Source organism: Stenotrophomonas maltophilia group sp. msm1 (genome assembly GCF_032025805.1).
Classification (GTDB): Bacteria; Pseudomonadota; Gammaproteobacteria; order Xanthomonadales; family Xanthomonadaceae; genus Stenotrophomonas; species Stenotrophomonas hibiscicola.
Window position 1 is genome coordinate 678,340 of record NZ_JAVSKH010000002.1, and the last position, 458,320, is coordinate 1,136,659.

Annotated in this window: 402 protein-coding genes, 8 tRNA genes and 9 pseudogenes (2 of these 419 running past the window's edge); 238 read left to right on the forward strand and 181 right to left on the reverse strand. The window is 66.7% G+C overall.

The genetic code is table 11. From position 1 onward, the window contains the following. Positions 1–261: the 3' portion of a tRNA threonylcarbamoyladenosine dehydratase gene (locus ROV95_RS10785; RefSeq protein ID WP_312544330.1), read on the forward strand. It extends 567 nt beyond the left edge of the window; 261 of the gene's 828 nt are visible here — the last part of the coding sequence; the start codon falls outside the window, past its left edge; its stop codon occupies positions 259–261. 70 nt (positions 262–331) lie between these two features. Here the strand turns inward: ROV95_RS10785 and ROV95_RS10790 are convergent, their stop codons facing one another. Then, complete coding sequence (locus ROV95_RS10790) at positions 332–1,105, reverse strand: TatD family hydrolase (protein ID WP_312544331.1); 774 nt, start codon at positions 1,103–1,105, stop codon at positions 332–334. Continuing rightward, the gene (locus tag ROV95_RS10795) at positions 1,102–1,320 is read right to left on the reverse strand and encodes a DUF6116 family protein (RefSeq protein ID WP_019660422.1); all 219 of its coding nucleotides are present in this window, start codon (positions 1,318–1,320) and stop codon (positions 1,102–1,104) included. Before ROV95_RS10795 ends, ROV95_RS10790 begins: the two co-directional genes overlap by 4 nt. A gap of 163 nt (positions 1,321–1,483) precedes the next feature. On the opposite strand from ROV95_RS10795, the gene ROV95_RS10800 reads away from it, so the two are divergent. The 9 genes from ROV95_RS10800 (at position 1,484) to ROV95_RS10840 (ending at position 11,105) form a co-directional block, all read left to right on the forward strand. Next, complete coding sequence (locus ROV95_RS10800) at positions 1,484–2,326, forward strand: glycine zipper 2TM domain-containing protein (protein ID WP_026347069.1); 843 nt, start codon at positions 1,484–1,486, stop codon at positions 2,324–2,326. A 123-nt stretch (positions 2,327–2,449) separates the two neighbouring features. Further along, positions 2,450–2,992 carry a GNAT family N-acetyltransferase gene (locus tag ROV95_RS10805; protein WP_155029827.1) on the forward strand — a complete coding sequence of 181 codons (543 nt, stop codon included), beginning with the start codon at positions 2,450–2,452 and terminating at the stop codon, positions 2,990–2,992. A gap of 176 nt (positions 2,993–3,168) precedes the next feature. After that, on the forward strand, positions 3,169–3,825 hold the full coding sequence (locus ROV95_RS10810; protein ID WP_031269994.1) for a glutathione S-transferase family protein: 657 nt from the start codon (positions 3,169–3,171) through the stop codon (positions 3,823–3,825). Positions 3,826–3,887: 62 nt separating this feature from the next. Further along, positions 3,888–6,167, forward strand: coding sequence for a thiamine pyrophosphate-dependent enzyme (locus ROV95_RS10815; protein WP_312544334.1), 2,280 nt, complete (start codon positions 3,888–3,890; stop codon positions 6,165–6,167). A gap of 3 nt (positions 6,168–6,170) precedes the next feature. Continuing rightward, the gene (asnB, locus tag ROV95_RS10820; RefSeq protein WP_312544335.1) at positions 6,171–8,114 is read left to right on the forward strand and encodes an asparagine synthase (glutamine-hydrolyzing); all 1,944 of its coding nucleotides are present in this window, start codon (positions 6,171–6,173) and stop codon (positions 8,112–8,114) included. A 66-nt stretch (positions 8,115–8,180) separates the two neighbouring features. Continuing rightward, positions 8,181–8,741: an NAD(P)H-dependent oxidoreductase gene (locus ROV95_RS10825; protein WP_312544337.1), complete on the forward strand. Its 561-nt coding sequence runs from the start codon at positions 8,181–8,183 to the stop codon at positions 8,739–8,741. Positions 8,742–8,953: 212 nt separating this feature from the next. Beyond that, complete coding sequence (locus ROV95_RS10830) at positions 8,954–10,384, forward strand: replicative DNA helicase (RefSeq protein ID WP_019660415.1); 1,431 nt, start codon at positions 8,954–8,956, stop codon at positions 10,382–10,384. 263 nt (positions 10,385–10,647) lie between these two features. Continuing rightward, positions 10,648–10,860, forward strand: a complete 213-nt coding sequence (locus ROV95_RS10835) for a hypothetical protein (protein ID WP_019660414.1) — start codon at positions 10,648–10,650, stop codon at positions 10,858–10,860. Continuing rightward, positions 10,857–11,105: a hypothetical protein gene (locus ROV95_RS10840; RefSeq protein ID WP_032955311.1), complete on the forward strand. Its 249-nt coding sequence runs from the start codon at positions 10,857–10,859 to the stop codon at positions 11,103–11,105. Before ROV95_RS10835 ends, ROV95_RS10840 begins: the two co-directional genes overlap by 4 nt. 145 nt (positions 11,106–11,250) lie before the next feature. Here the strand turns inward: ROV95_RS10840 and lpdA are convergent, their stop codons facing one another. The 7 genes from lpdA to purB all read right to left on the reverse strand — a co-directional run bounded on the left by lpdA (position 11,251) and on the right by purB (position 22,884). Then, a complete protein-coding gene (lpdA, locus tag ROV95_RS10845; RefSeq protein ID WP_134732295.1) occupies positions 11,251–12,687 on the reverse strand; it encodes a dihydrolipoyl dehydrogenase in 1,437 nt (478 codons plus the stop codon). 63 nt (positions 12,688–12,750) lie between these two features. Next, positions 12,751–13,950, reverse strand: coding sequence for a dihydrolipoyllysine-residue succinyltransferase (gene sucB / locus ROV95_RS10850; protein WP_019660411.1), 1,200 nt, complete (start codon positions 13,948–13,950; stop codon positions 12,751–12,753). Positions 13,951–13,991: 41 nt separating this feature from the next. After that, complete coding sequence (locus ROV95_RS10855; protein WP_019660410.1) at positions 13,992–16,823, reverse strand: 2-oxoglutarate dehydrogenase E1 component; 2,832 nt, start codon at positions 16,821–16,823, stop codon at positions 13,992–13,994. A 187-nt stretch (positions 16,824–17,010) separates the two neighbouring features. Continuing rightward, positions 17,011–17,907, reverse strand: coding sequence for a GNAT family N-acetyltransferase (locus ROV95_RS10860; RefSeq protein ID WP_312544342.1), 897 nt, complete (start codon positions 17,905–17,907; stop codon positions 17,011–17,013). Positions 17,908–17,918: 11 nt separating this feature from the next. Continuing rightward, positions 17,919–19,334 (reverse strand): cupin domain-containing protein, encoded by a 1,416-nt coding sequence (locus tag ROV95_RS10865; protein ID WP_312544343.1) that lies wholly within the window; start codon positions 19,332–19,334, stop codon positions 17,919–17,921. A 628-nt stretch (positions 19,335–19,962) separates the two neighbouring features. Beyond that, a protein-coding gene (locus ROV95_RS10870; RefSeq protein WP_312544345.1) for an IS3 family transposase occupies positions 19,963–21,314 on the reverse strand; the annotation gives its coding sequence in 2 pieces (ribosomal slippage) (positions 19,963–20,867 and positions 20,867–21,314; 1,353 coding nt in all). 202 nt (positions 21,315–21,516) lie between these two features. Beyond that, complete coding sequence (gene purB / locus ROV95_RS10875) at positions 21,517–22,884, reverse strand: adenylosuccinate lyase (protein WP_312544346.1); 1,368 nt, start codon at positions 22,882–22,884, stop codon at positions 21,517–21,519. 292 nt (positions 22,885–23,176) lie between these two features. Between purB and ROV95_RS10880 the strand changes: the two genes are divergently transcribed. Then, positions 23,177–24,604, forward strand: a complete 1,428-nt coding sequence (locus ROV95_RS10880) for a class II fumarate hydratase (RefSeq protein ID WP_312544348.1) — start codon at positions 23,177–23,179, stop codon at positions 24,602–24,604. Positions 24,605–24,711: 107 nt separating this feature from the next. On the opposite strand, the gene ROV95_RS10885 is transcribed toward ROV95_RS10880, so the two are convergent. From ROV95_RS10885 to ROV95_RS10915, 7 genes are all read right to left on the reverse strand, one after another. Continuing rightward, positions 24,712–25,137 (reverse strand): hypothetical protein, encoded by a 426-nt coding sequence (locus tag ROV95_RS10885; RefSeq protein WP_032953534.1) that lies wholly within the window; start codon positions 25,135–25,137, stop codon positions 24,712–24,714. Positions 25,138–25,243: 106 nt separating this feature from the next. Further along, the gene (locus ROV95_RS10890) at positions 25,244–25,849 is read right to left on the reverse strand and encodes a hypothetical protein (protein ID WP_021202712.1); all 606 of its coding nucleotides are present in this window, start codon (positions 25,847–25,849) and stop codon (positions 25,244–25,246) included. 30 nt (positions 25,850–25,879) lie between these two features. Continuing rightward, positions 25,880–26,767 carry a DUF4097 family beta strand repeat-containing protein gene (locus tag ROV95_RS10895; RefSeq protein ID WP_312544350.1) on the reverse strand — a complete coding sequence of 296 codons (888 nt, stop codon included), beginning with the start codon at positions 26,765–26,767 and terminating at the stop codon, positions 25,880–25,882. Between the two features lie 25 nt (positions 26,768–26,792). Next, a complete protein-coding gene (locus ROV95_RS10900) occupies positions 26,793–27,821 on the reverse strand; it encodes an ABC-2 transporter permease (protein WP_019660402.1) in 1,029 nt (342 codons plus the stop codon). Beyond that, positions 27,818–28,693, reverse strand: coding sequence for an ABC transporter ATP-binding protein (locus tag ROV95_RS10905; protein WP_312544353.1), 876 nt, complete (start codon positions 28,691–28,693; stop codon positions 27,818–27,820). Before ROV95_RS10905 ends, ROV95_RS10900 begins: the two co-directional genes overlap by 4 nt. After that, the gene (locus ROV95_RS10910; RefSeq protein ID WP_006453095.1) at positions 28,693–29,052 is read right to left on the reverse strand and encodes a GntR family transcriptional regulator; all 360 of its coding nucleotides are present in this window, start codon (positions 29,050–29,052) and stop codon (positions 28,693–28,695) included. The genes ROV95_RS10905 and ROV95_RS10910 overlap by 1 nt, the downstream gene beginning before the upstream one ends. A 2-nt stretch (positions 29,053–29,054) precedes the next feature. Then, complete coding sequence (locus ROV95_RS10915) at positions 29,055–29,489, reverse strand: hypothetical protein (RefSeq protein WP_242015527.1); 435 nt, start codon at positions 29,487–29,489, stop codon at positions 29,055–29,057. A 175-nt stretch (positions 29,490–29,664) separates the two neighbouring features. Here ROV95_RS10915 and ROV95_RS10920 point away from each other — a divergent pair, with 175 nt between their 5' ends. From ROV95_RS10920 to ROV95_RS10940, 5 genes are all read left to right on the forward strand, one after another. Then, complete coding sequence (locus tag ROV95_RS10920; RefSeq protein ID WP_312544359.1) at positions 29,665–30,252, forward strand: glutathione peroxidase; 588 nt, start codon at positions 29,665–29,667, stop codon at positions 30,250–30,252. Between the two features lie 96 nt (positions 30,253–30,348). Next, the gene (locus ROV95_RS10925) at positions 30,349–31,326 is read left to right on the forward strand and encodes an FKBP-type peptidyl-prolyl cis-trans isomerase (RefSeq protein ID WP_019660399.1); all 978 of its coding nucleotides are present in this window, start codon (positions 30,349–30,351) and stop codon (positions 31,324–31,326) included. Positions 31,327–31,349: 23 nt separating this feature from the next. Next, on the forward strand, positions 31,350–32,699 hold the full coding sequence (locus tag ROV95_RS10930) for a UDP-glucose/GDP-mannose dehydrogenase family protein (protein ID WP_019660398.1): 1,350 nt from the start codon (positions 31,350–31,352) through the stop codon (positions 32,697–32,699). Beyond that, a complete protein-coding gene (locus tag ROV95_RS10935; RefSeq protein WP_019660397.1) occupies positions 32,692–32,931 on the forward strand; it encodes a SlyX family protein in 240 nt (79 codons plus the stop codon). Before ROV95_RS10930 ends, ROV95_RS10935 begins: the two co-directional genes overlap by 8 nt. Positions 32,932–32,941: 10 nt before the next feature. Beyond that, complete coding sequence (locus ROV95_RS10940; RefSeq protein ID WP_312544361.1) at positions 32,942–33,628, forward strand: DUF2058 family protein; 687 nt, start codon at positions 32,942–32,944, stop codon at positions 33,626–33,628. A 48-nt stretch (positions 33,629–33,676) separates the two neighbouring features. Here the strand turns inward: ROV95_RS10940 and ROV95_RS10945 are convergent, their stop codons facing one another. The 4 genes and pseudogenes from ROV95_RS10945 to ROV95_RS10960 form a co-directional block, all read right to left on the reverse strand. Next, positions 33,677–34,864, reverse strand: a complete 1,188-nt coding sequence (locus tag ROV95_RS10945) for an MFS transporter (RefSeq protein WP_312544363.1) — start codon at positions 34,862–34,864, stop codon at positions 33,677–33,679. Positions 34,865–34,884: 20 nt separating this feature from the next. Next, a pseudogene (metH, locus tag ROV95_RS10950) lies at positions 34,885–37,503 on the reverse strand (methionine synthase); the annotation flags it as partial. After that, positions 37,500–38,594 (reverse strand): homocysteine S-methyltransferase family protein, encoded by a 1,095-nt coding sequence (locus tag ROV95_RS10955; RefSeq protein ID WP_312544365.1) that lies wholly within the window; start codon positions 38,592–38,594, stop codon positions 37,500–37,502. The gene ROV95_RS10955 and the pseudogene metH, both read right to left, overlap by 4 nt. Before the next feature lie 13 nt (positions 38,595–38,607). After that, positions 38,608–39,537, reverse strand: a complete 930-nt coding sequence (locus ROV95_RS10960; RefSeq protein ID WP_019660391.1) for a metalloregulator ArsR/SmtB family transcription factor — start codon at positions 39,535–39,537, stop codon at positions 38,608–38,610. A 152-nt stretch (positions 39,538–39,689) separates the two neighbouring features. Between ROV95_RS10960 and ROV95_RS10965 the strand changes: the two genes are divergently transcribed. After that, entirely contained in the window at positions 39,690–40,838 is a 1,149-nt protein-coding gene (locus ROV95_RS10965; protein ID WP_312544367.1) for an acyl-CoA dehydrogenase family protein, read from the forward strand. 45 nt (positions 40,839–40,883) lie between these two features. Here the strand turns inward: ROV95_RS10965 and ROV95_RS10970 are convergent, their stop codons facing one another. Next, positions 40,884–41,801, reverse strand: coding sequence for a hypothetical protein (locus ROV95_RS10970; RefSeq protein ID WP_312544369.1), 918 nt, complete (start codon positions 41,799–41,801; stop codon positions 40,884–40,886). Between the two features lie 151 nt (positions 41,802–41,952). Between ROV95_RS10970 and ROV95_RS10975 the strand changes: the two genes are divergently transcribed. Further along, positions 41,953–42,384 carry a hypothetical protein gene (locus ROV95_RS10975; RefSeq protein ID WP_229301555.1) on the forward strand — a complete coding sequence of 144 codons (432 nt, stop codon included), beginning with the start codon at positions 41,953–41,955 and terminating at the stop codon, positions 42,382–42,384. A 105-nt stretch (positions 42,385–42,489) separates the two neighbouring features. Here the strand turns inward: ROV95_RS10975 and ROV95_RS10980 are convergent, their stop codons facing one another. Genes ROV95_RS10980 through ROV95_RS10990 form a run of 3 tightly spaced genes read right to left on the reverse strand, consistent with a single transcriptional unit; the run spans position 42,490 to position 47,603 of the window. After that, entirely contained in the window at positions 42,490–45,663 is a 3,174-nt protein-coding gene (locus ROV95_RS10980; protein WP_019660387.1) for a multidrug efflux RND transporter permease subunit, read from the reverse strand. A gap of 15 nt (positions 45,664–45,678) precedes the next feature. Then, a complete protein-coding gene (locus tag ROV95_RS10985; protein ID WP_134735630.1) occupies positions 45,679–46,947 on the reverse strand; it encodes an efflux RND transporter periplasmic adaptor subunit in 1,269 nt (422 codons plus the stop codon). Continuing rightward, positions 46,947–47,603, reverse strand: a complete 657-nt coding sequence (locus ROV95_RS10990; RefSeq protein ID WP_019660385.1) for a TetR/AcrR family transcriptional regulator — start codon at positions 47,601–47,603, stop codon at positions 46,947–46,949. The genes ROV95_RS10985 and ROV95_RS10990 overlap by 1 nt, the downstream gene beginning before the upstream one ends. Before the next feature lie 250 nt (positions 47,604–47,853). On the opposite strand from ROV95_RS10990, the gene ROV95_RS10995 reads away from it, so the two are divergent. The 3 genes from ROV95_RS10995 to ROV95_RS11005 all read left to right on the forward strand — a co-directional run bounded on the left by ROV95_RS10995 (position 47,854) and on the right by ROV95_RS11005 (position 54,790). Continuing rightward, entirely contained in the window at positions 47,854–52,830 is a 4,977-nt protein-coding gene (locus ROV95_RS10995; protein ID WP_021202723.1) for an NAD-glutamate dehydrogenase domain-containing protein, read from the forward strand. Positions 52,831–53,024: 194 nt separating this feature from the next. After that, positions 53,025–53,798, forward strand: coding sequence for an NAD kinase (locus ROV95_RS11000; RefSeq protein WP_021202724.1), 774 nt, complete (start codon positions 53,025–53,027; stop codon positions 53,796–53,798). 47 nt (positions 53,799–53,845) lie between these two features. Next, the gene (locus tag ROV95_RS11005; RefSeq protein WP_021202725.1) at positions 53,846–54,790 is read left to right on the forward strand and encodes a 5'-nucleotidase; all 945 of its coding nucleotides are present in this window, start codon (positions 53,846–53,848) and stop codon (positions 54,788–54,790) included. A gap of 48 nt (positions 54,791–54,838) precedes the next feature. On the opposite strand, the gene ROV95_RS11010 is transcribed toward ROV95_RS11005, so the two are convergent. The 6 genes from ROV95_RS11010 to kynU are packed head-to-tail and all read right to left on the reverse strand — an operon-like array spanning position 54,839 to position 61,208. Beyond that, positions 54,839–55,390 carry a DUF2939 domain-containing protein gene (locus tag ROV95_RS11010; RefSeq protein ID WP_058981293.1) on the reverse strand — a complete coding sequence of 184 codons (552 nt, stop codon included), beginning with the start codon at positions 55,388–55,390 and terminating at the stop codon, positions 54,839–54,841. 42 nt (positions 55,391–55,432) lie between these two features. Next, complete coding sequence (locus tag ROV95_RS11015) at positions 55,433–56,413, reverse strand: aldo/keto reductase (protein ID WP_312544376.1); 981 nt, start codon at positions 56,411–56,413, stop codon at positions 55,433–55,435. Continuing rightward, positions 56,413–57,099: a DUF2461 domain-containing protein gene (locus ROV95_RS11020; protein ID WP_021202728.1), complete on the reverse strand. Its 687-nt coding sequence runs from the start codon at positions 57,097–57,099 to the stop codon at positions 56,413–56,415. The genes ROV95_RS11015 and ROV95_RS11020 overlap by 1 nt, the downstream gene beginning before the upstream one ends. Next, positions 57,096–58,535 carry an exodeoxyribonuclease I gene (gene sbcB, locus ROV95_RS11025; RefSeq protein WP_312544377.1) on the reverse strand — a complete coding sequence of 480 codons (1,440 nt, stop codon included), beginning with the start codon at positions 58,533–58,535 and terminating at the stop codon, positions 57,096–57,098. The genes ROV95_RS11020 and sbcB overlap by 4 nt, the downstream gene beginning before the upstream one ends. Further along, on the reverse strand, positions 58,535–59,902 hold the full coding sequence (locus ROV95_RS11030) for an NAD(P)/FAD-dependent oxidoreductase (RefSeq protein ID WP_312544379.1): 1,368 nt from the start codon (positions 59,900–59,902) through the stop codon (positions 58,535–58,537). The genes sbcB and ROV95_RS11030 overlap by 1 nt, the downstream gene beginning before the upstream one ends. Positions 59,903–59,933: 31 nt before the next feature. Beyond that, entirely contained in the window at positions 59,934–61,208 is a 1,275-nt protein-coding gene (kynU, locus tag ROV95_RS11035) for a kynureninase (RefSeq protein ID WP_312544381.1), read from the reverse strand. 337 nt (positions 61,209–61,545) lie between these two features. Between kynU and ROV95_RS11040 the strand changes: the two genes are divergently transcribed. Then, positions 61,546–62,508 carry an IS110 family transposase gene (locus ROV95_RS11040; RefSeq protein ID WP_049459279.1) on the forward strand — a complete coding sequence of 321 codons (963 nt, stop codon included), beginning with the start codon at positions 61,546–61,548 and terminating at the stop codon, positions 62,506–62,508. A 38-nt stretch (positions 62,509–62,546) separates the two neighbouring features. Here the strand turns inward: ROV95_RS11040 and ROV95_RS11045 are convergent, their stop codons facing one another. The 6 genes from ROV95_RS11045 to asnS all read right to left on the reverse strand — a co-directional run bounded on the left by ROV95_RS11045 (position 62,547) and on the right by asnS (position 66,516). Further along, positions 62,547–63,068 carry a 3-hydroxyanthranilate 3,4-dioxygenase gene (locus ROV95_RS11045; protein ID WP_312544382.1) on the reverse strand — a complete coding sequence of 174 codons (522 nt, stop codon included), beginning with the start codon at positions 63,066–63,068 and terminating at the stop codon, positions 62,547–62,549. 20 nt (positions 63,069–63,088) lie between these two features. Continuing rightward, positions 63,089–63,751 (reverse strand): carbonate dehydratase, encoded by a 663-nt coding sequence (can, locus tag ROV95_RS11050; RefSeq protein ID WP_312544383.1) that lies wholly within the window; start codon positions 63,749–63,751, stop codon positions 63,089–63,091. Positions 63,752–63,823: 72 nt separating this feature from the next. Further along, on the reverse strand, positions 63,824–64,462 hold the full coding sequence (locus tag ROV95_RS11055; RefSeq protein ID WP_155029809.1) for an FMN-binding negative transcriptional regulator: 639 nt from the start codon (positions 64,460–64,462) through the stop codon (positions 63,824–63,826). A 7-nt stretch (positions 64,463–64,469) separates the two neighbouring features. Then, positions 64,470–64,784 (reverse strand): hypothetical protein, encoded by a 315-nt coding sequence (locus ROV95_RS11060; protein WP_019660373.1) that lies wholly within the window; start codon positions 64,782–64,784, stop codon positions 64,470–64,472. Between the two features lie 7 nt (positions 64,785–64,791). Next, a complete protein-coding gene (locus ROV95_RS11065) occupies positions 64,792–65,091 on the reverse strand; it encodes a hypothetical protein (RefSeq protein WP_005417403.1) in 300 nt (99 codons plus the stop codon). A gap of 30 nt (positions 65,092–65,121) precedes the next feature. Next, positions 65,122–66,516 carry an asparagine--tRNA ligase gene (gene asnS, locus ROV95_RS11070; protein ID WP_134730866.1) on the reverse strand — a complete coding sequence of 465 codons (1,395 nt, stop codon included), beginning with the start codon at positions 66,514–66,516 and terminating at the stop codon, positions 65,122–65,124. A 128-nt stretch (positions 66,517–66,644) separates the two neighbouring features. Between asnS and ROV95_RS11075 the strand changes: the two genes are divergently transcribed. The 6 genes from ROV95_RS11075 to zipA all read left to right on the forward strand — a co-directional run bounded on the left by ROV95_RS11075 (position 66,645) and on the right by zipA (position 72,984). After that, positions 66,645–66,983 (forward strand): iron-sulfur cluster assembly accessory protein, encoded by a 339-nt coding sequence (locus tag ROV95_RS11075; RefSeq protein WP_019660371.1) that lies wholly within the window; start codon positions 66,645–66,647, stop codon positions 66,981–66,983. Between the two features lie 221 nt (positions 66,984–67,204). Beyond that, positions 67,205–67,642 carry a 30S ribosomal protein S6 gene (gene rpsF / locus ROV95_RS11080; RefSeq protein ID WP_005410228.1) on the forward strand — a complete coding sequence of 146 codons (438 nt, stop codon included), beginning with the start codon at positions 67,205–67,207 and terminating at the stop codon, positions 67,640–67,642. A gap of 11 nt (positions 67,643–67,653) precedes the next feature. Beyond that, a complete protein-coding gene (gene rpsR / locus ROV95_RS11085) occupies positions 67,654–67,884 on the forward strand; it encodes a 30S ribosomal protein S18 (RefSeq protein WP_002804494.1) in 231 nt (76 codons plus the stop codon). Positions 67,885–67,988: 104 nt separating this feature from the next. Beyond that, the gene (rplI, locus tag ROV95_RS11090; protein WP_005410227.1) at positions 67,989–68,438 is read left to right on the forward strand and encodes a 50S ribosomal protein L9; all 450 of its coding nucleotides are present in this window, start codon (positions 67,989–67,991) and stop codon (positions 68,436–68,438) included. A 258-nt stretch (positions 68,439–68,696) separates the two neighbouring features. Then, a complete protein-coding gene (gene smc, locus ROV95_RS11095) occupies positions 68,697–72,200 on the forward strand; it encodes a chromosome segregation protein SMC (RefSeq protein WP_019660369.1) in 3,504 nt (1,167 codons plus the stop codon). A 46-nt stretch (positions 72,201–72,246) separates the two neighbouring features. Then, positions 72,247–72,984 carry a cell division protein ZipA gene (gene zipA / locus ROV95_RS11100; RefSeq protein WP_312544386.1) on the forward strand — a complete coding sequence of 246 codons (738 nt, stop codon included), beginning with the start codon at positions 72,247–72,249 and terminating at the stop codon, positions 72,982–72,984. Between the two features lie 118 nt (positions 72,985–73,102). Here zipA and ROV95_RS11105 read toward each other — a convergent pair whose 3' ends face one another. After that, the gene (locus ROV95_RS11105; RefSeq protein WP_312544388.1) at positions 73,103–74,227 is read right to left on the reverse strand and encodes a pyridoxal phosphate-dependent aminotransferase; all 1,125 of its coding nucleotides are present in this window, start codon (positions 74,225–74,227) and stop codon (positions 73,103–73,105) included. 256 nt (positions 74,228–74,483) lie between these two features. On the opposite strand from ROV95_RS11105, the gene ligA reads away from it, so the two are divergent. From ligA to ROV95_RS11145, 8 genes are all read left to right on the forward strand, one after another. After that, the gene (gene ligA, locus ROV95_RS11110; protein WP_312545115.1) at positions 74,484–76,955 is read left to right on the forward strand and encodes an NAD-dependent DNA ligase LigA; all 2,472 of its coding nucleotides are present in this window, start codon (positions 74,484–74,486) and stop codon (positions 76,953–76,955) included. A 47-nt stretch (positions 76,956–77,002) separates the two neighbouring features. Continuing rightward, on the forward strand, positions 77,003–77,488 hold the full coding sequence (locus tag ROV95_RS11115) for a GNAT family N-acetyltransferase (protein WP_312544390.1): 486 nt from the start codon (positions 77,003–77,005) through the stop codon (positions 77,486–77,488). Continuing rightward, on the forward strand, positions 77,485–78,441 hold the full coding sequence (gene epmA, locus ROV95_RS11120) for an EF-P lysine aminoacylase EpmA (RefSeq protein WP_021202737.1): 957 nt from the start codon (positions 77,485–77,487) through the stop codon (positions 78,439–78,441). Before ROV95_RS11115 ends, epmA begins: the two co-directional genes overlap by 4 nt. Before the next feature lie 141 nt (positions 78,442–78,582). Next, entirely contained in the window at positions 78,583–79,311 is a 729-nt protein-coding gene (locus ROV95_RS11125) for a DUF3011 domain-containing protein (protein WP_312544392.1), read from the forward strand. A 47-nt stretch (positions 79,312–79,358) separates the two neighbouring features. Then, positions 79,359–80,423, forward strand: coding sequence for an S-methyl-5-thioribose-1-phosphate isomerase (gene mtnA, locus ROV95_RS11130; protein WP_111102642.1), 1,065 nt, complete (start codon positions 79,359–79,361; stop codon positions 80,421–80,423). Between the two features lie 261 nt (positions 80,424–80,684). Continuing rightward, the gene (gene gyrA, locus ROV95_RS11135) at positions 80,685–83,399 is read left to right on the forward strand and encodes a DNA gyrase subunit A (RefSeq protein WP_058981314.1); all 2,715 of its coding nucleotides are present in this window, start codon (positions 80,685–80,687) and stop codon (positions 83,397–83,399) included. Between the two features lie 309 nt (positions 83,400–83,708). Further along, positions 83,709–86,231: a membrane-bound PQQ-dependent dehydrogenase, glucose/quinate/shikimate family gene (locus tag ROV95_RS11140; RefSeq protein WP_312544393.1), complete on the forward strand. Its 2,523-nt coding sequence runs from the start codon at positions 83,709–83,711 to the stop codon at positions 86,229–86,231. 219 nt (positions 86,232–86,450) lie between these two features. Beyond that, positions 86,451–86,933 (forward strand): transposase, encoded by a 483-nt coding sequence (locus ROV95_RS11145; RefSeq protein WP_186008968.1) that lies wholly within the window; start codon positions 86,451–86,453, stop codon positions 86,931–86,933. 123 nt (positions 86,934–87,056) lie between these two features. Here the strand turns inward: ROV95_RS11145 and ROV95_RS11150 are convergent, their stop codons facing one another. Both ROV95_RS11150 and ROV95_RS11155 read right to left on the reverse strand, forming a co-directional pair. Next, entirely contained in the window at positions 87,057–87,458 is a 402-nt protein-coding gene (locus ROV95_RS11150; RefSeq protein ID WP_058981318.1) for a DUF3037 domain-containing protein, read from the reverse strand. Next, positions 87,436–88,212 carry a HipA family kinase gene (locus ROV95_RS11155; protein WP_251103163.1) on the reverse strand — a complete coding sequence of 259 codons (777 nt, stop codon included), beginning with the start codon at positions 88,210–88,212 and terminating at the stop codon, positions 87,436–87,438. The genes ROV95_RS11150 and ROV95_RS11155 overlap by 23 nt, the downstream gene beginning before the upstream one ends. Positions 88,213–88,450: 238 nt before the next feature. On the opposite strand from ROV95_RS11155, the gene ROV95_RS11160 reads away from it, so the two are divergent. The 4 genes from ROV95_RS11160 to ROV95_RS11175 all read left to right on the forward strand — a co-directional run bounded on the left by ROV95_RS11160 (position 88,451) and on the right by ROV95_RS11175 (position 93,979). Then, positions 88,451–88,780, forward strand: a complete 330-nt coding sequence (locus tag ROV95_RS11160; RefSeq protein WP_312544399.1) for a hypothetical protein — start codon at positions 88,451–88,453, stop codon at positions 88,778–88,780. Positions 88,781–88,946: 166 nt separating this feature from the next. Then, positions 88,947–91,409, forward strand: coding sequence for a prolyl oligopeptidase family serine peptidase (locus ROV95_RS11165; protein ID WP_312544400.1), 2,463 nt, complete (start codon positions 88,947–88,949; stop codon positions 91,407–91,409). Between the two features lie 180 nt (positions 91,410–91,589). Next, positions 91,590–93,407 carry a M3 family metallopeptidase gene (locus ROV95_RS11170; RefSeq protein WP_312545117.1) on the forward strand — a complete coding sequence of 606 codons (1,818 nt, stop codon included), beginning with the start codon at positions 91,590–91,592 and terminating at the stop codon, positions 93,405–93,407. A gap of 251 nt (positions 93,408–93,658) precedes the next feature. Further along, positions 93,659–93,979 (forward strand): hypothetical protein, encoded by a 321-nt coding sequence (locus ROV95_RS11175; RefSeq protein ID WP_058981328.1) that lies wholly within the window; start codon positions 93,659–93,661, stop codon positions 93,977–93,979. A 13-nt stretch (positions 93,980–93,992) separates the two neighbouring features. Here ROV95_RS11175 and ROV95_RS11180 read toward each other — a convergent pair whose 3' ends face one another. Beyond that, positions 93,993–94,976 (reverse strand): hypothetical protein, encoded by a 984-nt coding sequence (locus ROV95_RS11180; RefSeq protein ID WP_134730856.1) that lies wholly within the window; start codon positions 94,974–94,976, stop codon positions 93,993–93,995. Between the two features lie 138 nt (positions 94,977–95,114). Here ROV95_RS11180 and ROV95_RS11185 point away from each other — a divergent pair, with 138 nt between their 5' ends. Beyond that, on the forward strand, positions 95,115–96,080 hold the full coding sequence (locus tag ROV95_RS11185; RefSeq protein WP_312544403.1) for a DUF2268 domain-containing putative Zn-dependent protease: 966 nt from the start codon (positions 95,115–95,117) through the stop codon (positions 96,078–96,080). Positions 96,081–96,226: 146 nt separating this feature from the next. Next, positions 96,227–96,958 carry an SGNH/GDSL hydrolase family protein gene (locus ROV95_RS11190; RefSeq protein WP_227844497.1) on the forward strand — a complete coding sequence of 244 codons (732 nt, stop codon included), beginning with the start codon at positions 96,227–96,229 and terminating at the stop codon, positions 96,956–96,958. An 89-nt stretch (positions 96,959–97,047) separates the two neighbouring features. On the opposite strand, the gene ROV95_RS11195 is transcribed toward ROV95_RS11190, so the two are convergent. Beyond that, on the reverse strand, positions 97,048–97,593 hold the full coding sequence (locus ROV95_RS11195; protein ID WP_312544405.1) for a thioesterase family protein: 546 nt from the start codon (positions 97,591–97,593) through the stop codon (positions 97,048–97,050). Between the two features lie 69 nt (positions 97,594–97,662). On the opposite strand from ROV95_RS11195, the gene ROV95_RS11200 reads away from it, so the two are divergent. The 3 genes from ROV95_RS11200 (at position 97,663) to ROV95_RS11210 (ending at position 99,412) form a co-directional block, all read left to right on the forward strand. Beyond that, positions 97,663–98,244: a TetR family transcriptional regulator gene (locus ROV95_RS11200; RefSeq protein ID WP_171952796.1), complete on the forward strand. Its 582-nt coding sequence runs from the start codon at positions 97,663–97,665 to the stop codon at positions 98,242–98,244. A 44-nt stretch (positions 98,245–98,288) separates the two neighbouring features. Beyond that, a complete protein-coding gene (locus ROV95_RS11205; RefSeq protein ID WP_312544407.1) occupies positions 98,289–98,669 on the forward strand; it encodes a VOC family protein in 381 nt (126 codons plus the stop codon). A gap of 224 nt (positions 98,670–98,893) precedes the next feature. Continuing rightward, a complete protein-coding gene (locus ROV95_RS11210) occupies positions 98,894–99,412 on the forward strand; it encodes a hypothetical protein (protein ID WP_164144608.1) in 519 nt (172 codons plus the stop codon). A 46-nt stretch (positions 99,413–99,458) separates the two neighbouring features. Here the strand turns inward: ROV95_RS11210 and ROV95_RS11215 are convergent, their stop codons facing one another. The 6 genes from ROV95_RS11215 to hutI all read right to left on the reverse strand — a co-directional run bounded on the left by ROV95_RS11215 (position 99,459) and on the right by hutI (position 108,639). Continuing rightward, positions 99,459–101,570 carry a TonB-dependent receptor gene (locus tag ROV95_RS11215; protein WP_312544408.1) on the reverse strand — a complete coding sequence of 704 codons (2,112 nt, stop codon included), beginning with the start codon at positions 101,568–101,570 and terminating at the stop codon, positions 99,459–99,461. Positions 101,571–101,762: 192 nt separating this feature from the next. Then, positions 101,763–103,199, reverse strand: a complete 1,437-nt coding sequence (locus tag ROV95_RS11220) for a serine hydrolase domain-containing protein (protein ID WP_312544409.1) — start codon at positions 103,197–103,199, stop codon at positions 101,763–101,765. Positions 103,200–103,362: 163 nt separating this feature from the next. Next, on the reverse strand, positions 103,363–105,030 hold the full coding sequence (gene hutU / locus ROV95_RS11225; protein ID WP_111098182.1) for a urocanate hydratase: 1,668 nt from the start codon (positions 105,028–105,030) through the stop codon (positions 103,363–103,365). Further along, on the reverse strand, positions 105,027–105,881 hold the full coding sequence (gene hutG / locus ROV95_RS11230) for an N-formylglutamate deformylase (RefSeq protein ID WP_312544410.1): 855 nt from the start codon (positions 105,879–105,881) through the stop codon (positions 105,027–105,029). The genes hutU and hutG overlap by 4 nt, the downstream gene beginning before the upstream one ends. Next, complete coding sequence (gene hutH, locus ROV95_RS11235) at positions 105,878–107,419, reverse strand: histidine ammonia-lyase (protein WP_058981343.1); 1,542 nt, start codon at positions 107,417–107,419, stop codon at positions 105,878–105,880. Before hutH ends, hutG begins: the two co-directional genes overlap by 4 nt. Beyond that, on the reverse strand, positions 107,416–108,639 hold the full coding sequence (hutI, locus tag ROV95_RS11240) for an imidazolonepropionase (protein WP_312544412.1): 1,224 nt from the start codon (positions 108,637–108,639) through the stop codon (positions 107,416–107,418). Before hutI ends, hutH begins: the two co-directional genes overlap by 4 nt. 67 nt (positions 108,640–108,706) lie before the next feature. Between hutI and ROV95_RS11245 the strand changes: the two genes are divergently transcribed. The 4 genes and pseudogenes from ROV95_RS11245 to ROV95_RS11260 all read left to right on the forward strand — a co-directional run bounded on the left by ROV95_RS11245 (position 108,707) and on the right by ROV95_RS11260 (position 111,511). Continuing rightward, positions 108,707–110,077 carry a formimidoylglutamate deiminase gene (locus tag ROV95_RS11245; RefSeq protein WP_312544413.1) on the forward strand — a complete coding sequence of 457 codons (1,371 nt, stop codon included), beginning with the start codon at positions 108,707–108,709 and terminating at the stop codon, positions 110,075–110,077. A 28-nt stretch (positions 110,078–110,105) separates the two neighbouring features. Continuing rightward, a complete protein-coding gene (gene hutC / locus ROV95_RS11250; protein WP_312544415.1) occupies positions 110,106–110,834 on the forward strand; it encodes a histidine utilization repressor in 729 nt (242 codons plus the stop codon). Positions 110,835–110,926: 92 nt separating this feature from the next. Beyond that, a pseudogene (locus ROV95_RS11255) lies at positions 110,927–110,995 on the forward strand (addiction module toxin, HicA family); the annotation flags it as partial. 138 nt (positions 110,996–111,133) lie between these two features. Next, a complete protein-coding gene (locus tag ROV95_RS11260; protein ID WP_312545118.1) occupies positions 111,134–111,511 on the forward strand; it encodes a type II toxin-antitoxin system HicB family antitoxin in 378 nt (125 codons plus the stop codon). Positions 111,512–111,657: 146 nt separating this feature from the next. On the opposite strand, the gene ROV95_RS11265 is transcribed toward ROV95_RS11260, so the two are convergent. The 3 genes from ROV95_RS11265 to ROV95_RS11275 all read right to left on the reverse strand — a co-directional run bounded on the left by ROV95_RS11265 (position 111,658) and on the right by ROV95_RS11275 (position 113,754). Beyond that, on the reverse strand, positions 111,658–112,668 hold the full coding sequence (locus ROV95_RS11265; protein WP_312544417.1) for a restriction endonuclease: 1,011 nt from the start codon (positions 112,666–112,668) through the stop codon (positions 111,658–111,660). Positions 112,669–112,906: 238 nt separating this feature from the next. Further along, on the reverse strand, positions 112,907–113,398 hold the full coding sequence (locus tag ROV95_RS11270; protein ID WP_312544419.1) for a phasin family protein: 492 nt from the start codon (positions 113,396–113,398) through the stop codon (positions 112,907–112,909). An 80-nt stretch (positions 113,399–113,478) separates the two neighbouring features. Next, positions 113,479–113,754, reverse strand: a complete 276-nt coding sequence (locus ROV95_RS11275; protein ID WP_019660329.1) for a polyhydroxyalkanoic acid system family protein — start codon at positions 113,752–113,754, stop codon at positions 113,479–113,481. A 125-nt stretch (positions 113,755–113,879) separates the two neighbouring features. Between ROV95_RS11275 and ROV95_RS11280 the strand changes: the two genes are divergently transcribed. The 4 genes from ROV95_RS11280 to aroA all read left to right on the forward strand — a co-directional run bounded on the left by ROV95_RS11280 (position 113,880) and on the right by aroA (position 118,634). After that, the gene (locus ROV95_RS11280; protein ID WP_058981349.1) at positions 113,880–114,686 is read left to right on the forward strand and encodes an FHA domain-containing protein; all 807 of its coding nucleotides are present in this window, start codon (positions 113,880–113,882) and stop codon (positions 114,684–114,686) included. A 225-nt stretch (positions 114,687–114,911) separates the two neighbouring features. Further along, complete coding sequence (gene serC, locus ROV95_RS11285; RefSeq protein ID WP_312544421.1) at positions 114,912–115,997, forward strand: 3-phosphoserine/phosphohydroxythreonine transaminase; 1,086 nt, start codon at positions 114,912–114,914, stop codon at positions 115,995–115,997. Positions 115,998–116,048: 51 nt separating this feature from the next. Next, positions 116,049–117,248 carry a prephenate dehydratase gene (gene pheA / locus ROV95_RS11290; protein WP_019660326.1) on the forward strand — a complete coding sequence of 400 codons (1,200 nt, stop codon included), beginning with the start codon at positions 116,049–116,051 and terminating at the stop codon, positions 117,246–117,248. A gap of 78 nt (positions 117,249–117,326) precedes the next feature. Then, positions 117,327–118,634, forward strand: coding sequence for a 3-phosphoshikimate 1-carboxyvinyltransferase (gene aroA / locus ROV95_RS11295; RefSeq protein WP_312544424.1), 1,308 nt, complete (start codon positions 117,327–117,329; stop codon positions 118,632–118,634). Positions 118,635–118,806: 172 nt separating this feature from the next. Here the strand turns inward: aroA and ROV95_RS11300 are convergent, their stop codons facing one another. Beyond that, a complete protein-coding gene (locus ROV95_RS11300) occupies positions 118,807–119,379 on the reverse strand; it encodes an energy transducer TonB (RefSeq protein ID WP_308306024.1) in 573 nt (190 codons plus the stop codon). Between the two features lie 119 nt (positions 119,380–119,498). Beyond that, on the reverse strand, positions 119,499–120,137 hold the full coding sequence (locus ROV95_RS11305; protein ID WP_312544426.1) for an energy transducer TonB: 639 nt from the start codon (positions 120,135–120,137) through the stop codon (positions 119,499–119,501). A 113-nt stretch (positions 120,138–120,250) separates the two neighbouring features. Here ROV95_RS11305 and serS point away from each other — a divergent pair, with 113 nt between their 5' ends. Further along, a complete protein-coding gene (serS, locus tag ROV95_RS11310; protein ID WP_312544428.1) occupies positions 120,251–121,531 on the forward strand; it encodes a serine--tRNA ligase in 1,281 nt (426 codons plus the stop codon). A gap of 42 nt (positions 121,532–121,573) precedes the next feature. On the opposite strand, the gene ROV95_RS11315 is transcribed toward serS, so the two are convergent. Continuing rightward, positions 121,574–121,930 (reverse strand): ligand-binding protein SH3, encoded by a 357-nt coding sequence (locus ROV95_RS11315; RefSeq protein ID WP_180877825.1) that lies wholly within the window; start codon positions 121,928–121,930, stop codon positions 121,574–121,576. A gap of 136 nt (positions 121,931–122,066) precedes the next feature. After that, positions 122,067–122,654 (reverse strand): NAD(P)H-dependent oxidoreductase, encoded by a 588-nt coding sequence (locus ROV95_RS11320; protein WP_312544431.1) that lies wholly within the window; start codon positions 122,652–122,654, stop codon positions 122,067–122,069. 127 nt (positions 122,655–122,781) lie between these two features. Between ROV95_RS11320 and ROV95_RS11325 the strand changes: the two genes are divergently transcribed. Further along, complete coding sequence (locus tag ROV95_RS11325; protein WP_005410175.1) at positions 122,782–123,774, forward strand: LysR family transcriptional regulator; 993 nt, start codon at positions 122,782–122,784, stop codon at positions 123,772–123,774. Positions 123,775–123,855: 81 nt separating this feature from the next. On the opposite strand, the gene ROV95_RS11330 is transcribed toward ROV95_RS11325, so the two are convergent. Continuing rightward, complete coding sequence (locus ROV95_RS11330; protein WP_312544432.1) at positions 123,856–124,926, reverse strand: DUF4241 domain-containing protein; 1,071 nt, start codon at positions 124,924–124,926, stop codon at positions 123,856–123,858. Between the two features lie 124 nt (positions 124,927–125,050). On the opposite strand from ROV95_RS11330, the gene ROV95_RS11335 reads away from it, so the two are divergent. Then, positions 125,051–125,140 (forward strand) — tRNA-Ser (locus tag ROV95_RS11335). A gap of 52 nt (positions 125,141–125,192) precedes the next feature. Here the strand turns inward: ROV95_RS11335 and ROV95_RS11340 are convergent. Then, entirely contained in the window at positions 125,193–127,946 is a 2,754-nt protein-coding gene (locus ROV95_RS11340) for a UvrD-helicase domain-containing protein (RefSeq protein ID WP_312545119.1), read from the reverse strand. Positions 127,947–128,073: 127 nt separating this feature from the next. Next, positions 128,074–129,063 carry an MDR family oxidoreductase gene (locus ROV95_RS11345; protein ID WP_312544434.1) on the reverse strand — a complete coding sequence of 330 codons (990 nt, stop codon included), beginning with the start codon at positions 129,061–129,063 and terminating at the stop codon, positions 128,074–128,076. Between the two features lie 101 nt (positions 129,064–129,164). Between ROV95_RS11345 and ROV95_RS11350 the strand changes: the two genes are divergently transcribed. The 4 genes from ROV95_RS11350 to ROV95_RS11365 all read left to right on the forward strand — a co-directional run bounded on the left by ROV95_RS11350 (position 129,165) and on the right by ROV95_RS11365 (position 132,702). Beyond that, a complete protein-coding gene (locus ROV95_RS11350; RefSeq protein ID WP_049471387.1) occupies positions 129,165–129,512 on the forward strand; it encodes a helix-turn-helix domain-containing protein in 348 nt (115 codons plus the stop codon). Between the two features lie 488 nt (positions 129,513–130,000). Continuing rightward, positions 130,001–130,408, forward strand: a complete 408-nt coding sequence (locus ROV95_RS11355) for a hypothetical protein (RefSeq protein WP_312544436.1) — start codon at positions 130,001–130,003, stop codon at positions 130,406–130,408. A gap of 76 nt (positions 130,409–130,484) precedes the next feature. After that, positions 130,485–131,348, forward strand: coding sequence for a hypothetical protein (locus ROV95_RS11360; RefSeq protein ID WP_312544438.1), 864 nt, complete (start codon positions 130,485–130,487; stop codon positions 131,346–131,348). A 31-nt stretch (positions 131,349–131,379) separates the two neighbouring features. Continuing rightward, positions 131,380–132,702, forward strand: a complete 1,323-nt coding sequence (locus ROV95_RS11365; protein WP_312544440.1) for an XVIPCD domain-containing protein — start codon at positions 131,380–131,382, stop codon at positions 132,700–132,702. A gap of 49 nt (positions 132,703–132,751) precedes the next feature. On the opposite strand, the gene ROV95_RS11370 is transcribed toward ROV95_RS11365, so the two are convergent. From ROV95_RS11370 to ROV95_RS11400, 7 genes are all read right to left on the reverse strand, one after another. After that, a complete protein-coding gene (locus ROV95_RS11370) occupies positions 132,752–134,893 on the reverse strand; it encodes a TonB-dependent receptor (RefSeq protein ID WP_312544442.1) in 2,142 nt (713 codons plus the stop codon). A gap of 236 nt (positions 134,894–135,129) precedes the next feature. Further along, positions 135,130–136,833, reverse strand: a complete 1,704-nt coding sequence (locus tag ROV95_RS11375; RefSeq protein WP_312544443.1) for an ATP-binding protein — start codon at positions 136,831–136,833, stop codon at positions 135,130–135,132. A gap of 217 nt (positions 136,834–137,050) precedes the next feature. Further along, entirely contained in the window at positions 137,051–137,227 is a 177-nt protein-coding gene (locus ROV95_RS11380; RefSeq protein WP_227852274.1) for a hypothetical protein, read from the reverse strand. A gap of 16 nt (positions 137,228–137,243) precedes the next feature. Then, positions 137,244–137,492: a hypothetical protein gene (locus ROV95_RS11385; protein WP_019660301.1), complete on the reverse strand. Its 249-nt coding sequence runs from the start codon at positions 137,490–137,492 to the stop codon at positions 137,244–137,246. A 250-nt stretch (positions 137,493–137,742) separates the two neighbouring features. Then, positions 137,743–138,012: a hypothetical protein gene (locus ROV95_RS11390; protein WP_019660300.1), complete on the reverse strand. Its 270-nt coding sequence runs from the start codon at positions 138,010–138,012 to the stop codon at positions 137,743–137,745. A 196-nt stretch (positions 138,013–138,208) separates the two neighbouring features. Continuing rightward, positions 138,209–139,420, reverse strand: coding sequence for an MFS transporter (locus ROV95_RS11395; protein WP_312544445.1), 1,212 nt, complete (start codon positions 139,418–139,420; stop codon positions 138,209–138,211). Between the two features lie 222 nt (positions 139,421–139,642). Beyond that, positions 139,643–139,963 (reverse strand): hypothetical protein, encoded by a 321-nt coding sequence (locus ROV95_RS11400; RefSeq protein ID WP_312544447.1) that lies wholly within the window; start codon positions 139,961–139,963, stop codon positions 139,643–139,645. Between the two features lie 130 nt (positions 139,964–140,093). On the opposite strand from ROV95_RS11400, the gene ROV95_RS11405 reads away from it, so the two are divergent. The 22 genes and pseudogenes from ROV95_RS11405 (at position 140,094) to ROV95_RS11510 (ending at position 162,166) form a co-directional block, all read left to right on the forward strand. Further along, on the forward strand, positions 140,094–140,351 hold the full coding sequence (locus ROV95_RS11405; protein WP_019660298.1) for a hypothetical protein: 258 nt from the start codon (positions 140,094–140,096) through the stop codon (positions 140,349–140,351). A gap of 36 nt (positions 140,352–140,387) precedes the next feature. Beyond that, positions 140,388–142,067 (forward strand): type IV secretory system conjugative DNA transfer family protein, encoded by a 1,680-nt coding sequence (locus ROV95_RS11410; RefSeq protein WP_019660297.1) that lies wholly within the window; start codon positions 140,388–140,390, stop codon positions 142,065–142,067. 424 nt (positions 142,068–142,491) lie between these two features. After that, complete coding sequence (locus ROV95_RS11415; protein WP_021202791.1) at positions 142,492–142,938, forward strand: hypothetical protein; 447 nt, start codon at positions 142,492–142,494, stop codon at positions 142,936–142,938. An 89-nt stretch (positions 142,939–143,027) separates the two neighbouring features. Next, positions 143,028–144,074: a type IV secretion system protein gene (locus ROV95_RS11420; protein WP_312544449.1), complete on the forward strand. Its 1,047-nt coding sequence runs from the start codon at positions 143,028–143,030 to the stop codon at positions 144,072–144,074. Next, the gene (locus ROV95_RS11425; RefSeq protein WP_312544450.1) at positions 144,071–144,850 is read left to right on the forward strand and encodes a TrbG/VirB9 family P-type conjugative transfer protein; all 780 of its coding nucleotides are present in this window, start codon (positions 144,071–144,073) and stop codon (positions 144,848–144,850) included. Before ROV95_RS11420 ends, ROV95_RS11425 begins: the two co-directional genes overlap by 4 nt. After that, entirely contained in the window at positions 144,847–146,118 is a 1,272-nt protein-coding gene (locus ROV95_RS11430; protein ID WP_019660293.1) for a TrbI/VirB10 family protein, read from the forward strand. Before ROV95_RS11425 ends, ROV95_RS11430 begins: the two co-directional genes overlap by 4 nt. A gap of 14 nt (positions 146,119–146,132) precedes the next feature. Continuing rightward, positions 146,133–147,176, forward strand: a complete 1,044-nt coding sequence (gene virB11, locus ROV95_RS11435; RefSeq protein ID WP_207049150.1) for a P-type DNA transfer ATPase VirB11 — start codon at positions 146,133–146,135, stop codon at positions 147,174–147,176. Between the two features lie 15 nt (positions 147,177–147,191). Next, positions 147,192–147,656: pseudogene (locus ROV95_RS11440) on the forward strand (lytic transglycosylase domain-containing protein); the annotation flags it as partial. Between the two features lie 580 nt (positions 147,657–148,236). Beyond that, positions 148,237–148,647, forward strand: a complete 411-nt coding sequence (locus ROV95_RS11445) for a TrbC/VirB2 family protein (protein WP_019660290.1) — start codon at positions 148,237–148,239, stop codon at positions 148,645–148,647. Beyond that, complete coding sequence (locus ROV95_RS11450; RefSeq protein ID WP_019660289.1) at positions 148,640–148,948, forward strand: VirB3 family type IV secretion system protein; 309 nt, start codon at positions 148,640–148,642, stop codon at positions 148,946–148,948. The genes ROV95_RS11445 and ROV95_RS11450 overlap by 8 nt, the downstream gene beginning before the upstream one ends. An 81-nt stretch (positions 148,949–149,029) precedes the next feature. Further along, the gene (locus ROV95_RS11455; protein ID WP_312544451.1) at positions 149,030–151,468 is read left to right on the forward strand and encodes a VirB4 family type IV secretion/conjugal transfer ATPase; all 2,439 of its coding nucleotides are present in this window, start codon (positions 149,030–149,032) and stop codon (positions 151,466–151,468) included. Between the two features lie 59 nt (positions 151,469–151,527). Beyond that, complete coding sequence (locus ROV95_RS11460; protein ID WP_154330839.1) at positions 151,528–152,325, forward strand: hypothetical protein; 798 nt, start codon at positions 151,528–151,530, stop codon at positions 152,323–152,325. Positions 152,326–152,404: 79 nt separating this feature from the next. Continuing rightward, complete coding sequence (locus tag ROV95_RS11465) at positions 152,405–153,568, forward strand: type IV secretion system protein (protein ID WP_312544454.1); 1,164 nt, start codon at positions 152,405–152,407, stop codon at positions 153,566–153,568. A gap of 33 nt (positions 153,569–153,601) precedes the next feature. Beyond that, on the forward strand, positions 153,602–154,117 hold the full coding sequence (locus ROV95_RS11470) for a DUF4189 domain-containing protein (protein WP_312545120.1): 516 nt from the start codon (positions 153,602–153,604) through the stop codon (positions 154,115–154,117). A gap of 179 nt (positions 154,118–154,296) precedes the next feature. Continuing rightward, a pseudogene (locus tag ROV95_RS11475) lies at positions 154,297–155,004 on the forward strand (type IV secretion system protein); the annotation flags it as partial. Positions 155,005–155,809: 805 nt separating this feature from the next. Next, positions 155,810–156,351, forward strand: a pseudogene (locus ROV95_RS11480) (type VI secretion protein); the annotation flags it as partial. 56 nt (positions 156,352–156,407) lie between these two features. Continuing rightward, complete coding sequence (locus ROV95_RS11485; RefSeq protein WP_154081328.1) at positions 156,408–156,941, forward strand: DUF4189 domain-containing protein; 534 nt, start codon at positions 156,408–156,410, stop codon at positions 156,939–156,941. 332 nt (positions 156,942–157,273) lie between these two features. Then, on the forward strand, positions 157,274–157,777 hold the full coding sequence (locus ROV95_RS11490) for a DUF4189 domain-containing protein (protein ID WP_312545122.1): 504 nt from the start codon (positions 157,274–157,276) through the stop codon (positions 157,775–157,777). Between the two features lie 350 nt (positions 157,778–158,127). After that, positions 158,128–158,658: a DUF4189 domain-containing protein gene (locus ROV95_RS11495; RefSeq protein ID WP_279936380.1), complete on the forward strand. Its 531-nt coding sequence runs from the start codon at positions 158,128–158,130 to the stop codon at positions 158,656–158,658. A 541-nt stretch (positions 158,659–159,199) separates the two neighbouring features. Continuing rightward, positions 159,200–159,736 (forward strand): hypothetical protein, encoded by a 537-nt coding sequence (locus ROV95_RS11500; protein ID WP_069118276.1) that lies wholly within the window; start codon positions 159,200–159,202, stop codon positions 159,734–159,736. A gap of 57 nt (positions 159,737–159,793) precedes the next feature. Beyond that, a complete protein-coding gene (locus ROV95_RS11505; RefSeq protein WP_312544456.1) occupies positions 159,794–160,801 on the forward strand; it encodes an XVIPCD domain-containing protein in 1,008 nt (335 codons plus the stop codon). 519 nt (positions 160,802–161,320) lie between these two features. Then, positions 161,321–162,166 carry a hypothetical protein gene (locus ROV95_RS11510; protein ID WP_312544457.1) on the forward strand — a complete coding sequence of 282 codons (846 nt, stop codon included), beginning with the start codon at positions 161,321–161,323 and terminating at the stop codon, positions 162,164–162,166. Between the two features lie 52 nt (positions 162,167–162,218). Here ROV95_RS11510 and ROV95_RS11515 read toward each other — a convergent pair whose 3' ends face one another. Genes ROV95_RS11515 through ROV95_RS11525 form a run of 3 tightly spaced genes read right to left on the reverse strand, consistent with a single transcriptional unit; the run spans position 162,219 to position 164,909 of the window. Continuing rightward, positions 162,219–163,544 carry an XVIPCD domain-containing protein gene (locus tag ROV95_RS11515; protein WP_312544458.1) on the reverse strand — a complete coding sequence of 442 codons (1,326 nt, stop codon included), beginning with the start codon at positions 163,542–163,544 and terminating at the stop codon, positions 162,219–162,221. Then, a complete protein-coding gene (locus tag ROV95_RS11520) occupies positions 163,541–164,194 on the reverse strand; it encodes a hypothetical protein (RefSeq protein ID WP_312544459.1) in 654 nt (217 codons plus the stop codon). Before ROV95_RS11520 ends, ROV95_RS11515 begins: the two co-directional genes overlap by 4 nt. 43 nt (positions 164,195–164,237) lie before the next feature. Next, complete coding sequence (locus tag ROV95_RS11525) at positions 164,238–164,909, reverse strand: hypothetical protein (RefSeq protein WP_312544460.1); 672 nt, start codon at positions 164,907–164,909, stop codon at positions 164,238–164,240. Positions 164,910–165,154: 245 nt separating this feature from the next. Here ROV95_RS11525 and ROV95_RS11530 point away from each other — a divergent pair, with 245 nt between their 5' ends. Further along, entirely contained in the window at positions 165,155–165,661 is a 507-nt protein-coding gene (locus ROV95_RS11530) for an N-acetyltransferase (protein WP_312545125.1), read from the forward strand. A gap of 27 nt (positions 165,662–165,688) precedes the next feature. On the opposite strand, the gene ROV95_RS11535 is transcribed toward ROV95_RS11530, so the two are convergent. Together ROV95_RS11535 and ROV95_RS11540 are read right to left on the reverse strand one after the other, a co-directional pair. Then, entirely contained in the window at positions 165,689–166,126 is a 438-nt protein-coding gene (locus tag ROV95_RS11535) for an acetyltransferase (RefSeq protein ID WP_312544461.1), read from the reverse strand. A 68-nt stretch (positions 166,127–166,194) separates the two neighbouring features. After that, the gene (locus ROV95_RS11540; protein WP_312544463.1) at positions 166,195–166,962 is read right to left on the reverse strand and encodes an NAD(P)H-dependent oxidoreductase; all 768 of its coding nucleotides are present in this window, start codon (positions 166,960–166,962) and stop codon (positions 166,195–166,197) included. 78 nt (positions 166,963–167,040) lie between these two features. Here ROV95_RS11540 and ROV95_RS11545 point away from each other — a divergent pair, with 78 nt between their 5' ends. From ROV95_RS11545 to orn, 3 genes are all read left to right on the forward strand, one after another. Further along, entirely contained in the window at positions 167,041–167,400 is a 360-nt protein-coding gene (locus ROV95_RS11545) for a helix-turn-helix domain-containing protein (RefSeq protein ID WP_111103887.1), read from the forward strand. A gap of 75 nt (positions 167,401–167,475) precedes the next feature. Further along, positions 167,476–168,000: a tRNA adenosine(34) deaminase TadA gene (gene tadA, locus ROV95_RS11550; protein WP_312544466.1), complete on the forward strand. Its 525-nt coding sequence runs from the start codon at positions 167,476–167,478 to the stop codon at positions 167,998–168,000. A 74-nt stretch (positions 168,001–168,074) separates the two neighbouring features. Beyond that, complete coding sequence (gene orn, locus ROV95_RS11555; RefSeq protein ID WP_233654040.1) at positions 168,075–168,647, forward strand: oligoribonuclease; 573 nt, start codon at positions 168,075–168,077, stop codon at positions 168,645–168,647. A gap of 113 nt (positions 168,648–168,760) precedes the next feature. Here orn and ROV95_RS11560 read toward each other — a convergent pair whose 3' ends face one another. Then, positions 168,761–169,315, reverse strand: a complete 555-nt coding sequence (locus ROV95_RS11560; protein ID WP_152525789.1) for a DUF4189 domain-containing protein — start codon at positions 169,313–169,315, stop codon at positions 168,761–168,763. A 121-nt stretch (positions 169,316–169,436) separates the two neighbouring features. On the opposite strand from ROV95_RS11560, the gene ROV95_RS11565 reads away from it, so the two are divergent. Then, a complete protein-coding gene (locus tag ROV95_RS11565) occupies positions 169,437–170,312 on the forward strand; it encodes an EcsC family protein (RefSeq protein WP_312544470.1) in 876 nt (291 codons plus the stop codon). A gap of 139 nt (positions 170,313–170,451) precedes the next feature. Then, a complete protein-coding gene (locus ROV95_RS11570) occupies positions 170,452–171,567 on the forward strand; it encodes an alkene reductase (RefSeq protein ID WP_312544471.1) in 1,116 nt (371 codons plus the stop codon). 209 nt (positions 171,568–171,776) lie between these two features. Here ROV95_RS11570 and ROV95_RS11575 read toward each other — a convergent pair whose 3' ends face one another. After that, complete coding sequence (locus ROV95_RS11575) at positions 171,777–172,670, reverse strand: mechanosensitive ion channel domain-containing protein (protein WP_312544473.1); 894 nt, start codon at positions 172,668–172,670, stop codon at positions 171,777–171,779. Positions 172,671–172,815: 145 nt separating this feature from the next. Continuing rightward, on the reverse strand, positions 172,816–175,194 hold the full coding sequence (gene ppsA / locus ROV95_RS11580; RefSeq protein WP_111099058.1) for a phosphoenolpyruvate synthase: 2,379 nt from the start codon (positions 175,192–175,194) through the stop codon (positions 172,816–172,818). A 144-nt stretch (positions 175,195–175,338) separates the two neighbouring features. Between ppsA and ROV95_RS11585 the strand changes: the two genes are divergently transcribed. From ROV95_RS11585 to ROV95_RS11605, 5 genes are all read left to right on the forward strand, one after another. Then, the gene (locus ROV95_RS11585) at positions 175,339–176,160 is read left to right on the forward strand and encodes a pyruvate, water dikinase regulatory protein (RefSeq protein WP_005417170.1); all 822 of its coding nucleotides are present in this window, start codon (positions 175,339–175,341) and stop codon (positions 176,158–176,160) included. Between the two features lie 168 nt (positions 176,161–176,328). Further along, positions 176,329–176,838 (forward strand): DUF1249 domain-containing protein, encoded by a 510-nt coding sequence (locus ROV95_RS11590; protein ID WP_134730765.1) that lies wholly within the window; start codon positions 176,329–176,331, stop codon positions 176,836–176,838. A 41-nt stretch (positions 176,839–176,879) separates the two neighbouring features. Then, the gene (locus tag ROV95_RS11595; RefSeq protein WP_312544476.1) at positions 176,880–177,368 is read left to right on the forward strand and encodes an 8-oxo-dGTP diphosphatase; all 489 of its coding nucleotides are present in this window, start codon (positions 176,880–176,882) and stop codon (positions 177,366–177,368) included. A gap of 143 nt (positions 177,369–177,511) precedes the next feature. After that, the gene (locus ROV95_RS11600) at positions 177,512–178,126 is read left to right on the forward strand and encodes a DUF2239 family protein (protein WP_312544478.1); all 615 of its coding nucleotides are present in this window, start codon (positions 177,512–177,514) and stop codon (positions 178,124–178,126) included. 117 nt (positions 178,127–178,243) lie between these two features. Next, positions 178,244–179,611, forward strand: coding sequence for an MATE family efflux transporter (locus ROV95_RS11605; RefSeq protein ID WP_312544479.1), 1,368 nt, complete (start codon positions 178,244–178,246; stop codon positions 179,609–179,611). Positions 179,612–179,730: 119 nt separating this feature from the next. Here ROV95_RS11605 and ROV95_RS11610 read toward each other — a convergent pair whose 3' ends face one another. After that, a complete protein-coding gene (locus ROV95_RS11610; protein ID WP_227844450.1) occupies positions 179,731–180,375 on the reverse strand; it encodes a class I SAM-dependent methyltransferase in 645 nt (214 codons plus the stop codon). A gap of 350 nt (positions 180,376–180,725) precedes the next feature. On the opposite strand from ROV95_RS11610, the gene ROV95_RS11615 reads away from it, so the two are divergent. The 10 genes from ROV95_RS11615 (at position 180,726) to ROV95_RS11660 (ending at position 190,877) form a co-directional block, all read left to right on the forward strand. Beyond that, the gene (locus ROV95_RS11615; protein WP_312544481.1) at positions 180,726–181,340 is read left to right on the forward strand and encodes a CDP-alcohol phosphatidyltransferase family protein; all 615 of its coding nucleotides are present in this window, start codon (positions 180,726–180,728) and stop codon (positions 181,338–181,340) included. A 22-nt stretch (positions 181,341–181,362) separates the two neighbouring features. Continuing rightward, a complete protein-coding gene (gene phaE / locus ROV95_RS11620; protein ID WP_312544483.1) occupies positions 181,363–182,427 on the forward strand; it encodes a class III poly(R)-hydroxyalkanoic acid synthase subunit PhaE in 1,065 nt (354 codons plus the stop codon). After that, positions 182,424–183,491, forward strand: coding sequence for a class III poly(R)-hydroxyalkanoic acid synthase subunit PhaC (gene phaC / locus ROV95_RS11625; protein WP_111104125.1), 1,068 nt, complete (start codon positions 182,424–182,426; stop codon positions 183,489–183,491). Before phaE ends, phaC begins: the two co-directional genes overlap by 4 nt. Before the next feature lie 33 nt (positions 183,492–183,524). Next, entirely contained in the window at positions 183,525–183,893 is a 369-nt protein-coding gene (locus tag ROV95_RS11630; protein ID WP_026347052.1) for a YfeK family protein, read from the forward strand. Between the two features lie 64 nt (positions 183,894–183,957). Next, on the forward strand, positions 183,958–184,161 hold the full coding sequence (locus ROV95_RS11635) for a PspC domain-containing protein (protein ID WP_058981420.1): 204 nt from the start codon (positions 183,958–183,960) through the stop codon (positions 184,159–184,161). Further along, positions 184,158–184,610 carry a hypothetical protein gene (locus ROV95_RS11640; protein ID WP_019660259.1) on the forward strand — a complete coding sequence of 151 codons (453 nt, stop codon included), beginning with the start codon at positions 184,158–184,160 and terminating at the stop codon, positions 184,608–184,610. The genes ROV95_RS11635 and ROV95_RS11640 overlap by 4 nt, the downstream gene beginning before the upstream one ends. A 765-nt stretch (positions 184,611–185,375) precedes the next feature. Then, positions 185,376–185,591 carry a hypothetical protein gene (locus ROV95_RS11645; protein WP_005410085.1) on the forward strand — a complete coding sequence of 72 codons (216 nt, stop codon included), beginning with the start codon at positions 185,376–185,378 and terminating at the stop codon, positions 185,589–185,591. Positions 185,592–185,798: 207 nt separating this feature from the next. Continuing rightward, positions 185,799–188,186 (forward strand): Tex family protein, encoded by a 2,388-nt coding sequence (locus tag ROV95_RS11650; protein ID WP_312544486.1) that lies wholly within the window; start codon positions 185,799–185,801, stop codon positions 188,184–188,186. Positions 188,187–188,394: 208 nt separating this feature from the next. Then, positions 188,395–190,584, forward strand: a complete 2,190-nt coding sequence (locus ROV95_RS11655) for a PAS domain S-box protein (RefSeq protein ID WP_312544488.1) — start codon at positions 188,395–188,397, stop codon at positions 190,582–190,584. Positions 190,585–190,646: 62 nt separating this feature from the next. Beyond that, entirely contained in the window at positions 190,647–190,877 is a 231-nt protein-coding gene (locus tag ROV95_RS11660) for a hypothetical protein (RefSeq protein ID WP_019660256.1), read from the forward strand. A gap of 39 nt (positions 190,878–190,916) precedes the next feature. Here ROV95_RS11660 and ROV95_RS11665 read toward each other — a convergent pair whose 3' ends face one another. Beyond that, positions 190,917–192,005, reverse strand: coding sequence for a DUF5694 domain-containing protein (locus ROV95_RS11665; RefSeq protein ID WP_180877634.1), 1,089 nt, complete (start codon positions 192,003–192,005; stop codon positions 190,917–190,919). Between the two features lie 578 nt (positions 192,006–192,583). Here ROV95_RS11665 and ROV95_RS11670 point away from each other — a divergent pair. Continuing rightward, on the forward strand, positions 192,584–194,410 hold the full coding sequence (locus ROV95_RS11670) for a methyl-accepting chemotaxis protein (protein ID WP_312544490.1): 1,827 nt from the start codon (positions 192,584–192,586) through the stop codon (positions 194,408–194,410). Here ROV95_RS11670 and ROV95_RS11675 read toward each other — a convergent pair. Both ROV95_RS11675 and ROV95_RS11680 read right to left on the reverse strand, forming a co-directional pair. After that, a complete protein-coding gene (locus ROV95_RS11675; RefSeq protein WP_312544492.1) occupies positions 194,407–195,843 on the reverse strand; it encodes a GGDEF domain-containing protein in 1,437 nt (478 codons plus the stop codon). The two genes, ROV95_RS11670 and ROV95_RS11675, sit on opposite strands and share 4 nt — an antisense overlap. 384 nt (positions 195,844–196,227) lie before the next feature. Beyond that, a tRNA-Leu gene (locus tag ROV95_RS11680) sits at positions 196,228–196,313 on the reverse strand. A gap of 132 nt (positions 196,314–196,445) precedes the next feature. Between ROV95_RS11680 and ROV95_RS11685 the strand changes: the two genes are divergently transcribed. Beyond that, a complete protein-coding gene (locus ROV95_RS11685; RefSeq protein ID WP_021204524.1) occupies positions 196,446–196,826 on the forward strand; it encodes a response regulator in 381 nt (126 codons plus the stop codon). A gap of 10 nt (positions 196,827–196,836) precedes the next feature. Here the strand turns inward: ROV95_RS11685 and ROV95_RS11690 are convergent, their stop codons facing one another. After that, positions 196,837–197,793 carry an SOS response-associated peptidase family protein gene (locus tag ROV95_RS11690; RefSeq protein ID WP_019660251.1) on the reverse strand — a complete coding sequence of 319 codons (957 nt, stop codon included), beginning with the start codon at positions 197,791–197,793 and terminating at the stop codon, positions 196,837–196,839. Positions 197,794–197,870: 77 nt separating this feature from the next. On the opposite strand from ROV95_RS11690, the gene ROV95_RS11695 reads away from it, so the two are divergent. Then, complete coding sequence (locus tag ROV95_RS11695; protein WP_019660250.1) at positions 197,871–198,287, forward strand: GNAT family N-acetyltransferase; 417 nt, start codon at positions 197,871–197,873, stop codon at positions 198,285–198,287. A gap of 82 nt (positions 198,288–198,369) precedes the next feature. On the opposite strand, the gene ROV95_RS11700 is transcribed toward ROV95_RS11695, so the two are convergent. From ROV95_RS11700 to ROV95_RS11730, 7 genes are all read right to left on the reverse strand, one after another. Beyond that, positions 198,370–198,445, reverse strand: a tRNA-Glu gene (locus ROV95_RS11700). Between the two features lie 47 nt (positions 198,446–198,492). After that, a tRNA-Ala gene (locus ROV95_RS11705) sits at positions 198,493–198,568 on the reverse strand. 46 nt (positions 198,569–198,614) lie between these two features. Further along, positions 198,615–198,690 (reverse strand) — tRNA-Glu (locus ROV95_RS11710). 48 nt (positions 198,691–198,738) lie between these two features. After that, a tRNA-Ala gene (locus ROV95_RS11715) sits at positions 198,739–198,814 on the reverse strand. A gap of 193 nt (positions 198,815–199,007) precedes the next feature. Continuing rightward, positions 199,008–199,083 (reverse strand) — tRNA-Glu (locus ROV95_RS11720). A gap of 54 nt (positions 199,084–199,137) precedes the next feature. Next, a tRNA-Ala gene (locus ROV95_RS11725) sits at positions 199,138–199,213 on the reverse strand. Between the two features lie 89 nt (positions 199,214–199,302). Further along, positions 199,303–199,716, reverse strand: a complete 414-nt coding sequence (locus ROV95_RS11730) for a heavy metal-responsive transcriptional regulator (protein ID WP_019660249.1) — start codon at positions 199,714–199,716, stop codon at positions 199,303–199,305. A 183-nt stretch (positions 199,717–199,899) separates the two neighbouring features. On the opposite strand from ROV95_RS11730, the gene ROV95_RS11735 reads away from it, so the two are divergent. The 8 genes from ROV95_RS11735 (at position 199,900) to ROV95_RS11770 (ending at position 209,913) form a co-directional block, all read left to right on the forward strand. Beyond that, positions 199,900–200,967, forward strand: a complete 1,068-nt coding sequence (locus ROV95_RS11735) for a helix-turn-helix domain-containing protein (RefSeq protein ID WP_019660248.1) — start codon at positions 199,900–199,902, stop codon at positions 200,965–200,967. A gap of 80 nt (positions 200,968–201,047) precedes the next feature. Further along, a complete protein-coding gene (locus ROV95_RS11740; protein ID WP_312544495.1) occupies positions 201,048–201,851 on the forward strand; it encodes a TlpA disulfide reductase family protein in 804 nt (267 codons plus the stop codon). A gap of 30 nt (positions 201,852–201,881) precedes the next feature. Beyond that, positions 201,882–202,724 carry a thiol:disulfide interchange protein DsbG gene (dsbG, locus tag ROV95_RS11745; protein ID WP_134730743.1) on the forward strand — a complete coding sequence of 281 codons (843 nt, stop codon included), beginning with the start codon at positions 201,882–201,884 and terminating at the stop codon, positions 202,722–202,724. Between the two features lie 513 nt (positions 202,725–203,237). Beyond that, a complete protein-coding gene (locus tag ROV95_RS11750; protein WP_312544496.1) occupies positions 203,238–204,686 on the forward strand; it encodes a DcaP family trimeric outer membrane transporter in 1,449 nt (482 codons plus the stop codon). A 76-nt stretch (positions 204,687–204,762) separates the two neighbouring features. Next, positions 204,763–206,115: an arginine/agmatine antiporter gene (adiC, locus tag ROV95_RS11755; RefSeq protein WP_021204506.1), complete on the forward strand. Its 1,353-nt coding sequence runs from the start codon at positions 204,763–204,765 to the stop codon at positions 206,113–206,115. Between the two features lie 20 nt (positions 206,116–206,135). Beyond that, positions 206,136–208,424, forward strand: a complete 2,289-nt coding sequence (locus tag ROV95_RS11760) for an Orn/Lys/Arg decarboxylase N-terminal domain-containing protein (protein WP_312544498.1) — start codon at positions 206,136–206,138, stop codon at positions 208,422–208,424. Positions 208,425–208,452: 28 nt separating this feature from the next. After that, positions 208,453–209,355, forward strand: coding sequence for a cation diffusion facilitator family transporter (locus tag ROV95_RS11765; RefSeq protein ID WP_019660242.1), 903 nt, complete (start codon positions 208,453–208,455; stop codon positions 209,353–209,355). Positions 209,356–209,478: 123 nt separating this feature from the next. After that, positions 209,479–209,913 carry a RidA family protein gene (locus ROV95_RS11770; RefSeq protein ID WP_019660241.1) on the forward strand — a complete coding sequence of 145 codons (435 nt, stop codon included), beginning with the start codon at positions 209,479–209,481 and terminating at the stop codon, positions 209,911–209,913. Here the strand turns inward: ROV95_RS11770 and ROV95_RS11775 are convergent. The 9 genes from ROV95_RS11775 to ROV95_RS11815 all read right to left on the reverse strand — a co-directional run bounded on the left by ROV95_RS11775 (position 209,910) and on the right by ROV95_RS11815 (position 217,803). Further along, positions 209,910–210,623, reverse strand: coding sequence for an energy transducer TonB (locus ROV95_RS11775; protein WP_010484995.1), 714 nt, complete (start codon positions 210,621–210,623; stop codon positions 209,910–209,912). The two genes, ROV95_RS11770 and ROV95_RS11775, sit on opposite strands and share 4 nt — an antisense overlap. Then, the gene (locus ROV95_RS11780; protein ID WP_312544499.1) at positions 210,616–211,416 is read right to left on the reverse strand and encodes a ChaN family lipoprotein; all 801 of its coding nucleotides are present in this window, start codon (positions 211,414–211,416) and stop codon (positions 210,616–210,618) included. Before ROV95_RS11780 ends, ROV95_RS11775 begins: the two co-directional genes overlap by 8 nt. Continuing rightward, positions 211,403–213,874, reverse strand: coding sequence for a TonB-dependent receptor (locus tag ROV95_RS11785; protein WP_312544500.1), 2,472 nt, complete (start codon positions 213,872–213,874; stop codon positions 211,403–211,405). Before ROV95_RS11785 ends, ROV95_RS11780 begins: the two co-directional genes overlap by 14 nt. Before the next feature lie 64 nt (positions 213,875–213,938). Continuing rightward, the gene (locus ROV95_RS11790; protein WP_312544501.1) at positions 213,939–214,865 is read right to left on the reverse strand and encodes a FecR domain-containing protein; all 927 of its coding nucleotides are present in this window, start codon (positions 214,863–214,865) and stop codon (positions 213,939–213,941) included. Further along, entirely contained in the window at positions 214,862–215,371 is a 510-nt protein-coding gene (locus ROV95_RS11795) for an RNA polymerase sigma factor (RefSeq protein WP_312544503.1), read from the reverse strand. Before ROV95_RS11795 ends, ROV95_RS11790 begins: the two co-directional genes overlap by 4 nt. 124 nt (positions 215,372–215,495) lie before the next feature. Continuing rightward, positions 215,496–216,002 carry a hypothetical protein gene (locus ROV95_RS11800; protein ID WP_312544505.1) on the reverse strand — a complete coding sequence of 169 codons (507 nt, stop codon included), beginning with the start codon at positions 216,000–216,002 and terminating at the stop codon, positions 215,496–215,498. Positions 216,003–216,110: 108 nt separating this feature from the next. Next, positions 216,111–216,335 carry a hypothetical protein gene (locus tag ROV95_RS11805; protein ID WP_010485009.1) on the reverse strand — a complete coding sequence of 75 codons (225 nt, stop codon included), beginning with the start codon at positions 216,333–216,335 and terminating at the stop codon, positions 216,111–216,113. Next, positions 216,332–217,033, reverse strand: coding sequence for a glutamine amidotransferase (locus ROV95_RS11810; RefSeq protein ID WP_312544507.1), 702 nt, complete (start codon positions 217,031–217,033; stop codon positions 216,332–216,334). Before ROV95_RS11810 ends, ROV95_RS11805 begins: the two co-directional genes overlap by 4 nt. Beyond that, on the reverse strand, positions 217,030–217,803 hold the full coding sequence (locus ROV95_RS11815; protein ID WP_312544509.1) for a YggS family pyridoxal phosphate-dependent enzyme: 774 nt from the start codon (positions 217,801–217,803) through the stop codon (positions 217,030–217,032). The genes ROV95_RS11810 and ROV95_RS11815 overlap by 4 nt, the downstream gene beginning before the upstream one ends. Positions 217,804–217,879: 76 nt before the next feature. Between ROV95_RS11815 and ptsJ the strand changes: the two genes are divergently transcribed. Then, positions 217,880–219,166, forward strand: a complete 1,287-nt coding sequence (ptsJ, locus tag ROV95_RS11820) for a transcriptional regulator PtsJ (RefSeq protein WP_111099234.1) — start codon at positions 217,880–217,882, stop codon at positions 219,164–219,166. A gap of 102 nt (positions 219,167–219,268) precedes the next feature. Here the strand turns inward: ptsJ and ROV95_RS11825 are convergent, their stop codons facing one another. From ROV95_RS11825 to ROV95_RS11855, 7 genes are all read right to left on the reverse strand, one after another. Then, positions 219,269–219,775, reverse strand: a complete 507-nt coding sequence (locus ROV95_RS11825; RefSeq protein WP_019336451.1) for a hypothetical protein — start codon at positions 219,773–219,775, stop codon at positions 219,269–219,271. Positions 219,776–219,856: 81 nt separating this feature from the next. After that, entirely contained in the window at positions 219,857–222,967 is a 3,111-nt protein-coding gene (locus ROV95_RS11830) for an error-prone DNA polymerase (RefSeq protein ID WP_312544512.1), read from the reverse strand. Positions 222,968–222,973: 6 nt separating this feature from the next. Then, complete coding sequence (locus tag ROV95_RS11835) at positions 222,974–224,383, reverse strand: DNA polymerase Y family protein (protein WP_019660230.1); 1,410 nt, start codon at positions 224,381–224,383, stop codon at positions 222,974–222,976. Positions 224,384–224,392: 9 nt separating this feature from the next. After that, positions 224,393–225,007, reverse strand: coding sequence for a translesion DNA synthesis-associated protein ImuA (gene imuA / locus ROV95_RS11840; RefSeq protein WP_019660229.1), 615 nt, complete (start codon positions 225,005–225,007; stop codon positions 224,393–224,395). Between the two features lie 218 nt (positions 225,008–225,225). Next, positions 225,226–226,233 carry a cyclase family protein gene (locus tag ROV95_RS11845; RefSeq protein ID WP_019660228.1) on the reverse strand — a complete coding sequence of 336 codons (1,008 nt, stop codon included), beginning with the start codon at positions 226,231–226,233 and terminating at the stop codon, positions 225,226–225,228. A 33-nt stretch (positions 226,234–226,266) separates the two neighbouring features. Beyond that, positions 226,267–226,917 carry a DsbA family protein gene (locus tag ROV95_RS11850; RefSeq protein WP_197576093.1) on the reverse strand — a complete coding sequence of 217 codons (651 nt, stop codon included), beginning with the start codon at positions 226,915–226,917 and terminating at the stop codon, positions 226,267–226,269. A gap of 92 nt (positions 226,918–227,009) precedes the next feature. Continuing rightward, complete coding sequence (locus tag ROV95_RS11855; RefSeq protein ID WP_021204494.1) at positions 227,010–227,960, reverse strand: LysR family transcriptional regulator; 951 nt, start codon at positions 227,958–227,960, stop codon at positions 227,010–227,012. Between the two features lie 116 nt (positions 227,961–228,076). Between ROV95_RS11855 and ROV95_RS11860 the strand changes: the two genes are divergently transcribed. Continuing rightward, entirely contained in the window at positions 228,077–228,955 is an 879-nt protein-coding gene (locus tag ROV95_RS11860) for a sterol desaturase family protein (protein ID WP_227844431.1), read from the forward strand. Between the two features lie 9 nt (positions 228,956–228,964). Here the strand turns inward: ROV95_RS11860 and ROV95_RS11865 are convergent, their stop codons facing one another. Continuing rightward, positions 228,965–229,669, reverse strand: a complete 705-nt coding sequence (locus tag ROV95_RS11865; protein WP_312544516.1) for an AraC family transcriptional regulator — start codon at positions 229,667–229,669, stop codon at positions 228,965–228,967. Between the two features lie 370 nt (positions 229,670–230,039). Then, positions 230,040–230,474 (reverse strand): VOC family protein, encoded by a 435-nt coding sequence (locus tag ROV95_RS11870; protein ID WP_134731497.1) that lies wholly within the window; start codon positions 230,472–230,474, stop codon positions 230,040–230,042. 337 nt (positions 230,475–230,811) lie between these two features. Between ROV95_RS11870 and ROV95_RS11875 the strand changes: the two genes are divergently transcribed. Together ROV95_RS11875 and ROV95_RS11880 are read left to right on the forward strand one after the other, a co-directional pair. Beyond that, positions 230,812–233,607 (forward strand): glycoside hydrolase family 3 C-terminal domain-containing protein, encoded by a 2,796-nt coding sequence (locus ROV95_RS11875; RefSeq protein ID WP_312544519.1) that lies wholly within the window; start codon positions 230,812–230,814, stop codon positions 233,605–233,607. Positions 233,608–233,733: 126 nt separating this feature from the next. Continuing rightward, positions 233,734–234,195, forward strand: a complete 462-nt coding sequence (locus tag ROV95_RS11880) for a hypothetical protein (protein ID WP_312544521.1) — start codon at positions 233,734–233,736, stop codon at positions 234,193–234,195. A gap of 43 nt (positions 234,196–234,238) precedes the next feature. Here ROV95_RS11880 and ROV95_RS11885 read toward each other — a convergent pair whose 3' ends face one another. After that, a complete protein-coding gene (locus ROV95_RS11885; RefSeq protein ID WP_312544522.1) occupies positions 234,239–235,132 on the reverse strand; it encodes a LysR family transcriptional regulator in 894 nt (297 codons plus the stop codon). 105 nt (positions 235,133–235,237) lie between these two features. Between ROV95_RS11885 and ROV95_RS11890 the strand changes: the two genes are divergently transcribed. The 3 genes from ROV95_RS11890 to ROV95_RS11900 all read left to right on the forward strand — a co-directional run bounded on the left by ROV95_RS11890 (position 235,238) and on the right by ROV95_RS11900 (position 239,038). Next, complete coding sequence (locus ROV95_RS11890; RefSeq protein WP_312544523.1) at positions 235,238–236,596, forward strand: MFS transporter; 1,359 nt, start codon at positions 235,238–235,240, stop codon at positions 236,594–236,596. Next, positions 236,596–236,982 carry a DUF4440 domain-containing protein gene (locus ROV95_RS11895; protein WP_134735614.1) on the forward strand — a complete coding sequence of 129 codons (387 nt, stop codon included), beginning with the start codon at positions 236,596–236,598 and terminating at the stop codon, positions 236,980–236,982. The genes ROV95_RS11890 and ROV95_RS11895 overlap by 1 nt, the downstream gene beginning before the upstream one ends. A gap of 145 nt (positions 236,983–237,127) precedes the next feature. Then, positions 237,128–239,038: a CocE/NonD family hydrolase gene (locus ROV95_RS11900; protein ID WP_312544526.1), complete on the forward strand. Its 1,911-nt coding sequence runs from the start codon at positions 237,128–237,130 to the stop codon at positions 239,036–239,038. 166 nt (positions 239,039–239,204) lie between these two features. Here ROV95_RS11900 and ROV95_RS11905 read toward each other — a convergent pair whose 3' ends face one another. Next, positions 239,205–240,158: an AraC family transcriptional regulator gene (locus ROV95_RS11905; RefSeq protein WP_058981829.1), complete on the reverse strand. Its 954-nt coding sequence runs from the start codon at positions 240,156–240,158 to the stop codon at positions 239,205–239,207. A 324-nt stretch (positions 240,159–240,482) separates the two neighbouring features. Here ROV95_RS11905 and ROV95_RS11910 point away from each other — a divergent pair, with 324 nt between their 5' ends. From ROV95_RS11910 to ROV95_RS11940, 7 genes are all read left to right on the forward strand, one after another. Further along, entirely contained in the window at positions 240,483–241,241 is a 759-nt protein-coding gene (locus ROV95_RS11910) for an SDR family NAD(P)-dependent oxidoreductase (protein ID WP_312544528.1), read from the forward strand. Between the two features lie 126 nt (positions 241,242–241,367). Further along, positions 241,368–241,820, forward strand: a complete 453-nt coding sequence (locus ROV95_RS11915) for an MgtC/SapB family protein (protein WP_005413774.1) — start codon at positions 241,368–241,370, stop codon at positions 241,818–241,820. Between the two features lie 222 nt (positions 241,821–242,042). Then, the gene (gene lldP, locus ROV95_RS11920; protein ID WP_058981825.1) at positions 242,043–243,701 is read left to right on the forward strand and encodes an L-lactate permease; all 1,659 of its coding nucleotides are present in this window, start codon (positions 242,043–242,045) and stop codon (positions 243,699–243,701) included. Between the two features lie 53 nt (positions 243,702–243,754). After that, complete coding sequence (gene lldR / locus ROV95_RS11925; RefSeq protein ID WP_005417039.1) at positions 243,755–244,519, forward strand: transcriptional regulator LldR; 765 nt, start codon at positions 243,755–243,757, stop codon at positions 244,517–244,519. Positions 244,520–244,523: 4 nt separating this feature from the next. Continuing rightward, positions 244,524–245,663: an FMN-dependent L-lactate dehydrogenase LldD gene (gene lldD / locus ROV95_RS11930; RefSeq protein WP_312544530.1), complete on the forward strand. Its 1,140-nt coding sequence runs from the start codon at positions 244,524–244,526 to the stop codon at positions 245,661–245,663. Beyond that, positions 245,660–247,366: a D-lactate dehydrogenase gene (dld, locus tag ROV95_RS11935; protein ID WP_312544532.1), complete on the forward strand. Its 1,707-nt coding sequence runs from the start codon at positions 245,660–245,662 to the stop codon at positions 247,364–247,366. The genes lldD and dld overlap by 4 nt, the downstream gene beginning before the upstream one ends. Before the next feature lie 133 nt (positions 247,367–247,499). Further along, positions 247,500–248,384 carry a hypothetical protein gene (locus ROV95_RS11940; RefSeq protein ID WP_312544534.1) on the forward strand — a complete coding sequence of 295 codons (885 nt, stop codon included), beginning with the start codon at positions 247,500–247,502 and terminating at the stop codon, positions 248,382–248,384. A 97-nt stretch (positions 248,385–248,481) separates the two neighbouring features. Here the strand turns inward: ROV95_RS11940 and ROV95_RS11945 are convergent, their stop codons facing one another. Beyond that, positions 248,482–248,778 carry a hypothetical protein gene (locus ROV95_RS11945; protein WP_005410030.1) on the reverse strand — a complete coding sequence of 99 codons (297 nt, stop codon included), beginning with the start codon at positions 248,776–248,778 and terminating at the stop codon, positions 248,482–248,484. A 171-nt stretch (positions 248,779–248,949) separates the two neighbouring features. Between ROV95_RS11945 and ROV95_RS11950 the strand changes: the two genes are divergently transcribed. Continuing rightward, positions 248,950–249,612, forward strand: coding sequence for a decarboxylase (locus tag ROV95_RS11950; protein WP_312544536.1), 663 nt, complete (start codon positions 248,950–248,952; stop codon positions 249,610–249,612). A gap of 68 nt (positions 249,613–249,680) precedes the next feature. Then, a complete protein-coding gene (locus tag ROV95_RS11955) occupies positions 249,681–250,457 on the forward strand; it encodes a CDP-diacylglycerol diphosphatase (RefSeq protein ID WP_058981810.1) in 777 nt (258 codons plus the stop codon). On the opposite strand, the gene ROV95_RS11960 is transcribed toward ROV95_RS11955, so the two are convergent. Next, on the reverse strand, positions 250,454–251,053 hold the full coding sequence (locus ROV95_RS11960) for a GNAT family protein (protein WP_312544539.1): 600 nt from the start codon (positions 251,051–251,053) through the stop codon (positions 250,454–250,456). The two genes, ROV95_RS11955 and ROV95_RS11960, sit on opposite strands and share 4 nt — an antisense overlap. 216 nt (positions 251,054–251,269) lie before the next feature. Here ROV95_RS11960 and ROV95_RS11965 point away from each other — a divergent pair, with 216 nt between their 5' ends. Continuing rightward, positions 251,270–253,996, forward strand: a complete 2,727-nt coding sequence (locus tag ROV95_RS11965; RefSeq protein ID WP_312544540.1) for a TonB-dependent receptor — start codon at positions 251,270–251,272, stop codon at positions 253,994–253,996. Positions 253,997–254,076: 80 nt separating this feature from the next. Here the strand turns inward: ROV95_RS11965 and ROV95_RS11970 are convergent, their stop codons facing one another. Then, the gene (locus ROV95_RS11970) at positions 254,077–254,715 is read right to left on the reverse strand and encodes a hypothetical protein (RefSeq protein WP_312544541.1); all 639 of its coding nucleotides are present in this window, start codon (positions 254,713–254,715) and stop codon (positions 254,077–254,079) included. Positions 254,716–254,897: 182 nt separating this feature from the next. Between ROV95_RS11970 and ROV95_RS11975 the strand changes: the two genes are divergently transcribed. Continuing rightward, complete coding sequence (locus ROV95_RS11975) at positions 254,898–256,058, forward strand: amidohydrolase family protein (protein ID WP_164145475.1); 1,161 nt, start codon at positions 254,898–254,900, stop codon at positions 256,056–256,058. A gap of 78 nt (positions 256,059–256,136) precedes the next feature. Here ROV95_RS11975 and ROV95_RS11980 read toward each other — a convergent pair whose 3' ends face one another. Together ROV95_RS11980 and ROV95_RS11985 are read right to left on the reverse strand one after the other, a co-directional pair. Continuing rightward, entirely contained in the window at positions 256,137–256,574 is a 438-nt protein-coding gene (locus ROV95_RS11980) for a DUF3806 domain-containing protein (RefSeq protein ID WP_312544544.1), read from the reverse strand. A gap of 132 nt (positions 256,575–256,706) precedes the next feature. Further along, the gene (locus tag ROV95_RS11985) at positions 256,707–257,588 is read right to left on the reverse strand and encodes a LysR substrate-binding domain-containing protein (protein ID WP_111099207.1); all 882 of its coding nucleotides are present in this window, start codon (positions 257,586–257,588) and stop codon (positions 256,707–256,709) included. A gap of 122 nt (positions 257,589–257,710) precedes the next feature. Here ROV95_RS11985 and ROV95_RS11990 point away from each other — a divergent pair, with 122 nt between their 5' ends. Then, on the forward strand, positions 257,711–258,412 hold the full coding sequence (locus ROV95_RS11990; RefSeq protein ID WP_312544548.1) for an ankyrin repeat domain-containing protein: 702 nt from the start codon (positions 257,711–257,713) through the stop codon (positions 258,410–258,412). A 51-nt stretch (positions 258,413–258,463) separates the two neighbouring features. Further along, on the forward strand, positions 258,464–259,921 hold the full coding sequence (locus tag ROV95_RS11995; RefSeq protein WP_312544550.1) for an amidohydrolase family protein: 1,458 nt from the start codon (positions 258,464–258,466) through the stop codon (positions 259,919–259,921). A 119-nt stretch (positions 259,922–260,040) separates the two neighbouring features. On the opposite strand, the gene ROV95_RS12000 is transcribed toward ROV95_RS11995, so the two are convergent. Beyond that, positions 260,041–260,970: a LysR family transcriptional regulator gene (locus tag ROV95_RS12000; RefSeq protein ID WP_206621739.1), complete on the reverse strand. Its 930-nt coding sequence runs from the start codon at positions 260,968–260,970 to the stop codon at positions 260,041–260,043. Between the two features lie 92 nt (positions 260,971–261,062). Here ROV95_RS12000 and ROV95_RS12005 point away from each other — a divergent pair, with 92 nt between their 5' ends. Beyond that, complete coding sequence (locus ROV95_RS12005) at positions 261,063–262,256, forward strand: MFS transporter (RefSeq protein WP_312544553.1); 1,194 nt, start codon at positions 261,063–261,065, stop codon at positions 262,254–262,256. Positions 262,257–262,991: 735 nt separating this feature from the next. Here ROV95_RS12005 and ROV95_RS12010 read toward each other — a convergent pair. Both ROV95_RS12010 and ROV95_RS12015 read right to left on the reverse strand, forming a co-directional pair. Beyond that, positions 262,992–263,645, reverse strand: coding sequence for a response regulator transcription factor (locus ROV95_RS12010; protein WP_312544554.1), 654 nt, complete (start codon positions 263,643–263,645; stop codon positions 262,992–262,994). Beyond that, the gene (locus ROV95_RS12015) at positions 263,638–266,667 is read right to left on the reverse strand and encodes a triple tyrosine motif-containing protein (RefSeq protein WP_312544556.1); all 3,030 of its coding nucleotides are present in this window, start codon (positions 266,665–266,667) and stop codon (positions 263,638–263,640) included. Before ROV95_RS12015 ends, ROV95_RS12010 begins: the two co-directional genes overlap by 8 nt. A 97-nt stretch (positions 266,668–266,764) precedes the next feature. Here ROV95_RS12015 and ROV95_RS12020 point away from each other — a divergent pair, with 97 nt between their 5' ends. From ROV95_RS12020 to ROV95_RS12050, 7 genes are all read left to right on the forward strand, one after another. Further along, positions 266,765–267,097: a hypothetical protein gene (locus ROV95_RS12020; RefSeq protein WP_019659977.1), complete on the forward strand. Its 333-nt coding sequence runs from the start codon at positions 266,765–266,767 to the stop codon at positions 267,095–267,097. Between the two features lie 50 nt (positions 267,098–267,147). Then, on the forward strand, positions 267,148–267,591 hold the full coding sequence (locus ROV95_RS12025) for an AraC family transcriptional regulator (RefSeq protein ID WP_058982409.1): 444 nt from the start codon (positions 267,148–267,150) through the stop codon (positions 267,589–267,591). After that, the gene (locus ROV95_RS12030; protein WP_312544558.1) at positions 267,588–268,244 is read left to right on the forward strand and encodes a hydrolase; all 657 of its coding nucleotides are present in this window, start codon (positions 267,588–267,590) and stop codon (positions 268,242–268,244) included. Before ROV95_RS12025 ends, ROV95_RS12030 begins: the two co-directional genes overlap by 4 nt. A 2-nt stretch (positions 268,245–268,246) precedes the next feature. Then, positions 268,247–268,672 (forward strand): DoxX family membrane protein, encoded by a 426-nt coding sequence (locus ROV95_RS12035; protein ID WP_312544559.1) that lies wholly within the window; start codon positions 268,247–268,249, stop codon positions 268,670–268,672. A gap of 119 nt (positions 268,673–268,791) precedes the next feature. Beyond that, complete coding sequence (locus ROV95_RS12040) at positions 268,792–270,639, forward strand: amidohydrolase (protein WP_312545128.1); 1,848 nt, start codon at positions 268,792–268,794, stop codon at positions 270,637–270,639. Continuing rightward, the gene (locus tag ROV95_RS12045; RefSeq protein ID WP_312544560.1) at positions 270,618–271,901 is read left to right on the forward strand and encodes an alginate export family protein; all 1,284 of its coding nucleotides are present in this window, start codon (positions 270,618–270,620) and stop codon (positions 271,899–271,901) included. Before ROV95_RS12040 ends, ROV95_RS12045 begins: the two co-directional genes overlap by 22 nt. After that, on the forward strand, positions 271,895–273,541 hold the full coding sequence (locus tag ROV95_RS12050; protein WP_312544562.1) for an MFS transporter: 1,647 nt from the start codon (positions 271,895–271,897) through the stop codon (positions 273,539–273,541). Before ROV95_RS12045 ends, ROV95_RS12050 begins: the two co-directional genes overlap by 7 nt. A gap of 120 nt (positions 273,542–273,661) precedes the next feature. On the opposite strand, the gene ROV95_RS12055 is transcribed toward ROV95_RS12050, so the two are convergent. Then, a complete protein-coding gene (locus ROV95_RS12055; protein WP_312544563.1) occupies positions 273,662–274,486 on the reverse strand; it encodes an alpha/beta hydrolase in 825 nt (274 codons plus the stop codon). Between the two features lie 186 nt (positions 274,487–274,672). On the opposite strand from ROV95_RS12055, the gene ROV95_RS12060 reads away from it, so the two are divergent. Then, positions 274,673–275,059, forward strand: a complete 387-nt coding sequence (locus ROV95_RS12060) for a hypothetical protein (RefSeq protein ID WP_155029728.1) — start codon at positions 274,673–274,675, stop codon at positions 275,057–275,059. A 67-nt stretch (positions 275,060–275,126) separates the two neighbouring features. On the opposite strand, the gene ROV95_RS12065 is transcribed toward ROV95_RS12060, so the two are convergent. The 13 genes from ROV95_RS12065 to ROV95_RS12125 all read right to left on the reverse strand — a co-directional run bounded on the left by ROV95_RS12065 (position 275,127) and on the right by ROV95_RS12125 (position 287,700). Continuing rightward, complete coding sequence (locus tag ROV95_RS12065; RefSeq protein WP_308305547.1) at positions 275,127–275,840, reverse strand: DUF2968 domain-containing protein; 714 nt, start codon at positions 275,838–275,840, stop codon at positions 275,127–275,129. Between the two features lie 99 nt (positions 275,841–275,939). Next, entirely contained in the window at positions 275,940–278,093 is a 2,154-nt protein-coding gene (locus ROV95_RS12070) for a TadG family pilus assembly protein (RefSeq protein ID WP_312544568.1), read from the reverse strand. 8 nt (positions 278,094–278,101) lie between these two features. After that, the gene (locus tag ROV95_RS12075) at positions 278,102–278,560 is read right to left on the reverse strand and encodes a DUF3613 domain-containing protein (RefSeq protein ID WP_019659966.1); all 459 of its coding nucleotides are present in this window, start codon (positions 278,558–278,560) and stop codon (positions 278,102–278,104) included. Beyond that, positions 278,557–279,447: a Flp pilus assembly protein TadD gene (locus ROV95_RS12080; protein ID WP_058982759.1), complete on the reverse strand. Its 891-nt coding sequence runs from the start codon at positions 279,445–279,447 to the stop codon at positions 278,557–278,559. Before ROV95_RS12080 ends, ROV95_RS12075 begins: the two co-directional genes overlap by 4 nt. After that, positions 279,447–280,382, reverse strand: a complete 936-nt coding sequence (locus ROV95_RS12085; RefSeq protein WP_019659964.1) for a type II secretion system F family protein — start codon at positions 280,380–280,382, stop codon at positions 279,447–279,449. The genes ROV95_RS12080 and ROV95_RS12085 overlap by 1 nt, the downstream gene beginning before the upstream one ends. Before the next feature lie 25 nt (positions 280,383–280,407). Beyond that, positions 280,408–281,364, reverse strand: coding sequence for a type II secretion system F family protein (locus tag ROV95_RS12090; RefSeq protein ID WP_019659963.1), 957 nt, complete (start codon positions 281,362–281,364; stop codon positions 280,408–280,410). Between the two features lie 2 nt (positions 281,365–281,366). Further along, on the reverse strand, positions 281,367–282,716 hold the full coding sequence (locus ROV95_RS12095; RefSeq protein WP_019659962.1) for a CpaF family protein: 1,350 nt from the start codon (positions 282,714–282,716) through the stop codon (positions 281,367–281,369). Then, on the reverse strand, positions 282,701–283,957 hold the full coding sequence (locus tag ROV95_RS12100) for a fimbrial protein (RefSeq protein WP_180877669.1): 1,257 nt from the start codon (positions 283,955–283,957) through the stop codon (positions 282,701–282,703). Before ROV95_RS12100 ends, ROV95_RS12095 begins: the two co-directional genes overlap by 16 nt. 27 nt (positions 283,958–283,984) lie before the next feature. Further along, complete coding sequence (locus ROV95_RS12105; protein WP_111102426.1) at positions 283,985–285,343, reverse strand: type II and III secretion system protein family protein; 1,359 nt, start codon at positions 285,341–285,343, stop codon at positions 283,985–283,987. A gap of 18 nt (positions 285,344–285,361) precedes the next feature. Further along, a complete protein-coding gene (gene cpaB / locus ROV95_RS12110; protein WP_312544571.1) occupies positions 285,362–286,399 on the reverse strand; it encodes a Flp pilus assembly protein CpaB in 1,038 nt (345 codons plus the stop codon). A gap of 23 nt (positions 286,400–286,422) precedes the next feature. Next, positions 286,423–286,899 (reverse strand): TadE/TadG family type IV pilus assembly protein, encoded by a 477-nt coding sequence (locus tag ROV95_RS12115; RefSeq protein ID WP_058982316.1) that lies wholly within the window; start codon positions 286,897–286,899, stop codon positions 286,423–286,425. After that, positions 286,896–287,441 (reverse strand): A24 family peptidase, encoded by a 546-nt coding sequence (locus ROV95_RS12120; RefSeq protein WP_134731544.1) that lies wholly within the window; start codon positions 287,439–287,441, stop codon positions 286,896–286,898. Before ROV95_RS12120 ends, ROV95_RS12115 begins: the two co-directional genes overlap by 4 nt. Before the next feature lie 67 nt (positions 287,442–287,508). Then, positions 287,509–287,700 carry a Flp family type IVb pilin gene (locus ROV95_RS12125; protein ID WP_021204284.1) on the reverse strand — a complete coding sequence of 64 codons (192 nt, stop codon included), beginning with the start codon at positions 287,698–287,700 and terminating at the stop codon, positions 287,509–287,511. 684 nt (positions 287,701–288,384) lie between these two features. Between ROV95_RS12125 and ROV95_RS12130 the strand changes: the two genes are divergently transcribed. The 4 genes from ROV95_RS12130 to ROV95_RS12145 all read left to right on the forward strand — a co-directional run bounded on the left by ROV95_RS12130 (position 288,385) and on the right by ROV95_RS12145 (position 296,017). Further along, on the forward strand, positions 288,385–289,365 hold the full coding sequence (locus ROV95_RS12130) for a helix-turn-helix domain-containing protein (protein WP_312544575.1): 981 nt from the start codon (positions 288,385–288,387) through the stop codon (positions 289,363–289,365). A gap of 236 nt (positions 289,366–289,601) precedes the next feature. Then, on the forward strand, positions 289,602–294,707 hold the full coding sequence (locus tag ROV95_RS12135; protein WP_312544576.1) for a YadA-like family protein: 5,106 nt from the start codon (positions 289,602–289,604) through the stop codon (positions 294,705–294,707). A gap of 63 nt (positions 294,708–294,770) precedes the next feature. Continuing rightward, a complete protein-coding gene (locus tag ROV95_RS12140) occupies positions 294,771–295,607 on the forward strand; it encodes an OmpA family protein (protein ID WP_312544578.1) in 837 nt (278 codons plus the stop codon). A gap of 146 nt (positions 295,608–295,753) precedes the next feature. Beyond that, entirely contained in the window at positions 295,754–296,017 is a 264-nt protein-coding gene (locus tag ROV95_RS12145) for a hypothetical protein (protein WP_006450485.1), read from the forward strand. An 86-nt stretch (positions 296,018–296,103) separates the two neighbouring features. On the opposite strand, the gene ROV95_RS12150 is transcribed toward ROV95_RS12145, so the two are convergent. After that, a complete protein-coding gene (locus ROV95_RS12150) occupies positions 296,104–296,958 on the reverse strand; it encodes a class I SAM-dependent methyltransferase (protein ID WP_312544579.1) in 855 nt (284 codons plus the stop codon). Between the two features lie 35 nt (positions 296,959–296,993). Between ROV95_RS12150 and ROV95_RS12155 the strand changes: the two genes are divergently transcribed. Then, entirely contained in the window at positions 296,994–297,401 is a 408-nt protein-coding gene (locus tag ROV95_RS12155) for a MerR family transcriptional regulator (RefSeq protein WP_019659950.1), read from the forward strand. Between the two features lie 72 nt (positions 297,402–297,473). On the opposite strand, the gene ROV95_RS12160 is transcribed toward ROV95_RS12155, so the two are convergent. The 3 genes from ROV95_RS12160 to ROV95_RS12170 all read right to left on the reverse strand — a co-directional run bounded on the left by ROV95_RS12160 (position 297,474) and on the right by ROV95_RS12170 (position 302,235). Next, a complete protein-coding gene (locus ROV95_RS12160) occupies positions 297,474–298,190 on the reverse strand; it encodes an MgtC/SapB family protein (RefSeq protein WP_021204279.1) in 717 nt (238 codons plus the stop codon). 128 nt (positions 298,191–298,318) lie between these two features. Then, positions 298,319–300,091, reverse strand: coding sequence for a chloride channel protein (locus tag ROV95_RS12165; protein ID WP_312544581.1), 1,773 nt, complete (start codon positions 300,089–300,091; stop codon positions 298,319–298,321). A 62-nt stretch (positions 300,092–300,153) separates the two neighbouring features. Beyond that, positions 300,154–302,235 (reverse strand): TonB-dependent siderophore receptor, encoded by a 2,082-nt coding sequence (locus ROV95_RS12170; RefSeq protein WP_312544582.1) that lies wholly within the window; start codon positions 302,233–302,235, stop codon positions 300,154–300,156. Positions 302,236–302,366: 131 nt separating this feature from the next. On the opposite strand from ROV95_RS12170, the gene ROV95_RS12175 reads away from it, so the two are divergent. Continuing rightward, the gene (locus ROV95_RS12175) at positions 302,367–303,287 is read left to right on the forward strand and encodes a M14 family metallocarboxypeptidase (protein WP_312544584.1); all 921 of its coding nucleotides are present in this window, start codon (positions 302,367–302,369) and stop codon (positions 303,285–303,287) included. A gap of 68 nt (positions 303,288–303,355) precedes the next feature. Here the strand turns inward: ROV95_RS12175 and ROV95_RS12180 are convergent, their stop codons facing one another. Then, positions 303,356–304,207, reverse strand: coding sequence for a LysR family transcriptional regulator (locus ROV95_RS12180; RefSeq protein WP_312544586.1), 852 nt, complete (start codon positions 304,205–304,207; stop codon positions 303,356–303,358). Positions 304,208–304,358: 151 nt separating this feature from the next. On the opposite strand from ROV95_RS12180, the gene ROV95_RS12185 reads away from it, so the two are divergent. From ROV95_RS12185 to betT, 4 genes are all read left to right on the forward strand, one after another. After that, positions 304,359–304,712 (forward strand): SMR family transporter, encoded by a 354-nt coding sequence (locus ROV95_RS12185; RefSeq protein WP_134735563.1) that lies wholly within the window; start codon positions 304,359–304,361, stop codon positions 304,710–304,712. Continuing rightward, on the forward strand, positions 304,712–305,035 hold the full coding sequence (locus tag ROV95_RS12190; RefSeq protein ID WP_134731558.1) for an SMR family transporter: 324 nt from the start codon (positions 304,712–304,714) through the stop codon (positions 305,033–305,035). Before ROV95_RS12185 ends, ROV95_RS12190 begins: the two co-directional genes overlap by 1 nt. A 96-nt stretch (positions 305,036–305,131) precedes the next feature. Next, positions 305,132–305,512, forward strand: coding sequence for a VOC family protein (locus tag ROV95_RS12195; protein ID WP_058982339.1), 381 nt, complete (start codon positions 305,132–305,134; stop codon positions 305,510–305,512). 183 nt (positions 305,513–305,695) lie between these two features. Then, the gene (gene betT / locus ROV95_RS12200; protein WP_312544589.1) at positions 305,696–307,675 is read left to right on the forward strand and encodes a choline BCCT transporter BetT; all 1,980 of its coding nucleotides are present in this window, start codon (positions 305,696–305,698) and stop codon (positions 307,673–307,675) included. Positions 307,676–307,782: 107 nt separating this feature from the next. Here the strand turns inward: betT and ROV95_RS12205 are convergent, their stop codons facing one another. After that, complete coding sequence (locus ROV95_RS12205) at positions 307,783–310,410, reverse strand: TonB-dependent receptor (protein WP_312544590.1); 2,628 nt, start codon at positions 310,408–310,410, stop codon at positions 307,783–307,785. Between the two features lie 334 nt (positions 310,411–310,744). After that, on the reverse strand, positions 310,745–311,722 hold the full coding sequence (locus ROV95_RS12210) for a zinc-binding dehydrogenase (protein WP_312544591.1): 978 nt from the start codon (positions 311,720–311,722) through the stop codon (positions 310,745–310,747). Between the two features lie 431 nt (positions 311,723–312,153). Here ROV95_RS12210 and ROV95_RS12215 point away from each other — a divergent pair, with 431 nt between their 5' ends. The 4 genes from ROV95_RS12215 (at position 312,154) to ROV95_RS12230 (ending at position 316,448) form a co-directional block, all read left to right on the forward strand. After that, entirely contained in the window at positions 312,154–314,517 is a 2,364-nt protein-coding gene (locus ROV95_RS12215; RefSeq protein ID WP_312544592.1) for a ribonucleoside-diphosphate reductase subunit alpha, read from the forward strand. Between the two features lie 99 nt (positions 314,518–314,616). Continuing rightward, a complete protein-coding gene (locus ROV95_RS12220; RefSeq protein WP_188250241.1) occupies positions 314,617–315,657 on the forward strand; it encodes a ribonucleotide-diphosphate reductase subunit beta in 1,041 nt (346 codons plus the stop codon). Positions 315,658–315,682: 25 nt separating this feature from the next. Then, a complete protein-coding gene (locus ROV95_RS12225; RefSeq protein WP_312544594.1) occupies positions 315,683–316,150 on the forward strand; it encodes a flavodoxin in 468 nt (155 codons plus the stop codon). Then, complete coding sequence (locus ROV95_RS12230; protein WP_111098131.1) at positions 316,122–316,448, forward strand: thioredoxin family protein; 327 nt, start codon at positions 316,122–316,124, stop codon at positions 316,446–316,448. The genes ROV95_RS12225 and ROV95_RS12230 overlap by 29 nt, the downstream gene beginning before the upstream one ends. A 118-nt stretch (positions 316,449–316,566) precedes the next feature. Here ROV95_RS12230 and ROV95_RS12235 read toward each other — a convergent pair whose 3' ends face one another. Beyond that, positions 316,567–317,898 carry an Nramp family divalent metal transporter gene (locus ROV95_RS12235; RefSeq protein ID WP_312544596.1) on the reverse strand — a complete coding sequence of 444 codons (1,332 nt, stop codon included), beginning with the start codon at positions 317,896–317,898 and terminating at the stop codon, positions 316,567–316,569. A gap of 117 nt (positions 317,899–318,015) precedes the next feature. On the opposite strand from ROV95_RS12235, the gene mntR reads away from it, so the two are divergent. Next, positions 318,016–318,492: a manganese-binding transcriptional regulator MntR gene (mntR, locus tag ROV95_RS12240; protein WP_021204264.1), complete on the forward strand. Its 477-nt coding sequence runs from the start codon at positions 318,016–318,018 to the stop codon at positions 318,490–318,492. A 107-nt stretch (positions 318,493–318,599) separates the two neighbouring features. Here the strand turns inward: mntR and ROV95_RS12245 are convergent, their stop codons facing one another. From ROV95_RS12245 to fabR, 3 genes are all read right to left on the reverse strand, one after another. Next, positions 318,600–319,148: a thioredoxin-like domain-containing protein gene (locus tag ROV95_RS12245; protein ID WP_312544599.1), complete on the reverse strand. Its 549-nt coding sequence runs from the start codon at positions 319,146–319,148 to the stop codon at positions 318,600–318,602. Next, complete coding sequence (locus tag ROV95_RS12250; protein ID WP_312544601.1) at positions 319,138–321,297, reverse strand: TonB-dependent receptor; 2,160 nt, start codon at positions 321,295–321,297, stop codon at positions 319,138–319,140. Before ROV95_RS12250 ends, ROV95_RS12245 begins: the two co-directional genes overlap by 11 nt. Before the next feature lie 230 nt (positions 321,298–321,527). Continuing rightward, positions 321,528–322,184: an HTH-type transcriptional repressor FabR gene (fabR, locus tag ROV95_RS12255; protein WP_005409961.1), complete on the reverse strand. Its 657-nt coding sequence runs from the start codon at positions 322,182–322,184 to the stop codon at positions 321,528–321,530. Positions 322,185–322,276: 92 nt separating this feature from the next. Here fabR and ROV95_RS12260 point away from each other — a divergent pair, with 92 nt between their 5' ends. After that, positions 322,277–323,347 (forward strand): ferredoxin reductase, encoded by a 1,071-nt coding sequence (locus tag ROV95_RS12260; RefSeq protein WP_312544602.1) that lies wholly within the window; start codon positions 322,277–322,279, stop codon positions 323,345–323,347. A gap of 11 nt (positions 323,348–323,358) precedes the next feature. Next, positions 323,359–324,507 (forward strand): acyl-CoA desaturase, encoded by a 1,149-nt coding sequence (locus ROV95_RS12265; RefSeq protein ID WP_072167525.1) that lies wholly within the window; start codon positions 323,359–323,361, stop codon positions 324,505–324,507. A gap of 5 nt (positions 324,508–324,512) precedes the next feature. Here the strand turns inward: ROV95_RS12265 and ROV95_RS12270 are convergent, their stop codons facing one another. The 5 genes from ROV95_RS12270 to ROV95_RS12290 all read right to left on the reverse strand — a co-directional run bounded on the left by ROV95_RS12270 (position 324,513) and on the right by ROV95_RS12290 (position 328,577). Continuing rightward, positions 324,513–324,848, reverse strand: coding sequence for a tetratricopeptide repeat protein (locus ROV95_RS12270; RefSeq protein WP_061479860.1), 336 nt, complete (start codon positions 324,846–324,848; stop codon positions 324,513–324,515). After that, positions 324,848–325,423, reverse strand: coding sequence for a flavin reductase family protein (locus ROV95_RS12275; RefSeq protein WP_312544606.1), 576 nt, complete (start codon positions 325,421–325,423; stop codon positions 324,848–324,850). Before ROV95_RS12275 ends, ROV95_RS12270 begins: the two co-directional genes overlap by 1 nt. Then, entirely contained in the window at positions 325,420–326,049 is a 630-nt protein-coding gene (locus ROV95_RS12280) for a superoxide dismutase (RefSeq protein ID WP_312544608.1), read from the reverse strand. Before ROV95_RS12280 ends, ROV95_RS12275 begins: the two co-directional genes overlap by 4 nt. Positions 326,050–326,487: 438 nt before the next feature. Next, entirely contained in the window at positions 326,488–328,008 is a 1,521-nt protein-coding gene (locus ROV95_RS12285; RefSeq protein ID WP_312544609.1) for a thioredoxin family protein, read from the reverse strand. Between the two features lie 119 nt (positions 328,009–328,127). Then, a complete protein-coding gene (locus ROV95_RS12290; protein WP_111098083.1) occupies positions 328,128–328,577 on the reverse strand; it encodes a GNAT family N-acetyltransferase in 450 nt (149 codons plus the stop codon). Between the two features lie 66 nt (positions 328,578–328,643). Here ROV95_RS12290 and ROV95_RS12295 point away from each other — a divergent pair, with 66 nt between their 5' ends. The 10 genes from ROV95_RS12295 to ROV95_RS12340 all read left to right on the forward strand — a co-directional run bounded on the left by ROV95_RS12295 (position 328,644) and on the right by ROV95_RS12340 (position 340,368). Next, entirely contained in the window at positions 328,644–329,579 is a 936-nt protein-coding gene (locus tag ROV95_RS12295) for a TIGR03571 family LLM class oxidoreductase (RefSeq protein ID WP_312544611.1), read from the forward strand. Positions 329,580–329,724: 145 nt separating this feature from the next. Beyond that, positions 329,725–330,036: a DUF3817 domain-containing protein gene (locus ROV95_RS12300; RefSeq protein ID WP_155030444.1), complete on the forward strand. Its 312-nt coding sequence runs from the start codon at positions 329,725–329,727 to the stop codon at positions 330,034–330,036. Between the two features lie 154 nt (positions 330,037–330,190). Continuing rightward, positions 330,191–331,387: an MFS transporter gene (locus tag ROV95_RS12305; protein ID WP_312544613.1), complete on the forward strand. Its 1,197-nt coding sequence runs from the start codon at positions 330,191–330,193 to the stop codon at positions 331,385–331,387. Further along, entirely contained in the window at positions 331,384–332,577 is a 1,194-nt protein-coding gene (locus ROV95_RS12310) for an isochorismate synthase (protein ID WP_312544614.1), read from the forward strand. The genes ROV95_RS12305 and ROV95_RS12310 overlap by 4 nt, the downstream gene beginning before the upstream one ends. Next, positions 332,574–334,226: an AMP-binding protein gene (locus ROV95_RS12315; RefSeq protein WP_312544616.1), complete on the forward strand. Its 1,653-nt coding sequence runs from the start codon at positions 332,574–332,576 to the stop codon at positions 334,224–334,226. The genes ROV95_RS12310 and ROV95_RS12315 overlap by 4 nt, the downstream gene beginning before the upstream one ends. Then, entirely contained in the window at positions 334,226–334,858 is a 633-nt protein-coding gene (locus tag ROV95_RS12320; RefSeq protein WP_312544617.1) for an isochorismatase family protein, read from the forward strand. Before ROV95_RS12315 ends, ROV95_RS12320 begins: the two co-directional genes overlap by 1 nt. Continuing rightward, the gene (locus tag ROV95_RS12325; RefSeq protein ID WP_019659922.1) at positions 334,858–335,115 is read left to right on the forward strand and encodes a phosphopantetheine-binding protein; all 258 of its coding nucleotides are present in this window, start codon (positions 334,858–334,860) and stop codon (positions 335,113–335,115) included. Before ROV95_RS12320 ends, ROV95_RS12325 begins: the two co-directional genes overlap by 1 nt. Beyond that, complete coding sequence (locus ROV95_RS12330) at positions 335,112–339,002, forward strand: enterobactin synthase subunit F (RefSeq protein WP_312544618.1); 3,891 nt, start codon at positions 335,112–335,114, stop codon at positions 339,000–339,002. The genes ROV95_RS12325 and ROV95_RS12330 overlap by 4 nt, the downstream gene beginning before the upstream one ends. After that, positions 338,993–339,751 (forward strand): 2,3-dihydro-2,3-dihydroxybenzoate dehydrogenase, encoded by a 759-nt coding sequence (locus ROV95_RS12335; protein ID WP_312544619.1) that lies wholly within the window; start codon positions 338,993–338,995, stop codon positions 339,749–339,751. The genes ROV95_RS12330 and ROV95_RS12335 overlap by 10 nt, the downstream gene beginning before the upstream one ends. 170 nt (positions 339,752–339,921) lie before the next feature. Beyond that, positions 339,922–340,368 carry a transposase gene (locus tag ROV95_RS12340; protein WP_207049987.1) on the forward strand — a complete coding sequence of 149 codons (447 nt, stop codon included), beginning with the start codon at positions 339,922–339,924 and terminating at the stop codon, positions 340,366–340,368. 33 nt (positions 340,369–340,401) lie between these two features. Here ROV95_RS12340 and ROV95_RS12345 read toward each other — a convergent pair whose 3' ends face one another. From ROV95_RS12345 to ROV95_RS12360, 4 genes are read right to left on the reverse strand one after another with little or no spacing between them, the layout of a single operon-like run. Then, positions 340,402–340,770, reverse strand: coding sequence for a DUF2894 domain-containing protein (locus tag ROV95_RS12345; RefSeq protein ID WP_312544620.1), 369 nt, complete (start codon positions 340,768–340,770; stop codon positions 340,402–340,404). Continuing rightward, a complete protein-coding gene (locus ROV95_RS12350) occupies positions 340,760–341,398 on the reverse strand; it encodes an OmpA family protein (RefSeq protein ID WP_312544621.1) in 639 nt (212 codons plus the stop codon). The genes ROV95_RS12345 and ROV95_RS12350 overlap by 11 nt, the downstream gene beginning before the upstream one ends. Continuing rightward, positions 341,395–343,659: a DUF802 domain-containing protein gene (locus ROV95_RS12355; protein WP_312544622.1), complete on the reverse strand. Its 2,265-nt coding sequence runs from the start codon at positions 343,657–343,659 to the stop codon at positions 341,395–341,397. Before ROV95_RS12355 ends, ROV95_RS12350 begins: the two co-directional genes overlap by 4 nt. 10 nt (positions 343,660–343,669) lie before the next feature. Continuing rightward, entirely contained in the window at positions 343,670–344,323 is a 654-nt protein-coding gene (locus ROV95_RS12360) for a DUF3348 family protein (RefSeq protein ID WP_021204242.1), read from the reverse strand. Positions 344,324–344,470: 147 nt separating this feature from the next. On the opposite strand from ROV95_RS12360, the gene ROV95_RS12365 reads away from it, so the two are divergent. After that, complete coding sequence (locus ROV95_RS12365; RefSeq protein ID WP_134732384.1) at positions 344,471–345,394, forward strand: M14 family metallocarboxypeptidase; 924 nt, start codon at positions 344,471–344,473, stop codon at positions 345,392–345,394. Here the strand turns inward: ROV95_RS12365 and ROV95_RS12370 are convergent. The 10 genes and pseudogenes from ROV95_RS12370 to ROV95_RS12415 all read right to left on the reverse strand — a co-directional run bounded on the left by ROV95_RS12370 (position 345,298) and on the right by ROV95_RS12415 (position 354,928). Continuing rightward, complete coding sequence (locus ROV95_RS12370; RefSeq protein ID WP_312544623.1) at positions 345,298–347,109, reverse strand: phosphoethanolamine--lipid A transferase; 1,812 nt, start codon at positions 347,107–347,109, stop codon at positions 345,298–345,300. The two genes, ROV95_RS12365 and ROV95_RS12370, sit on opposite strands and share 97 nt — an antisense overlap. Positions 347,110–347,182: 73 nt before the next feature. After that, positions 347,183–347,569 (reverse strand): diacylglycerol kinase, encoded by a 387-nt coding sequence (locus ROV95_RS12375; RefSeq protein WP_139727218.1) that lies wholly within the window; start codon positions 347,567–347,569, stop codon positions 347,183–347,185. Positions 347,570–347,628: 59 nt separating this feature from the next. Next, positions 347,629–348,860 (reverse strand): annotated as a pseudogene (locus ROV95_RS12380) (HAMP domain-containing sensor histidine kinase). Further along, entirely contained in the window at positions 348,857–349,531 is a 675-nt protein-coding gene (locus ROV95_RS12385; RefSeq protein ID WP_019659910.1) for a response regulator transcription factor, read from the reverse strand. The pseudogene ROV95_RS12380 and the gene ROV95_RS12385 overlap by 4 nt, the downstream one beginning before the upstream one ends. A gap of 117 nt (positions 349,532–349,648) precedes the next feature. Further along, positions 349,649–349,870, reverse strand: a pseudogene (locus tag ROV95_RS12390) (nuclear transport factor 2 family protein); the annotation flags it as partial. Positions 349,871–349,942: 72 nt separating this feature from the next. Further along, on the reverse strand, positions 349,943–350,290 hold the full coding sequence (locus tag ROV95_RS12395; RefSeq protein ID WP_021204235.1) for an RcnB family protein: 348 nt from the start codon (positions 350,288–350,290) through the stop codon (positions 349,943–349,945). A gap of 134 nt (positions 350,291–350,424) precedes the next feature. Further along, positions 350,425–351,861, reverse strand: coding sequence for an efflux transporter outer membrane subunit (locus ROV95_RS12400; RefSeq protein ID WP_312544627.1), 1,437 nt, complete (start codon positions 351,859–351,861; stop codon positions 350,425–350,427). Beyond that, positions 351,858–352,742 (reverse strand): biotin/lipoyl-binding protein, encoded by an 885-nt coding sequence (locus ROV95_RS12405; RefSeq protein WP_312544628.1) that lies wholly within the window; start codon positions 352,740–352,742, stop codon positions 351,858–351,860. Before ROV95_RS12405 ends, ROV95_RS12400 begins: the two co-directional genes overlap by 4 nt. Before the next feature lies 1 nt (position 352,743). Beyond that, entirely contained in the window at positions 352,744–352,953 is a 210-nt protein-coding gene (locus tag ROV95_RS12410; RefSeq protein ID WP_155029689.1) for a DUF1656 domain-containing protein, read from the reverse strand. A 4-nt stretch (positions 352,954–352,957) separates the two neighbouring features. Continuing rightward, a complete protein-coding gene (locus ROV95_RS12415; protein ID WP_312544630.1) occupies positions 352,958–354,928 on the reverse strand; it encodes an FUSC family protein in 1,971 nt (656 codons plus the stop codon). 70 nt (positions 354,929–354,998) lie between these two features. Between ROV95_RS12415 and ROV95_RS12420 the strand changes: the two genes are divergently transcribed. Then, positions 354,999–355,793 carry a helix-turn-helix transcriptional regulator gene (locus ROV95_RS12420; RefSeq protein WP_312545131.1) on the forward strand — a complete coding sequence of 265 codons (795 nt, stop codon included), beginning with the start codon at positions 354,999–355,001 and terminating at the stop codon, positions 355,791–355,793. 35 nt (positions 355,794–355,828) lie between these two features. Here ROV95_RS12420 and ROV95_RS12425 read toward each other — a convergent pair. Next, positions 355,829–355,960: pseudogene (locus ROV95_RS12425) on the reverse strand (alpha/beta hydrolase); the annotation flags it as partial. Here ROV95_RS12425 and ROV95_RS12430 point away from each other — a divergent pair. Next, a pseudogene (locus tag ROV95_RS12430) lies at positions 355,960–357,480 on the forward strand (RHS repeat-associated core domain-containing protein); the annotation flags it as partial. The pseudogenes ROV95_RS12425 and ROV95_RS12430 sit on opposite strands and share 1 nt — an antisense overlap. A 750-nt stretch (positions 357,481–358,230) precedes the next feature. Beyond that, the gene (locus ROV95_RS12435) at positions 358,231–358,566 is read left to right on the forward strand and encodes a hypothetical protein (protein ID WP_312544631.1); all 336 of its coding nucleotides are present in this window, start codon (positions 358,231–358,233) and stop codon (positions 358,564–358,566) included. Positions 358,567–358,611: 45 nt separating this feature from the next. Here the strand turns inward: ROV95_RS12435 and ROV95_RS12440 are convergent, their stop codons facing one another. After that, positions 358,612–358,986 (reverse strand): hypothetical protein, encoded by a 375-nt coding sequence (locus ROV95_RS12440; protein ID WP_312544633.1) that lies wholly within the window; start codon positions 358,984–358,986, stop codon positions 358,612–358,614. Positions 358,987–359,552: 566 nt separating this feature from the next. Here ROV95_RS12440 and moaA point away from each other — a divergent pair. The 11 genes from moaA (at position 359,553) to ROV95_RS12495 (ending at position 367,524) form a co-directional block, all read left to right on the forward strand. Next, positions 359,553–360,533, forward strand: a complete 981-nt coding sequence (gene moaA, locus ROV95_RS12445) for a GTP 3',8-cyclase MoaA (protein ID WP_312544634.1) — start codon at positions 359,553–359,555, stop codon at positions 360,531–360,533. 8 nt (positions 360,534–360,541) lie between these two features. Next, positions 360,542–361,537, forward strand: coding sequence for a bifunctional molybdenum cofactor biosynthesis protein MoaC/MoaB (gene moaCB, locus ROV95_RS12450; protein WP_312545132.1), 996 nt, complete (start codon positions 360,542–360,544; stop codon positions 361,535–361,537). Then, a complete protein-coding gene (glp, locus tag ROV95_RS12455) occupies positions 361,537–362,790 on the forward strand; it encodes a gephyrin-like molybdotransferase Glp (RefSeq protein WP_312544636.1) in 1,254 nt (417 codons plus the stop codon). The genes moaCB and glp overlap by 1 nt, the downstream gene beginning before the upstream one ends. Beyond that, positions 362,790–363,050, forward strand: a complete 261-nt coding sequence (locus ROV95_RS12460) for a MoaD/ThiS family protein (RefSeq protein WP_005413671.1) — start codon at positions 362,790–362,792, stop codon at positions 363,048–363,050. The genes glp and ROV95_RS12460 overlap by 1 nt, the downstream gene beginning before the upstream one ends. 3 nt (positions 363,051–363,053) lie before the next feature. Then, entirely contained in the window at positions 363,054–363,554 is a 501-nt protein-coding gene (locus tag ROV95_RS12465; RefSeq protein ID WP_155029682.1) for a molybdenum cofactor biosynthesis protein MoaE, read from the forward strand. Positions 363,555–363,662: 108 nt separating this feature from the next. After that, positions 363,663–364,205 carry a molybdenum cofactor guanylyltransferase gene (locus ROV95_RS12470; protein WP_058981727.1) on the forward strand — a complete coding sequence of 181 codons (543 nt, stop codon included), beginning with the start codon at positions 363,663–363,665 and terminating at the stop codon, positions 364,203–364,205. Beyond that, the gene (locus tag ROV95_RS12475) at positions 364,202–364,567 is read left to right on the forward strand and encodes a hypothetical protein (RefSeq protein ID WP_021204219.1); all 366 of its coding nucleotides are present in this window, start codon (positions 364,202–364,204) and stop codon (positions 364,565–364,567) included. The genes ROV95_RS12470 and ROV95_RS12475 overlap by 4 nt, the downstream gene beginning before the upstream one ends. A gap of 68 nt (positions 364,568–364,635) precedes the next feature. Further along, a complete protein-coding gene (locus ROV95_RS12480) occupies positions 364,636–365,412 on the forward strand; it encodes a helix-turn-helix domain-containing protein (protein WP_312544638.1) in 777 nt (258 codons plus the stop codon). Positions 365,413–365,435: 23 nt separating this feature from the next. Further along, positions 365,436–366,179 (forward strand): molybdate ABC transporter substrate-binding protein, encoded by a 744-nt coding sequence (gene modA / locus ROV95_RS12485; RefSeq protein WP_312544639.1) that lies wholly within the window; start codon positions 365,436–365,438, stop codon positions 366,177–366,179. A gap of 3 nt (positions 366,180–366,182) precedes the next feature. Then, complete coding sequence (modB, locus tag ROV95_RS12490; protein WP_021204216.1) at positions 366,183–366,866, forward strand: molybdate ABC transporter permease subunit; 684 nt, start codon at positions 366,183–366,185, stop codon at positions 366,864–366,866. Next, positions 366,856–367,524, forward strand: coding sequence for an ATP-binding cassette domain-containing protein (locus ROV95_RS12495; protein WP_134729019.1), 669 nt, complete (start codon positions 366,856–366,858; stop codon positions 367,522–367,524). Before modB ends, ROV95_RS12495 begins: the two co-directional genes overlap by 11 nt. Before the next feature lie 93 nt (positions 367,525–367,617). Here ROV95_RS12495 and ROV95_RS12500 read toward each other — a convergent pair whose 3' ends face one another. Together ROV95_RS12500 and ROV95_RS12505 are read right to left on the reverse strand one after the other, a co-directional pair. Next, positions 367,618–369,147: a sulfite reductase flavoprotein subunit alpha gene (locus ROV95_RS12500; RefSeq protein ID WP_312544641.1), complete on the reverse strand. Its 1,530-nt coding sequence runs from the start codon at positions 369,145–369,147 to the stop codon at positions 367,618–367,620. Continuing rightward, positions 369,144–369,572 carry a PAS domain-containing protein gene (locus ROV95_RS12505; RefSeq protein WP_312544643.1) on the reverse strand — a complete coding sequence of 143 codons (429 nt, stop codon included), beginning with the start codon at positions 369,570–369,572 and terminating at the stop codon, positions 369,144–369,146. Before ROV95_RS12505 ends, ROV95_RS12500 begins: the two co-directional genes overlap by 4 nt. A 440-nt stretch (positions 369,573–370,012) precedes the next feature. On the opposite strand from ROV95_RS12505, the gene glgA reads away from it, so the two are divergent. From glgA to glgX, 7 genes are read left to right on the forward strand one after another with little or no spacing between them, the layout of a single operon-like run. Further along, positions 370,013–371,539: a glycogen synthase GlgA gene (gene glgA / locus ROV95_RS12510; protein WP_155029675.1), complete on the forward strand. Its 1,527-nt coding sequence runs from the start codon at positions 370,013–370,015 to the stop codon at positions 371,537–371,539. Continuing rightward, entirely contained in the window at positions 371,536–373,770 is a 2,235-nt protein-coding gene (locus tag ROV95_RS12515; RefSeq protein WP_312544646.1) for a 1,4-alpha-glucan branching enzyme, read from the forward strand. The genes glgA and ROV95_RS12515 overlap by 4 nt, the downstream gene beginning before the upstream one ends. Then, positions 373,767–375,485, forward strand: a complete 1,719-nt coding sequence (treZ, locus tag ROV95_RS12520) for a malto-oligosyltrehalose trehalohydrolase (RefSeq protein ID WP_058981738.1) — start codon at positions 373,767–373,769, stop codon at positions 375,483–375,485. Before ROV95_RS12515 ends, treZ begins: the two co-directional genes overlap by 4 nt. Next, positions 375,482–377,326: a 4-alpha-glucanotransferase gene (locus ROV95_RS12525; protein WP_312544648.1), complete on the forward strand. Its 1,845-nt coding sequence runs from the start codon at positions 375,482–375,484 to the stop codon at positions 377,324–377,326. Before treZ ends, ROV95_RS12525 begins: the two co-directional genes overlap by 4 nt. Continuing rightward, positions 377,323–379,896 carry a malto-oligosyltrehalose synthase gene (treY, locus tag ROV95_RS12530; RefSeq protein ID WP_312544649.1) on the forward strand — a complete coding sequence of 858 codons (2,574 nt, stop codon included), beginning with the start codon at positions 377,323–377,325 and terminating at the stop codon, positions 379,894–379,896. Before ROV95_RS12525 ends, treY begins: the two co-directional genes overlap by 4 nt. Beyond that, positions 379,865–380,035, forward strand: coding sequence for a DUF2934 domain-containing protein (locus ROV95_RS12535; protein ID WP_080352942.1), 171 nt, complete (start codon positions 379,865–379,867; stop codon positions 380,033–380,035). The genes treY and ROV95_RS12535 overlap by 32 nt, the downstream gene beginning before the upstream one ends. After that, positions 380,022–382,142 (forward strand): glycogen debranching protein GlgX, encoded by a 2,121-nt coding sequence (glgX, locus tag ROV95_RS12540; RefSeq protein WP_312544651.1) that lies wholly within the window; start codon positions 380,022–380,024, stop codon positions 382,140–382,142. The genes ROV95_RS12535 and glgX overlap by 14 nt, the downstream gene beginning before the upstream one ends. 52 nt (positions 382,143–382,194) lie before the next feature. Here the strand turns inward: glgX and ROV95_RS12545 are convergent, their stop codons facing one another. Beyond that, the gene (locus tag ROV95_RS12545) at positions 382,195–382,509 is read right to left on the reverse strand and encodes an AzlD family protein (RefSeq protein WP_111102601.1); all 315 of its coding nucleotides are present in this window, start codon (positions 382,507–382,509) and stop codon (positions 382,195–382,197) included. Next, entirely contained in the window at positions 382,506–383,237 is a 732-nt protein-coding gene (locus ROV95_RS12550; protein WP_312544653.1) for an AzlC family ABC transporter permease, read from the reverse strand. The genes ROV95_RS12545 and ROV95_RS12550 overlap by 4 nt, the downstream gene beginning before the upstream one ends. Before the next feature lie 127 nt (positions 383,238–383,364). Here ROV95_RS12550 and ROV95_RS12555 point away from each other — a divergent pair, with 127 nt between their 5' ends. The 15 genes from ROV95_RS12555 (at position 383,365) to ROV95_RS12625 (ending at position 410,224) form a co-directional block, all read left to right on the forward strand. Next, the gene (locus ROV95_RS12555; RefSeq protein ID WP_005413654.1) at positions 383,365–383,829 is read left to right on the forward strand and encodes an Lrp/AsnC family transcriptional regulator; all 465 of its coding nucleotides are present in this window, start codon (positions 383,365–383,367) and stop codon (positions 383,827–383,829) included. Positions 383,830–384,348: 519 nt separating this feature from the next. Beyond that, complete coding sequence (locus ROV95_RS12560; RefSeq protein WP_312544654.1) at positions 384,349–385,029, forward strand: STN domain-containing protein; 681 nt, start codon at positions 384,349–384,351, stop codon at positions 385,027–385,029. Positions 385,030–385,045: 16 nt separating this feature from the next. Then, positions 385,046–385,576, forward strand: coding sequence for a sigma-70 family RNA polymerase sigma factor (locus ROV95_RS12565; RefSeq protein WP_026347004.1), 531 nt, complete (start codon positions 385,046–385,048; stop codon positions 385,574–385,576). Between the two features lie 69 nt (positions 385,577–385,645). Then, positions 385,646–386,626: a DUF4880 domain-containing protein gene (locus ROV95_RS12570; protein ID WP_111098549.1), complete on the forward strand. Its 981-nt coding sequence runs from the start codon at positions 385,646–385,648 to the stop codon at positions 386,624–386,626. A gap of 58 nt (positions 386,627–386,684) precedes the next feature. Then, complete coding sequence (locus tag ROV95_RS12575; protein WP_111098548.1) at positions 386,685–387,236, forward strand: hypothetical protein; 552 nt, start codon at positions 386,685–386,687, stop codon at positions 387,234–387,236. A gap of 120 nt (positions 387,237–387,356) precedes the next feature. Then, on the forward strand, positions 387,357–387,938 hold the full coding sequence (locus tag ROV95_RS12580; RefSeq protein WP_164143855.1) for a hypothetical protein: 582 nt from the start codon (positions 387,357–387,359) through the stop codon (positions 387,936–387,938). A gap of 57 nt (positions 387,939–387,995) precedes the next feature. Continuing rightward, positions 387,996–388,433 (forward strand): type II secretion system major pseudopilin GspG, encoded by a 438-nt coding sequence (gene gspG, locus ROV95_RS12585; protein ID WP_049440019.1) that lies wholly within the window; start codon positions 387,996–387,998, stop codon positions 388,431–388,433. A 9-nt stretch (positions 388,434–388,442) separates the two neighbouring features. Then, on the forward strand, positions 388,443–389,348 hold the full coding sequence (gspK, locus tag ROV95_RS12590) for a type II secretion system minor pseudopilin GspK (protein ID WP_164143854.1): 906 nt from the start codon (positions 388,443–388,445) through the stop codon (positions 389,346–389,348). Beyond that, positions 389,345–390,508, forward strand: a complete 1,164-nt coding sequence (gspL, locus tag ROV95_RS12595) for a type II secretion system protein GspL (protein WP_312544663.1) — start codon at positions 389,345–389,347, stop codon at positions 390,506–390,508. Before gspK ends, gspL begins: the two co-directional genes overlap by 4 nt. Next, positions 390,505–391,032 carry a type II secretion system protein GspM gene (gene gspM, locus ROV95_RS12600; protein WP_312544665.1) on the forward strand — a complete coding sequence of 176 codons (528 nt, stop codon included), beginning with the start codon at positions 390,505–390,507 and terminating at the stop codon, positions 391,030–391,032. The genes gspL and gspM overlap by 4 nt, the downstream gene beginning before the upstream one ends. After that, a complete protein-coding gene (gspD, locus tag ROV95_RS12605) occupies positions 391,029–393,410 on the forward strand; it encodes a type II secretion system secretin GspD (RefSeq protein WP_312544667.1) in 2,382 nt (793 codons plus the stop codon). Before gspM ends, gspD begins: the two co-directional genes overlap by 4 nt. Further along, positions 393,407–394,840 carry a type II secretion system ATPase GspE gene (gene gspE, locus ROV95_RS12610; RefSeq protein ID WP_312544669.1) on the forward strand — a complete coding sequence of 478 codons (1,434 nt, stop codon included), beginning with the start codon at positions 393,407–393,409 and terminating at the stop codon, positions 394,838–394,840. The genes gspD and gspE overlap by 4 nt, the downstream gene beginning before the upstream one ends. A 7-nt stretch (positions 394,841–394,847) precedes the next feature. Beyond that, on the forward strand, positions 394,848–396,047 hold the full coding sequence (gene gspF, locus ROV95_RS12615) for a type II secretion system inner membrane protein GspF (RefSeq protein ID WP_312544670.1): 1,200 nt from the start codon (positions 394,848–394,850) through the stop codon (positions 396,045–396,047). A 381-nt stretch (positions 396,048–396,428) separates the two neighbouring features. Continuing rightward, complete coding sequence (locus ROV95_RS12620) at positions 396,429–397,625, forward strand: substrate-binding domain-containing protein (RefSeq protein WP_312544671.1); 1,197 nt, start codon at positions 396,429–396,431, stop codon at positions 397,623–397,625. Positions 397,626–397,831: 206 nt separating this feature from the next. Then, positions 397,832–410,224 (forward strand): filamentous haemagglutinin family protein, encoded by a 12,393-nt coding sequence (locus ROV95_RS12625; RefSeq protein WP_312544672.1) that lies wholly within the window; start codon positions 397,832–397,834, stop codon positions 410,222–410,224. Positions 410,225–410,523: 299 nt separating this feature from the next. Here ROV95_RS12625 and ROV95_RS12630 read toward each other — a convergent pair whose 3' ends face one another. From ROV95_RS12630 to gspH, 3 genes are read right to left on the reverse strand one after another with little or no spacing between them, the layout of a single operon-like run. Next, positions 410,524–411,138: a prepilin-type N-terminal cleavage/methylation domain-containing protein gene (locus ROV95_RS12630; protein WP_058980585.1), complete on the reverse strand. Its 615-nt coding sequence runs from the start codon at positions 411,136–411,138 to the stop codon at positions 410,524–410,526. Further along, positions 411,135–411,485, reverse strand: a complete 351-nt coding sequence (gspI, locus tag ROV95_RS12635) for a type II secretion system minor pseudopilin GspI (protein ID WP_219633891.1) — start codon at positions 411,483–411,485, stop codon at positions 411,135–411,137. Before gspI ends, ROV95_RS12630 begins: the two co-directional genes overlap by 4 nt. Before the next feature lie 8 nt (positions 411,486–411,493). Continuing rightward, positions 411,494–411,940: a type II secretion system minor pseudopilin GspH gene (gspH, locus tag ROV95_RS12640; protein ID WP_312544675.1), complete on the reverse strand. Its 447-nt coding sequence runs from the start codon at positions 411,938–411,940 to the stop codon at positions 411,494–411,496. Positions 411,941–412,055: 115 nt separating this feature from the next. Here gspH and ROV95_RS12645 point away from each other — a divergent pair, with 115 nt between their 5' ends. After that, positions 412,056–412,505, forward strand: a complete 450-nt coding sequence (locus ROV95_RS12645) for a hypothetical protein (protein WP_312544676.1) — start codon at positions 412,056–412,058, stop codon at positions 412,503–412,505. Positions 412,506–412,595: 90 nt separating this feature from the next. On the opposite strand, the gene ROV95_RS12650 is transcribed toward ROV95_RS12645, so the two are convergent. After that, positions 412,596–412,931, reverse strand: coding sequence for a hypothetical protein (locus ROV95_RS12650; protein ID WP_134735471.1), 336 nt, complete (start codon positions 412,929–412,931; stop codon positions 412,596–412,598). A gap of 201 nt (positions 412,932–413,132) precedes the next feature. Here ROV95_RS12650 and ROV95_RS12655 point away from each other — a divergent pair, with 201 nt between their 5' ends. From ROV95_RS12655 to ROV95_RS12680, 6 genes are all read left to right on the forward strand, one after another. Next, entirely contained in the window at positions 413,133–414,749 is a 1,617-nt protein-coding gene (locus ROV95_RS12655; protein ID WP_312544677.1) for a ShlB/FhaC/HecB family hemolysin secretion/activation protein, read from the forward strand. A 38-nt stretch (positions 414,750–414,787) separates the two neighbouring features. Continuing rightward, positions 414,788–416,572, forward strand: a complete 1,785-nt coding sequence (locus tag ROV95_RS12660; protein ID WP_180876738.1) for a MotA/TolQ/ExbB proton channel family protein — start codon at positions 414,788–414,790, stop codon at positions 416,570–416,572. Between the two features lie 10 nt (positions 416,573–416,582). Beyond that, entirely contained in the window at positions 416,583–416,996 is a 414-nt protein-coding gene (locus ROV95_RS12665; protein WP_005409874.1) for a biopolymer transporter ExbD, read from the forward strand. 39 nt (positions 416,997–417,035) lie between these two features. Further along, on the forward strand, positions 417,036–417,698 hold the full coding sequence (locus tag ROV95_RS12670) for a cell envelope integrity protein TolA (RefSeq protein WP_312544679.1): 663 nt from the start codon (positions 417,036–417,038) through the stop codon (positions 417,696–417,698). Between the two features lie 42 nt (positions 417,699–417,740). After that, complete coding sequence (locus ROV95_RS12675) at positions 417,741–419,486, forward strand: putative porin (protein ID WP_312544680.1); 1,746 nt, start codon at positions 417,741–417,743, stop codon at positions 419,484–419,486. Positions 419,487–419,583: 97 nt separating this feature from the next. After that, positions 419,584–419,913, forward strand: a complete 330-nt coding sequence (locus ROV95_RS12680) for a hypothetical protein (protein WP_134735435.1) — start codon at positions 419,584–419,586, stop codon at positions 419,911–419,913. Positions 419,914–419,974: 61 nt separating this feature from the next. Here the strand turns inward: ROV95_RS12680 and ROV95_RS12685 are convergent, their stop codons facing one another. The 4 genes from ROV95_RS12685 to ROV95_RS12700 all read right to left on the reverse strand — a co-directional run bounded on the left by ROV95_RS12685 (position 419,975) and on the right by ROV95_RS12700 (position 422,772). Beyond that, positions 419,975–420,373 (reverse strand): OsmC family protein, encoded by a 399-nt coding sequence (locus tag ROV95_RS12685; RefSeq protein ID WP_021202286.1) that lies wholly within the window; start codon positions 420,371–420,373, stop codon positions 419,975–419,977. 84 nt (positions 420,374–420,457) lie between these two features. Further along, positions 420,458–421,099 carry a hydrolase gene (locus tag ROV95_RS12690; RefSeq protein WP_312544681.1) on the reverse strand — a complete coding sequence of 214 codons (642 nt, stop codon included), beginning with the start codon at positions 421,097–421,099 and terminating at the stop codon, positions 420,458–420,460. A 53-nt stretch (positions 421,100–421,152) separates the two neighbouring features. Further along, positions 421,153–421,833 (reverse strand): hydrolase, encoded by a 681-nt coding sequence (locus ROV95_RS12695; RefSeq protein WP_312544683.1) that lies wholly within the window; start codon positions 421,831–421,833, stop codon positions 421,153–421,155. 72 nt (positions 421,834–421,905) lie between these two features. Then, positions 421,906–422,772 (reverse strand): pirin family protein, encoded by an 867-nt coding sequence (locus ROV95_RS12700; protein WP_021202288.1) that lies wholly within the window; start codon positions 422,770–422,772, stop codon positions 421,906–421,908. A 150-nt stretch (positions 422,773–422,922) separates the two neighbouring features. On the opposite strand from ROV95_RS12700, the gene ROV95_RS12705 reads away from it, so the two are divergent. The 11 genes from ROV95_RS12705 to ROV95_RS12755 all read left to right on the forward strand — a co-directional run bounded on the left by ROV95_RS12705 (position 422,923) and on the right by ROV95_RS12755 (position 435,171). Beyond that, on the forward strand, positions 422,923–423,849 hold the full coding sequence (locus ROV95_RS12705; protein WP_134729068.1) for a LysR family transcriptional regulator: 927 nt from the start codon (positions 422,923–422,925) through the stop codon (positions 423,847–423,849). Positions 423,850–423,977: 128 nt separating this feature from the next. Continuing rightward, positions 423,978–424,478, forward strand: a complete 501-nt coding sequence (locus ROV95_RS12710) for an RNA polymerase sigma factor (protein ID WP_134735440.1) — start codon at positions 423,978–423,980, stop codon at positions 424,476–424,478. An 85-nt stretch (positions 424,479–424,563) separates the two neighbouring features. Further along, a complete protein-coding gene (locus ROV95_RS12715) occupies positions 424,564–425,520 on the forward strand; it encodes a FecR domain-containing protein (RefSeq protein WP_312544687.1) in 957 nt (318 codons plus the stop codon). Positions 425,521–425,703: 183 nt separating this feature from the next. Next, entirely contained in the window at positions 425,704–428,823 is a 3,120-nt protein-coding gene (locus ROV95_RS12720) for a TonB-dependent receptor (RefSeq protein WP_312544688.1), read from the forward strand. 27 nt (positions 428,824–428,850) lie between these two features. Next, positions 428,851–429,606 (forward strand): hypothetical protein, encoded by a 756-nt coding sequence (locus tag ROV95_RS12725; RefSeq protein WP_312544690.1) that lies wholly within the window; start codon positions 428,851–428,853, stop codon positions 429,604–429,606. A gap of 59 nt (positions 429,607–429,665) precedes the next feature. Continuing rightward, the gene (locus tag ROV95_RS12730) at positions 429,666–430,430 is read left to right on the forward strand and encodes a Slam-dependent surface lipoprotein (protein WP_312544691.1); all 765 of its coding nucleotides are present in this window, start codon (positions 429,666–429,668) and stop codon (positions 430,428–430,430) included. A gap of 90 nt (positions 430,431–430,520) precedes the next feature. Next, entirely contained in the window at positions 430,521–431,975 is a 1,455-nt protein-coding gene (locus tag ROV95_RS12735; RefSeq protein WP_312544692.1) for a porin family protein, read from the forward strand. A gap of 149 nt (positions 431,976–432,124) precedes the next feature. Next, positions 432,125–432,529 carry a response regulator gene (locus ROV95_RS12740; RefSeq protein WP_312544694.1) on the forward strand — a complete coding sequence of 135 codons (405 nt, stop codon included), beginning with the start codon at positions 432,125–432,127 and terminating at the stop codon, positions 432,527–432,529. Between the two features lie 9 nt (positions 432,530–432,538). Continuing rightward, the gene (locus ROV95_RS12745; RefSeq protein ID WP_312544695.1) at positions 432,539–434,125 is read left to right on the forward strand and encodes a PAS domain-containing protein; all 1,587 of its coding nucleotides are present in this window, start codon (positions 432,539–432,541) and stop codon (positions 434,123–434,125) included. A 71-nt stretch (positions 434,126–434,196) separates the two neighbouring features. Continuing rightward, complete coding sequence (locus ROV95_RS12750) at positions 434,197–434,538, forward strand: type II toxin-antitoxin system prevent-host-death family antitoxin (RefSeq protein WP_010485378.1); 342 nt, start codon at positions 434,197–434,199, stop codon at positions 434,536–434,538. 3 nt (positions 434,539–434,541) lie between these two features. Beyond that, a complete protein-coding gene (locus ROV95_RS12755; protein WP_312544696.1) occupies positions 434,542–435,171 on the forward strand; it encodes a hypothetical protein in 630 nt (209 codons plus the stop codon). Between the two features lie 99 nt (positions 435,172–435,270). On the opposite strand, the gene proP is transcribed toward ROV95_RS12755, so the two are convergent. The 3 genes from proP to ROV95_RS12770 all read right to left on the reverse strand — a co-directional run bounded on the left by proP (position 435,271) and on the right by ROV95_RS12770 (position 437,461). Then, positions 435,271–436,758, reverse strand: a complete 1,488-nt coding sequence (gene proP, locus ROV95_RS12760; RefSeq protein WP_312544698.1) for a glycine betaine/L-proline transporter ProP — start codon at positions 436,756–436,758, stop codon at positions 435,271–435,273. Positions 436,759–437,019: 261 nt separating this feature from the next. After that, positions 437,020–437,148: a hypothetical protein gene (locus ROV95_RS12765; protein WP_256202341.1), complete on the reverse strand. Its 129-nt coding sequence runs from the start codon at positions 437,146–437,148 to the stop codon at positions 437,020–437,022. A gap of 85 nt (positions 437,149–437,233) precedes the next feature. Next, a complete protein-coding gene (locus tag ROV95_RS12770) occupies positions 437,234–437,461 on the reverse strand; it encodes a hypothetical protein (protein WP_019337747.1) in 228 nt (75 codons plus the stop codon). A gap of 162 nt (positions 437,462–437,623) precedes the next feature. Here ROV95_RS12770 and ROV95_RS12775 point away from each other — a divergent pair, with 162 nt between their 5' ends. The 3 genes from ROV95_RS12775 (at position 437,624) to ROV95_RS12785 (ending at position 440,817) form a co-directional block, all read left to right on the forward strand. Further along, positions 437,624–438,040: a host attachment family protein gene (locus tag ROV95_RS12775; RefSeq protein WP_019337746.1), complete on the forward strand. Its 417-nt coding sequence runs from the start codon at positions 437,624–437,626 to the stop codon at positions 438,038–438,040. 5 nt (positions 438,041–438,045) lie between these two features. Then, positions 438,046–438,369, forward strand: a complete 324-nt coding sequence (locus ROV95_RS12780; protein ID WP_312544699.1) for a thioredoxin family protein — start codon at positions 438,046–438,048, stop codon at positions 438,367–438,369. Between the two features lie 96 nt (positions 438,370–438,465). Continuing rightward, complete coding sequence (locus ROV95_RS12785) at positions 438,466–440,817, forward strand: GH92 family glycosyl hydrolase (protein ID WP_312544701.1); 2,352 nt, start codon at positions 438,466–438,468, stop codon at positions 440,815–440,817. A 143-nt stretch (positions 440,818–440,960) separates the two neighbouring features. Here the strand turns inward: ROV95_RS12785 and ROV95_RS12790 are convergent, their stop codons facing one another. Then, entirely contained in the window at positions 440,961–442,334 is a 1,374-nt protein-coding gene (locus tag ROV95_RS12790; RefSeq protein ID WP_312544702.1) for a sensor histidine kinase, read from the reverse strand. After that, positions 442,327–443,001, reverse strand: a complete 675-nt coding sequence (locus ROV95_RS12795; protein ID WP_155029636.1) for a response regulator — start codon at positions 442,999–443,001, stop codon at positions 442,327–442,329. The genes ROV95_RS12790 and ROV95_RS12795 overlap by 8 nt, the downstream gene beginning before the upstream one ends. 62 nt (positions 443,002–443,063) lie before the next feature. Here ROV95_RS12795 and ROV95_RS12800 point away from each other — a divergent pair, with 62 nt between their 5' ends. The 3 genes from ROV95_RS12800 to ROV95_RS12810 are packed head-to-tail and all read left to right on the forward strand — an operon-like array spanning position 443,064 to position 448,554. After that, complete coding sequence (locus tag ROV95_RS12800) at positions 443,064–444,311, forward strand: TolC family protein (protein WP_312544704.1); 1,248 nt, start codon at positions 443,064–443,066, stop codon at positions 444,309–444,311. Beyond that, entirely contained in the window at positions 444,308–445,480 is a 1,173-nt protein-coding gene (locus ROV95_RS12805; RefSeq protein WP_312544706.1) for an efflux RND transporter periplasmic adaptor subunit, read from the forward strand. The genes ROV95_RS12800 and ROV95_RS12805 overlap by 4 nt, the downstream gene beginning before the upstream one ends. Next, a complete protein-coding gene (locus ROV95_RS12810) occupies positions 445,477–448,554 on the forward strand; it encodes a CusA/CzcA family heavy metal efflux RND transporter (RefSeq protein ID WP_312544708.1) in 3,078 nt (1,025 codons plus the stop codon). Before ROV95_RS12805 ends, ROV95_RS12810 begins: the two co-directional genes overlap by 4 nt. A 117-nt stretch (positions 448,555–448,671) precedes the next feature. Here the strand turns inward: ROV95_RS12810 and ROV95_RS12815 are convergent, their stop codons facing one another. Next, on the reverse strand, positions 448,672–449,415 hold the full coding sequence (locus tag ROV95_RS12815; RefSeq protein WP_312544709.1) for an SDR family oxidoreductase: 744 nt from the start codon (positions 449,413–449,415) through the stop codon (positions 448,672–448,674). A 106-nt stretch (positions 449,416–449,521) separates the two neighbouring features. On the opposite strand from ROV95_RS12815, the gene ROV95_RS12820 reads away from it, so the two are divergent. After that, positions 449,522–450,475: a LysR family transcriptional regulator gene (locus tag ROV95_RS12820; RefSeq protein ID WP_312544711.1), complete on the forward strand. Its 954-nt coding sequence runs from the start codon at positions 449,522–449,524 to the stop codon at positions 450,473–450,475. 19 nt (positions 450,476–450,494) lie between these two features. Here the strand turns inward: ROV95_RS12820 and ROV95_RS12825 are convergent, their stop codons facing one another. The 4 genes from ROV95_RS12825 to dkgB are packed head-to-tail and all read right to left on the reverse strand — an operon-like array spanning position 450,495 to position 453,562. Then, a complete protein-coding gene (locus tag ROV95_RS12825) occupies positions 450,495–450,818 on the reverse strand; it encodes an adenylate cyclase (protein WP_312544712.1) in 324 nt (107 codons plus the stop codon). Next, on the reverse strand, positions 450,815–451,753 hold the full coding sequence (locus ROV95_RS12830; protein ID WP_312544714.1) for a cyclase family protein: 939 nt from the start codon (positions 451,751–451,753) through the stop codon (positions 450,815–450,817). Before ROV95_RS12830 ends, ROV95_RS12825 begins: the two co-directional genes overlap by 4 nt. Before the next feature lie 19 nt (positions 451,754–451,772). Continuing rightward, positions 451,773–452,747, reverse strand: coding sequence for a TIGR03571 family LLM class oxidoreductase (locus tag ROV95_RS12835; RefSeq protein WP_312544715.1), 975 nt, complete (start codon positions 452,745–452,747; stop codon positions 451,773–451,775). Between the two features lie 11 nt (positions 452,748–452,758). After that, entirely contained in the window at positions 452,759–453,562 is an 804-nt protein-coding gene (gene dkgB, locus ROV95_RS12840) for a 2,5-didehydrogluconate reductase DkgB (RefSeq protein WP_312544717.1), read from the reverse strand. A gap of 118 nt (positions 453,563–453,680) precedes the next feature. Between dkgB and ROV95_RS12845 the strand changes: the two genes are divergently transcribed. Continuing rightward, positions 453,681–454,583, forward strand: a complete 903-nt coding sequence (locus ROV95_RS12845) for a LysR family transcriptional regulator (protein ID WP_111101885.1) — start codon at positions 453,681–453,683, stop codon at positions 454,581–454,583. Positions 454,584–454,737: 154 nt separating this feature from the next. Here ROV95_RS12845 and ROV95_RS12850 read toward each other — a convergent pair whose 3' ends face one another. Next, the gene (locus ROV95_RS12850; protein WP_019659826.1) at positions 454,738–455,211 is read right to left on the reverse strand and encodes a MerC domain-containing protein; all 474 of its coding nucleotides are present in this window, start codon (positions 455,209–455,211) and stop codon (positions 454,738–454,740) included. Positions 455,212–455,243: 32 nt separating this feature from the next. Between ROV95_RS12850 and ROV95_RS12855 the strand changes: the two genes are divergently transcribed. The 5 genes in view from ROV95_RS12855 to ROV95_RS12875 are tightly spaced (at most 2 nt apart) and all read left to right on the forward strand, a layout consistent with a single transcriptional unit that may run on beyond the window. Continuing rightward, the gene (locus tag ROV95_RS12855; RefSeq protein ID WP_134729095.1) at positions 455,244–455,777 is read left to right on the forward strand and encodes a DUF2796 domain-containing protein; all 534 of its coding nucleotides are present in this window, start codon (positions 455,244–455,246) and stop codon (positions 455,775–455,777) included. Next, positions 455,774–456,469 (forward strand): ATP-binding cassette domain-containing protein, encoded by a 696-nt coding sequence (locus ROV95_RS12860; RefSeq protein ID WP_312544720.1) that lies wholly within the window; start codon positions 455,774–455,776, stop codon positions 456,467–456,469. The genes ROV95_RS12855 and ROV95_RS12860 overlap by 4 nt, the downstream gene beginning before the upstream one ends. Continuing rightward, on the forward strand, positions 456,462–457,715 hold the full coding sequence (locus tag ROV95_RS12865) for an ABC transporter permease (protein WP_227844288.1): 1,254 nt from the start codon (positions 456,462–456,464) through the stop codon (positions 457,713–457,715). The genes ROV95_RS12860 and ROV95_RS12865 overlap by 8 nt, the downstream gene beginning before the upstream one ends. A 2-nt stretch (positions 457,716–457,717) precedes the next feature. Further along, positions 457,718–458,269, forward strand: a complete 552-nt coding sequence (locus ROV95_RS12870) for a DUF3299 domain-containing protein (protein WP_043396119.1) — start codon at positions 457,718–457,720, stop codon at positions 458,267–458,269. Then, a protein-coding gene (locus tag ROV95_RS12875) for a DUF3299 domain-containing protein (RefSeq protein WP_312544723.1) crosses the window boundary here: on the forward strand, positions 458,259–458,320 show its 5' portion. 559 nt of this gene lie beyond the right edge of the window; the window shows 62 of its 621 coding nt (coding positions 1–62); it begins with the start codon at positions 458,259–458,261; its stop codon lies off the right edge, out of view. The genes ROV95_RS12870 and ROV95_RS12875 overlap by 11 nt, the downstream gene beginning before the upstream one ends.

The following is a 458,320-nucleotide window of genomic DNA, read 5'->3' on the forward strand; positions in this document are numbered from 1 at the left end:
AATGCCAAGCGCTACTTTGGCGTGCCGGCGGTGTATTCGCTGGAGAACGTGAAGTACCCGCAGGCCGATGGCAGTGTGTGCGGCATCCGGCCGAACCTGGGCGCCGATGCGGCATTGAAGCTCGATTGTGGTGCAGGCCTGGGGGCGGCGACCCACATCACCGGTGCGTTCGCCTTCGCCGCAGTGGGCAAGGCGCTGGAAATGCTGCTGGAGCCGAAGAAGGTGAAGGCTGAAGTGGTCGAGGATGACGCCGAGGCGTGATGGTAGTGCCGGCCGCTGGCCGGCAACTCCGGAATGATCGAATCAGCGCTGGTGCCGGCCGGCAGTACCGTTATAGCGCCGGCAGCGCGAACAGCCGCCGTGCGTTTTCCGTGGTGATCCGGGCCACTGCCTCCAGCTCCATCCCGCGCAGTGCGGCCACGTGACGGGCGATGGTTGCCAGGCGCGCTGGTTCATTGCGCTGGCCACGGATGCCCGCGTCGGGCTGGTCGGGTGCGTCGGTCTCCAGCAGCAGCTGTTCCAGTGGCATGTCGCGCACCAGCCGCTGCAGGCGCTGGGCACGCTCATAGGTCAGCGGACCACCGAGACCGAGCAGGAAGCCCTGCCGGTGCAGCTGCGCAGCCTGTTCGGGGCTGCCGGAAAAGCTGTGCACCACGCCGCGCAGGCCGCCGATACGGCGGACCGCGGCGATCACCGCGTCCACCGCGCGTCGCGCGTGCACGATTACCGGCAGCTCGAACTCGCGGGCCAGTTGCAGCTGACCGATGAAATGCGCCTGTTGCGCCTCCTCATCCAGCCCCTCGACGAAGAAATCCAGCCCGCATTCGCCGATCGCACACGGGCGTTCGCGCTCGATCCATTCGCGCAGCAGCGGCAGATGGTCGGGCCGGTGCTCGGCCAGGAACATCGGGTGCAGCCCGTAGGCCGGATGCAGCCCCGGCGCCTGCTGGCAGACCACGCGCAGCTTCGGCCAGCTGGCCGCGGTCACCGCCGGCACCACCTGCAGGCGCACGCCAGCGGCCTGCGCGCGCGCGATCACGGCGCTGCGGTCACTGTCGAACTCGCCGGCATCGAGGTGGCAGTGGCTGTCGACCAGCGGGCTCAACGCTGTTCCAGCGACGGCGCAACCGTGGCAGCGTGGCGGCTTTTCCAGTTGGCCAGCAGCAGGGTGCCGAAGCCGAGCACCAGCTCATCGACGAACGGGATCGGGTCCGGGATGAACAGCGTCAGCACGAACAGGCCCGCTGTAAGCTTGAACAGGGTGGGGTAGCGCAGCCGGCGGGCCCATTGCAGTACCGGCAGCAGCATCGGGTTGGCCATGGCGGAAATCCTCGTGGGGAATATGCAAACGCTACCACGGGCCCAGCGTTTCCCGATGCTGAATGGGTTACAGGAATGAGCAGGAAATGTGGAGATTCCGTTCAGGCAGCGCATGCTGCAATCTGGTTCGAGAACGTTGCGGATGGTCCGCAAGGAGCAGGTCATGAAAAGCACAACTACAACTGTCCTGGTCGCAGCGGGCGCGCTGCTGGTCGGTGGCATCGCCACCGCCGCCTTCATGAAGAGTGGCGACAAATCGCCCGATTCCATCAGCGCCACCACCCCCAATGGCGAGTCGCGCCTGGTCGACGGCAGTGCCACCGACGATGGCGCACGTGGTGACAGGCTCGACCCGTCTGCGCCGCGTGGGCTGGAATACGCCGACGTGCTGAAGGTCGACCCGATCACCGAGAAGCAGAAGGCCTACGCCACTGTGATCGGCACCGATCCGGTGCGCGAGACTTCCACCACCCAGACCCCGCACGAGGTGTGCCAGGACGTGACCGTGCAGGAACGCCTGCCGGAGCGTGATGGCAACGTCGGTGGCACCGTGGTCGGCGCCGTGGTCGGCGGCCTGCTCGGCAACCAGGTTGGCGGCGGCAACGGCAAGAAGGCCGCGACCGCCGCAGGCGCGGTGGCCGGTGGCTTCATCGGCAACCAGATCGACAAGCGCCACGTGGGTGGCCGCGTGGTCAACCGCACCGAGCGCCAGTGCCACACCGAGACCGCCACCTCCGAGTCGAGCCGTGTTACCGGCTACAACGTGACCTACCGCAACGAAGACGGCACCACCGGTACCATGCGCATGGCCAGCAAGCCGGGCAACCGCATCGCCATGGGCACCAATGACGTGGTGAAGGGCTACAACGTGACCTACCGCTACGACGGCGCCGAGAAGACCGTGCGCATGGACAACAAGCCGGCCAGCGATCGCCTGCCGGTGGTCGATGGCCAGCTGGTCACGCAGACCGCTGCTGCCGGCGCCACTGCGGCCACGCGCCAGTAATCCAGAATACGTGCTGTACCCGACGGGCCGGCGCATGCCGGCCCGTTTCGTTGTGAGCGCGGGCATTCATCCGTGTGGAGGCCGAATCCACCATCATGGTGGCCCCTTCGACATGGAGTCGGCATGAGCATCTTCGACCTGCGCCTGGAAACCGAGCGCCTGATCCTGCGCCCGCTGCGGCGCGAGGACTACGAACCCTATCTGGCGTTCTGCGCCGACGAGGAAACGATGCGCACCCTCGGTGGCGTGCAGCCGCCTTCGGTAGCCTGGCGCGGCTTCTGCAGCCTGGCTGGCGCCTGGCAGCTGTTCGGCTTCTCGATGTTCAGCGTGATCGAAAAATCCAGCGGGGACTGGATCGGGCGGATGGGCCCCTGGCAACCGCAGGACTGGCCGGGTACAGAGGTCGGCTGGGGCATCCGCCGCGCCAGCTGGGGCCGGGGCTATGCGCCGGAAGCGGCGGTCGCGGCGATCGACTGGGCCTTCGACACGCTGGGTTGGCACGAGGTGATCCATACCATCGCCGAGAACAACGACAACTCGCGGGCGGTCGCGCGCAAGCTCGGCAGCAGGTTGCTGCGCATGGGCGAATTGCCGCCGCCTTACAACGACAAGCGGATGCAGATCTGGGGCCAGTCGCGCGAGCAGTGGCGGCAACGCGCGCGCTGAGCGTTGCCTGGTAGTGCCGGCCGCTGGCCGGCAACCATGTTGCGGCAGCATTCGTGCAATCGCCGGCCCGCGGCCAGCGTTACCTGGTTGCCATGCTGCATCCGCGCTTGGCATTCCCTGGCGCACTTGCCAGACTGCACGCAGCCGGCCGCCGGCCGGATCCGATGGAGCAGGCAATGGTGGAAGAGCGCGTCCCGCTGACGGTGCATGGCATGTCGGTCTCGGGCAATTGCCACAAGGTCCGGCTGCTGCTTGAGCAGCTCGGGAGCCGTTACCGCTGGGTGGAAGTGGACAGTGCCCATGGCCAGACCCACACGCCCGAATTCCTTGCGCTCAACCCGAATGCCAAGGTGCCGCTGATCGTCCGCGACGACGGCCGCGTGCTGACCGAATCCAACGCGATCCTGTTCTGGCTGGCAGAAGGCACGCCCTACCTGCCCAGCGATGGCTGGGAGCGTGCGCAGGCGTTGAGCTGGATGTTCTTCGAGCAGTACACGCACGAGCCGTGCGTGGCGGTAGCGCGCTTCATCCGGGGCTGGACGGCGCCCGACTCGCCACGCCGCGCCGAGCTGCCACGGTTGCACGAGCGCGCCGCCACCGCGCTGGCGGTGATGGAGCAGCACCTTCGCCAGGCGCAGTGGTTCACCGGCAGCAGCTACGGCATCGCCGATATCGCCCTGTTTGCCTACACCGACGTGGCAGGCGAGGGCGGCATCAGCCTGGAGCCATTCCCCGAGGTGCGCGCCTGGCTGCAGCGCGTGCGTGCGCAGCCGCGCTTCCTGCCGATGCCGGCGGTGACCGCCGAGGTGCGCTCGCGTTTCGAGGCGGCTTGATGCCCACAGGGTAGCGCCCGGTATTGCCGGGCGGAACGCAACAACGACACGGAGGGTGTTCGATGTTCGCTGTGGTTCCGGATCCGATTCCCGCACGCATGCGGGGGCTCAACCGCGCCGAGGTGTGCGACGTCAATTTCCTTGAGACGGTGCGCGGGTGGCGCGGGACGCCGCGCCCGCGACCCGCGGCAGATGCTCCGATCCTGCCCGGCAGTACGCTCACCGCTGCCGCCTTCGATGAACTGTTCGACTCGCAGCTGGCCAGCCGCCAGCTGGACCTGATGGCGCGCGTGCTGCGCGTGCAGAACAAGGTCTTCTACACCATCGGGTCGTCCGGCCATGAAGGCAACGCGCTGCTGGCGCGGGCCTGCCGGCACACCGATCCTGCCTTCCTGCACTATCGTTCCGGCGCCTTCATGGCCGAGCGTTCGCGCCAGGTGGCGGGCATCGACCCGTTGCGCGATGCTGCGCTTTCCTTCGCTGCCTGCGCCGATGATCCGGCCAGTGGTGGCCGCCACAAAGTGTGGGGCAGCAAGCCGCTGTGGGTGCTGCCGCAGACTTCGACCATCGCCTCGCACCTGCCGAAAGCGCTGGGCACCGCGCTGGCCATCGAGAGTGGCAAGCGGCTGGCGCAGGCGCTGCCGGTTCCCGCCGACAGTATCGTGCTCTGCTCGTTCGGCGACGCCTCGGCCAATCACGCTACCGCGCAGACGGCGTTCAACACCGCGATGTGGGCGGCCTACCAGAAACTGCCGGCGCCAATCCTGTTCGTCTGCGAGGACAACGGCCTGGGCATCTCGGTGAAGACCCCCGATGGCTGGATCGCCGAGCGCTTCAGCCACCAGCCGGGGCTGGACTATTTCTTCGCCGATGGGCTGGACCTGGCCACCGGGCACGCCCAGGTGCAGGCCGCGGTGGAACACTGCCGGCGAACGCGGCGACCGACTTTCCTGCATCTGCGCACCACGCGCCTGATGGGCCACGCCGGCACCGACTTCGAAGTGGAATGGCGGGCGTTGCCGGAGCTGTGCGCGGCCGAGGCGCAGGATCCGCTGCTGCGCTCGGCGCAGATCGCACTGGAGTCGGGCTGGATGGATGCGGCCGCGATCGAGACGGCCTACGAGACGATGCGTGCGCGCTGCATGGCCGCTGCCACCGAGGCTGAAGGCGGGGCGAAGCTGGGGTCGCTGCGGGAGGTGATGGCGCCGCTCGCACCGTACACGCCGGCAGCGGTGCAGGCCGAAGCGCAGCGCGAGGTCGCTGCCGAAGCGCGCGAGGCACTCTATGGTGGTATCGAGGCATTGCCCGAACGACAGGCGCCGCGGCATCTGGCGATCCAGATCAACCACGGCCTGCAGGAATTGCTGGCGAAGTATCCGCAGAGCCTGCTGTTCGGCGAGGACGTGGCCCAGAAGGGCGGTGTGTACACTGTCACAAAGGATCTGCTGCGCCGCTTCGGGCCACGCCGGGTGTTCAACACCCTGCTGGACGAAACCATGATCCTGGGCATGGCGCAGGGCCTGGCCAACATGGGCATGCTGCCGATTCCGGAAATCCAGTACCTGGCCTACCTGCACAATGCCATCGACCAGCTGCGTGGCGAGGCCTGTTCGCTGCAGTTCTTCTCCAACGACCAGTACCGCAACCCGATGCTGCTGCGGGTGGCCGGGCTGGGCTACCAGAAGGGCTTCGGCGGCCACTTCCACAACGACAACTCGATCACCGCCCTGCGCGACATCCCCGGGCTGGTGGTCGGCTGCCCGTCGCGCGGCGACGATGCGGTGATGATGCTGCGCACGCTGGCGGCGCTGGCGCGGGTGGATGGGCGCGTGGCGGTGTTCCTGGAGCCGATCGCGCTGTACATGAGCAAGGACCTGCATGAGCCGGGCGATGGCCAGTGGCTGTTCGACTATCCGGCCCAGGGCCGGGCACTGGTGCCGGGCGAAGGCCGTGTTTACGGGCCGGAGGCGGGCGATCTGGTGGTCTACACGTATGGCAACGGCGTGCCGATGGCATTGCGCGCAGCGCGAGCCATCGGGCAGCAGCTGGGCTGGCAGGTGCGGGTGGTCGACCTGCGCTGGCTGGTGCCGCTGGATGCCGGCTTCATCGCCGCCCAGGCCGCCAGCGCACGGCGGGTGCTGGTGCTGGACGAGGGCCGGCACAGTGGCGGGGTGGGCGAGGGCGTGGTGACCGCACTGGTCGAGGCCGGTTTCGGCCATCTGCCACTGCGCCGGGTCTGCGGTGCCGATACCTACACCCCGTTGGCGGGGGCAGCAATGTTCGGGCTTCCAAGCGACAATGCGGTGATTGGCGCCGCCCTTGAACTGGCGCAGGAACCTTGATGCATGTGTGGATTGGCGGGAATGTTGTTGCCGGCGCCTGTGGCGTCGGCCGAGCTACTGCAGGCGCAGGTGCTGGCCATGGGCGAAGCGCTGCACCATCGCGGGCCGGATGATGGCGGCAACTGGGTCGATGCCGGTGCAGGCATCGCGCTGGCACACCGTCGCCTGAGCATTCTCGACCTGTCGCCGCTGGGCCACCAGCCGATGGCTTCGGCCGACGGCCGCTATGTGATGGCGTACAACGGTGAGGTCTACAACTTCGTTGCCCTGCGTGCAGAACTGGAGCCATTGGGGCATGTCTTCCGTGGTCACTCCGACACCGAGGTGCTGCTGGCAGCGATCCTGCAATGGGGCATGGAAGACACCCTGCAGCGCTGCAACGGCATGTTCGCCATCGCGCTGTGGGACCGCCAGCAGCAATGCCTGTGGCTGGCCCGCGACCGCGTTGGCAAGAAGCCGTTGTACTACGGCTGGGCCGGGGACACCCTGGTGTTCGGCTCCGAACTGAAGGCGCTGTGGCAGCACCCGGCCTTCGACAACGACATCGACCGTGACGCACTGACCCTGCTGCTGCGGCTGGACTACATTCCAGCCCCGCACAGCATCCACCAGCGCTGCTACAAGCTGATGCCGGGCCGCGTGCTGCGCCTGGATGCCGAAGCCGTGGCGGCGGGCACTTCGGCGCATCGCCCGGAACAGGCGCAGCGCCCCTACTGGGATGCACGTGCACGCATGCAGGCGGCGCTGGCTGCGCCGTTCCAGGGCCGCATCGAGGAGGCCGAGGAGCAGCTGGACGGGCTGCTGCGCGACGCAGTGGCGCTGCGCATGGTGGCCGACGTGCCGGTGGGCGTGTTCCTGTCCGGGGGTACCGATTCGTCGCTGGTGGCGGCGCTGATGCAGGCGCAGAGCGGGCAGCCGGTGCACAGTTTCAGCATCGGATTTACCGATTCGAGCCACGACGAGGCGCCGCTGGCCAAGGAACTGGCCGCGCACCTGGGCTGTGACCACACCGAACTCTACGTGAGTGGCGCCGATGCACTGGCGGTGGTGCCGCAGTTGCCGGCGATGTTTGACGAACCCTTCGCCGATGCCTCGCAGGTACCGACCGCGCTGGTCGCCCGGCTGGCGCGGCAGGGCGTGACCGTGGCGCTTTCCGGCGATGGTGGCGATGAACTGTTCTTCGGCTACACCCGCTATGTGCGCGCGCTGCGCAACTGGCAGATGCTGGGGCGCGTGCCTGGGCCGCTGCGGCGCTGGATGGGCGCGCGCTCCCAGCAGCAGGGCGAGGCCTCGCGTACCGGCGGCTTGGCCGCGCTGTTGGCCGAGTCCGGCGCGCGTGGCATCGGTGACGTGTACCGCAACCGCATCTCGCGCTGGCGCGACCCGACAGCGGCAGTGCCGGGCGCGCAGGCTGCCGGCAGCTTCTATGATCTGGCCGATCCGTTGCACGGCGCCGGCACACCGGCCGACGCGATGATGCTGGCCGATTACCTGACCTACCTGCCGGATGATCTGCTGTGCAAGGTCGACCGGACCTCGATGGCGGTCAGCCTGGAAGCGCGCGCACCGTTGCTGGATTCACGCGTGGCCGAGTTCGCCTGGTCGCTGCCGCTGGGCTTCAAGCGCAGTGAGACCACCAGCAAGGTGCTGCTCAAGCGCGTGCTGGGCCGTTATGTGCCGCAGTCGATGGTGCACCGTCCCAAGCGCGGTTTCGGCGCACCGGTCAGTGACTGGCTGAAGGGCGACCTGCGGCCGTGGGCCGAAGAGCTGTTGCAGCCGGCACGGCTGGAGCGGGAGGGCGTGCTGTCGGCGGCCGCCATACAGCCGCTGTGGCAGCAGTTCCTCGGCGGCCAGCGCAAGTGGCATACCCATCTGTGGAACGTGCTGATGTTCCAGGCCTGGCAGGCGCATTGGCGGCAGGTGCGTGCGGGCGTGACGGGCGGCTGATCTTCACCGGCCTGCAAGGGCCCGGCGACTAGGCTGGTGCTCCCGCACCGTGAGGAGTATGTCCCGATGTCCGTCCCCACCATCGCCGTGTTCGTTGGCAGCCTGCGCAAGGATTCCTGCAACCGCAAGCTGGCCCATGCGCTGGAGAAGCTCGCCGGTGATCGCGCGCGCTTCCAGTATGTGCAGATCGGCGATCTGCCGTTGTACGACCAGGATTTCGACGCCGATTATCCGCCGCAGGGCACCCGGCTGAAGGACCAGGTGCGCGCCGCCGACGCGGTGCTGTTCGTGACACCCGAGTACAACCGGTCGGTGCCCGGCGTGCTCAAGAACGCCATCGATATCGGATCGCGCCCGTATGGTGACAGTGCGTTTGCCGGCAAGCCGGCGGCGGTGATCGGCGCCTCCATCGGCCAGATCGGCACCGCCGTGGCCCAGCAGCATCTGCGCAACAGCCTGGCCTTCCTGGACATGCACGTGCTCGGCCAGCCAGAGGCATTCATTCATTTCAAGGACGGCCTGATCGATGCCGACGCCACGGTCCACAACGAGGGCACGCAGAAATTCCTGCAGGGCTATATGGACCGGTTCCTGGCGCTGATCGCGGTGCACGTCAAGGGCGATTGACGCCAGCGGTCGACACCCCCATCTGCGATAATGCGTGCTCGGGCGCCGCAACGGCGCCCGTCGCAGGCAGTGCGACGCTCCCACGCCAGTCTGGCCAGGTACCGGCGGATATCCCCCGTTTTCCCACGGTTTATCCACAGGCTTGTCCATCGCCGCCGGGGGCGGCACATGCCTACACTCGTCTCGCCCACTTTTGCAGGAAACATCGCAGCATGTCCGCTCGCCCCGGCTTCCGTTCCAACCGCAGAGAGCGCGGTGATGGCTTCGATCGCGAACGCGACGAGTCGCGCATCGACCAGCTGCGGGTACCGCCGCATTCGGTGGAAGCCGAGCAGGCGGTGCTGGGTGGCCTGATGCTGGCCCCGGAGGCCTACGACCGGGTCAATGACCAGCTGACCGAAAGCGACTTCTACCGCCGCGACCACCAGATGATCTATCGCGCAATCCGTGAGCTGTCCGAGCGCGAGCGGCCGTTCGATGCGGTGACCTTGGGCGAGTGGTTCGAATCGCAGGGCAAGATGGAACTGGTGGGTGATGGCGCCTACCTGGTCGAGCTGGCCAGTACCACGCCGTCAGCCGCCAACATCGTGGCCTATGCCGAGATCGTGCGTGACAAGGCGGTGCTGCGGCAGCTGATCCAGGTCGGCACGGATATCGTCAACGACGGCTTCCAGCCCGAAGGGCGTGACAGCAGCGAGCTGCTGGCCTCGGCAGAAAAGAGCGTGTTCGCCATCGCCGAACAGGGCGCACGCGGCCGTACCGATTTCGTGGCGATGCCCGGTGCACTGAAGGATGCCTTCGAAGAGCTGCGCAGTCGTTTCGAGAACGGCGGCAACATTACCGGCCTGCCGACCGGTTATACCGATTTCGACGCAATGACCTCCGGCCTGCAGCCGACCGACCTGATCATCCTTGCCGCGCGCCCGGCCATGGGCAAGACCACCTTCGCACTGAACATCGCCGAGTACGCAGCGATCAAATCGAAGAAAGGCGTGGCCGTGTTCTCGATGGAAATGTCGGCCGCGCAGTTGGCGATGCGCCTGATTTCCTCCAATGGCCGCATCAACGCGCAGCGCCTGCGTACCGGCCAGCTGGAAGACGAGGACTGGAGCCGTGTCACCAGCGCGATCAAGATGCTGAAGGAAACCAAGATCTTCATCGACGACACGCCCGGCGTGTCGCCTGAAGTGCTGCGTTCCAAGTGCCGCCGCCTCAAGCGCGAGCATGACCTGGGCCTGGTGGTGATCGACTATCTGCAGCTGATGAGCGTGCCGGGCAACAGCGAGAACCGCGCGACTGAAATCTCGGAAATCTCGCGTTCGCTGAAGGGCCTGGCCAAGGAACTGAACGTTCCAGTGATCGCGTTGTCGCAGCTCAACCGCTCGCTGGAAACGCGTACCGACAAGCGCCCGGTGATGGCCGACCTTCGCGAATCGGGCGCAATCGAGCAGGACGCGGACATGATCGTCTTCATCTACCGCGACGATTACTACAACAAGGAAAATTCGCCAGACAAGGGCTTGGCCGAGATCATCATCGGCAAGCACCGTGGTGGCCCGACCGGTTCGTGCAAGCTGAAGTTCTTTGGCGAATACACCCGCTTCGACAACCTGGCCCACGATTCGGTCGGCTCGTTCGAGTAACGGTCGTGCCGGCCGTTGGCCGGCAACCGCCATCGGGCGCTGTAGAGCCCAAGGCAGCGGCAGGAGCCGCTGTCAGCGCCCCCGTGCAGCGCGGGTTCCATGAGGTCGCCACGAAGCGCAGCCGGGCACGGGCTCGGCATTGCACCGGCGCTGGGTCGGTTTCATCGCCCCCAGCCCGGTTTCGTCGCAAACCGTTTGCGCGCGGCAAGGGCAGGGCGCCAACGTGTCGGCAGGCGGCAAGGTGCCGCCACAAGGAGACCGTGATGAAGACCCTGTTCGCGCTCGGTGTGTGGTGCCTGCTGTTCGTGCTGTGCTGGCCGCTGGCGGTCCTCGCCCTGATCGCGTGGCCGTTTGTCTGGTTGCTGAGCCTGCCGTTCCGCTTGGTCGGCATCACGTTCTCGGCGCTGTTTGCGTTCCTGCGCGCGCTGTTCATGCTGCCCGCGCGCCTGCTCGGCGGCGGCCCGGTGGCGGCATGAGGGCAGTGGTGCTGGTCGCGCTGGCATTGCTTGCGGGGCCGGCACCGGCCACACCGGTGTCACCGTCGTCCGCATGGCTGGAACGACAGCAGGCCGCCGCTGCCGATGAGGCGGATGCTGCAGCGGCCAGGGCGGTCAAGCCCAGGGAGCGCTGCCGGGTGGTGAAGGAGTGGAAGGCGGGTGGAACCGTGGTCCGGCACCGCATCTGTGACGATCCGCCGAAGAAGCCGGCCGGAAAGGTGTAGCGCCGAGCCCAATGCTCGGCGGCCTGTGCAGGGCAGCCGAGCGTGGACTCGGCACTACAGGGAAATGAGCAACAAAAAACCCCGCCGAAGCGGGGTTCCTTGCATCCGGCCATGCCGGCCAGCGGCCGGCACAACCCGCGAACGATCAGTTCGCCTTGTGGATGGCGCGCTTGCTGACCGCCATCGCCGCGTCGTGGACCACTTCCGACAGCGACGGGTGGGCGTGGCAGATGCGGGCCAGGTCATCGGCCGAGCCGCTGAACTCCATGGTCAGCACGCCTTCGTGCACCAGTTCGGAGACGTTGGCGCCAACCAGGTGCATGCCGAGGATGCGATCGGTTTCGGCATGGGCCAGGATCTTCACGAAGCCCGCCGGCTCGATCATCGCCACGGCACGGCCGTTGGCGGCGAACGGGAAGCTGCCGGCCTTGTACGGAATGCCCTCGGCCTTCAGCTGGGCTTCGGTCTTGCCGACCCAGGCCAGTTCCGGCTCGGTGTAGATGACCCACGGGATGGTGTCGAAGTTGACGTGGCCCGGCAGGCCGGCGATCAGCTCAGCCACCGCGATGCCTTCCTCGAAGCCCTTGTGCGCCAGCATCGGGCCGCGCACGCAGTCGCCGACCGCCCACACGCCGTCGACGCCGGTGTGGCAGTGCGCATCGACTTCAATCTGGCCGCGCTCGTTGACCTTGACGCCGGTGCCTTCGGCCAGCAGGCCCTTGGTGGCGGCGCGACGGCCCACGGCCACCAGCAGCTTGTCCACGGTCAGGGTCTTTTCGCCTTCGGCGTCGGTGTAGGTGACGATGACTTCCTTCTTCTTGCCCTTGCCGGTGATCTCGGTCTTGGAAACCTTGGCATTGAGCTTGATGTCCAGGCCCTGCTTCTTGAACTCCTTGGCAGCGGTCTTGGCCACTTCGGCGTCAGCAGCGGCCAGGAACTCCGGCATGGCTTCCAGGATGGTCACTTCAGCGCCCAGGCGCTTCCACACGCTGCCCAGTTCCAGGCCGATCACGCCGGCGCCGATCACCGCCAGGCGGTTCGGCACTTCGGTGAAGTCCAGGCCGCCGACGTTGTCGACGATGGTCTCGCCGTCGAACTTGGCGAACGGCAGCTCGATCGAATCCGAACCGGCCGCGATGATGACGTTGGTGCCCTTCAGCTCGACTTCCGAACCGTCGTGCTGCTTCACCTTGACCACGTTGCCTGGCTGCAGCTGGCCGAAGCCGTAATAGGCGGCGACCTTGTTGGCCTTGAACAGCATGCCGATGCCGCCGGTGAACTGCTTGACGATCTTGTCCTTGCGGCCAATCATCGCCTCGACGTCGATCTTGGCATCCTTGAAGCTGATGCCGTGGTCGCCAAAGATGTGGCCCATGTTCCAGAACTGGCGCGAGGAGTCCAGCAGCGCCTTGGACGGGATGCAGCCCACGCGCAGGCAGGTGCCGCCGAGGGCCGGCTTGCCGTCCTTGCCCAGCGCAGCGTCGATGCAGGCGGTCTTCAGGCCCAGCTGGGCCGCGCGGATGGCAGCGTGGTAACCGGCCGGGCCGGCACCGATGACGACGACGTCGAATTGTTCAGCCATTGAATTATTCCTTGATGCATTACCAGAACCCCTCCGCGCAGGCGCGGAGGGGCGGGAGGTTTCTTACAGGCCGAACAGCATGCGGCCCGGGTTTTCCAGCTGGTTCTTGATGTCCACCAGGAACTGCACCGAGTCCTTGCCGTCGATGATGCGGTGGTCGTAGGACAGCGCCAGGTACATCATCGGCGCGATCACGACCTGGCCGTTCTGGGCGATCGGACGCTCCTTGATGGCGTGCATGCCCAGGATGGCGCTCTGCGGCGGGTTGATGATCGGGGTCGACAGCAGCGAACCGAAGGTGCCGCCGTTGGTCACGGTGAAGGTGCCGCCCTGCAGTTCCTCCAGGCCCAGCTTGCCGTCACGTGCCTTCTTGGCGTAGTCGGCGATGGTCTTCTCGATGTCGGCGAACGACATGCGCTCGACGTTGCGCAGGACCGGCGTGACCAGGCCCTTTTCGGTCGAGACGGCGATCGAGATGTCCGAGTAGCCGTGGTAGATGATGTCGTCGCCGTCGATCGAGGCGTTGACGAGCGGGAAACGCTGCAGCGCGTTGGCGGCGGCCTTCACGAAGAAGCTCATGAAGCCCAGCTTGATGCCGTGGGCCTTGACGAACTCGTCCTGCAGTTCCTTGCGCGCGGCCGAAACCTTGGACAGGTCGACTTCGTTGAAGGTGGTCAGCATGGCGGTGGAGTTCTTCGACTCCATCAGGCGCTCGGCAATGCGCTTGCGGATGCGGGTCATCGGCACGCGCTCTTCCGGACGAGCGCCACCGGCCTTGCCGGCGCCGCCGTTGCGGGCGAAGTTGACGATGTCTTCCTTGGTCACCGCGCCACGACGGCCGGTGCCGTCGACGTCGGCCGGGTTCACGCCTTCGGTGATGGCGGTGAAGCGGGCGCCCGGCGGCAGCGCGTCGGCGGCCGACTTGGCAGCCGGGGCCGGCGCAGCGGCAGCGGCCGGAGCAGCGGCGGCCGGTGCGGCTTCAGCCTTCTTCTCTTCAGCGGCCGGGGCCGGAGCCGCAGCTACGGCGCCTTCTTCGATGATCGCCACGACCTGGCTGGAGGTCACGGTATCGCCTTCCTTGAACTTGATTTCCTTGAGCACGCCGTCAACCGGCGACGGCACTTCCAGGACGACCTTGTCGGTTTCCAGGTCAAGCAGGTTTTCGTCGCGCTTGACGGCGTCGCCCACCTTCTTGTGCCAGGTGGCGATGGTGCCGTCGGCGACGGATTCGGGCAGTACCGGGGCTTTGACTTCGGTGGCCATTGCGGGAGCTTCCTGGTTTGTCTTCTAAATAGGGGGGAGAGTTATTCAGCGACCTGGTCGTTGAACGGGTTGACCAGTGCGTCGGCGATCAGCTGCTGCTGCTCGCGGACATGGTCAGCCATGTGACCGGCAGCCGGCGAGGCCGAACGTGCGCGACCGGCGTAGTGCAGGTTCTGGCCATCGGCCAGGCAGAACTGCAGGTGGTGGCGGATCTGGTACCACGCGCCCTGATTCTGCGGTTCTTCCTGCGTCCACACCACGTCGGTGGCCTTGCCGTACTTCTTCAGCTCGGCAGCCAGCAGCGCACGCGGGAACGGATACAGTTGCTCCACGCGGATGATCGCCACGTCGTCCTGGCCACGCTTGGTCTGGTCCTCCAGCAGGTCGTAGTAGACCTTGCCCGAGCACAGCACCACGCGCTTGACCTTCTTGGCGTCGGCATTGGCGTCGCCGATCAGGTGCTGGAACTCGCCGTTGGCCAGCTCGTCGAGGGTCGACACCGCCAGCTTGTGGCGCAGCAGGGACTTCGGCGACATCACCACCAGCGGCTTGCGGGTGGTCATGTGCAGCTGGCGACGCAGCATGTGGAAGGCCTGGGCCGGAGTCGACGGCACGACCACCAGCATGTTCTCCAGCGCGCACAGCTGCAGGAAGCGCTCCAGGCGCGCCGAGCTGTGTTCGGGGCCTTGCCCTTCATAGCCGTGCGGCAGCAGCAGGGTCAGGCCGGAAATGCGGCCCCACTTGGCTTCACCGGCGGCGATGAACTGGTCGATCACCACCTGGGCGCCGTTGGCGAAGTCGCCGAACTGGCCTTCCCAGATGCACAGCGTGTTCGGATCGGTGGTGGAGAAGCCGTATTCGTAGGCCATCACCGCTTCTTCGCTCAGCAGCGAGTCGATGACGGTGGCCTTCTCCGGCGAATCCACCAGCTGCCGCAGCGGCATGTAGTAGTTGTCGGTCTTCTGGTCGTGCAGGATCGCGTGGCGGTGCGTGAACGTACCGCGGCCGACGTCCTGGCCGACCAGGCGCAGTGCATGGCCTTCGTCGAGCAGGGTGGCGTAGGCCAGGTTCTCGGCAAAGCCCCAGTCGCCCGGAATCTCGCCGGCGGCCATCTTGCGGCGGTCGTCGTAGACCTTGGCCACGCGCGAGTGCAGCTGCACTTCGTCCGGGATGGTGTTGATCAGCCTGGCCAGTTCGACCAGCTTGTTCTTCTCGACCTTGGTCGAGACCGGGTCGGACAGCTTGCCTTCCAGCAGCTTCGGCCAATCGACGAACAGCGGGCTGCTCGGCGGGGTCTTCTCGACCTTGGCCAGTTCGGTGGTCACTTCACCGGCGTCCAGCTTCTCGCGGTAGGCATCGACCATCGCCTTGCCGGCACCGGCGGCGATCACGCCTGCCTTCTCCAGCTGCTCGGCGTACATCTCGCGGGTGGTCGGGTGCTTGCGGATCACCTGGTACATCAGCGGCTGGGTGATTGCCGGTTCGTCGGCCTCGTTGTGGCCCCAACGGCGGTAGCACATCAGGTCGATGACCACGTCCTTGGCGAACTTCTGGCGGAACTCGAAGGCCAGCTGCGCGGCGAACACCACCGCTTCCGGATCATCGCCGTTCACGTGCAGTACCGGCGCGGCGATCATCTTCGCCACGTCGGTGGCATAGCGCGTGGAGCGCGTATCCAGCGGGTTGGAGGTGGTGAAGCCCACCTGGTTGTTGACCACGATGTGCACGGTGCCACCGACGGCGAAGCCGCGGGCCTGCGACATCTGGAACAGCTCCATGACCACGCCCTGGCCGGAGAAGGCCGCGTCGCCGTGGATCAGGATCGGCATCACCTGCTTGCGGGCGGTGTCCTTGCGGCGCTCCTGGCGCGAACGCACGGAACCGGCCACGACCGGGTCGGCGATTTCCAGGTGCGACGGGTTGAACGCCAGCGCCAGGTGCACCGGGCCGCCTTCAGTGGCGACGTCGGCGGAGAAGCCCATGTGGTACTTCACGTCGCCGGCCGAAGCGTGCTCGTCGTGCTCGAACTTGCCCTCGAACTCGTCGAACAGCTTGCGCGGGTTCTTGCCCAGGGTGTTGACCAGCACGTTCAGGCGGCCGCGGTGGGCCATGCCGATCACCACGTCCTTGACGCCATCCTTGCCGGCGCTGCGGATGATGGTGTCCATCATCGGGATCAGCGAGTCGCCGCCTTCCAGCGAGAAGCGCTTCTGGCCGACGTACTTGGTGTGCAGGTAGCGCTCCAGGCCTTCGGCCGCGGTCAGGCGCTCCAGGGTGCGGCGCTGGGTGTCAGCGTCCAGCTGGTAGTTGCCACCGGCCGCTTCCAGCTTCTTGTAGATCCACTGGCGCTGCTCGACCTCGGAGATGTGCATGAACTCCGCACCGATCGAGCCGGTGTAGGTCGCCTTCAGGCGTGCCAGCAGGTCGCGCAGCTTCATGCGCGGCTGGCCGCCGACGCCGCCGGTGCTGAACTCGCTGTTGAGGTCGGCATCGGACAGGCTGTGGAACGGCAGGCCCAGGTCCGGGGTGTTGACCGGTGCGGCCAGGCCCAGCGGGTCCAGGCGGGCGTCGAGGTGGCCGCGGGAGCGGTAGGCGGTGATCAGACGACCGACATTGCGCTCGCGCTCGTCGCCCGCACCGCTGCCGGTGCCAGCTTTCAGCGCATCCTTGGCCGCGTCCGCGATGTGGGAGATGACGGCCGAGTGCGGAATGTCACCTGCTTCACGGCCCTTGAAGCCATCGAAGTAGGTTTTCCATTTGGGATCGACACTATCCGGGGAGACCAGGTACTGCTCGTACAGGTCCTCGACATAGGAGGCGTTGCCGCCGGCGAGTTGCGAAGATTGCGCAAACTGCTTCAGTTGATTGTCCACGATGGAGGGTGTTGATTCGCTTTGTGGGGTATGGCTTCAGAAGGACCCGGCAGGAATGATGAATAGCCCTGCGCGGGCGCGTTCAAACAGCCAAATTGTACCCCCAACGGGCCACGAAGGGGCATTGCCGCAGGCAACCCGCGTCCTCGGGTGCCGGTTCCAGACAGGTTGGGTCGGCGGCGCCGGCTCAGATGCCGAGCGCGCGCAGTTCGCTGCAATCGCGCGAACGGTCCCAGACACGCAGCAATTGCTGCTCGAACGGCTGCGAACGTGCAGGCAGTGCGATGCCGGCCTCGCCGTCGAGGCGATGGCCGATCAGACGAAAGTAGAAGTCGCCCGCATCGTTGAGCAGGCAGGCCGAGGCCAACGCACGGTCGATCGGATCGCTGACCTCGCGGAACCGGACCACGCTGGGCAGGCGCTGGGCCAGCGCCAGCAGTGGGGCGCCGGCAGCGGCGATCGCAGCGGCATCGTGCACGATCACCCGCAGCTGCTTGTCGTGGCGGGCAGTGACGAAGCGGCGCAGCGCGGCCTGCACCGTAGGCGTGTCGAGCAGGCCCGGGTCGAGCTGGCGGCTGTGCAGCCACAGCTGGCGACGGGCGCGGTGAATGACGGCGGTAGTGGCCGCCACGGCCTCGGCGCGGCTGTCGATGGCGCTGGCCGCGCCCAGCCGCCGCCGCATCTGCTGGTGGCCGATGCCGGCCTCCTCGAACACCTCGCCCTTGGGCAGGAAGCCCTGGCGGGCATAGAAGTCGCGGGCGGGCAGCTGGGCGTGCAGGTGCAGTTCGGCCAGGCCGAGCCGGCGCCCGGCCTCGACCAGTGCCTCCAGCAGGGCCTCACCGACGCCCTGGCTGCGATGGTCGGCCAGCACCGCCATGCGACCGATGCGGCCATCGGGGGCCAGGCGGCCGGTGCCGACCGGCAGGCCTTCGGCGTCCAGCGCCAGCACATGGGCGCTGACCGGGTCCAGCGCGTCGCGTTCCAGTTCGGCGGCGATGCCCTGTTCCTGCACGAACACGCGTTGGCGCACGTCGTGGATGGCAACGTGGGCGTCCGCGTGGCTGACCTGCTGGACCCGGACCATGGCGGCAGGGCTCAGGCGCGACCGTCGTCGCTGTCGTCTTCGTCGTGATCCTCGAAGTTGACGATGACCTCGATGCCGTCGTCGTGCACGGTCACGGTGTGGACATCGTCGGACACCGCGTCGGCGTCGATCGCGTCGACACGGTCACGGCCTTCAACCACTTCGCCGAGCACCACGGCGTCTTCGCCGTCATCCTCATCTTCAGCGTCATACACCTCGTTCGGATCGATCAGCTGGAACACGCCACCGGCCAACAGCTGCTGGACCACCGCGCGGCCCTTGTCGGACAGGCCGCGATAGGAGGCGGCATCAAGCTGCTCGGCGCCGGCCAGGCGCTGCGCGTCCGTCACCGGCAGCGCGAAGTCCTGGCCGCTGACGTACAGGCTGGCGCCACGCTTGGCCCGGCGCCAGGCCAGGCGCGCCCAGGGGTGACGCTGCAGCAGCAGGCCCGAGGCCAGGGCCTGGACCACTTCCTCCGGTGCGGGAGCGGCCTGGTGAGCCATCACTTCGCCGGCGGCGCGGTAGGTGGTGATGAAACGGCCGAACCAGTCACCCAGCTTGTCCGGGTCGTTCATGCGGATGGCGTTGAGCGCGGTGATCACCCGCGCCATCGCCACCGTGTCGATCTCGTTCGGGTCGGCCGGCACCTTCAGGTCGGCATCCTGATAGCGGATGTTCTCGTCGGCATCGGCAATCAGGGTGTCCAGGTAGTCGCTGATCAGCTCGGCCGAGGACGGCGCGCGCATGCCGAAGGAGAAGGTCAGGCAGGGGTCTTCGGCGACGCCGTGGTGCGGCACGTTCGGCGGCAGGTAGAGCATGTCGCCCGGCGCCAGCACCCAGTCGTGGGTGGGCTTGAACACCTTCAGCAGCTTCAGCTCCACGTCCGGGCGGAAGCCCAGCGGCGGCTGCCTGCCCTTGATCGATTCGCTGGCATCGATCTGCCAGCGGCGATGGCCGTGGGCCTGCAGCAGGAACACGTCGTACTGGTCGACATGGGCGCCGACCGAGCCGCCGGTGGCGGCGAAGCTGATCATCACGTCATCCATGCGCCAGCGCGGCAGGAAGCTGAAGTGCTCGATCAGGGCGCGCACGTCCGGGTCCCACTTGTCCACGTCCTGCACCAGCAGGGTCCAGTCATGGTCGGGCAGGGCGGGGAACACGTCTTCCTGGAACGGACCGGTGCGCACGCGCCAGCCGTCCTGGGTCTTGTCGTGCTCGATCAGGCGCGCCAGCACGCCTTCCTCGCAGGCCAGCCCGGCCAGGTCTTCCGGCTGCACCGGGGTCTGGAAATTGGGGAAGGCGTTGCGGATCAGCAGCGGGCGTTTCTGCCAGAAGTCGCGCAGGAAGGTGGCCGGCGCCATGCCCAGCGGCTGGCCGGGGCGGGCGGTGACTTCGATCAGGGGGGCGGAGGACTTGCGGGCGGCCATGGGGGAATCCTTGCAGCGGAAAGCGGGAGGGGCGGCGCGGCGGGCCGCCAAGGTCTCCATTGTCCGACGTTCGTGGGGATTGCGCACGTGCGCGGGTTTGTCGCGGGGTGTCCGGCCAACGGCGGAGCCCCTCGTGGCGGGGTCTGGGTTGGTCGCTGAAAGCAAAAGCCGGGTTTGGCCGGGCGGGTGGGCTGCGCGGGGGACGCTGCAAGTACGTCCCTGTAAGCTTGGCCGCCGCATCCATGCGGCGGACACCCCCGCGCAGCCCACCCGCCCGGCCCCTGACAGTTCTCTGCGCGGCCCGCCACAGAATGAAGAAGAAGATTAAAGGCAACGGCGGTTCGAGCGCTGCGCTTGCTTGTGTAGAGCCGAGCCCACGCTCGGCTTGCTGTTGCCCACGCCCAAAAGCAGCCGAGCACGGGCTCGGCTCTACAAAAGACCCTCAAACAAAGACGGACGCGGCGAAGCCGCGTCCCTCTTTCAAATTCCGTCCCGACAACCCAACGCTCTTCGATCCGTCACCGGACAACTGTCAGAGGTGGGGCGGGAGGGGTCAGCGGGACCGTTGCAGCCATGGATGGCGCCATCGAGCCCCCATGGTGAAGTGACCCCCGAGACTTGGACGGGGTCAGGCGACCGATTGGGCCCGCTCCCGGTACTCTACCGGGCTCAGGCCTTTCAGTTTCAGTTTGATGCGCTCCTGGTTGTAGTACTGGATGTATTCCACCAGCCCCGCCTCCAGACTCTCGATGCTGTCAAAGCTGTTCAGGTAAAAGAACTCCGACTTCAGCGTCCCAAAGAAGCTCTCCATCGCTGCATTGTCCAGGCAGTTGCCACGCCGGGACATGCTCTGTTTCAAAGAGTGCTTTTCCAGCATGTGCCGGTAGTTTTCATGCTGGTACTGCCAGCCCTGATCGGAGTGGATCATCGGTCGCTCATCCGGCGAAAGCTTCTTGATGGCCTCCTCCAGCATCTGACCTACCAGATCGAACACGGGCTGGCGCTTGATCTGATAAGCCACGATTTCGCCGTTGTAGAGGTCCATGATCGGCGACAGATACAGCTTCATGCCTTGTACCTTGAACTCGGTCACGTCGGTCACCCACTTCTGGTTGGGGCGCTCGGCGTGGAATTGGCGATTGAGGTCATTGCCAACCACAACATTGGCGGCCCCCTTGAAGGACCGGTAGCGCTTCACCCGTACCCGTGATTTCAGGCCCATCTCCCCCATCAGGCGCTGTACCCGCTTGTGATTGGTCCGATGACCCTGATTGGCCAATTCCAGCGTCACCGTGCGATAGCCATAGCGCCCTTGGCTTTGATCGTAGATTGCACGGATGCGCTCGCACAGGGCTGCCTCGTCCTGATCCGGATGGGCCAGGACATGGTTCTGGTAATAGAACGTACTGCGTGACAGCTCCGCCGCTTCGAGCAGAAGCGACAGCGTATGAACCTGCCTCAATCCTTGGATGGCTTGCGCTTTGCGTCTTGCGCCGCCTGCTCTTCCCGGATCAAGGCATCGAGTTTTTTTAGGTAGTCGGTCTCCGCACGCAGATAGGCGACTTCCTTGAGCAGCTCATCGCGGCTCATTTCCTCAGGTGGCTTGGACGAACGGGTCTTTTTCATCGGCTTTCGGGGCAGCGGCGGAGGCGGTGCCAACGCTTGGGCACCGCCTTGAGCATACAGGCGCCGCCATCGCCCCACCGCGCCGGCATCACCGATCTGGAAGTAGGTGGTGGCCTCCCGCCCGGACATGCCGTCCTGGCTCATTTTTTCCAGGACAGCCAACTTGAACGGGAGGTCATAGAACCGGGCCTGGCGATGAAATCCGCGCCAACCATGCAGCCGATAGGTCGCCACCCAGCGCCTGACCGTGGAGGCCTCCAAGCTGTGGCGACGAGCAACGGCTTTGACTGATGTGGAGGTCTTGCAGGCCTCTTTGGCGACCTGCAGTTTGAAACGAGCGTCGTATCTGTTCATGTATCCCTCGGGGTTGGATCTGGCGTCCAACTCCCGGGGGTCACTTCAGGGATGGGTTTACGGCGTGTCCCGGTGGCCCCTCCCGGCCCGCCCAGCTAGCAGCAATCCAGAGCCGCTCTTGACGTTGCTATTGCTGTTGCCGTTGCCGTTGCCGTTGCCTGCCGCAGGCAGCGCCCGCGGCCGCCGCCGCAACGGAAACCTCTTAGATCTTCTTCGCCAGCGACTCGGCCAGGCCGGTGTAGCTGCCCGGGGTCATCTCCAGCAGGCGCTGCTTCGCATCCGCCGGCAGCTCCAGCCCCTGCACGAACGCACGCATCGACTCGGCCGTGATGCCCTGGCCGCGGGTCAGCGCCTTCAGCTGCTCGTACGGGTTCGGCAGGCCATGGCGGCGCATCACCGTCTGCACGGCCTCGGCCAGCACTTCCCAGGCCGCGTCCAGATCGGCATCCAGGCGCTGCGGGTTCACTTCCAGCTTGCCCACGCCCTTGGCCAGCGAATCCAGCGCCACCTGGCTGTGGCCGAACGCGGTGCCCAGTGCACGCAGCACGGTGGAATCGGTCAGGTCACGCTGCCAGCGGCTGATCGGCAACTTCGCGCTGAAGTGCTCAAACAGCGCGTTGGCGATGCCGAAGTTGCCTTCGGCATTCTCGAAATCGATCGGGTTGACCTTGTGCGGCATCGTCGACGAGCCGACTTCGCCTTCCTTCAGGCGCTGCTTGAAATAGCCCAGCGAGATGTAGCCCCAGATGTCGCGAGCCAGATCGATCAGGATGATGTTGGCGCGGCGTGCGGCATCGCCGATCTCGGCCACGTTGTCGTGCGGCTCGATCTGCGTGGTGTACGGGTTGAATACCAGGCCCAGGCCGGTCACGAAGCGCTCGGCGAAGGCCGGCCAGTCCACGTCCGGGTAGCTGGCCACGTGGGCGTTGTAGTTGCCGACGGCACCGTTGATCTTGCCGGTCAGTTCGACCGCGGCGATCTGCCGGCGCTGGCGTTCCAGGCGAGCGACCACGTTGGCCAGTTCCTTGCCCAAAGTGGTCGGCGAGGCGGTCTGGCCGTGGGTGCGCGACAGCATCGGCTGGCCGGCCTGGGCGTGGGCCAGGGTGCGCAGGGTGCTGGCGATGCCGTCCAGGGTCGGCAGCAGCACCTCGCGGCGGGCCTGTTCCAGCATCAGGCCGTAGCTGAGGTTGTTGATGTCTTCGCTGGTGCAGGCGAAATGCACGAATTCCAGCGCCGGCGCCAGCTCGGCGTCATCCTTCAGCTGTTCCTTGATGAAGTACTCCACCGCCTTGACGTCATGGTTGGTGGTGCGCTCGATCTCCTTCACGCGCGCGGCCTGGGCCGGGCTGAAGCGGGCGGCCAGGTCGCGCAGGCGGGCGACGGCGGCGTCGGAGAACGGCGCCAGTTCGACGATGCCCGGTTCGGCGGCCAGCGCCAGCAGCCATTCCACCTCGACCGTGATGCGGGCCTTGATCAGGCCGTATTCGGAGAAGATCGGGCGCAGCGCGTCGACCTTGCCGGCATAGCGGCCATCGAGCGGGGACAGGGCGAGCAGGGCGGAATCGGACATGTCGGCAGGGCTGGGACGAGCGGCGGGGCCGATATTCTACGACGTGCCGGCGGGGCGTGCCCTGTAGAGCCGAGCCTACGCTCGGCTGCTTCGGAGAATCCGGCGCCCTGCGGGAAGCCGAGCATGGGCTCGGCTCTACAACACGGCCCTGCGGACGGAACGTTCTGGCCCGTCCTCGTCATCCCACGCTGCGGGCAAGGGAGTATCGTTGGCGCAGCCGCCAGCCCGGGAAGCGACACCCTGCCAGCCGCCGCTTCCCTTTCCCCAACTGAAGTAGTGCGGAGTTGATGCAATGAGCAAAGCTGCAAGCAAGGGTTTCAGAATCGAACACGACAGCATGGGCGAACTGCAGGTGCCTGCGGACGCCCTGTGGGGCGCCCAGACCCAGCGTGCCGTGCAGAATTTCCCGGTGTCGGGCCAGCGCATGCCGCGCGGTTTCATCCGTGCCTTGGGCCTGGTCAAGGGCGCTGCCGCCGGCGTCAACGCCGAGCTGGGCCACCTGCCGAAGAACGTGGCCAAGGCCATCCAGACCGCTGCTGCCGAAGTGGCCGCCGGCAACTGGGACGCGCAGTTCCCGATCGACGTCTACCAGACCGGTTCGGGCACGTCGTCGAACATGAATGCCAATGAGGTCATCGCCACCCTGGCCAACCGTGCCGGCAAGGCGGGCAAGACCACCGTGCATCCCAATGACCACGTCAACCAGGGGCAGAGCTCCAACGACGTGATCCCGACCGCGCTGCGCGTGTCGGCGGTGCTGGCGACGCACGAACAGCTGCTGCCGGCGCTGGCGCACCTGCGCAAGACCCTCGACAAGAAGGGCCGCAGCCTGCGCAAGGTGGTCAAGACCGGCCGTACCCACCTGATGGACGCGATGCCACTGACCTTCGAGCAGGAGTTCGGCGCATGGTCGGCGCAGCTGGCCTCGGCGCAGGAGCGCATCGAAGACAGCCTCAAGCGCGTGCGCCGGCTGCCGCTGGGTGGCACCGCCATCGGCACCGGCATCAACGCCGACCCGCGTTTTGGCGCGCAGGTAGCCAAGGCACTGAAGCAACAGACCGGTTTCAAGTTCGACAGCGCCGAGAACAAGTTCGAAGGCCTGGCCGCGCAGGACGATGCAGTGGAGTTGTCCGGCCAGCTCAATGCACTGGCGGTGGCGCTGATCAAGATCGCCAATGATCTTCGCTGGATGAACGCCGGTCCGCTGGCCGGGCTGGGCGAGATCGAGCTGCCGGCACTGCAGCCGGGCAGCTCGATCATGCCGGGCAAGGTCAACCCGGTGATTCCGGAAGCAACCGTGATGGCGTGCGCGCAGGTGATTGGCCACCACACCGCGATCACCGTGGCCGGGCAGACCGGCAACTTCCAGCTCAACGTCACCCTGCCGCTGATCGCGGTGAACCTGCTGGATGGCATCGGCCTGCTGGCCAATGTGTCGCGGCTGCTGGCCGACAGCGCGATTGCCGGGCTGAAGGTGCGCCAAGACCGTGTTGCCGAGGCGCTGTCGCGCAATCCCATCCTGGTCACGGCGCTGAACCCGATCATCGGCTACGAGAAGGCAGCGGCCATTGCCAAGCGTGCCTACAAGGAACAGCGCCCGGTGCTGGACGTAGCGCTGGAAGACAGCGGGCTGGAGGAGGCCGAATTGCGGCGCCTGCTGGATCCGACCGCACTGACCGCAGGTGGCATCCAGGCTGGCGGTGGTGGCGCCGGCGGTTGATCTGCTGGTTGTAGAGCCGAGCCCATGCTCGGCTGCTTCCTGGACCTGAACCGGGCATGGGCTCGGCTCTACAAAAGGAAACGCCGCCCTGGGGCGGCGTTTCTGCTTCAGCGACGGTCGGCGACGATGTTGCCGAAGGTGTCGGTGTAGTCCTTGAACTCGGGGATGCGCTGGACCAGGTCGGCCGGGATCACTTCCATGCCTTCCGGCGGCTGGATCTTCACCGGTTGCATGTTGGGATCGGCCGGGGCGGCGACCAGGGTATTCTGGCGCAGTACCTGCAGCCGGCCGAACATCGTCTGCAGCATCTGCTTCTGCCCTTCGTCGAGCGGGATCTGGATCTCGTCCACCTTCATCGTGCCATCGCCGAGGATGATGATGTTCGGTGCCGGCGGGCGACGCACGGTCACCATCCCTTCGCTGACGGAAATCTTGGGCTTGCCGCGCTCGGCGCGGTGGTTGCGGTAATCCTTGTCACAGCCGACCAGGCCCAGGCAGAGCAGGGCGGCCAGCAGCAGGAACAACTTCTTCATGGCATTCGGTTCGGGGGCGTCCGGGGCCGACATTGTAAGCCGGTCGGCACGTTACGGCCGTCAGCGGGGCGCCGCTGCCGGCCGGGTGCGCTGATCTGTCACAGGCCTAGCGCTGGACCACGGTGTCCTTGCCGCAGTCGTCGACGTCACTCTGGTCCATCGTGGCGTACGGCCTGAACGCGGGCAGCGATGCGGCCAGCGCCTGCTGGCTGGCCAGCATCGCCGGCATGCGGTTGCAGATGCGCTTGGCCTGGGCTTCGATCTTCTCCGCCTCGGCATTGATCCGCTTCTCGATGCCCTCGCTGTCGCCGCTGAAGATGCCCTTCAGGGCCTCTCCGGCAGCACTGGCGCCGAGCTTGGCACCGGCCAGGCCGACATCCATGCCGTCCATTGCAATGGCAACGACGTGGCCGCGGTATTCCAGCAGCTGCCGGCGCTGGGCCTCATCGGCCGGCACTTCCTTGCCGCCGATCAGCAGCCGCCCGTCCGGCGTGATCTCCGCACGCGGCTGCTTGTCGGCCGAGATCTTGATGTTGCCCTGGGCGATGTCCTTGCGGGCATCGTCCATGGCCTCCTTGACCGTCTGGCCGACCCCGCTGGTCGCCTCGGCCACGCTTTTGCCGACGGTGGTATCAGGCGTGGAGGACGTGCCGCCGCAGGCGATCAGCGGCAGGCACAGCAGGGTGGCAGGCAGCAGGCGCAACAGGTTCATGGTGTTCCCCTGGTAGTGTCTGGAAAAGGGTTACTTGCTGCGCGGCAGGGTGACCCGGCCGCTGACGTTGCGATGATCGACGTCACCGCTGCCGCTGCGATCGACGGTCAGGGTGCCGCGCACCCCGTCGACGTGGATGTCGCCCGAACCGTGGCTGTGGACATGCACATTGCCGCCGATATCGGCCAGATCGACCCCGCCGGAGCCGACCACGCCCACTTCAACGCTGCCCTGCACACGCTTGAACTCGATGTCACCCGAGCCCACGGTATCCAGCCGCGCGTTGCCACGCACATCGGTGATCTTCAGGTCACCGGAGCCGACGGTACCGGTGCTGGCGTCGCCGGTGATGTTGCGTACGGTGACGTCGCCGGAACCCAGCGAGAGCAGGTTCAGGGAGCCGCCGCCATCGATGTTGAGGTCGCCCGAACCCACTGCGGCGTGAATGCTGCCACGGGTTCCGCGGGCCACGGCGTCACCGGAACCGACGTCCACGCTGAGTGACTGCGCGTTTTCCACGCTGGCATCGCCGGAACCGACCTTCAGCTGCAGGGGCAGGTTGTCCGGCACGCTGCCACGGATGTCCAGCCAGGCATAGCTGCTGCCCAGGCTGATGCCGCCGTCGCGGCCTTCGCGGCGCAGGCTGACCACCAGCTTGTCGCCTTCCTTCCGCTGATCCAGCACCAGCTGGTCCAACCATTCCTGGCTGGAGGCGCAGGCGCGACCATCCAGCTGGCCACCGCCCTTGCTGGCGACCACCTTCAGGTCATGCTGGTTCACCTCGAACACCACCGCCTTGGCGCCGGATGTCTCCAGCTTCAACGTACGGGCAGCGGTGAACTTGCAGTTAGGGGCATCGGCGGCCAGCGCCGACAGCGGCAACAGCAACAACGCAGAACAGGCGAGCAGGGAACGCATGGGTGGTGCCTCCGGATGGGTGGAGTCAGATCTCGCCGGCGCGCTTGCGCAGGCGGATGGCGAGGAAGATGAACACTGCACCGACGGCCGCACCGATCCACAGTTCCGGCATCGCCAGCGACTTCAGCTGCGAGGCAGGGGACATCAGGCTGACCACCGAGTCCAGATCGCGGCGCGACCCTTCACCTGCGCCGAGGCGATACAGCAGGTCCATGCCGGGTACGCCGCCCAGCAGCAGGCGGCCGACGATGTTCTGCCAGAACCAGCCGGTGGTCAGACCGAACAGCGGCATGATCTTGGTGGTGCTGACGATGACGCCGGCAAACAGCGGCAGCATCACCGCCCACAGGAACGGCTTGCTCTTGGCCCAGGCCGAGCACAGCAGCAGCCAGCCGGCGGTGGGCAGGGCCCACAGCGCGTAGACCGGAATCCAGCTCAGGTGGCCGGCAGCCAGGGTCAACGGGCTGGCCGGGCCCCAGATCAGGGTCATCGGGCTGCCACCGTGCATCAGCGCGACGATGCTGATGACCAGCATGAAGCCGAGCATGGTGATGATGCCAGCGATCACCGCGATCAGCGGGGCCACGATCAGCGCACTGATCAGCTTGGACAGCACCGTCTGGGTGTCCGACAGCGGCAGCGACTTCCAGAACAGGATGCTGCGGTCGCGGCGGTCATCGTACAGGGCGCCCAGGCAGTAGAAGAACACCACGAAGGCCAGGACCAGGAATGGCCACGCCGAGCTGAGCACGAGGGTCAGGTCGAGGCCGTTACCGAGATCGGCCAGGTCCTTGGCACTGATGTCGCGGGTGAGCAGCGCCAGGTCCAGGCCATTGATGTTCACATCTTCGCCGTCGATGTGCAGGCCGCCGTCGCGCGCGGCACGATGCAGCGCGAACAGGCCGAACGCGATGCCGATGGTGCTCATCACCAGCGAGATCAGTCCGGCGATCAACGGTGCATAGAGGAAGCCGCCGCGGTTCTCCCAATACTCGCGCTTGAGCAGCCAGCGCAGGGTGCCGATCGGGCTGACGGGGTGGTTGACGGCGTTCATGCGTAGGTCCCCTTCATGATGGCGACGAACAGGTCGGCCAGGCCCGGGATGCGGGTCTCGCCGAGGGAGGAAAGCTGGGCGCGCGGCACGCCATCGAACAGCATCACCGTCTTGCCGAACGCCAGGCTGCGCTCGTCGATCGGATTCAATGCGCGGGCGGTGTCCAGCTTTTCGGCATTGACCAGCAGCTCGGTATAGCGCTGGCCGACGTCGTCCATTTCAGCGTCGAGCACGATGCGGCCATCACGGATGAACATGACGTCGCTGAGGATATGCTCGATTTCCTCCACCTGGTGGGTAGTGACGATGATCGTCTTCTGTTCGTCGAAGTAGTCTTCCAGCAGGCGCTGGTAGAACTCCTTGCGGTACAGGATGTCCAGGCCCAGTGTCGGCTCGTCCAGCACCAGGATGCGGGCATCGATGGCCATCACCAGCGCCAGGTGCAGCTGCACGATCATGCCCTTGGACAGCTCCCGCACGCGCTGCTTCGGCTGCAGCTTGGTGTTGGCCAGGAAGCGTTCGCAACGGGCGCGGTCGAAGCGCGGGTGAACGCCAGCGACGAAGTCGATCGCTTCGCGGACCTTCAACCAGCGCGGCAGCACGGCGACATCAGCGATGAAGCAGATGTCATTCATCAGTTCGTCGCGGTGCAGTCGCGGGTCACGCCCGAGCACGCTCAGTTCACCCTCCACCGAGGTCAGGCCCAGAAGGGCCTTCAGCGCGGTGGTCTTGCCGGCGCCATTGGGCCCGATCAGGCCGACGATGCGCCCGCTTGGGATGCTGAAGCTGGCGTTGTCGAGGGCAACCGTGGTCTTGTAGGCCTTGCGCAGGCCTCGGGCGGTGATGACCGCTTCACTTGCAGTGCTCTTCATCAGACTTTCCCCTGGGGCAGCAATTCGTCGAGGCTCAGGCCCAGGCGCTGGATGCGCTCCAGGACCGCCGGCCATTCTTCGTTGAGGAAACGGTCGCGCTCGCTGCTTCGCAGCTGCGTAGCCGCCTGCTCGGTCATGAACATGCCCAGGCCGCGGCGCTTCTCCACCAGGCCTTCGTCAGCCAGTTCCTGGTAGGCGCGCGAAACGGTGATGGGGTTGAGTTGATAGTCGGCGGCCACCTGGCGCACCGAAGGCAGGGCATCGCCCGGCTTGAGGATTCCGTCGAGCATCATGGCGATCACGCGCTCCTTCAACTGACGGTAGATGGGAGCGCCGTCGCTCCACTGGATGTCGCTCATGTTCAGCTCCGTGGGATCAGCGGCTGGGCGAACGAGAAATACGGCATGGACAGCGCGCTGTGCAGCCGACGCGGGGGAGGGGGGGAGGAGGGGGTGGCATTCCCTGCCGGGGAGAGCGTCGCGTCCTGCGCACTTTCGGCAGCGGCAGAAGCAGGGGCGGTGGGCGTGGCCCACCAGGCCAGCACGAGCAGGGTCGAAACAGCGACGGCCGCGTGTGCGGTGAGGTTGCGACGGATCCGGACGTTCATGGCTTCCCCCTGTCTCAGGTGACTGGTGTTGTATGCAACTATAACACCAGCACGCCGGGGTGCAAGCCCCCACATCACCCAACTGATGGCAGGGGCGGTCAAGAACGCGCCATATCCATCCAGGCAATTGATAATAAAGGAAAAATTGGTTGTGAAACCGGCTTCCCTGACCGCCTTCCATTCAGTCACGTCAATCCTATGTCAATGACGACGCGCCGCGGCCGTTTCCCACAGGCTGTCGCCAAGCCCGGCAAAGCTGTGCCACGGCGGGGCCGACAGGTGCCACAGGGCCCGGTGCTATAGTTCGGCCGATTCCCGGCCGATGCTGGCCGGACCCTTGAAACGGCTATTGCGGAACGTTCCCATGCCCCTGTCGACCGCCTTCCCGCACCGCTTCCGCGGCCTGTCCCTGTTGACTCTGCTGGCCCTCGGCCTGGCAGCCTCGGCCAATGCGCTGGCCGCCGACCTGCTCGACGTCAGCTACCGGCCGCTGGCTGGCAAGCAGCAGGTCAACCTGCAGCAGCGCTACCACGGCCAGGTGCTGCTGGTGGTCAATACCGCCAGCAAGTGTGGCTATACCCCTCAGTACGAAGGCCTGGAGGCGCTGCACAGGCAGTACGCCGGCAACGGCTTCGCGGTGCTCGGCTTCCCGTCCAACGATTTCAAGGGCCAGGAGCCCGGTGACGAGAAGCAGATCCAGGACTTCTGCACCCTGACCTACGGCGTCAGGTTCCCGATGTTCGAGAAAGTGCATGTGGTCGGTCCGCAGGCCACGCCGCTGTACCAGCGGCTGACCGCAGCGACCGGCGTTGCGCCGGCCTGGAACTTCCACAAGTACCTCGTGGGCCGCGATGGCAAGGTCATCGCCCAGTTCGCCAGCAAGGTGACGCCGGACGATCCGCAGCTGATCGCGGCCATCGACAAGGCGCTGGCGGCCGCCGCCACGCATTGATATCCGGCACGCATGCCTCGACATCGACGGCATGCGTGCGACAATGATCCTTTTCGCGCCGACGTCGGCGCCCAGACACTTCCAGGAATGCAGCGAATGAAGATGGGAATGCGCGGCGCCGCGGCGTCGGTTCTGATTCTGGCGATGGGCACTTCGGGTGTCGCTCTGTCGCAACAACCGGCTGCCCCCGCAGCCGCCAAGGAGACCGCAACCTTGAATTCCCCCAAGCAGAAGCTGGGCTACGCCATCGGCCTGGACGTGGCCAAGTCGTTCACTCCGATCGCCGATGAGATCGACGTGGCCGCGCTGCGCACCGCCGTGGAGCGTTCGTTCGAAGGCCTGCAGCCGCAGATCACCCAGGAACAGGCCAAGGCCACCGACGCGGCCCTGCGCCAGGTCGTGATGGCCCGCAGCGGGCAGCAGGTGCCGGGCGTGGCGCCGGGTTCGCAGCCGCCGAAGGTCGACCGCGTCAAGGTCTCGCAGATGATCGGTTCCTACTCGGTGGGCCCGTCGCTGGCGCAACTGAAGGATGACATCGACGTCGCCTCGCTGTTTGACGCGATCAGCACCGGCCTGAGCAAGGGACAGCCGAAGATGACGGAAGCTGACGCGACCGCCACCATTCAGGCCTTCATGGGCAGCAAGCAGGCCGAAATGCAGGCCAAGGCCGCCGCCGCTGCGCAGACCAACCGCGAGGAAGGCAATGCGTTCCTGGCCAAGAACAAGACCCAGCCGGGCGTGGTGACCACCGCGTCGGGCCTGCAGTACCAGGTGATCCGCCCGGGTAGCGGCGAGCGTCCGCTGCCGAGCAGCAAGGTGCGCGTGAACTACGAAGGCAAGCTGCTCAACGGCACCGTGTTCGACAGTTCCTACGGCCGCCAGCCGGCTGAGTTCGGCCTGGACCAGGTGATCAAGGGCTGGACCGAAGGCGTTGCGCTGATGCCGGTCGGTTCGAAGTACCGCTTCTGGATCCCGGGCGAACTCGCCTACGGTGAGAACGGCACTCCCGGCGGCCCGATCGGCCCGAACGCGACTTTGACGTTCGACGTCGAGCTGCTGGGCGTCCTGCCGTAAGTCATCGAGGAGCGAATACGGATATGCGCGTTGCGATTTTTGGTACGGGTTACGTTGGACTGGTGACCGGTACCTGCCTGGCCGATGTCGGTCATCAGGTGGTCTGCGTCGATATCGACCAGGCCAAGGTAGATGGCCTCAACCAGGGCGTCATTCCCATCTATGAGCCTGGCCTGGAGCCGATGGTGAAGGCCAACCACGCCGCGTCGCGGCTGGCATTCACTACCGATGCCGCGTCGGCGATCGCGCATGGCCAGGTAGTGTTCATCGCCGTGGGTACCCCGCCGGACGAGGATGGCAGCGCCGATCTGCAGTACGTGCTGGCCGTTGCCCGTACCATCGGCCGGCACATGAGCGTGCCCACCGTGGTGGTCAACAAGTCGACGGTGCCGGTGGGTACCGCCGACAAGGTGCGCGCCGCCATTGCCGAAGAACTGGCCGCGCGTGGCGCGGACATCACCTTCGACGTGGTGTCCAATCCGGAATTCCTGAAGGAAGGCGACGCAGTCGCCGATTGCATGCGCCCGGACCGCATCATCATCGGTGCGACCAGCGATGAGTCGGTAGCGGTAATGCGCCGCCTGTACGCGCCGTTCAACCGCAACCACGACCGCGTGGTCGAGATGGACGTGCGTTCGGCCGAGCTGACCAAGTACGCCGCCAATGCGATGCTGGCAACCAAGATTTCATTCATGAACGAAATCGCCAACATTGCCGAACGCGTCGGTGCCGACGTCGAGCAGGTCCGCCAGGGCATCGGCTCGGACCCGCGCATCGGCTGGCACTTCATCTACCCGGGCGCCGGCTACGGCGGCTCGTGCTTCCCGAAGGACGTGCAGGCATTGGCCCGTACCGCCCAGCAGCATGGCCTGGAGCCGAAGCTGCTCAATGCAGTGGAAGCGGTCAACGATGCACAGAAGGGCCATCTGTTCGCCCTCATCCAGCGTCATTACGACAAGGGCGAGGACGAAGGGGTGCGCGGCAAGACCTTCGCTGTGTGGGGCCTGGCCTTCAAGCCGAACACTGATGACATGCGTGAAGCCTCCAGCCGTCGCCTGCTGGCGCAGCTGTGGGAAGGCGGTGCCACGGTGCGTGCCTACGATCCGGAAGCAATGCACGAATCGCAGCGCATCTTCGGCGAACGCGATGACCTGGTGTTCTGCAGCAATGCTGACGAAGCGCTGCAGGGCGCGGATGCCCTGGTCGTGGTGACCGAGTGGAAGCAGTTCCGCAGTCCCGATTTCCAGAAGCTGCGCGAGCAGCTGAAGGACGCGGTGGTGTTCGACGGCCGCAACCTCTATGAGCCGGCCGAAGTGGAAGCCGCCGGCCTGGCGTACTACGGCATCGGCCGGGGGCGTTCGCTGCATGTCTGATCTACCGACCGAACGCGAGCAGGCGCTGGAAGCGCGCCTGGTCGAGTTGGAGATGCGCGTGTCCTTCCAGGAACAGGCGCTGGCCGAGTTGAGCGATGCGCTGGCTGATGCCCGCATGCAGGGCATGCGCAATGCCGATGTGCTGCGCGTCCTGCTGGAGGACCTGGGCAAGGTCCGCAACGCACTGAATTCTTCCGATCCGGCGAGCGAACCGCCGCCGCCGCACTACTGATCCGAATCCTATGAGCGATACCCTCCGCGACCAGCTGATGGGCCTGGGCTTCAAGCCCGCGCCCAAGCCCGAGCGCAAGAATGATGGCCCCCGCCGTGACGGCCGCCCGCAGGGCAAGGGTGGCAACGGCAATGCAAAGCCGCAGGGCGCAGGCAAGGGCGAGTACAAGCCCGGCGAGCGTCGCGGGCATGGCCATGGTGGGGCGGGCAAGCCCGGTGGGCAGGCGCGTGGTGGCCAAGGGCAGCAGGGGCCGCGCAAGCCGCGCAGCGCCGAAGAGATGGACCTGGCCAAGGCCTATGCGATCCGTGCGCAGCGGGAGAAGGAAGAGCGCATCGAGGCCGAGCGCCTGAAGCAGGAAGAAGCACGCGTGCGCCGTGAGGCGAAGACCAAGCTGGAAGCGCTGCTGCAGGGCAAAAGCCTCAATGCCGAGGAGGCGGACATTGCCCGCCACTTCCCGTACGGCGGCAAGATCAAGCGCATCTACGTGACCGCCGAACAGCTGACCGCGCTCAATGCCGGTGAACTGGGCGTGGTCCAGCTCAACGGCCGCTACCTGCTGGTGACCGCCGAGGTGCTGGCACAGTGCGAGGCAGTGTTCGCCCCGTCGGTGGCGCTGAAGGTCGATCCGAATGCGCCGGCCGAGGAAGATCCGTACGCGGACCCGCAGTACCAGGTGCCGGACGACCTGGTCTGGTAACTGCATCTGCCGCATGATGAAAACGCCGGGCCCTGCCCGGCGTTTTCGTTACCGGGCGCACGCAGTTCTGCGGCGCGCGCGCATCAGCGGCAGGCTCAGCGCGAAGAAGCAGAGCAGGGCGCCGATCAGGGCAAACCCGCTAGCCGCCAGGAATGCGGTGCGGCCATCGTCGATCTTCCACAGCTGGCCGGCAATAAGCGCGCCCAGCACCCCGCCGACACCCGACGAGAATCCATAGAGCAGTCCCTGGCCGTGGCCATTGAGACGACCGGGGAAGTAGGTCGCCAGCATCTGCATCGCCGCCGCAAAGAACGCGGCAAAGCCCAGCGCGTGCGCGGTCTGCGCCAGCAGCATTACCGGCAGGTTCTCCGGGAACAATGCGGTCACGGCCCAGCGCAGGCAGGAACTGACCAGTGCGATCAGCAGCATCCAGCTGGCGTCGTAGCGGCGGAAGAAGCGGCCGATGGTGAAGAACACGCCCACTTCGAAGACCACGCCGATGGTCCACAGCAGGCCCAGGGCGGAGGTACGGTAACCGTGATGGTCCATGTAGACCGAGAAGAACGTGTAGTACGGGCCGAACGACAGCTGCTCCATGAACGCGGCCAGGAAGAACGCCAGCACCGGCGGTCGGCGCACGATCTGCCAGAAGCCGCTGGCATCCCCCGCCGTCCTGCCGATGTCGCGCGCGTAGTGGTTGCTGAAGGCCGAGGCAACCAGCAGCACGAACAGGGGCAGCATCATCCAGGGCAACAATCCGGCGTGGCTGCCGGCGCCATCGCCTTCGATCAGCCAGCCGAACAGGGTGACCACGGCGATGAAACCGAGCGAGCCCCAGACCCGGATCAGCCCGTAGCGATGGCTGTCGTTGCCCAGGTGGGTGAGGGTGATCGACTCGAACTGCGGCATCACCGCGTTGTAGAAGAAGCAGAACACGATCATCGCCGGGTACATCCACGGCTGCGGCAGGGGCAGCAGGAAGGCGGCGAAGCTGAGCAGGGTCAGCACGCAGCCGACGCGCAGTAGGCGGATCGGTCGCGGTGATGCGGCCGCCAGCGAGGTCCAGGCACTGGGTGCGATGACGCGGGTGGCGTACCACAGGCCCATCATCACGCTGATCGCGGTCACGCTCATCCCGCGTGCAGTGAGGAACAGGCTCCAGTACGGCGTGAACGCGCCGAGCGCCGCGTAGTAGAACAAGTAGAAACTTGAGAGGCGGGCAACGGGAACGGTCATCGCGGGAATAATGCACGGTAGCGCCGGGCATAGTCGGTGACCTGTTCGCGGCTGAGCCGCCCGACCACGAAGTACTGGCTCTGCGGATGGCTGAAGTAGTAGCCCGAGACAGCGGCCGTGGGCAGCATCGCGAAGCTCTCGGTCAGTTCCATGCCCGCGTTCTTCTCAGCCTGCAGCAGGTCGAACAGGCGGCGCTTCTCGCTGTGCTCGGGGCAGGCCGGGTAGCCCGGCGCCGGACGGATGCCGCGGTACCGCTCGTCGATCAAGGCTTCGTTGTCCAGCGTCTCGGCGCGGTCGTAGCCCCAGAATTCTGTACGCACGCGCTGGTGCAGGCGCTCGGCCAGTGCCTCGGCGAAGCGGTCGGCCAGGGCCTTCAGCAGGATCGCGTTGTAGTCGTCATGCTCGGCTTCGAAACGCGCGACATGCGCGACGATGCCGATGCCGGCGGTGACCGCGAACGCGCCGATCCAATCCTGCTTTCCGCTGTCGGCTGGTGCAATGAAATCGGCCAGGCAGAAATCCGGGCGCTCGGCCGGCTTGTCCACCTGCTGGCGCAGGAAGTGCAGGGTGGTCTCGCCCTGTGGGTGCTGCACGCGTACGTCGTCGCCGACGCTGTTGGCCGGCCACAGGCCGAACACGGCCTTGGCGGTCAGCCACTTCTCGCCGACGATGCGGTCGAGCATCGCGCGGGCATCGCGGTACAGCTCGCTGGCCTGGCTGCCGACGATCTCGTCGGTGAGGATCGCCGGGAACTTGCCGGCCAGCTCCCAGGCCTGGAAGAACGGCGTCCAGTCGATGTAGTCGACCAGTTCGGCCAGGGGATAGTCGTCGAACACGTGCAGGCCGGGCTGATTCGGTGCCGGTGGAGTGTAGTTGTCCCAGCCGCCATGGAATTTCTGCGCGCGCGCATGTTCCAGTGTGACCAGGCGCTTGGCGTCGCCCCGGTTGCGGTGGCGTGCGCGGATTTCGGCATAGTCGGCTTCGTTGGCGGCAACGAAGGCCTCGCGCAGATCACGCGAGATCAGCGACTGCGCCACGCCAACCGCGCGCGACGCATCCTTCACCCACACCGTCGGCGCCTTGTAGTGCGGGTCGATCTTCAGCGCGGTATGCGCACGCGAAGTGGTTGCGCCCCCGATCAGCAGCGGCAGGTCGAAGCCCTGGCGCTCCATCTCGCGGGCGACGTGGCTCATCTCCTCCAGGGACGGGGTGATCAGGCCGGACAGGCCGATCAGGTCTGCGTTGTGCTCGCGGGCGGCATCGAGGATCTTCTGCGCCGGCACCATCACGCCGAGGTCGACCACGTCGAAGTTGTTGCAGGCCAGTACGACGCCGACGATGTTCTTGCCGATGTCATGCACATCGCCCTTCACCGTAGCCATGATGATCTTGCCGTTGCTCTTGGCGGTGTCACCGCTGCGCGCCTTTTCCGCTTCGATGTAGGGCAGCAGGTAGGCCACGGCCTTCTTCATCACGCGCGCGGATTTCACCACCTGTGGCAGGAACATCTTGCCGGCGCCGAACAGGTCGCCGACGATGTTCATGCCGTCCATCAGCGGGCCTTCGATCACATCCAGCGGGCGGCTGGAGGCCTGCCGGGCCAGTTCGGTGTCTTCCTCGACGAAGGCATCCAGGCCGTGTACCAGGGCATGCGCCAAACGCTGTGCCACCGGCTTTTCGCGCCAGGCCAGGTCTTCGGTCTTCGCCGCGCCCTTCTTGCCCTTGTAGCGCTCGGCGATCTCCAGCAGACGCTCGGTGGCATCGCTTCGGCAGTTGAGGATCACGTCCTCGACGCGCTCGCGCAGGTCCGGCTCCAGGTCGTCGTAGATCGGCATCGCGCCGGCGTTGACGATGCCCATGTCCATGCCGGCGGCGATCGCGTGGTACAGGAACACCGAGTGGATGGCCTGGCGTACCGTTTCGTTGCCGCGGAAGGAGAACGAGACGTTGGAGACGCCGCCGGAGACGTGGCAGTGCGGCAGGGTCTGCTTGATGATGCGGGTGGCTTCGATGAAGTCCACTGCATAGTTGTCGTGCTCTTCGATGCCCGTAGCGACGGCGAAGATGTTCGGGTCGAAGATGATGTCCTGCGGCGGGAAACCGATCTCGTCGACCAGGATGCGGTAGGCACGGGTACAGATTTCGACCTTGCGCGCGCAGGTGTCGGCCTGCCCGTTTTCGTCGAACGCCATCACCACCGCAGCAGCACCGTAGCGCAGCACCTTGCGCGCGTGCTCGCGGAACAGCGCCTCGCCTTCCTTCAGCGAAATCGAGTTGACCACGCTCTTGCCCTGCAGGCATTTCAGGCCGGCCTCGATCACGCTCCACTTGGAGGAGTCGACCATCACCGGGATGCGCGCGATGTCCGGCTCGGACATGATCAGGTTCAGGTAGCGGGTCATCGCCGCTTCCGAGTCGATCAGGCCCTCGTCCATGTTCACATCGAGGATCTGCGCACCGCTGGCCACCTGCTGGCGGGCCACGTCCACCGCTTCTTCGTAGCGGCCTTCCTTGATGAGCTTGCGGAACTGCGCACTGCCGGTGACGTTGGTGCGTTCGCCGACGTTGATGAACAGCAGGTCCGGGGTGATGACCAGCGGTTCCAGGCCGGACAGGCGGGTGAGAGGCGTGCTGCTCATGCGGCGTGCTGCTCCCGTGCGCCCGGCAGGGCACGCGGTGCCAGCCCGGCCACGGCCTGGGCGATCGCGCGGATATGGTCGGGGGTGGAACCACAGCAGCCACCGACCAGGTTCAACAGGCCATCCTCGGCGAAGCCCCGCAGGGTGGTGGCCATCTCTTCAGGGGTTTCGTCGTACTCGCCGAACGCGTTGGGCAGGCCGGCGTTGGGGTGGGCGCTGACGTAACAGTCGGCGACCTGCGAGAGGGTTTCCACATGCGGGCGCATCGCATCGGCGCCCAGCGCGCAGTTCAGGCCGATCGACAGCGGTCGCGCATGCGCCAGCGAGGCGTGGAAGGCTTCGGCAGTCTGTCCGGACAAGGTGCGCCCCGACGCGTCGGTGATGGTGCCGGAGATCATCACCGGCAACCGCGCGCCACGTGCATCAAAGGCCTCTTCCAGCGCATACAGCGCGGCCTTGGCATTGAGCGTATCGAAGATGGTCTCGACCATGAGCGTGTCGGCGCCGCCGTCGATCAGGCCTTCGATGGCTTCGCGATAGGTGTCGCGAAGCTCGTCGAAGCTGGTGTTGCGGAAGCCCGGATCGTTCACGTCGGGACTGATCGAGGCGGTGCGGCTGGTCGGGCCGATCACCCCGATCACGAAGCGCGGCTTGCCCGGGGTGGTTGCGGCCACTGCATCACAGCACGCGCGCGCGACCGCAGCGCCGGCCTTGTTCAGTTCGTACACCAGGTGCTCGAGGTGGTAGTCGGCCTGGCTGACCGAGGTTGCATTGAAGGTGTTGGTTTCGACCAGGTCCGCACCGGCCTCGAGGTAGGCGGTGTGGATGTCGGCGACGATCTGCGGCCGGGTCAACAGCAGCAGATCGTTGTTGCCCTTCAGATCATGGCCTTCGGGCACGCCGTGGTCACAGCCGGGGCCATGCGCATGGTCGTAGCCACCGGCGAAGCGCTCGCCACGGTAATCGTCTTCCTGTAGGCCATGGCGCTGGATCATCGTACCCATCGCGCCGTCGATGATCAGGATCCGCTCGCGCAGGGCGTCGAGCAGCGTGTTGGCACGATCGGGATGCAACCAAGGCAGGGCAGGCATGGCGGTCTCGGGCTCAGGGCTTGTTGGCGATCAGCGAAATCACTTCAAAGTGCGGCGGGCGTTTCTCGCGGGTGACCGTCTCCAGGCTGGACACCTGCAGGCCGGCCTTGTCGACGAACCTGCGCAGCTCCTTGTCGCTGAAGCCGAGGTTGACATGGCCATAGGCCTCCACGGCGGCCTTGTGCTCGTGGCGCGCCAGGCTGCACAGCAGCAGCCGGCCACCGGGCCGCAGCACGCGCGCGGCTTCGGTCACCGCCTGCGCCGGCTTGCTGGCGTAGGTCAGCGCGTGCATCAGCACGACCAGATCGAAGCTGGCATCCTTGAACGGCAGTGCATGCATGTCGCCCTCGCGCACTTCCACATTGGGCAGCCGCCGCAGGCGCTCGCTGGCGGCGGCAACCACGCGCGCGCTGGTATCGATGCAGATGTAGCGCTTGGCATGTGGGGCTACCAGTTCGGCCAGCACGCCATCACCAGAGGCGATATCCAGCACGTCGCCGGTCTCCAGCAGCGGCAGCGCGGTGCGGGCCAGCGCCTCCCAGGTACGGCCCGGAGAGTAGTGGCGTTCCATGTCGCCGGCCACGCTGTCGGCCCAGTTCTGGTCCGAGGCGCGGTGCGCCAGCACGGCGGCGACGCGTTCGGCATCCTGGCGCAGCAGCGGGTCATCGCTTCCGTTGCTCAAGGCATGCCACAATGCACGCTGCGCCGGGTCCAGCTGGGCCTCGTCGAAGCGGTAGTAGGCCGACACGCCGGCACGGCGGTCGCGGACCAGGCCGGCTTCCTTCAGGCGTGCCAGGTGGGTGGACACGCGCGGCTGCGCCAGCCGGGTGATCGCCGACAGTTCGGCCACGGTCAGTTCCTCCTGCTCCAGCAGCGCCAGCAGGCGCACGCGAGTGGCATCGGCGAACACCTTCAGGCGGGTCGACCAGTCTTCCAGATCCATAAACATCTACCTATCGCGATATAGAGATATATTCGCTGAAGGGGCTGTCGCGGTCAAGTCGCCAGCGTACGGAAACTGCCGGGCCCCGGTACAATCGGAGCACCTGGGCGCGCCGTATGCGGCCCATAACTTCATGTACCCGGGAGGGTGTTGTGGATTTCAGCTTTACCGAAGAGCAGTTGATGCTGCAGGACGTGGCGCGGCGCATCGCGCAGGAAAAGATCGCCCCCAGTGCGGAGCATCATGACCGCACCGGCGAGTTCCCGCTGGACAACATCCGCCTGCTGGGCGAGAACGGCCTGATGGGCATTGAAGTGCCGACCGAATACGGCGGTGCGGGCATGGACCCGGTTGCGTACGTGCTGGCGATGGTGGAGGTCGCCGCCGCCGACGCAGCCCATTCGACCATCATGTCGGTCAACAATTCGCTGTTCTGCAACGGCATCCTGACCCACGGTACCGAGCAGCAGAAGCAGACCTACGTACGTGCCATCGCCGAAGGCACGGCCATCGGCGCGTTCGCGCTGACCGAGCCGCAGTCCGGTTCCGATGCCACCGCCATGCGCTGCCGCGCGGTGAAGCAGGCCGACGGCACCTTCGTCATCAATGGCAAGAAGAGCTGGATCACCTCCGGTCCGGTGGCCAAGTACATCGTGCTGTTCGCGATGAGCGAGCCGGACAAGGCCGCGCGCGGCATCACCGCCTTCATCATCGATACCGACAAGGCCGGTTTCGGTCGTGGCAAGACCGAGCCCAAGCTGGGCATCCGCGCCTCGGCCACCTGCGAGATCGAGTTCAACGACTACGTGGCGCAGGCCGAAGACGTGCTGGGCCAGGAAGGCGAGGGATTCAAGATCGCCATGAGCGTGCTCGATGCCGGTCGCATCGGCATCGCTTCGCAGGCCGTCGGCATCGCCCGAGCCGCCTATGAAGCGACGATTGAATACGTCAAGGAGCGCAAGGCATTCGGTGCGGCCATCGGTACCTTCCAGATGACCCAGGCCAAGATTGCCGACATGAAGTGCAAGCTGGACGCCGCGCTGCTGCTGACCCTGCGCGCGGCGTGGGTGAAGGACCAGGGCAAGCGCTTCAGCAATGAGGCTGCCATTGCCAAGCTGACCGCCTCTGAGGCGGCAATGTGGATTACCCACCAGGCCGTGCAGATCCACGGCGGCATGGGGTATTCCAAGGAAATGCCGCTGGAGCGCTACTTCCGTGATGCCAAGATCACCGAGATCTACGAAGGTACTTCGGAGATCCAGCGCCTGGTGATCGCACGCAACGAGACCGGGCTGCGCTGATGGACACGACGGGGCGGCGATTGCCGCCCCGTTTCCTCTGCGCTGTCAACGTGGCAACCGGCAAACGATATCCTTTCCATTCCATTCACAGACGATCTGAAGGGATTCCCGTGGCATTCCCGGATGCATGGTCACGCCGTAGAGCCGGGCGGAGTCAACCCATCGTTCGAGCTCGCCGGCATCGTCAAAGCGATAGTTGCCGATGAAGCGCCGGGCCATCTCTGGATCGGTTGCCGCACCATCCGGAATCTTGTTGCCCTTGGCGTCACGGCTTTCACCTTGCACATAGCGGGCTTGATCAACCGCAGAAGGCGTGATGACCAGCGTGGTTTTTGAACCATCGCGCCATGTGATCCGATAGATGGCGCTGTCAATGCCGACGGTCTTGCTGACGAAGCTCAGGCCGATCGAGGAAAGGAATGTTGCCATGCCGTTCCAGGCGGCCGACGATGTTGTCGCCCCCGTGAAGGCCTTGCCGATGTCAGCTTCCAGCCTTGATCGCTCAGTGGCCATCTGAACGACATCGTAGGCGTTGAGGTTCTTGTGCTCTTCCGGGAAGCTTATGCCGTTGGCGTATTGCGGGTCATCAGGATGAACCTCGTACTGGACTCCTCTTCCGGCCCGCTGCCGCGGCGCGAACTGTACGGTTGGCACGTTGTTGTCGAGCATGCCCATGATCCGATTGAAGGATGCGTTGATTGGCCCGGGAATCTGCGCCCTTGTTGCGCGATAGCGCCGTAGCTCGCGATCGTATTCCACATCGAAACCATGGATCCGGCGCTGCTGGAGGTCGGCGACGATGGTCGGCCCCGTACCCGAGGAAAGCGCCAATGCGCGCGGGTCACGACAGTTGTCGCAGACGAGGACGCCTGCCGCGTGGCTGTCCTGGATGCTGCTGGCCGCGAAGAGCGCGCCAAACAGCAGGGCAGGGCAGCTGAAGAATCGTAGTGGTGCTCTTTCCATGATCAGTCTCCTGGAGGGCTTCGGATCGATTGCCGTCGAGACATCTGGATAGCAGCGATCCGGGCGTGCCGCATTTCTGTGTGCCCATGAATCCGGGGTGGGTGGCTTTCTGCGAACACGGTAGACGCCTTGAGCGCTTCGGTGTCGGGTGATGCCTTCCGGCGCAGCGGTCGAGGCTTCTCAATACAGGCCGTATGCGACCGGTCTCCGTGCAGTCGATGTGTCAGCGATCCATTGGCATTCCGGCTCGATGAGCGCAGAATGCTCCGCCGTTCATGGACACCACCACATGCTCATCTATCGAGGCGCGGGGCTGCTGATCCTGCTCACACCGATCGCTGCCGTGCTGCTCATCCTCATCCTGTTCCCGGATCCAGTGGTGGGTCGCGGCAATACTTCACTCGGCCAGGTCCTGCTGGCGTTCGGCCTTGGCTCGGCAATCAATACGGTGCTGGGTTTTGTGCTCAATCGAAAGCCGCGTGCACATGGCCTGCATGCTCCGCATCACTTCTTCTTCCTGCCGATGCAATGGCCTGCGATGGCGGTTGTGGCGGTGTGCGTGGTGGTGGCGCTGCTGCGCTGAGACGTTGCCCGAACAGCGCCAACCGAGGTTGGCATGGATGCAGAAGCGGCAACAAAAAAGGCCCCGGATCGCTCCGGGGCCTTTTCGTTTCAGCGCACCGCCGGATCAACGATCCGGGCGGTGGGCGGACTCTGCGTCGCGCTGGCGCTCCATGAACTCCTTCGACGGTTCATCCAGCTTGTCGCCCAGCATGCGGCGCACGACCACGAAGAACACCGGGATCATCAGCAGGCCGAGCAGGGTGGCGAACAGCATGCCGCCGATCACGCCGGTGCCGATGGCGTGGCGGGAGTTGGCGCCGGCGCCGGTGGAGATCGCCATCGGGATCACGCCCATGATGAACGCGAACGAGGTCATCAGGATCGGGCGGAAACGCAGGCGGGCCGCTTCGATGGTGGCATCACGCAGGTTCTTGCCTGCTGCGCGCTGCTCCACCGCAAACTCCACGATCAGGATCGCGTTCTTCGCCGCCAGGCCGATCACGGTGATCAGGCCGATCTTGAAGAACAGATCGTTGGGCAGGCCGCGCAGCATCGACAGGCCGAGGGCACCCAGCACGCCCAGCGGCACGACCAGCAGCACCGCCACCGGGATCGACCAGCTTTCATACAGGGCGGCCAGGCACAGGAACACCACCACGATCGACAGCACCAGCAGCAGGGTCGCCGCGTTGCCGGCCAGGATTTCCTGGTAGGACATGCCCGACCAGTCGTAGCCGAAGCCGGCCGGCAGGTCGTCGTTGACGATGCCTTCCATGGTCTGCATCGCCTCACCCGAGCTGGTACCCGGTGCCTGCGAACCGACGATGTTGATCGCCGAATAGCCGTTGTAGCGGCTCAGCGACGGCGGCGCCGACACCCATTCGGACTTGACCACCGTGTTCAACGGGATCATCGCGTTGGTGCCATCGGCGTTCTGGGTCAGGCTGGACGGGCTGTAGAAGCTCTTCAGCGATTCCTGGCCAGTGCGGTACGGACCATCGGCCTGCATGGTCACGCGCTTGATGCGGCCTTCGTAGAAGAAGTCGTTGACGTACACCGGGGCCAGCATCAGCTGGATGGTGCTGTACACGTCCGACACCGACATGCCCATCGACTGCGCCTGCACGCGGTCCACGTGCAGCTGCAGTTGCGGCGCGTTTTCCAGACCGTTGGGGCGCACGCCAACCAGGTGGTCCGGCTTCTGCGCGGCCTGGCCGAGCAGGATGTTGCGGGCCTGGGTCAACTGTTCGTAGCCGGCACCGCTACGGTCCTGCAGCCACATGTCAAAGCCACCGAACTGGCCCAGGCCCTGCACGGTGGGCAGGTTGACCACGAAGATCTGCGCTTCCTTGATGCCGTAGAACGCGCCGTTCATGTTCTGGATGAACTCGGGCGCGGTGAACTTGCGTTCCTCCCACGGCTTCAGGCGGATGAAGCCCATGCCCACGTTCTCGCCGGAACCGACGAAGCTGAAGCCGGCCACCTGCAGCATGCCTTCATAGCCATCCTGCTTTTCCAGGATGCCACGCATCTGCGCGAACACTTCGTTGGTCTGGCCCTTGGTCGAGCCCGGCGGCAGCTGCACGATCGCCAGCGCATAGCCCTGGTCTTCTTCCGGCAGGAAGCTGCCCGGCATGCGGGTGAACAGGAAGCCGCACAGCGCGGTCAGCACCACGAACAGGATCATCCAGCGCGGCGCATGGCGCACCGCAGAGGTGATGTGGCCCACATAGGTGTGGCTGATCTTGTCGTAGTACTTGTTGAAGGTGCGGTAGACGATGTTCGGGTTGTCGTTGTGCGTCGGCTTGAGGAAGGTCGCGCACAGCGCCGGCGTGAAGCCCAGGGCCAGGAACGCCGAGAATGCCATCGAGATGGCGATGGTCAGCGCGAACTGCTTGTAGATCTCACCGGCGGCACCGCCCTGCAGGGCGGAGGGGATGAACACCGCGGCCAGCACGACGGTGATCGCCACCACCGCACCGGTGATCTGGGTCATCGCTTTCTGCGTGGCAGGCTTGGGCGCCAGGCCCTCCTCGGTCATGATGCGTTCGACGTTCTCGATCACCACGATCGCGTCGTCGACCACGATGCCGATCGCCAGCACCATCGCAAACAGCGTCAGCTGGTTGATGGTGAAGCCGATCATCCACATGCCCAGGAAGGTACCGAGCAGGGCGACCGGGATCACCAGGGTCGGGATCAGGGTGGCGCGGAAGTTCTGCAGGAAGATCAGCATCACCAGGAACACCAGCAAGACCGCTTCAAACAGGGTCTTGACCACTTCCTGGATCGAGATCTTGACGAACGTGGTGCTGTCGTACGGCGAGAACCAGGTCACCCCGGACGGGAAGCTGGGCTGCAGCTCGTCCATCTTGGCGCGCACCGCTTCGGCCACGTTCAGGGCATTGGCGCCCGGCAGAAGCTGGATGGCGAAGGCGCCGGTCGGCTTGCCGTTGTACTGGGTGTCGAAGCCGTAGTTGTTGGCACCGAAGGCGACGCGGGCGATGTCCTTCAGCAGCACGCGCGAACCGTCAGCGTTGGCGCGCAGGATGATGTTCTCGAATTCCTGCGGCGAGCTGAAGCGGCCTTCGGCCGAGACCGTGGCGGTGAAGTGCTGGCCTTCCGGCGACGGGTCCGAACCCAGCGCACCGGCGGCGAACTGCACGTTCTGCGCACGTACCGCGGCCAGTACCTGGCTGGCCGACAGGCCATAGCCCTGCATCTTCTCCGGGTTCAACCAGATGTTCATGGCGTACTCGGAACCGAACTGCTGGGTGCTGCCGACGCCGGGGATGCGCGAGACCTGGTCGAGCACGCGCGAACCGACGATGTCGTTCAGGGCGTCACGGTTGATGGTCGGAGTATCGGACTGCAGCGCCACCACCATCAGGAAGCCGGCGTTGGCCTTGGCCACCACCACGCCCTGCTGGGTCACTTCCGAGGGCAGGCGTGGCGTGGCCAGCGAGACCTTGTTCTGCACCTGCACCTGAGCGATGTCCGGATCGGTACCGGTCTCGAAGGTCAGGGTGATCTGCGCACGGCCGTTGGACGCGGACGAGGAACTGAAGTACAGCAGGTGATCGATACCGGTCAGCTGCTGCTCGATCACCTGGGTGACCGATTTTTCCGTGGTGTCGGCACTGGCACCCGGGTAGGTCGCCGAGACGGTGACCTGCGGCGGGGCGATGTTGGGATAGGACTCCACGCCCAGGTTGAGGATCGCGATCACGCCGCTGAGCGAGATCAGGATCGCAACCACCCAGGCGAAGACTGGATGTTCGATGAAAAATTTAGGCATGACGGAAGGTTCCCGTTACTGCTTGTTCGAATCGGTGGCGGCCGGCTTGGCCGTATCGGCCTGCTCGGGCTTGGCAGCGTCGGCCGGTGCCTTGCCTGCGGCCGGTGCCGCGCCCGCCGGAGCGGCGCCGCCTGCGGCAGGCTTGCCGTTGGCGTCTTGCCCCGGGGTCCACGGCTTGGCCACGGCCGGTGCACCTTCCTTGACCTTCTGCACGCCGGCCACGATCACCTTGTCACCGGCGGCCAGGCCGTCGCTGACCAGCCAGTTGCCGTTCTGCGCGCCATCGGTCTTCACGTTCTTGCGCACGACCTTGCCGTCGGCGCCGACCACCATCACGTAGCCGCCGGTGGTATCGCGCAGCAGGGCCTGCTGCGGTACCAGGTAGGCGTTGTTGCGCTCGCCCAGGTTGGCCTGGAAGCTGACGAAGGCGCCTGGCAGCAGGATCTGCTGCGGGTTCGGCAGCACAGCGCGCAATGACACTGCACCGGTGGCCGGGTCGACCGTAGTGGAGGAGAAGTCCAGCGTGCCCGGCTCGCTGTAGGTGCTGCCATCGGCCAGCTTCACTGCCACCGTCGCCTTGCCGTCGCCGGACAGCGCCAGCGCGCCCTTGGCCTGCTGCGCGCGCAGCTGGGTCAGTTCGTCCACGCTCAGCGAGAAGTTCACGTACAGCGGGTCGAGCTGATCGACGGTGGTCAGCAGGGTCACATCGCCCTGGCCGACCAGCGCGCCCTCGGTGACCTGCTGCTTGTTGGCCACGCCACTGATCGGCGCGGTCACTTCGGCGTAACCCAGGTTGATCCGCGAGGAGGTCACGGCGGCTTCGGCCTGCTTGACCGCGGCCAGCGCGGTGCGCTCGGCCGACTCGGCGTTGTCCAGGTCGGACTTGGAGACGAACTGCTGCGGCGCCAGCGAGCGTGCACGGTCGGCGGCCACCTTGGCGTTGGCGTAGGTCGCGCGGGCCGAGGCCAGCTGCGCTTCAGACGCATTGAGCGAGGCACGCAGCGGCGCCGGGTCGATCAGGAACAGGGTCTGGCCCTGCTTGACCTGCGAGCCTTCCTGGTAGACGCGCTTGAGCAGCACGCCCGGCACCCGCGCGCGCACGTCGGCACTGCGGAACGGCGACAGGCGGCCGACCAGCTCACGCTGCAGCGGCAGGGTCTGCGGCTTGGCGTCGATCACGCCCACCTCCGGCGGCGGGGGCGTCTGCTGTTCCGGCTTCTTGCAGGCAGCCAGCGCGACAGCAACGGCGCACGTCAAGGCAAGGGTGCGGAGTGGGGCGGTCATCAGGAGGAACTCCGGGGTTGGTTTGTAGACGGGGCCGCCGACGGCTGTGGCGCGAAGGCGCGCAGGAAGCTGTCGACGGAGAACTCTGCCCAACGCCGACGCAGCAGTGCGTCATCACGGTGGGGGGTATGGAAACGCTGTTTGTCGAAATCCTGACCGGCAATCATGCTCAGCAGCAGTTCGGCCATGAAGTGCGGGTCGTCATGCCGGAGCTGGCCACGCATGCAAACGGTTTCAATCCATTCAGCAAGATGAAGCGTCAGCGCGCCGGCACCGTGCCGGTACAGCGTACGCGCCTCTTCGGGAAACTGGGCCGCATCGGCGGCAATCAGCCGGCAGGCCTGGCCCACGTGCGGTTGGTTGAAGTGCTCCAGGAAGTCAATGGCGAACTGGAGCAGGCTGGCACGCAGGTCGTCAGTGCGGAGTGCACGGACCATGGCGCCGGTGGCGTGGCCGACATGGCGCTGCATCACCCGGCGCAGCAGCTCCTGCTTGCTGCCGTAGCGCGAGTACAGGGTCTGCTTGGAGCAGCCCGCATGCTGGGCCACTGCGTCCATGCTCATCTGCATGCCCTGCTGGGCCAACAGCTGGCGTACGGCTTCGAACACGCGCTCATCGCGTGCGTCGAGGGCAACGGGGAGGTAGGCCGGATTCACGCGGTGGACTATACCGTCCAGTTCAGGATTGTGGAATCGAAACGGCGTTGCCGCGTGTGTCTTCCGGTAACACGCTTTGCCGATCCTGTCGCCAGAGCCGAACCGGGCGCCATCACCCTACCGGCGCGAACTGAATAGGCGTCTAAACCGCAGCAAACCCGAATCTGCTTATTCCGTCCTGCAGCAAGGCCTTTTCCCGCGGTAGGGCTACAATTTCATTTTCCCAACTGAGCAAGCGCATCGCTCTGCCATGAAACCGCAAAAAACCGCAGCCAAGACCGTGAAAAACAAGACCAAACCAGCAGAAGCGGAGGTCGCAGTGACCGCTGGTTTCTCCCTGGAGCCGGTGTACACGGCCTTGCGCAAGCGCTACCCCGCGGCCGCACAGGCCGAAGCAGTGGCCTTTGCCACTGACTTCTACAAGCGTATGGAGGCGGACGAGTTCCCGCACCACAGCGCTGAAGAGTGGGCCGCTCTCGCGGCTGAGACGCTGGAATTCGCCCGTGCCCGCAAGGCTGGCAAGGCCAACGTCCGCGTGTTCAATCCGACCGCGAAGGCCAACGGTTGGGAATCGCCGCATACCGTGCTGCAGATCGTCAACGACGACATGCCGTTCCTGGTCGACACCGTCACCATGTCGCTGGCCGAGCAGGGCGTGGGTGTCCACGTGCTGGGCCACCCGGTGCTGCGCTTCACCCGCGACAAGGCCGGCAAGCTGGTCAAGGTCGGCGAGGGTGATGCCGAGTCGGTGATGCTGCTGGAGATCGACCGCCAACCGGCCGACGCCATGGCCGCCATCGAACAGGCCATCAACAAGGCGCTGGATGAAGTGCGTGCGATCGTGCGCGACTGGCAGCCGATGAAGGACAAGGCGCTGGCACTGGCCGACGACCTGGGCAGCCGCCAGCTGCCGGTCGACGACGCGTCGCGCAAGGAAGCACAGGAGTTCCTGCGCTGGGCCGCTGACAACCACTTCACCTTCTTCGGCTACCGCGAGTACCGCGTCGAGAAGCAGGGCAAGGAAGAGGTGCTGGCGCCGCTGAACGACACCGGCCTGGGCCTGATGCGCGGCAAGGACAAGTCCGCCGCCCGTCCGGTCAAGACCCTGGCCGCGCAGGGCCTGAACACCACGTCCGGTTTGAAGGACGCGCTGATCCTGACCAAGACCAATGCCCGTTCGCGCGTGCACCGCGCCGGTTACATGGACTACATCGGCGTGCTGGAGTTTGACGCCAAGGGCAAGATCATCGGCGAGCAGCGTTTCCTCGGCCTGTTCACCTCCAGCGCCTACAACCGTCGCCCGTGGGAAATCCCGCTGGTGCGCCAGCGCCACGAGCACGTGATGAAGCAGTCCGGCCTGGCCCCGGCCAGCCACAGTGGCAAGGCCCTGCGCCATATCCTGGAAACCCTGCCGCGCGAAGAACTGTTCCAGTCCAGCGAGGACGAACTGTTCCGCACCGCGATGGGCGTGCTGGGCCTGCAGGAACGCGTGCGCAGCCGCCTGTTCCTGCGCCGCGACAAGTACAGCCGTTTCATCTCCGCGCTGGTGTACCTGCCGCGCGAGCGCTTCAACACCGACGTGCGCCTGCGCATCGAAGCGATGCTGAAGGACGCGCTGCACGGCGAGTTCGTCGACAGCTCGGTGGTGCTGGGCGAATCGCCGCTGGCCCAGGTGCACCTGATCGTGCGCCCGAAGCCGGGTGAAATGCTCGACGTCGATACCGCCGAACTGGAGCAGAAGCTGGCCCAGGTCCTGCGCAACTGGCAGGACGACCTGCGCGAGGCGCTGGTGGCCCGCCATGGCGAGACCGAAGGCTTGCGCATCGCCGCCCGCATCGGCAAGGCGCTGCCGGCCGGTTACATCGAAGACAACAGCACGGCTGTTGCGGCCAACGATGTCAGCCAGCTCGACGCGCTGACCGGCCCGGACGACCTGCGCCTGAGCCTGCAGGCCGTGCCGCGCGAAAGCGGTGATGGTCTGCGCCTGAAGCTGTATCGCCAGCTGGACGACATCCCGCTGTCGGACGCGCTGCCGATGATGGAAAACATGGGCCTGCGCGTGATCGCCGAGCGTCCGTACCGCCTGTCGGTCGACAACGCCCCGGTATACGTGCAGGACTTCGAGGTCGAGTCCACCGCTGGCGCGATCGATGCCGCCAGTGTCGATGAAGCCTTCGGCGAGACCTTCGCCCGCGTCTGGCACGGCGATGCCGAGAACGATGGCTTCAACCGCCTGGTGCTGGCGGCCGGCCTGCACTGGCGCCAGGTCGCCATGCTGCGTGGCTACTGCAAGTACCTGCTGCAGACCGGCGTGCCGTTCTCGCAGGCCTACGTGGAAGGCACGTTCGCGCGCTACCCGCTGCTGGCCCGTCTGCTGGTCGAGCTGTTCGAAGCCCGCTTCGATCCGGCCACCGGCCACGAGAGCAAGGACGACATCGCCGCCGGCCAGGCCCAGCTGAAGGCCCACTTCGATGTGCTGGCTGCTGGCGACGAGGCCACCCTGAAGGTGCTCAAGACCGTGGTCGACGCCCGCAAGGGCGACCGTGACGCGCAGATGCAGGCCGCGCGCGATGCGCTGCTGAAGCTGATGGACCGCGTGTCCAGCCTGGACGAGGACCGCATCCTGCGCTCGTTCATGGGCGTGATCGACGCGACCCTGCGCACCAGCTACTACCAGACCGATGCCAACGGCCAGCACGGCCATGTCATCAGCTTCAAGTTCGATTCGGCGCTGGTGCCGGACCTGCCGAAGCCGCGCCCGTACCGCGAGATCTTCGTGTACGGCCCGCGCGTGGAAGGTACCCACCTGCGCTTCGGTGCGGTTGCGCGTGGCGGCCTGCGCTGGTCGGATCGTCGCGAAGACTTCCGTACCGAAGTGCTGGGCCTGGTCAAGGCACAGATGGTCAAGAACACCGTCATCGTGCCGGTCGGCGCGAAGGGTGGCTTCTTCGCCAAGACCCCGCCGGTGAACGGCGACCGCGATGCGATCTTCGCCAACGGCGTGGCCTGCTACAAGCTGTTCATCCAGGGCCTGCTGGACATCACCGACAACATCGTCAACAACAAGATCGTGCCGCCGGTGGATGTCGTGCGCCACGACATGGACGATCCGTACCTGGTGGTGGCCGCCGACAAGGGCACCGCGACCTTCTCCGACATCGCCAACGGCCTGGCCGTCGCGCACGGCTTCTGGATGGGCGATGCGTTCGCCTCCGGTGGTTCGGTCGGCTACGACCACAAGGGCATGGGCATCACCGCGCGCGGTGCGTGGGAATCGGTCAAGCGCCACTTCCGTGCGCTGGGCCGTGACAGCCAGAGCCAGGACTTCACTGCGGTCGGCGTCGGCGACATGTCCGGCGACGTGTTCGGCAACGGCATGCTGCTGTCGCGCCACATCCGCCTGGTCGCTGCGTTCGACCACCGCCACATCTTCCTGGACCCGAATCCGGATGCGGCCACGTCGTTCATCGAGCGTGAGCGCCTGTTCACCCTGCCGCGTTCGAGCTGGGCGGACTACGACACCAAGCTGATCAGCAAGGGCGGCGGCGTGTACCCGCGCAGCCTGAAGTCGATCGAGATCACCCCGCAGGTGCGTGAGGCGCTGGGCCTGGACGAGAACGTCAAGGCGCTGTCGCCGAATGATCTGATGAGTGCGATCCTGAAGGCACCGGTCGACCTGCTGTGGAACGGTGGCATCGGTACCTACGTCAAGGCCGCCAGCGAACAGCACAGCGACGTCGGCGACCGTGCCAACAACGCGCTGCGCGTGAACGGTGGCGAGCTGCGCTGCAAGGTGGTGGGCGAGGGCGGCAACCTGGGCATGACCCAGCTGGGCCGCATCGAAGCTGCCCAGGCTGGCGTGCTGCTCAACACCGACTTCATCGACAACTCGGCCGGTGTCGACACCTCCGACCATGAAGTCAACATCAAGATCCTGCTCAACGATGTGGTGCGGGCCAAGAAGCTGACCGTCGAGCAGCGCAACAAGCTGCTGGCGTCGATGACCGATGAAGTCGCCGAGCTGGTGCTCAACGACAACTACCGCCAGAACCAGGCGCTGAGCCTGATGGAGCGGATGGCGGTCAAGCGCCTGGGTTCCAAGCAGCACTTCATCCGCACCCTGGAACAGCAGGGCCTGCTGGATCGCCAGATCGAGTTCCTGCCGTCCGACGCCGAGCTGTCCCAGCGCAAGGCGCGCGGCCAGGGCCTGACCCGACCGGAACTGTCGGTGCTGCTGTCCTACTCCAAGCTGGTGGCGTTCAACCAGCTGCTGGATTCGGACATCCCGGAAGATCCGTACCTGTCCAAGGAACTGCAGCGCTACTTCCCGACCCCGCTGCAGAAGAAGTACGCCGACGCGATGGAGCGTCACCGCCTGAAGCGCGAAATCATCGCCACGGCCGTGACCAACCAGACCATCAACCGCATGGGCGCCACCTTCCTGATGCGCATGCAGGAAGACACCGGTCGTTCCATCGCCGAGGTCGCCAAGGCGTACACCATCAGCCGTGAAACGCTGGATGCACGCGCGCTGTGGGCGCAGATCGATGCCCTCGACGGCAAGGTGCCGGAGTCGGTGCAGATCGACGCACTGGAAGTGATCTGGAAGCTGCAGCGTTCGTTCGTGCGCTGGCTGCTGTCGCGCCCGGGCGCGATGCCGGGCATCACCGAAGCGGTCAACCGCTACCAGGGACCGTTCAACGACATCCGCGTTGCCTCGGGCGTGCTGCCGGATTCGCAGCGTCCGACCTACGAGGCCCTGGTGGCCGAGTGGAAGGAAAAGGGCCTGCCGTCTGCACTGGCACAGCAGCTGGCCGAACTGCACTTCCTGGAACCGGCGTTCGACATCATCGAACTGGCCCGCACCCGCAAGCTGAAGCCGGTGGACGTGTCCAAGGTCCACTTCCGCCTGGGCGATGCCCTGCAGCTGCCGTGGCTGTTCGAGCAGGTCGATGCGCTGGAGGTCAATGGCCGTTGGCACGCCGTGGCACGTGGCGTGCTGCGTGACGAACTGGCAGCCAACCACCGCAACCTGGCCGGGCAGGTGCTGGGCACCAAGGGCAACAGTGCCGAGGCCAAGGTCGCTGCCTGGATGGGCCGTGATGACAACAGCCTGCGCTTCACCCTGGCGATGCTGGCCGAACTGGCCGAGCAGAAGACCCTGGACTACCCGACCGTCTCGGTCGCGGTGCAGCGCCTGGGCCAGCTTGCTGCCCACGGCGCGTAAGTGACGTAGCGCCGGGCCATGCCCGGCCTGCGTGGAGAAAAGGAGCGGCCCCGCGAAAGCGGGGCCGTTCTGCATTGCCTTGGTAGTGCCGGCCGCTGGCCGGCAACTGCATGAACCGTTATCGGCTGAAGCTGCCGGCCAGCGGCCGGCACTACCGGGTATGCTCTTGCTGGCACACCCACCCGGATCCACCGATGAGCGACACCCCCCGCATCGCTTTCCTGGCCAGCAACACCGAACCGGCGCAGATGGCGCGCGCGGCCATGATCTCGCGTTATGGCGATCACGCGCCTGAGCAGGCCGACGTGCTTTGCCCGCTGGGGGGCGACGGTTTCATGCTGCAGACCCTGCACCGGCACGGGCACCTGGGCAAGCCGGTGTTCGGCATGAAGCTGGGCACCGTGGGCTTCCTGATGAACCAGTACCGCGGCGACGATGACGTGCAGGCGCGCATCGCCCGTGCCGAACCGGCCAACCTGCGCCCGTTGGAGATGGTGGCGCTGACCGAATCGGGCACCAGTACCGGGTCGCTGGCCTACAACGATGTTTCACTGCTGCGCCAGACCCGGCAGGCTGCGCATATCGGCATCGACCTGAACGGCCAGGAGCGTGTGGCCGAACTGATCGGTGACGGTGTGCTGGTCGCCACCCCGGCCGGCAGCACCGCCTACAATTATTCCGCGCACGGCCCGGTGTTGCCGCTGGGGTCGCATACCATCGCGCTGACGCCGCTGGCCCCATATCGGCCGCGACGCTGGCGCGGGGCGATCCTCAAGGCCGATACCGAAGTGCGCTTCCGCGTGCTCGATCCCTACAAGCGTCCGGTCAGCGTCACCGCTGACTCGCACGAGACCCGCGACGTAGTGGAGGTGACCATCCGCGAGTCCAGGGACCGGCGCGTGACCCTGCTGTTCGACCCGGAACACAACCTGGAAGACCGGATCCTGAGCGAACAGTTCGTTTTTTGAGGACAATGGGCGGCCGGCCCTGCCGACCGCTTGAAGGACCCCCACCGATGGGCGACAACTCCCCCCGTTTGCTGACCGTCGCGGTCACCTCGCGCGCGCTGTTCGACCTCGAGGAAAGCCATGCGCTGTTCGAGAGCGATGGCGTGGCGGCCTATGCAGAATTCCAGCGCCAGCATGAGGACGACATCCTCGGACCTGGCGTGGCCTTTCCGGTAGTGCGCAAGCTGTTGGCCCTGAACCAGGGCGCCAGCCCGGAGGACCCGCGGGTCGAGGTGATCCTGCTGTCGCGCAATTCGGCCGACACCGGCCTGCGCATCTTCAATTCGATCCAGCACTATGGCCTGGGCATCATCCGCGCGACGTTCACCGCCGGCGAGCCGACCTGGCCCTACGTGAAGCCGTTCGGCACCGACCTGTTCCTGTCGGCCAACCCCGAATCGGTGCGCAGCGCGCTGCGCCATGGCATCGCGGCGGCGACCATCCTGCCCAAGCCGCCTGGCGAGACCGCAGCCGCAGCGGCCGACCAGATCGACATCGGTCGCCCTGCCGGGCAGCTGCGCATCGCCTTTGACGGTGACGCGGTGATCTTTGGTGACGAGAGTGAACGCATTTCGCGCGAGCAGGGCGTGGAAGCCTTTGGCCGCCATGAGCGCGAACGGGCCCGCGAGCCGCTCAGCGGCGGTCCGTTCCGTGGCTTCCTGTCAGCGCTGCACACGCTGCAGGAAGTATTCCCTGCCGGCGAGAGCGCGCCGATCCGTACCGCACTGGTGACTGCGCGTTCGGCGCCGGCCCATGAGCGGGTGATCCGCACCCTGCGCGAGTGGGGCGTGCGCCTGGACGAAGCGCTGTTCCTCGGCGGCCGGCACAAGGGGCCGTTCCTGCAGGCGTTCGGCGCCGACATCTTCTTCGACGATTCGCAGCACAACATCGACAGCGCCCGCGAGCATGTGGCTGCCGGCCACGTACCGCACGGCGTCGCCAACGAGGGGTGAAACCATGCCGGGTGGGTGCCAACCGTTGGTTGGCACTGCCGTTACCGGTCAATGCGCGACCGACATCCCCAGCTGCAGATCCACTACCTTCCAGCGCAGCCCCTGCGGCTCCAGTACCACCTTCATCGGCGGCTGGCCCGGACCGCGATCGACATCGATCACGAAGCGGTCCAGCGCTTCGAAATGGTGTTCGGCATTCTTCAACGGTCGCGCCGGTTCGGTCGGGCCGAAGGCATCGCCGCCCTGCAGTTCATTGCGGCCGCGCTTCCACAGCACGTGGCCCTGCAGCATCGCGCCGATCCCGGTGGGGGTCACCATGGTGTCCACCGCGGCACCGCCCAGCTGGTCGCCCAGCCCGTACAGCAGGGCACCGAAGGGACTGGCCGCCACGTCCGGGCCGGCCTGGCGCACCAGGTAGTCATTGAGCTGCGCGCGCAGGCTGCTGCGCACGCGCGGGAAATCGACGTAGCGTTCCAGGCGCGCGGTGTCGCGCTGCTCGATGGCCTTGGAAAGGCCATTGACGGTCAGGTAGGGGCCGCCGAACCACCAGGCCGCCAGGGCCAGGACCAGCAGCACAACCAGTGCAGAGAGTTTCTTCATGGCGGACAGACTGCCGCAACAGCGGCAGTGCCGGGTGAAGACTCACTGACTGGGCGAACCACGGCCATCACCGAAGGCATCGACCAGCTGTTGCCGTTCCGCCGGGGTCAGCGCCTCAAGGCGCGTCGCCAGCACTTCGTCCAGGCTGCCGGTGCGGGTGGTGCCCAGAATGCCGCTGGCGACGCCGCGATGGCCGAGGGCGTAGGCAAACGCGGTCTGGGCGGGGCGCTGGCTGTGGATGGCGGCGATGGTGTGGCGCATCCGGCGTGCGCTGTGCATCAGGGAGCGGCTGCTTGGCTTGAGCCAGGCTCTGGCCAGGTACCAGGCCAGAGCCGGGCGCGGCAGGCGGGCCCGTGATGGCAGCAGGTGGCCCTGCGCCAGCACGGTGCCGGCCAGCACGCCGATACCGGCCGCGTGCAGCCGGTCGATGAGGGGTTCACGATCCTGCTGCAGGGCGTTGTAGTCCAGAAGCACCACGTCGAACAGCGTGGGATGGTCGATCATCCAGCACAGGGTCGACGCCGTGTGCGTGTTGATGCCGGTATGCCGGATCAACCCGCGTTCGCGCAGTCGCTGCAGCGCGGCCAGCAGGTCATCGTTGATGTCGTGCTGGCTGGCACCATGCAGCTGGTAGATATCGAGGTAATCCAGGCCGAGGTTGCGCAGCGAGGCTTCGCAGCTGGCGGTGATGGCCGCTGGCGAAAAATTGCGCTGCTCGGCGCCGCTGACGCCGGCCTGGCCGGTCAGCGTGCCGCCCTTGCTGGAGATCACCAGCGAATCGCGCGGGTATTGCTTGAGCAAGGAGCGCAGGATGCGGCCCAGCCGCGGCTCGGCGTGGAAACCGGAGTAGTTGTGACCGGTGTCCAACAGGTTCACGCCCTGTGCCAGTGCATGCTCGACGACGTGCGCGGCCGACTGCTCCGGGAAGCGCCGATGCCCCCAGAAGCCGGAGCACCCAAGGCCGACCGGCGAAACCGCCAGGCCGGTGCGGCCCAGCGTGCGCCGTTGGTGCGCCAACGGCATCAGAATTCCAGGTCCAGCGCTGCGCACAGATAGTCGACGAACGGGCCGAGCGCGGCCAGATCCTTGCCCAGCGTGGACAGCAGGCGTGGGCCGGTCATCGTGGCGTCATCCAGCGGGCGCCACATCACCCAGTTGCGGTGCTTGAGGTCGTCGATGAACTCGAAGTCGGCCGGGAAGCCGCGCGGCGGACGCACCAGCTTTTCGCTCTCCTCGAACTCGAAGCGCCTGCGCAGCGCAGGTGCATGGGCCGCGGCCTTCCAGCTGCCCGGATTGTCGAGGATGAAGTGGCGCACGCGGCGCTGGGTTTCCGGTTCCGGGTGCCACAGGCCGGCACCGACAAAGCTCTCGCCTGGCTGCAGGTGCACATAGAACGAGGGCGCGGCCACTTCGCGACGGCGCTCATGGAACAGGCGCGCACCCTGCCAGGTCTTGTAAGGCGATTTGTCGTTGGAGAAACGCGCGTCGCGGTGGATGCGGAACAGTGAGCCGCCGACGCCGCGGGTATCGGCGCGGAAGTGTTCGCTGACCTCGGCAAGGGCTGGCTGAAGATCACCCAACAGGCGCAGGAACGGCTGTCGCACATGCTCTTCGTACTGCTGGCGGTGGTCGTTGAACCACGCCTTTTCGTTGTGGCGCGCCAGGCTGCGCAGGAACTTGAAGCTGGCGTCCGAGAAATAGGTACTCACAAGGTCTCCTGCAGGTGCTGGCCCCAGTCGCGCAACGATTGCAGCAGGGCCTGGCGCCGCGCGTCGTCGGGCGACTCGGCGGCCAGCGCATCGAGCTGCTGCTGGTACTGGGGCAGGTTGAGTTCGCCCAGGCCGCCGTCTCCCAGCAGGCGCTGGCGCCGGTAATCCTGCCAGCGCTGGCGTTCAGCCGGCGCGAGGCTGTCGGGATGATTGCGCGCACGATAGCGGAACAGCAGCTCCGGCAGGCGCGGGTCGCGGAAGCGGCCTTCCAGCGCGGCCAACTGCTCCGGTGCGGTGGTGCGGGCCAGCGCCAGCAGCGGTTTGTCGCCGTTGCCGAGGAAGCCGTCGTACAGGGAGGCATCGACGTCGGCCACGGTGGCCGCGCGCGGCTGGTTGTAGACCTGGCGCGCCTTCTCGGCAAGTTGAGGGGCGAACCCGCGCAGCCGTTCAACCTTGGCCTCGATCGCGGCCACGTCCAGGCCCAGGCGCGCGTGGTCGTCGCCACGAAGGTGGTTCCAGGCGACCAGGGCGGGCACCTTGTTAAGGTGCACTTCCTTCAGCGGCACCCGTGCCACGCCCTCGGGCAGTTCACTGGCGCGCAGGTACAGGCGCTGTGCGATCACCTCGGCCGGCAGGGCCAGCAGGTCGTCGATGTCGCCGTCCAGGTCGAACACGATCACCCGGTTGCTGATCGTCGGGTGCACGGCCAAGGGCAGCACCGGCACCGCGCACAGACGGCTGGCGGGGTAGCGCATGGAAATGTGCAGCACCGGCGTCATCGTGGTGACATCCAGCAGGGTGCCGACGAAACGCTTGTCGCGCAGCTTCAGGGCATAGTCCCACAGGCGCGGCTGCGACTGCTTGAACAGCCGTGCCATGCCGATCGTGGCTCGCACGTCGGATAGCGCTTCGTGCGCATCACCCTCGCGCACGTTGTTGGCTTCGGCCAGGTGCTCGAGTTTGAACGAGGTGGCACCGTCCTCGCGCAGCGGCCACTGGATGCCATCCGGGCGCATCGCGCGCATCAGCCGCAGCATGTCCAGCAGGTCCCAGCGCGAATTGCCGTTGCGCCACTCGCGTTCGTATGGGTCATGGAAGTTGCGGAACAGGCCGTAGCGGACGAATTCATCGTCGAAGCGCAGCGTGTTGTAGCCCAGCGCGCAGGTGCCGGGTCGCGACATCAGTTCGTTGATGCGGTCGAAGGCTTGGGACTCGCTGATGCCTTCGGCCAAGGCCTGCTGCGGGGTGATGCCGGTGACCAGGGTGGCCATCGGCGAGGGCAGCAGGTCATCGGCCGGGCGCACGAAGAAGCTGACCGGCGTGTCGATCTCGTTGAGGTCGGCGTCGGTGCGGATGGCGGCGAACTGCGAGATGCGGGTGCGCCGTGGATCCTGGCCGAAGGTTTCCAGGTCGTAGAACAGGAAGCTGTCAGCCATCAGTGCGCACCCTCCAGGACCGGTAGCTGCGCGTGGATCTGCGCTTCCAGCGCCGCCCAGTCGATGTTGTCCAGCGACTCGTGGCCGACCGTGGCCGCCGCCAGCAAATCGCGCTGCAGTTCGGTGCGGCGCAGCGCTTCGGCGTACGGCGTGTGCAGGAAGGTGACCATCGTGTAGTGCGGGACGAAGCGGGTCGGCCAGCGCCGCTGCAGTTCCTGCTCCAGTTCGCGCTGCAGCAGGAACGAGGGATCGGCCACGCGGTTGCGCATTTCCAGGTAGTTCTCCAGCGCCATCTGCTGGATCGCGCGTGCATTGGGTTTGCGCTCGGCCTCGAACGCAGCGAACGCACTTTCCAGGTCATCCGCCTCCATCAGGTGACGGGCCAGCGCAACGCAATCCTCGAACGCGCAGTTCATGCCCTGGCCGTGGAACGGCACCATTGCATGCGCGGCGTCGCCGATCAGTACGGCGCGACCCTGCTGGTGCCAGCGCTCCAGGGTGAGCGTGCCGAGCAGGCCCGGCGGGTGCTGTTCCCAATCCACGCGCAGGTTCGGGATCAGCGGCAGCGCGTCCGCGAACTCGCGAGCGAACAGCGCCTCGGCCTGCGCACCGGTATTGATCGTGGCAAAGCTGGGATCGCCCTGGTTGGGCAGGAACAGGGTGACGGTGAAGGTGCCTTCATGATTGGGCAGGGCGATGCACATGTAGTGGCCGCGTGGCCAGATGTGCAGCGCGTTGCGCTCGATGCGGAAGCCCCCGTGTTCGGCCGGCGGAATCTCCAGCTCCTTGTAGGAGTGATCGAGGAAGGCGATGTCCTCGCCCAGCGGCGCGCGCCGGTTCATTGCCGCACGCAGCGCCGAACCGGCACCGTCTGCACCGATCAGGGTGTCGAAGCGGATGTCGTGCGGGCTGTCATCGCGGTCATCGATGAAGCGGGCGTAGCCGGCATCGAAATCAACGGTGTGCAGGCGGCGATGGAAATGCACGGTGGCCCCTGCCTGTTCGGCCAGTTCCAGCAGCGTGGTGTTCAGGTCGCTGCGGTGGATCGACCAGATCACTTCGCTGTCATCACGGCCATAGCGCTGCAGCTGCGGTTCGCCGTCGCGTGGATGCACCATGCGTCCGCGCATCATCACCGCGCGCGCCATCACCTCGTCTTCCACACCGGCCTGGCGCAGGGCGTTGCGCCCACGCTCGGCCAGCGCCAGGTTGATCGAGCGGCCGCTCTCGTAGTCGGCCACGCGCGGATCGCCGCGGCGTTCGTACAGGGTGATGCGCCAGCCCTGGCGTGACAGCAGGATGGCCAGCAGGGAGCCGGCGAGGCCGGCACCGATAATGCTCAACGAGCGGGAGGCGTGTGCGATCAACGAACTGTCCAGCAGTAGGGGAGGGACCGGCTCAAAGGCCGACCCAGGCTTCCACTTCCTCGACGAAGTGGTGCACGTCCAGGTAGCGGTTGTAGAGCGGGGTGGGCGAGATGCGGATCACGTCGGGCTCGCGCCAGTCGCCGAGCACGCCGATGCTGCGCAGGTGCTCGAACAGGGCGCGCCCGCGCTCGCGGCCGCCGATCACGCGCAGCGACAACTGGCAGCCGCGGCGCTGCGGGTCTGCCGGGGTGATGATCTCCAGCACCTGCGGCAGGCGTGCGCGCACCAGTGCTTCGAGCATGCCGGTCAGCGCCAGCGATTTGCTGCGCAGCGCGTCCATGCCGGCTCGCTCGAACAGGTCCAGCGAGGCGCGCAACGGTGCCAGCCCCAGAATGGGCGGATTGCTCAGCTGCCACCCTTCGGCACCGATGGCCGGGGTGAACTGCGGTGCCATCTGGAAACGGGTGGCTTCCTCATGGCCCCACCAGCCAGCGAATCGGGGCAGGGTGGTGTCGCGATGGTGGCGCTCGTGCACGAAGGCGCCGGCAACCGCGCCCGGGCCGCTGTTGAGGTATTTGTAATGGCACCACACCGCAAAGTCCGGCGCCACGTCATGCAGGCGCAGCGGCAGGTTGCCCACCGAATGCGCCAGGTCGAAACCGATGCGCGCCCCCTGCAGGCGTGCGGCGCGGGTGATTGCATCGAGGTCGAAGGCCTGACCGGTGCGGTACTGCACGCCGGGCCACAGCACCAGCGCCAGGCGCGGGCCGTGCTCGGCGATGGCGCGTTCGATCGCGGTCAGCGAGATCGTGCCGTTGGCTTCGTCCGGCTGCACTTCCACCAGGCACTGGGCCGGGTCGAAGCCATGGAAGCGGATCTGTGCTTCGACCGCGTGGCGGTCGGTCGGGAATGCGCCGGCTTCCATCAGGATCACCGGGCGCTGCGTGGTCGGCCGGTAGAAGCTGACCATCATCAGATGCAGGTTCACGCTCAGCGTGTTCATCGCCACCACTTCGCTGGGCAGCGCACCGACCACGCGGGCCAGCTGCGCGCTTACCAGGCGGTGGTAGGACAGCCACTGGGTAGGGCCGGTGAAGTGGCCTTCCACCGCCAGCTCGCCCCACTGCTTCATCACTTCCTGCACCGCGGCCTGAGCGCCACGCGGCTGCAGGCCCAGCGAGTTGCCGACGAAGTAGGTCTGCTCGCCGCCGCCATGGCGCGGAATCAGGAATTCGTTACGCATCGGACGCAGCGGATCGGCGGCGTCCAGGGCAATGGCGTGGGTGCGGCTGAGCAGGTCGGACATGGTCGGGCAACAGGCTGCAACGGGACCGCCAGTGTAGCGCTTGGCGGCGTGCCTGCCGCCGAACCTGTAGAGCCGAGCCCATGCTCGGCTGCCGGGCCACGAAGCCGAGCATGGGCTTGTATGTTCCTCCCGGCTCCTACGCGGTATGTAGGAGCCAGGGTGGAGGGACCGTCAACATGATATCTGCGGATAGCAGCCGACAGACGAGCCGAGCGATCCCCATCCCGCACCTTAACGTCGATAAAGGATCTAGCGGCCTTTGAGGACCGCCGATGTAGGCAAGCCAACGTGGTGCGGTACCACCCCAGCCCCTCAACAATAGCTGGGAGTTGCGCAGATGTCAGATCATTTGGCCGTCGGCATCGATGCCGACTCAAAGAGCCTTGTGGTGGCACGCCATGGCACCAAGGGCAGCACTCGAATCCCCAATTCAGCGTCAGCCATCGGTAAGTGGCTGTCCACTCTGCCGGTCGGGTCTCGCATTGGAGTGGAAGCAACCAATCGCTACCACGAGCTTGTGGTTCAAGCTGCCCAGAAGGCCGGCCACGTCGTCTTTGTGCTCAATCCGCGCGACATCAAACATTACGCCAAGGGCGTGGCCTGCCGCGGCAAAACCGACTCAGGTGACGCGCAGGTCATTGCGCGTTACATCGCCAAGGAGGCCGACAATCTGCATGAGCATGTCGCCCGATCGCCTGCGCAGGAGCAGCTGCATGTGCTGCTCCAGCAACGTGACAGCCTGGTCCGGAGCAAGGCGAAGTTGAATCTCTCGCTAGGCGCGGGGGCGTCGGAGTCGGCCATCTTTGGGCGCATCTTCGATGGTCTGAAAGAGGCCATTGCCCTGCTCGACCAACAGATTCAGCAACTGTGCCGCAGTGGCGAACAGCGCGACCTGTATCGGCGGATCATGACCATTCCGGGGGTTGGGCCGACGGTAGCGGCCTTCGTCACCCATCACATCACACGATGGCCCTTGACCAGCTCGGACGCCTGGATCGCCTGTACCGGCCTGGATCCGCGCCCCAACGAATCCGGCGCCCGGATCGGTAGGCGGCGCCTGTCCAAGCGCGGCAACGCCAGCCTGCGCCAGATCCTCTACATGGCGGCCATGGGACTGACCCGCTCCAAAAATGGCAAAGCCCTTTACAACGCCATCCGCGAACGCGGCCACAGCAGTACTGCCAGTTTCAACATCCTGGCCAGAAAGCTGGCCAGGATCGCTTGGGGCGTCTTCAAGAGCGGCCGGGACTTTGACCCGGCCATGCTGAAAGTGGGTCAAGCCTGCTTCCAGCAGGCTTGACCACGAACATAGGATCTCGGTTCTACAGGGGCAGGTGCTCAGCCCGCCGCCGGCACCGGCAGCGGATCCACGTGCCCGCACTGGCTGCAGGTGCGCAGTTCCAGGCTGGCGTGGTAGCGCGCGAACACCTTGGGCAGGTCGGTCTCGATGTTCTGCAGCGCGAAGAACTCTTCGTGCAGCTTGTGGTTGCAGCGTTCGCAGTGCCAGATCACCCCGTCCTTCTCGTGCGGCAGGCGCTTGCGCTCGACCACCAGGCCGATGCCCCCGGGCGGGCGCCGCGGCGAGTGCGGCACCTTCGCCGGCAACAGGAAGATCTCGCCGGCGCGGATCGGAATGTCGCGCACCGCGCCGTCCTCCTGCACCTTCAGCACCATCTCGCCTTCGAGCTGGTAGAACCACTCGGGGCCTTCGTCGTAGTGGTAGTCGGTACGCGAGTTCGGTCCGCCGACCACCATCACGATGAAATCGCCGTTGTCGATCATCTTGTTGCCCACCGGCGGCTTCAGCAGGTGGCGGTTCTCTTCGATCCAGGCGTGCAGGTTGATCGGTGGGGCGAGCATGGTGGTCATCCGTGTGGGGATCAGTCGCGACGGCCCTTGCGCGGCACGAAGGACAGCGCTTTTTCATACGCTGGCTGCAGCTCTTCCAGCGAACCGACGTCGATGCCCATTTCACGCACGCGACCGTCCTTCAGGCTGTACACCCAGCCATGCACCATCAGCTTCTGGCCGCGGGCCCAGGCATCCAGCACGATGGTCGAGCGGCAGAGGTTGGCGACCTGCTCGATCACGTTCAGCTCGCACAGCCGGGCGTGCTTGAGTTCGTCGTCTTCGATGTCGTCGAGGATGCCCTGGTGCTTCTGCACCACGTCACCGACATGGCGCAGCCAGTTGTCGGCCAGGCCGACGCGGGTGTTGTGCAGGCAGGCATGCACGCCGCCGCAGCCGTAGTGGCCGACGATCAGGATGTGCTTGACCTTCAGCTGGTCCACCGCGTACTGCACCACGCTCAGGCAGTTGAGGTCGGTGTGGGCGACCACGTTGGCGACGTTGCGGTGCACGAACACTTCGCCCGGCGCCATGCCGATGATCTGGTTGGCCGGAACTCGTGAATCGGAGCAGCCGATCCACAGGTACTCGGGATGCTGCTGCTTGGCCAGCTGGTGGAAGAAGTCCGGGTCTTCCTTCTCGATGCGGTCGGCCCAGTCGCGGTTGTTCTGCAGCAGCTTGTGGATGTCTTTCATGTTCGGATGCCTGGCGTCGGGTGGGGGCGCGCCGCAGCCATCCGGCTGCGTCGTCGCGGGAATCGGGGGCGTTCAGCCGCTGCGGGTGGCCTGTTCGCGGTGCCAGCGCATCCACTGCGCCAACTCGGTGGAGGAAGGGGTGCCCAGCTGTTCCAGTTCGGCGATCACGGCACGCTGGTTCGCATCGGGGTGGTTCTGGCTCAGCTTCAGCTTCAGCTGCACGTGTTCAACCTGGAAGCGGAAGCCGACGATGGCGCGCAGCTCCGGGCCGTGTTCGGCGCGCGCGGCATCGAAGCGCCAGGCCTGGCCGACGCTGGCTTCGAAATGGTCGCTGATCGCGCCGACCAGTTCGGCCAGCGCATCGGTGTCGTCGAAGGTGTGCAGCTGGCCGCGCAGCTCGGCGGCCGCATAGTTCCAGGTCGGCACCCGCGCGGCGGGCTCCTTGTCCGGATACCAGCTGGCCGAGACGTAGCCGTGCGGGCCATCGACCAGTACCTTGGCCGCACCGCTGTGGCGCGACTGCGGGTTGGCGCGGGCCCAGTGCCCGCGCAGCTCGATGCGCTCGCCCTCGCGCCGGTACAACACCGGCATCCGCGTCAGCTCCGGCAGGCCATCGCTGCCCGGGGTGAGCACGCTGACGAACGGATCGCGCGCCAGCAGGCGGTCCAGCCAGAGCAGGTCGGTCTCGGCGAAGGCGCGCGGGGTGAACATGCCAGGGTCAGGCGCGCCCGCCCAGCGACTGGATCATGCGGCCACGCAGGCCCTCGTCGCTGTCGGCCTGCGGCGGCTGCACTTCGTGCAGGCTGAAGCCGCGCACCAGCGCGTCCTCCTCGTCCAGGCCGTCATACTCGACGAATTCGGCGTCGAACAGCTGCGAACGGGCGGTGTCTTCACTGTCATAGCTCAGCGTGTTGCCGTCGCTGTCGAGCACTTCGGCGGTGCCGGCAGGGCGCACCCGCAGGCGTGCCCAGATCAGGGTGTTGCCGAGGCTGGCCAGCCACCAGCTGTCGCGCGAAGTGGTGATGTCATTCATGGATGTGTTACCAGAGCGAGGCCAGCCAGAGCAGGGCAGCCATGCCCAGTCCGGCCAGCAGGGTCAGCAGCGATACCCAGGCCGGCGTCGCCAGCCCGGACAATGATCGGTCCGGCTGCTGGCGATAGTCGCGGCGCAGCAGCCAGGCCAGGGCATCGGGCTTGAGGAAGGCGCCGCTGCCGAAGCGCTCGGCGAGCGCCGGATGGCGGTCGCGCACGTGCACCAGGGTCAGCGGCCAGAAGATCACGAAGGCACTGAACCCGGCCACTGCAACGCCAACGAAACAGAGGGCGAAGAACAGGGTCATGGGGGCAGCACCTCCGTGGTCGTTTGGGGCTTAGAAGTCCGCGCTGCCCGGGGCGCGCGGGTAGGGGATCGCATCGCGGATGTTGGACAGCCCGCAGACGTAGACCACCAGGCGCTCGAAGCCCAGGCCGAAGCCGGCGTGCGGCACCGAACCATAGCGGCGGAAATCGCGGTACCAGCTGTAGTGCTCGCGATCCAGGCCGAACTGGGCCATGCGCGCATCCAGCACGTCCAGGCGCTCTTCGCGCTGGCTGCCGCCGATGATCTCGCCGATGCCCGGGGCCAGCACGTCCATCGCGGCAACGGTCTTGCCGTCGTCGTTCAGGCGCATGTAGAAGGCCTTGATGTGCTCCGGGTAGTTGGTCACCACCACCGGGCGGCCGACGTGTTCCTCGGTCAGCCAGCGCTCGTGCTCGGTCTGCAGGTCCAGGCCCCATTCCACCGGGAAGTCGAACTTCCTGCCGGACTTCTGCAGCAGGCTGACCGCATCGGTGTAGTCGATGCGCTCGAACGGTGCGTTGATGAAATCTTCCAGCTTGGTGATCGCGTTCTTGTCCACGCGCTCGGCGATGAAGGCCAGGTCGTCGCTGCGCTCGTTCAGCACCGCGCGGAACAGGTACTTCAGGAACTCTTCGGCCAGGCGTGCGTCTTCGGCCAGGTCGGCGAAGGCGATTTCCGGCTCGATCATCCAGAACTCCGCCAGGTGGCGGGTGGTGTGGCTGTTTTCGGCGCGGAAGGTCGGGCCGAAGGTGTAGACCTTGCTCAGCGCCAGGCAATAGGCCTCGACGTTCAGCTGGCCAGACACGGTCAGGAAGGTTTCCTTGCCGAAGAAGTCGCGGCTGAAATCGATCGCGCCCTTCTCGTCGCGCGGCAGGTTCACCATGTCCAGGGTGGACACGCGGAACATCTGGCCGGCGCCTTCGGCGTCGGAGGTGGTGATGATCGGGGTGCTGATCCAGTTGAAGCCGTTCTCGTGGAAGAAGCGGTGCACGGCCTGGGCCAGGCAGTTGCGGATGCGGGTGACCGCCCCGAACAGGTTGGTGCGCGGGCGCAGGTGCGCCACTTCGCGCAGGAACTCCGGCGACATCGGCTTGGGCTGGATCGGATAGGTGAGCGGGTCTTCGACCCAGCCGACCACTTCAAGCGTGCTGGCCTGGATCTCGAACGACTGGCCCTTGCCCTGCGACTTCACCAGGGTACCGGTGCCGATGACCGAGCAGCCGCTGGTCAGCCGCTTGATCTCGTCGAAGTTGCCCAGGGTGTCGTTGGCCACGACCTGGATCGGGGCGAAGCAGGAGCCGTCGCTCACATTCACGAAGGCCAGATTCGCTGAACCGCGCACCGTGCGCACCCATCCGCGTACCGTGACTTCGCCGCCTTCCGGGATCTTCCCGGCAAGCGCATGTTCAACGCTGACCACCGTCATGACTTGAATCCTCTGCTGATCGACTCGATCTGTGAACACGGGAGTTTACCGGTTGCAGCGTTCTGCTTGCGAGGCATTTTTCGCAGCCACAGCTCCTTATAATGTCCCCGTACCTCTGGAGTAGCCCCATGGCCGTCAGCCTGACCCCCGTTGCCTTCGAGCGCGTGCAGCGCTTTGTCGCCCAGACCCCCGGCGCGCTGGGCCTGCGTTTCGGCGTGACCAGGACCGGCTGCTCCGGCTGGGGCCACATCACCGACCTGGCCCGCGATGAGCGCGAGGGCGATACCGTGTTCGAGCAGGACGGCGTGAAGATCTATGTCGACGCCAAGAGCCTGGCGCTGGTGGACGGCACCGTGATCGACTTCGGCAAGCACGGCCTGAGCGAGACCTTCACGTTCAGCAACCCGAACGCCACCGCCGAGTGTGGCTGCGGCGAGAGCTTCACCACTGACGCCGACAAGGCCTGACGGCCGGCCGGGGCCTGATCGTTCTGGTAGCGCCCAACCCGGGTTGGCTGGGCGCTCGCCCCCGGTTCAGGGTGTCAGGTGGCCCACCGGTTGCCCGGCCACCCCATCTGCGCCATAATGCGCGGCTTCCTGCCTCCCTGGCGGGAACCCTTGCCCCACCGCGGTCTCAACGGCGGGGGGCTGTCCGGCCGCAAGGCCACATCCGAAAGGTAGAAAAAAACATGAGTCGTCATTACGAAATCGTGTTCATGGTCCACCCGGACCAGAGCGAGCAGGTCCCGGCCATGATCGAGCGCTACAAGTCGCTGGTCGAGAACGGCAACGGCACCATCCACCGTCTGGAAGACTGGGGCCGCCGCCAGCTGGCGTACCCGATCCAGAACCTGGTGAAGGCCCACTACGTGCTGATGAACATCGAAGCCGACCAGGCCGTTCTGAACGAACTGACCGAGAGCTTCCGCTTCAACGACGCCGTGCTGCGCAACCTGGTCATCAAGCGTGACGAGGCTGACACCGAGCAGTCGCTGATCATGAAGAGCAAGGACGAGAAGGGTGACAAGCCGGAGCGCGGTGAGCGCCGTCGTCGTGACGACGAAGAAGGCGAGTCCAACAACACCGCTGACAACGAAGCCGGCGACGACGCCGCTTCCGCCGCCTAAGGAGCCTTCCCATGTCCAAGTTCTTCCGTCGCCGCAAGTTCTGCAAGTTCACTGCTGAAGGTGTGAAGGAGATCGACTACAAGGATCTCAACACCCTGCGCCAGTACCTGACCGAGAACGGCAAGATCGTGCCGAGCCGCGTCACCGGTACCAAGTCGAAGTACCAGCGCCAGCTGGCGACCGCCGTCAAGCGCGCTCGCTTCCTGGCCCTGATCCCGTACACCGACAACCACGACGTCTGATGCAGGCGGGGCGGCCCGACGCCGCCCCCGCTGTGCCAGCTATTCGGACAGCCTTTGTTGCGGGGCGTTGCCTCGCTAACGAATAACTTATCTGGAGCAATACCATGCAGTTGATCCTCCTGCAGAAAGTCACCAACCTCGGCAACCTGGGCGACCTGGTCGACGTGAAGCCGGGCTACGGCCGTAACTTCCTCGTGCCGCAGGGCAAGGCCGTGCCGGCCACCGAGAGCAACAAGGCCGAGTTCGAAGCCAAGCGCGCCGAATACGAAGCCAAGGCCCAGGCCATCCACGCCGACGCTGAAGGCCGCAAGGCCAAGCTGGAAGGCGCGAGCGTGACCATCGCCGCCAACGCTTCGACCGAAGGCAAGCTGTACGGCTCGGTTGGCCCGCGCGACATCGCCGAGGCCTTCACCGCCGCCGGCCTGCCGCTGGAAAAGAGCGAAGTCATCCTGGGCGAAGGCGCCTTCCGCAACATCGGCGAATACGACGTGCTGGTCCACCTGCACGCCGACGTCGAGACCACCGTCAAGGTCGTCGTCGTCGCCGAAGCCTGATCCCACGCCGCAAGGCCTGGCATCACCGCAGAACGGGCGCCCGCAAGGGTGCCCGTTTTGTTTTGTGGCCCCGTTTCATGGCGTCGATCCATGTTCGCCTGGCGGCAGGGGACCGGTAATGTTCCACGCCCATTCGTAGAACACGGCCACATCGGTATACTCAGGGCGTCACACCCGTTCCACGGGCATCGATCCCAGCAGGATCAATGACTTGGAGGGTACACGCAGGCCGCTTGCCGGCCCCAGTCCGGAACCCCTATGCGTCTTTCCACGATCAAGCTGTCCGGCTTCAAGTCGTTCGTCGATCCGACCACCCTGCACCTGCCGACCAACATGACCGGCGTGGTGGGGCCCAATGGCTGCGGCAAATCGAACATCATCGACGCCGTGCGCTGGGTCATGGGCGAGAGTTCGGCCAGCCGCCTGCGTGGCGACTCGCTGACCGACGTGATCTTCTCTGGGTCCAATGCCCGCAAGCCGGTGTCGCAGGCCACCGTCGAGCTGATCTTCGACAACTCCGACCACACGATCTCGGGCGAGTACGCCTCGTTCAACGAGATCTCGGTCAAGCGCACGGTCAGCCGCGACGGCACCAGCAACTACTACCTCAACGGCACCAAGTGCCGTCGCCGCGACATCACCGATCTGTTCCTCGGCACCGGCCTGGGGCCGCGCAGCTACTCGATCATCGAGCAGGGCATGATCAGCCAGATCATCGAGGCACGCCCGGAAGACCTGCGCGTGTACCTGGAAGAGGCGGCCGGCATCTCCAAGTACAAGGAGCGCCGCAAGGAGACCGAGACCCGCATCCGCCACACCCGCGAGAACCTGGACCGGCTGGGCGACCTGCGCGACGAGATCAGCAAGCAGCTGGAGCACCTCAAGCGCCAGGCCAAGCAGGCCGAGCAGTACCAGGCCCTGCAGGAAGAGCGCCGGGTCAAGGACGCCGAGTGGAAGGCACTGGAATTCCGCGGCCTCGACGGACGCCTGTCCAAGCTGCGCGAAGGATTGTCGCAGGAAGAAACGCGGCTGCAGCAGCTGATCGCCGACCAGCGTGATGCCGAAGCCCGCATCGAAACCTCGCGCGCGCGGCGCGAAGAGGCTGCCGACGCGCTCAACACCGCACAGGCGGCGGTCTACCAGGTCGGCAGTACGCTGGCGCGCCTGGAACAGCAGATCCAGCACCAGCGCGAGTTGTCGCAGCGCCTGCACAAGGCACGCGATGAAACCCAGCAGGCCCTGGCCGAACTGGGGCAGCACATCAGCGGTGATGAGGCCAGGCTGAGGGTGCTGCGTGAGGCGGTGGAGGCCGCCACTCCGCAGCTGGAAGCACTGCAGGAAGAAAACGAGATCAAGCAGGAAAGCCTGCGCGAGGCCGAAGAGCGGCTGGCCAGCTGGCAGCAGCGCTGGGAACAGCACACCTCGCAGAGTTCGGAAGCCTCGCGCGCCGGCGATGTCGAGCGCACGCGCGTGGACTATCTGGACAAGCAGATCCTGGATGCCGACCGGCGTCGTGAGGCCCTGGCCGCCGAGCGCGCCGGGCTGGATGTGGATGCGCTGGAAGAGGCCTTCGAGCAGCTGCACCTGCAACACGACACGCAGAAGGCTGCGCTGGATGAGCTGAGCGAAGACGTCGAGCTGCGCAAGCAGGGCGTGGCGGCGGTGCAGGAACAGCAGCGCAATGGCCAGAACGAACTGGCCGAACTGCGCAAGCAGGCCAACGGCCTGCGTGGCCGCCTGGCCTCGCTGGAGGCCCTGCAGCAGGCCGCGCTGGGCCAGGAGCAGGGCGCGGCAGTCGCGTGGCTGAAGGCGCGTGGGCTGGATTCTGCGGCGCGTGTCGGCGAGCGCCTCGACGTGGATGCCGGCTGGGAAAACGCGGTGGAAAGCGCGCTCGGCCACTTGATCGAAGGTGTGCTGGTCGATGACCCGGCCAGCCTGGTCGATGCCCTGGGTGAGCTCGGCGATGGTCACCTTGCGCTGGTCGCCAACGGCGATGACGAGCTGAAGGTCGCCCCGACCTCGCTGGCCGCGCGCGTGCGTGGCCCGGTGGCGATCCGTCGCCTGCTGGCACACCTGCATGCTGCCAAGGACCTTTCCGAAGCGAAGGCGTTGCAGGGCAGCCTGCCGGAAGGTGATTCGGTCATCACCCAGGGTGGCGAGCGCCTGGGCCAGGGCTGGCTGCGCGTATCGCGCTCCGGCGCGGCCCAGCAGGGTGCGCTGCTGCGCGAACGCGAGATCCAGGAGCTTCGCGAGCAGATCGAACAGCTGCAGGACCGCGAGGCCGAGCTGGAAGAACAGCTGGCCGGTTTCCGTGAGCAGCTGCACGCTGCCGAACAGCAGCGTGAAGACGCGCAGCGCGCGCTGTACCAGGCCCATCGTGCGGTCTCCGAACTGGCCGGCCAGTTGCAGGGCCAGCAGGGCAAGGTGGAGGCGGCGCGCACGCGCATCGACCGCATCGAAGGCGAGCTGAAGCAACTGCAGGAAACCATTGAAGCCAACAACGAGCAGGCGCGTGAAGCACGCTCGCGGTTGGAGAGTGCGGTCAGCAGCATGGGCGACCTGGAGTCGACCCGGCAGCGGCTGGAGGGCGAACGCCGCCAGCTGACCGAAGCCCGCGACCTGGCCCGCGATGCCGCCCGCGCGGTACGCGAGCGCGCGCATTCGTTGGCCCTGACTTTGGAATCGCAGCGGGCGCAGCTGGCCTCGTTGAGCCAGGCGCTGGAACGCATGGGCACCCAACGTGGGCAGTTGGATTCGCGGCTGGGCGAACTGCATTCGCAGCTGGACGAAGGTGATTCGCCGATCGAAGCACTGCAGGCCGAGCACCAGAATGCGCTGGAGGAGCGTGTGCGCGCCGATCGCGTGCTGACCGAGGCGCGAACGCTGCTGGACGGCATCGACGCTGAGCTGCGCAATTACGAGCAGACCCGCCACCAGCGCGACGAGCAGGCGTTGGTCCAGCGCGAGCGCATTTCGCAGCGCAAGCTCGACCAGCAGGCGCTGGTGCTCAGTGCCGACACCCTGCAGGCGGCGGTGGAAAAGGCCGGCTTCGTGCTGCAGGACGTGCTCAACGCACTGCCCGAGGATGCCCGCCTGGGCGACTGGGAGCAGGCGGTCCACCAGATCGATGCTCGCATGCGCCGGCTGGAGCCGGTCAATCTGGCGGCCATCCACGAGTATGGCGAGGCGTCGCAGCGCTCGGACTACCTGGATTCGCAGCACGCCGACCTGACCACAGCGCTGGAAACCCTGGAAGACGCGATCCGCAAGATCGATCGCGAGACCCGCGGCCGCTTCAAGGACACCTTCGACCGCGTCAACGCCGGCGTGCAGGCGCTGTACCCGCGCCTGTTCGGCGGCGGCCATGCTTACCTGGAGCTGACCGGTGAAGACCTGCTCGATACCGGCGTGACCATCATGGCGCGCCCGCCGGGCAAGCGCGTGTCCAGCATCTCGCTGCTGTCCGGCGGTGAGAAAGCGATGACCGCGGTGGCGCTGGTGTTCGCCATATTCCAGCTGAATCCGGCGCCGTTCTGCCTGTTGGATGAGGTGGACGCACCGCTGGACGAAGCCAACGTCGGCCGCCTGGCCAACATGGTCAAGGAAATGAGCGAGAAGGTGCAGTTCCTGTTCGTCAGCCACAACAAGGCGACGATGGAGGCCGCGCACCAGCTGTCCGGCGTGACCATGCGTGAGCCAGGCGTCAGCCGCCTGGTCAGCGTGGACCTGGAAGAGGCCGCGCGATTGGCGGGCGCGGCCTGACGTGCCATCCTAGTTACCTGAATGAACTAGCCGGAGAACCTATCGAATGTCCGACACGGCACTGTTGCGCATCGGCATCCTGGCCGCCGGCCTGCTGTTGATCGCCGCGATCTTCCTGTTTGGCCGTCCGAAGAAAAAGCCCCAGGGGCGCCGCGTGGAAAGCGCGGAGCCCACCAGTGGCGAGCGCCGTGAGCCGGTGCTGGGCGACGACGGCATCGCCGTGGCCGAGGGGCGCGTCGAACCGGGCATGGGCACGGAGGGCGAGCAGGCCGAACTCGGCCTGACCGATACCGACCCGGGCGCCAGCGACCTCGGCAAGCGCGCCACCCAGGATTTCGACAAGATCGTCTCGCTGTTCGTGGCCGCCCGGGCCGGCGAGCAGCTGCGTGGCGAGGACATCGTGGTGGCCGCAGAGAAGACCGGCCTGGTGTTCGGCCACATGAACGTGTTCCACCGCCTGGTGGAAGGCCACCCCGAACGCGGGCCGATCTTCTCGATGGCCAGCATCATGAAGCCGGGCAGCTTCGACATGGCCAACATCCGCGCCATGGAAACCCCGGCCATCGCATTCTTCCTGACGCTGCCGGCGCCGCTGACCGCGCTGGACGCCTGGGAGAAGATGCTGCCGACCGTGCAGCGCATGGCCGAGCTGCTCGATGGCGTGGTGCTGGATGACAGCCGCAACGCCCTGGGGCGCCAGCGCATCGCGCACATCCGTGACGAGCTGCGCGCCTACGACCGCCAGCACCAGGCACCGCCGCTGACCAAGACCCCGCGCTGGTGAGCGCCATGGTGTGCCGACCAACGGTCGGCACCCACCCCGACCAACGGTCGGCACCCACAACAGTAGATGCACGCCATGCGTGGATGGGGCGAACCAAGGTTCGCCCCCACCAACAGGGTCAGGCCGGTACGCCGGCCACCTTGGCGAACGCACGGCGGAATGCGGCCATCTCCTCTTCGGTGCCGACCGTTACGCGCACGCGCTGCGGCCAGATCGGCCAGCTGCGCCCGATCACCACGCCGTTCTCCGCCATTGCCTTGGCGAACGCGCTGCCATCGCGCTGCACGTCGACTATGAAGCAGTTCGCCTCCGAGGGTACGCAGCTGAACCCGCGCTTGCCGAGCCAGGCGATGGTGGCCTGCCGCACCGTAGCGTTCTGCAGGCGCCGCTGCGCGATCAACTGGGGATCCTGCAGGCTGGCCAGTGCTGCGGCCAGTGCTGGCACGGGCAGTGGGTTGTCGCCCAGGCTGGCCAGTTCGCGCAGGCGGTCGGGATGTGCGGCCGCCACGCCCAGGCGCAGGCCGGCCATGCCGTACAGCTTGGAGAACGTGCGCAGCACGATCAGGTCATCGCGCTGCGCTACCTGCGCGATCAGGCTCGGCTGCTCGCTGTACTGCAGGTAGGCCTCGTCGACCAGCACGCGGGTCGATGCGGGCTTGTGGGCCAGCAGCCAGGCGAGCTCATCCGGTGGGCTGATCGAACCGGTCGGGTTGTTCGGATTGCACACATACACCAGCCCGGTCGGGCGCGCTTGCGCGGCGGCGACCATCGCACGCAGGTCATGCGCGCCGTCGTCGCGCAGCGGCACCTTCTGCACGTATGCACCGTGTGCGGCGGCGACCTCGCCCAGGGTCTCGAAGGTCGGGTCGGCCACCACCAATCCCGCCTGCGGCCCGGTCCACACCGTGGCGGCGCGGTTCAACGGCTCGCTTGAGCCGGGATAGAGGCGCACGTGGTCGGCCGGAATACGTGCCTGCTCGATGAAGGCATCGCGCACCTGTGCGGCCAGGGCGAAGCGGTAGCGGCCGCAACTGGCGATACTGTCGCGCGCGGCCTGCTGGGCCGCCGGCGAGGGGCCGTAGGGGCACTCGTTGAAGTTCAGCAGTACCACGCCTTCGGCAGGGGCCGGGGCGACGGCGGCCGCAGGTTGGGCCTGGCCAAGCCGCGGCAGTCCGCTGCCAGCGACGGCGAGGCCGGCACCGGCCAGTTGCAGGAAGCGTCTACGGGAAGCAGGCAGGGTCACGGGTGGGATTCCGAGGAGTAGCCTTCGCACGCTAGCGCTGGTTGCGGTGGGCGGCAAGCCCGCTTTTTGTAGTGCCGAGCCATGGTCGGCTGCAGGTGTGCCAACCAAGGTTGGGCACCTGCCGGGCGGGGAGATGGTTGGCATCCACCAGGGCAGGGGGGCGCCCGTCGAGCATGGCTCGGCGCTGCGAAGGCAGGGCATTACAGGGCCTGACGGCCGGGCGCGGTAGAATCCCCGGCCATCCCAGAACCACCGGATCCCGATGAGTCCCAGCCCCGCCGAACGCGCCGACGACCTCCGCCGGCAGATCGCCCAGGCCAACCGCGCCTACCATGAGCTGGACGCGCCGGAGATCCCCGACGTCGATTACGACCGGTTGGTGCGCGAACTGGAAGCACTGGAGCGCGAACATCCTGAACTGGCCCGCGCCGACAGCCCGACCCAGCAGGTCGGTGCGCGTCCTTCCGGCCGCTTCGCCGAGGTGCGCCATGCTGTGCCGATGCTGTCGCTGTCCAATGCGTTCAGCGACGAGGAGGTGGTTGATTTCGTGCGCCGCATTGACGAGCGGCTGGGGCGTCGCAGCCTGCGGTTTTCGGCCGAGCCGAAGATGGACGGGCTGGCGATCAGCCTGCGCTACGAGGACGGTCATTTCGTGCTCGGCGCGACCCGTGGCGATGGCACGACCGGCGAGGACGTGACGGCCAATCTGCGCGAGATCGGCGACATTCCCAAGCGCCTGCACGGCAAGGACTGGCCGGATGTGCTGGAGGTGCGCGGCGAGGTGTACATGGCCCGCGCCGACTTCGAGGCCTACAACGAGCGTGCGCGCCTGCACGGCGGCAAGGTGCTGGCCAATCCGCGCAACGCGGCGGCCGGTTCGCTGCGCCAGCTCGACCCGAAGATCAGTGCGCAGCGCAGGTTGAGCTTCTTTGCCTACGGTACCGGTGAAGTGCAGGGCGGCGAGCTGCCCGATACCCATTCGGGCACCCTGGCCCAGCTCGGCGCCTGGGGCTTCCCGGTCAGCGAGCTGTGCAAGGTGGTGGAGGGCACTGATGGCCTGCTCGGCTACTACCGCGATATCGGTGAGCGCCGCGATCGCCTGCCGTTCGACATCGACGGCGTGGTCTACAAGCTGGATGACCGCGCCGGCCAGCAGGCCATGGGCTTCGTTTCGCGCGCGCCGCGCTGGGCCATCGCGCACAAGTTCCCAGCGCAGGAACAGAGCACGACGGTAGAGGCCATCGAGATCCAGATCGGCCGCACCGGTGCCGCAACACCGGTCGCGCGACTGGCACCGGTGGCCGTGGCCGGCGTGATCGTGTCCAACGCCACCCTGCACAACGCCGACCAGATCGCACGCCTGGATGTGCGTGTGGGCGACAGCGTGATCGTGCGCCGTGCCGGCGACGTGATCCCGGAAGTGGTCAGCGTCATCCTCGATCGCCGCCCACAGGGCACTATGCCGTGGCAGATGCCGACGCGCTGCCCGGTGTGCGGCTCGGAGATCGTGCGCGAGGAAGGGGCAGCAGCATGGCGCTGCTCGGGCGAACTGTCCTGCCCGGCGCAGCGCAAGGAAGCCATTGCCCATTTCGCCTCGCGTCGCGCGATGGACATCGATGGCCTGGGCGACAAGTACATCGAAACCCTGGTCGACGCCGGCATCGTCAGGAGCGTGGCCGACCTGTACCGGCTCAGTCGTGACCAGCTGCTGCACCTGAAGCTGGTGCTGGATGCGGAAGACCCGTCCGCACTGGCCGCTGCGCTGAAACCGCATCTGCCCGCCGGGGGCAGTGGCGCGGTACTCAACGCCGTGCTGAAGCTGGACGGCAGCGATCCGGGCTGGCGCGCGCAGGCGCTGGCACAGCCCGCCAGCTTCGAATGGAACACGAAGAAGATCGCCACCAAGTGGGCCGACAACCTGATCGCAGCAATCGACGCCAGTCGTGCCGCCACGCTGGAACGCCTGCTGTTCGCGCTCGGCATCGAACACGTTGGCGAGAGCACCGCCAAGGCCCTGGCGCAGTGGTTCGGCGACCTGGAACTGATCCGCCATCTGCCGTGGCCGCTGTTCAAGCGCGTGCCGGACATCGGTGGCGAAGTGGCGCGCTCGCTCGGTCACTTCTTCGAACAGCAGGGCAACCAGCAGGCCATCGATGACCTGCTGCAGGTCGGCCAGGTGCGCATCAGCGATGTACATGCCCCCAGTGCCAAGCTGCGCGAGGGACTGGACCTGGCGCAGCTGCTGGTCGAATCGGAGATCCCCGGCATCACCCGTCTACGCGCCGAAAAACTGGTGGCAGCGCTCCCGGGGGCACAGGCGGTGCTCGATGCCGAGCATGGCCAGTTCGTCAATGCCGGCTTGCCCGATGACACCGCGCGCGGACTGGGGGAGTGGCTCGATGCCGATGGCCATGGCGTGATGTTGCTGGCGGCCGAGAAGGCGATGCAGCAGATCCTGGCCAAGGCGCCGGCGCTGGCCGAGATCGTGGCGGGCCCGCTGGACGGGCAGACCGTTGTGCTCACTGGCACCCTGGCCCAGCTCACCCGCGATGTCGCCAAGGAGCGCCTGGAGGCGCTGGGCGCCAAGGTTTCCGGCAGCGTGTCGAAGAAAACCAGCTTCGTGGTCGCCGGCACCGAGGCCGGCTCCAAGCTGGACAAGGCGCAGTCGCTGGGCGTGCCGGTGTGGGACGAGGAACGCCTGCTGGCCTACCTTGCCGAACACGAATGACGATCCCGCCGGGTGCCGCGCCTGGCATGCAGCACAAAGGAACACCGATGCAGACCGTCCCACTGGATTTCCGCCTGGCCACCCGTGCCGACGAGGAATTGTTGATCACCTTGATGCGCGAGTTCTACGCCGAAGACAGGATCGACTTCGATGACGCGCGCGTGCGTCGCGGCGTGGACGCGCTGCTGGCCGATCCGCGCAATGGCGAAGTGCTGTTGTGGCTGGACGAGGCGGGCGAGGTGGTCGGCTACGCGGTGATCGCGATGGGCTTCAGCCTGGAGCAGGGCGGCCACTTCATGCTGCTGGACGAGCTGTACCTGAGCCATCGCGCGCGTGGGCGTGGCCGCGGCAAGCAGGCGCTGGCCATCTGCGAACAGCGCGCTCGCGGTCGTGGCGTCAGCCGCCTGCGCCTGGAAGTGAACCACCACAACGAACTGGCACGCCGCCTGTACCTGGCCAGCGGCTACATCGACGATACGCGCGATCTGCTGACCCTGCCGCTCGACCATCCGCGCCCGGAGGGCATCCTGTGAGCGAGGCCCTGCTGCGCGCGCTGCAGCAGCGCGCCGCGCTCAATGCGCTGGTGCGCCGCTTCTTTGCAGAGCGCGATGTGCTCGAGGTGGAGACGCCGATCCTGTCGGTCGCGGGCAACACCGAGCCGAACATCGACAGCTTCCATACCGACTTCACCGGCCATGTCGATGCCGGCGGACGCCGCCGATGGCTGCGCACCTCGCCGGAGTATCCGCTCAAGCGCCTGCTCGCTGCCGGCGTGGGCGACTGTTATGAACTGGGCCGGGTGTTCCGCAATGGCGAGGCCGGCGGCCGCCACAACCCGGAGTTCACCATGCTTGAGTGGTACCGGGTCGGCTGGGACCACCACCGGCTGGTGCAGGAAACCGCCGAGCTGGTAGGCCAGGCGTTGGCCCTGGTCGGGCGCCATGCGACGCTGCATGTGCTCAGTTACCGGGAGCTGTTCCAGCAGTACGTGGGCGTGGATCCGTTCGAGGCCGATGAGGCCGCGCTGCGTGCCGCGTTGGGCGAGGTGCACATTGACCCGGTCGGGCTGACCCGCGATGACTGGCTGGATCTGCTGATGACCCACCGTATCCAGCCGCGCTTCGATGGCGATGTCATGACCGTGGTCCACGACTGGCCGGCCAGCCAGGCAGCATTGGCCCGCGTCCGCCCGGGCACGCCCCCGCTGGCCGAACGTTTCGAGCTGTACCTGGGCGCGGTGGAACTGGCCAACGGCTACCACGAACTGAACGACGCCGACGAGCAGCGCGCGCGCTTCCAGCGCGATCTGCAGCGCCGCCACGAGCGCGGCCAGGTGCTACCGGCCGTGGACGAGGCGCTGCTGTTGGCGCTGCCGTCGATGCCCGCCTGCGCCGGGGTGGCGGTGGGTGTCGACCGCCTGTTGATGGCGATGAACCGCACGCCGCGGATTGCTGATGTGCTGGCCTACGACTTTGCCCACGCGTGAGTGCGGCGCACGTTCCTGAACGTTGAAGACTGAACGGATTGCCGCGTTTCCGCGCTTGCTTCGGTAAGCGGGATGATGCTCTTATCACGGCAGATGCGGGACACTGGCATCGGAATTCGTCCACTCCTGTTGGGGAAGGCATTGGTCAAGTGGTTTGCGGTCGTGGCGGCACCGGTGTACTCCATCGCGCTTTGGGGTGCCTGGCTGCCGTCATCGGCGTCGGCCCAGCAGGCAGGCTATGGCGGCGAAGTGGTGACCTGCGAATCGCGCGACATGGGCTGGGTGCACTGCGATATCGATGTGGACAACGGCGTCGATCTGGTGCGCCAGCTGTCGAGCAACAGCTGCATCCGCGGCAGCGAGTGGGGCACCGACCGCAGCGGCGTGTGGGTCACCCTCGGCTGCCGCGCCGAGTTCCGGGCGCGCCGTGCGCAGGGTGCGGCGCCTGCGGCAACGGAAGGCAAGCGCCTGGTGCGCCGCGTGGTGCGCTGCGAATCCAATGGCCGTCCGCAGAGTTGCCCGGTACGCCTGGATGGCGCGCCGGTGCGCCTGCTTCGCCAGTTGTCGGTGCTGCCGTGCCGCGAAGGCCAGGGATGGGGCTACAAGCGCAATGAAGTCTGGACCACCCGTGGCTGCCAGGGCGATTTCGAGGTGGCCGACGAGGAGGGCCGCTTCGTCGATGTGCCGCGCCGCCTGACCTGCGAATCGAAGTCGAAGAAGCGCCGCTTCTGCGGCGCCAGCATCTCGGTGGGTGCTGTGGTCTCCGAGCAGCTGTCCAGCACGCCCTGCGAGGAAGGCAGCACCTGGGGCTGGAACCGCAACGGGATCTGGGTGGACGGCGGCTGCCGCGCCGAATTCTCGGTGAATTGAGCCGGGGCAGGCTCCAACCACGCGGGGCGTGGCCCTACAATGGGCCCATGAACACTGCCTCCGACATCGACTACGCCCGTTACGACCACATCCGCCCGATCCTGTGGACCGGCGATGCCTTGCAACTGCTGGACCAGCGCAAGCTGCCGTTCGTGGTCGAGCACGTGGTCTGCCATGACAGTGACGAGGTTGCCAGCGCCATCCACGCGCTGACCGTGCGTGGCGCGCCGGCGATCGGTATTGCCGCCGCGTGGGGCGTGGTGCTGGCGGCACGCGAGGTGCAGGCCGCCGATGGCGCGCATGCGCTGCAGCAGCTGGAGCCGGCCCTGCAGCGCCTCAATGCGTCGCGCCCGACGGCGGTCAACCTGGCCTGGGCGCTGGCGCGCATGCGCCGTTGCCTGAACGCCGCCGGCGCAGACTGGAAGGCGTTGCTGGAGGCGGAAGCGCAGGCGATTGCCAATGAAGACCTGGCCGCCAACCGCCACATGGGGGCGCTGGGTGCTGGCCTGATCGAGGCCGGCAGCGGCGTGCTGACCCATTGCAATACCGGTTCGCTGGCCACCGCAGGCTTCGGCACGGCGCTGGGCGTGATCCGCGCTGGCATGGCCCAGCACCGCATCGCCCGCGTGTTTGCCGGCGAGACCCGGCCCTGGCTGCAGGGCGCCCGCCTGACCGTGTGGGAACTGCAGCAGGATGGCATCGACGCTACCCTGATCGCCGATTCGGCTGCCTCGCACCTGATGAAGACCGGCGCCGTGCAGTGGGTGATCGTCGGCGCAGACCGCATCTGCGCCAATGGCGATACCGCCAACAAGATCGGCACCTACCAGCTGGCCATCGCGGCCCGCCATCACGGCGTGAAGTTCATGGTCGTAGCGCCGTCCTCGACGGTGGACATGGACACCGTGGACGGCAGCCAGATCGAGATCGAGCAGCGCGATCCGGGCGAGCTGTATGGCGTGGGCGGGACCCGCACCGTGGCCGAGGGCATCGCCGCCTGGAACCCGGTGTTCGACGTCACCCCGGGCGAGTTGATCGACGCCATCGTGACCGAGCGCGGGGTGATCCTGAACCCGACCGCCCACAACATGCGCACCGCCTTCGACGGCTGAGGCGGGACAGGATCGAGGATGTCTGTAGAGCCGAGCCCATGCTCGGCTCAGCCAGCGAATCCGCCGCAGCCGAGCATGGGCTCGGCTTTACAGGGCGGTATGGGGCCCTAAGTTCCTGATTTGTGCCGGTAAAATCCCCATGAAGGGAGGCGGAAAACGGCCTGTTGTGGTAGTATCCACAGGTTGAATCGAGGTTCCGGCGCGACCCCCTCCCGCAGAGGGCTGCGCCGGACTGGACCGCTACCAGACAACGGAACCCGAATGGCAGAAACCGCCAAGGAAATCATCCAGGTCAACCTGGAAGACGAGATGCGCAAGAGCTACCTCGATTACGCCATGAGCGTGATCGTGGGCCGCGCGCTCCCGGATGCGCGCGACGGCCTCAAGCCGGTGCATCGTCGCGTGCTGTTCGCGATGAACGAGTTGAACGCGCACAGCAACAAGCCTTACTTCAAGTCGGCGCGTATCGTCGGTGATGTCATCGGTAAGTACCACCCGCATGGCGATCAGTCGGTATACGACACGCTGGTGCGCCTGGCTCAGCCGTTCTCGCTGCGCTACATGCTGGTCGACGGCCAGGGTAACTTCGGTTCGATCGACGGCGACTCCGCTGCGGCGATGCGATACACCGAGGCGCGCATGTCGCGCCTGGCGCATGAGCTGATGGCGGACATCGACAAGGAAACCGTCGATTTCCAGCCCAACTACGATGAAAAGGAACTGGAGCCGACGGTCATGCCGACCCGGTTCCCGAACCTGCTGGTCAACGGTTCGGCCGGTATCGCGGTGGGCATGGCGACCAACATCCCGCCGCACAACCTGAGCGAATCGATCAACGCCTGCATCGCGCTGATCGACAACCCGGACATCGATGTCGACGGCCTGATGGAATACATCCCGGGCCCGGATTTCCCGACTGCCGGCATCATCAACGGCACTGCCGGCATCGTCGCCGGCTACCGCACTGGCCGTGGCCGCGTGCGCATCCGTGCCAAGGCCGATATCGAAGTGGCCGACAACGGCCGCGAATCGATCATCGTCACCGAAATTCCCTACCAGGTGAACAAGGCGCGTCTGATCGAGAAGATCGCCGAGCTGGTCAAGGAAAAGAAGATCGAAGGCATCAGCGAGCTGCGCGATGAGTCCGACAAGGACGGCATGCGCATCTACATCGAGATCAAGCGCGGCGAATCTGCCGAGGTTGTGCTGAACAACCTGTACCAGCAGACCCAGATGGAGTCGGTGTTCGGCATCAACATGGTGGCGCTGGTCGATGGCCGCCCGCAGTTGATGAACCTCAAGCAGATGCTGGAGGCGTTCGTCCGTCACCGCCGCGAAGTGGTCACCCGCCGCACCGTGTTCGAGCTGCGCAAGGCGCGCGCCCGTGCCCATGTGCTGGAAGGCCTGACCGTCGCGCTGGCCAACATCGACGAGATGATCGAACTGATCAAGACCTCGCCGAACCCGAATGAAGCCCGCGAGCGCATGCTGGCACGCGTGTGGGAGCCGGGCCTGGTCGGTGCGATGCTGGGTGCCGCCGGTGCCGAAGCATCGCGTCCTGAAGACCTGCCCAAGGGTGTGGGCCTGATCGAAGGCGGCTACCAGCTGACCGAGATCCAGGCCACCCAGATCCTGGAAATGCGCCTGCACCGCCTGACCGGGCTGGAGCAGGACCGCCTGACCGACGAGTACAAGCAGCTGCTGGAAGTGATCGCCGGGCTGATCCACATCCTGGAAGATCCCGATCGCCTGCTGCAGGTCATCCGCGAGGAGCTGGTCAACGTCAAGGCCGAGTTCGGCGACGAACGTCGCACCGAAATCCGCCACAGCGAAGAAGACCTGGACATCCTTGACCTGATCGCACCGGAAGACGTGGTGGTCACCGTGTCGCATGCCGGTTACGTGAAGCGGCAGCCGGTGAGCGTGTACCGCGCACAGCGCCGCGGTGGGCGTGGCCGCAGTGCGGCGGCGACCAAGGAAGAGGATTTCATCGAACAGCTGTGGCTGGTCAACACGCACGACACGCTGCTGACCTTCACCAGCTCGGGCAAGGTGTTCTGGCTGCCGGTCTACCAGCTGCCGGAAGCGGGTTCCAACGCCCGCGGCCGTCCGATCATCAACTGGATTCCGCTGGAACCGGGCGAACGCGTGCAGGCCGTGCTGCCGGTGCGCGAGTACGCCGATGGCCAGTTCGTGTTCTTCGCTACGAAGAACGGTACGGTCAAGAAGACCCCGCTGGGCGAGTTCGCCTTCCGCCTGGCCCGCGGCAAGATCGCGATCAACCTCGATGAGGGCGATGCCCTGGTCGGCGTCGGCCTGACCGATGGCCAGCGCGACATCCTGCTGTTCGCCTCCAATGGCAAGACCGTGCGCTTCGGCGAGGACAAAGTCCGCTCGATGGGCCGTACCGCAACCGGCGTGCGTGGCATCAGGATGCCGGCCGGCGAGGAAGTGGTCAGCCTGATCGTGGCCGAAAGTGCCGGTGGCATAGAGGACGAGAACGAGGACGACAACGGTGTCGAGGAAGCCACCGCCAATGGCGATGCGGTGATCGATAGTGCCGATGACGCCAGCGTGCAGTACATCCTGACCGCCACCGAGAACGGCTACGGCAAGCGCACCCCGCTGCCGGACTACCCGCGCAAGGGCCGTGGCACCCAGGGCGTGATCGGCATCCAGACCACCGAGCGCAACGGCAAGCTGGTCGCTGCGGTGCTGATGGGCTCGAATGACGAAGTCCTGCTGATCTCCGATGGCGGCACCCTGGTGCGTACGCGTGGCTCGGAAATCAGCCGCGTCGGCCGCAACACCCAAGGCGTCACCCTGATCCGCCTGTCCAAGGATGAGAAGCTGCAGGCGGTGGAGCGCTTGGATGCCTCGATCGATGAGGACGAGGACGAGGTGGCGGTCGCCACCCCCGCCACGACCGACGGCGCGCCGGCTGCGGCCAGCAGCGAGGACGCCGCGCAGGAATGACCCTGCCGCTGTGAGAGGTACCCGACGACGCCGGCCCTGTGCCGGGCGTCGTCATTTCTGCGGATCTTCGTGGTGGATTCTCCGATCGCTGCGGACCCTCCGATCGCTGCGGTAGAGTCGACTGTTAGTCGACTGCTCTGCGCAGGGCGATGAAAAGCCCGCGCTGCGCGCGATAGTCGACTAACAGTCGACTCTACCCAGCCGACAACCACCCAGCCGACGATCACCCCGTCAGGTCCACCCAGAAAATACGCGCGCGCTTCACATCGGCGGTGGGATAAGGGCGCATGCTGCCCCCGGAGATCGACGATGTCCGCCACGCCGCAGTCCGCTCCCGCCCGCGCCTCCCGGCATCCCCTTGTCACCGTGCTGTCGCTGCTGCTGGTCGTGCTCGGCCTGGTCATCGGCGGCCTGGGGGCGTGGCTGCTCAGTCTCGGGGGCTCGGCCTACTACGTCATCGCCGGGGCCGGCCTGCTGGCCAGCGGCATCCTGCTGTTCGGCAACCGCCGCAGCGGGGCGCTGCTGTACGCACTGGTGTTCATTGGTACGCTGCTGTGGACCTGGTGGGAGTCAGGCAGCGACTACTGGCGCTGGGTGCCGCGGCTGGGCCTGGTGACCGCACTCGGCATCGTGCTGGCGCTGCTCGCGCCGACCCTTCGCGAACCGGTTTCAAAGCGGCTGTCGCGCAGCGTGGCGGGCGTCCTGATGCTGGTGTTCGTGGCGGCCTTCGGTCTGGCTTTCGCCCCGCATGGCGAAGTGGATGGGCACTTGCCATTCCCGGAAGGCGCAGCCAGTGCCGGACTGGAACCTACGCGCGATACCACTGGCCTGCAGCCGGCTGACCAGCCCGCCGAAGGCGACTGGCCGGCCTGGGGGCGCAGCAATGCCGGCACCCGCTACTCGCCGCTGCAGCAGATCACCCCGGCCAACGTGGCCACGTTGCAGCTGGCCTGGCAGTTCCGTACTGGCGACATGCCGAACAAGCGCTGGGGTGCGGAAACCACGCCGCTGAAGATCGGCGACCGCCTGTACCTGTGCACCGCGCGCAACCGCCTGATCGCACTCGACGCCGCCAGTGGCAAGGAATTGTGGCGGTTCGATCCAAAGGTAAGGGATGCTTCGATTCCGTATACCGCCGCCTGTCGTGGCGTGAGCTATTACGAGCAGCCCAGCACGCCGACCATTGCCGATGCGGCGTTGGCCGATGCCGCTGCGGATCTGGCCCTTCCCGAGCCACCGCCAACGGTCACCCGCAGCGCCGCACCCGGCAGCCGTCCGGCGTGCTGGGCGCGCATCATCGAAGGCACGCTGGACGGGCGCATCATTGCAGTGGACGCGGACAGCGGCCGTCCGTGCGTGAATTTCGGCAACAACGGCCAGGTCGACATCACCCTGGGCATGGGCGAGGTCCCACCGGGCTATGTTTCGATCACCTCGCCACCGGCCATCGTGCGTGGGGTGATCGTCACGGGTCACCAGGTGCTGGATGGGCAGCGCCGCGATGCGCCGTCGGGCGTGATCCAGGCCTACGACGCGGTCAGCGGCAAGCTGCGCTGGGCGTGGGACATGGACCAGCCCGAGCGCAGCGGACTGCCGCCACGCGAGCAGACCTATACGCGTGGCACCCCGAACATGTGGACCACGGCCACCGGTGATGAGGCGCTCGGGCTGGTCTACCTGCCGCTGGGCAATTCAGCCGGCGACTACTGGAGTGGCTCACGCACGGAAAACCAGAACCGCTACTCGACCTCGCTGGTGGCGATCGACGTCAGCACTGGCAAGCCGGCCTGGCATTTCCAGGCCGTGCGCAAGGATGTGTGGGACTACGACCTCGGTTCGCAGGCCAGCCTGATCGACTACCCGACGGCTGCAGGCAAGGTGCCGGCGATCCTGCTGCCGACCAAGCAGGGTGACATCTACATTCTCGACCGCCGCAACGGCCAGCTGCTGACCGCTGCCGAAGAGCGCAAGGTACCGGTGGGTGGCGTCGAGCCCGAGCAGCGTTCACCCACCCAGCTGTTCTCGCTGTACCACACGCTGCGTCGCGAGCATGACCTGACCGAGCGTGACATGTGGGGCATCACCCCAATCGACCAGCTGGTCTGCCGCATCCAGTTCCGCAAGGCGTACTACGAAGGCTTCTACACGCCGCCGAGCAGCGAGCGCCATTCCATCGAATACCCCGGTTACAACGGCGGCTCGGACTGGGGCAGCGTGTCCATCGACACGCGACGCGGCGTGATCGTAGCCAACTACAACGACATGCCCAACTACAACCGGCTGGTGCCACGCGCAGAGGCCGACCGGCTGGGCTGGTTGCCGCGCGAGAAGATCCGCGCCGACAAGGGCGGTGGCGAGGGCGCCGGCGATCCGCAGGTCGGCACGCCGTATGCCATCGACGTCAACGCCGGTTGGCGCCTGCCATTCACCGGCCTGCTGTGCAAGCAGCCGCCCTATGGCGGCATCCGCGCCATCGACCTGCGCACCGGCAAGCTGCTGTGGGACCGCCCGTTCGGCAGTGCGCGCGGCAATGGTCCGTTCGGCATCCGTTCCGGCCTGCCGATCGAGATCGGCACGCCGAACAACGGTGGTTCGGTAGTGACCGCCAGCGGCCTGATCTTCATCGCCGCCGCCACCGATGACCTGCTGCGCGCCATCGACCTGAAGACCGGCAAGGAGCTTTGGCATGCCAAGCTGCCTGCCGGCGGCCAGGCCAACCCGATGGTGTACGAGCAGGGCGGGCGCCAGTACGTAGTGATCATGGCCGGCGGCCACCATTTCATGGAAACCCCGAACGGCGATTATGTGATGGCGTTTGCGTTGCCCAGGTAGGGCCGACAGGGTATGACCGGCTGGGTAGAGCCGACCGGGTAGCGTCGACTGTTGGTCGACTGCTCTTCTCTCCCACGCTGGAAAGCCCGCGCTTCGCGCGACAGTCGACTCTACCCAGTCGACTCCACATACCCTGATGCTGTATCGAGAGGATCCCTGATTCTGGCATTGGCAGGGAACCGATGCCGGAAATCCATGCGGGCGGGCATTCTCGAACTCATGCCCAGCCCTCAACTGCTTGCCGGCCGGCGATCCATCGCGGGCAACGTCTACAGCATCACCATGGTGTGCCGGAACCGCCATCGCGTCTTCGATTGTCCTGCCAATGCCGACCTTGCCATGCAGCTCCTCCGATCGATGGATCGGGAAGGCCTGACTGCATCACTTGCCTGGATCATCATGCCGGATCACATTCACTGGCTGGCTCAACTTCGTGGTCATTCGCTGGGCTACTGCGTGCAGCGTTTCAAGGCACGCAGCAGCTTTCTAATAAACCGGCGGCGAGGGAGCCGGGGGGCAATCTGGCAGGCGGGTTATCACGATCATGCGATCCGCAGTGACGCGTCGCTGCACAGGCACGCTTGCTACATTCTGGCAAATCCCGTTCGAGCCGGTCTTGCCGCGCAGATCGGTGACCATCCGTATGGATGGTGCCGCTGGCCGTTGAGTGAGCTTGAATCCGCAGGCGAACGCGCATGGTGATGGAACCGGCCGGGCAGAGTCGACCGGGTAGAGTCGACTGTTAGTCGACTGCCTTTCTCGCTGCCGCCGAAGAGCCCGCGCTGCGCGCGTTAGTCGACTAACAGTCGACTCTACCAGTTGCCGCTACGCGGATGGTGCCGGCACCCGCACCATCTTCGTCATCAAGTGTTCCACCACGCCCGCCGGGTCCGCCGTGCGGCCCACATGCGTGCTCGACATCTGCACAACCGAACTGCGCTTGGCGGTAAGGAAATGGAAGCGCGCACGCGCGGGCAGCTGTGCGATCGGCCCGGCGCTGGCGTCGCCGCGACAGATCGCCACGATCGCATCCAGCCACGGCTGCAGCGCCTCCTGGTCCAGCGCCGGCGCGAAGGCGCGCAGGCGCGCAGGATCGATCTCGATGGCCGCCTCCAGATGACGCGCACCAGGACAGGAGACGATCACCCCGACGTTGATGAACTCCTCGCGTTCCACCCGCGGTACCACGCGGATGACCGCATAGTCATACGTGTGCAGCGTGGGCACGGATGGCCTCCTGCACGAACACCGCACGCACTTTCAGGCGATGCTTGAGATAGTCGATGTAGCCTTGGCGATAGGCCTGCGGGCTTTCGAATGCCGGCTCGTTGACCAGCCAGCTGTCCGGCACCAGGCCGACGATGCGCTCGATCTCGGCATCGGTCAGGCGCGCGGCCAGTTCGGCATCCACCTCGGCGACGCGGCTGGCGAACGACAGCAGCACGTGGTCGCGGATCAGCACGAACGGCTTTTCGCAGGCATCGCCGGCGTTGGCCCAGTCGTGATGGAAATACATGGCGGCACCGTGATCGATCAGGTACAACTTTCGATGCCACACCATCAGGTTCGGATTGCGCGTGGTGCGATCGACATTGCTGGTGAGCGCATCGAACCAGACGATGCGCGAGGCCAGGTCGGCGTCCACCGGCATCGCCGCAGGGTCGTAGTTGATCGCACCGGGCAGGTAGTCCAGGCCCAGGTTCAGGCCCTCGCTGGCGCGGATCAGCTCCTGGATCTCCGGGTCCGGTTCGGTGCGGGCGAACTCGCGGTCCAGCTCCACGAACAGGATTTCCGGAATCGGCAGGCCCAGCGTGCGCGCCATTTCGCCGGCGATCAGCTCGGCGATCAGCGCCTTCGGGCCCTGGCCGGCGCCACGGAACTTCAGCACGGCCATGCCGTCGTCGTCGGTCTCGACCACGGCCGGCAGGGAGCCACCTTCCCGCAAGGGCGTGATGTAGCGGAGGGCATGTACGGTGCGCATGGGCGCATTCTAGCGTGGTGCAGGTGCAACCCCCTGATCGGCGAGGACCGAGTTCGGCCTTCACCTGTCCCTTCCGCCTGTGATGGCAGCATCGTGCTCCAGGAACCCTTGGGTTCATGGGCGTACTGGCACTCTCGATGCAGAGGCTTCAGGCCGGGCATTTGCTCGGCTGCCAGCGACGCCCACTGCGAAGCGGAAACCTCATCCACGATGTCCTGCAGGCTACGGAGGTGCACCGATGAGCGACGAATTCACTCCCATGCTGCCGCCCTTGGACGACGCCAAGGCGGAAGAAATGATCGGCAAGGTCGTACTGGTCGGGGTCACCCGCTATGGTGGCGACGGCCAGGTGAAGGGGCTGGAGCAGTACGCCGGCACGGTGTTGCGCATCAGCGCCGACGAGGGCGTGGTGCTGGCCGACGAGAATGATGGCCACGAGCGCTATCTGCCGCCGATGCTGGACCAGTACCAGCCAGCCGAGCCTGGGGAGTACCGCATGCACACCAGCGGCATGATCGTGGTCGATCCCGATTACCTGGCCACCTGGGACCTGCACGCGCAGCAGTAGTGCCAGGCCACGCCCGGCAGGTGCCGGCAGTTCCGCGGCACCTGCCGGGGCTGCACTTTGCCCCATCCGGCCACTAGCCCTTCCGGCCCATTCACGACAACCCCTGCGGTGCTAGATTCGGGTTCATGCCCGGTTCCGGGTACCCATTCACACCCAGGGGATAAGGATGCTGATCCGTCGAACCTCTCTGGCGGCGGCCGTTGCCGTTGCCACCGTCGGCCTGCTGGCCGCTGGCCCGGCGCTTGCCGACTACGCCAAGCCGCCGGAACACCTGCTCAAGGTGCTGAAGGCACCGCCGCCGCCGGCGCCGAACGTAGCCCCGGGCGGCCAGCGCCTGCTGCTGACCACCGCGCAGACCTACCCGTCAATCAGCCGCGTCGCCCAGCCTTACCTGAAGCTGGCCGGCGTGCGCCTGGAGCCGAAGAACCGCAGTCGCCATGACACCCCCGGTGGCTACGGCATTCCGGCCTGCGTGGCCGACTTCACCCTGGTCGACATCGGCAGCGGCAAGGAGACCAAGGTCAACCTGCCGCAGGGCTGCGCCACCGGCGCGTTGTGGTCGGCCGATGGCAGCCACTTCGCCTTCCAGAATGCGGTCGATACCAGCGTGCAGCTGTGGGTGGGCGATGCGGCAACCGGCCAGGTGAAGCAGGTGCCGAACGTGCAGCTGAACCCGATTTTCGGCTATACCGTGCAGTGGCTGGGCGGCAGCCAGAACCTGCTGGTGAAGCTGGTGCCGGCCAACCAGGGCCCGGCGCCGTCCAATGGCGGCGTGCCGACCGGTCCGGACGCGCAGGAGTCGCTGGGCAGCAGCGGCGAAAGCAGCACCTACGAAGCCCGCGACACGCTGACCAGCGTCCATGACGAGAAGCTGTTCGCCTATTACGGTACCTCGCAGCTGGCCGTGGTCGATACCGTCGCCAACCGCGTGCGCCCGGTCGGGCAACCGGCGCTGTTCAATGAAGTCAGCGCCGCGCCCGATGGCGTGCACGTGCTGACCGAATCGATCAAGGCACCGTATTCGCATGCGGTGACCTACCAGCGTTTCGCCAACGACGTGGCCGTGCTGGACATCGCCAGCGGCAAGTCCACGCCGATCGCCAGCCTGCCGTTGGCCGACCGCGTGCCGGTGCACGGCGTACCGGAAGGTCCGCGCGGTTTCGACTGGCGTGCCACCGATCCGGCCACCCTGGTCTATGCCGAAGCGCTGGACAAGGGCGACTGGAAGGTGAGCGTGCCGCATCGTGATCGCGTGCTGATGCTGAAGGCGCCGTTCAACGGCAAGCCGGTCGAGGTCACCCGCACCGCACAACGCTTCGAAGGCTTCGCATGGACTGCCGATCCGGCCGTGGCGTTCCAGTTCGAGAACGACGAGAACCGCCACTGGATGCAGACCCGCATCGTCGATGTGGACCAGCCGAAGAAGGAAGGCCGCCTGCTGTGGGACATGTCCAGCGATGAGCTGTACGGCAACCCCGGCAACCTGGTCTTTACCCGCCTGCCGAATGGCGCGCAGGTCGTGCGCCGTGAGGGCAACCATGTGTTCCTCAGCGGCCGTGGCGCGTCGCCGCAGGGCGACCGTCCGTTCTTGGACCGCCTCGACCTGGGCACGCTGAAAAGCGAGCGCCTGTTCCGCAGCAGCGCCGATGCCTACGAGCAGTTCCTCGGTTTCAGCAACACGCCGGGGCGCTACCTGACCTGGCACCAGTCGGTGATCGATCCGCCGAATGCCTTCGTCCGCCAGCAGGGTGAGGCGGTGGCCGACGCGAAGGCCGGCGAGGCGCAGTTCGCGTCCACCGCGACCGCGCTGACCAAACTGATCGACCCGACCCCGGAAGTGCGCCAGATCAAGAAGCAGCTGGTGACCTACAAGCGCGCCGACGGCGTGGACCTGTCGTTCACCCTGTACACGCCGCCGGGCTACAAGGAAGGCCAGCGCGTGCCGGCCATCCTGTACGCCTATCCGGCCGACTTCGCCAACGCCGCGCAGGCGGGGCAGGTGTCCGGTTCGCAGCAGACCTTTACCCGTCTGCAGCCGTACCGGCTGATGCTGCTGGCCGGCTACGCGATCATCGACAATGCCTCGTTCCCGATCGTGGGTGACCCGAAGAACGCCTACGACACCTACCTGGAGCAGCTGGAAGCCGATGCCAAGGCGGCGGTCGACAAGGCGGTGGACATGGGCGTGGTCGACCGCAACCGCATCGGCGTGACCGGCCACAGCCACGGCGGCCTGATGACCGCCAACCTGATCGCGCACACCACGCTGTTCAAGGCGGGCGTGGCGACCAGCGGTTCGTACAACAAGACCTTTACCCCGTTCGGCTTCCAGAACGAGCGTCGCTCGGTGTGGCAGGCGCAGGATGTCTACCTGAAGGCCTCGCCGTTCTTCTATGCCGACAAGATCAAGCTGCCGCTGCTGCTGGTCCACGGCGAGGACGACGCCAACCCGGGCACCGAGCCGTTCCAGTCGCGCAAGCTGTACCAGGCGATCCGTGGCAACGGCGGTACCACCCGCCTGGTGATGCTGCCGAATGAGCCGCACTGGTATACCGCGCTGGAGTCGAACGAACAGCTGGTTGCGGAAATGCTGAACTGGTTCGACACCTACGTGAAGAACGCCAAGTAAGGGAACAGAAAGGCCACCTCCGGGTGGCCTTTCTGTCTCGGGATGTGAGTGGGCAGACGGCCTGGATCCGGATGCGCAATCGGGAATCGGGAAGCCACCTGCCATGCGGCATGCGGGGCCACCCGGGCTGCTAAGCTGGGAATGGAAACAGACCAGGAGACATCGATGCATCGCAATGGAATGCGCGCCATCACTTTTGTCATCGCGACGCTGTTGGCCGGGATGACACACGGAGTGGAAGCGCAGGCTCTGCGGGCAGATGACCGCAGCTACTTTGGCAGCGCCTCCCTTGAACGTGAGGCATGGCAGAACCTCGAGCGCAGCACCGATGCCCTCAAGGCCCTTCAGGCGCCGCCAGACGTGCGGTTCCAGCAGGCCGAGCAGCTGTATGGCGAGTGCCTCCGGCACCATGGCTACCTGCATCTTCAGGCAGCGCGCAATGCTGATGATGCCCGGCTGGCCAACACCCAGGGCGAAGTGGCCGGCACATGTGGACGCATCGCGGCGATTGCCAAGCAGGCATTACGTGATGCGCCCGCGCAGGCTGCCTGGATCGAGCCGCATGCCGACCTGCGTGAACGGGCGTTGCGGGAGGGTGTGCAGCCGGCCAATGCCGCGCTGGTGGATGCGGTCGACACGTTGGCCGACCCGGCGCTGGACAGCTTCGGGCGACTGCACCGGCAGCTGCTGCAATCGGCGCCCTTTGCGCGCTTCGAACATGAAGGCGGCACGTTTGACAGCCGCACCGATGCGCGAGCCCTTTCCCGCCTGCCGGACCGTTCACTGCGCGAAGCGGCATGGCGTGCTTACTGGCAGGGAATGGCGTCGCGGCGCAGCGAAATGGCAACGGTGCTGCTGGGCCTGGTCCGCCTCAACGAGCAAGCGTCGGAACTGCAGGGCGATGGAACTGCGCCTGACCGCAGCTACCGGCACATGGGCCTGGATCAGGCCGCCGTCGACGCGACACTGGCGGCGGTAGCGCGCCACGCGCCGCTGCGACGCAACTACCAACAGATGCAGTTGACCCATCTTGAGCGCATGGGCCAGGCCTCCCCAAGGATCTGGGACATGGGCCTGCCTGATGCGGGCTATATCGCTCCGCCGCTTGACCTGGCGCAATTGCGTGATGCGGCAGCGGCATCGATGCAGGTGCTGGGGCCGGACTACGTGACAGGGCTGCGCGGGCTGCTCGATCCTGCGGGCGGACACATGGATCTGGGTGGATCGGCAGGGCGGCGCGCGATGGATGCGTTTTCGATCAGCGCCCCTGGCGCGCCTTCGCTGCTGTTCGTTGGTCATCGACAGGGCGATCTGGAGGGGGATGTCCAGATCGCTCACGAAGCCGGCCATGCCATGCATGGGCAGTGGATGCAGCGCGGTGGCGCATCCTCGTTCCAGCGCAACGGCAACAAGTGGTTGACCGAGGCCTTCGCCATCTACAACGAACTGAAGTTCCGCGATCAGCTCTATCGGCAGGCCAGCGATCCACGTGCCAAAGCGTATTACCTGAAGTCGTTGCTCGATGACATCATCCTGCAGCTGTTCGTATCGTCTGAAGAGGCCGATCTGGAACAGTCCATCTATCAGCAAGTGGCCGCCGATGAGGTTGGCAACGCAGACGCGCTTGATGCGATGACGGTGAAGGTACTGGGCCGGTATGGGGGCGCATCGGAGCAGTATCCCGAGCTGCGCAGCACCTGGGTATCCAAGCGGCTGATGTATGAGGATCCGCTTTACCTGGCCAATTACCTGTATGCCGGATTGATTGCGGTGCAGCTCTTCGCACAGGACCAGCAGGATCCGGAGGGATTCAGGGAGCGCTACCTGGCCGTCCTGGGCGAAGGGTTTGATCGCCCGCCGCAGCAGCAGGTCGAGCAGTTGCTGAATGCGAAGCCCGACTGGCCACGCCTGGTCGAGCAGGATCTGGGCATCTTCCAGCAGTACCTGGCGCAGCTGCAGGTACTGCACGCGGAAATCGAGCGCCAGCGCGGTCGCTGAACAGGCGACAGCCTGCTGCTGACCGGCACCCGGGTGATATACGCGGTACGCAACGAGCCGGACGCGCTTTCCGCGGTCCTCGACTCGGCCAGCAATGCGCCGGCCGCGCGCGAAGCGAACCGGATGCGGCCCCGGGGTGACCTCGTGTCATTGGCCGTTGCGATTGCGTAACCGTATGTGATGCGGGTGCAATGGCGTGCGGAAGCTGCGATACGCTGCAGGCCTGTTGCTGTCTGCCAGGGGTTTCACGAATGAAGTCCAAACGTATCGCCGCAGTGTTGGCGCTGGTGATGACGCCGATCCTGCATGCGCAATCACTCCCCTCCGAACTGGCGCAGCTGGGCATTGTTGCCGGCATGCCTTATGCCAAGGCCAAGCGCCTGATGGATGCGGCAGGGTGGCAGGCGAGTCCGGTCCAGGGCGCGCCTGAGTCACTCGAGGGCTTTCCGGAAGTTGGATGCCAGAAGGGCGCCAAGCAATGCGCAACAACCTTCGAAAAGGGCGGGCAGCAGGTCGCGATGCGGCTGGGCACTACCCTGGCAGGGCAGCCGTTCGTACAGGGCGCTGATTGAGCGCCTGCTGCGCTCACGCCAGCGGCAGACGGTCCTGCGCGTGCGACAGGCGGTCGTGCAGCGCACGCACGTGCTCGGCCTTGGCATGGATGCGCGCGGTATCACCGAAACTGCGCAGGTAGGTGCACGCGGCAAAGCCAGCGCTCTTCTTTTCGTATTCGGCAATCCAGGCCAGACGGTCCGGGTTGTTGGCCTGTTCGGCTGACCACGCGGCCACCGGTGGGCGGATGCGGTATTTCAGGCCGACGCGCCAGGGCTTCGGTGTCAGTCGCGCACGGAAGCAATGCTGCAGCCGGCACATGCGCGCGTACAGGGCGTCGGTACCCAGCGCCTTGAAGAAGGCCTGCAGTTGCTCGTCCTCGGGCGAGAACGTGGCATGCATGACCAGCACGCGTAGTCCGGCTGGCGTGCGGTAGGCGCGCAGATGCCAGTCCGGATGCTGTTCGCTGAAGGCCGCGACCCGCTGCAGCGCCACACCTTCGGCGCCACCGGCGGCGGCCAGCCGCCGCCTGCGCTGCATCAGCATCGCGGCATTCACCAGCACTACGGCCGCCACGCCCAATACCAGTCCCACCAGCCAGTGCCACAGCAGGGTGCCGACGATGGCGCCAGCAAACAGCAGCGCTGCGGCGATGACAGCGGGCATCACGCAACCCGCCGGTGGCTGCGCATGGTCGATATCGGCGAACAGCACGTCAGGGGTATTGAGGCAGAGCGCACCGTAGCTGTTGCGGGTGATGATGACGTCGCCGTCGCGCTGCACGATCTGCTCGCGGATCGGAACGCCCTCCACGCCGTAGTTGCTGCGCACTTCGCGACGCGGCAGCACCTGCCCGGCGAGGATGGCATTGAGGGCTTCGTTGGCGCGGCGGTCGGCGTGCACCTGCGCCTCGGCAGGGCCTTCGTCGGACCAGCCGAAGCGGCGCACGACCACCGGCCGGCCACGGAAACGGGCCTGCAGGCGGGCTTCGGCCCAGTACGCGGGAACGATCATCATCGTGCGGTGCTCCATCTTCCATGGCAGGTGCCGAAGCGAGTCTGGCACAGCGCCGGTGCGCCCGCATCCGCCTGCTGCAGTGGGCCGGGCGGAGTGATAGATTGCGCGCTTCGCATGCACTCCACCAAGGACGGAGCGATGTTCATGATCCTGCGCGGCCTGTTGGCCCTGGCCTGTGCCGGGGCGGTAGGCGTGGCCACCGCAGCGGTACCGGCAGGGCCGCAGATCCTCACCCAGGATGTCAGCCGTTTCTATGCACTTTATGACAGCGCTGGCGGCAAGCCCAGCGTTGCGCAGCTGCGTGGATACCTGGCCGAGGGTTCGGCGGGCCTGGCCGAACTGGCGAAGGTGCGCCGGGTCACCCCCGAGCGCATTGCCGAGTCCATCGCCAAGCAGCCGGAACTGTATGCGCAGGGACGAAGCTGCCTGGCCGAACTGCCAGCGGTGAAGCAACGCCTGACGCAGGTGTTTTCCAACCTGCAGGCGATCTACCCACAGGCCGCGTTTCCGCCGGTGACCATCGCGGTGGGCCGTGGCCGTCCGGTCGGGCTGACCTCGAAAAGCGGGGTGATCATCGGCCTGGAAGCGCTGTGCGCAGCCGATTTCATGAATCCCAATGTGCAGGACCGCTTCGTGCATGTGATCGCACACGAATACGTGCACATCCAGCAGACCGGCCTGATCGACTTCGAGCCGGGTGACCCGCGCGCGACAGTGCTGCGTGTTTCGCTGGGCGAGGGCATCGCCGAGTTCATCGCCGAACTGATTTCCGGCAACGTCGGCAATGGGCGCCACGCGGCCTGGACCCGTGGCCGGGAAGTGCATATCGAAAGCGCGTTCGCGCTGGATTTGGACAGCACCGATCTGTCGCCGTGGCTGTACAACTACATGCCGGGCTCGCAGGAACCCTACGACCTGGGGTACTGGGTGGGTTACCGCATCGCCAAGGCCTATTACCTGCAGGCCAAGGACAAGCGTGATGCGGTGCGCGCGCTGATCCAACAGGACAACCCCAAGGCGATCCTGGCTGCCAGTGGCTGGACGCCCGGCATGTGGATGCCGGCCAAGGTGACCGGCGTGGCAGCGCGCGCGGCAGCACGCTGATTGCAGGCCGGGGCGCTAGACTGCCACCGTGAACCGGGAGAGTCTCCATGCGTATTCCTGTAGTGCTTGCCGGAACGTTGGCCATCGCCTTCAGCATTGGCTTGACCGTTCCGACCGCGGCTGCTGAAACGGGCGCGGTCAATCCGATGCTGCTCAAGCCCGTAGAGCAGCTGCGCCCTGATGAGATTCGTTTCATGCAGCAGCGCCTGGCTGATTGGCCGCAGCTGCAGCACTATCGTGATGCCAACGCGCGACTGCCCGCGGCGGCGCCGGGCCAGCCACGCGTGGTCTTCTTCGGCGACTCCATCACCGAAGGCTGGGGCAGGGAAGGCAGCGCGGCTTTCTTCCCCGGCAAGGGCTGGCTCAACCGCGGTATCAGCGGCCAGACCACGGCACAGATGCTGGTGCGCTTCCCGCAAGACGTGCTGGCGCTGAAGCCACAGGTGGTGGTGATCCTGGCCGGTACCAACGATATTGCAGGCAACACCGGTCCATCCACGCAGGCGATGATCGAAGACAACCTGCACGCGATGGTGGACCTGGCCCGCGCACATGGCATCGCCGTGGTGCTGGCATCGGTGCTGCCGGTCAGCGATTACCCATGGATGCCCGGGATCGCGCCTGCGCCCAAGGTGCGTGCGCTGAACACGGCGTTGAAGCGCCATGCCGATGCACAGCAGCTGGTCTATCTGGACTACCACACGCCGATGGCCAATGCCGCCGGCGGACTCGATCCGCAGCTGGCCGAGGATGGCGTGCATCCTACGGCGAAGGGCTATGCGGTGATGGCGCCGCTGGCCGAAGCGGCAGTCAAGCGCGCGCTGCAGCAGAGGTCGCAGCGGCAGGCAGGCTTGTCGACCACCACGTATCGAAACTGATCAGCAGCGGATCTACCGCCCTGTACTGGGGCATCAGCCTACTGCGGCGCGGCGGAAAGCGCCCCATGCAGGTCGCCCCCATCTGTGCCTCAGGCATCGTCCTGCTTCAACGCCGCATCGGCCGCCAGCAGCGCCTCGGCGGCTGCACTGAGCGACGGCGACGGTGGGGCGACCACGCCGATCGCTTCCATCATCTTCGGCATGCCCAGGAACTGGCGCGCGCGACGGTCGTAGGTGCCGGTGACCAGCAGCGCACGTGTGGCGATCTTCTGCTCGGGCCCGATCAGCACGCGCTGCTCCATGATGCCGCGCGAGCCGACCCAGCCCACCAGGCGCGTTTCCAAGGTAAAGCGCTGGAACGGCTTGAGTTCGCGGCGGAACTGGATGGTGCCTGCACCGACGATCGGTGCCCACTTCTCGCGCAGCGCCACCCGGCCCAGGCCCATGCGCAGGATCAGGTCCAGCCGGCCCAGATCGAAGATGTTCCAGTAGCGGCCGTTGGTCATGTGCAGGTTGCTGTCCAGGTCGTTGGGCAGTACCCGGAACTGCAGCCGTGAGACCCCGAACGGGGCCTCCAGCTTGGGCCGGAACAGGCTGCAAAGCAGTAGATGGAGCAGGCGGAACCAGAGATTCATGGCTATGACGACTGTTATAGAACGGCCGGTACGCTAATCTATGACGACTGTCTTAGCAAGGCGATCGCCGTGAGTCCACGACCCTCTGATGCCCCGCAACGGGTGATTGATGCCGCAGCACTGATGCTGGCGCGGGTAGGCCTCAATGCCACCAGCATCCGTGAGGTGACCAAGCTGGCCGAGGCGCCGTTGGGCTCGACCTACCACCATTTTCCTGGCGGCAAGCAGGAGCTTCTGGCGCGCGCCACCTACATGGCTGGCGACAAGGTGGAGGCGCTTCTCGTTGAACTGTTGAAAGGCGGAGCCGTGCAGGGCCTGCAGCAGTTCCTGGCGATGTGGCGCGAGCGCCTGCTGCGCTCCGGGTTCCGCGCCGGCTGCCCGGTGCTGGCCGCCGCGGTCGAGGAACCGGTCGAGGCGGTTCCCAGCCAACCGCGCGCGGCCGCCGCAGAGGTGTTCATGCGCTGGCAGGGGCATCTGGCCGCAGCCTTCATTGCCGACGGCCACCAACCTGCTGTGGCGGATGGGTTGGCCAGCCTGGTGATCGCCAGCGTGGAAGGCGCCGTGGCGATGTGCCGCGCACTGCAGGACATCGCCCCGTTCGACCAGGTCGCAGCGCAGTTGCTGAAGGCCGCCGCGCCACCTGAGCGCTAGAATGCACCCGAACGCGCTACTGCGTGCCCGGCAAGGATGTCCGCATGTTGCACCACCTTTCCCTCGGCGTTCGTGACCTTGATATCGCAGGCCGCTTTTATGACGCCGCGCTCGCCGCACTCGGGTACCGCCGGGTGTTCGAGGACGAGACCGCGATCGGCTATGGGGTGGTCGATGATGAAGACGCGTTGTGCCTGAAGCTGCGTGATGACGCCGCAGCGCCAGGCCCCGGCTTCCACCTGGCGTTCGCTGCAGCGTCCGCAGCGGCGGTGGATGCCTTCCACGCAGCAGCCATCGCCAACGGTGGCACTGACAACGGTGCGCCCGGACTGCGCCCCGATTACGGTGACTTCTACTACGCCGCGTTCGTGGTCGACCCCGAGGGCCATCGCATCGAGGCGGTGACCAAGGCGCGGCCGGCGTGAAGCAGCCGGGCATTCCGGCGCCAGCCCGCTGAAGTTGCCAATCGCATGCCGTAGCGCGTCATGGCCCATACCAGGCCGGCGATCGGCCAGCGCCCGTCCGCCCCTGGTACTCCCCAAGCCGTAGAGGCACGCGCAGTTTTCGATCCTGCCCGACTCTGCGCTATTATCCGCCGGGGGCCTCGGAACGTGGCCCGGCTTCAACCAACCCTGACAAGGACAAGCGCATGGATGTCGCTGCACGCAGGAACAGGACGTTGTTTCGTTGGATCATGGTGACGCTGCTGGCGATACTGATGCCGTTTGCAGCGCTGGCGCAGCCCGCAGCCGGGCAGGCCGATGGCGCCGAAGCCGCCACTGCCACGGAAGAGGCGCAATGCCGCGCCTGCAGCTATGAACGCATCGGGCCCAAAGTCGATATCGGGCTGGTTGCATTAGTGTCGCTGCTGGTGGTGGGTCTGCTGATCGCAGCGTCGCGGGAATGGGGCAGCACGTCGCAGCGCTGGACCTGCCGCACGCTGGCTCTGTTGCTGGTGGGCATCGGCCTGGCGTTGTTGTGGTGGGCTGGCAGCGTCGTCTACCTGGGCTACAACCCGTGGCAGGAAATGGCCGCCCCCGTCGGTGGCTCGCTCACCTCGACACTGCTCACTACCTCACCGAAGTGGCTGGCGGCGCTGGTGTTGATTGGTTTCGCGCCTTCCATCTGGAAGCGCAGCGAACGCCTGCCGGCCTGGCGTATTGGCTGACCCTGGAACGACGGCGCCGGGTCAGACCCGGCGCCGCCTGCGGCCATCAGTCAAAGCGCCAGCGCACGCCCGCATAGACGCCACGGCCTTCGCCTGGCGTCGAGCGCGCGACATCCTTGCCGGCGTCGTCGTAGCCCGGCGTGACCGTGGCCGCGTAGTGGCGGTTGCCGATGTTGCGCATCTCCGCCCAGGCTTGCCAGCGGCCACCGGGTGCGTCGTAGCCGATGCGGCTGCCGAAGATCACGTGGCTATCGGCCCAGTAGCTGTTGGCGTAGTCCACCGCGATGCGCGAGGCGTATTCGCTGTTCAGCGCGGCGTACAGGCCGGAGGCATGATCGAAGCGCAGCTCGGCCTGGTAGCTGTGGCGCGGCAGGCCCGGCAGGCGGTTGCTGCCGAAGCGCGCATCGTGGCGGTAACCGAAATCACTGAAGGTGTACGCCTGGCGCAACGACAGGCGCCCCGGCGCGGCCTGCCACAGTGTGCTGTCCAATCCGGCTTCGATGCCACGGTGCACGGTGGGGCTGGCGTTGTTCTCTGCGATGAACAGGTTCGGTACCGGCTGCAGCTCCACGCTCAACAATTCATGGTTCACGTGGGCGTAGTAGCCGGTCAGTTCCCAGCGACCCAGCGCCGCGTCACCGCGCGCGCCCAGTTCCAGCGTGGTGGCGGTCTGGTTCTGCATCGGCACCGGCGCGCGCTGGCGGCCGGTAGACGGGCCATTGCCCGGCCCGAAGTACTGGTTCGAGCCCCAGATCATCGACCACGGGTGCGGCGCCTCCACCGAACGGCTGAGGTTGCCGAACCACTGCGTCTGCGCGCTGTGCTGCCAGGTGAAGCCCAGCCGCGGCGCGTAGTCCCAGTCGCGGTCGCGCAGGCGGCCGCCGCTGCTCGGCCAGGTCACCTGAACATCGCGGCGGGTGTTGATCAGTGCCAGCCCAGCCTGCATGCGCAGGCGGTCATTGAAGGCGAGGGTGTTGCTGACGTGCAGTGTGCTGTCGGTGCCGTGGTGGCGGAAGTAACGCGTGCGCGTACCGGCGGCATAGCCGTTGCTGGCAAAGCGCAGCGACTCGCGCACATCGGCGTCCAGATCGTGGGTGACGCGCAGACCAACCGTGGTTTCGCTGTCTAGGCCGAACAGCCGGTGGCGGTGGTGGTAGTCCAGCGTGGCGTTGAGGTTGGCATAGTCCAGCTGCTGGCGGTACAGGCTCTCGTTCAAGTCCATCGGGTACGTGTGGTAGACCAGCCCGGCCTGCAGCGAAGAATCCTCGTCGATCTGCAGCGTGGTGACATTGCCCACCCAGGTACTGCCCGGCTGCGGGCGGCGCGCATCGATGGCCAGGTTGGCCGCATTCGCGGCGTGTGGATCGTTGCGGATCTGATCCCGGCTCAGGCGGCCGGGCGTTTCATGATTGGTTTCGCGATAGCGCACGAAGAAGCGCGTCTGCAGGTCGGGCGTGATCTGCCAGCCGATGTTGGCCATCGCGCCCTTGCCGTCGCCGCGCGCATGGCGCTGATAACCATCGAACTCGGTATCGGTGTAGGCCAGGAAGTAATCGAGATCTCCGTTGACACCGCCCCAGCTGATGCCGCGTTTCTGGTAGCCACGGCTGCCCGCTTCGTAGTGCAGCTGCACGCCGGCCGAATCACGGCCGCTGCGGCTTACATAGTCGATGGCACCGCCCAGCGCCAGCGCGCCGCGCTCGAAACCATTGGCGCCCCGCAGCACCTCCACGCGTGAAAGCCACAGCGGTTCGAGCAGCTCGTAGGGCGTGCCGCCCGGTCCGGTCAGCGGCAGCCCGTCGATCGAAACTGCAATACCAGACGCATGCGCACCCGTGCCACGGTTGATGCCCGAACCGCGGATCGAGATCTTGGTGCCCTCATTGCCCGGCGACTGCGCACTGATGCCCGGCCGGTAGGCCAGCACATCCGCGCTGGAGGACAGGCGGCTATCGGCCTTGGCCACGTCGATGACGTTGCCGGCGCCGGGTACGCGCTTCAGCGCCTCGCGCGCCTGCGCGCTGGCATCGGCAGCAGCGGAGACCTGCACAGCATCCAGCGTGGTGGCCTGCGGGGCTGCGGCGGCGGTGGAGGAAAGGCCGAGGGAAACGGCCAGGAACAACTGCGACGGGGTGGGGCGGTACGACGAGAGCGACATACGGAAATGCTGTAAACCACGAAGGTGGCGCGCAAGTTAACAGGTCGACGGCGCCACGTCACCCATCGGCGGCGTATGGCCGCCCGCCGCGTTCCTGTAGAGCCGAGCCCGCGCTCGGCTAATCGCGCAGCGCGGGTTCTCTGCGATCGCCATGAAGATCAGCCGAGCATGGGCTTGGCTCTACAGCAGGGTTTACGGCGAAGGCTTCGCCAGCGTCTTGGCCTTCGCGTACAGCGCCTTGGCAGTCTCCGCCTCACCCAACGCCGCATGGCACTCCGCCAAGCTGTCCCAGACGTTGGCGGATTGCGGATACAGCTCGGTGTTGAGCGTGAACACTTTCAGCGCCTTGCCAGCACCCAGACTCTCGCGGATGGCGTAGCCATCGGCATTGATCGCGCGCTCCAGTTCGCCGATGGGAACGCCATTACTGTCGCGCAGCCAGCTACGCATCTGCGGTTTCGCATCGGTGCTGTCATCCAACGCATAGCCGATCAACCGCTCGGACAACACCGCATGCGGGAATTCCTTCGGCGCGGCCACCGCCATCGTGCTTTCCACCAGCGTGCTCGACCAGACATTGCGGGCGCTGCCGTTGGTCAGGTAAACGAATACCCAGTAGCCGCTGTCCAGCGTGCCCTTGTAGGCCAGCCGCGCACGTACACGGGTGCCGCCATCATGGCCGACCTGGGTGTAGCCGTCGCTGCGGGTGGTGTCCCAGCCGGTGGAGAAGAAATTGCTGCCGCCACCGCTCAGTTTCTGCGGCTGCCAGAGTTCTTCCAGGGTCGCCGTGCGCACCAGCTTGCCGGTGGCCAGTGCCTGCAGGAAGCGGTTCATGTCGCCCACGGTGGTCTGCAGGTCGGCATGGCCCCAGCCGTAGTCCGGCCAAGGGTCTTCATTGGCCGGCTGCAGTTGGCCGTCCTTGCCGATGTAGGGCACGGCCGCTCGTTGCGTCGGCACACTGGCCCCGCCCCAGGAGGTGCTGGCCATCTTCAGCGGTTGCAGGATGCGTTCGCGCGCGATGGCCGGGTAGGGCTTGCGATAGTGCGCTTCCAGCAAGGCGGTCAGCACCAGGTAGTTGGCCTGGGTGTACTGCACGCGGCTGCCGGTGGCGAACTGCATCGGTGCCGCGCCGGCCACCTTCAGTGCAGCGCCAAGGTCAGGGGCTACACCAGGGTAGCCCCTGCTGACCCAACGGTTGTCGACACGATCGTAGTATTCGCCGATGCCCGAGCTGTGGTTGAGGAAATCGCGCACGTGGATTGCCTGCCATGCTGCAGGCAGGTCCGGCACATAGCGGCTGGCCGGTGCGTCCAGATCCACCTTGCCCTGATCGACCAATTGCATCACCAGCGTGCTGGTCAGCAGCTTGGCCATCGACTGCGCGGTGAAGATGGAATCGATGGTGGCCGGTGCATGGGTAGCGGGATCACGTTCACCGCTGGCGCCCTGATAGAGCACCTGGCCGTTGTGTGCGACCAGTACCGCCTGGCCGGCAATGCCGTAGCGCTCGCGGTTGGCCTGCAGTTGGGCGTCGAGCTGATTGGAAAGATCGCCGGAGGACTCATGCGCCGAAGCGATCGGAGCGGCGAAGAGGGCGCAGAGCAATGCAGCAGCAAGGGTGCGGTACATCGCGATGATCCATCAGCGGTGATGGCGCATGTTGGTCAGCGTCGGAGGCTGGGTCAAGCATGTGCAGTCGCGCCCATGCTCGGCTGCACGGGCAACGCATCGTGCGGTGCCGGCCAGCGGCCGGCACTACCACACGTTCCCGGTAGTGCCAGCCGCCCTGAGATCAGCCGAGGATTCCCGGCAGATCCAGTCCCTTTTCCTTCGCGCAGTCGATCGCGATCTCATAGCCCGCATCGGCATGGCGCATCACGCCGGTGGCCGGATCGTTCCACAGCACGCGGCCAATCCGCTTCGCCGCTGCCTCGGTGCCATCGCACACGATCACCATGCCGGCGTGCTGCGAGAAGCCCATGCCGACGCCGCCACCGTGATGCAGCGAGACCCAGGTCGCGCCGCTGGCGGTGTTGAGCAGGGCGTTCAGCAGCGGCCAGTCGGACACCGCATCGGAACCGTCGGCCATCGCTTCGGTTTCGCGGTTCGGCGAGGCGACGCTGCCACTGTCCAGGTGGTCGCGCCCGATCACCACCGGCGCCTTCAGTTCGCCGTTGGCGACCATCTCGTTGAACGCCAGGCCGAGTCGATCGCGATCACCCAGGCCGACCCAGCAGATGCGTGCCGGCAGGCCCTGGAACTTGATCTTCTCGGCGGCCATGTCCAGCCAGCGGTGCAGGTGCGGGTTGTCCGGAATCAGTTCCTTCACCTTTGCATCGGTCCTGGCGATGTCTTCCGGATCACCGCTCAGTGCCGCCCAGCGGAACGGGCCGATGCCGCGGCAGAACAGTGGGCGGATATAGGCCGGCACGAACCCCGGGAAATCGAAGGCATTGGCCACGCCTTCTTCCAGTGCCATCTGCCGCAGGTTGTTGCCGTAGTCCACGGTCGGCACGCCCAGCGCGTGGAAGCCGAGCATGGCGCGGATGTGGTTGGCCATCGATGCACGCGCAGCCTTCTCCACTTCCTTCGGTGCACTCACACGCTTCTCGTCCCACTGCTCGACCGTCCAGCCCTGTGGCAGGTAGCCGTTCACCGGGTCGTGCGCGGAGGTCTGGTCGGTCAGCAGGTCCGGCTTCACGCCACGCTTGAGCAGTTCGGCCAGCACATCGGCAACGTTGCCGAGCAGGCCCACCGACTTCGGCGTGCCGGCCTTGCACGACTCGTCGATCAGGCGCAGCGCTTCGTCCAGGTTGTCGGTCCAGGTGTCGAGGTAGCCGGTGCGCAGGCGCATGTCGATGCTGCTCTTGCGGCATTCGACGGCCAGGCAGGAGGCGCCGGCCATCACGGCAGCCAGCGGCTGTGCGCCGCCCATGCCGCCCAGGCCACCGGTGAACAGCCACTTGCCGGTCAGGTCGCCACCGAAATGCTGGCGCCCCATTTCCACGAAGGTCTCGTAGGTGCCCTGCACGATGCCCTGTGCACCGATGTAGATCCAGCTGCCGGCGGTCATCTGGCCGTACATGGCCAGGCCCTTCTTGTCCAGCTCGTTGAAGTGGTCCCAGTTGGCCCAGCGCGGCACAAGGTTGGAATTGGCGATCAGCACGCGCGGCGCGTCGGCGTGGGTGCGGAACACGCCTACCGGCTTGCCCGACTGCACCAGCAGGGTCTGGTCGTCGTCCAGGCGCTTGAGCGTCTCGACGATGGCATCGAAGCTCTCCCAGTCGCGCGCGGCGCGGCCGATGCCGCCGTACACCACCAGTTCTTGCGGGCGCTCGGCCACGTCCGGGTGCAGGTTGTTCATCAGCATGCGCAGCGGCGCTTCGGTCAGCCAGCTTTTGGCGTTGAGCGTGGTGCCGGTCGGCGCGGCAATGGTGCGGGACGGGTCGTTGCGGGTCATGCGGCGCTCCGGTTCGTAGCGAATTCAAGGCAGGCGTTGAGCACCTGCGCCAGGGTGTGGCGCAGCGGTGCGGCGTGGGCGGGGTCGAGCGGGGTGGGCCAGCTGTGTTCGTCTACCTGGTCGGGCAGCGGCTCGTGCATGTAGCCGCGGCAGGCAAGTTCCATCTGCAGGCTGTGCACGCCGCCGGCGATGTTGCTGTAGTGGCGGGTGATCCAGCCGCCCTTGAAGCGGCCGTTGCGCACTTGGCTCATGCCGCTGATCTTCAGCAGGTTTTCCACCACGTCGCTCAGGGCGTTGTCGCAGGAGGTGTCCGGTGCGCCGGACGGACCGGCAGTCCCCAGGTTGAACTGCGGCAGTTCGCCCTCGAACAGGTGCGGGATATGCGAGCGGATCGAGTGCGCGTCGTACACCACCACGGTGCCGTGGCGTGCGCGCAGGCGCGTGATCTGCGCCGCCAGCGCATCGTGGTAAGGCAGGAAATACGTGTCGCGGCGACGGGCGATTTCCGCTTCATCCGGTTCGCGCCCGGCGTGGTACAGCGGCTGGTTGTCGAAGGTGGTCAGCGGGCACAGGCCGGTGGTGTTCTGCCCCGGGTACAGCGAGACGCCGCTGGGATCGCGGTTGAGGTCGATCACCGAACGCGAGATCGCCGAGCGCACCGTCGTCGCGCCCATGCCGCGCACGAAGTCGTACAGCTCGTGCACCCACCAGTCGGCATCGCGGCGGGCCAGCCACGGCGAGTGGTAGTCGCCGATCAGGTCGTGCGGCAGCTCGCTGCCGGTATGCGGGAAGCTGACGATGAGGGGGGCGTCGCCTTCGTGCACCGTCAGCCATTCGGGACGGGTATTCATGCGTGGGGTTCCACGGTTGGCAGCAGGTCGGTCAGGCCCTGCGCCAGCGCGCCACTGCGCACCAGATTCGTGGCGGTCACCATGTCCGGATGGAAGTAGCGGTCTTCTTCCAGCGTCGGCACCTGCGCGCGCAGCGTGGCACGCACGTTTTCCAGCGCGGCGCTGGAGCGCAGCGGCGCATGGAAATCACAGCCCTGCGCAGCGGCCAGCAGCTCGATGCCGATCACGTTGGCGGCGTTCTCGGCCATCTGCATCAGCCGGCGTGCGCCATGCGCGGCCATCGACACATGGTCTTCCTGGTTGGCCGAGGTCGGGATCGAGTCAACGCTGGCGGGGTAGGCGCGCTGCTTGTTTTCCGAGACCAGCGCCGCAGCGGTCACCTGCGGAATCATGAAGCCGGAATTCAGGCCCGGGCGCGGGGTCAGGAACGCCGGCAGGCCGGACAGCGCCGGGTCCACCAGCATCGCCAAGCGGCGCTCGCTGATAGAACCGATCTCGCACACCGCCATCGCCAGCATGTCGGCGGCGAAGGCTACCGGCTCGGCGTGGAAGTTGCCGCCAGACAGCGCTTCGCCGGTATCGGTGAACACCAGCGGATTGTCGGACACGCCGTTGGCTTCGATTTCCAGCGTAGTCGCGGCCTGGCGCAGGATGTCCAGCGCCGCACCCATCACCTGCGGCTGGCAGCGCAGGCAGTAGGGATCCTGCACGCGCACGTCGTTGTCACGGTGTGATTCGCGGATGCCTGAGCCCTGCATCAGCGTGCGGAGCGTGGCGGCGGTGGCGATCTGCCCGCGCTGGCCACGGATGGCATGGATGCGCGGATCAAACGGCGTGTCCGAACCCTTGGCCGCTTCCACCGACAACGCGCCGGTGACCAGTGCCGCCTGGAACACGGTTTCGATTTCGAACAGGCCGGCCAGCGCATAGGCGGTGGAGAACTGGGTGCCGTTGAGCAGGGCCAGACCTTCCTTTGCGCCCAGATCGATCGGCTGCAGGCCGGCCCGCGCCAGTGCGTCGGTTGCGGGCAGGCGTTCGTCACCGATGTAGGCTTCGCCCACGCCCAGCATCACGCCGGCCAGGTGCGAAAGCGGTGCCAGATCGCCGGAAGCACCCACCGAGCCTTGTGCCGGCACCACGGGCAATACGCCCTTGATCAGCATCGCTTCGAGCAGCAGCAGGGTTTCCTCGCGAATGCCCGATGCGCCTTGCGCCAGGCTGACCAGCTTCAGCGCCATCATCAACCGCACCACGCTGGCCGGCATCGGTTCGCCCACGCCAGCAGCGTGCGAGAGCACGATATTGCGCTGCAGGGTGGCCAGGTCTTCGCGCTCGATGCGCACGCTGGCCAGCTTGCCGAAGCCGGTGTTGATGCCATACACCGGTGCGCCTTTGGCGACGATGGCAGCCACCGCCGCAGCGCTGGCGCGCACCACCGGCAGCGCGGCCGGGTCCAGTGCAAGCGGCGCACCGCGATAGACCTGCCGCCACTGGGCGAGAGTGACATGGCCGGGGCGAAGAACCAGGGTGTTGCTCATGTGTTGCTCCAGGAGGCAGGCAGGTCGGGCTGTCCGCGCACCACGCGCGCGTGCAGCGGGTTGAATCCAATGCGATAGACCAGGTCGGCGGGGGCATCGATGTCCCAGATCGCCAGGTCGCAGTCCAGGCCCACGGCGAGGCGGCCGATGCGGTCGCTGCGCCCGAGCGCGCGCGCCGCTTCACGGGTGAAGCCGGCGATGCACTCGTCCACGGTCAGGCGGAACAGGGTGGCGCCCATGTTCATCGCCAGCAGCGGGCTGGTCAGCGGCGAAGTGCCCGGGTTGCTGTCGGTGGCCAGCGCCAGCGGCACGCCGGCCGCACGCAGCGCGGCGATCGGCGGGAGGGTGGTATCGCGGGTGAAATAGAAAGCACCGGGCAGCAGCACGGCGACGGTACCGGCAGCGGCCATCGCGGCAATGCCGGTATCGTCCAGATGTTCGATATGGTCGGCCGACAGTGCACCGAAGCTGGCGGCCAGTTCAGCACCATGCTGGTTGCTCAGCTGCTCGGCATGGATCTTCACCGCCAGCCCGTTGGCGCGCGCTGCTTCGAAGACCTGCCGCGCCTGCGCCGGCGAGAAGGCGATGTTCTCGCAGAATACGTCCACCGCTTCGGCCAGGCCTTCGGCGGCGATGGCCGGAATCATCACGTTGCACACCTCGTCGATGTACTCCTGTGCTTCGCGGCCCGGCGGAATCGCGTGTGCGCCAAGGAAGGTGGTCACCACATTGACCCGGCATTCCTCGCCCAGCGCACGCGCTACCTGCAGCTGCTTGCGTTCGTCGGGCAAGGTCAGGCCGTAGCCGGACTTGATCTCGATCGTGGTCACGCCTTCGGCACGCATCGCCAGCAGGCGTGGCCGGCTTTCGCGGGCCAGCTGTTCCGGCGTCGCGGCACGGGTGGCGCGCACGGTGGAAACGATGCCGCCGCCGGCACGGGCGATCTCGGCATAGCTGACGCCCTGCAGGCGCTGCTCGAACTCGTTGGCGCGGTTGCCGGCGTAGACCAGGTGGGTGTGGCAGTCGATCAGGCCGGGCGAAATCCAGCGGCCTTCGCCATCGATGCGGGTGGTCGGCTTCAGGTGAGCGTCGCTGCCGGCCGGGCCAACGTGGACGATGCGGCCGTCGGCGCAGGCCAGTACGCCATCGCGGATGACACCCAGGCCGTCGCCGTCGAGGGTGATCAGGTGGACATTGGACCAGAGGGTATCGACGTGCATGGCATCCACAACGCGGCTGTGCTTATATGTCTATACAATATAGGCGTCCATTTCGGGTTGTCCAGCCATGTCCGATTCGCGTTCCCTGCTCAGTTTCCATGCCACCCACGCCCTGCTGGCCGAGGGCTGGGCCCGCGATGTCCGCCTGCAGGTGCAGGACGGTCGCATCACGGCAATCAGCAAGGGGCAGGGCGCGCAGGCGGGCGACGCCCGCGTCGGCATCCTGGTGCCGGGCCTGCCCAACCTGCACAGCCACGCGTTCCAGCGCGGCATGGCCGGCCTGACCGAGATCGGCGGCGGTGACGGTGACAGCTTCTGGAGCTGGCGCGAGCTGATGTACCGCTTCCTGGCCCATCTGCGCCCGGACGCGGTGCAGGCCATTGCTGCCCAGGCCTACATGGAAATGCTGGAAAGCGGCTTCACCCGCGTCGGCGAGTTCCATTACCTGCACCACGACGCCGATGGCCATGCCTATGCCAACCGCGCTGAAATGAGTGCGCGGATCGCGGCCGCTGCCGACCAGACCGGTATCGGCCTGACCCTGCTGCCGGTGTTCTATGCGCATGCCGATTTCGGCGGGGCGGCGCCAAATCCAGCGCAGCGGCGCCTGATCCACGACGTGGACGGCTTCGCGCAGCTGCTGGAGGCCGCCAAGCCGGCATTGGCCGCGCTGCCCGACGCGGTGCTCGGCATCGCACCGCACAGCCTGCGTGCGGTCACCGGCGAGGAACTGAGTGCGTTGCTGCCGCTGACCGACGGCCCGGTGCACATCCATATCGCCGAGCAGGTGCGCGAAGTGGAGGCCTGCCTGGCCTGGAGCGGCCAGCGCCCGGTGCAGTGGCTGTACAACCATGCGCCGGTGGATGCGCGCTGGTGCCTGGTGCATGCCACCCACATCACCGATGACGAGCGCGCGGCCATCGTGGCCAGCCAGGCCGTGGCCGGCCTGTGCCCGATCACCGAGGCCAACCTGGGCGACGGCCTGTTCCCGATGCAGGCATTCGCGCGCGAGGGCGGACGCTTCGGCGTCGGCTCCGATTCCAATGTGCTGATCGACGCGGCCGAAGAACTGCGCCTGCTTGAATACGGCCAGCGGCTGACCCTGCGCGGTCGCAACGTGCTGGCGGCGGATGCCACCCGCAGCACCGGTCGCTTCCTGTTTGAAGGCGCACTGCACGGTGGTGCACAGGCGCTGGGCGTGCCCGCTGGCCTGCAGGTGGGCGCCAGTGCCGACCTGGTCGAACTGGATGCCGGGCACCCCGCGCTGCAGGCGCGACAGGATGACGCATGGCTTGACAGCTGGGTGTTCGCCGCACGTAATGGCGCGCTGCGATCGGTCTGGCGCCATGGCCGCCAATGCGTGGCCGAGGGCCGCCACCTGCAGCGCGAGGCGATCACCACCGCCTTCGCCGCCGCCCTGCGCGGCGTGCTGGGCTGATCGCCTCCCGCTACCGAGACCCCATTACGTGAAGGCCAGCAAGTCCGCCACGCTCAACCAGCGTATCCGCAGCGATCTGGAAAGCCGCATCCTCAGTGGAGCGTGGGCGCCGGGCTTCCGCATTCCATACGAACACGAGCTGATGGAGCAGTACGGCTGCTCGCGGATGACGGTGAACAAAGTGCTGACCGCGCTGGCCGAGAGCGGCATGATCGAACGTCGCCGTCGTGCGGGTTCGTTCGTGGCGCGGCAACCCCCGCACCTTGAGCAGGTGGCGCTGGAGATTCCCGATATCGCGATGGAGGTGGGCTCGCGCGGCCATCAGTACGCCTATCGTCTGCTGCAGCGCGACCTGCGGCTGGCCGATGCCGGCAATGCTGGTGAAGTCGAGCTGGCTGGGCAGGAGAACCTGCTGGCAATGCGCTGCCTGCACCTGGCCGATGGCCGTCCGCTGGCGCTGGAGCACCGCCTGATCAGCCCGGTGGGGGTGCCCGAGGTGCTGGAGGTCGATTTCAGTACCACCGCGCCGGGCAGCTGGCTGCTGCAGAACGTGTCGTGGACCCGTGCCCAGCACCGCATCAGCGCCTGGGGCGCGGATACCGCCACCGCCAGGCTGCTCGATGTGAAGCCCGGCACAGCCTGTCTCGTGATCGAGCGGCTGACCTGGCGCGGTGAACAGCCGATCACCCGCGTGCGCCAGGTGTTCCTGGGGGATGCCTGGGACCTGGTCGCGCGCTTCGCGCCGGGCGCGCGATAGGGATTCCATCCACGCGTGGCGTGGATCTACTGGGCCGGAACGACTGTCCTTGAACTCTGTCGGGGCGTGTGTGCGATGTGTATCGTCCCTGCATGAAGAGCAGGGACCTCATCCGGGATCTGGAAGCGGCAGGTTGGATCTGTCGCCGGATCCGCGGATCCCATCATGTATTCGTGCACCCGCAGCACCCTCACATCATCACCGTTCCTCACCCAAAGGAAGGATCCGGGGAAAGGACTGGTGCAGGCGTTGCGGAAGCTCGCAGGACTGACGCAGGAGGGCCCATGCGATATCCAGTCTTGATCGAGGCAGGCGATGAGCGCACCGCGTGGGGTGTGGTCGTTCCAGATCTGCCGGGGTGCTTCTCGGCGGCCAACACGCTTGATGATGCGCTCAGCGCTGCCGAGGAAGCTGCACTCGCCTGGATTGATGCGGCCCTGGATGAGGGGCGCCCGATTCCGACACCTTCCGCGCCGCAGAAGATCGCCGCCGAGGCATCCAAGGACATCCGTTGGATTCTTGCGTACATCTGCATTGATCCGGCTCTGCTGGACGATACCATCGAGCGGGTCAATATCAGCCTGCCACGCCGGATCCTGGCGGGGCTGGATGCGCAGGCCAGAGCGGCGGGTGAATCGCGCTCCAGTTACATCGCCCATCTCGCGGCATTGGGCTGAGCTGGCGCCATGTGGCGCCGAGCCGATGCTCGGCTGCTGTTCGCGTGTGGCTCAACTCTGCAAAGGCATCCACGCGTGGCGTGGATCTACCAAGGGGTCGCGCATCGGGGTTCAGTAAATCCACGCCACGCGTGGATGCGGCCCCATCAGTACGTGGCGCATTGGCGCCAGCGCACCGGCTCATCCACGCCGGGGCGGGCGTTGAGCTGGATGCGCACGTTGCGCAGGGCGGGGTAGTGCAGCACTTCCTCGCAGACCTGCGGCCACACCGCGTCCAGCTCGCCCGTGCGGTTGATCGCCAGCGTCTGCCGGGTCAGCCAGACCCCGCTGGCGATACCGGGCTTGCCGGCCAAGGCGCGGGACAGATCGGCCTGGAAACGCTCCAGCGTGGCGGCATCCGGGTTGGGGTTGCTGCGCGCGTCGGCTGAGGGCGTGGCCGGTGCAGGCGCAGCGGCCGGCGGCGTGGTGGCGGGGGCCGGCGCCGGTTCGGGCGCCGCTTCAACCGCAGGCGCAACCGGCGCGGGGGTGTCCGCCACCTCGGCAACAGGTGGGGTGTCCTGCACATGCAAGCCTTGCAGGCTCAATCCCACCAGCAGGCCCAGCGTGACCGCGCCGAGCGCGGCAATGGCGATCCGGCGCAGGGCTTCATGGCGGGCGCTGGCGCGCACACGGGTTTCGATTTCTGCCGGCAGGTAGGGCTGCAGCAACGGCCACAGGCGCGGACCGTCCAGTACTTCTACCGCCTGCTTCTCGGCAGCGCTGCGCCCGTCGCGTTCCATCCGGCCTTCGGTCAGCAGCACGCCGCCCTTGGCGCCGGCCAGGCGCGCAGCAGCCCCCAGCTCGTTCACTGCGGCGGTGCCGATACGGTAAGCAAGGCCATGCTTGCAGGACACCAGCCACTGGTTGGGGCCGTCGCTGAGCAGGAAGTCGCTGCTCGGCTCGCGGGATTCCTCCGCCGGGTCATTCAGTTCACGCAGGCCGCGCTGTTCGCGCATCATGCGCTTGACCAGTACCGAGAACTCGCGCCAGTGCATGCCGGCCAGGGCTTGCAGGCCGAGTTGCATCTCCTTCTGCCGCCGCTTGATCCACCACAGATAGACAACAGCCAGGGAACAGGTAAGCAGGGCCGACAGCAGGGCCAGGATCCAGGGGAGCATGCAGGAGTAGGGCGGAAGGGGCGAAAGCGGAGAACGACAGTGTAAAGGTCGCGGTACCTGGCCGGGTCAGGAGGTTCCTGACAGGAAGCGTGATGGAACGCGCAGTTCGGAATACAGCAGGCACGAAAAACCCGCCAATCCTGAAGCCGTGAGGGGAGGGAACAAACGGCAGCCGAAGCGATTGGCGGGTTGCTCGCGATTGTCAATCAAAGTTTATTGCATTGCAACAATGAGCCGGTCAGGGCTGGCCGCCTGGCGACTGATGGCTGCCCGGAGCAGGGGCGTCGGTGCCGGACGCGGCGCGGTTTTCCAGCTTGGCCAGGCGCGCGTGCAGGGCATCGATGCGGGCTTCGAGCGCCGTCACTTCGTCGGCGGTGGGTACATGCAACCGCTTGAGCACGCCCTGCACCTGGTCATCAAAGGCCTTCTCGACCTTGTTCCAGGTGCCCGAGGCCTTCTCGCGGGCTTCGTCCAGCGAGCTCTCGACGTTATCACGCCAGCCCGGGCCCTGTTCGCTGCTGCGCTCACGGCGGCGGGCTTCCCAGGCTTCGCCTTCCTTCACCAGGCCGTCAAAGAAGCGGCTGCCTTCGGCCTGTGCACGGCCGAGAGCGCCAAGACCGGCCAGCCACACCTGCTGCGCCGAGTCACTCAGCTTGCGCGAAAAGCGCTCGGCCTGGTCACCGAAAGAGGCGTCGTCGTTGCGGCGGTCGTCGTTCTCGTAGTGGTTCATCGCAGTTCCCGTGGAAGTTGGGCCTGCCCCGAGAGTAGCGCGCCGTGGCGTTGCACGGCCGTGATGGCCGCGGCCGGGGTTCAGCCCAGCTTTTCCTTCAGAACGCGCTGTATCTCGCCTTCGACCATGCCCTTCATCGCCGACAGCAGGAAGCCCAGTTTGGCCGTCACGCGCACGGCGCCTGGCTGCAGTTCGATCGCGCCGTCCACGCCGCTGCCGGAGAAGTTCAGTACATCGGCGGTCCACGACGACTTCAGGCCGAAGCGCTCGGACAGCTTGGCGGCGACCTGCTCGATCGCGGCGCGCGCCTGCGCGTCGGGCAGGCCGTGGGCGTGGCGGACATCGATGGTGGACATGCAGGCTCCTGGCGCAGGGCGGGGATGATCAATGAGGGCGAGCATTGTGCGCATGGAGGGCCTCCGCGCCAAGCACTCATCCTGGGTTCTTCTTCGTTGGCGACCAACCTGCTAGGCTGCGCCGCGTGCAGAACCTGCTTGTTCACTTCAGCCAACAACAACAGCCCGACCAGCCGCTGCGGCCCGGGGTGCAACGCATCGTGCGCCAGGCCAACGGCAGTGTGCGGCTCGGCGATGCCGGCCATGGTGCCCTGTTGCTGGCGCAGTTCTGCCTGGATGATCGCGGCCTGTGGCTGCAGGTCGGCAACGGGATCCGCGGCATTCATGTGAACGGTCGACCGGTGCGGCGCATGGCGCTGCTGCGTGCGGGCGATGCGGTGTATGTGGACGGCGTGGAGATGGTCCTGCAAGGTGAAGTCGAGAGCCTGCTGCAGGCGCCTGCGCCGAAGAACGAGGAAGGCAGCGACGAGCAGCAGCGGCTGTTGCGCGGAGTTGGCGGCCTGCACCACGGCCGCAGCTTCACCCTGTCGAGGGCCCGCCTGATCGGCCGCGGCGGCGACGCTGACATCGCCATTGACGATCCGGCCTTCGCCGAACGACACGCCCGCGTGGAAGTGCATGGTGATCGCGTGCTGCTGCGCGATCTGGGCAGTGCCGACGGCACCTGCGTCAATGGCGTGGCCGTGCGCCATTGCTGGCTGCAGGCCGGCGACCAGGTGGTGTTCGATGGCCAGCACCGGTTTGTGCTGGAAGTGCCGCATGACCCGCGCCGGCGCCCGCTGCCGGGTGAAGACGAGTCCGGCCAAGACGCCGAGCAGGCGCCGGTGCTGCCGGCGGTACCGCGCAAGGTCCGGCGCTGGCCGTGGCTGCTGGCCAGTGCGCTGCTGCTGGCCGCGCTGCTCAGCCTGCTGCTCTGGTTCGGCGCGCGCTGACCCCCCCCCCCCCCCGGGCGCGGGGGGGGGGGGGGGGGCGCGGCGCCGCGGCCCCCCCCCCCCCCCCCCCCCCCCCCCCCCCGCGGGGGCCCCCCCCCCCCCCCCCCCCCCCACTACCCGGTCGCGTTGCCGATGGATTCCAATGAAACCAAATTTCCCTTGCGCCACAAGGCCGCAAGGCTGATGCGCTGCGGCATACTAGGGGTCTTGCCCCACAGGTGTGACATGACGCGCGCGTTCAACTTCAGTGCCGGCCCTGCGACCTTGCCGGAATCGGTCCTGCGCCAGGCGCAGGCGGAAATGCTGGACTGGCACGGGTCCGGCGCTTCGATCGTGGAAATGAGCCATCGCGGCGCGGAGTTCATGTCGGTGGCCGCCGAGGCCGAGGCCGACCTGCGGCGCCTGCTCGACATCCCCGACGACTATGCGGTGCTGTTCCTGTCCGGTGGTGCCACCACCCAGCAGGCGTTGATCCCGCTCAATTTCGCCGCCCCGGGCCAGCGTGCCGACTACGTGGTCAGTGGCCACTGGGGCAAGACCGCGGTCAAGCAGGCCGGTGTCTACGTCGACGTCAACATCGCCGCCAGCAGCGAGGCCGATGGCTATCGCACGCTGCCGCCGCGCGCCGGCTGGCGGCTCTCGCCGGATGCCGCCTATGTGCACGTCACCGCCAACGAGACCATCCACGGCGTCGAGTTCCGTGATGTGCCCGATACCGGCAACGTTCCGCTGATCGCCGACTTCAGCTCGTCCATCGCCAGCGAGCCGCTGGACGTGCGCCGCTACGGCGTGATCTATGCCGGCGCCCAGAAGAACCTGGGCCCGGTCGGCATCGCGGTGATGATCATCCGTCGCGACCTGCTCGAGCGCAGTGGCCAGCCGCGCGCGGACATCTTCGATTACCGTTCGCATGTCGCCCGCGATTCGATGCTCAACACCCCGCCGACCTGGAACTGGTACCTGGCCGGCCTGGTGTTCAAGTGGATGCTGGCCGAGGGCGGCGTGGCCGAGTTCGCCAAGCGCAACGCCGCCAAGGCCGCGCTGGTGTACAGAGCCATCGACGACTCCGGCGGCTTCTACCGCAATGAAGTTGCACAAGCGGCCCGTTCGCGGATGAACATCCCGTTCTTCCTGCCCAACGCCGATCTCGATGCCCGCTTCGTGGCCGAGGCCAAGGCCGCCGGCCTGCTGGCGCTGAAGGGCCACAAGGTGGTCGGTGGCATCCGTGCCTCGCTGTACAACGCCATGCCGCTGGCCGGGGCCGAGGCGCTGGTCGCCTTCATGGCCGATTTCCAGCAGCGTCACGGCTGAGCAATGAACGGCGCGCACCGTCGGGTGCGGGCCCCGCAACAAGGAATTCCGATGGCAAGCAGCAAATCCAGCAAGAAGGCGCCGAAGAAGGCCGAACCGGCCAAGGACAGCGCGCCCGCCAAGGCGAAGGGCAAGGCCAAGGCCGCCTCGAACCCGGCACCCACCCTGGCGCCGCTGGCGCTGGCCGATGTGCGCTCGAAGATCGACCAGATCGACCGCGACATCCAGAGCCTGATCGCCGAGCGCGCGCGCTTCGCCCATCAGGTCGGCAAGGCCAAGGGCAAGCTCGCCGCCGCCGTCGACTACTACCGCCCCGAGCGCGAAGCGCAGGTGCTGCGCATGGTGGTGGATCGCAACGAAGGCCCGCTCAGCGATGAGCTGCTGGTGCACGTCTACCGCGAGATCATGTCGGCCTGCCTGGCCCAGCAGGAGCCGCTGAAGATCGGCTACCTCGGCCCGGAAGGCACCTTCAGCCAGCAGGCCGTGCTCAAGCACTTCGGCCGCTCCGCGCTGGGCCTGCCGATGGCCAGCATCGAGGAAGTGTTCCAGGAAGTGGAAGCGGGCAACGCCGATTTCGGCGTGGTGCCGGTGGAGAACTCGGGGCAGGGCACCATCCAGATCACCCTGGACATGTTCCTGACCTCCAACCTGAAGATCTGCGGCGAAGTGGAACTGCGCGTGCAGCAGTACCTGATGTCGCGCAGCGGCCGCATCGAGGACATCGAGCGCATCTACGCACATCCGCAGTCGTTCATGCAGACCTCGGCGTGGCTGCGCGCCAACCTGCCGAAGGCCGAGAAGATTCCGGTGTCGAGCAACGCCGAGGGTGCGCGCCGTGCGCGCAACGCCGACGACGCGGCGGCCATCGGCGGCGAGAGTGCCGGCCACGTGTACGGCCTGAAGAAGGTGGTCACCAAGCCGATCCAGAACGATGCCGACAACACCACCCGCTTCCTGGTGGTGGGCCGCAACATCTTCCCGACCTCCGGCCACGACCGCACCTCGGTGCTGGTGTTCATCCATGACAAGCCCGGTGCGCTGTTCGACGTGCTCAGCCCGTTCGCCCGCCACGGCATCAGCATGAACCGCATCGAGTCGCGGCCGTCGCACCATGGCAAGTGGGAGTACGGCTTCTTCATCGACCTGGCCGGCCACATCGACGACGCGCCGATGCAGGCGGCGCTGGCCGAACTTGAAGCGCACTCGGCGCAGATCAAGGTGCTGGGTTCCTATCCTGTGGCCGTGCCCTGAGTGCTGCTGGGGCGGCCCCGGCCGCCACCCCCTGATGCATCGCCGGCGGGCTGCCGGCGTTTACGGAATTATCGAACGATGAGCAACGCGCAACACTGGATCGCCCGCAAGGGCCAGCCCCTGCAGGGCAGCCTGACCATTCCCGGCGACAAGTCGGTCTCGCATCGCTCGGTGATGTTCGCCGCGCTGGCCGATGGCACCTCGCATATCGAGGGCTTCCTGGAAGGCGAGGACACCCGCGCGACCGCGCGCATCTTCAGCCAGCTGGGGGTGCGCATCGAAACGCCCAGCCCGTCGCAGCGCATCGTGCACGGCGTCGGCATCGACGGCCTGAAAGCGCCGAATGCACCGCTGGACTGCGGCAATGCCGGCACCGGCATGCGCCTGCTGGCCGGGTTGCTGGCGGGCCAAGCGTTCGACTGCACGCTGATCGGCGATGAGTCGCTGTCGGGCCGACCGATGCGCCGCGTCACCGGCCCGCTGTCGCAGATGGGCGCTAAGATCGACACCCAGGATGACGGCACGCCGCCGCTGCACGTGCATGGCGGCCAGACGCTACATGGCATCGACTTCGCCTCGCCGGTGGCCAGCGCGCAGATCAAGTCGGCGGTGTTGCTGGCAGGCCTGTACGCACAGGGCGAAACCAGCGTTGCCGAACCGCATCCGACCCGTGACTATACCGAGCGCATGCTGTCGGCGTTCGGCGTGGACATCGAATTTTCACCGGGCAAGGCCCGCCTGCGTGGCGGCCAACGCCTGCGCGCCACGGACATCGTGGTGCCGGCCGACTTCTCGTCTGCGGCGTTCTACCTGGTGGCCGCCAGCATCATTCCTGGTTCCCAGCTGCGCCTGAAGCAGGTCGGCCTGAACCCGCGCCGCACCGGCCTGCTGCACGCGCTGCGCCTGATGGGGGCGGACATCACCGAAGAGAATCCTGCCGAGCAGGGCGGTGAACCGGTGGCAGACCTGGTGGTGCGGTACGCCCCGCTGAAGGGGGCACGCATTCCGGAGGAATTGGTGCCGGACATGATTGACGAGTTCCCGGCGCTGTTCGTGGCGGCTGCAGCCGCCGAAGGCCGGACCGTGGTCAGTGGCGCCGCCGAGCTGCGGGTGAAGGAATCCGATCGCCTTGCGGCGATGGCCACCGGCCTGCGCGCGCTGGGCATGCAGGTGGACGAGACCGAGGATGGGGCCACCCTGCACGGCGGTGTGCGCCTGGGCAGCGGCACCATCGAAAGCCACGGTGACCACCGCATCGCCATGGCATTCGCCATTGCCGGCCAGATCAGCGATGGCGAAGTGCGGATCAACGATATCGCCAACGTCGCCACGTCCTTCCCGGACTTCGATGGTCTGGCCCGCAGCGCCGGGTTCAACCTGGCCTGATCGGCATCGCGACCACCGGGCCATGCCCGGCGGATCGCATTGCCCGGCAGGTGCCAACTTTGTTGGCACGCTCACATCTCCCGGTAGGTGCCAACCTTGGTTGGCACGCTTTCCGCATAAAAGGACGGAGGCCGAAGCCTCCGTCTAAACATCACGAACCCCTCGTCCGCGATCAACGCTGCTCGGTACGGAAATCCACCGGGACCCGCACCACGCTGGCTACTGCGCGGCCATCCTGCACCGCGGGTTGGAACTTCCAGTTCTGCACGGTGCTGAGCACCGCACGATCCAGATCGCGACTGCGCTCGCCGCTGCGCGAGACGATCGCAGCGTTGGCGACATTGCCGCGGGTATCCACATTCAGGCTGGCGATCACGCTGCCCTGCACGCCGCTACGCAGCGCGGCGGCGGGGTAGGTGGGCATGCGATTGCTGGCCAGCGGGCGGGCCTCACGGTTGCGCACTACCGGCGCGGCCTTCCGCGAAGCGGTAGCCGGGGTTGCCGGACGTGCAGCAGGCGCCGCTGCGTCCGTCACCGCCGCCTGCTCGGGGGCCGGCAGCATGCGCTCGCCGACCGGCGCAGGTGCCACCTCTTCCTGGCTGGAATGACGCAGCCAGAGCAGGGCGGCAGCAAACATCGCCACGATCAGTGCGATCCACATCCAGGGCGACGCGTTCTTGTGCTGTACGCTTGAGTCCCGCTGCAACCGCGGCGAATGAAGGTCTTCGTGGGTGGTAACAGCCATCGCAAACTCCTTCCGTCAATGGACGACATGGGCAGTGTTGCCCGAGCCACAGACGGAAAGTGTCAGCGTTGCGTCAACATCACCGGCAGGGTTCAGCTTGCCTGCTGGGGAGCGTTCAGTTACTGCGTCTTGAAGTCGAACGGCACTTCAATGCTGCCAGGCACGGCCTGGCCGTTGCTCTGGGCCGGAGTGAATCGCCAACGGCGCACGGCGTCGGTCGCGGCACGGTCGAGTTCGCGTGAACCGCTGCGCTGGATCACCGTGGCGTTGTTCGGATAGCCGGTGGCGTCTACATCCACGCGTACCACCACGGTGCCGGTTTCGCCGGCGCGCAGGGCGGCGGCGGGGTACGACGGCGGCGGCGACTGACCGGCAATCGGCATCGGTTGGCTGTTGCCGGTCGTGGCCGGCGCAGCGCCCGGGTTGGCCGGGGCCGGCTCGGCGATCGGGGCGGGTGGTGGCGGGGCGGTTTCGACCAGCTTCGGCGCTTCTTCCTCGACCGGGGCCGGCTTGGCATCGGGCATGTCGCTGGAACCGGCCGCAGCGGCCAACGGTTCCGGGAGGGGCTCGACCTGGGCGGTTTCCTGCGGGGTCTGCGCGGCCGGGTCGGCGCGGAAGAACTCCTTGTCGCGGCCGGTCAGCCAGACCAGCACGAACAGCAGTACGCCCACGCCGAAGGCGATGCCGGCGATCTTCAGGGCGTTGCGCGGGATATGCACAGTGAACGACTTGGCGGACGACGAGCGGGGTGCAGACATGGACCGGACCAGTACGGAATGGCTCGATTCTGCCACGGCGGGAATGAACCGGGCGGCAGAAATCCGTATAACAAGCGATAATCCCGTTCCTGATACCCACCACGACACCTGCCATGCTTGATCCAGCCCTGCTCCGCCACCAGCCCGCCGACCTCGCTGAACGCCTGCGCACCAGCCGCGGCTTCGAGCTCGACGTGTCTGCCCTGGAGGCCCTGGAGGCTGATCGCAAGCGCATCCAGGTACGGACCCAGGAACTGCAGAGCCTGCGCAACAGCCGTTCCAAGGCCATCGGCCAGGCCAAGGCCAAGGGCGAGGACGTTTCGGCCATCATGGCCGAGGTTGCTGCCTTCGCCGACGAGTTGAAGGCCTCGGAAGTGGCGCTGGACGAACTGCGCGAGAAGATCGAAGCGATCTCGATGGGCATCCCGAACCTGCCGGCCGATGACGTGCCGGCCGGTGCCGATGAGAGCGACAACGTCGAGCAGGCGCGCTGGGGTACCCCGCGCCAGTTCGATTTCAAGGTGCTGGACCACGTTGAACTGGGCGCCCGCAACGGCTGGCTGGACGGCGAGACCGCGGCCAAGCTGTCCGGTTCGCGCTTCACCGTGCTGCGCGGCCCGATCGCGCGCCTGCACCGTGCGCTGGCCCAGTTCATGGTCGACCTGCATACCGGCGAGCACGGTTATGAGGAAACCAACGTGCCGCTGCTGGTCAACGCCGATTCGCTGCGCGGCACCAGCCAGCTGCCGAAGTTCGAGGACGACCTGTTCAAGACCGCCGTGGGCGATTCCACGCGCTACCTGATCCCGACCTCGGAAGTGCCGCTGACCAACATCGTGCGCGACGAGATCGTCGATGCCGAGCGCCTGCCGTTGCGCATGACCGCCCACTCGATGTGCTTCCGTGCCGAGGCCGGCAGCGGCGGGCGCGACGTGCGCGGCATGATCCGCCAGCACCAGTTCGAGAAGGTCGAGCTGGTCTCGATCTGTCGCCCGGAAGAGAGCGATGCCGAACACCAGCGCATGACCCGCTGCGCTGAAGTGGTGCTGGAAAAGCTGGGCCTGCCGTACCGCAAGGTGCTGCTGTGCACCGGCGACATGGGCTTCTCGGCGGTGAAGACCTACGACCTGGAAGTCTGGCTGCCGTCGCAGGAAACCTACCGCGAGATTTCCTCGTGCTCGAACTGTGGTGATTTCCAGGCCCGCCGCATGCAGGCGCGCTGGCGCAACCCGGCCACCGGCAAGCCGGAGCTGGCGCACACGCTGAATGGCTCGGGCGTGGCCGTCGGCCGCGCGATGATCGCGGTGATGGAGAACTACCAGAACGCCGATGGCAGCATCACCGTGCCGGAGGCCCTGCGCCCGTACATGGGCGGACTGGAAACCATTGGCTGACAGCCGGCGCTTCGCGCTGCCGCCCGAGCATAGGCTCGGGCGCTACCGGGTTTCTGCTGCCCTCAGCTTCTCCAACGGCACCCATCCCGGTTCGCCGGTCTCCGGCACGCACCACGCCCAGCCATTGAGCGTGCGCATTCCTCGCAGCAGCTGCCCCGGATCCACATCCAACTCCCGCGCGCAGTAATCCTCCGTGGCATAGGCGTCACCCTGCGCATTGCGACCGATCACCGGCGCCGGCACGAAACCGGGCTGCTGCCCCTTGGCCTCGCACAGGAACCAGTCTTCCCAGCCCTCCGGGCCTTCATAACGTTCGCCCACCACCAGCGCCTGGCCACGGCGCAGGGTGATCGGGTGCGGAAATTCGCTGCGGTGCGCAGCCGTCACGATGTAGTTCATGACCCCAGCCTAACGCGCCCACAAAAAAACGGCCCCGCAAAGCGGGGCCGCCAGGGTGGGCCGGGATGGGGGAGGGGATCCCGGCCCGCGTTCAGCGCCCAGACGAGGAGAGAGGGGCGCCGAACGCTGGGACGCGTTATGCGGCGACGGGTTCGGCCGCTTCGTGCGACGGCAGCGCCGCCAGCGCACCGGCAATGGCGTCTTCACGGTGCTGCGGCGAATAGGCGATGCCTTCGGCGCGCACGAATTCGATCTCGTTGATGCCCATGAAGGCGAACACCTGGCGCAGGAACGGCTCCTGGAAGTCGGCCGGCGAGTCGGTGTAGATGCCGCCGCGGCTGCTGGCGATGATCACCCGCTTGCCACCGGCCAGGCCCACCGGGCCGTTCTCGGTGTACTTGAAGGTGCGGCCGGCCACGGCCACGCGATCGATCCAGGCCTTCAGGGTGGACGGGATGCTGAAGTTGTACATCGGCGCGCCGATCACAACGATGTCGGCCTCCAGGAACTGCTGCATCACCTGTTCAGCATCGGTCGCTTCAGCGGCGTCGGTCCTGGCCAGCGAGCTGCTGCGCAGATGCGGTACCGGATTGGCGTCAAGATCGCGATAATCGACCTGCAGGCCGTCGATCTGGCTGGCGAAGCGGGCGACCACGGCGGCCGACAGCTGGCGCGAGACGGAGTTGTCGCCAAGCACGCTGGCGTCGAGATGCAGAAGCTTCATGGCAGTCACCTGTGTTCTGGGAGGAAGGGGCGGGGTGGCCCCGCCGACGGAGAGAACGATAGGTTGTTGCAAAGGCGGAATAAAGGTGGTTGAATGCCACGTATTGTTCTAGATATGGAACTCGGGTATGCATGACCTGAATGACCTGTACTACTTCGCGATGGTGGTCGACCACGGCGGATTCGCCGCCGCCGAGCGCGCACTGGGTATTCCCAAGTCGCGCCTGAGCCGCCGCATCAGCCAGCTGGAAACCGACCTGGGCGTACGCCTGCTGCAGCGCTCCACGCGCCGTTTCGCGGTCACCGATGTCGGCACCAGCGTGCACCGCCATGCGCAGACGATGCTGGCCGAGGCCCAGGCCGCCCGCGAAGTGGTGGACCGCCTCAGCGCGGAGCCGCGCGGCGTGGTGCGCGCCAGCGTGCCGGTGTCACTGGCGCAGATGCAGCTTCCTAAGCTGCTGCCCAAGTTCCTTGAGCAGTACCCGAAGGTGCGGCTGCAGCTGAACATCAGCAACCGCCGCGTGGATATCATCAATGAAGGCTACGACGTCGCCCTGCGCGTGCGTTCGCGCCTGGACGACGACGGCAGCCTGGTGATGCGCAGCTTCGGCCAGGTGCAGGAACTGCTGGTGGCCAGCCCCAAGTACCTGGATCGCGCCGGCCGCCCCAAGGACCCGGAAGAGCTGACCCAGCACGTCACCCTCAGCATCAGCGAAGACGAAGCACGCCAGCGCTGGGAACTGCATGGCCCGGAAGGCGAAGTGCGCCGGGTCGACTTGCAGCCGCGCGTGGCCGGTTTCGACTTCCCGCTGCTGCAGAGCATGGTGAAGGACGGTTTCGGCATCACCATGCTGCCGGAGACCGTGTGCGCCGACGCGGTGCGTAACGGCGAACTGGAAGTGGTGCTGCCGGACTGGTCGCTGCCGCAGGGCGTGTGCCATGCCGTGTTCGCCTCGCGTCGCGGCCTGCTGCCGGCAGTGCGCGTGTTCATCGACTTCCTGGCCGAGCACCTGCCGCCGCAGCTGGAGGCCTCGCGCCTGGATTGCGGTGGCGCCTGTGAAAAGGCCAAGGAGCGGATCAAGGCCAGTGCGCTGGGCGCGTTGGCAGTGGATGCGGGCTGAGGCACCTGCCCGCAACTGCACCGCCAATCTGTGAAACGGTAGCGCCGGGCCATGCCCGGCGTTGCTGCTTTCCGGCCCCGGTCAGTTCCGGCCGAACAGTCGGACCCAGAAGCCGCGCCGCGGCGGTGCGGCCGGTGTGGGCTCGGCAATGGCCGGTGCTTCCAGCACCGCCATCAGCTCCGCGCTGCGCGGCTTCTTCAGGAACCGCGCGTAGTCCAGATAGCCGGTCACCTTGCTCATGTGCAGGCGCTCGGGCATCGCCGGTAGCTCGCCACCCTGTAGCAGCACCCGCAATGCCTGCGGGCGGTCCAGGCGGATCGCCTCGTACAGAGCGGTGCCGCCACAGCCTGGTTCGATCTGGTTGGCGCGCTGCGGCGCGTCCTTCAACAGGACGTGCAGCGCATCCGGGTCGTCGCGTTCAACGGCCGCTACCAGCCGTGCCAGCGCTTCAGCTTCGTCGGGTGGAAGGCTGTCGCGATAGGCTTGGTCGGCAATCTCGCGCTCGTCGCGTCCATCGCCGCCCTGGATGCACAGGAAATCGGTGACCAGGGCGACCGGAATGCCGGACGTATCCAGCGCCCAGTAGCTGGGATAGACACCGTCGCCCCAGCCGCTGGTGAACACCACCAGGCCGTGCGGCGAGTCTTCCCCCCAGGGGCGGTACTCGGCGCCTTCGTCGAGGCCGTCGTGGTCGATCAGGGCATCCGACCACGCATTGTCTTCGTCGCCATCGGCCCGTTCGATCAGCGCCAGCAGTGCCTGTTGGGTGTCGGTATCCATGAAGCAGCCGATGCCGGCGTCGACCGGGTAGCCGATGAAGCTGTCCTCATCCAGGCCGGTCAGGTCCTGCGTGGTCCAGCGCGCCATCTGCCAGTGCAGGGCAGACGCAGTGAGGGCTTCGCGGGGCTTGAACCAGACCACGGCCAGCGCCGGGCGGCCGCTGTGCACGATGATCTCAACCGGATGCCGGCCCAGCGGGGCGGTGTAGTCGGCCAGCGCTGGTGCTTTGGCCTGGACAAGCGGATCGCAGACCACCAGATGCCCGCTGCTGACCGGCAGATGGCCGGCGAAGGTGCGGTGCAGGGCCACAGCGGCCAGCTGGGTGTCGTCCAGCAGGGTGGTGCGCAGGTTGGCCAGGTCGAGGTGGGCCATGGCGGCTCCGGGTGCGGTGAAGGCCCCCACCGTGCCGGATGCGAAGGGCAGGGGCAAGGTGGTCTTGGGCAAACGCCCTTCACGTGCGAGAATACGCCGCTGCCCGGGCCACCGGGACCCGATTGGAGAGATGGCCGAGCGGTTTAAGGCACCGGTCTTGAAAACCGGCGAAGGGTCAAACCTTCCGTGGGTTCGAATCCCACTCTCTCCGCCAGGATTCCACAAGGCCCCTGGCGACAGGGGCCTTCTTCTTTTCTCAAGCTTCTCTACCCGCGACGCCCATCCTTCGGCTTGTTGTGGCACAACGGATAGCTGGAGCACGACCGGAACGCCCCATGAGGCCCATTGCGGTCCACAAACACGCCCACCTTGCACACTGGGCAGCGCTCTTCCGAAATGGCCGCACCTGAAACCGCGGTCACTTCCACTGCGCCGTCCTTCACCAGCTCATCCAGAAACGGCGAGTGCTTGCCCTGCAGGGTGAACATCGCAACCGACCGTCGGGCACGCGTCAGCGCGACATAGAACAGCCGCCGTTCTTCGCTCAGCGGATAGGTATCCCCATCCGGCATTGCCAGCGAAAGCACCGGGTCATCGGCGCGCAGGCTCGGGAAGCTGCGGTTGATCATGCCCGGCAGGATCACGTAGTCCGCCTCGCGCCCCTTCGATCGATGGACGGTCAGGAACTCGACGTCCATCGTGCTGCCGAAGGCGGTCTTCCAATCCGAAGGCATCGCGCTGCGGTCCGCGCGATACCGCCCCAGAACGAATACAGTCACGCGCCCGTTGAGGCCCTGCGGCACTGCACCTGACAGCAGTTGCCGGTGCAGCGTCGCAAGGTATTGGCGAACACCATCCTGCACCTCCTCACGCCGGTTCATCTGGAACGCCTGCAGCACCGGACCCATTGCCGGCGCAGCAGAACGGACCTTCTTGCCGATCTGCGCGGGGTTGCGGCTGATGAAGCGGCTGGAAACATCACACAGTGCCTGCGGGCAGCGGAACGTCTGCTCCAGTTTCAGCACCTGGCCATGCCCCATCCACTCGCGGAAACCGGTCATCACCGAAACGTCGGCGCCAGCGAAGCGATTGATCGACTGCCAGTCATCGCCCACCGCAAACAGATAGCGGCCCGGTTGGCTGACCAGCGCACGGCAGAGGCGCGCACGGGCGCGCGAGGCATCCTGGAATTCGTCGGCCATCACCAGGTCGTAGGGCGACTCATAGTGGCCCTGTTCCAGCAGCCCGGCGGCCATGTTGAGCATGTCTTCGAAATCGATGCTGCGCTCGTCAGCCAGTGCATCGTCCCAGGCCTGGAAAACCGGCCCGGCGATCTCCAGGAAGCGCCGGTAGCGTTCCTTGAACTGATCCTCAGGCATCTGCCGCAGGCGTGCGGCCATGTCATCCAGCGTCAGGCAGTTGCTCTTGGCATGCGCAATGAAGGTGCGCATCAGGCCAATCAGGTCTGCATCCGGCATCGGCTTGGCGCCCTGGTCAGGCAGCTCGCGGTCCGGGTTCGGGTCGAGTTCAACACCAGACGCACCCAGCCGCTCGGCAAGGTGCTGCAGGGCCTGTCCACTGCGCAGGCCAAACGAGGTCGTCTCGACCAGGGCAGTGCCGCGCGCCATATGCTGCTGAGGCTTCCAGTGCATCCCTTCGCTGTAATCGGCAAAGTGCGGCGGCGGCTGGCCATCGGCATCCAGCGCGAAGTGCTCGTGATACAGCCGGGCGTCCGGGTAGTAGAAGTCCGGACGATACTGGCGATGGGTATCCGTCGCGGTATCGAACTCGTAGCGCCGCTCGTAGTCATACGCCACGCCGTTGTAGAACAGCCAGTCGGCGATGACGCACTCTTCCAGGCTCTTCACCCGCTCGCCCTGCAGGGTACGCATGTAGGGCGCACCATCGCGGTCGTAGCCATCGGCCATCATGTCGGCACCCAACGGCGGCAGATCGCGTCCGAACACCAGGCGGAACATGTCCCACTGGGTGCGGAAGTGGGTCGAGCGGTCCTTCAGGTCGTCCACCAGGTCGGCCAGCTTGTTGAAGCCCAGCGTCGCGTCGATCGCCCATTCCGGAATATCGGGCTTGTGCCCCGTGGCCTCGGCGATGATGGACAGGCCCAGGGCGTGGAAGGTCCGGGCCTGCACTACGGTGTCGCCCATGCCGAGCCGGCTGAAGCATCGCTGTGCGCGCTCCTGCAGCTCTTGGGCGGCATCCTTGTTGAAGGCGAGCATCACGATCCGTTCGGGTTCGACAAAGCCGCGATCAATGGCATACGCGGCCTTGGCGACCATCGTGGAGGTCTTCCCAGAGCCGGCCGCGGCCACGACCTGCACGCGGTTGTCGAAGCAGATGACGGCGCGAGCCTGCTCCTCGGTCAGCGGCCTGCTCTCGACCCGGTCCAGGAAGGGCTTGGCCAGACCCAGTTCGCGGGTCGCCATTGCCTCATTGGCGTCCGCCCACACGGCGGGCCAATCCAGCTGCCAGTCGTGCAGTGCGTCCAGCGCGATGCGGTGGCCGGGCGCGTGCAGGTCGTCGTGCAGCTCCTCGTCGAGGAACAGCTGCTCCAGCTTGGCGGGCGGGAGGGGCAGGGCGGGGCGGTCGGCCAGCAACGCCTGCTGCTGTTCGTACGTGATCCAGCGGCGTCCGGTAGTACCTCGGTCGGCAAGCGCATCTGCCTCGGCCAGCCACGCCTGGATCTGCGCCAGAACGTGCTCAAACAGTGCCTTGCGCCCCCGCCTGGAGCGCGTGAAAAGCACGTGCTGCACGGCAGCGGCAAGCCGGGAGCCCTGGCGGTTGGGCAGCCCATCCACGGACAGTGCTTCACCGCGCTCGGTCGTCAGTTCGACCCTGGACCAGAGCACGCCGCGAACGACCCGCACGCTGTGTTCGTTCGCTACATGCTGGCGGTACTGCCTGCCATCGATCAAAAGCGCGACCTGTTCGCCATCCAGCCGCAACTGCCAGTCCGGCGAGCGGGTCACACGCTGGCCCCAGCCCGAGGGGCGCCATTCCATAGACATCCAGATACTGCCTTGCGTACGTCACCGGGCGTAAAGCGCCCTTGCCGACCCATGATAAGGCGGCTTGGCATGGCACGCTGCGTTTCCGGTCACTCGCACACGCGAGCCAGCGCGACAGGCGTCAGGCGTTCACATCCACGACGATGCGGCCGCGCACCTTGCCGGGGATGATCTGCTCATAGACATCCAGCACCTCTGCCAGGCCGATCTGCTGCACGGTGCTTTCCAGCTTCCGCGGATCCAGGTCGGTCGCGAGCCGATCCCAGGCGCGCTGGCGAACCTCTTGTGGCGCATTCACCGAATCGATGCCGGCAAGGGTCACATTGCGCAGGATGAAGGGCAGCACCGAGCCGTGCAGCGCATCGCTCTGGGCCAGGCCACAGGCGGCCACGGCACCGCGGTACTTCGTTTCGGCGATGGCATTGACCAGCGTTGGGCCGCCGGCCACATCCACCACGCCGGCCCATCGCTCGGCACTCACCGGCCGCTCGCGCGGCTCCGAAAGCTGCGCACGATCGATGATCTCGGCCGCACCCAGGTTGTGCAGATACTCGGCGTGCTCCGGTCGCCCGGTGGCGGCCACCACGCGGTAACCCAGCTTCGAGAGGATCGCCACCGCGATCGAGCCGACGCCACCGTTGGCACCGGTAATCAGCACATCGCCCTGTTCGGGCGTCACCCCGGCATGTTCCAGGGCCAGCACGCACAGCATCGCGGTGTAGCCAGCGGTGCCGATGGCCATTGCATCGCGGGTGCTCAGGTTGTCGGGAATCCGGTTGAGCCATTCGCCCCGCACCCGGGCGCGCTGGGCCAGGCCGCCGTGGTGGCCCATGCTCAGGTCCCAGCCATTGAGCACGACGCGGTCGCCTGGCTTGAAGTCGGCCCTGCTGGATTCCAGCACCACGCCTGCCAGATCGATGCCGGGAATGAGCGGGAACGTCCGGATGACCGGACTCTTGCCGGTGAGGGCAAGCGCATCCTTGTAGTTGAGCGTGGAGTACTCGACCTGTACCAGGACGTCGCCGTCCATCAGGTCGGCCTCGTCGAAATCGACCAGCTCGGTCGAGAGCTGGTTGTTCGTCTTGCGGGTCAGCAGTGCTTTGAACGTCATGGACGGCCTCACATTCATGGGATGGGGCCATGCTAGGCTCGCGCCTCTATCGCAACAAGAACGACGATTTTCCGTAGGTACTATGGTTTTCCGGAGTATGCATGCGTAGCAAACGGTGGGACGGCAAGAGCGGTTGCGCGGTGGAAGTCACGCTGTCGGTGATCGGCGGCGTGTGGAAGCCGATCATTCTTTTTCACCTGATGACCGGCAAGCGGCGTTTCATGGAACTGACGCGGCGGGTGCCCAATGCCACCCAGTCCATGCTCACCAGCCAGCTGCGTGAACTGGAAGCCGATGGCGTGGTGATCCGCCACGTGTACCCGGAAGTGCCGCCGAAAGTGGAATACGAGCTGTCCGAGTTCGGCCGCACGCTGGCGCCGGTGCTGCTGGCGATGCGCGAGTGGGGCGAGACCTACCGCGGCTATCAGAGCACCCAAGGCGATAGCTGAAGGCTGCGCGGCGTTGCGCTTGCCGCATGTGGGTTTCGCGAATGCTCACAGCCGCCGGCAGGTCTTTGGCACCGGGAGCGCGCGTGTCGCTTACGGCTGGACAGGGTATCCGGAAAGTGCGCGTCGACCGGAGTCGTCGGTTGGCGAAGAACGCCAGTCAATGGACAACTCGACATCCACTGACGCAACCAACGTAGCAACGTGATCGATCAGGATTTTCCTGCTTTCCACCGCCGGTTCAGGGCGGTAACCATGGCCGCGCCAAGGCACTCGCCGTGGCCGGGATTGGCGTCCTGAACGTACATGATGCGCGGCGTCACGGTTGCAGCCAGAGTTGCAACCGTGACAATGCATCGCCTGCCAGTTCATGGCGGACGGTGCGTGGGGATCTCTCGATCCGCCGGCTTCTTGCATCATGTATCCGGCACGCCAACCCGCACCGTCCGCCACCTTGCATCTGCAGGTGGCCACATCGTGAGGTTGCCGTCATGCCCGAACGTCTTCCCGACCATCCCCGCCTGCATGCGCTGCTGGGCGCCGCCGTGCGCGATCTTCCCGCTGCGTTGGCCGAAACGCTGGAGGACGCGCTCGGCGAGTCCGCCGAGTTCGTCACGCCATCGGCTTTCTTTGCACACCTGGCAGGCCACGGCAGGAACCTGCGCGCTGATGGCGAGGCCTGGAGTGAAATGTGCCTGAGCCCCGGCCGCGCCTTCGACATGGCCTTGGCGACCCGCAGCATTTCGGGCATCACGGCGTTGACGGCGGTACTGCACGCTGCGCATGTGGCGCGGGAGAGCGACGATCCCGCCTGCTGTCCCTCCGCAGCCGTGATCGAGGGCCTGTTCAACGCCTGCCAGGTGCTGTCACTGCAGGTGGAGCGCTGCCTGATTCCATGAAGGGCTGCGATGCGGTTCCTGTTCCGTTGACGCCCGGTTCCCTATAGTGGCGCTGGAACCCTGCAATGGAATGCCCATGCACGTGATGTCCCCCGGCCGTTGCCTGACGCTTGCACTTGCCGTCGCGGTGAGTGCCGGCGCGTGTGCGCGGCCGCCGTCCACCGAACACGAAAGGAACCCCGCCATGTCCGGCGCCCCACAGACCGGCCGCACGATCAACGGCCACACCTATACCGATGCGCCCGTGGACGTGAAGCTCGGGCCGAACACTTTCCGCATTCCGGCCAACTACCTGGACAGCCAGATCGCACCGTGGCCGGGCGAGGGCGTGACGCTGGTCATCGAGTGGCCGGACATGACACCGACGCCGCCGGGTGCGCGGGCGAGTCCGCGTACGAATGATTTCCGGAAGGAGATTCCCATCCGGCTCAACTACGTTGATCGCGTTCCCGTCGAAACACTGCTTTCAAGGCTGTCGTCAAATGAAGCCATCACGGAGGAGGGCTCTGTGGAAAGGGAGGATCCCAGGGACCGTCTCGATCAACGCGTTGCACAGCCGGAGACCTTGGGCCTGACGCCCTATGCAATCGATGAAGCGAAGATGGTGGTGTACGCGAAGAAGTATGAGGCGCGGTACGGAAAGCCGCCTGTGCGCAATCCCGCCTACGAAAGAGACTGGTACATCGCACGCCAGGCCGACGGCCGGATCAGCTCATTCATCAAATGTGACGGCGAGGAATTCCGACGCGACGGCGTGCGGCTGGAGGGGCGCGAGGTGATCAGTGAGCCTGGGGAAGTAGCAGCTGGCTGCGTTCATTACTTCGTGGACATCGACAACAAGCTATCCGTCAGCCTGGACTACAAGAGAGCGTTTCTGAAGGACTGGAAGCGCATGGAAGAGGCCGTCAGGGACGTCATCGCGCGCACCCGGTCCAAGTGATCGGTGATTCAAGGAAGAAGAGGGGCAGGGTATGAGTGGATTGACCGAACGCGATTTGAGCGTCCTTGGCAGCTATGCCAGAGACGGCAACCGCGAGCTTTACTGGAACTACCTGTCGCAACTGCCGGGAGCCGATGGATACGGGACACTGGCACTGGGTGTTGTACGCAATGACAGCCTGCCGGGACGCGTCGCGAACGCGTATGCACAAAGCTACGCAAAGACCCAGCAGGACGAGGGATCCCGGTTTTCAAATGCACAGTTGACGGAGCGTCAATGGGAGTCCTTTGGGCAGACGCTGCTAGAAAGAGATCTTGAGTTGCGGCAGCAGTGGATGAACGAGCGCCGTCCAGACCTGGCACTGAATCTCCCCGGCAAGGACGTGATGCTGGCTCACGACCGCGCATTTGAACGGCATGAACTCGATCCCAACTGCTGGACGCCGCGCGTGTTGCTGCAGGCAGCTGAGCAGAAGAGCGGCCCTGAGAAGCTGGAGCAGATCTGGACCAACATGCTCAACAACGACTATGCCGGAGGCCCGCGCGTAGGCAACACCAGCGTCGATGCCATCAGCCAGATGGGATGGGCGAAGGGCGGCCAGTACCTCACCCGGTTGAGCGTGCTGGAAGCCACCCAGGCCCTGGAGGGCCGCTCAGCAGTCGATCCGAACGTCATTGGTGGCAGCAGCTACTACGCGATGTACTTCGAAGCGGACAGGAAGTGGGCCAGTGTCAGCGCGGGTGGTGGCCACATGTCGATGCGTGAGATCACCGATCCGGCCCGCATCGCCGAGCTCAACGACGCGCGCGAGGTTCGTCTGGAGCGCCAGGAAAAACGCACCCGGTTCCACCCGGACGACCCGTACCGGACCATCACCCGCAGCCCGCTGACCGCAGCCGTGGACGACGTGCCGGATCCCTCGCAGGCACCGACCCGCCTGGCCGACATTGGTCCGGGCCACCGCGACTACGCACTGATGCAACAGGTGCGCGAAGGCGTGGCCGCGATCGATGCCCGCGCCGGGCGTACCCACGACGAGAACAGTGAGCGCCTCGTAGCGAGCGTGATGGCATTGGCCCGTCGCAACCAGCTTGAACGGGCCGACCATGTGCTGCTGAGCGCGCAGACCGCCGAGCATCCGGCCGGCCGCAACGTGTTCGTGATGCAGGGCGAGATGAGCGATCCCGCGCATCTGCGAGCGGTCATGCCTACGGACACGGCAGTGCAGACGCCGGTCGAACACTCGCTGCGGCAGATCGAGGCCGCCAGCCTGGAGCGACAGCAGGCGGCCATGCAGCGCCAGCAGGACAACGACGTCCACGCGCGTGACAACCCTGCGATGCGGATGGGCTGAGGTTACGTAGCAGAGCCGAGCGGGCGCCCGGCTCTGCTGGAAGGCCTTCTCAGAAGCGGTAGGCCGCCTGCACATACACCCGCCGTGGCTCGCCCGGGAAGTGCCCGTTGCGTTCGATGAAGCCACTGGCTGCGTACACCTTGTCGAACAGGTTCTTGACGTTGGCTTGGAACTGCCACTGCTTCCACGTGGTCTTCCAGCTGATGTCGAAAACCGTGTATGCCTTGACCGTCTGCCCATCCAGGCTGACACGCTCGCCCACATGGTCGGCGCCGAATCCGATAGCCGAGTTGATCGACGGCAGGTCGTAGCGTGTCCACAGGCCGAGCTTGTTGCGTGGCGCATTCGCGAAGCGGTCGCCGGAGGCGTTGGTGATGCCGTTCGGTCCGGCATCCTTCACCCGTGCGTCGTTGTAGGCGTAGGTCAGATTCACCACCCAGCGCTCGGTCACGTCAGCCAGCAGGTCCAGTTCCATGCCTGTGCTGCGTACCAGGCCCAGCGCGGCCAGCTGGTTCACGCCGTCCCGCACTTCGCCGGTGGCCTGCACGATGTTGCTGCGGTCGATGCGGTAGGCCGCCATGTTCAGGGTCACACGTTCGGCCAGCAGCGATTTCATGCCGATTTCCCATTGCCTGCTGCGCTCGGCGTCGAACGGTCCGCCGGCCGCTGGGTTCTGGTTGGCGGCACTCTGCGGCACGAAGCCACTGGCGACGTTGGCGTACAGGTTCACGCCGTCCCGGACGGTAAAGGTACTGCCCAGCCGCCAGCTGAGGTCGTTGCCATCCACGCTGCCACCAGTGATGCGATCGTCGTCCTGGAAACCATCCCAACGCAGTCCGGCCAGCACATGCCAGCGCGTGCCCAGTGCCAGCTCATCCTGCAGATAGCCACCGTAACGCTTGCTGCGGGTGGCGGTGCTGCGCCAGGGCAGGGCGACCAGGTTGTAGTCGTGCCAGGTGCTGGCGCCATAGACCGGGTTGAACAGATCGATGCCGCGCACCGGACCGGCGCCGCGTGCCAGGTCGGCACTGTTGGCGGTCTGCGCGGTGAAGTCGGCGTCGAGCTGGTAGACGTCGGCGCCGAACAGCACCTTGTGTTCGATACGGCCGGTGTTGATCCGCCATACGGCATTGCCGCTGGCGGTGAAGGCCTCGTTGTCGCGGATCTGGTTGCGCAGCTGGCGCGTCATCCATTCGGCTACGCCGTCGCGGTCACGATCGATCAGGCCCATCGGTTCGTGGTACGTCTGGTGCTCGTTGTTGCTGAACCAGCGCGCAGCAATGTCCACGTCCAGCGTATCGAGCGGTGCGAAGCGATACTGCGCCAGTGCGACCCTGGCGCGCATGTCGAGGAAATCGCTGGCCTCGTTGTGGTTCCATCGCCGGTCGGTCAGGAAGGTGCCGGCATCGTTCACTGGCACACCGCGCAGTCGGTTGCCGCCCAGGTTCTGGGTGATGTCGGTGAACTGCAGCACCAGCTCGCCGGTCTGGCCAACGTCGAAGGCCAGTGATGCATCGCCGATCACGCTTTCGCTGTCGGCGTTCCAGCGCACGCCCTGCTCGGTGTCGGCATAAAGGCCGGCGCGATAGCGGATGCTCCCGCTGGCATTCAGCGGGCCGGTGCCTTCTATCGATCCGGCGCGGAAGTCCTTGTCGCCTGCCTGCAGTTCGATGCGGCGTTCGGCGGTGGCCTTGGGCTTGCGCGTCACGTAGTTGATGACACCGCCCGCATCACCACCGCCGTACAGCGCACCGGCCGGGCCCTTCAGCACTTCCACGCGTTCGATGTTGAACAGTTGCGGCACCGAGAAGCCTGCATAGGGATCGCCGCGCAGGCCGTCGTAGAGCACGTTTTCCTGGCGGAACCCGCGCAGGGTGACGCCGGCATAGCTGAAGAAGCTGATGCCGCTGATGCTGCGATACAGGTCGGTGACCTGACGCGCGGCCTGGTCGTCGATCAGCTCGCGCGGCACGACCTGGATCGACTGCGGTACCTGCTCCAGAGGCGTGTCAGTGCGGGTGCCGACAGCGGCATCGTTGGCGCGGTAAAGCGTCTGCGCGCGGCCGCGGACTTCGACCTTGTCCAGATCCTTCGGGGCGTCGGCCGGGGCTTGGGAGGCCAATGCAGGCGTCGCCAGGGAAAGGGACAGCGCCGCGCAGAGCGCGTTCTTCAGAAGGGCGGGAAGGGGCATGAGGGAGTCAGGATGGGCTGCAAATGAGAAAGATTAGCATTTGCAAAGGTTCGTGGCCCATCCCCCTTGGTGCGCTGTGGACGCAGGCTCGGGTGGGTGTACGGTGTGCCCGGCAAAGCCACCCGCACACCGGTGCGGCCCCGCACGTGCCATCAGCGGTGCGAGGTCGGCGACAAAGCGTCCGCGCTGGAGTCCTCACTGGAACGCGGATTCGGTTCGCTTCAGCAACGCGCCCGCTAGGGCGATGCCACCACGGCCTGCGCGCGGCGCGCGGCCTCGGTCATTACCGAGGCCAGCTGCTTCAACGAGTATGGCTTGCGCAGCAGGGTAAAGCCGTGGCCCGGATCCCGGGCAAGCAACTCGCTGTAGCCGCTGGTGAGGATGACGGGGAGCTCTGGCAGGCGGTCGCGGATGGTGCGGGCCAGATCCAGGCCGTTCATGCCCGGCATCACGACGTCGCTGAACACGACGTGGAAGCGCGAGGCATCCCGTTCCAGCTCCGCCAAGGCCTCGTCTGCATTGCGCGCAAGCATCACGCTGTAATCGAGCTCGCGCAGGGCGCCAACCGCAAATTCGGCCACGTCGACGTTGTCTTCCACCACGAGCACGCAGACGCCGTGGCCATGCTGCAGCCCCGATTGCGCCGCCGGCCGTTCCGTCGTTTCTCCTGCCTGCGCCAGCGGCAGGTACAGCGTAAAGCGGCTACCGGCGCCCGCCTGGCTCTGCACGTCCACCTCGCCTTCGGACTGCTTGACGAAACCGAACACCTGGCTGAGACCGAGCCCGGTCCCGGCACCGACGCTCTTGGTGGTGAAGAAGGGCTCGAAGATGCGGTCGACCACTGCAGGGTCGATGCCTGCGCCGGTATCGGTGACACTGATGGCAGCAAAGTCGCCCTTCATCGGGGCGGCGAAGCGCACCGAAGGCACCGCAGTGACCTGTTCCACTTCGATGGTCACCCTGCCGTGCCCGTCGATCGCATCGCGGGCGTTGACCGCGATGTTGATCAATGCGGTGTCGAGTTGGGTCCGGTCCAGCAGCACCGGCAACGGCGTACTGGGCAACGACAACGATACCTGGATGCGCGCGCCCAGAACCGTGGTGATGATATCCGAGAGCGCGTGCACGCTCTCGCAGAGATCGAAGACCTCCGGCGACAGGCTCTGGCGACGCGAGAAGGCCAGCAGCTGCGCGGTCAGCTTGGTGGCGCGGTCCGACGCTGTTGCAATGGCCTGGATGTACCGGCGCCGGGAGTCGTCTACCGGCCACGTGTGCAGGAGCATGTCCACCGAACCGGTGATGACCTGCAACAGGTTGTTGAAGTCGTGCGCCACGCCGCCGGTAAGCTGGCCGATCGCCTCCAGCTTCTGCGACTGGCGCAGCTGCTCGCGGGCGCGTACCAGTTCCAGGTGGGCTTCCCGCGCCTGCTCGGTGATCGCCGCGACCTGGCGGCTGTGCAGGTCGCGCTCGATCACCCGTTCGGTCTGCTCGCTCACCACGCACAGGATGCCCGCCACATTGCCGCAGCCGACGCGCAGCGGCGAATAGGAGAACGTCCAGAATGTTTCGCGCAGCGTGCCGTCGCGGTCCATCATCAGGGGCAGGTTCTTGAAGCTGCGGCTGGTGCCGGCAAAGGCATCGTTGACCGCCTGCACCACATCCGGCCATACGTCGGTCCAGACATCCTCCAGGCGATTGCCCATCGCGCCGTGCAGCTTTTCCCCCAGCATCGGCAGGTAGGCATCATTGAAGAAGAAGGCCTTGTCTTCCTTGCCCCAGGCGAGCCAGAGGGGTTCGGGCGAATCAAGGATCATCGCCAGCAACATGCGGAGCTCGGCCGGTGCGCTCGCGGCAGTGGCCGAACGCGCCCAGTCACTGTCCTGCAGCAGTCGGTAGGCAAGCTGCTCAGGCGCCGAGACGGGCAGGGGAAAAGGATGCATGGCCGCCATTGGCGCAGGAAGGTGGCGCAGCATAGCCGAGTGGATGTCATGGCGCCCTGCACATCACCGGCATGAAGGGCATCACCATTTCGGTTGACGGGGCAGCGTTGCACCTCTGTCCTGCAGGTTGCCGCGATCGGGACCGCCGCGCGCTGCTCACTACGCCCGCGGACTCTGCCCCTGGCGGAAGCTCGCGAAGGCGGCCTGATCGCCGCGTCTAGTCCTCACGTGCGGTCCGCGCGGCGAGGGCGTCGCGGCCGGCGTCGGTGAGATCGATATCCCCGTCTTCCGCCTGTACCGCCAAACCCGCGTTGACTGCCCACGTCGCCGCGTCGCCGCGCACCGGTTGCGCAGCGGCGATTGCCTCCAGGATCTCCCGCTGTTGCGCCGTCATGCCCATGAGCCGGCCCTCAGATGCCCAGCAACGAGGTCGGTTGCCAATCCGACAGCCTGGCGTGGCTGACCGGTTGGTGGCAGCCGCACTCGTCGCAGCGGAACAGTGCTCCACCCGGAAGGTGAACCAGATTGTCTTCGCTGGCCGAACTGGTCGAGGAGCAATGCCGGCAGGTAACAGTGAGCGCCGTGATGCGCTGCACGCCGCCGGACAGATCGAACACGGCCTCGAATGCGCGAATGACAGGATGGGCAGTGTCCGGCATCTGGATCTCGACAGGGCAGGGAGGTTGGGAGATCGCATCGTCGCGCGTTGGCCGTGATGGCGCAGTCAGCCAGATGCATGGACACGATCAAGACAGGCGCGGCAATGGGGAGCGGTTCCTTTTCAGGGATCCTTTCCAATCAGGTCCCACGGCTCACAGCCGTCGCGCTCGCTTGATCACACTCCACGCCCTTGTTGCAGCGGGTCCCGCAGGACAATGAAGGCGACAGAAGAAGTCCCGCCCTGCCGGCTCAGGCGATGCAGATCATCAGTACCGTGCACAGCACCAGCATCAGCACGAACACACGCCGGCTCAGCGCCAGGCACGCCAGATAGGCGGCCAGCGCCCATGCAGCCAGCAGCGCGCAGGCCACCAGCCACAGCCCGATGGCCATCACCGATCCGGCCGCCAATGCAGATAACGCGATGGCCTTGAACAGCGCCACGCCCAGCACACTGCCCAGCATGCCGGCCTGCAAGGCAATGGCATCGTGGTGGGCAGGAACGCGGTGGTGGCGCATTGCGGGTCCGGTGCAGGCCGAGGGGCGTCGGCTGCACTTTGCCCAAAGGCACATCCACGAAATGTGTTCATTGCACCCGAAGCGCGTGGTCGAGCATCCTTGGTGGAACACCCCTCGGCAGATTGCAGGTGCTGCCGGTACGAAGCGCCGTGCTGGTCAAGGCGCTGGCATCCACTTGCCTGTGAATGCCGGTTCTTCAGTGGCTGCCGGCGACGGCGGCCTTACGCTGCCTGTCCAGTGACACCGCCACGCACCACAGCAGCAGGCCGCCAATGGCAGTGGCCGCACCGACATAGCCGGTGCTGGCCGGGCTGAAGCCGGCGCTGATGGCCATGCCGCCCAGCCACGGGCCAAGTGCATTGGCAGTATTGAACGCAGCATGGTTGGAGGCCGCCGCCAGCGTCTGCGCTTCACCGGCCACGTCCATCAGGCGGGTCTGCAGCACTGCCGCCAGCGCGCCCATGGTGCCGACGGTGATGATCATCGGGCCGATCGTCCACACGGACTGCGCGGCCAGCGGATACAGCAGCAGCATCAGGATCGACCACAGCAGGACCACGGCGGCGGCCTTGAAGTGGAACCTGTCCACCAGCCAGCCACCGGCGATGTTGCCGATGATCGCGCCGATGCCGAACACGCCCACCGCCAGCGGCATCCACGATTCGGCCACGCCGGTGACCTGCACCAGGGTCGGAGCCAGGTAAGTGAACACGCAGAACATGCCAGCGAAGCCGACTGCGCCGATCGCCAACGCCAGCCACACCTGGGACGTGTTGAAGGCGCGCAGTTCGCGCATCGGCGAGGTGCGCACCTCGTCCGGATCCGGCAGCAGGAAGCGGGCGATCATCGCCACGGTGGCGATGGCCAGCACGCTGACCAGGGCAAAGGCGGTGCGCCAGCTCAGCTGCTGGCCCAGCCAGGTGGTCAGCGGGTTGCCGACCAGGATTGCGATCGACAGGCCCAGCAGCACCCGCGACATCGCCTGGCCGCGCTGGCCGGCAGGGCTGATCGCCGCGGCCACCAGCATCGCAACGCCGAAGTAGGCGCCATGCGGGAGGCCGGCGACGAAGCGTGCCGCCAGCATGGTGCCGTAATTGGGTGCCAGCGCGCTGGCGAGGTTGCCCACCGCGTAGAAGCCCATCAGCGCCAACAAGAGCTTGCGGCGCGGGAAGCTGGCACCCACGAAGGCGAGGATCGGCGCACCGACGACAACGCCGATGGCATAGGCGCTGATCAGGTGACCGACCTGCGTTTCGGAGATCGACAAGCCGCGACTGATCTCCAGCATCAGGCCCATGCTGGCGAACTCGCTGGTCCCGATGGCGAAGCCACCCAGAGACAGGGCGAGGATGATCAGGGTGCGCTGACGGGGCGTCAGCCGCGCAGCCAGGGAAGAAGTGGGGCTCATGCGGGGGGCGCGACGGGGCGGGGGAGCCCCCCATTGTACTGCTGCACCGCAACAAGGGCAGCCGCGCTCAGGTAAATCAGCGTTCGATCAGTGACACGCCGCCCCCTGCTGTCCGTGCGGCCTGGTCAGATGCCCAGCGCTGCCCGGGCGTGCGCGTATTTGCCGCGTAGGCGCCCGGCCGTCGCCGCGTCGAGCATCGCCAGGCGCTGCGGATCGGCGTTGTCATCCAGATCGGCCCGCTTCACCTTCAGTGCCAGCGGTGGGCGGCAATGCGCGCGTAGTAGCTGTCCGCGTCGGGGCCGCGGCGCGCTTGAGCAGGTGCACCGCCTCGCGCAGCGGGGCGGGGAATGCCTCGATGCGTGCGGCAAACGCCGGGCAGTCCTCGGCCACATCATGCAGCCACGCCACCACTTCGGCGTCATCGTCGCCGAGCACCGCAGCCGCCACCCGTGCCACATGACCGATGTAAGGCTGGCCGGCCTTGTCCATCTGGCCGGCGTGCGCCTCGGTGGCCAGGGTGCGGGCAAGTGCTACCCAGTCCATATCGGTCTCCTTGGATATCGGCGCGCAGTTTCGCGCAAAAGCAGGGAGCGGTTGTCGATGCGGCGATGACACTGCGATGGGCATGATGGCTGGGCAGGGGCGCGGCGTCGCCCCGAGGAGGAGGAGTTCGATGCAGGAATTCAGGCATGTGCTGGAAACCCGTGGCCGCTACCAGCTGGTAGCGGTGTCCCACGAGCCGGTGTACGCTCCGGGCGATGTGGTCGGCCATGCGGTCGTTGCCGACGATGGGGATCGTCTGACCGACCTGGTATCGCTGGCCGAAGCGCGCCAGTTGCTGTTGCAACGGGTGCGTGAAGAGGGCGAAGAGCCCGGGCTGGAGAACGAAAATCACCTGCGGAAAAAGGCGTCGCGCTGGCGCCGCCGCTAGGCCGTCGCGCCCTCGTGCGCATCATGGAGGATTCGGGTGTTGCCCAGTAAGAAGTATCTGCTCATCGCCATCATCACGCTGGCGACCCTGCTGCTTGGTTTCGTGTTTTCCGGCTACCTGACGCTGCTGTTCCTGGGCCTGGATACCAAGCTGTTCACCTGGAACACCTACTACCAGTACTTCAACGCGCTGGACCAGCCACAGGTCGCGCCCTTCGTTGGCAAGATCCGATGGGCCGGCTACGTGGGCTTCGGCCTGCCGCTGCTGGTATTGGTGGTGACCGGCCTGGTGCTGCTGCTGAAGAAGGACAAGCGCTCGCTGCACGGCGATGCACGCTTTGCCACCGGCGCCGACCTGGCCAGGCATGGCATGTTCAAGAAGACCGGCCAGAGCATCGTGGTCGGCAGCCATGGTGGCAAGCTGGTGCGCCTGGATGGCCAGCAGTTCGTCATCCTGGCCGCGCCCACCCGCTCGGGCAAAGGCGTGGGCGTGGTCATCCCGAACCTGCTGGAGTACGGCGAATCGCTGGTGGTGCTGGACATCAAGCAGGAAAACTTCGACCTGACCAGCGGCTGGCGCGCCAGCCAGGGTCAGGAAATCTACCTGTTCAATCCTTTCGCCGAGGACCGGCGCACGCATCGCTGGAATCCGCTCAGCTACGTCTCCGACGATCCGGCGTTCCGCGTCTCGGACCTGATGAGCATCGCTGCGATGCTGTATCCGGATGGGGCCGAGGACCAGAAGTTCTGGGTCAGCCAGGCGCGCAACGCGTTCATGGCCTTCACCCTGTACCTGTTCGAGAACTGGGACGACGAGCGCAGCAGCGGTTTCCCGGGGGGCGCCGGCACGCCCACGCTCGGCGCGGTGTACCGGTTGTCCTCCGGCGACGGGACCGACCTGAAGAAGTACCTCAAGACCCTGTCGGAGCGGCCGTTCCTCAGTGCCAACGCACGTTCGGCCTTCGCCAACATGCTGTCGCAGGCGGACGAGACCTTCGCCTCGATCCTGGGCACCTTCAAGGAGCCGCTGAACCCCTGGATCAACCCGGTGCTGGACAAGGCCACCAGCAGCAACGATTTCCTGCTGACCGACGTCCGCAAGAAGAAGATGACAATCTACATCGGCATCCAGCCGAACAAGCTGGCCGAGAGCCGGCTGATCATCAACCTGTTCTTCAGCCAGCTGATCAACCTCAATACCAAGGAACTGCCCAGGTCCAACCCGGACCTGAAGTACCAGTGCCTGCTGCTGATGGACGAATTCACCTCGATCGGCAAAGTCGAGATCATCGCCTCGGCGGTGTCCTACATGGCTGGCTATAACATCCGCCTGCTGCCGATCATCCAGAGCATGGCCCAGCTCGATGCCACATACGGCCGCGAAGTCTCGCGCACGATCATCACCAACCATGCCCTGCAGATCCTGTACGCGCCGCGTGAGCAGCAGGATGCCAACGACTATTCGGACATGCTGGGCTACACCACGGTGCGCAAGAAGAACGTCACGCATGCCAGAGAGAAGACCCACAACTTCACCGAAGAGCGGCGTGCACTGATGCTGCCGCAGGAGCTGAAGGCGATGGGGCCCGACAAGGAAGTGTTCCTCTACGAAGGCATACCGCATCCGGTGAAATGCGACAAGATCCGCTATTACAAGGATCGCTATTTCACGTCCAGGCTGCTGCCGAAGGTCGATGTTCCGATGCTTAACGTCTAATTCACGACGCTAAATTTGTGACTTGGATTCATATTCACTGAAGTGAAAACGTGAGGTAAGTCAAGAATTCGGCATCTGTTCATAGATTTTCAGACTTGTCTGACATGGAATTGACGCGTGGTTGTGCGACCCTATGTCTGTCGTCCAGAAATGTGTGCTGGATGTCAAAGATGTGGCAGTAGGGTGGCCAGGAGTTTGTGCCATGGAAACAAGGATGGTTTCGACGTTGGTGAGGTATGCGGGTGGGTTGTCGGCTATGTCCGGCGGCCCCGCAACTTGGTTGGCAGCCGTTGGCTGCAGGGGAGCCGGAGTGGGTGTGCCGCACGCAGCGCATCCCTCTGATTCCGGCGTGCGCGATGCAGCGCCGGACGACCAGGGGACCAATGCTCGGGACTGCTTTTTCGTACGTCAAAGTGAAGCCCGTATGAATCAGGCGTTTATCGCGAAAATGTCCATCGCCGCAGTGGCGGCGTTGATGGTGGCCGGTTGCGCCACCAAGTCCGCTCCCGATTTCGGAGGCCGCTGGAAGCCGGTCAACCGCTTTGCTGCGACAACGACCGAAATTCCGCTGTACTCCAGCTACGTCTACCAGGCCTCGCCGATGGATGGCACGCTCAAAGCCATGCTCGAGCGCTGGGCCAAGGATTCCGGGCGCACGCTGGACTACCGCCTCAGCTCGGATTTCACCCTGTATGGCGCGGTCTCGAAGATCGATACGACCAACGCGCAGCAGGCCGTGATCGATCTGACATCGGCCTATTCGGCGCAGGGTATCTCGGTCTCCATCGTTGGCAACCAGATCGTTGTGCAGAGCGCTGGCTCGACGCCGACCGCGTCGGCGCAGGGCGCTGATTCCAACAGCGGCACCTGAGTCCACCTCGAAATCATCGAACGTGCCGCTCCCCGCGCCTGTCGCAGGGGTGCCACGCCCATTGATGTTTCAGCAGTACGGAAGAATCCATGTTCCGCAAGAAGGATCCCGGCAATAGCCCCAAGGTCGAGCAGTCGGTCGCCAAGGCGGTCAGCTACGAGATCACCGTGGCCGACATGGCACGCCGCAGCGAGCGGCGTGCATGGTGGGTCGCCACAGGCTCATTGCTGATGTCGCTCGCACTGGCGGGCGGCTACTACTACATGCTGCCGCTGAAGGAAAAGGTGCCGTTCCTGGTGATGGCCGACGCCTACACGGGTACGGCGACCGTCGCGCGCCTGAGTGGCACCTTCCAGGGCGAGACGATCACCACCAACGAAGCGATCAACCGCAGCAACGTCGCCCAGTACGTGCTCGCACGCGAATCGTACGACTCGGCGGTGATGGGCCTGCGTGACTGGGAACTGGTGTTCGTGATGTCCACCGATCCGGTGGCGCAGTCCATGCGCGTCCGCTATGCCGGCAACAATCCGCAGAACCCGTTCGTGATGTATGGCCGCGAACGCGCGATCCGGGTCAAGATCCTCAGCATCACGCCATTGGGCGCAGAACCGAACGGCAGCTTCCGCGGCGCTTCGGTGCGCATCCAGCGCAGCCTGCTGGACAAGCGCACCGGCGTCTCTACCTACCTGGACAACCAGTTGGTGACGATGCGCTTCGAGTACAACCAGAACCTGGCGTTGTCCGAACAGGATCGCATCCTCAATCCGCTGGCGTTCCAGGTCACCGAGTACCGCGTCGACAACGATTACTCGCGTGGCGTGCCGGTGCCCGATGACGGCGCGATGCAGGCGCAGGCACAGCAGGCCGCACAGCACGCGCAGGGCATCTACGATCCCAACAACCCAGCCGCGGCCACCATGATCGACCCGGCCACCGGCCAGCCGGTCGCGGTGCCGGCCAGCGGTCAGGTGCCGGGCCAGCCGATGCAGGGGCAGCCCGTCCAGGGGCAACCCATCCCGGGGCAGCCGGTGCAGGGGCAAGCAATGCCGGGGCAGGCCATGCCCGGACAGCCGGCCATGAGGCCGGCGCAGAACAATTCCACCGGAACTGCTGATGGAGCAAGCAACCGATGAGTAGTCGAAATATCAGGGGAAGCGCGCTGGCGCTGCTGTCGATGTTGTCGTTGCTGTTCTCAGCAGCGGCGATGGCGCAGGCGGTTGACCACTACGAGTACGAGAAGGACCGTATCTATCCGGTTCGCACCGGCCTGGGCCTGACCACCCAGATCGAGTTGAGCCCGAACGAGAAGATCCTCGACTACAGCACCGGCTTCAGCAGCGGCTGGGAACTGACCCGTCGCGATAATGTGTTCTACCTCAAGCCGAAGAACGTCGACGTCGACACCAACATGATGGTGCGCACCGAGACCCATTCCTACATCTTCGAACTGAAGGTGGTGGCCACCGACTGGCGCCAGCTGGAGCAGGCCCGTCGTGCAGGCGTGCAGTACAAGATCGCCTTCGTCTATCCCAACGACACCGTGTTCGGTGTCGCCCAGGAAGCGGTGGAGGAAGAGGCCAAACCGCTGTTGAGCTCGGAACTGGCCAAGGACCGCCAGTACAACTTCAACTACTCCTATTCGACCAGCAAGGCGAAGAAGATGGGGTGGCTGATCCCGGTCAACGCCTATGACGATGGCCGTTTCACCTATCTGAAACTGCCGAATTCGCCGGAGTACAAGACCGGCATCTTCCCGGCCGTGTTTGGTCGCGAAACGGAATACGGTGAAGACTTCGTGGTCAACACCACGGTTGAAGGCAATACGCTGATCGTGCACGGGACCTACCCGTACCTGGTCATCCGCCACGGCGACTTCGTCGTCGGCCTGCGAAGGAACGTGAAGAAATGAGCCAGCAGAACACTCCCGGAAACGACCCGAACAATGGACGCGACGAGAGCCAGAGCCCGTACGGCGCACAGGGTGCCGCGGACGCGCCGTCGAATCCCTACTTCGGCACGGCCCAGGCCGAGCCGGCGCCGGATCTGGACGCGGCCGCGCCGCAGCTGCGCTCGGCCGAAGAGCAGCGGCTGAACCGGAAGGCGCTGCTGTTCCTCGGTGGCATCGTGTTGCTGTTGGTGGCCATGGGCTTCCTGCTGTTCCGCAAGGGCCAGGATGACAAGGACGCTGCACAGAAGGTGCCGGAAGTCGCGCGTGTGTCCACGCCGACGCTGCCGGACGCTGTGCAGACGGATCCGGTTCCGTCCCAGGCGATGCAGCCCGTTGACCCGATTCCGATGCTGCCGCCGCCGCCGTCCGGGCCTACTCGCGCAGAACCGGCCTTCAGCATGAGCGAGCGCGAAGCCCCGCGGGGTCCGACGCTCGCCGAGCGCCGGATGGGAGCGTCGGGGAACGGCTTCGTTGGTGCTGGCGACAGCGCGGGCGGTGATGGGCAGGGGGGGCAGGAAGACGAGCTGACCCGTACCCTTCGCCTCCAGGCCCAGATGATGGGTGGACAGCAGAATGCAGCGCCGGCCCGGGTTCGTCGCGGCCCCGATGTTGATGACGTGTCCAATGCCAGCTACATCCGCAGTCCCGATGCGCTGCTGGTGCGGGGTACCTACCTGCGTTGCGTGCTGGAAACCCGCATCATCACCGATATCGCGGGCTACACTTCGTGCCTGCTGACCGAACCGGTGTACTCGATCAACGGCCGCAATCTTCTGCTGCCGAAGGGCTCCAAGATCTATGGCGCCTATGGCGGCGGTCCCACCGGCAAGCGGGTGGAAGTGATCTGGGATCGCATCACTACGCCGAATGGTATCGACGTGGCCATGTCCAGCCCGGGCGTGGATCAGCTGGGCGGCGCCGGGCATCCGGGCCAGTACAGCGCGCACTGGGGCAGCCGTATCGCCTCGGCTCTGATGATCAGTCTGCTGGCGGATGCGTTCAAGTACGCCGCTGCAGAGCATGGTCCGGAAACCACTACCGTGGCGAATAACGGCATGACCATCCAGTCGCCCTATGAGAGCGCCACCGCACGCACCATGGAGCGCTTGGCCAATGAATCGCTGAGCCAGCGTCGTCCGCCGACCGTCACCATCAACCAGGGCACGATCGTGAACGTCTACGTTGCAAAGGACGTTGACTTCACCAATGTGCTGAATCCCCGCCGGTAACCCAACGAACGATCATGGACGCCGAAGTGTCCCCCCTCGCCCTCGTCTCCAGCGATTTCCTGCGCTATCAGTACGAAGTGCTGGGCATCGCCGAGTACATGACTTCTCCGGAAGTGACGGAAATCTGCATCAACCGTCCCGGCGAGCTGTACCTGGAAACCCGGGCGGGGTGGCAGCGGGTGGACGTGCCGAGCCTGACGTTCGAGCGGGCCCGGCAGTTCTGCACGGCAGTGGTGAACGAGAGCAACACCGGCCAGCGCATCACCGATGCCGATCCGGTGGTGTCGCTCACGTTCCCCACCGGCCAGCGTGCGCAGTTCGTGATTCCGCCGGCCTGTGACGCGGGGAAGGTGTCGATCACCATCCGTTTGCCTTCCAAGCACACCAAGTCGCTCACGCAGTATCAAGAAGACGGCTTCTTCAACCAGATTCTGGAAAGCGATGGCAGCATCAGCGAGCAGGATCGCGAGCTGCTGGAGCTGCGTCATTCGCGAGAGTACGCCGAGTTCTTCCGGCGTGCGGTGATGTACCGCAAGAACATCGTGGTATCGGGCGCGACCGGCAGCGGCAAGACCACCTTCATGAAGGCGCTGGTCAACCATATCCCGGACAACGAGCGCCTGGTCACCATCGAGGATGCACGCGAGCTGTTCCTGACCCAGCCCAACGTGGTGCACCTGTTGTATTCCAAGGGCGGGCAGAGCACCAGCAATGTGACGGCCAAGAGCTGCATGGAAGCCTGCCTGCGCATGAAGCCCGAACGCATCATCCTCGCCGAGCTGCGCGGTGACGAGGCGTTCTACTTCATCCGCAACTGCGCGTCCGGCCACCCGGGGTCGATCACCAGCTGCCACGCCGGCAGTCCGGAACAGACCTGGGACCAGCTGGCACTGATGGTGAAGGCTTCGGCCGAGGGTTCGGGCCTGGAGTTCAATGTGATCAAGCGGCTGTTGATGATGACCATCGACATCGTCGTGCATATCAAGGCGCATGCCGGTTCGCGCTACATCACCGGCATCGACTTCAATCCTGGGCGTGCCCAGGGGCAGGAGGGCTGAAGGATGCTGCCAGGATTGGAAATGATGGCGTGCCCGGAGATGGCCGTCTCGATGGACGTGATGCAGCACGTCATCAACGTCGAGTCATCGCGCAATCCCTACGCCATCGGTGTGGTGGGCGGTGCACTGGTGCGCCAGCCCAAAGCGCTGGACGAAGCGCTGGCGACGGTACGGATGCTGGAAGAGAAGGGCTACAACTTCTCGATCGGGCTGGCCCAGGTCAATCGCTACAACCTGGGCAAATACGGGCTGGATTCGTACGAGAAGGCCTTCCAGCAGTGCCCGAACCTGCAGGCCGGTTCGCGCATCCTCGCCGACTGCTACAAGCGCTCCGGTGGTGACTGGGGCAAGTCGTTCAGCTGTTACTACTCGGGCAATTTCGAGACCGGCTTCCGTCACGGCTACGTGCAGAAGATCTACGACTCGATCCGCCGCGGCCAGCAGGTCGCCAGCAATGGTGTCGCACCGATCGACGTGGTCAGTCGCGGTGAGCGCCGTGCAGTGAAGGTCGAGCATCATCCGCAGCTCGCTTCGCCGGCGCAGGCGCGCATCGTTGCACAGTCCAATGGCCCGGTGTACGTGCCGTCGGAAGATCCCGCACGCGCCTATGTCGTGTACCCGTCCACCGGTGCGATGGCGCGGGGCAGTCTGCTGAATCTCGCCGACCAGGCGCTGTCCAAGGTGGTGCTGGGTTCAGTGGACAGGATGATGCAGCCCCAGGCGCAGCCCAGCCAAGGGCCCGCCTATCCCCAGCAGCAGGCCGGTGGCATGCCGCAGCAGCTGCCTCAGCAGGGTGCTGCGCAGGCGATGGCCATGCCGCAGCAGTTGCCGGGCGCTGCCGGTGCCAGCAATGAGGGGCCCGTGATGCTGCGGCCCTGGAGCGAGCGCAACCAGCCTGTGGCGGGTGCCGACAATTCGTACAACGCACCGGTGCAGGCCGCACCGGTGCAGCAGATTCCCGCAGGGGATGCGGCCTTCGTGTTCTGACGAAGTCGTGGTGCGGCCAGTCCCCCGGCTGGCCGATTCAGTTGTGTTAGTCCATCAACAAGGAAATCAATCCATGAAGCGATCCAATCTCGACCTCGTCCAGGCCCAGCGCACGCTGAAGACCCTGCTGATGGCCACGATCTTCGTCGGCGCCATGTTCGCCCCGCAGGTCTTCGCCAACGGTGCCGTCGACTTCGGCGGCACCGACAAGAAGGTGTGCGGCTTCTTCAACAACATCAACGGCCTGCTGAACATCGCCTCGATCGCCGTGGTCACCATCGCGGTGATCTTCGCCGGTTATCAGATCGCCTTCGCGCACAAGCGCATCGCCGACGTTGCACCGATCCTGATCGGCGGCGTGCTGATCGGCGCTGCGGGCCAGATCGCGCGCATGCTGCTGGGTGACGGCAGCGACGGCAAGTGCGGTGGCGGCAGCAGCACCTACTACCTGATCAACAACGCGATCCAGTACTACAGTGCATAAGAACGTCGTGTTCCGCGGCTGCACGCGCCCAGCAATGTTCCTGGGCGTGCCCTATCTGCCATTTTTCATGGTGGCAGGCGGGTTGCTGCTGCTCAGCATGTACACGAACTTCTGGTTCCTGCTCACCATTCCGGTGGCGGTCTTCATCATGCGGCAGATGGCCAAGCGTGACGAAATGATCTTCCGCCTGTTGGGCCTGCGCCTGATGTTCAAGCTGAAAGTCCGCAACGTGCAGGAACACGATGGTATGTGGGTGTTCAACCCCAACCATTACCGCGACAAGCCGGCCCGAATGGATTGAGGTCCGGATCCGGCCTGGCGGGCGTCCGCGCCCGCCGGGTCTTTTGTAACTCCTTGGCACTACCTCTTTGGAAGCAGTCGTATGTTCAGCCCTGACACCTCCATCAGTGAGTTCATCCCGTTGTCGTCGCATGTCTCCCCGAACGTGGTCAAGACCACGGGCGGCGACTACCTGCTGACCTGGCATCTGGAAGGGCTGCCGTTCGTCGGCCGCGAGGAGTGGGAGCTGGAGCATCGCCACAACACGTTCAACCGCCTGCTGCAGACGCTGCGGGCACCCGATTTCGTGAACGTGGCGTTCTGGGTGCATGACATCCGACGTCGCCGCACCCTGAAGGGCAAGAGCAACTACAAGCAGCGCTTCAACCAGGATGTGTCCGATCAGTACATGGGCATGTTGTCCTCACAGCGCATCATGCAGAACGAGCTGTACCTGACCATGATCTACCGCCCCGTGGTGGCGGGTAAGCGCTTCGTCGAGAAGTCGGCGAACGTGGACAAGCTGCGCGCCGAGCAGGAGCAGGCAGTCGAAAAGCTGATGGAACTGGCCGGCAACGTCGAGGCCGTCATCCGAGACTATGCGCCGTATCGCCTGGGCATGTACGAGGCCAAGAATGGCGTGGTGTTCTCGGAAACGCTGGAGCTGTTCGGTTACCTGATCAATCGCATCGACGAGCCGGTCCCGGTGCTGTCGGCACCGATCAAGGACTACCTGCCTGTCAGCCGGCACATGTTCTCGTCCAAGACCGGTGACTTCGTCATCAATACCCCCAATGGTGCCAACCACTTCGGCGCCATCCTGAACATCAAGGAGTATGCCGAGGGGACTTACCCGGGCATCCTCAACGGCCTGAAGTACCTGGACTACGAGTACGTCATCACCCATTCGTTCAGCCCGATGGGGCGTCAGGACGCGCTCAAGGTGCTCGACCGCACCAAGGGCATGATGATCTCCTCCGGTGACAAGGCAGTCAGCCAGATCGTCGAGCTGGACCAGGCGATGGATCAGCTCTCGTCGGGTAATTTCGTGCTCGGCGAGTACCACTTCATCATGGCGGTCTACGGCGACAGCCAAGCCAAGCTGTCACAGAACGTGGCCACGACGCGCGCCGAGCTGTCCAATGCAGGTTTCGTGTCGACCAAGGAAGACCTGGCGGTCACCTCGTCCTTCTATTCGCAACTGCCGGCCAACTGGCGCTACCGCACCCGCCTGGCCAATGTCAGCTCGCTGAACTTCCTGGGCCTGTCGCCGCTGCACAACTTCGCGACCGGCAAGCAGCACAACAACCCGTGGGGCGACTGCGTCACCACGCTGCAGACCACCAACGGCCAGCCGTACTACTTCAATTTCCACGCGACCCATCCGTCAGAGAACTCGTTGGGCGAGAAGGCGATCGCCAACACCATGGTGATTGGTAAGTCGGGTACCGGTAAGACTGCGCTGATCAACTTCCTGCTCAGTCAGGTGCAGAAGTACGAGCCGTCGCCGACCATCTTCTTCTTCGACAAGGACCGTGGTGCGGAGATCTTCGTCCGTGCCTGCGGTGGTAACTATCTGGCTCTGGAGAACGGCGCGCCGACCGGCTTCAACCCGTTCCAGTGCGAGAACAGTGAAGCCAACGTGCAGTTCCTGGCCGACCTGATCAAGGTGCTGGCCGGCAAGCGTGAATACAGTGCGCGCGAGGAGGAGGACATCTACCGCGCAGTGGAAAGCATGCTCGATACGCCGATGCACCTGCGCAGCATGACCAACTTCCAGAAGAGCCTGCCCAACATGGGCGACGATGGGCTCTATGCACGCATGCGCCGCTGGACCTCGGGCAATTCGCTGGGCTGGGTGTTCGACAATCCGGTGGATACCGTCGACCTGAGCAAGGCCAACATCATCGGCTTCGACTACACCGACATCATCGACAATCCCGAAGTGCGCGTGCCGGTCATCAATTACCTGCTGCACCGCCTGGAGTCGTTGATCGATGGTCGTCCGTTGATCTACGTGATGGACGAGTTCTGGAAGATCCTGGACGGCGAGGGTGGCCTGAAGGAATTCGCGAAGAACAAGCAGAAGACCATCCGTAAGCAGAATGGTCTCGGCATCTTCGCAACGCAGAGCCCGGAAGATGCACTGAAGAGTGATATCTCCGCCGCCCTGATCGAACAGACCGCCACGCTGATCCTGCTGCCGAACCCGAATGCCAGCAAGAGCGACTACATGGATGGCCTGAAGCTGACCGAGGCCGAGTTCAGGGTGGTTACCGCCCTGGACGAGCGCTCGCGCTGCTTCCTGGTCAAGCAGGGCCATGCGTCCAGCGTCTGCCAGCTCAACCTGCGTGGGATGGACGACATCCTGTCGGTGATCTCGGCCTCGACCGACAACATCGACATCATGCATCGGGTGTTGCAGACCGCTGCAGTCCGCAATCGGATCACCGTGGACGAGCTCACGCCGGAACAGTGGTTGGAAGATTTCTACAAGAACCGGAAGGGTTCGGGGAAGGAACCCCGTTCCGACGCTGCCTGACGGCAGCGCAAGCAGGAGACAGGCAAGTGGATGTCAATCTGAACAACAGGAGTTTTGCCATGAACAACGTCAAGCGTCGGGCCAGCGCCCGCAAGGTACTCAAGCCGGTGGCCAAGGTGCTGGGTGTTGCCTTGGCGCTGTCTGCCACCAATGCTGGGGCATTTGGTCCGGTGCAGGAAACCGGTCCAGCGCTGATGCAGCACATCTGGAACCAGTTCAATACCCTGCAGTCCAAGGTGCAGGAGAAGACCCAGTTCGTCAGAGAAAATACACAGTGGCTTCAGGACTGGAACCAGACCATCAAGGAGTATGGCGAGATGCTGGTTCAGGTGCAGGGTATCGTCAACAACTTCGGCCTTCCTTCCGCTGCACAGCTGACGCCCGTTTCGCCCAAGTACCTGGTCGCTGAAACCTGTGGCACCGGCGCAGATTTGAAAGACATGCTGCCCAACATCATTTTCAATTCAAAGGGCGACTGGAAGAGCCAGCAGACGCAGATCTGCGTGAACATCCGCATGATGCAGAATCGCAAATACAACGATGCGGTTTACTTCATGCAGACGACCGGGCCTGCGTTCCTGAAGAGCATGGATGACATCGCCCAGTTGCGTTTTGGTAGCAATCGGCTCGGTGACATGAACGCAGTGGCGAACGACTCGATGCGTACTGCGAACGAAATGAACGCAACGATCAAGAACTTTGAAGCCCGGATCAAGGCATACGACGCCTACATCGATGTGATGGAGGCCAATCAGAAGGTCGTGGCCCAGTCTGCGCTCAAGGGCGATCCAACCAAGACCGTCATCAGTGACCTGGTCAAGACAGCAGCGCTGAAGACGGCGTTGTCCATCGACTGATGCGTGGAATGAAGCACCTGAGGTTCGAGTCCCTACGGGGCGCCTCAAGCGATAGCGGTATCACCAAGGGAATGTGGGTATGACGATCAGGTCGATTGCCAACTTTGATTTTTCGGGCGGATTCCAGGATTTGATGGGGCACGTGGCGCGCGTCCAGTCGGTCGGCGACTTCGTTTTCTTCAAGCTGATCCTGGATTATCTGCGGGAGCGAATCGGCAAGTTCGGCTTCGACGTCATGGACAACATGATGGCGTGGGTGGGCGGAATGGCGCTGACCCTCATGACCTTGTGGGTCCTCATTCAGGGCTATCGTATCGTCACCGGACGTAGCCGCGATTCGATGATGATCTTGGTGACCAACATGGCGCGCGCCGCACTGATCGTGGCTGTAGCGACAAGCATGGGCATGTTTGGCCGGGATCTTCATGGATTCCTGACCGAGGACGTGAAGGGTCTCATCACCCATGTCGTTACCGGGAAGGATCAGAAGCCCGAGGAGCAGATCGACAAGAGCTTGGCCTGGATGCAGGTTGCGCTGTCCAGTGTGGATGGAATCAAGATCCTGAATGACCCGGGGCTGCAGGAAGACAAGACACGAGCCATGTGGTTCATCGGCTTGGGTACGGGCGGCCCGGCGGTGACTGCTGGCTCGATGCTGTTGCTCTATGAGGTCGCGATGGCGTTGTTCATCGGTTTCGGCCCACTGTTCATCCTCTGTCTGTTGTTCGATCAGACCAAACAATTGTTCCAGCGATGGCTCTTCTACGGAATCGGGACCATGTTCTCGATGGCGGTGCTGTCGGCAATGGTGTCCATTGCATTGGATATGGTGATCCGCGTGTCTTCCTCGTTCTGGGCGACGGCGCTGGTGAACAGGTTCCTGCTTGACGGGGCTTCCAGCGACGGTATGACCAGTCAGGCGATGCAGCAGGGTGGCATGGGCCTGATTCTCACGACCCTGATCCTGACCGCTCCCCCAATGGCAGCGATGTTCTTCCAGGGCACGCTGGGTAGCTTCATGGCATATTCGCAGATAGGCGGCAGCCCGGTTGCTGCTGCGCCGGGCCCGAATGGGCAGCCGCCGGGTAGCTACTACACGCCGGCCGCTCCGGAGAAGGGGCAGTCCGGCCAAGACAGTGGTGCGCATGATCGACATGCGACCGCACGTTCAACCCTTCCGTCGTCGGAATCCTCCAGGGTTGCCGAAACCGGTCTCAGAGCTGCACATCCCGGCAATCAATAGCCCCCATGCGTACGGAGTAGAAGTGTGAAATACATGTTTCCTCTCATTCTTGTCGGCTTGCTCCTATGTTTGTTTGTGGCGGGTGAGGTGAGAGCGGAAGGGCGTTGTCCGCCAGGGCAGTACCCCATTGGTGGTCAGGGCGTAGGTGGATGCGCACCTATTCCGGGCTCCGGTACCGGTGGCGTCCAGAGCGGCCCCATTGCTACTGGGCGTTGGATCAAGACTTGGGGGGCTATTGCGGGGGCGGCAAGCACGGGCGATATGGGGGCTTCCGTTGGAAGGCGCTCCAAGCGAGAGGCTGTCTCAGAAGCGCTTGCTCGGTGCGCGACACATGGAGCGAAAGACTGCAAGATCGATACAACGTACAAGAACCAGTGCGTCGCATATGCTGACCCTGAGCCGGGCAGTAAGGGAATAGTTTCTATTTCAGTCGCCGGCTCAAGAGAGGACGCGACCAGTCGGGTTCTCTCCTACTGCGCGAAGAACGGTGGAGGGCAGTGCAAGGTGTTGTACACGGATTGTGCTGAGCCAATATTTGAATCTTTCTAAGCTATGCCAGTCGAATCATGGACGGGATCCTTGAATCGGCCTTTGCATGTTGGGAATGGCCTGCTGAAGAGCAGGCCATCTCATTTGTGGGTGAGCTGGAACGGCCGATCTAGGTGGTAATGTTGAGTGTGTGACCTTGCCCCTGAATTTCGTATCCCATAGCCGGGACCAGGAAGCGGATGCAGGTGGCGCTGTCGAGCATTGATGGCATCAAGATCCTGAATGATCCAGGGTTGCAGGCGGACAAGACGCGGGCGCTGTGGTTCATCGGCATGGGCACGGGCGGTCCGGCCGTCACCGCTGGTGCGATGTTGCTGCTCTACGAGGTCGCGCTGGCGCTGTTCATCGGCCTGGGTCCCTTGTTCATTCTGTGTCTGCTGTTCGACCAGACCAAGCAGCTGTTCCAGCGATGGCTGTTCTACGGCATCGGCACGATGTTCTCGATGGCGGTACTGGCAGCGATGGTATCGATCGCGCTGGACATGGTGATCCGTATCTCGACCGCGTTCTGGACCACCGCCCTGGTCAACAAGTTCCTGCTCGAGGGCGCCTCCAGCGACGGCATGACCAGCCAGGCGATGCAGCAGGGCGGCATGGGATTGATCCTGACGACCTTGATTCTGACTGCGCCCCCAGTGGCGGCCATGTTCTTCCAGGGCACGCTGGGTAGCTTCATGGCATATTCGCAGATAGGTGGCAGCCCGGTGGCACAGGCGCCGGGGCCAAGTGGGCAGCCACCGGGTAGCTACTATGCGCCGGCCCAGACAAAGGATCATTCCAGTGCTCCATCGGTCAGTTCCGGCCATGGCGCGACTTCTGGTTACGGTATCGGGCGCTCAGGTGAGGTCAAGAAAGATACTGGAAAGTATGGGCAGGTGGGCGCCTGAGCGTGGATTGACAGTGTCGAATGATAAAGGTGTGCGTATGAAGTGCATTGTCGTACTTTTGCTGCTCGTTATTTCTAATGTGGCGTTGGCAGAAGGACGTTGCCCCCCAGGGCAGTACCCCGTGGGAGGTCAGGGTGTAGGAGGTTGTGCGCCAATTCCCGGTGGTCAAGCTGGTGGTGAGAGCAGTGGCCCCATGCCGACCGGTAAATGGGAAACCCGATGGGGTGCTTTGGCGCAAGACACAGACCATCAAGTCGGCCAGAATTTGGCGATTGGTGTGGCAGAGGTTAAAAAAACAAAGAGAGAAGCTAGGTCCCTCGCGCTTTCTGAATGTCAGCGCATGGGGGGGCAGAAGTGTAAAGTTATTCTTGAGTATCACAATCAATGCGCCGCGCTAGCTGGCCCGGTGATTGGTTCAGTACCCCTCGTCGACGTGAGAACTGTGGCGTATCGATCACCTAATGAAGAAGATGCGAAGGTGGAATCAGTGCGCCGTTGTGAGTCCGAGGGTAAGGGTCGCAGTTGTACTGTTATCTACTCTGCCTGCAGCATGTCTGAGTTTAAGCCCTTCCGCTGATGTGAATCCTGGCGTTGGGTTGATGTTGTGAATAATGACATTTTGTTTGTTGTTTTAGAGGGTGGCCTGCTGAGAAGTGGGCCGCTTCTATTTTTCGCTTGAGACGTCTACTTTGCACTAAGGTTGGGTGTCGCTGTTCACAGGTTTAGTCTACGTGAGAGTGTCGAGCGCTCTTGGAGAGCAAGCTTCGGTCTGAAATTCATTTGCCTGCTGGCTTATAGCTGCAATGCTGATTTCATTGGCATGGGGTGAAGTTAGTACTTTATCTATTGTTTGATCAGGACAAACAGTTGTTCCAGCGATGGTTCTTCTGCGGAATCGGGACCATGTTCTCGATGGCGGTGCTGTCGGCAATGGTGTCCATTGCATTGGATATGGTGATCCGCGTGTCTTCCTCGTTCTGGGCGACGGCGCTGGTGAACAGGTTCCTGCTTGACGGGGCTTCCAGCGACGGTATGACCAGTCAGGCGATGCAGCAGGGTGGCATGGGCCTGATTCTGACGACCTTGATTCTGACTGCGCCCCCAATGGCGGCCATGTTCTTCCAGGGCACCTTGGGCAGCTTCATGGCATATTCGCAGATAGGTGGCAGCCCGGTGGCACAGGCGCCGGGACCGAGCGGACCGCCGCCGGGTAGTTACAAGCCGGCAGCTCCAACCAATTCAGAGGAATCGGTGAGTAGCCAGAGCCTTACGATCCCGAAAATCGCGCCGGGTACTAGCAACTCGGTACATACGCCGGGGTCGCTTGGTAACGCCGCAGTTCGGTGAGCTATGTCATGGCAGTTGCTGAATGGGTAGGGTACTGGATGCAAGAGGTGAAAACGATGAAGCTGCTTTCTTTGCTCCTTTTCTTTGGGGTGCTGCTGGCTCCTGTGTCCGCACTTGCCGAAGGCGGTAGTTGTCCGCCAGGGTTCTACCCGATAGGAGGGCAAGGGGCCAGAGGCTGTGCTCCGATTCCTGGTGGCGACAGCGGTGGCTCGGATCAGCTGCCGCTACTTCCTCCAACGCCGACGGGGGAATGGTTAAGTACGTGGGGAGCAATCGCTGCGTCCGAAGCTACTTCTGAGGTAGGAATGGCCTCCGGAATGAATTCCGCAGAAGCCGCCGCTGCCGAGGCTGTGAGGCGCTGTGGTGGTGGAGGAGCCACGGACTGCAAGGTTACTGTCTCTTACTCAAATCAGTGCGTCGCGTGGTTGATTCCTTCTTCAGGTGGCTCGGGGGCTAAATCCGCAGTTGGTAAGGCTCCAAAGAAAAGGCAAGCGATCTCCTTGGCGGGTAAAGGTTGCGTAGATCCCAGTGGAAAGAAGTGCAGGGTCTTTTACGCAGACTGTTCTGAACCTGTTTTCCGTAAGTTCTAGCGATGCAAGTTCGTCGATTCTCTTAAGTCGATTGATTGGTTGCGTCGGAGTCGCCTGGAGCTTGAAGGTGCATCCAGGGCTTGCGTAAATGGGCCGGAAATTCAGAGAGTTGGCTTGATGTTGATGCGTTGATTTAGATTCTTGCGCATTGTCAATCGTGGCCACTCTTTCGTAGTTTCCTGCGTTCTGCGGATTGGCGGAGCACGGGTGACTGTACCGGCTGCGAATGGCTAGCTGATAGTGGATTCTTCGGGATTTGGCTCTGGATGACAGGTGAAGAGCTTTCCTTCGGATGTTGGGGGATTTCGAACGTCATCAGGGGTTCGAAGGTCATGTATAGGTTCGCGGCGAGTCTAGCGGTAGTTCTAGCACTTCCGTCCGACCTGGCTTGGGCGGAAGGAAGGTGTCCTCCAGGCCAGTATCCGATTGGCGGGCAGGGTGCCGGCGGATGCGCGCCAATACCTGCTGGTGGATCAGGAGCGGAAAGCCCGCGTCCAACGGGGCGGTGGATCAAGACTTGGGGAGCATTTGCCGCCTCGCCTTCCGGAATCGCAGGAGCGGCAAGTGGGTGGAGGAAGAAGGTGGATGCGGGAAGCGCGGCGGTGAGATCCTGCTCTGATGCAGGCGGTCGGGATTGCCAAGTGAAGTTCACCTATAAGAATCAATGCGCGACGGCGGCTGTTTCGAATGCGGGAGCCGGAGGGACTTTCTACTCTGCTGCAGCCACAAAGGAGGAGGCGGCAGGCCTATCCTTGGCGCAATGTCGTGCTGCTTCCAAACGGACATGTGAAGTTGTCATGTCCAATTGCACCGAGCCGGAGTTTGAGAAGTTTTGAATAATTGCCCGCATTTTTCTCATGATGCGGCGATAGAATGGCCCGCCGTTGAGCGGGCTGTTTCTTTTCTGCGCCCATCAAACTAAGAAGAACTCTACTCTTGATGTTGGGAGATTCTCGGTATGATCAGGCGTTCAGCAGCGACAAATTTGGCCGCAGCAATTGACGTGGCGGGTGCTGTGCTCACATCTGAGTAGGTCCGGGCAGCAGTAGCGCGACATGGGCTTGATCCTAGCGAACACTATCTGACTGTCGCCAATGGCGGCCATGTTCGTCTAGGGCGCCTCGGGCAGCTTCATGGCATATTTGCAGATGGGTGGCAGTGCAGTCGAATACGGGCAGGAGGCGCGATGTCTTGGAGGCTTACGCTTCTACGTAGTTGGCGGGTGATCCTGGGCCTTTTGTTCGCCGCAGTCTTCCAGTCGGCAGCGTTCGCGGAGGGCGGGTGTCCTCCGGGGCAGTATCCTATTGGCGGGCAAGGTGTCCAAGGATGCGCTCCGATCCCTGGGGCGGGTGACGGCTCGCTCAAGACGCCGCAGCCCGGAGGGAAGTGGATCAAAACGTGGGGCGCGATCTCTGTTTCTCCTGAGGGCGCGTCCGGAGTGTCTACCGGGAAGCGTAGTAAGTCTGAGGCAGAGGCAGAGGCTGTGATGCAATGCCGGCACTCAGGTGGTCGTGCCTGTCGAACTTCTTTTTCCTACGAGAATCAGTGCATTGCTGCGGTGGTCCCCAGTTCGGGTTCCGGCGGCACCAGCTTTGGTGGAAAGGCGACTGTTGATGAAGCAATTCAATTGGCAACTCGTCTTTGTATAAGGGATGGGGGTCAGGGATGCCACGTCGTGTACACCGCGTGCTCAGCTCCTGAGTATGTGCGGAAGTGAAGCGAGGATAGCGCCGCGCGAGCGCCCCGGTTGTTTCGTGGGGCCGGCCGTAGTGTTTTCAATTTTTTGGAAATTCTCATTGCGAATGACGGATCCCGAGCGCCGCAATGGTGCTTGTATTCGGGTGGGTTCGTTCACCTGATCCGTGTTCGCTGCACCCGTTCTGCTTGCGTCTGCACGAGCGTTAAGTGCCTGATCAGCGCTGCCGTCATCTCCAAGTAGGCATCCATTCACGTTAACCGCACTCTTTCTGTGATCAAGTGCGCTTTTCATCCCAAGCCCCCTTCGACGAGACCCGCCTCCTCGAAGTAAGCTGCGTGCGCGTCAAAATCCCGACGCGCCGGTGCCATCGAACGCAGGAGCTTTTCCGTCCATGAGGACTGTGTCCCCCCGCGGTGCGGGTGACGCTTGCCACCATCGCGGTTGCCGTGGGCTCGGGGCTATCATCCGCCATGGCGGCCGCCGGGCACGTGCGGGGCATCGCCCCGTTTCCGGCCTCCGCTCGGGAACTGGCAAGACGGGATTGAAGGAGTTGCAGGGGATGGAGAAGGGGAGTGGCACGCACATGGACAATGCCCTGGCGTTCGTTCCGTCCGGCGCGAACCTGCTGGAAGCCGTACGCGGCGATCTGACCGGCAATGGTTTCCAGGACCAGCTCCTGGTGATCGACCAACCTCCTCCGGAGGGCTTGTTGCCCGGCGAGCACGGACCGAACCGGGTCCTGCTGTTGCTGCTGGGCGATGCCACGGGCCGCTGGCAGCTGGCGGCACGCAACGACAAGCTGGTGCCGTGCTCAACGCGCGGTGGCATGGCCGGTGACCCCTTCGCCTACGTGACGATTGAAGACGGCGCGTTCAGCGTGATCACCAACGGCGGCAGCCGCGAACGCTGGAGCAGCGTCTACACCTTCCGGTATGCACCTGCCGAGCAGACGTGCTGGGTGCATGGCGTGCAGCGCAAGGTGGTGGACACCGAAACCGAAGCGACCCACACGCGCGATTTCTCCGCGGCCGAGCTTGGCCGGGTGCGGTTCGAGGATTTCGATCCGTCCGTCGTCGCCGACGTGAGCTTGCCCTGAGTGCCATGCCTGTGAGGAGGCGGGAGTATCCAACGATGATCGAGCAGGAGTTTCACCGTGTCGCAGGATAGGGAGTCGTTGCTGTTGCGGCAGGCCACGGAGGCCGGCATGACTTCGTCCCGGGAACTGGCCAACTTCATGGCGCAGGCCGGGCATGAATCCCGGGGCTTGAGCCGTCTCAACGAGAGTTTCAACTTCACCCGGGGCATCTCGCAGATCCCGGTGGAAGCGGCGTGGCGCAATGGCAACGCTGCGCTGGAGAGCGCCCGCCAGGAAGCGCTGCGTGGCCGCCCGGAAAACCTGGCTGAGCTGATGTACGGCGGGCGCATGGGCAACGACGCGCCTGGCGACGCGCTGAAGTATCACGGCCGCGGCTATCTGCCGCTGGTCGGCAAGGAGAACTATGAGCGTGCCGGCAAGGCGCTGGAACTGGACCTGGTGAATCACCCGGAACTGGCCGCGCAGCCCGAGCACGCAGGTCGCATTGCCGTGTGGCAGTGGCAGACGCGGGTGCCGGAGGCGGCGCGCGAGGATGTGCGCGAAGCCACGCGTGCCCTGAATGGTGCGCTCAACGGCATCGAAGCCCGCCAGCAGCGTTTTGACGTGTGGCAGCAGAAGCTGACCCCCGATGTGATGGCGCGCCTGGAGCGCGGCGAAGTGGGGGCGCCTGCCCACCAGGCAACGGGACGCGACATGTCGCAACCGGGCGAGCCGGGATACACGCTGTTCTCGGGAGCGCGCCAGCACCTGCAGCAGATGGGGCCGCAAAGCGGTCTGCGCAGCGTGCAGGAACTGGACAATGCTGCCGGCGCACTGGCGCTGAGCGCGCAGAAGGCGGGGATGTCGCGTATCGATCATCTACTGGCTGGCAACGACGGCCGCACGTTGTTTGCCGTGCAGGGCGCGCTGGGTGACCCGGCCATGCTGCGCGCATCGGTTGATCGCGAACAAGCGGCGCAGCAGCCGCTGGCGCAGAGCAGCCAAGAGTTGGCTGCCAATGTCGCCCAGCAGGACCCGGCGGCCGCGCTCGCCCGCGAGCAGGAGCAGCGTTCTCGATCCCTGTAGCACTTGATGCCGGCGGGCAGGGTGCCTGCAGGCGCTTTACGTACGACGCGTGGCGCCCTGTGGCGCCGACATGGAAACCCCTCGTAAGGACACCACATGCGAATCGTTACCTCGAATGCCCGGTACGCTGCTGCCCGCTGCAATGCATCCGCGCGCCGCCTGCCGCCACTCTGGCTGCTGTCACTTGGACTCGCCGCAGCGTCGGCACAGGCTCAGGAGGCAGCGGCGCCCGTCGTGGAGACGCACCCCGCTGCAGAGGCAACTGTTGACGCGCCTGCAGGGGCGGCGCCCGTTACAGCGCCCGCGGCGGCCGACGCCGTTGTCGTGGCGCCGGCTCCCGAAGTACCGGCTGCCGTGATATCCCCTGCGACACCCGTGGTGGACACGCAGCCGGCGCCGGCTGCGGACCCGGCGCCTGCGCCCGTTGCGCCCGCAGCGGCGGCACCTGTGGCTGCACCGCCCGCCTCCGTCGAGCCAACCGTTCCCGCGGTAGCCCCCGCTCCGCCCGCATTGGCCATCGTGCCGTTGCCGCCAGAGCAGGCGACCGAGCGGGCGCTCGGTGCCCGCTGCCCGGTGGATCTGGCCGGGCGGCTGGCGACCCAGGGCGACCTGCTGATTGGCGCCTGCCAGGGCACCATGCCGGCGCATCTGGCCGCGTTGCTGGTCGCGCTGCCCGTGCAGGACATCCACCTGCCGCGCAGCTGGCGCGAGCGCGAGGTGCGGCAGAAGGCCTGGTTCAAGGCTGTGCCGGGCTATGGCCAACGCCCGGACTTCATCGTTCGGATGGGCGACATCTGGGTGCGTTCGCTGGAAGGGCGCGACGCCGACAGCACGTTCTATCTGGTGTCAGCACCGTTCACCTGCAGCGACCAGGTCGCCAACCGCGATGAGTACGGCGCGGAGCCGGTCCGCGTGCCAGCGGGTGAATGCCGCGAGGCTCATGTGGCCCAGCGTGTGTACCAAGTCCGCGGGGACGCGGCGCCGAGGGATGTGACCGCCGATGCGTTGCCGGCCACGCCGCCGGTGACGGACGCCGACCGTGCGCGACAGCTGTCGCGTGAGGGCCGGCTCAATCTGGACCACAGCAAGTTGCAGTACGGCCCGGCGATGCGCTGGTTCGTGCAATACCCGGAAACGGCGCAGAAGGGCGGTCCGCGCGCCTACAGCGACTGGAACCGCGAGCACATCGCGTTCGTGGTCTGGACCGGCGATCGCTTCGAGCTGCGCGAGAAGGTCGCACGCGCGCAGTGGCCCTGTGATCCGGTGGCACCCGGCGATCGTGCCTGCGGTGCATTCCCGGATTCCGGCCCGGATCCGTTCGTGACTGCCGGAGGAGCCGTGCCAATGGCGGCCTCCAGTCCCTGAGCCGGAGTGCCGAAGGGTGCGGGAGCCGGGGTGAGTGGCTCCCGCGCCGCCATCAGGCCTGCATGCTGCGGGTCTGATGCTGCTGCTGTTCCAGCTGTTGGTCGCGCTCCAGCGCAAGCCGCTGGCCTGCGGCCTGCTGGTCGATGCGCTGGCTGCTCTGTTCCAGTGGGGTGTTCATCGCCACTGCCGTATCCACCGACACGCGAAGGTGGGCGGGATCGCCGCCCTGGCCCTGCACGGCGAAGCTGCGCGAGGCATCGGCATTCATGACCACTTCGTCGATGCGCTTGCCGCCCGCCGCGTGCATTTCGGCGGCCAGGCTGCCGGCCAGTTGCGTGCTCATTACGTCTGGTACGCGGCCGACGCGGACGTCCTGCGCGTGCACGCCACGGATCGCGTCGTTGAACAGTGGGTTGCCCACGTGGTTGGCATCGTCCATGCGCAACATGCTGGTGTGATGGCCGTTCTTCTCCGCTTCGCGGCGTGCCGGCTCACCGGGCTGCAGCGGGCCGCGGATGTGGTCGTACAGATCGACGGCGCCGCCTGGAATGCCCCGCGCCGCGCGGGTGACACCACGGCGCAGTGATTCAACGTCGTCGCGGTACTCCTCGATCATCCTGGCGTTGTCTTTTGCCAGCTTCTGCGTTTCCGGGTGTTTCAGCACCGAGCCGTCGCCGAGGAAGTTGCCCAGCTTGTGCGCGCCGAACGAGCTGCCTGCTGCGACGAGCGGGCTGTCCGGGATAAGGGCGCGCAACGAGTGATTGCTGAAGCCGTTTGCGGCGAGTGTCTTGATCTCATCCGGCTTGGCGTAGATGCGCACTTGGCCGAAGTGCGGCGAGGCAGAGCTGACCGGATCGGAGGCCATGACATGGTTGATCATGGTGTTGCCGCCTTCCGGGATGCGGTAGCTGAGGCTGACCGCGCCATAGGCGTTGAAGGTCTCGCCCTTGACGTTGAAATGGTGCGAGGTGATCTGGGCCAGCGCGCCACCGAGAGAGTGGCCGGTGACGGTGACTTCAGGTGCACGGCCTCCAAATGCAGCTTCCTGCTTTGCGTAGTCCAGCGCGCTCTTGGTCAAAGCGATGGCATCGGGGGCCTGCACATTGGTGCGGGCGACGACCATGCCGCCGTCGGTCAGGATGGCATCACGAGCTATCTGCTCGGTCCCGCGATGAGCGACCACGATCTCATTGGTGTCGGCTCGCTGATAAACCGTGCCTTGGTAACCATTGAGCCGATTATTGACGTGATCGAGAATCTTGTATTCATGCCCATTGATCGTGACGAGCTCTTCTTCCCCCGGACGCCTCCGACCGACAGCGCGATCCTTGTAGGCATCGTCGGAAAGCGCCGCATAATCCTGCGTGCTGATGGTCATTGGGTGACCTCGCTGGCGCTGAGACTCATCGTGAACAACTTGCCCTGAAGTTCAGCAACGTAGTCAGCCGGATCCGCCTTGCCGGTGGCTGGGTAGTTGGCAGCAAGCGGTGCGCGCGGATAGGCCGCGTCCGGATAGTAAAGCGTGTGGGTCTTACCGTCGGTCAGTGGATCGGCCTTGACGAAGGTCAGGAAGCGGGTCTCTTCTTCAGCGCCCGTTGCCTTCAACATCGCCCCAGCACCAGTGAACTCCCAGTGGCACACGCCGCGGCCGTAGTAGTCTTCATCCAGCATGCGGTCCACATACAGCGTGCCCCGGTACTCACCATCGCCGACCTTGCGCAGTTCCACCGGTTCCTGGCTGGTGATGCGTGCAGCTGTGCCGGTGGCCGGCTCGATATAGCCGCACTGGTCTTCGTTGGTGACGTCGTACTGCGCGACGGCTTCGACCACCGCGAAATCGCCGGGGGCGTCCTTCAGTCGCAGCACCAGTTCATAGGCCTTGCGCGGGCTGGGGTTGAGCTTGGCGAGGCCGCGCCCACCCTGGGCGACATCGGCTTCAGCAGCGGCACGTTCCTGGTTCATGGCGGTCTCCGGATGGCAGGCGGTCAACAGAAGCAGAGCAAGGCACGGAATCATCTTGTGGCGCAATGTCGGCCTCCTGGTGTGTAGGGGGAAATGTGGCACTGGCAGCTCATGGCGCGAGTGTCCGCACAGCGGTTGTGGTCGAGAACAGCGCGTCGCGCAGATCTTCGCTATACCCCGACGGATCTTCCTCGCCACTGGCGCCGAAGTTGGCGACGGTGGTGGCGCGCGGATAGATGAGTGTCGGGTAATAGAGCGTCAGAGGTGAATCCCTCTCCATGCGTTTCCTGTCGATGAACGTCAGGAATCGCGTATCCGCCTCGCCGTTCGTAGCGCGCAACATCGCACCGACGCCCTTCAGCAACCAATGGCAGGCACCGCGCCCGTAGTAGTCCTCATCCAGCATGCGGTCCAGGTAGAACGTACCGCGGTACTCGTTCTCGCTGGCCTTGTGCAGGGTGACGGGCTCTTGGCTGGTCATGCGGCTCGCAGTGCCTGTGGCAGGCAGTATCCGCCCGCAGTCTTCGTAGTTGCTGACGTCGTACTGGGCCACGCCCTCCACGATCGCGAACGGGCCCGGCGCGTCCTTCAGTGTCAGCACCAGTTCGTAGGCCTGCTTCGGCGCCGGGTTGAGCTTGGCCAAGCCGCGTCCACCCGCGGCGACGTCACGCTCGGCATCGGCATAGGGCGAACATGCCGCCAGCGGGACGAGGGCGAGAAATGCCAGCAGCGGCCGTCCCCTGGGTTCGGGGCGAGCTACACCCATGGCGCGATCCTGCATCGTGCGTCCATGTCCATCTATCCTTCCTGGGTGGCAGGTTTCTCGATTATGGAACGTGCCGGGAGCGCTGTGCCACCCTCGGAGACGGATTTTTGACGCCCGGGGAAGCATCGCCCGGGCGGATTGCTTGCCGCACAAGGCTCGCGATCGTCACGTTGGCATTGCTGCCGGAGGCAGGTCTGCTGCTGAATCCGTGACTGAAATCAATCATTCACATGTCCATCACTTCATTGAAGGCGCCCTCCTTGAACTGCAAGATCCGCCCTGAAATCCGCGAAGACCGCGCTGTCATCCACGCACTCACCGAGGCAGCCTTCCGCGAAGCCCCGCACAGCAGCCACACCGAGCAGTTCATTGTGGATGCACTGCGTTCGCGTGGAGAGCTGAGTCTGTCGCTGGTCGCCGAGAAGGACGGGCAGGTCGTCGGGCATGTTGCCTTGTCGCCGGTGACGATCAGCGATGGCAGTACGGGCTGGTTTGGCCTGGGACCAATCTCGGTGCTGCCCGGATGGCAGGGGCAGGGTGTCGGCGCGGCGCTGATGCACGCGGCGCTTGGTGCATTGCGTGAGCAGGGGGCGCAGGGCTGCGTATTGCTGGGAGAACCCGCGTATTACGGTCGATTCGGATTCCGCGCCGAGCCGGGCCTGGTGCTGCCGGGTGTGCCGCCAGAGTACTTCCAGGCACTATGCCTGCGGCCACCGATGGCGCAGGGAGAGGTGCAGTACTCACCGGCATTCGAAGCCACGGCCTGATGATCGGGGGCGGGCCTCGAACATCCGTCAGCCGTTGTGCCGGAGATGGATCAGGGGATACGGACGGCCCTGCGAATCGAGCGGTGAGCGGCCGGTTTCGACGAAGCCCATGCGCAGGTAGAAGCCAACGGCCTGTGCGTTCTGCTCATTGACGTCGGTAGTCAGCTGCGGATGCCGGGCCAGCGCGTGCTGCAGCAGTTGCCGGCCGATACCAGTGCCGCGCACGTCCGGATCGATGAACAGCGCTTCCATGTGCGTGCCGTCGATCAGCATGAAGCCCAGTGGCCGATCCTGTGCATCGACCGCAACGGTCATCGGCGCCTGCGGCAGGAAGCTGGCGACTTCGGCATCGATGGCCTGGTGGTCTTCGGCGCTGAGAAAGTCATGGGTGGCGTCGACGGCGCGGCGCCAGACATCGATGAGGGCGACGCCGTCGTCGGCACGCGAGGGGCGCAGGGTGGTCATGGGTTCACCAAGGTGCTTTCAATGAGCACGTAGTATCGCGCGTCCCGATCCAGCGCGCAGGCGTGGATTCATCCGGTGGTGCGATGGCGGATGAAGGGGCTGTAGGCAGTGGCCTCCGCGCGCAGCACCACGCCATCCTCGAAATCGTCGCTGTCGTTGAAGGGCACGGTGGGCCACTGCGTCCAGTGCGCCAGGCGTTCGCGGTAGTAATAGGTTGCTGCAGCCAATGCCTCGTCGTGTGCCTGCACGCGCTCCGGTGCCAGCCCGGAACGCACACCGTGCACCACATGCGGTTCCAGTACGTCGAAGCCGACGTAGCGTAGGCAGTACATCAACTGCCACAGCAACAGACGGGTATCACCCTCGCGGCCATCCACCGCGCAGGCCCGTGCCGAAGAGCCGGTGGTGACGCTGAGCAGGGCACGCTTGCCGCGCATCGCGCCGTGTTCGTGGCGCAGGCGACTGTTGTACATCGGCCCGTAGACCAGCACGCGGTCCAGCCAGCCCTTGAGGATCGCCGGTGCCGCGAACCACCACAGCGGAAACTGGAGGATGACCCGATCCGCGGCCTGCAGCAGCTGCAGATGGCGCTGCACATCGGCGGGTAGTCGGCCCTGTTCGGCGCCGTAGCGCTGTTCGCGCTGGGCATCGAAGCGGCCGGGCTGCAGGCGACTTGAATGATGGTGGGCCGCTTCGAGCGGATCGAAGCCCTCTGCATACAGGTCGACCACGTCCACCTGCAGCGCGTCATGGCGCAGCTGCTCCGCGGCCTGCGCGGCCAGGTGGGCGTTGAAGGAGCGGGGTTCGGGATGGGCAAGCAGGATCAGGGCGCGCATGGGGCGAGGTGTTCGAGGAGTGTGCGACCATCCTCGCGGCGCCGGTATGCCCCGGCAATTACGCACCTTGAGGTAACCATGGCCTTTCCCGGAGATGTCTATGCCGCCGACTGCTCGGCGCGCGATGCGCTGGCGCTGATCTCGGGCAAGTGGGTGATGCTGCTGTTGCCGGCGTTGGCGCATGGCCCGCAACGCAACGGTGCACTGCTGCGGAAGATCGAAGGCATCTCGCAGAAGGTGTTGACCCAGACCCTGCGGCAGCTGGAGCGCAATGGCCTGGTCGAGAGGTGTGATCTGGGGAGCAAGCCGCTGCATGTCGAGTACCGGTTGACCGAGGTTGCACGCAGCCTGGTAGACACCTTGACCGCGTTGGACCGTTGGGCCGAGCACAATTTCCCGGCGCTGGACGCTGCCCGCGAGCGCTTCGACGCGCGTTAGCGCCGCCTGCACGACCGCGCGCGTACAATGCGGCCCCGGCGGCCATCCTGGCCCTGCTGACACGCGAGAACCGCCATGACCGACCCCCTGGGTGTACCGGTGCACGACGCCGATGAACACTGGATGCGCCATGCGCTGGCGCTGGCCGAGCGTGCGCAGCGCGAGTACGACGAGATCCCCGTTGGTGCGGTACTGGTGGGCGCCGATGGCCAGCTGCTGGGCGAGGGCTGGAACCTCAACATCGCCTCGCACGATCCCAGTGCGCATGCCGAGATCGTGGCCATGCGGGCCGGTGGCACGCGGCTGGCCAATCATCGGCTGCTCGGCAGCACCCTGTACGTGACCCTGGAACCGTGCGCGATGTGCGCGATGGCCATCGTGCATGCACGCGTCGCCCGCCTGGTCTACGGCGCCAGCGACCCCAAGACCGGCGCCTGCGGCAGCGTGTTCGACCTGCTCGGCGATGCCCGCCACAACCACCGGGTGGAGATCCATGGTGGGGTGCTGGCCAAGGAGGCCAGCATGCGCCTGACCAATTATTTCCGCGCCAAACGTGGCAAGCCGCCGTTGCTGCTGGAAGACCACGCCGGCGAGGGCTGAGGGGCGAACGGGTATGATGGGCGCCTCTTTCCTTCACCGGTAGGCCGCGCGCCTGCCCAGCAACGAGGCGACACATGGCGGACAACGGCGCGGCCAACGAGCGACTGATCTGGATCGACCTGGAAATGACCGGGTTGGATACCGACAACGATTCGATCATCGAGATCGCCACCGTGGTCACCGATGCCCAGCTGAACGTGCTGGCCGAGGGTCCGGAATTCGCCATCCACCACCCGCTGGAAACGCTGGAAGCGATGGATGAGTGGAACCGCAACCAGCACCGTCGTTCCGGCCTGTGGCAGCGCGTGCTGGACAGCACCACCACGCTGGGCCAGGCCGAGGCGCAGACCGTGAACTTCCTGGCGCAGTGGATCCCGGCTGGCCTGTCGCCGATGTGCGGGAACTCGATCTGCCAGGACCGTCGCTTCCTGCACCGCCAGATGCCGCGCCTGGAGAAGTACTTCCACTACCGCAACCTGGACGTGTCCACGGTGAAGGAACTGGCCAAGCGCTGGGCGCCGACCGTGGCCGCCGGCGTGGGCAAGAACAGCAACCACACCGCGCTGAGCGACGTGCACGACTCGATCGCCGAGCTGCGCCATTACCGCCAGTTCATGGGCGCGCTGTCGGGCTTGCCCACGGCCTGAACAACAACGCCGGGCATGGCCCGGCGCTACCGGATGACACGCGAACTGGTAGTGCCGGCCGCTGGCCGGCAATTCAGAAACGGGGGACAGAACCGCTCCCCCTGTTTCCACCGTCAAGGAGACCAGTTGGGTCCGGGGTCGGGACCACGGCCATACAGGTTGACTGGCCGGCCGCAAGTGAAATGAACCGGTCGGCAGCCGTTGGGGCAGGCCTGGCGTGCGACCTCGGTGCCGAGTGCCAATTCGTTGTCGCTGCGGAAGACCACTTCAAACTGGCCAGTGTCGTAGTGCTGCAATGCGTAGGCACATCTTTCAGTGAACGAGGCAATGATCTCGCACTGTGTTCCGCTGCGCTTGTTACAGGTCTTCAATGCCTCTTTCTCGGCAGCCTTCTGTTTGTGTTGGCGAACGCTCCATGCGAGGAGTGTGCCGTTCGGCGAGCGGGCAAATGCAACCCATTCGGAGCCCATCTTTACTCGGGTGGTTGGGATGGACGGAGCAAGTCCGGCATCGCCACCACCGCCTCCGGGAATCGGCGCACAACCCAACACGCCTTGCCCGCCAATAGGGTAGGAACCCGGTGGGCATCGACCTTCGGCCTTGACGATGTGAGGCAGGCCGAGAGCAGCGAGGGAAAGGGTGCAGAGCAGCAGTAGTCGGGCGAGCATGGGGCGTCCTTGCCTGGGTTGTTCCATGGCCCCATGAAAGCGGGGCTGCTGGCGGGATCATAGACCGGTGGCGAGGGTGCTACCACCCTCCGTTCAACTCCCTGGCGCTAAGATCGGCGCCATGAACGAGCCGATCCTGCTCCCCCGCGACATCGCCCATGACGCCCGCGACTGGTCCGACCTGCAGCGCGCGGTGGCCCTGCTGGAAGCGCCGACCCTGACCGCGCGCATGGCCAACCTGGTCGGTACGCCGCTGGAGTTCGCGGTGAAGGCGCTGCCCAGCTCGGTCTCCAACCGCATCCACGGTGCGGTGCAGGCGGCGCTGTCCAAGTCGGCGCAGGCAGCCCTGTGGAGCATGGACAACTCGCCCGGCAAGGGAGCGTCGACCCGCTGGCACAAACTGGCGGCAGCCACCTCCGGTGCGGTCGGCGGCGCCTTCGGCTTTGCCGCCTTGCTCATCGAGTTGCCGGTGTCGACCACGATCATGATGCGTGCGGTGGCCGACGTCGCCCGCAGCGAGGGGTTTGACCTGTCCGACTTCAGCACCCGCCAGGCGTGCCTGGAGGTGTTCGCGCTCGGTGGCAACTCGCCGCGCGACGATGCCAGCGAGACCGGCTACTACCTGGCCCGCGGCTTCACCACGGATGTGATGCGCCACCTGTCGGCCGAGCTGGCCGGGCGGGTGGTGACCGGCCGCGACCTGACCCTGGGCGTGGCGCCGAAGGAAGCCGGCAAGCTGCTGGCGAAGCTGGTGGAGAAGGTGGCGGCGCGCTTCGGCGTGGTGGTCACCGAGAAGTTCGCCGCACAGGCGGTGCCGATCGTCGGTGCTGCCGCCGGTGCAACGCTGAATACCATGTTCACCGACTACTACCAGGACATGGCGCGTGGTCACTTCATCGTGCGCCGGCTGGAGTTGAAGTACGGGGAAGATGTGGTGCGCACCTGCTATGACCGCGTGGCACACGGTGCGGTAAAGATCGAGCCAAGGGTGGAGTAGATCCACGCCATGCGTGGATGAGCCCTCGTACCGGGTGATCCTTGCCGTGGGGGAACAACTGTTTTGCCAGTGCGTGCCTGTTGCCTGGCGGGGGCCATCCCCATTCTTGGTGGCACTCCTCCCGCAAGAGATCGCCGCCATGTTGTTCACTCCTCATCATCTGGGCGCACTGACGCTGCCCAACCGCATCGTGATGCCGCCGATGACCCGCTCTCGCTCGTCGGCCGGCAACGTGCCCACTGCCGAAATGGCCACGTATTACGCGCAGCGCGCCAGCGCCGGCCTGATCGTCAGCGAAGGCACCCAGATCAGCCCTCAAGGCCAGGGCTATGCCTGGACCCCGGGCATCCATAGCCCGGATCAGGTGAAGGGCTGGCGCCGGGTGACCGATGCCGTGCACGCTGCCGGCGGTCGCATCTACGCCCAGCTGTGGCATGTCGGCCGGGTCTCGCACGTGGCGCTGCAGCCGGGCGGCGCCGCCCCGGTGTCGTCGTCGGCGTTGTTGGCGGAAGGCGTGAAGGTGTTCGTCGACCCGAGCGGGGCAGGTCCCGAAGCCGGGGTGGGCGAAATGATCCAGCATTCGATGCCGCGCGCGCTGCGCGAAGACGAGATTCCGGGCATCGTCGCCGACTACGCCCAGGCCGCGCGCAACGCGCTGGATGCAGGTTTCGATGGCGTGGAGTTGCACGGTGCCAATGGCTACCTGATCAACCAGTTCATCGACTCGCAGGCCAACCAGCGCACCGATGGCTATGGCGGTTCGCTGCAGAACCGGCTGCGCTTCCTGCGCGAGGTCGTGCAGGCGGTGGTTGCGGTGGTCGGTGGTGATCGCATCGGCGTGCGCCTGGCGCCGCTGACCACGTTGCAGGGTGCGGTGGACGATACGCCGCAGGCGACCTATCTGGCGGCCGCGCATCTGCTGGGTGAACTGGGCGTGGGTTACCTTCACATTGCCGAAGCGGATTGGGAGGATGCACCGTTGATGCCGGCGGCGTTCAAGCAGGCGCTGCGCATGGTCTACCCGGGTACGCTGATCTACGCCGGCAAGTACACCGCCGAGCGTGCCGAGCAGGCACTGGCCGAAGGCTGGGCTGACCTGATTGGCTTCGGCCGGCCGTTCATCGCCAACCCGGATCTGCCTGAGCGCCTGCGACTGGGGGCGGAACTGAATCCGCCGGATCGTGCGACGTTCTTCGGTGGTGGAGCGGTCGGCTTCACCGATTACCCGACGCTGGAAGAGAGCGTCGCGGCCTGATCCTGAAGGCTGCCCGGCCAGCGGCCGGCACTACCGGGAGGCGAGGGATAGTGCCGGCCGCTGGCCGGCATTCCAGTCAGGCGGCGAGGGGGTAGTGCCGGCCGCTGGCCGGCATTTCAGTCAGGCGGCGGGGGTAGTGCCGGCCGCTGGCCGGCATTTCAGTCAGGCGGCGGGTAGTGCCGGCCGCTGGCCGGCAGCCCGGGGATGGATCAGGGCTTGTCGCGCACCAGCGCGTCGGCCTCCACCACGCTGCCATCCTTTCCATGCAGGTACAGGTGCATGTCCTGCTGCGGATACGGAATGTTGATGCCGGCCTTGTCATAGCCCAGCTTCAGCTGCTCCAGCAGCGTGACCTTGGTGCCGAACCAGTCGGCCGACTTCACGTAGCAGCGGATGCCGAGGTTGATCGCATGCGCCCCCAGCTCGTACACCACCACGTCCGGGGCCGGCGTCTGCAGCACGCGCGGGTCGGCCTTCATCAGCGCCAGCGCGGTGTCGCGTGCCAGCTGGATGTTGTCCTCGTAGCCGATGCCGATCACCAGTTCGACGCGGCGGGTCGGTTCGGCGGTGAGGTTGATGATCGGTGCGGCGGTGATCAGCGTGTTCGGAATGGTGGTGTGCTGGTTGTCGGCACCGGTGATGACGGTCTGGAAGATGCGCACTTCGCGCACCGTGCCGGTCTGCCCGGCCACGGTCACCACATCGCCCACGCGGAACGGTCGCAGCGTCACCAGCATCACGCCCGAGGCGATGTTGGACAGCGAATCCTTCAATGCAAGACCGACCGCCAGGCCAGCGGTGCCGAGCACGGCGAGCAGCGGAGTGATCTGCACGCCCAGCGTGCCGATGGCGAGCACCACCACGATCACCAGCGACGCTGCGTAGACCACATTGCGCAGGAAGCTGCCCAGCATCGGGTCCACGCCCATGCGCGCGGTGGCGCGCGGCATGGCATTGGACAGGCGACGTGCCACCCACAGGCCCACCAGCAGCACTACGATGGCGGCCAGCAACGGCACACCGTAGGTTTCCAGCAGGCGCTCCCAGTCGAGCGAGTGGAACCAGGGCGTTGCGGCGGGGGCGGGAGGTGCGGCGGCGATCATGCGGAAGTCCTTTGCTGCGTAGCGATGTCTGCGTGGGGCAGGGCGTGCGTGGACGCCAGAAACAGCAAGCCCCGCAAAGGCGGGGCTTGCGTGCAGCAGCAGTATGCGCGGACGCCGATGAAAGCGACGTCAGCCCATCACGGCATCAGCCGTTGGCCTTCAGCTTGGCCAGGCGCAGCCAGGTATCAACCACGGTGTCCGGGTTCAGCGACACCGACTCGATGCCTTCCTGCATCAGCCATTCGGCCAGATCCGGGTGATCGGACGGGCCCTGGCCGCAGATGCCAACGTACTTGCCCTTGGCACGTGCTGCCTTGATCGCCATCGACAGCAGCTTCTTCACTGCCGGGTTCCGTTCGTCGAACAGGTGCGCGACGATCGACGAGTCGCGGTCCAGGCCCAGGCTCAGCTGGGTCAGGTCGTTGGAGCCGATCGAGAAGCCGTCGAAGATCTCCAGGAACTCATCGGCGAGCAGTGCGTTGGACGGCACTTCGCACATCATGATGATCTTCAGGCCGTTCTCGCCCTGCTTCAGGCCGTTCTGTTCCAGCACCTCGACGACCTTGCGGCCTTCTTCCAGGGTGCGCACGAACGGAATCATGACCCACAGGTTGTCCAGGCCCATTTCGTTGCGCACGCGCAGCACGGCCCTGCACTCCAGCGCGAAGGCGGCCGAGAAGCTCGGGTCGACGTAACGGCTGGCGCCGCGGAAGCCGATCATCGGGTTCTCTTCGTGCGGCTCGTAGTTGCTGCCGCCGATCAGGTTGGCGTACTCGTTGGACTTGAAGTCCGACAGGCGCACGATCACCGGGTTCGGTGCAACCGAGGCGGTGAGGGTGGCGATGCCTTCGGCCAGGCGGTCCACGTAGAAGCTGACCGGATCACCGTAGCCGGCGATCTTCTCGTCGATCTTCTTCTTGGTCGCGGCGTCCTGGCGGTCGTATTCCAGCAGCGCATTCGGATGGATGCCGATGTGGCTGGCGATGATCATTTCCAGGCGGGCCAGGCCGATGCCGGCGTTCGGCAGCTGGCCGAAGTCGAAGGCACGTTCCGGGTTGGCCACGTTCATCATGATCTTCAGCGGGGCCGGCGGCATGTTGCCCAGATCGGTCGTGGTGCGTTCGAAGCCGAGCTTGCCTTCGTAGATGAAGCCGGTATCGCCTTCAGCGCAGCTGACGGTGACCAGCTGGCCATCCTCGATGACCTGGGTGGCGTTGCCCGAACCGACCACGGCTGGCACGCCCAGCTCGCGCGCGATGATCGCGGCGTGGCAGGTGCGGCCACCGCGGTTGGTGACGATGGCCGAGGCGCGCTTCATCACCGGTTCCCAATCGGGATCGGTCATGTCGGCGATCAGCACGTCGCCCGGCTGCACGCGGTTCATGTCGTCCAGCGTCTTCACCACGCGGGCCACGCCCGAACCGATCTTGGCGCCGACGGCACGGCCCTCGGCCAGCACCTTGCCGCCCTTCTCGGTCAGCGCGAAGCGCTCGATCTGGGTGGCGTGGCTGCGCGACTTCACCGTTTCCGGGCGCGCCTGCACGATGAACAGCTTGCCGCTGACACCGTCCTTGGCCCACTCGATGTCCATCGGGCGGCCGTAGTGCTTTTCGATGACCAGCGCCTGCTTGGCCAGTTCCTGCACGTCCTCGTCGCTGATCGAGAAGGTGGTGCGCAGTTCGGCCGGGGTGTCTTCAATACGGACGCGCTCACCGGGGACATCCGAATACACCATGCGGATCGCCTTGCTGCCGAGCGAGCGGCGCAGGATCGCCGGCTTGCCGGCCTGCAGGGTGGGCTTGTAGACGTAGTATTCGTCCGGATTGACCGCGCCCTGCACGACCATCTCGCCCAGGCCGAACGAGGAGGTGACGAACACCACGTCGCGGAAGCCGGACTCGGTGTCCAGGGTGAACAGCACGCCGGAGGAGCCGACGCCCGAACGCACCATCAGCTGCACGCCGGCGGACAGGAACACGTCCTCATGCTTGAAGCCGTGGTGCACGCGGTAGGCGATGGCGCGGTCGTTGTACAGCGAGGCGAACACTTCCTTGACCTTGTGCACGACGTCGTCGGCACCGGTCACGTTGAGGAAGGTTTCCTGCTGTCCGGCGAAGGACGCATCCGGCAGATCCTCGGCAGTGGCAGACGAACGCACGGCCACGGCCACGTCGCCGCCGCCATTCTCGGCGCTCAGCTTGGCGTAGGCGGTGCGGATGTCCTGGTCCAGCTGCGGCTGCAGCGGGGCGTCGATTACCCAGCCGCGGATTTCCTTGCCGGCGGCGGTCAGCGCGTTGACGTCCTCGACGTCCAGCGTGGCCAGCCTGTCGAAGATGCGCTTGGACAGGTCGTTGTGCGCGATGAAGTCCTTGAAGGCTTCAGCGGTGGTGGCATAACCGCCCGGCACCGAAACGCCCAGACCGGCCAGGTTGCCGATCATCTCGCCCAGGGACGAATTCTTGCCGCCTACGCGGGCCAGATCGGCCAGACGCAGTTCGTGCAACCACAGGATGTTCTCGTTCAAGCGCGATGCTCCGTTTGGCCATCGCCCGAGGCGGGCTGAGTGGCCGCGTCCGTAGGAAGAAGCCGATATGATGCCGGGCAGAGCACCGTCGGCACAAGCTTGTGCTGGCGGCCTTTTTAAGCTTCGTAGGGGGTAAAAGCGCGCATGTCGACCATCCGTCCGGTGTTCTACGTTTCCGATGGGACCGGTATCACCGCTGAAACCATTGGGCATAGCCTGCTGACCCAGTTCTCCGGGTTCAGCTTCATTACCGATCGGATGTCGTTTGTCGACGACCCTGAAAAAGCGCGTGAAGCCTGCGCCCGGATCCAGGCGGCGGGGGAGCGGTACCAGGTCCGGCCGATCGTGGTGAACTCCTGCGTGGACCAGAGCCTGAGCCTGATCCTGGCCGACAGCGGGGCGCTGATGCTGGATGTGTTCGCGCCGTTCATCGAGCCCCTGGAGCGTGAACTGGCCAGCCCGCGCCTGGCCCGGGTCGGCCAGGCCCACGGCATGGTCGATTTCGATACCTACCACCGCCGCATCAACGCGATGAACTTCGCCCTGACCCATGACGATGGCATTGCGGTGAACTACGACGATGCCGACGTGATCCTGGTGGCGGTGTCGCGCGCCGGCAAGACGCCCACCTGCATCTACCTGGCCCTGCATTACGGGGTGCGCGCGGCCAACTACCCGTTGACCGACGAGGACCTGGAAAGCGACCGCCTGCCGCCGCGCCTGCGCAACTACCGACGCAAGCTGTTCGGGTTGACCATCGACCCGGACCGCCTGCAGCAGATCCGCCAGGAGCGCCGCCCGAACTCGCGCTACGCCAACCTGGACACCTGCAAGCGCGAGGTGGCCGCGGCCGAGACCATGTTCCGCATGGAGCGGATTCCGACCCTGAGCACCACGCATACCTCGATCGAGGAGATTTCCAGCAAGGTGCTGGCCACATTGGGGCTGCAGCGCGAGCTGTATTGATCCGTGCGCCACGACCAACGGTCGTGGCCTACCTCCGGGGTGATGACCCTCCTGCGCTGGGGCATCGACCCTCCTGCACGGTGGGTATCGACCGTTGGTCGATACCGAGCCCCTTTGGTCGGGGTGATCCCGCCCCCACGTTGAAGCACCAACGTGTAGGATCGACCCATGGCCCGAGCCTTGCCCCGTACCGAACGCATTCCCCGCCTGAGCCGGCTGAGCTGGCTCATGGGCCTGTACGCGGAGAACTACCGCCATCTGGTGCGCCTGTTCGAACCGGCTGGACTGATGACGGGCAGCTACGTCTCCTCGGTCGGCGATGGCCTGGACGTTCGCCTGGACGTGATCGAGTGCCACCGCTACACGGTGGAACTGCGGCTGACCTACGATCTGGCCGACCCGGTCACTGGCGAGCCTGATCCCTCGGCCTATGTTCGCCTGTACCGTGACGCGCGCCAGGCCGAGACCACCCACTGCTACGTCGGCCGCCGCTGGCAGGACACCATGGGGCTGTACCCGCCGCCGGCGGAGCTGATCAGCCACCGCATGCGGATGAACACCTTCCTCGGCAAGTGGCTGGAGTACCTGGCCGAGCGCGGCCACGGCGTGGCCACGCTGCGCCGCGATGCCGATGGCGTCGCGGCGCCCGCCGAACGCCGCCTGTCGCTGGTGCGCTGATCGGCCATAATCCACGGCTCACCTGCCGCTGGATGCTGCCCATGCCGTACACCCCGATCGTCGCCACCCTGGGCTACGTGCTGTCGCCCGATCGTCGCCAGGTGCTGATGATCCATCGCAATACCCGTCCCGGTGACCATCATCTGGGCAAGTACAACGGGCTGGGTGGCAAGATCGAACCGACTGAAGACGTCGCGGCAGGCATGCGCCGCGAGATTGCCGAGGAAGCCGGCATCGACTGCACCGGCATGCGCCTGCGCGGCACTCTCAGCTGGCCCGGTTTCGGCAAGCACGGCGAAGACTGGCTGGGCTTCGTGTTCGTCATCGACAGCTTCGAAGGTACCCCGCACGGCGGCAACCACGAAGGTACGCTGGAGTGGGTAGATCTGGACAAGCTGGACACGCTGCCGATGTGGGAAGGCGACCGCAACTTCCTGCCGCTGGTGTTCGACGCCGACCCGCGCCCGTTCCACGGGGTGATGCCATACAAGGACGGGCGCATGGTCAGTTGGTCCTACAGCCGGCTGTGACCCGGTGAATCGGGGAGGTGCCAACCATTCCGGGGAGTGCCAATCTGGGTTGGCACGCTCTTTTGGTCGATTAATACCCGGGCAATATTGACAGTCATAAATTACCCGGGCAATATTCGCGCATCACCTCTGATGCCATTGCCATGCCTGCGTCCCGACTCCCTCCTTTCAGTTGTTTCGACGGCCATCGCCTTGTTGCCTGCGGCAGCCCGGAAGTGGCGGCACTGGCGCTCAAGCGGCTGCGCGCCGACAACGCTGCCGGACCATTGCTGGTGTTCGACAACGCCACCGGTCGCGCCCGCGATTTCGATACGCGCGGCAGTGACGAGGAACTGCTGGCGCGGGTAACCGAAGCGTTTCCCCCCTCTGACGAGGCGGATGCCGAAATCACTGCCGAAGACGCTGCGACCCCGCGTGGCCGTGGCCGCCCCAAGCTGGGCGTCGTCGCCCGTGAAGTGACCTTGCTGCCGCGCCATTGGGCCTGGCTGGCCGAGCAGCCGGGCGGCGCCTCGGTGGCATTGCGAAAACTGGTGGAGACGGCCAGCCGCGCCGGTGCGGACAAGGACCGCCGGCGTCGCGATGCCGAACGCGCCTATCACTTCCTGCAGACCATCGCCGGCGACCTGCCGGGCTTCGAGGAGGCCATCCGCGTGCTGTTCGCGCACGACCGTGCGGGCCTGGAAGCGGTGCTGCATTCCTGGCCCAGGGATGTGCGCGACCACGCCCTGCGTCTGGCGTTCGACAGCGCTGACGGCTGATCCATCGCGCCGTCGTTGAGCGGCGGCGCCACCTGATCGCGGGCCACGGCCCGGTCCCTTGTGCTTGCTTTGCTGGTGGAAACGCCGGGCAGGGCAGTGCCTTGCCCAGAGAACCCCATGAACTCCCCTGTACATCCCACGCCCCTGGTCGCGCCGCCTCTGTGGCGCACCTACCTCGCCCTGCTGCTGCCGATGCTGCTGACCAATGCGCTGCAGCTGGCCGCAGGCACGCTGGACAACATCTACCTCGGCCATCTGCTCGGTACCCAGGCGGTGGCCGTGGCCGCTGCGTTCTTCCCGGTCTTCTTCCTGCTGCTGGCCCTGGTGATGGGCCTGGCGACCGGCGCGATGGTGCTGATCGGGCACGCCTGGGGCGCGGGTCGGCCGCAGCAGGTGCGCGCGGTGGCTGGCAGTGCGGTGGCGCTGATCCTTGTGCTGTCGGTGCTGGTGATGCCCCTGGGGAGCGGTTTCGCACCACAGCTTCTGATGTCACTGGGTACACCGGCACCGATCCTCGGTGAGTCCATCGTCTATGCGCGGGTGCTGCTGCTGAGTGCGCCGGTGTTCTTCCTGCTGTGGCTGGCGACGGCCGTGAGCCGCGCGGTGGGTGATGCAAAGACGCCGCTGCACGCGCTGCTGCTGGCGACCGTGCTCGGCCTGCTGTGCACGCCACTGCTGATCCTCGGCTGGGGCGGCCTGCCGCAGCTGGGCGCGGCCAGTGCCGCGGTGTCGGCAGCATTTGCCTCGCTGCTGGCGTTGGTCTGGTTGCTGTGGAGCTGGCATCGCCTGGGGCATCCGCTGGCACCCGGCCATGAGCTGCTGCGGGCCATCCGTTTCGATGGCGCGATCATTCGTTCGATGCTGCGCATCGGCGTGCCGTCCTCGCTGCAGATGCTCAGCCTGGCCATTGCCGAGATCGTGTTGCTCGGCTGGATCAACCGCTATGGCTACACCGCCACGGCGGCCTACGGTGCGGTCAACCAGTTGATGAGCTGGGTGCAGCTGCCGACCATGTCGCTGGGCATCACCGCCACCATCCTCGCCGCGCATGCGATGGGGGCAGGACGTGCGGCACGATTGCCCGCCATTGCCCGCACCGGGGTGCTGCTGGGCCTGGCGATGCTGACGGTCGTGGTGCTGCTGGTGATGGCGCTGGCGCCGTGGCTGACCGGCCTGATCCTGACGGCGCCGGAGGTGCGCGAACTGGCCGCACTTCAGCTGCGCACGGTGGTGTGGGGCGTGCTGGCGATGGGCGGCACCACGGTGCTGGTCGGCGTGATGCGCGGCAGCGGGACTGTGCTGCTGCCGGCGTTGCTGGGCATGACAGCGGTGTTGCTGCTGGAGCTGCCACTGGCGATGTGGCTGCAGGCGCGGCACGGGCTGACCGGCCTGTGGTGGGCGTGGCCGCTGGGACTGGTGGCGATGCTGGTGTTGCAGATGATGTGTTTCGCGAGGTGGCGCAGCCGGTTGCCGGCGGCGGCCTGACCGCAGCGCCATTGCCGGGGCAGCCGGCCAGCGGCCGGCTCCACCGCTCGGTCGGATCGCATCCGGCGAAAATCCACGCCGATGCGGGTCGGGTAGCGCCGGGCCATGCCCGGCGGCAATCAGCGCCGATGCGCCAGCAGCAGGTGGAAATGCTTCTCCCGCGTCTGCCCGTCATTGCCGGCAGCAGTTTCGCGATGGCTGCGCCAGGCCGAGATGTTGAATCCCGACACGCGCATCGCCAGCTCAACTGCGTCCAGTTCGTGCAGCTGGAAATCGGCGGCAAACGGCAGGCTGCGCATGAAGGCCGCATCGCCGAACGCCAGGCACAGCCGCCCTCCCCGGCGCAGTACGCGCGCAAGCTCGTCCAGCACCGGGGCCAGGTTGGGCCAGAAGTACAGGGTGTTGACCGCCAGTGCGGCATCCACGGATGCCTCGTCCACCGGCAGCGCATGGGCATCGCCAAGCCGCATCGCGGCCCGGTCGCCCAGGCCGGCACTGGCCAGCCGCCGGTTGCCGGCCTCGACCATGGCGGCGGACAGTTCAACGCCCAGGTACTGGCTGCCCGGCGCTTGCAACAGCTGGGGCGCGAAGGCCGCATTGCCGGGGCCGATCTCCAGGATGCGTTCGCCGGCCGCCACCGCCAGCAGCCCGATCGCGGCCAGGTTCAGGGCGCTGTTGCTGCGGTTCATCGAGTCGGCCACCGCCAGTGCGGCGTCGCCATGGGGCTGCCGCAGCTGCGCGGCCAGGGTGGAAGCATCCAGCATCGTCGTCGTCCATCGAAGAGATTCGGACGTGGCGGCGGCGGGTCCGCCGATGACCATAGCGCTGACCTTGCGGCTTGGGAAGTAGGGAAACCCCGCTGCAGGGTGATGAGGAAATGTCCAGCGTCGCAGTCGGTGAGATCTGGTTGTCCACAGGGGGTGTGGATTACGCGTGGGCAACTTTGTGGATAAACCGCGACAGGCGCCACCCCCCTAGGCTGTCAAGATGGGTGGCGAAAAATTCACCGCCGGTGAGGGCGCGTGAGGGAACGGTGAAGGCCGCGGCCTGCCGGCGCTGTCGCCGGCAGCGGCGCTCGCGGTAACCTGTGGGCCTCGATGCTCCGTGAGACCCCATGAAACGTCACTTCTCGATGCTGCGCGAATTCCAGCTGGCCGACTGGTTCACCTTGGCCAATGCTTTCTGCGGCACCGGTGCGGTGTTTGCCGCAATGCGCTTCCTGCAGGACGGCGAGCGCGGCTACCTGCTGTTCGGCATGGCGCTGATACCGCTGGCCTTCATCTTCGACGCCCTCGACGGCCGCATCGCGCGCTGGCGCAAGTCCAGCTCCACTCTGGGGCGCGAGCTGGATTCGCTGTCCGACGTGATCTCGTTCGGCGTCGCGCCGGCGGCGCTGGCCTATGCATGTGGCATGCAGGGCGGCTGGGACTGGCTGGTGCTGAGCTATTTCGTCTGCTGTGGCGTCAGCCGCCTGGCGCGCTACAACGTCACCGCCGAGGCAATGACCGGCGACGAGGGCAAGGTCACGCATTTTGAAGGCACCCCTATCCCGACCAGCCTGGTGCTGGTGATCGTGCTGGCGATCGCCGCCGGTACCGATGCCATCGGCCAGAACATCTGGTTCGGCCAGTGGCAGATCGGTCCGTGGCAGCTGCACCCGATGGCGCTGCTGTTCGCCCTGTCCGGGTCGCTGATGATCAGCAAGACCCTGCGCATTCCCAAGCCATGAGCCAGCCCTGCGGAGGCCTGCGATGACCAGCTCGGCCCACGACGCCGGCAGCAGTGATTTCGAGACCCTGGCCCGGCAGTACTTCGGCGCCTGGGGCGATGCCCTGCGCCACGCGGGCACGCCCGGCGCACCGGCGGGCGACGACCCGGGCAGCTGGCAGCGCCTGTTCGACTGGTGGGGCCAGCTGTTGCCGGAACAGGGCCCAGGCGCGCCGGAAGATGCCGTGCGCCGGTTCCGCGAACAGGCCGGGAGCTGGTACGGCACCATGCAAGAGGTCGCCGCTCGGTTTGCCGGCCGCGACGCCAGCAGTGCCGATGTGGCCCAGGCCTGGCGTGAGGCGGTGCAGGGGCAGGGCGATGGCATGCTGCAATGGATGCTGCAAGGGGCCCGTGGCAGCACCCACGCCGGCGCCGCCGTGCCCGAATTCGCCGCATGGCTGCAGCAGTTCCAGCTGCAGGCGGGCCCATGGCTGCAGAGCCCGGCATTCGGCCCCGGCCGCGAGCACCAGGCGCGCTGGCAGGCCCTGCTGCGTGCGCAGGAAGAATACCAGCAGCATTCGCGCGCCTATGTCGACCTGATCAAGCGGGCACTGGACGAGGCCTTTGCGTTGTTCGAGCAGCGCCTGGCCGAGCACGAACAGCCGGGCAGCCAGCTGACCAGCGCCCGCGCGATGTTCGACCTGTGGATCGAAGTGGCCGAGGAGGCCTACGCCAAGGTCGCCATGTCCGAACCGTTCCAGCAGGTGTACGCCTCGCTGGGCAACGCGCAGATGCGTCTGCGTGCCGGCCTGCAGCGCGAGGTGGAACAGATGAGTGAACGTATCGGCCTGCCGACCCGCAGCGAGATGGATGCCGCACACCGCCGCATCGCCGAGCTGGAGCGCAGCCTGCGCCGCCTGCAGGCGCAGGTGGCAGTGCAGGCCGGAACCGCTGCGGTCGATCCGGTTGCGCAGCCGGCGCCGGCAAAAGTGAAGCCTGCCGCGCGCAAGGCCGCGAAGAAGACCGCACCGGCAACGAAGGCGCCTGCAAAAAAGGCGGCTGCGAAAAAGCCCCAATCTCGCACCTCCTCACGGGCGAGTGACCGATGAAGGGACCGTTGGGCTTCAACGCCGATGACCTGATGCAGGAGACCCTGGCCATGCAGCGCAAGCTGATGGAGGGGCTGAAGCTGCTGCCGCAGGTGGAAGACGTGGACTATGGCGTGACCGCGCGCGAGGAAGTCTGGCGCGACGGCAAGGTGGTGCTGTACCGCTTCGTCGGCGAACAGGCGCCGACCCGGCGCACGCCACTGCTGATCGTGTACGCGCTGGTCAACCGGCCGTACATGGTCGACCTGCAGGCCGACCGCTCCCTGGTGCAGAAGCTGTTGGCGCTGGGTCAGGACGTCTACGTGCTGGACTGGGGCTACCCGGATCGCTCGGAGCGCTTCCAGACCCTGGAGGACTACCTGCTGCGCTACATCGACGGCGCGGTGGATGCGCTGCGTGCGCGCAGTGGTAGCCCGGTCGACCTGCTCGGCATCTGCCAGGGTGGCGTGTTCGCGCTGTGCTACGCGGCGCTGCGCCGGCAGAAGCTGGGCAAGCTGATCACCATGGTCACCCCGGTCGATTTCCAGACCGCCGACAACATGCTCTCGCACTGGGCGCGGCAGGTGGACGTGGACCTGCTGGTCGACACGCTGGGCAACATCCCGGCCGACCTGATGAATGCCAGCTACCTGATGCTCAAGCCATTCCGCCTGAACGTGCAGAAGTACGTGGGCCTGCTCGACATCCTCGATGACAAGGCGGCGCTGGAGGACTTCCTGCGCATGGAAAAGTGGATCTTCGATTCGCCGGACCTGGCGGGCGAGGCGTTCCGCGATTTCATCAAGCAGTTCTACCAGGCCAATGGCCTGATGAAGGGCACGGTACGGATCGGCGACGAAGCGGTGGATCTGTCGCAGGTGACGCTGCCGGTGTTGAACATCTACGCCGAGCAGGACCATCTGGTGCCACCGGACGCCTCGCGCGCGATGCGCGGGCGCCTGGGTACGGATGACTACACCGAGTCCAGTTTCCGCGGTGGCCATATTGGTATCTACGTGTCCGGCCGCGCGCAGCGCGAAGTGCCGGCCACGATCGATGGCTGGCTGAAGGCGCGCGACCTGTAGAGTCGGGCCCTGCTCGACTGACTTGGAGGGATGATGACGTACCGGATTTTGTTGATTCTTGCGGTACTGCTGGCAGCGCCACTTGCCCAGGCCGCACCCAGTGCGGATGCACGGCGGGAGATCGCCCAGTTGATCGCCAGCCTGGACGGCTCGCAGTGCCGGTTCCAGCGCAATGGCAGCTGGTACGACGGCAGCGATGCGCGCGCCCATCTGCAGCGCAAGTACGACTACCTGCTGAAGAAGGACATGGTGGACAGCGCCGAGCAGTTCATCGAGCGCGCCGCCAGCCAGAGCAGCATGAGCGGCAAGCCTTACCGCATCCAGTGCCCGGGTCAGCCTGAACAGACCGCAGCCACCTGGTTCGGCGCACGCCTGCAGGCCCTGCGCCACCGCACGCCGTAGACATCGGGGCGGTGTAGAGTCCAGCCATGCTCGACTGCCTTGTCCGTTTCCCGGAGCCGCTGCCATGAACACCACGCCCAAGACGCTGTCGCGCTCATTGAACGATCGCATGATCGCCGGCGTGATGGGCGGCATCGCCCACCGCTTCGGCTGGAACCCCACGCTGGTGCGGATCGTGTTCGTGCTGATATCGATTGGCTCGGCCGCCTTCCCCGGCATTCTGATCTACCTGATCCTGTGGCTGCTGATGCCGAACGAGGCCGATTGAACACGGCCGCTCGACCCTGGCCGCTGTGGCTGCGTGCGCTGCAGATGCTGGGCGCAGCATGGACGTTGCCCAATTCGCTGCTCGGCCTGATTGGCGGCCTGGCCGGTATGCTCGGCGGCGCGTCATTGCGTTGGAGCGCGCGCGACTGTGCGCTGGTGTTCGACCGCTGGCCGTGGGGGCCAGGCGGGGCGATCACGCTGGGGAACGTGATCCTGCATACCGGCCATGACCTGGGCATTTCCTGCCGCACCTATGCGCATCAGGCGGGGTGGGGCGTGGAACCGCTGATCCGGCTGGATGATCACGAACGTGCGCACGTGTACCAGTACATGGTGCTGGGCCCGCTGTACCTGCCGGTATACCTGCTGTGCGGCGGGGTGAGTGCGCGCAACCCGTTTGAACGGGCGGCCGATCATTTCGCCCGGTTCGGGCGTGGCTGGTGGCCGTAGTTTCCAGCCAACGGCGCAGCCCCTCGTGGCTTGGTCGCGGAATACGTTTCATGTGATCGGGCCGGGCGGGGTGGGTTCGCGGGACACGCCGTAAACCCGTCCTTGGGGGCTCGATGGCGCCATCCATGGCGCCAACGGTCCCGCGAACCCATCCCGCCCGGCCGCTGACAGTTCTCGGCCGCGTCCAGCCACGGAAAAGAAAAAGAACAGCAGAAGCGGGTCGCGCGCTGCGCTTGCTCGTGTAGAGCCGAGCCCGCGCTCGGCTGCTTTCAGGCCAGCTCGCGAAGCCGAGCGCAGGCTCGGCTCTACAACAAAAAAGCGGCCAGCCCGGCTGCTTCTGCTTTTGATCTTCTTTCTATTCTCCGTGGGTGGCGGCAGGCACCAGGAATCTGTCAGCGGCCGGGAGGGTGGGTAGGGCGGGGTGTCCGCGGCATGGATGCCGCGGCCAAGCCCCCATGGATGGGTTCACGGCGTCCCCGGCCTACCCACCCTCCCGGCCAGCCCACAGGAAACCGGCTTTCCGCGACCAACCAAACCACCCACGAGGGGCTGCGCCGTTGGCGGGAATCCCGTACTGATTCGTTAGCCGAAAGTTAAGGATCCGTAAGCATTCTGCTGCGATCCCGCAGTCATCTGCGTGCAACCGATCGTCATTAGCCTTCGTGACGTTCCAGTCAGGTTCGACGCGGTAAGCTCTCCCTCGATGAGCTCGCAGCATCGCTCATCGAGTGCAGTACGCAGTAGCAATTTGGAGGAATACATCACATGGCAATCGTTCTTTATGTCGGTGGTAGCAAGGATGGCGAGAAGGGCGTGGTGCCCTACGGCTTCAGCAAATCCCGCGCCGACACCGCGCTGGGGCCGGAGTTCTACACGGAGCGGTTCATGGAACTGCAGGGTGTCGGCAAGGTCCGCCTGATGGCCCTGGAAGGCATGCGTGACGAGATCGTCATGCAGCGCGCCGCCCGCCACTACCGCTGACCTTCGTAACACGCGGCAGGGCGCGCCCACCATCGCGCGCCCGCGCCGGCATCCCAGCCCAGGGCCAGTCCGGGCCCGCGCTTTGCCAGGATGCCGGCGTCCAATCCGGCTACGCCGCTGAACCTTGCGCCCTGTCAATGCCTTGTCCGGCTCCGTCGCGGGTTGCCAGAATGGGGTCTTCCCGTAATGCGGCACAGACCTGAAGCAATGCACGACGCCAAGAACGCCCAGAGCGCGCTCGCCCAGCAGATCGCCCAGACCATCGCCGACGAGATCGGTGCCCAGTCCGCCCAGGTGCGCGCCGCCGTCGGACTGCTCGACGAGGGCGCCAGCGTTCCGTTCATCGCGCGCTACCGCAAGGAAGTGACCGGCGGCCTGGACGACACCCAGCTGCGCAACCTGGAAGTGCGCCTGACCTACCTGCGCGAGCTGGAGGACCGTCGCGCAGCGGTGCTGGCCAGCATCGGCGAACAGGGCAAGCTCAGCGACGAACTGCGCAACGACATCCTGGCCGCCGATACCAAGAGCCGTCTGGAAGACCTGTACCTGCCGTACAAGCCCAAGCGCCGTACCCGCGCCCAGATCGCCCGCGAGGCGGGGCTGGAGCCGCTGGCCGATGGCCTGCTGGCCGACCCGACGCAGGACCCGCAGAGCTTTGCGGCCAGCTTCGTCAATGCCGACAAAGGCGTGGCCGACACCAAGGCTGCGCTGGAAGGTGCGCGCGCGATCCTGACGGAGCGCTGGGGTGAAGACGCCGCGCTGGTCGGCGAACTGCGCACCTGGCTGGGCGAAACCGGCGTGATCCGCGCGCGCGTGGCCGAGGGCAAGGAAACCGAAGGCGCCAAGTACCGCGATTACTTCGATCACGCCGAGTCGTTGGCGAAGATTCCCTCGCACCGGCTGCTGGCGCTGTTCCGCGCGCGCCGCGAGGAGATCCTGTTCCTGGAGCTGGACCCCGGCAGTGATGCCGAGGCCGGCCACCAGTACGCCGAAGGGCGCGTGGCGCGCAGGGCCGGCATCGCCGACCAGGGCCGCGCCGCCGACCGCTGGCTGCTGGACGCCTGCCGGCTCACCTGGCGCGCCAAGCTGCACACGCACCTGCTGCTGGACCTGTTCAACCAGGCCCGCGAGAAGGCCGAAGCCGAGGCCATCGCGGTGTTCGGCGACAACCTGAAGGACCTGTTGCTGGCGGCACCCGCCGGCCCGAAGACCGTGCTCGGACTGGACCCGGGCATCCGCACCGGCTGCAAGATCGCCGTGGTCGATGCCACCGGCAAGCTGGTGGCCACCGACACCATCTACCCGCACGAGCCGCGTCGCCAGTGGGAGCAGTCGCTGCAGACGATCAAGCAGCTGTGCGCCAAGCACAACGTGGAACTGATCGCGATCGGCAACGGCACCGCCAGCCGTGAAACCGACAAGCTGGCCGGCGAAGCGATCAAGGCCGCTGGCAACCCGAAGCTGCAGAAGGTGGTGGTCAGCGAGGCCGGCGCGTCGGTGTACTCGGCGTCCGAGTTCGCGGCCAGGGAGTTCCCGGAGCTGGACGTGTCGCTACGTGGGGCGGTGTCGATCGCCCGCCGCCTGCAGGACCCGCTGGCCGAACTGGTGAAGATCGAACCCAAGGCCATCGGTGTCGGCCAGTACCAGCACGATGTGGACCAGTACCGTCTGGCGCGCGCGCTGGATGCCCGCGTGGAGGACTGCGTGAACGCGGTGGGCGTGTACGTGAACACCGCTTCGGCTGCACTGTTGTCGCGGGTGTCCGGCCTGTCGGCCACGGTGGCCGAGAACATCGTGCGCCACCGTGATGCGAACGGCCCGTTCAAGCGCCGCAAGGACCTGCTGAAGGTGGCGCGCCTGGGCGAGAAGACCTTTGAACAGTGCGCGGGCTTCCTGCGCATTGCCGACGGTGATGAGCCGCTGGATGCTTCGGCGGTACACCCCGAGGCCTACCCGGTGGTCGAGCGCATTGTGGCCAGCACCGCGCGCCCGATCAAGGCGCTGATCGGTGATGGCAGCTTCCTGCGCGGCCTGAAGGCCGAGCAGTTCACCGATGCCACCTTTGGCGTGCCGACCGTGCGTGACATCCTCAAGGAACTGGAGAAGCCGGGCCGAGATCCACGCCCCGAGTTCAAGGCGGCACGCTTCGCCGAGGGCGTCGAGGACATCAAGGATCTGCGCGAGGGCATGGTGCTCGAGGGTGTGGTAAGCAACGTGGCGGCCTTTGGTGCCTTCGTCGATATCGGTGTGCACCAGGATGGCCTGATCCACATTTCGGCCCTGTCCGATACGTTCGTGAAGGACCCGCGCGACGTGGTCAAGGCCGGCGATATCGTCAAGGTGAAGGTGCTGGAGGTGGACGTGGCGCGCAAGCGCATCGCCCTGACCCGGCGCCTGGATGATACCCCCGGCCAAGCCACCAGCCGCCCGGGCCAGCGTGATGAGCGCGGCCATGGGCAGGGTCCGCGCCGCGATGCAGGCGGCCAGAACCGCGGGCCGAACCGGGGCCAGGGCAATGGCGGCCGTCCCGCCGCGTCCGCGCCCCCGGCCAACAACGCCTTGGCCGAGGCCTTCGCCCGCGCCAAGCGCAGTTGAGGACCGTGTTCCCCGTCACGCTTGATTCGTGGCGGGGGACTTGTCGATTTTCCCCGTGATTGCGCACACTTGCGCTTGAGGGGAGGCGTCCGGCCACCCCGCTGTTGCTGGGGAGGGCCATGACGCCAGCAGGACCCGTCGTCTTCGTTGAGGTCTGCAGCGTCGCGCTGCGGCCGCTGCCTCCCTGTGCGGGCCGGGGTACGGGTTGATGGCCGGCCAGGGAACCAACGGCAACGGGTTGCTGGAGCGGCGCCTGCAGGCGCTGGCCGAAGAGCGTCGTCGCCTGGCGATGATCATTGACGGCACCGCCGCCGGCACCTGGGAGTGGAACGTGCAGACCGGCGAGATGCGGGTCAATGCGCGCTGGGCGGAGATCGTCGGTTATCGCCTGGAAGAGCTGGAGCCGGTGTGCCAGAAGACGTTCCTGAAGCTGGTCCATCCCGATGACATCGTCCTGTCTGACGCGGCACTTGAGGATCATTTTGAAGGCCGCAGCGACAACTATGTCTGCCTGCTCCGCATGCGCCACAAGAACGGCCAGTGGATATGGATCCACGACCGTGGCCGCGTGTTCGAATGGGATGGGCAGGGACGACCGCTGTGGATGGCCGGTGCGCATGCCGACGTGACCGAGCTGCAGCAGGCGCGGCAGGACGCCGCCGAAAGCCGGCAGCGGCTGCAGGCCGTGGTCGATGCGTCCGACGAGGTGGCGGTGATCGCGACCGATACCGAAGGCACCATTACCCTGTTCAATACCGGTGCGCAACGCCTGCTGGGATACAGCGCGGAGGAAGTGGTCGGACAGCGGCGACTGGGTGATTTCCACGATCCGGACGAGTTGGCGGCATGGCTGCGCCCGCTGGCGGCTGCGGACGGACGCCTGCCGGGCGCGTTTGAAGCCCTCAGCGCTCGTGCCGATGCGCAGACCTATTCAAAGCAATGGACATTGCGGCGCAAGGACGGCCAGCCACGCCAGGTGCGCCTGTCGATCAGCCGCATGGATGGTGCCGGCGGCGCGCGCATCGGCTACGTCGGCATGTCCATCGACATCACCGAGATCCTGCAGGCACGTGCCGAAGCACGCCTGGCGGCGGAGAAATTCGCCGGTGCGTTCACGTCGGCGGCGCTGGGCATGGCGCTGGTGTCGCTGGAGGGGCGCTGGCTGGACGTCAATGACGCCCTGTGCCGGATCCTGGGCTACCCCCGCGAGGAACTGCTGCAGGTTGATTTCCAACGCCTGACCCACCCCGATGACCTGCAGGCCGACCTGGCCCTGGTGCAGGATCTGCTGGCCGGGCGGCGCAGTCACTATCACCTGGAAAAGCGCTATCTCGATCGCGACGGCAAGGTGATCTGGGCGCGGCTGTCGGTCTCGCTGGTGCGCAACGAGCATGGCGAGCCGCTGCATTTCGTGTCGCAGATCCAGGACATCAGCGCCCAGCGCAGCAGCGAACAGCGCCTGTTCGAGAGCGAGCAGCGCAGCCGCATCACCCTCGATGCCGTGGCCGATCTGGTGCTCAGCGTCAGTCTGGACGGTCGTATCGATTACGCCAACGCCGCTGCTGTCCGCACCCTCGCCGGTGATGGCGCGCTGTCGCTGGCAGGGCACAACGTGCAGGACGTACTGGCGCTGACCACCGAATACGCGCCCGGCTCGGTGCTTGATGTATCCGTGCTGCTGGACCCGGAAAGCAATGCGGTGGACCTGCATGCCGACCTTCTGCTGCGCCTGGGCACGGCCACGATCCCGGTCGATCTGACCCGCGCCTGGCTGCGCGATGACGAGGGCCATGTGCGCGGCGCGGTGTGGGTGCTGCGCGACGACACCCAGCAGCGGGCGCGGCAGCGCGAAGCCCGCCACCTGGCCGAGATCGATCCGCTGACCGAGCTGAGCAACCGTCGTGGCTTCGAGGTGCATCTGCAGCAGGCGATCACCCGCGTGGAGCGTACCGGCCAGGCCGCCTCGCTGATGTACATCGACCTGGACCGCTTCAAGCCGGTCAACGACACCTGGGGCCATCTGGCCGGTGACGCCGTGCTGTGGGCGGTGGCCAGCGTGCTGCGCCACGGCGTGCGGGATTCGGATGTGGTGGCGCGGCTGGGTGGGGATGAGTTCGCGGTGATCCTGTCCGGTTGCACGCCGCGTCGTGCAGCGCGCATTGGCGGCGAGCTGCTGCACACCCTTGCGTCGCTGTCGATTCCGTGGGACCAGGACCGCCTGCATGTGGGCGCCAGCATCGGCATCGCGCCCTTGACGGGCGGGATGAGCGTCGACCAGGCCGTGGCGGCGGCCGATGCCCAGTGCTACCGGGCCAAGGCAATGGGCCGCAACAACGTGCAGGTACAGGGCGAGGCGAGTGAGCTGCCGGGCGGCGACATCGATCCGACCGAGGGCTGATCTCAACCTGTGAGAGGGCGTGCGCGAATACTCCGCGCACTTCCCCTCCTACAGGTGGTCCCATGAATGTCTGCAACCCGGTGACGCTGCGTGCCTACGCCCCGGCAATGGTCGGCTGGTGCCTGGCCCTGGCCGCCTGCCTGCGTGCGGAACAGCTGCGCGGCGACCTGCACGCGCAGGCCCTGCTGCCGGTGCTGCAGGGCGGCGCGGTCGCCTTGCTGGTGTTCACGCTGTCCTGCATCGGTGCCGCCAGCATCATGCTGTGGCGGGCGGGCAGGAACGCGGTGGAGTGATGCGGCGGATGGTTACCGCATCCCCCATGCGCAGTTGCGTCAGCGCAGTACTTCATCCGAACTGACCAGCTGCACGTCATGCATCAGGTTGAGGTAAGCCTCGTAATAGCCCTTGTGTGACGCGCCGACGATGGTCAGCATGCGGGTGCCTGGATGCTGGCCGAGCACGTCGCGCATGTTGGCGACCATGCGCAGGTTACGGGTTTCCCAGTAGCCCAGGTAGTTGCGGCCGAAGCCTTCCGGTGAGGGTTCGACAAGCGTCGCGCCGAAGTCGCTGTTGAACGCCACCATCGCGGTCTCGGGTGCGTTGTAGGCGCGATACATCGCGAGCAATCCTTCCGGCTGAACAAGATTGGCTCCGAGCCGTTCATCAGCCGCCCTGCGTGCTTTGACGAAGGCGTTGTCCCAGGCGCCGCGTATGGCGGCAGCGTAGGCCTTCTGCTGCGATTCCGGTGTGGGCGAATCCGCAGTGTGGTCGTCCACCGACCACAGGCGCTCCAGTCCGAGGCGTGCGGCAAGCACGCCGGCCACCAGGACGGCCTCGTTGCGGCGGGTCATGCGCGTGTCGAGGAACTGCACCAGCTCCGGAGTCAGGCTGTCGGCCGCACGGCGCTCTTCCCGGGGCAGCCGCAGCCATTGGACGACTGCCGAGCTGTTCTCGCCCGCAGCCAGGAAGACTGCAGCCAAGCGACGTCGCTGGGCAGCGCTTGGCGCCTTGGGCCAATCTGCAAGCAGGCGTTCCATTTCCACGTTGGCGCTGGGCACGTCCAGACCGGTGGCGGCCTGCGCCGGTGCCGGATCGACGCAGTAGTCCGCGACGCTCTCCGCGTATCGGGCCGGATTGCGGCGCATGAAGTCACACTGCAGGCCGGACAGGTTCTCCACTGCGATCGCGGTGGGCCGCCAGGCTTCCAGGCGCTGCAGCAGAGGTTCCAGCATCGCCGGCGTGAAGGTCTCCGGCAGGCTGGACAGGTGTGGGCTGCCCAGCACCAGCACTTCGTTCGGGCGTCCTGCGGGCGGTCCCTTCAGCTGGTCCGGGTGGAAGGCCGGTCGATAGGCGGTGCCGGTGGCCAGCGCATTGCTGCTGCATAGGGCCAGGAGAAGAAGGCTGGCAAAGCGAGGGAACATGCGATCTCCATGTAGATGAGCATCCTGCGGGACCTCCATGCTGGTCGTTTTCCCCTGCGGGCGAACCCCGCATCGGTCATGTAAACCTTTTTTCCTTGAGCTGCATCCTTGTGTGGGCGATGTGGTCGGCTGCCTCCCGGCGCCTGCGCTGTACAGCGTTCCGCCAACCGGTGGCGGAACGGATCCGGTCCAGCCGTTCATTGGCCCAATGCCTTGGTGTGAGGGCGGGGACACGTGAGAAAGGTGTGAAGTACACGGCAATTGTCCACCGCATTCCGCCTGTAATGGACGGAGTTGCGACGGACGTCGCGGAATGCCGCTAAAGCGGCCGACGGCATCGCCGATACTCCCTCTGGATCCCGCTCCAGTTACCCGCCGCAGGACCCCAGACTGCCCCCGATGGGCGGTCCGCGCAGTGTGTTCCGCCGCTTCCAGATGCCGATCGCAGCCGCAGCAGACGTTCTTGGCAGTCGCTCGAGAGGTGCCGGTTGGCACCTGTAGTCCCTGGCAACTGATGTTGCCGCCGGGCATCCCGCCCGTCGGGTCACAACCGCTTACCGGACACCGAGGATCAGACAATGCTCATTCCAGGCTTCACGGCGGGCGCGCAGGCGCCGGCCGAGCTGCATACCCGTTGGTCGCCGTGGCGTGCGCTGCTTGGCGTACTGGCGCCACAGCAACGCACCCGCACAGAGAAGGCGGTGACCGACCGGACCGAGCTGGAAGCGCAGGTGGCCGCGCTGCATCGCGTGCAGGCCGTCATCGAGTTCGCGCTCGACGGAACCATCCTGCAGGCCAATGACAATTTCCTGCAGGCGATGGGGTACCGGCTGGAGGAGATCCAGGGCGGGCATCATTCCCTGTTCGTCGACCCCGAGCAGGCGCGCAGCGCCGAGTACCGCGACTTCTGGGCGCGCTTGGGGCGCGGCGAATACGACGCCGGGCAGTACCGCCGGTTCGGCAAGGGCCAGCGCGAGATCTGGATCCAGGCCTCGTACAACCCGGTGCTGGATCGGCAGGGGCGGCCCTACAAGGTGGTCAAGTTCGCGACCGACATCACCCAGCAGAAGCTGCAGGCGGCCGACTCGGCGGGGCAACTTGCGGCGATCGCCAAGTCTCAGGCGGTGATCGAGTTCAGCATGGATGGCCGCATCCTGTCGGCCAATGACAAATTCCTGGCGGTGACCGGCTACAGCCTGGACGAGGTGCGCGGGCAGCACCATTCGTTGTTTGTCGAGCCCGGGCATCGCAGCAGCGTGGAATATCGCCAGTTCTGGGAGAAACTTGGGCGCGGCGAATATGATGCGGGCCAGTATCGGCGCCTGGGCAAGGACGGGCGCGAGGTCTGGATCCAGGCTTCCTACAACCCCATCCTGGACCTCAACGGAAAGCCGTTCAAGGTCGTGAAGTATGCCGCCGACATCACCGCGCAGGTGCACGAGAACCAGGCCATGCAGCGCGCCGTGGCGCAGACCCGAGAGGTGGTGGCTGCCGCCAAGCTGGGTGACCTGACCCAGCGCGTAGCCACCGCCGACAAGAGCGGGCCGATTGCCGAGTTGTGCGAAGGCGTGAATTCGCTGGTCGAGGCGATGGCCGCGATCATCGGCCAGATCAAGTTCGCGGCCGACACCATCGCCGTGGGTGCGACTGAAATCGCGCAGGGCAACAGCGACCTGTCGCAGCGCACCGAGCAGCAGGCGGCCTCGCTGGAGGAGACTGCGGTGTCGATGAAGGGTCTTGCCGAGACGGTGCAGCGCACCGCAACCAATGCCCGCCAGGCCAGCCAGCTGGCCGGTGGGGCAGCCGATGTCGCCGCGCGGGGCGGCAATGTGGTGCATGAGGTGGTCGAGACGATGGCGGCGATCAATGCCTCATCGCGGCGCATCGTCGACATCATCGGGGTGATCGACGGCATCGCCTTCCAGACCAACATTCTTGCGCTGAACGCAGCGGTGGAGGCCGCGCGCGCCGGTGAACATGGTCGTGGCTTCGCCGTGGTTGCCACCGAGATCCGTGAGCTGTCGCAGCGTTCGGCCAGCGCAGCCAAGGAGATCAAGCACCTGATCGATGCGTCGGTGGCCAATGTCGGCGCCGGTACCGCGCAGGTCGAGAGCGCGGGCCGCACCATGGATGAGATTGTGACAAACGTGCGCCGGGTCAGTGACCTGATGAGCGAAATCAGCACGGCCGCGCAGCAGCAGAGCGACGATATCCAGCAGATGAACCAGGCCGTCGATCTGATTGACCAGGGCACCCAGCAGAATGCCGCGTTGGTCGAGGAGGCATCGGCGGCGGCACGCAGCATGGAAGAACAGTCGGCGCAGCTGCTGCAGACCGTGGCCAGCTTCCGCGTGCAGGGCGCGGCAGGGCAGCGGCAGGGAGCGGCGGCGCTGCACGCCGTCTAGGCCCGGCGGTTGCATCTGTCTTCCGTAGTATCTGCGTCGCCATATACGCGGTTGCGCCCGGCGCGTTTGGCCCGATACAGGGCCTGGTCGGCGCGTTCGACCAGGTCGCGCGGATCGTGCTCTTCGCCCGGTGCCTGCCACGCCACGCCGACGCTGATGGTGACGGTGGCCTCGGGGGCGGGCAGGGCAGCCGCTTCGACCGAAGCGCGGACCCGCTCGCCCAGGGCCATGGCGTGGGCGGCATCGGGCGAGGGCAGGGCAGCGATGAACTCCTCGCCGCCATAGCGGGCCAGCAGATCGTCACCCCGTTGCAGGCAGCCATCAAGAATGGCGGCGACCGACTGCAGGCGCTGATCTCCTTCCGGGTGGCCATAGGTGTCATTGAGGCGCTTGAAGTGGTCGATATCGATCATGAGAACGGCCAGGCCCAGACCTTGGCGCCGCGCGCGGCGGTGGGCCGCGCCAAGCGATTCATCGAAGCTGCGTCGGTTGTCCAGGCCGGTCAGTGGATCACGCCGTGCCAGTTTTTCCAGCTCGTCGCGCTGGCGCTGGATCTCCACCTGGCTCAGCACGCTGCGCAGGGCATAGCCGAGCAGGGAGCCGATGAAGCCGACCGTGGCCAGGGTCGGCTGCAGGCGCGCGACCAGAAGCGCCACCAGCATCAGCAGCAATGGCAGCATCAATGGTACGCCGGCATCGATGATGCGCCGCAGGCTGCGGGATACCTCCACTGTCGGGTAGCGACGATGGCTGCCCGCCAGGGTGGCCAGCAGCACGAACAGTCCACTGATCAGCAGGTCGCCCCAACTGCCGTCGGGCACCTGCGGCTGATAGGTATTGATGTAGAAGGCCAGCAGGAAGTAGCCCAGCGCGTAGATCGTCAGCGTCCGGAAAAAATCGCGGCGGTCCGGATCGTCCTCGGCCAGGAAACGGATCAGTGCGAAGCAGAACACCAGGCTGTTCTGCATGCTGCTCATGGTGTTCAGGCACTGCGTCCACAATGCGGCGTTGAAGTGCGCCATCGCCCGCGTGTGCCCGTAGTACAACAGCCACAGCAACGCGATGATCAGCAGGTCCACCGCGCGGATGCAACGGTTGCCGCCTCCCGGGCTGGCGGCAACGTAGGTCAGGGGGATGCGGTAGAACACGTACAGGATCAGCGAAGACACGGCCGTCTGCGCGGGATCCAGGCCCGTCACATTGCGGTACAGCAGGGCCAGCAGGGCCAGCGAGAACAGGCCCACGGCCGCGCCCAGCGTCCGCCATTTGCAGGCGGCCTGGTGGCTGTCACGTGCACGCCGCACGCAGGCCAGTGCAGCCAGCAGCGGTGCGGTGATCAGCATCAGGTAGGAGCCGACCGGGTCCTGCGGGCCGATAAAGGCAATGACGAGCGCGTGCGTAACCAGAAAAAACAGCGCCGCACGCAACGTCATGCATTCCCCCACCCCCAGCTCCGGCTGGGATCACGATAGGCAGAAGCACGTGAGGCTTGCAAGAAAAGTGTGCGCTGTGTCTATTTAAATACTTGCCGGAAGTCGCAGTTGCGTTCCTCTGTGTTGGCGCGGAGCCTGTGCCGCGGGCGTTCATCCAGAAGGCACGGGTGTCCCCACGCGGTCGAGGGTGCAGCCGCGCTTGGCCACGCCCGGCAGTGAGAAGCAGCGCGACCAGGGCGTCGTGTCATCCGCGTGAGGTGGACGCAGCCGTGCGGTCGGGATCTCGGGGAGCGAGGGCAGGGCGGGCGTTGGCATCGATCCCAGTTCCGGCGCCCGGCACTGGAAATGCAGAAGGCCAGGTCAGGGACCTGGCCTTTGATGCAGTGGTGCCGGTGAAAGGACTCGAACCTTCATGGGGTTACCCCCGGCTGATTTTGAGTCAGCTGCGTATACCATTCCGCCACACCGGCAGGCAGCGTGCGAGTGTAACCGAGGTCGGCAGGGCTTTCATAGAGGCAAGGCCAATCGGGGCGCTTCCTGTCGGCATCGGCTCTGTGGTGGCTATACTGCGCCGGCTTGAATGCCTCCAGGAGCGGTGCCGGATGACAGTGTTGCAGGACCTGAGGGTGCTGGTGGTCGAGAACGACGAGATGAGCGCAGCCTTGCTGCAGATGCAGCTGGTGCATGCCGGCGCGACCGTGGTCGGGTTGGCGGCGAGCGTGGCTGAAGCATTGCGCATGCTGGAAGACTCGGCCCCGGATGTGGCCCTGCTGGACTATCGCCTGGCCCGCAATGAGACCAGCGAGCCAGTGGCGGCAGCACTGTCGGCGCGCGGCGTACCATTCGTGCTCGCCACCGGAATGCTGGCTGAGCAGCTGCCCGAGTCGATGCTGGCCGGAGTACTGCTGGTCAAGCCGTATCTGTCGGCGGATCTGACCAGGGCGCTGGCCCGTGCGGTGGGTCGTTCCAGCGCAACGGCGTGAGAACGGCGCTTCAGCCGGCCTCCTCGTACACGTAGCGGATGTCCTCGCGGTCGTCGAGGACGCGGTACTGCCCGGCCAGGTTGTCCGGATCGGGATTGAGCCACGCATCCAGATGCTCCCTGCGGATCGGTATCACCCCGCGATCGTGACCTGCGGCGGCGACATCGCGTGGCGGGGTGTCGGTGATCGTGGCGAACGAGAGCAGGCGGCCTTCCGGTCCCTCCCATTCGGCCCAAAGGCAGGCCAGCAGCAGGTCACGTGGCGGATCGGGGCGGAACTCGAGCACCACGTCCTGTTCCTTCTCGTCGGCACCCAGCATCCGGCCGGCGATGGCATGGCGTGGGACGTGCTCATAGAACGCCTGCACCACCACGACGCCGTGGCGCAGGCCAAACGCACCGCGCCAATAGCCTTCCAGGCTGTCGCGCCTGGCGTTGTAGGTGCCGGGGTACAGGACATCGTTGCGCGCCGTCTTGTCCGGCAGCCGGCATTGGTAGCGCATCGGCTTGATCACGCGTTTGCCGCCATCGCTGACCATGACCGGTGCATAGGTGCCGGGAAAGATGCGGTTGTCGCGTGGCAGCAGCTGCACCCGGTGCAGGTCTTCCAGTCGGGCTTGCGCGCGGCCGATGCGGTTGCCGGCCACGCGCAGGTCGTTGCGGGCTTTCTGGGTGGGGCGGGTCGCCAGCGTGGCATTGGCGATATCGCGTCGCTCGCGCTGGCGGGCCAGTTCCGCTTCCAGTTGCTGCCGTTCCTGCGCATGCCACTGCTGGATTTTCGCGACGATATCGCGGCCCTGCTCGGTGCGCGCGCCGGCAAAGCCGTCGTCCATGGCCTTCGGGGTCTTCGGTCGCTTCTTGCCGGGATCGTGCGCGTACAGCTCGGCGAACTCTTCCAGCGACAGGATGGCGCCGAATTCGCGCACCAGCTTGGCGTAGTCGGCGCGGATCAGGGCGGAGTAGCACATGGGAACTCTGCGGGCGTGGGTCGCAGCGGCTGCGACATGGATAAGGCAGGATAGCCCGACCTACAGGGAGATAGCGCATGAATGATTCCGTCGCCTGCCAGTTCCGCGACGCCGTGCCCACGGTTGAAGACTATTGCCAGCTGCGTGTACTGGCGGGCCTCAGTGCCAAGAGCCAGGAGGCGGCGGCACGCGCGCTGCCCAATACCCTGTATGGCGTGTGTGCCTACCAGGGCAACGAGCTGGTGGCGATGGGACGCATCGTCGGCGATGGCGGCTGCCACCTGCAGGTCTGCGATATCGCCGTGTTGCCGCGCCTGCAGGGGCAGGGCCTGGGCAAGGAGGTGATGCGTCGCCTGGATGGTTGGATGCAGGCCAACCTGCCGCCATCGGCATATGTCAGCCTTCTGGCAGATGGCGAAGCGCACCGTTTGTACGCGCGGTTTGGTTTCGCTCCCACCGCGCCTGCATCGATCGGGATGTACCGGCGGTTCTGAAGGCGGGTGGCGGTGTGGACAGGGCCTTCCCAGGAATCACAGGCAAAGAAAAACCCCGACCAGGGTCGGGGTTTTCAAGAATTGGCGTCCCCACGGGGATTCGAACCCCGGTCGCCACCGTGAAAGGGTGATGTCCTAGGCCTCTAGACGATGGGGACGCACGAAAACTTCAAGTTGTAGATGCTTCGACGGCCTAATGTCGAAGTGGTGGAGCCAAGCGGGATCGAACCGCTGACCTCCTGCATGCCATGCAGGCGCTCTCCCAGCTGAGCTATGGCCCCATTGAAACCGCGGATGATCTGCCGGGAGCAGAGTCCGTTTTGAAACTGGCGTCCCCACGGGGATTCGAACCCCGGTCGCCACCGTGAAAGGGTGATGTCCTAGGCCTCTAGACGATGGGGACGCACGAAAACTTCAAGTTGTAGAACCTTCGACGGCCTAATGTCGAAAGTGGTGGAGCCAAGCGGGATCGAACCGCTGACCTCCTGCATGCCATGCAGGCGCTCTCCCAGCTGAGCTATGGCCCCGTGTTGCCGAGCCGCCTATCATACCTGCGTGTTCACCTTTGTGGAAGCTTTTTTCGAGCTTTTTTCGAGCTTTTTTCGTTTTGGTTCAACCGGCCACGGGGGCAGGGGAACCGCTACGCCACAACCTGAATGCCGGTAGGCGGTGAACAAAAAAGACCCGGTTATCGGCCGGGTCCTCATTGTTCGTGATGAGTGGCGTCCCCACGGGGATTCGAACCCCGGTCGCCACCGTGAAAGGGTGATGTCCTAGGCCTCTAGACGATGGGGACGCAATTCTCATCAATGTTCTTTAGCGACCTTTCGACGGCCTAATGCCGAAAGATTGGTGGAGCCAAGCGGGATCGAACCGCTGACCTCCTGCATGCCATGCAGGCGCTCTCCCAGCTGAGCTATGGCCCCACGTCGCTGAGGAGCGAAATAATAGCCTCGCCCCAGGGGGTTGGCAAGCATTTGTTGCACTTTTCTTCACGCGCGTTGCGACGCCGATATCAGTCCGCTGTCGCCTGCGCAGCGTCGTCGGTCAGCGCCGCCAGGATTGGGCACTGGTCCAGTGTGCCGTGGCCGGGGCAGGCGTCGACCAGCTGCGAAAGTGCGGTGTGCATGCGTTGCAGCTCCGTCATTCGCTGTGAGATGTCCTGCAGGCGTGCCTGCGCGGTATCGCGCACGCTGGCCATGTCCTGTGAGTGGTGATCGCTCAGTGCGAGCAGATCGCCGATCTCTTCCAGGCTGAAGCCCAGTGCCTTGGCGCGGCGGATGAATCGCAGCCGGCGCAGGTCCTGCTCGCCGAAGATGCGGTAACCGCCCGCCGAGCGGGCAGCGGTCGGCAGCAGCTGCTGCCGTTCGTAGTAGCGCACCGTATCGATCGGCACGCCCGCCTGGCGGGCCAGTTGTCCAATGTTCATGGCGGATTCCTGCGGATGCTCCGGTCATTTTGAAGGATGGAGTCTGGTCGAGAGTCAAGGCTGGGTCCGGGTGCGCGCATTCAGGGCACTTTGCAACTTTCTTCATAGCCCCGCCGCTGGCCCAGTTCCTACCCTTCGCCTGAACCGGCCGTTCGATGGCCTGCAACGAAGCGAGGAGGGGCTGTGGAAGGATTCAGGAACGAAGGATTCGTCGAGATCGCGGTGGTCGAGTACCCCGGAGGTGATCCGTCCGCCGCCTCCGTTCTGGCCGAAATGGCGCACGTTGCCAATCGCCTGGCCCAGCAGCAGCGTCGGCCGTTCAAGCGGGTGCTGGTCACCCGCTGGATCGTGCCGGCCAGCCAGACCGGTGTGCATCGTATTGCCGGTGCGGAAATGCTTGATGCGGCCATTCCGGCCGTGATTGCGGTTCCCGGCCAGATCAGTGCCGGCGCGTGCCTGCGCGCGGACGAGGTCCTGCTGGACTGGCTGCGCGCACACTACGACGGCGGCAGCCTGCTGGCCGCTGCCAGTGATGGCGTCAGCGTGCTCGCACGGGCAGGGTTGCTGGCGGGACGCACGGTCAGTGGCCCCGATCTGGGGCGCCATCCAGGCCTGCTGGCGCAGGCAGCGAGCTGGGTGCCGAGCGAGCGGGCACTGGTGGATGACGGCGACCTGCTGACGGTCGGTGGGGTCCAGGCCTGGCGCTTCCTGGGGCTGCGCCTGCTGTACCGGCTGCATGGGCAGGGCGTGGCCAGCGCGGTCGCGCAGCAACTGGGCATCACCGTGCCCGCCACGATCCAGCAGGATCTTGAACGCTTCAGTGCCAACTTCGCACATGGCGATCGTGATGTGTTGAAGGCGCAGCGCTGGCTGCACACCACGGCCGCACGCGGCGCCACGCTTGCCGCGATCTGCGAGGTTTCCGGGCTGGAGCCGCGCACGCTGCAGCGGCGGTTCCTCAAGGCCACCGGCCTGCGGCCGATCGAATACTGCCAACGGCTGCGCATCGCCAAGGCCCAGACCCTGTTGCAGCAGGGAGCAGGCATCGACGAGGTGGCCTGGGGCGTCGGCTACGCTGACCAGAGTGCTTTCCGCAGGTTGTTTCTACGCATCGTGGGCATGACGCCAGCCAACTATCGGCGTCACGTCAACAGCAAGCGCCGCGAGCGGCCGTTGATGCCATCGGTGGCGGGCAGCCTGCGTGGGCTGCAATCGCCGTCGGTGATGCAACACGGGCGAAGCGCGGCCTGACGGCGCCAACATCGTCGCGCTTGCAACCGGGGCGCGACACTTCGACCATGCAGTCAGTGGACGATTGAACAGGTGGTTTGATGTCGAGCGTTGGGCCGGTGCCGATGCCGGTGGTGTTGATTCTCGCGTGCGTTTTGCTGGCGATGGCTGTGGCTCGCCTGTGGTCACGCAGGAAGGACGGCATGCCGCTGCCTTCTGCACCCAGCATGGTTCTGGACATGTTGCTGGTCGGCCTGCTGTGCGGCCGCATCAGTTTCGTAGCCTTGAACTTCACGCTGTACCGCGAGGCGCCGTGGGGCGTTCTGCAGATTGCCGATGGCGGTTATCACCTGGTGATCGTCCTGGTTGCGGGATTGGCATGGGGGCTGTGGCGACTACGCCCGTGGCGGGCGTTACGCATGCCCGTGCTGGGCGCGTCGTTGGCAGGGGTGCTGCTGTGGGCGGGTGGCAGCCAATTGCTGTCCGCATGGCAGGCGCGGCAGATGCCCCTGCCAGCAGTGCAGGTTGCTGACCTGGAGGGGGGCAGGGTTGATCTGCAGCAGTTCCGTGGCAAGCCACTGGTGTTGAACCTCTGGGCCAGCTGGTGTGGTCCCTGTCGACGCGAGATGCCGGTATTGGCAGCCGCGCAGGAGGCGCATGCGGAGGTGCAGTTCGTGTTCCTCAATCAGGGTGAAACCCTCGACGAGGTCCGGGGTTTTGTTACGCGCGAACGCCTTGTGCCGGACAACGTATTGCTGGACGGCGACGCTGCGGCTTCTACGGCGCTGGGCGTGCAGGCCTATCCCTCGACCCTGTTCTTCGACGCGGAAGGGCGCCTGCGAGAGCTGCACCTCGGCGAACTGACGGCAGCCGGTCTTGAACACAAACTGCGTCGGCTGCGGTAGCCTGCGCGGGCATCTCACTACGGAGTTCCCATGTTGTCGACTTCCCTGCGCGCCGCCCCCGCGGTGCTGTTGCTGCCGGTCCTGCTGGCATTGGCCGCCTGCAGCCAGGCACAGACGCCGCCGGGCAAGAGCGCTGCGCCACCGGCCGCGAGCGCCGCAGCTGCTGCCAACAAGGGCGACCGCCCTGCGGTGCTGAAGGGCATCGAGAAGCACGGTTTCGAGGTCGTTGCCGAGTTCGATGCCCCCGAAGGCCTGCGGGGCTTCGCTGGCGTGGTCGGTGGCCAGCAGCCGGCGGCGGCCTATGTCACTGCCGATGGCAAGCACGTACTGGTCGGCAGTCTGTTCGACGCGGAAGGCAATGATGTAGCCGCAGAGGCGGTTGAGAAGCTGGTCGCCTCGCCGATGTCCGCCAGGATGTGGAGCAAGCTGGAAGCCAGCGCGTGGGTGCCTGACGGCAAGGCCGATGCGCCACGCGTGGTCTACACCTTCAGCGATGCCAATTGCCCTTACTGCCACAAATTCTGGGAGGCGGCGCGTCCGTGGGTGGATGCAGGCAAGGTACAACTGCGCCACATCATGGTCGGCGTCATCCGTGAGGACAGTCCGGCCAAGGCGGCAGCGATCCTCTCCGCGCGTGACCCGAGCGCGGCCCTGCTTCAGAACGAGCACCAGTTCGACCGTGGCGGCATCAAGGCCCTGCCGAGCATCAGCCGCGACATCGCGGGCAAGCTCGACGCCAACCAGGTGCTGATGGTCGAGATGGGGTTCCAGGGCACGCCGGGTATCCTGTTCCAGGATGCGCAGGGCCAGGTGCAGCGCCGCGCCGGTCTGCCGCAGGGGGATGACCTGCAGACGGTGCTCGGCCCGCGCTGATCTGAGCCTGCATCATGATGTCGACCACAGGCCCGCATGGTGACGTGCGGGCCTGTTGCGTTCCAAGCCCCAGGCGAACACAACTGCTTGCGCATGGGCTGTTCGTCGTCACGGCTGAATCGTGACTGAGATCAAACATCACGCCTTGATTCCAATCAAGGCCAAAAACGACAGGCGGACTAGCCTGTGACGCATGGAATACAGCGTCAACGCGCCATGGATGCCGCGCCGCAGCTGCCCGGATGCGGGCAGGTCGGCACAGCCATTCACGACACTCTCACTCCCTGATTGTTACCCAGACTGCTGCGGTCGCCATCTCTCTGGCTGCGCGGCCTTGATGGAAGCGACATGGATAGAGGCAGGGCAGTGTCATTGTCCTGTTGTCTGCCGCGTGCAGGCTGACTGGTGTCGTCGACGCAGTACCCGCATTTCCAGCAACGGCAACGCGAGGCCAGGGCGGCGCATGCGTGCGCTCCGGAACCGTGATGCGAGTGTTCGTCCGGGGAGGATGCAATGCGTATGGCGGTACTGAATCTGGCATGTCTCGGGGCACTGGCGGTCATGCCGGCGTACGCGCAACAGGGTGATGCGCAGGATGCGCAGGCATTGCGGCGTGAGATTGCCGCCATGCGCCAGGCGCTGGAAGGCATGCAGCAACGGTTGGATCGGCTGGAGCAGCGGGATCATGCGCCTGTGCAGGCGCAGCCGCAGGCACAGGCGAAGCCCGGAGCGTTATCTTTCGCCCCCACAGCGGCCACGACGGGGGTGATCCATCCCACCCAGGTGCCGGGTGTCGCCCAGCCCGTATTGCCACAACGCGATTCGGTCGCCGATCCATCCACGGCGGCATCGCGTCCGGACAGTGCCGCGGGCCCGACCGATCCCGATCTGAAGGGGTTTTTTGCCATTCCCGGCACTGATACGGTGATCCGCATCGGCGGCTATGCCAAGTTGGATGCCATCGCGGATTCCCGCGCAGCCGGTGACGAGGACCAGTTCATTCCTTCGTCGATGCCGGTCGGTGGCAGCCACCGTGACGTGTCCAACTTCAACATCCACGCCAAGCAGACCCGCTTCAGTTTCGAGGCGCGGCGCCCGACCACGCACGGCAACCTCCGCTTTTACCTGGAAAACGACTTCTTCGGCAGCAGCGATGGCTACGAATTCCGGCTGCGTCACGCCTATGGCCAGCTCGGCAACACCTATGCCGGCTATGGCTATTCCAGTTTCATGGATCCGGACAGCCTGCCCGACACGCTGGATTTCGCTGGTCCAGGCGGCGCGGGCTATCTGCTGGTGGCCGGCATCCACCACAGCTTTGCGCTGGGCAAGGGCAACACCCTGACCGTCGCCGCCGAAGATCCGAAGACCGAACTTGCCGGTGCCAGCGAAGAGCGCGCTGCAGTGAACCGTCTGCCGGACGTGACCGTCACTGCGCGCATGGAACGAGACTGGGGCCACCTGCAACTGGGCGCAGTGGCACGCAGCCTGGCATACGACGGTGACAACGAGCGCGACCGGCGCATGGCTGGCGGCGTGCAGTTGAGCGGCTCGGCGTCGGTGGGCGAGCGCGACCTGCTGTTGTTCGGTGCGCTGGGAGGGCGCGGTCTCAGCCGCTATACCGCCGACCTGACCGGCTCCGGGCTGGACGCGGTGGTCGGTGCCGATGGCCGCCTCGACGCGTTGGACCTGCACGGCGGTTTCGTCGGCTATACCCACTACTGGTCCGAGCTGTGGCGATCGAACCTGATCTTCGGCCAGCTGACCCTGGAGCGGAATGCCGCACTGGCGGCCGATGCCTTCCGGCAGAGCCGGTACGGCGTATTCAACCTGATCTGGAGCCCCGCGCCGTCGTGGACGATGGGCATGGAGCTGCTGTACGGCCGCCTGGAACAGCAGAGCGGCGCACGCGGCGACACGGTCCGGGTGCAGGGCAGCCTGCAATACAACTTCATCAAATAGGCGCCAGCGGTCGTAAGCCAGCGCAACCGTCCCCACGCCCGGTGCTGCCGGGCTCATGCCAGTACCGGAGATCGTCATGGCAGAAGCAAAGAAAATCGGGGTGGTCGGAGCCACCTTCCTCGTCGCCGGCAACATGATGGGCTCAGGCGTGTTCCTGCTGCCGTCCAGCCTGGCCAAGATCGGTACCGCCTCGATCTGGGGCTGGCTGATCACCACTGCCGGTGCGCTGCTGCTGGCCTTCGTGTTCGCCAAGCTGGGCAAGCTCGCCCCAAAGGCGGGCGGTCCCTATGCCTACGCGCGCGACTGGTTCGGGCCGTACATGGGCTTCCAGACCAACACCATCTACTGGTTCGCCAACTGGATCGGCAACGTCGCCATCCCGATCGCGGCGGTGGGCTATTTCAGCTATTTCTTCCCGATCCTGTCCGAGCCACTGGTGCGTTGCATCGCGGTGCTGGTGCTGGTGTGGGCACTGAGCTTTGCCAACGTGATCGGCCCGGCCTTCGTCAGCCGCGTGCAGACGGTCACCACCAGCTTTGCGTTGGTGCCGATCCTGGGCATCGCCATTTTCGGCTGGTTCTTCTTCGATGCCGACATCTTCAAGGGCGCCTACAACGTGTCTGGCGAGTCGAACTTCGGTGCGATCTCGAGCGCCGCGGCACTGACCCTGTGGGCCTTCATCGGCGTCGAGTCTGCATCGGTGACTGCAGGTGTGGTCGAAAATCCGGAGAAGAACGTCGCCCGCGCGACGCTGGCCGGCGTGTTCCTGGCTGCCATTGCCTACATCGCCAGTTCCTCGGTAATCATGGGCATGGTGCCGAACGCGGAACTGCAGGTGTCCGACGCACCGTTCGCGTTGGCCGCGGCCAAGGCCGTCGGTGGCTGGGGCGGTGCACTGGTCAGCCTGTGCGCGTTCATCGGCGCGGCCGGTTCGCTGGGTGGCTGGATCCTGCTGACCGCGCAGAGTGCCAAGGCGGCCTCCGATGATGGCCTGTTCCCGAGCATCTTCAGCAAGACCAACAAGGACGACGTGCCGGTCAAGGGCGTGCTGATCGTGGCCGTGCTGATGACCCTGGCAGTGCTGGTCACCTCCACCTCGGAAACCGCATCGGCCCAGTTCGACGTGATCACGTCGGCGGCGGTGGTGCTGACCCTGCTGCCCTACATCTACTCGTGCGTGGCCTGCTACTTCGTGGTCGAGCGCTCGCACACCCTGGTCCACACCGGTGCGTTCTGGACGCTCACCAGCCTGACCGTCGTGTACTGCCTGTGGGCGATCTACGGCTCGTCGGGAACCATCGTGCAGTACGCCTTCCTGTTCGTGCTGTTCATCACCGTGTTCTATCCCTTCTTCAGCGAGGAGCGCCGCCAGCAGCGGCAGCGCGCCCGCGAGGCATCGGCCATCAGCGCCGGCGCCCGGCATTCCTGAGTTCGACAAGGAGAATCGACGTGTACTTCAAGTCCCTGGACTATCCGGTCATTGTCATCGACAACGACTACGAGTCGCCGCGCATCGGCGGCATCCTGATCCGTGCGCTGGTGGAAGAGCTGCGCAGCAATGACCAGCGCGTGCTGTGCGGGCTGAACCTGGATGATGCCCGGGCCGGCGCCCGCACCTACGTGGCGGCCTCGGCGGTGCTGATCTCGATCGACGGCAGTGAAGAGGTGGATGGCGAGTTCCAGCGCCTGACCGCTTTCCTGCGCGAGCAGAGCGCGCGCCGCGCCAACCTGCCGGTGTTCCTGTACGGCGAGCGCCGCACCATCGAGAAAGTGCCGAGCAAGCTGCTCAAATACATCCACGGCTTCATCTTCCTGTTCGAAGACACCAAGAGCTTCATCTCGCGGCAGGTGATGCGCGCGGCCGAAGACTACATGAAGAACCTGCTGCCCCCGTTCTTCAAGGCGTTGATCCACCATGCGGCCGAGTCGAACTACTCCTGGCACACGCCGGGCCATGCCGGAGGTGTGGCGTTCACCAAGTCACCGGTGGGCCGTGCATTCCACCAGTTCTACGGTGAGAACACCCTGCGCAGCGATCTGTCGATCTCGGTGCCGGAGCTGGGCTCACTGCTGGATCACACCGGCCCGATCAAGGATGCCGAGGAAGAGGCGGCGCGCAACTTCGGTGCCGACCATACCTTCTTCGTCACCAATGGCACCTCCACCGCCAACAAGATCGTCTGGCATGGCACGGTGGCGCGCGGCGACGTGGTGTTCGTCGACCGCAACTGCCACAAGTCGCTGCTGCATGCGTTGATCATGACCGGCGCGGTACCGGTGTACTTCACCCCCAGCCGCAATGCACACGGCATCATTGGCCCGATCAGCCTGGATCAGTTCACGCCGGAATCGTTGCAGCAGCGCATCGCCGCCAATCCGCTGGCCAGCAAGGCCTATCAGGCTGGCTCCAAGCCGCGCATCGCGGTGGTGACCAACTCGACCTACGACGGCCTGTGCTACAACGCCGAGAAGATTGCCGACGAAATCGGCAGCGCGGTCGATTTCCTGCATTTCGACGAAGCCTGGTACGCCTACGCCGCTTTCCATCCTTTCTACGAGAACCACTACGGCATGGCCAAGGGCAAGCCGCGTGAGCAGGATGCGATCATCTTCACCACGCATTCCACCCACAAGCTGCTGGCGGCGTTCTCGCAGGCGTCGATGATCCACGTGCGCAACTCGGCGCAACGGAACCTGGATGCCGAGCGCTTCAACGAGTCGTTCATGATGCATACCTCGACCAGCCCGCATTACGGGGTGATCGCGGCCTGTGACGTGGCCTCGAAGATGATGGAAGGCGATGCCGGCCGCTCGCTGGTGCAGGAAATGCATGACGAGGCGATTGCCTTCCGCCGCGCGATGCTGCATGTCCGCGATGACCTGGGACGCGACGACTGGTGGTTCAGCGTATGGCAGCCGACCAGGCTCGAGCGCAGTCTGGACAAGGGCGATACGCCGGCGCCGATGGTGGCCAAGCGCGAAGAGTGGTACCTGCAACCGGACGCACACTGGCACGGCTTCGAGAATCTGGTCGATGACTATGTGCTGATCGACCCGATCAAGGTGACCCTGCTGACCCCAGGCCTGGCGATGGACGGCAGCATGGGCAAGCTGGGCATCCCTGCGGCGGTGCTGAGCAAGTTCCTGTGGGGCCGCGGCATTACCGTGGAGAAGACCAACCTGTACTCGGTGCTGTTCCTGTTCTCGATGGGCATCACCAAGGGCAAGTGGAGCACGCTGGTCACCGAACTGATGGCATTCAAGGAACTGTATGACCGCAACGCGCCGCTGAGCCAGGCACTGCCCACGCTGGCGGCTGATTATCCGAACGCGTACGCCGGTTGGGGCCTGCGCGACCTGTGCGACGCGCTTCATTCGTTCAACCAGGAATTCGCCGTGGCCAAGGTGATGCGCGAGATGTACGTGGATCTGCCGACACCGATGATGACCCCGGCCGACGCCTACAACCACCTGGTGAAGGGCGAGATCGAGCGGGTCGATATCGAGCAGATCAGTGGCCGTATTGCGGCGACCATGCTGGTTCCGTACCCGCCGGGCATCCCGACCATCATGCCGGGCGAGCGCTTTGGCGACAGCGATGAGCCGATCATCCAGTCGCTGCGCATCGCCCGTGAGCAGAATGCCCGCTTCCCGGGCTTCGAGTCGGACGTGCACGGGCTCATCATCGAGCACGACGGCGACGTGACCTCGTACAAGGTGGAGGTACTGAAGGCCTGACCGGCGACGGTCGGCCCTTCGGCGAACGATGGATACCGCGCGCGAGCAACGCATCCTGAAGTTCTCGATCGGGGTCACCATCGCGGTCAGCGTGGTCGGCTTCAGCGGTGGCCTGCTGGTGGGATCGCAGGCCATCCTGTTCGACGGTGTGTACAGCCTGGTCGACGTTGCCCTGACCCTGGTGTCGTTGTCGGTACTGCGGCTGGTGGCGCGGGAACAGAGCCCGCGCTTCCAGTACGGCTACTGGCACCTGGAACCGATGGTCGAGGCACTGGGCGGGGTGATCCTGTCGCTGGCCTGCGTGTATGCGCTGGCCAACGCCGTGATCGGCTTGACCACGGGCGGGCACGAGGTGAAGTTAGGGCCCGCGCTGTGGTGGGCGGCATTGCTGAGTGCCAGCAACCTGGCGATGGCGGCGTTCGTCGCCCAGCGGGCGCGGCGCCTGCGCTCGGCGCTGTTGTGGCTGGATGTACGGGGCTGGCTGCTGGGTGGGTTGATGAGCCTGGCGGTAGTGCTGGCCTTCATACTGGCCCTGGTCCTGCATGGCGGTGAGTGGCACCACTGGGTGCCGTATCTGGATTCGATCGTGCTGGCGTTGATCAGCCTGGCGGTATTGCCGGTCCCGGCGCGCAGCGCGTGGAAGGCCATGCGTGAAGTGCTGCAGGTTGCGCCGGACGATCTGGACCGGCGCGTGCAGCAGGTGATGCAGGCGTTCGTGGCCGAGCGTGGCTACCTCGGTTTCACCAGCCACGTGGCGAAGATGGGGCGGATGCGCTTCATCGAGATCCATGTGCTGGCTGATCCGGCCACGCCGCTCGGCTCGGTGGGGGAGGTCGATGCGATGCGCGACGAGATCGCCGTGCGGCTGGATGCGCGGGGCAGCACGTTCTGGCTGACCATCGATTTCACTGCCGATCCGGCGTGGACGTGAGCCGGGATCTACACGTGGGCGCGATCGTTGCGCGTGGCGGACCGGTCTGTTGCACCGGATCTGTTTGACCTGAACCAATGTTGAGGTCGCAGACTGCCTCGCATCCCCCACGAGGCGCGCGGCATGAACCTGTTGACCACCCCGGGCCTCGGCCATGGCCTGCTGGAACTGTTCAATCCTGCGGGGCTTTACGATCCTTCGGCCAACGGCTACTCGCACGTGGCGGTGGTGCGCCTGCCCGCGCGGGTGATCCATATTGCCGGGCAGGGCGGTGAGGATGCCAATGGCCATCTCTCCCCCGGTTTCGAGGAACAGGTCGGGCAAGCGCTGGACAACCTGGAGATCGCGCTGCGGTCGGCGCAGGCAAGCCTGGCCGATGTCGCACGGTTGCGCATCCTGGTGGTGGACCACGACGAAGACCGGCTGGGCATCATCGCCCATCAGGTGCGGCGGCGCTGGCCGAACCGCTCGGCGCCCACCTGCACGCTGATCCCGGTGCCGCGGCTGGCGCTGGACGGCATGCTGTTCGAGATCGAGGCGGAGGCTTATGCCGCCTAGCGCAGGTAGTACTCCACCGGCACCACCAGCTCCTGCGGTGCCTTCAGTTCATCGGGAATGGGCGGCAGCGGCTGCGCGCGACGGAAGGTCTGCAGCGCGGCGTCATCGAGCATCGGCTGGCCACTGGACTGCTCCAGCCGCAGCGCCAGCAGGCGACCTTCGCGGTCGATGCTGGCCCTGACCCACGCAGTGCCCTGCTGCCGGCGCGAGCGCGCGGCGGCAGGGTAGTAGCGGTAACGCTCCAGCCGCGCCATCAGGCGGGCTTCCCACTGGTCGCTGGCGGCGCCGGCCTGGAAGTCTGCCGGTGGCGCGTCTGGAGCGGGCGGCGCGGCCGTGATCGATGCCGGTGCGGGACTTGCATCGGTCGCGGCCGCAGGCGGGGCGACTGGCAGTGGCTGGCGGCCCGTCCCACCCGTTTCGCTGGCGGCCAGCTCTCCCTCGCGTGCCGCCGTAGGCTTGGGTGGCGGCGGCGACTTCGTGGGCTGCGAGGCGCGGGCCTGCTGCGCCTGGCTGGGGGTCTCGGCCTGGCGTTCCTCCACCGGTTGCGGCGGCGTGGCCGGTGCCAGCAGGCGCAGGCTGATGCGCACGTCCTGCTCCGGCGGCGGCAGCATCGGCGGCATCGCGACCCAGTGCACCAACAGCAGCAGTGGCAGCAGATGCAGGACGACGGTGATCGCGATCGCCTGCCAGTGTTGGCCACGCTCACTCATCGTCCAGCACCCACAGCAGATCGGCATCAGCTGCATCGACGGTTTCACCCGGTGAAGCCAATGCGATCACCAGCGCAGGCGTATCCTGTGACAGGTAGCCCGGTACCCCGGTACCGCGCAGTACATGCCAGCGACCTGCTACCAGCAGCGCTGGCGCGGGCGCATCGAGCAGCACCCGCGCCATGCGCGTATCGCGGGCCTGTTGCACGGCCAGCATCCCTTCCAGCATCGGTGCCGCGTCTGCGTGCTGGGCCAGCACCACCGCCGACAGGCGCTGGCGGGCAGCGGCCACCGGGAATCGCACGCCCTCGGTCGAGGTCAGCAGCGCGTTGACCTCGGCACGCGACAGGTTGCCGCCGAACAACGGCGTGCCTGCATCGGCAGCCTCCCGTACCAGCCCGCCATACGCGGCCCACGGCCAGCGCGTATCCCAGTCCAGCAGTTCCCGCAGGCGTGCACCTTCGGCCTGGTTGCCCTTGGCCTGCCAGCGCTGCACCCGCTGCAGGCGTGGCTGGCGCTGGCTGGCGATCATTTCCAGCACCAGTGAACCTTGCGGGCGCTGCCGCTGCAGGGCCTGCAGCAGCCAGCGCTGGGCGGTGTGGTCTCCGGCGAGATCATGGCGTTCACCCAGCAACAGCCGCTGGGCGTCCGCCGCGCGTGTCACGAATGCGGCTTCGTCCAGGTGCTGGCCAGTGGCCAGGTCGATCACTGTGCCGGGCACCGGCTGCGCGCCAGCCACCGCGGCCAGCGCGAGCAGGCATACGGGCAGCCAGCGACGGCTAGAACGCAACATTGACGCCCATCGAAACGGTGCGGCCACGGCCGTTGCCGCGGTCCAGGATCGGGCTGAAGATGCTGTCGATCGAGGCATTGTTGTCATAGGCCTTGTTCTGCAGGTTTTCGATGTTCAGCCACAGCGTGGTGTTGGCCTGGGGCTTGAAGCTCGCGTAGAAGTCCAGCAGCACGCCGGTGCCGCCGGTCTTGCGGGTCTGGAAGAAGTCGTAGCCTTCCTCGGTCGGCCCGGAGTACTCGGCGCGCAGACCGGCCTGCACGCGCTGCTGCCACCAGCGGCCGCCCACGTCCAGCGTCCAGTAGCGGTCGGGCAGGGAGGTGATGTCTTCCAGGTTGACGAACTCGATGGCCGGCGCACTGGTGTGCGAGCGGGTCCAGCTCAGCGTGGTGTGGTAGTGCTCGCTGGCGTAATGCGCTTCCAGTTCGATACCGCGCATGCGCACCACGCCGGGGTGGTTCATCCAGCGCGTGGTGGTGCTGAAGTCGTCCACGTCCAGTGCATCGGTCCAGGCAGTGAGTTGCGGATCGCCGTCGATCGGCACCACGAACGGTTCCACTTCCGGCGGATGCACGATCAGCAGGTACTGCGGCTTGATGTAGTCGCGGATGCGGTTGTCGAAGCGGGTGACCCGCAGCTGCGCCAGGTCGCCGTCGACCAGCAGCGAGGAGGCGCTGAGGTTGGCGCCGAACTGCAGGTTGCGCGATCGCTCACGGCGCAGGAACGGGTTGGCGCCAACGCCATCGGCATCACTCATGCCTTCCAGCGGGATCTTCTCGAAGAACATCTCCTGCACGCGCGGCGGACGCGACGTCCGCGAGACCTCGGCGAACAGCTGCAGCCAGTCAGTGGCCTGCAGTGAAACCGCCAGGCTCGGGCTGAGTGCGCGCTCGCTGCGCCGCACGTCGATGTCGCCGCCATTGATCTCCGCGCACTGGCCGGGTACATCCGAGCACACCGGGATGTGGCCACGGATGCCGAACCGGTCCTGGCGCAGGCCGGCAGTCAATGCGTAGATGTCGTACTGCAGCTCCAGCGTGCTGAACATGCTGTCCAGCTGGCTGCGACCCTGCGGGTTGGCACCGCGCAGGTTGGGAGTATCGGCCACAAAGATGTCCGATTGGTGCTTGAGGCCGGTGTTCCAGCGCGCCTGCAGTGCCCCGATGTCGAAGCGGCTGGTGTTGTCCACGGTCCAGCTGTTCAGGCTGCTGTGGGTGCGGCGGCCGATGTAGCTGGAATCCTCCACCGGGGGGTAGAACAGCCGGGTCTTGTTGCTGGCAAAAGTCGCGCGCAGGTCGATCCACGGCGAATAGGGCGTGTAGCGGTAGCTGGCGCGTTGGTTGCGCGCGGAAATCTGCCACGGGTAGTTGTGGTAGAAGTCGTTTTCGTAACGCATGTGGCTCAGGTCCAGCCGGTGCTGGTCGCTGGGCTGCAGGCGTGCTTTCAGCAGCCAGCTGCTGGGCTGCTGGCTGCCGGGGTCGGCGCTGTTCTTCTGCCCACGCGCGGTCGCGTATTCGCTGCTGCGGCTGCTGCTGGCGGCGGCCAGCAGGCCGAACTGACGGTCGCCACCTTCTTCGCTGTGGCGCCATGCACCGGCGAAGGTGCGGCCGCTGCCATAGCCGTTGTTGCCATGGCGATAGCCGGCGCGCAGGCCCCAGTCACGGCCCTCACTCAGCAGATCGTCGATATCCAGGGTGCGGAAGTTGGCACTGCCGGCCAGCGTACCAGCGCCGTCACCGCCAGCGACCGCACCGCGCTGCACGTCCACACCGGCCAGCAGGAAGGGATCGACATAGGCGAACGGACCGCCCGAACCATGCCCGGCATTGTTGCGGAAGGTCTGGGTGACACCGTCGATCATGGTGTTGACCCGGCCGGCACCGGTCATGCCGCGGATGTTGACCTGCAGGCCCGGCTGGCTGCGCGAATGGAAGCTGTGGGTGCCGGGCATCGAGCGCAGCAGGCTGTTGCCTTCCTGGCGTTCGGCCATCGCCACGCGCTCGCTGCCGACCGAGGGCGCAAAGCCATCGCGGGTGGCCGGTACATACTGGCTGGCGCCGCCCCCCGGTGCCTGGCCGTGCGCGGTAGTGCCCTGCACCCGCAGCGGGCCGGTGCGACGGCTGCCATCGGCGCGTTCAGCCGGCGCCGGTTCCAGGGCGGCGCGGCGCGCATCGACGAAGCGCGGTCGCAGGCCGCTGCCTGCCAGCAGGCGCGACAGGGCCTGCGCATCGTCGAAGTCACCGCGCAGAGCAGGGGCCGAATGCCCGGCAGGCAGCGCCGCACCTATCACCAGGTCGACACCGGTCAGCCGGCTGTAGGCGTCCAGCGCGGCCGCCAGCGGCTGGGCGGGCAGATCGTAGGTGCGTGTGGCGGTCTGTGCGTGGGCACTGCCGGGCAGCAGCGGAAGGGCGCTGGTGCAGGCCAGCGACAGGGCAAGGACAAGGGGGCGGGGGCACAGCATCGGGGGCTCCAGGGGCTGACGCAGAACGTCGTCATCCTGGGTAGACGCCGTCGCAGGCCGGATGTCAGGGTCCATCACGCTGCTCCCTGCGTGGCGGCAGCCACACCTGTATGCCCGCGCCGAGGCGCAGCACGCGCACCTGCAGTTGCGTGGCCAGCTGGTCGCGATTGCTGGCTGCACCGTCGGCACTGCCGAGCAGGGTGACCGGCTGCTGGCGCAGCTGCTCGCCGACGACCCACGTATGCCCGCCATGCCAGCGGTCCAGGCCCTGCGTGACGTCGGCCAGCGGGGCCGAGACCCAGTGCAGGCGCCGCTCGCGCCAGGCCAATGTTCCGGGGGCAGCCGTTGTTGCATGGGCTGTTGCCTGCCCATCGAAGCGCAGCTGCTCGCCGTCGTCGGCCAGCATGCTGACGTTGCCGCTGTCCACGCGCACGCGATGCTCGGTAACGGTGACCACACTGCTGTTGCCCTGCACGGCAAGATCGAATGCGGTCCCCAGTGCAGTGACGGTGCCCTGTGGGGTATGCACCTGGAATGGCCGGTCGGCATCGGCGGCGACCTGGAACCAGGCCTGGCCGCGCTGCAGCTGGAGCTGGCGGCGCTGCCCATCGATGCGCACCTTCACTTCGCTGCTAGGTGACAGCAGGACATGCGAACCATCCGGAAGCGTTTCCTCGCGGATCTCGCCAGCGGCCGTACGCAGTACCTGTGCCACGTGTGGCGAGGCATGGCGGCTGTAGAGACCCAGCGCGCACAGCAACAGAACCGCAATGCCGGCTTCGCGCGGGCGACGGCGTTGCCTGCGCTGCTGTTGCCGCTGCAGGCTGGGCGTCGCCGCACCGGCCTGCCACAACTCCTGCAGGTGCAGGTACTGCGCCGCATGGCGTGGATCGGCCCGGCACCATTGCTCGAACGCGTTCTCATCGCGGTCGCCGTCGTGCGCATCCAGCCACCAGCGTGCAGCTTCGCGTGCAATGGTCTCCTGGCTCATGCGCCCGGCACCTGCTGCAACGCGACCAGGGCGCGCAGCAGATGGCCGTGCGCGGTCTGCCGGCTGATCCCCAGCTGGCGCCCGATCTCGGCCAGCGCCAACTGTTCCACACGGGCCAGCAGGAACACCTGGCGCGACCGTGGCGGCAGCGCGGCGATGATCGCGTCGAGGTGGCGCAGTTGTTCGGCGTCGAGCAGTCGCTGCTCGGGCAGCGGCGCAGGATCGGCGATGGCATTCAACTGCGTGTCATCCAGCACCTCTTCGCGACGGCGCTGGCGTTGCCGGTAGTGATCGGCGATCAGGTTGTGGGCGACGCGGTACAGATAGGCGCGGCCATTGCTCAGCAGGCCACTGGTGGCGACTTTGACGACACGCAGCCAGGTTTCCTGGACGACGTCATCAGCGTCGCTGCGTTGCGGGAGTTTGCGGCGGACATGGGTGTGCAGCGGCCGGTAATGGGCTGCGCACAGCTGCGCGACATCCGTCGATTCGACAGGCGTGGACACGGGGCGGGCGACAACTGGGAAAGGGAACAGCCCGCGGCGGCAAGGGCAGCAGCTGCACCTTACAGCAAAAGAGAATCATTTGCATCTATAGCATGAGGCGCAGTACGCATGGGCCGCCGCAGCGTCAGCGCGGGCGGTAGTCGCAGTGGATCTGCAGGGCTTCGGTGGGGTTGCGATGCAGTTCGAAGCCGCACTGCTGCAGGCTGCGCTTCACCCGCGCGACCGCTTCGGCATGATGGGCGATGCGACGATCCTGCCAGCGCGGTGGGGTGAACACGCCCAGGGGCAGCAGCCGCAGCCGCTTGCCGTGCAGTACCAGTGAGACATCGATATGACGGCCATCAATGTCGTGGCCGTTGGTACCGAAGATGGCATCGATCTCATCGCGGCGCTGCGGGTAGCGGGTGCGGAATGCTGCGATGCCGAGCCGTCGTACCACGCGGCGGAAGCCACCGAGACGGCTGTGGCCGGGTTCGAAGCCACGAGTGAGCAGCAGGCGCAGCCCGGCAGGCAGCATTGCCTGCGCGTCGAGCAGGCGTTGCAGTACCTCTTCTTCCAGTTGGATGCGGGTGGAAGGCCAGCGCGGGGCGATGAGCAGTCCGTGGTGGCTGCCGCGTTGCAGGGTCAGCATCCGTGAAGCTTCGCACGCGGGCGAACAGCCAGGGTAGTGCCGGCCGCTGGCGGGCAAACCTGTTCTCCCGTCGGATGCCGACCAGCGGCCGGCACTACCATCGTCGGGTCAGATGTCGCGGTACTGGATCTGCGAAGCCAGTACGCGCAGGCCATCGGCATTGCTGGACAGGATGCGCTCTTCGCTGACCCCTTTCTGCCGTTTCAGCTGGAAGCCCTGATCGGCAGGCAGCTGTGCGGCGATGGCGTCCATGCGTTGCAGGGCATCGGGGCCGCTGCAGTCGAAGTGACCCCAGTGGGCGCCATCGCGGTGGATCTGCAATCGGTAGTTCATTGTGGTGTCTCCGGCAGGTCCTGCAGCCAATGGTCGAACATCGCGGTGGCGGCCGCAGCCAGTGGTGCGCCATAGCGACGCGCCTGCGCGCGAAGGTCGTTGGGATCGATGCCGGCCTGGGCCAGCTCCAGCGTGTGGCCGATCAGCCAACGCTCGAACTGGCGGGCGTCCAGTTCCGGATGGCATTGCAGGGCCAGTGCGTGGCTGCCGATGGCGAATGCCTGGTGACGGCAGGCCGGCGTGCTGGCCAGGCGGCGTGCACCGGCCGGAAGTTCGAACGCTTCACCATGCCAATGCAGTACCGGAATGCCCTGCAGGGACTGCAGCGGAGAACGCTGGCCTTCATCGGTCAGCAGCAGTGGCGCAAAGCCGATTTCCTTGCCACCACTGGGAGCGACACTGGCACCGAGTGCCCGCGCCATCAGCTGTGCACCCAGGCAGATGCCGAGGGTGGGCCGCTGCCGCTGCAGCCGGCGCTGCAGCAGGGCAATGCTGTCGTTGACGAAGGGATAGGTCCCTGTGTCATTGGCACTGATGGGACCGCCCAGCACGACCAGCAGATCGGCGGTTTCGGCGCCATCGAGCACATCGACACCCGCCTGCAGCACCTGCAGCTGCCAGCTCTGGGCCAGCAGCAACGGTTGCAGGGTGCCAAGGTCCTCGAAGGCAACGTGTTGCAGGACAACCGCGTGCTTCATGCCGGGGCTCCATTGCTGGGCCAGTAGAAACTGTCCGGGGTGGCGCGTGCACCGAAGATGGCCTGGCCGACGCGGACGACGGTGGCGCCTTCCTCGATAGCCACTTCGAAGTCACCGGACATGCCCATCGAAAGCTGTGACAGATCGATGCCGGCAGGCGCGGTGCGCCGCAACTGGTCACGCAGCTCACGCAGGCGCACGAAGCACGCGCGCACACGTTCGACTTCGGGAGTGAAGGTGGCCAGGGTCATCAGGCCGCGCACGTGCAGGCGATCGAAGGCCGGCAGCTGCTGCACGAAGGCCTCGACCGCGTCGGGCTCCAGTCCGTACTTGCTGGGTTCGGCGGAGGTGTTGACCTGCACGAAAACATCCAGCGTGCGGTCTTCCAGCTGCAGGCGCTGCTGCAGCGCTTCGGCCACGCGCAGGCTGTCAAGCGCCTGGAACTCGCTGGCGAAGCGCGCCACGTAGCGCGCCTTGTTGGTCTGCAGATGCCCGATCACCGACCAGTGCACGCCCAGATCGGCCATCGTCTCGGCCTTGCGTTGCGCCTCCTGCACCTTGTTCTCGCCCAGCTCGCGGCAACCGGCGGCCACCGCCATGCGGATGCGGGCGTCATCGACGGTCTTGCTGACCGGCAGCAGGCGCACGCTGGCCGGGTCCCGGCCGACGCGGGCACACGCATCGGCGATGCGTTGGCGCACCGTGCAAAGGTTGGCGGCGATCTGTTCAACAGACTGGGCGACGGGCCAGTCGGCGGCGGCAAGGGGCATGCGGGCACCTCCAATGCAGGGTGGCCAGGGTGGGATACACTGGCACAGGACAAGAGATATTTTGGCATAGGACAAAATGAAAATCACCGGGCATAGCGCCGAGTCGATCTTCGACAGCATCCGCGACGGCATCGGCAAGGGCCGCCTGCAGGCCGGCAGCGTGTTGCCGCCGGTGCGTGAACTGGCCGAGCAGCTGGGAGTGAACCGCAACACCGTGGCTGCTGCCTACAAGCGCCTGGATGCGGCGGGCCTGGCCAGCACGGCGGGCCGTCGCGGCACGGTGGTGCGTGGCCTGCCGCCGCCGCTGGCGCGTGAAGGCAGTACGCCCGGGCTGGCCCTGCAGGACCTGGCCGGTGGCAACCCGGATCCACGCCTGCTGCCGAACCTGCGCCTGGCCCCGGCCGCACCACGGCTGTATGGCGTGGGCACGGTCGAACCGAGGTTGGAGGCGCTGGCACGCGCCTCGCTGGATGCGGACTGCCCGGAGGGCTATGCGCTGGAACTGACCCATGGTGCGGTCGATGGCATCGAACGTCTGCTGTCGGCGTGGCTGCTGCCGGGGGATCGCATCGCGGTGGAGGATCCGTGCTTCCTCGGCAGCCTAAACGTGCTCAACGCGGTGGGTCACGCGCCGTTGCCGGTGGCGGTGGACGCGCATGGCATGCAGGTCGATTCGCTGCGGCAGGCACTGGAGGCCGGTGCACGCGCGGTGTTGCTGACCCCGCGGGCACACAACCCGACCGGGGCCAGCCTGGATGCGAAGCGGGCGCGGGCGTTGCGGCAGTTGTTGGCGGCCTACCCGCAGGTGGCGGTGTTGATCGACGATCACTACGCGCTGCTCTCGCAGCAGGCCTATCACTCGGTGCTGCCGCTGGATGGCCGGCGCTGGGCGCTGCTGCGTTCGTTGTCCAAACCGCTCGGCCCGGACCTGCGGCTGGCCTGGCTGGCCTGCGATGAAGAGACCGCGATGCGGCTGCGGCTGCGATTGGCGTCCGGCACCGGCTGGGTCAGTCACCTGCTGCAGGATGCAGCGACCTCGGTGCTGTCGTCGGCAACGCAGCGGGCGAAGATCGCTTCGGCAGGTGAGCGTTACCAGCAGCGCCTGCGCTCGCTGCAGGAGTTGCTGCATGCGCGTGGCCTGCCGACACCGTTGCCGATGGAAGGATTGAACCTGTGGCTGCCGTTGCAGGCCGACAGCCATCCGCAGGTGCTGGCCCTGGCTTCGCGCGGATGGCATGTGCGCGCGGGCGAAGTGTTCGCGGTGGCAGCGCCGGGGCATGGCCTGCGCATCACCTGCGCTGCGCTGGGGGCAACGCAGCTGCGGCAGCTGGCGGATGACCTGGCGGCGGTGTTCGCTCTGTAGCGTCGAGCCATGCTCGACGTTGCTTCGCCTTTGTAGAGCCGAGCCATGCTCGGCTGCTGTTGATAGAAGCAGTCGAGCATGGCTTGACTCTACACAAGCAGATCAGGGCGCGGCGTTGGCGCCGGGACGCACGTAGTAGGACTGGCCGCTGTCATCGACGAACATCAGCTCCGGCTTGCCCTGCCAGGAGGTGAGCATGGCGCCGGTGTTGTTCTGGTGCTTGACCATCAGGCTGGCGCCGCGGTCCGGGTTGGCGACGACTTTGAATACTTCAGTGGTGCCGGTGGCATCGTCCAGGGTCAGCAGGGCTTCGCCGCCGCGGTCGCTGGTGCCGTAGCCGCCGCGTTCGGAACCATCGGGACCGAGCAGGATCAGGCCTGACAGGGCGGTGGCACGCGGCCCCTGGGTGCGGCCTTGGCTGAGCGGGTCGGGGACCGGTGCGCCGAGGATCACCCGCGGCTGGCCGCTTGCATCGTGGATGACCAGGCCGCGTGCTTCGATGATGCGCTGTGGCGATTGGCTGCGATGCAGGCTCCAGGCGGTCCAGCCGGAAACCAGCAGGGCGAGGGTCGAGACCACCAGGGTGGTCAGCAGCAGCGCACGGGGCATCGGGTCGTCCTTCCTTGGATGTGCCGACGATAGCGGATGCGGACCGGCTATGGCCAGTTCGTTGTGTGACGTTGTGTATCGTCAGTGGAAATCGCGGCTGTGGCTGCGCAGTCCCTGCAGCAGTTCATCCAGGCAGTGCATGCGTTGCACGATGACGTGCTGGACGCCATCGACGCGTTCCAGGCGACCATCGATCTGCATCAGCTGGGTATCGACCAGCACCCGGTGCTGGCGATCGGCCAGGTGCCGCCAGACCACGGCGTTGACCATGCCGGTCTCGTCCTCGAGGGTGAGGAAAGTCACCCCGCTGGCGGTCTGTGGCCGCTGGCGCATGCGCACCAGCCCGGCGATGCGCACACGGCGGCCGTGGCCGTGCCCGGCCAGCTGTGCGGCATCCAGGCAGCCACGGCTACGCAGCTGCGCGCGCAGGAACGAGATCGGGTGACGGCCGAGGGTGGTGCCCGTGCTGCGGTAGTCGGCCTGCATGTCCTCCCAGGCGCTGGGCAGTGGCAGTGGCACGCGGGCTTCGGCAGTGGCACGGGCCTGGTCGAACAGCGGCAGCCGGTTCTCTACGCCCGAGATATCCCAGCGTGCACGATGGCGATGGCCGCTGAGCCCGCGCAGTGCCCCGGCATCGGCCAGCAGGCCCTGCTGGCGGCGGTCCAGTGCGGTGCGCTGGCACAGGTCGCCGACGTCATCGAACGGGCGCCGCGCGCGCTCGCGCATGATGGCCTGCACGGCACCTTCGTTGCAGCCGTCGATCAGGCGCAGGCCCAAGCGGATCGCCGCCGGCCCCCTGCTGAAGTCCAGCGTGCAGTCCCAGTCGCTGTGGCGCACGTCCACCGGCAGCACGCCGATGCCATGGCGGCGTGCATCCTGCAGCAGCTGGTCGGGGCTGTAGAACCCCAGCGGCTGGCTGTTGATCAGGCTGGCAGTGAATGCGGCCGGGTGGTGGCACTTCAGCCAGCAGCTGTTATAGGTCAGCAGGGCGAAGCTGGCGGCGTGGCTTTCCGGGAAGCCGTAATCGCCGAAGCCCTTGATCTGCTCGAACAGGTGCTCGCCGTATTCGCGGCTGAAGCCGTTCTTCAGCATGCCGGCAAGCAGCTTCTCGCGATGCGGTTCCAGACCGCCACGGCGCTTCCACGCCGCCATCGAGCGGCGCAGGGCATCGGCCTGGCCCGGCGTGTAGCCGGCTGCTTCCACCGCCAGTTGCATCACCTGTTCCTGGAACAGCGGCACGCCCAGCGTGCGTGCGAACACGCGTTCCAGCTGCGGTGGGTAGAGCGGGTTGTCCGGGTCGTTCAACGCGTCCGGGCCTTGTTCGCGCAGGATCCGGCGCCGCTCCAGATAGGGGTGCACCATGTCGCCCTGGATCGGGCCAGGGCGCACGATCGCCACCTCGATCACCAGGTCATAGAACGTGCGTGGCTGCATGCGCGGCAGCATCGCCATCTGCGCGCGCGATTCGATCTGGAACACGCCGATGGTATCGGCGGCGCAGATCATGTCGAAGGTCTTTGCATCCTTGGGCGGGATGGCGTCCATGCGCCCTTCGTGCAGGCCGTGCTGCTTCAACATCGCCAGGCATTTGCGGATGGCGGTGAGCATGCCCAGCGCCAGGCAGTCGACCTTCATCAGGCCGGTGGCATCCAGATCGTCCTTGTCCCACTGGATGACGGTGCGATCGGCCATCGCCGCGTTCTCCACCGGCACCAGGGTCGACAGCGGATGCTCGGAGATGACGAAACCGCCCGGATGCTGCGACAGGTGGCGCGGGAAGTCGATCAGCTCGGCGGTCAGCGCCAGCAGGCGCCGCATCAACGGCGTGTCCGGATCGAAACCGCGCTCGCGCAGGGTTTCCGGCAATGGGATGTTGCCGCCCCAGTGGTCCATCGCCGCGCCCAGTTCGTTGACCTGGTCCATCGGCAGGCCCAGTGCGCGGGCCACGTCGCGGATCGCGCTGCGGCCACGGTAGCTGATCGCCACCGCGGTCAGTGCGGCGCGCTCGCGGCCGTAGCGCTTGAACACGTACTGCAGCACCTCCTCGCGACGCTCGTGCTCGAAGTCGATGTCGATATCCGGCGGCTCGTCGCGCTCGGCGGAAATGAAGCGCTCGAACAGCAGGTTGCTGCGTGCCGGGTCGATCTCGGTCACGCCCAGCACGAAGCACACCGCTGAGTTGGCCGCTGAGCCACGGCCCTGGCAGAGGATGTCCTGGCTGCGCGCAAAGCGCACGATGTCCTGCACGGTGAGGAAGTAGGAGGCGTAGTTCTTCTGCTTGATCAGCGCCAGTTCGTGCTCGATCTGCGTGCGTTGCTTCGCTTCGATGCCGCCTTTCCAGCGCCACTGGATGCCGCGCTCGACCAGCACGCGCAGCCAGCTGTCCGGATCGTGTCCTTCGGGCACCAGCTCACGCGGATAGGTGTACTGCAGCTGTTCCAGGGTGAAGTGGCAGCGTTCGGCGATGCGCAGGGTTTCAGCCAGCAGTTCGGGCGGATACAGCTGGGCCAGCGCGGTACGCGGGCGCAGGTGGCGCTCGCCATTGGGAAACAGGCGCCAGCCGGCCTCGGCCACGCTGCAGCGGTGGCGGATCGCGGTCAGTGTGTCCTGCAGGGCACGGCGGCGGCGCACGTGCATATGCACATCGCCACTGGCGACCAGGGGCAGGCGGTGGCGTTCGCCGAAGGCCCGCAGCTGCTGCAGGCGGCGTGCGTCATCGTGTTCACGGTGCAGTTCCACCGCCAGCCACAGCCGATCATCGAAGCCGGTGCGCAGCAACTCGAGATCGGTGGCGGATGGCTGCCGGTCCAGCCACAGGCACAACAAACCGTCGGGCAGGCCGAGCAGATCGTCGCGCAGGCAGCGGTACTCGCCCTTGGCAGCCCGCCGCCGACAGGTCGTGATCAACTGGCACAGCCCGGCATAGGCGGTCTGGTCGGTGCACAGCAGGGCCAGCTTCGGCCCGTCCTCGACCTGGAATTCGGCGCCGACGATCAGTGCCACGCCATGTGTCTTCGCTGCCTGCCAGGCGCGCACGATGCCGGCCAGCGAGCATTCGTCGGTGATCGCCAACGCGCGGTAGCCTTGGCCCGCGGCGCGCGCGAACAACTCTTCGGCGATCGAAGCACCGCGCTGGAAACTGAAGGCCGACAGGCAGTGCAGTTCGGCGTAGCCGGGCAGTTCGCTGTGCATGGCGGCTCAGCCGAACCAGCCGTGCAGCATCCACGGCGCATGTGGATTGTTGCGGTCACGGAAAGCCCAGCCGCGCTGGCCATGCGCGGTTTCCACCACGTAGTAGTCGCGGCGCGCGTCGGCCTGGTCCCACCAGCCCGATTCGATCCGCTCCGGTCCGGTGACGATGCGCAGCCTCGGATCACGCAGCGGTTGCGGCGCATCCAGCAACCAGCCGGGGCGCAGTGGCCAGTACGACGGGGGCTTGGCCGGTGGCTGGGTGCCACTGGCGCGTTCGGGACGATGGTCGGCCTGCACTGCCAGCGGCTGCACGGCGTCATCGCCGAGCCGCGCGCGCAGGCGCTCACGCAGCTGGTTCCACGGCATCGCCTGCGCCGGCCGGGTATCGAACAGGTCACGCGCGGCGGGCACGAACGGCGGCAGCTGCTCGGCCTGCAGGCGCAGTGCGCGGCTGCCGGCCGGCAGGGCGAACGCTTCCATGCGGTTGCGTGCGATCTCGAACAGCAGCGTGGGATCGCGCTCGGGCGCCAACAGGCCGATGGTCAGCACGCTGGCCGGCAACAGGTCATGCTCGAAATGCAGGTCGAAGCGCTGCACGCCGCCATCGCGCGAGCACAGGAAGGCGGCCAGGTCGAGCAGCAGGCGGCGCAGCGGGAACAGCAGGGCCTGGCTGGATTCGATCTCGTATTCGAATTCGATGCGCGCATCGAAACGGTCCGGTGGCTGGTAGTAGCGCAATGGCGCGGTGGGCAGCCCGCGCAATGCATCCAGCTGCTGCAGGACCTCGGGGGCGAAGCGCCGGGCCAGGCTGTCGCGCGGCAGCTTGAGCACCGCCCCCAGCGTGCGCAGGCCGGAACGGCCAAGCACGGTCACCGCCTCGCTGGGCAGGCCGCAACGTGCCAGGGGCAGCTGCGCCAGCGCCGCCGGCAGCTGCTGCGCATCAAGGCCGAGGCCATCGTGGACGTTGGCCAGCACGCGCGCGGCATGTGGGGTAGGCGCGGCCACCAGGCGGTGGCGGAAGCCGAGTTCGTGCAGTTCGTTGCGCAGGCGCTGCTGGATCGTCAGCCAGTCACCGAACAGGGCGCGGCTGGCACCGATTTCCAGCACCAGCGCATGCGGAAAATCGAGGCTGACCTGCGAGCTGTAGGCATAGGCCCAGCTGGCCAGCAGCTGCCGGGTGTGCTGTTCGGCACTCGGGTCGTAGTCGTGCAGCTGCATGTCCTGCACCAGTACCTGCGCAGCCGAAAGCAGCATGCCTGGGCGCAGCCCTGCTGCACGTGCCGACGGGCTGACCGCGCGCAGCACGCGACGCTGCGCCGGCCCCTGCAGCAGGACCAGCGGCCGCTGCGGATCCGGCTGCAGGCGCAGCACGCTGTCCAGCGCCAGCTGCGGCAACAACAGGCAGGCCCAGTGCATGGCGCGTCCTCAGTGGGCGATGGCCAGCGGCAACGGCTGCGCCGGCGGCAACCCGCCACGGCACTTCAGCACCCGCACCTGGCCGTGGTCGAGCTGCAGGCGCAGGCTGGCCGGGGAGGGATTGCGCGCGGCCTGCGCCTCGCGGAACACGAAGCCCAGGCACTGGCCGCTGTCGGCAGCCACCTGCAGCCGGCGCAGTGAACGGTCGTCGGCCTGGTGCGGCCAGCACAGTACCGCCGCGCAGGCCGCAGAGCGCAGGCACTGTTCGGCGGCCCACAGTGCCTGCTTCGGCGCGGCGTGGATGATCTGCAACTGGCCCAGGTCCAGCCCGGCGGCGGCCCAGGCCGGGGCATGCGGACGGTAGGGCGGAGCGACCAGGACGATCGGGCGGTCGCGCTGGCTCAGCCTGGCCAGTGCCGGCCATACCAGCGCCAGTTCGCCAACGCCGGGCGCCGCCTGCAGCACCTCGCACAGTCCGCTGGCCGGCCAGCCGCCGCCGGGCAGGCGTGCATCCAGTGCCGGATGGCCGCTGGCCAGATGGTCGCTGGCTGGGCCCTGGCGGGCCGGGCCGCGCCACAGCTGGCGCCCGTCCAGCAGCCGGTCGAGGGCAACGACCGCACCCATCAGCCGATCCTCCCGGGGAGGCGCCGGGTGGGCTGGAAACGGCAGGAACGGGCGGAAACGGCGGGCATGGCGCGAGTATCGACGGGCCGGTATCAGGGGCTGAGACCAGACATGCTACTCGCGTTGTAAGTAGAATTACTAATGAAATCCGAGGGCCGGGTTTCAGGTTGCTGAAGGGGGTAGGAGTGCCGGCCAAGGTCGGCACCCACAGGATGCGGTTACGGGTGGACCGGCAACGCCACCGGGCGCAGGGGCGCGGCATCGCCACCGCGGATCTTCAGCGGGCCGCCGATGAAGGCGAATTCGTAGACCTTGTCGCGGGCCAGTTCGTCCAGCGCCACCAGCTCGATGATCGGCGCACCCTGCTGTGCCAGCAGGTAGGTGTGCAGCGGCACGTAGTCGTCGGACACCTCGGAGGGGAAAGTCTCGAAGCTGAGGTTGTCGGCACCGACGATCATCGCGCCGCCGTCCTCGACCAGGAAGCGTGCCGCATCCAGGCCCATGCCCGGCGGGTTGGCCATGTAGGCCCTGGGCTGTTCGAACAGGCGCATGCGGCCGGTGCGGATCAGCACCACGTCGCCCTGCTGCAGTTTCACCTTCTGGCGTGCCAGCGCATCCTTCAGGTCCTGGCGGGTGACGCGATAGCTGTCCGGCAGCATGTCCACGCCCTTGGCGGCGGCCACGTCGATCAGCACGCCACGCGCGATCAGCGGCGGGAACTTCTCGATGCCGGTGACATTCCAGCCACGATCGCCGAGATGCTTGTCGGCCTCGAAGCCGTTCCAGATCTTCCCGTGGATGCCGAAGTGGTTCAGCGCATCGATGTGGGTGCCGGTGTGGCTGTACATCGAGAACGCGGTGCCGGTGTAGCTGCGGGTGAGGTTCATGGTCTCGCCCACGCCCATCGGGTCGTCCATCACCGTGCCGCGCGGGGTGTGGGTCATCCAGAACTGGTAGTGCGGGTCGCCGGCATCCTGCCAGCTGGGCATGCCGACGTAGTACTCGGTGGCCAGGTCATAGGCCTTGCCGCCGCTGACCCGCGACAGGATCGCCGCACGCGAGGCCTCGGTGATCAGGTTGAGGCGGCCGATCTCGTCCTTCGGCCCCCAGGGGCTGGTGCCGACCTGCTGGCCGGAGGGGACGCGTTCGTGCGCGGATACGGTGATGGAAGCTGCGGTGCCGGCCAGCAGCAGGGCCAGCGCGGTGGCCAGGGTACGTGGGGTCATGGGGAGTCTCCTTGCAGGGTGGGGGGGCGCGGCTCAGGCCGCGACCAGGTGCGCCAGGGCCTGGCGCAGGTGTGGCAGCGGCAGGGTCTGCAGGCGCAGGCCGTTGCCGCCGATCACGGTGGGAATGGAGCGGATGCCGAGGGTCGCGGCTTCGGCACGGTCGGCCTGCACGCGCCGGGCTACTGCGTCGCTGCGCATGTGGTCAGCGAAGGCGCCACGCGGGTGGCCCAGCGCTTCGGCGATATCCAGCAGGACTTCGGCGTCGCCGATGTTGCGGTGCTGGTGCAAGTGCGCCCATTGCACGGCATCAAACATCGCGCCATGGGCGTCGTTGCCACCGAGCATGCCAGCGGCCTGGCAGGCCAGTGCGCCGAGCCAGCCGGACGGATACTCGAAGTCCTGTGCGCGCATGCCCTCGATATCGATGCGCGCGGTGTCTTCATGCGCGGCGCAGTCGGTCCAGTGGCGCAGGATGATCGCCTTGGCGCGCTCCATCGAGCCGAACACTTCGACCATCTGCGCGCGCGAGTCCTGCAGCACGAAGCTGCGGTGGCGTACCTGGATGCCGAGTTCGGCGCAGGCCTGCTGCAGGCGCGGGGCCAGCACGAAGCACCAGCCGCAGACCACGTCGTGGAAGAAATCGACCACCGGCGCGGCGGTGGTGGGGGAAGGAACGGAAGACATCTGCCTGCCATCGGTGAGAGGGGAGGCGGCAGAGTAGGCAGCGCGGCGTGGCCGAAACAGCACGCCGCGGGCAGCTCAGTTTTCGCTGGCGCTTACGAATCCAGGCCAGCGCAGCCGGGCAGCTCGGCGTGCAGGAAATCGATGAAGGCACGCACCTTGGGTTGCAGATGGCGCGACGTGGGGTAGACCGCATGCACGAAGCGCGGCGGATAGCGGTGGTCGGGCAGCACCTGCTGCAGTTCGCCACGGGCCAGTGCGGGTGCCGCCAGGAACGAGGGCAGGGCGCCGATGCCCATGCCGGCCACCAGCAGGTCGCGCAGCAGCAGGCTGTTGTTGACGGTGACGCGCGCTGGCAGGGTGATCGTCACCTGGCCATCAGGGCCGAGCAACGGCCAGCTGCCGGGGGAGTCGGACAGGCTGTAGGCCAGCACGCTGTGCGCCTGCAGATCGTTCACCGCCTGCGGTGCCGGATGCTGCCGCAGGTAGGACGGGGCCGCGCACAGCACCTGCTGCAGCGACGCCAGCCGGCGCGCCACCAGGCGTGAATCATCCAGCTCGGCACGCAGCCGCAGCGACACATCGAAACCTTCGCCGACCGCGTCGAGAAGGCGGTCTTCCATCACCAGGTCCAGCGACAGCTGCGGATGCTGCTGCAGGAAGCGGGGCAGCAGCGGCGACAGCGTGCTCAGCGCGAACGACTGCGGTGCATTGACACGCAGGCGCCCGGCCACCTCGCCACGCTGTTCGGCGATGCCACGTTCCAATGCGTCCAGTTCGTCGAGCAGGCGGCAGCATTCGCGGTAATAGGCGTGGCCGGTCTCGGTCAGGCTCATGCGCCGCGTGGTCCGCTGCAGCAGTACCACGCCCAGATGCGCTTCCAGCGTGCGCAGCTGTTTGCTGAGCCCGGCCGGCGACATGCCCAGGTCTTCGGCGGCACGAGCGAGCCCGCCGCGTTCGACGATGCGACGGAAGGCACGCATCAGGTTGAAGGAATCCATGCCGGCCCCGGGCGCGATGAGGGCGCCATTGTAGATCCACGCCATGCGTGGATGTGGGAAGCGTGGTGCCCGCAGAGTTGCGCCGTTTGTTCAAGCCAGCAACCCACACGCCACGCCAGCATGCAGGCCCCTCACTTTCCGGGTTGCCCATGAAGCACTGGATGCTCCGCCTGTATGCCCCGCTGTTCCTGCTTGGATTCGTCGCCACTGCCGTCGTCTGGATCGGCCACTGCCACGGTGACCCGCTGTGGCTGCTGGCCTTGCTGGCGGCCGCCATTGCGGTTTCGTTCGCCGCCGAGCGCGCGTGGCCGTATGACCCCGCGTTCAATCACGACCACGGCGACAGCCTGCGTGACGCCCTGCATGCACTGGTCAATGAAAGCCTGAACCTGCTGTCGATCGCGGCGGTGCCGCTGCTGGCGGCAATCATTCCGTGGCAGGCCTGGCCTCTGCAGTGGCCATTCGCGCTACAGGCGCTGCTGGCCATCGTCTGCGCTGATCTCGGTATCACCCTGGTGCACTACGCCAGCCATCGCATCGGCTGGTTGTGGCGGCTGCATGCGGTGCACCACAGCGTCACCCGCATGTACGGCTTCAACGGGCTGATGAAACACCCGCTGCACCAGGCGGCCGAAGCGGTGGGTGGCGTACTGCCGCTGCTGCTGTTGGGCCTGCCGATGCCGGTGGCTGCGGTGCTGGCCTTCGCCATTGCCATCCAGCTGCTGCTGCAGCACTCCAACGTGGACATGCGTCCCGGCGTGCTGGGCCGGGTGATGGCATGGGCGCCGCTGCACCGCTTCCACCACATGCGTTACGGCACCGCCGGCGACGTCAACTTCGGCCTGTTCCTGACCGCATGGGATCACCTGTTGGGGACCGCCTTCGATGCACCGGGCTATCGGCTGCAGCAACGCGACCTCGGCATCGGCAGCCAACCGGACTATCCGCGCGATTATCCGGGGCAGCTGCTGGCGCCGTTCCGCGAACTGCCGCATGGCGAGGTGCCGGAGTTGCCGGAAGGCCTGCGCAGGCGCGAATGATTGAACATGTCAGGCCGCGTGCAGCTGCAGGCCCTGCAGCTGCGCGGCACCGATGCCGAACATGCGGCGCAGGCTGCGCGAGAGATGGGCCAGATCGGCGAATCCAGCGGCATGCGCACTGTCGGTCAGGTTGTGACCGCTCAGATGATGCGTGAGCGCAGTGCGTAGCCGTTGCCACAGCACCCAGCCGCGCAAGGTCACTGCCAGCTCGGACTGGAAGCGCCGGTGCAGCTGGCTGGTCGATAGGTGCACCGCTTTGGCGATGTCGGCAGCCGGCACCGGGCCAGGCAGGTGCTGGGCGATACGGGCCAGTGCCGCCTGCACGCGGCGGTCCAGCGGTTGCGGGCGGCTCAGCCGTGGCAGCCAGTCGTGCAGCGCCAGCGCGTTACCCGGCAGCGCATGCAGGTGCCGCTGGATCTGTTCGGGATCGGCATGCGCCGGCTCAAGGAACACCGTACAGCCCGCTTCCGGCGCTGACAGGATCGCGTGCGGCTGGAACGAAGGCAGCCATAGCCGTTGGCCCTGCTGCTGCACGCCATCGATCTCGATGTGCCAGGACGTACCGTCGCTCAACAGCAGTTGATGGGCGTAGTGCGCATGCGAAGCGCTGTCACCGGCATGACCGTGCAGTACGGCGGCGTGCGCATCCAGCAGCAACGTGCCGTTCCAGGGCAGGGCGGGGGAAGACATGACGGGATTGTAGATCCACGCCATGCGTGGATGAATCTCCATCGGAATCGAGTAATTCGACAATGAAACGAAGAGCATCCACGCATGGCGTGGATCTACTGCAGGTCGCGAGAGACTGTCGAAGGCGGGGTGGGTCCGGTTGCGGGGGCGTGAGCGCCATGGGCCCGAGGCATGCCTCGGGCGGGTTGGGCAGGACGCCCAACCCAGGTCTTGCCGTGTGCGCAGGACAGCGCACACGAGCAAGCGGCGACCGAGCTTACATGGACGTACTTGCAGCGCCCCCCGCAGCCGGCCCCCCCCCGCCACCCCACGGATAGCCGCCTTTGCTTTTGAGGTTGCCGGCCAGCGGCCGGCACTACCGCGGGGGTCGGGCGCAGCCCGGCCGTGCGCACCCTCACCGGCCGTGCGGGTCGGGCCGGTGATGCACGTACTCGACCACCGTGCCATCGGGATGCACCGCATTGAACGCCGCCCCGGTCGGCACCACCTGCAGCGGGAAGATGATCTCGGCACCGGCCGCGACCAGTTTGTCGTGATAGGGCCGAACGTCATCGACCAGCAGTGTCCCCGTGGTCGAAGTGAACGGGGCCAGCGCCGCCTGGCTGCCTTCGATCAGCAGGAAGGCGCCGACCATGGCCAGGCGCAGCCCGGCTTCCGGGAACGGGAAGCCCGCATCGGCCACCACGCCCTGCAACTGCTCGTAGAAGGCCACGCTGCGCTCCAGCTCGCCCGGAGCCACGAACACCCGGATCAGCACGCGCGGTGCGCGCTGGCTGGAGGTGTCACAGCGGTCGCGCCAGAGATGGTCGAAGTCGCGATGTACGTTCATGGGCTCGATTCGTGGCCAGGGACCTGCATTATCGGCAGCCCTGCGCGGCGCGCTGATGACCGCCAGTGATGGCCTGATAACTGCGGGCCAGGTTGCCCCTGTGACTTAGGTCCTGTTGACAGGTGTGAACGCCCTCGCACAATCTTCACAGGATTGGGTCGCCCTGCGCGGCCCGGGCAGGCAGGTTGTCACGCCGGGAGGAGGGTCCCGCGCGCAGACCGGCCCGCCCTTCGGCCTGCGGGACGTTGCCCGGCAACCCCTGCGCGGCATGAACGCTGCACCCTTCGGCGGCACTTTCCCTGGACCGATTGCCTTGGCAACGGAATTACGCCTGCCGATGAAAACGTTTACAAAACCGCTTGCACTGTCTCTGGCCCTGTCTGCCGCACTGGCCGCTCCGGCCTGGGCCGACCCCGCCGCGTTCACTGTGCTGACCCTGGAACAGGCGCCCAACGCCGAGGCGATGCCGGCCTTGGCGGCGCAACTGAAGAGCCTGAAGGTGGACGCGGTGAGCGTGCGCCAGGTGCAGCGCGGCATCGGCCAGGTCGATCCGCTGCAGGTGCTGGCCGATGGCCTGGGCTACGAGTACCGCTTCATTGTCGCCGGCAAGGACGATGGCCAGACCCAGCGCGGCCAGGCTGTTCTGACCCGGCTGCCGATCGCCGCTGAATCCGGCCCCGACCAACCGGGCCTGAACTACCTGCGCCTGGACGATGGCCGCCACACTGTGGCGGTCTATACCGATGCCGGTGCAGGTGCGGCGCAGCTGCCGGCGCTGGTCACCCGTTCGCGGCTGGGTGCACCGGCGGTGCTGCTCGGCGCGGTGGCCGGTGAATCGGCAAAGGCCGCAGGCTTCGATCCGGCGCGGGTGGCGCTGGAAGCCGATGCCAGCTATTTCAGCGACGGCTTCCAGGCCGCCAGCAGCGCACCGTTCAAGATGGAGGGCAGCACCCTGCGCGCCACCCTGCTGACACTGGCCTATGCCGCCGACAAGCACGGCGAAAAGCCATGGATGGACACCGCCCTCAACGCCGATGCGCGCGCTGCGCTGCTGCTGAAGGCGATGACCGAGGATGAGAAGTTCCAGATGCTGCACAGCTACTTCGGGCTGGGCAAAGACGGTGGCCCGCTGCCGGAAGGTGCGGTCGGTTCGGCCGGCTTCGTGCCGGGCGTACCGCGGCTGGGCATCCCGTCGCAGCAGTCGGCCGATGCCGGTGTCGGCGTGACCAATCCGGGGGGCATCCGCCCGGGCGACTTCGCCACGGCGATGCCATCGGGCCCATCCACCGCCTCCAGCTGGAACCGCGAAGTCGCCTTCGCCGGCGGCGCGACCATGGGCCGCGAGGCATGGCAGCAGCGCTTCAACATCCTGCTGTCGGGCAGCGTCAACCTGCAGCGCGACCCACGCAACGGCCGCAACTTCGAATATGCCGGTGAAGATCCGCTGCTGGCCGGCTCGATGGTTGGCGCGCTGATCCAGGGCGTGCAGAGCCAGCACGTGATCTCCTCGATGAAGCACTTCGCGCTGAACGACATGGAGACCCGTCGCAACTTCCACGACGTGCGCATCGGCGAACAGGCCATGCACGAGTCGGACCTGCTGGCCTTCGAGATCGCGCTGGAAGCCGGTCGCCCGGGCGTGGCGATGTGCTCGTACAACAAGATCAACGGCACCTACGGCTGCGAGAACGGCTACCTGATGAACCAGGTGCTGAAGCAGGAATGGAAGTTCCCCGGTTTCGTGATGTCCGACTGGGGTGGCGTGCACAGTGGCTCGAAGGCGGCGCTGGCCGGCCTGGACCAGCAGTCGGCCGGTGAAGTGTTCGACGCGGCGGTGTTCTTCGACGAACCGCTGCGCTTGGCCGTGCACGGTGGCGTGGTGCCGCAGGCGCGCCTGAACGACATGGTGGCGCGCATCCTGCGCACCATGTTCCTGCATGGCAACTTCGACAACCCGCCGCAGCACCAGAAGGTGGATGCCGAGGCCGGCTTCGCCGTCGCCCAGCGCACGGTGGAAGAGGGCAGCGTGCTGCTGCGCAATGAAGGCAACCTGCTGCCGCTGGCCGACACGGTGAAGCGCATCGTCATCATTGGCGGCCATGCCGACAAGGGCGTGATCGGTGGCGGTGGTTCGTCGATGGTGGGCGTGACCGCCAAGGGCACCAATGCGGTGCCGGGCGTGCTGCCGACCACCTGGCCGGGCCCGGTGATCTTCCACCCGTCCTCGCCGCTGGAATCGCTGCGCGCAGCGCGTCCGGACGCGATCATCGAGTACGTGGACGGCACCAACGTCGCCGCCGCGGCCAAGGCGGCCGCGCAGGCGGATGTGGCCATCGTGTTCGCCACCCAGTGGGCCGCCGAATCGGTGGATCTGCCGGACATGCAGCTGCCGGACAACCAGGACGCGCTGATCTCGGCGGTGGCCAAGGCCAACCCGAAGACCGTGCTGGTGCTGGAAACCAATGGCCCGGTGCGCACGCCATGGCTGGCGCAGGTGCCGGCGATGCTGCAGGCCTGGTACCCGGGCATCCGCGGTGGCGAAGGCATTGCCGCGCTGTTGACCGGCCAGGTCAATCCGTCCGGCCGCCTGCCGGTGACCTGGGTGGTGGACGAATCGCAGCTGCCGCGCCCGCACATCGACGGCCTCGGCTTCAAGCCGGCCAAGCCGTTCGGTGATGTGTTCGATTTCGATATCGAAGGTGCCAACGTCGGTTACAAGTGGATGGCGGCCAAGGGCCTGAAGCCCACCTTCGCGTTCGGTCATGGCCTGTCCTACACCTCGTTCGCCTATGAAAACCTCAAGGTGAGTGTGGAAGGCTCGCGCCTGGTCGCCAGCGTGGACATTCGCAACACCGGCAAGCGCGCCGGTGCCGACGTGGCCCAGCTGTACCTGAAGCTGCCGGCCGGCAGCACCACGCCGATCCGCCTGATCGGCTATGACAAGGTGACCCTGCAGCCGGGCGAACAGCGCCGCATCCGCATCGAAGCCGAGCCGAAGACCCTGGCCCACTACGATGCACAGGCGCGCCAGTGGAAGATCGACGGTGGCACCTACCAGGTCCAGCTGTCGCGCAATGCGGCCGAACCGCTGCAGAGCGTGGACGTGCAGCTGGTGGAGCAGGTGCTGCGCTGATGCGGCGCGAGACTGATGGTTGAAGACACGGCCCCATAAAGGGGCCGTGTCTGTTTGCGGACTTTCGCTGCGCTCGCCGGGCCATGCCCGGCGGACGCTGGAGAAGGGGACATCCGGCAGACCGTCATGTCGCTTCTGCCACTGGAGCCGTTCTTCCACTCAGTTAATACTGACCGGCTGCCGCAGAAGAACCAGCGAATGATCACGAGCGCATGGGCATTCAAGCAGTTGTGTGAAAACGAGTCAGATGCATCATTTGCCTGGCAGCAGGCCGAGGATCAGACGTGGATCGATATCCTTGCGGCCTACCCTGAGCTGGCGCGCTGTGTCGCCGGGAACAAAACAATTCCCGAGTTCATCATCGAACAGCTGGCTACCAGCGAAGACGTCGACGTTCGTTGGCGCATCGCGTGCAAACGTCGGCTGAGTGAGGGGCTTATGTCCCGTTTGGCGCACGATGTTGATGCGACCGTTCGGCATCGTATCGCCTGCAATCCCAAAGTGACGCCTCGGATTCTAGAACTGCTTTCCGCCGACCCGGACAAGATGGTGGCGGCCTCAGCGCAGCGAAGGCTCCAGTCCGAGTGATGTCTCCCAGGGTGTGCATGCGTGGAGGTGGCGATAAATGTCCTCAGCCAAACCACCCGCGCAGGAAATCGATCAGCTGCCGCACCTTCGGCGAGGGCTGCGTGCTGTGCGGGTAGACCGCGTACACGCTCTGCTGCGGGAAGCGGTGCTGGCGCAGCACCGGGCGCAGCCGGTCCTGGGCCAGGTCGTCCTCGATCAGCCAGCGTGGCAGCACGGTGACCCCGGCGCCGGCCAGGGCGAACGCGCGCAGGCTGCTGGCACCATCCACGCGTACCACCGCGTTGCCCGGGTTGGTGGCAAACAGGGCGCCGCTGCCATCAGGCGCGATCACCGGCACGTCGGCCAGGCGCGAGTAACCGAGGCGGGGCAGGGCGCCCAGCTGCACGGGGTCGTCGGCAGCATCGGCAGAGGGCAGGCGTGCCAGTAGGGACGGAGCCGCCACGGGGCACAGTGGATGGCGTTCCAGTTCGCTGGCGTGCAGGCCCGAATCCGGCAGGCGGCCAAGACGGATTGCCAGGTCGAACCGCTCGGGAATCAGGTCGGCCGGTGCCGGTGAGGTCGACAGGTGCAGCTGCAGGGCCGGGTGCCGCGCACGAAACGCCTCCAACGCAGCAATCAAGCGTAGCTGGGCGTACTCCGGCGTGGTGGTCAGGCGCAGCACACCCTGCAGCTGGTGCTGGTCGCGGCGCGCGGCATCGATGGCTGCCTGTGCGGCATCCAGTGCCTGCACGCAGTGTTGCAGGAACTGTTCGCCGGCCTCGGTCAGGGCCAGGTGGCGGGTACTGCGCAACAGCAGGGTCACGCCCAGCTCCTGCTCCAGCCGCTTCAGGTTGAAGCTGACCACCGCGCGGCTGAGGCCGAGGCGATCAGCCGCAGCGGTCAGGCTGCCGGCCTCGACCACGGCGCGGAAGATATCGAAGCGATCGAGGCTGACCATGGCAATTCATTGTCAAAGTGGATTTGACAGTGTTGCAGTTGCTGTCGTGTTTTTCCAACAAGGCCCGCACGGCATGCTGGCCGCTTCCCTGTTGGAGCGCCGCCGATGCCGTCTCCCCGCCTGCGCCATGAGGCGATCTTCCTGCTGGTGTTCGCTCTGGATCTGGTCAACATGTTCATCGCCACGGTGGCCTATCCGGTATTGGCAGCGGAGCTGCACGCCGATATCAGCACCCTGGCCTGGGTGGGCACCGCCTACATGCTGGGCCTGAGCGTGGTGATCCCGCTGGCGCCCTGGCTGGCCGCGCGCTGTGGTGAGCGTCGCCTGCTGCTGGTGGCGTTGCTGCTGTTCGCGGTTGCCGCTGCGCTGGCCGGCGCAGCAGCGGGTATTGGCTGGCTGCTGGGCTGGCGCCTGCTGCAGGGCCTGGCCGGTGGCCTGCTGATTCCGGTGGCACAGGCGGCAGCGTACCGGCAGTGCACGCCCGACCAGCGTGGCGCGCTGACCCGCCGCATCCTGCTGGTTGCGCTGCTGGTACCAGCACTGGCGCCCGCGCTCGGTGGGCTGCTGGTGCAGTGGTTGTCCTGGCGCGGCGTGCTCTGGGCCAGCCCGCCGCTGGCCGTGGTGGCGATTGGACTGGTGCTGGCGTGGATGCCGGCCGATGGCGCGCGCAGTGCGCCGCGCCTGCAGACCTATGCGCTGTCCACCGCGATGCTGGCGCTGGGCGCGCTGCTGCTGGCGTTGACCTGGCTGGGTGAACCCGGCCATCGGGCCGCCGGTGCCGTACTGCTGTTGATCGCAATGCTGTTGGCGGCGGCCCACCTGCGGTATGCACGGCAGCAGGCGCAGCCCCTGCTGCGCTGGTCGCTGCTGTCCCATCGGGGCCTGCGCCTGGCGATGCTGGTCTATCTGGCAGTGCCCGGTGTGTTCATCGGCAGCCAGCTGGTCAGTACCCTGCAGCTGCACCAGGCCGGTTACAGCGCGGCACGCATCGGCGCGTTGATGCTGCCCTGGGCGCTGGCCTCGGCCGTGGCGATTACTGCCAGCAAACGCCTGCTGGCCCGTTTCGGCCCGGCCACGGTACTACGCGTGGGCATGCTGCTTCAGGCCAGCGGCCTGCTGTTGATGGCGCTGCTGCCACAGCCGGCCTTCGCGTTGGCCGGGCTGCTGTTCGCGCTGATGGGCGCCGGCGGCAGCCTGTGCAGCAGCACCGCGCAGACGCTGGCTTTCCACGGCGTGGAGGGTGAAGCGCTGGGCGATGCCAGTGCCCTTTGGAACCTCAACCGTCAGCTCAGTTTCTGCCTGGGTACCGCCGCCATCGCGCTGCTGCTGGCGCTGGCCATGGAGTGGCTGCCGGCCCATGCCACCGGCGTGGCGCTGGGTCTGGCCGCCGCAATGACGCTGTTGCCGATGGCGTTGCTGCGTCGGCCGCAGAGGATCACCCTTTCGCAACCGGAGAACACTTGATGGCTACGACCGCAGAACATGAAATCCACCACCTGCACGACAAACTGCAGGCCTGGTTCCGGGCCGAGGTGGCTGCGGATGCGCTGGATGATCTGATGGCGCATTTCTGCGCAGACTTCAGCATGGTCGGCATCGCAGGTCGCAGGCTGGACCGTAATGCCGTGCAGGCACTGTTCGCGGGTGGCCATGGCGCGCGGCCGGGGCTGCAGATTTCCATCGAAGCCGTGCAGGCGGTGGATGCGATATCACCGCTGGCGGTGCTGCGCTATCGCGAAGGTCATTCGATCGACGGTGGCGCACCCGCATGGCGGGAGTCGCTGGCGGTACTGAGGCAAGAACAGGGGCGCTGGTGCTGGCTGGCGCTGCATGAGGTAACGGCAGATTGATCGGTGGTGCCGGCGAGCGCAGCGGCAACGCAGGCACATGTGCCATCAGTCCTGCCCGCATCCACCGCAGAATGCAAAGCCTGCACACACTTCACGGCCCGGGGCAGGAGTAGGCTTGAGGCTTTCCTGCCGGGAGGGGTTGTCCATGCGTGTGCGTGCCGTCGCTGTAGCCATTGCCCTTTGCCTGTCCAGCACCGCGCTGGCCGCCGATACCCCGCCGATGACCCCGGACATCAGCGGCAAGCCCTTCGTTGCCCCCGATGTCGGTCGTGACTACGACAAGCACGTGGTGATGGTGCCGATGCGTGATGGCACCAAGCTGTATACGGTGATCGTGGTGCCCAAGGGCGCCCACAATGCCCCGATCCTGCTGACCCGCACGCCTTACGACGCTGCGGGCCGTGCCAACCGCAGTGATTCGCCGCGCATGCGCGATCTGCTGCCGCAGGGCGACGAGGTGTTTGTCGACAGCGGTTACATCCGCGTGTTCCAGGACATCCGCGGGAAGTACGGCTCCGAAGGCGATTACGTGATGACCCGGCCGCTGCGCGGGCCATTGAACAACACCAAAGTCGACCATTCCACCGACGCCTGGGACACCATCGACTGGCTGGTGAAGAACGTGCCGGAGAGCAATGGCAAGGTCGGCATGCTCGGTTCGTCGTACGAGGGTTTCACCGTGGTGATGGCGCTGACCGACCCGCACCCGGCACTGAAGGTGGCCGCACCGCAGAGCCCGATGGTTGATGGCTGGATGGGCGACGACTGGCTCAACTACGGTGCGTTCCGCCAGGTCAACTTCAACTATTTCGCCATGCAGACCGAGAAGCGCGGCAAGGGTACGCCGCTGCCCAGCCTCGGCTACGACGACTACAGCACCTTCCTCCGCATCGGCTCGGCAGGCGACTACGCGCGTTTCACCGGCGTGGACCAGTTGACCTGGTGGAAGAAGCTGGTCGAGCATCCGGCCTACGACGGCTTCTGGCAGGGCCAGGCGCTGGACGCGGTGATGGCAAAGACACCGCTGAAGGTGCCGACCATGTGGCTGCAGGGCCTGTGGGACCAGGAGGACATGTGGGGTGCCAACCACGCCTACCAGGCGATGGAAGGACGCGATAGCGGCAACAACCGCAATTACCTGGTGATGGGCCCGTGGCGACACAGCCAGGTGAACTACAGCGGCAGCGAACTGGGTGCGCTGAAGTTCGACGGCGATACCGCGCTGCAGTTCCGCCGCGACGTGCTCAAGCCCTTCTTCGACCAGTACCTGGTGGATGGCGCGCCGAAGGCCGATACGCCACCGGTGCTGATCTACAACACCGGCGAAAACCACTGGGACCGCCTGAAGGGTTGGCCGCGCAGCTGTGACAAGGGCTGTTCCGCCAGCAGCAAGCCGCTGTATCTGCGTGCCGGCGGCAAGCTGGCGTTCCAGGCGCCAGCGGCGGGCGAGGGCGACTTCGAGGAGTACGTGTCCGACCCGGCCAAGCCGGTGCCGTTCGTGCCGCGCCCGATCCGCTTCGGCGACCGCGACATGTGGACCACCTGGCTGGTCAAGGACCAGCGCTTCGTCGATGGGCGCCCGGACGTGTTGACCTTCATCACCGAACCGCTGACCGCGCCGCTGCGCATCGGCGGCGCGCCGGTGGTTCACCTGCAGGCTTCGACCAGTGGCACCGACAGCGACTGGGTGGTGAAGCTGATCGACGTGTATCCGGACCAGGAAGCGTCCACGCCGGAGATGGGGGGGTACCAGTTGCCGGTGTCGCTGGCGATCTTCCGTGGCCGCTACCGCGAGAGCTTCACCGATCCGAAGCCTCTGGCCGCCAACCAGGTGCTGCCGTATCGCTTCGATCTGCCCAACGCCAACCACACGTTCCAGAAGGGCCACCGGGTGATGGTGCAGGTGCAGTCCAGCCTGTTCCCGCTGTATGACCGCAACCCGCAGACTTACGTGCCGAATATTTACCTGGCCAGGCCGGGCGATTACCAGAAGGCCACGCAGCGGGTCTGGCACAGCGCGGCACAGGCGAGCTACATCGATCTGCCGGTGTATTGAAGCGGCCAGGGTGACGCCGGGCATGGCCCGGCGCTACCCAGGGATGTGCGGTGTCGGTAGCGCCGGGCCATGCCCGGCAGCACGTGGAAGTGCCGGCCGCTGGCCGGAATCCGCGATGGCGCAGGAGCGTGTCGACCAAGGTCGACACCTGCCAGGGCCCGGGCCTTCAGTCCACCTTCGATGGGCCCGTGCGCCAGCGGCTGGGCACCAGTCCGAAACGCTTGCGGAACGCCGCAGCGAAGTTGCTGGGATGGCGGTAACCACAGGCCGCAGCGGCCTGTTCAACTGTCCAGCCGTCCTCGCGCAGGCCCTGTTCGGCGTGGCGCATGCGCTGTTCGTGCAGATAGTCGAACACCGAGCTTCCATACTGCTGTGCGAAGTGGCGGCGCAGCGAACTGGGACTCATGCAGGCCAGCTGGGCCAGTTCGATCAGGCTGTGGGCATGGCTGGGGTCGTCATGCAGGTAGGCACGCACGCGCTCCAGCCGCTCGCGCTGGCCGGCGCGCAGTGTGCGTACATGCTCGGTCTGCATATCCTCGGCCTGGAGGCCGACGGCCAACACCTGCAGGGCCACGCCTTCGCGCCACAGCGCATCGATGTCGTCCTGCCAGGGACTGTCGAACAATTGGGCGAGCGTTGGCAGCAAGGCATGCGGAATGGCCCAGTGGCGGCACTGCAGAGGGGAATGAAGGACCCGTTGCAGTGCCGGCAGGCGCAGCATGTCCACGTCCAGATCGGCCGGTACGCTCAAGCTGACCCCGCGCAGGTGGCTGCCACCAGGATGCAGACCGGCCATGGAAACAGGTTCATGGTGACTTGTGGTCATGCCTGTGCCGGCGCGCAGCGTGAACCCCTTGCGACGAGGAAACTGGACATCCACTTCGCCCTGCAGCATCAGGCGGATGGTCAGGCCGGCACCGTGCACAGCGGTGGCCGTGTAGGTGAACCGGTTGTGCACGTCCGAGGCGATCAGGCCCAGGCCACCGCGCAGTGACTGCTCGTGGACGTCGCCACGCCCTGCCCATTGGTCGTCGCGCAGTTCACTCCCTTCGATCCGGTAGTCGTAGCCATGGCGTTCGCCGAAGTGGCGGTAATCAGCAAAAGTGAAATATCGGGACATCGCTCTGCGCAAACACAGGTTGAATTGGATGTGTCGAAGAAACTGGAAGTGTTTCCCATTGTCGCCGCGATTCGCGCGCTTTTGACCTCAATAAGGTCAAAACGATTGGCGATTACGGCCAAAGTGAAAATGCCGCCGAACATACGCCGGCGTTTTGCATGCATATCCGTACGTAATTCCATACATAAACTTCAGTTGAGGTCTTATGGCTGGAACGATCACCTGAAGATGCGATGTCAGCCTGGCCGTCACGGGCGCGCGCGTAGGGTGGGGCGGTTGGCTGTTGCAGGCCACTTAGATACCCCCCACCGACGGAGAACGCAGATGATTGACTACCAACTCACCGGCAAGACCGCGATCGTGACCGGCGGTGTGTCCGGCATTGGTCTGGCCGTGGCGCAGACCCTGGCGGCGTCCGGCGCGCGGATCTCGGTCTGGGACTTGAAGCAGGATGCGGTGGATGCCACCGTGGCGCAGTTGCGCGATGCCGGTGCACAGGCGATTGGCATCGCGCTGGACGTCACCGACGATGCAGCGGTGGAGGCGGCGGTGCAACGCACCATCAAGGAACTCGACGGCCTGCATGTGGCGGTCAACAACGCCGGCATCAGCGGGCCGGCGGCCAGCAGCGGCGATTATCCGATTGATGGCTGGCAGCGCGTGATCGATGTCAACCTCACCAGCGTGTTCCTGTGCCAGCGTGCGCAGATCCAGGCCATGCGCGCGGCCGGCACGGGCGGCAGCATCATCAACATGGCCTCGATCCTGGGCCAGGTGGGCTATGCCGGTTCCACTGCGTACGTGGCGGCCAAGCACGGCGTGGTCGGGCTGACCCAGACCGCAGCGTGGGAACATGCGGGCCACGGCATCCGTGTCAACGCGGTGGGTCCGGGCTTCATCGGCACGCCACTGCTGGAGAAAATGGACCCGAAGGTGCGCGCCACGCTGGAAGGGCGGCACGCGTTGAAGCGGCTGGGTACGCCGCAGGAAGTGGCCGCGTTGGTAGCCTGGCTGGCCAGCGACGATGCCTCGTTCGCGACCGGCGCGTACTATGCCATCGATGGTGGCTATCTGGCGCAGTGAGCGAATGCGGTCAGTAGATCCACGCCATGCGTGGATGAAAGCGTGCGGTGAAGAAGGCGTGCCATCGCCTTCACCGCCGTCCCACGATCGTCGCGCGACGCTCCGGGAAAATTCCGGAGCTTTCCCATGGAACTTACCCAGGATGTCTCGATCCTGCTGCGCGTTGCCGCAGCGATGCTGTTCGGCGGCGTGCTCGGCGTCGAGCGCGAGATGGGCAAGCACGCCGCTGGCCTGCGTACGCACATGCTGATTGCCGGAGCAGCAGCATTGATCGTTGGCCTCGGCGACTCGGTGGCCGAACATTTCCAGCAGGAGCGTTACCGCGACCTGTTGCAGGTCGATCCGGTACGCCTGATTGAAGCGGTGGTGGCCTGCGTCGGCTTCGTGGCCGCCGGCACCATCCTGCGCGGCTCACGCGAGGACCAGGTCAGCGGCCTGACCACGGCCAGCTCGTTGATCATGGCGGCGGCCATCGGGATTGCGGTGGGGATCAGCAAGTACGTGATCGCCATCGGCGTGAGCGTGCTGTGCGTGCTGGTGCTGGCGGTGATGCGGCGGTTGGAGAAGCGGATTTCGTAGGGAAGGTCGCGTTGCCGGCCCGCGGCCGGCACTACCATGACGTTTGCAATGGTCGGACCAATATGAAGGCTAGCCCTATGGTCTAATAGGCTCGTCGTCGGAGTGGCGGTTAAATCTGCTACAAGTGGTCTGATCGAAATCATCAATGGTAATACCAATGATCGACGGCCACGGCGACCCACCGCCTGCGGTGGGCTCCTCCGTTCCCAGTCGAGAATCTTCATGCAGCCCTGGCAACACCTGTACGACCCCGCCGGCAACCTGTGGTTGTCCAGCCTGATCGCGCTGCTGCCGATCGCGTTCTTCTTCGTTGCCCTGGCCGTGCTGCGCATGAAGGGCTGGCTGGCCGGCACGATCACCGTGGCCATCGCACTCGGCGTGGCCCTGCTGTTCTACCGCATGCCGGTGCCGCAGGCGCTGGGCGCGGCCGGCTTCGGTTTCGTCTACGGCCTGTGGCCCATCGCGTGGATCATCATCGGTGCGGTGTTCCTCTACAAAGTTTCGGTCAAGACCGGGCAGTTCGACATCATCCGCGCCTCGATCCTGTCCGTGACTGAAGACCAGCGCCTGCAGATGCTGATGGTCGGTTTCGCGTTTGGTGCCTTTCTGGAAGGCGCGGCCGGCTTCGGTGCGCCGGTGGCGATCACCGCAGCGCTGCTGGTCGGGCTGGGCTTCAAGCCGCTGTATGCCGCCGGCCTGTGCCTGATCGTCAACACTGCGCCGGTAGCGTTCGGCGCGATGGGCATTCCGATCATCGTGGCAGGGCAGGTCACCGGCCTGGATGCATTCGAGATCGGCCAGATGGCCGGCCGCCAGCTGCCGTTCCTGACCATCATCGTGCTGTTCTGGATCATGGCGATCATGGATGGCTGGCGCGGCATCAGGGAAACGTGGCCGGCGGTGCTGGTTGCGGGTGGCTCGTTCGCCATCGCGCAGTACCTGACCTCCAACTTCATCGGCCCGGAACTGCCGGACATCACCGCGTCGCTGGCGTCGCTGGTGTGCCTGACCCTGTTCCTGCGCCGCTGGAAGCCGGTACGGATCTTCCGTTTCGACACCGAAACCAGCGCCGAGGCGGCCGCACAGGCACTGGAGGCACCGCGCCACAGCGTCGGCCAGATCGCCAGGGCGTGGTCGCCGTTCCTGATCCTCACCGCGATGGTCACGCTGTGGAGCATCAAGCCGTTCAAGTCGCTGTTCGCGGCGGATGGCCCGCTGGAAAGCTGGGTGCTCAAGATCCCGGTGCCGGGCCTGGACCAGATGGTGCAGAAGATGCCGCCGATCGTGGATGCACCGTTGAGCTACGAAGCCGTCTACAAGTTCGACTGGTTCTCGGCCACCGGTACCTCGATCATCCTCGCTGCGGTGATCGCGATCATCGCGCTGCGCATGCCGGCCCGTTCGGCGCTGCGCACCTTCGGCGAAACCGTGCGTGAGCTGCGCATGCCGATCTACTCGATCGGCATGGTGCTCGCCTTCGCCTTCATCGCCAACTATTCGGGCCTGTCGGCGACGCTGGCGCTGGCACTGGCGCACACCGGCGACGCGTTCCCATTCTTCTCACCGTTTCTGGGCTGGCTGGGCGTGTTCCTGACCGGCTCGGACACCTCGTCCAATGCCTTGTTCTCGGCACTGCAGGCCACCACCGCACAGCAGATCGGCGTGTCCGACGTGCTGCTGGTAGCGGCCAACACCACCGGTGGTGTCACCGGCAAGATGATCTCGCCGCAGTCGATCGCCATTGCCTGCGCGGCAGTCGGCCTGGCCGGCAAGGAATCGGATCTGTTCCGCTTCACGGTCAAGCACAGCCTGATCTTCACCACCATGGTCGGCCTGATCACCCTGGCCCAGGCTTACTGGCTGACCTGGATGATTCCCTGAGCCATGCGCGGCTGGCCGACCACCCGCTGCGCGCTTCGGGCCACAATGGCGCCATGAGCACGCAACGTATTTCGGACAAGGTGGCTGCGCAGCTGCGCGGCCTGGTGCAGGAACAACAGCTGCGGCCGGGCGACCGGCTGCCGGCCGAGCGCACCCTGGCGGTGCAGCTGGGGGTCTCGCGCACCGCGCTGCGCGAGGCCATCGCGCAGCTTGCCAGCCAGGGTCTGTTGACCGCACGGGTCGGTGGCGGCACCTACGTGGCCGAGCCTGCGGCACGCGCGCGGCAGGCGCTGGATGAACCGCTGGCGCCGTACCTGCCGCTGTTCCAGGGCGACCCGGAATACCGCTTCGACGTGCTGGAGATCCGCCACGCGCTGGAAGGTGCCACCGCCTGGCATGCGGCGCTGCGTGCCACCGACGAGGACCGCGCGCGCATCGCACAGGCTTTCCAGACCATGATGGACGCGCACGGCAAGGACGACCCCACCGGCGAGGCGGAGGCCGACGCGGCCTTCCACCTGTCCATCGCCGAGGCCTCGCACAACCTGGTGCTGCTGCAGGTGATGCGCGGGCTGTTCGAACTGCTGCAGACCAACATCTCGCAGAGCCGCGAAAAGCTCTACACCTCGGCGAGGACCTTCTCGCCTTTGTCCGACCAGCACCGCGAGATGATGGACGCGGTGCTGGCGGGCGACCCCGAACGCGCGCGCGCCGCCGCGCATGCCCACCTCGAATTCGTGCACACCACGCTGCGCACCCTCGATGACAACGAAGCCCGGCGTGCGCGGGCCTCGCGCCTGCCTTCCCCACACGGTTGACCCCATGATCATCTCCGCCTCCACCGATTACCGTGCCGCAGCGCAACGCCGGCTGCCGCCGTTCCTGTTCCACTACATCGATGGCGGCGCGTATGCCGAGCACACGCTGAAGCGCAACGTTTCCGACCTGTCCGACATCGCGCTGCGCCAGCGCATCCTGCGCAACATGTCCGACCTGAGCCTGGAAACCGAGCTGTTCGGCGAAGAGCTGGCAATGCCGGTGGCGCTGGCGCCGGTCGGCCTGACCGGCATGTATGCCCGGCGCGGTGAGGTACAGGCGGCGCGCGCGGCCGACAGCCGCGGCATCCCGTTCACCCTGTCCACCGTATCGGTGTGCCCGATCGAGGAAGTGGCACCGGCCATCCAGCGGCCGATGTGGTTCCAGCTGTATGTGCTGCGCGACCGTGGCTTCATGCGCAACGCGCTGGAGCGGGCGCAGGCCGCGGGCGTGACCACGCTGGTGTTCACCGTGGACATGCCGGTGCCGGGCGCGCGCTACCGCGATGCGCACTCCGGCATGAGCGGCCCGAACGCCTCGCTGCGCCGTATCGGCCAGGCCATCACCCATCCGCACTGGGCGTGGGACGTGGGCCTGTTCGGCCGCCCGCATGATCTGGGCAACATCTCCACCTACCGTGGCAACCCGACCGGGCTGGAGGACTACATCGGCTGGCTGGGCAGCAACTTCGATCCGTCCATTTCATGGAAGGACCTGGAATGGATCCGCGAGTTCTGGAAGGGGCCGATGGTGATCAAGGGCATCCTCGACCCGGACGACGCGCGTGATGCGGTCAAGTTCGGTGCCGATGGCATCGTGGTCTCCAACCACGGTGGCCGCCAGCTGGACGGCGTGCTGTCCACCGCACGCGCACTGCCGGCCATCGCCGACGCGGTGCAGGGCGACCTGAAGATTCTCGCCGATTCGGGCATCCGTACCGGCCTGGACGTGGTGCGCATGCTGGCGCTGGGTGCCGATACCGTGCTGCTGGGTCGCGCCTTCGTCTATGCGCTGGCTGCGCAGGGCGAAGCCGGGGTGGCCAACCTGCTGGACCTGATCGCCAAGGAAATGCGCGTGGCGATGACGCTGACCGGCGCGCGCCGCATCGCCGACATCGGCCGCGATTCCCTGGCCAGCCTGCCATGAGTGACCACGATGCGGTGCTGGCGCAGTTGCGCGATACGGTCGGCGGTCGCCATGTACTGACCGGTGACAAGGCCACGCGCCGCTTCCGTCGCGGCTACCGCTTCGGCGATGGCCCGGTACTGGCGGTGGTGCGTCCGGGTACCTTGCTGGAACTGTGGCACGTGCTGCAGGCAGCGGTGCAGGGCGGCGCGGCGATCATCCTGCAGGCGGCCAACACCGGCCTGACCGGCGGCTCGACCCCGGACGGCGATGACTATGGCCGGCCGATCGTGCTGGTCAGCACGCTGCGCCTGACCGGCATCCAGTTGTTGAACGAAGGCCGCCAGGTGCTGTGCCTGCCGGGTGCCACGCTGGACCGCCTGGAGCAGACGCTGGCCCCGCTGGGTCGCGAACCGCATTCGGTGATCGGCTCGTCCTGCATCGGTGCCTCGGTGCTGGGCGGCATCTGCAACAACTCCGGCGGTGCGCTGGTGCGCCGTGGCCCGGCCTATACCGAGCTGGCACTTTACGCGCAGGTCGACGCGGAGGGCCGGTTGCAGTTGGTCAATCATCTGGACATCGCGCTGGGTGACACGCCCGAGCAGATCCTGCAGCGCCTGCAGGCCGGTGACTACACGGCCGCCGACGTGGGCGATGGCGGCGGCCGTGCGGCTTCCGACCCACGCTATGCCGAGGAAGTGCGCAAGGTCGACGCCGATACCCCGGCACGCTTCAATGCCGACCCCAGCCGCCACTTCGAGGCAGCGGGATCTGCCGGCAAGCTGGCAGTGTTCGCGGTGCGCCTGGACACCTTCGAAAAAGAGGCTGCAGAGGTCTTCTATATAGGCAGCAACCGCACCGACAGCCTCACCGCGATCCGTCGCCAGCTGCTGACCGGCTTCGAGCGCCTGCCGATTGCCGGCGAGTACATCCACCGCGATGCCTATGACATCGGCGAGCGCTACGGCAAGGACAGCTTCCTGCTGATCGACCGCCTTGGCACTTCCCGCGTGCCCGCCGCGTTCGCGTTGAAGAGCCGTGTCGATGGCTGGTTCGAGCGGTTGGGCCTGCGCGGCGTGACCGACCGTGTGATGCAGGTGCTGACGGGCCTGCTGCCCTCGCACCTGCCCAAGCGCATGGGCGAGTTCCGCCAGCGCTACGAGCATCACCTGTTGCTGAAGGTCTCTGCCCAGGACGCTGCGGAAACCGAGGCCTGGCTGCGCAGCTTCTTCGCCGGCCACGAAGGCGGCTATTTCCACTGCACGGCGGAGGAGGGACGCAAGGCGTTCCTGCATCGCTTTGCCGTGGCCGGTGCCGCGGTGCGCTACCGTGAAGTGCATCGTGACCAGGTGCAGGACATCGTCGCGCTGGACATCGCGCTGCGACGTGACGATGCCGACTGGTTCGAGCAGCTACCGGCGGATATCGACGCGCGCCTGCTGCACAAGCTGTACTACGGCCACTTCCTGTGCCACGTGTTCCACCAGGACTACATCGCGCGCAAAGGTGAAGACCCGATGGCGATCGAGCATGCGATGTGGGCGCTGCTGGACCAGCGTGGCGCCGAGTATCCGGCCGAGCACAATGTCGGCCACCTGTATCCGGCCAAGCCGGCGCTGGCCGGGTTCTACAAGCAGCTGGACCCGAGCAATACGTTCAATCCCGGCATCGGCCAGACCTCGAAGGCCAAGGGGTGGGGTGGCTGCGACTGTAGTGGGCATTGACGGATACAAACTGGCTTTGCTGTAGAGCCGAGCCTATGCTCGGCTGCTCTTTCCGACAGACAGCAGTCGAGCATGGCTCGACTCTACAACGGCAGCGGTTACCATCTGGATCCCACGAGCAGGAATCTCCTCAATGCCCATCATCGTTGCCCGCACGACCATGGGCGTCGCATTGCTGGCGACCCCGCTGCTGGCACTGGCCCAGAGCGCGATCCTGCCGCAGCAGCGCGATGCCGCCGGCAACGTGATGGAGCCGCTGGGACAGGTGCTGATCGCGAGTGAGACTGGACCGTCGGGGCTTTATGACTGCACGCGTGACGGCAACTGGTGCATGCGCGTGCAACCGGTTGCCGAGGAGGGTGACCGGCCGAGCGTGCTGGAAGTGCTTGAGAAGGTGCAGGGCCGGGGCAAGCCGCACACCTACCACGTCAGCATCGACGTGCCGCAGGAAAGCGAGCTGTCGCTGTGGCCATGGATCGTGCGGCTGGCCCCTGGCGTGGGCAGCGATGAACCGGTGACCGACCCGCAGCAGCGCGCCCGCCAGAATGTGCTGGTGGGTGGCATCGTCACGTTCAGCACCATGTACTCCGGTGGAGGTGCCGACGCGTCCACGCTGCAGCTGGCACGCGTGCGCCACCTGCAGAACGACATCCAGGTGGACGACGACGTGCTGACCGTGCCATGGCTGGGCAATGCGATGATCCGCGCCTGTTTCAGCGAGCAGGACATCAGGCAGCGCGCTGGTGCCTGCCACGACGAATACGGCTTCTCGGCGAAGCTGGCGCTGGACACGGCTGCCGAGGGTATGCCGGTGCTGCGCTACCAGACCGTGGCGACCCGGTTCCCGGCCGGTGTTTCGCGCTTCGAGGATTCGCTGGCCAAGGGGCCGCTGAAGAAGCAGGATCTGCGCACCGAACAGGACCCTGTGTGCACCTACACGCGGCTGTTCCGCTTCGGGGCGGGGATGTTCCACCCGGACCAGGCGCTGCCGGACTGTGCCGGCTATACCGAACCCTGAAATGTAGAGTCGAGCCATGCTCGACTCGGGTTCTCGCGTGGCCGGACCAGAGAGCAGCCGAGCGTGGGCTCGGCTCTACAGAAGCCTGTGGCGGCGCTTACTCGCAGCGCGTGGACGTGATGACGTTGTCCTTGTCCACGAACACGCGCAGGCGGTCCTGGCGGATGTCCTTGGTGGTGATGGTGCTGGGGCCGATCGGGTTGACCAGGCCGGCACCACTCTCGCGGGACAGGCGGCGGATGTTGGGCTCATTGGCCGGCTGGCCGATCGCCCAGCCCAGCTGGCTGGCGTCGCAGCGGCCGCTGCCTTTGACTTCCGGGCCAGGGGTGCTGACGCAGGCCGACAGCAGCAGGGCAGAGGCTGGCAGCAACAGGGACAGACGGAATGCGGACATGCGAGCGCTCCTGCGCAGGGGAAGATGACGGGAACGATAGCACCGGGCGTGCGAAAGGCGTCAGCAATCCGGTCATTGCCGGCACAGCGTGGTCATTGCATAGTGGGAGCAATGGCTGGCAGTACGCCAGCAGGCAGGCCGGGCCCTTCCGGCGCAGGTGTTGGGTACGGTATGACGTCAGGCAGTTTCCGCGGCAAGAACAAGACGATGACGGCGCTGGCGCTGGCGCTGTCGTTGCTGGCCGTGGCGTCTTCCGCCTCCGCTGCCGATCCGGAACCTGCGGCGGTCGAAACCCCGGTGTTCGGCGCCTGGCGCAACCTGCAGACCGAAGCGGGCTACGAGCCTGCGCAGCGTAATCTGGCCTTTGCCATGCTGCCGCAGGCGGCGACCCGTGGCGACCGTTTCGCTATCCTCGACCGTGAAGGCAAGCGGACGGTGTGCTGCCTGCAGGTGGCCAGCCCCTCGCTGGGGGTGGCCGCGCTGCGTGAGCAGTACCACCTGCCGCAGGCCTGGGTGACCGACCTGAGCAATGGCCGCAGCCCGGTACGTCCCTATGTGCCGCACGTCTATGCGATGCAACGGGTGGACGAACTGGCCGACTACAGCTTCGCCGACGTGCCGGGCGCCTACAGCGACCTGGGCGGGCTGCTTATTCCCGAAGGTGCCGCGCTGGAGGCCGACGGCAGCGCCGTCCGCCTGGGAGACATTCGCTATCCGCTGCATTTCCAACGCCAGCCGCATGCTGATGACGATGGTGCGCTGGACCGCTACAGCCTGCAGGCGGGCGAGGGCGGGGCACCGATCGTCGTTGAAGTGCCGTTCGGCACCTACTGATTGCAGCAGCGCACTGGCTAGAATGCAGCGCGGCGCTGTGTGCCGTGCCTGTTCCGTGAGTTGTTTCCGTGTCCCTGCGCCCCTTCCTGCTGCCGTCCCTTCTGCTCTTGTCTGCCTGTGCAAGCGCGCCGCCGCCACCGGCTCATGCCGATGCGCTGTGGCGGTTGATCGAGCGTGACTGCCGTGGCGCTGGAGGGCCGCGGGGTGACTGCCTGCGGGTGGAGCCGGCCGCAGACCGCCGCGATGTGCTGGTCAAGGACGCGCACGGCGACTACCAGTTCCTGCTGATGCCGCTGGACAAGGTCAGCGGTATCGAGAGCCGCAGCCTGTACCAGCGCGGTGCACCGAACTACTTCGCTGCGGCCTGGCAGGCGCGCAGCCACACCGAGCAGGCCTTGCGGCAACCGCTGCCGCGCAACGTCGCGAGCCTGGCGTTGAACTCGCCGCACGGCCGTTCGCAGCACCAGCTGCACATCCACGTGGATTGCCTGCGTGCCGACGTGCTGCAGGCGTTGGACGCGCATGCCGCTGCCCTGGGCAGCCGCTGGGCACCGCTGCCGGTGCCGCTGCGTGGTCATCAGTACCAGGCCCGCCTGTTGCCGGGCGCGGAACTGACCGCCAATCCGCTCAATCTGCTGGCCTATGACCTCGCCGGCGTGGGCGACGTGGGCCAGTGGAGCCTGGTGGTGGCCGGCCGGGAACCCGTGCAGGGTGGCCCCGGCTTCATCCTGCTGGCCACCCGTGTGGACCCCGGCACCGGTAACGAGGCCAGCGCTGAAGAGCTGCAGGACCACGCCTGCGCAGTGCTGACCGGCGCAGGTGCATCGCTGGAGCGGGTCCGCTAACTCTCGGGGTGCTGGCGGCTGCGCCAGACCGGCGCGGTCAGCGCCAGCAGCTGGCGATCCTGCCAACCGTCCAGATCCAGGTGATGGTCGCGCAGCAGCCCTTCCTGTTCGAAGCCGAAGGCGTGCAGTGCAGTGGCGAACGGGCTGCTGCAGTCCGGTGGCAGCATCACGAACAGGCGGTGCACGCCCACATCCTCGAAAAGGAACGGGCACAGCGCCCGCAGCGCTGCATCCGCGTGCGGGTGCCAATGCTGCAGCGACAGCAGCTCGGCGCAGCGCGTCTGCAAGCACTGCAGGCGGACATGCAACTGGTCCAGTACTGTGCCGTGCTCGTCATCGAATACTCCCAGCATCAGCTGATCGTTGTCCTGCTCCAGCCGCGAACGGTGCATGTGGGCCAGGAAGCGGGCTTCCTCATCGATACCCGCCGGATGGCGTCGGCCGCGCCGGCGGCGATCATCGAACAGGCGCCAGCGCGGCAGGTCGGTACGCTGGAACGGGCGCAGGGTGACCGGTGCGGCCTGCAGCTGCAGCAGGTGACGGCGCAGCACCGGCCGCAACGGGGGGAGAAGCGGGGTGGAATACGGGATCATCATCCCCGGCACGATGGCCGTGCCCGCCCCCCTGCACCATTCAAAACATTGCAAAAATGCGGTGAGCGGCGCCGGGGGACTGATTCGGTTCAGGCATAAGGCCATCAGGCCTGGTCATTTCCGTTGAAACCACCCATTCAGGACACTTTCGTTACGGGATCGTTATGTGCCCCACAGGCCGCTCCCGCTACTACCCGCCCAACTCCCCCCAGGAAGCCCATGTCCGCCTCCCCCAAGGCGCTGCGCCCGCGTCCGCTGGTGCTCGCACTGTCGTCCCTGATGCTGGTTTCGCTGCCGGCCTTCGCGCAGGAAAGCGCGCCCACCACATTGCAGGAAGTGAAGGTCACCGGCTCGCGCATTCCGCGCGCCAGTGTCGAGGGGCCCTCGCCGGTGACGGTGATCAGCCGCGAGCAGATCGACGCGCAGGGCTACCGCAACGCCTTCGATGCGCTGAGCGCGCTGACCGAGAACACCGGCAACGTGCAGGGCGAGGACTTCGGCAATACCTTCACCCCGGCCGCCAACACCATCAACCTGCGCGGGCTGGGCCCGAACCGCACGCTGGTGCTGGTCAACGGCCGCCGCCAGGCCGACTATCCGCTGGCCTACGAGGGCTCGGTGAACGTGGTCAACCTGGCCAACATCCCCAGTGCGCTGATCGAGCGCATCGAGGTGCTGGCGGCCGGTGCGTCGGCGGTGTACGGCTCCGATGCCATCGCCGGTGTGGTCAACATCATCCTCAAGGACCGCTTTGAGGGCGTGGACGTGAACGTGCGGGCCGGCGGCACCCAGCAGGGCGGGGGTGACAACCAGCGCGCGCAGGTTGTGGGTGGCAGTTCCGGCGAGCGCTGGGATGCCCTGTTCGGCTTCGAGTTCGACGTGCGCAAGGCGATCCATGCGCGCCAGCGCGATTTCATGGACTCGCTGGATGATGACCCCGCCGGCAAGGCGCCGCAGGCGACCGCGATCGCGTATCGCCGCAACTCCGCTACCGGTCGCAACATCGATCCGGGCGCCAATGGCTGCGACGCGGCGTCGGACATCTATGGCGGCAGCGTGTTCCGTGCCTTCAACCCGCGCCAGGGCTGGTACTGCGGCAGCAACGAGGCCGCCGCCAGCTACTGGACGGTGCAGACCGAGAAGCGCAACCTCAACGGCTACGGCCTGCTGACCTTCCACGTCAACGAGACCACCGACCTGTTCGCCGATCTGGCCGTGGGCAGTGCACGCATCACCAACAACACCCGTGCGCCCACCTGGACCTCGGCGCGCAACTACTTCTACAACCAGACTACCGGCAACCTGGAAAGCTGGTACCGCCGCTTTGCGCCCGAGGAAATCGGTGGCCTGCCGCGCAACGCCAACCGCTTCCTGGAAAACTCGTGGTCATTCAACGTCGGTGCGCGCGGCCAGATCGGCGACAGTGGCTGGGACTATGAGGCGGTGTACAGCCGCTCGCGTTACGAGAACCGCACCCGCCGCCCGGTGCTGCTGGCCGGTATCAACGAATACCTGCTTGGCCCGAAGCTGGGCGTGCGCAATGGCGTAGAGGTCTATGCGCCGGATCCGGCGCGCCTGTTCCAGCCGCTGAGCCCGAACGAGTACCAGAGCCTGTCCGGCTACCAGGAGAGCCGCAACGCGGCGTGGCTGCAGACCTTCAGCGCCAGCGTCAACGGCCGGCTGTTCGCACTGCCCGGTGGCGACGCTGCGCTGGCCGCGGTGGTCGAGGCTGGCAGCCAGGGCTATCGCAATCGACCGGACCCGCGACTGGGCACCGGTGAATTCTGGAACACCAGCGCCGGTATTGGTGCCGGTGGCGAGCGCGACCGCTATGCTGCCGGCGTGGAGCTGCAGCTGCCGTTGCTGCAGTCGCTCACCACCACCCTGGCCGGGCGCTATGACCAGTACCGTGCCGGTGGTGAGCACATCGGCAAGGCGACCTGGAGCTTCGGCGTCGAGTTCCGCCCGATCGAGAGCCTGCTGATCCGTGGTACCGCTGCCACCAGCTTCCGGGCGCCGGACATGAACTACGTGTTCGCGACCGAGACGCGTGGTTACAACCCGGGCATGACCGATTACTGGCGCTGCCGTACCGCAGGCCAGTCGTATGACAATTGCGATTACAACGGCCTGTCGATCGACTACAGCAACCGCGCCAACGCACAGCTGCAGCCGGAAACCGCCAAATCCTATGGTTTCGGCGTGGTCTGGTCGCCGCTGTCCGGGCTGGATTTCAGTGCTGACTACTACGACATCCGTATCGACAATGAGGTCACCAGCCTCGACACCAGCCGTATTCTTCGTGATGAAGCCGATTGCCGCCTGGGCCGCACGTTGGGTGGCGAAGCACGCGATATCGGTTCACCGCTGTGCCAGGACGCGCTGTCGCGGGTGATCCGCAACCCGTCCAATGCCACGGTGCAGCCGGACCAGGTAACCCGCGTGCTGATCAACCCGATCAACGCGGCCTCCGAATCGGTGCGCGGCCTGGACCTGAAGGGCAACTGGCGTTTCGATGCCGGCCACTATGGCCGGTTCACCACGCGCCTGGCCTACACCGTGGTGCTGGAGCACAAGTACCGGCAGTTCTCCGATGATCCGGAGCGTGACATCCGCAATTCGCTGGATGACTACCAGTGGCGCAGCAAGGCCAACGGCAGCATCACCTGGAACCAGGGTGACTGGACCACTACGCTGTACGGCAACCGCTTCGGCTCCCTGCCGAAGACCGATGGCAGTGGCCGCATCGCGCCGTACATGACGTACAACGCCAGCGTGTTCCGCCAGTTCGGCGAGAACCTGTCGGTGGGCGTGATCGTCAACAACCTGCGCGACAGCCGCCCGCCGGCGGACAGGAACGGTGGCGGCTGGCCGTTCTACCCGGTCGGCAACTACGACCCGTATGGCCGCCAGTACTGGGTGCAGCTGGACTACCGGTTCCGCTGATGGGGCGGGCAGACAGAAGGCCCGGCAATGCCGGGCCTTCTGCTGTGTCCCTATCCGCTGTGATGGCGCGCGCCGGCGGCCTAGGGCAGTGCCTGCTGCAGGTACGACTCGATGACGTAGCTGAAAGGCTGCTGCTGGCGGTCGCGCAACAGGGCACGCACCTCCAGGATCACGCCGCGGTCGCCTTCGCCCCGCGGCGGCCAGAACGTCTGGTCGGCCAAGGTCTGGCGCTGGAAACCGAGCGGGCCGACCACGCGACCGAAGGGTTCGTCGGTGCTGTCCAGCACCTGGTTCATGGCCGGGCTGAGATGGCCGGGCAGGTACCAGTTGTCGGCCTCGGACAGCACGCGGCTGCCGCAGACCAGCTGCACCCGGCGATAGCGCAGGTCGGCACCCGGCTTCACACCCAGCGCCTGCAGCACATCGGCCGGGGCAGGCTTGTCCTGGCCGTGCACACGCACCGCGCGCACTCGCGCCAGTTCGGCCAGGCCGTGCTCGGCGCACCAGTATTCCAGCGTGGCAGTGGCGCTCTGCCCGGACAGCACGCGCTGGTGCAGGCGCTCGACCAATGCAGCCGGGGCAATGCGCTGCTGGCCCGGCGGCGACTGCGGCGCAGCGGTCGCCGCATCAGTGGCGGACAGGCTGGCGATCGGGGCGGCGGCAAGCAGGGACGCGGCCTGCCAGCGGCGGAGACGATCGTGGCGGTCGGACGGGCCCATGCGGCATCACAGCGGAAACAGGCGCCCATGTTACCCGTTCAGGGGTGTGCACGGCGTGGCTGCGACCGGTTGTCGCAGGGCAGTCATCGTTCTGGTGAATGCGTGCCATCCAGATATTTCGTTGGCCGATGGCTGTGGCGAGGCGCACGATGGCGCCATTCTTGGCATCCCGGGAGTTCCCGATGACCCTCCAGTTCGTCCATGGCGGTGTCGACCGCGACGGTGCGCCACTGCATTTCCATATCCGCGATGGCCGCATCAGCGGGCTCAATGGCGAGACCGCGCCGGATGACGGAGCGGAATGCGTCGACCTGCAGGGCTTCGCGGTGCTGCCCGGGCTGGTCGACGGCCACATTCACCTCGACAAGAGCTTTGTCGGCGACCGTTGGCACCCGCACCAGCCGGTGAACAGCCTGCGTGAGCGGCTGGCGGTGGAGAAGGCGGCGGTGGCGGATGCGGCACCGATGGTGGACCGTGCCGAGGCGCTGATCCGCCAATGCAGTGCTTTCGGTACCGTGGCGATGCGCTGCCATGTCGATATCGACGCCAGCACCGGTCTCGGCCATCTCGAAGCAGTGCGCGAGGCGGCGCTGCGCTGCGCCGACATCATGCGGATCCAGCTGGTGGCGTTTCCGCAGGCCGGGGTGATCTCCTGTCCCGGCACCGCCGCCGTACTGGAGCAGGCGCTTGCTGCGGGCGTGGAGGTGCTCGGCGGCATCGACCCGACCACGCTCGATGGTGATGCCGAAGGCCAATTGGCGCTGCTGTTCGGCCTGGCCGAGCGCTACGGCGTGCAGCTGGACATCCATCTGCACGAGCCCGGCGAAACCGGCTTGGCGCAGCTGCTGCGCATTGCAGCGCGGACGCGGGCCGCCGGCCTGCAGGGGCGGGTTGCGGTAAGCCATGCCTATTCGCTGGGCGACGTGCCGCTGGCGCGCGCGCTGCAGGTGGGCGAAGCACTGGCCACGGCGGGTGTGGCGATCATGAGCAATGCGCCGGGCGATCATCCGTTCCCGCCGCTGCGCGCGCTGCATGATGCCGGTGTGCGCGTGTTCGCAGGCAACGACAACATCCGCGACTGCTGGTGGCCTTACGGCAACGGCGACCTGCTGCAGCGGGCGATGTTGCTGGGCTACCGTTCCGGCTTCTACACCGATGCCGACCTGATGCTGGCGCTGGACATGGTCACCACCCATGCCGCGCAGGTGATCGGCCTGCCGCAGCATGGTATTGCCGAAGGCCGGCCGGCGACCTTCGTGGCCGTGCGTGCCGACCACGGCCCGGCCGCCGTGGCCGGGGTGCCGGTGGAGCGCAGGGTGGTGGTCGACGGCCGCTGGCTGTAGATCCGCGTCATGGCGTGGACGGCACCATCGCGCGGTCTCATTCATCCACGCATGGCGTGGATCTACCCCGATATGCCGTCAGGCGTAATCGTCAGCGCGGGTAGCGACGAACTCTTCCAGCCACGCAAGCAGGTGGGCGATGTCGATGATCTCGCCCTGCTCCACGCGCTTGAGCAGCAGGGTGCTGGCGCCGATCTGCAGGCTGCTGTCGGCATAGCGCAGCACCGCGTCGATGCCCCAGACATCGGTCACCTGCATCCAGGCCAGGCCCGGCACACGCTGGGCCAGAGTGTCACCGAATGCCACGCCCAGTGCTTCCCAGCCATCGCAGTCGGCGCGGTCGATCAGCTCGGCATCGACCACGCGCTGCAATGTGCTGGGGGCCAGCGGCCATTGCACCGGCAACGTCGGGAAGCTGGCGGCCACGCGCGCGGCGATCAGCGAGCGCTGGTGCTGCAGATGCGTCTGCAGTGCAGCAGGCAGGGGATCGAAACGGGTGGGAATTTCGTCGGACATGGCAAGGCGCCGTGGAGCACGGAAACAAGAGGCACTCTACGAGGCGATTGTTGCCCGTCGTACGGGCGGAGTGACCATGTTTCGATGCGTGATGCGCGAAAGGCATCCACCCATGGCGTGGATCTACTGTGGTCAGTCCGGTTCGCGCTGTACCTGCCGCCACAGCTCGCTGGCCAGTGCCCGCACCGCATCATCGGCGTCGGCGCGATGCAGCAGGCCGATCTCGTAGTTGTCGACCACCGGCAGCCCACGCTCGCCATCGATGATGCGGTGCTCGCGCGTGACCGCGCGGCGCGGCAGCAGGCTGATGCCGATGCCATCGGCCACGGCGCCCTGGATGCCACTGAGCGATGAGCTGGTGAAGGCGATGCGCCAGCGCAGGCCCAGCGCTTCCACGGCGTGGATCATCTCGTCGCGGTACAGGCCGCGCGGCGGAAACGTGACCAGCGGCAGCGGGTCCTGCTGCAGGCAGCTGCTGCGCAGGCTGTCGATCCAGTGCATCGGCTCGCGCCGGCAATGCACCGCCTGGCGGCTGTTGCGGCGCTGCTTGACCAGCACCAGGTCCAGCTCGCCGTGGTCGAAGCCCTGCGCCAGGTCACGGCTGAGGCCGCTGCTGATCTCCAGCTTCACCTGCGGGTGGCGGCGGCTGAAGGCGGCCAGCATGCGGGTGGTCTGCGGGTTGACGAAGTCCTCCGGTACGCCGATGCGGACCGCGGTTTCCACCGTCGCGCCGGCCAGCGCCTGTGCCATTTCCTCGTTCAGGTCGAGCATGCGCCGCGCGTAGCCGAGCAGGGTGTGGCCGGCATCGGTGGGGTGCACGTCGCGATGGCCGCGCTCGAGCAGGCGATGCCCGGCCAGTTCCTCCAGCCGCCGCACCTTCTGGCTGACCGTGGACTGGGTCGAATGCAGGCGCGTGGCCGCCGTGGTGAAACTGCCGCAGTCGGCCACCATCACCAGCGCCCGCAGCAGGTCCAGTTCGAACAGGGTTCTATTCGATTTGGCACTGTCTTGCATTTGAACATTTCACTTCTGGATACCCAGGCCGACTTCTACCATGCGGGGCAGGGGCCGGCAATGCGCGGCTGTTGCTACCGTCGCACGGCGTTCCGTGGCGACGGACACGAGGAGATACTGTCATGCGTGTCCATCATTCCGCTGGCTGGCCTGCGCCCTTCGCGCGCGCGCTGCTGTTGTGCCTGCTGGCCATGGTCACCCCCGCCTGCACCGCCATGTCCCGGGCCGACGCAGACGCGCGCCTGCGGGATGCTGCCAGCCGCGGCGACGTCGATGCGGTGCGACAGGCGATCGAGGAGGGCGCCACGCTGGAGGCGCGCGATGGCCAGGGCCGCACCGCGCTGCTGCTGGCCACGCATGGCAACAACGTGGAGGCCGCGCGTGCGCTGATCGAAGCCGGTGCCGACGTCAATGCCAAGGACGCGATGCAGGACAGCGCCTACCTGTACGCCGGCGCGCGGGGCCTGGATGAGATCCTGGCGATGACCCTGGCGCATGGCGCCGATCTGCGCAGCACCAACCGCTATGGCGGCACCGCGCTGATTCCGGCCGCCGAGCGTGGCCACGTCGCCACCGTACGTACGCTGCTGCGCGCGGGCGTGGCGGTCGATCATGTCAACCGCCTGCACTGGACCGCGCTGCTGGAAGCGATCCTGCTCGGCGATGGCGGTGCGCGCCACGTGCAGATCGTGCAGCTGCTGCTGGAGGCAGGTGCCGACCCGGAGCTTGCCGACGGCGATCGCGTGACGCCGCTGACGCACGCACGCCAGCGCGGCTATGCCGGAATTGAGACCCTGCTGCGCCAGCACGGCGCGCTCCGCTGAATGCAAACCCCTTCCACCCGCACGCTGGGCGTGCCCATCAGGATGCTGTCCATGTTCCGTTCCCGTCCGTTGTCCCTTGCCATCCTCCTTGCGGTAGCACCTCTGTCGGCGTCTGCCGCCGAGCGCGCCGACCTGCTGATCCGCAATGCCACCGTGGTCGATGTCGAGCACGCCAGCACCCTGGCCGGGCAGAGCGTGGTGATCCGCGGCGAGGACATCGTCGCTGTCGGTCCAGATGCGCAGCTGCGCAGCCAGTGGAGCGCGGCCCGCCAGATCGATGCCAAGGGCAAATACCTGATCCCGGGCCTGTGGGACATGCATGTGCACTTCGGTGGCGGCCCGGCGCTGATCGAAGAGAACAAGGCGCTGCTGCCGCTGTACATCGCGCACGGCATCACCACCGTGCGTGACTGCTCGGGCGACCTGCCCGAGCAGGTGCTGCAGTGGCGTGGCGAGATCGCCAGGGGCACGCTGTTCGGCCCGCGCCTGCTCAGCTCGGGCGCGAAGATTGAAGGCATCAAGCCGGTGTGGAAGGGCACGATCGAAGTGGGCAGCGAGACCGACGTCGACAAGGCGATCACCCGACTGCAGCACGACAAGGTCGATTTCGTGAAGATCACCGACAGCACGCTGACGCCGGAACTGTTCCTGTACTCGGCCAGCGCTGCGCGAAAGGCCGGCTTCAAGGCCTCGGGCCACATTCCAATGGCGCTGACCGTGGAGCAGGCGGTCGATGCCGGCCTGGCGTCGATCGAGCATCTGGACTACGCATTCAAGTCCGGCAGCAAGGATGAAGCGCAGATCGCCGCCGACTTCGGCGCCGGCCGCATCGACCGCGCCGAAGCCAATCGCCGCCTCGACGCCAGCTTCGACCGTGACACCGCGATGCACGCCTACCGTGACTTCGCCAAGCGCGGCGTGTTCGTGACCCCGACCCTCAACGGTGGCCGCATCCTCGATTTCCTTGACCAGGATGACCACGCCAACGACCCGTACCTGGCCTACATCGGCCCGGGCCTGCGCGCGACCTACCAGTGGCGCGTGGACCGCGCGGCGAAGGCGACGCCGGCGCAGATCGAAGCGCGCCACGCGCAGTACCACCAGGTGGCCGCGGTGCTGCCGATGCTGCAGGAGGCCGGCGTGACGATCATCGCCGGTACCGATGCGGGCTTCCTCAATTCGTTCAATTTCCCGGGCATCGCCCTGCACCAGGAGCTGCAGCTGTTCGTGAAGGAGGGCCTGAGCGCGCCGCAGGCGCTGTCGGCCGCCACCCGTTCCGGCCCGGCCTGGTTCGGCCAGATGGACCGCTACGGTGGCGTTGCACAGGGCAAGGCTGCCGATCTGGTGCTGCTGACCGCCAACCCGCTGCAGGACATCGCCGCCACCGAGAAGATCGACAGCGTGATCCTGCGCGGCAACGTGTATGACCGCGCCGCGCTGGACAGGATGTTGGCTGATACCAGGGCCAAGGTCGCGGCGTGGAATGCGGAGGCGGCGAAGGCCAATTGAGGGTGGGGCGGGGCGGAATCCACGCAACGCATGGCGTGGATCTACCGGTTGCCGTCCGGGCATCCATACCCGCGATCAGCAGTAGATCCACGCCATGCGTGGATGATGCAGCCGATGACCTAACGCGGTGCCGGCCGCATGCCATGCAGCTGCGGCAGTGCGGCCTTCATCGCATCGATGAAGGCGCGCAGCCGCGGCGGCTGCTGGCGCGCGGCAGGAAACACGACATGCACCGGCAGTGCCGGCGCCTGCCAGTCCGGCAGCAGCTGCACCAGACGCCCTTGGGCGAGGTCGTCGGCCACCAGCCAGGCTGAGACCACCGCTGCGCCCAACCCGGCGCGTGCAGCCTGCTGCACCACGAACAGGTTGTCGCTGAGCAGGCGCGGGCTGATCGAAAGGGTATGCGCGCGCCCCTGCGCGTCATGCAGCAGCAGGCGTTCGCGGTAGTAGGTGACCAGCGAGATCCATGGCAGTGCCTGCGCCTGTTCCGGCGTACTGACCGCCGTGGCGTCCACCAGCGAGGGCGCTGCCACGACGATGCGCGGCACTTCGGCCAGCGGCAGTGCCACCATGCGCGGTTCGTCGACCGGTCCCACACGCACCGCGCAGTCGATGCCTTCGGCGATGAAATCCGGGCGACGATCTTCCAGGATCCACTCCAGGCTCAGCTGTGGGTGTTGGGCGAGGAACGCGAGCATGGTCGGAAGCAGCTGCGCCTGGCCAAAGGCATGCGGCACCATCACCCGCAGGCGTCCGCGCAGCGTTTCCGGTTCGCCGTTCAGTTCGGCCTGCAGCGACTCCCATTCGTCGACCACGCGTTGTGCATGACGCTGGCAGCGCAGGCCGTCCTCGGTCAGTTGCAGGCCGTGGGTGGAGCGCTGCAGCAGGCGCAGGCCGAGCTGTCGCTCCAGTGCCTGCAGGCGTCGGCTGACCGTCGGCTGGGTGGTGCCCAGCTGCAGGGCCGCAGCAGACAGGCTGCCGGCATCGACGATGCGCAGGAAGGTGCGCAGCAGATCCAGGCGATCAGCGCCGGTGGCGAGGTCATTCATGCATGTTGCGTATGAAATATATGTACCAGAGCCTACTACAGACGTCTGGCGAATACAGGCAGGATACGCCCACTTCCTATCCGGGCTCTCCCATGTCTACCCCCTCGCTGTCTGTTGCGGCCGCACCGGCGACCGTACCTTCCACCCCGTTGGTGCTGGCAATGGCTGCCGGTGCCGGCTTCTCGGTCGCGTCGCTGTATTACAGCCAGCCCATGCTGGGCCTGATAGCCCAGGACCTTGACGCAGGTGAGCGCGCCGCCGGCCTGGTGCCAACCCTGACCCAGCTCGGCTACGCACTGGGCCTCCTGCTGCTGGCACCGCTGGGCGATCGCTTTGACCGCCGCCACCTGATCCTGTTGAAGTCCGCGCTGCTGGCGCTCGCCCTGGGCGCAGCAGCAATGGCCGGGCAGCTGCCGGGCCTGCTGGTGGCCAGCCTGCTTGTCGGGCTGACGGCCACCCTGGCGCAGGACATCGTGCCCGCAGCGGCGGTGCTGGCGCCGGACGCGCAGCGCGGTCAGATCGTCGGCCGGGTGATGACCGGCCTGCTGCTCGGCATCCTGTTGTCGCGGGTGGTCAGTGGCGTGGTGGCTGAAGCGTGGGGTTGGCGCACGCAGTTCGTGCTGGCGGCGGTATCGGTGGCGGCGATGGGCGCGGTGATGGCGCGTGCGCTGCCGCGCTTCGCGCCGACCAGCACGCTGCGCTATCCGGCGTTGTTGGGTTCGTTGTTGGCGTTGTGGCGCGAGCAGCCGCAGTTGCGCCGTGCGGTGGCCAGCCAGTCGCTGCTGGCCGTGGGATTCAGCGCGTTCTGGTCGACCCTGGCGCTGATGCTGCATGCCCGCCTGGGTCTGGGTAGTGCGGCGGCGGGCGCGTTTGGTATTGCGGGTGCGGCCGGTGCACTGGCCGCGCCGTTTGCCGGCCGTTTTGCTGATCGACTGGGGTGCCATGCGGTGGCACGGCTGGCGATTGCGGTGGCGCTGCTGGGCTTCGGCCTGCTGCTGGCCGAAGCCTGGTTGCCGGCCGCCGCGCTGCTGCCGTTGCTGGTGGTGAGTGCGCTGCTGTTCGACTTCGGCTTCCAGTCGGCGCTGGTGGCGCACCAGACCCTGGTCTACGGCCTGGTACCGCCGGCACGCAGCCGGCTCAATGCGCTGTTGTTCACCGGCATGTTCATCGGCATGGCCGCCGGCGGTGCGCTGGGCAGCCTGGCGCTGGCGCAATGGGGATGGCACGGCGTGGCCTGGTTGGCGGTGGTGTGTGCGGGCAGCAGCCTGCTGCTGCGTTTGAAGTAGGGGGGTGTTTGGCAGGGCTTGCAGCCCTGCACCTGCTGGAGGCAACAGCAACAGCAACAGCAACAGCGGGGTTACTGTAGGGAGGCGGGGTGGGTCCGGTTGCGGGGGACGCCGTGAATCCCCAGTCCGGCCCAGCCGCTGGCGGCTGGGCGTTCGGGCGCTTGCGAAGCAATGCTTCGCAAGCGAAGCGCCCTCACCCATGGGGGCTCGGTCGCGCCTTGCTCGTGTGCGCTGTCCTGCGCACACGGCAAGACCGGGGTTGGGCGTCCTGCCCAACCCGCCCGCGGCATGCCTCGGGCCCATGGCGCTCACGCCCCCGCAACCGGACCCACCCCGCCTTCGACAGGTTCCTGCGGTCTGTTGGAATGGCTCTTGGGGTCAGATCCGTTTTCCTTCGGAAAACGGATCTGACCCCTGATTGATTTCGATATCTGACAGAAGTGTCGACCAAGGTCGACACCTACCAACCGCCATCGGAATCTGTCAGAGGTGGGGCGGTGTCGGAGTGCGGGGTGTCAGTGCCATCGGAATCTGTCAGAGGTGGGGCGGTGTCGGAGTGCGGGGTGTCAGCCGCATGGATGCGGCTGCCAAGCTTACAGGGACGTACTTGCAGCGTCCCCGCACTCCGACACCGCCGCGCCATCCCACGGAAAGCCCGCTTTTGCTGTTGAGGTTGCCGGCCAGCGGCCGGCACTACCGCGGGTGCAGGGCTGCAGGCCCTGCCGAACCCCCCCCCTAATCGTGCCCGCTGTCGTCCAGGCTGATGATGCCGCGCCGCAGCGCCTGGGTGACCGCATGGGTGCGATCACCCACGCCGAGCTTGTCCATCAGGCTTTTCATGTGCGCCTTCACCGTCTGCTCCGAAATCTGCATGCGCTCGCCGATGCGCTTGTTCGACAGCCCTCCGGCCACGTACCGCAGTACCTCGGTCTCGCGCGGTGACAGGCGGTCTTCGATCACATGCGCGGCGATGCTGGCGGCCACCGCTGGAGGAATCGGCGCACGGCGGCCACCGGCCACCATGCGGATGGTGTCGACCAGTTCGTGGCGCAGCATGTCCTTCAGCAGGTACGCGCTGGCGCCGGCCTGCAGTGCCCTCACCGCACGTACGTCACCACGGTAGGTGGTCAGCACGATGATGCGCGCGCGCGGATCCATCGCGCGGATCCGCACGATGGCTTCCACACCATCCAGGCGTGGCATCTGCAGGTCCATCAGTACCACGTCTGGCTGCAGCTGCTGGTAGCGTGCGATGGCTTCTTCGCCATCGGCGGCTTCGCCCAGCAGGCGCAGGTCGGCATGGGCGCCCAGCAGTGCCGCCAGGCCATCACGCAGCAGCGGGTGGTCGTCGACCACCAGCACGCCGATCGGGGCAGGGGACTCAGTCATGGTTTTCTCTACTCCAGGGCCAATGCCAACGCGATCGGCGGCGCTGATACAGCCGCCGGGCCGGAACTGCCAGCGCGACTTCGGTACCCAGCCCGGGGCGGGTCCACAGCTGCAGTTCCGCGCCGAGGCGCTGGGCGCGCTCACGCATGCCCTGCAGGCCCCAATGGCCATGGCCGGCATTTTCGTGGGTGATGCCCACGCCATCGTCGCGCACGTGCAGCAGGAAGCAGCGCGTTCCGTAGGAAAGTTCCACTTCGATGGCGCTGGCGTTGGCATGACGCAGCGCATTGCGGATGGCCTCGCGCCCGATCAGGAACACCTCTTCGGCCGCGTCGGCCTGCAGCGGTGGCGCCGCGCCTTCCACGGTCAGGCGCAGCGGATTGGTGCCGTGCCCGGCATACTCGGCGTGCACATCGGCCAGTGCCGAAGCGAGGTCGCGACCCGCGAACGGCCCCTCGCGCAGCGCATTGACCCGCTCGCGACCCTCGGCCAGGTTGCGCTCGGCCAGCTGCATCGCTGACTCAAGCTGGCTGCGCACCGGCTCTGGTGTCTGCGCTGACTGGCTGATCGCGTGCAGGCGCAGGATCAGGCCCTGGCTACCCTGCAGCAGGGTGTCGTGCAGGTCGCGCGCGATGCGTTCGCGCTCGCCGTTGCGTTCCTGCAGGCGCGCGCGGAACAGTGCGGCCAGCTGCCCGCTGCGGATGCGTACGGCCAGCACCAGCAGTGCAAGCACGGCGGCGGTGCACAGCAGCTTGAACCACACGGTCTGCATGAAGGTGGGAGCGATGCGGAAGCTGCGGCTGGCCGGTGCGGTGCTCCAGATGCCGTCCTCGTTGGCGGCTTCCACCTCGAACCGGTAGCTGCCGGGCGCGAGGTTGGTGTAATACGCACGTGTGCTGCTGCCAGCGTCCTGCCAGCCGTCATCCACGCCCGACAGGCGGTAGCGGTATCGGTTGCGCTCCGGACGTGCCAACGACAGCGCCACGTAATCGATCTGCAGCTGGCTGGTGCCGGCCGGGAGACGCAGACCATCGCGTAGCGGCGCGTGCTCGCTGCCATACAGCACCTCGCCGATGCGCACGCTGGGAGCCATCGTATTGACGTGCGAGCGGGTGGTGTCCAGCCAGGCCAGGCCCTGGTTGGTGGCCAACCACAGCAGGCCGTCGTCGGCCAGCGTTGCGGTGGCGATCGGTCCGCTCTGCAGGGCAATGCCCGGCATGCCGTCAGCTGCGTCGAACAGGCGTGGCATGACCGGCACGCCGCTGCGCACGGCGCGGCGCAGCAGGCCGGTTTCCAGGCGAACCAGGCCACGGCTGCCGTTGAGCCACAGGTATCCATGTGCATCGGTGACCATGCCGGTGATGCCTTCCAGTACGCCGGCCATGTCAGTGCGCACCGGAACGAAACGGCCATTGCCCAGGCGTGCTGCCAGCCCGGCCTCGCCGGCGATCAGCAGAAGGTCCCGGTGGTGCAGCATCGCGGTGATCGGCCCTACCGACAGGCCGTCCCCGGAGTCGAAGCTCTCGGTGCCATTCGCACCCAGGCGGCGCAGGCGGCCATCGGCATAGCCGAGCAGCAGCTGGCCATCGGCATCCAGCGCCAGTGATGAGCAGGCCTGCTCGGGCAGGCGGATTTCACGTTGCCACTGGTCATGCTGGTAGTGCAGCACCCCGCGTTCGCCGGTGCAGACCCAGGCCTGTCCGTCATCGGGGAACAACAGGGCATGCAGCGGCTGCCCGGTGAACGGCGCCGGCAGCGGGATCAATGTGGTGTGGCCGGCGACCGTGCGCGCGAGGTTGACCCAGTCGAACTGCCAGATCGGTGTGGGTGCCTGGCGCGCGGCAGCCTGCAGCTGCGTGGCGCTGCCATCCAGCAGGGTGCGCCGCAGGTCGTAGGGCTTGAGGTCTTCGCCATAGCCATACGCGCGGCCATCGCTGGCCCGTACCAGCGAGCGGTAGGGATCGCTTGGACCCACCGCCAGGGTGTGCACGCTGCGTGCGCGGAAACGGTTGAGGCCGAGATTGGTGCCAATCCAGAGATTGCCTTCGCGATCGACGATGATCGGTACTGCCGATGTGGCGGTCAGTCCTTGCGGCGAATCGAAGCGTTCCATGCGCACGGCCCGGGTGCCGGCGAAGGTGATGTGGGCAACGCCGCCGTGCGGACTCATCGTGGCCCACAGCGCGCCATCGGCAGTGAACTGCAGGCGCGCAGCGACCAGTTCCGGCAGCCGCCGTGCCTCACGTTCGCTGTCTGCCAGCAGACCCTGCGCGTTCGCCAGTGGCGAGGTGCCGCGCACCCGGTCGGCCAGCCACACTTCACCCTGCGGGCTTTCGGCCAGCGTCGCCATCTGCGAGACCGCGATGCCGGTGTCCTCGAACGCGGTCTGGCCCGCCGCGCGCATCCAGATCTTCAGGCCGGCCAGCACCCAGAACCTGCCCCGGCTGTCGTGCAGCACCCACTGCACACGGTGCTCGGGCAGGCCGGCAGCGGCCGGCAGTGGCTGCCAGCGGTGTCCGTCAAAGCGGCGCAGCCCGCCATTGATCGCCGCCCAGAGTTGGCCATCGCGATCCTGGCTGAAGCGCGGCACCACGCCGACCGGCACCCCCTGCTCACGGCCGTAGCTGTGCAGCCGTCCCTGCGCGAAGCGGCTGATGCCGGCCTGGAAGTAGCCGATCCACAGGGCGCCGTCGGCGGCATGCGCCAGCGTGACCATGTTGGTGGACGGGAACTGGCTACCGACGGGCGCTGCCTGCCGTTCGAAGCGACGGCCATCGAAGCGGTACAGGCCCGAGCCGGTAGCCAGCCACAAGAGGCCCTCACGGTCCTGGGCAATGTCCCATATATCGCCTGGGGCGCCCTGGCCGACACGCCAGGCGGTATGTTCGTAATCGGGCAGCCCGCCGCTCACCGGCGGGCGCTGCACGGCAAGGGCGGGCAGGGCGGTCAACAGCAGCAGGCACGTCAGCAGCGCCGGCAGGCAACGCAGGAACGGGAAGGGGCGGCCACGCATGGCGCGCATTCTGGCAGGTGTGGGGCAGCCCGGGGTGACCCGAACGGGGTAGGCGGTGGCCGCTGCGCTCGGCTATCACGCCGGCATCTCCTCCTGGAACCTGGCCATGCAGCGCCTGTTCGTGATGTTCCCTGATCGGGGGCCGGGCATCGGCCTGCTGTGGTTCCGGCTGTGCGTGACCGCCGCGCTGTGCGCGCCGGATGCTCAGGGCAGTGGGTGGTCGGCGCTGTGCCTGCTTGCAGCGGCCATGCTTGCACTGGGTATGTTGACGCCACTGGCAGCGCTCACGGCGGCCGTGGGCCTGTTCGCGCAGCAGGCGCCCTGGCCACTGGTGGCATTGCCGCCGGCGCTGCTGCTTGTGGGGCCGGGGGCCTATTCACTGGATGCGTGCCTGTTCGGGCGCCGCCTGCTCGGCCGTCGGCCTCCCCCATTCGGGTAGGTGCCGGCCTCGACCGACGGGGGTAGGGCATCGCGCAACGGCCACGCACCATGGGGCACCCCCTCGCGGCGCCCCGCATGGCCACCGTCACTCCGCCCGATCCGCCCGCCGCGCCACTGGCACCGCAGCAGGCCGCCGCACTGCAGCGCGCCCTGCGCTATGTCGATGAGCATCTGTCGCAGCCGCTGCGGGTCACCGAACTGGCGGCCGCCGCCTGCGTCAGCCGCTTCCACCTTGTGCGCCTGTTCCGTAGCGGCACCGGCGCCAGCCCGCTGCGCTATGTGCGCCGTCGCCGCATCGAACGCGCACGCCAGCTGCTGCCTGGCGCGCAGTTGCCGATGGCGTGCCTGGCCCAGCAGCTGGGCTTCTTCGACCAGAGCCACTTCGTCCGCAGCTTCCGCGCGGAGACCGGCTGCAGCCCCGGCCAGTACCTGGCCGGCGATGCCGCCCTGTCGCTTCCCCTTGATCGTGTTTCCAACGGAGTCCATCCATGACCCATGCCACCGCCACGCCCGCCCCGGCCCTGCTGTCGCCCGCCGACCATGCCCTGGTGCTGATCGACTTCCAGTCACAGATGGCGTTCGCCACCCACACCATCGATATCTCCACGCTGCGCAACAACGTGTCGCTGATCAGCAAGGGCGCCAAGGGGTTCAAGGTGCCGGTGGTGCTGACCACGGTCGCCGAAGCGTCGTTCTCCGGGCCGATGTTCCCGGAACTGCCGCAGATCTTCCCCGGCCAGCCGGTGTTCGACCGCACGTCGATGAATACCTGGGAAGACCGGCCGGTGATCGACGAGATCAACCGCATCGGCAGGCGTCGGCTGGTGCTTGCCGGCCTATGGACCAGCGTCTGCATCGTCGGTCCGGCGCTGTCTGCGCTGGCGCAGGGCTTCGAGGTCTACGTGATCACCGATGCCTGTGGCGATGTCAGCGAAGAAGCGCACGAGCGTGCGATCACCCGCATGGTGCAGGCCGGCGCGGTTCCGATGACCAGCGTGCAGTACCTGCTCGAGCTGCAGCGCGACTGGGCGCGGGGTGAAACCTACGACCTGACCACCGGCATCGCCCGCGACCACGCCGGCGGCTACGGCATCGGCATCCAGTATGCCAAGCGCATGTTCGGCGCGCAGGAAGGCGGGCACTGAGCATGCTGGCCGGCCATGGCCTTGACCTGGCCCTGCTGATGCTGCGCGTGGCGGCAGGAGGCTTCCTGCTGCCGCACGCGCTGGGCAAGCTGTTTGGCTGGTTCGGCGGACCGGGGCTGGCCGGCTTCGCCACCGAGCTGCGCGGTTTCGGGCTGCCGGCAGTGGCGCCGTTGCCGCTGCTGTTGGCCCTGTTGCAGGTGCTGTCCGGGCTGGCCGTGCTGCTGGGATGGCAGACCCGCACTGCCGCGCTTGCAGCGGCTGCTTTCATCGGCTTCACCGTGCTGTTGGCCCTGCCCAGGGGCTGGTTCTGGATGCGCGGTGGCAGTGAGTACCCGTTGATGTGGACCACGGTACTGCTGGCCATCGCGCTGGCCGGGCCCGGCACCTGGGCACTGGACGTCCATCGCCTTCCGGGAGACCTCGCATGAGTCACGATCCCCTCGACCACGGCCGCCGCACCGTGATGCTGGCCAGCGGCGCCGCGGTTGCGCTCGGCCTGGCCGGTCGCGCCGCTGCCGCACTCGATTCCACTTCCAAGGAGCGTCGCATGAGCACCCTGGTCATCCGCAATGCCCGCATCACCACCCTCGACCCTCAGCAGCCGCACGCCCAGGCACTGGCCGTGCAGGAGGGCCGCATCGTCGCCGTCGGCAGCGACGAGGAGATCATGCGCGGCTGGGGCAATGAAGCGACGCTGATCGACGCGCAGGGCAGGCGCCTGCTGCCTGGCCTCAACGACAGCCATACCCACCTGATCCGTGGTGGCCTGAACTACAACCTTGAACTGCGCTGGGACGGCTTGCGTTCGCTGGGCGACGCCCTGGACATGTTGAAGGCCCAGGTCGACCGCACCCCTGCACCGCAGTGGGTGCGCGTGGTCGGTGGCTTCACCGCCGCACAGTTCAACGAGAAGCGCCTGCCGACGCTGCAGGAGCTCAACGACATCGCGCCGGATACGCCGGTGTTCCTGCTGCACCTGTACGACCGCGCGCTGCTCAACCGCGCCGCGCTGCGTGCGTGCGGCTACAGCAAGGACACGCCGGATCCGCCGGGCGGGCAGATCGTGCGCGATTCGCTGGGCAACCCGACCGGGCTGCTGCTGGCCAAGCCGAATGCGTTGATCCTGTACGCCACGCTGGCCAAGGGGCCACGCCTGCCGATCGAGTACCAGGCCAATTCGACGCGCCACTTCATGCGCGAACTGAACCGGCTGGGCGTCACCTCGGTGATCGACGCTGGCGGCGGCTTCCAGAACTACCCCGAGGATTACCAGGTCATCGAGCAGCTGCACCGCGATGACCAGCTGACAGTGCGCATCGCCTACAACCTGTTCACCCAGAACAAGGGCAAGGAAGTGGATGACTTCCGTGGCTGGAGTGAAATCCTGCAGCCGCGCCAGGGCGATGACCTGCTGCGCCACAATGGTGCCGGCGAGATGCTGGTGTTCTCGGCGGCCGACTTCGAACTGTTCAACGAGCCGCGCCCGGAACTGCCGCCGGAGCTTGAGCCCGACCTGCACGACGTGGTGAAACTGCTGGTCGAGAAACGCTGGCCGTTCCGTATCCACGCCACCTACGACGAGAGCATCACCCGCATCCTCGATGTGTACGAACAGGTCAACCGCGAGGTGCCGTTCGATGGCCTGCACTGGTTCATCGACCACGCCGAGACCATCACCCCGCGCAACATCGAACGCATCCGTGCGCTGGGTGGCGGCATCGCCGTGCAGCACCGCATGGCCTACCAGGGCGAAGCCTTCGTCGAGCGCTACGGTGTGCAGGCTGCGCGGCACACGCCGCCGGTCAGGCGCATGCTGGCCGAAGGCGTGCCGGTCGGTGCCGGTACCGATGCCACCCGCGTGGCCAGCTACAACCCGTGGGTGGCGTTGTCCTGGCTGGTGACCGGGCGCACCGTGGGCGGCCTGGCGCTGTATGGCGAGGAGAACCTGCTCGAACGCGAGCAGGCGTTGCGCCTGTGGACGCAGGGCAGTGCCTGGTTCTCCGGCGACGAAGCGGTGAAGGGCACGCTGAAAGCTGGCCAGCTGGCTGATTTCATCCTGCTCTCGGCCGACTTCTTCCGCGTTGATGACGCGCAGATCGCCGACATCACCAGCCTGCTGACCGTGGTCGGCGGCCGCATCGTGCACGCCGACGGGGATTACGCCGGCCTGGCGCCGCAGCTGCCGCCGGCGATGCCGGACTGGTCGCCGGTCAACCGCTTCGGTGGCTACCACGTCGGCGGTGCCGCCATCAGGTTAGCCGCCGCGCATCGCCACCATCACGGTGTGGCCTGTAGTACGCATGGTGCTCACGGCCATGCCGCGCTGCATGCGGCGCCCACCGACGACCTGAGCGCCTTCTGGGGTGCGATGGGATGCTCGTGCTTCGCGTTCTGAGCCTGGCGCTGCTGGCCATGCCATGCATGGCGCTGGCCTGTGACGCCCCCCGCTGCGCCGACGTGGGCGGCGGGCAACTGCAATGGGACGCCTCGCTGCGCCTCAGGGGGATGTACTACGACCCGGCCCGATTCGGTATCGGCGGCAATGAAGACGGCTACGGCCTGCTGCGTGCACTGGCGTCGGCCACGTATGTCGAGGACAACTGGCAGGCACGGCTGCAGCTGGGCGTGCATGCCGAGAATGGCAAGGCAGGCGGCCCGGGCCGTACCGACAGTGGCGCGTTGGACGTGCAGCAGGCCTACTGGCGCTGGCAGCGCGGTGGGTTCCATCTGCAACTCGGTCGGCAGGAAGCCGGCTATGGCAGTTCGCGGCTGTTGTCGGTGCGCGATGGGCCGAATATCCGGCTGGCATTCGATGGCGCCCGTGCAGGCTGGAAAGGCCGCCTCGGCACGCTGGACCTGATGGCGCTGCGACCGCTGGAGAACCGACCCGGCGCCTTTGATGACCGCGGCGAACGCGGTGCCCACCTGTGGGGCGCGTATGCGACCACCGCGCGTGGTCGTGGCCCAGGGCAATGGGATCTGTACCTGCTGGACTACCGTCGTGAAGGCGCGCGCTTTGCGGCGGGCTCCGGTACCGAGCGGCGGAAGACCCTCGGTGCGCGTTGGTTCGGCCAGTTCGGTGCGCTGGACTGGAACAGCGAGCTGGTGGCGCAGGGCGGTGAACTGCAGACGGTTGCCGGCACGCTGGATGTCCGCGCCTGGACGCTCGCCACCGACACCGGCTGGCGCTGGACCGAGCGGCCGCTGCAACCGAGGCTGGGGCTGAAGGCGGATATCGCCAGTGGCGACGGCAAGCTGCATGACGGCCGCCTGGGAACCTTCAATGCACTGTTCCCTAAATCGGCCTACTTCAGCGAGGCCAGCCTGCTGGCCCCAGCCAACCTGATGGACCTGCAACCGACCCTGACCCTGCGCCTGCATCATGCGGTGACGACGGAACTGGGCGTACAGATGGCCTGGAAGCAGCGTCGTGCCGATGCGGTCTACACCACGCCGGCGCCGCTGGTGGCGTTGCCGGGCAGCGCCGGTGGCGCGCGCCGCATCGGCACCCAGTACAAATCCGAAACCCGCTGGCAGGCCAGCGAACACTGGCAATGGCAGCTGCAGCTGGCCTGGGTCGACGCCGGTCCTGCACTTAAGCAGGCTGGAGGCCAGGACACGCTGTTCGCCTCGATCGTTGGAGCATGGCAATGGTGAACGCACCCGCGTCGCAACCCCCCGCACAGGCCGCAGGGGCCTGGTCCCCGCTGAAGATCCAGATGTTCCGCTCGATCTGGCTGGCGATCCTGGCCAGCAACATCGGCACCTGGGTCAATGACGTGGCCGCCGCCTGGGTGATGGCCGAGCGCACCGGTTCGCCGTTGATGGTGGCCCTGGTGCAGTCGGCCACCACGGTGCCGATCGTGCTGCTGGCGCTCGCTGCCGGCACCCTGGCCGACATTGTCGATCGCCGGAAGTACCTGTTGGCGACCCAGGGCTGGATGCTGCTGGTGGCCGCAGCGATGGCTGCGTTGACCGCGATGGACCTGCTGACCCCGCAGTTGCTGGTGCTGCTGACCTTCTGCATGGGCTGTGGTGCGGCGATGGCAATGCCCGCGCAGGCCGCCATTGTCTCCGAGCTGGTACCCCAGCCGATGCTGGCCTCGGCGGTGGCGCTGAACTCGATCGGCATCAACATCGCGCGCTCGATCGGCCCGGCCATTGGTGGCGTGATCGTGGCGCAGCTGGGTGCGGTGTGGGCATTCGGCTTCAACGCCATCACCTTCGCCGCGATGCTGTTCGTGGTGTGGGGCTGGACGCGTGATCCCAAGCAGTCCAGCCTGCCACCGGAAGGTTTCGGTGCCGGCTTGAAGGCGGGCCTGCGTTACGCCAGCCGCGCCGGGCGGCTGCAGGCGGTGCTGATCAAGTCGGTCGGCTTCTTCTTCTTTGCCGCGGCGATGAACGCGCTGTTGCCGGTGGTGGTGCGTGGGCAGATGCATGGCGGGGCGGGGCAGTACGGCATGCTGCTGGGCTGCATCGGCATCGGCGCAGTGGGCGGTGCGCTGCTGCTGCCGAAGCTGCGTGCGCAACTGGATCGTGACCTGTTGGTACTGCTGGCGACCTTGTCGCTGGCCCTGAGCCTGGTCGGGCTGGCGCTGACCCGCAGCTGGTACGTGCTTCCGGCGGTGATGCTGGTCATTGGATTTGCGTGGATCACCGTACTGTCGTCGCTGCAGATCGCTGCGCAGACTGCGGTTCCGGCATGGGTACGTGCGCGTGCGCTGGCGCTGTACATCATGGTGTTCTCTGCCGGCATGGCCGCCGGCGGCCTGAGCTGGGGCGCGCTCGCACAGCGTACGTCGCCGGAGCTGGCGTTGCTGGTGGCTGCCGCAGGTGCGGTGATCGGCGGATTGCTGGTGTGGCGCGTGCGCATTGCTGGCACCGAGGATCTGAACCTGCGTCCGGCCGGGCACTGGCCGGCGCCGGAACTGTCGGTGCCGGTGTCGAATGATCGGGGGCCGGTGCTGGTTACCATCGAGTACCGCATCGACGATGCTGACCGTGCCAAGTTCCAGGCGCAGATGCGCGCGCTGGGCACGATCCGTCGCCGCGACGGTGCGGTGGTCTGGGGTGTGGTCGAGGACGTGGCCAGCCCGGGCATCCACCTGGAGTATTTCGTGACCCCGTCGTGGCTGGAGCACCTGCGCCAGCACGAGCGCATCACCGCGGATGACAAGGCCATCCAGGAAGTGCTTCGGGAGCTGCATCGCGGCGAGCGCGCCCCCGTGGTGCGTCACTTCGTGGGAGGGCATGACCCGCTGCCAGCCGCCGTGCCGCATCACCACACCGACATCTGACCCGCAGGTGGCAGAGCCGGCCGCTGGCCGGCTCCGCGTGATCACGATGGATGATCGGGTTGCCGGCCAGCGGCCCACTACCGAAGGAGGGGCGGCGCCCGGGGGCGCCACCGCGGGACATCATTTGCGCGCGAACGCGAGCAGGTCGGCATTGAACTGGTCGGCGTGGGTGATGGTCAGGCCATGCGGCGCGCCGGCGTACACCTTCAGCTCGGCATCCTTGATGATCTGCGAGGACAGCTTCGCCGAGGCATCGAACGGCACGATCTGGTCGTCATCGCCGTGTACCACCAGCGCCGGCACGTCGATCTTCTTCAGGTCTTCGGTGTAGTCCACTTCCGAGAATTCGTGCACGCAGTCGTACTGGCCCTTGACGCCACCGAGCATGCCCTGCAGCCAGAACGCATCACGCATGCCCTCGGTGACGGTATTGCCATCGCGGTTGGCACCGAAGAACGGTGTGGTCAGGTCCTTGAAGAACTGCGAGCGGTCACCGCCCGTGCCCTTGCGGATGCCGTCGAACACCTCCAGCGGCGTGCCGGCCGGGTTGGCATCGGTCTTCAGCATCAGCGGTGGCACCGCGCCGACCAGGACCACCTTGGCCACGCGCTTGCTGCCGTAGCGGCCGATGTAGTGGGCCACTTCGCCGCCGCCGGTCGAATGGCCGACCAGGATCGCATCCTTCAGGTCCAGCGTCTCGATCACTGCAGCCAGGTCATCGGCGTAGGTGTCCATGTTGTTGCCGTTCCAGGTCTGGCTGGAGCGTCCGTGGCTGCGGCGATCGTGGGCGATCACGCGGAAGCCGTTCTGGCCCATGAACAGCATCTGCGGATCCCAGGCATCGGAAGACAGCGGCCAGCCGTGGGCGAAGACGATCGGCTGGCCGGTACCCCAATCCTTGTAGAAGATGCGGGCGCCGTCGGCGACGGTGATGAAGTTGCTCATTGTGGTTTCCTTGGCGGAAGGGAGGGACGGCCCCGGCGTGGATGCCGGAGCCTCCGGCAGTACAGCGCAGCGCCAGAGCGGCGACTTGCACGGCTGTGCTGGATTGCGCCGGATGTGACGCATATCGCTCTAGCACGAAGCCGTTCCGGCATTGACGATGGCGGCTGCCCTGTCGAGGAGCCTGCAATGTCGAATGCGTTCTGGAGCCTGTGGGTGTGCCTGCTGCTGACCACGGCGGCGCACGCCCGGACCAACGTCTACAAATGCGTTGACGGGCCGCATCCTGTCTACCAGCAGACGCCGTGCCAGGGGCGTGCGGAATGGCGCTGGGAGGTGCCGCCGGAGCCGCCTTCGACAGGTGCGACCGTGGCCAAGCCAGCGAGCCCGGCCTCAAGCCGTCCGCGTGTGGTGCAGCAGGGGCGTGCGCGGGCCGCTCTGATACCCATCAGCACCGATCCCGCCGCCTGTGAGCACGCGCGGCAGCAACGCGGGAAGGCGCTCGCCCAGGCCAAGCGCCTGGACTTCGTACAGCGGCGGCAGCTGGATGATGCGGTGCATGACGCGTGCCGTTGAATCCAGGTGCCAGAAACGACAACGGCGCCCAAGGGCGCCGTTGAGAGCAGATGCCAGGTGCCGGACCTCAGCGACCGTCGCTGGCCGTCGCCGGTGCCGGCGAGGGCACGCTGTCAGGTTTGGGCAGGCTCAGCTCCGGGTTGCCCTGTTCGGCCTGCAGGATCTGGATGCGGCGCTGCAGGGCGTCCAGCTGGCTGTTCGTGCTCTGCACGTCGCTGCTCAGGCTGACTGCCTGCTGCTGGGCCTGCTGCAGGGCCGCGCTGACCTGGGCCGACTGCGCCTGCTGCTGTTCCATTTCCTGCTGCAGGGTGCGCAGGCGTTCCTCGTTGTAGGCCACCAGGCGCTCGGTATAGCGCTTGCCGGCTTCCAGGCGGGTGGTGTCGATGTAGACCTGGGCAAGCTGCTCGGACTGTTGCGCGAAGGTGCGGTAGACACGCTCGGCGTTGTCGACGGCGTCAGTCTTGATCACCCGCCAGAAATTCTTCTCCTGGAACAGGGCGACGTAGTAGGTCAGGGTGTTGGCGTTGAACAGCAGGCTGGCGCCGTAATTGCCGTTGTAGGTGGTGCGCAGCTCGGTCAGCTGGCGGGCATCCATCAGCTGCTTGAGCTCGTCAACGGTATTGCGCACCACCGGTGCGCTACGAGCGGCCGGCTCTGCGGCAGCTTCGCGGTCGCCACGGGCAGCCATCGCCGCTGGTGCCACCAGCATCATGCTCACGGCCAGCAGTGCCGCGCCGTACGCGCGCCGGGCGAAGACCACGCCCCCTGAAGTTTCTCGCATGTCTAGACCATCCACGGATGAGTGTGGGTTGAGATGAAAGTGGTTCCCCGCCGGGAGTCTAGCATGCGCGCGGGCGCCGCCAAGGGCGCCCGCCACGGGTCAGTAGACCAGCTGTGCGGCGCTGCACTGGATCGACTGCACGTTGACGTCGGTGCGCCCCAGCTCCAGGCCCAGCACGCTGGCCAGCAGGTTGGTCAGCAAGGTGCCGACGCTGTTGAGGACCGGGCGCAAGGCGGACAGGATCGGCTTCAGCAGCGTGCACAGCAGGCCACTGCAGCTGACCGTGCCATCGGGGTTGGTGACGCCGGTGCCGCCGGTGCCGTCAAGGAACCCGGCCGGCGCGGTCTGTATGTACGAGGCCAGGTTGTTGCGCACGCAGCCGTTGTAGTCGATCAGGTTGCCCAGCAGGCTGTCGCAGCGGTTGATCAGCAGGCCGCCCACCAGCGAGCCGAGCAGTCCATCGAGCACGCCCAGTCCTTGACCGGTGACCGTCACCTTGAACGCATCCCAGACCGGACCGTCCTTGTGGCAGGTGGACAGGTTCAGCAGGCCACAGGCGTAGGGCAGGCCTCCGGGTACGGTCCAGCTGTTGAGCGGGGCCAGTTGCCGGCTGGCGTCGCCATCGCGCAGCAGTGGAATCAACTTGTCCACCTCATACCGGGTGTTCGGCGGGAAGGTGGCCTGCAGGTAACGGTCGGCCAGGGCCTTGGCCGTGTCGTTGGCACTCATGCCCTGCTTGGGTGAACTGAGCATGCCCGACAGCACGCGCAGCAGCTCATTGACAAGGTCGGATACTGCGTTGCCGAGAGCAAGTGGATTGATGCGCGTCGAGCCGGTTTCGCCAGCGGCCAGGGTGAGGTTCTGCGAGCTGGTCAGGGCCGGCAGCGTGATCTTGTCGTTGATCAGGGGTTGTCCGAGCAGTTTCAGCAGCTGTTCGTTGTTCAGCGTCGCGTCGCAGACATTGTTCTTCGAGAAACGCTGCGATGGATCGACGTTGCCGACGCAGGCCCGCAGGACCGACGAATCCACCTGGATGGTGGCCCTGGGTGGATTGGCGCCACACTGGATTCCGGTCAGCGTTCCCATTCCGTTGGCGACATCGACATGCAGCGGCAGGTGCAGGCGCGTGCCCAGCAGGTTCAGAAGTGGCCCCAGTGCGAACAGGTTGTTGCTGTCCACGTCTGCCACCAGCCTTACCTGCGCGTTGTAGGCGCGGCTGCCGACACCGCCGATGGCGATCGATGGCGGCTCGACCACGCCGGCCTGGATCTTGATGCCCAGCAGGTCCAGCCCCTTGACCGCCACGCCGTTGCCATCGTTGGCGATGGAGATCGCAGTGTTGATCAGGTTGAGCACGTTGATCTGTGACTCCAGTGCACTGCCGACCGTGCCGTCGGGCGAGACGACTTCGGCGAACAGGCCGCCGCCGCCGGACTGGCTGCCCAGCACGATGTTGAGCTTGTTGATGTCCAGCTGGGTGGCAACCAGGTCGGACAGGGCGCGCAGCTGCACGCCCACCGTGGAGTCGCGGCCGACCACGGTGGCGGTGGCGTCGACCAGCTGCGCCAGCGAAACCTTGTTGACCGACAGAAGCCGGTTGAAGTCAGCCACGCTGAGGTTGGCGCTGACCGGGATGTTCAACGCCTTGAGCAGGCCCGATGGCGTGATGTTGGCCTGGGCGAGGCCGTCATAGGAGAGCACGGTGGCGTTGGTCACATCCAGGCCGACCAGGCGCAGGGTCGACAACAGTACCGAGTCGCCATTGGTGCGCAGTAGCTGCGAACCGACCGCGAACACCGCAGTCGGTTCGGAACGGCGGGCCACGGCCTCCACGCTGACGGTGGGCAGGGTGGTGTTCTGCCCGAAGAACGGCAGCACGCTGCGCTGCGCGACGACCTGCACGGCATTGCGCGGGTTGCTGGCATCGATGGTGGTGACGAAGCGGTTGGCGGTGGTGCGGTTGGCGCTCCAGTTGCCGCAGCGGATCTGCAGGCTCCCTTCGAACGTGTTCTGGGTGAGCGCGCTGTGCCGCGCAGCGCTGTTGTCGCTGTTGTCCGAGGTGCACAGCTCCAGTCGTCGCGCTCCGGCCAGTGCGGCCAGATCAGCAACTTTCTGCGCATCGCGTTTGGCCCAGAACAGGTAGCCGATCTCGATCAGGCCCAGCATCGCCAGCAACGCCAGCATGACCAGCATCATGGTGATCGACATGCCGCCCCGTGCGCGGCTGAAACTGAACTGGCGTGGGCGTTTCATGGCCTACCTCAGCGTCCGGATGAGGATGATCCCTTGGACTTGGCGACATCGGTCTCAAAAAAGTCCGGGATCTCGTGTTCGAAGCTCTTCATGTAGCGTGCGTAGCTCAGCGTCGCCTGGTCGCCGAGGATCGGCAGGTGCTGCCCGGCCTGCTGTCCGGACGCCTGCAGGCGGAACAGGTTGCGCGCGGTATCACCGATCTGGCTGCGGCCGGGTCGCGCGGTTGCAGCGTTGCCGTCGGTGATGTCCACTGCAGCAGGCGCCGCCTGCGGCACTGGTGCGGGCCGGGCCGCCAGGTCCACGGCGGGCAATGACTCGGACTGCAGCGGCTGCGCAGCCGGCGCTGCCGGTGTGCTGCGGCCAAGCATCTGTCCGGTGAGCGGCTGTTGCTGCGCCTGCACTGCGGCGGCCGGCAGCAGGCAGATCAGAGCGGGCAGCAGGCGTCGGGCCAGGGGCGTCGCGGTCATGGTGTGTTTCCGTTCGGGTGGTCGTTGGCGCTGAAGCGTTCCAGCATCGAGGGCGGCAGGCGCTGTGGATCGCGTTCGTCGCGGCTGTCGCGGCGCGGTTCCGCCGCCAGTCGCGTGACGCCGCGCGGGTTGTTGGTGGCGTCGCTGTCGACAGCGCGCACAGGGGGCGGCACGACCGCCGCAGCAGCCGCTGCGGCCTGGCGCTGCTGCAGGCGGGCCCGGATCTGCGCCGCCTGCTGCTGGATGCTGAGCCGGGTGTCCTTGTTGAGGTTGGCCTGCTGGGCGAGGCGCTCGGCGGTGGCGGTGTCGCCACGCAGCACCGCCCACAGGGCGAGGTTGGCGGTGGCCTTGGCATTGCCTGGGGACAGTTCCAGGGCCTTGGCCAAGGGTTCGCGCGCGCGCTCGAACTGCCCGGCGCGCAGCCTCGCATAGCCCAGATCGCCGAGATAGCTGGTATTCAACGGTTGCAGTTGGGTTGCCCGTGCCAGCGCCTGCTCGCTGCCGGCGTCATCGTCTCGGCGCGCGGCGATCAGGCCGAGCCCATGCGCGGCTGCGGCGGCCTGGGGGCCGCTGGAAAGCGCGCGGTACAGTGCGATCGCGGCATCGGCCTGGCCGGTCTCTCGCAGCGCATCGGCCTGCAGCAGCCGCAATGCCGGCGGGTCGCCGTAACGCTGGCGGAAGGCGTCGACGTGGGCGAGCGAGGCATACCACGCGCCTTGCTGCTGCATGCGCTCGATCAACTCCAGGTACGCATTGCGGCTGTCCTGCGGTGCCGGTTCGGGCGCAGCCAGGCTGGGCGCGCGCAGGTACTTCGGCGTGGTCGACCCACAACCACTGGTGATGGCAGCGAGGGCAAGCAGCAGGCAGGAGGTGCGCAGGGCAGGCATCAGGGCGATCCCATCTTGGACAGGGTGGTGGCCAGCGCGACCAGCGCCGGCCCGGCGAGCACCAGCATCAACGCTGGCAGCAGGGTCAGCATCATCACCACGGTCATCTTCACCGAGAGCTTGCCGACCTTTTCCTTCAACGTGTTGCGACGCTGCTCGCGCAGGCGGAGGCTGAACTGCCGCAGGGGCTCCTGCACCGCACCGCCATGGGCATGCACCTGCAGGATCAGCTGCATCAGGCTGGTCAGGTCATCGTCGGCATAGACTTCGCTCAGCCGCCGCAGGGACTGCGCGCGCGTGCGGCCATGGGTATAGGCGACATTGGCCTCCTGAAGTTCGCTGCCGAGTACCGGCAATGCATCGCGAAGCTTGTCGCCGAGCGTCTGCAGGCTCTGGTCCATGCTGAAGCCTACGCCCTGCAGCAGGCGCAGCAGGTCGATCAGCAGCGGCAGCTCGGTTTCGACTGCACGCCGGCGCCGCTTCACCCAGGAAGAGAGAACGAATTTGGGCAACAGCAGTCCAGCGGCCAAGGCACCGATGATCACCATGATCCTGGCCAGCCCGGTGACGCTGCTGAATGTCAGCACCAGTGCCAGCACCAGCACGGCCAGCAGCAGGCGCAGGCCGAGGTAGATGGCCGTACCGCGACGGGTGTTCCACCCGGCCAGATCCAACAGCAGCCGATCTTCATTGGCCAGCAATGCCGTTTCCAGGCGGCCGCCGCTGAGGGCACGGCCGAAGCGTTCGAGCCAGCCCAGCGAATCGTGCCGTGCAGGTTCGGTGTCACGGGACGTCTCGCGCGGCTGCAGGGCGGTCTTCAACGTGGCCGTTGTACGCTGCTCACGATGGCTGCGTATCCAGCCGCCGATACCCAGCAGGGCGATGCCGGCAGCCAGCACGAGCAGGGAGAGGGCGAACCAGGCGCTGGCGCTCATCGGTCGTCTCCGGCTGGGCGGGGGTTCATAGCGATTTGGCCAGGCGATACAGCAGGAAGCCGCCGACAAGCTCCATGCCCAGTGCAAGCAGCAGGATCTTGTGGCCAAGCGGATCGTGCAGCACCGGCTGGAAGAAGTCCGGGCTGGCGATCGCCATCAGCACCGCGCAGGCCGGTGGCAGCAGGCCCAGCACCCACGCAGACATGCGTGTCTCGGAGGTCGTCGCCGAAAGCTCCTGCTGCGCCTGTTCCAGGTCGCGCATGAAATCACCCATGCGCTGCAGGATCTGGTCGGAGCGCCCGCCGATGCGCACGCTGACACCGATCACCACCGACAACACCTTCAGCACCTCCATGCGATAGGGTTGCGCGGCCTGCGCGAGTGCACGGTCCAACTCCATGCCGCTGCGCGCAAAGCGCACCGTGGTGTCCAGCAGCCCGCGCAACGGCGCGCTGGTCTGCATCGACGCAACCTGGAACGCGGCCTGCAGGCTGTTGCCCAGTGCAGTCAGCCGCACCAGGTTGTCGAGGAAGTCCGGCAGCTGATGCAGCAGTTGCGCACGCAGCTTCGTGGTCCGCCGCATCACCCACAGCCAGCAGCCAAGCAGGTACAGCAGCAGGGTCAGCGGAAACATCCACGCGGTGCCCAGCCGCGCCATCGCTACCACCGACAGTACCAGCCCCGGTACCAGCAGCATGATGGGGATTTTCCAGCCGGTCTGCAGCCCTGCGCGCTGCAGCAGGCCATCCAGCGGCAGCACGCGGCGCCCGGTGCTGGCGGGCCGCGCCGGATCGTTGGCAGCGGTGACGGACGGCCCGGCGGGTGCCCCGCCCGTGGCGCTTCCGCGCGAAAGCTGCTGCTCGGCGTGCCGCATTGAAACCTGGCGTTGTTCACGGCTGCTGGCCGTGCCCCACAGCCAGGCTGCCAGCGCCAGCAGCACCGCGATGATGCTCAACATGCCCAGCAGCGCGCCGGTTCCCATGCTCAGAAGTCTCCGTAGAGCGATTCGCGCAGCTGTTGGCGGAACGGCTCCAGCTTGTGCGAGTGTGGATGGAAGCCCAGCCCGACCCAGCGATCGATCTCTTTGCCGTTGCCGTCGATCTGCAGTTCGTGGCGGAACATTTCCTGGGTGGTGATCAGGTTGTCGCTGACACCGGTGATCTCGGTGATCGATACCAGCACGCGGCGGCCGCTGCCCAGGCGCGAGATCTGCACGATGAAGTCGATGGCACTGGCGATCTGCCGGCGCAGGCTGTCCTCGCTGCCCTGGAAGCCGGCAAATCCAGCAAGCATCTCGATCCGGTACAGGCAGTCGCGTGGTGAATTGGCGTGGATGGTGGCCATCGAACCGTCGTGGCCGGTGTTCATGGCCTGCAGCATTTCCAGCACCTCGGCGCCACGCACCTCGCCCACCACGATGCGATCAGGGCGCATGCGCAGGCTGTTGCGGACCAGATCGCGGATGCTCACCGCGCCATGGCCTTCGGCGCCACCGATGCGGCTTTCCAGGCGGACCACATGCGGGTGGTTGAGCGAGAGTTCTGCGGTGTCCTCGACGGTGATCACGCGCTCGTTCGCGGGGACGTAGCTGGCCAGGGCGTTCAGCAGCGAGGTCTTGCCGGAGCTGGTGCCGCCGGATACCAGGATGTTGCAGCGGCCCAGCACCATCGCCTTCAGCAGGGCGTGCATCGGTTCGTCGAAGGTGCCCTTGGCCAGCAGTTCATCGGGAGTGAATGGATCCTTGCGGAACTTGCGGATGGACACCATCGGTCCGTCCACGGCCAGCGGCGAGATGATCGCGTTGAGACGGCCGCCGTTGGGCAAACGCGCATCGACCATCGGGTTGGAGTCATCCAGGCGGCGCCCGAGCGGGGCCAGGATACGTCGCAGGATGCGCAGCAGGTGCGTATCGTCGGTGAATCGCTGGGTGGCCCGCTTGAGCTGGCCACCCTGGGAAACATGCACATCCTTGAAACCGTTGATCAGGATGTCTTCGATGGACGGGTCGTGCAGCAGGTCGTCCAGCGGGCCAAAGCCGGTCAGCTCCTTGACCAGGCCGTCGGCGACCACCTGCATCTCTTCTTCGTTGATCGGGATGCGCCACTCCTGGATGAAGCCCACCGTCTGCACCTGCACCCAGCGGGCGATGGTGTCGGGCGCCCAGGAATCGATGTCGATGCGCTCGTCCTCGATGCTGTTGAGCAGGTGCTCATGCGCTGCCGACAGCACCTTCTGGTACTGCTCGGTCTGCGCGAACGGCTGATGGCCCGGCGTGCTTTCGGGCAGCACCGGCCGGGCAACGGCATGCGGGAAAGGGGTTACCTTGTCTTCCATTGCGATCCACCCAGGGCAAGGGAGAGTCTTTCCCGCAGGCCCTGCGCCTGCACCCGGCAAGCGGCCGGGTCCAGGCGCGAAACCAGTGGGGCGAGGGCACGCAGATAGGGGTCACGCGGCGCATCCTGCAGCAGCAGGTGGCCCTGGCTCGCTGACAGGCGCACGCGGGGGCGCTCGGGAAGCGTGGCCAGCAGGGGCACCTCGAAGCGGCGCGCAATCTGCTCCGGGCTCATTCCGCTGCTGTCATCGTGGCGGTTGATCACCAGCTGCAGCCGCTTCTCGCGTTCGCGTTGCCCGGCAAGGTGCTTCAGTGCCTGATCGAGCGACACCAGCGTGGCGATCGAGGCATCTGTGACCAGCCAGATCTCGTCGGCCTGGTCCAGCAGCAGCGGTGGCAGCTGGCGCACCGGGCAACCGCCGGCATCACACAGCACGCTGGCGAACACGGTGCGCAGGCGCTGCAGCAGCGCACCCGGATCGGACGGCGGCACCGCGTCGCTTCCGCTGGCGCGGTCCAGCAGCACCAGCCCGGAATCGTGCCGGGCCATGGCCGTGCGGGCGAGGGTGGCGTCGATGCGGCTGGCGTTGCGCAGGGCGTCTTCGTAATGGAAGCGGCTGTCCAGGTTGAGGTACAGCGCAAGGTCACCCGAAGGCTGGGCCAGTTCCATCAGCAGGCCGTCCTGCTGCACTGCCTCGCCCTGTGCCAGCGCACGGGTCTGCTGTGCCAGCACCGAAAGGTGCGCGGCCATCGTACTGGTGCCGACCCCGGCGCGCACGCCCAGCAGGACGGTCAGGCGCGCCTTGTGCGCGTGCTGCGCGGCGGCAGCTGGTCGTGGTGACAGGGCACGACGCAGTGCGGCCTCGACACCGGCGTTGTCGCTGTCCAGGTCCAGTACGTCACGCAGGCCCGCCCGCAGTGCGATGACGACGCCCTCTACCTGTCCGGCACTGGTGGCACCGACGGCAACCAGTGCGAGGTCCGGTTCTGTCTGTTGCAGTTGCTGCGCCAGCACGCTGGAGGCGGCGGCATGCTCGGGGCGGAAGTCGAGCAGCACAAGGTTCTGCGGCCCGCGGTGCAGGTCCTGGGCGGAGGTCGGGGCGCTGCTGTCCTGCCAGTGCAGGGTGGTGGTCGGCGGCAGTTTGGCCGCCAGCCGGGGCAGCAGTTCGCGATCCATTCCGTACAGGACCAGGTTCATCGGCGGTCCTTGCGGATGCAGCGGCTGGGCAGTGGCGTAGGGCATGGGCGTGGTATCGCAGGCATCATGGAATCAGCGTGAGAAGCCGGGTACCGGGTCCTGGCTGATTGGACCCAGCAGCCAGGCACCCCATTCGGGCATGTGCGGCTTGGCTTCGCGGTCGCCGGGCAGTGGCAGTTCGGTGTTGCGGGCCAGCGGCTTCACCAGGCGTGGCGTGACGATGATCACCAGCTCCTTGTCCTGGCGCTTGTAGTCGAAGTTGCGGAAGAACGAGCCGATGACCGGCAGGTCACCCAGCAGCGGAATCTTGCCGACGCTGGAAACCACGTTGGAACTGACCAGGCCACCGATCACGAAGCTCTCGCCATCGCCCAGCTCGACCGTGGTGTCGGCGCGGCGGGTGGTGATCGATGGAATCTGCACGCCATTGAGCGCGATGGCGTTGCTGTAGTCCAGGTCGCTGGCTTCCGGCGCGACTTTCAAGGCGATGCGGTTCGGCGCCAGTACCGTCGGTGTCACGGTCAGGCCGATGCCGAAGGGCTTGTAGGTGATCGTGGTGGTGCCCAGCCCCTGCGGCTCCAGGATTGGCAGCTCGCCGCCGGCAAGGAAGCTGGCGCTCTGGCCGGACAATGCGACGAGGGTAGGTTCGGCCAGCACGCGCGCCATGCCATTGCTCTGCAGCAGGTCGACGTCGGCATTCCACAGGCCCTTGGTCGAGCCGAACACCAGGCGGAACGCCGAAGAAATGGGCGATTCGGCTTCGTTGCTGGAGTTGCCTTCCTGCATGCCGGGCAGGATGCCGGTGTTGCCCGGCAGCTGGCCGCCCGGGCGGGCGAATCCGTAGGCGAAGTTGCCATTGCGGTTCTGGAAGCTGATGCCGATCTGCTTCAGAGCGGTCTTGTTGAATTCGACCACCTTGACCTCGACCTGCACGACGCCGCCGCTGCTTACCGTCGATGCGTCGGCAAGCAGTCCGTCCTTGCCCAGGGCCATCGCGGCGGTCTTCTGTTCCTGCATGTGCGACAGCACACTGTCGGTGCTTCCCTGCAGCAGGCCCTGATTGTCCTGCTGGGTGAACACCAGTCCGTTCGCGCCCGCGTCGGCCGCGCCCTGCACCGCGCTTTGTACCCGCACCTGCAGGCGCTGTGGCTCGGCCTGCTTGCGGTGCCAGAGCAGGAGCGTGGTGGTGCCCGGTGCCTTGCCGACCAGCAGTGCCTGGCGCTGGCCGCGCAGCATCACGATATCGGCCACGCCCGGGTCGGCAATGGCCACCCGCTCCAGGTCACCCGGCAGGGGCCAGGGGCGCTGCTCGCGCGTCTGCAGTACCAGGTCGTCGGCGGCCACGCTCGTCGCCGGTGCCAGCAGCACCAGCAGCAGGGCCAGCCAGCGCTGGCGGGGGGAAGGGCGTGGACTGCGGCGACGTTCGGTCATGGATGCGCTCGATGCAGGTCAAAGGGAACCACGGGGGGCGGAGCTGTCACCTCGGATGATTTCGATACCCGATGCGCGCGGGGCGCTGCGCCGGGGGGCGGGTATGCGTGCCGGGGCATCCTGGGTGCTGCGGGCCGGCGTGTTGCTGCGGCCGGCCAATGCATCACCGTCGATGCCGGCGTAGGCGTGATTCTCCGGCCGTTGCAGCGCAAGCTGATGTTCCGCATCCAGCCCCCGCAGCGGATCGATCACACCGCGTGCCTGCGGGAACAGCGCCAGATCGGGCTGGCCGGGATCGGCAGGGTTGCGCAGGGCCAGGAACAGTTTGCCCTGCTGCGCACCCAGCAACAGCCGGTTGGCGTCGGCCACCGGTACCGCCAGTACCGCGCTGCGTGCCGGCTGGGTGGTCTCGCTGCCCGTGCTCTGGGTGCTGCTGCTTCCGGTGATGTCGGCGGCGCGTGGATCGTTGCGCGCATCGGCTTCAGTGCTGGCGACAGCGCCAGCGTTGGCCAGGGCGATGTCCTGCTGGCCATAGCTGAGCACGCGCAGGCGCGACAACAGCAGGCGCGTCTGTGCTGCATCGGCCGGCCCGCTGGCGTTGGGTTGGGCGTTGCGCAGGTTGAGGAACACGTCGACAAAATCGCCCGGCACGATGCGGTTGCCGGCACCCACCAACTCGTCAACCGGTACCGCGAGTGCGCGCTCTCCGGGGCGCAGCTGCAGCGAGAATCCCTGCGCAAGCGCATTGCTGCTGATTGCCGTGCCTTCGGCAATGTCCTGCACCGGCACCTTTCCCACCACGGCGGAAATGCTGGAGGCGGCACCGGCAATCGGGGCGCTGCGCTGCGCCAGGCGCAGTCCATTGGCAGAAATGGGTTCGCCGGCCGGCAGTCGCGCCACCGCCTCCACCACGGTGATTGCCTGGGCTTCGCTCTGCGCGGCCGGGGCAGCCGTGGCCGGCGCGGCTTGCCTGCGCCCGATCATCAGGGCGATGACCGCCAGCAGCACGGCCAACCCGATCAGGGCGACGGCGGCGATGCGGGTCAACTTGAGCATGGAACCGTCTCCTGTAGCGATCGTCAGTTGCCGCTGCCGAGGTCGAGTTGCGCGACCGCCACGCTGCGGATGGGAGCCCGCATTACCCACTTGTAGAGCGTGGCGGTGCCGGGCAGGAAGGGATGGCTTGCGTAGTCGTAGCTGACGGTCACGGTCATGCACTGGGCGCTGGCCAGTCCGGCGCAGGGCGCCTGCGCGGAAACCAGGATGGCGTTGCTTCCCCCATTGCTGCAGTCGACGGACTGCCCGGAGAAGTTCAGCAGCCACTGCATCGAGCTGCGCGCCGCAATACACGCCGCGGTACGACGTTCATTGGCGCTGCCATAGCGCAGCGATGCGCGCGCACCCTCGGCCGAAGCGGTTGCCAGCGTCTGCTGGGCCGCCATGATCATCACGCCGGAGAACGTAAACAGCAGCAGTGGCAGCAGGCCCAGCATGAGCATCAAGGCGAACTCGATGCTGGCCGCACCACGTTGCCGGCGCGGGTTGGGGGTGTTCATGGCACACCTCCATACGTAGTGATGAGGATCCAGGCGATGGCCGACACGGCCAGGTAGGCTGCATAGGGAATGCCATGGCGTCCCTGGCGGGCGTTCTGCATGTCGCGCAGCGCCGGGTGTGAATGCCACTGCGAACTGGCCCGGTTCAGCTGGGCTTGCAGGCCGACGGGCAGTACTGGACCCACCCGGCGTGACGCCAGCACCAACGCGGCATGTGCGCCCGCTGCGAGGCTGGCCGCGATCCAGATCGGCAGCAGTGTCTGCCAGCCCAGCATCAATCCCAGCACGGAAAAGAACTTGACATCCCCGGCGCCCATCCAGCGCAACGCATGGAACGGCAGCAATGCGACCAGGCCGAGCGCCGCGCCGGCAACGTGGGAAGCCCACGGCAGGCGCGGCGCGTTGAACTGTCCGGCGATGAGCACGACAACGGTGATCGCGCATGCGGACAGCAGCCAGGCGTTGGGCACCCGCCGGGCGTACAGATCGCTGATCGCGATCCGCAGGCATACGCCGATGGCCAATAAACCCAGCAGTGTCATCGCACACTCCGTCGCCCGTCAGTGGACGCTCAGCAGTTGCTGTCCCTGATCCAATCCAGGAGGCGGCTCAGGCGGGCGTGCTGCCTGAAGCCTTGTTGGCAAGCTTGGTGAGATTCTCAAAGAGCGTGCTGAAGAATGTCTGGATCTGCGTACTGCCCAGTGCGATCAGCACTCCCGCAATCACAGCGGCCAGCAGCCCGTACTCGAGCGCGGTGACACCATCTTCTTCCTTCAGGAACTTGCGGATCGATGCGTTCATGACGATTGTCTCCCTCTACCTGTCTGCTACAGGACACCTGTTGGGCGGTGGCCCGGCTCCGCCGGGATCGTCCGTGGACCTCCGCACGTCCTGGCGGAGGAGGCAAGGCGGGATGGACCCGCTGTGCTCAAGCAGGGTGATCGCTTCCAGGCGGGACGCCGTTCGCACAACCGCGACCGCGCGGCGCGGGGCCGGTGGTCGACGTGTCGAGCGATACGTGCATGGTCATGCTGTCCCCCTGGGTGCGGTCATTATCAAAGACCGGATCACCGTGTTATCGACTTTGCCTGAATGGCGGCCGGCTGCAACCGGAACCTATATGCAAATTCGGCAGAATCCCTTCGGTCCTTAATTTTTCACGCGGGTTCTGTGACGGAAATCCGTTCGCTCGCACAACGATTCATCGACGTGCAGATAATGTGATTTTGGTTTCAGTCGAATGCGAGAACTGTGCCAATCACGTCAGCATGATTTTCACGTCTGTATCCATCCTATTCAACGCGGGGCAGATGTTTACCCCGCTGAATTATCGGGCATACTCGTATTCAAGTACTCGCGTTTCTTTTGGGGTGCGTGCGTTGGCGGCGCGCATCCCGGTGATGGAAGAGATTCCATGAGAGGTGCGCGCCCTGTCAGGCAGTGGGGGCCGTATCGCACGACGGATAATCGGGGGACGACACTGTCATGGTCGATGGTGGGGTAGGAGACAGCGACGACAGCGGCCTGCGGTCGATCGACCTGGCGACGCTGAGCGGCGTGCTTCGTGTATGTGATGTTGAACTGCTACTGCTCGATGGCAATGGGCCACGGGCGGCCTTCGCTTCACGCGTGCACGAGGAGGCGTTGTTCTGCAGCATCAGCTGTGGATTCCATTGCCGTGGACGATTCATGCTGCCGCCGGACTGGGCGATGCTCGGCTATCTGCACGCCACCGATGAGACGCTGAGCTGGTGCCATGGTGTACCGCTTGCGGCGGGTATGGCGTTGACCGTGATGCCGGAGGGCATCAGCGAGTTCACCCTGAGCCCGGGCACGCACATGAAGCTGATGCTGGTGCCGGCGGCGCGCGTGCAGCGCAAGCTGACCGAACTGAGCCTGCGCAGCACGCCACCGGCTGGGCAGGCACTTTCGTTGTTCAGCCTGGCCAACGAAGCAGCGCCGTTGGCGCGCCATTATCAGCAGCTGCACCTGCAGCTGGGACAGGGTTCCGGCCTGCAGCCGGAAGAAGCCGAGCGGCTGCTGCATGAGCATGTGCAGGCACTGCTGGGCGCGGGTACCGCCGACCGCCCGGGCTGCAGCCGTGCGCGGCGCACACATTATCTGATTGCTCAGCGTGCCGAGAATTTCATGCGGCTCAACCTGCGCCGCAACATCTACATGAATGAGATCTGCGATGCCGCTGGCGTCAGCGAGCGCGGCCTGCGTTATGCATTCGAGGACCTGTTCGGCACTTCGCCGAACCGGTACCTCTCCATGCTGCGCCTGTGTGCCGCCTGCCGGAGCCTGTCGATGGCCGATTCCAGCCGCCGCTCGGTGAAGGCCATCGCGCTCAGCTGCGGGCTTTGGGACCTCTCGCGCTTCGCTGATAATTATCGCAAGGTATTCGGCGAACTGCCGCGCGATACCCTGATGCGCGCGCCCGCGCAGATCGGCCAGCCGGCCTGAGCCAAGGTCCCGCAAGGGTTTCCACGGCATTCATGCCGGAATTGCGCATCCGTTTGCCGATCATGCTGCCGCTTCTGCATAGACGGCTGCCGATTCCGGCCGTGGATTTGCCGGAATGCGCGATTGCCGTGCCGGATTGAAGTGCGCCACCGCCGTTGCAAACGCTGAAATGTCAGTCACCTGCCTAACGGCAAGTCCACTGACATTCCAGTTGTTCGCCTACGGGGGAAATGCTCATGAACCGCATCTACCGGCGTGTATGGAACCGCCAGCTCAACGCTCTGGTTGTGGCCTCGGAACTGGCCACCGGCGACAGCGGCGGCAGCGCCGCCCGCGATCCGCGCAGTGCACTGCTGATGCCGACCGCACTGGCCCTGGCCCTGCTGTGTGCGCTGGCCAGCGGGCATGCAGGCGCGTCCGAATCCAATCAGTCTCTACGTGACCTGCAGGCACTGGCCGCGAAGTACGCGCAGCCGATGCCGGTCAAGGTCGACGCGGAAGTGGCGCTGGCTGCCGCATCGCGCCAGGCGCAGAGCAGTCCGGCTATCAGCGCTGACGCGCGTGTCGGCCTGCAGCTGAGTACGAACTCGCTGCCGATCGTACGCGACGTGCTGCCGGCCACCGTGCAGGTGAAGCTGGCGGCGAGCGCTGCGCCGAAGCAGGTCGCGGTTCCTGCGCTGGCTGCCGATGTCCGCGCCAATGTCGGGCTGGGTCATGCAGCGTCCCATGTGGCGAAGATTGATGCATCGCTGGCGGCCAACGTTGCGCCGTCCGCGCATGCGCCGCTCGGTGTGGCTGCGGATGCCCAGGCGAAGGCCGGCGTTGGCATCGCCGGTACCGAGGTGGCCTCGATCGACACCGGTGCCAAGGCGGCCGCCGCTGTTGCTGGCGCACCGGCTGGCTCGCTGTCCGGCCTCAAGGCGTCCGTTGACGGCAAGGTGGATTCGCAGCTGAAGCTGGCGGGCCACCATATCGACGGCCAGGGGCAGGTCAAGGCGACGGCGGCGGTCACGCTGCCGGCCAAGGAGGAGCTGCCGGGCGAGACTCATGATCGTGCGATCACCGCGGCCTTCGATACCGGTGTTGCCGGCAAAGTGCGCGTGCAGGCGCCGCGTGGCCACGAAGTCGTGGCCGACCGCAATCTGAAGCTGGCCGGCCAAGCGACCGTGGCGGCGCAGAACAGCGCGCTGGGCGTCGATGGCCTGGTGGGCGGCGTTGTCGGCGCGGCAGGCGGCGCCGTAGGTGGCGTGCTTGATGGCACCGTAGGCAACACGGTTGGTGCGGTCGGCGGCGCCTTGCACGGCACGGTTGGAACGGTAGGCGAAGCACTGGGCAGCACGCTCGATGGCACCGTTGGAACTGTCGGTAGCGCGGTGGGTGGTGCAGTGAACGGGGCTGTTGGCACGGTTGGTGCAGTTGGCGGCACCGTGGGTGGTGCACTCAACGGCACGGTCGGTTCGGTCGGCAGTACCGTCGGTGGCGCGCTCAACGGGGCTGTTGGTACGGTTGGGGCAGTTGGCGGCACCGTGGGTGGTGCACTCAACGGCACGGTCGGTTCGGTCGGCAGCACCGTCGGTGGCGCGCTCAACGATGCAGTTGGCACCGTCGGTGCCGTTGGCGGTGCCGTGGGCGGCACGCTCAACAGTACAGCGGGTGCAGTGGGCAGCACCGTCGGCGGTGTACTCAACGGCGCTACAGGTGGCAGCCTCGGCGGCCTGGGTGGCCTGCTGGGCGATACGCTGGGCAATGTCGGCAGCGCCGTAGGCAACCTGCTCAACGGCAACCTCAACGGCACCATCGGCAATCTCGGCAGTGCCGTAGGGGGGCTGGTCGGCGGCACGCTTGGCGGGCTCGGCCTGACCCAACCCTCGGCCATACCGCCCACCAGCCCAAAGGCGCCGGCGCCGGCCGACCCGAACGCGGGCCTGATCATCGGCACCGGTGGCCTGGTCGGCAATGTCGGCCAGCTCATCGGGCCGACCACCAGCAGCCTGTTCGGCGGCGACGGCTACCTGAGCAACGGCAATCTCAAGCTCAGCAACGCCAACGTGATGCAGACCTACTCGACGGTCAATGTGCTGGGCCTGCCGGTGGTCAACCTGTCGCCGGTCGGTAGCACCCTCAATGGCCTCGGCGGCGCCGTCACTGGCGGCAGCTCGCACCTGACGCTTATTGGCGGCGTTACCTCGGACAGTTACATCTACAACATCAACAACGGCAATCCGGGTGGCCTGCTCGGGCTGCTGCTGCCAACGGATTCGCCGGAATGGGCGGCGAAGTGCCTGGACATCGCGCTGGCCGACATCTCCTGCTGGGCCGTCAACGCGGCACAGGACTACCAGGTGCTGATGGGTGACGGCGCCTTCGCCAACGGTTCGAAGGAAGTGGTGATCGGCGCCAATGCACGGCACGAACTGCCCAGGGTCGATGCCAACGTTGCCTTCCCGGGCGATGGCGTGAACGATTCCACCAACCCGACCGGCGTCCCGACCGCAGACTACGCTGCGCGCATGGGCCATTCGGTGATCGTCGGTGACAGTGCCGTCGGTACCGCCAACGGCCAGACCCTGCTGGGTGCTGAAGCCACCTCCAACCAGGCGAACTCGGTCGCACTGGGCTACCGTTCGGCTGCACTGCGCGGCGCGCAGGCCAGCTACAGCGCTTATGGCCTCACTGCACCGCAGGTCTCGGCCGGCGAAGTATCGGTGGGCACCGCCGGTGGCGGCGAGCGCCAGATCACCAACGTGGCTGCCGGCAGCGTCAACACCGATGCGGTCAATGTGGCCCAGTTGAAGGGCGCCATCAGCCTGATCGATGATGTGGCGGCAGCTGCGGTGACCTACGACCTGGACGGTGCCGGCAACCCGAACTACCGTCGGGTGACGCTTGGCGCGGGCACTGGCACCACCACCATCGGCAACCTGGCCGGCGGCGCGGTCACCGCGGGCAGCCTGGAAGCAGTCAACGGTGGCCAACTGGCTGCGACCAACGCCGCCATCGCCAGCTTCTTCGGTGGCCGCGCCGCGTTCGATCCGGCCAGCGGTGCCTTCACTGCGCCGCTGTTCGAGATCAGCACGATCTCCACCACCGGCGCCATCTCCCAGGGCCTGTACACCAACGCCACCGATGCCTTCGCGGCGGTGGATGGTTCGCTGGTCAACCTCAACACGCAGATCACCGATATCCGCAACGGCGGTACCAAGTACCTGCGGGTGAACTCGACCGGTACCGAGGCCGTGGCCACCGGCGCCGACTCGATCGCGGTTGGTACCAATGCCCGCGCCACCGCCTCCAACAGCATCGCGGTGGGCGCCGGCAGCCTGGCTGACCGTGCCAACAGCGTATCCATCGGTGCCGCCGGTGCCGAGCGCCAGGTCACCAACATGGCGGCCGGTACCGCAGCGACCGATGCGGTCAACCTGGGCCAGCTGCAGGCCTCGGAGCAGGGCGCCCTGCGCTATGACCTCAACGGCGACGGCAGCGTCAACTACGCCAGTGCCACGCTGGGCCAGAGCGGCACCGCCACCACGCTGCGCAACTTGGGCCCGGGCCAGGTCAGTGCCACCAGCAGCGAGGCCATCAACGGTGCCCAGCTGTTTGCGGCCAACCAGGCCGTTGCCACCCACCTCGGAGGTGGCGCGGCGGTCAACGCCAGCGGCGTACTGACCGCGCCGACCTATTCGATCAACAACGTTGCCGCCAACGGCACGATCACCAAGGGCAACTACAACGACGTCGGTACCGCCTTCGACGCGGTCAGCAATTCACTGGCCAACGTTGCCGACCAGACCGGCGAGATCGACAAGCTGGCAGTGAAGTACGACGTCGACGGCAGCGGCAACGTGCTCAACAGCGTGACGCTGACGGGCACCGGCAGCGGCGCGGTGAAGATCACCAATGTGGCCGCCGGCAGCATCCTGGCCGGCAGCAGCGACGCCATCACCGGCGACCAGCTGTTCAGCACCCACAGCACCGTCGCCAACTACTTCGGCGGCACCACTGCCTACAACGGCACCACCAACGCGTGGACCGCGCCGACGTTCAGCATCTCCAGCATCGCCACCGATGGCACCTTCAGCAGCGGCGATTACAACAACGTCACCGCCGCCTTCACTGCCGTCGATGGCTCGCTGAAGGTCCTCAACCAGCGCATCACCAACGGTGGCGGTGGCAGTGCCTACCTGGCGGTGAACTCGACGGCGGCCGCAGCCACCGCGGCCGGTGCGGAAGCGGTGGCGGTCGGCCCGCAGGCCAGTGCGGCCGGTGCCAACAGCGTGGCGGTCGGCAACGGCGCCAGCGCCGGTGCCGGCAACAGCGTGGCACTGGGTGCAGGTTCGGTGGCCAGCGTCGGTGCGCAGAGCGGCTATACCGGTGCCTACGGCCAGACCGGCGCCAGCAACTCGGCCGGTGAGGTCTCGGTCGGCAGTACTGGCAGCGAGCGCAAGATCACCCATGTCGCCGACGGCTCGGACACCTACGACGCGACCAATGTCGGCCAGCTGAAGAACGGCGTGAACTACGCCATCGACGAATCGAAGAAGTACACCGACCAGAAGATCCAGAACATCACCAACGTGGCCGGCAGCTTCCGCGCCAACAATACCAACAACCTGGCCGACCCGTCCGCCAGCGGTGCCAACTCGGCCGCCGGCGGTGCAGGCTCCACCGCCGCCGGGACCAACTCGACCGCGCTGGGCAATGGTTCACAGGCGCAGGCCGACAACTCGGTGGCATTGGGTGCGGGTTCGGTGGCGAACCGGGCCAACACGGTCTCGGTGGGTGCGAGCGGCGCCGAACGCCAGGTGGTCAACGTGGCTGACGGCTCGCAGGCCACCGACGCGGTCAACGTGCGCCAGCTGCAGGCCTCGCAGCAGGGTACGCTCCGCTACGACACCACGGTGAACGGTGCGACCAATTACAACAGCGTCACGCTGGGATCCACCGGCAGCGGCCCGACCACGGTGCGCAACGTTGCCGCTGGTACCGCCGGTACCGACGCGGTCAACGTGGATCAGCTGAAGTCGGGGATGGCGCAAACCCTGGACTGGTCCAAGGCCTACACCGACGAGCGCATGGGTGGCTTCGAGCGCGACCTGCGCAAGACCGACAACCGTGCTTCGGCCGGTATCGCCTCGGCGATGGCCACCGCAGCGCTGCCGCAGCCCAGCGAGGCGGGCCGCAGCATGGCCTCGATCGCGGCTGGCAGCTACAACGGCGAATCGGGCGTGGCGCTGGGCATCTCCGGTGTCTCCGAAGGCGGCCGCTGGATCTACAAGTTCAGCGGTTCGACCAACAGCCGTGGCGAGGCCGGCGTGGCCGTCGGTGCCGGCATCCAGTGGTGATATCTCCGCCGCCGGGCCGCACGCGCGGCCCGGTACCGCGGAAACGTCTACAGGGGGAATGACATGAAACAGCATCGTATCGCCCGCGCCGGCCAACATGCCGCTACGCTGGGCCTTATCCTGGGGATGGGCCTGCTGGCCGCCTGCCGCAGCCATGCGCCGGCCACCGACGGTCCTGCCGAAGCCACCGTCGTGCAGTTCCCTGAGGCCTCCAGGGCCTCGTTGAAGGAAGGCATCTATCCGGACGTCGCCGACCTGCGCCGCTTCGCGCCGGGCATGAGCAAGCGGCAGTTGTACACGCTGCTGGGCACGCCGCATTTCAATGAAGGCATGTGGGGCGTGCGCGAGTGGAACTACCTGTTCAACTTCCGCACCGCGCAGGGCGCGGAGTACTTCACCTGCCAGTTCCAGGTCCGCTTTGACAGCAAGGGCATTGCCCAGGTGGGGTACTGGAAGCCGGAATCGTGCGCGGCCGTGCTGGAGCCGCCGCGGCCACCGGCCCCGCCGGCACCGGCACCGCTGCCAGAACAGCCGCTGCGGCTGTCTGCCGACGCGCTGTTCGGCTTCGACAGCGCTGTACTCAGCGCCGAGGGCCAGCAGGCGGTGCAGGGCATCCTGGCGCAGGTGCGTGAAGCCGCACAGGTGCAGTCGATCCGGGTGACCGGCTACACCGACCGTATCGGCAGTGCCAGCTACAACCAGACCCTGTCGCAGCGCCGCGCCGAGGCCGTGCGCAGCGCGCTGGTGCAGGGCGGCGTGCCTGCAGCCAGCATCAGCGCCGAAGGACGCGGCGCGGCCGAGCCGATCGTGCAGTGCGAGCAGCGCAATCGGCGCGCGCTGATCGCCTGCCTGGCGCCAAACCGCCGCGTGCAGATCGCCGGAGTGGCACAGCCGCGCTGAAATTCCCTCACCGGGGCCAGGCCCCGGTCCCGAGTCCCCCCTGACCGCCGGCAGGCGTGGCAACGTCTCCCCCGTCGTCCACGCCTGCCTGCGGCTCAGGTCTTCTAACGGTGCACGCGATGAACGCTCAATTCCTGCCTCTTTCCATGAAGACGGAAACCACACTCAGCGTGTACGGCCAGCTCGGCAACCATGCCGTGGTACGCATTCCGGGGCGGCGCCTGCCAGGCCTGATCCTGCAGGCCGATACCGTGGCCGGGTTCCTTGCCCAGCTGCAGGAGGCCCAGGCCTGCCTGCGCAGCGGCCGCGCGCAGCGTACCGATGCGGAGCTGGACATGCTGATCGACGTGCTACAGCAGTGGTATGCGTTGATCGAATCTCGTCTGGCCGACGCCGGTGAGGCGCTGTAGACGACAAAAGGGGACGGAGGGGATTAAGTCGTTTCCGGCACGACACGGACATGGACGACTTAATCCCCTCCGTCCCCTTTTCTGTGTCATGCGCGTGCGCGGATCAACCAGCAGGCAGCACCCACGCGGACCCGATCGCCCTCGATGAATGGTGTGAATGCTGCCAGCGCCTGGTCGCGCAGCCCGGCGGCCTCCGCTTCGGGCAGCGCCCGCAGCGCCTGGCCCACCGGGCCCAGCTGGCCGACGTAGGTCGGCAGCTCATCGCGTGCGATCGAACACGGAAGGTCCACCGCAACCACCTCCACATCCTTCCAGCCGGCAGCCTGCAACAGGCGCTGCACGCGTTGGCCATCTGCGAAGGCGAACTGTCCCGGGGCACCGGGTGCGCGCGGCGGAAGCTCAAGCGCATCGCCGATCGCGCGCTCGGCCGTGGTCATGAATGGATTCTCGTCAGCGCTGCGCCAGGCAATGAAACGCAGGCCGGCACCGGGCCGCGTGGCGCGGCGCAGGTTGACGAAGGCGGCCTCGGTATCTTCGAAGAACATCACGCCCAACCGAGATTGGATCCAGTCGAAGTGCGCGGTGGGCAACGGATGCTGCTGTGCGTCGGCGACGATGAAGTCTGCGTCCAGCCCTGCCGCCTCGGCGCGTTGACGGGCCAGCGCCAGCATCGGCGCGGAGATGTCCAGGCCGGTGCAGTGCGCCGACGGGCGTGCGGCGGCTGATGCCAGCAGGCTGGCCCCGGTACCGCAGCCGATGTCGAGCAGTTGCGTGACGGTTTCCGGAAGTTCGGCCACGAGCAGGTCGGCCATCGGCTGGAACAGGCCATCGAGAATGGCCTGCTGCGCAACCCAGACCTGGCCGCCAGGGCCGTTCCACAGGGCGTTCTGATCAAGGGGGGGGTGCTGGCCATGGCCTTGCCTCGGTGGGTAGTTGCCCATAGGTTGGCGCTTGAAGGTCACTTGAGGTCAAGCCCGTGCGCGAACTGGATATTGGCGAGGTGGTCAAGCGCAGCGGCGTGCCGGCCTCGACCCTGCGCTACTACGAACAACTTGGGCTGCTGCAGGCACTGGGCCGTCGCGGCCTGCGCCGGCAGTACGACGAGCAGGTGCTGGAACGGCTCGCGTTGATCGGCCTCGGCCAGGCGGCCGGTCTGTCGCTGCAGCAGATCGGGGCATCGCTGCCACTGCAGCGCGGGTGCATCTCCTTGGACCGGGAGGCCCTGCTGGCGCAGGCCGATGTGCTGCAGCGGCAGATCACCCGGCTGCAACGGGTGCGCCGGCACCTGCAACGCGCGGCGGCCTGCCCGCAGGCGGAGGACGCCCGGAAGTGCGGTTCGTTCCAGAAACTGCTGCGTGCGCAGCAGCGCATGGCGGGTCGGTGAGAGAAGCATCCACGCATGGCGTGGATCTACTTCACCACGACCTCGGTAGATCCACGCCATGCGTGGATGGAATCAATCGCGGGTACTGACTTCCCAGGTGGCATGCAGCACGCCCGGCACCTGCTCCATCCGTGCCAGCACCACGTCCAGTTCATCGGCACTCACCGCCGTACTGACCAGCACCGCGATCACATCGGTGGGCGCGTCGGCATGCTCGACCAACTGCACATCGCCCACCGGATACTGCGCTGCTTCCAGCGCGTCGACCAACCGCTCGCGCACGCGCGGCACGGCTTCGGCATCCACGCTCAGGCGCACTTCGTAGGTCGCCTCGGTGGCGGCCTCATTGATCGGAATGCGGTTGATCGCATTCACCAGCGGCCGCAGCAGGGTGTTTCCGGCGATGATCAGCACGGTCAGCAGCACGCCTTCGGCCAGCATGTCCGCGCCGGTGCAGCTGCCGACCGCCGCAGAGCACCACAGGGTGGCGGCGGTGTTCAGGCCGCGCACGTTCATGCCTTCCTTCATGATCACGCCGGCGCCAAGGAAGCCGACGCCGGAGACCACGTAGGAGATCACCCGCACCGCCTCGGCGCTGCCGGCGATGCGCATGCCCAGGTCGACGAAGGCAGCCGCGCCGACGGCCACCAGCACGTTGGTGCGCAGGCCGGCGGTGCGCTGCCGGTACTGGCGTTCGGCGCCGATCAGCGTGCCCAGTACGAAAGCGGCCAGCAGGCTGACCACGGTGTCGGCGAAGGGACCGGCCTGGAAGGTCTCAATAAAGCGCATGGCCGGAGTCTACCCGGTTGAGGTGACAGTAGATCCACGCCATGCGTGGATTTCCAGCGGTCCACGCCACGCGTGGTTAGTCAGCGTGCCCGAAACGACTTAATCCCCTCCGTCCCCTTTTTGCGGGGTCAGTCGGTGTCCTCGACGCGCTCGCCCATCAGTTCGCGCTGGCGCTTGTCCAGTTCCTCGGCGTAGCGCTTGCGCACGAAGGTTTCGGAGACGACGCCCAGCACCTGGCCGTCGGCGCCGACCACCGCCAGTTCGTCGGCCTGGGTCTGGTCGAAACGCTGCATCACGCTGACCACGTCCGCGGCCGGCGACAGTGAAACGTCACGGTTCTCGGCCAGTTCGCCGATCAGGGTTTCCGGCTTCACGCCATCGCCGTAGACCCGTGGAATCTGCACGATGCCGGCATAGTGGCCCTCGCTGTCGATCAGGATCACCCGGGTGCCCGAGCCCAGCGGGAAGCGCTGGCGGAACGCGGCGGCATCGAGATCGGCCGGGGCGGTCGCCACGCCCTTGCGCATCAGCCGGCCGGCGTTGAGGTTCTGCACCCAGCCCACGTCGCGGGCGCTCTTGATGGTCTCGCCGCGCAGGTGCATGCGCCAGGTCGAGAACGAGTAGCCGAACCACTGCCGCACCAGCGTGCTGGACACCAGTACCGCGCTCATCACCACGCTGGTCAGCAGGAAATCGTGCGTGCCTTCCAGCACCAGCATGGCCATGGTCATCGGCGCGCCAACGACGGCGGCGGCCAGTGCGGCCATGCCGGCCAGCGCGGCCGAGGTGGCGTCGATCACCGGAACGCCGGTGGCCATGCCCAGCAGTCCGGCGAACAGCGTGCCGACCAGGGTGCCCATGAACAGCGAGGCGAAGAACAGGCCGCCACGGAAGCCGAAGCCCAGCGAGATGCCCGAGGCCAGGCACTTCAGGGTCAACAGGCCGCCGATCCAGATCAGCGGCAGGTGCGTGGTCAGGTCCAGATGCAGGGCGCCGTGGCCGGACGACAGCACCTGCGGGCTGGCCAGTGCCAGTGGAATCAGCAGCAGCCCACCCACCACCGGCCGTCCCCACGCGGGCAGGGGGCTGCGCTTGACCGTGCCTTCGATCGAGGCGATCAGCCGCATGATGGCGATGCCGACCATCGCGCAGCAGCAGCCCAGCAGGCCGTAGATCGCGTAGTCGGCGGCGCGCACGTCGATGGTCGAGGCCGCTGGCAGTAGATAGGCTTCGATGCCGGCCTGGTCGGCCACGAACGCACCGGCCAGCGCTGCGACGGCCACCGGTGCCAGCGCAGCGGGGGTGTAGGCGCCGATGACGATCTCGAAGGCGTAGAACGCACCGGCCAGCGGCGCACCAAACGCAGCGGCGATGGCACCGGCGGCACCGGCACCGACCAGGATGCGCACGTCGTTGCGACGCAGGCGCATCACCCGGCCCAGCTGCGAGCCGCTGCCCGCGCCCATCTGCGTATACGAAGCCTCAAGGCCGACCGACGCGCCGCAGCCGTTGGACAGCAGGGTCTGGGTCAGCACGATCAGGTTGTCGCGCATCGACATGCGGCCGCCGTGCAGCGCATTGGCTTCCACCGCATCGAGCAGTGGCCGTTTCAGTCGCGTCGCCGCCAGGCTGACCAGGCCGACCAGCAGTCCGCCCAGTGGCAGCACCAGTAGCGCGGTCCAGGTCAGCGAGGGCAGGGAGCTCAGCCGCATGCCGTCGTCCAGCCCATACAACGTGCCCTGCAGCCAGCGCGCGATGCCCGACTGCAGCAGGGTCAGGTAGCCGGCGATCAGGCCAACCAGCAGCGCCAGCGCGATGAACCACAGGTCGCTGCCGCGCAGCCGTAGGCGCAGGCCCTGGAAGGCCAGATGCAGGCGCGATGGCGAAACGGGCGAAGACATGGTGGCGGCATGATACGCCGCCACCGTGAGCGCCACCGTCACCGCATCGGGTGGCTACCGCCTCAGAAGCGGTAGCGGCCCTGCACGTAGAACGTGCGCGGCGCGGCCACCATGCGGCCGGCGTTGCCATCAACGTTGCGGGTGTACCAGCGCTTGTCGGCCAGGTTGTTCACGCCCAGTGCAATCTCGCTGTCACCCAGGCCCGGCACCTGCCAGGCCACCTGCGCGTTCCACAGGCGCACGCCCGGCACGCGACCCACGCGCGCATCGGCGGTTTCTTCCCAGGTGTTGGCGGCATCGGAGAACTGGCCGCTCTGGTGGGTGCTGGAGACATTGAAGGTCCAGCCGGCCAGCGCGTAGCGGGCGCCCACGCTGTCAGTGTCGCGCGAGTAGAAGGGCACGTCCAGGCCACGGTTGTCGCCGGACTGCTGGATCGCCTTGGTCCAGGTGTAGTTGGCGTACAGCTCCAGCCCGGCCAGCGCGCCGTCCTCGGCGAAGTGGTACTCCAGTGCGCTCTCCACACCCTTGTGGTCGGTGGCACCGATGTTCTGGAAGGTGGGCGGGGTGATGCCCGGCACCTGCAGGATCTGGTTGTCGAAGCGCATCTTGAACACGGTCACTTCCGCGCGCAGTGTCCCCTCTTGCCAGCGTGCGCCCAGCTCGGTGGTCTTGGCCACTTCCGGGTTCAGCGGATTGCTGGCGGTCTGCGAATTGAGCTGGATGTTCTGTACCGGTCCGAACGAGGTGGTGTAGTTGCCGAACACGGTCAGCTGCGGAGTCAGCAGGTAGGCGATGTTGATCGAGGGCAGGGCCTTGTCGTTGCGGCTGCTGAAGGTCGCCGTGCCTCCGGCCTGGCGGCGGTCCATGTCGATCCATTCCATGCGCACGCCCGGCGTGATCCGCCACTGGCCGATCGCAATGCGGTCGTCGATGTAGAAGGCGTGCGCGTCGGTGGCGTTGTCGAAGCGGGTGGTGGCACTGGCCGCGCCGGTGCGGCGGGCGACGGTGTAGCTGCGGTCGTTGCCGCGCTCGCGCAGGAAGCGGTAGCCGGCGGTGATGTCATGCACCGCGCTGCCCCAGTGCAGGCGCCGGGTATAGCGCGGCTCGATGCCAAGCACGCGGTAGTCGCGCGGCTGCACGGTCAGCTGGGTATTGGCGGCGTTGATCAGCGAGCTGGCTCGGCTGCTTTCGTTGTAATAGGCCAGTACCTCGAACTCGCTGTTGGCCGACAGCGTGTTGGTGTAGGCCAGGTCGACGCCGGTGCGGTGGCCCTTCCAGAAATCGGTGGGGCGGGTGTTCTGGAACGGATCGGCCTCGTACTGGTTGCGGGTCAGGCCGCCCGGGGTCAGCGAGCGCACATCGTAGTAGGACAGCTTGGCGCGCAGTTCCTGCTGCGCATCGATGGCGTAGGCGAACTTCAGCGCGAGATCATTGAAGCGGTCATCGCTGCCCCGGCGCCAGCCGCGGCCGTCCTGGCCGGAGTAGAGCAGGGCGGCGCCCAAGCCGTTGTCGCCGGTGCCGCCGAGGAAGGCGTTGTACTGGGCGCTGTCGCCGCCGCCATGGTCGTAGGCGGTGTAGCGCACGCCGGCTTCGCCGTGCAGGCCGGCCTCGGTGGGAATGGCGCGGGTGCTGAAGTTGATGATGCCACCGACGTTCTGCGGTCCGTAGCGCACCGCGCCGCCGCCGCGCACCACGTCGATCGACTCGATGTTGGACAGGCTGGTCGGCGCGAACGACAGCTGTGGCTGGCCATACGGCGCCACCGCCAGCGGCACGCCGTCCAACAGGACGGTCGAGCGCGGCGAGTAGCGCCCGGTGAGGCCGCGCACGCCGATGTTCAGCGACACCGAACTGCCAGCGGTGCCGGAGTTGTCGGTGACCTGCACACCCGGAATACGGCGCATGGCATCGCCGATGCTGGCCGCGCCGCTGGCCTCGATGCGCTGGCGGTCGACCACGGTGCGCGCGCCGGCAAAGCGCTTGACGCTGTCATGCAGGCCGGTACCCAGCCAGCTGCCGGAGACCTGGATGCTGTCCAGCGTGGTGGCGCCGTCCTGGGCGAAGGCACGGGTGGTCGGGAGCAGGCACAGGGCGAGGGCGGCGGCCAAGGGCAGGCGGGCCGGTTGCAGGGCGAGGATGGGCATCGGTGCAGGCTGCGGAAGGTCGTAAATGAGAATTATTGCTGATTCCATTCGCTATTGGAATGCGCCTCCGGTTCATGCCGATGCCCCGGTGATAGAGTGGGCGATTGCTTACTGACCCGCTGAGATCTGCCATGTCCCAAGCCGCTTTCTACCCCGTCGGAACCCCTGGCCAGCCGTGGGGAGCGGCGGAACGGGAGGTGTGGCGTGGCCGCCAGCAGCGCCTGCGTCGCTATGACGAGGAGGTGCTGCCCCGCATCGAGGCGCTGGCTTCGCGCTTCGACAAGGTGGCCTATGGCCAGCTCGACTACGCTGGCGAGACCTACACTCTGTTCGCCCTGCGCAGCCGCGATTGGAACCCGGCGCTGCCGGCTGCCCTGGTTACCGGTGGCGTGCACGGTTATGAGACCAGCGGCGTGATGGGCGCGCTGGAATTCCTCGAAAAGCACGCCGCCGACTACGCCGGCAAGGCCAATCTGCTGGTGGCACCGTGCGTGAATCCGTGGGGCTTCGAGCGCATCAACCGCTGGAACTTCGATGCGATCGACCCGAACCGCAATTTCCGCGCCGATGGCCCGGCCCGCGAGTCGACCGCGCTGATGGAGCTGATCGCACCGATCAAGGACCAGTTCGTGCTGCACATCGACCTGCACGAGACCACCGACAGCGACGAGAGCGAGTTCCGCCCGGCGCTGGCCGCGCGTGACGGCAAGCCGTTCGAGCCGGGCCTGATTCCCGATGGCTTCTACTTGGTGGACGACAGCGAGAACCCGCAGGCGGCGTTCCAGCAGGCAGTCATCGCCGCGGTGGAGAAGGTCACCCACATCGCGCCGGCCGACGACAAGGGCGAGATCATCGGTTCGCCGGTGGTGGCCCACGGCGTGATCGAGTATCCGCTGGTGAAGCTCGGACTGTGCGCGGGCATCACCGGTGCGAAGTTCACCACCACCACCGAGGTCTACCCGGACAGCCCACGGGCGACCCCGCAGCAGTGCAACGACGCACAGGTGGCGGCGGTGTGCGCGGCGCTGGATTACGCGCTCGCCCATCGTTGACCGGTAGTGCCGGCCGCTGGCCGGCAACCACGCGACAACAGGATTGCCGGCCAGCGGCCGGCGCTACCTCACCCCAACGCGTCGGCCCACCACAGCGCCGCTGGCCCCGGCGGCGTGTCGCGGCGCCACAGCAGGTCGCTGTGGATGCGCCGTGGCCACCCGGGCAGGGTCAGTTCCACCAGTTGCCCGCGGTCGTAGCGCCGCACCAATGCGCGGGGCAGCTCGGCCCAGCCGATGCCATCCTCGGCCATCTCCATCACCATCAGGTAGTCGGTGGCGGTCCACGCCAGCCCGGTAACCGCCCGCGCATGGTCGACCTCCGCGCTCAATCGCACCTGCCGGTACCGTGCCAGCTGGGAAGCTGCGCGACGGCCGGCGTCGGCCAGCGCATGGTCGCGCGCCACATACACCGACAGTTCGCTGTGATGGGCCAACGGCCGTGCCACCAGACCATCCGGGTAGCTTTCCTGGCGCGGCAGCAGGCCCAGCGCGGCGCGACCACTGCCGACCAGTTCCAGCACGTCTTCGCCTTCGGCATCCAGCCATTCCAGTTCGATCTCGGGGAACGCTTCGGCAAAGCGCTGCAACACGCGCTGCTCCGGATCGAGCTGATACACGTCGGAGAACACCACGGTCAGCCGCGCTTCGACCGGGGCGGCCAGCCGCACGCTCAACTGCTGCAGGCGGGTATCGGCGGCGAGGATTTCCTGGGCATGGGCGAGCACCTGGCGCCCGGCTTCGGTCAGCTGCGGGTAGCGTCCACTGCGGTCGAACAGGCTGACGCCCAGGTCCGCCTCCAGGTGGGCGATGGCGGTGCTGACCGTCGATTGGGTCTTGCGCAGGCGACGCGCCGCCGCCGAGAACGATCCGAGCGCGGCCGCTTCGACGAACGCCTGCAGGGATTCAGGGGAATAGGGCATTGATCCATCGCTCCTATCGATGGTATCCATTTTGAATCGACCGTAAAAGGCGATGATACTGTCCGCCGTCGCCCCCTGTCTGCGGGGCATCCACGCATGGCGTGGATCTACTGAGGGCGGGGCGCTGTCCGCGTCCCGCAAGGAGTTTCACATGTCCCGTACTGTTCCCGCCCGTGGCGCGCTGGTCGCCTGGGCCTGCCTGACCGTGGCGATCGTTGCCGAAGTGGTCGGCACCTCGTTCATGGCCCATGCCGCCCGCGATGGTGGCTGGACTGGCTACCTGATCATGGCCGGCGCGCTGGCGTTGTCCTACTTCTTCCTGGCGCAGTCGGTGCGCCGCATTGCTGTGGGCGTGGCCTACGCGGTGTGGGAAGGCCTGGGCCTGACCCTGCTGACCGTGGTCGGCCTCACCGTGTTTGGCGAGAGTCTGTCGCTGCAGCAGCTGGCCGGCCTGATGCTGGCCGTGGCCGGCATCGTCTGCGTCACCCTCGGGGAGGCGCACTGATGAATACCCTGGCCCTGTTTTTCGTGATCTGCTCGGCGCTGATCGACGTCGCCGCCAACATGATGGTGGCCAAGTCGGAAGGCTTCCGCCGCTGGCGCTGGGGTGTCGGCGCGGTCGTCATGGTCTGGATCGCCTTCGCCCTGCTGGGCCAGGCGGTGCGCTACATGGACCTGGCCACCGCCTATGCGATGTGGGGTGCAATCGGCGTGATCGGTACCGCCACTTGCGGCCGCGTTTTGTTCGGCAACCGCCTGCGGCCGATCGGCTGGGTTGGCATCGCCCTGGTCACGGCGGCGGTACTGCTGCTCAGCACCGCCAAGTAGCTGCACGCCTTGTCGCGAGCTGGGCGGCGATTGTGCAGCGATTTGCGAAGTCGCCCCTGCTCATCGACACTGCGGTTTTCCACATGGAGTGCCCGCATGTTCAGCCACATCACCGTAGGAACGAACGACATGGAGGCCGCGCGTCGCTTCTACGACGCCCTGTTCGCCGCGATGGGGGCACGTGCGGGCGTATTCGACGAGAAGGGACGGCTGCTGTACTTCAAGGATGGGCGGATGTTCGGTGTAACCGCGCCGATCGATGGGCAGCCAGCGTGCCATGCCAACGGTGGCACCATCGGTTTCAGTCTGGGCAGTGCAGAGGCCGTGCGTGCCTGGCAGGAAGCTGGCGTGGCTCACGGTGGTACCGCCATCGAAGATCCCCCCGGCGTCCGCAACATGTCCGGTCGGCAGGTGTTCCTGGCCTATCTGCGTGACCCGGATGGCAACAAGCTGTGTGCGGTGCATGTGATGTCGTGATTGGACAGGACGCGCGTGGCCGCACCGCAGCCCGCGCGGCCAAGGTTGCGCTCCGGCGCGCGCGTGATAACACGGAATGGTGGGCCGGGCCTGTGACCACAGGCCGCAACTTCATGCTCTGTCCACTGCGGTTCAGCCAGAATCGGTCGGCTAACCCTTTGATCTACCGGAGAACGCCGCCCCATGGATGTACTGGAGCCGCAACAATCCCCGGTGCGCACCCTTCGGCCTGTGTTCGCCTTCGCGGCGATCGTTGTCGTGGCGTTCGCGCTGTTCGTCAGCCTGTTCCCGCTGGGGGCAGGCCGCCTTCTGCTGAAGGCACAGGACTGGGCCGCTCTCAACGTCGGCTGGTATTACCTGCTGGCGATGACCCTGTACCTGGTGTTCGTGGTGGGCGTGGCGCTGTCCAAGTACGGTGGCATCAAGCTCGGTGCCGACCATGACGAGCCGGAGTTCAGTTACCTCTCCTGGGCCGGCATGCTGTTCGCTGCAGGCATCAGCATCACCCTGTTCTTCTTCTGCGTATCCGAACCGCTGACCCACTACCTGCAGCCGCCGCAGGGCGATCCGGCCGCAGGCGAGGCTGGCGCGCGCCAGGCCATGCAGCTGCTGTTCCTGCACTGGGGCCTGCACGGCTGGGGCGTGTTCGCGCTGGCGGCGATGGCGATGGCCTACTTCGCCTATCGCCACAACCTGCCACTGGCGCTGCGCTCGGCGCTGTACCCGCTGATCGGCAAGCGCATCAATGGCCCGATCGGCTACACCGTGGATGCGCTGGGCATCGTCGCCACCGTATTCGGCATCGGTGCCGACATGGGCTTCGGTGTGCTGCACCTCAATGCCGGCCTCTCGCACCTGTTCGACATTCCGCACTCCAACCTGGTGCAGATCATCCTGGTGGTCAGCATGATGGGCGCGGCCGTGGCCGTGGCCGTGTCCGGCGTCGAGAAGGGCGTGCGCTGGATGGCCAACATCAACATGCTGTTGGCGATCGCGCTGGTGCTGTTCATGCTGTTCGCCGGGCCGACGCAGTACCTGTTCAGCACGCTGATGCAGAACCTGGGCGACTACCTGGGCAGCGTGGTCGGCAAGAGTTTCGATGTGTACGCCTATGGCGGCCGACCGGAATGGCTGGGCGGCTGGACGGTGTTCTACTGGGCCTGGTGGATCGGCTGGGCACCGTTCGTCGGCCTGTTCATCGCGCGCATCTCACGTGGCCGCACCATCCGCGAATTCGTGTTCGGGGTGCTGCTGATCCCGCTCGGCTTCACCCTGGCCTGGCTGTCGATCTTCGGCAACAGCGCGCTGGACCAGGTGCTGCACCACGGCCAGCAACAGTTGGCGCAGCTGGCGGTGGATGATCCACCGACCGTGCTGTATGCGCTGCTGGACGGCTACCCCTGGAGCCGCGCGGTGATCACGGTGACAGTGCTGGTCAGCTTCATCTTCTTCGTGACCTCGGCCGACTCGGGGGCGGTGGTGTTGTCCACGCTGTCCTCGCATGGCGGTGCGCCGGAGGATGATGGTCCGCGTTGGCTGCGCGTGTTCTGGGGCACGGTGATCGCGGTGCTGACCGCCGGGTTGCTGCTGGCCGGCAGCATCGATGCGCTGAAGTCGGCGGTGGTGCTGGCGTCGTTGCCGTTCTCGGCGATCCTGTTGTTGATGATGTGGGGGCTGACCCGCGCCTTCAGTGACGAGTCGCACCGCAAGCGCGCGCTGCAATACCGGCCGTCGCCGTTGATCGGCGATGATCGCCATCATCAGGGCTGGCGCCAGCGCCTGAGCCAGGCCATGCACTTCCCGGTGCGCGACCAGGTCTACCGCTTCATGGATGACACGGTGAAGCCGGCGATGGAGGCGGTGGCCGAGCAGCTGCGCGGGCAGGGTTGGGATGTATCCACCCGCTTCGAGGCCGGCGACATGGAGCTGACGGTGAACCACGGCGAGCAGCAGGACTTCCTGTACCGGGTGATCCTGAGCGGCTACCTGACCCCGTCGTTCGCCGCGCAGCAGTTGCGCAACCAGCGTTACTACCGCGCCGAGGTGCACCTGTTCGAAGGCAGCCAGGACTACGACCTGGTGGGCTACAGCCGCAAGCAGATCATCAACGACATCATCAGCCAGTACGAACGGCACCTGCAGTTCCTGCACCTGAGCCGGTGATGCGGTGGGTGCGGACCGTTGGTCCGCACCCCCTGTAGAGCCGAGCCCGCGCCCGGCTCCTCGGTGTCGGAAGAGCAGCCGAGCATGGCTCGGCTCTACAGTGGCAATCAGAACCTGTAACGAGCGCCCAGCGAGACGAACTGTCCGCGCAGGTTGTACTGGCTGATGTCGAAACCGTTGGAGCCACCGGCGGGGTCGAACGGCGGGTCCTTGTCGGTCAGGTTCAGCACCGACAGCGACAGCGTGGTGTTGGGAATACCTTCGTACGCTACGTACAGGTCCAGCTGGTGATACGGCTTGATGCGGTCGCGCAGGCCCGGGTTGCTGGTTGCCGTCGCCACACGCTGGTCGTAGCCACTCACGTACTGCAGGCTCAGCGTACTGCTCCAGTCGCCCACCGCCCAGTTCAACGAGGTGGTGCCGCGGGTACGCGGCAGCGCGCCGTGGCGGTTGTTGCCGGCGCCGTCATACGGTGCCTGCCCAGCCACCAGCGGCTGCTTGAAGCTGAGCAGGTGGGTCCAGCTGCCGGCCACGGTGAAGTTGCCCCAGCCGTCGGTACGGAAGGTGCGGCTGGCGTCCAGATCCAGCCCCGAAGTGGTCAACTCCCCTTGGTTGGCGTACTGGTTGGTGATGAACTGGATGCGTCCCTGCGCATCACGTTGCACGCGGCCCGGGAACAGGGTCGGGTTGTCGACGATGAACTGCGCGCTGTCCGGCTTGACCAGGTTGTCCTGCTCGATGCGGTACCAGTCCAGGCCGATGCTGGTATCGCCATCCGGCGACCACACCGCACCCAGGTTGAAGTTGCGCGAGCGCTCCGCCTTCAGATCCGGGTTGCCGGTGCGGATGTTGGTCACGCCACGGCTGCCGCCCGGTTGCAGCGGATCCAGCGGATCGATCACCGAGCCGTAGCTGACGGTCTGGCCCGGCGCGATCTCCGGCAACGAGGGCGCGCGGAACCCGCGCGAGAACGAGCCACGCAGCAGCAGGCTGTCCAACGGCTGCCAGCGCAGCGCCACCTTCGGCGAGAACGCCTTGCCGAAGTCATCGTAGTGATCGCCGCGGCCGGCCACCTGCAGCTCCAACGTGCGGTGCAGTGGCACGCTCAGTTCGGCATAGGCGGCACTGACCTGGCGCTCGCCGTTGACCACGTTGATGGCCGGGCGCAGTTCGGTGCCCGACAGCACCTGCGCGCTGGTGCGCGCATCCAGCGATTCCTTGCGGAACTCCGCACCCCAGGCAAAGCCGACCGTACCGGCGGGCATCTCCCACAGCGAGGTCGAGGCCTTCACGTTCAACGCGTGCAGCTTGTACCAGCCCGGACGCTTGGTCTGCAGGCGCAGTGCATCCAGCGCGCCCGGCGTGCTGGACGGGTTGAGGAAGTTGTAGCTGCCATCGCGCAGGATCTGCTCGAACGCATAGCGATTGACGAAGTTGTCGACGTACTCGCGCTGTGCACTCTGCGAGGTCAGCGCTGCCACTTCCCAGTCCCAGCGTTCGCCGCTGCCGCGCACGCCCGCCAGGGCACGGTAGAACACCTGGGTGTTGTCCTTCAGGCGCGGGCCGAGGTCGAAGAAGGTGTACTCGAACGGCAGTGGCGTGCTGCCCGGGTTGTTGGGATGGCCGACCGGCAGCACCGCCGGCACGTCGATCAGCGTGCCGCTGGCCGGGTTGTAGGCACGCAGGCCAGGGCCAACGGTCAGCGGCGCACTGAAGATCTGGTCGGCTTTGTTGTGGCTGTACAGCACGTCGGCGAACGCTTCGACACTGTCATTGAAGCGGTAGGTCGCGCTCAACGACGCCTGCAGGCGCTCGGCGCCGGGCTGCAGGGTCTTGAACGGCTGCGCGTTGAAGGCGCAGGCCTGGCCGGGCAGGGTGCTGCCGAAATCGCTGTAGGGACGCAGCTGACTGCCATCCGGGCAGTTGGCGAACGGTTGCGGCGCGCGCGGGTTGGACAGCCAATTGCCACCGGCGGTGGACCAGCCGGCCAGGCGTCCGCCGGGCTTGTCGCGGAAATCGCCGCTGCGGGTATAGGCGCGCTGGTCGGCGTCGAGGCGATCACGCTTGAGCAGGTCCAGCCCGAACAGCACGTTCCAGCCCTGCTGCTCCAGGTCGCCGAAGCCGGCCAGCAGGTTGGCCTTGCGTTCGTCCAGGCCGCCCTGTGTGGCGGTACCGAAGCCGCCGCCCACTTCCAAGCCCTGGAAGTTCCTGCGCAGGATGATGTTGATGACACCGGCGATGGCGTCGGAGCCATACACCGCCGAGGCGCCGTCCTTCAGCACTTCGATGCGTTCGACCGCGCTGATCGGCAGCGCGTTGAGGTCGACGAAGGTGTCCTGGGTATTGAGCGCGAAGCCGAAGTTGGACACGCGGTAGCCGTTGACCAGCACCAGTGTGTTCTTCGGCGACAGGCCACGCAGGCCGATCGAGGCCGAGCCGGCGGCGAAGCTGCCGGTGTACTGCTCGTCGAAGCTGTTGCCGGCATTGGCCGACAGGTTGCGCAGCACGTCGGTGAGGGTGGAGCGGCCGGTCTGCTCGATCTGTTCGCGGCTGACGATCTGCACCGGGTTGGGCCCGGCGGTATCGCTGCGCTTGATGTTGGAACCGGTCACCAGCACGGTGCCGAGGGTGGTGCTGTCCTTGCCGGTGTCGGCGGATTCAGCGGCGCCGGCAGCGCCGGCGGTGAGGCCCAGCGCGATCGCGCCGGCAAGCAGGTTCAGGGTGGTGCGGTACATGGAAGCGACAACGCCGAACGGGGGAGGAGCCGTCAGTACCGCACGCAGGCACGTGCGCCTTCCAATGACGAAAGCGCATTCAGTTATATATCACAGGTTCTTAACGAAAGTCGGTGCCTCCGTTGGAGCAGACCCACTCGGTGGGTGCGGCACCGATCTTTGGTGGGTGCGGACCGTTGGTCCGCACACCCCTGCAGAGTCAGAGCCCTTTCCCTGTGGAAAGAAGCCTCATACCCCCGCGCTACGCGCGAGAGTCGACTGACAGTCGACTCTACCGGGACTGCGCCACCACCGGGGCAGCGCCATTACCGGGGCAGCGCCATCCGCTGAGGCATCAAGGCCGCAGCAACACCTTGCCGTTACGGCCCGAACCGGCGCCGGCCTTCGCTGCCTGGGCGATGTCGTCCAGTGCGAAGATCTGCTCCACCGGCAGGGTCAGTTCGCCGCTCGCCGCACGCTTCAGCAGTTCACCCACCAGCCGGCGCTTGTCCTCCACGGCCATCGCCTGGCTGACCTTGCTGCCCCAGAAGCCCTTCACCGTGGCCTCCTTGTAGATCAGGCCGCCGGCCGGGATGCGCATCGGTTCGCCGCTCATCACCCCGAACGACACCAGCGTGCCGTGGTGGCCGAGCAGGTCGACAAGGTCACCGCTGGCATCACCGCCGATGGAATCCACCGCGGCCGCGGCCTGTGCTTCGCCGGTCGCTTCACGCACGCGATCCTTCCAACCATCCACCGAGGTGTCGAACACATGATCGACGCCCAGCGCCCGCAACTGCGCGACCGCATCGGCATTGCGCACCAGGTTGGCTACATGCACGCCACGCGCCCGCGCCAGCATCGCCAGCGACTTGCCCACCGCGCCGTTGGCGGTGTTCTGCACGATCCACTGGCCCGCCTCGACGCGCAGGAACTCCAGCAGCATCAGCGCGCTCAGCGGCATGGCGATCAGCTGCGCGGCCATTTCGTCGGGGATCGCCTCCGGCATCGGAATCACCATGCGTGCCGGCGCGATGAAGGCCTCGGCCCAGGTACCGTGCACCGAGGCGGCGGCTACCCGCTGGCCGATCTGCAGGCCGTCCACGCCATCGCCGAGTGCATCGACCACGCCCAGTGCTTCACTGCCACCGATCGCCGGCAATGTCGGCTTGTACCCGTAGAGGCCACGCACGGTCAGCAGGTCGTGGTTGTGGATCGAGGCCAGCACGGTGCGGATGCGCACCTCGCCGGGGCCGGGCTCGGGCAGGGCGGCATCGGCAATGGCGAGGACGTCGGCCGGGTTGCCGAAGGAGGGGTACTGGGCAGCGCGCATGGGCGGTGTTCCGGGGAAAGTGGATGTTGTACCGAACTGGGGCCGCAGGGGCTGTCGACAAGGCGCCGCAGCTGCAACACGGCATCCTGCGACTGATCGTCGCGACATGTGCTGATTACCGCATCTTGTGTTGACGGTTCGAGATATCCCCACTATGTTGTGGCCGTCACTCCCGGTCAGCCGCCGCCGCCGGACATGCAGCAAACGTCCCGCGGCCCGCCCCTGAAGGCTTGCCGTGTCGACGCGGCCGCCATCGTGCGGACGCAGGTCGCCCCCACGGCCCGGATACCGGCCGCAGGCGCAGGCAGATGCCGACGACCTACGTTCCCGTGCCCTGGCAATCCACCCGTTCGCCCCGTGCGCCGGTATCGCGTCCAGGGCCGCCATGGCATCGACCGCCAACGCGCGTGCGAGCCTGGAGTTTCACCACCATGACCGACAGTACCTTCCGCGTGGCCGATCTGGCCGGCGCCGGCGACGCCTTGCGCGCCGGTGGCGAGCGCGTGCCGACCTGGATCACCAAGGAGGCCGGCAACCGCCGCCTGCCGTTCGAGGCCGAGCGCCTGCAGCGCAGCATCGACGCCGTGCATGCCGAGTTCCCGCAGCTGGACGTGAGCGACTATCGCCGCGTGGTGCAGGCGATGGTCGAGCGCAAGCCCAGCCTCAGCGCCGATGACCTGGTCGATCTGTTGATCCGCGAGGCCGAATCGCGCGTGGACCTGGTCGCGCCCGAGTGGGAACAGTTCGCTGCGCGCATCTACCTGCGCCGCCTGTACAAGCGTGCCAGCCGCAACCGCTTCTACGATGTCAGCCTGAAGTACGGCTCCTACGTAGGCCTGCAGGAAAGCCTGGCTGACCGCGGCATCTACAGCAACGACATCCTGCGCTGCTATTCCAAGGAAGAGCTGCAGCAGGCCGGTGAGATGATCGATCCGGAACGCGACCGCCTGTTCGCCTACAACGGCCTGTACCTGCTGGCCACGCGCTATCTGGCCAGCGACCGCAGCCGCGAGGTCTATGAACTGCCGCAGGAGCGCTGGCTGACCATTGCGCTGTACCTGATGCAGGAGGAAAAGCCGCGCGAACGCCGCATGCAGCTGGTTGGCGAGGCGTACTGGGCGCTGTCCAACCTGTACATGACCGTGGCCACGCCGACGCTGGCAAATGCCGGCAAGGTGGGCGGCCAGCTGTCCAGCTGCTTCATCGACACGGTGGACGACAGCCTGCAGGGCATCTATGACTCCAACACCGATATCGCGCGCGTGTCCAAGCACGGCGGCGGCGTCGGCGCCTACCTGGGCTATGTGCGCAGCAGCGGCGCGCCGATACGGGGCGTGGCCAATTCCTCCGGCGGCGTGGTGCCGTGGATCAAGCAGCTCAACAACACCGCGGTGTCGGTCGACCAGCTTGGCCAGCGCAAGGGCGCGGTGGCGGTGTACCTGGACATCTGGCATCGCGATATCGAGGCCTTCCTGGATCTGCGCCTGAACAACGGCGACCAGCGCCTGCGCGCGCACGATGTGTTCACCTCGGTCTGCGTGCCCGACCTGTTCATGGAAGCGGTCGAGCGCCGCGCCGACTGGTACCTGTTCGACCCGCACGAGGTGAAGCAGGCCAAGGGCTGGTACCTGCAGGACTTCTACGATGAGACGCGCGGCGCGGGCAGCTTCCGCGACCGCTATGCCGAACTGGTGGCCGACGAGCGCATCAGCCGCCGCACGGTGAAGGCGATCGATCTGTTCAAGCGGATCATGCTCAGCCAGTTGGAGACCGGCAATCCGTTCCTGTTCTACCGCGACGAGGTCAACCGCCGGAACCCCAACAAGCACGCGGGCATGATCTATTCCAGCAACCTGTGCACCGAGATCCTGCAGAACATGAGCCCGACGCGGATGATCCAGGAGATCGTCAGCGGCGACCAGATCGTCACCACGCGCCGCGCCGGTGACTTCGTGGTCTGCAATCTGTCTTCGATCAACCTCGGCCGGGCAATCAGTGCGCCGGATGACCTGCTGGCCACCGATGTGCTGGAGCGCCTGATCCCGATCCAGGTGCGCATGCTCGACAACGTGATTGACCTCAACGCGCTGCCGGTGCCGCAGGCCACCATCACCAACCGCAAGTACCGCGCCATCGGCCTGGGCACGTTCGGTTGGCACCACCTGCTGGCGCAGCAGGCGATCCAGTGGGAGTCACCGGATGCCGAGGATTTGGCCGACCGTCTCTACGAGCGCATCAACTTCCTGACCATCCAGGCCAGCGCGCAGCTGGCGAAGGAGAAGGGCAGCTATCCGATGTTCACCGGCAGCGATTGGCACAACGGGCGTTACTTCCGTGACCGCGACTACACTGGCGCCGCATGGGACAGCCTGGCCCGCGAGGTCGCCACGCACGGCCTGCGCAACGGCTGGCTGCTGGCGGTGGCGCCGAACATGAGCACCGCGCAGATTGCAGGCTCCACGGCCTCGATCGACCCGATCTACAGCGCGTTCTACTACGAGGAAAAGAAGGACTTCCGGCGGCCGGTGGCGGCGCCGGGCCTGTCGCTGGAAACCTGGCCGTACTACGAGAAGGGTGCCTACAAGGTCGACCAGTTCGCCAGCGTGCGCCAGAACGCCCGCCGCCAGCGCCATGTCGACCAGTCGATCAGTTTCAACCTGTACGTACCCAGCACCATCCGCGCCAGCACGCTTCTGGAGCTGCATCTGACGGCCTGGCGCGAAGGGCTGAAGACCACCTACTACGTGCGCTCCAACGACATCGACATCAGCGAATGCGAGTGGTGCGCCAGCTGACCATCCACGGTAGCGCCGGGCCACGCCCGGCGAGCGCATCGCGCGGCCGTCGCACATTCCGCCGGGCATGGCCCGGCGCTACCCCCTGCAGGTAACACCATGGCAACTCCCCTCGACCGCATCAAGATCCTCGAACCGCGCCATCCCAACCGCAGCACCGGCATCATCAACGGCCGTACCAGCGGCATCCTCAACTGGAACGATATCCCGTATCCGTCCTTCTATCGGGCCTACAAGGAGCTGTCGACCAACTTCTGGATTCCCGACGAAGTGGACATGAAGCTGGATGCGCGCCAGTACGGAGAGCTGTCCGGGCGCGAGAAGAACGCTTACGACTCGATCATCGGCCTGCTGGCCACGCTGGATTCACCGCAGACGCGCTTCATCTACAACGTGGCCGAGTACATCACTGATCCGGCCGCGCATGCCAACGCGGCGATCATCGGCCAGCAGGAAGTGATCCATAACGAGAGCTACAGCTACGTACTGGCCTCGATCACCGACCTGCCGAACCAGAACCGGATCTTCGAGATCGCCCGCACCCACCCGACCATCATCAAGCGCAATGCCCCGATCATGGGCGCGTATGACGACTTCATGCGCGAGAAGACCGCCGAGACCCTGCTCAAGTCGCTGATCCAGTCCTCGATCCTGGAAGGCATCAACTTCTATTCCGGTTTCGCCTACTTCTACAACATGGTGCGGCAGAACCGCATGAACGGCACCGGCAAGATCATCAGCTTCATCAATCGCGACGAGCTGGCCCATACCAAGTTCATCAGCGAGCTGATCCGCGCCATCATCGGTGAAAACCCCGAGCTGCAGACCAATGAGTTGACCGCCTATGTGCACCAGTCATTCGAACATGCCATCGAGCTTGAGACGCAGTGGTCGTCGGAGGTGCTGGATGGCATCGATGGCATCGACGTGGACGAGATGGTGCGCTACGTGAAGTACCGCGCCAACAAGATGGCCGGCATGCTCGGGATCGAGCGCCTGTACAGCGACACCACCGACAACGTGATGCCGTGGATCAAGGCCTACGCCGACAACTTCACCGAGACCAAGACCGACTTCTTCGAGATGCGCAATGCAAGTTACAAGAAGACCAACGTCGACAACGGCTTCGACGATCTCTGAGCCCGGCGCCGCGCTGAGCATCCTGATGGTGGTCGCCTCCTTGAGCGGCAACACCCGTGAGCTCGGCCGGCAGATCGCCGAGCGCTGCCGCGCGGCAGGTCATGCGGTGCACTGGCAGGAGGCCGATGACCTGCGTCAGCCCCCCCCATTGGCGCCCAACGAGGCAGACCTGGTGCTGCTGGGCTGCTGGACCGACAACGCCGGGCGCACGCCAGCGGAGATGAAGGCGTGGGTGGCCGGCATTGCCGAGCACGGTCAGCAGCCACGCCAGCTGGCGGTGTTCGGTACCGGCGAAACGCAATGGGGGCAGGAGTACTACTGCGGCGCCGTGCACCGGCTGATCCGCTATTTCCGCAGCGACTATCCGCCGCTCGAGATCGAGCAGATGCCGCATGGCGAGCGTCACGCCGCAGCCATCGACGCCTGGACCGATACGGTCCTGGCCCACTACTGGAGCAACACCGATGCAGATCATCGACGCCACCACGCCTGAGCAGTTCCAGCAGCTGCTGGCCGAACATCCGCGGGTGCTGGTGGATTTCCACAAGGACCAGTGCCCGGGCTGCCGGATGCTGGAGATGTCGTTGCATCGCGTGGCCAACAGCGTGGCGGGGCAGGGCACGACCCTGCTGCGCGTGCAGCTGGAGGTGCTGGGTGAGGCGTTCTTCAGGGAGCTGGGACTGCGGCAGACGCCGACGCTGTCCCTGTTCCGTGACGGTAACGAACGCACGCGCCTGGCCGGGTTCCAGTCGCCGCAGCAGATCGAGGCCGCGATCGCGCTGCATTTGTAGAGCCGAGCCCATGCTCGACTGCCGTTCGCGCGGTGAGCGATGAGTCGAGCATGGCTCGACTCTACAAGGGCATCCACGCGTGGCGTGGATCTACCGGGGCAGGGTCCGTGCTTTGGCGTCAGGCTCCGCTGAAGGTATCCACCAGCAGCTTCACGTTCAGCACCACGATCACCAGCGCGATCACCCAGGCAATCGCGCCCAGCCAGCGTGGTGCGACCAAGGCGCCCATCGTCACCTTGTCGGTCACGATCCGCACCAGGGGGATGATCGCGAACGGCAGCTGCATCGACAGCACCACCTGGCTCAGCACCAGCAGCTTCACCGCGCCCTGGTCGCCGAACAGCATGATCACCACCACCACTGGAATGATCGCCAGTGCGCGCGTGATCAGCCGACGCAGCCACGGCGGCAGGCGCAGGTGCAGGAAGCCTTCCATCACGATCTGGCCGGCCAGCGTGGCGGTCACTGTCGAATTCAGGCCCGAGGCCAGCAGGGCAATCGCAAACAGTGTCGCCGCCGCGCCCACGCCCAGCATCGGCGCCAGCAGCTGGTGGGCCTGCTCGATGTCTTCCACATCGAAACGGCCATTGGCATGGAACACCGCCGCCGCCAGGATCAGGATGCTGGCGTTGATGAACAGTGCCAGCGTCAGCGCGAGGGTGCTGTCGGTCACCGCCCAGCGCAGCGCGCTGCGACGGCCCTCGTCGGTGCGCAGATAGGCGCGGGTCTGCACGATGGAAGAATGCAGGTACAGGTTATGCGGCATCACCGTGGCGCCGATGATGCCGATGGCGATGTACAGCGCGTGCGGATCAGTCACTACCTGCGCGCGCGGAATGAATCCGCCCAGCACGTCCATCACCGGCGGTGCGGCCAGCGCGATCTGCACCATGAAGCAGCCGAAGATCACCATCAGCAGCGCGATCACGAAGGCCTCCAGCGCACGGAAGCCGCGGTTCATCAGCAGCAGAACCAGCAGCGTATCCAGCGCAGTGAACACCGCGCCCCAGAGCAGTGGCAGGTCGAACAGCAGCTTCAGCGCGATCGCGGTGCCGATCACCTCGGCCAGGTCGCAGGCGATGATCGCCGCCTCGCACAGCGCCCACAGCGCCAGGTTCACCGGCTTGGGGTAGCGCGCGCGGCAGGCCTGCGCCAGGTCCATGCCGGTGGCGATGCCGAGCCGCGCCGACAGCGCCTGCAGGATCACCGCCATCAGGTTGGAGATGAGGATGACCGACAGCAGCAGGTAGCCGAAGCGCGAACCGCCGGCGAGGTCGGTGGCCCAGTTGCCCGGGTCCATGTAGCCGACCGAGATCATGTAACCCGGGCCGAGGAAGGCCAGCAGGCGGAACCACCAGTGACCCTTGTCGGGCACCGCCACCGAGGCATTGAGTGCGCCCAGGCTGGCCGAGGTGGAGGCCGAAGGGTCGTGGGGCGCCAGGGTGTTCATGGGTCCGAATATAGCTCCTGCTATAGTAATTAGCAATGCGAAACAATCGTCTTTATCGCGTTACTGGTCCAGAATTCAGTTTCAAACCCGGAGTAGACCGGAAGGACAGGCGCAGGCGTGGGCAAGACCGACGATTCGACATCGCTGAAAAGCACCCCCTTGATCGAGGCTGAGCGCCAGGTCGAGAGCTTCCGGCAAGTGCGCGAAGCGCACCGGATGGAGCTGGTGGAGGACTATGTCGAGCTGATCTCGGACCTGCTGGCCGACGGCGGCGAGGCCCGCCAGGTCGACATCGCCACCCGCCTGGGCGTGGCCCAGCCCACCGTGGCGAAGATGCTGCGGCGCCTGGCCCGCGATGGCTGGGTGGTGCAGCGACCGTACCGCGGCGTGTTCCTGACCCCGGAAGGCGAGGCGCTGGCCCATGCCAGCCGCCAGCGGCACCAGACCGTGGAGCGTTTCCTGCTGGCGCTGGGCGTGGACCCTGATACGGCACGGCGTGATGCGGAGGGTATCGAGCACCATGTGAGCGAGCAGACGCTGGCGCTGTTCGAGGCGTTCGTGCGCAAGGCCGAGGGCGAGGCGCCGTATCGGTAGCACCGGGCCATGCCCGGCGGCCGTTCGCGCGATCCGGTTTTTGTAGAGCCGAGCCATGCTCGGCTGCCGTTCGCACGGTGATGGAATGCGTCGAGCATGGCTCGACGCTACAGGTCAGGCGGGCAGCGGGCCTGTACCTGCGCGCACGCCCGTTTCGTCCATTCCTTCAACACCGGCTGCAGGCCTTGGTAACGCCGGCCTTGCCAGCCATTGGCCAGCACTGTGCCGTCGGCATCGATCAGTATCAGATTCGGCGGTGCCAGCCCGGCCAATGCCTGCAGGGCCGGCATGCGCGCAGCGCGGCGCGGGTCAAGCACCGGCCACGGCATGTCCTGCGCGTGCATGTAGCGGCGAAGCGCGGCCTCGCTCTCATCCAGGCTGATGTAGACCACTTCGGTATCGGCCCCGGCCTCGCGCAACATGTCGCGTACGCTGCGCAGCGTGGGTACGAACGCATGGCACGGTGCGCACCAGTCGGCACCGAAGTACAGCGCCACCAGTTTCGGCGGCTGTGTCCATTGCATCGGTCGCAGCGAGCGCTGTTCCGGCCGCATCAGCGAGGCCGAGACCTGCGCGTGCAGGTCCGCAGCCATCGCCGGTGCAGCCAGCAGCACGGCACAGGCCAGCAACAACGCTCGCAGAGCTTCAGAACGCATAGCGCAGGTTGACGTACCACGAACGCGCGAAGCGCGGCCCGTAGACATAGTCGCTGTCACGCAGCGCGCCCACTTCCAGATCTTTCTGGCGCTGATCGAACACGTTCTTGACACCCGCGGCCACCGACACTTCCTGCTGCGCCTGCGCGCCCAGATGGCGGTGCCAGCGAGCACCAAGATCGGTGACCAGGAAGGAACGCGTACGGTGCAGCTCGCCCAACCGGTTGTTCAGCACCGACATCGGCCCGGTGTGGCGCAGCGCGACGAAGGTTTCCCAGGGCTCGGCGGGCATCCAGCTGAGCTGGGCCAGGCCGGTCCAGCGCGGTGTCTTCAGGTAGTCGCGGCTTTCGATCACGGTGTCGCCACCATCGCCGCTGTCGTCGAAGATGCGCTGCGGTTCGCGGAAGCGCGAGCGGTACCACGAGGCACCGGCGGTCAGGCGCCACTGCGGCGACGGCTGCCAGCCGAGGTTGGTTTCCGCCCCCAGCACGTTGGAGCCGGAGGCGTTGTAGCGCAGCTGGCTCAGTTGTCCGTCATCGTCGCGCTGGATCTCGCCCAGCGCGAAGGTGTCGCGGATGCGTGCATAGGAGGCGGTAGCATCCCAGCTCCACACTGGATTGGCCGGGTCCGAGCGCCAGTCGAAGCCGAACAGGGTGGTCAACGCGCGCTCTTCCTTCAGGCCATCGGTGTTGCGCACGCGCACCTGCTCGCCACCCAGCGTATCGACGTGCACGTCCTCGACGAAGATCTCCGGCGCACGGAAGCCGGTGGCGATGCCGGCGCGCCATTTCAGGTTGGGCGTGGCCTGCCAGGCCAAGGCGATGCGCGGCGAGAACACCGCGCTGTCCAGTTCCGAGCTCTTGTCCACGCGTGCGCCCAGTACCAGGTCGACGTTGTCGCGCAGGCTCCACTCGTCCTGGATGAAGGCGCCCAGGTTGTGGAAGGTCGCATCCTCCAATACCGCAAGACGCTGGCCGTCACCGGTGCGGTTGTCGTCGCGCAGCGCCTCGTGCTTGTACTGCACGCCGAAGGCCAGCGCGTGCGCACCCAACCGCCAGTTCAACTGGCTGTCGATGTAGTGCAGCGGGTTGTGGGTGCGGCCGTACTGGCGCCACGAACGCGAGGCCGCGCTGCCGGCCACGTTGGGATCCAGCTGCGACGGGTCATAGCCGGGCGCGGACGGATCGGTAACGACGTCGCCCAGACCGCCATAGAAGCTGCCGCGGTCAATGTCGGCGAAGGCGTAGGCCAGGCGGAAATCGACGTCGGCATTGACTTCCTGGTCCCACGACACGCTGCCGCGGCGGTATTTCGTATCCAGCGATTCGGCGATGTTGGCCAGGTATTCGGGCTGGTCCAGGCGATTGCCGCCGCGGCGGGTTTCATCGGTCACCTGCAGGTCCAGGCGCAGCCGCGTTCCCGGCGTGGGCGCGTACCAGGCCTGCAGCCCGCCGACCTTGAGGTTCTTGCGGGTGATCTCGGTGTAGCCGTCACCGTTGTAGTCGATGCCGCTGTTCCAGTTGCGCTGGGCAATCACTGAAAGCCCGGCGTCGGCATCTTTCGCCACCAGGTCCAGGCGCACGTCGGCATTCTTCTGCGGTGTGCCCTTCAGGACATCCACGCCGGCCTGCACATGGCCGCCGCTGCGCGCCGGCAGCGGCGGAATCAGGTTGATCACACCGGCCACCGCACCCGGGCCGTACAGCGCCGAGCCGCCGCCCTTGACCACTTCGATGCGGTCGACGAACCCGGCCGGGATCTGTTCCAGGCCGTACACGCTGCCCAGCGTGGACAACAGCGGGATGCCATCGAACAACAGCTGGTTGTAGGCACCGGGCAGGCCCAGCAGCTGCACTTCGCTGGTGTTGCAGTTCTGGCAGTTGCTTTCCACGCGCAGGCCGTTGATCAGCTCGGCGGCGCGCGAGAAGTCGGTGGCCGCGCGCAGCGCGATGTCTTCCTTGCGCAGCACTTCGGTGCGGATCGGGACATCGGATAGCAGGCGTTCGCTGCGGGTGGCGGTGCTGACCTTGACCTGCACGCGGTCCAGCTCGGTGGGCTTCGAGGTGGCGGCCAGTGCAGGCAGCGGCACGGTCAGGGCAATGGCGGCGGCCAGGGGCAGCCGATGGAAGAGGGGCGTGGCAACGGGCATGAGGGCGTCGTCCTTGGGAGAAGAAAGGCGGCGAGGGCGACTTGGCTGACGCATATGAAAGCAGCGGCTTATTAATATAGCAAGTGCTATATAACGAGGCTGAGGCAATTACGCTTTGGGTACCAGTCGAGTCAGATCATGCATGTGTTATAACATTACATAAAACGACTGCAACCCTGCCGGTGGTCATGTCCATAGGATGGAGTTGCCGTGTAGGCGCGGTCGGATCGTCAGCCGCGGCGGAATGCGGCGGGGGTCCGGGCGCCGACGATGATCATGCGGATCATCGTGGAGATCTGTTCGACCAGTTCCGGATCCTTCTCCGGCGGCAGGTCCATGGCGGTGGCACCCATCGCGAACACCAGCCGGGTGATGGCCTTGGCCACCAGCTCGGGGGCATGCAGCACGGCGCCGTCCAGTGCAGCCAGGCGCACCAGGTCGTGCTGCAGCTCTTCTTCGAAATAGTGCAGTTCGCGTTCGACCGCATGCTTGAAGTCGTCCGAGCCGACCGCGCCTTCGCGCAGCAGCACGTGCAGCAGCTTGTCGTCGGCGCGCAGCTGTTCCATGAAGGTCTCCACGGAAACGCGCACCACGCTGGTGGCGGTAGACGTGGCGCGCTGGCGGGCCTCGCCGATGATGGTGCGTAGCGAGCGGCCGGCGGCGTCGATCAGCGCCACGGCCAGTTCGTCCATGTCGCGGAACTGCCGGTAGAAGCTGTTCGGCGCAATGCCGGCCTCACGTGCCACTTCGCGCAGGCTGAGCGTGGACAGGCTGCGGTGTGGCCCGATCAGCTTCAGGGCGGCGGCCAGCAGATCCTCGCGGCTCACCGTACGGCGGGCCGGGCTGTTGGCATCTTCAGGCGTCGACAAGGCGGTGGCGGCGGCCATGGGGGTTCCGGTGGGGCGAGGCTGAATCATACCCAATCCGGTTCAATATACACATGTATACACAGGTGTATGTGCGCCCGTATAGTGCGCCCATGAGCGCTGTCGTCCGTCCGTCCCTGTTCTCTCCGTACCGCTGGGTCTCGCCGTCGCTGTTCGATTTCTGGGCCGGCCAGCTCAATCCCCTGTGGACCCTGCGCGAGCCGGTGGCCCGACTGGTCCGGCGCGAGCCGGCTGGCGTGGGCGCGGCAACCCTGGTCCTGCGCACCAACCGGCACTGGGCCGGCATGCGCGCCGGCCAGCACGTCACCCTGGGCGTCGAGATTGAGGGGCGCCTGTGGCAGCGCAGCTACAGCCCTACCGCACTGGGTCGGCGCGAGCTGGCGATCACCGTCAAGGCGATCGATGGCGGCCGGGTCAGCCAGCATCTGGTAAACCATGCACAGCCGGGCGAACTGTTCCGCCTCGATGCCGCCTTCGGCGAGTTCCAGTTGCCGGCCGCGGCGCCGGTGCTGCTGCTGGCTGCCGGCAGTGGCATCACGCCGATGCGCAGCCTGTTGCGCGACGCCTGCCAGCGCCCGCTGGCAGCACCGGTGGACCTGTTCTATTGGGAGCGCACCGCCGCCCATCTGCAGTTCCGTGATGAACTGCAGGCGCTGGCCGCGGCACATCCGAACCTGCGCGTGCATCTGCTGACCACCCGCGAGGGTGAGGCGCCGGCCGCGCGCATCGATACCCATGATCTGCAGGTGGCCGGCGATGACACGCCGCTGGCGCAGCGACATGTGTTGGCCTGCGGTCCGGATGGCTTCGTTGCCGCTGCGCGTGAACGCCTGGCGCACCAGGTGGCTGGCTTCCAGGCCGAAGCCTTCACCCCGCCGGCGCCACTGCGCGATGCCAGCAGCGAAGGCGAGGTGTCGCTGACGCTTGCGCGCAGTGGCCGCCAGCTGAGCGTGCCGCGAGGCCGCTCGCTGCTGGAAAGCCTGGAAGCGCATGGCATCAAGCCCAAGCACGGTTGCCGCATGGGCATCTGCAACACCTGCACCTGTGATCGCGTCAGTGGCGCCACCCGCCACCTTCGCACCGGCGACCTGCAGTCCGAATCGGCACAGCCGGTGCGGATCTGCGTGAGCGCACCGACCACCGACCTGACTCTGGATCTCTGAGGACGCCTGCCATGACCCGCGCTACCGACCGTGCCCTGAGCACCGCCGAGATGCATGCCTTCGGTGAGGAACTCGATGCGATCCGCGACCGTGTGATCGGCAGCCTCGGCGCCTCCGATACCCGCTACATCCGCCGTGTGGCTGCCGCCGTGCGATGGTTCGGCGTGGGTGGCCGTGGCCTGCTGTTCCTGGCAGCATTCTCGCCGCTGTTCTGGATGCCGCTGCTGTGGCCGGCCGCGATCACTGGCACGCTGCTGCTGGCGTTGTCGAAGATCCTGGAGAACATGGAGCTGGGCCACAACGTCATGCACGGCCAGTTCGACTGGACCGGCGACCCCAAGCTCAATGGCAACACCTACGAGTGGGATATCGTTGCCACCGCCGACAACTGGCGCAAGACCCACAATTTCCGCCACCACACCTATACCAACGTGCGTGGCATGGACGATGACATCGGCTACGGCCTGCTGCGCATCTTCCCGGAACAGCGCTGGAAGCCGTTCTACCTGCTGCAGCCGATCATCGCGCCGATCTTCGCGCTGCTGTTCCAGTGGGGCGTGGCCGCGCAGGACCTGCGCCTGGGCCGTTGGCTGAAGGGCCGCATCAGTGGCCGTGCGATGTGGATGCAGACCCGCCCGGTGGCGCGGAAAATGGCTCGCCAGGTGCTGAAGGACTACGTGTTCTTTCCGCTGCTGGCCGGCCCGTTCTTCCTCACCGTGATGCTGGGCAACCTGGTGGCCAACGGCCTGCGCAACATCTGGACCTACGTGATCATCTTCTGCGGCCACTTCACCGCCGAGTCGGAAACCTTCCCGAAGGAATGCCTGCGCAATGAATCGCGCGGTCACTGGTACCTGCGCCAGCTGCGCGGTTCGTCCAACATCAGCGGCGGCTTCCTGATCAATGTGCTGTCCGGCAACCTCAGCCACCAGATCGAGCACCATTTCTACCCGGATCTGCCGGCCAACCGCTATGCGGCCATCGCCAAGGAAGTGAAGGACATCTGCCGCCGCTACGGCCAGCACTACAACAACGGCTCGCTGCCGCGCCAGTTCGGCCAGGTGGTCTGGCGCATCCTGCGCCACGCATTCCCGAGCAAGCCGCGCCGCCTGCCGATGCCGGACATCATGTCCGCACCGGCATCGGCCAACGCGGGCTGATCGACTCAGCCCGCCTTCGCCGGGGCGGCCTGCTCGCGGTCGAGGCGTCGCAGGAACACCTGCATTTCCTTGCATGCCTGCTGGTCGCCCTTGCTGCCGGCCACGCTCAAGCCGCGCTGCCATGCCTCACGGGCCGCCTGTGGCTGGCCACTGGCCAGCCAGGCTTTGCCCAGCAGCTTCCAGGCTGCCGAGTACTGCGGATCAAGCACCACGCAGCGGCCCAGGTGGGTTGCCGCGCGTACCGGGTTGCCGGCATCCAGCCAGCCCTTGCCCAGGCCGAAGCGCAGCAGCGCGCCGTCCTTGCCGGCGGCAAGCATGCATTCCAGAGCTTCGATGTTCATCAGCGCACCTCCACCAGCAGCTCGGCCGGGCCGGGCTGGAAGCGGCCACGATGGAACAGCAGCGGCGCGCCGCCGTTCTCGTGCACTTCGATGATGCGGCCAGCCAGCAGCAGGTGATCGCCCACCGGCCACTGTGCGTGGCGGGTACATGTGAGATGGGCGACCGCACCGGCGATGCGCGGTGGGGCGTCCTCGTAGTCATCCAGCAATGCCAGGCCATCGAAGCGGTTGCGCACCTGCGGATCGGCAAAGCGCCGGGCCAGCGCTTCCTGGTCGGCCGCCAGCACGCTGATCGCAAAGCGGGTGGCGCGCTGGAAGGTGGACAGGCTCTGCGCGTGCAACGCCAGGTTCCACAGCACCAGCGGCGGCTGCAATGACACCGGCACGAACGAATTGATGGTCAGGCCGATGGGTTTGCCCTGCGCATCGCGCGTGCAGACGATGGCCACGCCGGTAGGAAAGTGGCCGAGCAGCCGCCGCAGGGCACGCGGCGGCATCTCGACCGACGGCACAGGGGCCGGGGCGGGGAACACCCCCGCCCACGGCCCGGCGTACGGCAGTGTCTCGCCGCTCATGAGGCCCTGGCCTGGCGGTAGCGCCGGCCGACCTCGGCCCAGTTGATGATGTTGAAGAACGCACCGATGTAGTCCGGGCGACGGTTCTGGTAGTGCAGGTAGTAGGCGTGTTCCCAGACATCCAGTGCGAGGATCGGGCTGTTGCCGGACAGGCCCACGGCTGCACCCATCAGCGGGCTGTCCTGGTTGGCGCTGCTTTCCACCTGCAGGCGACCATCGCGATCGCTGGTCAGCCAGGCCCAGCCGCTGCCGAAGCGGGTCTGCGCCGCCTTGGTGAAGGCCTCCTTGAAAGCATCGAAACCGCCGAGGTCACGGTCGATGGCGGCGGCCAGTTCGTCATCGGGTGCACCACCGTTGGTGCTGAGCACGGTCCAGAACAGGCTGTGGTTGGCGTGGCCGCCGCCGTTGTTGCGGATGGCGCCGCGCTGCGCCTCGGGCACGGCATCGAGGTTGGCGATCAGCGCCTCGACCGGCTGCTCGGCGATGCCGGCCTGCTCGATGGCGGCGTTGAGGTTGTTGACGTAGGCCTGGTGGTGCTTGCTGTGGTGGATGTCCATCGTGCGCGCATCGAAATGCGGCTCAAGGGCGTCGTAGGCGTAGGGGAGCGGGGGAAGCGAGTACGACATCGAAGCAATCTCCGTGGGGAAGGCCAGAGGGCTGGCCGTGGGGAGACTGTTATCGCACCTCAACATTGGTTGAGGTCAAGGGGCGGGATTGAGGTGCGTGCGCGTTCATCGCTTTGATTCTTCCTGCAGGACAGCACGAGCGAAATGGTAGTGCCGGCCGCTGGCCGGCATGCCGGCAAGGTCGGGTTGCCGGCCAGCGGCCGGCACTACCAGGACCCGCTTTTCGAATCCTCACCGGCGCGCTGTTGCGCTGCCCGCGCTCGCAGGAAACTGTCAGGAGGGGGCGGGGGCCGCTGGACAGGACCGTTGGCGCCAAGGATGGCGCCATCGAGCACCATGGAGGGGCTTTTGCGTGTCCTGGCCAGCGGCCCCCGCCCCCTCCCACACGTATCAACAAAAGCGCCGGCAGACGAACCAGCCGCCAGCGCCTTCATCAACTCAACTCAACCAATCCTTGCACGCACCATCCACCTGCTCCCCGCACGCCTGCTGCATCCGCTGCTGCAACCGCGCCAGCGTCTCCGCGCCCTGGTGCTTGCCGCTCCACGCCTTCAACTGCCCGGCCAGGCGCTCGAAGCGTTGGCGGGTGCGCTGGTGGTAGCCCGACGGCTGTGCCTCCAGCTCGGCGATCAGCGAGGCGGTCGCCTGCTCGATGCGTGGTGCATCGTCCGGTGCCAGCTTCAGCAGGCCTTCCACATACAGCACGCCCCACTGCACGCGGGTGGCCGGGCCCTGCGCACCGTGGTAGGCACGCTTCAACCACTCCAGCGCACCGGCGGTGTCGCCGCGCTGCTCTGCCAGTTCGGCCAGCTCGGGCATGTAGTAGTACGGCTGTTCGCTGCGCTTCAGTTCCGCCAGCAACAGCGCCTCGGCACCTGCGTCGTCGCCGACCTGGCGCAATGCGTACGCCGCGCTGCTGATCGTCGCCTGGCGTGCGTGCGCATCGGTGGCGGCCGCATCGGCAGCGGCCACCCGCTGCTTGACCCGCTCAACCAGCGCCGCGGGCAGTGCGCCCTTCGGCTGCTGCTGGCGGGCCAGCGATACTTCCGTCAGTGCGCGCGACAATGCGTCGTCGGCGCGGTCGCCGCGCTCGGCGTCTGCCCGCTCCAATGCCACCAGCAGCTGCTGTCCCAGCGTGTTGCTGGTGGCCGGCCCGGCACTGGCCTGCTTGACCAGCTGCACGCCCGCATAGCCCAGCAACTCACGGTTGCGGCGCACTTCCGCCGGTTGTGCCAGCACCGCCTGCAGCAGCTCACGTACTTCGGTGGGCGAGGCATCGGGTTTTTCGGCCGTTGCCAAGGCAAGCAGAGCGAAGCGACGCTGCAGGGCGGCATCCGGTGCCGCCTTGGACAACTGGTGCAGCACATCCTGGCTCCTGCGCTCGCCGGCCAGTCGGTTGGCGTCGACTTCCCAGCCGTAGTCGCCCAGCACCTGCCAGTCTTCGGCGGCCAGCTTGTCCGGCGTGGCCAGTGCCGTTGCCAGGGTGGCGGCGATGGCGCTGCGGCGCCCGGCCGCGACGGTCAGCGCACGGGTCAATTCGGCCGCGTCGTTGCCGCCGGCCACGCGGGTCAGTTCATTGCGCTGTGGGTCCAGCACGATCAGGGTGGGATAGCCGCGTACGCCGAAGCGTTCGCCCCAGGCCTGCGCACCTTCCTCGTCGCCATCCAAGTAGACGGGAACGAATTTGCTGGTCAGCGCGATGAAGGCCGGGTCCTTGAACAGGCCCGCCTTGAGCTGGTTGCACGGTGGGCACCAGACGGCGCCCCAGTACAGCAGCACCGGCTTGCCGCTGTCGGCGGCCTCGGCGAAGGCATCATCGACATCGCCCTGGCGCCAGGCGATTGCCTTGGCCGGCGCGGGCACCTCGGCGGAGTTGGCGATGGACACCGGGGCCGGGGTGCAGGCGCTCAGCGCCGAAGCCAGCAGCAACATAGAAAGCGCGACGCGCATCGGCAGCATCTCGAAGGGCAGGGTGACAGGCCATTGTAGGAACGGCCGGGGAGCCTGCTGATTCAGTTTGCTTATGACGGGCGTGCCGCAGGGCATGACGCCCGCCGGGCATTGGCCGGCGGATGCCTTCAGGCCGCTGCCCGCACCATCTGCTGATACACCAGCCCATTGAACTCGCCGACGTCGCCGTCCAGCACGAAGCCATAGCGCAGGTAGGTTGGCACTGCATTGAGTGAGGCGCGCACGGTCAGGACCGGCTCGCGCACCTGCGGGAGCACCGCGTCGAACAAAGCATGGCCGATGCCTTGGCCCTGGTAGCTGGGATCGACGAACAGCATCGCCAGGTGCCGGCCTTCCTTCAGTTCGATCACGCCGACGACGCGGCCGTCCTGCTCGGCCACCAGGATGTGGTTGTCGCCGTGTAGGCGCGCGCCGAACGCTTCGGCCGCGGCGACGCTGCCGAAGGTGGCGATGCCGGCCGCGCTTAGCGAAGGTGCGACCGCCGCAGTGAAGGCAGCCAGGCACACCGTGCTGATCGCGGGCAGGTCATCGACGTGGGCGGGGCGGATCGTCGGCATGCAGTGCTCTTCCGGTGGTGGGCGGCGCGTCATTGTTGCCGCAGGCCTTCACGCTAAGCTGGCGGCATGAGTGATTTCAATCCCGCGTACGCTGCCTTGTTTCCGCAGCAGGGTCTGAGCCTGGGCCTGATGACGCCCGTGGCGTCGCATGGGTTGGCCGATCCGCGTGAGGCGCGACGTATCGCGCGACTGGCCGATGACCTGGGCTTTGCCGCGTTGTGGACGCGCGACGTGCCGCTGATGGTGCCGCAGGGTCCGGACGCGACAACGAGCGCGTTGGACGACCCGTTCCTGTGGCTGGGCATGCTGGCTGCGGCGACCGAGCGCATCGTGGTCGGCAGCGCGGCCATCGTGCTGCCATTGCGCCATCCGCTGCAGGTGGCGAAGTCGGCCTTGAGCCTGGACCGGATCAGCGACGGCCGCTTCGTGCTGGGCCTCGGGTCTGGCGATCGGCCGGAAGAGTTCGCCGCATTCGGCGAGGATCTGCAGGGCAGGGCGGCGACGTTCCGCGAACGCTGGACCTTGCTGCGCGCGGCGTTGTCACCGGAGTCCGAAGAAAGGGTCGCGGTAGTGCAAGCCACCGGTGGCTTCGACGTACTGCCGGCCCCGGCCATGCGCATTCCGATGCTGGTGGTGGGCACTGCGCGGCAGAGCCTGCAGTGGATCGCACGCGAAGCCGAAGGCTGGGCCACCTATCACCGCGAAGAGGCCGCGCAGGAAGGACGCATCGGCCTGTGGCAACAGGCGCAGGCGCAAGGCGCTGGGCCAGGCAAGCCGTTCGTGCAGTCGATGCTGCTGGATCTGCAGGCCGATCCGCAGGCACCGCCCGAGCCGCTGCCACTGGGCCTGAAGGTCGGCCGCGACGGCTTGCGTGACTACCTGCTGCGCGTGCATGCGCAGGGCGTGGGGCACGTGATGTTCAACCTGGTCGACAACGGGAGGCCGATGGACGCGGTGTTGCGCGAAATTGGAGAGCAGGTGCTGCCGGATGTGCTTCGGTAGGTGTCCACCTTGGTGGACACGCCGTGTTGCTGATGACGGTGCGCCCGCCGGGCATGGCCCGGCGCTACCTGCCGCGGCGTGCATCTGCGTATCATTCGCATTTGATACCCCGCTGCCGGAGCCCCGCGTGACCCAACCTTCCCCCATGCACCCGACCGGACGCCTGTTCGCCGCGGTCGCTTTCATCGAGGCTGTGACCTGGGCCGGCCTGCTCATCGGCATGTGGATGAAGTACGGCCCGATGGCCAACGTGGCGCTGGTGAAGCTGTTCGGACCCCTGCACGGCGTGGCGTTCCTGCTCTATGTGGCAGTCACGCTGTTCGCGGCGGTACGACTGCGCTGGCCGTGGTGGGCCAGTGCCCTGGCCCTGCTGGCGGCCATCCCGCCGTTGGTGACGCTGCCGCTGGAGTGGTGGTTCAAGCGCCGTGGCCTGCTGGGCCTGCGTGCAATGCGCTGAACCCACTGTTGCATGCCCATTCAAGAGAATGGGTATCAAATGCAAATACGAGCCGTTATCATTTGAGGGTAGCATCCGGTCCTGAGTGGGGCGGGTGCCGGGCGGGGCGTGCAGACGCGCCCGGCCAATCCTTTCCTGTTACGGCTGGTGTTCCATGCACGCACGTCCCGTCGTTCCCGGCTTGCCGGCGCTGGTATTGGCCGCCCTGATCGGCACCATGGCGATGATGTCCTTCGTCGCCGTGATCGGTCCGGTGGTCCGCATGCTCGGGCTGTCCGAGTGGCATGCCGGCCTGTCGGTTACCGCCGCAGGCGTGTTGTGGATGCTGGCTGCGCGCCCGTGGGGCCAGCTCAGCGACCGCATCGGCCGCAAGCGCGTGTTGATGCTGGCGATGACTGCCTACACCGTCGTCTATATCGCGCTGGCGGTGTTCATCGATGTCGCCCTGCAGGCAGTGCCGCCGGTGCTGGTATCGGTACTGGTGCTGGTGGGAGCGCGTGGCCTGATCGGCCTGTTCTACGCGGCTGTGCCTCCTACCGCAGCGGCGCTGATCGCCGACAAGGCACCCACCGGACAGCGTGCAAAATTCCTCGCCCGCCTGGGCAGTGCCAACGCGCTGGGCATGGTGCTCGGCCCGGCCGCTGCGGGCTGGCTGGCCTATACGAACCTGTCGCTGGCGCTGTACGTGGCCGCGCTGCTGCCGTTGCTGGCACTGGCATTGCTGGCCTGGCGCCTGCCGGCTACACCGCCCGTGGTGGGCGCGTCCGCACAGCGCCGCACGCCGATGAGCCGCCTCGACGCGCGCCTGTGCCTGCCGCAGCTGGCAGCGTTCATCGCCATGGTCTCGGTGACCATCGCGCAGGTCACGGTCGGCTTCTTCGCAATTGATCGCCTGGGTCTGGATGCGGCGACCGGCGCGCGCATGGCCGGCATTGCACTCACCGCCGTTGGCGTCGGCCTGATCCTGGCGCAGGCGCTGGTGATGAAGCTGGAGGTGCATCCACGTCGCTGGATCGTCCTCGGCGCTCTCATTTCCGGCATCGGCTTCACTTCGGTGGCGGGCGTGCAGCAGGCCTGGCAATTGCCTGCGGCGTATGCGCTGGCTGCGTTCGGCATGGGCTTCGTATTCCCCTCGTTCCAGGCGCTGGCCGCCGATGCGGTAGAGGCGCACGAGCAGGGCGCCGCCGCAGGCACCGTGGCGGCCGCGCAGGGGCTGGGCATGGTGGCCGGGCCGATGCTCGGCACGCTGTTGTATCGCGGCGGGCCAAGCCTGCCTTACCTGCTGGTGGGCGCGCTGCTGCTGTTGCTGTGCCCGCTGGCCGCAGCGCATCGGATGAAGGAGACCCCATGAACGATTCCCTGATGCAGGGCGCGTGGCCGGAGGCTGCGCCAGCACCACAGCAGAGCACCGACGACGCGTCGCTGTTCCTGCTGCGGCATGCCGGCCAGCACGTGCACGCCCGCGGTTGCCGCGCCACGTTGCCAGCCGGTGCACTGGCGACGTTGGCAGAACGCGTTTCGGAGTTCTTTGCCCAGCAGCGTGGCGGCCCGGGCCTGCTGGTTGGCGCGGTGCCGTTCGAGCCGCGTGCCGACGATGCGCTGTACCAGCCCGAGCGCCTGCTGCCGGCGCTGGCACTGCAGCCGCAGGCCGCACCGCCGCTGGACGGCGCCCTGCGTGCCGAACCTGTGCCGCAGGACTATGCCGCTGCAGTCGCTGCGGCAGTGCAGGCCTTGCGTGCGCCCGAGCAGAACCTGCATAAGGTGGTGCTGGCGCGCAGCCTGCTGGCACGCACCCGCCAGGTGCTTTCTCCGGACGTGCTGCTGGCACGTCTGGGCGCGGATCCGTCGGTGGCGACCTACGCGGTGCCGCTTCCGGTGGAGCTGGGCCAGGCGCCGGCCTGGCTGGTGGGCGCGACGCCGGAACTGCTGCTGCGCAAGCGCGGCGCCGAACTGTTGTCGCATCCGTTGGCGGGTTCCGCGCGGCGCAGTGCCGATGCCGCCGAGGACGAGCATGCGGCGCAGGCGCTGCTGGCCTCGACCAAGGACCACGACGAGCACCGCCACGTGGTCGAAGCCATCGTCGAAGGCCTGGCACCGTACTGCAGCCACATCGATGCACAGCCGCGCCCGGTGCTGCATGCCACCGCCAGCATGTGGCACCTCGGCACCCGCATCCACGCCACCCTGAAGGATCCGCAGACATCGGCGGCCGAGCTGTTGGCACAGCTGCATCCCACGCCGGCGGTCTGCGGTACGCCGCGGTTGGCGGCGCTGCAGCGCATCCGCGAGCTGGAACCTGTACCGCGTGGCTTCTATGCCGGCGCCGTGGGTTGGCTGGACGCGCAGGGTGACGGCGACTGGTACGTGGCGATCCGCTGCGCGCGCCTGCAGGGCACGCAGCTGCGCCTGTATGCCGGTGCCGGCATCGTCGCCGAGTCACACCCCGAGGCCGAGGTGGCCGAAACCGCAGCGAAGTTTGCTGCCCTGTTGAACGCGCTGGGTGTCCATGAATCCGCGCCCGCCATCGAGCCTGCCGCATGAGTACCTCCACTGACGCTTCCGGCCTGCCGCTGCAGCAGGTGTGGCCCGACACGCTGGTGGCGCGCTATCGCGAAGCCGGTCACTGGCGTGGCGAGACCTTCCCGGGTTTCCTGCGCGAGCGTGCAGAACGCTATGCCGATGACATCGCGGTGGTCGCCGGCGACGTACGCCTGAGCTATGCGCAGCTGTGGCATGAGGCAGGCCGCATCGGTGCGGGCCTGCTGGCGCTCGGCCTGCAGCCTGGCGAACGGGTGCTGGTGCAGCTGGGCAATACCGCCGGGTTCATCGCCACGGTCTGCGGCCTGTTCCGCGCCGGCCTGGTGCCGGTGTATGCGTTGCCGGCGCACCGCATCACCGAGCTGGTCCACTTCGCCAACAAGGCGGAAGCCAGTGCCTACATCACCACCACACTGCACGATGGCTTCGATCATCGCGTGTTGGCTAGGGCGCTGCAGGCCGAAGTGCCGGCGGTTCGCCATGTGGTGATCGACGGCGATGCGGCGGAGTTCATCGCGCTGGAGGCACTGCAGGGCGATCGCAGCCAGCTGCCGTCCGATCCGGACCCGCAGTCGGTGGCGTTCCTGCAGATTTCCGGAGGCAGCACTGGGCTGTCCAAGCTGATTCCACGCACGCACGACGACTACATCTATTCGTTCCGCGCCAGCAATCAAATCTGCGGCATCGACCGCGACAGCGTCTACCTGGTCGCGCTGCCGGCTGCGCACAACTTCCCGATGAGCTCGCCCGGCTTCTTCGGCGCGCTGTACGCCGGTGCCCGCGTGGTGCTCAGCCCGGGCCCCGGCCCGGATGCGGCCTTCCCGCTGATCGCACGGGAGCGGGTGACCTGCTGTGGGCTGGTGCCGCCGCTGGCGTTGCTGTGGGCGCAGGCCGCCGCCACCAGCAGGCATGACCTGTCCAGCCTGCGGGTACTGCAGGTGGGCGGCGCCAAACTGGTGCCGGAAGCCGCACGGCGGGTGATCGACGGCCTTGGCTGCACGCTGCAGCAGGTGTTCGGCATGGCCGAAGGCCTGGTCAACTACACACGGCTGGATGATCCGGAGGACCTGATCGTGGCCTGCCAGGGCCGGCCGATCAGCCCGGATGACGAGGTGCGCGTGGTCGATGACCATGACCAGCCGGTGGCCGAAGGCGAGGTGGGGCATCTGCTCACCCGTGGCCCGTACACCATCCGTGGCTACCACAACGATGCGGTGGCCAATGCGCGCTCGTTCACCGACGACGGCTTCTATCGCACCGGCGACCGTGTGCAGCAGCTGCCCGGTGGCTATCTGGTGGTACAGGGGCGTGCGGGTGACCACATCAACCGGGCGGGCGAGAAGATCTCTGCCGAAGAGATCGAGGATCACTTGCTGGCGCACCCGGGTGTGTTCGACGCCGCCGTGGTCTCCATTCCCGATGAGTATCTGGGCGAGCGCAGCTGTGCGTTCGTGATCGCGCAGGGCGAGCCGTTCAAGGCCCCGGCACTGAAGGCCTGGATGCGCGGGCGCGGCCTGGCTGCGTTCAAGGTGCCCGACCAGGTCGTGTTCGTCGACAGTTTCGATACCACTGCGGTCGGCAAGATCAGCCGCCGCGAACTGCGCGCGCAATTGCGTGCGCGTCATCTGCAACAGACAGGAGGAACGCGCTGATGGCGCTGCCCCGTATCACCGATTATCCCTTGCCGACTGCCGCCGAACTGCCGCAGGCGCGTGGCCCGTGGCGCCCGCAGCGCGATCGTGTCGCGCTGCTGGTGCACGACATGCAGCGCTACTTCCTGGCTGCGTTCGACGCAGGCAGGGCGCCCCTGCGGCCGGCCGTGGACAACATCGCACGGCTGCTGGCGCATTGCCGCGCGAACGGCATTCCGGTGTTCTACACCGCCCAGCAGGGTGACCAGGACCGTCGCGACCGTGGCCTTCAGGCTGACCTGTGGGGACCGGGCATGCGCCGCAGCGCCGACCACGAACCGATCATCGAGGCGCTGGCACCGCAGCCAGGCGAGCACGTGCTGGTGAAGCACCGCTACAGCGCATTCCAGCGCAGCAACCTGGAGACGCTGATGCGGGTGCGTGGACGCGACCAGTTGCTGGTGACCGGCGTGTACGCCCATATCGGCTGCACCGCGACCGTCGTCGAGGCCTTCCAGCGTGACATCGAGGCCTTCATCGCCGCCGATGCGGTGGCGGACTTCTCGCGTGCCGATCACGATCAGGCGCTGCACTGGATCGCGCGCACCTGTGGTGTGCCGATGACCACCGATCAGCTGCTGGAGGTGCTGTGATGGCTGCCATGGGTGAGGCGCTGGATCTGGAGCGGATGCGCGCCGACGTAGCGCGCGTGCTGGAGTGCACGCCGGCCGAGATCGGTGACGACGACAACCTGATCGACCTGGACCTGGATTCAATGCGCATGCTGGGCCTGGTCCTGGCCTGGGGCAACACTGGCCTTCCGCTGGAGTTCTCGCAGCTGGCCGAGCACACCACGCTGCGTCAGTGGTGGGGTGTGGTGCAGCAACTGCAGGCCGCGCAGAACGCATGAACACCGCAGCGCTGGCCACGCCGGTGGCGTTGACCGAGGCCCAGGCCGGGCTGTGGTTTGCACAGCGGCTGGCACCGGACAATCCGTCATTCAATACCGCGCACGCGGTATGGATCGACGGCCCGCTGGACGTGGCCGCATTTGTCGCAGCGGCAGACCAGGCTGCGCGCGAGGCCGAGGCCTTCGCATTGCGCTTTGCCGAAGGGGCCGATGGCCAGCCGTTGCAATGGCATGACCCCGCACACGTGCCGTTGCTTTCGGTGCGTGATGTGTCCACCGAGACGGATCCCGCCGCTGCGGCACGCAACCTGATGCACGCCGACCGGCTGAGCCCGGTCGATCCCACCCGGGACCGGATCAGCCAGCAGGTACTGTTCGATCTGGGTGGCCTGCGCTGGGTCTGGTACCTGCGCGTGCATCATCTGGCGGCCGATGGTTACGGCATGGCGCTGTTCACTGATCGCGTGTGCGCGTTGCATGCTGGTCGTACGGGTGAGCCTCTGCCGGGGCTGGCGGGGGTGCTGGCCGACGATGCTGCTTATCGTGCCGACCCGCGCCGCACGCAGGCCGGGCAATGGTGGCGCGAGCACATGCAGGGTGCACCGGCGGGCATGGGCCTGGCCGGTACGCTCGCGGCCAGTGACGACGCGCTGCGCTGGGTGCAGCCGCTCGATGCGGCATTCCGTGAGCAGTTGCTGCAGGCATCGGTACGTTGGTTGCAGCCCTGGCCAGACGTGCTGGCCGCGTTGTCGGCCGAGTACCTGCGGCGGATGAGCGCGGCCGATGAAGTGGTGCTGGGCGTGCCCTACATGGGCCGGCTCGGCAACGCGTCGGCACGGGTACCGGCGATGGTGATGAATGTGTTGCCGCTGCGCGTGGCCGCCGGCGAGGGCAGCGTCGAAACCTTTACCCGCAGCCTGGGCCGGCAGCTCAGCCAAGGGCGCAAGCACGGCCGTTACCGAGGCGAGCAACTGCGCCGGGACCTGGGCCTGGTGGGCGCGCAGCAGCGCCTGCACGGTCCCATGGTGAATGTGCAGCCGTTCTACAAGCCGCTGGCGCTTACGGGCGTGCAGGCGACGCTGGAGGTGCTGTGCACCGGGCCGGTGGATGACCTGACGCTGGGCTTCCGTGGCGATGGCCAGCGTCTGCTGGATCTGGAGATCGAGGCCAATCCCGCGTTGTGCAGTCGCGAGGATGTCGAGGCGCACGCGGCGCGGCTGCTGCAATTCGTGTGGGCGGCACTGCAGGCTGACGATATCGCAGCCGTGCCTCTGGCAACGCCCGAGGAGGCGCAGCAGGTGCTGCAGGAATTCAATGCCACCGCGCACGCGCTTCCTGAGACCACCCTGGTTGAACTGCTGCAGCAGGGCATGGATCGGGACCCGCACGCGCCTGCGCTGGTGTTCGGCGACGCTGCCATGGATTACGCAACGCTGGAAGCGCGCAGTTTCGCGCTGGCGGCACAGCTGCGGGCGATGGATGTCGGCCCGGGCAGCGTGGTGGCGGTGGCATTGCCGCGCTCGCTGGAGCTGGTGATCGCGCTGCTGGCGGTGCTGCGTGCCGGAGCCGCCTACCTGCCGTTGGACCTTGCTCATCCGGACGAGCGCCTGGCGCGTATTCTCGCCTCGGCACAGCCGGTGTGCGTAATGGCTGCGTCCGAGGTTTCGGCGCGCATGGCCGGCGTACCGGTGCTCACGCCGGAGCAGTGGACCGCGCTGAGCTTCGCCGCGCCGTGGGCCGATCCGGCGCCCAGCGATGCGGCCTATGTGATCTACACCTCCGGTTCGACCGGCGAGCCGAAGGGCGTGGTCATCGAACATCGTGCCATCGTCAACCGCCTGCTGTGGATGCGCGAGCACTACGGCATTCGCGCCGATGACCGCGTGCTGCAGAAGACCCCGGCAACCTTCGATGTGTCGGTCTGGGAGTTCTTCCTGCCGTTGCTGTGCGGAGCAACGCTGGTGATTGCCGGGCCCGATGCGCATCGCGACCCCACTGAACTGGCCCGCTTGATCCGTGGCCATGGCATCACCACGGCGCATTTCGTGCCGTCGATGCTCGATGCCTTCCTCGCTGCACCGGCCTCCGAAGGCCTGCAGCTGCGACGGGTATTCACCAGTGGCGAGGCGCTGGACGCCGCGTTGCGCGACCGCTTCCACGCGCGCGTGCACGCCGAGTTGCACAACCTGTATGGCCCGACCGAAGCGGCCGTGGACGTCAGCTATTGGCCGGCGCCGGCGCAGGATCGCTCGCGGCCGGTGCCGATCGGGTTCCCGGTCTGGAATACCCGACTTTACGTGCTGGACGCGCGGATGCAGCCGGTGCCGGTCGGTGTGGCCGGTGACCTTTATCTGGGCGGTGTGCAGCTGGCGCGCGGCTATCTCGGTCGCGAGGACCTGACTGCTGAACGCTTCCTTGCCGATCCTTTCCTGGCGGGCGAGCGCATCTACCGCACGGGCGACATAGCGCGCTGGCGCAGCGATGGCGCGGTGGAGTACCTGGGCCGCAGCGACCATCAGGTGAAACTGCGCGGCCTGCGCATCGAGTTGGGCGAGATCGAGGCGGCTTTGCGCGAACTGCCGGGCATGAAGCGGGTGGAAGTGCTGCTGCGCCAGGATGCGCCCGGCGACGCGCGTCTGGTGGCGTATGTGCCGACTGCGCTTGCCGATGCCGTGATGCTGCGCAGCCATCTGGCCACGCGCGTGCCGGATTACATGGTGCCCTCGGCGTTTGTCGGCGTGGACTACTGGCCGGTGACCGCCAACGGCAAGCTCGACCGCAACGCATTGCCGAAGCCACCGCAACTTGAAGTTGCCGGCTTGGCGCCGCGCACGCCGTTGGAAGAGGAGCTGGCGTTGCTGTTCGCACAGGCGCTTGGGCGTGAGGCGCCGGTGGCGGTGGATGCGGACTTCTTCAGTCTCGGCGGTGACTCGCTGTCCGCGGTGCACCTGCTGCTGGCCATCGAGCAGCGCTGGCGCTGTGATCTGGGTCTGGGTGCCTTGTTTGCCCAGCCCACCGTGGCCGCGCTGGCAGTTCGCATTGCCGAGCCGCCCGCGCTGGCCGATCACGCACTGGGGCCGGTAATCGCGCTGGCCGCGACCGAAGCGGCCGGGTCCACGCCGCTGTTCGTGCTGCACCCGGCCGGTGGCATCGCCTGGAACTACCGCACCCTGGCCCGGGCACTGCAGCCGGCACGCCCGGTGTACGGCCTGCAGTCGCCGGCACTGGACGCCCGGCAGCCGCTGCCGAGCAGCATCGAGGCGATGGCCAACGACTACGTGCAGCGCGTGGTCGCACTACAGCCGAAGGGGCCAGTGCATCTGCTGGGGTGGTCGGTAGGTGGCATCCTCGCCCAAGCGATGGCGGTGCGCCTGCATGAAATCGGCCGCGACGTCGGAGAGCTGGTGCTGCTGGACGCCTATCCCAGCGAGTGCTGGCGGGCCGAGCCGGAACCCGACGCCATCGCTGCATTGCGGGCACTGCTGGCGATTGCCGGTCATGACCCGGATGCGCATCCGGAACTGGACAGCCGGGAACGCATTCTCGCGTTCCTGCGACGTGGTGGCAGTGCACTCGGCAGCTTGCCGGATGTGGTGCTCGATGGCGTGGTGCGCGCCGTGACCGGCACCAATCGACTGATCCGTGAACATATCCACCGGCCGTTCGATGGCACGCTGGTGCATGTGCGTGCGGGCCGGGATCACCAGGCGCGGCCACAGTTGCAGTCGGCGTTGTGGCGGGCACACGCGCGCAGGGTGCAGTCGTTGGAACTGCCGTTTCTGCATGCAGAACTGACCGGCCGCGATGCGGTGGCGCAGCTGGCGCCGTGGTTGTCGGCGCGGTTGCGCCAATGGGACGAGCAACAGGAGATTGCAACATGCAGTTGACCGGTTTTGAAGGCCGCGTGGCGTTGGTGACCGGTGCTGCCGGCGGCATCGGCAAGGCACTGGTACGGTTTCTGGCCGTGGCCGGTTGCACCGTGGTGGCGACCGATCGCGAGGCGCCGCGCGTGTCAGATACTCGGGTGACGTCGTTTGCACTCGATGTAACCGACAGCGCCGCGGTGGACGCCCTGGTGGACCAAGTCGAGTCCAGCATCGGACCGATCATGTTGGCCGCCAGCGTGGCCGGCGTACTGCATGTGGGCGGCGTCACCGGGACCACCGACGACGACTGGCGCCGGGTCTTTGCAGTCAATGCCGATGGCGTGTTCCATGTCGGAAGGGCGTTGGCGCGGGTGATGTCACCGCGCCGGCAGGGCGCAATCGTTACCGTCAGCTCGAATGCGGCTGGCGTGCCGCGGCACGGCATGGCGGCGTATGCCGCGTCCAAGGCCGCCGCGACGATGTTCACCCGCTGCCTCGGGCTGGAGCTGGCGCCGTTGGGCATCCGCTGCAACATCGTCGCCCCGGGGTCCACGCTGACCCCGATGCAGACCGGCATGTGGCAGGACGAGCACGGCGCCGAACGGGTGATCGTCGGCAGCCTTGAGACCTACAAGGCCGGCATTCCACTGCGCAAGCTGGCCGCCCCCGAGGACATCGCAAACGCAGCGATGTTCCTGCTCTCCGAACAGGCCGGGCATGTGGCGATGAGCGACCTGTACGTCGACGGCGGCGCGACCCTGCGTGGGTGAGCCCCTACCGCCGCTGCCCGGCAACGGTAGTGCCGGCCGCTGGCCGGTAGTCCATAGCCCCCGGTAGTGCCGGCCGCTGGCCGGCACCCTCATTCAGCTTCAGACATCTCCCAGCCCCCATCGAGGCTTGGCCCGACAGCCAGCGCCCAATGATCGACCCACCATGGCGCATGAGCAGCCATCGCCTCCGCCTGGGCCGTCGCTCGATCATTGGCCAGGCCTATATTCTGACCACCACCACGCATCAGCGCCGCAGGCTCTTTGAAAGCGACGCTTCGGCAGCATGTGTAATCGATCAGTTCGATTACATCGAACAGCGCGGGCTCGTACGGTCACAGGCATGGGTTGTCATGCCGGATCACGTCCACTGGATGTTCGAGCTGCGTGCAGCTGACCTTCCCGACATCGCGCGCCGGATGAAATCGTCGAGCGCGCTTGCCCTGAATCGCCTGGCGGGCCGTCGAAGCACGCTGTGGCAGCCCGGGTACTTCGATCATGCAGTGAGGACCGAAGAGTCGCTGGCGCGGCAGGCGCTGTACATTCTGGGTAATCCGGTGCGCGCCGGTCTTGCCGGGCAGATTGGCGAGTATCCGTATGCGTGGTCGGCCTGGATGTGATGCCGGCCAGCGGCCGGCACTACCATTCAGTGCTCAGCGCGGCTTGCGCGTGCGCTTTGGCTTTGTGGTATCACCGCCGCTGGCGGCGCCATCCTGCAGTGCCTGCAGCCAGGACAAGGTGTCCACGTAGTCGATGAAGTGGCGCAGGTAGCCGGGGCTGGTGGCCTGCATCGTGTCCAGCATGCGCTGCACCAGTACCGCCGAGTTCAGCGGGCCGCCGTCAGCCGGGGCCTCGGCGCGCAGCGAGCGGCGCACCTGCAGTTCGCTGCGCAGCTCCGACCATTCGCGCTGCACCTCCTGCAGCATCGGCACCTGTGGGTAATGCGGCAGCGAGCGCGACCCCGCATCAAGGTCACGCACCAATGCGCGCAGGCCTTCCAGCGCGGGCGGCTTACTTGCCATCCGCCGCCTTGGGCTTGGGAATCGGCGCGATCTCCACGCGACGGTTGCGTGCGCGGCCTTCCTCATTGGCATTGGAACTGACCGGCTGCTCGCTGCCGAACGCGGCGGCGAACACGGCATCAGCGGGTACGCCGTCGGCAATCAGGGTGCGGGTCACGGTCAGCGAACGCTGCGCGGACAGCTCCCAGTTGTCGGCAAAGCGGCGGTTGCCTTCGCGCACGGGCGCATCGTCGGTGAAGCCGCTGACCATCAGGATCTCCTCGCGGCTGCCCAGGTAGGCGGCCAGCGGTGCCGCCAGGCTGCGCAGCAGCTCCTGGCCTTCCGGCTGCAGCTGGTCGGAGTTGAGCGCGAACAACACGCTGCCGCTGATGCCGATGCGGCCGTCGACCAGCGTCACGCGACCGGCAGCCAGCGGGCCAGCCAGTGCCTGTTCGAGCGTCTGCAGGCGCTTGGCTTCGGCATGGCGCTGCTTCACTTCCTGGTCCAGCCGCTGCGACAGTTCCAGCTGCACGGCAACTACGCCGACCAGGATCAGCACGAATGCACCCAGCAGCACCGACATCAGGTCGCCAAAGGCGGCCCAGATCGGGGCGTGCGATCCGCCATCGACCTCCAGTTCGTCGCTCATGCGCTGCCGGCCTTGCCGCGGCGCGTGGCCAGCTGCTGCAGTTCTTCCATCACTTGCTTCTGCGACAGCAGGCTGAGGTCGACCACCTCGCGCGCCTGCGCCACGTAGTAAGCCAGCTGCTCATCGCTGCGGGCCAGTGAGGCATCCAGTGCGCCGCCAATCTGTTCCAAGCGGCCTGAAAGCGCGGTGGCGGCACTGCCGAACTGCGCGACTGCTTCACCAAAGGTGCTGGCCAACTGGCCCACTTCACCGGCGCTGCCGTGGAGCGCTGCGGCGATGCCGTCCAGCTTCCCGGTCTCGGCGGCGATATGGTCGGTAAAGCGATTGCCAACGCGCTCCAGCAGCTCGGCCGAACCGCCAACCAGCGCGTCCACGGCGGTGCGCTGTTCGTGCGACGCATGGTTGACCGCATCGAGCAGGGTCTGCACGGTGGTCAGCAGGCGGCCGCGTTCTTCCAGCATTGCGTTGTCACGCACCAGACTCTCGGACAGCGTGCTGCGCAGCTCGTTGATGACGTCGGCAGCAGCTTTCGGTGCCGCCGCCGCGGTCTGCAGCAGGGTGGAAACTTCGGCCAGCGTGGCGCTGGCCTGCGCGCGACCGTTCTCGCCGATCTGCTGCGCGGTCGCCGCCAGCGTGTCGCAGACCTGTTGCTGCTGCGCAGCCAGGCGTTCGCCATTGGCCTGCAGGCGCTCGGCCAGCTCGGTGGAAACGTGCTGCAGGGCATCACTCCAGCGCTGCAGGCGCTGTTCGTCGCCAGCCTGCAGTTGCGCCTGCAGGGCGGCGTGGGCCTGCTGCAACTCGGCGCTGACCGCGTCCCAGCGCGCTTGGCGCTGCTGCTCGCGGCTTTCCAGGCTGGCCTGCAGTTCGGCGTGCGCAGTCGCGGCGGCGGCCTGCGCGGCCTGCCACTGCTGCGAGCGCTGCGCTTCATGATCCTGCAGCAGTGACTGGTTGGCGCTGTGCTGCTGTTCCAGTGCCTGCAGCAGCGCCTGCGCACGCGCGTCCAGATGTTCGCTGGCGGCGATCAACGCCTGCTGCTGGCGCTCGGCAAGCGCGCTGTTGAGGGCCTGCTGCTGCTCGGCGGCGGCACGCAAGGCGTCTGCATTGCTCTGTGCATCGGCCTGCAGGCGCTCGCCGATACGCGCGACGAGTGCTTCGGCGTGCGTGCCCTGGCCATCGCTGAAGGCCTGCAGGTGCTGGCGCAGATCACTCACCAGCGCCTGCTGCGCCTGGGTCTGTTCACTCACCACCTTGGCCCAGCTGGCTTCGGTGGCGACCCGGCTGCGTTCGAAACCGTCGCTCAGGCCGGCCAGCTGCTGCTGCACGGCCTGCTCGACGCGGGCATGCAGTGCTTCGCCGTGATGGGCCAGGCCAGCCAGGGTGGTCTCGGCCATCGGCTGCAGCGCGCCACCGATGGCCGCGGCACTGGCCTCGGCACCTTCGCGCAGCGACTGCTGCAGCGACAGGGCCAGGCGTTCCTGCAGGGCCTGGCTCTGGGTCAGGAACTCGGCCTGGCCGGCCAGCAGGCGCTCATTGGCGGCCGCACTGTGCTGTTCAAAGGTGCTGGACATCGCCTGCAGGCGGTCGACCAGCGCCGGCAGCGCTGCGGACTGTGCCTGCAGCAGGCGCAGCGATTCGGCGCGCTGCCAGGCCTGCGAGTACGGGTGCAGGTCGCCGGCAATGGCGCGGTCCAGCTGCTGCACGGCCAGCAGGCGGTCACGACGCAGCAGCGCCGCCAGCAGGCCGAGCATGGCCGAGCTGGCCACGCCCGCGATCGAGGTACCGAAGGCCACCGCCAGGCCCTGCACCGGCGAGGCCAGCGAGCCGCGGATGGCGGCCACGTCGGTGGCGCTCTGCAGGGCCAGGCCGGTGCCACGCAGCGTGTCCATCATGCCCAGCAGGGTACCGAGCATGCCCAGCAGCACCAGCAGGCCGACCAGGTACGGGGTCAGCACCGGTGCGGGCAGGGCGGTGCGCTCGCCTTCCACGCGCAGGCGCACGGCGTTGCGCAGGCCTACCGGCACGCGCTCCAGCCATGGGGCGAGGCTTTCCTTCGCGCTGGACAGGTCATTCAGTGCGGCGCGCAGGCCGTTGCTGGCCTGGCGGTAGCGGTACAGCTCCACGCCACCGGCGATGTAGCAGGCCGCGATGATCGCCGCCACCGCTGCACCCAGCGGATGCACCGAAACATAGCCAATGCCGATCCAGCACACGGCCAGCAGGCCGACAAGGAAAACAACGACATGGAAAGCAGTTCTGGACATGGTGTTCCGGTCAGTGGGAGCGCAGGGCGTCTCGCAGCCCTTCGATCGGGTGGAAGCGCAGCTGCAGCTCGGCGAGCAGCAGGGTGCGCATGTCATGGCGGAAGGCCGCGCGCCAGCCGGGCTGGCCGTGCACGCGGTCGAAACGGGCGCCGAGCACTGCCGGCGCCGTGGCCAGCAGGCTGTGCTCGCGCGGGGTGAGGGTCTGTTCCATCACTGCATCGACCTCGGCCAGCCGCGCCAGCTCCGGCGAGACCTGTACCAGCTGGTCGCGCAGGCGGCCGCGCAGGCGCCCGGTGGCGGTCTGGATGGCCTGCTGCAACACCCGGTAGCGCTGGCGCAGCGAGGCGAAGTTGGGTGCGGCAGCGGCCTCGGCCAGGTCCAGCAGGCGCTCGGCCTCGGCGTCCTCACTGATCGAGGCGCGCAGGCTGGCGTGCGCCTGGGCGCAGTCGGCCAGCACATCCTCGACCGCTTCGACGGCTTCACCGGGCTCGGGCAGGCGTCCTCCGAGCGCCCCCGACAGGGCCACGGCACGGCTCCAGTCCACCCACTGGCCGAGGCGATCGGTCAGGGCGGGACTGCTGGCCGGCATCGCGCCGTCGCTGAGACGGGCGAGCAGGCGGAGGAACTCCGGTCCACCCAGGACCGGCTGCGCTGCGTTCGCCATCAAGGGGGTGAGGGGCCAAAAACCGTTGATTTTACAACCAGATGACCCCGGCTGGATGAAGGCGGGGCCTGGGGGGCGGTACCCGCAGGCGCGACAAGGCTTAGAATGTCCGGCTGCATCCACCCGTTCGATCCTTGGAGTACCCCCATGACTGTTGCGCAGTTCTACCCGATCGGCACCCCCGGACAGCCCTGGGGCGACGCGGAACGCGCACAGTGGCGGGCCCGCCAGCAGCGCCAGCGCAGCTACCATGATGACGTGGTGGCCGCCCTTGAGCGCCTGGACGACAGCGTTTTCGACGTGATCCAGTACGGCCAGCTGGACTATGCGCCGGACCATTACCCGCTGTTCGCCGTGGTCAACCACGACTGGAACCCGGCGCTGCCGACCGCGCTGATCACCGGTGGCGTGCATGGCTACGAGACCAGCGGCGTGCACGGTGCCCTGCAGTTCCTGGAGCAGCAGGCGGAGCGTTACCTGGGCCGGCTGAACCTGATCGTCGCGCCCTGCGTCAGCCCGTGGGGCTATGAGCGCATCCAGCGCTGGAACCCGGACGCCATCGACCCGAACCGCAGCTTCCGTGACGGCGGCCAGATCGAGGAAGCCGCCGCGCTGATGCGCTGGGTGGCCGAGCGCAAGCCGAACCTGCTGGTGCATCTGGACCTGCACGAGACCACCGACAGCGACCTGAACGAGTTCGATCCGGCGCGCTGCGCCCGCGACGGCAAGCCGTTCGAGCGCGACACCATTCCCGATGGCTTCTACGTGATCGGCAACAGTGAAGATCCGCAGGCCGAGTTCCAGAAGGCACTGATCGCCGCAGTGGCGCCCATCACCCATATCGCCCCGGCCGACGCCGAAGGCAATCTGGTCGGCCTGCCGTTGCAGTCGCCGGGCGTGGTCTGGGGCGAATCCCGTTCGATCGGCGCCTGCGCTGGCTTCACCGATGCGCGCTTTGCCACCACCACCGAGGTCTACCCGGACAGCCCGCGCACCAACCCGCAGGAATGCAACGACGCCCAGGTGGCGGCGGTGTGTGCGGGCCTGGATTTCGCCCTGGCGGCGCAGTAGCGCGCCACGTTCCGGGCAGCGACCGGCATCAGCCGGCGCCTTTCTTTCGCCGGTGAGGTGGCCACAGCCGGCGAAGCCGACGCGCGGCAACCTGCGAACACATCCAGATCGTGCTGGTACACCCCGCTGTTGACCGCGAACAGGCCCAGCAGCGAGTGGAAGAGGTTGTCGTGGCTGTGCGCCCGGTGCAGGGCATTCTGGTGCAGGCAGGCCAGGTCCAGGCCTGCGTTGCGGCTGAATTCGGGTGAGAACCACATCACCATCGGCACCTGGGTCTGCTCGCGCGGGGCGATGAAGTAGGGCGTGCCATGCAGGTACATGCCGCGTTCGCCGAGCGACTCACCATGGTCGGAGACATAGATCAGCGCAACGTCGCGGTGGGCCGAGTAGCCCCGCAGCAGGCCGATGGCCTCCGCAAGCACCTGGTCGGTGTGCACCAGGGTGTTGTCATAGGTGTTGACCAGTGCCTCGTTGCTGCAGTGCTGGATCTGATTGCTGTCGCAGGTCGGGCTGAAAGCCCGCGACGCTGCGGGATACCGTTCAAAGTAGGTCGGCCCATGACTGCCGAGCTGATGCAGCACGATCAGGGCGTCGCCGTTGATGGCATCGATGCGTGCGCCGAGCTGGTGCAGCAGCACGTCGTCGTAGCAGGTGCCGTCGGCGTTGACGCACTGGCCGGCCACCTTCAGCGCAGGCATGTCCTCGGTCGGTACGCGTTCGCACACGCCCTTGCAGCCGCCGTTGTTGTTGTTGCGCCAGAGCACGCTGATGCCGGTGCGCTGCAGGATATCGAGCACGTTCTCCTCGGTTGCGGCGCGCACGTCGTCGTACTGGCCTCGGGTCATCTGCGAGAACATGCACGGCACCGAGATGGCCGTGGCGGTCCCGCATGAGGAGACATCATTGAAGCTGATGACGCCTTCCGTGCGTGAGAGCCGGGGATTGGTTGCGCGTGGGTAGCCGTTGAGCTGGAAGTTCTGTGTCCGCGCGGTCTCGCCGACGACCAGGATCACCAGCTTCGGGCGCGGGCCAGCTATGCGCCGTGCGTCCATGCCGATCGGGTGCAACGGTTGCTGGCGGGTGCTGTAGAGACCTTTCAAGTAGCCGTGGGTATGGCGCACCACGTTCAACGGCAGCAGCTGGTCACGGAGATAGCGGTTGTTGCGCAACAGTGAGGAATAGTCCTTGTAGAACGCAAAGCCGATTGCCAGCAGTACCAGCAACGACGCCAGGACGCTGGCCGGCCACACCAGCAGCGAACGTGTCGAAGCCGCTCCGCTGGTGGTGCGCACCCAGGCCAGCCCGGCAGCGGGCAGCACGCCCAGCGTCAGCAGGGTCAGCAGCAGCGGCAGCGAGAGATAGGCGTTCAGTTCGGCCTGGTTGGTCTCGAACACGTTCTGCACCATGCTGCGATCGATCAGCACGTTGTAGTGCAGCATGAAATAGCTGCAGGCGGCGCTGGTGACGATGAGTACGGCCAGCAGCGGCTTGCGCACGAAGGGTAGTGCCAGCAATGGCGTCAGCATCAGGTTGAACAGGCAGAAGAGCACCACCGGCAAGCTGGCCAGGAACAGCACGCTGCGCAGGCTGTTGAGGTCGATCAGCCCCCACAGCGACTTCCAGAGGGCGATGTTTCCAATCGTGGTGAAGAAAAACGCTGCGGCCCAGACCAGGATGATCGGATGGGGCCGTGGAAAACGGAGGCATTGGCGCACGAGCAGGTTCCGCGGAACAGGAGTGCGCGCAGTATCGAAACGGCTTCATCAGGAAGTTGTCAGCCTTGCCGGGCTAGCCCAGCAGGATCACGCCCCACACTGCGCCGACCATCAACAACGCGGTGGTCTGCGCGGCGCTGCCCATGTCCTTGGCGTTCTTGGACAGTGGATGCTGTTCCAGTGAGATGCGATCGACCACTGCTTCGATCGCCGAGTTGAGCAGTTCCACCACCAGGCTGATGAAGCAGACCGCCAGCACCAATGCGCGCTCGACCGCGCTGATGTCCAGTACGAACGCTGCAGTGATCAACAGCGCGTGCAGGAGCAGCAGCTGGCGAAAAGCAGCCTCGCCACGAAAGGTAGCGATGAATCCGTCTCGCGAATGGATCAGGGTGTGGAAGATGCGGCCCAGGCCGGTCTTGCCATGCGGGTACTTGCCGCTGTCCTTGGGGTGCTGCATGCCGTTTCCGCCGTGAAGTGAGCAATCCCCAGCATGTGCACGCGCGTGTCAGGAAACCGTCAGGCGGGCCATTCCAGGCTGAACCGGCATCCCTGCTGCGAGGAGTGCACCGTCATCCTCCAACCCAGGTGGTCGACGATGCGCTGCACGATGGACAGCCCCAGTCCCTCGCCACTGTGCGGGCTGCCGGGCACGAAGCGCTGGAACTGCTGTGGGTCGATACTGGAGGGCAGGCCGGGTCCGGTGTCGGCGAAGGTGAGTGCGGTGTCGTGGAGGGTGATCCTCACTTCGCCCCTTTCGGTGTACTGGCAGGCGTTGCGCAGCAGGTTCCAGATCACGCTGTGCGCCAGATCTGCGTTGGTGTCCAGCACGGCGTCATGCCGGGCATCAAACGCAACGATCACCGGCTTGCCGGAAATCCACAGTTGGCAGCGCTCCATGCAGGATTCGATCAATGGGCGCAGGGCCACCTTGTTGCGCGGCACGGAGCCGGGGTACGTGAGAGCAGCAGCAGGCAGGACAGCTGGCGCTGCATCTCCTGGGTAGTGCGCAGGATACGCTCCGCGCTGGGGACCAGGTGGCTGTCGGACGGAAGCTGGCAGGCAAGGGTTTCCGCAGCGCCGCCGATGATGGCCAAGGGCGTGCGCAGCTCATGGCTGGCATCGCCGCTGAAGCATTGCTCGCGATGCAGGAACCGTTCGAGCTCATCACTGTGCCGGGCGAAGGCACGGGCGAGTACACCGATCTCGTCGCGGGCGTCCTGACAGGGAAAGGGCTTCCGCCCGCTCTGCACGGCATCGGCCAACTGCGTGATGGGCGCGATGACGTGCGATGCCACCCTGCGACCGATCAGGAAGGCGCCGAGCACGCAGATCGAAATGACCACCGCGGCAAAGGCATTGATCAGGTGTTCCAGGTAGCCATAGGGTGCAGCGTCCTGCAGCAGGTAGTAGCGCTGGCCGCCACTGTCGAACACACGCAGGTGCCACTCGTCGGGTCCTGCTTCGCCGTGGTAGCCCAGGCCGTACTGGCGCAGCACCATCGGCACGCTATGGCTGTCGTACAGCTGGCTGCCCGGGGGCAGGGCGGGGCGCTCGCCACGGGCCAGTGCTGCTTGCAGCTTGTGCACGGCACTGTCCTGGGTCCGGGCGATGACCGCGGCCCTGACCTGGTCGTAGTCCACCTGTTCGGCCAGGACGATGAAGCCCATCGCGCCGGCCATCAGCAGCACGAACGAAATCGTGATGCGGGTACGCAGGGCCAGGCGGCGGTAGAGAGCGGCAGGGGTCACGCCGGCATGCGCCAGCCGACGCTGTGCACCGTGGCGATCAACGTGGTGTCGAAGCTGCGGTCCACCTGCAGGCGCAGCTCATGGATGTGGGTACGCAGCGCGCCGCTGTCCGGTGGCTCGTCGCCCCAGACCAGGTATTCCATCTCCTGCTTGCGCACCACGGCCGGGGCCGCGCGTACCAGGCACATCAGCAGTTTGTGCGACGTAGGCGTCAGCGCGATGCAGCGCCCCTGTCGCCAGGCCTGCGGCGAGCGCGTATCTACCTGCAAGTCCTTCCACGCCAGTACGCTGTCGACCTGACGGCCCTGGGCGCGTCGCACCAGGGCCTTGATCCGCGCATCCAGTTCCTTCAGCGAGAACGGTTTGACCAGGTAGTCATCGGCGCCGAGAGCCAGGCCCTGCACGCGGTCCTCGACCGGATCGCGCGCGGTCAGCATCAGGATCGGCACCGGGTTCTGGAATTCCCGGCGCAGCTTTCGGCACAGCGTCATGCCATCCAGGCGCGGGAGCATCAGGTCCAGCAGGATGGCGTCGTAGTCGTGCTGCGTGGCCCGGCGCAGGCCGCTGGCACCGTCGCGGGCGTCGTCCAGCACGTAGCCGATAGGCTCAAAGAAAGCGTACAGGTTGGCTACGAGCTCGGGGTTGTCTTCGATGATCAGCAGGCGGGTCATGGCGTGCGTCCTTGCGCGTGGCCGAACTGTGCCCGATCCCTGACTGATTGCCAATGCGCACGCTGAATGGATCGCGGCCTGGGTTCGGCCGCGTCAAGCGACGTTCAATGGGCCGGCATCTTCGGAAACGAACTGCCAGCCGATATCTTCCGGTTTGTCCGAAAAGAACAGGCTCATGTAGGTCGGCTTGTCCTTGTTGATCAACGAGGTGCGGAACGATTCGACCACCTGTTCGATGGCATTCACATCAGCCGATGATGGGCGCTGGCTTGCGTGGGCCGGCAGGCCTGCGGCGAGGCACGCAGCGAGAAGCGCGTTCTGGATTCCGGTGGTTCGCATCGTTCATGACGGCCTTCGTAGGGTGGAAGCGCCGCCGGGGCCACGGCTACAGGGCCCCGGCGCGCTCCGCATTCAACGATGCAGCGCGTCGATGATCAAGCCGGTCGCGATCTCCACCAACAGGTACTCGGTGTCGGACTGGCGCACCCAACGCTGGCCGCGACCCGGATTGCGCAGGTCATAACGCGCGTAATCGTCCACCCAGTAGCGGCGGTCCACTTCGGCCCAGGGCAGGCGGTCGCCACGACGCCAGGCCTTCTTCTGCCAGCCGGGCGGCGGCGCATCACGGTTGTGCGGGCCGCCGGCATGCGGCGGCGGGCCGTTGCCGCGGGCGTGATGCGGCGGGTCAGCGAAGGCGGGGGCCGCAGCCAACGCGGTGGCGGTGGTCAAAGCGATGGCAAGCAAACGTGTGGTCTTCATGGAAGTGCCTCCGTCATGGCCGCAGCATGCGGCGCTGTGGCGGGAATATAGGGCAGACAACGTGAATGAATACGGGTGTGCGCGGCACTTTCCTGAACACACAGCGTGACGTGCAGTCGCCGCCCCGGAACGGATCAACGGGCCCCGTCCGGGGCCGGACCCAATGCGCCCCAGCCGCCGCCCAGTGACAGGAACAGATCCATCTGGCGATCGACCCGGTCCGCGCGCGAGACGGCCAATGCGGACTCCGCATCTGCCAGCGCGGCCTGGGCCGAAAGCAGGTCGAGGAAATCGATCCTGCCGAAACGGTAGAGCTGCTGCGCCTGCCCGGCGGCCCGCGCTGCATCCCCACGCGCCTGCGCCAGGCTGCGCTCGCGTTCAAGCTCCTGCGTGCAGGCAGAAAGCGCGGTCTCGGTCTGGCGCAGTGCCTGCAGCACGACGCCGTCAAAGGACGCGAGCGCGGTATCTGCATTGGCACCGGCCGCTGCGATGCGGGCCTTGGCCACGCGGCGGTTGGGCCAGTGCCATGACAGCGCGGGACCGATGCTCGCACCGAAGCCGTCGGCCGACAGCAGATGCGCCGGTGTGCCGGCCACGCCCGAAGAGGCGCCCAAGGTGATCTGCGGATAGAGACCCGCCGTCTCGACACCGATCATTGCAGTCGCGGCGGCCAGGCTGCGTTCGGCTGCGCGTACGTCGGGGCGCCGCTGGAACAGCTGCCAACCATCACCGACCGGCAGCGCCTGCTCCAGCTCCGGGGGGCCTGGGCAGGCTTCGGCCTCCCTGGGATAGTCCGCCGGGAGCCTGCCCATCAATGCGGCCAGTTCGAACAGTGCGGCCTGGCGTTCCGCCAGCAGGTGCGGTATCCCCGCCGCGCTGCGGTTGACGGCGGCACCGGCACGGCTGACATCGAAGTCCGTTCCGCGCCCTCCGGCAGCCAGGCGTCGGGTTGCCTCCAGGGTGGCGCGCTGCACCGCCAGCACCTGCCGGGTTGCAGCGAGCGTGTGATTTCGGGTGCATACCTGGAGATAGGCACGGGTGACAGCCGCAGCGACGACCACGCGGACCTGGTCCCGTGCCGCAGCGATGGCCTCCGCGTCGGCGTTGGCGGCTTCGATGCCGCGGCGGATGCCGCCTGCAAGATCCAGTGGATAGGAGAGGTGGAGGCCCAGCGCGTACGACTGCGGCGCGGCCGACGCCTGGGTGTAGCCACCGGCATGGACGAGCGTGCCCGATGCATCCACGTCCCCTTGCACGGCACCGCGCGCGCGGTACTCCAGCACGGTCGCGCTGGCGCGCCGAAGGTTGGCATCGGCGGCGCGCAGGTCGGTATTGGCCGCCAGTGCTTCGCGTACGTAGGCGTCAAGCTGAGGGTCGCCATACAGTTCCCACCACCGATCCGGTGGTGGGTCGTGGCTGAACGATGCCTCTTTGCCCGAGACGAACGCCTGCGCCGCGCGTGTGGAGGCAGCGACGGCATTCGCAGGCAGGTGATAGTCGGGGCCGGATACGCAGGCCGTCATGGGCAGCAGCAGGGCAAGCAGCCCACCGCGTAGTGTTCGCACGCTCACTTGCAGGCTCCCGCTGCCGAGGGCGCGATGGTCACGCTCGCAGTGCGACCCACGATCAGGCGGGTATCCGACGGCGCATCATCGATGCGGATGCGTACCGGGATGCGCTGCGCCAGCCTCACCCAGGTGTAAGTTGGCGCCACGGCGGGCAGCAGGTTGTGTGTGCTTGAGCGCTGATTGTCGGCAATGCCGGCGGCGATGGCTTCCACGTGTCCGCGCACGTCGTGGTTGTCCCCCATCAGCCGCGCCACCGCGGCATCGCCCTCGGTGATGCAGCCCAGCTTGGTTTCCTCGAAATAGCCCTCGATGCGCAGGCTGCCGGTGTCGATCAGCGCCAGTGCCTGCGCACCGGGTTGCAGGTAGTCGCCCGCGTGCAGGTCGAGGTTGGTGATGATGCCATCGGTGGTTGCGCGCACCTCGGTGCGTTGCACGTTGAGCTGGGCAACGCGCTGTTCGGCCCGTGCCTGCGCCAGCGCGGCCAGCTCGGTATCGACCTTGGCGGCGTTGCGTTCGCGGGTTTCCGAAGCGACCAGGTTGCCAAGTGCGTTGTCCCGCGCCGATTCGCGGCGAGCCAGCGCCAGCGTGGCATGCGCGCTCCTGACCGCCGCGTCTGCCTTCTCCAGCGTGGCGGCGAAGCGTGGCTGATCGAGCACCAGCAGCAGCTGGCCGGCACTGACCCGCTGGTTGTCGTGCACGAGCACTTGGGTGACCAGCCCCCCCATGTCCGACGCAACGCGCACCACATCGGCGCGCACCCGTCCATCACGCGTCCACGGGCGTGTTTCGTAACGATTCCAGAGGGAGAACGCGGCAATGGCGGCAAGCGCACACACGCCCAGCGTTGCGCTCCAGCGCCCGATAACAGCAAGCAGGTCTTTCATTTCATTTCCCGAGCAGGGGCGCGAGCCGGATCATCAGCTCCGCCAGGATCACGAACAGGGACAGGCCCACCAGCGGCCGCGCGGCGAACAACCGGTACAGGCCGAGGCTGGCGAGCAGACGTGAGGTCAGCATCGACAGCACCAGCGCGGCGGCGGCCACCGCAAGCAGGCCGGGGATCAGCACGCCATCAATGGAAAGATCAGGAAGCATGAGGTCAGCGCCGGTGGGTGAGCGGAGGTACGAGCAGGTCGCAGCGCAACCCGCAGAGCAGGTGCAGCAGATGCTCTCGATCGACCCCGCTGCTGGCCGCAGCTACCTCGCGCATGCGGTCCAGCAGTACCAGAAGATGGATGTCGACACTGCGTGCCGAGTGGACGCGAACCCCGAAATGTGCAGCGATGCGTTCGACCAGCGCCGCATGAAGCGTCCGAACCTGCGGGTTGTGCAGCCGCTTTTCCAGCGCGCGGAGTTGGCTGGATGCTCGTGCCGCACGCACGTCCGCAAACAATGCCCGCAGGTCGTGCGCGGCGCTGGAACGGCCCTGCAGCCTGGGAGCGAGCAGCCCTATTCGATCCAGCATGCGGCTGAGCCACGCGCGGCTCGCACCGCCTTGTCCGGCGGCGTAGCGTGTGATGTCCCGACGGATCGACCGCTCCAGCCGAGCGCGGTTGCGGCCCGCATCGGCGGTCTGGAACAGCTGCATGCTGCACAGTGCCACCGTCGTACCGATGAACAACGCAACGCTGTTGTTGAGCGCGCCGACGATGTTGGTCGTATTGGTCGCGCCCAGGCTGGCAATGAGCGGAAACGTCAGCACCACGCCCAAGGCAGCCATGGTGAATGGCGGCCGGGCCAGGAACGATCCGCACAGCAGCAGCACCGGCGCGAGCGCGGCAATCAGGCCGGTGATATCGGACAACGCGGGGAAGATCAGCAGACCGTAGAGCAGGCCGACGGCCACGCCGATGCACGATCCCACCAGGTAGCGCATGACATGCGGTGCCGGCGCTTCGATCGTGCCGAACAGCACGCACGCCGTGCCGATGATGGACACCGCCGTGGCGCCCTCCGACCAGCCGGTAGCGATCCATAGAACGCAGCTCAGCAGGATGCCGACGAACGCGCCCAGCGCGCTGCGCAGGGCAAGCCGATGATCCCGGTGAAGTACCGCACCCTGCACATGTCGTGCAAGGCGGGCAGGTACATGCCGGCGCCAGTCGGGCCGGGCAGTGTGCAGCTCCGCTTGCAGTACGCGGCAATCGGCGTGGGCGAGGTCGAGCTCGGCCTGTTGCGCGGCGAGGCCGGTCTGCATGAGCTCGCGCCAGCCAGGCGAATCCATGGCGCTGGCCTGTGATGAGCGCAGCCGTGCGATGGAATCTTCCACCGCGCTGGAGAGCATCAGTACATCCAGCATCCGGTCATGCAGGGCGCGCAGGATCTGCACCTGGGCCACGCCGTGGGCGCTGTCGAAGGGCAGGTGGATCGACAGCACATGCAGCTCGAGCAGGTCGGCCGCCACTTTCGAGCGGTCCGTCGCCAGCACCGTGTCCGATGCGCCGGCGCGCATGTCCCGTGTCCATCGTTCCGCGTCATCCAGCACGGCAGCGACCCGTGCGTGCACGCGCATCGAGACCCGGCGCGGCAGCACCAGCGCGTGTACCAGCGTTGCGGCCAGGATGCCGATGGCAATTTCCTGCACCCGCGTGATGGCAATGGTGAACACGTCTCCCGGCACCATCACCGCAGGAAAGCCGATCAGGCTGGTGGTATAGCCGGCCAGCAGGAACGCATAGGCACGCGGCGTGCGGTCGAGCATTGCCAGATACAGGCAAAGCGACATCCAGGTGGCGAGCGCGGCGCTCAGCACCAGGGGTGCATTGGCGAAGCGTGGCACCAGCGCGACGGTGGCGACGGCCCCGCCCACGGTACCGAGCAGGCGAAACAGGCCGCGGCTCAGTGTTGCCCCGGAAAGGGGCTGCGACACCAGATAGACCGTGCCGATCACCCAGAACGGGCGATTCAGGCCGATCCGCAGAGAGACATACAGCCCCAGCGACGCGGCGAGCAGGCATTTGAGCGAGAAGAGCACCGCCTCCTGATCGGTCCTGAGGGCAGGGCTTTTCAACTGGGCGAATGCCTGGAACACGTGGGGACGGGCAGGAGTGGGGGAGTGCATGCGGCTCATGCTAGTGATCGGCCGCACTGGCGAATTTCGCTACAATGACAATCAATCGCGAAAACCGGTCAATATGAGAATGGCTCGCATTTCGCTCCCCGGCTTTGACCTGGACCCGGACGAGACCGATCGCCCGGCGGTTGCCAGCCGCCTGCAGGTGGCCGAGCACGACGCGGAAATTCCGGTGCATGAGCATCGAAAGGGCCAGCTCATTCTTGCGCTGCATGGGGCGGTGACCTGCGAAGTGGCCAATGCGCTGTGGATCGTGCCGCCCCAGTGTGGCGTCTGGATTCCGGGCGGCATGCCGCACAGCAACCGCGCCACCGCCAACGCGCGCCTGTGCTATCTATTCGTCGAGCCCGGCATCGTCGACCTGCCGGCGCAGTGCGTGACGCTGGCCATCTCGCCGATGCTGCGCGAGATGATCCTGCACCTGGCCGACGCGCCGCTGGACTATCCGCATGGCAGCCACACCGACCGGCTGGCGCGGGTGTTGCTGGACGAGCTGGTACAGATGCCGGCCGAGCATCTGTCGCTGCCGGTCAGCCATCACCCGAAGGTGCGTGCGCTGGCGGCGGCGCTGTCGGCGGATCCGGCAGACCGCAGCACCATCAGCCAGTGGGCTGTGCGCCTGGCCCTGGGCGAGCGCACGTTGACCCGCCTCATCGAACGGGAAACGGGACTGTCCTTCGGACGCTGGCGGCAGCAGCTGCACCTGCTCATCGCCATTCGTGAACTCGCCGCGGGCGCACCGGTACAACGCGTTTCCGAGACGCTGGGCTATGAGTCGGTGACGGCCTTCATCACGATGTTCAGGAAGGCGCTTGGCCTTTCCCCGGCGCGGTACTTTGCGGTGCGCCTGCGTGGGCAGTAGCAGGGAACAACCCGGAAAGCCATTGCCTGGAACGGCTACTTCAAAGTGCCGGAGACGGATTGAATCGCGGCCACCACTGCAGCAGGATCCTCGCGCTGGAGGGTGTGCCCGGTCGCCAGGTAGCGATGCGAGCCGCGCGTGAATCCCGAGAAGAGCAGGCTATGTCTACAACGGTTTCGGTGATCTGACCGGGCAAGTCAGCCCGGACAGCGGTGCCAGCAGCTTCACCGTGGATGCCGCCGGCAACCGCAAGACGGCTACCGATGCGCGTGGCGTCACCGCCACCTATCACTACGATGCACTCAACCGCCTGATCGGCATCGCCTACCCGGATCCCAATCTGGACGCGGGCTACAGCTATGACGTGGCGCCTGCCGCCTGTGCCGCCGACGAGCGCTTCGCCAAGGGACGGCTGGGGCAGGTGCTGCACGCCAATGGCAGTACCCAGTACTGCTATGACCGTTTCGGCCAGGTCACCCGCAAGGTACAGACCGTCAACGGCGTTGCCAGCACGCTGCGCTACGCCTATAGCAAGTCGGGCCGCCTGACTGCGTTGACCTACCCCGACGGCAGCGTGGCCGACTACGTCCGCGATACCCAGGGCCGCATCAGCCAGATCGGCCTGACCCGCCCCGGCCAGGCCCGCCAGATCGTGGTGAACAACCTGACCTACGCGGCTTTCGGCCCGGCGACCGGTTGGGCCTACGGCAACGGCCGCCAGCTGCAGCGTCCGTTGGATCTGGATTATCGCCCGCAGGCGGTGCATGACCCGGCTGCAGGCGGCCTGTCGCTGGGCTATGGCTATGATCCGGTCGGCTCGATCACTGAGCTGAAGAATGGCGCAGGCTCGACGGTGCTGGCCAAGTACGCCTACGACACGCTGGGCCGCCTGACCCAGACCCAGGACGGCACGACCGGCACCCCGATTGAAACCTATGCGTATGACGCCACCGGCAATCGCACCGCGCTGACCACCTCGGCAGGCACGGCCAGCTACACCTATCCCGCAACCAGCCATCGCCTGACTGCGGTGGATGGCGAGTCGCGCAACCATGACGCGGTGGGCAACACCACCAGCATCGGCGGCAAGACGTTCACCTACAACGATGCCAACCGCATGAACGCAGTGAAGCAGGGCGATGCTGTACTGGAAAGCTACGCCTACAACCATCGCGGTGAGCGCGTACTGCGTACCCCGGCCGGTGGCGCAGCGCAGATCACCTTGTACGACGAAGCAGGGCAGTGGCTGGGCAACTACTCGGCCACGGGCCAGGCGCAGCAGCAGGCCATCTGGCTGGACAACTACCCGGTGGCGTTGATCAACATGCCGGCCACCGGCGTGCCGGAACTGGCCTACGTGCAGCCGGATCACCTGGGCACACCGCGCGTGGTGATCGATCCGGTACGGAATGTCGCGATCTGGGAGTGGAGCAACAAGAGCGAGGTGTTCGGCAACCAGATTCCGAGTGCAGACCCGGACGGGGATGGTGTGGCGTTCGAACTGGCGCTGCGCTTCCCGGGCCAGCAGGCGACGGATGCGAGTGGGCTGTTCTACAACTACCAGCGGGAGTATGACCCTGCGGTGGGTCGTTATTCGCAGAGTGATCCGATTGGGCTCGCAGCGGGGCCAAATACCTTTGGCTACGTGATGGGAAATCCGATGAGTTGGATTGACCCTGAGGGCTTGGAAGTACTTGTATGTAGTCAGCCGGCCTTTGGAGTATCCAACAATCCAATTGATCACCAATGGATTCGTACGGATACAGTTGAGGCAGGCATGGGTGGCACTCGTGGAAACGTACCTGGTAACGACAGTGGAGACATGCCGGGCGATCCCGTGCAGGTTACCAACCATGTCGGTCGTAGCAATGAGCCTGGAGCATCATGCAAAGTGGTTAAAAATGTCGACGAAGCGAGAGTCAATTCCCAGCTTCAGATAGGGAGATCACTTGGTAGGTGGGGGCCTGCCAACCATTGCCAATCATTTGTAGCCAAGACACTTTGGAATGCTAGTACAGTCGAACTGCAGCAAGAGCAGAACAAACGATTGCTCAACTCGAAGGTTCCTGGGCTGAGGTAGGTATGAAGAGATACATGACATGCGTCCTGCTGGCGTCACTTTCTTCGGCATGTGCGGATCAGAAGCAGGGCGCAACGACGAATTCGTTCGACGATGAGCGGATAGAATGTGTTGAGCCCGCTCGACTGAAGACCGAGCCGTGGGGAAAAGCGGGCTCTTTGAAGGGGTGCGAGATTGCTGATGGTCCATTTGTCGCCGCAGATGATGGGTATATTCGTATGCGTGGACAGTTTAAGAATGGGCATAAGGCCGGTGTGTGGCGATGGTACGACCGAAGTGGAAATGTCACTAAAGAAGTCAATTACTCACAGTAGTCTTTGCGGGGGAGGCTGGATGCAGTGCTCTGAAGGACATCCCGTGCCCAGATTCCTCACCCCCGACGAGGTCTCCCTCATCCACAGGCTGCTGCCCGAGACGAACGAGCTGTCCGAACGGTTGTTGAAGGATCTGGCGCTCGCCCAGGTGGAGGACGTGGAGGTCGTCGGATTCGGAGGCGTGGTGTTCCTGTCCAGCACGACCCAGGTCTTCGGAAGCGACATTGCCACTGCAATGCTTGCCGATGCCGACGGCGTGCCGGTGAGAGTCACCCTGTGCCTGGGCAATCACGATCAGCTCTTCGTGCTGGAGCTGTGCAAAGTGGACTTCTCACCGATCATCGGGGTCGATCTGAGGAGCGCTTTCAGCGAGCACTGACGCCTGCTGAAAGCGGTCCTCGCTGAAGGGCGTTGCGCATGCCCTTCACCCTTCGGGCTGCAACCGCCCCACCGCCTGCGCGCACAACGACTGGCAGGCCATGACCAACCCCTCCATCACCCGGTCGCCCACGTACTCTTCCGGTTCGCCGTTCTGGCGGGTGCGCTCCGCCGCCAGCAGCATTTCCAGCACCACCCGCAACCCGGTCAACGCGCAATCGGCGTCGGCCAGGGCGAGGCAGCGGCCGGGCAGCGGGTGACGCTCCGGCCACGGTTGCCCATCGGCCGCCGCACCGGAGCCGATGCGGTGGAGATTGGCAATGAAGGTGTTCCTGTCCACTGTTGGCGCAGCCTGTGGCGAACCGTCGTCGCCGGCGGTGCTGCGGTAGGCGTGTAGATGCGGGAAGTCCGATTCGTTCATGGCAAGGCTCCGTGCGAGGCAATCGGTAGCCGCCACCCATAAAAGTGGCGGGCGGTGCATGGTTCGAATCCGGGTTGGTCCCAAGCCGGTGGGCGCGAACGCCCCCACGCACCGCCCGCCATAGCCGGCAGACGGATTGCCAGCCGGCGCCACGGAATGTGGACGCCGACTGGCAAGCGCAATCACTCAGGACCAACTCGGGATTCGAAACCCGGCCACCCTTTTTCCGGTGGCACGCCATCTGAGCCCCTGGCGCTGTGCAATGCCAATCAGAAGAGTTGTAAACATCACTCGATTGGAGACGCTTTTGACATTGTCCTACGCTGTTAAGCCCCGCCAGTGCTGGCTGGCGTAGTGATCCGCCCGCAACGTGCAATCTGCGACAGGTGTCGAGGTTGTCACGGCGAACGGGACGGGCGGGGCGGGCCTATCACGACAGGCGGCGCCAATTCAGGCTGCGTGCCTCCCGGGTTGACGCTTTCAACGCCCCAGCGCACTCTGCGGGCTGGGGTCGACAACCCGTTCAGGGGCAGGGCTGCAGGGTGGTACCAGGAGGCGGAACAGCCATGAGCCAACTCACCGACAGCTTCGGACGCAGCTTTCCGTACCTGCGCTTGTCGCTCACCGAAGCCTGCAACTTCCGGTGCAGCTACTGCCTGCCCGACGGTTACCAGGCCGATGGCCACCCGCGTTTCCTGCAGGTGGAGGAGATCGGCCGCCTGGTGCGGGCCTTTGCGGCGCTGGGCATGAGCAAGATCCGCCTGACCGGCGGCGAGCCCAGCCTGCGCAAGGATCTGGACGAGATCATCGCCATCGTGGCGGCGGTTCCGGGCATCCGCAAGGTGGCCATCACCACCAATGGCACGCTGCTGCCGCGGCGCCTGCCGGGCTGGCACCGGGCCGGCCTGACCGCGCTGAACGTGAGCATGGACAGCCTGCAACGCGAGCGTTTCCACGCCATCACCGGGCACGACCGCCTGCCGGAGATCCAGCAGGGCCTGGCCCTGGCGCAGGCGTTGGGCCTGCCGGCGATCAAGCTCAACGCGGTGCTGCTGCGTGGCCTGAACGACGACGAGCTGCCGCAGTGGATGGATTACCTGCGTGATCGCCCCTTCAGCGTGCGCTTCATTGAACTGATGCGCACCGGCGACAACGAAGCCTATTTCCAGCGCCACCACCTGCGCGCCGACGTGGTGATCGAGCAGCTGCTGGCCGCTGGCTGGCACGAGCGCCCGCGCGCCGCCGATGCCGGCCCGGCGCGCGAGTTCAGCCACCCTGACCATCGCGGCAGCATCGGCATCATCGCGCCGTATTCGCGTGACTTCTGCAAGGGCTGCAACCGCCTGCGGGTGACCGCCAAGGGCGACCTGCGGCTGTGCCTGTTCGGCGAGTTCGGCGTACCGCTGCGCCAGCTGCTGCAGCGCGACGAGGACCACGACGCGCTGCTGGCACGCATCACCACCCAGCTTGGCCTGAAAGCGGCCGGGCATGGACTGCACCAGGGCCAGACCGGGCTGACCCCGCACCTGGCCTCGATCGGAGGATGAGCAACACGATGAGTGGGGAATTGAATGCGGCCTTCCACATGGCCGATGTCCGTAACAAGCGCATCAGCCGCCGCCGTGCGGTGGCGGTGGGCGAGCTGCATGCCGGTCCAGTGGCCTATCCGCTGATCGTCGAGCGCCGCCTGCCCAAGGGCGATGCGCTGGTGATGGCCGAGATAGCCGGCCTGCAGGGCGCGAAGATGGCCTCGATGCTGATGCCGCTGTGCCATCCGTTGCCGCTGGAGCTGGTGCAGGTGTTCTGTGCGCCGGTGCCGGAGCGGCAGGCGATCCGCGTGTGGTGCGAGTGCGCCAGCGAGGCGCGCACCGGCGTGGAGATGGAGGCACTGGCGGGCGTCAACGCGGCGCTGCTGACCCTGTACGACCTGAGCAAGCCAGTGGAGCCGGCCCTGCGCATCGAAGGCATCCGCCTGCTGTTCAAGGAAGGCGGCAAGCGTGGTGTGTGGCTGCACCCGGACGGCATGGACGAGGCCGAGCGTGAGCGTTTCAACCCGCGTGCGCCAAAGGGGTTGGAGGGTGCGGCCTGCGCGGTGATCACACTGAGTGATCGCGCCAGCGAGGGCAGTTATGAGGATGTGTCCGGCCCGACCCTGGTGACTGGGCTGAAAAAGCTGGGTGGCGAGGTGGTGGCCGCCGAAGTGCTGCCCGATGGCATCGAGCCGTTGGCGGGCCGCCTGCAGGCGTTGGCCGCCGAGGGCGTGCGCCTGTGCCTGTGTACCGGCGGTACCGGGCTGGGCCCGCGTGACCTGACCCCGGAGGCGCTGCGTTCGTTGAATGCGCGGCCGGTGCATGGCCTGGCGCAGATGGTGCGGGCACTCAGTGCACAGCACACGCCGATGGCCTGGCTGAGCCGCGCCGAGGTGGTGCAGCTAGGCAGCATGCTGGTGTTCGCATTGCCCGGCAGCCCGAAGGCGGCGGCGCAGTGCCTGGACATCCTGGCGCCGGTACTGGGCCACGCCCTGGCGATGGTCGATGGCGGTGGCCACTGATGATTGCCTACAGCGAGGCCTTGCAGCACCTGCTGGACGCGGCCACGCCGCTGCCGGCCGAGCATCTGCCGCTGCATGAGGCCAGCGGCCGTACCCTGGCCAGTGACATCCACAGCGGGCAGTCGTTGCCGCCGTTCGACAACTCGGCGATGGACGGCTTCGCGCTGCGCGCCAACGGCGCGACGTTCGAGGCCGGTACCGAATTTGCCGTGCAGGGTTGGCAGGCGGCCGGCGATGCCGGTGCCGACGGCGGCGAGGGTGCCTGGGAAATCATGACCGGTGCGCGCATGCCGGTCGGGCTGGATACGGTGGTGCCGGTCGAGAATGTGGAGATCCTCGCCAGCGAGGATGGCCGCCCGACCCGCATTGCCCTGAAGGCATTGGTGAAGCCGGGCCAGAACGTGCGCCTGCGCGGCGAGGATGTAAGCGACGGCGAGCGCGTGCTGCAGGCCGGGCAGGTGCTGGACATCAACGCGCGCACCCTGCTGCATGCCATCGGCGTGGGCGAGGTGGCGGTGGTGGCGCGGCCAAAGGCGGCGGTGATTGCTACCGGCAAGGAGCTGGTGACCGAGGCGGCGCAGACGCTGGCATCCGGGCAGATTCGTGACAGCAACCGGCCGTATCTGGTCGGCCGCCTGCAGGCCGCCGGTGCCGAGGTGGTCTGGCAGGGCACGGTGGGCGATGAGGTGGCGGCGTTCAACGCGGTCCTGGATGAAGCGCTGGACGCGGGTGCGCAGCTGTTGATCAGCACAGGCGCGGTGTCGGCCGGCCGCTACGATTTCATTCCCGACGCGCTTCGCGGCCGGGGTGCGCGCATCGTGTTCCACAAGGTGGCGATCCGGCCGGGCAAGCCGTTGCTGTTTGCGGTGCTGCCCAACGGCGCGCTGTATTTCGGCCTGCCGGGCAATCCGGTCTCCGCTGCCGTGGGCCAGCGCTTCTTCGCCGAGCCAGTGCTGCGCCGCCTGCTGGGGCTGGCACCGGAGCCGGTGCTGGCGTTGCCGCTGCAGGCCGACGTGCGAACGCCGCCCGGCCTGCGCTTCCACGCGCGGGCGCGGGTGGAAGTGGATGCGCAGGGTCGCCTGAGTGCGCGCGTGCTGGCCGGGCAGGAGTCGTTCCGGTTGATGTCCATGCTGCAGGCCAACGCCTGGGTGGTGCTGGAAGGCGAGGGCGGTCTGGCCCCTGCCGGCACGCCGGTGCGTGTGCAGGGCTGGGGTCATCAGGACCCGGTTCAGCTGGCGAGCCAGGAGCCGTGATGAGACAGGTAAATCTGCAGTTGTTCGGCGCGTTCTCCGATCTGGATGCCAGCCGCGAGATTGCCGTGGAGGTGGCCGGCGGCACCGTGGCCGATCTGCGCCAGGCGCTGCGCGAGCTGCTGCCGCTGCGTTGGCCGGGTTTCCGTGCCGGGCTGCTGGATTACTCGGCGTTCGCCGACCAGCAACGCGTGCTGCGCGACCACGAGGCGTTGCCCGACGATGGGCGGGTGGCGATCCTGCCGCCGGTGAGCGGGGGCTGAGTCATGAGCGGGAAGATCATTGCGAAGGTGGTGGACCGCGCGCAGGCGGCGATCGATCCGGCCGAGGGCATCGCGGCGGTCTCCGATCCGGGCTTCGGCGGCATCGATGTGTTCATCGGCAAGGTGCGCGACGTCAATGTGGGCCGGCGGGTGACCGGGATCACCTACGACCTGTTCGAGCCGCTGGTATTGAACGAGTTCAAGCGCCTGGCGGCCGAGGTCGAAGGCACGTTCGGGCCGAAGCTGAAGCTGTATGTGGCCCATGCCAAGGGCCGGCTCGGCATCGGCGATGTGGCGGTGGTGGTGGCTGCCGGCAGTCCGCACCGGGACGAGGCGTTCCGCGCGTGCCGGCAGCTGATCGAGGTGGTGAAGCACCAGTGCCCGATCTGGAAGCAGGAGCATTACGAGGACGGCGACAGCCAGTGGAGCGAGGGTTGCAGCCTGTGCCATGTGGACAGCGAAGCTTCGCACTCCCACGACCACACACATGACCATGGGCATTGACCGCGCCCTTCGGGAGGGCGCCGGGACCAGTAGATCCACGCCATGCGTGGATGAGGCGTCCCCGATGAATCCGGCCGACGCAGCCACGCATGGCGTGGCCCTATTGCGATGAGCATCAACGGCATCGTGCTGGCCGGTGGCCTGTCCAGCCGGATGGGCCGCGACAAGGCGCTGCTGCCCTGGCAGGGCCGCACCCTGCTGGAACACATGCGCGGCGTGTTGAAGCAGGCGGGCGCCGGGCGGGTATGGGTGAGCGGCAACTACCCGGCGTTCGGCGGCGTGCCGGACTGCGTGGCACGCTGCGGCCCGCTGGGCGGGCTCTACAGCGTGGCGATGCAGATGCCTGACGGGCCGGCCTGGGTGGTGCCGGTCGATACGCCGCGGATGACGCCCGCGCTGTTGCTACGTCTGCAGGCCGATCAAGCGCGCGCCTGCACGGTATTCGACGATGAACCGTTGCCGATGCGGCTGCAGATCGATGATCATTGCCGCCGCGTGCTGCGGGACTTGATTGATGATCCGATGGCGCGACGTTCACTGCGCGCCCTGCAGGAACGCCTGGGCGTGACCCGATTGCCATTGGCACCCGAGGATCAGGCGTTGCTGCTCAACTGCAATACGCCATCAGAGTGGGAGTCCATCACAGCATGAAGGTCCAGCTGCAACAGCAATCGATGCGCCTGCGCGTGGATGAGGAAGAGCTGGCACGCTTGCTGGCCGGCGAGTCGGTCGAGAACCTGACCCGCTTCGGCGGCAGCGGCGGCTGGGGCGTAGCGCTGTCGCTGCATGCCGGCGATCAGGCGGTGCTGCTCGATGGCGGTACATTCTGCCGGTTGGTACTGCCGCGCCAAGCCGTTGAGTCGCTGGCGGGGCGGTTGCCCTGCCGGGATGGCTTGGGCTTCGGTATCGCCCTGGATGACGACAGCATGTTGCAGCTGCAGTTCGATGTGGACGTGCGCGACAGCATGCGGCAGCGTGGCCCGCAGCGACGTGCTGAACCTGCGCCGGAGTAGGCGCATGGTGCGCAGGGCCGTGTGGCGCGCTGTCGTATGATGGGGGCCTTCGTTCCTGCGTTGCTGCAATGCCCCTGAACCCCTCCGCTCCCTCTGCGTCCCGACCGGCCACGCCCAATCCGGCGGCGGCCGATGACGGCGACGCGCTGCACTTCTGCAGTACCTGTGCGTTCTCGGACGCCTGCATGTCGCAGGGCTACGACAAGACTGCGCTGGGCGAGCTTCATGTGCTGGTCGACCACGTCGGCCCGTTCCAGGCCGGAGACTATATTTTCCGTGCGGGCGATCCGTTCGATTCGATCGCAGCGGTCCGCGCGGGCATGGTCAAGACCTTCGTCGATGACAGCCAGGGCAACGAGCAGGTACTGGGGTTCAGCCTGCCCGGCGAGGTGATCGGGCTCAATGCCATCCACGGCGCGCGCTTCCCCTGCAATGCGTTGGCCCTGGACACCGTCTACCTGTGCCGGATCTCGTTTCCGCGATTGAGCCTGCTGGCCACCCGCATGCCGGGGTTGCAGGCACGGCTGTTCAGCCTGCTCAGTGCCGAGATCGGCAAGGTGGCCACGCTGGCTGCCAACCATCGCACCGAGGAGCGCATGGCGGCGTTCCTGCTGGATCTTTCCGAGCGCTATGCCCGGCGCGGATTCTCCGCCACCCGTTTCAACCTGAGCATGGCCCGCACCGAGATTGCCAACTACCTGCGGATGGCGCCGGAGACGGTGAGCCGGGTGCTGCGCCGCTTGAGCGACGAGGGTGTGATTGCGGTGAACCAACGTGAGATGCTGTTGCTGCAACCCGAGCGGCTGGCGGAACTGGCCGTGGCTCGGGAATCCGGACTGGACTGATCAGGCAGGCGAGGGGCCGACCCATGATGCGAGCGGGGCTGTTGGTGCTGGGAATGCTGGCTGCAGTGCCGGCCTGGGCGGCCGAGTTGACGGTGTCGGCGGCATCGAGCCTGACCGAGAGCTTCCGCGAACTGGGCAATGCCTATGAGAAGGCGCACCCGGGCACCAGGGTCGATTTCAACTTCGCCGCGTCCGGCGTGTTGCTGCAACAGATCAGCCGCGGTGCGCCGGTGGACGTGTTCGCCTCGGCCGACGAAACCACGATGGACCAGGCCCAGCAGCAGAACCTGCTGGCGGCCGGCACCCGCGAGGTGTTCGCGGTGAACGCGCTGTGGGTGGTGGTGCCGCCGCAGGCCAAGGCGGCGCCGCGTACCTTGAAGGACCTGGCCGGTGCCGGTGTGCAGCGCATCGCACTGGGCAACCCGGACAGCGTGCCGGTCGGCCGCTATGGCAAAGGCGCGCTGGAAGCGGCGGGCCTGTGGCCGTCGGTGCAGGGCAGGATCATCACGACGCAGAACGTGCGCCAGTCGCTGGATTACGTGGCGCGCGGTGAAGTGGATGCCGGCTTCGTCTATGCCACCGATGCACAGGCAATGCCCGACCGGGTGCGCCGTGCGTTCGTGGTGCCGGTGTCCGGGCGCATCGCCTATCCGCTGGCGGTGACCAAGGCCAGTACGCAGCCGGTGGAGGCCAGGCGCTTCGCTGCCTTCGTGCGTTCGCCGCAAGGCCAGGCGATCCTGGCCAGGCACGGGTTCGGCAAGCCCTGAGGCATGGATCTGGACTGGAGCGCACTGTGGTTGTCGCTGAAGGTGGCCGGCTGGGCCACCGCGATCAATCTGGTGCTGGGCGTGGCACTGGGCGCATTGCTGGCGCGGCGGCGATTTCCCGGCCGTGAGCTGCTGGATTCGCTGCTGACCTTGCCGATGGTGCTGCCGCCGACGGTGCTGGGGTATTACCTGCTGGTGCTGATCGGTCGCAATGGTCCGATCGGTGCGTGGCTGCAGTCGTGGTTCGGCATCAACCTGGTGTTCACCTGGCAGGCGGCCGTGATTGCTGCGACGGTGGCCTCGCTGCCGCTGGTGTTCAAGCCGGCACGCGCGGCGTTCGAGGAAGTGGACGGTCAGCTGGAGCAGGCCGCACGCACCCTGGGTGTATCCGAAGCGGCGGTTTTCTTCCGCATCACGCTGCCACTGGCCTGGCGCGGCATCCTCGCCGGCCTGCTGCTGGCGTTTGCGCGCGCGATGGGCGAGTTCGGCGCCACGCTGATGGTGGCGGGCAGCATTCCGGGCCGCACGCAGACGCTGTCGATCGCCATCTACGAGGCGGTGCAGGCCGGCCAGGACGGCAAGGCCAATGCGCTGGTGATCCTGACCTCGGTGGTCTGCATCGTGATCCTGTTGCTGGCCGCGCGGCTGGTGGGCGGGCGTCGCCGGGAGCTGCGCGATGTGGCTTGACCTGCAGGTGCAGCGTCGCCTGCAGGCGGCCGGCCAGGATTTCGTGCTGGATGTATCGCTGCAGTGCACGCAGCGCCAAGTGGTGTTGTTCGGGCCCTCGGGCGCGGGCAAGAGCCTGACCTTGAAGGCGGTGGCCGGGCTGCTGCGGCCGGGCCAGGGTCATGTGCGCGTGCAGGGGCAGACCCTGTTCGATGCGGCCACCGGCGTGGATCTGCCGCCGCAGCGCCGCCGGCTGGGCTATGTGTTCCAGGACTACGCGCTGTTCCCGCACCTGAGCGTGCGCCAGAACGTGGCGTTCGGGCTGCAGAAGGGCTGGTTGAATCCGGGGCTCGGCCAGCGTTTCGATGCCGTGGAGCAGTGGTTGCACGCCTTCCGCATCGACACGGTGGGCGATCTGCTGCCCTCGCAGGTCTCCGGTGGCCAGCGCCAGCGCACTGCATTGGCGCGCGCCCTGGTGACGCAGCCGCAGGCGCTGCTGCTGGATGAGCCGTTCTCCGCACTGGACCACGACCTGCGCCAGCACCTGCGTCAGGAGCTGGAAACGGTGCTGGACCGGACCGGCATCCCGTTGCTGTTGATCAGCCATGACCCGCAGGATGTGGCCATGTTCGGCCAGCAGGTGGCGCGCGTGGTGGACGGCCGGATCGTCGGCGATTGACCTGCACCTGTAGAGCCGAGCCCATGCTCGGCTGCTCTGCGCGACACCGCCAACAGCAGCCGAGCATGGGCTCGGCTCTACAGGATCAAAGGATCAATACAATTCGCAGTGCGTGCGGCCTTCACCGCGCAGCGCGTCCCAGCGCCCTTCGCCAGCGACGGCATCGATGGCCTCGCGCACCGCGCTTTCCAGGTGGCGCTTGTTGCCGCACAGGTACAGATGCCCACCGCGGGCCAGCACATCGCGCACTTCATCGCCGCGCTGCCGCAGTACATGCTGCACATAGACCTTTTCGGCGCCATCGCGCGAGAACGCGGTATGCAGGCCGGCCAGCACGCCCCGGGTATGCCAGTCCTGCAGCTGGTCGCGGTACAGGTAGTCGCGCTTGCTGTGCTTCTCGCCAAACACCAGGTGCACCTCGCGTTCGCAGCCGTTGGCCTGCAGTTCCTGCATCAGGCCCATCAGCGGTGCGATGCCGGTGCCGGTGCCGACCAGCAGCAGCGGCGTCTGGCCGGTATCGGGCAGGTGGAAGCCGGGGTTGGAACGGCAGTACACACGGGCGTGGTCGCCACCGTGCAGCAGGCTGCCGGTAGCGGTGCCGAAGCGCTCGCGGCCTCGCAGGGTGTAATGCACTTCGCGCACGCACAGGCTCAGCTGGTCGTCGTGCGGGTGCGAGGCGATTGAATAGGCACGCGGCAGCCGCGGTGACAGCAGTTCACGCAGCCGCGGCAGCGGCATGCTGTCCGGGGTGGCGTGGTCCTGCAGCACGTCCAGCAGGTCCAGGCCGTGCAGGTAGGCGTCCAGCTCGCGCTTCTGGCTGACCTTCAGCAGGCCCTTCAGCGTTTCGCTGCCACCGAGCCGGGCCAGCTCGCGCAGCACGCTCTTGCTCAGCAGGCGCAGCTCGCGGTCGCGCAGGGCGGCCACGGCCGTGGTATCGCCGTACCAGCGGGCCAATGCGTGCAGCAGGGTTGGGTCGTTCTCCGGCACCACGTGCAGGGTGTCGCCCGCGCGATAGGCCATGCCACTGCCGGCAATGTCCAGCTGCAGGTGCCACGCGGCCGGGTCGCTGCTGTTCAAGCGGCGGCGTTCGAGGATGCGCGCGGCAAAGGCGTTGTCTTCACCATAGGCGGTGACCTGCAGGTGCAGGTCTTGGCCAGCGCTGAGGTCGCCACCCAGCACCTGGCTTAGCACCGGCTGCCATTGCTGGAAGAACTGCTCGTAGCCCAGGTCGGCATCCACCCGGTGCAGCAGCGGCTGCGCCTGGCGCTCGCTCAGCGCGGCATCCAGCGCCTTGGTGAAGCCGCAGAAGCTCGGGTAGCCGGTGTCACCGAGCCCAAACACGGCATAGCGCAGGCCGCTCAGCGTCGGGGTCTGGCGCAGGGTTTCGAAGAACCGCTCGCCATTGGCCGGCGGTTCGCCATCGCCGAACGAGCTGGAAATCGCCAGCAGCACGTCGCCTTGGCCGAGACTGGCCACGTCGATGTCGTTGAACGGGAGCACCTGCGGCGCATGCGGCTGCAGGTCCGCGCCCAGACGCTGGGCCAGGGCGCGGGCGTTGCCCGACTCGGACGCAAAACCCACCAGCAGGCGGCTGAAGGGCGTACTGGTCGGGAGAGCGTTCACGCGGCCTCGTAGAAGTCGTCGAACTTTTCCTTGCTGAACTCGACCAGGTCGTAGTTCTGCATCAGGTCGTTCACCACGCGGCGGATGCTGATGTAGGAGGTGATGTTGCCGTCGGCGTCGAACAGCGGTTGCACGGTGGTGTCGACCACGTAGAGCACGCCGCCCTTGCCGAGGTTGGGCACGATGCCGGTCCAGGTCTTGCCGGCCTTGATGGTGTCCCACATGTCCTTGTAGACCGCCTTGGGCACATCCGGGTGGCGCACGATGCTGTGCGGCTGGCCGATCAGTTCCTCGCGGGCGAACCCGGTGAGCGTGCAGAACAGGTCATTGGCGTAGGTGATGTTGCCCTGCAGGTCGGTGGTGGAGATCACCATGACGTTCTGCAGCGCATTCACGAGCTGGGCGTTGTCGGGGGAGTAGCTCATCGCAGGGTCCTTGTAGAGGCCGGCAGCGCCGGCGTGTTCGGGTTCTGCATAGGAATACGCCCGCGTGGCGGCGGGCGGTTTGACATTGGTCAAGCGCGTGGCGCGAAGGCCTGCGACCGGGTGTCGCAGGGAGAATCTCTGTAAAGCCGAGCCCATTTTCGGCTCGAGCGGCAACGGGACTGCCCGCAGCCGAGCGTGGGCTCGGCTCTACAGGAGAGGCACGGGCGGCTGGCGGGCGTACCTCATGCGTACTGAGCTCATGACGCCTTGTCACAAAGAAATCGCCATGGCTTCACGGTTGATTGATCGCATGGAGGGCTATTGTCGTCCTGAGCCTCTCGCTGGCGTCCCCCACGTCCTGCGTCGACTTCCTTCCCAGCACCAGCGCCCGTCCGGGCGCCGCTGGCGTCTGTCTGCCTGAAGCATCCGAGATCATCCCCATGGCCCGCGCCGCCCAGTCCGCTTCACCCGTTGCGATCTCTCCCGTCACGCCCGTGCCGATCGGCACCCGCCGCGGCCATTCGCAACCGTTGGATCTGCCGGAACTGGTGCAGCGCGTGTTGTTCGTTGCCACAGAGATGGCGGACTTCGTCAAGGCCGGTGGCCTGGGCGACGTCGCTGCGGCCCTGCCGCGTGCGGTGCGCGGTGCGTGTGATTCGCGCGTGCTGCTGCCCGGCTACCCGGAGGTACTGCAGCGCCTGCCACAGCTGCAGCGAGTGGGGCAGGTCAGCGCGCGGGCCGGCTTGCCGGCGTGCGCGATCGGCATGGCGGTGCAGGCCGACGGCCTTCCGATCTATGTGCTGCTGTCGCCGGAGCTGTACGAGCGTGAGGGCTCGCCCTACGTGGACGGGCAGGGGCAGGAGTGGAAGGACAACGCGGTTCGCTTCGCGACGCTTTCGCATGCGGCTGCGGAGATCGCGGCAGGGCGTGCCGGGCTGGACTGGTCGCCGCAGCTGCTGCACCTGAATGACTGGCCGGTGGCCATGGCGGCCGCCTACGTACGTTGGGACCGGACCGCCGTGCCGACCCTGCTGACGATCCACAACCTGGCTTACCAAGGGCTGTTTCCGTACGCGCTGGCACCTGTGCTGGGCGTGCCGGCCGAACACCTGGATGAGCTACACTTCCACGGTCAGATGTCGTTCCTGCAGGGCGGCATCACCAATGCCACGCGGCTGAACACGGTCAGCCTGCGCTACGCGCAGCAGATCACCGCCCCGGATGACGGCTGCGGGTTGCATGACCTGTTGGCACGGAGGGCGGCCGGCGGGCACCTGAGTGGCATCGTCAACGGTATCGATGCCAGCTGGGACCCGCGCCGCGATATCCATCTCAAGGCCCACTTCGGCATTGGTGAGTGGACCGGGCGCGCCACCAACGCGCATGCGGTGCGCAAGGCGTTCGGCCTGGCGCCGTCGACCGGCCCGCTGTTTGCGGTGGTCTCGCGGCTGGTGCACCAGAAGGGCCTGGACATCACCTGCGACGTGGCGCCCCAGATCGTGGCGGCCGGCGGCCAGCTGGTCATCATCGGCGGTGGCGAGCCGCAGGTGGAAGCCCAGGTGCAGGCGCTGGCCCGCCGCTACCCGGGGCGGGTGGGCGCCTTCATCGGGTTCGAGGAAGCGCTGGCCCGCCAGATGTTTGCCGGTGCCGATTTCCTGCTGATGCCTTCACGCTTCGAACCCTGCGGGCTGAGCCAGATGTACGCACAGCGCTTCGGCTGCCTGCCCATCGCGCACGCGACCGGCGGGCTGGTGGATACCGTCGAGGATGGCGTGACCGGATTCCTGTTCCATGGCGCCAACGCTGATGGACTGCGCCGCTGCGTGGAACGGGCGATGCGCACCTTCCGCCTGCCGGGCCTGCTGCAGGCCATGCGCCGCGCGGCCATGCTGCGGCCGGGTGGCTGGGATGCGGCCGGACGCGCCTATCTGGCCCTGTACCAGCAGACCTGCCAGGTGGCTGCATGAGCCACGACAGCCTGCATCTGGTCGCCCTGGTGGATGAAGCGATCACGGAGACGGGATTGGATCAGCGCATCGCGCCGGCCCTGGAGGACCTCGTCCACGCGCGCCCGGCCGATGCATTCGCCTGGCTGGGCCCGCATCGCCAGCCAGAAGGCGGACGCCAGCTGCGCGTGCTGGTGCCGCACGCGCAGCGCGTCGAGGTGATTGCAGACGATGGGCAACGCTGGGACCTGTCTCCTGGCCCGTTGCCCGGCCTGTTCGAGGGCGCGGCCGGCGACGCGGCGATACCGCTGCTTGCCCTGCATTTCGAACAGGGCGTGGAGCAGGTGCACGATGCCTATGCGTTCGGTCCACTGTTGGACGAAGCACTGCTGCAGCGGTTCCATGCCGGTGATGCCGATGCGGCGCGGCAGCTGGGGGCGGTGCCGATGCAGGTGCAGGGCATCGCGGGCGTGCGCTTCGCGGTGTGGGCACCCAATGCCCAGCGGGTCGCGGTGGTTGGCGATTTCAATGGATGGGATGGCCGACGCCATCCGATGCGGCTGCGTCACACCGCCGGCGTGTGGGAGCTGTTCCTGCCGGGCGTGCAGGCCGGTGCCCGCTACAAATTCCGCATCGTCGGCGCCGACGGCCGGGTGATGCCCGACAAGTTCGATCCGATGGCGCGCTGGGCCGAGCTGCCACCGGCCACCGCTTCGCGGGTGCCTTCGGCGGCGCCGATGCAGTGGCACGATGACGCATGGTTGGCGGCCCGACGCCAGGCCGGAACCTGCGCACCGCTGTCGATCTACGAAGTGCATGCGGGCTCCTGGCAGCGCAGCGACGAGGGTGCGCCGCTGGACTGGGACGCCCTGGCCGACCGGTTGATTCCGTACGTGGCCGGACTCGGCTTTACCCACATCGAGCTGCTGCCGGTCAGCGAGCATCCCTTTGGCGGTTCCTGGGGCTATCAGCCGCTGGGCATCTACGCGCCGACGGCGCGCCATGGCACGCCGCAGGCCTTCGCACGCTTCGTGGACCGCTGCCACCAGGCCGGCGTAGGGGTGATCGTGGACTGGGTGAGCGCGCACTTCCCGAACGATGCGCATGGCCTGGCCGGGTTCGATGGCACCGCGCTGTACGAGCATGCCGACCCGCGCGAAGGGGTGCACGCGGACTGGGACACGCTGATCTACAACTATGGCCGCAATGAGGTGGCCGCCTACCTGATCGGCAGTGCCTTGGAGTGGGTGGAGCGGTTCCACATCGACGGTCTGCGCGTGGATGCCGTGGCGTCGATGCTGTACCGGGATTACAGCCGTGCCGAGGGGGAGTGGATTCCCAACGAGCAGGGCGGGCGCGAGAACCTGCAGGCGGTCGCGTTCCTGCGGCGGATGAACCAGGCGCTGCGTGAGCGTTTCCCGGATGTGCTGGTGATCGCCGAGGAATCCACCGCGTGGCCGGGGGTGACCGCGCCGGTGGAGGAGGGCGGGCTTGGCTTCACCCACAAATGGAACATGGGCTGGATGCACGACACCCTGCAGTACCTGGGACGCGATCCAGTCCATCGCCAGCATCACCACAGCGAGATCAGCTTCGGCCTGGTCTACGCCTTCTCCGAACGGTTCGTGTTGCCGCTGTCGCATGACGAGGTGGTGCATGGCAAGGGAGCGCTGCTGGCCAAGATGACGGGCGAGCCGGCGCAGCGGCTGGCCCAGCTCCGCGCGTACTACGGTTTCATGTGGGCGCACCCGGGCAGCAAACTGCTGTTCATGGGCGGCGAGTTCGGCCAGGGCCACGAGTGGTCGCACGATGCGGCACTGGACTGGGCACAGGCGGCCAGCAGTGAGGGCCAGGGCCTGTCGCGCCTGGTGCGAGACCTCAACGGCGTGCTCCGCGCCGAACCCGCGTTGCATCGCGACGAGCGTGACGAGCGGGGTTTCGACTGGAGCGTGGCCGACGACAGCCGCAACAGCGTTTACGCGTTCATCCGCCGGGATCCGGCCGGCAGCGGCCGCACCCTGCTGGTGGTGAGCAACTTCACCCCGGTACGTCGCGACGGCTACCGGGTCGGCGTGCCGCACCCGGGGCGTTGGAGCGAACGGCTCAACACCGACAGCGAGTATTACGGTGGCGGCAATGCGGGAAACCTCGGTGCAGTGCATACCGAGTCGAGGCCGATGCACGGCCACGCGCAGTCGCTGCGGCTCACGCTGCCGCCGCTTTCCACGCTGTACCTGCAGGTTGATGCATGACCACAGTGGCCCCGCGCCTGGGCGCTTGGCCGGTGGCCGGTGACGGGGTGGAGTTCCGCGTGTGGGCACCGGACGCAAGGACGATGGCGCTGTGCCTGCGCGGCACGCAACAGCCGATGCAACGTGACCCGGACGGCTGCCACTGGCTGCGGACACCGGCATCGCATGGCGACCGCTACCGTTTTCGCCTTCCTTCCGGTCAGGACGTGCCCGACCCGGCCTCGCGCTGGCAGCCGGACGGCATCGACGGAGACAGCGCGGTGGTGCTGGACACGGCCATGGCGCAACCCGCTTGGCGCGGGCATGCCTGGCAGGATCTGGTGATCTATGAAGCACACATCGAGGCCGGCGGCGGCTTCGCGGCGTTGACCGCGCAGCTGCCGATGCTGGCCGCGCTGGGCATCACCGCCATTGAACTGATGCCGGTCGCGCAGTTTCCCGGCCAGCGCAACTGGGGCTACGACGGCGTGTTCCCGTATGCGCCGGCCCATGCCTATGGCGGGCCGGCAGCGCTGAGGGCCTTCATCGAAGCGGCGCACGATGCAGGGCTGTCGGTGCTGCTGGATGTGGTCTACAACCACTTCGGACCACAGGGCAACCACCTGCGCGACTACGCGCGCGGGTTCTTCCGTGACGACCGCAGCACGCCGTGGGGCGAGGCCATCGACTTCCGCCAGCCCTGGGTGCGGCGCTTTTTCATCGACAACGCGCTGATGTGGTTGCGCGACTACGGCTTCGATGGCCTGCGCCTGGACGCGGTGCACGCCATTGACGATGACCGTTTCCTCCAGCAGCTGGCCGATGAGGTACGTGCGGTGGCCCCGCACGCGCACCTGGTGCTGGAGAACGAGCGCAACCAGGCGCGGTGGCTGCGCGGCGCCTACCAGGGGCAGTGGAACGATGACTTCCACAATGCACTGCACGTGATGCTGACCGGCGAGCAGGAGGGCTATTACGCGGCCTATGCCGGTCGCGCCGAAGCGCTGCTGGCGCGCTGCCTGGCCGAGGGATTCGCCTGGCAGGGCGAACCGGACCTGCGCGGCGATCCCCGCGGCGAACCCAGCGCCGACCTGTCGCCCGCGCGTTTTGTTGTATTCGCGCAGAACCACGATCAGGTAGGCAACCGCGCTCTCGGCGAGCGCCTGTCGATGCTGACCGATCCTGCGCGGCTGCGTGCGGCGCTGGCGTTGACCCTGCTGACGCCGATGATCCCGCTGCTGTTCATGGGCGAACCGTGGCAGGCGCAATCGCCGTTCCTGTTCTTCACCGACTACGCGCCGCCGCTGGACGAGGCGGTGCGCGAAGGGCGTCGCCGCGAGTTCGCTGGTTTCAGCGCCTTTGCCGACGCCGCCTCGCGCGCGCGTATTCCCGACCCGAACGACCCGGCCACCCTGCAGGCGTCCTACACGTCGCCGCCCGGCGATGATCCCTGGTCGCAGGACTGGCTGCGCTGCACGAGCGGGTTTCTGGCACTGCGCAGGCGCTATCTGCAGCCCGGGTTGCTGCAGGCGCGGTCGTTGGGTGCGCGCGTGCTGGGCGAAGGCGCGGTGCAGGCGGGCTGGCAGCTGCCGTCGGGCCAGTGGTGGATCGCGGTCAATGTCGGCCCGTCGCCGGTGGTGCATGCGATGCCGGCCGGGGAGCACGTTGTAGGGCCGGACGCTGCCACGTTGCTGCCCGCAGGCGGCGGCGTGCTTGCCTGTTGGGTCGCCGCATGAGGACCGATGCGGCGGTTCTGGAGGCGGCACGGCGCGCGGGCCTGCTGGTTCGCTGGACCGACGTGGCCGGTGTCGAGCGCGAGGTCGCACCGGACGTGCTGCGCGCGGTGCTGGAGGGGCTGCAGGGCGATGCAGCGCCCGAGCACGGTGGCCTGCGCACGGCCTGCTGTGGACAGCTGCTGGCGATGCCGGACGCAGCCGGCGCAGCGTGCTGGGTGGATGAGCATGGCGCAGTGCTGCCGGCACGCGCCGATGCGCAAGGGCGCTGGCGCGTGCCGGACCAGCCGGGTTACTGGCAGTGGCGCCGGGGCGACCGGCAACAGGCGGTTGCGGTGGCGCCACAACGTGCCTGGTGGCCGCAGGGCACGCTGCGCGGCTGGGGCCTGTCGGCGCAGGTCTACAGCCTTCGCGCCTCTTGCGACGCTGGCATCGGTGACAGCGCCGGCTGTGCACGATGGAGCGAACTGCTGCACCGTCACGGCGGCGATGCAGTGGCGTTGAGCCCGCTGCATGCCGGCTTGCCACCTGGGCCAGGCTACAGCCCCTATTCGCCCAGCGACCGGCACTGGCTCGATCCACTGCAGGTGTCCCTGCCGCAGGTACTGCCGGAGGCAGCCGACGCCGTGCTGGCTGAAGACCAAGCACTGGCGACGGCAGTTGCAGCCGCCACCGCAGCGCGCCGCATCGACTGGCCGCACTCGGCGGCGTTGAAGTGGCGCTGGCTGCGCCAGGTGCACCAGTGGCTGCGGCAGCAGGCGCCGGCACAGTGCGAACAGATGCAGACGTGGCGCGATGCGCAAGGCGAACCCCTGCTGCGCTATTGCCAGCACGCCGCCGACCGGTTCACTGGAAGCGCCGACGACCATGCGTTTGCGCAATGGTTGGCGCGGCAGGGCTGGGCGCAGGTGCAGGCGGGATTGCGCAACGACGGCGCGTCGATCGGGCTGATCGCGGATCTGGCGGTGGGTTGCGCACCGCAGGGCGTCGAGGCGCGGACCGGCGGCGACCAACTGCTGCAGGGTCTTGAACTGGGCGCGCCGCCGGATGCGTTCAATCCGCTGGGCCAGGCCTGGGGTATCACCAGCTGGTCACCCTTCGCCCTGCAGCGCGAGGGCTTTGAGCCGTTCATCCGCGTGCTGCGCGCTGTGATGGCCGGCCGTGGCGGGCTGCGCATCGACCATATCCTTGGCCTGCAGCGCCTGTGGGTGCTTCCCCGCGGGGCGGGCGCCGGGCAGGGCGTTTACCTGCGCTATCCGTTCGATGATCTGATCAACCTGCTGGTGCTGGAATCGTGGCGGCATCGCTGCGTGCTGATTGGTGAAGACCTGGGCGTGGTGCCGCCGGGCGTTCGCCAGCGGCTGGCAGCCCGCGGCATCCTGGGCATCGAGGTGCTGCCGTTCGCCCGCAACGGTGAGCGCTTCCTGCCGGCGCCACGGTGGCGCCGCGACGCGGTGGCCATGCCCTCCACCCATGATCTGCCACCGCTGTCCGGCTGGCTGCACGGGCGCGACCTGCGCTGGCGTGCCCGCCTGGGTGAGCTGAGCGGGCTTCCGTCGGCGCTGCACGCGCGCTCCAGAGAGGTCCAGGCGCTGTCCGCAGTCGCCCGGGGCGAGGTGGCCACGCTTGAAGCGCGTGCGCTGTCGCTGGTCGCGCACGCATCGTCACGGCTGGCGCTGCTCCCGCTGGAAGACGCCCTGGGCAGTCGCGCGCAGGTGAACCTGCCGGGCACCGTCAACGGCCATCCGAACTGGCGCCGGCGGCTACCGCTAGCGTGGGACCAGGACGCGGTTGACGCACGTATTGCCCGCTTCAGCGCCACGCGGCGGAGGGAGCGGCGATGACTCCATTGCGTGCCACCGTACGCCTGCAATTGCATGCAGGCTTCGACCTCGAGGCCGCCGCGACGCAGCTGCCGTACTACGCCGCGCTGGGCGTCAGCCACCTTTACCTGTCGCCGATCACCGCTGCGCTGCCCGGGTCTACGCATGGCTACGATGGCATCGACCCGGCCCGCATCAATCCGGAACTGGGCGGCGAAGAAGCCTTCCGGCAACTGGCCACAGCGACGCGCGCGCACGGCATGGGCCTGATCCTCGACATCGTACCCAACCATCTGGCGGCGTCCCCGCACAGCCATTGGTGGAACGATGTGCTGATGCACGGGCGTCGAAGCCCGCACGCAGAATGGTTTGACATCGACTGGGAGGCGCCGGGCTGCGAGGGCCGGCTCTGGCTGCCTGCACTGGACCGGCCGTTGCACGACGCGGTGCGCGATGGCGTAGTGCGCGTGGTGGTGGACAACGCGCGTCCCGTGCTGCGCCACCATGGTCTGGCGTTGCCCTTGTCGCCGCGCAGCCATCCACTGGACCCCGCGCAGTGGCCGGCGTGGGCCGAGCGCTGCAACCGCAGCGTCGAACGGCTGCATACGCTGCTGCAGCGGCAGCACTACCGGCTGGCCTGGTGGCGCACGGCGGGCGATCAGGTGAACTACCGGCGCTTTTTCGATATCAATGAACTGGCCGCGCTGCGGGTGGAGCGCGACGACGTGTTCGAGGCGGTCCATGCGCTGCCGCTGCGGTTGGTACGCGAGGGACGGGTGGACGGCCTGCGTATCGATCATGTGGATGGCCTGTCCTCCCCGGGCGCCTACCTGCGGCGCCTTCGTGAATCGCTCGACGCAGCCTGTGCGGCCGGCGGTCGTGATCCGCAGGCGGTGAGCCTGCATGTGGAGAAGATACTGGCCGAGGGCGAGCAGCTGCCCGACAGCTGGGCCTGCGACGGTACCACCGGCTATGACTTCATGGACCAGACCGGTGCCTGGTTGCACGATCCGGCGGCTGCCCCCGCGCTCTCGCGCACGTGGCAGGCGCTGGGCGGTGACTCGCGCAGCTTTGACCGGATTCAGCAGGACGCTCGCGGCATGATGTTGCGCCAGGGCCTTCACGCAGACTTCCAGCGGCTGCTGCGCAGTGCGCAGCAGGTCCTGCAGCCCCGGCTGGCCGAGGCCGATATCGGAGTGGCTGCGCTGGCACGCGCATTGGCTTCATTGCTGCGGCATTACCGCACCTACCGGCCCTATTCGCTGCAGGGGGCGGGTGAACGAAAGGCGCTGGTGGGCGCTGCAGCTGCTGCGCGCGAGGCGCTGGACGGTGCCGCACGCGCCGCGCTGGATCTGCTGCTGCAGGCACTTCCCGGCCAGGCGCCGGCTGAAACCGAGCTGCGTGTACGGTTCGGGCAGCTGGCCGCGCCGTTGAATGCCAAGTCGGTGGAAGACACAGGCTTCTATCGTTACTTCAGGCTGCTGTCGCGCAACGAAGTCGGCAGTGATCCGCAGCGGCTGGGCATGGAAGGGCGCGAGCTGCTGGAACATGCAGCCGGGCGCCTGCGGCGCCATCCCAGGGCGCTGCTTGCGCTGGCCACCCACGATCACAAGCGCGGGGCCGACAGCCGGGCACGGCTGGCGGTTCTCAGTACCTGCACGGTCGAGTGGCGGGACGCGGTGCGGCGCTGGAGCCGGATGGCGACCCACGCCGGCGCGCCGATGCCGTTGCCGGGTGCCGAGACCTATGCGCTATGGCAGGCGCTCGTCGCCGCGTGGCCGATGCACGGTACCCCCGGCGCCGACTTCGCATCGAGGATGGTGCAATGGCTGACCAAGGCATTGCGCGAGGGTAAACGGGTCAGCAGCTGGTCCGATCCCGACGTGGCCGTGGAGGAGGCCGCCGCGCAGTGGCTGCACGCGCTGCTGGATGGAGCGCCATTGCAGCCGGTGCGGGAGGCGCTGGCGACGTTCGTGGCGCGCATCGCGCCGGCGGGCGCCTGCAACGGCCTGGCACAGCTGTGCCTGCAGCACTGCCTGCCCGGCGTGCCCGACCTCTACCAGGGCGGCGAAGGCTGGGACCTGAGCCTGGTGGACCCGGACAACCGGCACGCGGTGGACTATCGGGCGCGGCACGCGTGGCTGCGTGATGCGCGCGGGTGGCCCGCGCTGCTGGATGACTGGCGGGACGGTGGGATCAAGGCATTCCTGCTCCGGCAGTTGCTCGATTGCCGCCGCAGGCACCCGCATCTTTTCCTGCACGGCGCGCTGCAGCCGCTGTCCGCGCCTGCGCGCTCGCCGTGGCTGGCGTTCACGCGCAGGCATCAGGCGCAGGTGCTGCTGGTGGTCGTACGGCGAAGTTCGCCCACCACCATGCCGGGGCCCAGCCTGCACATTCCGCGCGACGTCGGCAGCGGCGTGACGCTGCGTGGGCTGCCGGCAGGCCCCATGCGCAATGTCCTGGACGGGCGCATCGAACATTTCAACGCAACCGCGGACGTGGCCGGGCTTCTGGCTGGCAGCCCGTTGGCGATATGGATCAACGAGGAGACAGGTAGGGATGGACAGCAGGGAACGACGGCAGCGGATTGAGGCACTTGCCCACCAGATCTGGGAGGCAGAAGGGCGCCCGGACGACCAGCAGCAACGGCACTGGCACATGGCCGAGCGGCTGGTGGAAGCCGAGATTGCCGCCGCGCGCGGGGAGGAGGGCACTGATGGCGAGCCGTAAGTGGACGCAGACCTCGCGGGTGCGCGAAGGCCGGCCCTTCCCGCTGGGGGCGACCTGGGACGGGTTGGGTGTGAACTTCGCACTGTACTCGCGGCATGCCACACGGGTGGAACTCTGCCTGTTCGATGGACGCAACCGCGAAGTGGAACGCATCGCGCTGCCCGAGTACACCAACGAGATCTGGCATGGTTACCTGCCGGACGTGCGGCCCGGGCAGCGTTACGGCTACCGGGTGCACGGCCCGTATGCGCCGGAAGAGGGCCATCGCTTCAATCCCAACAAGCTGCTGCTGGACCCCTACGCCAAGCAGATCGTCGGCGAACTGAAGTGGGCCCCCCACCTGTTCGGCTACACCCTGGGTCACCGCGATGGCGATCTCAGTTTCGACCGCCGCGACAGCGCCAGCTACATGCCGCGCTGCGCCGTGATCGACCCGGCCTTCAGCTGGGGTGTCGAGCGTGCACCTGCCACGCCCTGGGACCGGACCGTGATCTACGAAGCGCATGTGCGCGGGCTGACCATGCAGCATCCCGATGTCCCGCAGGCCGAGCGAGGCACCTTCTCTGCCCTGCGCCATGACGCAGTGGTCGACCACCTCAGCCATCTGGGCGTGACCGCCATCGAACTGCTACCCGTGCACGCATACGTCGATGACCAGCAGCTGCTCGAGCGCGGGCTGCGCAATTACTGGGGGTACAACACCATCGGCTTCTTCGCGCCGCAGCCTCGCTACCTGTCGCTGGGCATCGTGGCCGAGTTCAAGCAGATGGTCGCGCGGCTGCACAATGCCGGCATCGAAGTGATCCTGGACGTGGTCTACAACCACACCGCCGAAGGCAATGAGCTGGGCCCTACGCTGTCCTTCAAGGGCATCGACAACGCCAGCTACTACCGCCTGGCCGATGATCGCCGCTACTACATCAACGATACCGGCACCGGCAATACGTTCGACCTGACCAATGCCGGTGCGCTGCGCATGGTCATGGACTCTCTGCGCTACTGGGTGACCGAGATGCGGGTGGATGGGTTCCGCTTCGACCTGGCAACCATCCTCGGCCGCGAACGGCATGGCTTCGACGCCTCGGGCAGCTTCCTCGATGCGGTACGCCAGGACCCGATCCTGAGCCAGGTGAAGCTGATTGCCGAGCCATGGGACATCGGCCCGGGCGGCTACCAGCTGGGCCAGTTTCCGCCGGGCTGGGCCGAGTGGAACGACCGCTTCCGCGACACGGTGCGCGCACTGTGGCGTGGCGATGGCGGGCAGCTGGCGGAGTTTGCCACGCGCTTCACCGGCTCGGCCGACCTGTTCGAACACCACGGCAGGCGGCCGTCGGCCAGCATCAATCTGGTGACGGCGCATGATGGATTCACCCTGCACGATCTGGTCAGCTACAACGATCGCCACAACGAGGCCAACGGCGAGGACAACCGTGACGGCCACTCGCACAACCTTTCCAGCAACCACGGCGTGGAGGGAGACACCGATGATGCGGCGATCCTTTCGTTGCGTGCGCGGCAGATGCGCAACCTGCTGGCCACGCTGCTGCTCGCGCAGGGCACGCCGATGCTGCTCGCCGGGGATGAGTTCGGCCATTCGCAGCAGGGCAACAACAACGCCTACTGCCAGGACAATCCACTGAGCTGGATCGACTGGGAGCGCGCAGCATTGCCGGCTGCACAGGCGCAGGTGGCGTTCGTGCGGCGGGCGCTGTCACTGCGCAGGCGCTACGGCCTGCTGCGCCGGAACCGGTTCCTGCGCGGCGAGTACGATGAGGCGCTGGGCCTGCGCGATATCGACTGGCGGCATCCCGATGGTCGCGGCATGGAGGAAGCGGACTGGCATGACGCAGGGCTGCGTGCGCTGCTGATCGTGCTGGACGGTCGCAGTCCGGACAGTGGCCTGCGCGAGCCCGGGCGGCATGTCAGCCTGGCCCTGCTGTTGAACGCCGGCGAGCAGCCGCAGCGGTTCTGCGTGTCAGATGACGCCCTGTCGTTCCGGCGCGTACTCCTGCAGACCGACGAAACGCCGTTGGAGCCGGATGAGGAAGGCGCCTGGACGCTGCCGGCGCGCAGCCTGTGCCTGCTGGCGGCAAGCAGCAGCGCGTGATTGCACTGCTGCGCCACTACGGTTCGCCGGGCGTTGCCCGGCGTACCGGTAGCTACCCCACCAGATAGCGCAACACACCCGCCGAGACCACGCCGATCAGCACGGTCGGGAGCATCGACAGCCGCGTGGCGGCCAGCAGGGTAATGGCCAGCGCGGCCAGGTCGGCGGGTTTGTCGGCAACGAAGTCCGGGGCGATCACCGAGATCAGCACGCAGCCCGGCGCGGCTTCCATCACCGTCACCGCACGTTTGCTCAGGGTACGGTTGCGCAACGCCAGGAAGCCGACGATGCGGGTCAGGTAGGTGGCGGCGGCCATCAGCACGATGGTCAGTACCGAGGTCCAGTGGATCAGGCCATTGAAGATCATGCTGCGTCCTCCGCCAGCAGCCAGGCTGCGGCCAGGCCGGCCAGTGCGCCGCTGGCCACGTACCACGCGCCCGGGACCAGCAGATAAGTGGCGGCGGCCACGACCAGGCTGACCAGCCACGGCCACGCCGCCTTCATGCCCTGCCACATGCCGCGCAGCAGCACCAGGAACACGGCGGGGAAGGCCATGTCGAAACCATAGGCGTGGATGTCGCCCAACAGCGGCCCGATGATCGCGCCGAGTGCGGTGCAGGCCACCCAGACCGTGTACAGGCCTGCCGACACGCCCAGGTAGTAGGCCAGGCTGAAGCCAAGCGCGCGCCGGCGCGCATCGGCCACGCCCATCGCCCAGCTTTCGTCGCACATGAAGAACAGGGCCGGCAGCAGGCGTCGGCGCGGCAGGTGCTGGAGCAGCGGGGCCAGGCTGGCGCCCATCAGCAGGTGGCGGCTGTTGACCAGGGCGGTGATGGCCACGATCAGCGCGATGTGCGGTGGCGAGGTCCACAGTTCGACGGCGGCGAACTCCGAGCCGCCAGCGAAGTTGAGACCGGTCATCAGCGGTACTTCCAGTGCGCTCAGGCCCTTCTGGGCCGCCTGCGCTCCGAGCACCAGGGCAAACGGAATGAAGCCGATCATCACCGGCACGGCGGCGCGCAGGCCGCGCAGGAATTCGGCACGCGGGGCGGTATCGCAGGTGGCGGGCGGAGGGAGGGTGGTACGGGCGTCCATGGAACGGCACAACAAGGTGGGGGTGGCCCATGCTAGCGGTCCAATCACGAAATCGGGTTGCGTTGATGCCACTTGATTCTGGATGATTGATATTTCGTGCGGACAGAAGCGAAACGGGTGAAATTCCATGCAGTACCAGCTCGACAACCTCGATCGGCGCATCCTCGACGCCCTGCAGCGCGACGGTCGCCTGCAGAACCTGGAGCTGGCTCGCCTGGTCGGGCTGTCGCCGTCGGCCTGTCTGCGCCGGGTGCGGTTGCTGGAGGAGGGCGGCTACATCGACCGCTATGTGGCCTTGTTGAACGAGGCCAAGGTGGGCCGTGGCTTCACGGTGTTCGTTCGGGTGTGGCTGCGGGGGCAGGACGAGGACACCACCAATCACTTCATCAACAGCATCAAGTCGTTCCCGGAAGTGCTGGAATGCCATCTGATGGCCGGTGACTGCGATTTCCTGCTGCGGGTGGCGGTGGCGGACCTTGATGCCTACCGGCAGTTCCAGATGCAGCACCTGAACCGGATCGCCGGGGTGCAGAACACCAAGACGGAGATTCCGATGCAGCGGATCAAGCAGACGACCCAGCTGCCGCTTTGAGGGATGGGGTTTGCGGCCGGGTTGCACCCGGCACCCGCGGGTAGTGCCGGCCGCTGGCCGGCAACATCAACAGCAACAGCAACAGCGGGCCTACTGAGGGATGGCGGGGTGGGTCCGGTTGCGGGGGACGCTGCAAGTACGTCCATGTAGGCTCGGTCGCCGCATCCATGCGGCTCACGCCCCCGCAACCGGACCCACCCCGCCTTCGACAGATTTCCACGATCTGCCGGAACGGCATGAGCTGCTCTTGGTGGGTGTCGACCTTGGTCGACACGTCTGGGTCGGCACGGGGTCGGATCCCGTTGCTGCGCAACGGGCTCTGACCCCAGGCGTGGATGAGGTGGTCTGTTCGATTTATTGATTCCTGATGGGTGACTGGCTTCAGGTCGGCTGTAGGCGGCGGTCATCGCAATGACATGTGACCCCGGTACGGTTTGAGCCCGCTTGCGGGTCGCGCGCGGGCCGGGGTTCCGGTCTTGGCGCGCGTCCACTGCAGCTGCTGTCGCTGCCGAGGGTCATGTGTTCTACGTCAGGGGGCTGAATGGACACCATGCGGTCAGAACTTGGAAGGTGGCCATCGCGGCATGGCTGCTGCTGTCCTTTGCCGCTGCCGGGCAGGACGGTGTTCATGCCTACGACATCCCTGCGCAGCCGCTGGAACAGGCGGTCGAGCGCTTCAGCGTCATCAGTGGGTGGTCCGTGATGTACCCGGGCGATCTTGCCGCAGGCCGCAGCAGCCGTGCGCTGCGCGCCAGCCTGCCGCCGCTGCCCGCCCTGCAGGCGCTGCTGCAGGACTCCGGCGTCGAGGCCGAGGTGATCGGCAAACAGCGTGTGGTGCTGCGCCGGGACACGCCCTTGGCTGCCGAACCCGGTGTCGGCGCGGAACTCGCCGATGCGGAACGTCGACGTCGCTATGGTGGGCTGCAGCAGCGGCTGCGTGCGGTGTTCTGTGACGACCCGGAGATCGCTCCCGGCCGCTATGCCGCGACGCTGCGTTTCCGTGTCGACAGCGAGGGCCAGGTGCATGCGCCCGAGCTGCTGTCAGGCAGTGGCAGCGAGCGCCGCGATGCGCGCCTGCTGCAGGCGCTGCAGCACTTGGTGCTGGCACCCGATGCCGCTGCGCTGCCGCAGCCGGTAACGCTGCAGATCCGACCTTCCGGCACCGACCACGACTGTGGCGCGCGCGCGCCCCTTCCATGACTTCAAGGATTCGAACATGAGCAACGGTACGGCTGGGGCAGTTGACCTGATGGACCACCTTCTGGGTGCCTACGATGAACTGAAGCGCCGGCTGGTGCGCAAGCTGGGCTCGGAGGAGCTGGCCGGCGACGCGCTGCAGGACACGTGGATGCGCCTGAGCGCGCGGCGTGACCGCCTGGATGCCGTGCAGAACCCCGCGGCCTACCTGCTGCGCATGGCAATGAATACCGTGATCGACCGCCAACGTGCTGACCACCGCCTGCTGAGCCTGGAGGAGGTGGATACGCTGATGGACATGGCCGACCCTGCACCCGGCCCGGCGCAGGCGGCTGAACTGGACTTCGCGCTGGAAGACATGGTCGGCCTGCTGCAGCGCATGCCCGAGCGCCGTCGCCGCATCCTGCTGGCGATCCGTGTCGACGGCCTGCAGCAGCGCGATGTCGCCGATCACCTCGGTGTGTCGCTGCGGCTGGTGCAGCGTGAGCTGAAGGCCGCCCAGGACTATCTGGCCGAGCGCAGTGGAACGGGGCGCCAGGTGCGGTTCTGAACGGCGGCATCCGTCTACACTTTGACGCCGAGCAGAACCCCGCAGCGTGCGGGTCCGGCATGAGCCCCCATGGATCCTGACGATCGCCCGCAACGCCCGCTGGATGCCGTCGAGCGTCAGGCGCACGCGTGGGTGGTGCGGCTGACCTCGGGCGAGGCGACCGCCGCCGACGGGCGCCGGTTCCGCGCGTGGTGCGAGTCCGACCCGCGCCATCGCGAAGCGTTTGGCCGTGCGCGCCGGCAGTGGGAGCAGGTGCGGCTGGCCGGCGAGCAGCTGCCAGCGGCCGCGCGTCAACCGGTCGCGCCGACGCCGGCCCAGCGCTGGAGCCGACGCGCCTTCCTGGGCGCCGCGATTGCCGCCCCGGCCAGCCTGGTAGTGGTGGCGGCCATCCGCCCGCCGATGGGCCTGTGGCCCTCGGTGACAGCCATGGCAGCCGATTTCCATACCGGCACCGGTGAGCGACTGCAGATCGCGCCCTCGCCGCAACTGAAGATCGAACTGGATACGCAGAGCAGCCTGCGCCGCCGCGCGCACACGCAGGGCGAAGGCTTCGAGCTGGTGCAGGGCCAGGCCGCGATCGAGACCCAGGCCGGTCTGCGCCTGGCGTTGTTCGCGGGCCCGGGCTGCGTGATTGCCGATGAGGGCGCGGTGCGCCTGGACGTACGCAACACCCAGGGCCAGGTGCGGGTGACCTGCCTGCAGGGCAGTGCCCGCATCGAGCATCCGCAGGGCCGGCTGCGGCTGCAGGCGGGCCAGCAGACCCGGTACGACGAGCGCCTCAGTGGTGTGGTGGCCGAGGCCGTGGCGTCGGAAGTGAGTGCCTGGACGGAGGGCATGCTGGTGTTCCGCCGCGCACCGCTGCGTGAGGTGGTGGAGGAGATCAACCGTTACCGCCGCGGCAAGGTACTGCTGGGCGAATCGGCATTGGCGCGCGCCCCGGTCAGCGGCCGCTTCCGCATCGATGATCCGGACGCGGCGCTGGAGCAGCTGCGACGGACGATGTCGCTGGATCTGCGTCGCTTTCCGGGTGGCATCGCCGTCCTTGGATAGATGAAGGCGCTGGCCGTGCGCGCCGCGCCGGGCTGTTGCAAGCAAGGAGAATCCAAGGATGCGCAACGAGACCATCGGTGTGCTCGATCTGCGCCGCAATCTGTCTGCATTGCTGGAAACCACCCAGCGAAGGCCCCTGATGGTGCATCGCTATGGTTCGCCCTGGGTGTGCGTGGTGTCTGACGCGCAGTGGCAGCAGCAGGCGGTGCTGCTGGACTTCAATCCGCAGTCACACCCATTGGCGATGCTGCTGCGGCTGCAGCAGCAGGAGATGCCTTTGGTCGAATCCGGGGCGCTGCCGCCTGCGGTGCTCGCACGCGCACTGCTGTTGGCGGGCATGCATGGCATCGACGATCTCACGCAGCTGCATGAGCAGGTACTGCATCATCGGCTCTGGCACTGGTTCGTGGCGGGCGCCCATGGGGTGATGGAGGGATGGCAGCTGCCCGCACTGCGCGTTGCGCTGGCGTCATGGTGCGATGACGTGGACATGACCGATGCACTGGTCGCATTCGCTGCCCGCAGCGACGTGGCGGTACTGGCCCGCCGTTGTGGGGGTGACGCACCGCGGCTGCAGCGCGAAGCCTGCAGGCGGATGACGCTGCGATGACGTTGCCGATGAAGCGCCACCCCGTGCACAGAGTTGCATTCGCGGTGTCGCTTCACCTGCCTTGCTGACGTCTTCTCCAGAGTACGACGCACCACGCGTCGTGGAGCAGGGGCGGCGCAGATGGAAGACAGTCGCAGGATCAGCATGCTGGAGCTGGATCGCCACCTGAGCCAGTCGCTGGAGCAGGCACGGCACACGCCCCTGAACGTACAGCGCTATGGACGCTCGTGGGTCTGGGTGCTGTCCAGTGACGCCTGGGCGGATGCGGCGCGCTGGGCGGCACTGGACAGCAGTGCGCATCCACTGGCGGCACTTCGAAAGGCCCTCGACCTGCGGCTGTGGCCCTGGCCCGACGCGGCCATCAGCGCGCTGCCGCTTGGCGCAGCCGATGCGCGACTGCTGCAACGTGCGGCCCTGCTGGTGATCGTGCGTGATCTCAACACTGCGCAGCGCGTGTACGACGACCTGCGCTACCACCAGGCCTACCGCATGTTCATCGGCCTCGACCACGGCACCGCGTGGTCGCCGACGCAGTGCGTGCGCCTGCTGCAGGCGTGCGTGCATCCGTTGTTGCGCGAGTGCATCGACCAGACACTGGCCAGCGTGCCGCAACACCTGCTCGAGGCGGCACGCGTGCCGGCTGCACGTGCGCCCGCACAGGCAACCGCGCAGCGAATCGCAGGCGGATGTTTATCGTACTGACACATGCACCGCTGACCATGGTGCAGCGGTCTCTTCCAGGATGACGAGGGCGGAACAATGGCAAGGCAGGCAGGTGGTTGCAGGGCTCGGCAGCAGGGCTTCAGCCTGATCGAGATCATGGTGGTGGTGGTGATCATCGGCATCCTTGCCGCGCTGATCGTGCCGCGGTTGATGGACCGTCCGGACCAGGCGCGCGTGGTGGCGGCGCGCCAGGACATCGCGGCGCTGATGCAGGCGCTGAAGTTGTTCAAGCTGGACAATGGGCGCTATCCCAGTGCCGAACAGGGCCTGCAGGCGCTGGTGAAGCCGCCGCAGGGCAGCGGTGCGTTGCCGGTGACGCCGTATCTGGATCGCCTGCCGAATGATCCGTGGGGCCATCCGTACCAGTACCAGGTTCCCGGAACCCATGGCGACATCGATGTGTTCTCGCTGGGTGCGGACAGCAAGCCCGGTGGCGACGCCGGAAACGCGGATATCGGCTCCTGGCAGCTGTGAGGCGTGCTGATGGCAGCCCGGACGCGTTCGATTTCATGCATCCACCAGCGTGGCGTGGCGGTGATCGTCGCCTTGCTGGTGGTGGCATTGGTGGCCGTGATTGCCACTGCGCTGCTGACCCGGCAGTCGGCGCAGCTGCGTGCGCTGCGCGGCGACCAGTTGCGCGCGCAGGTGCGCATGGCGGTGGACGCCACGCTGGAGCGTGCGGCGCAGCAGCTGCGTGAGGATGTGAAGGAACAGCTGACCACGGTGCGCGGCGGACGCTGGGCGCGTCCTTTGCAGCTGCAGGCACCGTTGCCGGTGCAGCTGCAGCTGGTCGATGCCCAGTCGATGTTCAACCTGCGCAACCTGCTGGCCCATGGCAGGCCGGACCCTGAGGCGCGGGGCGCGTTCGTCGCGTTGTGTGCCGGGCAGGGGCTGGGCCAGGGCACCTGCGCATCCGCGGTGGACCGCATCCAGGCGCGCCTGCGCGACGGTGATATGCCGGCGCAGGCGCCGCTGCCGCGCGAATCACTGATCGAACAGGCGCTGGCCGGCGCCGACCCGGTGGCGTTGCAGGCGCTGGCGCGGCGCACAGTGGTGTTGCCCGCGCAGACCCTGGTCAACGCCAATACCTGCGACCTGAGCGTCCTGCAGGCAGTGGCGCCTGCGGTGGAACCGGCAAGGCTGCAGGCGCTGCTCGCTGAGCGCGACGCCGGCCACTGGCTGCTCAACCGCGGTGACATCGCCAACCGACTCCAACTGAGCAACGAACAGATGGCCGTGCTTCCGCTGGGTATCCATAGCGAGTGGTTCCTGGCCGTCGGCCGGGTGCAGGCCGACGGCAGCGCGGTTGATTTCCGCGCGCTGCTCTGGCGCGAGTACCGCGACGACGGGGTGCGTGTACAACGGGTGTGGACGAGGATCGGCGCATGACCGTGCAGCTTCGGGTGCGCCTGCCGGCGCTGGCGCACCTGCGCGCTGACAGCGCGGTGGACTGGGCGCAGCTGCACAAGGGCGAGGTGCTCGCCCACGGCCGCGACACGCTGGCGGCGCTGGGCCTGCGGCATCCGCGGGCCACGGTGCACGCCTGCCTTGATCCGAACGACCTGATCCTGCTGGAACTGCAGCTGCCGCCGCTGTCCGGGCGCCGCCTGCACGCGGCGTTGCAGGGCGAGGTGGAGGCCATGCTGCTGGATGATCTGCAGGACGTGGCGCTGGCCCACGGTGCGCAGGCGGCAGACGGTACGGTTCCGGTGGCCTGGCTCGGCCAGCAGGCCATTACGCAGGCGCAGCAGCTGCTGGCCTCGTGCGCGCTGCAGCTGCAGGCGTTGCATCCGACGCCACTGCTGCTGCCTTGGCAGGACCGCCACGCCACGCTGCAGGTCAGCGGCGAGCATCTGCTGGTGCGCAGCGGGCGCGATCGGGGACTTGTCCAATGGTATGGCGGACGTGATGCGTCTGCGGCGATGCAGGCGTTGGCCACCCGCCTGCAACAGGCCGGCGTGCAGGCCGTGCAATGGATCGACAGCGTACCGCCGGCGTGGCCGGGCAGCCTGCCGGCCACCGCCGTCGCGCATGAACTGCAGGCCTGTGGCCCCTTGCCGGGTTGGTCATTGCCGCTGCCCGGCGCAGGCCGTCAAGCGCCGCGACTGGCGATCGGCCTGGCACTGGCGGCGGTGCTGTTGGCCGCACTTGGGCTGCAGTGGCAGGTCTCGCGTTGGCGGATCGAGGGTGAGGCGCTGCAGCAGGACATGGCACGGCAGTTCAGCGCACGCTTCCCGGAGATCACCGATGTGGTGGACCCGGTGTTGCAGGCAAGGCGAGCGCTTGCGGTTCCGCCGCCAGCGCCGCCGTTGCCGGCGCTGCAGCGTCAGGTCGCCAGCACGCTGCACGCGGTTCCGGAGCTGGCGGGGCAGGTGCACAGCCTGCACTACCAACCCGGGCAGGTGTACCTGGAGCTGGACGCTGATGCTCGGGCATTGGCCGACGATCCACAGCGGCTTGAGCGCTGGCAGCAAGCGGTGCAGGCGCAGGGGCTGCAGCTGGTGCGCGATGCCGGTGGACGCCTGCGGGTGAGCGGAGCGGGACAGTGACGACGCGAACCTTGCGGCTGAGCGAGGGGCTGGCGGGCGTGCAGCAGCGCTGGCAACGCCTGCCACCGCGCGACCGGCTGATGCTGTGGGTAATGGTGGTGGCGCTGCTGGTGGCGGGCCTGTGGTCGTTATGGCTGGAGCCCTTGCTGAAGCAGCGCACGCACTGGCAGGCCGAACTCCCACGGCTGCAGGCGCAGCAGCGCGCACTGGCACCGCTGCTGCACGCCCGTGAGCGCCAGCAGCTGGCGCAGGGCCAGCATCCGACCCTGGCCGGACTGCGTGACCAGATCAAGGCCGCCGGTCTGGCTGGCGGCCTGCATATCGAAGCGCGCGACGGGCGCTGGCACCTGCAGGTACGGGCCATACCTGCCGATGCGCTATGGAACTGGCTGCTGCCGCTGCTGGCCGACCCTGCCATCGAGCTGCAGCAGCTGCAATTGACACGCACAGGGGATGCGAACATGCCGGCGGCACGGATTTCAGGACACATCGTGATGGTGGCCCCTGCGGGTGCCCATCCATGAGGGCGATGCGCAGCCTTGCCTGCAGTGCCGCATTGGCCCTGATCGTGGGCGTGGCCCACATGCCGGCGCCGGTGGCGGCGCAGGACACCCGCGATGAGCCGGTGCAGCTGAACCTGGTGGATACCGATATCGGTGGCGTACTGCGCATGGCAGCGCGCTTCACCGGGCGCCAGTTTCTGGTCGATCCACGGGTGACCGGCAAGATGACATTGGTTTCCGATGGCCCGGTCAGCCGTACCCAGGCCTATCAGCTGCTGCTGGGCGCATTGCGCATGCGTGGCTTCGCCGTGGTCGAGAACGGCGGCGTCAGCCGGGTGGTGCCGCAGGCCGATGCCAAGTTGCTCGGTGGACGGGTGGGCAGCGGTGGTGCAGGGGGCGAGATCGCCACGCGCACCTTTGCGCTGCGCTATGAGAATGCGGCGGCGCTGGTGGCTGTGCTGCGGCCGATGATCAGCCCGGACAACCCGATCACCGCCAACCCCGGCAACAACACCCTGGTGATCACCGACTATGCCGACAACCTGGAGCGCATCGCACGGGTTATCGCCAGCGTCGATACTCCGGCCGGCATGGACACCGATGTAGTGAAGCTGCAGCAGGGCATCGCTGTGGACGTCGCGGCGATGGTCGCGCCGCTGCTGGATGCGCAGGGCGCCGAGCCCAGCCAGAAGGTGGTGGTGATGGCCGACCCGCGCAGCAACAGTGTGCTGCTGCGTTCCAGCAGCCCCGGCCGCACCCGTCTGGCGCGGCAGCTGGTGGAGAAGCTGGACCGCGCCCAGGACGAGTCCGGCAACCTGCATGTGGTCTACCTGCGCAATGCCCAGGCCAATCAGCTCGCCGGCGTGCTGCGCGGCGTGGTTGCGGGGCAGAGCGATGCGCCGGCAGTGGGCAGCAATGAAGGCATCACGCCACTGCCTGGCGATGCAAGCCGTTCCGCACCGGCGCAGCCGTCGCAACCGCAGCAGGCCAAGACAGGAAGCAATGCGCTGGAATCGCAGCGGCTGGACCCGAGCCGGCGTGACCCGATCGATGCGGGAAGCACCGGCTTCAGCCAGAACGGCATCTCGGTGCAGGCGGACGTGGCCACCAACACGCTGCTGATCTCGGCGCCGGAGCCGGTGTACCGCAACCTGCGACGGGTGATCGACCAGCTCGACCAGCGCCGTGCACAGGTGCTGGTCGAGAGCCTGATCGTGGAGGTCAACCAGACCGATGCGGCCGAGCTGGGCGTGCAGTGGATGCTGGGCAATGGACGCACCTTTGGTGGCACCCACTTCGGTGGCGCCACCGGCGGCAGTGGACTCAATACCGGTGCCCGCACCACGCTGGACGTGCTTCCCCGGGATGGCCTGAAGATCGGCGTGATCGACGGCACCATCAACCTTCCAGGTGTCGGCCAGATCCTCAACATGAAAGCGCTGGCCAACGCACTGCAGAGCAAGGGCGGCGCCAACATCCTGTCCACGCCGAACCTGATGACGCTGGACAACGAAGCGGCCAGCATCATGGTCGGCCAGACCGTGCCGTTTGTCAGCGGGCGCTACGTGACCGACGGTGGCGGCGGCAGCAACAACCCGTTCCAGACCATCGTGCGCGAGGACGTGGGCCTGAAGCTGCGCGTGCGCCCGCAGATTTCCGAAGGCGGCACGGTGAAGCTGGACATCTACCAGGAAGTCAGCAGCATCGACGCGCAGAGCGCGAACAGCACGGCCGGCATCATCACCAACAAGCGCGCCCTGGATACCAGCGTGCTGCTGGACGATGGCCAGATCATGGTGCTGGGTGGCCTGCTGGAAGACAGCGTCAGCCATGGCCGTGATGCGGTGCCGGGGCTGGGAAAGATCCCGGTGCTGGGCGCCTTGTTCCGCAGCGACACGCGCAAGCGCGCCAAGACCAACCTGATGGTGTTCCTGCGCCCGCACGTGGTGCGTGACCCGGCCGCCGGCCAGCGCCTGACCCGCGACCGCTACGACTACATGCGCAACGCGCAGGCGGGCGCGCAGCCAGTACAGAGCTGGGCCTTGCCGGCGCTGTCGGCACCGCAGCTGCCACCGCAGGACCTGTCTGTACTCGGCCAGGGCAATGCGCGCGATGGCTGGGGCCAGCCGTTGCAGAACACCAGCCTGGCCGCGTTGTATCCGTCCGGTGACGGCGATGCGCAGCTGGTGCAGTTCGCGCAGGGGCTGGACCCGGCGCGTGCCAGCCAGGGCGTGGCGCAGGTGCGGGCACTGGGCCTGCAGGCCTATGCTGAAGCGACGCCCGGCGAGAGCGGGCAACGCCTGCGCGTGCGATTGCCGCGCGATCCGGCGACGCTGGACCCTGCGCTGCAGCAGCTGCGCGTGCTGGGCTACACGCCGGAACTGGTGATCGGGCCGTGAGCGCTTCCGCGCCGCTGGCGTACGCCTGGGTGCGCAGCCATGGCGTGATGCTGTCCGAAGTTGGCGGCGAGCCCGTGTTGCTGGGCACCGCCGACACCGCAGCGTGGGCCGTGGCCGAGCTGCGCCGGCGGCATGGCCCGCTTCCGTTCCAGATGCTGGATGCGGCAGCCTGGCAGCAGCGCTTGGGCGAGCAGTACCGTGACGGCGGCGATGCCGCTGCCGTGGTGGGGGCCGCCGAGAGTGAAGTCGATCTGGACCGGTTGATGCAGGACATGCCGGAGGTCACCGACCTGCTGGATGCGCAGGACGATGCGCCGGTGATCCGCATGATCAATGCGTTGCTGGCACAGGCTGCACGCGACGGTGCCAGCGATCTGCATATCGAGCCGTTCGAGACCCATTCGGTGGTGCGCTACCGGGTGGACGGCACGCTGCGCGACATGGTGCAGCCACGGCGCGCACTGCATGCAGCGCTGGTGTCGCGCATCAAGATCATGGCCCACCTGGACATCGCCGAGAAGCGGTTGCCACAGGATGGGCGCATTGCGATCCGCGTGGGCGGGCGGCCGCTGGACATCCGTGTTTCCACTGTACCGACCGGGCATGGCGAGCGCGCCGTGCTGCGATTGCTGGAAAAGGATGCCGGCCGCCTGCAGCTGCAGCGCCTGGGCATGGCCGATGACACCTTGGCCACATTCACCGGGCTGATCCGGCAGCCGCACGGGATCGTGCTGGTGACCGGGCCGACCGGCAGCGGCAAGACCACGTCGCTGTACGCCGCGCTGGGCCAGCTCGACAGCAGCACCAGCAACATCCTCACCGTGGAAGACCCGGTGGAGTACGACTTCGCCGGCATCGGCCAGATCCAGGTCAATGCGCGCATCGGCATGAGCTTTGGCACCGCGCTGCGCGCGATCCTGCGCCAGGATCCGGATACGATCATGATCGGTGAGATACGCGACCTGGAAACCGCACAGATCGCCGTGCAGTCGTCACTGACCGGGCATGGCGTGCTGGCCTCGCTGCACACCAACGATGCGATCTCGGCGGTGACCCGCCTGGCCGACATGGGTGTGGAGCCCTTTCTGCTGGCTTCGTCGCTGCGCGGCGTACTGGCGCAGCGGCTGGTGCGGCGGCTGTGCACGCAGTGCCGGCGTGCCGAGGTGGATGGCGAAGGCCGAACCGTGTGGCGCGCGGTGGGCTGTGCGGCCTGCGCCAACAGCGGCTATCGGGGTCGTACCGGCATCCACGAACTGTTCGTGGTCGATGACCGCGTGCGCGCATTGATCCATGAAGGGCAGGGCGAGCCCGCGCTGCGCGAGGCCGCGCGGCGCGCCGGCATGCGCACGTTGCGGCAGGACGGCCAGCGGTGGGTCGACAGCGGTGTGACCACGCTGGAAGAAATCCTGCGCGTCACCGGCGACGACTGAGACCACGATGGCACTGTTCGATTATCAGGCCGCCAACGCGCAGGGCCGCATCGAGAAAGGCCAGCTGGACGCCGACAGCCCGCGCGGTGCGCGTCAGCTGCTGCGCGGGCGTGGGCTGACGCCTGTGCAGGTCAGTGCGGCGCGCAGTGCCGGCAGTGGCTGGGGTGCTCGCCGGTTGTCAGCCAGTGAGCTGGCCTGGGCCACGCGCCAGCTGGCCAGCCTGCTGGCCGCCAGCCTGCCGTTGGAAGGTGCCTTGAGTGCGGTGATCGAGCAGGCCGAGCGCCCGCACGTGGCGCAGGCGCTTACTGCCGTGCGTGCGGATGTACGTGCTGGCCAGCGCCTGACCGTGGCACTCGCCGCGCGGCCTCGCGATTTCCCGCCGATCTATCGGGCCCTGGTGGGGGCGGGTGAAGACTCCGGCGACCTGGCGCGAGTGATGGAGCGCCTGGCCGACTACATCGAAGAGCGCAACGCGCTGCAGGCCAAGGTGCTGACTGCCTTCATCTATCCGGCGGCGATCAGCCTGGTGTCGGTCGCGATCGTGATCTTCCTGCTCAGCTACGTGGTGCCGCAGGTGGTGACCGCGTTCGTGCAGGCGCGGCAGACGCTGCCGATGCTGACCCAGGTGATGCTGGCGGCCAGTGCTTTCGTGCGCAGTTGGGGCGTGTGGGCGGGGCTGGGCATCGCTGCGCTGGGGGTGGCCTGGCGACTGGCGCTGCGCCGGCCCGAGCTGCGCCTGCGCTGGGACGCGATGCTGCTGCGGCTGCCGATGATCGGGCGCTTCGTGCTGGGCGTGAACAGCGCGCGTTTCGCCTCGACGCTGGCAATCCTGCTCGATGCCGGCGTGCCGCTGCTGCGTGCACTGGAGGCGGCGCGGCAGACCCTGGGCAACGCGCTGCTGGCGCGCTGTGCCGATGATGTGGCTGCACGCGTACGCGAAGGTGCGGCACTGGGTGCTGCGTTGAAGGTGCAGAAGGTATATCCGCCGATCCTGGTGCATCTGGTGGCCAGTGGCGAGAAGACCGGTTCGCTGGCGCCGCTGCTGGATCGCGCCGCGCAGACCATCTCACGCGAGATCGAGCGTCGCGCGATGGCGCTGACCGCCCTGCTGGAACCGACCATGATCCTGGTGATGGGCGGCGTGGTGCTGACGATCGTGCTGGCGGTGCTGATGCCGATCATGGAAATGAACCAGCTGGTGCAGTGATGCGCAAAGCGCATCACAGGTAGAGTCGACTGTTAGTCGACTAGCGCGCAGCGCGCGTGCTTCGTACTGCTGCTGCGTGTGAAGAGCAGTCGACTAACAGTCGACTCTACCCAGTCGATTCGATCCAGTCGATTCCATCGAATCGATCCCATCCAGTCGATCGGACGGCGTCGTTGGAATGTGGCATGGGCCGATTCTCCACACAATCCTCCACACCTTTTTTCGATCTTCCACAGGTTTCTTAAGCGGCCTGTCATCGGTGCGGACCAGCATGGACACGTCGCCGCAGAGTGGGCTGGGAGGCCCTCGGCGGCAGCAGGCGTGTAGTGACCGTTCCTCCCTTGGCGTTTCCCTTCGCAGTAAACCCTTCAGGAGAAGATCATGAACAAGTACAAGACCCTGGCCGCGCTGGTTGCTACCGCGCTGCTGGCCACTGCTGGTGCCGCTTCGGCCCAGACCGCCGTCACCGGCGGCGGCGCTTCGCTGCCGGCCGACCTGTACAAGGGCCAGGCCGACAGCATCCTGCCGGCCAACTTCAGCTATGCCGTGACCGGTTCGGGCACCGGCAAGAAGGCCTTCCTCGAAAACAATTCCAGCCTGTTCCAGGCCACCGGCACCGTGCATTTCGCCGGTAGCGACTCGGTGCTGAGCGGCACCGAGCTGAGCACCTACAACAGCACCTACAACGTGTCCGGCGACGCCAACCGCTATGGCGCACTGGTGCAGATCCCGTCGGTCGCCACCTCGGTCACCATTCCGTTCAACAAGGCCGGTTCGGCGGTTGACCTGTCGGTCACCCAGATCTGCGGCATCTTCTCCGGCAAGATCAACAACTGGAGCCAGCTGGCGGGCTTGGGCCGTACCGGCGCCATCCAGGTCGTCTACCGCGGCGAAAGCAGCGGCACCAGCGAACTGCTGACCCGCTTCCTGACCAGCGCCTGCCAGCCGGCTGACGTGTCGGGTACCAACCTGAAGCTGACCAACGGCGTGCCGGCATTCTCGGTGCAGTCGACCTTCGCCAACCTGTTCACCAGCGTGCCGTCGAACTTCATCGCTGCCCCGGCCACCGGTGGCACCGCGCTGTACAACGCCGTCTATGCCGTTGACGGCCGCGTCGGCTATGTCGGTCCGGACGTGATCCCGAGCCTGACCGATGCCACCAAAATCGCCAAGGTCAAGGGCTTCTCGCCGGATGAAGTGAGTGTGCAGGCCACGCTGGAAACCGCTGCGCCGCCGACCGGTGCCGCCGCCGAGAACCCGGCGAACTGGGTGCCGGTGTTCGGCAACCCGAACGCGGGCTATCCGATTGCCGGTTACACCAACTTCGTGTTCGGCCAGTGCTACAAGAATGGCACTGTGGGCGCCAACGTGCGTGCCTTCCTGGCACGTCACTACGGCAGTGTCGTCGATGCCAGCGGCGTCGAGAAGGGGCCGAACGACGACGCGATCCGCGCGCACAAGTTCATTCCGCTGACCAAGACCTGGCGTGATGCGGTCCGCACCCGCTTTGCGACCGCCACCAACGCCGGTGCCGTGAACAACCCCAGCACCTGCTCGGGCATCGGCCGTCCGCTGTAACTGCGATTGCTTTGGTCGTTGCAGGAAACGCAGAGGGGCGCCGGCAGTAATGCCGGCGCCTTCTGCGTATGTCCGCTGCATGACAGTGATGCGCCTGTCGCCTTCACGCCGTCGCCACCGTCTATGAGGTGCAGGGCGTGCCTGGCGCAGGCCCATCCGTACACACGCCGCGGCCGACGCGGCCCATCAGGTTGACGAGGTCCCCGATGTCGCACCCGCATTCGCCCACCGCCCGTTTCCCTGCTGCCCTGTGGCGCAGCCACCCGATGGCCTGGGCCGTCGCAGTGGCCCTGGGCAGCGTGGTGGCTCCGGCCACTCAGGCCCAACAGGCGTTCAGCCCCGGCTGGTTCGCCGAGCGCGGTGCGGCGCAGGGCGCGGCGGCACAGAGCGGGCGCATGCCCAATGGCGTGCCGATCCAGTTACAGCTGCCCGCGCAGCAGCAGGATGCGGCACGGCAGAAGCTGCAGCAGTCGATCGACAACCTCGGCACGGCCGCGCAGGCCATCGCCCTGCAGCAGCGCCTGCAGGAGCAGGCACGGCAGGCGCGCCGCGAGGCGGGTTTCGTAGTGGCCGATGGCCTGGGCAAGGATGGCCTGAAGGTCGACGAGAATCCGCTGACCCGTGGCTGGATCAACGCCCGTGAGGCCATCCAGTCGCAGACCGCCGAGGGGCGGGTGCTGGTCAACATCGAGCAGACCGCCGACCAGGCGATCCTGAACTGGGAGACCTTCAACATTGGTGGCAATACCACGCTGAACTTCCTGCAGAACCCCGACTGGGCCGTGTTGAACCGGGTCAATGATCCCGCTGCAAGACCCAGCCAGATTCTCGGCCAGCTGAAGGCCGATGGCACGGTGTTCGTGGCCAACCGCAACGGTGTGGTATTCGGCAACAACAGCCAGGTCAATGTCCGCAATCTGGTCGCGGCGGCGGCGCGCATCAGCGATGCGCAGTTCCGCGAGCAGGGCCTGTACAGTGCCGACGCGAACACCTCGGCGCTGACCGACGCCGTGGGCAAGGTCATGGTCGAACGCGGTGCACGCATCACCACGCACGAACCGACCACGGCTACACGGGGCGGCGGTTATGTGCTGCTGGCTGGCCACAGCGTGGAAAACGCGGGCCAGATTGAAACCCGCAAGGGACAGGCCCAGCTGGCCGCCGGTGACAGTTTCGTGATCCGTCGCGGCGTGGGAACCGCCCAGAACACCGCGTCCACCACCCGCGGCAATGAGATTGCCCCGCGCTTCGTCGCTGACAGCACGGCGGGCAGTGTTCGCAACAGTGGTCTGATCCAGGCGCGCGAAGGCGATGTCACGCTGGCCGGCCGCACCGTCGAGCAGGCTGGAGTGGCCGTTGCTACTACCACGTTGAACCAGCGCGGTACGGTGCACCTGTTGAACTCGGCGTCCGATGCGGCCGGCAGCGTGACTCTGGCCGCCGGCTCGACCACGGCAGTACTGCTGGAGGACGATGGCAAGAGCATGGCGCTGGACAGCCAGCGCAACGCGCTCATCAAGGAATCGGCCGAGCAGGACAAGCTGCGTGGTTCCAGCAACAGTGGCACCTTCGATAATCTCTCGCGCCTGCAGGACCGCCGCGAGCAATCGCGCATCGAAGTCGTGTCCGGCGGCGATGTGAACTTCCAGGCCGGCTCGCTGGCAGTGGCCACCGGCGGCCAGGTGATCGCCGACGCCAGCCGGCGCAGCTATCTGGATGATGGCGCGCGCGTGGACGTCTCCGGTGCGGTGGGTGTGCAGGTGGCGATGGAGAGCAACAACGTCAAGGTGAAGGTGCAGGGCAACGAGCTGCGCGACTCGCCGGACAATCGTGACAGCGGCAAGCTGATCAGCAGCGAGGTGTGGATCGACCGCCGCCAGTTGACCGAAGTTGCCGCCGGTACCGGTGGCTATGAAGGCACGCGCTGGTATGCCGGCGGCGGCCTGCTGGAAGTGGGTGGCTATCTGGACAATCAGGGGCATTCGATCAGCGAATGGGCAGCGCAGGGCGGCACCGTCCAGTTGGCAGGCAAGGAAGTCGTCAGCCACGCCGGTTCGCACATCAATCTGGCTGGTGGCAGCCTGGATGTGCAGTCCGGCGTGGTGCAGCAGAGCTGGCTGCGTGGCCGCGATGGCCAGTTGTACCGCCTTGACGACGCCCCGGCGGAGATGCTGTACGACGGCCTGTACCAGGGCTATGAAGTGAAGCAGGAACGTTGGGGGGTGACCGAATCGTTCCGCAATCCGCTGGTTGCCCCGGGCCAGCGCTTCGACAATGGCTACACCGTGGGACGCGATGCTGGCCGCCTGTTGATCTCGGCGCCCACGGCCGTCCTGGAGGGCCAGGTGGATACGGTGGCCTTCCAGGGCGCACAGCAGACGCGCCGGCCCGATCAGGGGCAGGAGGGCTATGCGCAGGCACAGACGGCGGTGGCCCGCAACGCCCAGCTGTGGCTCGGGCGTTTTGACAACAGCGGGCGCAGCGCGGTGTTCGACTCGAATGTCCGCATTGGAGCGCTCAAGGCCGATCCCCGGCCGTGGACGCTGCAGGCGCCGGTCGGGGAAGCACAGCGCAATACCGTGTGGTTGGACAGTGAGGTGCTGAGCGCCCAGCGATGGGGGCAGGTGGACCTCGCTTCGGCCGGCCGTATCGACCTCGATGGCACGCTCAGGTTGCAGGAGGGCGGCCGGCTTGGGCTCACCGCAAGCCGCGTCAGCTTCGGTGGAACGGTGCAGATTGCCGGCGGGCAGGTGGAAGCCGGAAATCTGCTTGCGGCGCTTGGCGGGCCCACGGCATTGCTGACGTCCGGACGTGGTGCGGTGGATGTCGCGGCCGGCGCCCGGATCGATCTTGGCGGTGGCTGGAGCAACGCGCTTGCAGCGCCGGAGGGCGGTCCCGCACAGGCGTGGATCGACGGCGGGCAGGTGCGCTTCAACAGCAGCCACGATATCGACGTGGGCCAGGGAGCAGCGATTCTGGTTGATGCCGGCGGTGCGATCGATGCCAACGGCAAGGGGCGCGTCGGCAAGGGCGGCAGCGTCAGTCTGCTCGCGGCCAGCACCGAGGTCGCCACCGACGGCAGCGGCCGGCTGGGCTTCGGCGAGGGCGCGCGCTTCAGCGCGCTCGGCAATGGCAGCGGCAACTTCATATTGGCAACCGGCGGTGCGGTGTCTATCGGCGTGCCTGGCACGGAAGCATCGGCAGCCTCGCTGCGATTGCAGGCAGCGCTGTTCAACAGCGGCTTCGCCGGCTATGACATCGCCGGTCACAACGGTTTGACGGTTGAAGAGGGCACCCCGCTGCAGGTGCAACGACCTGCGCTGCGCTTGGCCGACGGCGCAGCACAGGCTCTGGTCCGCGAGCAGGGCGTGCAGGCCTGGATGCCATCGTTGTACGAGGCCGATCCGAGCAGTGGTCGCGTGTCGCAGCGTGGCGGCGCGAGCCTGACACTGCGCGCGGGGCATCTGCTGTCCACGGCCGACCTGCGCGTTGGCAAGGGGGCCAGGATCGAGGTCGACCCGGGCCAGTCGATCGAACTGTCCAGCGCCGGCAACCTGAGCGTGGCCGGTCATCTGAAGGCAGCCGGCGGCCGCATCCGCCTGGATGAGGCGTTCGATCCATCCGGTGTACGTGGTGATGCACGCCGCGAGCGCCAGTGGACGATCGCCGATGGCGCGCTGCTGGACGTGAGTGGCGATACCGTTTCGCTGCGCGACGCGCGCGGGACGTTGCGCGGGCAGGTGCGCAAGGGCGGAACGATCGAGATCGGGGGCGCGCTGGACTGGGAAGACCAGGACAACGTACGCCACCTGCCACCCGATACCTTCGTGGTGGTGGAGCGTGGGGCGCGGCTGGATGCCTCCGGTGCGTCGGCGCTGCTCGATATCGATGGCAGCGGGCGCACCCGCGTGGACAGCGATGGCGGCAGCATCGTGCTGCGCAGCGGCAATTCCCTGTACCTGCAGGGTGAACTGGACGCAGCGGCCGGCGGCGACGGCGCGCGCGGCGGCACCCTGGGGGTTGCCTTCGGTGGTGGCACCTACGGCAGGACGGCAAACGGCAACGACGTGCTGGCACCGCGGATGATCTCACTGACCCAGCACGCCGCGCAGACGGCGGACCTGCCTGCACGCCTTGAGTACGGCCACGCGGCACTGTCGGTGGAGCAGATCGAGGCCGGTGGTTTCGATCATCTGGCCCTGTTCGGTGACATCCGTGCGCAGGGGGATGTCAATCTGCGCATGGACCAGAGCCTGCGCATCCAAGGCTTGAACGAGCGTTACCTCGGCTTCGTCCCGGGTGGCAGCGAGGGCGGCCACCTGCAACTGGCCGCGCCGTATGTCCGCCTTGCGCAGGGCCGCTGGTGGCAACCGGCCGGCGAAGGCACGTTGCGCCCGCTGGAGGCGCCCCTCGACGCCGGCCGGCAGCATCGCCTGGAGGTGGGCGCCGATCTGATCGACCTGCGCGATGTGACCTGGCTGGCGGGCTTTGATCAGGTCGCGCTGCGCAGCCGCGGTGACATCCGCTTGCTGGCGCCGGTCGCCAGCAGTTCGCTGGTCTCCACGCTGGCAAGCCCGGGGTCTATCGACATCAGCGCCGCACGCCTGTACCCGGCAGCCCGGGCCAAGGGACGCATCGTGGCCGGCGTCCCCGACATCGGACCTTCAGGCGAGCCGTTCTGGCAGAACCCCGACGCCGTGCTGCGCATTCATGGCATTGCAGGCGGCGCGCAACCGGCACCGGATTCTGCGTTCGGAAGCCTGGAGCTGGTGGCGGCGACGGTGGTGCAGGGCGGCAATGTGCAGGTGCCGTGGGGCCATGTGCAGCTCGGCGGCCGGAAGTTCAACGCCGATGTCGCCGGCCGCGTCGACCTGCTTGCAGGCAGTGTGACGTCGGTGAGCGGAGCGGGCCTGCAGCTGCCGTTTGGCGGCACCGTGGATGGTGTTGGCTGGCGCCGCAACGGTGCCGACTTCGATGTGCTGGGCCCCGGCTCGAACAACATCCCGATCGGTATCGACATCGTGAGCAACGCCTTCAATGGCGTGGCGGGCAGCGTGCTGGACATGTCCGGCGGCGGCGAGCTGTCCGGCGCTGCATTCGTGGCCGGACGGGGTGGCTCGGTGGACGTCCTGCGGCATGCGCTGGCGGATGCGAACCCGCGCTACCGCTTCAGCGGCAGTGACAATGCGGTCTACGCGATCATGCCGGGACGCTCGGGCACGCAGGCGCCGCAGGCGCTCGCTGACGGCAGCGCCGATCCGCGCGTTGGCCAGCAGATTGTCATCCCTGCCGGGGTTCCAGGCCTACCGGCGGGAACCTACACGTTGCTGCCGGCCAGCTACGCCCTGCAGAAGGGCGCATTCCGCGTCGAAGTCGGGGCTGAAAGCGCCGTCGGCAGCCGACAGCCAGTGGCGACCGGCACCGGTTCCTGGCGCGTCAGTGGACACCAGGCGCAGAGCCTGGGGGGTGGAGTCTCATCGCTGCTCACTGATCTGGTGCTGACGCCGGCGGATGTGGTGCGCCGCCATGCCAGCTACAACGAGACCTCCTACAGCGCGTTCGTACAGGGCGTGGCCGAGCGGCGTGGTGAAGCACTGCGCTGGCGGCCAACGGATGCCGGCAACCTCAACCTGGTGCTGGGTGATGGCGCCGGACGTTCGAGCGTGCCAGCCGCGATCTTCCAGGGCGTGTCACGCTTCAACGCCGGCAGCAATGACGGACGGGGCGGCACGCTTTCGGTCAATCTGCTCGCTTCCAATGAGGCGATGCTGGAGATCGCCACCCAGGGCGTTAGTGCCGGCAGTGGAAGCGGTGCCACCCTCTTCGATTCGGCGCTCAATGCGTTCCGCCCGGAAACGATGCTGATCGGCGGCGTGCTGCGACGTGACGCGACGACTTATTCGCTGGAGGGCAGTGCGCAGCACATCGTGGTGCGCAACGGCGTCACCCTGACGGCGCAGGAAGTGCTGCTGTCGGCTGCGTTCGGGGGCAAGGGGATCCTGGTCGAGCAGGGCGCTTCGATCGATACCCTGGCCGGAGCCGATCCCTCGCGCGTGGCGCAGCCCACGGCGCCCTATCTGGTGTCGGGCGGCCTGCTTGCCGTGTCCAACCAGCGCTTGACGGCGCTCAGTGCGCAGGGCGGCAGTGCCGCCGGTCCGGTGGCGATCGACATCGGCGGATGCGAGGTGGACTGCAGTGGCCAGACCCGGTTGCTGTCGGCAGGCAGCATCAATGTGGTCACCGACGGCGCCTTGAACATTGGCGACGCAGTGAGCTATGGAACGCGCCAGCTCGGCCTGGGCATGTCGGCCCTCAACCTCGGTAGTGCCGAAGCCATTGCGACGGCAGCGGCAGCTGGTGGCCTGCCGGCCGGCATGACCATGAACCAAGAGGTACTGCAGCGATTACTGCGCGGAAACACCGCCACCGGCGCGCCGGCGCTGGAGGCGCTCAGCCTGACCGCGCGCGATGCCATCAATGTGTTCGGCAGCGTGGACCTGGATACGCGTGACAGTGCGACCGGCCGCAGCAGTCTACGCAGTCTGGTGCTGGGTGCCCCTGCCATTCACGGCTACGGCAGCGCTACCGACCGCGCGCGCATCTTCGCCGATACGCTGGTCTGGGACGGTACGCTGGCCGGCACCGCATTGGCCGGCGGTGAGCAGACCCAACCAGCCGGCGAGGCGATGGTGGGCCGGCTTGGCCAAGGGCAGCTGGAGATCAATACGCGGGTGCTGGAGCTGGGGCGTGCGCCCTTCACCCGGTCCAGCTCGACGGTGGCCGCAGATCGCCAGGTGCTCGGCTTCGCCGGCGTAACGCTGGCGGCGTCGGATCGCATGCTGTTCTCCGGCAAGGGCAGCCTGGACGTCTTCCAGCGCCAGGGCGACTACGTGGCAGGCAGCGGCTGGCAGTTGAATGGCGGCGCGCTGGATATCGTCACCCCGCTGCTGACCGGCAACGCGGGTGCGCAGCTGGCCATCCGCAATGGAGGAACGGTGCAGCTGCGCGGTGCTGCGGCGACCACGGGCAGCGATGCGTTGGGTGCAGAGTTGTCGATCACGGCCGAACGGATCGGCATCGACAGCCGCGTGGCGCTGGCGTCCGGCCGGTTCGAAGCCAATGCCCGCCAGGGCATGACGCTTGGCAGCAACGCGGTGCTTGACATGGCCGGCCGCAAGGTCAGCCTGTTCGACGTGGACAAGTACAGCTGGGGCGGCGACGTGGCGCTGACGAGCCGCGAAGGTGACATCGTTGCCGACACCGGGTCGCGTATCGATCTTTCCGCCCGCAACAACCGCGGCGGCCGCCTGACCGTTGCTGCACTGGGCCCGCAGGGCGGCCGTATCGATCTGGCCGGGACCCTGCTGGGCGGCGCCAGCGGTCGCTACGATGCCGGTGGAACCGAAGTGCCCTATGACGGTGGCGAGCTGGTGGTGCGTGCACGCCGGTTGCAGGACTTCTCCGGCCTGAACGCTCGGCTTACCGCCGGTGGCATCACCGGTGGCCGGACCTTCCAGTTGAGTGAAGGCGACCTGGTGATCGGCGATGAGGTGAAGGCCCGAAACGTTGATATCAGCGTGGATGGCGGCAGCCTGCAGGTCAATGGCCGCGTTGATGCCAGTGGCGAACAGGTCGGCAGCATCCGCCTGTCCGCCCGCGACGTGCTGCGTATCGATGGCACATTGGACGCGCATGGCAGCGGCCTGCGCGTGGACAGCTACGGCAAGATCATCGACAGCCCGAACCGGGCCATGATTGAACTGACCTCTGCCAACGGCAGCCTGCAGCTGGGTGCGGCTTCCTCGATGGACCTGCGCGCCGGTACGTCGGTGGCGACCGGTAGCGGCCCGGGCCAGAACGACGGCCGCGCACGCGGCAGCGTCAAGCTCAACGTGCCCCGCGTGGGCAGCAACGATGCAGCAATCGAAGTGGCCAGCGGCATCCGCATTGCCGGCGCCGGCGACCTCCAGGTCAACGCCTTCCGCAGCTACGATTCGGCGCCGCTGGCCAGCGCTCCAGACGTGCACGGCCATCGTCCGCAGGTGATCAACCAGCAATGGCTGGATACGGTGGTGGACCTGGACAACAGCCTGTGGATGAACGCCGCGCTGGCCAATACGGGATTGCAGCAGCGCACCGCCGCCCTGGGCAGCTACCGCCTGCGTCCCGGCGTGCAGCTGGTGGCGCGGAGCAGCAATGACAATCCGCGTGGCGACCTGGTGGTGGCCGGTGATATCGATCTGTCCGGCTACCGCTACGGACCGCAGTCGAACCGGACTGATCCAGCGCGCCGTGGCTTCGGTGAATCGGCCGCGCTCGTGCTGCGCGCCGAGGGCGATATCAACGTCTACGGCAGCATCAACGACGGTTTCGCACCGCCGCCTGCCAACCCGGATGAGGACGGCTGGGTGCTGCTGGAAGGGCGGAGCGCGGGCTCGCCGAACACCGCATTTGGTGGCGATCTGATCGTGCCCGGCGAGGGCGTCAAGCTCCAGATCGGCACTGAGTTCCGCGCCGGTGCGACACTGAATTACGACCTGCCGTTCCAGGCGCTGACATTGCCGTCGGGTACGGTGCTGCCGGTGGCCATGACACTTTCCGCAGAGCTCACGCTGCCCGCCGGCAGTGTGTTGGGGGCGGCGGTGACCACCGATGGCGGCCAGGTGCTGGCAGCAGGCACCGTGCTGGCCCAGGCGCTCACCCTTCACGCAGGCGCACGGCTGGGCGCCGGCTTCCGCCTGCGCAGTCCGGCACCGGTGGCGGCCCAGATCTGGCCTGCCGGAGTGGCGTTGCCGATGGTGATGCGGCTCTCCGGCGCGCTGGATCTGCACGCCGGTGCCATCATCCCCTCGATGACCAAGGTGGAACTGGCCGGCGACGCTCCGGTGAAGCTGCGGGTGGCCGACGCCAGCGGCCGACAGGGGCGCAATTGGGCGTTGGCCCCGATGTTGCCCGAAGGGACAACGTCATGGGACCTGACTGCGGTGGCTGGTGCAGATACAGCGTCTGCCGATCCGCGCACGCGTCGCTGGGGCAGTGACGGCAGCATCGTACTCGCCGACAGCCACTACAGCACCATCGGTACAGTGACCACCACGACGGAATGGAAAGGCGATCGTGTCGTCAACCTGGAAGGTTCGCTGTTCTGGTGGGGGGACGACAGTCTGGTCGGCAAGTCGCCCCGGGAGGCGGCTGAAATGCTGGGTGTCGCCGAAGGTGACATCTGTGAACTGGGACCGTTCTGCGGCGCGGCGCCGCGCCTGGTGGACAAGGAGGGTTCGCTGATGTGGTGGGGGGACGAGTCCTGGGTCGGCAGGCCTGCGTCGGAACTTGGCGCCGAGATGGGCATGTCCGAGGAAGATATCTGTGCAGTCACCGGTTACTGCTACGGCGGCGGCACGCTTACCGAAGTCACTACCTACGGCAAGCGCCTGGGCTCGCCGGCCTGGAGCGTGTTGCGTACCGGCAAGGGAGACCTGGCGCTGCTGGCGGCGCAGGACGTGCGCATGAAATCCGGCTTCGGTGTCTACACCGCAGGTACGCCCACCCATCTGGGTGATGGCAGCGATCCGCGCTTCAACGCGGCGCGTGCGCCGAAGCCGGAGAACACCTTGCTGCTTGGTTCGACCCAGGCCTCCGGGGCCTACGACGCGGCCCTCGCCAGCTATCAGGCGTGGTATCCGGACCAGGGCGGCAATCTGCGCATCGAGGCGGGGCGCGACATCATCGGCGATACATGGAGCTTCCGCGCGGAATCGGGCACGGTCCAGCGCGACCAGGCTGGCCACTCAAGCGCAGCAGTGGGCAACTGGTTGTGGCGGCAGGGAACGGGCACCACCGGCGGTGTCGTGCAGACGCCGACCAGTTGGTGGATCAATTTCGGAACCTACAGCACGGTGAGGCCCGAACTGGATGCAACCCCCCGCCTGGTGGGCTTTACCGGGTTCGGGACGTTGGGGGGCGGCAATCTGAGCCTGGACGCAGGCCGCCATATGGGCATGCTGGACAGCATGGGCAACGCGCTGGGATACGAGATCTCGCCGCATTCGAGTGCGCTTTCGGTCGCGGTCGGATCAACCGGGCGCGTGGTCGATGGCCAGTTGCATCTCACTGGCGGTGGTGACATGGCCCTGCGCAGCGGGGGTGCACTGAATCCGGGCCTGCGTGCCAGCAGTCGTGGCAGCACATCGGATCAGCAGGACCTGGACGTCAATGGCGTGGTGACCAATGTTCGTGGCAATACCCGCATCGACGCTGCGCGCATTGGTGGCCTCAGTACAGTCCAGGCCAGCTATGGGCAACTGGGCCTGAAGGATCCGCTGGTGGCCGACAGCCCGGTTGCGATGGCCGGACCGGTGCTGGTGCTGGGCGACTCAACCGCGCAGTTGCAGGCGCGCGGCGACGTGGTGCTGGGTAGTGCCGCCGATCCAGGCCGGGTTCCCGTGGCCAATTTCAACACGATCGTGCTGGATGATGGCAGCCGCGCGTCTGGCACGAGCTGGTTCTCGCTATGGACGCCGCGCACCGCGCTGGACCTGTTCTCCGCCGGCGGGAATCTGTCGCCGGGCCTGGTGGGCACGCAGCATGCGAGCGGCAGCAATCAGGCCAGGGAGGTGGTCGAAATCAACGCCAGCAATGGCGACATCTATCTCAACTATTGGTTGCATCCCTCCCGGTTCACCGCCATTGCAGCCTCGGGCAACATCAATCTCGCCAATCTGCGCAGCGGCAGTGTGCCTGATGCCCAGGACGTCATCCTGCTGGCGCCCTCGGCGTCGGGACGGCTGGAGGTGCTGGCGGGAGGATCGATCCTGGCCGCCAACCGAGCGACACAGATCGCGCGCTCCAGCAGTGATGCCCGCATCCCTGGGCCGTTCGATCCCGGCTTCATCGCGCAGGGGCCCGGAAACGCGGGAACGGTGCGCAGCAATGTATCCGTCGATGGGAACGCCGCCAGCCCTGACACCGTGCTGCCGTATTTCGCGTTCGGTCCCAATACCGCGCTTGGTGCGTCGTTGCCGGCTACGCCGACGGCGGTCAGCCGGTTCTATGCCGTGGCCGGCGATATCATCGGGCTGGGCAGCGGCAGCAGGCGGCAGCTCTCGCGCAATGGCCAGAATGGCGGACGTACCGTATTTGACTGGTTTGAGGCGGGCTCGGCGGTACGGCTGCGCGCCGGCCGCGATGTCATCAGCGCCGATGTCACCGCGCTCAACACCCGCGGAACCGATATCAGCGGGATCGAGGCGGGCCGGGACATCATCCGCAGCAATCTGACGGTGGCCGGCCCGGGCAATGTCGAGGTCAGCGCCGGTCGCCAGCTGCGCCAGGAAGAGGCAGGAAGCATCGTCAGCCTGGGCGGCATCGTGCAGGGCGATACGCGCCCGGGCGCAAGCATTGCCTTGACGGCGGGCAATCAGGCCATTGATTTCGATGCACTGCGCACGCGCTACCTGGATCCGGCCAACCTCGCCGATCCCTCGCAGTCGTTGGCTGCGCAACCGGGCAAGGCGGTGAAGATCTACGACAAGGAGTTGAGGGAGTGGCTGCAGCAGCGCTTCGGTCTGGCGGTTGGTGGCGCCGAGGCCCTGGCGGCATTCGACCGGCTGCCGAAGGAACAGCAGCGCATCTTCCTGCGCCAGGTCTACTACGCCGAACTGCGTGAAGGTGGGCGCGAGTACAATGATCGGAATGGGCCACGCGTTGGTTCTTACCTGCGCGGCCGCGAGGCCATCGCCACGCTGATGCCGGACAAGGACGCTGCCGGAAAGGCCATCGACCGTACCGGCGACATCCTGTTGTACGGAGGCTCCGGCGTGCGTACCGAAGCCGGCGGCAACATCGAGCTGATGGCGCCGGGCGGACAGATCGTGGTGGGTGTGCAGGGCGTGGTGCCGCCGGCCAGTGCGGGGCTGGTGACCCAGGGGCAGGGTGACATCCGGCTGTTCAGCCAGGACAGCGTGCTGCTGGGCCTGTCGCGGGTGATGACAACGTTCGGCGGTGACATTCTGGCCTGGTCGGAGCAGGGTGACATCAATGCCGGCCGTGGTTCGCAGACCACCTTGTTGTACACGCCACCGCGCCGCGTCTATGACGGCTGGGGCAATGTGCTCCTGTCGCCGCAGGCCCCGGCCAGTGGTGCAGGCATCGCAACGTTGAACCCCATTGCCGAAGTGCGGCCGGGCGATGTCGACCTGATCGCGCCGCTGGGCACCATCGATGCGGGCGAAGCTGGCATCCGCGTCTCGGGCAACATCAACCTGGCCGCGCTGCAGGTGCTCAACGCCGCCAACATCCAGGTACAGGGTGAAAGCAAGGGCCTGCCCGTGCTGGCCACGGTGAACGTCAACGCGCTGGCCTCGGCCAGTGCAGCAGCCAACAGCGCCAGCCAGGCGGCACAGGATGTGATGCGCAAGAGCCAGGATGATGCGCGGCGCAACCAGCCATCGGTGATCAGCGTGCAGATCCTCGGTTTCGGCAGCGGCACCAGCAGCATCAACCCGCCGGCGCGTGGCAATACTGCCAACGCTGGCTATGACGCCAACAGTGCCTTCCAGTTCCCGCAGGCAAGTCGCGACGAGGGCACGCAGCGCCGGTAGGCCTCTTGCAACGGTGCCGATCAACAGTCGGTACCAAGGTAGATCCACGCCATGCGTGGATGCGATCGGGCCGGAAGAACGGACAGCATCGGGCCAGCCGCCACGGAGCGGTGGCGGCCCCAGCCAGGACGGCACGGAGGGCAGGGAACGGCCATCAGCGGTGAGGACCACCGACACAACGCCGCCGGGTGCAGGAGAGTGCCCGGCGGCGGGAGCGACGCGCGAATGTGTCGCGATAGATGCCGACCTTGGCCGGCAGTAGATCCACGCCATGCGTGGATGCTTTGCCTGGGAGAAGCCTAAAGCTCCAGCACCCGCCGGTAACTCAACGGCCCACGCCCATCGCGCAGGCCCAACCGCAGTTCAAGTCCCGTGGCCGGCATTACCTCGCCTTCGCTCGGCAACACGGCCCATCCCGTTCCTGGCTGCCAGGCCCGCACCTCGAACCGCTGAACGCCGTGCGCCACGGCAATGCCCTTCGACAGTTCCGGCGCCGGCAACGGATACTGGTCCGTAGCCGTACCACTGGCCCGCCACAGCGTATTGCCCTGCCGCCACCAGCGTACCCGTTGCCAGTGCAGCCCATCGCTGCCGACACTGCGGGTGATCTCCAGCGCGAAGCTCCCATCCGGGTGCCGCTCGCTCACCAGCGACGGCGGTAGCAACCGCTGCGGTTGATCGGCCGGCCGCACTGCGCCATTCATCAACGCATCGTCTGCGCGCATTTCGATATCACGCTGGAACTGCTGCAGCACGCGCAGCGCCGTCGTGGTCTCGGCATCGGCTTGGCGCAGGCGCTGATTGCTGTTGGCCACGCTGTCGAGCGCCCGCCAGCAGATCAGCGCCAGTACGCCCATGATGGTGATCGCAATCATCACCTCGATCAGGGTGAAACCGCGCACGGCGCGCGTCATTGCGCCGCCGTCCATGGCAACTGCATCCGCGCCAGCGACTGCCGGGGTGCATCTTCGGCAACCACACTCAGCTCCAGCTGCGGCTGGCCGTCGTTGCCCGTGCGCAGATGCTGAAGCACCAGGAAGCTGCTGCGCCCCTGCACACAGCGCTGCCGGGCATCCTGCGGTGCCTGTCCGCTCAGGCGCAGTTCCTGCCAGCGATCCTGCACGCACATCAGTGCCAGGCGACGGTCATGCAGCCGTGACTGATCGTCGGTCGCCACTGCCACCGAGCGCATCACCGCTGCCAGCGCAATCGAAACGATCGCCAGCGCGATCAGCACTTCGATCAGGGTGAATCCGCGCATGTTCCGCTTCACTGCACGACCTGCAACCGTCCGCTGCCATCATCACGAAGACGCAGTTTGCGGCCATCCAGCGACAACGCAAGCTCCCAGGCGATACCGATCCACTCCGGGCTCAGCTCAATGGGGCTGGCGGGCTGCACCGCGATACCCGTTGCCTGCCACTTCTGCGGTCGCAGCAGATCATCGCGTTCAATGATCACCCAACCGCTGCCTTCGCGGCGGCTGAAACGATAGCCGTTGGCGTCGGCCTGCCAACGCAGGGGGCGGCCATCGATGCGCGCCTCATCGCGCGCCACCTGCAGGCGCTGCGCCAACCGCTCGGCTTCCTGTCGCAGCTGCCGGCCCGGGTCGAGCAGGCTGCCCAGGCCCAGCCCGATTCCGGCCGTGCAGATGCCGATGATCACCAGCACCACCATCAGTTCCAGCAGGGTGAAACCACGCTGCACGCGCTGCATCGACGTTGCCTCCTGTCCGTGTCGACACCTGCCAGCGTAGGCCTGCATGATGAAACAAAAGCGTCAGCCACAGCTGCTAGCGTAGGCGGACACGAACGTGGCGGTGGTGCGGAACATGGATGGCAGGCGCTGGGATCGCAATCGCATGTTGACCCTGCTGGCGGCGACGCTGCTGCTGGCCGTGGTGGCCTATTGGAGTGTCACCCTGTCTGCCGTGGCGCCAGCGGCCGCGGCCAGCGAGGCGAAGGCCGTGGCGCCGGTACGGCCGATGTTCGATGCAGTGGCGAGCCTGCCGCTGGTACGGCTGCTGTCCCCCGGTGCAGTGCAGACCGAGGTGGTGGTGCTGGGCGTGATGGCCGGTGACCATGCGCCATTGGCCCTGCTCTCGGTGGATGGACGCCCGGCGGAAGCGTATGCGCCCGGCCAACGGCTCGGACCCTGCACGGTGCTGGCCAGCATCAGTGCCAGCGCGGTGGAACTGAGCCAGGCCGGGCAATCGCGTAGCCTCCCGGTGCCCGAGCTGCCGCCGGTGCCGAGCGATGGCATCGTGCCCGCGGTACCGTAGAGCCGAGCCTACGCTCGGCTGCGCCTGCGCAGCATCGCCGATGAATGCAAAGACAGCCGAGCATGGGCTCGGCTCTACAAAGGCGCTGGCTCAGCGCGCAGGTCGCTGCGGCACCACCGAGCGCCCGAACGCATCGCCCATGCGCTGTCGTGTGCCTTCCAGGTTGTACTGCATCAGTTGGTTGCCGGGCTGCCGCATCAGGCGTTCGGCCTCCGGTAGCGCCGGTGATTTCGCCGTTTTCGATGCCGGCGCAAGTTTGCGCTGCAGGCAGTCCCAGGCCGGAATGCGCTCGCCATTGACCTGTACTTCGATGCAGGGCGCGGCGTCTTCCTGCTTCTTCGCCTCGTCGGCGCGCACCGGGGCCAACGCCAGCAGCAACGCAAGGGTGAGGGCAGCGCGCAGTTCCGCCATCAATGATTCACGCATCTCGAATCTCCCGCGGCAATCGACGTTCTGCAATGAAGACGTGTGGAGAGGGCAGGGTCCGCCTGCGTGCATTGCGCTGCCGTCAAAAGATGACAGTGCTGTCACAAAACTGTTGGCGGTTTTGACGCGACGTGCACGTCCTGTTGGTAGACCCACGCGCCGCTCCATGGCCATTTCCTTCGATACGACGCGATGCCTTCGATGACTCCTGTTCCGTGCCGAGCCGTCCGCCTTCCGCTGCGCCTGCATCCACTGGTGCTGGCCCTGGCGGCGCTGCCGCTGCCGCTGTTCGCGCAGGAGGCGGGGCCTGCGCCCAGCGTGAACATCAATGAATACATCGTGCGCGGCAACACCGTGCTCGATCCGCGCCAGATCGAGCGCGCGGTGGAGCCGTTCCTCGGCCCGGGAAAGACTCTGGCCGATGTCGAGAAGGCACGCGATGCAGTCAATGCGCTGTACCAGCAGGCGGGCTACCAGTCGGTCTACGTGGAGTTGCCCGAGCAGCAGGTCAGCGGTGGCGTGGTACTGCTGAAGGTACAGCAGACACCGATCGGCCAGCTGCGGGTCGTGGGAACGAAGCACGAATCGCCCGAGCGCATCCGCGAACGCGTACCAGCGCTGGCGGAAGGCAAGGTGCCGGACTTCGACCAGGCCCAGAAGGAACTGACCGCGCTGAATGAGGGCGGGCGTCGCCAGGTGATGCCGCTGGTGCGCGAAGGCCAGGTGCCGGGCACGATGGATGTGGACCTGCAGGTCGAAGAAAAGTCGCCGTGGCGTGCCAGCGCGTCACTCAACAACGACCACAGCGCCGACACCGAGAAGCTGCGCCTGAGTGCATCGCTGGCCTACGACAACCTGTGGAAGCGCGGGCACAGCGCCAACATCGGCGTGTACCTGGCACCGGAAGACACCAAACAGGCCAAGGTGTTCTCGGCCTCGTACACGATGCCGTTTGAAGGTACCCCATGGAGCCTGGAAGCGTCTGGCTACAAGTCCGACAGCCGTGTGCTGAACGCGGGCGGGCAGGTCGGTACCGGCACCGGAACCAATGTGGTCGGCAACGGCCATTCGATCGGTCTCAAGCTCAACTATCGACTGGCCGGCAGCAGCCAGTGGTGGCGCCAGCTCAGCCTCGGCGTGGACTTCAAGGACACCGAGGAAGACACGCAGATGGGCAAGGAGAGCCTGAAGACGCCGCTGAAGTACGCGCCGATCACCCTGGGGTTTGTCGGTGTGCGCCAGGGCGAGCGGGATCAGTTGAGCATCAACACCCAGCTGGTGGCCGGTACCCGCCGCCTGTTCGGCTATGGCAGTGACGCCACCGCCTTCGGCCAGAAGCGCTACTGGGCCGATCCGAGCTTCGTCGCCTTCAAGGCCGACGTGGCCAACACCCACACCTTCAGCAGTGACTGGCAGTGGTATGCGCGTGGCTCGCTGCAGGTAACCGATGCGCCACTGGTGTCGGCCGAGCAGTTCGCTGCTGGCGGCATGTACACCGTGCGTGGCTACCTGTCGGCCGAGGCGATCGGCGACTACGGCGGCCTGGCCAGCCTGGAATGGCGCTCCCCGGCGTGGTCGCTGTGGAGCGGCACCGACCTGCGTGTCTACAGCTTTGCCGACGCGGCCTACCTGCGCCTGCGCCAGCCGCTGCCCGAGCAGCGTGACAAGTACAACCTGGCCTCGGTCGGCCTGGGCGCGCAGCTGCGCCTGGGTGAACACCTGCAACTGCGCCTGGACTACGCCTGGCCTTATGCCGATGGCCCGGTCACGCGCAAGGACGACCCGCGCCTGCATTTCAACATCAGCACCAGCTACTGAACCTTCCCTTGAACATGCGTTCTCCGGAGACCCTTCGCATGGACCGTTTGCTTTCCCGAGTGTTGTTGCTGCTGGCCGCGCTGGTTGCGCTGCCGGCCGCTGCGGCCGATGCCAATTGGTGGCAGGCCGAATGGAAGTACCGCAAGCCGATCACTGTCGACGCCGGCCCGCAGGGCGCGGGCCTGGCCGGTGACCCGGGTCGCACGCCGCTGCTGCTGCGCCTGCATACCGGCAACTTCGGCTTCGACGGCACCCAGGATGCGGGCAACGACCTGCGCTTTGTCTCGGGTGATGGCCGCACCGTGCTGGCCCACCAGATCGAACAGTTCGATCCCAAGCTGGGCCTGGCGCTGGTCTGGGTGGACGTGCCGGCGGTCAGCGCTGCGGCACCGCAGACGATCTGGATGTACTACGGCAATGAAAAGGCCCCCGCCAGCGGCAACGGCCAGCAGGTGTTCGATCCGGACTATACGCTGGTCTACCACTTCGCCGAGGCCAATGCGCCGGCACGCGACACCACCGCTTATGGCAACAATGCCGGTGCCGTGGTGCCGCCATCGGAAGGCTCGGTGATCGGCCGCGGCGTTCAGTTGGGTGCAGCCCCGCTGCCGCTGCCGGCCAGCGCATCGCTTGCGCAGGAGGCGGGCGCGCCGCTCACTGTTTCGGCCTGGATCAAGCCAGGCAGCAACAACGCTGCACAGGCGATCTACGCCCGTCGCGACGGTGCGTCCGAACTGGTGCTGGGCATCGAAAACCGGGTGCCGTTCGTGCAGCTCAATGGCCAGCGCAGCACGCCGGCGCAGCCGATTCCGGAAGGGCAGTGGGCGCATGTGGCGCTGACTGCGGAGAAGGGCGCACTGCAGTTGTACCTCAATGGCCGCGTGGTCGCCCAGCTGAGCGGCGAGCTGCCGGCGCTGACCACCGCGCCGGTGGTGGGCGCTGATGCGCCGGGCGCGGTGCAGCCGCTGGCCAATTTCGAGGGCGCACTGGATGAGCTGCGTATCTCGCGCGTAGCACGACCGGCGGCACTGCTGCTGGCCGATGCCACCGCACAGGGCGCCGATTCGCGCCTGATCAGCTACGGTGCCGACGAGCAGTCCGCCGGTCAGAGCCACTTCGCCTTCATCCTCAAGGCAATGCCGTTCGACGCCTGGGTGGTGGTGGCGATCCTCGGCCTGATGATGCTGCTGTCGTGGGCGATCATGATCGCCAAGGGGCGCCACTTCGGCCGCACCAGCAAGGCCAATGCGGTGTTCACCGAGAGCTTCGGCAAACTGTCCGGCGTGCCGCTGCGCACCCTGTCCGACATGGACCGCCAGGGCAAGGCACCCACCGCGATGCACGACGGTTCGCTATGGCGCATCTACCAGGTGGCCATCGATGAAATGCAGCAGCGCCACCAGCGCGATGGCAACAGCGGTTACCTCAGTGGCGCCACCATCGCCGCGATCCGCGCCTCGATGGATGCGGTGATGGTGCGCGAGCAGGAAGCGATGGCACGGCGCATGAACTGGTTGTCGACCACCATCGAAGGCGCGCCGTACGTGGGCCTGTTCGGTACCGTGATCGGCATCATGCTGGTGTTCGTGGTTGCGGCGATGGCCGGCGCGGTGGACATCAATTCGGTGGCACCGGGCATGGCCGCGGCGCTGCTGTGTACCGCTGCCGGGCTCGGCGTCGCGATTCCGGCGCTGTTCGGCTACAACTACCTGGGAGCACGTGCCGAGGCGATCGGCGCCGACATGGCGGTGTTCATCGACGAGTTCGCCGCGCGCCTGGCCGAAGAGCAGGACGGGCGCGGCCCGGCCGCGGTCCAGGGCTGAGGGGCGCGCCATGGGCCAGAAGGCGAAGTTCGGCATCAAGAAGCGCGAGAAGGGCATCAACGTGACGCCCTTCGTCGACGTGCTGCTGGTGGTGCTGGTGATCTTCATCCTGACCAGCAACGCCTCCATTCCCGGCATCGAGGTCAACCTGCCGAAGGCCAGCAACAGCGTCGCGCTGGAGAAGCCGAAGACCAAGGCCATCACCATCGACCCCAGTGGTCAGGTGTTCCTGGATGCCTATCCGGTGACGATGGCCGAGCTGGAAGACCGCCTGCGCACCGAGCGCGCGACCACGCCGGATTTCCCGGTGATCGTGCGCGGTGACGCGCAGGTGCAGTACGCCCGCGTGGTCGAGGTGCTGGACCTGCTGCGGCGGCTGGAGCTGGCCCAGGTCGGCCTGGTCACCGGCAAAGCGCAGGGCTGAGGCATGACGGCCCATCAACCCCCTCGGCCGGAGCCCGGCATGCGCGTTCGCCAGTTGCTGGTGACCGTCGCGTTGGTGCTGGCCGCTTTGCTGGTGCTCGGCATCGCCGTGTGGTGGATGCTGTTCAAGGACACCGCCAGCACCCGCCGGCCGGTGGTGCAGCCGCCGATGCTGGCGCTGCCACCACCCCCGCCGCCGCCGCCGCCGCCGGAAAAGCCACCGGAGCCGGAGACGCCGCCGGAAGAAGCGATGCCAGAGCCGGAACCTCTGGATCCACCGACGCCGGCTGAAGAGCCAACGCCAACGCCGGACAACGCCGACCCGGTGACGATGAATGCTGATGCGCAGGCCGGCGGTGACAACTTCGGTATCCAGTCCGGCAGTGGCGGCGGCTCGTCCGGCGTCGGCCGTGGTGGTGCCGGCAATGCCACCTACGGGCGCTACCTCGGCTACCTGATGCAGCAGGCGATCTCGCGCGACGACAAGGTCAAGCGCCTGGCGTTCCAGCTGCAGGTGAATGTGTGGCTGTCCGACGATGGCCGCCTGGAAAAGGTCGAGCTGGTGCGCGGCAGTGGCAACGAGGAGGCCGACGCGGCCGTGCTCGATGCGCTGCGACGCATCGGCAAGGTCGACCAGGCACCGCCGCCGTCGCTCGATTTCCCCGCCCGCGTGCTGATCCAGGGCCGCCGGCCCGGGGCCTGATTCCCGACCTCCGTGATTTCCCTTCTTTCGATGAGAACCGTGATGAACGACCACGTCCGCGCACGAACCGACTCCCGCCACCCGCGGCCGGCCCGACGGGCGCTGCTGTGCTGCGCCGTGCTGCTCAACCTGGCCGCCCCGGCCGGTGCGATGGCCGCCGAAACCACCATGGTCAAGCTGATCAAGGGCCTGATCGCCAGCGGCGCACTGAAACCAGAAGACGGCCAGGCATTGCTGGTGCAGGCCGAGGCTGAATCCGCTGCTGCGCAGCGTGCGGTGGCCACCGGCGGTGCTGCCGCCAGTGGTGGCGTGGCCCTGGAGGCCGGCGACGTGCGCGTGCCCTACGTGCCGCAGAGCGTGCGCGACGGCATCCGCGACGAAGTACACCAGGACGTGATGGCGCAGGCCAGGTCCGAGGGCTGGGCGGCACCGAACGAAGTGGCTGAGTGGACCAAGCGCATCAAGGTCACCGGTGACATGCGCGTGCGCAGCGAGTCGCGCTTCTTCTCCGAACGCAACAGCGACATCGTGAGCAACTGGTCGTCGATCAATTCCGGCAACGGCTTCGACACCAACACCAACACCAACCTGCAGCTGCCGCCGCTGCTGAACACCCGCCAGGACCGCCGCAACCTGTGGCGCATCCGCGCCCGCCTGGGCATCGAGGCCACCATCGGCCAGCACACCACGGCCGGCGTGCGCCTGGCCAGCGGCAGCAGCAATGGCCCGGTGTCGACCACCGAGCAGCTGGGCGGTGGCCTGAGCAAGAAGGACGTGTGGCTGGACCAGGCCTGGCTGGCCTACAGTCCGGCCGACTGGGTGACGGTGCGCGGCGGCCGCTTCGGCAATCCGTTCTGGACCAGCGATACGCTGTTCTCCAACGACCTGAACTTCGACGGCCTGGCCGCCAACCTGCAGTATGACTTTGACGGTGGTGACCTCGGCCTGTTCGCCAACCTGGCCGTGGTACCGCTGGAGTACACCTCCGACAGCGCGCCCAGCCAGAGCCGGGTCAAGACCCCGAACGAGAACAAGTGGCTGTCCGGTGCACAGGTCGGCATGAACTGGCGCTTCAACGACGACAATGCGCTGCGTGCCGCACTGGGCTACTACGATTTCAAGAACATCAGCGGCCGCCTGTCCTCGCCGTGCGCGCTGTATGCGGGCGCGGTGGGCTGCGATACCGACTGGTCGCGCCCAGCGTTCATGCAGAAGGGCAATACCCTGATGCTGATCCGCGACATCGCGCGCAATCCGCTGGACCCGGCCAACACGCCGACCCCGCAGTATGTCGGCCTGGCCTCGGCATTCCGCCTGGCCACCCTCAACCTGCGCTGGGATACGCAGCTGGCCCAGGGCATTGGCCTGCGCCTGGATGGCGACTACATCCGCAACCTGGCCTACGACAAGCAGGCCATGTTCAGCCGCGCCAACAACGGCATCGTCAACAACTACGGTGCCGGTGGCGCCGCCAGCATCGATACCTTCCGCAGTGGCGACACCGCCTGGATGGTGCAGGCCACCTTCGGCGCCACTGACCTGAAGGAGAAGGGCCAGTGGCAGGCGCTGCTGGGCTACAAGCGCATCGAGGCCGATGCGCTGCCCGATGCCTACAACGACCCGAACTTCCACCTCGGTGGCACCAACGCCCGCGGCTACTACGTGGGCGGCGCCTACGCGCTGGACGCGCGCAGCTGGATCAGCGGCAAGTGGATGGCGGCCAAGGAAGTGTCCGGTGCTCCACTGTCGATCGACGTGTTCCAGCTGGAGTTCAATTCCGGGTTCTGAGTGACGGCGTGATGTGGATCACGTAGTGCGTGGCGGGGGCGCAGTGATGCGCCCGTCTAGGGAAAGGAGACCACGCGTTGCACATAAGGAGGAGTGGATGAGCCGTCGCAAGCTGTTTGAAAGTTCCGAACCGTCCAGTCGATCGCTGGGCATCGGGCCGGCCTATGTCTCGGTGGAGGGGCTGCGCCAGCACTTGGCGGAGTTCCTGCTGTATGCAGGCCGGCCGGTGGTGATCATGCGCGGGCGCAGCGAAGTGGGTTACTTCCTGCCGGCGCGCTGCTGGCGCCAGCGTGACGACGATCCGCTGGCGGCGGCCGCCGCCGGCCAGCTGTTGGACGCGGCCGGGTTCCAGGCCGAGGATATCCAGCAGGTGGAGCAGGAATTCAACGCGATGCGCCAGCGCACCGTGCTGCATTCACGGCGCTGAGCGGCCGCCAGGCCATGCCCGGCGAGCGTCGTCTGTAGATCCACGCCATGCATGGATGGGGTTACGCGGCGGCCCCGCGTTCACTGGTGATGCGCGCACCTTCGCGCATCACCAGGGTCACCGGGGTCTTTTCCACCACCTCCAGCAACCGCTGCCACTGCGCATCGCTCAGCGCGGCGCTGGCATGCAGCACGCGGTGCACATGGAAGCGACCATCCGCGTCACGTTCCGAGCGCAGCTCGGCATGGAACTCGCCCAGTTCCCAGCCCTTGCGCTGCGCATACATGCGCAGGGTGATGGCGGTGCACGCCGCCAGCGAGGCCAGGTACAGGTCGAACGGTGCGAAGCCCTTGCCCTGGCCGCCCAGCGAGGCAGGCTCGTCCGCATCCACATCGAATGTGCCGTTGCTGATGTGGTGCAGGTAGTTGTCGGCGGTCGAAACAATACGTGCGTAGGCCATCACGTTCTCCATCTGTCTGTGGCGTCGAGCCATGCTCGACTGCTCCAAAAGGCGGCGCCAGCCGGGACCGGCGCCGCCACCCAATCACTCGGTACGATCGTACGAGAACTGGATGCCCGCCGTACCGCCGGTTTCAATGAAGAGGTTCATGAAGGCCGGCACCGTTTCCGAACGTGCCCAGTCGCGCTGCAGCTCGCAGAACAGCTGCGGCACGCTGATCAACTGGCCACCGGCCTGTTCGATTCGGCGCAGCGCGGCATCGTGCGCGGCCAGCGAGGTACCGCCGACGGCGTCGACCACCACATACACCTCATAACCTTCCTTCAACGCATCCAGCGCCGGGAAGGTCAGGCAGGCCTCGGTCCACAGCGCGGTCATGATCAGCTTGCGGCGGCCGGTGGCTTCCACCGCCTTGCGGAACTCGACGTCCTCCCAGGAATTGATGGTGGTGCGGTCGTAGGTGGGGTAGTCGCCCAGCACCTTGCGCAGCTGTGGAATCGGCGGCTTGTTCAGGCCGGTCTTGACGTTGACCGTCGAATGCACGATCGGCAGACCGTAAGCCACTGCGGCCTTGGCGGTGCCGACGATGTTGTTGACCAGCAGCTGGCGGTCCATCGAGGCGATGGAGTTCACCTGCACCGGCTGGTAGTCGATGATGATGAGGGCGGAATTCTGCGGGGTCAGCAGGTGGTCGCTGACCGGGTCGCGGATCGGGTCACTGGACATGATGGGTCTCCTGGTTCGGGGAAGTGCCGGCGGTCGGCCGGCACCGGGACAGCTCAGCTGCGTTGAGAATCCAACGGTTCGTGGCTCTTCTGCACCTCCTGCGCCTTCAGGTAGCTTTCGATCAGCAACTGGTAGTTCGGGAAGATCTTCGTGTAGACCTCGGCCCATTGCTGGGCATCGTCGCGGTTCCAGGTGCGCTGGATCTCCGAGGCCACCGCGGCGGTGTCCATCGGTACCACGCCGGCCTGCACCACGCGGGCCAGGGTGATCTCCTCGGCCATTTTCGAATAGGTGCCGGACGCGTCGATGACTGCGAACACCTGATAGCCATCGGCAACGGCGGCGATTGACGGGAAGGCCATGCACACGCTGGTGATGGTGCCGGCAATGATCAGCTGCTTGCGGCCGGTGGCCTTCACTGCGGCAACGAATTCCGGGTTGTCCCAAGCGTTGATCTCACCCTTGCGTGCCACGTACTGGGCATGCGGGGCTGCGTCGTGGATCTCCGGGATCAGCGGGCCGTTCGGGCCCTGCGGAACAGAGGCGGTGGTGATCACCGGCATCTTTGCCAGCGTGGCCATCCTGGCCAGTGCGGTGGCGTGGGCGCGCACGCTGGTGAACGGCATGTCACCGATGGTCTGGAACAGGCCGCTCTGATGGTCGATCAGCAGCATCGCGGCGTTGTCCGGATCGATCACCGGGCGGGCACCGTTGAAGTTGGCGGGGGTACTCATGGTCAGTCTCCTGGAGAAGGTGGGCGATGGCCCGGAAGGTGCGGCGGGCCAATACCCGCAGCATTGAAACGATCAGTGCGCGATCTGGCCGAAGCGGCCGCTGTTGAAGTCGTTGACCGCCTGCGCGATCTCGGCCTGGCTGTTCATCACGAACGGGCCATAGCCCACCACCGGCTCGTCGATCGGTTCACCGCTGAGCAGCAGCACGGTGGCGTCGCTGTCGGCGTCGACGAACACGTCCTCGCCGCTGCGGTCGAAGGTGACCAGCTGTGCCTCGCCGACCGGCTGGCCGCCGTTGATCCGCACCGAGCCCTTCAGCACCACCAGCGCCAGCGTGCGGCCATCGGCCACCGGCAGTTCGGCGTGGTGGCCCTGCCGCAGGCGGATGTCCCAGACATCCATCGGCGTGTGGGTACGCGCCGGGCCGGCATGACCGTCGAAGCGGCCGGCGATGACACGCACGCGGCCGGCGCCATCGGGCAGATCCACCGAGGGGATCTGTGCGTCGAGCAGGGTCTGGTAGCCCGGTAACCCCATCTTGTCGCGCGCCGGCAGGTTCACCCACAGCTGGACCATGTCCAGCGTGCCGCCGCGTTTGCTGAATTCCGGCGTGTGGAATTCCTCGTGGAGGATGCCGGAGGCAGCGGTCATCCACTGCACGTCACCCGGGCCGATGGTGCCGCCGGCCCCGGTTGAATCGCGGTGGGCGACCTCACCTTCATAGACGATGGTGACGGTCTCGAAACCGCGATGCGGATGCTGGCCAACGCCACGCGGGGTATCGCTGGGAGCGAAGGTGTAGGGGCCGGCATAGTCCAGCAGCAGGAACGGGCTCAGGTGCTGGCCGTGGGTGTTGTAGGAAAACATCGAACGGGCGGGGAATCCGTCGCCCACCCAGTGCGGGCGGGGGGCGCTGTAGGTACCGGTGACACGCTTCATGGCGATCTCCTGGCCGGGGCTGCCGGCCGCTGTTCTTCGTTGCGAAGACGATATCGCCGCGACAATGGGGCCAGTAGACGCCAATATTTGCCGTCATAGTCCTATCTGGTGAACAATGGTCGCAGGCCGTGGGCCGCAGGAGATCGCCCCGTGTTCATCGCAGATATCCGCCGTTGTGACCTCAACGACCTGTTCTACTTCGCCATGGTGATCGAGCACGGCGGCTTCTCGCAGGCAGGCCGGGCGCTGGCCATGCCGAAGTCGAAACTGAGCCGGCGTATCGCGCTGCTGGAGGAACGGTTGGGCGTGCGCCTGATCCAGCGTTCGACCCGGCGCTTCTCGGTCACCGAAGTCGGCCAGGACTACTACCGCCATTGCAAGGCCATGCTGGTCGAGGCCGAAGCGGCCGAAGAAGCAATTGCGATGTCACGCGCCGAGCCGCGCGGCACGATCCGCCTGGCGTGCCCGATCGCGATCCTGCATGCACGCATCGGCACGATGTTGGCCGATTTCCTCGCCCTGCACCCGCAGGTGACGGTGCAGCTGGAGGCCACCAACCGGCGCGTCGACGTGGTGGGCGAGGGTGTGGACGTGGCGATCCGCGTGCGACCGCCGCCGCTGGAGGACAGTGACCTGGTGGTACGCGTGCTGGCGCGCCGGGTCTGGTGCACCAGTGCCAGCCCGGCGCTGTTGCAGCGGCTGGGCGCGCCGCAGGTGCCGGCCGATCTGGCGATGATGCCGACCGTCGATCTGGCATCGCCCAGCCAGCAGCATGTCTGGGAATACACCGGGCCGGACGATGTGCTGGCCAGCGTGCACCATCGCCCGCGGCTGGTCAGCGATGACATGATCGCGCTGCGCACCGCCGCGGTGGCCGGGGTGGGCCTGCTGATGCTGCCGCGGATGATGATCAGCGGCGAACTGGCCAGCGGTGCGCTGGTGCCGGTGCTGCCCGAGTGGGTGCCAAAGCATGGCATCGTGCACGCGGTGTTTCCATCGCGACGCGGCCTGTTGCCTGCAGTGCGTGCGCTGATCGATTACCTCGCCGAGCGCTTCGAGGCGCTGGAGGAACCCTAGGTCTTCCATCCACACCATGCGTGGATGATGTCGGGGCCTCTGCTTGCCGCCTGCGGCCGCGCAGCCCACAATCCACGTCCGGACCGTCGCCATCACGCCCATCATTCCCCGGTCCGGCCTTGGCACCTATGTCTCCCAATGCCCTGGCGCTGGTCGAGCTGCTGATCCGCGAGCGCCGTGCGTTGTCTCGCTTCATCGCGCGCTATCTCGACCCGGCCAGTACCGAGGACACCCTGCAGAACCTGTACCTGAAGGCCAGCAGCGTGCCCGGCGATCCGCCCATCCTCGAGCCGCGCGGCTATCTGTACCGGATGGCCTACCACCACGCGCTCAACCGCAGCCAGTCTGACGCCCGCGAGCGGCGTGCGATGGCCGAGTACGCCCTCGACATGGCCGAGGCCAGCCGCGATGGCGAGGCGCAGGCGCTGGACCAGGCGCAGCTGCGCGAGATCACCCAGACCATCCTCGCGCTGCCGGCCCAGGTGCGTGAGTGCTTCGTGCTCAACCGCTATCTGGGCCTGAGCGAGCGCGAGATCGCCGCCAGGCTGGGTATTTCCAAGAGCCTGGTCGGCAAGAATGTGCTGCGCGCGGCGCTGTTGATCCAGCAGCATCAGCAGGGAGTGCATTGATGAGCTGCGATTGCCGTGGGCAGATCGCGCCCGCCGTTGTCACAACAGGAAGGCGCACCCGTTCGTGGTGCGGCAGGCCACAACCATGAACACGTCCGAACCCTCGCCGCGTCAGGCCAGGCAGGCGTTGCGCTGGGTGATCCGGTGCAGTGCAGGCCCGCTGCCGGAACGTCAGCAACGAACCCTGCAGCGCTGGCTGCAGGCCGACCCTTGCCATGCGCTGGCCTGGCGCCAGCAGCAGGCCTTCTGGCAAGGCTTGGATGCCGCCGGGCCGGAGGTGCTGGCCGCGCTGCCTGGGCTGACGGCTGATCGCGAAGGGTTGCGCCCGATCGCACCGCGCCGCCGCCTGCCGTGGCTGTTGGCCAGTGCCGCCGCCGTGGTACTGGTGGTCGCGGCCGCACCGCAGGCGTTGCTGCTGGCACGCAGTGACCTGCGCAGCAGCGATGCACCGCGCGTGGTGCAGCTGGAGGACGGCAGCACCGCCGTACTCGATGCGGGCACCGCATTGGCGGTTGAGTTCGATGGTCAGCGGCGGCACCTGCGCCTGCTGCGCGGCCAGGCCTGGTTCCAGGTGGTGCATGAACAGCGACCGTTCCAGGTCGAGGCCGGCGGTGGCCAGATCCGTGACATCGGCACCGCCTTCAGCGTGTCGATGCGGGACACCACGGTCGTGACTCAGGTCAGCGAGGGCGTGGTCGATGTGCGCCCAGGCGATGGCAGCGTGCAGCGCCTGCATGCCGGGCAGGCACGGGTGTTCCGTGACGGTCGCTGGCTGCGGCCGGTGCAGCTGGAAGATCTCGAGACGATGGCGCCGTGGCGGCGTGGCGAGGTAGTGATCGACGATCAGCCGGCCGCGCAGGCCATCGCTGATCTCGCGCGCTACCGTCGTGCACCGGTCTGGGTACTGGGCGGGCAGGGCGCGGACTTACGGGTCAGTGGTCTGTTCCATCTGCAGCAACCGGAGGCCGCCATCGATGCGGTGGCCGCGCAGGCAGGGCTGCGTGTGCAGCGCTTGCCCGGCGGCGCGCTGGTGGTGTGGTGAGGCTCGCGCAATGCCCGGATGAACCGGTCGCATGAAAAAAAACATGAAAAAACCGTGGGCAATCGCCACATCGCGCTGTCTATAGAGGTATAGCCAGAGCGAAACACCGTTTCTCCTCAAGCCAGACATGCCACCGGCACCGGATGTGCCCGTGGTTCCGCCACGCTTGAGGAGTTCCTGTCCATGCCGTCCACGGCATCCGCCTGTCATCGTCGCGTCACCGCCCTGGCCCTGGCCATCTCCACTGCATTGCTGCCGCTGGCCTGGGCGCCGGGCGTGCAGGCGCAACCGGCGGTCGTCGCGCCGTTGCGCCAGTACACGATTCCGGAACAGCCCCTGGCCGACGCTGTGCGTGCCTTTGGCCGCCAGGCCGATGTGCAGGTGGTGTTCCGCAGTGACCTGGTGGAGGGCCGCCGCTCCAGTGCGGTGAAAGGCGAGTACAGCCAGATGCAGGCGCTGCAGCAGCTGTTGCGCGGGAGTGGCGTGCGCGCACAGCGCGGCATGGACGGCACCTGGAGCCTGCGGGCCGCAGTGGAGGCGGGTGAAGGGGAAGGGGTGCGGGTAACCGAGACTCTGGACGTGGCCGGTCGCCTGCAGTCGGAAGGGGGCGAGGCGCGTGACCGGCGCGGCTACGATGATGTGTTCGCGCTGGACCTGACCACGGCGTATTCGGGGCGCGATCGGGTGGAGCGCTACCGCGGCTCCAACCCGGCCGACGTGGTCAAGGATCTGGTCGGTGTGTTCAGTGGCGATGCGCGCAACAGCGGCGCACTGGACATCAACATCCGCGGCATCCAGGGTCCGGGGCGGGTGCCGGTCAGCATCGACGGTGGCGAACAGGCGCTCACGGTCTGGCGCGGCTACAACGGCGTCAGCAACCGCAATTACATCGATCCCAACCTGATGGGTGGCATCCAGGTCATCAAGGGGCCAGGGCTGGTGCGCGATGTGCACAGCGGGATCGGTGGCGCGCTGGTGATCAAGACCATCGACGTCGATGACATCGTGGAAACGGGTGAGCGCTTCGGCGGGGAGCTGAAGATCGAAGGCAGCAGCAATGCGGTGGCGCCACGCCTGCCGCGGCTGCACACCGGCGAGGATTACCGCACCGTGCCGGGGTTCCCGCAGGGCTCGCCGAACTCGCCCTACGACGACCGCACCCTGGTGGTGCCGGTGAAATCGCGCAGTGGCAACACCCCCTTCGATGGCGAGGACCAGGCCTGGCGCCTTGCGCTGGGCGTGCGTGGGGACAACGTCGACCTGATGGCCGCCTATGCCTGGCGCAAGCGCGGCAACTACTTCTCCGGGTCCAACGGTAGCGCCTACTACGACCAGGACCGGCGCGAGCAGTTCGAGTACCAGGGCATCGACTACATCACCACGCTGGCGCGCTACTTCAAGCCCGGCGATGAAGTGCCCAATACTTCCAGCGAACAGGAGTCCTGGCTGGTCAAGGGCAGCTGGCAGATCAACGATGACCAGCGGTTGAAGGCGACCTGGCGGCGAACGCTGTCCCACTATGGCGAGATCATGCCGTCGCGCATCCTGTCGGCACCGGACTATGGGCGCATCCAGTGGCCGCTCAGCCGGGTTGCGTCCGATGCCTGGAACCTGGAGTACCGCTTCCAGCCGGCCGGCAGCCGCTGGCTGGACCTCTACGCCAACCTGTGGCGCACAGAGACGGACAGCGATACCTACACCGCAGGCGGCTTTCCGAACTTCGCCCCGGGCAATCCGGACTGGAATGCCGGCGCCAGCCCGATTCTGCGCAACACCGCGCTGGCCAATGCGCGCAACGACCGCACCGGCCTGACCCTGAGCAACCGCTTCGCGCTGCATTCGACCCTGGACCTGACCGTGGGCGGCAACTGGCAATACGAAAAGCTCGGCTCGCGCGACCCGTATTTCGGCCCGTCCGACGGCTGGCGCATGTACCCGCGTGCCGGCCGTCGCCAGGAGGGCGAGGGCTACCTCACGCTGGAATGGCGTCCGGTCGACTTCCTGACCCTCAATGCCGGCGTGCGTTACAGCCGTTACTGGGCGTTCGACGACTTCCTGCAGGCCCACCCGGAACTGCAGACGACCTCGATCGTGCCGCGCGAAGCGCAGTACCGGGTGAATGAACTGCCGCCGCGGCCGGACAGCCTGCAGGGCGAGATCGACGCACTCGAGAGTGAGCGGGAATTCTGGGACAGCATCGGCATGGGCTGGATCGTCGATCAGTCGCTGGCCGACCTGCTGCGCAAGTACGAGACACCCAGGGAGGTCCAGCACGGCATTCCCTGGTTGCCCGATGCAAACGGTAACTACAGCCGAGCCACCAATCCCTGCCTCAACGGCCAGGTCGCCGCCATCCCCGGGCTGCTGCCGATGGTCCTCGGCACCGACATCCGCTGCAGGATCGGGGGCGGGGCGATGCAGTCGGTGGCCGGGCGCAACGAACGGCACCGCGATCACGCCTGGTTGCCGACGTTCTCGGCGACGGTGCGTTTCTCGCCGGCCGCTCGTGCCTATCTGCGCTACAGCGAGGCGGTGCGCTTCCCCAGCATGTTCGAAAGCACCATTGCGTTCTCCAGCAGCCTCAATCCGCTGTATCCACTCAAGCCGGAGCATGCCTACAACTACGAGCTGGGGTACGTGCACAACCTTTCCGGGCTGTTCGGCAACACCGCCGATGCCGACGTCAAGCTGGCCTACTACGTGCACAAGACCCGCAATGTCATCGAGCGTGATGCGTACTTCATGTTCGACAACATCGACAAGCAGACCATCCGCGGCATCGAGCTGCAGGCGCGCTTCGACAACCGGCGCTTCTTCACCGATCTGGGCATCAGCCGCATCCTTGAAAACGAAGTCTGCGATGAAAGCTCGGCGGTACGGCTGGATGCGGACCAGGGGCGGGTCCCCAACTGCGTCCAGGATGGCTTCGTCAGCGGCTATCTGCTGACCCAGGCCACGCCGAAGCTGTCGGTGAGTTGGTCACTCGGCACCCGCCTGTTCGATGAGCGCCTGGAGCTGGGCAGCCGCATCGTGCACTACCAGCAGCACGACAATCCGGACCTGCAGGCCTACCGCGACCGCCTGATCGCCGGGGGCAGCAGCCTGCTCTGGCAGAACGTGCCCTTCACCTGGGGAAACATCACCACGGTGGATGCCTACGCCCGCTGGCGCTTCAACCAGCACGCCAGCGTCGAGCTGGTCGGCAGCAATCTCGGCAACCGCTATTACGTCGACCCGGCAACACGCTCAACGCTTCCGGCACCGGGCCGCACCATCAAGCTTGGCATCACCGCGCGCTTCTGAGTCCGCATTCGACAGGGAGAATCAACCGTGAAACAGCCCCGCACCCTTGTACTTTCGATCGGCCTGCTGGCTTCCATGCCGGTCATGGCTGCCGACATCGCTGGCGGGCAGAGCCCGGCCCAGGACGGCGTCCATTACATCAACGCAGGCGAATCGACACTCAATGCCGGTCCGCACCGTTCCGGTCGCGCAGGCATTTCGTTGGGGCCGTATGCCAACGCGGCGCGAGTGGACGTGGCCAGCCTTGTGCCCTACGCCACCACGGTGGTGCGTGGCGCAACCACGGTCCGCACGCTGGGCCCGGACGCAGGCCTGCCGTTCGCCACCGCTGGCGTGGGCCACTTCAGCTTCGTGCAGGTGGGCAATGCAGATGTCTGGTTCGGTGAATGGTCATCCAGCGGCGCGCAGGCGGGCTTCAATCACCGCCAGGTGTTCTTCGTCGGTGACCGTGCCGGTACTTCGCTGCCAGCAGGCATCGTGACCTACACCTTGGCTGGCATCAACCGCTTTGATGGCAGCGGCGTGCTGGAAGGCGCACTGCGGGCGAATTTCGATACCGGCACCGTCACCGCCGGCCTGGTCGGGACCGGATACAGGCTCGCCGCGAGCGGCACGCTGGATCGCGCCACCGGTGCGTTCAGCGGTTCGGCCATCGCCAATGGTTCGATCATCGGTACCAGCAGCGGCCAGTTCTTCGGCGCCGGTGCCAGTGCGGTGACCGGCATCGCAACCTTTGCCGGCAACAGCCAGTTCGATACGTCCTACGGCGGTCAGCGCAACTGATCCGCCGCCGTTCCTTTTTATGTTGTACCCGTAGTTCCCTCAACCCAAGGAGCAATACCATGAAAATGATCAACCGTTCCCTGTTGGCCGTCGCCGCTGCACTGGCCCTGGCCGGCACTGCGCAGGCGGCCGACATCGTCGGCGCTGCCAGCCCGGCGACCGATGCGCAGCTGTACGTCAAGGTGGGTGCGTCGGAAGTCAACGGCGGCCCGCACTCGGCCGGCAAGGCCGGTATCGGCGTTGGCACCGTGTCCAATGCCAAGCCGGTCGATTTCCAGGGCCTGGCGGCCTACTCGGCCCCGACCACCGTCAATGGTGTCACCGTACGCACGCTGGCCATGCCGATCACCGGTACCCCTGGCAGCCATTCCGGCATGGGCCACTTCAACTTCGTGAAGGTCGGCAGCGGCGATGTGTGGTTCGGCGAGTGGTCCAAGGATGGCGCCGCTGGTGGCTTCAACAACCGCCAGGTCTATTTCGTCGGTGACCGTGCCGGCACCACGCTGCCGGCCGGTGTGGCCACTTACAGCGTTGCGGGGCTGAACAAGTTCAACGGCAGCAACCTGCTGTCCGGCACCTTCCGTGCGGACTTCGGCAGCGGCAAGCTGCTCGGCGGCCTGACCGGTGGCGGCTTGGCGATCAACGTCAACGCCAACATCAACAGCGCCAACGCCTCGTTCGCCGGCACCGCCACCGCCAACGGCAGCGTTGCCGGCACCACCCAGGGCCAGTTCTTCGGCGCCAACGCGGCCACCCTGGCCGGTATCGCCACCTTCAGCGGCAACAGCCAGTACGACACCGCCTTCGGCGGCAGCAAGAACTGATCGCCACGCCCCTGACGGGGCAGGGCAGGGACAAGCCGCGATCCGCCAGTCCCTGCTTCGGCCCGCTGCATGCATCACCACGGATTGACCATGCGCCATTCCATCTTCCTTGTCGTACTGCTGTTGGCCGCCACCGAGGTGCGCGCCCAGCAGGACGATCTTCGACGCGTGCTTGAACAGGGCACTGAGCTGCGCCACCAGCAGCAGGACCGGCAGCGCCTGCTGCAGGCCGAGTCGGAGCGGCCAACCATCACCATCGACGGCCAGACGCTGCGCGTGGAGCGCACCGTCGATGATCTGGGCCAGGCTCTCTACCTGTCTCTGCAGCATCAGCAATGGCAGGCCGCCGCTGCGTTTCTCGACGAGTACATCGAACTGCCTGGGCATGACCCCCTGCTGCGCCACCATGCGCAGGGAGCGCTGGCACGGGTGGCCGGCAACCATCGTCGCGCGGCGAAGGAGTACGAAGCCCTGCTGGCTGCGCAGCCGGATTTTCTGCCAGCCCGCCTCGAGCTGGCGCGTGTCTATGCGGAAGATCAGCGCGATCGCGATGCGGTCGCGCTGTTCACGACCATCGCTGCAGGCATCAATGCCGATGATCCGGCCACGGCCGGCGTCCGCGCGCGCGTGGACGGCTACCTGGGTGCCCTGCACGCGCGCCAGCGCTGGAAAGGCGCGCTGTCCGCCGGCCCGGCATGGAGTGACAACATCAACCGCAGCTCGGCCAGCCGCACCTGCCTGTTCGGCGTGGGCGACGCCTGCATCATCGAACGAAAGCTGCCCGACGCCCAGCGCGCGCCGGGTCTTGACTACGACGCCAGCCTGGAACGGCGCTGGGTGCTCAGCGGGCATCATGGGCTGTACGTGCGCGGTCTCGCCTTTGGTCAGACATGGCGCGGGCACAGTGCGTACAACGAGCTCAATGCCAACGTACAGGTGGGTTACAGCTGGCGCAGCGCGCGGCAGACCGTGCTGCTCGCCCCCAGCCATGACTACCAGGGCCTGGGTAACCAGGCGCTGCAGGGCGGCAGTGGCGTGCACGCGGAATGGCAGTACGCCCTGGACGCGCGCAGCCTGCTCAAGCTGGAGGCCGACTGGAAGCGCCAGCGCTATCGCCAGCAGGGCCTGGCCAGCAACTACGACGGCGAGCTGGCATCGGCGTATGCCACCTGGTTTCGCGCGCTCAACCCGCGCTGGACGGTCTTCGCCGGGCTGGATGTCACCGGCAGCAGCGCCGCCGACCCGGCCAACGGTTACCGCCAGCATGGCCTGCGCCTGGGGGCGGCGCGCCAGTGGACGGGCACCACCGCCACCGTATTCGTGTCGCTGCGCCACCGCGACTACGACGCCTGGAGTCCGTTGCTGGAGGCTCGCAGGCAGGACGACGAACAGAACCTGATCGCCATCGTCCGCAGCGAGCGCCTGGCCGTGGCCGGGCTGGTACCCAGCCTGAGCCTGCGCCACGCGCGCATCGACAGCAACGTCGGCTGGCTGTACAGCCACGACCGCAGCCTGCTCAGCCTCAAGTGGGAGCGCGCGTTCTGACCTGATGGCCAGCTGATTTGGCTGGGCGGCCGGGGTACGGCCGCCCACCCAAGGCCTTCATCGATCGTCACGCGTTCTTGCAGGCCGGATCGCGCATTCTGACCGCGTTGCGATCGCAGGCAGGTCGCGTGCATCGAGGAGCGTAGGGCGTGCTGGAAGTGGGCAACAAGACGGAGGGCTTGAAGGGGCTGCGCGTACTGGTGGCAGAGGATGAATTCGCCATCGCGATGTTTCTGGTCGACTATCTGGAGCTCAAAGGCGCTCAGGTGGTGGGGCCTGCCGGTGACCTGCAGGCGCTGGGGCAGCTGGTCGATACCCACCCCATCGATGTGGCATTGCTGGACATCAACCTGGGCGGTGAGCAGGTCTATCCGCTGGCCGATCGGCTGGCCGCTGCGGGCACGCCCTTCCTGCTGACCTCCGGCTACGACGACAACCTGCCAAGCCGCTTCGCCAGCGCGCCGCGCTGTACCAAGCCGTATCACATTGAAGCCCTGGTGCAGCAGCTGGTCGGGCTGGTGGCGACGCCGCAGGTCTCTGCGGGCATCGCCTGATCGCGCGGCATGTCGCGCCGTCCTGAAGGCATCCGCGCCACCGAGCTGCGTGGCGGCATGCCACCTGCAGCGCACCCGCACGGGCGCCACGATGGCATGGGTGCGCGCATCGCCCGCCATGACTGGTCATCCACGCCGCTGGGAGCGTATGAGCGGTGGCCGCCACACCTGCGCGCCACCGTCGACCTGATGCTGGCGCATGGTTTCCCGATGATCGTGCTGTGGGGTGCGCAGCTGGTGCAGCTCTACAACGATGGCTATGCCGAGATCCTGGCCAACAAGCATCCCGGCGGACTCGGCCAGCCGACCCGTGAATGCTGGCCCGAGGTGTGGCATATCAACGGGCCGATCTACCAGCGCGTCTGGCAGGGCGAAACCATCACTTACGAGGACAAACTCTATCCCCTCGCGCGCCGCGGGCGGTTGGAGGATGTGTGGTTCACCATTACCTACAGCCCCATCCGTGGCGAAGAGGGGCGCGTCAGCGGCGTGCTGGTCACCATGTTCGAGACGACGGCGGCGCATGTGGCCCAGTCGGCCCGCGAACGCGAAGAGCAGAAGCGGCGGGAGGCGGACCGCCGCCTGGCATTGGCCTTCAAGGTACTGCCGGTGGGCGTCTGCATCGTCGATGCCGAGGGGTGCCTGCAGCTCTCCAACGACCAGATGCGCACCTACCTTCCCACCGGCAAGGTGCCCTCCACGGATCTGCCCAACCACCACCGCTGGCAGGGATGGCACCCCGACGGCTCGCGCATCGAACCCAGGGATTTCGCCATAGCCAGGGCCTTGCGCGGTGAGACGGTAGTGCCCGGGCTGGAGTTCCAGTTCACGCATGACGACGGGCGCGCGCGCTGGACCCGTGTGGCCGCCGCGCCGCTGCGCGATGCAGACGGCGAGGTGACGGGCGTATTCGCCATCGCTGTGGACATCGACGATCTCAAGCGTGCCACCGAGCGCCAATCGGTACTGCTGGCCGAACTGCAGCACCGGGTGCGCAACATCATGTCGACCATCCATGCCATTGCCTGGCGGACCCGTGAGTCGGTCAGCAGTGTGGATGATTACGCTGAACGGTTGTGCGGACGATTGATGTCGCTGGCGCGCACGCAGAGCCTGCTTACCCGTGGCGCCAATGCCGGGGTCTGCCTGCGTGGCATGCTCGATGAGGAGATCGCAGCGCAGACGCCGGTCACCGCCGCCTATCGCCTGCAGGGCGAGGATGTGCTGCTGCCACCGAAGGCGGCCGAAGTGCTGTCCCTGGCGATCCACGAATTGGCGACCAACGCCCTGCGGCATGGTGCGCTGACCCATAAGGATGGCCGGATCGACGTGTCCTGGCACCTGCAGGTGCAGGACGGACAGCCATGGCTGGGCCTGCACTGGTGTGAACGCCATGCCGCCGTGGAAGACTGGGAGCTGCCGCGCCAGCGCGGCCTGGGCCGTGCGCTGATCGAGCAGCGCGTGCCCTATGAGCTGGCCGGCAGTGGTGAACTGCACTTCGATCCGCAGGGGCTGGATGCCTGGATCCGCTTCCCACTGCGCGAGCGTGACAGCCTGCTGCAGACCGATGCGCCACAGACCGGCTCCGGCGCGTGAAACGGCATTTATATCCAATTTGGCCAAATTGGGTATAGTGGCCATTATCCACTTCTGCCTGGAGCCGTGCCATGACCCTGCCACTGGATCTGCCTGGACTTGAGAAGGCCCCGGCCTCGTCTGTGAAGACCCGGGGCTGGCCGAGCCTGATGCGTACCGTGCGCGAGAAGCAGGCGCTGGTCATCACCAACCACAACCACCCCGAAGCGGTGATCGTGGACATCCGCACCTACCAGGAGCTGCTGGCCAAGGCCGCCGGCAGCGATGCCGGTGAGCGCAGTGAAGAACTGCTGCGCCTGCGCGGCGAATTCGACCAGACCCTGGCTGGCCTGCAGCGCGGTGAGGGGCTGGGCAAGGTGCTGGGCCAGCCGATCCGCCGCGGCCGCAAGGTCACCCTCGGCCGTCCGCTCTGACCGATGGGGCGGATCCTGGTGCTGGCCGGCGTCAACGGCGCCGGCAAGAGTTCGCTGCTGGGAACCTGGCTGGAAGCCGAAGGGCTGGGCTGGTTCAACCCCGATTCGTTCACCCGCCGCCTGGTAGAGGCGGGCTGGCCGCTGCCCGACGCCAATGCCGAGGCCTGGCAGGAAGGCACCCGCCGCCTGCGCCAGGCCATGGCCGATGGCACGGACTTCGCCTTCGAGACCACGTTGGGCGGCAACACCGTTCCGCGCCTGCTGCGCGAGGCCTGCGAGCACCATCACGTAGCGATCTGGTTCTGTGGCCTGGCCACGGTGGACCTGCACATTGCCCGTGTTGCAGCGCGGGTGGCCGCCGGCGGCCATGACATTCCGGTGGAGAAGATTCACGCCCGCTTCGATTCGGCACGCGAGAACCTGCTGGAACTGCTGCCACACCTGGCCGAGCTGCATGTCTACGACAACAGCGCTCCCGCCGGCGCCGACGGCTGCGTCGAGCCGCTGCCGGTGCTGGCGATGGCGCACGGCCAGCTGCAGTACCCGGTCTCGGTGGCCGAGCTGCTGCACACGCCGGACTGGGCCAAACCCATCGTGATGCGTGCGATGGATTTGAACGCTGCGCGCGATTGAGGGCGCGTACGTTGTAGAGCCGAGCCCACGCTCGGCTGATCCCTCGAAAGGCAGCCGCGCGCGGGCTTGGCCGTACAACAACGCCGGCTTCGCCGAGCCTCAGGCCGGCTTTACCTGCTCAGGCTCCGCAGTCTCCGGCAGTGGCGGCAGGCTCGGGTCCACCGTCACCGGCACATCGCTCTTCAGCAGTGCGGCGGCTTCCTTGTCGCTGCCGACCGCCGGCGGTGAACCGCGCAGCGGCAGGCCAGCGGTCTCCTTCACGAACAGCATGGTGACCAGGCCGATCACTGCCGCGCCCATCAGGTAGTAGGCCGGCACCAGCGGATCGCCGGTACGTTCCACCAGCCATGCGGTCACCAGTGGCGTGGTGCCACCGAACAGCGACACCGACACATTGAAGGCGATCGACAGTGCGCTGTAGCGCACCGGGGTATAGAACAGCGCCGGCAGCGTGGACGGCATCGAGCTGGTGAAGCACACCAGTGCCAGGCCCAGCAGCATCAGGCCGAGGAAGATCAGCCAGTCGTTGCCGCTGCCGATCAGCAGCAGGCAGGGTACGGCCAGCACCAGCAGCGCGATGCAGGCACCGATGATCATCGGGCGACGGCCAAGCTTGTCACTGAACAATCCGCCGACAATGTTCAGCGGCATCATCACCAGCATCACGATGATGATCAGCAGCAGGCCCTTGCTCTCGGCATAGCCCATGGTGACGCTGAGGTAGCTGGGCATGTAGGTCAGCAGCATGTAGTCGGTCACGTTGAACACCAGCACCAGGCCCATGCAGACCAGCAACTGGCGGCCATGTACCTGGAACAGCGCGGCGAGCCCGGGCCGGTCGTGCTCGCGCTTCTCGGCTTCCTCGGCGAAGGCGCGGAAGGCCGGCGTTTCCTCCAGTTTCATGCGCATGTACAGGCCGAGCAGGCCCAGCGGGCCGGCCACCAGGAATGGAATGCGCCAGCCCCAGTCCAGCATCTGTTCGGTGCTCAACAGCATGTGCAGCGCGGTCACGGTTCCGGCGCCGGCGATGTAGCCGCCCAGCGTGCCGAACTCCAGCCAGCTGCCCATCAGGCCGCGGTTGCGGTCGGTGGAATACTCGGCGATGAAGGTGGCCGCACCGCCGTACTCGCCGCCGGTGGAGAATCCCTGCACCACACGTGCCAGCAGCAACAGCACCGGTGCCCAGATTCCGATGCGCTCGTAGGAGGGAATCAAGCCGATCGAGAACGTGCCCAGCGCCATCAGGATCATGGTGAACGCCAGCACTTTCTGGCGCCCATAACGGTCGCCGAGCGGGCCGAACACCAGGCCGCCGAGTGGACGCACCAGGAATGCCACGGTGAAGGTGGCGAAGGCGGCGATCACCTGTGCCGTGGGGTTGCTGGACGGGAAGAACACCTGGCCGATGGTGACGGCCAGATAGCCGTAGACACCGAAGTCGAACCACTCCATGGCATTGCCAAGTGCGGCGGCGCCCACGGCGCGCTTGAGCATGGGCTTGTCGACGACGGTGATCTCATCGACCTTCAGGTGGCGGCGGCGTTTGAACCAGCCGAAGTGGGCATGGGAATCGGGCGTGTCCTGCATAGGGGCTCCCTTGTAGGTATGGAATAGGGGAATGGGTGCTGTGGTGTGTCCCGGAAATCGGAAACGGCGATGCAGGCGCAAGTGGCGCAGCGGCATCGGAAGGCGGCGTGGGGGCCGGGGAATGTGTGCAGGCGCAACGCCACGCGAACGGCAAAGCACCGCCGCAGGGGCGGAGACGCGAAAACGGGATCACAGCGGCCGCGCAGTCAGCGGCCAGGTATCACATCAGCGTAGGGGGTGCAGGCAGAGCGCCTGCGGACGTCATCCGCCGGGATCCAGCGCGAGGCGATGGAAATGCAGGGCGGGAGCATTCGTGGCAAGCGAAGCGCCGGTCGGCAGTGCTTCCCACGTAACAGGTGCGCCCGTCACGTAGTGGGTCGTGTCGATCATCCGTTCATCATAACGGCATCGGCGTGAGCATGCAGCGAAGCAGGCTGATCTGCACGCTGTGTTCCACTTCGCCTGTTCAGAAGGCTCAGGCCGACTTCGCCACCAAACCGAACACCGTGCAGGCCATCGCCAAGGCGCCCGGCAGTGCCAGTTTCCGCGTGACCAGTGCGGCGCCGATCATGGTGAGCACCGAGAGCATGATGGCCAGGGCGAAGAACGGTTGGCCCTGCAGGAACTGGTGGATGCAACCGGCACAGCCGGCAATGGCCAGGCTGGTGGCAAAGCAGACGTGGAACAGTGAGCCAGCGTACACAGAGGTTCCTCGCGATGATGGAGGCCATAGCGGCAGGCAGGTGGACAAATTTAGCGCTGATTGCAGATTGCGATGACGGGATCACATCCTGTACCCGCTCTGGTGACATCGGCGTGCATAAGGTGGAGCGCACACCCACTTTTCGGATTGATGGAGGATGCAATGGCGCGGACGATTCCCGAAGGAACTCTGATCGTGGTGGCCGACGGTGGTTCGGCGCGGGTGTTCACCAACGTGGGCAGCAACCACCAGTTGACCCTGAAGCAGGAAGGTGAACTGCGCCTGCAGGACATCAGCGAGCAGGGTGTATCCGGGCAGGGGCCTGCGGGTGCCGTGCCGAAGGACATGTCGGTCTCGCAGCTCAATGAGGCCACGTTCGCCAAGCAGGTGGCCGAACAGCTAAACGAAGATGCCTTGAAGAACCGCTATGCGCACCTGGTATTGATCGCCGACCCGACCACGCTGGGCCGCATTCGTCCGCTGCTGCATAAAGAGGTCCAGGCGCGATTGCTCGGGGATATTGCCAAGGATCTGACCAACGCGCCGCTGGAAGACATCCAGAAGGCACTGGCGGCGTAGCGCTCATGCCGTTCATGCGTGATCACCTTGCGAACGAGCCCACCTCTGCGGAGGTGGCGGCGCAGCCTGGCTGGCAGGTGCTGGAGTTCGGTTCGCCCTGGTGTGGTCATTGCCAGGCCGCGCAGCCCGCGTTGCAGGCCTTTGTCGACGCGAACGATCTGCCGCATTGGAAGATCGAGGATGGCAAGGGAAGGCCATTGGGGCGAGCGTTCAAGGTGAAGCTGTGGCCGACGGTGGTGCTGCTGCGCGATGGAGAAGAGATCGCGCGGGTGGTAAGGCCGCTGGACAGCGCGGATCTCATTTCGTTGCGGAGCGCACTTCCCGGTTGAAGAGTGAACCCGGTGCGGGGCACCGGGCAGTCGCACTGCAGCATGCGGCGTTACATGCCCGGTGCTAGGATCCGGCTATCGCCTGAATCGATCCAAATGCCGATGCCCACGCTGGACCGTCGTCTCCTGATCGCTGTCGCCGCCACGGCGATGCTCGCTTCCGGCCTGGCGTCGGCCGCGCCTGCCAGAACCGCCGCCGACAAGGCCTATGCCTCGGTCGACCCGTTCATTGGTACGGGTGGTGAAGGCCACACTTACCCGGGTGCCACGGTGCCGTTCGGCATGGTCCAGCTCAGCCCGGACACACGCATCCAGCCACGCGAAAAGGCCTATGGCTGGGCAGCCGGCTACCGCTACGACGACAGCAGCATCGTCGGCTTCTCGCACACGCATTTTTCCGGCACTGGCCATTCCGATCTGGGCGACATCCTGCTGATGCCGTTCACCGGCAGTCCCGGCCTGGAGCGTGGCGATCCTGAGAAGCCGGGCAGCGGCTATACCTCTCGCTTCCGCCATGACGATGAGAAGGCCGAGCCGGGCTACTACGCCGTCACCCTGGACGACTACAAGGTGCGCGCCGAGCTGACCACCAGTGCGCGCGTGGGCGTGCATCGCTACGCCTTCCCCAGGGGCGCCGACGCCAAGGTGCTGCTGGACATGCGCACGAGCATGTACGACTACCCGGGCAAGGTGCTGTGGTCGCGGGTGCGGGTGCGCGCCGATGGTACCGTGACCGGCTTCCGGCAGACGCGCGGCTGGGCGCCGGGTCGCCAGCTGTACTTCGCGATGCGTTTCTCGCGGCCGCTTTCCGGGCATGAGCTGCACAACACCGAGCAGGACATCGTCTACAAGGGCTTCCCGCCGCCGGGCGAAAAGGACCCGGCGCAGCGCGCCCAGATCGAGGGCCGCCAGCTGGTCGGTACCTTCGCATTCGGCAAGCTGGATGCACCGCTGGTGGTCAAGGTCGCGATCTCGCCGGTCAGCGAAGCCGGCGCCATTGCCAACCTCGACGCGGAAGTGGCCGACTTTGATTTCGATCGCGTGCGTGCGCAGGCGAAACAGGAATGGACGCAGGCGCTGTCGGTGCTCGATATCGATGCGCCCGAGCACGCCCGCCGCAGTGCCTATACCGCGCTGTACCACACCCTGCTGGGGCCGACGCTGTTCATGGATGCCGATGGCCAGTACCGCGGGCCGGACAATGCCGTGCACAAGGCCGAGGGCTACACGAACTACTCGACGTTCTCGCTGTGGGACACCTACCGCGCGCTGCATCCGTTGCTGACGCTGGTGCAGCCGGAGAAACGCAACAGCGACTTCGTCAATTCGATGCTGGCGCACCATCAGCACAGCCCGTACGGCATGCTGCCGGTGTGGTCGTTCCATGGCCTGGAAGACTGGTGCATGATCGGCTACCACGCCGTGCCGGTGATCGCCGACGCCTACGTGAAGGGCATTCGCGGCTTCGACGCCGACAAGGCACTGAAGGCGATGATCGAGACTGCCAACTACGGCCCCTATGACGGCATCGCGCAATACCGCGAGCTGGGCTATGTGCCGATCGACGAGGAAGGCGAGGCCGCCAGCAAGACGCTGGAGTACGCCTTCGATGACTGGACCATCGCGCGCATGGCGCAGGCGATGGGCAAGACCGATGTGGCGGCGACCTTCGACAAGCGTGCCGGCAACTGGCGCAATGCCTTCGACAAGGACACCGGTTTCATGCGTGCGCGCAAGCGCGATGGCAGCTTCCGCACTCCGTTCGACCCCAGTGCCAGCGGCTATGGCACCGACTACACCGAAGGCAACGCCTGGCAGTATTCGTGGTACGTGCCGCAGGATGTTGCCGGACTGGCAGCAGCGCACGGTGGCAGCGACAAGCTGCTCGCGCGCCTGGACGATGTATTCAACGCCAAGGTGGATCCGTCCATCTTCGAGCACATGGAAGACATCACCGGCCTGATCGGCTGGTATGCGCACGGCAACGAGCCCAGCCACCACGTGGCCTACCTGTATTCGTATGCAGGTCAGCCGTGGCGCACCCAGGCGCGGTTGAAGCAGATCATGGACACCCAGTATGCCGACCGCCCCGATGGGCTGGCCGGCAACGATGATGTCGGCCAGATGTCGGCCTGGTACGTGTTCACCGCGCTGGGCTTCTATCCGGTGGCCCCGGGCTCGGGCGAGTACATCCTCGGCCGCCCGTTCCTGCCGAAGACCGCGATGCGTCTTCCGAACGGCAAGACGTTCACCATCGTGGCCGAGGGGCTGGATGACGCGCACACGTACGTGGGCAGCGTGACGTTGAACGGCAAGCCGCTGCAGCGTACCTTCCTGCGCCACGACGAGATCCTGGCCGGTGGCGAACTGCGCTTCAGCATGCAGGCCGAGCCGAACAGGGACTGGCCGGGGCAGGGCGCGCAGGCGCCGTATTCGATGAGCCGATGACGCGCACTCGGTAGGTGCCAACCTTGGTTGGCACGCTTCACGGGTGACCGGGAACATGTAGAGCCGAGCCCATGCTCGGCTCAGGTATCGCGTCAACGGCAGCCGAGCATGGGCTCGGCTCTACAAGGGCAATTCGACAAAGGTCAGCGAAACCGCAACCCCACCCGCGCACCGCCGATCGGGGCGGTATCAATCATCAAGGTCGCGCCATGCCGCTGCGCGATCTCGGCCACGATCGCCAGGCCCAGTCCGCAGCCGTCGCCCTCGCTGCTCGCCCGGTAGAAGCGTTCCGTGACGCGCGCGCGTTCGGCTTCGGCGATGCCTGTACCGTCATCGTCCACCCACACCTGCACGCCCTCGGCATCCCGCTGTAGTCCCAGGGTGATCACGCCGGGCACGGCGCCGTAGCGCAGCGCGTTGTCCAGCAGGTTGCCCAGTGCCTCGCGCAACAGCTGCGGATCGCCTTGTACCTGCACGCCGTCGTCGGGTCCGTCGTAACCCAGGTCCACGCCCGCCGCCAACGCACGGTCGGCGTAGCGCTCGACCACGCCCCGCGCCAGCGCGGCCAGGTCGAGCGGCTGCAGCGGCAGTACGCTGCCATGGGGATCTTCCGAACGGCTGAGCATCAGCAGTTGGTTGACCAGGTGCTGCAGCCGCGCCAAACCGGCCAGCGTGCCTGACAGCGCCAGCTGCTGGGACTGCGGATCCTGTTGGCGCAATGAACTCTCCAGCTCCACCTGCATTGCCGCCAGCGGCGTGCGCAGCTGGTGCGCGGCGTTGCTGACGAAGCGCCGTTGCGCGGCCTGCATGGCGTCCAGTCGCTGCAGCAGGGCGTTGTAGGCCTCCACCGCCGGCCACAGTTCGCGCGGCGCCTCCTGCGCCGGCTCCAGCGGCGCCAGCGGGTCGGGGCGTGGGCTGGCCAACCGCCGTGCCACCTGGTTGGCGTGGCGTGCAGCCGCGCCGGTACCGGACCAGGCCAGCCACGCAGCCAGCGCCAGGATCGCGGCCTGGAACGGGATGCTGGCCAGCAGCAGCTTGCGCTCCAGGCGGTGGCGCTTGCGCAGCGTCTCGGCCACGCGCAGGCGGATATCGTGGCCCGGCCCGGCGCTGACCACGACTTCGACCATGCGCACCGGCTGCCCACGCAGGCGCGCGTCGTAGTAGACGGCATCGTCGCTGCCGGCAGCGATCGCGGGGCGGGGCAGCGCTTCGGGCAGGTCGCCATACAGGCGCCCGCCCGCGGCGTCGACCACTTCGCCATGCACTTCGTCAGCGGTATCCCAGGTGAACATGCGCGACACCGCAGGCGTGATCTCGATCGAGGCACGCCCGTCCTGCACCTTCACCAGCTCGGACAACGACATCGCCGAATCCAGCAGCCAGCGGTCATAGACCTGGCCGGCGTAGAAGCGGGCCAGCGCGAACGAACCGACTGCGCTGCACAGCAGCAGCACCAGCAGGGGCAGCCACAGGCGGCGCAGCAGCAGCCCCCGCAGGCTGTGCACGCGCTCAGTCACCCCCGGCCTCCAGCCGATACCCCAGGCCACGCAACATGCGGATGCCGACGCCGGCGCGTGCCTGCTCCAGCTTGCGGCGCAGGCGGCTGACGTGCACTTCGATCACCGACAGGTTGGCCTCGTGATCCCAGCTGTACAGCGCGTCGAACAGGCGCTGCTTGGTGACGGTGCGGCCGGGATGCTGCATCAGTGCCTCGACCAGCGACAGCTCGCGCGCGGTCAGTTCGATGCGCTGGCCTTCCACCTGCACTTCATTGCGGATGCTGTCGAAGCACAACCGGCCCAGCCGCTTCTTTGCCGGTGCGTCGCTTCGGCGGCGTGACAGCGCACGCAGGCGCGCCTCCAGCTCACCGAGTGCAAATGGCTTGGCCAGGTAATCGTCGCCACCCCGGTCGAGGCCGAGGATGCGGTCCTCCACACCGTCGCGCGCGGTCAGGATCAGCACCGGCAGGGTGACGCCGTCGTTGCGCAGGCGAGAGAGCAGGTCCAGGCCATCGACGTCAGGCAATGAAAGGTCCAGCACCATCACGTCATACGGCACGCTGGCCAGTGCAGCCGGCGCGTGCAGCCCGCGCGAAAGGTGGTCGCACAGATGGCCGGCGCCCTGCAGGGCGCGGATCAGTCCATCGGCCAGAGCGGCGTCGTCTTCGATCAGCAGGATTCGCATTGCAAGCTTCGTGCAAGGTTGGGGCAAGTTTGGCGCAAGTGCATCACCTTACCGTGACGTGCATGAATTTCTCCCGTTGTCTTGCGGCCCTGCTGGCCGCCCTTTCGTGCGCGCCTGCGGCTTCGGCGCTGTCCCTGCAGGAAGCGCAGCGCGCCATGGAAGCACACAACCCGGACCTGCGTGCGGCGGCACTGGAGCTGCGCGGCGTGCAGGGCGATGTGCAGACGGCGGCGTTGCGCCCGGCGACCGAGTTGTCGATCGGCACCAGCAAGATCAGCCCCAAGCATGGCATCGGCTCCGGACGCTGGCAGGACAAGCGGGTGGACAGCACCGTGGGCCTGGGCTGGACCTGGGAGCGCGGTGGCAAGCGTGCGTTGCGTATCCGCCAGGCCGATGCGCTGCTGGAAGTGGCCGGGCTGGAGATGCTCGATGCGCGGCGCCGCCAGCAGGTGGCGCTGCATGAGGCCTACTTCGGCCTGAAGCGCGCGCAGGAGCGGGTGCAGATTGCCGAGGCCAACCGCCAGAGTTCGGCCGAACAGATGGCGGCAGCCGACAAGCAGGTTGCCACCGGGGCGATGGCGCCGGTCGACCGCGCGCGGCTGGCGGTGGACGACCTGGCGGTGGCCGACGCGGCGCGCGAGGCGGCCCTGGATCTGCGCGATGCGCGGCATGCGCTGGGCCTTCTGCTCGGGCGTGACGACAGCCATGACCTCAGCGCCGATGATCCTTGGCCGGAGGCCAGCAGCGTGGCCAGCGTGCGTGCGTTCGATCCGCAGCAGCGTGCCGATCTGCGCGCGGCACGTTCGCGCCTGGCCGCGGCCGACGCCGGTGTGGCACTGGCGCGCAGTGAGCGCCATCGCGACATCCAGCTGGGTGTGGAGGCCGAGCGCGAGCCGACCGACATCAGCGGTGTCACCTGGGGAGTGTCATTGACCATCCCGCTCGGCGGCCCGTCACGTGCACGCGGCGCGATCCAGCGAGCCGAGGCCGACCGTGACAGCGCCGCGCTGGAGCTGCAGGTACTGCAGCGCGAAGCACGCGCCGAGCTGGACCAGCTGCAGGCCAGCGCGCAGTCCGCCGCACAGCGCCGCAGCGACTATGAGGGACTGCAGTCCGACGCCGCACGCAAGGCGGTGCAGGGCATCGAACTGGCGTACCGGCGCGGCGCCGCCAGCCTGACCGATCTGCTGGATGCGCGCCGCAGCTGGCGCGACTTCGAGACGGCGCTGATCGATGCGCGTGCCGACCATGCCATTGCCCTGGCGCGCTGGGAAGCGGCCACATCCGTTGCTGAAGGAGAGTCCCGATGAAGTCCACCGTCGCTTATCGACCGCAGGCGCGACAGGCCGTGCTGCCGGCCTTGCTGGCGCTGGCCCTGCTGGGCGGCTGCGGCCGCGAACCGGCGTCGTATACCGAGGACGGGCCGAAGGTCAGTGCTGGCCAGATCCAGTTTCCTGCCGGTAGCCGCCAGCTGGACGTGCTACGCAGCGAGGCGGTCACCGCCGGCGCCAGCGCCAGCCTGCAGCTGCCGGGCCGGGTGGTCTGGGACGAGACGCGCTCCAGCGCGCTGCGTACGCCGTTGGCCGGGCAGGTGGCGCGTATCGAGGCACAGCCGGGGCAGAAAGTGAAGGCGGGCCAAGTGATCGCCTGGATCACTTCGCCCGAATTCGGTCAGGCCCAGGCGGAGGGCGTGCGCGGCCGTGCCCAGCTGCAGCAGGCGCGCAAGGAGCTGGAGCGCACCCGCGAGTTGCATGCGGCAGGTGTGGCGTCGGGCCGCGAACTGGACGAGGCCGAGGCCAATTTCGCCGGCAGCCAGGCCGATCAAGCGCGTGCCACCGCCTTCGCCAAGGCCTATGGCAATGGCCAGCACGTCGATCAGCGCCTGCCGTTGCGCGCGCCGATCGATGGCGTGCTGGTGGAGCGGCGGATGAGCCCAGGCATGGCGGTCAGCCCCGACAGCGAACGGCCATTGGCGGTGATTGGCGATCCGGACCGCCTGTGGTTGCAGCTGGATGTACCGGAGGGCCTGGCCGGACGTTTGAAGGCGGGCATGCAGGTGAGCGTGCCCGGGGCCGATGGACAGCCGCTGCAGGCGACCCTGCAGCACGTGGATGACTTCGTCGACAGCGAACGCCGCGTGGTGCAGGCGCGCGCCGAGCTGGACAACCGCGCACGCGGTTTCAAGGCGGGGCAGTACGTGCGCGCCCAGGTGGCGTTGCCGGCCGAGGGCGGTGTCTCGCTGCCCGATGCGGCCGTGTTGTTGATCGACGGCAAGCAGGTGGTGTTCGTGGAGGAGGGCAAGGGCCGCTTCGTGCGTCACGCGGTGCATGCCGAGGAGCTGGGCGATGGCCGGCTGTGGGTGCGTGAGGGCCTGGCCGCAGGCGCCAGGGTGGTGGTAGAAGGCGGCCTGCTGCTGCAGCAGCTGGCGGACAGCGCACCGGCCGCCGCCAGCACCGGCACGGGGCACGCCGCCCCATGATCGATCGCCTGATTGCCTACTGCCTGCGCCAGCCATTGATGGTGATGCTGGCACTGCTGCTGTTCATGGGTGCTGGCATTGCCGCGTTCCGCGTACTGCCGGTGGAAGCCTTCCCGGATGTATCCGACACCCAGGTGACCGTGGTGTCGCTGCACCCGGGCCGTGCCGCCGAAGAGGTCGAGCGCGAGGTGACGATGCCATTGGAGGTGGCGTTGTCCGGCATCCCGCATTCGGTGCGGGTGTTCTCGCATACGCAGTTCGGCCTGTCGATGATCATCCTGACCTTCGACGACAAGGCCGATGACTACTTCGCACGCCAGCAGGTCCTGGAGCGCCTGCAGGGCGTGGAGCTGCCGGAAGGGGTGACCCCGGAACTGGAAGCGATGAGCTCGGCGGTAGGTGAGATCTACCGCTATGTGCTGAAAGGCCCGCACATGACGCCAACCCAGCTGCGCACCGTGCAGGAATGGACGATGGAGCGCAGCCTGCGCACCGTGCCGGGCGTGGCCGATGTGATCAGTTTCGGCGGCTTCGCGCGTACCTTCCAGGTCAAGCCGGACCTGGACAAGCTGCGTGACCGCGGCATCAGCCTGGGTGAGTTCGCCGAGGCGATGGAGAGGGGCAGCTCGAATGCCGGCGGCGGCTACGTGGAACGCGGCCAGCAGCAGTTCCTGATCCGCGGCGTGGGCCTGATGCGCTCGCCGGCCGACATCGGCAACGTGGTGGTGGCGCAACGCGGAGGAACGCCGATCCTGGTACGCGACCTGGCCGGCATCGCCGATACCGGGCTGCCCCGGCAGGGCCTGGTCGGCCAGGACGACAATGACGATGCGGTGTTCGGCATGGTGCTGATGCGCAAGGGCGAGAACCCGTCCGACGTGCTCGACGCGCTGCATGCGCGCATCGCCGAGATCGAGGCCAACCAGCTGCCGGCCGGGGTCAGCATCGAGCCGTTCTACGACCGCTCATGGCTGGTCTCGACCACGCTGAAGACGGTCTTCCGCAACCTGCTGGAAGGCGCGGTGCTGGTGTTCCTGGTGCTGTGGCTGTTCCTGTACAACGCCCGTGCCGCGCTGATCGTGGCGGCGATGATGCCGCTGGCGCTGCTGTCGACCTTCCTCGGCCTGCATCTGTGGGGCGTGCCGGCCAACCTGCTGTCGCTGGGTGCGATGGACTTCGGCATCATCATCGATGGCGCGGTGATCGTGACCGAGCACATCGTCTCGCGATTGTCGAAGCTGCCACCTGCGGCTGATCGGAAGACGCGGTTGTCGACCATTCTGTCGGCCGCTTCGGAAGTGGGCCGGCCGACGTTCTTCTCGATGCTGATCATCATCGCCGCGCACATCCCGATCTTCACGCTGCAGCGCCAGGAAGGCCGCATGTTCGCGCCGATGGCGTACTCGGTGACCTCGGCATTGATCGGCGCGCTGATCCTGGCGCTGGCCGTGGTGCCGTTGTTCTGCTACTGGTGGCTGCGGCGCGACCGCATGCGCGACGGCAATCCGCTGATGGACCGCCTGACCGGCTGGTACCGGCCGGTCCTGGAGCGCGCACTGGCCCGCCCGCGTGCGGTGGTACTGACCGCAGTCGCGCTGCTGGTGGGCACGCTGGCGCTGGGCACCCGCCTGGGATCGGAGTTCCTGCCCGAGCTGGACGAAGGCTCGATCTGGCTGACCGCCACGCTAGACCCCAGCACCAGCCTGGCCGAAGCGCAGCAGCAGTCGCGGCGCATCCGCGAACTGGTCGGCACGTTCCCGCAGGTATCGACGGTGGTGGCCAAGCTGGGACGCCCGGAAGACGGCTCCGATGCCAAGGGCGCCAACCAGATCGAGGCGCTGGTGGCGTTGAAGCCGGAGAAGGAATGGCCGAAAAGCGTGGACAAGCGACAGCTGGTGAGCGACCTGCAGCGCACGCTGGAGCAGCGCATTCCGGGCCCCGAGTTCTCGATTTCGCAGCCGGTGCGCGACAACATCCTGGAGAGCATCTCGCAGATCAAGGGCCAGGTCGTGATCAAGGTCAGCGGCTCGGATCTGGACGTGTTGAACCAGCAGGCGCAGGCGATCCTCGGGCAGGTACGCGGCGTGGAGGGCGTGGAGAGCGCCTTCATCGACCGCGACGGCTCGTTGCCGCAGCTGCAGATCGAGATTGATCGCGACCGCGCTGCGCGCTATGGCCTGAACGTGCGCGACATCGACGAGGTGATCGAGACCGCACTGGGCGGGCGCCAGGTCGGCGAGCTGTGGGAGGGGGACCGCAGGTTCCCGATCACCCTGCGCCTGGACGATGCCGATCGTGACCTGCAGCGGCTGCGTACGGTGCCGGTTGGCATCGGCGATGGCCACACCGTGACACTGTCCGACGTGGCCGACTTCCGCATGGCCAGCGGCGCGATCAACATCTCGCGCGAGAACGCACAGCGGGTGAAGGCGGTGAGCATCTTCATCGCCGGCCGCGACATGGGCAGCGTGGTGGCTGACATGCGCAAGCGCGTGGATGCCAGCGTACAGCTGCCGGAAGGCTACCGGCTGGAGTGGTCCGGCGAGTTCGAGAACCAGCAGCGTGCGATGAAGCGCCTGGCCTGGGTGATTCCGCTGTCGGTGTTGATCATCTTCGTGCTGCTGTTCGATGCCTTCAAGGACATCAGCAGCGCCGCGCTGATCCTGGCCAACGTGCCACTGGCGATGATCGGCGGCATCCTGGCCCTGTGGCTGACCGGCATTCCGCTGTCGGTGTCGGCGGCAATCGGCTTTATTGCATTGTTCGGGCAAGCGGTGCTGAACGGCGTGGTGATGCTCAGCCGCTTCGCCCAGCTGCGCGAGCAGGGCATGGACCTGCTGCAATCCGTGGTGCAGGGTTCGCTGCAGCGCCTGCGCACGGTGCTGATGACCGCACTGCTGGCGATGTTCGGCCTGCTGCCGATGGCCACCTCGCATGCGATCGGTGCCGAGACCCAGAAGCCGCTCGCGGTGGTGGTGATCGGCGGCCTGCTGTCGGCGATGCTGCTGACCCTGCTGGTACTGCCCACGTTGTACTACTGGGTGCATCGCCGCCGCGAGGCGCGCATCGCCTGACCTACCTGTAGAGCCGAGCCCATGCTCGGCTGCTTCTGGCGTTTGCGCGAAGAGCAGCCGAGCATGGGCTCGGCTCTACAAGGGCGTCGCGCCATGCGTGGATGCCACCTGTGCGGACTACACCATCCCGCCATTGGCGCGCAGCACCTGGCCGTTGATCCACCCGCCATCGGCACCAACCAGGAACGCCACCGCACCGGCGATGTCCTCCGGCGTACCCAGCCGCTCCAGGGGGTTCATCTTCGCCAACCGCTCGATCAGCTCGGGCGATTTCCCATCCAGGAACAGATCGGTGGCGGTCGGGCCCGGCGCCACGGCGTTCACGGTGATGTTGCGCCCGCGCAGCTCCTTGCTGAGGATCGCGCCCATGGTCTCCACCGCCGACTTGCTGGCCGCATACACGCTGTAGTTCTCCAGCCGGGTCCCGACCACGCTGGTGGACAGCGTGATGATGCGCCCGCCGTCGCGCACCCGTCGCGCGCTTTCGCGCAGCACGTTGAAGGCGCCCTTGAGGTTGATGCCGATCACCCGCTCGAACAGGGCGTCGTCGGTGTCGGCGAGCGGCGCCAGCTGCAATACGCCGGCGCTGTTGACCACCACGTCGATGCCGCCGAAACGGGCCTCGATGGCGTTGAACAGCTGGTAGACCGCCTGCGGATCGGCCACATCGGCCTGCAGCGCGATGGCCTGCGCGCCGGCTGCGTTGAGTTCGGCCGCCAAGGCTTCGGCGTCGTCGCGGCGGCCCGCATAGTTGATCGCGACCGCGTGGTCATCGGCGGCCAGGCGGCGGGAGATGGCCGCGCCGATGCCACGGGAGCCGCCGGTGACCAGAGCGACAGAGCGGGCGGGGGAGAGGGTCATGGTGGCTTCCACTGGGGCGCGCCGGAGCGGCGCAGGGCCATGTTCGCGCCATCGCACGTTCGGATAATCCTGCATAATCCGCCAACATCATCCGGATAGCCGAACAATGGACCGCTTTACGGCCATGCGCGCCTTCGTCCGTATCGTCGAGCGCCGTAGCTTCACCCGGGCCTCCGAGGACCTCGGCCTGCCGCGGGCCACGGTGACCGACGCGATCAAGGCGCTGGAACAGCGGCTGGGCGTGCGCCTGCTGCACAGGACCACGCGGCTGGTGGTGCCGACGTTGGAAGGCGAGGCCTTCTATGGCCGTTGCCTGCGCCTGATCGCCGACATGGACGATGCCGAGGCCGCCTTCCGTGACGCGCCGCCGCGCGGCCCCTTGCGCATTGAAGTGCATGGCACGCTGGGCCGGCACCTGCTGTTTCCGCACCTGCCGGAATTCCTGCAGCGCTATCCGGAGATCGAGCTGGACGTCAGTGAAGGCGACCGCTATGTCGATCTGCTGCGCGAAGGCGTGGATGCGGCGTTGCGGGTGGGGACGCTGGCCGATAGCGATCTGGCGGCGCGCCGGTTGGCGATGCTGCGCGAGGTCACGGTGGCCGCGCCGGGTTACCTGCAGGACAAGGGTGTGCCCGGCAGCATCGCGTCCCTGCTGGGCGGCCATGAAATGGTGGGCTATCGCTCCAGCGCCACCGGCCAGCTGATTCCGCTGGAGTTCCAGCAGGGCGGGCAGGTGCGCTACGTGCCGCTGCCGGCGCGGGTGCGTGTGTCCGGTGCGGATGCGTTCCTCGGCGCCGCGCTGGCGGGCCTGGGCATCATCCAGGCTCCGCGCTACCGGATGGACCCGTATATCGCGCGCGGGCAGCTGGTGGAGCTGTTGCCGGACGCGCCGCCGACCCCAAGCCCGTTGAGCCTGGTCTACCCGCGCAACCGCACGCCGTCGCCGCGCTTGCGGGTGTTCATCGACTGGGTGGCCGGGGTGTTCGAGCAGACCGGGGTTGCCGGCCAGCGGCCGGCACTACCGGAGCGGCACGCGAAGCTGTCCGACCGCAGGGGGTAGTGCCGGCCGCTGGCCGGCATCACAGCGCTGCCAGCGACCCCTGCATGCGATGGAAACTGCCATCGGTGGCGGTGAACCAGGCCAGCGAATGCCCGCACGCGAAGTCATCGACATGCACGACCGTAGCGCCATCGGCTTCCTGCCACGAAATGGCATAGACCCCGTCGCTGATCTGCTGCCACTCGCAGGCGGCTTCACCCTGTGCACCGGCATAGGCGCCTGAGACGATGGCGTACTGCACATGGCGGCCATCGGCACTGTATGCGTTGTCTGCCGTCAGGCCGTCATAGCTGACGCGGAAGCGGCGGCCGGCGAACAGTGGCAGGGTGGACGCCGCGTTCATCGGATCGCCACCGGGTTTATGTTGACCTGGGTCGAGCCGACGTACAGCGGCTGGCCGAGCACGAACAGGAATTCCCAGGCCTTGTCGCGCACCAGCGCACGGCTGTCGATCAGCTCCAGGTTGTAGATGCCGCGCTTGGCCAGCATGTACTGGTTGATCGGGAACTCCTCGGCACCGTTCGGGTTCGGGTAGACCTCCGAGGCCCAGGTGTCGCCACCGAAGGCGACGATGCCCTGGTCGGCCAGCCACTTCGCCGCCTGCATGCCAATGCCCGGTTCCACTTCCAGGAACTGTTTGTCGTCCTTGCCGATCAGTTCCAGCCAGCCGGTGTTGAACAGCACCACGTCGCCCTTGCGCAGGCTCAGGCCCTGCTTCTTCAGCACGGCCTGGATGTCGGCCACGGTGAACTCGGTGCCGCCGGGCACGATCGCCTTGCCGTAGTACGCAGTCATGTCCAGCACGACGCCGCGGGTGACCATTGGCGGCACCTTCTCGACGCCGAGCTTGCGCACGCCGTCCACGGTGACGAAGTCGGCGGCCTTGTTGCCGTTGTAGTAGACGTTGTCGATGCCGATATGGCCGATGCCGTTGAGCTGGGTGCCAACGCCGGTCCAGGCGTTCACCAGTTCATCGTTGAAGGTGAACTTGTTGGGGCCCAGCGACGTGCCGGCCTGCTGGCCGACCTGCACGTTGTACAGGCGGAAGCTGCGGTGGCGGAACGCGGGCAGGTTCTTGTCCACCGGCACCGCCAGCGGATAGGTCTTGCCGGTCCTGACCAGCGATACCGCGTGCTTGACCACGTCCATGGTGAGCAGGTTGGCGGCGCCGATCTCGTCGTTGGCGCCGTAGGCAGAGGGGTACCACTCCTCGGCGGTGGCCTGGAAGGACAGCGGCAGGGTGGCCAGCGCAAGCGCGGCCAGGGTCTTGATCTTCATGGCAAAGCTCCGGTAACTGTCAGGCCGTCGCGGGGGCGGCAAGCGGGGCATGCGGCGCGGTGGCGCCGGCATGGGCCGGGAAGTGCGGGAGCACGTACTCGGCGATTTCGTGGAAGGTCTCGGCCAACGGCCGTTCGTTGCGGCGGAACTGCAGGCCGATGTGGTCGACACCGGCCGCCTGCATGGCGTGCAGCTCGGCCAGCAGGGCGTTGCGGCCGCCGCGCAGGCCGAAGCGCCAGCGCTGCAGAGGAGCATCGGCATCGGCCACCAGGTTCAGGTGGATGAAGCTGGCATAGGGCTTGTTGCCGGCCACGGCGCGCCAGGCCGCCACGCGTTGCGCATGGTCCTGTGGCGTGCCCGGGTAAGCCAGGCAGCCATCCATGTGCTGGCCGATCCACGCCGGTTGCTGCTGGGCCAGGCCGGCCACGAACAGCGGCAGGGACGGGCCATCCGCGGGCAGCACGTCCAGGCCCTGCGGCAGGCGCGCGGCGGCGCCTTCGCGCAGCAGTGCGATGTGCTCGCGGAAGCGGCTGCCGCGGGTGTCGAAGTCGCGGCCGAACAGCGGGTACTCCACCGGGCGGTCGCCACTGGCCACGCCCAGCAGCAGGCGGTCACCGCTGAGCCGCTGCACGCTGCGCGCCGACTTCAGGGTCAGCAACGGCTCACGGATCGGCAGCACCACCGCACCGGTGCCCAGCAGGATGTCATTGGTGATGCCGGCCAAGTAGCCGAGGTAACTGAATACCTCGAACACCTGCGCCGCATCGCCGAAGGCCGGGTCGTACACCGGCACGTCGCGTACCCACAGCGCACGGAAGCCGAGGCGGTCGGTCAACCGTGCCAGTTCCGCATGGCGCTGCAGGTCCGGTTCGCCGGGCAGGCGTCGCGCGGCGCGTCGTGCCTGTTCGCCCAGCGGCGTCCAGTCATTGTCCAGCGGTGCTTCGATGCCGATGCTGAAGCCACCGGCCTGCAGCCGCGCCAACGCACTGCCCATGGCCAGGCTCCTCAGTCCCAGGCCGGGGCCAGGCCCGGCGGATCGACTTCGCGGCCGTTGCGGTCAAGCGCGGCGATCGCGGCCATGTCATCGGCATCCAGGCGCAGGTCCTGGGCGAGCAGGTTGCTGGCCAGGTTCTCGCGCTTGGTCGAGGACGGGATGACCGAGTAACCCCGCTGCAGCGCCCACGCCAGCGCAACCTGGGCCACGGTGGCCTGGTGCTTGCCGGCGATGGCGGTCAGCACCGGATCCTTCAGCACCTTGCCGTAGGCCAGGGTCATGTAGGAGGTCACGGTGATGCCCTGGTCCTGCAGGAAGGTGGTCAGTGCCGGGTTCTGCAGGTAGGGGCTCAGTTCGATCTGGTTGGTGGCGATCTCGCCGGCACCGACCACCTCGATGGCCTGCCGGGTCAGCTCGATGTTGAAGTTGGACACACCGATCTGGCGGGTCAGGCCCAGCGTCTTGGCGTCGGCCAGCGCGGTCATGTATTCGCGCAGTTCAACGCCATTGCCCGGCGCCGGCCAGTGGATCAGCAGCAGGTCGACATAGTCGGTGCGCAGCTTGGCCAGGCTGTCGCGCAGGCTCGGGATCAGCTTGTCGGCGGCGTAGTTGTCCACCCAGATCTTGGTGGTCAGGAACAGCTGGTCGCGTGGGACGCCGGATTCGGCGATGGCCTGGCCGACTTCGGCTTCGTTGCCATAGATCTGCGCGGTATCGATCGCACGGTAGCCGACCTCAAGGGCGTTGCGCACCGAGTCGATGACGGTCTGGCCGGTCAGGCGGAAGGTGCCGACGCCAAAGGAAGGAAGGCTCATGATGGACTCCAGGGACTTCGTTGAGAGCCGGTGGGCTCGGGACAGGGCGAAGTGTGGGCGCTTTACATTTGTTGATTAAGCTGTGTATACGGGAAACGCTTTTGCGCCGAGGTAAAAAATGAAAACCACCCTGGATGAGCTGAAGGCCTTCGTGGCCGTGGTCGACAGTGGTTCGATCACGGCGGCGGCCGAGGCGCTGGAGCTGACCATCTCGGCCACCAGCCGCACCCTGGCGCGGCTGGAAGACAAGCTGCAGACCACGCTGCTGCGGCGGACCACGCGGCGGCTGGAGCTGACCGAGGAAGGCGCGGCGTTCCTGGAGTACGCGCGCACGATCCTCGCCACGGTGGACGAGGCCGAGGAACAGATGGCCGCGCGGCGGCTGCAGCCGGTCGGGCGCCTGCGCGTGGACGCCGCCACGCCGTTCATGCTGCATGTGATCGTGCCGTTGCTGGAGGGCTTCCGCGAGCGCTACCCGCAGGTCGAGCTGGAGCTGAATTCCAACGAGGGCATCACCGACCTGATCGAGAAGCGCACCGACGTGGCGTTCCGCATCGGCGTGCTGCGCGATTCCACCCTGCATGCGCGGCCGATCGGCCACAGCCGCATCCGCGTCGTCGCCAGTCCCGAGTACCTGCGACGGCATGGCACACCGACACGCGTGGAGCAGCTGCGCAAGCACGATCTGCTGGGATTTACCCAGCCCAGTTCATTGAACGAGTGGCCGCTGCACGATGCCGATGGCGGGCCTTTCGTGATCGCGCCGGCGATCGCTTCATCCAGTGGCGAGACGCTGCGGCAGATGGCGGTGGCCGGGCTGGGCATCGCCTGCCTGTCTGATTTCCTGACCCGCCAGGATCGGCGTGAGGGCCGCCTGGTGCAGCTGTTCGCCAAGCAGACGCAGGAGGTGCGGCAGCCGATCAATGCGGTGTACTACCGCAACACCGCGCTGGCCGCGCGCATCACGTGCTTCGTCGACCACGTGACGCAGACGCTGGGACAGCGACCGTTCGACGAATAGAGAAGGGTAGAGCCGGCCGCTGGCCGGCTTTCCCCACCTGCCGGATCACCGCAGCTGCCGGCCAGCGGCCTGGCACTACCGTTGGCTGCGTCGAGCGCATCGGTAGATCCACGCCATGCGTGGATGGCGTGTTCCAACCGACCTGCGGCCGGTGTTAGCGGTTGCGCAGCGCGCGCCGATTGCCGATGTGAGCGAACGCCAGCAGCGCGCCACCACTGGCTGTCACTACGCCATGCCAGAGCAGCGATTCCTTCAGCGGCAGATACAGAGAGGCCGACAGCAGCAGGATGGCGCCGGCGCAGGCCAGCCGCAGGGGCTGCCAGCGCCCGTGCCGGTGCACCCCGGCCGAGGTGCTCGCCAAGGCCAGCGAGGAGGCCAGCAGCGCGAACAGCCACTCCCAGCGCGACATCATCAGCAGCAATGTCATCGCGCCATGGCCGGGATGCTGGAACGAGCGCAGCGCCATCATCGCTGCCGGCACGAAGGCCAGCAGCAGGGGCAGGGCGATGCAGTGGGCGGCGCAGGCCAGGGACAGCCAGGCACCGGCAAGATCGAAGCGGGGGTGCCAGCGTGCCGAAGTTGGCGGCTGGGCCAGGGCCCTTGCGGGCGTCGTGGGGATATGGTCCATAATGTTACATAGTAACAATTGGAGACTCCCCCATGAAGCTTCCTGCTGTTCTATTCCTGCTGCTGGCTGCCAGCGCCGCACAGGCCCATGACATCCGCCAGCACGCACCGCACGTGCATGGCCAGGCAACAGTGGATGTTGCGCTTGACCAGCAAACCCTGGAATTCGCCCTTCAGGCCCCCGGCATCGGCATCCTCGATTACGAGCGGCCGCCGGCCAATGCAGCCGAGCAGGCCGCGCTGGCACGGGCGACGTCATTGCTGAAGGGCGGCAACTGGGTCACCTTGCCCACCGCTGCAGAGTGCCGTCTGGCCACCGGTAAAGCCGATGCAGAGGGTTTCGACGCGACGGCCGCCGCGCCGCCGCCGGGACAGCACCGGCACGCAGGTTTCAGCGCAACGCTGCAGTACCACTGTGCCAAACCTGCCGAGCTGCGGGCGATCGTCGTGCGCTTGCCCGTGCTGTTCCCGGGCCTGCACGAAGTCATCGTCAACAGTGCAACCGCCAATGGCCAGAACCGCAGTGTGCTGACGCCCGACAACCTGCGCGTGGTGCTGGCACCGTGAGCGCGGCACCGGTGATCTCGCTGGAAGACGTGCAGTTCGGCTACGGCACGCGGCTGGTGCTGGACATCCCGCGGTTGTGGGTCGAGCAGGGCAGCAGCGTGTTGCTGCGCGGAATCAGCGGTGGCGGCAAAAGCACCCTGCTGGGCCTGCTGGCGGGCGTGCTGCTGCCCGGCAAGGGCCGTGTCGAGGTGGCCGGCCACGCACTGCAGGACGTGGGTGCTGCGGCGCGGGATCGTTTCCGTGCCGACCAGCTGGGCGTGATCTTCCAGCAGTTCAATCTGCTGCCGTTCCTCACCGTGCGCGACAACATCGCGCTGGGCCTGCGCTTCTCGCGCCTGCGCAGCGCACGCATCAGCGGGCCGCTGGATGCCGAGATCGCCCGCCTGCTGCAGGCCCTGCAGCTCAATCCTGAGCTGATGCAGCGGCGGGCGGGTACGCTCAGTGTTGGCCAGCAACAACGCGTGGCGGCAGCGCGCGCCCTGATCGGCCGTCCGACGTTGCTGCTGGCCGATGAGCCCACCTCGGCGCTCGACCGCGAAGCGGCGACCGCCTTCCTGCAGCTGATGTCCGCGCAGTGCCAGGCGGCCGGCACCACGGTGCTGGTGGTCAGCCATGACGACAGCCTGCAGCCGTTGTTCGACCGCACCATTTCACTGTCCGAGATCAACCAGGCAGGTGCCGGCAATGCTTGAGCTTGCCTGGGCCAGCCTGCGCAGCCGCGCGTTGAGCGTGGGCCTGACCGTGCTGGTCATCACCCTCAGCGTGGTGCTGCTGCTGGGCGTCGAGCGTGTACGCACGCAGGCGCACGAGGGGTTTGCCAGCACCGTATCGGGCACCGATCTGATCGTTGGTGCGCGCTCGGGACCGGTGAACCTGCTGCTGTACTCGGTGTTCCATATCGGCGACCCGACCAACAACGTGTCCTGGCAGTCCTACCAGGAGCTGTCCGCATTGCCGCAGGTGAAGTGGTCGGTGCCGTTGTCGCTGGGCGATTCCTGGCGCGGCTACCGGGTAGTGGGTACCACTGGCGGCTACTTTGAACACTATCGTTATGGTTCCGGCCACGCGCTGGCCTTTGCACAGGGGCGGCCCTTCGATGATCTGTATGACGCGGTGATCGGCGCGGAGGTGGCTCGCGCGCAGAAGGTCGGCCTCGGCGACAAGATCGTGCTGGCGCACGGCACCGGCGCGGTCACGCTGGCCACGCATGCCGACAAGCCGTTCCGCGTTGCCGGCATCCTGCAGCGTACCGGCACGCCGGTGGATTCGTCGCTGCTGGTCTCGCTGCCGGCCATCGAGGCGATCCATGTTGACTGGCGATCGGGCGTACAGCTGCGCAGCCAGAGCGTCAGCGCCGAGCAGGCGCGCCACCTGGACCTGACCCCGACCAGCATCACCGCCTTCATGCTCGGCCTGAACTCGCGCATCTCCACGTTCTCGGTACAGCGCAGGATCAACGAGTATCCGGACGAGGCGATGCTGGCGATCCTGCCCGGCGTGACCCTGCAGCAGCTGTGGCAGTCGCTGGGCACCGCCGAGCGAGCCCTGCAGCTGATCAGTGCAATGGTGGTGCTGCTGGGCATGGGCTCCCTGGTGGCGCTGCTGGTCTCCACCCTGCAGGAGCGGCGGCGTGAGATGGCCATCCTGCGTGCCACCGGCGCGCGACCGGGTTACATCGCTGGCCTGCTGGTGGTGGAGGCGGTGGCGACCAGTGCGGTGGCCTGCGTGCTGGCCCTGTCGCTGCTGGTGGTCGCCAGCATTGCCGGGCGCGGCTGGGTACTGGCCACCTTCGGTCTGTCGATCACCCATGTCTGGCCGGATGGCCGTGAACTGGCATGGGCTGCGGGCGTGCTGCTGATCAGCGCCGTAGCCGGGCTGGTCCCGGCGTTGCTCGCTTACCGGCGCACCTTGGCCGATGGCCTTTCACCGGGAGGCTGAGCATGCGATGGATGCGGGTAGTGGCAATGGTGCTGGCGCTGGCCGCCTGTGAGCGGCCGGTGGATACCGGCGTACAGGCCTTGCCACCCTCGCCGGTCGTCGACCGCGATGACCCTGCAGGCGCTGTGGAGCAGGAGCTGGACTGGTTGCAGATGATGCCCAAGGACGAGCTGGCCGCGCTGGAGCGGGGCGAGGGCCCGGAGGTCGAGCACAACGGCAACCGGCGCATGCCGCAGTTCGGTACCTTCCGCACGGTGGACACGGTCCTGCAGCGGCCGGTGCGCCTGCCGGGTTACGTGGTGCCACTGGCCAACGCGCAGGACGGGCGGCTGACCGAATTCCTGTTCGTGCCGTACTACGGCGCCTGCATCCACGTGCCACCACCGCCACCGAACCAGATCGTGCACGTCGTACTGCCGCGCCCGATCGAGATGCCGGACATGTACTCACCGTTCTTCCTGGCAGGCACCCTGCGCGCCGAACGGTTGGATGACGATCTGGCCGGTTCGGCCTACACCATGCGTGACGCACAGCTGAGGCCCTATGAACCGTAGTCACCTGTTGCTGGCGGTGGGATGCCTGTGGTTGGCAGGCTGTACGGCGCC

Bases quoted from the DNA above. Each gene is read 5' to 3' on its own strand.
- ROV95_RS10795 (WP_019660422.1), bottom strand. From the start codon at position 1,320: ATGGCCAACCCGATGCTGCTGCCGGTACTGCAATGGGCCCGCCGGCTG.
- ROV95_RS10800 (WP_026347069.1), top strand. From the start codon at position 1,484: ATGAAAAGCACAACTACAACTGTCCTGGTCGCAGCGGGCGCGCTGCTG.
- ROV95_RS10805 (WP_155029827.1), top strand. From the start codon at position 2,450: ATGAGCATCTTCGACCTGCGCCTGGAAACCGAGCGCCTGATCCTGCGC.
- ROV95_RS10810 (WP_031269994.1), top strand. From the start codon at position 3,169: ATGGTGGAAGAGCGCGTCCCGCTGACGGTGCATGGCATGTCGGTCTCG.
- ROV95_RS10815 (WP_312544334.1), top strand. From the start codon at position 3,888: ATGTTCGCTGTGGTTCCGGATCCGATTCCCGCACGCATGCGGGGGCTC.
- asnB (WP_312544335.1), top strand. From the start codon at position 6,171: ATGTGTGGATTGGCGGGAATGTTGTTGCCGGCGCCTGTGGCGTCGGCC.
- ROV95_RS10825 (WP_312544337.1), top strand. From the start codon at position 8,181: ATGTCCGTCCCCACCATCGCCGTGTTCGTTGGCAGCCTGCGCAAGGAT.
- ROV95_RS10830 (WP_019660415.1), top strand. From the start codon at position 8,954: ATGTCCGCTCGCCCCGGCTTCCGTTCCAACCGCAGAGAGCGCGGTGAT.
- ROV95_RS10835 (WP_019660414.1), top strand. From the start codon at position 10,648: ATGAAGACCCTGTTCGCGCTCGGTGTGTGGTGCCTGCTGTTCGTGCTG.
- ROV95_RS10840 (WP_032955311.1), top strand. From the start codon at position 10,857: ATGAGGGCAGTGGTGCTGGTCGCGCTGGCATTGCTTGCGGGGCCGGCA.
- lpdA (WP_134732295.1), bottom strand. From the start codon at position 12,687: ATGGCTGAACAATTCGACGTCGTCGTCATCGGTGCCGGCCCGGCCGGT.
- sucB (WP_019660411.1), bottom strand. From the start codon at position 13,950: ATGGCCACCGAAGTCAAAGCCCCGGTACTGCCCGAATCCGTCGCCGAC.
- ROV95_RS10860 (WP_312544342.1), bottom strand. From the start codon at position 17,907: ATGGTCCGGGTCCAGCAGGTCAGCCACGCGGACGCCCACGTTGCCATC.
- ROV95_RS10865 (WP_312544343.1), bottom strand. From the start codon at position 19,334: ATGGCCGCCCGCAAGTCCTCCGCCCCCCTGATCGAAGTCACCGCCCGC.
- purB (WP_312544346.1), bottom strand. From the start codon at position 22,884: ATGTCCGATTCCGCCCTGCTCGCCCTGTCCCCGCTCGATGGCCGCTAT.
- ROV95_RS10880 (WP_312544348.1), top strand. From the start codon at position 23,177: ATGAGCAAAGCTGCAAGCAAGGGTTTCAGAATCGAACACGACAGCATG.
- ROV95_RS10885 (WP_032953534.1), bottom strand. From the start codon at position 25,137: ATGAAGAAGTTGTTCCTGCTGCTGGCCGCCCTGCTCTGCCTGGGCCTG.
- ROV95_RS10890 (WP_021202712.1), bottom strand. From the start codon at position 25,849: ATGAACCTGTTGCGCCTGCTGCCTGCCACCCTGCTGTGCCTGCCGCTG.
- ROV95_RS10895 (WP_312544350.1), bottom strand. From the start codon at position 26,767: ATGCGTTCCCTGCTCGCCTGTTCTGCGTTGTTGCTGTTGCCGCTGTCG.
- ROV95_RS10900 (WP_019660402.1), bottom strand. From the start codon at position 27,821: ATGAACGCCGTCAACCACCCCGTCAGCCCGATCGGCACCCTGCGCTGG.
- ROV95_RS10905 (WP_312544353.1), bottom strand. From the start codon at position 28,693: ATGAAGAGCACTGCAAGTGAAGCGGTCATCACCGCCCGAGGCCTGCGC.
- ROV95_RS10910 (WP_006453095.1), bottom strand. From the start codon at position 29,052: ATGAGCGACATCCAGTGGAGCGACGGCGCTCCCATCTACCGTCAGTTG.
- ROV95_RS10920 (WP_312544359.1), top strand. From the start codon at position 29,665: ATGCCCCTGTCGACCGCCTTCCCGCACCGCTTCCGCGGCCTGTCCCTG.
- ROV95_RS10925 (WP_019660399.1), top strand. From the start codon at position 30,349: ATGAAGATGGGAATGCGCGGCGCCGCGGCGTCGGTTCTGATTCTGGCG.
- ROV95_RS10930 (WP_019660398.1), top strand. From the start codon at position 31,350: ATGCGCGTTGCGATTTTTGGTACGGGTTACGTTGGACTGGTGACCGGT.
- ROV95_RS10935 (WP_019660397.1), top strand. From the start codon at position 32,692: ATGTCTGATCTACCGACCGAACGCGAGCAGGCGCTGGAAGCGCGCCTG.
- ROV95_RS10940 (WP_312544361.1), top strand. From the start codon at position 32,942: ATGAGCGATACCCTCCGCGACCAGCTGATGGGCCTGGGCTTCAAGCCC.
- ROV95_RS10945 (WP_312544363.1), bottom strand. From the start codon at position 34,864: ATGACCGTTCCCGTTGCCCGCCTCTCAAGTTTCTACTTGTTCTACTAC.
- ROV95_RS10955 (WP_312544365.1), bottom strand. From the start codon at position 38,594: ATGCCTGCCCTGCCTTGGTTGCATCCCGATCGTGCCAACACGCTGCTC.
- ROV95_RS10960 (WP_019660391.1), bottom strand. From the start codon at position 39,537: ATGGATCTGGAAGACTGGTCGACCCGCCTGAAGGTGTTCGCCGATGCC.
- ROV95_RS10970 (WP_312544369.1), bottom strand. From the start codon at position 41,801: ATGGAAAGAGCACCACTACGATTCTTCAGCTGCCCTGCCCTGCTGTTT.
- ROV95_RS10975 (WP_229301555.1), top strand. From the start codon at position 41,953: ATGCCTTCCGGCGCAGCGGTCGAGGCTTCTCAATACAGGCCGTATGCG.
- ROV95_RS10980 (WP_019660387.1), bottom strand. From the start codon at position 45,663: ATGCCTAAATTTTTCATCGAACATCCAGTCTTCGCCTGGGTGGTTGCG.
- ROV95_RS10985 (WP_134735630.1), bottom strand. From the start codon at position 46,947: ATGACCGCCCCACTCCGCACCCTTGCCTTGACGTGCGCCGTTGCTGTC.
- ROV95_RS10995 (WP_021202723.1), top strand. From the start codon at position 47,854: ATGAAACCGCAAAAAACCGCAGCCAAGACCGTGAAAAACAAGACCAAA.
- ROV95_RS11000 (WP_021202724.1), top strand. From the start codon at position 53,025: ATGAGCGACACCCCCCGCATCGCTTTCCTGGCCAGCAACACCGAACCG.
- ROV95_RS11005 (WP_021202725.1), top strand. From the start codon at position 53,846: ATGGGCGACAACTCCCCCCGTTTGCTGACCGTCGCGGTCACCTCGCGC.
- ROV95_RS11010 (WP_058981293.1), bottom strand. From the start codon at position 55,390: ATGAAGAAACTCTCTGCACTGGTTGTGCTGCTGGTCCTGGCCCTGGCG.
- ROV95_RS11015 (WP_312544376.1), bottom strand. From the start codon at position 56,413: ATGCCGTTGGCGCACCAACGGCGCACGCTGGGCCGCACCGGCCTGGCG.
- sbcB (WP_312544377.1), bottom strand. From the start codon at position 58,535: ATGGCTGACAGCTTCCTGTTCTACGACCTGGAAACCTTCGGCCAGGAT.
- kynU (WP_312544381.1), bottom strand. From the start codon at position 61,208: ATGTCCGACCTGCTCAGCCGCACCCACGCCATTGCCCTGGACGCCGCC.
- ROV95_RS11040 (WP_049459279.1), top strand. From the start codon at position 61,546: ATGTCAGATCATTTGGCCGTCGGCATCGATGCCGACTCAAAGAGCCTT.
- ROV95_RS11045 (WP_312544382.1), bottom strand. From the start codon at position 63,068: ATGCTCGCCCCACCGATCAACCTGCACGCCTGGATCGAAGAGAACCGC.
- can (WP_312544383.1), bottom strand. From the start codon at position 63,751: ATGAAAGACATCCACAAGCTGCTGCAGAACAACCGCGACTGGGCCGAC.
- ROV95_RS11055 (WP_155029809.1), bottom strand. From the start codon at position 64,462: ATGTTCACCCCGCGCGCCTTCGCCGAGACCGACCTGCTCTGGCTGGAC.
- ROV95_RS11060 (WP_019660373.1), bottom strand. From the start codon at position 64,784: ATGAATGACATCACCACTTCGCGCGACAGCTGGTGGCTGGCCAGCCTC.
- ROV95_RS11065 (WP_005417403.1), bottom strand. From the start codon at position 65,091: ATGACCCTGTTCTTCGCCCTCTGTTTCGTTGGCGTTGCAGTGGCCGGG.
- asnS (WP_134730866.1), bottom strand. From the start codon at position 66,516: ATGACGGTGGTCAGCGTTGAACATGCGCTTGCCGGGAAGATCCCGGAA.
- ROV95_RS11075 (WP_019660371.1), top strand. From the start codon at position 66,645: ATGGCCGTCAGCCTGACCCCCGTTGCCTTCGAGCGCGTGCAGCGCTTT.
- rpsF (WP_005410228.1), top strand. From the start codon at position 67,205: ATGAGTCGTCATTACGAAATCGTGTTCATGGTCCACCCGGACCAGAGC.
- rpsR (WP_002804494.1), top strand. From the start codon at position 67,654: ATGTCCAAGTTCTTCCGTCGCCGCAAGTTCTGCAAGTTCACTGCTGAA.
- rplI (WP_005410227.1), top strand. From the start codon at position 67,989: ATGCAGTTGATCCTCCTGCAGAAAGTCACCAACCTCGGCAACCTGGGC.
- smc (WP_019660369.1), top strand. From the start codon at position 68,697: ATGCGTCTTTCCACGATCAAGCTGTCCGGCTTCAAGTCGTTCGTCGAT.
- zipA (WP_312544386.1), top strand. From the start codon at position 72,247: ATGTCCGACACGGCACTGTTGCGCATCGGCATCCTGGCCGCCGGCCTG.
- ROV95_RS11115 (WP_312544390.1), top strand. From the start codon at position 77,003: ATGCAGACCGTCCCACTGGATTTCCGCCTGGCCACCCGTGCCGACGAG.
- mtnA (WP_111102642.1), top strand. From the start codon at position 79,359: ATGAACACTGCCTCCGACATCGACTACGCCCGTTACGACCACATCCGC.
- gyrA (WP_058981314.1), top strand. From the start codon at position 80,685: ATGGCAGAAACCGCCAAGGAAATCATCCAGGTCAACCTGGAAGACGAG.
- ROV95_RS11140 (WP_312544393.1), top strand. From the start codon at position 83,709: ATGTCCGCCACGCCGCAGTCCGCTCCCGCCCGCGCCTCCCGGCATCCC.
- ROV95_RS11145 (WP_186008968.1), top strand. From the start codon at position 86,451: ATGCCCAGCCCTCAACTGCTTGCCGGCCGGCGATCCATCGCGGGCAAC.
- ROV95_RS11155 (WP_251103163.1), bottom strand. From the start codon at position 88,212: ATGCGCACCGTACATGCCCTCCGCTACATCACGCCCTTGCGGGAAGGT.
- ROV95_RS11160 (WP_312544399.1), top strand. From the start codon at position 88,451: ATGAGCGACGAATTCACTCCCATGCTGCCGCCCTTGGACGACGCCAAG.
- ROV95_RS11165 (WP_312544400.1), top strand. From the start codon at position 88,947: ATGCTGATCCGTCGAACCTCTCTGGCGGCGGCCGTTGCCGTTGCCACC.
- ROV95_RS11170 (WP_312545117.1), top strand. From the start codon at position 91,590: ATGCGCGCCATCACTTTTGTCATCGCGACGCTGTTGGCCGGGATGACA.
- ROV95_RS11175 (WP_058981328.1), top strand. From the start codon at position 93,659: ATGAAGTCCAAACGTATCGCCGCAGTGTTGGCGCTGGTGATGACGCCG.
- ROV95_RS11180 (WP_134730856.1), bottom strand. From the start codon at position 94,976: ATGATGATCGTTCCCGCGTACTGGGCCGAAGCCCGCCTGCAGGCCCGT.
- ROV95_RS11185 (WP_312544403.1), top strand. From the start codon at position 95,115: ATGTTCATGATCCTGCGCGGCCTGTTGGCCCTGGCCTGTGCCGGGGCG.
- ROV95_RS11190 (WP_227844497.1), top strand. From the start codon at position 96,227: ATGCTGCTCAAGCCCGTAGAGCAGCTGCGCCCTGATGAGATTCGTTTC.
- ROV95_RS11195 (WP_312544405.1), bottom strand. From the start codon at position 97,593: ATGAATCTCTGGTTCCGCCTGCTCCATCTACTGCTTTGCAGCCTGTTC.
- ROV95_RS11205 (WP_312544407.1), top strand. From the start codon at position 98,289: ATGTTGCACCACCTTTCCCTCGGCGTTCGTGACCTTGATATCGCAGGC.
- ROV95_RS11210 (WP_164144608.1), top strand. From the start codon at position 98,894: ATGGATGTCGCTGCACGCAGGAACAGGACGTTGTTTCGTTGGATCATG.
- ROV95_RS11215 (WP_312544408.1), bottom strand. From the start codon at position 101,570: ATGTCGCTCTCGTCGTACCGCCCCACCCCGTCGCAGTTGTTCCTGGCC.
- ROV95_RS11220 (WP_312544409.1), bottom strand. From the start codon at position 103,199: ATGTACCGCACCCTTGCTGCTGCATTGCTCTGCGCCCTCTTCGCCGCT.
- hutU (WP_111098182.1), bottom strand. From the start codon at position 105,030: ATGACCCGCAACGACCCGTCCCGCACCATTGCCGCGCCGACCGGCACC.
- hutG (WP_312544410.1), bottom strand. From the start codon at position 105,881: ATGAATACCCGTCCCGAATGGCTGACGGTGCACGAAGGCGACGCCCCC.
- hutH (WP_058981343.1), bottom strand. From the start codon at position 107,419: ATGAGCAACACCCTGGTTCTTCGCCCCGGCCATGTCACTCTCGCCCAG.
- hutI (WP_312544412.1), bottom strand. From the start codon at position 108,639: ATGCACGTCGATACCCTCTGGTCCAATGTCCACCTGATCACCCTCGAC.
- ROV95_RS11245 (WP_312544413.1), top strand. From the start codon at position 108,707: ATGTCCGATTCGCGTTCCCTGCTCAGTTTCCATGCCACCCACGCCCTG.
- ROV95_RS11265 (WP_312544417.1), bottom strand. From the start codon at position 112,668: ATGCTCCCCTGGATCCTGGCCCTGCTGTCGGCCCTGCTTACCTGTTCC.
- ROV95_RS11270 (WP_312544419.1), bottom strand. From the start codon at position 113,398: ATGAACCACTACGAGAACGACGACCGCCGCAACGACGACGCCTCTTTC.
- ROV95_RS11275 (WP_019660329.1), bottom strand. From the start codon at position 113,754: ATGTCCACCATCGATGTCCGCCACGCCCACGGCCTGCCCGACGCGCAG.
- serC (WP_312544421.1), top strand. From the start codon at position 114,912: ATGACGCGCGCGTTCAACTTCAGTGCCGGCCCTGCGACCTTGCCGGAA.
- pheA (WP_019660326.1), top strand. From the start codon at position 116,049: ATGGCAAGCAGCAAATCCAGCAAGAAGGCGCCGAAGAAGGCCGAACCG.
- aroA (WP_312544424.1), top strand. From the start codon at position 117,327: ATGAGCAACGCGCAACACTGGATCGCCCGCAAGGGCCAGCCCCTGCAG.
- ROV95_RS11300 (WP_308306024.1), bottom strand. From the start codon at position 119,379: ATGGCTGTTACCACCCACGAAGACCTTCATTCGCCGCGGTTGCAGCGG.
- ROV95_RS11305 (WP_312544426.1), bottom strand. From the start codon at position 120,137: ATGTCTGCACCCCGCTCGTCGTCCGCCAAGTCGTTCACTGTGCATATC.
- serS (WP_312544428.1), top strand. From the start codon at position 120,251: ATGCTTGATCCAGCCCTGCTCCGCCACCAGCCCGCCGACCTCGCTGAA.
- ROV95_RS11315 (WP_180877825.1), bottom strand. From the start codon at position 121,930: ATGAACTACATCGTGACGGCTGCGCACCGCAGCGAATTTCCGCACCCG.
- ROV95_RS11320 (WP_312544431.1), bottom strand. From the start codon at position 122,654: ATGAAGCTTCTGCATCTCGACGCCAGCGTGCTTGGCGACAACTCCGTC.
- ROV95_RS11325 (WP_005410175.1), top strand. From the start codon at position 122,782: ATGCATGACCTGAATGACCTGTACTACTTCGCGATGGTGGTCGACCAC.
- ROV95_RS11330 (WP_312544432.1), bottom strand. From the start codon at position 124,926: ATGGCCCACCTCGACCTGGCCAACCTGCGCACCACCCTGCTGGACGAC.
- ROV95_RS11340 (WP_312545119.1), bottom strand. From the start codon at position 127,946: ATGGAATGGCGCCCCTCGGGCTGGGGCCAGCGTGTGACCCGCTCGCCG.
- ROV95_RS11345 (WP_312544434.1), bottom strand. From the start codon at position 129,063: ATGACGTTCAAAGCACTGCTGACCCGCAAGACGAACAACCAGCTCTCG.
- ROV95_RS11350 (WP_049471387.1), top strand. From the start codon at position 129,165: ATGCGTAGCAAACGGTGGGACGGCAAGAGCGGTTGCGCGGTGGAAGTC.
- ROV95_RS11355 (WP_312544436.1), top strand. From the start codon at position 130,001: ATGCCCGAACGTCTTCCCGACCATCCCCGCCTGCATGCGCTGCTGGGC.
- ROV95_RS11360 (WP_312544438.1), top strand. From the start codon at position 130,485: ATGCACGTGATGTCCCCCGGCCGTTGCCTGACGCTTGCACTTGCCGTC.
- ROV95_RS11365 (WP_312544440.1), top strand. From the start codon at position 131,380: ATGAGTGGATTGACCGAACGCGATTTGAGCGTCCTTGGCAGCTATGCC.
- ROV95_RS11370 (WP_312544442.1), bottom strand. From the start codon at position 134,893: ATGCCCCTTCCCGCCCTTCTGAAGAACGCGCTCTGCGCGGCGCTGTCC.
- ROV95_RS11375 (WP_312544443.1), bottom strand. From the start codon at position 136,833: ATGCATCCTTTTCCCCTGCCCGTCTCGGCGCCTGAGCAGCTTGCCTAC.
- ROV95_RS11380 (WP_227852274.1), bottom strand. From the start codon at position 137,227: ATGACGGCGCAACAGCGGGAGATCCTGGAGGCAATCGCCGCTGCGCAA.
- ROV95_RS11385 (WP_019660301.1), bottom strand. From the start codon at position 137,492: ATGCCGGACACTGCCCATCCTGTCATTCGCGCATTCGAGGCCGTGTTC.
- ROV95_RS11390 (WP_019660300.1), bottom strand. From the start codon at position 138,012: ATGCGCCACCACCGCGTTCCTGCCCACCACGATGCCATTGCCTTGCAG.
- ROV95_RS11395 (WP_312544445.1), bottom strand. From the start codon at position 139,420: ATGAGCCCCACTTCTTCCCTGGCTGCGCGGCTGACGCCCCGTCAGCGC.
- ROV95_RS11400 (WP_312544447.1), bottom strand. From the start codon at position 139,963: ATGGACTGGGTAGCACTTGCCCGCACCCTGGCCACCGAGGCGCACGCC.
- ROV95_RS11405 (WP_019660298.1), top strand. From the start codon at position 140,094: ATGCAGGAATTCAGGCATGTGCTGGAAACCCGTGGCCGCTACCAGCTG.
- ROV95_RS11415 (WP_021202791.1), top strand. From the start codon at position 142,492: ATGAATCAGGCGTTTATCGCGAAAATGTCCATCGCCGCAGTGGCGGCG.
- ROV95_RS11420 (WP_312544449.1), top strand. From the start codon at position 143,028: ATGTTCCGCAAGAAGGATCCCGGCAATAGCCCCAAGGTCGAGCAGTCG.
- ROV95_RS11425 (WP_312544450.1), top strand. From the start codon at position 144,071: ATGAGTAGTCGAAATATCAGGGGAAGCGCGCTGGCGCTGCTGTCGATG.
- ROV95_RS11430 (WP_019660293.1), top strand. From the start codon at position 144,847: ATGAGCCAGCAGAACACTCCCGGAAACGACCCGAACAATGGACGCGAC.
- virB11 (WP_207049150.1), top strand. From the start codon at position 146,133: ATGGACGCCGAAGTGTCCCCCCTCGCCCTCGTCTCCAGCGATTTCCTG.
- ROV95_RS11445 (WP_019660290.1), top strand. From the start codon at position 148,237: ATGAAGCGATCCAATCTCGACCTCGTCCAGGCCCAGCGCACGCTGAAG.
- ROV95_RS11455 (WP_312544451.1), top strand. From the start codon at position 149,030: ATGTTCAGCCCTGACACCTCCATCAGTGAGTTCATCCCGTTGTCGTCG.
- ROV95_RS11460 (WP_154330839.1), top strand. From the start codon at position 151,528: ATGAACAACGTCAAGCGTCGGGCCAGCGCCCGCAAGGTACTCAAGCCG.
- ROV95_RS11465 (WP_312544454.1), top strand. From the start codon at position 152,405: ATGACGATCAGGTCGATTGCCAACTTTGATTTTTCGGGCGGATTCCAG.
- ROV95_RS11470 (WP_312545120.1), top strand. From the start codon at position 153,602: ATGTTTCCTCTCATTCTTGTCGGCTTGCTCCTATGTTTGTTTGTGGCG.
- ROV95_RS11485 (WP_154081328.1), top strand. From the start codon at position 156,408: ATGAAGCTGCTTTCTTTGCTCCTTTTCTTTGGGGTGCTGCTGGCTCCT.
- ROV95_RS11490 (WP_312545122.1), top strand. From the start codon at position 157,274: ATGTATAGGTTCGCGGCGAGTCTAGCGGTAGTTCTAGCACTTCCGTCC.
- ROV95_RS11495 (WP_279936380.1), top strand. From the start codon at position 158,128: ATGTCTTGGAGGCTTACGCTTCTACGTAGTTGGCGGGTGATCCTGGGC.
- ROV95_RS11500 (WP_069118276.1), top strand. From the start codon at position 159,200: ATGGAGAAGGGGAGTGGCACGCACATGGACAATGCCCTGGCGTTCGTT.
- ROV95_RS11515 (WP_312544458.1), bottom strand. From the start codon at position 163,544: ATGACCATCAGCACGCAGGATTATGCGGCGCTTTCCGACGATGCCTAC.
- ROV95_RS11525 (WP_312544460.1), bottom strand. From the start codon at position 164,909: ATGCAGGATCGCGCCATGGGTGTAGCTCGCCCCGAACCCAGGGGACGG.
- ROV95_RS11535 (WP_312544461.1), bottom strand. From the start codon at position 166,126: ATGACCACCCTGCGCCCCTCGCGTGCCGACGACGGCGTCGCCCTCATC.
- ROV95_RS11540 (WP_312544463.1), bottom strand. From the start codon at position 166,962: ATGCGCGCCCTGATCCTGCTTGCCCATCCCGAACCCCGCTCCTTCAAC.
- ROV95_RS11545 (WP_111103887.1), top strand. From the start codon at position 167,041: ATGGCCTTTCCCGGAGATGTCTATGCCGCCGACTGCTCGGCGCGCGAT.
- tadA (WP_312544466.1), top strand. From the start codon at position 167,476: ATGACCGACCCCCTGGGTGTACCGGTGCACGACGCCGATGAACACTGG.
- orn (WP_233654040.1), top strand. From the start codon at position 168,075: ATGGCGGACAACGGCGCGGCCAACGAGCGACTGATCTGGATCGACCTG.
- ROV95_RS11560 (WP_152525789.1), bottom strand. From the start codon at position 169,315: ATGCTCGCCCGACTACTGCTGCTCTGCACCCTTTCCCTCGCTGCTCTC.
- ROV95_RS11565 (WP_312544470.1), top strand. From the start codon at position 169,437: ATGAACGAGCCGATCCTGCTCCCCCGCGACATCGCCCATGACGCCCGC.
- ROV95_RS11570 (WP_312544471.1), top strand. From the start codon at position 170,452: ATGTTGTTCACTCCTCATCATCTGGGCGCACTGACGCTGCCCAACCGC.
- ROV95_RS11575 (WP_312544473.1), bottom strand. From the start codon at position 172,670: ATGATCGCCGCCGCACCTCCCGCCCCCGCCGCAACGCCCTGGTTCCAC.
- ROV95_RS11585 (WP_005417170.1), top strand. From the start codon at position 175,339: ATGTCGACCATCCGTCCGGTGTTCTACGTTTCCGATGGGACCGGTATC.
- ROV95_RS11590 (WP_134730765.1), top strand. From the start codon at position 176,329: ATGGCCCGAGCCTTGCCCCGTACCGAACGCATTCCCCGCCTGAGCCGG.
- ROV95_RS11595 (WP_312544476.1), top strand. From the start codon at position 176,880: ATGCCGTACACCCCGATCGTCGCCACCCTGGGCTACGTGCTGTCGCCC.
- ROV95_RS11600 (WP_312544478.1), top strand. From the start codon at position 177,512: ATGCCTGCGTCCCGACTCCCTCCTTTCAGTTGTTTCGACGGCCATCGC.
- ROV95_RS11605 (WP_312544479.1), top strand. From the start codon at position 178,244: ATGAACTCCCCTGTACATCCCACGCCCCTGGTCGCGCCGCCTCTGTGG.
- ROV95_RS11610 (WP_227844450.1), bottom strand. From the start codon at position 180,375: ATGCTGGATGCTTCCACCCTGGCCGCGCAGCTGCGGCAGCCCCATGGC.
- ROV95_RS11615 (WP_312544481.1), top strand. From the start codon at position 180,726: ATGAAACGTCACTTCTCGATGCTGCGCGAATTCCAGCTGGCCGACTGG.
- phaE (WP_312544483.1), top strand. From the start codon at position 181,363: ATGACCAGCTCGGCCCACGACGCCGGCAGCAGTGATTTCGAGACCCTG.
- phaC (WP_111104125.1), top strand. From the start codon at position 182,424: ATGAAGGGACCGTTGGGCTTCAACGCCGATGACCTGATGCAGGAGACC.
- ROV95_RS11630 (WP_026347052.1), top strand. From the start codon at position 183,525: ATGACGTACCGGATTTTGTTGATTCTTGCGGTACTGCTGGCAGCGCCA.
- ROV95_RS11635 (WP_058981420.1), top strand. From the start codon at position 183,958: ATGAACACCACGCCCAAGACGCTGTCGCGCTCATTGAACGATCGCATG.
- ROV95_RS11645 (WP_005410085.1), top strand. From the start codon at position 185,376: ATGGCAATCGTTCTTTATGTCGGTGGTAGCAAGGATGGCGAGAAGGGC.
- ROV95_RS11650 (WP_312544486.1), top strand. From the start codon at position 185,799: ATGCACGACGCCAAGAACGCCCAGAGCGCGCTCGCCCAGCAGATCGCC.
- ROV95_RS11655 (WP_312544488.1), top strand. From the start codon at position 188,395: ATGGCCGGCCAGGGAACCAACGGCAACGGGTTGCTGGAGCGGCGCCTG.
- ROV95_RS11660 (WP_019660256.1), top strand. From the start codon at position 190,647: ATGAATGTCTGCAACCCGGTGACGCTGCGTGCCTACGCCCCGGCAATG.
- ROV95_RS11665 (WP_180877634.1), bottom strand. From the start codon at position 192,005: ATGTTCCCTCGCTTTGCCAGCCTTCTTCTCCTGGCCCTATGCAGCAGC.
- ROV95_RS11670 (WP_312544490.1), top strand. From the start codon at position 192,584: ATGCTCATTCCAGGCTTCACGGCGGGCGCGCAGGCGCCGGCCGAGCTG.
- ROV95_RS11675 (WP_312544492.1), bottom strand. From the start codon at position 195,843: ATGACGTTGCGTGCGGCGCTGTTTTTTCTGGTTACGCACGCGCTCGTC.
- ROV95_RS11685 (WP_021204524.1), top strand. From the start codon at position 196,446: ATGACAGTGTTGCAGGACCTGAGGGTGCTGGTGGTCGAGAACGACGAG.
- ROV95_RS11690 (WP_019660251.1), bottom strand. From the start codon at position 197,793: ATGTGCTACTCCGCCCTGATCCGCGCCGACTACGCCAAGCTGGTGCGC.
- ROV95_RS11695 (WP_019660250.1), top strand. From the start codon at position 197,871: ATGAATGATTCCGTCGCCTGCCAGTTCCGCGACGCCGTGCCCACGGTT.
- ROV95_RS11730 (WP_019660249.1), bottom strand. From the start codon at position 199,716: ATGAACATTGGACAACTGGCCCGCCAGGCGGGCGTGCCGATCGATACG.
- ROV95_RS11740 (WP_312544495.1), top strand. From the start codon at position 201,048: ATGTCGAGCGTTGGGCCGGTGCCGATGCCGGTGGTGTTGATTCTCGCG.
- dsbG (WP_134730743.1), top strand. From the start codon at position 201,882: ATGTTGTCGACTTCCCTGCGCGCCGCCCCCGCGGTGCTGTTGCTGCCG.
- ROV95_RS11750 (WP_312544496.1), top strand. From the start codon at position 203,238: ATGCGTATGGCGGTACTGAATCTGGCATGTCTCGGGGCACTGGCGGTC.
- adiC (WP_021204506.1), top strand. From the start codon at position 204,763: ATGGCAGAAGCAAAGAAAATCGGGGTGGTCGGAGCCACCTTCCTCGTC.
- ROV95_RS11765 (WP_019660242.1), top strand. From the start codon at position 208,453: ATGGATACCGCGCGCGAGCAACGCATCCTGAAGTTCTCGATCGGGGTC.
- ROV95_RS11770 (WP_019660241.1), top strand. From the start codon at position 209,479: ATGAACCTGTTGACCACCCCGGGCCTCGGCCATGGCCTGCTGGAACTG.
- ROV95_RS11775 (WP_010484995.1), bottom strand. From the start codon at position 210,623: ATGAGTGAGCGTGGCCAACACTGGCAGGCGATCGCGATCACCGTCGTC.
- ROV95_RS11780 (WP_312544499.1), bottom strand. From the start codon at position 211,416: ATGTTGCGTTCTAGCCGTCGCTGGCTGCCCGTATGCCTGCTCGCGCTG.
- ROV95_RS11785 (WP_312544500.1), bottom strand. From the start codon at position 213,874: ATGCTGTGCCCCCGCCCCCTTGTCCTTGCCCTGTCGCTGGCCTGCACC.
- ROV95_RS11790 (WP_312544501.1), bottom strand. From the start codon at position 214,865: ATGAGCCAGGAGACCATTGCACGCGAAGCTGCACGCTGGTGGCTGGAT.
- ROV95_RS11800 (WP_312544505.1), bottom strand. From the start codon at position 216,002: ATGCTGACCCTGCAACGCGGCAGCCACCACGGACTGCTCATCGCCCCG.
- ROV95_RS11805 (WP_010485009.1), bottom strand. From the start codon at position 216,335: ATGAACTACCGATTGCAGATCCACCGCGATGGCGCCCACTGGGGTCAC.
- ROV95_RS11810 (WP_312544507.1), bottom strand. From the start codon at position 217,033: ATGAAGCACGCGGTTGTCCTGCAACACGTTGCCTTCGAGGACCTTGGC.
- ROV95_RS11815 (WP_312544509.1), bottom strand. From the start codon at position 217,803: ATGCCCCTTGCCGCCGCCGACTGGCCCGTCGCCCAGTCTGTTGAACAG.
- ptsJ (WP_111099234.1), top strand. From the start codon at position 217,880: ATGAAAATCACCGGGCATAGCGCCGAGTCGATCTTCGACAGCATCCGC.
- ROV95_RS11825 (WP_019336451.1), bottom strand. From the start codon at position 219,775: ATGCCCCGTGCGCTGCTGCTGACCACCCTGGTGGTCTCGACCCTCGCC.
- ROV95_RS11830 (WP_312544512.1), bottom strand. From the start codon at position 222,967: ATGCACAGCGAACTGCCCGGCTACGCCGAACTGCACTGCCTGTCGGCC.
- ROV95_RS11835 (WP_019660230.1), bottom strand. From the start codon at position 224,383: ATGCACTGGGCCTGCCTGTTGTTGCCGCAGCTGGCGCTGGACAGCGTG.
- imuA (WP_019660229.1), bottom strand. From the start codon at position 225,007: ATGGGTGCGGTCGTTGCCCTCGACCGGCTGCTGGACGGGCGCCAGCTG.
- ROV95_RS11845 (WP_019660228.1), bottom strand. From the start codon at position 226,233: ATGACCCCACGTACCCTGGCCACCGCGCTGGCCCTGCTGCTGGCCGGC.
- ROV95_RS11850 (WP_197576093.1), bottom strand. From the start codon at position 226,917: ATGTCTTCCGTTCCTTCCCCCACCACCGCCGCGCCGGTGGTCGATTTC.
- ROV95_RS11855 (WP_021204494.1), bottom strand. From the start codon at position 227,960: ATGGCGTGGATCTACAATGGCGCCCTCATCGCGCCCGGGGCCGGCATG.
- ROV95_RS11860 (WP_227844431.1), top strand. From the start codon at position 228,077: ATGCTCCGCCTGTATGCCCCGCTGTTCCTGCTTGGATTCGTCGCCACT.
- ROV95_RS11865 (WP_312544516.1), bottom strand. From the start codon at position 229,669: ATGGCGTGGATCTACAATCCCGTCATGTCTTCCCCCGCCCTGCCCTGG.
- ROV95_RS11870 (WP_134731497.1), bottom strand. From the start codon at position 230,474: ATGAACGTACATCGCGACTTCGACCATCTCTGGCGCGACCGCTGTGAC.
- ROV95_RS11875 (WP_312544519.1), top strand. From the start codon at position 230,812: ATGAAAACGTTTACAAAACCGCTTGCACTGTCTCTGGCCCTGTCTGCC.
- ROV95_RS11880 (WP_312544521.1), top strand. From the start codon at position 233,734: ATGTCGCTTCTGCCACTGGAGCCGTTCTTCCACTCAGTTAATACTGAC.
- ROV95_RS11885 (WP_312544522.1), bottom strand. From the start codon at position 235,132: ATGGTCAGCCTCGATCGCTTCGATATCTTCCGCGCCGTGGTCGAGGCC.
- ROV95_RS11890 (WP_312544523.1), top strand. From the start codon at position 235,238: ATGCCGTCTCCCCGCCTGCGCCATGAGGCGATCTTCCTGCTGGTGTTC.
- ROV95_RS11895 (WP_134735614.1), top strand. From the start codon at position 236,596: ATGGCTACGACCGCAGAACATGAAATCCACCACCTGCACGACAAACTG.
- ROV95_RS11900 (WP_312544526.1), top strand. From the start codon at position 237,128: ATGCGTGTGCGTGCCGTCGCTGTAGCCATTGCCCTTTGCCTGTCCAGC.
- ROV95_RS11905 (WP_058981829.1), bottom strand. From the start codon at position 240,158: ATGTCCCGATATTTCACTTTTGCTGATTACCGCCACTTCGGCGAACGC.
- ROV95_RS11910 (WP_312544528.1), top strand. From the start codon at position 240,483: ATGATTGACTACCAACTCACCGGCAAGACCGCGATCGTGACCGGCGGT.
- ROV95_RS11915 (WP_005413774.1), top strand. From the start codon at position 241,368: ATGGAACTTACCCAGGATGTCTCGATCCTGCTGCGCGTTGCCGCAGCG.
- lldP (WP_058981825.1), top strand. From the start codon at position 242,043: ATGCAGCCCTGGCAACACCTGTACGACCCCGCCGGCAACCTGTGGTTG.
- lldR (WP_005417039.1), top strand. From the start codon at position 243,755: ATGAGCACGCAACGTATTTCGGACAAGGTGGCTGCGCAGCTGCGCGGC.
- lldD (WP_312544530.1), top strand. From the start codon at position 244,524: ATGATCATCTCCGCCTCCACCGATTACCGTGCCGCAGCGCAACGCCGG.
- dld (WP_312544532.1), top strand. From the start codon at position 245,660: ATGAGTGACCACGATGCGGTGCTGGCGCAGTTGCGCGATACGGTCGGC.
- ROV95_RS11940 (WP_312544534.1), top strand. From the start codon at position 247,500: ATGCCCATCATCGTTGCCCGCACGACCATGGGCGTCGCATTGCTGGCG.
- ROV95_RS11945 (WP_005410030.1), bottom strand. From the start codon at position 248,778: ATGTCCGCATTCCGTCTGTCCCTGTTGCTGCCAGCCTCTGCCCTGCTG.
- ROV95_RS11950 (WP_312544536.1), top strand. From the start codon at position 248,950: ATGACGTCAGGCAGTTTCCGCGGCAAGAACAAGACGATGACGGCGCTG.
- ROV95_RS11960 (WP_312544539.1), bottom strand. From the start codon at position 251,053: ATGATGATCCCGTATTCCACCCCGCTTCTCCCCCCGTTGCGGCCGGTG.
- ROV95_RS11965 (WP_312544540.1), top strand. From the start codon at position 251,270: ATGTCCGCCTCCCCCAAGGCGCTGCGCCCGCGTCCGCTGGTGCTCGCA.
- ROV95_RS11970 (WP_312544541.1), bottom strand. From the start codon at position 254,715: ATGGGCCCGTCCGACCGCCACGATCGTCTCCGCCGCTGGCAGGCCGCG.
- ROV95_RS11975 (WP_164145475.1), top strand. From the start codon at position 254,898: ATGACCCTCCAGTTCGTCCATGGCGGTGTCGACCGCGACGGTGCGCCA.
- ROV95_RS11980 (WP_312544544.1), bottom strand. From the start codon at position 256,574: ATGTCCGACGAAATTCCCACCCGTTTCGATCCCCTGCCTGCTGCACTG.
- ROV95_RS11985 (WP_111099207.1), bottom strand. From the start codon at position 257,588: ATGCAAGACAGTGCCAAATCGAATAGAACCCTGTTCGAACTGGACCTG.
- ROV95_RS11990 (WP_312544548.1), top strand. From the start codon at position 257,711: ATGCGTGTCCATCATTCCGCTGGCTGGCCTGCGCCCTTCGCGCGCGCG.
- ROV95_RS11995 (WP_312544550.1), top strand. From the start codon at position 258,464: ATGTTCCGTTCCCGTCCGTTGTCCCTTGCCATCCTCCTTGCGGTAGCA.
- ROV95_RS12000 (WP_206621739.1), bottom strand. From the start codon at position 260,970: ATGAATGACCTCGCCACCGGCGCTGATCGCCTGGATCTGCTGCGCACC.
- ROV95_RS12005 (WP_312544553.1), top strand. From the start codon at position 261,063: ATGTCTACCCCCTCGCTGTCTGTTGCGGCCGCACCGGCGACCGTACCT.
- ROV95_RS12010 (WP_312544554.1), bottom strand. From the start codon at position 263,645: ATGACTGAGTCCCCTGCCCCGATCGGCGTGCTGGTGGTCGACGACCAC.
- ROV95_RS12015 (WP_312544556.1), bottom strand. From the start codon at position 266,667: ATGCGCGCCATGCGTGGCCGCCCCTTCCCGTTCCTGCGTTGCCTGCCG.
- ROV95_RS12020 (WP_019659977.1), top strand. From the start codon at position 266,765: ATGCAGCGCCTGTTCGTGATGTTCCCTGATCGGGGGCCGGGCATCGGC.
- ROV95_RS12025 (WP_058982409.1), top strand. From the start codon at position 267,148: ATGGGGCACCCCCTCGCGGCGCCCCGCATGGCCACCGTCACTCCGCCC.
- ROV95_RS12030 (WP_312544558.1), top strand. From the start codon at position 267,588: ATGACCCATGCCACCGCCACGCCCGCCCCGGCCCTGCTGTCGCCCGCC.
- ROV95_RS12035 (WP_312544559.1), top strand. From the start codon at position 268,247: ATGCTGGCCGGCCATGGCCTTGACCTGGCCCTGCTGATGCTGCGCGTG.
- ROV95_RS12040 (WP_312545128.1), top strand. From the start codon at position 268,792: ATGAGCACCCTGGTCATCCGCAATGCCCGCATCACCACCCTCGACCCT.
- ROV95_RS12045 (WP_312544560.1), top strand. From the start codon at position 270,618: ATGCTCGTGCTTCGCGTTCTGAGCCTGGCGCTGCTGGCCATGCCATGC.
- ROV95_RS12050 (WP_312544562.1), top strand. From the start codon at position 271,895: ATGGTGAACGCACCCGCGTCGCAACCCCCCGCACAGGCCGCAGGGGCC.
- ROV95_RS12055 (WP_312544563.1), bottom strand. From the start codon at position 274,486: ATGAGCAACTTCATCACCGTCGCCGACGGCGCCCGCATCTTCTACAAG.
- ROV95_RS12060 (WP_155029728.1), top strand. From the start codon at position 274,673: ATGTCGAATGCGTTCTGGAGCCTGTGGGTGTGCCTGCTGCTGACCACG.
- ROV95_RS12065 (WP_308305547.1), bottom strand. From the start codon at position 275,840: ATGCGAGAAACTTCAGGGGGCGTGGTCTTCGCCCGGCGCGCGTACGGC.
- ROV95_RS12070 (WP_312544568.1), bottom strand. From the start codon at position 278,093: ATGAAACGCCCACGCCAGTTCAGTTTCAGCCGCGCACGGGGCGGCATG.
- ROV95_RS12075 (WP_019659966.1), bottom strand. From the start codon at position 278,560: ATGACCGCGACGCCCCTGGCCCGACGCCTGCTGCCCGCTCTGATCTGC.
- ROV95_RS12080 (WP_058982759.1), bottom strand. From the start codon at position 279,447: ATGCCTGCCCTGCGCACCTCCTGCCTGCTGCTTGCCCTCGCTGCCATC.
- ROV95_RS12085 (WP_019659964.1), bottom strand. From the start codon at position 280,382: ATGAGCGCCAGCGCCTGGTTCGCCCTCTCCCTGCTCGTGCTGGCTGCC.
- ROV95_RS12090 (WP_019659963.1), bottom strand. From the start codon at position 281,364: ATGGGAACCGGCGCGCTGCTGGGCATGTTGAGCATCATCGCGGTGCTG.
- ROV95_RS12095 (WP_019659962.1), bottom strand. From the start codon at position 282,716: ATGGAAGACAAGGTAACCCCTTTCCCGCATGCCGTTGCCCGGCCGGTG.
- ROV95_RS12100 (WP_180877669.1), bottom strand. From the start codon at position 283,957: ATGCCCTACGCCACTGCCCAGCCGCTGCATCCGCAAGGACCGCCGATG.
- ROV95_RS12105 (WP_111102426.1), bottom strand. From the start codon at position 285,343: ATGACCGAACGTCGCCGCAGTCCACGCCCTTCCCCCCGCCAGCGCTGG.
- cpaB (WP_312544571.1), bottom strand. From the start codon at position 286,399: ATGCTCAAGTTGACCCGCATCGCCGCCGTCGCCCTGATCGGGTTGGCC.
- ROV95_RS12115 (WP_058982316.1), bottom strand. From the start codon at position 286,899: ATGAACACCCCCAACCCGCGCCGGCAACGTGGTGCGGCCAGCATCGAG.
- ROV95_RS12120 (WP_134731544.1), bottom strand. From the start codon at position 287,441: ATGACACTGCTGGGTTTATTGGCCATCGGCGTATGCCTGCGGATCGCG.
- ROV95_RS12125 (WP_021204284.1), bottom strand. From the start codon at position 287,700: ATGAACGCATCGATCCGCAAGTTCCTGAAGGAAGAAGATGGTGTCACC.
- ROV95_RS12130 (WP_312544575.1), top strand. From the start codon at position 288,385: ATGGTCGATGGTGGGGTAGGAGACAGCGACGACAGCGGCCTGCGGTCG.
- ROV95_RS12135 (WP_312544576.1), top strand. From the start codon at position 289,602: ATGAACCGCATCTACCGGCGTGTATGGAACCGCCAGCTCAACGCTCTG.
- ROV95_RS12140 (WP_312544578.1), top strand. From the start codon at position 294,771: ATGAAACAGCATCGTATCGCCCGCGCCGGCCAACATGCCGCTACGCTG.
- ROV95_RS12145 (WP_006450485.1), top strand. From the start codon at position 295,754: ATGAAGACGGAAACCACACTCAGCGTGTACGGCCAGCTCGGCAACCAT.
- ROV95_RS12150 (WP_312544579.1), bottom strand. From the start codon at position 296,958: ATGGGCAACTACCCACCGAGGCAAGGCCATGGCCAGCACCCCCCCCTT.
- ROV95_RS12160 (WP_021204279.1), bottom strand. From the start codon at position 298,190: ATGCGCTTTATTGAGACCTTCCAGGCCGGTCCCTTCGCCGACACCGTG.
- ROV95_RS12165 (WP_312544581.1), bottom strand. From the start codon at position 300,091: ATGTCTTCGCCCGTTTCGCCATCGCGCCTGCATCTGGCCTTCCAGGGC.
- ROV95_RS12170 (WP_312544582.1), bottom strand. From the start codon at position 302,235: ATGCCCATCCTCGCCCTGCAACCGGCCCGCCTGCCCTTGGCCGCCGCC.
- ROV95_RS12175 (WP_312544584.1), top strand. From the start codon at position 302,367: ATGTCCCAAGCCGCTTTCTACCCCGTCGGAACCCCTGGCCAGCCGTGG.
- ROV95_RS12180 (WP_312544586.1), bottom strand. From the start codon at position 304,207: ATGCCCTATTCCCCTGAATCCCTGCAGGCGTTCGTCGAAGCGGCCGCG.
- ROV95_RS12185 (WP_134735563.1), top strand. From the start codon at position 304,359: ATGTCCCGTACTGTTCCCGCCCGTGGCGCGCTGGTCGCCTGGGCCTGC.
- ROV95_RS12190 (WP_134731558.1), top strand. From the start codon at position 304,712: ATGAATACCCTGGCCCTGTTTTTCGTGATCTGCTCGGCGCTGATCGAC.
- ROV95_RS12195 (WP_058982339.1), top strand. From the start codon at position 305,132: ATGTTCAGCCACATCACCGTAGGAACGAACGACATGGAGGCCGCGCGT.
- betT (WP_312544589.1), top strand. From the start codon at position 305,696: ATGGATGTACTGGAGCCGCAACAATCCCCGGTGCGCACCCTTCGGCCT.
- ROV95_RS12205 (WP_312544590.1), bottom strand. From the start codon at position 310,410: ATGTACCGCACCACCCTGAACCTGCTTGCCGGCGCGATCGCGCTGGGC.
- ROV95_RS12210 (WP_312544591.1), bottom strand. From the start codon at position 311,722: ATGCGCGCTGCCCAGTACCCCTCCTTCGGCAACCCGGCCGACGTCCTC.
- ROV95_RS12215 (WP_312544592.1), top strand. From the start codon at position 312,154: ATGACCGACAGTACCTTCCGCGTGGCCGATCTGGCCGGCGCCGGCGAC.
- ROV95_RS12220 (WP_188250241.1), top strand. From the start codon at position 314,617: ATGGCAACTCCCCTCGACCGCATCAAGATCCTCGAACCGCGCCATCCC.
- ROV95_RS12225 (WP_312544594.1), top strand. From the start codon at position 315,683: ATGGTGGTCGCCTCCTTGAGCGGCAACACCCGTGAGCTCGGCCGGCAG.
- ROV95_RS12230 (WP_111098131.1), top strand. From the start codon at position 316,122: ATGCAGATCATCGACGCCACCACGCCTGAGCAGTTCCAGCAGCTGCTG.
- ROV95_RS12235 (WP_312544596.1), bottom strand. From the start codon at position 317,898: ATGAACACCCTGGCGCCCCACGACCCTTCGGCCTCCACCTCGGCCAGC.
- ROV95_RS12245 (WP_312544599.1), bottom strand. From the start codon at position 319,148: ATGCGTTCTGAAGCTCTGCGAGCGTTGTTGCTGGCCTGTGCCGTGCTG.
- ROV95_RS12250 (WP_312544601.1), bottom strand. From the start codon at position 321,297: ATGCCCGTTGCCACGCCCCTCTTCCATCGGCTGCCCCTGGCCGCCGCC.
- fabR (WP_005409961.1), bottom strand. From the start codon at position 322,184: ATGGCCGCCGCCACCGCCTTGTCGACGCCTGAAGATGCCAACAGCCCG.
- ROV95_RS12260 (WP_312544602.1), top strand. From the start codon at position 322,277: ATGAGCGCTGTCGTCCGTCCGTCCCTGTTCTCTCCGTACCGCTGGGTC.
- ROV95_RS12265 (WP_072167525.1), top strand. From the start codon at position 323,359: ATGACCCGCGCTACCGACCGTGCCCTGAGCACCGCCGAGATGCATGCC.
- ROV95_RS12270 (WP_061479860.1), bottom strand. From the start codon at position 324,848: ATGAACATCGAAGCTCTGGAATGCATGCTTGCCGCCGGCAAGGACGGC.
- ROV95_RS12275 (WP_312544606.1), bottom strand. From the start codon at position 325,423: ATGAGCGGCGAGACACTGCCGTACGCCGGGCCGTGGGCGGGGGTGTTC.
- ROV95_RS12280 (WP_312544608.1), bottom strand. From the start codon at position 326,049: ATGTCGTACTCGCTTCCCCCGCTCCCCTACGCCTACGACGCCCTTGAG.
- ROV95_RS12285 (WP_312544609.1), bottom strand. From the start codon at position 328,008: ATGCTGCCGATGCGCGTCGCGCTTTCTATGTTGCTGCTGGCTTCGGCG.
- ROV95_RS12290 (WP_111098083.1), bottom strand. From the start codon at position 328,577: ATGCCGACGATCCGCCCCGCCCACGTCGATGACCTGCCCGCGATCAGC.
- ROV95_RS12295 (WP_312544611.1), top strand. From the start codon at position 328,644: ATGAGTGATTTCAATCCCGCGTACGCTGCCTTGTTTCCGCAGCAGGGT.
- ROV95_RS12300 (WP_155030444.1), top strand. From the start codon at position 329,725: ATGCACCCGACCGGACGCCTGTTCGCCGCGGTCGCTTTCATCGAGGCT.
- ROV95_RS12305 (WP_312544613.1), top strand. From the start codon at position 330,191: ATGCACGCACGTCCCGTCGTTCCCGGCTTGCCGGCGCTGGTATTGGCC.
- ROV95_RS12310 (WP_312544614.1), top strand. From the start codon at position 331,384: ATGAACGATTCCCTGATGCAGGGCGCGTGGCCGGAGGCTGCGCCAGCA.
- ROV95_RS12315 (WP_312544616.1), top strand. From the start codon at position 332,574: ATGAGTACCTCCACTGACGCTTCCGGCCTGCCGCTGCAGCAGGTGTGG.
- ROV95_RS12320 (WP_312544617.1), top strand. From the start codon at position 334,226: ATGGCGCTGCCCCGTATCACCGATTATCCCTTGCCGACTGCCGCCGAA.
- ROV95_RS12325 (WP_019659922.1), top strand. From the start codon at position 334,858: ATGGCTGCCATGGGTGAGGCGCTGGATCTGGAGCGGATGCGCGCCGAC.
- ROV95_RS12330 (WP_312544618.1), top strand. From the start codon at position 335,112: ATGAACACCGCAGCGCTGGCCACGCCGGTGGCGTTGACCGAGGCCCAG.
- ROV95_RS12335 (WP_312544619.1), top strand. From the start codon at position 338,993: ATGCAGTTGACCGGTTTTGAAGGCCGCGTGGCGTTGGTGACCGGTGCT.
- ROV95_RS12340 (WP_207049987.1), top strand. From the start codon at position 339,922: ATGAGCAGCCATCGCCTCCGCCTGGGCCGTCGCTCGATCATTGGCCAG.
- ROV95_RS12345 (WP_312544620.1), bottom strand. From the start codon at position 340,770: ATGGCAAGTAAGCCGCCCGCGCTGGAAGGCCTGCGCGCATTGGTGCGT.
- ROV95_RS12350 (WP_312544621.1), bottom strand. From the start codon at position 341,398: ATGAGCGACGAACTGGAGGTCGATGGCGGATCGCACGCCCCGATCTGG.
- ROV95_RS12355 (WP_312544622.1), bottom strand. From the start codon at position 343,659: ATGTCCAGAACTGCTTTCCATGTCGTTGTTTTCCTTGTCGGCCTGCTG.
- ROV95_RS12360 (WP_021204242.1), bottom strand. From the start codon at position 344,323: ATGGCGAACGCAGCGCAGCCGGTCCTGGGTGGACCGGAGTTCCTCCGC.
- ROV95_RS12365 (WP_134732384.1), top strand. From the start codon at position 344,471: ATGACTGTTGCGCAGTTCTACCCGATCGGCACCCCCGGACAGCCCTGG.
- ROV95_RS12375 (WP_139727218.1), bottom strand. From the start codon at position 347,569: ATGCAGCACCCCAAGGACAGCGGCAAGTACCCGCATGGCAAGACCGGC.
- ROV95_RS12385 (WP_019659910.1), bottom strand. From the start codon at position 349,531: ATGACCCGCCTGCTGATCATCGAAGACAACCCCGAGCTCGTAGCCAAC.
- ROV95_RS12395 (WP_021204235.1), bottom strand. From the start codon at position 350,290: ATGAAGACCACACGTTTGCTTGCCATCGCTTTGACCACCGCCACCGCG.
- ROV95_RS12405 (WP_312544628.1), bottom strand. From the start codon at position 352,742: ATGAAAGACCTGCTTGCTGTTATCGGGCGCTGGAGCGCAACGCTGGGC.
- ROV95_RS12410 (WP_155029689.1), bottom strand. From the start codon at position 352,953: ATGCTTCCTGATCTTTCCATTGATGGCGTGCTGATCCCCGGCCTGCTT.
- ROV95_RS12415 (WP_312544630.1), bottom strand. From the start codon at position 354,928: ATGAGCCGCATGCACTCCCCCACTCCTGCCCGTCCCCACGTGTTCCAG.
- ROV95_RS12420 (WP_312545131.1), top strand. From the start codon at position 354,999: ATGGCTCGCATTTCGCTCCCCGGCTTTGACCTGGACCCGGACGAGACC.
- ROV95_RS12440 (WP_312544633.1), bottom strand. From the start codon at position 358,986: ATGAACGAATCGGACTTCCCGCATCTACACGCCTACCGCAGCACCGCC.
- moaA (WP_312544634.1), top strand. From the start codon at position 359,553: ATGAGCCAACTCACCGACAGCTTCGGACGCAGCTTTCCGTACCTGCGC.
- moaCB (WP_312545132.1), top strand. From the start codon at position 360,542: ATGAGTGGGGAATTGAATGCGGCCTTCCACATGGCCGATGTCCGTAAC.
- glp (WP_312544636.1), top strand. From the start codon at position 361,537: ATGATTGCCTACAGCGAGGCCTTGCAGCACCTGCTGGACGCGGCCACG.
- ROV95_RS12460 (WP_005413671.1), top strand. From the start codon at position 362,790: ATGAGACAGGTAAATCTGCAGTTGTTCGGCGCGTTCTCCGATCTGGAT.
- ROV95_RS12465 (WP_155029682.1), top strand. From the start codon at position 363,054: ATGAGCGGGAAGATCATTGCGAAGGTGGTGGACCGCGCGCAGGCGGCG.
- ROV95_RS12470 (WP_058981727.1), top strand. From the start codon at position 363,663: ATGAGCATCAACGGCATCGTGCTGGCCGGTGGCCTGTCCAGCCGGATG.
- ROV95_RS12475 (WP_021204219.1), top strand. From the start codon at position 364,202: ATGAAGGTCCAGCTGCAACAGCAATCGATGCGCCTGCGCGTGGATGAG.
- ROV95_RS12480 (WP_312544638.1), top strand. From the start codon at position 364,636: ATGCCCCTGAACCCCTCCGCTCCCTCTGCGTCCCGACCGGCCACGCCC.
- modA (WP_312544639.1), top strand. From the start codon at position 365,436: ATGATGCGAGCGGGGCTGTTGGTGCTGGGAATGCTGGCTGCAGTGCCG.
- modB (WP_021204216.1), top strand. From the start codon at position 366,183: ATGGATCTGGACTGGAGCGCACTGTGGTTGTCGCTGAAGGTGGCCGGC.
- ROV95_RS12495 (WP_134729019.1), top strand. From the start codon at position 366,856: ATGTGGCTTGACCTGCAGGTGCAGCGTCGCCTGCAGGCGGCCGGCCAG.
- ROV95_RS12505 (WP_312544643.1), bottom strand. From the start codon at position 369,572: ATGAGCTACTCCCCCGACAACGCCCAGCTCGTGAATGCGCTGCAGAAC.
- glgA (WP_155029675.1), top strand. From the start codon at position 370,013: ATGGCCCGCGCCGCCCAGTCCGCTTCACCCGTTGCGATCTCTCCCGTC.
- ROV95_RS12515 (WP_312544646.1), top strand. From the start codon at position 371,536: ATGAGCCACGACAGCCTGCATCTGGTCGCCCTGGTGGATGAAGCGATC.
- treZ (WP_058981738.1), top strand. From the start codon at position 373,767: ATGACCACAGTGGCCCCGCGCCTGGGCGCTTGGCCGGTGGCCGGTGAC.
- ROV95_RS12525 (WP_312544648.1), top strand. From the start codon at position 375,482: ATGAGGACCGATGCGGCGGTTCTGGAGGCGGCACGGCGCGCGGGCCTG.
- treY (WP_312544649.1), top strand. From the start codon at position 377,323: ATGACTCCATTGCGTGCCACCGTACGCCTGCAATTGCATGCAGGCTTC.
- ROV95_RS12535 (WP_080352942.1), top strand. From the start codon at position 379,865: ATGGACAGCAGGGAACGACGGCAGCGGATTGAGGCACTTGCCCACCAG.
- glgX (WP_312544651.1), top strand. From the start codon at position 380,022: ATGGCGAGCCGTAAGTGGACGCAGACCTCGCGGGTGCGCGAAGGCCGG.
- ROV95_RS12545 (WP_111102601.1), bottom strand. From the start codon at position 382,509: ATGATCTTCAATGGCCTGATCCACTGGACCTCGGTACTGACCATCGTG.
- ROV95_RS12550 (WP_312544653.1), bottom strand. From the start codon at position 383,237: ATGGACGCCCGTACCACCCTCCCTCCGCCCGCCACCTGCGATACCGCC.
- ROV95_RS12555 (WP_005413654.1), top strand. From the start codon at position 383,365: ATGCAGTACCAGCTCGACAACCTCGATCGGCGCATCCTCGACGCCCTG.
- ROV95_RS12565 (WP_026347004.1), top strand. From the start codon at position 385,046: ATGAGCAACGGTACGGCTGGGGCAGTTGACCTGATGGACCACCTTCTG.
- ROV95_RS12570 (WP_111098549.1), top strand. From the start codon at position 385,646: ATGGATCCTGACGATCGCCCGCAACGCCCGCTGGATGCCGTCGAGCGT.
- ROV95_RS12575 (WP_111098548.1), top strand. From the start codon at position 386,685: ATGCGCAACGAGACCATCGGTGTGCTCGATCTGCGCCGCAATCTGTCT.
- ROV95_RS12580 (WP_164143855.1), top strand. From the start codon at position 387,357: ATGGAAGACAGTCGCAGGATCAGCATGCTGGAGCTGGATCGCCACCTG.
- gspG (WP_049440019.1), top strand. From the start codon at position 387,996: ATGGCAAGGCAGGCAGGTGGTTGCAGGGCTCGGCAGCAGGGCTTCAGC.
- gspK (WP_164143854.1), top strand. From the start codon at position 388,443: ATGGCAGCCCGGACGCGTTCGATTTCATGCATCCACCAGCGTGGCGTG.
- gspL (WP_312544663.1), top strand. From the start codon at position 389,345: ATGACCGTGCAGCTTCGGGTGCGCCTGCCGGCGCTGGCGCACCTGCGC.
- gspD (WP_312544667.1), top strand. From the start codon at position 391,029: ATGAGGGCGATGCGCAGCCTTGCCTGCAGTGCCGCATTGGCCCTGATC.
- gspF (WP_312544670.1), top strand. From the start codon at position 394,848: ATGGCACTGTTCGATTATCAGGCCGCCAACGCGCAGGGCCGCATCGAG.
- ROV95_RS12620 (WP_312544671.1), top strand. From the start codon at position 396,429: ATGAACAAGTACAAGACCCTGGCCGCGCTGGTTGCTACCGCGCTGCTG.
- ROV95_RS12625 (WP_312544672.1), top strand. From the start codon at position 397,832: ATGTCGCACCCGCATTCGCCCACCGCCCGTTTCCCTGCTGCCCTGTGG.
- ROV95_RS12630 (WP_058980585.1), bottom strand. From the start codon at position 411,138: ATGACGCGCGCCGTGCGCGGTTTCACCCTGATCGAGGTGATGATTGCG.
- gspI (WP_219633891.1), bottom strand. From the start codon at position 411,485: ATGCGCGGATTCACCCTGATCGAAGTGCTGATCGCGCTGGCGATCGTT.
- gspH (WP_312544675.1), bottom strand. From the start codon at position 411,940: ATGCAGCGCGTGCAGCGTGGTTTCACCCTGCTGGAACTGATGGTGGTG.
- ROV95_RS12645 (WP_312544676.1), top strand. From the start codon at position 412,056: ATGGATGGCAGGCGCTGGGATCGCAATCGCATGTTGACCCTGCTGGCG.
- ROV95_RS12650 (WP_134735471.1), bottom strand. From the start codon at position 412,931: ATGCGTGAATCATTGATGGCGGAACTGCGCGCTGCCCTCACCCTTGCG.
- ROV95_RS12655 (WP_312544677.1), top strand. From the start codon at position 413,133: ATGACTCCTGTTCCGTGCCGAGCCGTCCGCCTTCCGCTGCGCCTGCAT.
- ROV95_RS12660 (WP_180876738.1), top strand. From the start codon at position 414,788: ATGGACCGTTTGCTTTCCCGAGTGTTGTTGCTGCTGGCCGCGCTGGTT.
- ROV95_RS12665 (WP_005409874.1), top strand. From the start codon at position 416,583: ATGGGCCAGAAGGCGAAGTTCGGCATCAAGAAGCGCGAGAAGGGCATC.
- ROV95_RS12670 (WP_312544679.1), top strand. From the start codon at position 417,036: ATGCGCGTTCGCCAGTTGCTGGTGACCGTCGCGTTGGTGCTGGCCGCT.
- ROV95_RS12675 (WP_312544680.1), top strand. From the start codon at position 417,741: ATGAACGACCACGTCCGCGCACGAACCGACTCCCGCCACCCGCGGCCG.
- ROV95_RS12680 (WP_134735435.1), top strand. From the start codon at position 419,584: ATGAGCCGTCGCAAGCTGTTTGAAAGTTCCGAACCGTCCAGTCGATCG.
- ROV95_RS12685 (WP_021202286.1), bottom strand. From the start codon at position 420,373: ATGGCCTACGCACGTATTGTTTCGACCGCCGACAACTACCTGCACCAC.
- ROV95_RS12690 (WP_312544681.1), bottom strand. From the start codon at position 421,099: ATGTCCAGTGACCCGATCCGCGACCCGGTCAGCGACCACCTGCTGACC.
- ROV95_RS12695 (WP_312544683.1), bottom strand. From the start codon at position 421,833: ATGAGTACCCCCGCCAACTTCAACGGTGCCCGCCCGGTGATCGATCCG.
- ROV95_RS12700 (WP_021202288.1), bottom strand. From the start codon at position 422,772: ATGAAGCGTGTCACCGGTACCTACAGCGCCCCCCGCCCGCACTGGGTG.
- ROV95_RS12710 (WP_134735440.1), top strand. From the start codon at position 423,978: ATGTCTCCCAATGCCCTGGCGCTGGTCGAGCTGCTGATCCGCGAGCGC.
- ROV95_RS12715 (WP_312544687.1), top strand. From the start codon at position 424,564: ATGAACACGTCCGAACCCTCGCCGCGTCAGGCCAGGCAGGCGTTGCGC.
- ROV95_RS12720 (WP_312544688.1), top strand. From the start codon at position 425,704: ATGCCGTCCACGGCATCCGCCTGTCATCGTCGCGTCACCGCCCTGGCC.
- ROV95_RS12730 (WP_312544691.1), top strand. From the start codon at position 429,666: ATGAAAATGATCAACCGTTCCCTGTTGGCCGTCGCCGCTGCACTGGCC.
- ROV95_RS12735 (WP_312544692.1), top strand. From the start codon at position 430,521: ATGCGCCATTCCATCTTCCTTGTCGTACTGCTGTTGGCCGCCACCGAG.
- ROV95_RS12745 (WP_312544695.1), top strand. From the start codon at position 432,539: ATGTCGCGCCGTCCTGAAGGCATCCGCGCCACCGAGCTGCGTGGCGGC.
- ROV95_RS12750 (WP_010485378.1), top strand. From the start codon at position 434,197: ATGACCCTGCCACTGGATCTGCCTGGACTTGAGAAGGCCCCGGCCTCG.
- ROV95_RS12755 (WP_312544696.1), top strand. From the start codon at position 434,542: ATGGGGCGGATCCTGGTGCTGGCCGGCGTCAACGGCGCCGGCAAGAGT.
- proP (WP_312544698.1), bottom strand. From the start codon at position 436,758: ATGCAGGACACGCCCGATTCCCATGCCCACTTCGGCTGGTTCAAACGC.
- ROV95_RS12765 (WP_256202341.1), bottom strand. From the start codon at position 437,148: ATGATCGACACGACCCACTACGTGACGGGCGCACCTGTTACGTGGGAA.
- ROV95_RS12775 (WP_019337746.1), top strand. From the start codon at position 437,624: ATGGCGCGGACGATTCCCGAAGGAACTCTGATCGTGGTGGCCGACGGT.
- ROV95_RS12780 (WP_312544699.1), top strand. From the start codon at position 438,046: ATGCCGTTCATGCGTGATCACCTTGCGAACGAGCCCACCTCTGCGGAG.
- ROV95_RS12785 (WP_312544701.1), top strand. From the start codon at position 438,466: ATGCCGATGCCCACGCTGGACCGTCGTCTCCTGATCGCTGTCGCCGCC.
- ROV95_RS12795 (WP_155029636.1), bottom strand. From the start codon at position 443,001: ATGCGAATCCTGCTGATCGAAGACGACGCCGCTCTGGCCGATGGACTG.
- ROV95_RS12800 (WP_312544704.1), top strand. From the start codon at position 443,064: ATGAATTTCTCCCGTTGTCTTGCGGCCCTGCTGGCCGCCCTTTCGTGC.
- ROV95_RS12805 (WP_312544706.1), top strand. From the start codon at position 444,308: ATGAAGTCCACCGTCGCTTATCGACCGCAGGCGCGACAGGCCGTGCTG.
- ROV95_RS12810 (WP_312544708.1), top strand. From the start codon at position 445,477: ATGATCGATCGCCTGATTGCCTACTGCCTGCGCCAGCCATTGATGGTG.
- ROV95_RS12815 (WP_312544709.1), bottom strand. From the start codon at position 449,415: ATGACCCTCTCCCCCGCCCGCTCTGTCGCTCTGGTCACCGGCGGCTCC.
- ROV95_RS12820 (WP_312544711.1), top strand. From the start codon at position 449,522: ATGGACCGCTTTACGGCCATGCGCGCCTTCGTCCGTATCGTCGAGCGC.
- ROV95_RS12825 (WP_312544712.1), bottom strand. From the start codon at position 450,818: ATGAACGCGGCGTCCACCCTGCCACTGTTCGCCGGCCGCCGCTTCCGC.
- ROV95_RS12830 (WP_312544714.1), bottom strand. From the start codon at position 451,753: ATGAAGATCAAGACCCTGGCCGCGCTTGCGCTGGCCACCCTGCCGCTG.
- ROV95_RS12835 (WP_312544715.1), bottom strand. From the start codon at position 452,747: ATGGGCAGTGCGTTGGCGCGGCTGCAGGCCGGTGGCTTCAGCATCGGC.
- dkgB (WP_312544717.1), bottom strand. From the start codon at position 453,562: ATGAGCCTTCCTTCCTTTGGCGTCGGCACCTTCCGCCTGACCGGCCAG.
- ROV95_RS12845 (WP_111101885.1), top strand. From the start codon at position 453,681: ATGAAAACCACCCTGGATGAGCTGAAGGCCTTCGTGGCCGTGGTCGAC.
- ROV95_RS12850 (WP_019659826.1), bottom strand. From the start codon at position 455,211: ATGGACCATATCCCCACGACGCCCGCAAGGGCCCTGGCCCAGCCGCCA.
- ROV95_RS12855 (WP_134729095.1), top strand. From the start codon at position 455,244: ATGAAGCTTCCTGCTGTTCTATTCCTGCTGCTGGCTGCCAGCGCCGCA.
- ROV95_RS12865 (WP_227844288.1), top strand. From the start codon at position 456,462: ATGCTTGAGCTTGCCTGGGCCAGCCTGCGCAGCCGCGCGTTGAGCGTG.
- ROV95_RS12870 (WP_043396119.1), top strand. From the start codon at position 457,718: ATGCGATGGATGCGGGTAGTGGCAATGGTGCTGGCGCTGGCCGCCTGT.